This is a genomic window from Mesorhizobium sp. M9A.F.Ca.ET.002.03.1.2 (genome assembly GCF_003952365.1).
GTDB lineage: Bacteria > Pseudomonadota > Alphaproteobacteria > Rhizobiales > Rhizobiaceae > Mesorhizobium.
Genome location: NZ_CP034443.1, coordinates 4,355,821 through 4,809,598, shown reverse-complemented (window position 1 = coordinate 4,809,598; position 453,778 = coordinate 4,355,821). Strand labels below are relative to the sequence as shown.

Below are 453,778 nucleotides of genomic sequence, written 5' to 3'. Positions count from 1 at the left end.
TTCCAGCCACGGCGCCGGATCTTCCTTCTCGAATATCTCGCTCTCGATCCAGTCGAGCTTGACCTTGACGTGGTTGGCGAGGCCGCCATGTGACAGCGCCTCGATCAGCGATTTGTAGGCGTCCTTGAGGCCGGTGTATTTGCCGACGACGGCGATGGTCACCTCGCCTTCCGGGTTGTGGATGCGGTTGGACACCGCTTGCCAGGGCTCCATGCGCGGCTTCGGCGCCGGATCGATGCCGAAGGCGGCCAGCACTTCCGAATCCAGCCCTTCATTGTGATAGGCCATCGGCACGTCGTAGATGTGCGGCACGTCGAGTGCCTGGATGACCGCGCTCTCGCGCACATTGCAGAACAGCGACAGTTTACGGCGCTCTTCCCTGGGGATGGGGCGGTCGGCGCGGACCAGCAGAATGTCGGGCGCAATGCCGATGCCCCGCAATTCCTTGACCGAATGCTGGGTCGGCTTGGTCTTCAATTCCCCCGCCGTTGGAATGTAGGGCATAAGCGTCAGGTGCACGTAGACGGCGTTGTTGCGCGGCAGATCGTTGCCGAGCTGGCGTATCGCCTCCAGGAACGGCATCGCCTCGATGTCACCGACGGTACCGCCGATCTCGCACAGGACGAAATCATAGTCGTCATTGCCGTTGAGAATGAAATTCTTGATCTCGTCGGTGACGTGCGGAATGACCTGCACGGTGGCGCCAAGATAGTCACCGCGCCGCTCGCGCTCGATGATGTTCTTGTAGATGCGGCCGGTGGTGATGTTGTCCTGCTGGTTGGCCGAGCGGCCGGTGAAGCGCTCGTAATGGCCAAGATCGAGATCGGTCTCGGCGCCGTCGTCGGTGACGAAGACTTCGCCATGCTGGTATGGCGACATCGTGCCGGGATCGACATTGAGATAGGGATCGAGCTTTTTTATGCGCGCGCGATAGCCTCGCGCCTGCAAGAGAGCCCCAAGGGCGGCCGCAGCAATGCCTTTTCCAAGTGAGGAAACCACGCCGCCTGTGATGAATACATATCGCGCCATGGGAGTCATCGCTTAACGCGGCCGAATTGATTCCGCCAGAGAAAAAACCGCCGCGAAGGATTTTTCCCAAGAATGCGCTGATGGTGGACGAGCCAAAAATGAAAGGGCCGGCTGAGCCGGCCCTTTCGGCAGTATCCGTTAAAACGTCAGATAATGACGACCTTGGTGCCTACTTTCACCCGGCGATAAAGGTCCATGACGTGCTCGTTGATCATGCGGAAGCAGCCGTTGGAGGCGCTCGTTCCGATCGACTGCGGCGCGATGGTGCCGTGAATGCGCAGATGGGTGTCCTTCTTGCCGTCATAAAGGTAAATGGCGCGCGCGCCGAGCGGATTTTCGCCGCCGCCGGGCATGCCGTCCTTGTATTGGCCGTAGTGCTTCGGCTCGCGCTTCTGCATATCGAGCGTCGGAATCCAGCGGGGCCATTCCTGCTTGTCGCCGACCGCGACCGTGCCCTTGAACTGCAGGCCCTCACGACCGACGGCGATCGCATAACGGCGGGCGGTCCACGAGGATTCGACGAGATAGAGACGGCGCGCGCTGGTATCGATGACGATGGTGCCGGGACTGTAGCCGGTGAATTCGACCTCTTGCGGCACGAACTCCGGCTTCACCTTGAACTGCCGCTTGGCTTCCTTCCTGGCGAGTGCGGCATCGAGGGCGCGGGTCTCGGGGAGCAGCGACATCGAAGAGGACGTGCCGCCGAACAGGCCGGCGAAGAGCCCGACGCTCTGCGGCTTCTGTCCAACCGGCTCGCTGCGCAATTCGCCGTTGTTGCCGGTCAGCGCGACGTTCATCGCCTCGGCGGAAACCGGCTCGGCCGACTGGATCGGTGCGATGGGTTGAACCGGTTCGATGATCTTGACGGCCTTCCTAGCCGGCTTGGCGTCGGCCAGCGCAGCGGGCTTATTCTTCTTGGCAAGAAACGCCTGCCGTTCCGCGTCGGCCTTGGCTTTGGCCGCCGCGCGCATCGCCAGCTTCCTGGACTCGACCGCCTTGGCTCGAGCGGCCTCCTTGTCGGCCGCGATCTTTGCTTCGATCTTCCTGATCTGGGCAAGATCGTCCGGGGTCGGGTCTTTCTTCTTCTTGAGGAGCTTCAGTTGCGCCGCATCGCTTTTGGCGGCGACGTAGACGACGTCAGTTGTTACTGCGGCTTTAGAAGCCGAATTACCGGCCGGCATGGCCGCGTAAGCGGGCGCACCCAGGCTGAGCGCGGCACATAGGCCGGCTAAAATGAAGCTGCGAAGCTGCATGGCGAAGATCCGATCGTTCTATGCTTGTTGCCCACGGCGTCGCCCGGCGTCCCCCAAGGACCCCGATAGTGCCGCGCGCAACCTATAATCGATTAGCCGGAGACGCCTCAAGCGCCCTGTCATGCCGCGCCCGGTCGAATCTTCGTGATCGTGCGGCATTTGCCGCGACTGTGTTCAAACAACAACAGATCGCGGCGCCGAACGCTGCCGATTACTGGTTTGGAACTTGCGGCGTTACTGGCAGAGTGACGCCGTTTGTGGCCGGCGGCGTGGTCGAGCCCGCCGCTGGCGGCGCAGCGGGAGCCGGGGCCGCGGCATCATCGCCGGAAGGCGGTGTTGGTGCCGTATTGCCGGAAGGTGGCGTCGGCGCGGTATTGCCAGAAGGTGGCGTCGGCGTCGTGGTGCCGGGCAACTGGTCGAGCACGCCGCCGCTCGCGCCGTTCGCCGCGGGCACACGATCGAGAATATCGATCGGCTTCTCGCCGTAACGGGCGACGATCGACAATGTCAGCGAAGTGGCGAAGAACGCCGCAGCCAGGATCGCCGTCGCCCGCGTTAGCGCGTTGGCGGCGCCGCGCGCGGTCATGAAGCCCGACCCGCCGCCGATGCCAAGGCCGCCGCCTTCGGAGCGCTGCAGCAGCACCACGCCGACAAGAGCGAGCACGACCATGAGGTGGACGACGATCAGTATGGTTTCCATAATTTATCCTGGCAAAGCCCTGCACGGCCGCGGATACGGCCGGTTATTTGGAGGCGGCTCAATACAATGCTTTGACGGCATTTCCAAGCCCGTGGCCGGAATATGGGAAGCGATGCGCCCTTTGCAACGATTTCCGCCTCGGCACAGCTCGTCCGAAGCCGCTGACGGGCTTCGGATTCTACGAGATATTTCGATAGGCTTCGGCAATACCGAGAAAGTCCGCCGCCTTCAGGCTGGCACCACCGACCAGCGCGCCGTCGACATTTTTCACGCCAAGCAGTTCGACCGCGTTCGACGGCTTGACCGAGCCGCCATAGAGGATGCGCATCTTCGCCGCCGCGCTGCCAAGCTTCTCCGACAGTTTTTCGCGAATATGCGCATGCGCTTCGGCCACGTCGGCGGCGGTCGGCGTCAGCCCGGTGCCGATCGCCCACACCGGTTCGTAGGCTATGACGGTGTTCGACGCCGTGGCATTGGGCGGCACCGAGCCGGCCACCTGGCGCGACAGCACGTCGAGCGTAGCGCCCGCCTCGCGTTCGGCTCTCGTCTCACCGATGCAGATGATGGCCACCAGCCCGGCACGCCATGCGGCGGATGCCTTGGCCTGCACAATGGCGTCGTCCTCGTGGTGGTCGGCGCGGCGTTCGGAATGACCGACGATGACGTGACTGGCACCTGCATCTTTCAGCATCTCGGCCGAAATACAGCCGGTATGGGCGCCGTTCTCCTTGGCGTGGCAGTCCTCGCCCCCTGCCCGGACCGGCGTGCGCGATAATATCTCCGCGGCATGCGCAAGCAGCGTCGCCGGAACGCAGACCAGTGCTTCGGTCTCCGCATCGAGCCCGCTCATGAAGCCATTGCCGATCATCCTGAGTTCGTTGAGCGAGGCGCTGGTACCGTTCATTTTCCAGTTGCCTGCGACCAGCGGGCGGATTCCTGGTGTCATGGGATTTGCTTCTCCGGGCAATATTCGGCTGCGTCCTCACTACCAAACTCAGCCCACAAAGCAATCGACAGTGGCCCGGAAGGACGCTATTGCGCTTGTTTCAGACTCGGCGCATGCGAAAATGCGCAAAAATCGGAATTGGGCATGCTTAGTATCTTGAGAAGCGCAGCAGGGACCTGGGTCGCGAAGGCGCTGCTGATATTGCTGGTGTTGAGCTTCCTCGTCTGGGGCATTTCCGGGCAGCTGGTGGGCGGTTTCGCGGGCCACGACGCCGCGATCACGGCCGGAGGCACCAAAGTGTCGATCAACGAGTACCGCCTCGCCTATGACCGCCAGATCAGCGTAATGTCACAGCAATTCGGCCAGCGCATCAGCCGCGAGCAGGCGACGGCGCTCGGCCTAGACAACCAGGTGCTGGCGCAACTCGTGTCGGGTGCAGTCCTCGATGAGCAGGCCCGCAAGCTCGGGCTTGGGCTGTCCAAGGACCGGCTCGCCCAACTCACCCATGAAGATCCGGCCTTCAAAGGCCCCGGCGGCAAATTCGACAGAAGAACTTTCGAATACATACTGCAACAGGTCGGTATGCGGCCGGAAGACTATCTGAGGAATCGCGCCCAGGTGGCTGTGCGCCAGCAGATCGTCGAGGCGGTTTCGGATGGCCTCAAGACTCCGGACACCTTCTTCAAGGCGGTCGCGCTCTATCGTGGCGAAGACCGCACCATCGACTATCTGATCCTGCCGAAATCGCTGGTGGAGCCGATTGAAGCACCATCAGACAGTGCGCTTTCGGCCTATTTCGAGGAAAACAAGAAGACCTATGCGGCGCCTGAGTACCGCAAATTCTCCTATGTCAGGCTCGAGCCCGAAGATATCATGGATTTGAGTGCCGTATCCGACCAACAGGTCAGCGACGACTACAACAAGAACAAGGGACGTTACACCACGCCGGAATTGCGCACCATCGAACAGCTCGTGTTCAAGACGCCAGATGCCGCGAAGGCCGCGCTCGATTCACTCAAGACCGGCGCGACCTTCGACAAGATCGTGGCCGCCGAGGGCAAGACGCCAGCCGACACGCTGCTCGGCACGCTGGCCAAGGACAAGATTGCCGACAAGGCGGTGGCGGACGCGGCGTTTGCGCTCAACGTCAACGAGGTCAGCCCGGTCGTGCAGGGCGCCTTCGGTTCGGTGCTGCTGCGCGTCACCGACATCAAGCCCGAAGTGGTGAAGCCACTGGCCGAGGTGTCCGCCGAGATCCGCAAGAATCTGGCGCTGGGCGAGGCAAACCGCATTCTGCTGGACGTGCATGACAACTACGAAGATATCCGCGCTTCGGGCAGCACGCTTGCGCAAGCAGCCGAAAAATTGAAGCTGAAGGTCGTCACCATCGACGCGATCGATCGCACCGGCCAGAGGCCGGACGGCACCATCGTCGAGGATCTGCCGGAATCGCCGGAGCTCATCAAGGCGGCGTTCGACGCCGAGCCCGGCACCGAAAATCCCGACCTCACCACAGCCAACAACGGCTTCGTGTTCTACGAAGTGGATTCGATCACGCCGGCCCGCGACCGCACGCTGGATGAAGTCCGCCAGAAGGTGGTGACCGACTGGACGGCGGCGGAAACGACCAAGCGGCTCACCGCAAAAGCGGACGAACTCGAAAAACGCCTCGAGGCCGGCACCACGCTCGATGTGATCGCGGGCGAGCTCAAGCTCGAGAAGCAGACCAAGCGCGGCGTCAAGCGCGAGGCGGACGACGTCGATTTCGGCAAGGAAGGAGCCGCGGCGATGTTCGGCGAAGGCGAAGGCGGGACCGGGCTGATCCCCTCGCCCACCGGCGACGGACAGATTCTGTTCAAGATCGCCGAAGTCTTCGAACCTGCCGGAGCTGACGCCAGTTTGGTGCCGGACGACGCGCAGAAGTCCTTTACGTCAGGTATGTCCGACGACCTGCTCGGCCAGCTGGTGGCGCAGCTGCAGACGCAATACGACGTTCGCGTCGACCAGACCGCCATTGCCCAAGCCCTGACCAGATGAGCACGCTCAAGCCCCATATCGCCAAGGTCGCCGCCGGCACCGCCCTTTCCTTCGAGGAGGCGCGCGAAGCCTTCGACATCATCATGTCGGGCGACGCTACCCCCGGCCAGATCGGCGGCTTCCTGATGGCGCTGCGCGTGCGCGGCGAGACGGTGAGCGAGATTTCCGGCGCCGTCGCCACCATGCGCGCCAAGATGCTGCGGGTCGACGCCCCCGCTGGCGCGGTCGACATCGTCGGCACCGGCGGCGACAATTCGCACTCGGTCAACATCTCGACCGCATCCGCCGTCGTCATCGCCGCCTGCGGCGTGCCGGTCGCCAAGCACGGCAACCGCGGACTGTCCTCGCAGACCGGCTCCGCCGACGTGCTGACGGCGCTCGGCGTCAAGATCGATATCCCGCCCGAAACGATCGGCCGCTGCATCCACGACGCAGGCGTCGGTTTCATGTTCGCACCGGCGCATCATCCGGCGATGAAGCATGTCGGCCCGACCCGCGTTGAACTCGGCACCCGCACCATCTTCAACCTGCTCGGCCCGCTCTCCAATCCGGCTGGTGTAAGCCGGCAGATGGTCGGCGTGTTCTTGCCGGAATGGATCATGCCGGTGGCCGAGACGCTGAAGGCGCTGGGCGCCGACCATGCCTGGGTCGCCCATGGCGACGGCTATGATGAAATCACCACCACCGGCGAGACTGAGGTGGCCGAGCTGGTCGGCGACGAGATCCGAAGCTTTACGCTGACCCCGGAAGCGGTCGGGCTGAAGCGTCATACCAAGGAGGAGTTGCGCGGCGGCGACGCTGCCTACAACGCCCAGGCGCTGCGTGACATGCTGGGCGGCGCTGCCGGCGCCTATCGCGACACAGTGCTGATGAATGCCGGCGCCGGACTGGTGGTGGCGGGCAAGGCGACGACGCTTGCCGACGGCGTGGCGACGGCGGCGCAAGCCATCGACAGCGGCCGCGCGCTGAAGGTGCTCGACCGACTGGTCGAGATTTCGAACGGATAGAGCCGTGTCTGATATCCTGCGCAAGATCGAAGCTTACAAGCGCGAGGAGATCGCGGCGGCGAAGACGCGCGTGCCGCTTGCTGAGATCAAAGCGCGGGCGAAGGATGCAGAGGCGCCACGCGGCTTTCTCTCGGCCCTTGAAGCCAAACGCAAATCCGGCAGTTTCGCGCTGATCGCCGAGATCAAGAAGGCGAGCCCGTCCAAGGGCCTGATCCGCGCCGATTTCGATCCGCCGGCGCTGGCCAGAGCCTATGCGAAAGGTGGTGCCGCCTGCCTTTCGGTGCTAACCGACGCGCCGTCCTTCCAGGGTGCGCCTGAATTCCTTACCGATGCGCGCGGCGCCGTGACATTGCCCGCTTTGCGCAAGGATTTTCTGTTCGAGCCTTATCAGGTGTTCGAAGCCCGTGCGTGGGGCGCGGACGCCATCCTGATCATCATGGCGAGCGTCGATGACGCCGTGGCCAGGGACCTCGAAGCGACGGCTTTCGAGCTCGGCATGGACGCGCTGGTCGAGGTGCATGACGAGGCCGAGACGGAACGCGCGCTGAAACTGTCGTCGCGGCTGATCGGCATCAACAACCGCAACCTCCGGACGTTCGAAACCAGTCTCGATACCTCGGAGCGGTTGGCGACGATGGTGCCGGCCGACCGCCTGCTGGTCAGCGAGAGTGGTATTTTCTCGCATGACGACTGCCGCAAGCTGGAAAAAAGCGGCATCGGCACCTTCCTCGTCGGCGAGAGCCTGATGCGGCAACAGGATGTGGCCGCCGCAACGCGCCTGCTTTTGACGGGCAAGGCGCCGGCAGAGGCGATCTGATATGACGCCTGCCCTCACCCATCTTGGCGCACAGGGTGAAGCCAATATGGTCGATGTAGGTGACAAGGCTGAGACGACGCGCACGGCGGTCGCCGAGGGCTTTGTCTCGATGCTGCCAGAGACGCTCAAGATGATCGTCGACGGCGATGCCAAGAAAGGCGACGTGCTGGGCACGGCGCGCATCGCCGGCATCATGGCGGCCAAGAGGACGCATGAGCTGATCCCGCTCTGTCATCCGCTGCTGTTGACCAAGATATCCGTCGAGATCGAACCGGACGCGACGCTGCCCGGCCTGAGGGTCACGGCACTGGCCCGTGTCACCGGCAAGACCGGCGTCGAGATGGAGGCGCTGACCGCCGTCTCGGTCGCTTGCCTGACCATCTACGATATGGCCAAGGCGGTCGACCGGGCCATGGTGATCTCCGGCATCAGGCTGGTGGAAAAGACCGGCGGCAAATCCGGCGACTACAAGGTGGGCGCCCAAGGGGCTGGGCAATAATGGCGCTGCTTCCGGTCACCGAGGCGCTCGAGCGCCTGCTTGAAGGTGCTGCGCCCTCGCAAGCCGAAAGCGTCGCCCTGATAGCCGCCGCCGACCGCGTGCTGGCGGAGCCGCTCGTGGCGCTCCGCACCCAGCCGCCCTTCAACGCGTCCGCCATGGACGGCTATGCCGCGCGGGCCGCCGATGTCGCGTCCGTACCCGCAAGGCTTTCGGTGATCGGCATGGCGCCGGCCGGCCGCGGCTTCGCCGGGACGGTCGGTGAGAAGCAGGCCGTGCGCATCTTCACCGGCGCGCCGCTTCCCGCAGGCGCTGACACCATCGTCATCCAGGAGAATGTCCGCGACCTTGGCGGCGGCAGCATCGAAGTGACCGCATCGACGGTTGAAGGCCGCAACATCCGCCGCCTCGGGCTCGATTTCTCAAAGGGCGACGTTCTGCTGGGGAAAGGCCGCCTGCTCGATCCGGCGGCCTTGTCACTGGCGGCGTCAGCCAACCATCCGCAGGTCAGCGTGGTGAAACGGCCGCTGGTCGCCATCATCGCCACCGGCGACGAATTGCTGCCGCCGGGCAGCGACCTCGGCCCAGACCAGATCATCTCGTCCAATGCCTATGGCGTCGCCGCCGCGGCCCGCTCGGTCGGCGCGCGTGTGCTCGATCTCGGCATCGCCGCAGACCGCAAGGAGGCGATCGCCGCGCTGGTGAAAAAAGCGGTCGACGCAGGAGCCGACGTCATCGTCACGTTGGGCGGCGCCTCGGTCGGCGACCACGACCTCGTTCATGACGTGCTGACCGGCGAAGGCATGACGCTCGATTTCTGGAAGATCGCCATGCGGCCCGGCAAACCGCTGATGTTCGGCCGGCTGGGCGGCATCCGCTGCATCGGCCTGCCCGGCAATCCGGTGGCGAGCCTGGTCTGCACGCAGCTCTTCCTGAAGCCGCTGCTTGCACGGCTCGGCGGCCGTGCCTACCGGCAGGACATCCGTGAGGCGCGGCTGGGTGCTGCGATGCCGGCCAACGATCTCAGGCAGGACTATGTACGCGCCATGGTGAAGGAAGAAGCCGGCTTGCTTGAGGCGACGCCGTTCGGCATCCAGGATTCCTCGATGCTCAGAATGCTGGCCGACGCCAACGGGCTGATCGTGCGCGAGCCATTCGCTCCCGCAGCCACGACGGGCGCTGCCTGCAGCGTGCTGATGCTACGCTGAACAAAACGTCAACAGATTCATTAAACTTTAAACGGTTGCGGAACACAACTGGAACAGATAGTGTTTGTTCTGGGTTTGTTTTTTGATTCTGTTGGGGGTCGCGATGCTGACACGCAAACAACATGAACTGCTTATGTTCATCCACGAACGGCTGAAGGAAAGCGGCATTCCGCCTTCCTTCGACGAGATGAAGGAAGCGCTCGACCTCGCCTCCAAGTCGGGAATCCATCGGCTGATCACGGCGCTGGAGGAGCGCGGCTTCATTCGCCGCTTGCCCAACCGCGCCCGCGCGCTGGAGGTGCTGCGCCTGCCCGATTCGATCGCGCCCGGTCTCAATGCGGCGCGCAAATTCTCGCCGAGCGTCATTCAAGGCAGTCTTGGTCAGGGCAACCTCGGACGACAGGTCAAGCCAGCGCCTTCACGCATGCCTGCGGCCGGCAATGACGACGACGTCATTGCCACCGTATCCATCCCGGTGATGGGCCGCATCGCTGCCGGTGTGCCGATCGATGCCATCCAGCACCAGACGCATTCGATCTCGGTGCCGCCGGACATGATCATGGGCGGCGAGCATTATGCCTTGGAGGTCAAGGGTGATTCGATGATCGAGGCCGGCATTTTCGACGGCGACACGGTCATTATTCGCAACGCCAACACCGCCCAGCCCGGCGAGATCATCGTGGCCCTGGTCGACGAGGAGGAAGCGACGCTGAAGCGGTTCCGCCGCAAAGGCGCCTCGATCGCCCTGGAAGCCGCCAATCCGGCCTATGAGACGCGCATTTTCGGGCCTGACCGGGTCAAGGTGCAGGGCAAGCTCGTCGGATTGATTCGGCGTTACTGAGCGGCGGCTTTTTTGGGTTTTTCGGCCTCGCGGTATGGCGGCAGCCCCCTCGCCTCTCGAGAAAACTGTCGCTGTACATGCCAGGGCCGGTACGGTTCTTCGACGGCGAAACGAATTTTTGCGCGCGTCGTCGCCGATTGCGGATCGAAGAAGACGGCGGCACTGCCCATGCGAGCGAGTTGCCGTTTGGTCACGACGAGGACCAGCGGATTGCGGCAGGGATCATAATAGGCTGTCGCATCGTCGATGACGATCAAGTCCGCAAAGGCACAGGCTGGCCGCGCGGTTTTGCGGTCGTCGGCGAGCGCGACGATCGCACCGGACGGATGCCGGGCAAGGCACAGGCCGGCGGTGCAGTAGAAAGGCGCGCCCGGCGGCAGGTCTGCCGGATCGGTGATGTCGAATTGTATATCCGTCTTGGCGAATGTCTCCGGCATGATGATCGTCTCGGCCTTCAGGGCGTGTTTCCAGTTGTCGATGGTAAATTCGTTCGGGCGCGCCCGGTTGACGGCAAGCTCACCGCCGCCGACCGGCAGAGCGACCAGTCGCGCATTCTCCGAGATCAGCACGTCGGGCGTGCGTGTGTCGGAAATCGTCAGCAGGCCGGCAAGCGCAAAAGGAAGCGCCGCGAGCCGCAGCCAGGTCGTCGCCATGGTCGCGATGACAAGAGCGATCGTCGCCAGCAGGACCGACTGCATCGAAATCAGCCCGACCGCGTCGATGGGCGAGCGCTCCGAGATCCATCCGGATAGGACGATCATCGCTGACAGCCCCTTGCCCATCACATAGAGGAAAGGCCCGTCGGCACCGAACGGCATCGCCAGAGCGCTAAGAACGCCGAAAGGCATGACCACCAGCGAAACAACAGGCATGATCGCCAGATTGGCGAACAGGCTGAGTGGCGAGACCCGCTGGAAATGCCATATGGCAAAAAGCGCCGTCGCGCTTCCCGCGATGATGGAGGTCATGGCAAGGCCGCCCATCGCCACCAGGAATTTTCGCGTGACGAAGCCGAGCGGCGATCGTCGCGGCGGTGGCGCGGTGGCCCTGCCTGCTCGGTAGTCGGACCAGCCGGCATAGGCGCCGACGAGCGCCGCGGTCGCGGCGAAGGACATTTGAAAACTCGGCCCGACAACCTCATGCGGCGATACGACGATGACGGCAATCGCCGAGATCGCCAGATTGCGCATGGTGAGCGCCGCCCGGTCGAACAGCACGGCGATCAGCATCACCGCCAGCATGATAAAGCTGCGTTCGGCCGCGACCACGACGCCCGAAATGATGAGATAGGCTGCAATCGAAAAAAGCGCGGCCGCGGCCGCGTATTTCTTGACCGGCCGTCGCGAGGAGAAATCGGGAAACAGCGAAAAGGCGCCGCGCAGCAGCGCCATGACCGTGCCGGCAACCAGCGCCATGTGCAGGCCGGAGATGGAGATGATGTGATAGATGCCGGTGCGCCGCATCGCCTCGTTGATCTCTTCGGGAATGCCAGCGCGCACGCCGACAATCAGCGCGGCGGCAATCTCGCCTTCGGCACCGCCAACTTGACTGCGAACATGGACTGCGATGCTCTCCCGCGCGTTCTCGACTGCGGAAGAAAGACGCGCAGCAAGCGGTGTCCCATCTGGTGAACCATTCGGGGGAATGACCTTTGGCGTGCCAAGGAAAAAGCCGCTGGCGCCGATGCCGGCAAAATAGCTGTCGAACGAGTAATCATAGCCGTCCGGCCGCACCGGGCCGGTTGGTGGCAGCAGCCTGACATAGCCGGTCACTTTTGATCCGGCGGTCATCTCAGGCGGTATCTTCATCGCCGAAGCGCGAATCCGAGCCGGCATGTAGCGCAGCGTTGGCCGGGCGGTCGAGATCACATCGATGGTCAGCCGGATGCGACCGTTCGCCATCCGGTCGAGGCTAACGACACGGCCGGTCAGCCGGGTCGGGATTTCCGAGCCGAGCATCTGCGTTCCCGCGCGCCATGTCTCGACCTTGGCGGCGAGCACGCCGAGCGCGCACAGCAGCGTCACCACGAAGCACAGATGCGTTTTGCGCCATGAGCGCGAGGCGGCCGCACACAATGCCGTGAGGACGACGACGGCGATGGGTTGCGAAAAGTCCGGTTCGCTCGCCAATGAAAAATAGAAGATCACCCCGCATGCCAGGAAAACCGGCACCAGCAAGAAGGCGACGCCACGGTCGATTTCCAGGCTGGCCGCGGAGACCACGCTGTTGCGGATGCCGGACGGCGAAAGACGGCGAAGGTGTCCGCGCAGGCGAAGGGCAGGGCCGATCTTCGGGCTCGGGACCGTTGCAAGCCCCTGAGGGGGCCAGGGGCTGACATCAAGGCGTGGCAGCGAATCCGGCGCCGGTATGACAGGCACCGATGTGGCAAACAGCGACCGTTCGCTGACGCTGCTGACCGCGCCGTCGCTCTCGTCCGCATCGCGGCCTGGTCCAGCCATCGGGTCTGCCCCTTGCGCCCTTGACCTCCTATGCTACATGAACGCGCGACGCGCGAAAGTCCGCACCGCCACATCCGTTTCCTGCGCTTGCCCCGAGAGTTCCATGTCCGACAAGGTCGTCACCCGTTTTGCCCCCTCGCCCACCGGCTTCCTGCATATTGGCGGGGCGCGCACGGCGCTGTTCAACTGGCTGTATGCGAAACACACCGGCGGCACGATGCTGCTGCGCATCGAGGACACCGATCGCGAGCGTTCGACCGACGCGGCAACCGCCGCCATTCTCGATGGGCTCTCCTGGCTCGGCCTCACTTGGGACGGCGAGCCGGTATCGCAGTTCGAGCGCGCGCCGCGCCATCGCGCGGTCGCCGAGGAGCTGGTGCGCCTCGGCAAGGCCTATTACTGCTATGCGACGCCGGCCGAGCTGGAGGCGATGCGCGAGAGCGCACGGGCCAAGGGGCTGCCGCCCCGCTATGACGGCCGCTGGCGCGACCGCGACCCGTCGGAGGCGCCGGCCGGCGCCAAGGGTGCCATCCGCATCAAGGCGCCGACCGACGGCGAGACGGTGGTGCATGACCGAGTGCAGGGCGAGGTGCGCTTCCCCAACAAGGATCTCGACGATTTCATCATCCTGCGCTCGGACGGCAATCCGACCTATATGCATGCCGTCGTCGTCGACGACCATGACATGGGCATCACCCACATCATCCGCGGCGACGACCATCTGACCAACGCCGCCCGCCAGACGGTGATCTATCGGGCCATGGGCTGGGAGGTGCCGTCGATGTCGCATATCCCGCTGATACATGGCGCCGACGGCGCCAAGCTGTCGAAGCGGCATGGCGCCCTCGGAGTCGAAGCCTATCGCGCCATGGGCTACCTGCCCGAGGCACTGCTCAACTACCTGGCGCGGCTCGGCTGGAGCCACGGCGACGACGAGATCATGTCGATCGCCGACATGGTTGCGTGGTTCGACATAGGCGACGTCAACAAGGGAGCCGCCCGCTTCGACTTCGCCAAGCTCGAGGCGCTGAACGGCGTGCACATGCGTCGGATGAACGACGCCGAATTGCTCGATATCTTCATCGCCACCTTGCCCTATCTCGAAGGCGGACCAGCGATCGCCGCGCGGCTCGACGACAAGAGCAAGGCGCAGTTGCTTGCCGCCCTGCCCGGCTTGAAGGAGCGCGCCAAGACGCTGGTCGAGCTGGCCGACGGTGCCGCCTTCCTGTTCGCCCAGCGGCCGCTACCGATCGAGGAGAAGGCGGCGGCGCTGCTCGGTGGTGAAGCGCGTGAGATCCTGCGGGGCGCCCACGCGGCACTGAAGGCGGTTTCAGGCGACTGGACGGCCGCTGCGGCGGAGGCTGCGATCCGCGAATATGCGCTGGCCGGCGACCGGAAACTCGGCGCCGTGGCCCAACCTATGCGGGCCGCGCTCACCGGCAAAAGCACCTCGCCGGGCGTGTTCGATGTGCTTGCCGTGCTTGGCCGCGAGGAAAGCCTGGCGCGCATCGCCGATCAAATCGATTAGGAGAACTGGCCCAAAAAGATTGGCATTGAAAGGCGGCTTTCGCAGTGCAACATTAGGTTCTGGCCCAATTTGGCACGCAAATCCAATTGCGGGCGCAAACACGAGCATTCGAATGCTTTCGACGTGTTGCGTTGCGGATATTTCGCCTTTGCCGGCATGAAGAAACAAAAAAGGAGTTTGCAATGTCCGAAGCTGCGACAAGACTGGAATTTGGCGGCAAAACCCACGCGTCGACTGCAAAACTGGAACTCGGTGGTAAAACTCACGAGTTGAAGGTGCGAAGCGGCTCGGTCGGACCTGATGTCATCGACATTGGCTCGCTTTATAGCACCACCGGGGCCTTCACCTACGATCCCGGCTTCACGTCGACGGCAAGCTGCGAGTCGGAAATCACCTTCATCGATGGCGATGCCGGCATCCTTTTGCATCGCGGCTATCCGATCGACCAGCTGGCCGAGCATGGCGACTTCCTCGAAGTCTGCTATCTCTTGCTTTACGGCGAATTGCCGACCAAGGCGCAAAAGGACGACTTCGACTACCGCGTGACGCGCCACACCATGGTGCATGAGCAGATGTCGCGCTTCTTCACCGGCTTTCGCCGCGACGCGCACCCGATGGCCGTGATGTGCGGCGTGGTCGGCGCGCTGTCGGCCTTCTATCACGATTCCACCGACATTTCGGACCCGTATCAGCGTATGGTCGCATCGATGCGGCTGATCGCCAAGATGCCGACGATCGCGGCGATGGCCTACAAATACCATATCGGCCAGCCCTTCATTTACCCGAAGAACGAGCTGAATTTCGCGGCCAACTTCCTGCATATGTGCTTTGCCGTGCCGTGCGAGGAATACAAGATCAACCCGGTGCTGGCGCGTGCGATGGAGCGCATCTTCATCCTGCACGCCGATCACGAGCAGAACGCCTCGACCTCGACCGTCCGCCTCGCCGGCTCGTCGGGCGCCAATCCCTTTGCCTGCATCGCCGCCGGCATCGCCTGTCTGTGGGGGCCGGCCCATGGCGGCGCCAACGAGGCGGCCTTGAACATGCTGGGCGAGATCGGCCATGTCGACCATATCCCGGAATTCATAGCCCGCGCCAAGGACAAGAACGATCCGTTCCGATTGATGGGCTTTGGCCACCGCGTCTACAAGAATTACGATCCGCGCGCCAAGATCATGCAGAAGACCGCGCATGAGGTTCTGGGCGAACTCGGCATCAAGGACGATCCGCTGCTCGACATCGCCATGGAGCTGGAAAAGATCGCGCTGACCGACCCTTATTTCATCGAGAAGAAGCTTTATCCGAATGTCGATTTCTATTCCGGCATCACGCTGAAGGCGCTGGGCTTCCCCACCACCATGTTTACCGTGCTGTTCGCGGTCGCCCGCACCGTCGGCTGGATCGCGCAGTGGAAAGAGATGATCGAGGATCCGCATCAGAAGATCGGCCGCCCGCGCCAGCTCTATACAGGCGCGCCGGAACGCGACTACGTGCCGATCGCCAAGCGGTGAATGGTGAATGGTGAATGGTGAATGGAAGTAACGGCGCGCCACTCAGGCGTCCATAGCCAGGCTATTCACCATTCACTATTTACCATTCACCATGCCCATCACCACCTCCGCCGCGATATCGCCAGAAGCTCTGTCGACGGCCATGCGTCTGGCCACCTCGGCAAAACCGTCCTTCTGCCATGCCCGATAGGGGGTATCGGCAAATAGCGCCTCCAACTGCCGCGCCAGATAGTGCGGCCGCACATATTCGTTGTAGCTTTCCGGCACGACCGGGCGGTCGGCGATAAGATTGGGCAAGGCGGCGCTCCATACGGTGATCAGGCTCTGGGCCATCCGCATGACCGGATCGAAGCGGTAGCAGGAGACCATCGGCACACCCGACAGCGCCAGTTCCAGCGACACCGTTCCCGACGCGATCAACGCCGCATCGGCCTTGCCGAAAGCCTGCCATTTGCGTTCGGGATCAAGGATGATCTCCGGCTTCTCGTCCCAGCTTGCCACCGAAGCCCTGACCAGGTCGGCAACATGCGGCACCGTCGGCAACAGCAGGCGCAAGCGATGCCCGCGCGCGCGCAGGATCGAGACCGTCTTGCCGAACGGGTCGACCAGGCGTCGCACCTCGCCGCGACGCGAGCCGGGCAGCACAAGCAGTGTCTTTACGCGATCTTCGGACAGGTCGCGCGGCGAGCTTTGCGCCTTGGCTGCGCCGAGCACGCCAGGATCATGCGCAAGGCGATGACCGACATAAGTTCCGGGCGGTCCGCCGAGGCGGGCGAGTTCCTTCACCTCGAAAGGCAGGATACAAAGGATATGGTCGACATATGGCTTCATCGCCACCGCCCTGCCCGGCCGCCACGCCCAGACGCTCGGGCAGACATAGTGGACGATCGGGATTGCGGGATCGGCGGCGCGAACCTTCTTCGCCACGCGCAGCGAAAAATCCGGACTGTCGATGGTGATGAGGCAGTCGGGCTTTTCGCCGGCGACCGCACTGGCTGTCTGGCTGATCCGCCGCATCAGGCGCGGCAGGTCACGCAGGATGGCGCTCAATCCCGTAAGCGCGATCTCGGCGCCGTCGAAGAGCGGAGCGAGGCCGAGCGCCTGCAAATGGCGGCCACCAATGCCGACGAGCCGAACCTCGCGTCCGGTCGCGCGCTTGAGCGCCTCCACGATGTCGGCGCCAAGCAGGTCGCCGGACTCCTCGCCGGCGACGATGGCGATCTTCAGCGGTTTCTCATTTGCCATGCGCCGGCTCCGCAGCAGGCAGGCCGACCACGAACAGGCCGAGCGCATTGGCGCGGGCGACGACGGCGGGGCCTTCCAGAATTAGCGAGCGGCCGGCTTCGACGGCAATACCGGCAAGTCCGGCGGCATGCGCCGCATCTACCGTCTGCGGCCCGATGGAAGGCAGATCGGCGCGCAGCTCCTGGCCGGGCTTGGCGCATTTGACCAGGACGCCGCGCGTTCTGCCAGCCAACCTGCCATGACCGCGCAACTGCCTTGTTCGCTCGAGCAATCCGTCGGTTCCCTCGACGCCTTCCAGCGCGATGGCGCGGCCACCGACCGCAACAGCCGCCTGGCCGATATCCAGCGCGCCGATGGCCTTTGCCGCAGCATGCGCCGCTTCGATGTCGCGCCAGTCGGATTTTCGCGGCGCCGCCTTGGTCAGCGCCCCTTCGGCTGCGACCAGTTCCGGCACGATCTCATGGGCGCCGACGACCTTGATGCCGCTGCGCTCGATCCTTCGCACGAACAGTTTCAGCACGGTGTCGTCGCCTTGGGTTACACCGACAAGAAGGCTGGGCACCCAAGCGAGCAGGCCGAAATTAAGGCGCATGGCGCTCAGCCTAGGGCGGCGTGTGATATGGCCCGCGGTCACCAGATGGGTAACATGATGACTTTTGAGCGTCGGCAGCAATGAGCCGACATCCTCCAGCCTCAAGGTCGCCTGCTCATAGTCGTCGAAGTCTGATATGCGGTCGACCTCGCCCGCCGCCATCACCACGAAGGGAGACTTGCCTTGCCGGGCAAGGGCCCTGGCAACTTCGACCGGCAGACTGCCGCCGCCGGCGATGATGCCGACCTTGGCGTCCGGCGCGAGATCAAGGCCCATCCGGGTGGCCTCAGTCTTCGTCATCTGCCCCTAATCTTCGTCATCGGCATTCTCGCCGTCGCCAGCCTTGAGCGACGGGACGGCGTAGTGCCGCTTGCCGCGACTGGCGATGAAATCGATGATTTTCATGGCGGTCGGCGACGAGGCGAATTCCGCCTTGGCGAACTCGATGTTCTCGCCGACGGTTCGGGAGCGATCGAAGATCGTCCTGTAGGCCTTGCGCAGCATATGGATCTCGGAGCGCGGCAGCCCGGCGCGCTTCAGGCCGATGATGTTGAGGCCGCGAAGGCTCGCCCGATTGCCGACCGCGATGGCATAGGGGATGACATCGCCAACGATTGCCGAGCAACCACCGAGAAACGCATTGTCGCCGACGCGGACAAATTGATGAACAGCGGTGAGGCCGCCGATATAGACGTTGTCGCCGATCTCGCAATGGCCGCCCAGCGTCGCCTGATTGGCGAAGGTGGCGTTCTTGCCGACGACGCAGTCATGGGCGATGTGAGCGTAGGCAAGGAAGTTGCCGTTATCGCCGATCGTCGTCTCGCCGCGGCTGGAATCGGTGCCGAGATGCATGGTCACGCCTTCGCGGATCGTGCAGTTCTCCCCGATAACCAGCGTGGTGCGGCCGCCCTTGTGCTTGGTGTTCTGCGGCGGCCCGCCCAGTATCGCCATCGGATAGACCTTGGTCGACGCACCGATGGTGGTCGCGCCCAACACCGAGACGTGGCTGACCAGTTCGACGCGGTCGCCGATCACCGCGTCGGCACTGATGTGGCAGAACGGCCCGATGCGGACGCCTACGCCGATTTTAGCGCCTGCCTCGATGACCGACGATGGATGGATGACTGTCTGAATTTTCATGAGCATTCGATCGTCAGGCGCTCGCCACCATCATCGCCGAGATCTCCGCTTCCGCGGCCTTGACGCCGTCGACCAGAGCCTCGCAGCCGAATTTGAGAAGATTGCCGCGTTTCTTGATTTTCTTGACATGGATTTTCAACTGATCGCCCGGAACGACCGGTTTACGGAATTTGGCGTTGTCGATGGTCAGGAAATAGACCAGCGATGGTTTTTCGGTGCCAAGACTGCGGATGCAGATGGCGCCGGCCGTCTGCGCCATCGCCTCGACGATCAGCACGCCGGGCATGACCGGCTGATCCGGGAAATGACCCTGAAAATGCGGCTCGTTTATGGTCACGTTCTTGACGCCGATAGCGGACTCGTCGCCGTCGATGTCGATGATGCGGTCGATCATCAGGAACGGATAGCGATGCGGCAGGAGCTTCATCAGCCCCAATATGTCGACCGCTTCGAGCGTTGTCGCCGCCATCTCAGCTATTTCCCCCGTTGCTCGATTTCCGCGCCCTGGCCAGTCTTCGCAAAGCGGCAATCTCCCGCATGGCTTCCGCCATCGGCTGTGCCGGATACCCTCCCCAAATCTCGCCTGCGGGGACGTTGCTCATGAACCCACTTCTTGCGGCAAGCTTGGCCCCCGTCCCGATGGTCAGGTGATCGGCAAGGCCGACACCGCCACCCATGGTGACGTTGTCGCCCACCGTTACGGAACCGGAAATACCCGAAAGGCCGGCGATTATGCAATTGCGGCCGATGCGGACGTTATGAGCGATCTGCACCAGATTGTCGATCTTGGTGCCTTGACCGATGATCGTGTCGGACATGGCGCCACGATCGACCGTGGTGTTCGAGCCGATCTCGACATCGTCCTGGATAATGACCCGGCCGATTTGCGGAACGCGTTCCGGGCCCTTGGCGCCGGCCACGAAGCCAAAACCGTCCTGACCGATGCGGGCGCCGCCATGCACGATGACGCGGTTGCCGATCAGCGCGTACTGGATGCTGGCGCCCGGGCCGACATAGCCGTCGCGGCCGAACTGGCAGGAAGGACCGATAACGGCATGAGGAGCAATGACGGTTCCGCTGCCGACAGAAGCGCGGGGGCCGATGACCGCGCCGGCCTCGACGATCGCGCCGGCTTCGATATGCGCCGATGGATCGATATGCGCATGCGGCGAGATGCCGGTTTCACCGGTCAGCGGCGCCGGTGTCGCGGCCGCCGGGAAAAGAAGGCGTCCAACCATCGCGAAAGCCTGTTGCGGGCGCGGATGGACCAGGACGGCAATGCCTGCCGGGGCCTTGCCGGCAAACTCGGCGGGGCAGAGAACCGCCGCTGCCCGCAGCGATTGCATCAGCGCGAAGTTGCGTCTGCCATCGACGAAGACAAGCGCATGCTCGCCGCCTTCGCTTGCCGGCGCCAAGGCTTCGATCGATATATCGGACTGGCCGGCATCGACGAGCACCGAGCCGGTCAGATTCGCGACTTCGCCTGCCGTATACCGGCGTGATGGCGCGAAGAACACCGGATCGGTCATTCCAGAAGCTATATCCAGCTAGGTCGGATCACTCTCTTCCGGACCACAATGGCCCGGAAGCATCGATGTCCGCCAATCAGAAGCGGGTCGATATGCCGAAGTTGAATTCCTGCACGTCGTCGTCGTCTTCCTTCTTGACCGGGACCGCATAGTCGATGCGAATCGGACCGAAGGGCGACGCCCACATGAGACCGACACCGACCGAGGCACGCCATTCCATGCCGGTGCCCGCAATGGTTATATCGTTGGCCGGATTGCCATCGTTAAGGTGCCGGTTGATCTTGCTGCCATAAAGCGTTGCCGCATCAGCGAAGACCGCGCCGCGCAAACCGAAGCTCTCCGGAATGACCGGCATCGGGAATTGAGCCTCCGCCGAGGCATGGAAATAAGTAGTACCGCCGAGGTGATCGCCAGTCGTCGGATCCACAGGACCGATACCGCCATAGGCAAAGCCGCGAATCATGCGATCGTTGCTCTGGAAATGATCGAAGATGCGCAGGTCTTCGCTGCCATAGCCTTGGACATGGCCGGCACCGCCCGAAATCAGGCCCACCAGATCGAGCTGCTCCGACAATGTCTGGTAGACGCTGGTGCGCCCCGTCACCTTGACGAATTGGGCATCACCGCCGAGGCCGGCCACTTCCGTGGTCACATTGGCGTAGATGCCTTCATGCGGGTTCTTCATATCGTCGATGGTGTTATAGACCAAGCCGAGGCTGACCGATGACTTGAGCCACGGGCTTTCGTCAATACCTTCAAGGATTGCCTGAGAAACGTCGCATTTGAGGGGATCGTAATCGCCGGCGGTCTCGCAGCCTTCATCGAGCTTATACTTCTCCTGCGAGATATTATACGCGAGCTGCGTCGAGATGTTGTCGGTGATCGGCAGGCCGAAGCGCACCGTCGCGCCTGTCGTCTCGCTCTCGTAGTCGTCGTATTGCCTGGTCCGGTGGAAGACGTCGAAGCCGGCGGCAATACGACGCCCGAGGAAATAGGGCTCGGTGAAGGAGAACGCATAGTCGCGCGAATTCTTGCCGCCGCCCGCGGATAGCCTGATGAACTGGCCGCGCCCGAGGAAGTTGCGCTCGGTGATCGATCCTTCGACGGACGGGCCCGCCGTGTCGCCGCCGGTCGAATAGCCGGCGCCGACCGAGAACTCGCCGGTCGATTTCTCGACCACATCGACCACGAGCACGACCTGATCCGGCTCGGAGCCGGGCACAGTGGAAACCTCGACTTTTTCAAAATAATCGAGCGCTTCCAGCCGCTTCTTCGCGCGCTGGATGAGCACCTGGTTGAAGGCATCGCCCTCACTCACGTCGAATTCGCGGCGAATGACATAGTCACGTGTCCGGTCGTTGCCGCGAATCTCGATGCGCTCGACATAGGCCTTGGTGCCCTGGTCGATCGTATAGACAACCGAAATCGTGTGGTTCTCGAAATTGCGGTCGCCGCGCGGCGTCACCTGGGCGAAGGCGTACCCAGAACCGGCGACCTTCTCGGTCAGCGCGATGATGGTGTCCTCGACGTTCTTGGCGTTGTAGACATCGCCCTTGTGGGTCTCGACCACCGACTGCAGCGACGCGCCGTCGACCTCGGGAATCGTGCTCTCGACGCTGACGTCGCCAAATGTGTAGCGGTCGCCCTCCTGCACGGTGATGGTCACCGTGTATTTGTTGGTGGTTTCGTCGAGTTCGCCGACCGCCGAAATCACCTGGAAGTCGGCATAGCCGTGATTGTAGTAAAAACGGCGCAGCAGTTCCTGGTCGGCGCGCAGCTTGTCTTCGTCATAGACGTCGTCACGCAGCACGAACGAAAGGACGGACGAGCGCTTGGTAGAGATGACGTCGGACAGACGACGGCTCGAATAGGCGCTGTTGCCGACGAAATTGATCGCGGCGATCTGGGTACGGCCACCTTCGTTGATGTTGAAGACCACGTTCACGCGGTTGTCGCCAAGATCCATGATCTGGGTGGTCACGGCGGCGTCGTCGCGACCGATACGCCTGTAGGCGGCCTTGACCGCCTCGACATCAGCATCGAGCGCCTGCTGCGAGAACGTTCCGCGCGGCTTCAGCTGGACCGCAGCCGTCAGGGCGTTGTCCTTGAGCTTCTTGTTGCCCTGGAACAGCACCTGGTTCACGACCTGATATTCGGAAACCTTGATGACCAGCGTCGAACCGACCTGGTTGATCTGGACGTCCGAGAACAGCCCGGTGCCGAACAGCGCCTTGACCGCATCGTCGACATCGGAGCTGGAAAAGGCCTTGCCGGGCTTGATCGTGACATAGTTTCGGATCGTGTCGGCGTCGACACGCTGATTGCCGCTGACCTCAACCCTTGAAACAACAGCGGCCTCGGCCGCCGATGTGGCAACGAATTGTACTGCGAGCGCGCCTGGCACGACCAGGGCGGCGGACAGGGCCACCGCGGACGCGGCGCTCAGAAACTTGGATGTTGCCTTCATCGGGCTTTTGTACCTTTTCTCGAAGTCCCCACGGCGAGAAAACCGGACGTGCGGTAATTTCCCCTACCGTATTAACCGGATTTTCCCTACACGCAAGGCTCCTGGTTAATTTGTATTTACTTAACTCTGTTGCGTGGCTTTCGCGTCACGCATATCCCCACGCATGGTAAACGGCGTCTCAACGCTGGGTGTATCGAAGCCAAATTTCTTCATGATTTCAGCACCCAAACAGATCGTTCCAGAAAACAAACCCCATGAAGCCCAAGACGAGAAGCAGGCCGGCTCTATAGCCCATCTCCATCATCCGTTCCGACACCGGTCGCCGAATGACGGCCTCCACGCCGTAGAACAGGAGATGGCCGCCGTCGAGGGGGGGAATCGGCAAAAGGTTGAGAATACCGATCCCGACCGACAGCAAGGCAACGAGCTGCACAAGCCACTCGAAGCCCAGCTTTGCCGCCTGTCCCGACATCTTTGCGATCTTGATTGGGCCGCCCAGCTGGCATTTGTCCTCGCGACCGACGACGAAACGCTGCAGGAACTGACCGGTGCGCTGAATGATATATCCCGTCTCCTCGACCGCCGCCCCTACCGCTCCGACCGGGCTGTAGGTGATCAGCTTGGGTTGACCGAATTCCTGGTTGTTGACGACGCCGATTACGGCCACCTTGACCTTGTTGCCCAGCCCATCTTGCTGCTCCATCAGTTCCGGCGCCGCCGTAACGGTGACCTCCTTGCCGTCGCGCAGCATGACGAAGGTGATGGTATCCCCGCCGCGGCCTGAAACCAGACGCTGGACGTCGGAGAAGGTCTGGACCTTGCTGCCGTCGACGCTAACGAATCGGTCGCCAGGCAGAATGCCGGCCCTGGCCGCAGGACTGCCGGCGGTGACTTCAGCCACCATTGGCTCCATGACGGGTCGGCCGTAGGCGGAAAACAGCACCGCAAAGACGGCGATCGTCAGCAGGAAGTTGAATAGCGGCCCGGCCACCACGGTTGCCGCGCGCTTCCAGACCGGCTGCGTGTGAAAAGCGACCTTGCGTTCGGCATCGGTCAGCGTCTCGATCTCCTCCGAGCTGGGCTGGCTCGAGGTGGCGTTCATGTCGCCAACGAATTTGACGTAACCGCCGAGCGGTATGGCGCAGAGTTTCCAGCGCGTTCCGTGGCTGTCATTGAAGCCGAAGAGTTCCGGCCCGAAGCCGATCGAAAAGACTTTCACGCCGATGCCGCACCAGCGCCCGACGAGGTAATGGCCCATCTCGTGGACGAACACCACCACGGTCAGCACGAACAGGAAAGGCACCAGCGTGCCGAGCAAAAAGCCCTCCGTGCTGAAAACCGATTGAAGAATCCCGTTCAATTCATGCCCTCAAATTCATCCGCAGCATGTTCTTCCGCAACCAGTCTTCCGCAGCAATGATTGTGCCGCGACTGTGACATCAATCCAGGCGAATCCATGGCGCATCCTGCGCCAGCCAAGAACAATGCCGATCAAGCTGGAAACAGCCCCTGTGCCGGATGGTCGGCGGTCGCCGAAATCCAGCCGATGACGTACAGGGCGAAAGCCGCCGCGACAAGCCCGTCGACCCGGTCCATGACGCCGCCATGGCCAGGTATCAGCGTGCCCGAATCCTTGCGGTCATGGCGGCGCTTCACCCATGATTCGAAAAGGTCGCCGGCTTGGGCGACGATCGAAAGCACGAGCGCGACGGCACCGAGCACTGCGAGATTGCCGGCTCCGGCCGCAGCAGCCAAAAGCAACCCGGCGACCACGCCGCCGACGGCGCCGCCGAGTGCTCCGCTCTGCGTCTTGCCGGGCGAGATCGACGGCGCCAGTTTCGGGCCACCGACGGCGCGACCGACGAAATAGGCCGATATGTCGGTCGCCCAGACCACGGCGAACAGGAAGAGAATGGCAACGAGGCCGGGATGGTCGCCGTCGCGCAAAAGAGCAAGTGACAGGCCGGAAACGGCGGCATAGGCAAGGCCGGAGGCGTCCCATTGCCCCGTCTGGCGTATCGAGCTCTGGCGTATCGAGCTCTGGCGCATCGAGCTCTGGCGCATCGAAGCCGCGACCAGCGTGACAACGACCAGCACAGCCACAAGCAACAGCAGCCAGGGCGCCGGCAAGCCGGCGATCAAGGCGCCGATGAAGACCAGAAGCAGCGCTTCCGGCAGAAAACCAAGACTGGTGGCGGGGACCGGGCGGCACATCCGCGTCCATTCGTAAAAGATCAGGATCGTCATGGCGGCGCAAAGCAACCGGAAGGGCAGTCCGCCGAGCCAGGTCAGGCCAAGCGTGAAGACGGCAAGCACCACGGCAGAAATGACGCGAAGCTGGAGGTTGCTCATCCCTTGGCCGTCACAGCGACGTCTTGAGCGCCAAGCCCGCCGAAACGGCGCTCGCGGCCGGCGAAATCGCGCAATGCGTCGGCCAAATGCTCGCGGCTGAAATCGGGCCAGTAGCAAGGCAGGAAGACAAGCTCGCTATAGGCCGCCTGCCACAGAAGGAAATTCGACAGCCTGAGCTCGCCGCTGGTGCGGATGACCAGTTCCGGATCCGGAATGCCCTGGGTATCGAGAGAACCGGCGAAGGACTCGGCCGTGATCGCCTCGCTGTCGAGCTCGCCACGCGCCACGGCCGAGGCGAGCTTGCGCGCCGTGCGCACGATCTCGTCGCGCCCGCCATAGTTGAAAGCGATGACCAGAGTGAGCGCCTCGTTGCGAACGGTCAGCGCTTCGGCCTCTTCGAGCAGGGTCCTGATGTCAGGCTGCAGCCCTGCCCTGTCGCCGATGATCCTGACCCGTACGCCGTTCTGGTGCAGGTCGGCGAGATCGCGGCGGATAAAGAGTTTCAACAGGCCCATCAGGTCGCTGACTTCGGACTTCGGCCGCGACCAGTTTTCCGACGAGAAGGCGTAGACGGTCAGGAAGGAGATGCCGAGGCCAGGCGCGGCGCGCACCGTGTTGCGCAACGCCTCGACGCCGGCACGATGGCCGGCAAGCCGCGGCATGCCGCGCGCCTTGGCCCAGCGTCCGTTTCCGTCCATGATGATCGCGACATGCGCAGGGCTTGTCATAGTTTCGCTTTCGGATCGGACACCGACCCTAAACCTGCATGATTTCAGCTTCCTTATCGGAAAGCAGATGGTCGATGGTGCTGATCATCTCATCGGTGAGTTTCTGTACCTGGTCGGACCGCTTGCGATGGTCGTCCTCGCTGATGTCGCCGTCCTTTTCCGCCTTTTTGAGAAAGTCCATGCCATCCCGGCGCACGTGGCGCACCGCGACGCGCGCATTCTCGGCATAACCATGCGAGATCTTCACCAGTTCCTTGCGGCGCTGTTCGTTGAGCTCGGGCAGCGGAATTCTGAGATTGGTGCCGTCGACGATCGGATTGAAGCCGAGATTGGATTCACGGATGGCGCGATCGACCGCGCCGACCATCGACTTGTCCCAGACCGAAACCGAAATCATGCGCGGCTCCGGCACCGACACGTTTGCCACCTGGTTGATCGGCATGGTGGTGCCATAGGCTTGCACCTGGATCGCGTCGAGCAGGTTGCTCGACGCACGGCCAGTCCGCAGCGAAGCCAGATCGTGCTTGAACGCGGCTATCGCCCCGTCCATGCGCCGCTTGAGATCATCGTATTCGCCACTCATCGTCATCTCCTCGACCCGTTGGCCCGGGTTCACTGTTTCAGGGGTAAATCCCGTGTTCGAGCCCTCAATCCAGAAAACCGGCGCCCGCTTTTCGCTTACGCGGACCTTCGGTTCGGGATCTGTCTCTCCGATCAATCGTCCGCGACGACCGTGCAACGGCCGCCGCCCCTCAGAATATCGCCGAACCCACCCCTCTCGTGGATCGAATAGACGATTATCGGAATGTTGTTTTCCCGCGCAAGTGCAATCGCAGCCGTGTCCATGATCGAAAGGCCTCGTTCTATGACTTCGGCATGGCTGATGCGTTCGAAGCGCGTCGCGTTCGGCTCCTTCTTGGGATCGGCCGAATAGACGCCGTCGACCTGGGTGCCCTTGAACAGCGCATCGGCGCCGATTTCCGCAGCGCGAAGCGCTGCCGCCGAATCGGTGGTGAAGAACGGATTGCCGGTGCCGCCGGCGAAGATGACGACCTTTCCCTGGTTCATGTAGGCGGTGGCCTGGCGCTGCGAAAAGCTCTCGCAAAGCTCAGGCATGGCGATTGCCGACAGTACCACCGCGTCGACGCCGATCTTGTTCAGCGAGGTGCGCAGCGCCAGCGAGTTGATGACCGTGGCGAGCATGCCCATGTGGTCGCCGGTGACACGGTCTCCGCCCTTCGATGCAACGGCGACGCCGCGAAAGATGTTACCGCCGCCGATGACGACGCCGACCTCAATGCCCATGGCGCGGGCCTCGGCGATGTCGGCGGCGATGCGATCGACGACCGACACGTCGATGCCGAAATGCTGTTCACCCATCAGCGCTTCGCCCGACGCTTTCAGCAAGACACGTCGGTAGAGGGGCTTCACCGTCATCTGGTCCTCATCGTTAAGCCTACGAGCGTTCGGGGTGGCTGCCCTCGCGCAGGCGCTGCCCCAAGACATTGGCGTTCCGATACACGAAGGGCGCCTCGATGTCACGCGGCGCCCGAGCCGTAAAACGCTCTTCCAATCCTTAGCCTACGCCGGCAAAAGCACGTTGCATGAGCAGGTCCGGCAGCGAGCCGGACGGCTTGTCGTCGCCTGCCTGGCCTCATCGATACCACACAGAAAATCGGCCGGGCATCCCCTCGCGGACGCCCGGCCGTTAAAATCTTATGGTGATGGCGAGACGTAAGCTGCCGTGCTGGCAGCTTACTTCTTGACCGCCGCCGCGACTTCCGCCGCGAAATCGGTCTCTTCCTTCTCGATGCCCTCGCCGAGCGCGAACCGCAGATAGGCAGTGATCTTGGCCGGTGCGCCGATTTCTGTCTCGGCATCCTTCAGTGCTTTCTCGACGGTGATGTCGGGATTGAGCACGAAAGCCTGCTTGAGCAGCACGACCTCTTCGTAGAACTTGCGCAGGCGGCCCTCGACCATCTTCTCGATGATCGCTTCCGGCTTGCCGGACTGGCGCGCCTGGTCGGCGAAGATCGCCTTCTCGCGCTCGACCGCGGCTGCATCGAGCTGCTCCGTCGTCAGCGCCATCGGGTTGGTGGCGGCGACGTGCATGGCGACCTGACGGGCAAAGGCGTTGGCTGCCTGCGCGTTGCCTGTCGTTTCGATGGCGACCAGCACGCCGAGCTTGCCAAGGCCGTCGGCAACCGCGTTGTGGACGTAGGTTGCGACGGCGCCATGCTCGACAGCGAGCTTGGCCGAACGGCGAAAGCCAAGGTTCTCGCCGATCGTGCCGACGGCGTCCTTGATGGTGTCGGTGACCGACTTGTCCGAACCCGGATACGGGGCGGCCGCGACGGCCTCGGTCTTGCCGCCATAGGCAAGCGCGACCTTGGCAACGTTGGCGACGATCTCCTGGAACGCGGCGTTGCGGGCAACGAAGTCCGTCTCGGAATTGACCTCGACGACCGCTGCTTCACGGATACCGGAATCGACGCCGATGAGACCCTCGGCCGCGGTGCGGCCGGCCTTTTTGTCGGCCTTGGAAATGCCCTTCTTGCGCAGCCAGTCGACGGCTTCTTCCATGTTGCCGTTGGTTTCGTTCAACGCCGCCTTGCAGTCCATCATGCCCGCGCCGGTCAAGTCGCGGAGTTCTTTGACCTGTGCAGCCGAAATGCTCATTGTCGCCTCTTCGTTTAAAATGCACCGACGCACCACCGACTCGGTGATGCGCCTGGCGCCAGCGCTTAGCGCGCCAAAATATGAGAAAGATGAAGGCCGAAACCGGCCTTCGCTGTTACGCTTCCGGTGTCTCGGCAGCCGGTGTCTCAGCGGCCGGGGTCGTATCGAGTGCCGGCTCGACCGGAGCCTCGGCCAAGGCGCCGACGTCGACGCCGAGCGCGCCCTGCTGGCGGGCGATGCCGTCGATTGCAGCCTTGGCGATCAGATCGCAATAGAGCTGGATAGCGCGGGCCGCATCGTCATTGCCCGGGATCGGGAAGTCGATCTTGTCCGGGTCGCAGTTGGAATCGATGATGGCGACGACCGGGATGCCGAGACGCTTGGCCTCGAGGATGGCGATCGCTTCCTTGTTGGTGTCGATCACGAACATCAGGTCGGGCGTCGAGCCCATGTCCTTGATGCCGCCGAGCGCCTTGTCGAGCTTCTCGCGCTCGCGATCGAGGTTGAGGCGCTCCTTCTTGGTGAGCCCCTGGGCCTCGCCGGCCAGCATCTCGTCGAGCTTGCGCAGGCGCTGGATGGAATTCGAGATCGTCTTCCAGTTGGTCAGCATGCCGCCGAGCCAGCGGGAGTTGACATAATACTGGGCCGAGCGCTGCGCGGCATCGGCGACGATGTCGGACGCCTGGCGCTTGGTGCCGACGAACAGCACGCGGCCACCCTTGGCGACGGTGTCGGAAACCTGCTTCAGCGCCTGGTGCAGCAGCGGCACCGTCTGCGAAAGGTCGATGATGTGGATGTTGTTGCGGGCGCCATAGATGTAGGGCGCCATCTTCGGGTTCCAGCGGTGGGTCTGGTGGCCGAAGTGAATGCCAGCTTCCAAAAGCTGGCGCATGCTGAAATCAGGCAGAGCCATTCTTGAGTATCCTTTCCGGTTAGCCTCCACGGACACAGGCATTTTTGGACTTTGTCCTCGAACGCCACCGGAGGTTTCAGCCGGATTTCTCCCGGGCAGACACCAAAGTCCGTGTGTGGAATGAGCGCGCATATAGAGGGGATGCGCGACAAACGCAAGCGCTGCGGCGTCTTGCGGTTCAGCGTGCGGCGATCAGCGCACCGGTGCCGATCATGGCACCGCCCGCAAACCTGTTCATCAGATGCACGCGCCTCGGCGTCCTGAACCAGCCCGACGCCCGCCCGGCGAGCGCCGCATAGACACCCATGGTGAGAATGTTGACGCTGATCACCACTGCAACCACGAGCAGTCCGTCAGCGACGGTCATCGTGTCGAGGTCGAGGATCAGTGGCATGATGGAAGCGTGGAACAGGATCGCCTTGGGGTTGCCCAGCGCGATGGAAGCGCCGAGGAAAAACGATCGGGACAGCCTTGGCTGCACCGCCTGCAGGCCGTCCGGTTGCGCGGTGGCCGATCGCCACATCCTGATGCCGAGGAAGACCAGGTAGGCGGCACCTGCATATTTCAGGGCGAGAAACACCCATTCGAAGGTCTGTGCCAACGCCACGAGGCCGAGCAGCGCCAAAGTGACCAGCACCGCGTCGCCGGCGGCGATGCCAATGCCGGCCATGAAGGCGCGAACGAACCCGCGTGAGATGCCGTTGGTGATGACCGCAAACATCGCCGGGCCAGGCGTGGCGGCGGCAAGCGTGATAGCTGCGCAGTAAGCCAGAAATGCCGTCAAAGTCATGGCCGTATCTTCCCTTTCGGTATCTTCACCCGCCGGAAGACCGCAACGATCTCCTCGCGGCTGCATTCGATGGCGCCAAGCCGCACCGCGCGGTCGCGCTCGAAGCCGGTTATGTCATAGTGCGGCGCCGATGTCTTCGGCGGCCCCTGATAGGACGAGCGCTTGACGCCGAGCTGTGCTGCAAAACGGTGCAGCTCTTCGGTATCGTCGGCCAGCAGATGACACCAGCGGTGGCCGACCCATTTCCAGATCGCCGCGTCGACATAGACCGCCATGGGGCTTGCCGTACTCCTTCATCTTGCGCCGACATCTTGTGCCGAACCGGGCTGCGTTGATCAGGAATCGCGATGATAGAAGGGATTCGGATAGAAAATGAAGCCGCCGCCGGCCTCGACGTCGGCGACGATTGCGGTGATGGTGTCCTGCATGCGGTGACGCAATTGCGCAAGCGCGTCTTCGATCGAGCCGCGACAGGTGTGCAGCCCCAACGGCTCCGGCACCCGGATGTGGGCGCGGCGCGGCCCAGCCGGTTGCGGCACGAAGCGGTTGATCGTGTCGCGCAGCTTACCCTTGCAGTAGTCGTTGCGAATACGCTTCAGATGCTCGGCGATCTCCTCCTGGGTGATGCGCGGGTTGGCCGAGGCCCATGGTCCGACGCGTTGGAGACGCTGGATCGTGTCCGCCAGCGCACGGACCTGCTTTTGCCCTTCGGCGTTTCCCGTATTGTCCCGCAGCCAGCGGCGCGACCGGCGCAAAAGCTCGGCGATCTCATTGGCGCCGGGATCGACCGAAATACGCTCCCCGAGGCGCCGGCTCAGATCGAGCAGCAGTTGCTTCTGACGCGTGGCATACGAAGCCTGCTCGTCGGGCACCTTGCCGCAGGCAATCTCATCGCGCGACAGCAGCGTTGCATAGATGTGGTGAACGCGCTCCGGCAGCGTATCGGCGGGATTGCGTTCGATCGTCAGGCTTTTCTCGACATAGGCGCATTCCTGCGCCAGCGCCGGCTCGACATTTTTGGTGAAAGCGAGCTTCCAGACAACCGGCGCGATCCAGACCTTGAAGTCCTGGTCCGCAGCCCGGCCGCGCTTGAGCGCTTCGGACGCCATCTCGACCGCGCCCGGAAGCAGCGGACCGACGACATTGGCATGCCAGCCGACGCCGCCTTCGGGATGGAGGAGCACGCCATGCCCTTTCAGCGCCCAGGCGACCGAGTGTTTCTTGGCAGCAGTGCTGTTGCCGGGAATCTGGGCGATCAGATTGTTGGCCAGCCAGAATTTCTGCATGATCCGGCCGAGGCCGTTGACGACGCCATGCGTGGCCCAGGATGCAGCAAGCGGGCTTGACCGCGAGACGATCTCCTTGTCGATCATCCAGTCGGTAAAGAATTCCGGATGGTTGGGCGTGATGAACGTCGCCTTGCCTGCGCCGCAACAGGCCTTCAGCCGCTGCCGGTCGTCGACCGGAAAGTCGATGTGGCGGACATTGGCGACGCCGCGCAATCCGGCCAGGCGGTTGAACGGCAACAGGTCGCGAAACCCGGGAATGCCGTGCAGCATGACAACCCGGTTGATGATCGTCATGATTCTGATCAGCGCCGGATTGGGCTTCGGCGCCACGAACACATCGATTCTGCTCACCCTGCTTCCCCGCTGGATTGACGCCGGCGGAAAAGGTGAGACGCAATTGCGGCGTGTTCAAGTCGTTTGCCGCCCTGCGGCGCGCATGGATAACTCGAGCGGTAGTTTGCGGCAGCTGAGCCCTATTTCGGCGGACAGGTTTTCGGCTGATCGAACAACGACAGATTGACCAGCTTGCCGGTCATCGAGAAGTCGTTGTAGTCCATGACGAGGTCGCGCGTGAGGCCGTTCTCATGCAGCTTGAAGCTGATCCGGTATTCCGGCACCTCCTCGCCTGACTTGTCGGTGTCGTCGAAGTAGGCGATGTCGACCGGCCAATATTGGTCGGTGGCGAGTTTAGCCAGTGCCGACGCTTCCGGGTCGGTCTTGTCGGCATCGGTCTTCTTGCCGACGACGACGGTGGTGGTCATTACCTTGTTGGCATCTTCCGAGCCGTCGAACAGGTTGGTTTCATAGAAATTTTCGCCCTTTTCGGCCTTGTCGATCAGTTCGACCAGATGCTGGGTCGGAAACTGGGTGGCCGCCAATTCGAGGCTGCTCTTCTCCGGCTTGTCGATATCGACCTTGAGGCCCTTCGCCTCCTTCGTCGCGGTGCCCTTGACCTCCTTTTCGAGGTTCTGGTCGACGAAGGATTTTGTCACGAACGAGAAGGTCTTGCCTTCGGCGTCCTCGAAAGTGGTCGTTTGCTGATCGGTCAGCCTTGTATTGTCGTTGGTGACAATCTGGGTGACGAAGCGGAACTTCACCGTGTAGCCTTCGCAAGGCGAGCCGTTGAACTCGTAGACCATGCGGCCGGTGATGCCGGAGATGCCGGAGCGATCGGAGGCCTTGTCCAGGCTGAGGTCATAGACAGCGCGATGCGCCTGCAGCGTCGGCACGGCGAAAGCAGGAGCCACCGCGAATAGCGTGGGCAGCAGGACAGCGTGGAATGCGAGGCGCGTCGCGCTCATACGGGGCTCCGATCATAGCGGCTGATGGCAGGCCGCAGGGAAAGATGGTCCAGCTTAAAAAAAGTCGTGGCGGAAGCGAGGCAAAAATAGCAATTTCGGCCCGGCCTGCGCGGCGTCTTCAAGCAATAAGGAAATACCATGGGTGAAACAATCGAAAAGCGGCTAAGCGATCTCGGCGTGACGCTTCCTGTCGCCGCCGCGCCCGCCGCCAACTACGTGCCCTATTGCAGGTCAGGCAATCTGCTGTTCACCGCCGGGCAATTACCGCTCAAGGAGGGCAAGCTGCAGGCCAGCGGACTGCTCGGCCGCGATGTCGACACCGCAGGCGGCAAGGAGGCGGCAAAATACTGCGCGATCAACATATTGGCGCAGGCCAAGGCGGCGCTTGGCAGCCTCGAGAAAATCCGTCGGCTGGTGAAGATCACCGTCTTTGTCGCATCAGTGCCGGATTTCGTCGAGCAGCACCTGGTTGCCAACGGCGCCTCCGATTTTCTGGTCGCGGTGCTTGGCGATCGCGGCAAACACGCCCGCGCCGCCGTCGGGAGCGCCTCGCTGCCGCTTAATGCCGCAGTGGAAATCGAAGCCGTCTTCGAAGTCGAATGAACCTGACATGACCGATCTTTCCTGGCTGACCGCCCGGCCCATTGCCCATCGCGGCCTTCACGACATGAACAAGGCGCGTTGGGAGAACACGCTTTCGGCCTTCGCCGCGGCGGCCGAACGCGGCTATGCGATCGAATGCGACGTGCATATATCGTCTGACCGGATCCCGGTCGTTATCCACGACGGCGATCTGAAGCGGCTGACCGGCCAGGACGGTTTCGTCTGGCAGCGCACGGCGGCGGAGATGACGGCGCTCAAGATCGGCGGCACATCAGACCATCTGCCGACGCTGCAGCAGGTGCTCGATCTGGTCGACGGCCGCGTGCCGATGATCGTCGAGTTGAAAGGGGTTCCCGGCCACGACGAGGGCCTGGTGGAAAGCGTCGGCAAAATGCTCAAGCGCTACAAGGGCAAGGCGGCGATCATGTCGTTCGACCACTGGCTGATCCGTGATTTCGCGAAACACGCACCCGGCATTCCGGGGGGGCTGACCGCCTACGGCAAAGACGTCAAGCTGATCGAGGCGCATTTCGCCATGCTGGCGCACGACATCGCCTTCACCTCCTATGCCGCCGGTGACCTGCCGAACCGGTTCGTCAGTTTCGTGCGCGAAAAGCTCAAAATGCCTGTCATCACCTGGACCGTGCTCGACCAGCCGGCGATTGACCTGACCTTCAAATATGCCGACCAGATGACGTTCGAAGGGTTCGAACCCGATCTGGTACAGGTCGCTTGAAAACCGAGCTTGCACAAGCCCTGATGGAGTCTACATAAGCCTCATGGATCAAGGCGATGACGGTGACGGGCAAACGGTGAATGCGGAGTACTCGATCCGCGTCGCAGCCGGCATCGGCGCCTTCACCTGCGCGGAATGGGATGGGCTCGGCGGCACCGCGCGCGACGATACAGAAAACGGCTACAACCCTCTCGTTTCATTCGCTTTTCTGAGCGCACTCGAGGATTCCGGCTGCGCCGTGCGGCGCACCGGCTGGCAGGGCCATCACCTCAGACTGGAGACGACGCAAGGCAAGTTCCTCGGGGCCGTTCCCTGCTACCTGAAATCGCACAGCCAGGGCGAATATGTGTTCGATCACGGCTGGTCGGACGCATTCGAGCGCGCCGGCGGGCGCTACTATCCAAAGCTGCAATGCGCGGTGCCGTTCACACCCGCCACCGGCCCTCGCCTGCTGGTCAACAAGGGCGAGGACAGTTGGGCCGTGAAGGCCGGCTTGGCAGCAGGTCTGAAGGCCGTGACGGAAAAGCTCGGCGTGTCTTCCGCGCACGTGACCTTCGCGCAGCAGAAAGATGTCGCGGCGCTGGAAGCGGCGGGCTTCCTGCACCGCACTGACCAGCAGTTCCACTTCTTCAATGAAGGGTTTTCGACCTACGACGACTTTCTCGCCACGCTGGCCTCGCGCAAGCGCAAGGCGATGAAGAAGGAGCGGCGCGAGGCGCTCGCTCACGGCATCTCGATCGATTGGCTGACCGGCAAGGACCTGACCGAAAGAGCCTGGGACGACTTCTTTGCCTTCTACATGGATACCGGCAGCAGGAAATGGGGGCGGCCTTACCTCAACCGCGAGTTCTTCTCGATGATCGGCGAGCGCATGGCCGACGACATCCTGCTTGTGATGGCCAGGCGCAATGGACGCTACATTGCCGGCGCCATTAATTTCATCGGTTCCGATGCGCTCTACGGGCGCAACTGGGGCTGCATCGAGGACCATCCCTTCCTGCATTTCGAAGTCTGCTATCACCAGGCGATCGACTTCGCGATCGACCGCAAGCTGAAAGTGGTCGAAGCGGGCGCGCAAGGCGAGCATAAGCTGGCGCGCGGCTACAGGCCGGTGACCATGCATTCGGCGCATTACATCGCGCATCCCGGCTTGCGCAATGCGGTCGCCGACTACCTCAACCGCGAGCGGCGCGAAGTCGAGCGGATGGGTGACTATCTCGAAGGGCACACTCCGTTCCGCAAGGATCTGGCGGACGATTAGAGCGACGTGCGTCCAATTGGACGCACAAAGTAGGCTCTAACACTTTGAATCTCCGCATCGTACTTTCCGAACATCGATTCCGATTTTCGGGTCGATGCGGCAGAACAAGGCATAATCGGGAGCGCACGCCATGGCCGAAGCCATCTACGACAGCGACAATATCTTCGCGAAAATCCTACGCGGTGAAATCCCATCGCATCGCGTCTATGAAGATGACGCGGTTGTCGCCTTCATGGATGTGATGCCGCAAGGCCCGGGTCATACGCTGGTTGTGCCGAAGGCGCCGTCGCGCAACCTGCTAGACGCGGATCCGGCAACGTTCGGCCCACTTTTCGCAATTGTTCAGAAGGTTGCGTTGGCGGTGAAGAAGGCCTTCGGCGCCGATGGTGTCACCGTCCTGCAGTTCAACGAGCCCGCTTCGGGCCAGACCGTCTATCATCTCCATGTCCATGTCATTCCGCGCTTTGAGGGCATTCCGTTGAAGCCGCATAGTGGGCAGATGGAGAAGCCCGAGGTACTGGCTGAGAACGCCGGCAAGATACGGACTGCGCTGGAAAACTGAAGCCGGGCATCCGGCTTCGGCCATCATCCAACGAAAAAAGCCCCGTCTCCGGGGCTTTTTTTGGCTTTCAGGCCTTTACCCCTTGCGAGGCAGTTGCGGGACCAGACTGCGTTTGCTGCCGCCATCCTTGCCCTTGGGCTCAGCCTTCTGCGCGATCGCCTTCTTCGCGGCGGGCTTCTTGACGGCCGCTTTCCTGGGCTTCGGCGCGTCGTCCGGTTCTTCCTTCTTCGGCTTGACCGGCGCCTCGTCGGCGAGCGATTCGAGCTTCAGGCCGGTTTCGCCGGTCTCCTTCTTCTCGACGGTAACACGCACCGTGCCGCCCCTCTTGAGCTTGCCGAACAGCACCTCGTCGGCCAGCGGCTTCTTGATGTGCTCCTGGATGACGCGGCCGAGCGGCCGAGCGCCCATGCGCTCGTCATAACCCTTGTCGGCCAGCCACGCGATTGCCTCCTGCGACAGGTCGAAGGTGACGCCACGCTCGGAAAGCTGGGCCTCGAGCTGCATGACGAACTTCTGCACCACCTGATGGATGACCGGAACCGGCAGCGAGCCGAACGGGATGATCGCATCGAGACGGTTGCGGAACTCCGGCGTGAACAGCCGGTTGATCGCCTCGACATCGTCGCCTTCACGCTTGGTCGAGCCGAAACCGATCGCCGCGCGCTGCGCATCCGAGGCGCCCGCATTGGTGGTCATGATCAGGATGACATTGCGGAAGTCGATCTGCTTGCCGTTGTGGTCGGTCAGCTTGCCGTGGTCCATGACCTGCAACAGGATGTTGAACAGGTCCGGATGCGCCTTCTCGACCTCGTCGAGCAACAGCACGCAATGCGGATGCTGGTCGACGCCGTCGGTCAACAGGCCGCCCTGGTCGAAGCCGACATAGCCGGGAGGCGCGCCGATCAGCCGCGAGACGGTGTGGCGCTCCATATATTCGGACATGTCGAAGCGGATCAGTTCGACACCGAGCGAGGCGGCGAGCTGCTTTGCCACTTCGGTCTTGCCGACGCCGGTCGGGCCCGAGAACAGATAGGAGCCGATCGGCTTCTCCGGTTCGCGCAGGCCGGCCCTCGCCAGCTTGATCGCCGAGGTCAACGCCGTGATCGCGGTGTCCTGACCGTAGACGACGCGCTTCAGCTCGACGTCCAGACCGGCCAGCACCTTCTCGTCGTCAGCGGAAACCGTCTTCGGCGGAATGCGGGCGATGGTGGCGATCGTCGCTTCGATCTCCTTGATGCCAATGGTCTTCTTGCGCTTGGCCTCCGGCACCAGCATCTGCGAGGCGCCGGTCTCGTCGATCACGTCGATCGCCTTGTCCGGCAGCTTGCGGTCATTGATGTAGCGCGCCGACAGTTCGACCGAAGCCTTGATCGCCTCAGCCGTGTAGCGAACCTTGTGGAACTCCTCGAAATAGGGCTTCAGGCCCTTCATGATCTCGATGGCGTCCTCGATGGTCGGCTCGTTGACGTCGATCTTCTGGAAGCGCCGCACCAAAGCACGGTCCTTCTCGAAGAACTGGCGGAACTCCTTGTAGGTGGTCGAGCCGATGCAGCGGATCGTTCCGGACGACAGCGCCGGCTTCAACAGGTTCGACGCATCCATGGCGCCGCCCGACGTCGCCCCTGCCCCGATCACGGTGTGGATCTCGTCGATGAACAGCACCGCGCCCGGATAATCCTCGAGTTCCTTGACGACCTGCTTCAGCCGCTCCTCGAAATCGCCGCGATAGCGGGTTCCGGCCAGCAATGTTCCCATGTCGAGCGCGAAGACGGTGGCATTGTGCAACACTTCCGGCACGTCGCCTTCGACGATGCGCTTGGCCAAGCCTTCGGCGATCGCCGTCTTGCCGACGCCGGGGTCGCCGACATAGAGCGGATTGTTCTTGGAGCGGCGGCACAGCACCTGGATGGTGCGGTTGATCTCGGACTCGCGGCCGATCAGCGGATCGATCTTGCCGGCCTTGGCCTTGTTGTTCAGATTGACGCAATAGGCGGTCAGCGCGTCCTGCTGCTGCTTTTTCTTGCCGCCCTCCTCCTGCGGCTCTGCGCCGTTCTGGCCGCCCTGCTCGTCGTCGGCGCCGCGCGGCGACCGCGTCTCGGATGCGCCGGGGCGCTTGGCGATGCCATGCGAGATGTAGTTGACCGCGTCGTAGCGGGTCATCTGCTGTTCCTGCAGGAAATAGGCGGCATGGCTCTCGCGCTCGGCGAAGATGGCAACGAGCACGTTGGCGCCGGAGACTTCCTCGCGGCCGGACGACTGCACATGGATCACCGCGCGCTGGATGACGCGCTGGAAACCAGCCGTCGGCTTGGAATCCTCGTCGTAGCCGGTGACGAGATTGTCGAGCTCGGTGTCGATATAGGTGAGAACCGTATGCTTCAGCTCGTCGAGATCGACGTTGCAGGCGCGCATGACCGCGGCCGCCTCGGTGTCGTCGATGAGAGCGAGCAGCAAATGTTCAAGGGTTGCATATTCGTGGTGCCGCTCGTTGGCGAACGTCAGCGCCTGGTGAAGCGCCTTTTCCAGGCCTTGGGAGAAAGCCGGCATGTTACCTCACTTCTTCTCCATCACGCATTGCAGCGGATGCTGATTTTGTCGGGCGAAATCCATGACCTGGGACACTTTGGTCTCGGCCACCTCGAATGTATAGACCCCGCACTCGCCCACTCCATGATTGTGAACATGAAGCATGATGCGTGTGGCGGCTTCACGGTCCTTCTGGAAAAAACGCTCCAGCACGTGAACCACGAATTCCATGGGCGTGTAGTCGTCGTTGAGAATGAGGACCCGATAAAGGCTAGGCTTCTTGGTCTTGGTTTTGGTGCGCGTAATGACAGCCGTGCCGCGACCGGCCTCGTTGCCGTCGCTGCCGTTTTGCATACGCACCACATCTCTTGTGGCAGTCAAACCTGTAGTCACGTAGTCCTGCCTTTTTCGAATCCCCAAGCGAGTTCGACATGTAGGTGTTCGATGAACGATTTTAAGCCCTTCTGTTTAGCTGACAATATGGCTAGATGGCCAAACTTGGCCGATTTTTGAAATCGTGAAGGCAGTAAGAGCCCCTGATTTCAAATTGCCATGAAAAAACCCGGCCGCGCGTGCGCGACCGGGTCTGCCTTGCAGGCCCGAGAGCCATCCTTCACATGCTAAAGCGAGATTATTTCGCTTTTGCGACGATTGATTCGAACGGCTTGTAGGCTTCCTTGGCGAGTTCGGCATAGAGATCGCCGATCTTGGTGGCTTCGGTGACGAAGGATTCGTAGGACTGCTTGGCAAAGTCGGACTGGATCTCGAACGCCTTCTCCAGCGACTTGGCCGACAAAAGTTTCTCTGCTGCTGCGCTGCCGGCTTCGAAGCTCTTCTTGGTGTACTCGCTCGCCTCGGTGGCGATTGCCTGCGCACCCTTGGAAAGGGATGCGAAGCTCTTCAATCCGGAGTCGGCAAACTCCTTGCCGTATTTGCTGAAATCTTCATAGGTCTGGGTCATTTCACGCATTCCCTTGACGGTTGCCCTGAGGGTGGACGCGCCCTGTCCTGGCCGCGTTGTGCAATGCAAGTAAGATATTGTGCAATGCACAAAAAGTCAATGTCTCGCCGAATGCGGCGACAGCCGTCAGCACACCGGCCAAGCACTGGCAGCGGCTAAAATTCGAATAAAGAAAAGCTCAAGCTCGAAGAAAATGGTGAACGCGGCGGTTACCATAAACGGATTGGTAACGCTGGCCGCGTTAGCTTGGCCGGAAGTGAGGCAGGATCCCTTTGCCCGCCTCCAGCGCAACAAAAAATTTCAAAGGAACCATCGGTGCGTCAGGCGTTGTCGGGCATTCTCTCCAAATCCGCGTCCTCTCTAAAAACGATCATGATCTTCGCTTTGGCGATGACATTCGTCGTTGCCGACGCTGCTCCGTCCATGGCGGCCAAGTCGGCGGCCATCGTCATGGACGCAAAGACCGGCAAGGTGCTCTATTCTTCGAATGCCGACGGTCGGCGCTATCCCGCCTCGCTCACCAAGATGATGACGCTTTACCTGGCTTTCGAGGCCATGGCGAAAGGCAAGATCAGCAAGAGTTCCCGGGTCGTCTTCTCGGCCAACGCTGCTGCCGAACCGCCGACGAAACTCGGTGTCAGGCCGGGCGGCGCGATCACGGTCGAGACCGCGATCCTGTCGATGGTGACCAAGTCGGCAAACGACTCGGCAACGGCACTCGGCGAACTTCTCGGCGGTAATGAAGCCAATTTCGCCCACATGATGACGGCCAAAGCGCGGGCACTGGGTATGAAGGGGACCGTTTTCCGCAACGCCCACGGCTTGCCAAACCCCGGTCAGTTCACCACTGCGCGCGACATGGCCGTGCTCGGCATCGCGCTGCGGGAGCATTTTCCCCAATATTACGGCTACTTCTCGCAGCGATCCTTCCTCTATGGCCGTAAGCGCATCAACGGCCATAACCGCCTGCTCGGGCGCATCAAGGGCGTCGACGGCATCAAGACGGGCTATACCCGCGCCTCCGGCTACAATCTCGTCTCCTCGGTCTCCGACGGCGACCGCCGCATCGTCGCAGTGGTCATAGGTGGGAAATCCGGCGGCAGCCGCGACAACCAGATGGCCGGGTTGATCAACACCTACATGCCGAAGGCGTCGTCGCGCGGCAGCGGCATGCTGGTCGCCAAAGCCAGCGGCGGCAACCCGATCACCGCGCTGGCAAAAGTGTTCCTGCCCAAGGACGACGCGCCGACACCGGACAGCAAGCCGGACGACGACGCCATAGCCTCTCTTGTTGAGGAGGCCGAGCCTGTCGTTGAAGAAACCGCCCCGGCCGTTCAGACCAGGAAGGTCAAGGCAGTGGCTGCGGCCGCCGCGGACGACGTGGCGACCGCGCGGGTCATGGCAGCCTACGCCGAGCCAGCTGACGTCGATCCCGTCAAAACGGCATCGGTGCCGTCCGGTTGGGCGGTGCAGGTCGCCTCTTCGCCAAAACAGTCCGAAGCCCAGGCCCTCCTCGACAAGACGATCAAGCAGGCGCCTTCGGTCCTGGCCGACGCCTCGGGCTTCACCGTCGCCTTCGAAAAGGACGGCGTCACCTACTACCGCGCCCGGTTCGGCTTTGGTTCGAAGACCGCCGCCTGGAAAGCCTGCAACGCCCTGAAGAAAAAGAAAATCGAATGCTACGCCGTCCAGCAGTAGGCAGCGTGGAAAGACACCCTCCCGGAAAATTCTGCGTCGAAGGAGACTAATGGTGATTGGAGAGCAAGACGTCCTTGGCTTCGTTGATCCGCGCCGCCAGGAAAGACGTGCCACCGATATCGGGGTGCAGGCGCTGCATCAGGCGGCGGTGCGCCTTGCGGACATCCGCCGCGGCGGCCCCCGCTTCAAGACCAAGGATCTTGTAGGCCTCCTCCTTAGTCATGGAGCCAGAACCTGGCGAAACACCCAGCCCTTCGCCACCATCCGCCTCAGCGTCTTTGCGCCAGACGGGAAATCTGCCGTCAAGATACGTCTCTAGCAGCTGGCGGCTCTCCGGGTCGCCGAAGAGCTCGCGATAAAGCTGCTGCAATTCCGCAAGGCCCATCGTGCCAAGCATCTTGCCTTCATGGCGGCCGGCGAGCACGAGCCCCTCCAGGCTGCCGGTATCGTGATCAAGCTCCATTTCGAGTGCCGCGGTGCGCACCGTCGAATGCTTGCCCGGCTCCAGTTTCGCTGTCGGCCGCTTCATCCGCATCGAGCCATACCAGGCGAGCGCAACCGACAGGATCAGGCCGCCAATGCCTCCGCGTCCGACCAAGAGCACGGCGACGCCGATCAGCGCCAGCAGGACGGGCCCAAGCGTTCTCATCGCGCTTGCTAGTCTCGCGGGGTCGGCGCGGAGGAAAACCATGGCCGTGCCGAGCAGCACCAGAAGCAACGCCACAAATAGAAGAAGCGCGCCCATTATTTCCTGCCGCCCCGCAGATGCTCGATCATCAGCTGGTCTTCCGGCCTGCCCCTGGCCTCCAGTGCCTTCAGCCCGCCCGTCGCAAACACGGCGACCGCCGAAAGCAAGCTGGCCAAGGTTGCGGCAGCCTGCCGATCAAATCGGAACCAGGCCCCCTTGGACAGCCGCGCAATTTCCTTGAACGCCTTTTCCGCGCCGGAATCATGGCCTTCCTGAAAGACGAAGACAGGAACGCCGTGCAGGCCGAGGCTGCCGGCCTTTTCGGCTAGGTCGTCGATATTTTCTTCCATCGCATCGCCGATATAGACCAGCGCGTTGACCTTGGCCGCCGCCGTCTGTTTCAGCGCATGGGCGAGCACCTTGCCGATCTGGGTGTGGCCGCTGCGGCATTCGATCCGCGTCATCAACTGCTTCAAGGCATTCGTGTCGGTAACGAAGCCAGACGAACGGCATTCACCAAGACCGCGAAAATAGACCAGTTGGACGCTGAGCGCTCCAGCCTTGCCGACGGCGTCAAACATCTCGCCCTGCAGTGCACAGGCGAGATCCCAGGTCGGCTGGCGGCTCATCGTCGCGTCGAGTGAGAGAATCAGCCTGCCGGAGCCGGTCGCGGACGCGGCGAGCGTCCTTGCCTGACGGATAAAGGCGTCGATCTCACCGGCACTCGATTGGGACTCGACCGGCGCGGGACTGGTCTTCGCAGGCACGGGCTGCTTCTTGTCGCTCATGAGATTGAAGATGTGGCGTTGTCGCCCAGCTTGCAAGCCCGCCATGAGGCGGCCTGGAGCAGCGATCGCGGCAGCTTTGAATTCAGGCCTTCTTAGAGAAGGCCGAGATCGGCAAGCTCGCGCCTGAGTTTCGGCGGCATCTCGAACAGCCCGGCCCTGCCCTTGCCGAGATCGGCCGGCGCATCGGAAGGTTTCAGGTAGCGCCAGCCCTGAAAGGCGCGGCGCGGCTGCCAGTCGGTGCGCACGACCTCGGGGGCGAGGATCAGGTGACAACGTCCAATGCCTTCACTGTCGGTGAAAGGACGGATTTCGGTGATCAACTGGCGGCACTGCACATTGCCCTTGATTACCCAGTAGAGGGAACCGCCGTCGGTGACTTCGGCGCCGCGCGTCGGCACCATGCGTGTGGTGTGGTAGTGCTCGGCCGGCTCACCGGCGCGCCGCCGTTCATCGAGGCGGAAGGCGATCCACTCTTCGAGGTCCTCGACGCTGTCGCAGCCGACACAGAGCTTTATGAGATTGAGAGACATGGATTAAGGTTTAGTCCGGCACACGAAGGCGTCAACGGCCTGGCCGACTTTCTCCACAGTGCCAATCTCCGTGGTGCAAGGTTGGCTCAGCACTCGACGATGTTGACGGCCAGTCCGCCGAGGCTGGTTTCCTTGTATTTCTCATTCATGTCGAGGCCGGTCTGGCGCATAGTCTCGATCGCGGCATCGAGCGGCACGAAATGAACGCCGTCGCCCTTGATGGCGAGCGAAGCGGCAGTCACCGCCTTGACGGCGCCGAGCGCATTGCGTTCGATGCAAGGCACCTGCACCAGCCCGCCGACCGGATCGCAGGTCATGCCGAGATGATGTTCGAGCGCGATCTCGGCGGCGTTCTCGACCTGCTCGGGCGTGCCGCCCATGACGGCGCACAATCCCGCCGCCGCCATCGCCGAAGCCGAGCCGACCTCGCCCTGGCAGCCGACTTCGGCACCCGAGATCGAGGCGTTGGTCTTGATGATGCCGCCGATCGCCGCCGCGGTCAGCAGAAAATCGCGGATGCTTGGCTGGTCAGCCTCGGGATGGAAATGCAGCCAGTAGCGCAGCACCGCGGGCAGCGTGCCCGCGGCACCATTGGTCGGCGCGGTGACAACGCGCCCGCCGGCGGCGTTCTCCTCGTTCACCGCCATGGCATAGATCGACAGCCAGTCATTGGCGAGCAGCGGGTTGGGCCGGTTCTGTTGCCATTGTTCCTGCAGCTTGTCATGCAATTGCCGCGCCCTGCGGCGCACCTTCAACCCGCCCGGCATGATACCGTCCTGCGACAGCCCGCGCTCGATGCAGCTCTTCATGGCGCTCCATATGCCGTCGAGGCCGGCGTCGAGCTCTTCGCGCGGCATCTGCGTTTCCTCGTTGACGCGCTTCATGTCGGCGATGGAAAGACCGCTTTTTGCCGCCATCGACAGCATCTCGACAGCGTTCTTGAAGGGGTATGGAACTTTCTTGGCTTCGGTCGTCACCGAGCCCTTGGCCTTCATCCGCTGCAGCTCCTCCTCGGAAACCACGAAGCCGCCGCCGATCGAATAGTAGATGCGCCTTAGCAGCAGGTGGCCGTCGGCATCATAGGCGCAGAAAGCCATGCCGTTGGCGTGGCCGGAGAGCGGCGTCTTGCGATCCAGCACCAGATCCGTGGCCGGATCGAATCGATAGGACGGATGGCCGGGTGGTGAAATTCGCTTGTCGGCGGCGATGCGGTCAATGATACCATCGGCCTGATCGGGGTCGACCGTTTGCGGCATCTGGCCGGCAAGGCCGAGCACCACGGCGCGGTCGCTGCCATGGCCGATGCCTGTGTAGGCCAGCGAGCCATGCAGGCTGGCGGCGATGCGGTCGACCTTGGCGCCGGCCGGGCGCGGCCAGTCATCTCCCGCGATCTCGTCGAGAAAACGCCGCGCAGCCGTCATCGGTCCCATCGTGTGCGAACTCGAGGGCCCGATGCCGATCTTGAACAGGTCGAAAACCGAAAGGAACACGCGCCGCTCTCTCCTATTGGAACTTACATATAGGAATTCTTGTGATGTTTCCGCTCTTTCGAGGATCGCGGCGCTGCACCTGCCGACCTTGTTTGCTCCGGCAGCGACATCCGCCATCGAAGCGGCGCCACGGCTTGTGGTAAAAGGGTCGCATGGGCGATTCCTTCCATCTGTCGACGGCAGACCTCGCGGCGCTGGCCTTCTTCCTCTTCGTATGGGTGCTGCATACGCTCGCCTCCGACGGAAAGCTGGTCAGCCGCATGTCGCTGACGACGGCCATGAACGCCCAGCGTGAAGCCTGGATGCGGACCATGGCCGAACGCGAGATCCGCATCGTCGACACCGCCATCATGGCAGGTCTTCAACAGGGAACCGCCTTCTTCGCCTCCAGTTCGCTGATCGCGATCGGCGGCTGTTTTGCCCTGCTCGGCGCCTCCGATCAGGTTCTTTCGGTGCTGAGCGACCTGCCGCTCGGCGCGACATCATCCCGCTCCGCCTTTCAGATGAAGGTGTTCGGATTGGTGCTGATCCTTGCTTATTCCTTCTTCAAGTTCGGCTGGGCCTATCGGCTGTTCAACTATTGCTCGATCCTGATCGGCGCGGTCCCGATCCCGCATGGCGAAGCCTCACGCAACCCGGTTAGCGAGACGGCGGTATGGCGTGCGGCGCGCATGAACATGCTGGCCGGAAAGCATTTCAATTCGGGCCTGCGCGGCGTGTTCTTCTCGATCGGCTATCTCGGCTGGTTCGTCGACCCAAAGGTGTTCGTGCTGTCGACGCTGCTGTTGCTAGCGGTTCTGGTGCGTCGCCAGTTCTTCTCGGCAGCGCGGCAAGCCGTGATCGGTCAGCCGCCCGAGCCAACACCCGGTTCGGGGAACGGCCGGTCTATGCGGCCCGACAGCCAGTAGGCGACGAGCCCGATCCATTCACGGACCGCCATGGTGGTGGTCTGCAGCGAAGCGACAGGATCGTCGCGGAACAGGCCGATGCGCTCCTTGCCTGGGGTTCGGTAGTCTACCGGCCACGGGACCGTTGGAAAGCCGGCCTTGTCGAACAGCCCCTTGGCGCGCGGCATGTGAAAAGCCGAGGTCACCAGCAGCCAGGTCTCGCCCGGTTTCGGGGTGACCAGTTCCCGGGTGAAGACGGCGTTCTCATAGGTGTTGCGGGATTTGCTCTCTAGTGTCAGCCGGTCGGCTGTCACGCCGAGGGCCATGAGCAGGCGCGGCGCCGTCGTCCCGTCACCCTCGTCATCCAGCATCAGCCCGCTAGGGCCGCCGGAGACGACCAGCTTCGCCATCGGAAAGCGCCGCGCAAGGATCGCGGCTTCCACGAAACGATCGCCGCTTCCATTCAGCTCATAGCCGCCGCGCACCAGATTGACTGCGCCCTCCAGGCCACCGCCGAGCACGACGATTCCGTCAACTTTTTCCGGCAGCAACGGCCGCGGAAAGCGCTCTTCCAACGGATTGAGAATCATTGCGCCAAGCGGGGTCCAGGCCGACAGCCCGAGAATCAGGAAGGCGAGCATGCTGCCGGTGGCCGCCAGCCGCCGCCGGCCAACCATTGCCGCAAGCAGCCCGGCCAACAGCAGGATAATTGATAGATTCAGAGGCTGGACGAGGAGCCAAAATACCTTGGAAAGATAATAGAACATCCCTCACCCCTTCAGATGGGAGACGACACTACCACCACCACTTTTCCGGCTGGAACGTACCCGCCGCCTGTTCGATGACATGGGCGGTCTGGAACAGGGTTTCCTCGTCGAAGGGCCGGCCGATGAGCTGCAGGCCGAGCGGCAGGCCCTTGGCGTCAAGCCCTGCGGGCACGGCGATGCCTGGCAGCCCGGCCATGTTCACGGTCACCGTGAAGATGTCGTTGAGGTACATCTTGACCGGGTCGGCGGCCATGTCCTCGTCGGCGATGCCGAAGGCCGCCGACGGTGTCGCCGGTGTCAGGATGACGTCGACGCCCGCCGCGAATGCATTTTCGAAATCCCGCTTGATGAGATTGCGAACCTTCTGCGCCTGCAGATAGTAGGCGTCGTAGTAGCCGGCGGAGAGCACGTAGGTGCCGATCATGATGCGGCGCTTTACCTCGCGGCCGAAGCCAGCGGCGCGGGTCTTCTCGTACATGTCGACGATGTCCTTGCCCGGCGCGCGCAATCCGTAGCGGACGCCGTCATAGCGAGCGAGGTTCGACGAGGCTTCGGCAGGCGCCACGATGTAATAGGCTGGCAGCGCGTATTTGGTATGCGGAAGCGAAATGTCGACGATCTCGGCACCGGCATCTCTGAGCCAGGCAATGCCCTTCTGCCACAGCGCCTCGATCTCCTCGGGCATGCCGTCGACGCGATACTCCCTGGGGATGCCGACCTTCATGCCCTTGACCGGCTTGCCGATCGCCGCCTCGTAGTCCGGCACCGGCCGGTCGACCGAGGTGGTGTCCTTCGGATCGACCGACGCCATGGATTTCAAGAGGATCGCGGCATCACGCACATCGCGGGCTATCGGTCCGGCCTGGTCGAGCGACGAGGCGAAGGCGACGATGCCCCAGCGCGAGCAGCGGCCGTAGGTCGGCTTGATGCCGACCGTGCCGGTGAAGGCGGCGGGCTGGCGGATCGAGCCGCCGGTGTCGGTGGCGGTAGCGCCGGCACACAGGAGCGCCGAAACGGCGGAGGCCGAGCCGCCCGACGAACCGCCCGGCACGAGCTGGGCGTTGTCCAGCGTGCGCGCGATCCTGGCGCCGCCGGCCGAGACGAAACCGCCATCGCCCTGGTGCGTGGTCGGCATCACCACCGTGTCCACGCGCGAACGCCGCCACGGATTGACGACAGGGCCGTAGTAGGAGGTCTCGTTGGACGAGCCCATGGCGAACTCGTCCATGTTGAGCTTGCCGAGCATGATGGCGCCGTCGGCCCACAGATTGGCGGTGACGGTCGATTCGTAATGCGGCTTGAACCCGTCCAGCACATGGCTGCAGGCCTGGGTGTGGACGCCTTCGGTGCCGAACAGGTCCTTGATCCCGAGCGGAATGCCTTCGAGCGATCCGCCCTCGCCCTTCGACAGCTTCGCCTCCGAGGCCTTGGCCATGTCGCGCGCCTTGTCGTCGGTGACGACGACATAGGCGTTGAGCGCCGGATTGGCCCGCTCGATCGCCGACAGGTAAGCTTCGGTGATCTCGGTTGCCGTGATTTCCTTGGCGCGCAGCTTGGCGCGGGCCTGCGAAATCGTCAGGTGGGTCAGGTCGCTCATCAGACAAGGCTCTTTTCGTAAAACACCGACCACTCGGAATCGGGATAGTCCAGCACCGGGCCACAGCGCAAAAATCCGACGCGTTCATAAACGGTCCACGCAGCCGGATGGCGGTCGCCCGTCTCCAGCACCAGGCGCTTCAACCCTTCGCTGCGCGCCAGCGCCTCGACCCGCTCGACGATCGTCGCGCCGATCTTGCGGCCGCGATGCGAGGGCCGCGTGTACATGCGCTTGACCTCGCCAATGGCGCCATCGTGACGCTTCAGCGCGCCGCAGCCTATGGCAAGGCCATTGTCGCGAGCGATGAAGACAGTCGTTTCCTTGTCGGCCATCTGCTCGACGGTCATGTGGTAACAGTGCTCCGGCGGCGTCAATTCCAGCAGCGTGTCGTTGAGTTCCTCGACCAGCCCGCGGACATCGTCCTGCAGCGGTGTCTCGATGGCGATCTCGATTGCCATCGGCCCGCTACTCCACGACCTTCGGAACGAGGAAGAAATTCTCTTCGGTCGCCGGTGCGTTGGCGACAATGTCGGCGGCCTTGCTGCCGTCGGTGACGACATCCTGGCGCTTCTTCATCTCCATCGGTATCACCGAGGTCATCGGCTCTACGTCGGAAACGTCGACCTCGTTCAACTGCTCGACAAAGCCAAGAATGGCGTTCAACTCGCCGGTCATGCGCTCGGCATCCTGCTCGCTCACCGCGATACGGGCGAGATGCGCGACGCGCTTCACAGTCTTGACATCAACGGACATATTTATCTGTGCCTCGGGAAAACCAGTCCGCGCTATAGCGGCGCGGCGTGTGCCGCGCAACATGCATCATGCCAAGAACCGGGCCAGAAGGTCTATGGCAGGGCCACGCCGTCGCAGAGGAAATAGCTGCCGCCGTTGCCGCTCGCCTCGTTTTCGTCGTTCGCGGGCCGAACCGATACCAGATCGATCTCCTTCGGGCTCAATTGCGTGACGGACAGGACGTCCGGAAAGACGTGGCCCGGCTCCTGACATATGGCCGTCACTGCCCAGCTCGGCGAGAGCGTTGCCTTGGTGATTTGAAGGAACTCGCAATCGTATTCGACGCTTTGCAGGCCACGCGCCGTCAGCACGGTGTTGCCGGCCTCGATCACCGTATCCAGCGTGTCCTTCTTGGCCTGCGCACAGAGGTCCTCTGACTCGAGATAGACGCCCTCGATGAAGTCGTCCGCGGCGGGCGCCGGGGAGGCCACAGCCAGAATGGAAATGCAAAGAAGGCCCCTCAAAATCATGTTCTCATTCCATTCTGGCTTCTACCTGGCGTCTTCTACAAACTAATCGTCTCGCCGATCTTCGGCAATGCCACGTTCACGCCGGAACCCTCCAAGCCCGCCACGAACTTGTCGGCCGTCTGATCAATGATCGGGAACGTGCCGAAGTGACTGGGGATGACGGTCTCGAACTGAAAGAAGCGCCGGCAGGCAAGGGCTGCCACCGCGCCACCCATGGTGAAGCGGTCGCCGACCGGCACGATGCCGATCTTCGGCTCGTGCAATTCGTTGATCAGCGCCATGTCGGAAAAGATGTCGGTGTCGCCCATATGATAGAGCGTCTTGTCTTCCGAAAAATGCAGGACGAGCCCGCCCGGATTGCCGAGATAGGTGTTCTGGCCATTGTCACCCGGGAACGACGACGAATGCAGTGCCTGGACGAAGGTGGTGGTGAAACCGCCGCAATCGACCGTGCCGCCGATATTGCCGGGATTGATCTTCTTGTCGCTGGCGCCCTTGCCGACCAGGTACATGCAGACCTCGAAATTGGCGACCAGCATGGCGCCGCTTTTCCCAAGGACTTCGAGCGCACCGCTGATGTGATCGCTATGGCCGTGGGTCAAAAGGACATGAGTGACCCCTTCCGCCGGTCCTTCCCAGCCGCCCGTCCACGACGGGTTGCCAACCAGATAGGGATCGATGAGGATTTTCGCATCAGCGGTTTCGATGCGGAATGCGGAATGTCCGTACCAGGTCAGTTTCATGAATGCCTTCCTCGATTTATGCTGCGGCAAAGGATAGAACGCCGGCAGCAAAATTAAAGTGCCGCAGCGTCCTTTGCGGGGTGCAGTCGAAGGAAAGCCGTTTGAGCATCATCACAATCGAAGAGCTGCCGGCGCGGCTCGGCGGCGGCAAGACGCTGGCCGGGCTCGACCTCGGCGACAAGACGATTGGCGTCGCGGTTTCCGACCGGGGCTTTGCCTTCGCCCATCCGCGCCCCGTCATCATGCGCAGGAAATTCTCGCTGGATGCCGCAGCGCTGCTTGCCTTGCTGCAGAAAGAGAATGCCGGCGCCGTGGTGCTCGGCCTGCCGGTCAACATGGACGGATCGGAAGGCCCGCGCGCCCAGAAATCCCGCGCTTTCGCTCGCAACATGGCTGGTGTGACTGACCTGCCCTTCGTTTTGTGGGACGAGCGGCTATCGACGGTAGCGGCCGAGCGGACGTTGATCGAGATGGATTTTTCGCGCCGCAAACGCGCCGGCAAGATCGATTCGGCCGCGGCGGCCTTTATTTTGCAGGGCGTTCTCGACCGGCTTCAGGCGCTCGGCGTCGATGCCTGGTCGAAATAGCGGTCGCGCATTATCCTGATCCAGCGGCCGATCACCCGGCGGCGGCGAAACGCCCAAAATGCCAGGAGCAGCAGACTATCGAGGATGCAGGCCTTTGCCACCATGCCGGGAATGAGCGCGGGATCAACGCCAAGCATATCCCCATAGAGCTGGAAGACGAGGTCATGCAATTGACGGCTCAGCATGACATAGCCGAAATTGATGTTGTTGAGCGACAGAAAGAACCAGCCCCAGAATAGAGCGAGCGGAGCCGCCCACAGCGCGAGCAAGATGCGCATCAGCGGCCATCCCTCAAGTTTGTGTCCGGCCGGCCGGAAATGCGCGAGAGCGACGAGTTGTGCGCCGCCGCCTTCGCCATCACATGCGCGGCGGCACGGGTTTCGCCCATGTCCGGAACCGCTGCGGCAAAGGCCGGCCGCCGCTCCGCGAGCATCGCGACATAGGAAGCCAGCAGTGCCGCCAGTTGCACCGCGACAGCCATGAACAGCCCGTTGACGCCTTGCGCGGCGCCGCCGACAACGATTAGCGACAGCACGCCGGAGGCGCAGATGAAGGCGATCCGTGTGACGCTGTCATCCGGATTTGCCGGGTCGCTGGTCAGCGTTTCGATTAAGGCCCAGCAGAACAGCACCGCGACGACAAGCAGCGCTACGGCAAGCGGCGCCACGACGATCGCGTTTTCGAGGTCGACGAAGCGGGTGTTCTGCACGGCGACGCCGAGCACGCCAAGCGCTGCCGCAACGCCACGATTTCCATCGATGCAGATGAACGCCAGCAGGGCGAAAACGACCGCCCAGTGCAAGGCCAGAAAGGAGCTCAGTATGTACCGCATGGCGTTCCTGCTTCGGTAGACAGGACAGTGGGCTTTGCGGCCCGCCGCCGCAACGGAAACCATTTGTTAAGGTTAACGGCCATCCACAGGCACACGGTAGCGCCGGTCGTGGCGCTTTACACGCCGGCAATGCCTGCTATGGCACGGTCTCCCTCCGAGACGCCTCCATGCAAGCCACGTTCGAAAGCATTCTACCGATCTTCCTGCTTATCCTGTGCGGGAACATTCTTCGGCGCGTCAACGTGGTCGATCTGGCCGGCTGGGACGGCATCAACCAGCTGGGCTATTGGTTCTTTTATCCGACACTGATCTTCGTGACGATCGTAAACGCCGATTTCGCCGGCCTGCGGCTGGATAGCATGATGCTGGCACTGGCAATCACCTTGCCGCTGATGTTCATATTCGTGCTGTCGCTGTGGCCGTTTCTGCGCAAGGCCGGTCTTGCCGGTGCAGCGGAATTCTCGTCGATTTTCCAAACGTCGATCCGCTGGAACGGTTTCATGGCGCTGGCCATTGCCCAAAAACTGTTTCCGCCCGCCGGCATGGCTGTCGTCGCTCTGGCGATGGCGATCATCATCCTGCCAATCAATCTTGTGACGGTTTTCGTGGTCACACGCTTTGCCGACAGGACGGCCAACTGGCTGACGCTGATCCGCCGCATGGCGACCAATCCAATGGTGATCGCGGCTGCCGGCGGTCTTCTGCTTCGCGCGCTGCCCTTCGAACTTTTTGCGCCGGTCAACAAGACGCTTCAGTTGATCGGCCAGGCCGCGCTCGGGCTTGGTCTCGTCGGCATAGGTGCGGGCCTGAGGCTCGACAGCCTGGTCAAGCCCAAGACGGCCATCCTCGTCCCGGTCGCGGTCAAACTGGTGATTTTTCCGGCGCTGCTGTTGGCCGTTTCCCTCTCGCTTGGCATCACTGGCGAGGAATTGTTGTTTCTCGTCCTGTGCGGCGCCGTGCCGACCGCCATGAACGGCTATGTGCTGGCCAAGCAGATGGGCGGCGACGCCGAGCTTTATGCCACGGTAACGACGCTGCAGACGCTTTTGTCCTTCGCGACCGTCCCGGCTGCACTGCTGTCGGCAGCTCAGTTAGTCGGCGGATAGAGCGTGTCGATGATCATGCGCGCGTCATGGCGCGAATCGAGCATGCCGTAGGTGTTGCGCCACTGGCCGGCGAGGCGCGTCTCGACGAAGGCGTCGGCGATCCGCCCTGCCCCCAGCCTGCGCAGTTCCGCCGCCGCCGCCGACAGTGCCAGTTGCTCGGTGAGCAGACGGGCCGAGCCCTCGTCGGTTGCCGCGACCTGCATTGCCGCCTTGAGCACGCCGACGGTGCCGCGCCCGCCGTCGCCGAGGTCGCGATCGATGCCGGCCAGCACCTCCTCGAACAGGCTGGGTGCACGCCCCAGCACGCGCAGCACGTCAAGCGCCATGACGTTGCCGGACCCCTCCCAGATCGCATTGACCGGAGCTTCGCGATAGTAGCGCGCGAGCGGCGCCTCCTCGACATAGCCGTTACCGCCGAGACACTCCATCGCCTCGTAGAGCAGCGGCGGCGCGATCTTGCAGACCCAGTATTTGACGACCGGCGTCATGGCGCGAGCGAAAGCCGCCTCGCCACGGTCACTGGCCGCCTCGTCGAAGGAACGCGCCAGCCGGAACGACAGCGCGGTGGCAGCGGCGACGTCGAGCGCCATGTCGGCCAGCACGCGCTGCATCAGCGGCTGTTCGACCAGATTGGTTCCGAACACCTGGCGATGGCGGGTGTGGTGGACGGCCTCGGCCAGCCCGGCACGCATGATCGCCGACGAGGCGATCGCGCAGTCGAGCCGGGTCAGCGTCACCATGTCCATGATCGTCTTCACGCCCGCCCCCGGCTCGCCGACCATCTCGCCGATGGCGTTGACGAACTCCACTTCGGACGAGGCGTTGGAACGGTTGCCGAGCTTGTCCTTCAGCCGCTGAAAGCGGAAGCCGTTGCCCGAGCCATCGCCGAGAATGCGGGGAACGAGAAAGCACGAAAGCCCCTCCGGCACTTGTCCAAGCACCAAGAACGCATCCGACATCGGCGCCGACATGAACCATTTGTGGCCGGTCAGCCGATAGAAGCCGCTGCCGACGCGCTCGGCCTTGGTGACGTTGGCGCGGACATCGGTGCCGCCCTGCTTCTCGGTCATGCCCATGCCGAGCGTCAGCCCGGTTTTTTCGACCGGCGGCTTCTGGCTCTGGTCGTATTTGCGTGTTGTCACACGCGGCGCCCATTCGCGAAACAGTTTTGGGTTGGCCATCAGCGCCGCCAGCGATGCGCTGGTCATGGTGATGGGACAGAGATGCCCGGTTTCGAGCTCGGCCGTCAGATAGAAACGGGCGGCGCGCACTTGATGACGGCGGCCGATCTCGGCGTCGCCGTTTTCCCAGACCGACGAATGCAGCCCATTCGCCACCGAGCGGCGCATCAGCGCATGATAGGCGGGATGGAACTCGACCAGATCGATGCGCCTGCCCTGCCGGTCATGCGTCCTGAGCTTCGACGTCTCGACATTGGCGAGGCGGGCCAGCTCCTGCGCCTCCTGCGTCAGCACGAAACGGCCCAGCCCATCGAGATCCTTGCGCACCGGATCGGAAAAACGCTCGGCAAGCTGGATCAGCAACGGATCGCCCCGCCAGGCGTTGCCGCCTGCCAGCGGCGGCGGCTGGTTCGTCACGTCGTCGGTCACGCATCGTCCTTATCATCACAAGGCCACGAATCCGAAGCCATCAGCGGTTTATAACCCAAGCGTTGCTGCGCGCGCGACGAAAATACCGGGGAGAAAGGCGGCAATCCAAAGCTGGTGCTTGCAGCCAAAGGTCCTCCACCCTATAGCAGCCCCTTGTGATGACCGACGCTTCGTCCCTGCCACTGTATCCCCACAGCCATCTTCTGGGCATCCGCGATCTTTCCCCCGCCGATATCGAGCTTTTGCTGGACAAGGCCGATCAGGCGGTCGCCATCTCGCGGCAGTCGGAGAAGAAGACGTCGACGCTGCGCGGCCGCACCCAGATCAATCTCTTCTACGAGGCCTCGACCCGCACGCAGTCGTCGTTCGAGCTTGCCGGAAAGCGGCTCGGCGCCGACGTCATGAACATGTCGGTGGCAAGCTCTTCGGTGAAGAAGGGCGAGACGCTGATCGATACCGCGATGACGCTGAACGCCATGCGCCCCGACATCCTGATCATCCGCCACCAATCGGCGGGTGCCGCGGCACTGCTGGCGCAAAAGGTCGGCTGCTCGGTGATCAATGCCGGCGACGGCGCCCATGAGCACCCGACGCAGGCGCTGCTCGACGCGCTGACCATCCGCCGAGCCAAGGGTCCGCTGTCGAAGCTGATCGTGGCGATCTGCGGCGACATTCTGCATTCGCGCGTGGCGCGCTCCAACATCATGCTGCTCAACGCGCTTGGCGCCCAGGTTCGCGTCGTGGCGCCGTCGACGCTCCTGCCCGCCGGCATCGAGAAAATGGGCGTGATCGTCTCCCGCTCGATGGCCGAGGGTCTCAAGGACGCGGACGTGGTGATGATGCTGCGGCTGCAGCGCGAGCGGATGGAAGGCGCCTTCGTGCCTTCGGTGCGTGAATATTTCCGCTATTTCGGCCTCGATGCCGAGAAGCTGAAGGCGGCCAAGGATGACGCGCTTGTCATGCATCCCGGCCCGATGAACCGTGGTGTCGAAATCGCCTCGGAAATCGCCGACGGTCCGCAGAGCGTCATCCAGGAACAGGTGGAAATGGGTGTCGCCGTGCGCATGGCGGTGATGGAAGCGCTGCTCGACCCCCGTCGCAACCATGAGGGCCGCGGCGCATGAGCACGACGGTCTTCGAGCGCGCCCGCATCATCGATCCGTCGCGCGGGATCGACGAGGTCGGCGCGGTCATCGTCGAGGGCAGGAAGATCGTCGCTGCCGGCAAGGCGGCCTTGAACCAGGGCGCTCCGGAAGGCGCCATGATCATCGATGGCGCCGGCAAGGCTGTTATCCCCGGCCTGATCGATGCGCGCGTCTTCATCGGCGAACCCGGCGGCGAGCACCGCGAAACCATCGCCTCAGCCAGCGTGGCGGCGGCTGCCGGCGGCGTCACCTCCATCGTCATGATGCCCGACACCGACCCGGTGATCGACAATGTCGCGCTGGTCGAGTTCGTGCTGCGCACCGCCAAGGACACGGCCATCGTCAACATATTTCCGGCGGCGGCGATCACCAAGGGTCTCGATGGTCGCGAGATGACCGAATTCGGCCTGCTGCGCGAGGCCGGCGCGGTCGCCTTCACAGACGGGCGGCACACCATATCAAGCGCACTGGTGATGCGCCGCGCGCTGACCTATGCGCGCGATTTCGGCGGCGTGATCGCGCATGAAACCCAGGACGCCGACCTCGCATCTTCAGGCGTGATGAACGAAGGCCTCTATGCAAGCTGGCTCGGCCTTGCCGGCATTCCGCGCGAGGCCGAATCCATCCCGCTGGAGCGCGACCTGGCGCTGGCGCGGCTGACCGGCGGCGCCTACCACGCGGCCAAGATCTCGACGGCGATGGCAGCCAATGCCGTGACGCGGGCAAAAGCCGACGGCGCGAATGTCACATCAGGCGTGTCGATCCACAATCTGTCGCTCAACGAGAACGATGTCGGCGAATATCGCACCTTCTTCAGGCTGACGCCGCCGCTGCGCGCCGAGGAGGACCGGCTGGCGGTGATCGAGGCGGTCAAGGACGGCACGATCGATATCATCGTCTCCTCGCACGATCCGCAGGACGTCGACACCAAGCGCCTGCCCTTCGCCGACGCCGCGGCCGGCGCCATCGGGCTGGAAACGCTGCTGGGCGCGGCACTGCGGCTCTATCACAATGGCGATGTGACACTGCTCAGGCTGGTCGAGACCTTGTCCACCGCACCGGCAAGGCTGTTCGGTCTGCCCGGCGGCACGCTGAAGCCGGGTGCCGCAGCCGATCTTGCGCTGGTCGATCTCGACGAGCCATGGATCGTCAGCGAAAGCGGCATCCGTTCGCGTTCGAAAAACACATGTTTCGAAGGCGCGCGGCTGCAAGGCAAGGTCTTGCAAACGATGGTGGCGGGCCGCACAGTGTTTTCGGCCTAGGGGCATATCCGGGGGAACAATGGCTTACGGCATCATCTTGGCGCTGGTGTTCGGCTATCTGCTCGGCTCGATCCCGTTCGGGCTTTTGATCACCCGCGCCGCCGGCCTTGGCGACGTCCGCAATATCGGCTCCGGCAACATCGGCGCCACCAACGTGCTGCGTACCGGCAACAAGGGCCTGGCCGCCGCCACGCTGCTGCTCGACGCGCTGAAAGGCACGGCAGCCGTACTGATCGCCGGTCGCTTTGCACCGGAGCTCGGACCTTGGGCCGGCCTCGGCGCCTTCCTCGGCCATCTCTTTCCGGTCTGGCTCGGCTTCAAGGGCGGCAAAGGGGTTGCTACCTATATCGGCGTGCTGATTGCCTTGGCCTGGCAGGTGGCGCTGGTCTTCGCCGTCGTCTGGCTGGCCGTTGCCTTCCTGTTCCGCTACTCCTCGCTGGCGGCGCTGACGGCGGCAGTCGTCGTGCCGATCGCGCTCTATGTCCTCAGCACGCCCCAGATTGCCGGGCTGTTCGCGCTGATGAGCCTGATCGTCATAATAAAACACCGGGCCAATATCGCGCGGCTGCTGGCCGGCACCGAGGGCAAGATCGGGGCCAAGGGGTGAGCCAGCGCGCCGCCGGGCCGCGCCTCAGTGACCGGCAGCGGTTGAGCTGGCTTCGTTTGATCCGCACGCCGAATGTCGGCCCCGCCACCTTTCGCGACCTGATCAACCGTTTCGGCTCGGCCGAGACGGCGCTCGAGATGCTGCCCGAGCTGATGATTTCGGGCGGCGCCAGAAAGATCGCCCGCATCCCGTCGATCGCCGAGGCCGAGGCGGAACTGGAGACAGCCCGGCGAGCCGGCGCCCGCTTCGTCGGCATCGGCGAAGCCGACTATCCGTCGCTGATGAAGAGCATGGACCATCCGCCGCCGTTGCTTGCGGTCAAGGGCGAAGGCGCAGTGTTCCGGCTGCCGGCAGTCGCCATCGTCGGCGCCCGCAACGCCTCGCTGGCCGGCATCAAGATGGCGCGAACGCTCGCCGCCGAACTCGGCCGCGACGGCTACGGCATCGTCTCCGGCCTGGCGCGTGGCATCGACACGGCAGCGCATCAGGGCAGCCTTGCCACCGGCACGATCGGTGTGCTGGCCGGCGGCCTCGACCTGCCCTACCCGCCCGAGAATGCCGGCCTGTGCGACGAGATTGCCGAGCACGGCGGCGCCGTCATTTCGGAAATGCCGTTCGGCTGGCAGCCGCGCGCCCAGGATTTTCCGCGCCGCAACCGCCTTGTCGCCGGTGCGGCACTGGGGCTGGTCGTGGTCGAAGCCGCGCAACGCTCCGGCTCGCTGATCAGCGCCAGGCTTGCCGGCGAGATGGGCCGGCTGGTCTTTGCCGTCCCCGGTTCGCCGCTCGATCCGCGCGCCGCCGGCACCAACGCCTTGCTCAAGGACGGCGCCACCCTGGTCACCGAGGCATCGGACATTTCCAGCGCCATCGCGCCACTGGTCGGCGCCCCGGCACCAAGGACGCCGCCGCTCGGGGAACCGCCCGACTTTTCGGCGACGCCGCCGCCCGGCGAGGACGACCGCGCCCGCGTCGTCGAGGCCCTCGGCCCGACGCCGGTGGCGATCGACGAGATCATCCGCCACACCGGCCTGCATCCGGCTCAGGTTTTCATGGTGCTTTTGGAACTCGACCTCGCCGGCCGGCTGGAACGGCATGCGGGCGGGAATGTCTCGCTGGTTTTTGGAAACTTGACCGACCCGAGACATAGGTGACGTTTTGTACCGGACACATGGGTAACACTTTTGGCTTTTGGCCGGAGGTGTTGATGCCGTGGAGAGAGTGTTCGGTGATGGAGGAACGTCTTCGTTTCGTGGCTCGCCTTCTCGATGGGGAAGGCATGAGCGATGTGTGCCGGGAGTTCGGGATTTCGCGTAAGACCGGCTACAAGATCTTCAACCGCTACAGGCGAGAAGGGGTAGAGGCGCTGTGCGATCGTTCGCGCCGGCCTGTGCGCTACGCCAACCAGCTGCCCGAGCCGATCGAGCGTCTGATCGTCGATTGCAAGCGCGACAAGCCGCACTGGGGCGCGCGCAAGATCAGGGAACTGCTGGTCAGGCGGCTGGCCGGCGACGTGCGTATTCCAGCCAAAAGCACCGTCCATGCGGTGCTCGACCGCCACGGCCTTGTGAGCCAGCCCCACAAGAGGAACCGGGCGAACAAGGCCATGGGCACGACGCTCTCGCAGGCGGTGCGGCCCAACGATCTGTGGTGCGCCGACTTCAAGGGCGAGTTCAGACTCGGCAACCGCCAATACTGTTACCCGCTGACGGTCACCGACCAGGCCTCGCGCTACCTGCTTGCCTGCGAAGCTCTTGAATCAACGAAGGAAGCCCCGGTCATCGAGGCTTTCGTCCGGCTCTTCAAGGAACGCGGCCTGCCCGTCGCCATCAGAAGCGACAATGGCGTGCCCTTCGCCAGTCCCAACGGCCTCTACAACCTGTCCAGGCTCTCCGTCTGGTGGCTCAGGCTGGGAATCGCCATCGAGCGCATCAAGCCCGGCCGCCCGCAACAGAACGGCCGCCACGAGCGCATGCACCTGACGCTGAAGAAGGAGGCCACACGCCCGCCGGGCATGAACGCCCTGCAGCAGCAGGCCGCCTTCGATGACTTCATGAGCGAATTCAATGCCGAAAGGCCGCACGAGGCGCTCGCCATGAAGACCCCGGCCGAACTCTATACGCCGTCCTCAAGACCCTACGGCGGGCTGCCGGACCTGACCTACCCCTTCCATGACAAGGACATCATCGTCACCACATGCGGACGTATCTGCATGATGAGGAAGAAGATCAACATCTCCCATGTGCTCGCCGGCAAGAGGCTCGGCATCAAGGAAGTCGACGACGGCATTTGGCTCGTCTCCTTCATGCACTATGATTTGGGATATATCGACTTGGAACAGAGGACCTTGCAAACAATCGACAACCCGTTCGGCACGAGGTTGTCACCCATGTCTTAGGTACAAGCTGTTACCTATGTCTCCGGGCCGGACAACTCATGAAATGGTGAGCGCGCAGGGATTCGAACCCTGGACCTACTGATTAAAAGTCAGTTGCTCTACCGGCTGAGCTACGCGCTCCCGCGGGCTCAGAATGCTGCCCTCGAAATTGCGCGGAACATAGGGAGAGTGCCTCGACCGGTCAACCGGAAAAAGACGGCGCGCAAGCCGGGCTTTTCCACGCTCTCGCAGCGCCTCGCACGCCGCTTAGGCAAAAGGCGGAACGGCCTTTGACAGACAAGCCCAACGCCGGCTTTTCGTCGAGGCCGGGCGGGAGATCATTTAAGAGAAACATTATAAATCAGCGGGTTGCCATTTTTCGCGGAACAATTGCACCGCCTGCCCGTTTTTGTCGCTACAAGGGACAACCCTTTTCAAGGAGAAGACCATGAACAGGATCATGTCGGGCTTGCTGGCGACCGCGCTGTCAGCGTCATTCGCTGTTGCGGAGATCGTGCCCGTCAACGCCCAGCCCACCTACGTGCCGCTAGGCCAGAACGTCTCGTCGGATGTCCAGACCGTCGACCACAGGCGGTGGAGGCGTAGTTTCAACCGCGATCGCGATTTTTCCCGTCGCGATTTCTACCGTCGCGATTTCTCGCGTAACGACGGCATGTATTGGCGCGGCCATCGTGGCTATCGCCACTACCGTCGCGGCTATCGCCGTCATGGCGATTACTGGTTCCCGCTGGCTGCCTTCGCCACTGGCGCGCTGATCACCGGCGCGATCATCAACAACCAGAACCGCCGCGTCTATCGAGGCGGTTCCCACGAGGAGTGGTGCTACAACCGCTATAGATCCTACCGGGCCTATGACAATACGTATCAGCCTTACAACGGCCCGCGTCGGCAGTGCTATTCGCCGTATGGATAAGGCCCGGGCAGAGTTGAGTAAGGGTTGTTGAAAAGCCCGCGCCGGCAACGGCGCGGGCTTTTTCTTCTGGGCGACGAAAGTCAGTATCGCCGCCATGGTGCGCGTGGGAAGGCGGGCATCGGGTTCAGTTTGTCCAACTGATGTTTTTGAAGATCAGATACAGGCCTCCGCCTTCGCTACGCGGAGAGCGATAGGCGCCAAGCGCGTTGCAAATTCGAACCATTGCCCCGGCCAGTTCCCAACCGAGCGCTTCCAGGTCATTGCCCGTGTCCGTCACATAAGGTTGAGCCAGTTCGTCAATGCCGTTCTCCTCTCCGAAGGATCGAACCAGCTTTGCGTCGCTGAGGAGCTCTCCAGGCAAGTTCGAATTTGCCCAGGCCCACAGCCAATTGCCGGCCTTGGCGCTCGTACTGCCCGCAATCTGGATCTCGGTGACGACCTTGACGACCCCTCCTCTGAGAACAGAAGCTTTCCAGCCTTCAGGTCGTAGTCATAGCGGGGCCAACTGCCGAGGCGGAAATCATTCTGCAAGCGTGCATTCTTGGCGTTCAGCTGTTCGAAAGCCTCTTCGCGCCAAGCAGCATACCAGTCTGGATTCATTCCCCTTCCCCCAGCATGGTCTTCTCGCTGCCCGCTTATTGCACGCTCAGTGTCCTGCGCACAGCATCGCGCCAACCCGCCAGCTTGGCGGAACGTACCGAGGCGTTCATATCCGGCTTGAACCGCCGCTCCAGCGCCCAGCTCTTGGCGAAGTCCCTTGCCTTCGGCCAGACGCCCGCCTTCGAGCCCGCCAGCCATGCAGCGCCGAGCGCGGTCGTCTCGAGGATCGTCGGGCGGTCGACCGGCGCATCGAGGATGTCGGCCAGCCGCTGCATGGTCCAGTCCGACGCCACCATGCCGCCATCGACCCGAAGCACGGTCTTTGCTGACGCGCCCTTCCAATCCTTGCGCATGGCGTCGAGCAGGTCGCGCGTCTGGAAAGCCACGGATTCAAGTGCTGCGCGCGCAAATTCCGCCGAGCCCGAATTGCGGGTCAGCCCGAAGATGGCGCCTCGCGCCTCGGCGTCCCAGTGCGGCGCGCCAAGCCCGACGAAAGCCGGCACCAGATAGACGTCTTGAGTCGGGTCGGCGCTCGCCGCCAGCACGCCGCTCTGCTCCGCCTTGCCGATCACCTTGATGCCGTCGCGCAGCCACTGCACGGCAGCGCCCGCGATGAAGATCGACCCTTCCAGCGCATAGGTGGTCTTGCCGTTCAGCCTGTAGGCGATGGTTGTCAACAGCCGGTTCTTCGAACGCACCAGATCACTGCCGGTGTTGAGCAGCGCAAAGCAGCCGGTGCCATAGGTGGACTTCATCATGCCCGGCTCGAAACAGGCCTGGCCGATGGTCGCCGCGTGCTGGTCGCCGGCCACGCCAAGGATTCTTATCTCCGAGCCAAACAGGTTTTTCTCCGTGATTCCATAGTCGTCGGCACAATCCTTCACCTGCGGCAGCATTCTTGCCGGTATGTTCAGGATCGCCAGCAGCTCGTCGTCCCAGGCATTCTTTTCGATGTTGTAGACCAGCGTGCGCGAGGCGTTGGTGGCGTCGGTGGCATGAACCTTGCCGCCGGTCAGCCGCCAGATCAAAAAGCTGTCGATGGTGCCGGCCAGCAATTCGCCCTTCTCCGCGCGCTTTCTGGCGCCCTTCACCTTGTCCAGCATCCAGGCAATCTTGGTGCCGGAGAAATACGGATCGAGCAGCAGCCCGGTCTTTCTGGTGAACTTCTTCTCCAGCCCCTGCTTCTTCAATTTCTGGCACAGCGGCACGGTGCGCCGGTCCTGCCAGACAATCGCGTTGTGGATCGGCTTGCCGGTCGCTTTGTCCCAGATGACGACGGTCTCGCGCTGGTTGGTGATGCCGATCGCCGCGACATCCGATGCGTGACGGCCCGCCGCCTTCAGCGCGGCCTTCACCGTCGCCACGACGCTCGACCAGATTTCTTCCGGATCATGCTCGACCCAGCCGGAGGCCGGATAATGCTGGGTGAATTCCTTCTGCCCGCTGCCCACGACCTTCATCTCACGGTCGAACAGGAGCGCCCGGCTCGATGTCGTCCCCTGGTCGATTGCTAGGATAAAGCTGCTCATTCCCACTCCCTTGGCCTACTCCCTCGGCGCAAACAGGGGAGACGGCAAGATGCCGCCTCCCCCGATTGATGTGATGCGGGCGCGGACGCCCGGACCGATGCTTAATTGCTCCAGCTCTTGACCAGCTCGTCGTAGTTGATGGTCTGTGCCTTGTCCTTCTCCGGCTCGATCTTCAACTGCGGCGCGAGGTTGCCCTTGGCGACGGCGTCGGCGTTCCACTCTTCGAGGGTCTTTTCCTCGGCCATCTTGGGGCCGATGTCGCCCTGCACGCCGGCCCTCTCGAGGCGCTCAAGCACCTTTTCCTGCTCGGCGCAGAGCGAGTCCATCGCTTCCTGAGGGGTTTTGGCACCCGACGAGGCATCGCCGATCGCCTGCCACCAGAGTTGTGCCAGCTTCGGATAATCAGGAACGTTGGTGCCCGTCGGCGACCACTGCACGCGGGCCGGCGAGCGATAGAACTCGATCAGGCCGCCGAGCTTCGGCGCGCGGTCCGTGAAGCTCTTGTGCTGGATCGTGCTCTCGCGGATCAACGTCAGGCCGACGTGGCTTTTCTTCACGTCGACTGTCTTCGAGGTGACGAACTGCGCGTAGAGCCAGGCTGCCTTGGCGCGGTCGTCAGGCGTCGACTTGAGGAGCGTCCACGAACCCACGTCCTGGTAGCCGAGTTTCATGCCGTCCTTCCAGTAGACGCCATGCGGCGACGGAGCGAAGCGCCATTTCGGCGTACCGTCCTCGTTCACGACGGGAAGGCCGTCCTTCACCATGTCGGCGGTGAAGGCCGTGTACATGAACATCTGCTGGGCAATTTCGCCCTGCGCCGGAACCGGCCCGGACTCCGAGAAGGTCATGCCCTGGGCCGCTGCCGGAGCATAAGCCTTCATCCAGTCGAGATATTTCTGGATGGAGTAGACCGCCGCCGGACCATTGGTGTCGCCGCCCCGAGCCACGCACGAGCCGACGGGCCGCGACTTCTCGTCGACCTTGATGCCCCATTCGTCGACCGGAAGACCGTTTGGCAGCCCCTTGTCGCCATTGCCGGCCATCGAAAGCCAGGCATCGGTGAAGCGCCAGCCGAGCGACGGGTCCTTCTTGCCGTAGTCCATATGGCCGTAGACCTTCTTGCCGTCGATCTCGCGGCCGGTGAAGAATTCGGCGATATCCTCATAGGCTGACCAGTTGACCGGCACGCCGAGGTCGTAGCCGTACTTCGCCTTGAAGTCCGCCTTGTTCTTCTCGTCGTTGAACCAGTCGTAGCGGAACCAGTAGAGGTTCGCGAACTGCTGGTCGGGCAGTTGGTAGAGATCGCCGTCCGGAGCCGTCGTGAACTTGGTGCCGATGAAGTCGGCGAGGTCGAGGTTCGGGTTGGTGACGTCCTTGCCCTCGTTCGCCATCCAGTCGGTCAGGCTGCGCGCCTGCTGGTAGCGCCAATGGGTGCCGATCAGATCGGAGTCGTTGACATAGGCGTCGTAGATGTTTTCGCCCGACTGCATCTGCGTCTGCAGCTTTTCGACGACATCGCCTTCGCCGATCAGGTCATGGGTGATCTTGATGCCCGTTATGTCGGCGAACGCCTTGGCCAGCGTCTTCGACTCATACTCGTGCGTCGTTATGGTTTCCGAGACGACCTTGATGTCCATGCCCGCAAACGGCTTTGCGGCATCGATAAACCATTGCATCTCGGCTTCCTGGGCAGCCCGATCGAGCGTCGACATGTCGCCGATCTCGCTGTCCAGAAAAGCTTTAGCTTCGTCCATTCCGGCATAGGCGTTGCCTGCCCCGAGCAACAGGACAAGCGCTGTCGTTGATGTCAAAAATTGCTGTCTCATGTGTTTCCTCCACGGTTCAGTTTTAAGTTCGATCGGAGCAATCGCCGGCACGCGGCCGCTCCAACGGTTCCCCCCTCTATACGTAGCGGAACACGCCGATGGCGTAGACCACGGAGAGAGCGAGTGCCCACCACAGGTTGGGTCCGACAAGACCCAGCCAAGCGAGATGGATAAAGGCGCTGCCAAGCAGCGATAGGAAGAGACGGTCGCCGCGCGTCGTCTCGAAGCGCAGCACGCCAACCCGGGGATTGCCGCCTGGCGAGACGTACTCCCAGACCGCCATGCCGCAGAGCAGCATCAGGATCGTGATGAAAAAGAGTGCCGTCGGCAGCGTCCATGCCATCCAGGTGAGGTTCATGGTCACACCCTCCCCAGGGCAAAGCCCTTGGCGATAGTGTTGTGCATGAACTCTTGCGTTCGTTCCATCACACCCTCCCCAGGGCGAAGCCCTTGGCGATATAGTTGCGTACGAACCAGATCACGAGCGCGCCCGGAAGGATGGTGAGCACGCCGGCCGCGGCCAGCACGCCCCAGTCGAGGCCCGAGGCCGAGACCGTGCGCGTCATGATCGCGGCGATCGGCTTGGCGGCGGTCGTGGTCAACGTCCGCGCGATCAGCAGCTCCACCCACGAGAACATGAAGCAGAAGAAGCAGGCCACGCCAACGCCGCTTGCGATCAGCGGCATGAATATCCTCAGGAAGAAGCGCGGGAAGGAATAGCCGTCGATATAGGCGGTCTCGTCGATTTCCTTCGGCACGCCCGACATGAAGCCTTCGAGTATCCAGACCGCCAGCGGGACGTTGAACAGGCAATGCGCCAGCGCCACGGCGATGTGCGTGTCGATCAGCCCGAATGCCGAATAGAGCTGGAAGAACGGCAGCGCGAACACCGCCGGCGGCGCCATGCGGTTGGTCAAGAGCCAGAAGAACAGGTGCTTGTCGCCGAGAAAGCGGTAGCGCGAGAAGGCATAGGCTGCCGGAAGCGCAACGGTGACGGAAATCACCGTGTTCATAACCACATAGATGATCGAGTTGATGTAACCTTTGTACCAGGACGGGTCGGTGAAGATCACCATGTAGTTGGCGATCGTCGGGTTTCTCGGCCACAGCGAGAAGGCGCCCAGGATCTCCTGATTGGTCTTGAAGCTCATATTGACCAGCCAGTAGATCGGCAGCATCAGGAAGATGATGTAGATCGTCGGCACCAGCCACCAGAACCGCGACTCCTCGCCCCGCCGCCGCATTTTGCGGGCCAGCGTGGCGTTCGCGGTCTGCGCTTCCGCGCTAGCGGGAGTTTGCCGCATCAGCGTTCGTCCGTCGGCCGTGGTTTCCTCGAGACGGGCCATCTCACTTCTCCGCGTCGTAGGCTGTCATGACGGTGTAGAACACCCAGGACAGGAGCATGATGATCAGGAAATAGACGATCGACATGGCCGCCGCCTCACCAAGGTTGAACTCCCCTATGGCCAGCTTCACCAGATCGATCGACAGGAAAGTGGTGGTGTTGCCGGGCCCGCCGCCAGTGACGACGAACGGCTCGGTGTAGATCATGAAACTGTCCATGAAGCGCAGCAGAACCGCGATCAGCAGCACGCGGTTCATCTTCGGCAACTGGATGTAGCGGAAGATCGCCCAGCGCGACGCCCCATCGATCTTGGCCGCCTGGTAATAGGCGTCGGGGATCGAGACCAATCCTGCGTAGCAGAGCAGGACGACGAGGCTCGTCCAGTGCCAGACGTCCATGATGATGACGGTGACCCAGGCGTCGAACGGGTCGTTGACATAGTTGTAGTTGAAGCCGAGTGACCGCAGCGAATATCCGAGCAGGCCGATGTCGACGCGGCCGAACACCTGCCAGATCGTACCAACGACGTTCCACGGGATGAGCAGCGGCAGCGCCATCAGCACCAGGCAGACCGGAACGCCCCAGCCCCTCTTCGGCATGTTGAGCGCAATGAAGATGCCGAGCGGAACCTCGATGATGAGGATGATGGCCGAGAACACCAGGTTGCGTCCCATTGCTTCCCAAAAACGGTCGGAATGCAGGATCTCCTCGAACCATTCCGAGCCCGCCCAGAAGAAGACGTTGTTGCCGAACGTGTCCTGCACCGAGTAGTTCACGACCGTCATCAGCGGGATCACCGCCGAGAACGCTACCAGCAGGAGCACCGGCAGCACCATGAACCAGGCCTTGTTGTTCCAGGTTCTGTCCATGCTCAGCCTCCCATCTCGACGCGCCAGGAATCGGCGTAGAGGTTGATGCCGGCCGGGTCGAAAGCGATCTTCGGATCGGCGGGAATGTCTTCGTCCTCGCCAACGATCACCGCGATGTCGCGGCCTTCGAAACTGGCGCGCACCACCTTGTGACGGCCGATATCCTCGACCTTTCGGATGGAAACCGGCATGCCGCTAGCGCCAAGCCTGACATATTCGGGGCGGATGCCGAGTTCGATCGCGCCTGCGGTTCCAGCCTTGGGCACGCCCGGCAATTCGATCGTCTGGCTGCCGAGCCGCGCGCTCCTGCCTTCGACCGCGACCGGCATGACGTTCATGCCTGGCGAGCCGATGAAATAGCCGACGAACGTATGCTTGGGTCGCTCGAACAGTTCGGCGGGGGAGCCGATCTGCACGATCTCGCCCTCATACATGACGACGACGTTTTCGGCGAAGGTGAGCGCCTCGGTCTGGTCGTGCGTGACATAGACCATGGTGAAACCGAAACGCCTGTGCAACTGCTTCAGCTGCGAGCGCAGCACCCACTTCATATGCGGGTCGATGACGGTCAGCGGCTCGTCGAACAGGATCGCGTTGACATCGGAGCGCACCAGCCCGCGTCCGAGCGAGATCTTCTGCTTCTGGTCGGCGGTCAGTCCCCTCGCCTTTTTCTTGGCCATATCGGCCAACCCGGTCATTTCCAGCGTTTCGCGCACCTTGCGGTCGACGTCGGGTTCCGCAACGCCGCGGTTGCGCAGCGGGAAGGCCAGATTGTCGTAGACGGTCATGGTGTCGTAGATGACCGGGAACTGGAATACCTGCGCGATGTTGCGTTCCTGCGTCGACAAATTGGTCACGTCCTTGCCGTCGAACAGAAGCTCGCCATGCGACGGGTACAACAGGCCGGAAATGATGTTGAGCAGCGTGGTCTTGCCGCAGCCCGACGGCCCCAACAGCGCATAGGCGCCGCCGTCCTCGAAGGCGTGATGCACCTCCTTCAGCGCATAGTCCTTATCCGACTTCGGATGTGGACCGTAGGCGTGGCGGATGTGGTTGCAATCGATGCGCGCCATGTGCCCTCCTCCCTTAAGCCGCCAGCGTCTGTGGCGGCGCGGCCGAACGGCCGTTCGCGTCGAACACCATGATGTGCCGCGGATCGATGAACACCTCGATGGTCTGGTCCGGCTCGAACGCCAGGATGCCGTGCTCCAGCATCACCCAGCGGACATCGGCGAAGTCGAGATGCACAAAGCTCTCAGAACCAGTGATTTCGGTGACCGACACCTTGGCTCTCACCGGAACCGCCGACGGGCTCGGCCGGGCAAAAGAGAGATGGTGGGGCTGGAAGCCGATCGTGTAACTCGTATCGGCAATACCGGCGAGCTCAGCCGGCACCGGGAGGCTCACCCCACCATCAAGAAGGAAGCTTGAACCGCTCTTCTTCAGCACAATCGTGTTGAGCGGCGGATCTGCGAATGTCTTGGCCGTGACGAGGTCGTTCGGCCTGCGAAAGACGTCGATCGTCGGCCCGAACTGAGTGATGCAGCCTTCGGAAAGCGTCGCCGTATTGCCGCCAAGCAGCAAGGCTTCGTGCGGCTCCGTCGTGGCGTAGACGAAGATGGTACCGGTCGCCGCGAATATCCTGGGCAGTTCCGCCCGCAGTTCCTCGCGCAGCTTGTAGTCGAGGTTGGCGAGCGGCTCGTCGAGCAGCACGAGGCCGGCGTTCTTGACGATGGCGCGCGCCAGCGCCGTCCGCTGCTGCTGGCCGCCGGAAAGGCTGAGCGGCGTGCGGTCGAGATAGGGCGTCAGCTTGAGAAGTGCGGCGGCATTGCGCACCTCCTTATCGATCTTTGCCCGCTCGGTGCCGGCCACCCTGAGCGGCGAGGCGATGTTCTCGTAAACGGTCATCGCCGGGTAGTTGATGAACTGCTGATAGACCATGGCGACGTTGCGCTTCTGCACCGGCACGCCGGTGACATCCTTGCCATCGAACCAGACCGAGCCGGATGTCGGCACGTCGAGGCCGGCCATCAGCCGCATCAGGCTGGTCTTCCCGGCAAGCGTCGGCCCGAGAAGGACGTTGAGCGAGCCGTGCTGAAGCGTCAGCGACACGTCGCGTATATGCTCCGCCGCGCCGACCGTCTTCGTCACGTTTCTCAATTCCAGCATGATGCCTCCTCCCAGGCTCTCTGCATCAGTCGGACCCCACTATTCGGCAGCCGCGACATGGCGCCGGCTTATCCCGCGCATGAATTCGTCGAGTGCTGCCGCCTGCTCACGGCCGAGATGCAGGCCTCGCTTGGTCCGGCGCCACAATACATCTTCGGCCGTCGTGGCCCATTCATTCTGAACGAGGTAGCGCACCTCAACCTCATAGAGATCGGCGCCAAAGTTGCGGCCAAGGTCGGCATTCGATCTGGCAAGGCCCAGCAGCATCCTTGCGCGCGTCCCGTAAAGCCGGGTCAGTCGGCGCGCCAGACGCGCATCGAGGAACGGATAGGCCGTTTTCAGTTTTGCCACTTCCGCGTCGAAGCCGTTCGCCGGGAAATCGCCGCCCGGAAGCGGCGCGTTCGCTGTCCATGGCTTGCCGCGCTTGCCGAGAAAACCTTCGATCTTTTCAAGCATCGATTCAGCCAGCCGGCGGTAGGTGGTGATCTTGCCGCCAAAGGCGTTGACGATTGGTGCCGTGCCCTCCCCGCCGTCGGTCTTCAGCACATAATCGCGGGTCGCTTCCTGCGCCTTCGAAGCGCCGTCATCGTAGAGCGGGCGCACGGCCGAATAAGTCCAGACGATGTCCGAACGCTTGACCGGCTGCGCGAAATATTCGCTCGCTGCCGCGCATAGGTAGTCGATCTCGGCGTCACTGATCTTCACGTCCTGGGGATCGCCCGGATAGTCCTGGTCGGTGGTGCCGATCAGCGTGAACTCTTCCTCGTAGGGGATGGCAAAGATGATGCGGCCATCCTTGTTCTGGAAGAAATAAGCGCGCGGGTCGTCGAACTTCTTGCCGATGACGATATGGCTGCCCTGTACTAGCCGGACATTGTGCACGTCGTTCAAGCCGACCGTGCTGGACAGAACCTGATCGACCCACGGACCGGCGGCGTTGACCAAAAGCCTGGCCTTGACCTCCTCGGTGTCGCCGGTCTGCACGTCCTCCAGCCTGACCTTCCAAAGCTCGCCCTCACGGCGTGCGCCGATGACCTTCGTGCGGGTTCGGATCGTTGCGCCGCGATCGGCGGCGTCGCGAGCGTTCAACGCCACCAGCCGAGCATCGTTGACCCAGCCATCGGAATATTCGAAGGCCTTTCGAAACAACGGCTTCAACGGTTTGCCGGCCGGGTCCCTTGCCATGTCCAGCGTCTTGGTCGCCGGCAGCAATTTGCGCCCGCCAATGTGGTCATACAGGAAAAGGCCGAGCCTGATCAGCCAGGCCGGGCGCAAGCCCTTGGCGTAAGGCAGCACAAAGCGCATCGGCCAGATGATGTGCGGCGCGTTCTTCCAGAGGACCTCGCGCTCCATCAGCGCCTCGCGCACCAGGCGAAACTCGTAGAACTCGAGATAGCGCAAGCCGCCATGGATCAATTTGGTCGAGCCGGAGGAGGTTCCGCTGGCCAGATCGTTCATTTCCGCAAGGAAAACCGAGAAGCCGCGCCCAACCGCATCGCGGGCGATGCCGCAACCGTTGATTCCGCCACCGATGACGAAGATGTCATGGATCGGGGATGATGCACCCACAAACTTCTCCCGCGATTTCGCATTGCAGCATTTTCTGGTTTTTTCGAAACCGTAGCGGGATTATTTCGAAATCAGAACGAATGTCAAACGAAATATAAACGGCGAATGTTGCCGCAACGGCACCCTCTAGGAGAGCGACGTCTCAATCAGTTGAACCTCTGCCTCCTGGCAGATCTTGCGCACCGACGGGATGCCGCAGCGGTCTGTGATGAAGGTGTTGACTTGCGACAGATGGCCGATGCGAACCGGCGCCGTCCTCTCGAACTTGGTCTGGTCGGAAACGAGAATGACATGCCGGGCATTGGCAATGATCGCCTGCGCTACCTTCACTTCGCGAAAATCGAAATCGAGCAACGCGCCATCATGATCGATCGCCGAGGCGCCGATCACGGCGTAATCGACCTTGAACTGCCTGATGAAGTCGACCGCCGCCTCGCCGACCACGCCCCCGTCGGAGCCGCGCACGACACCGCCTGCGATAACGACTTCAATGGAAGGATATATGCGCATCCTATTGGCAACATTGATATTATTGGTGATGACCATCAATCCTGCATGATCAAGAAGCGCCTTGCTGACCGACTCCGTCGTGGTGCCGATATTGATGAACAGCGAGGCATTGTCGGGGATCAGCCTGGCTGCTGCGCGGCCGATCGCCTCCTTCTCCTCGGCGGCGATCTTGCGCCGGGCCTCATACTCCATGTTCTCGATACCGGACGGAAACAGCGCCCCGCCATGGATGCGGGAGAGCAGCCGCTGGTCGCACAGATCGTTGAGATCCTTGCGGATGGTCTGCGGCGTCACGTTGAAATGCGTTGCCAGATCGTCGACCAGCACGCGGCCATGATCCTTGGCGATCTGGATGATTTCGGAATGACGCGGCGACAGGTACATCATGGAAACTCCCGTTTTCGTTTTTCTTGTCTATATCGGAAAACGAAAGTGATGAAAAGGCGTAAGCCGGCTAATGAAAATCACCTGATCGCAAAGGCAAACCTCAACGCACCCTTGCCGGCCCAATTCAAGCCAGGCCGCGGGCGATCTCGGTGACGACCCCGAAAGCGGTGTCGACATCCGCCTCCGTCGTCTCGAACTGGCCGACCTGAAAGCGGATCGCGACTTGCCCGTCCACCCGTGTCTGTGTCAGATAGATGCGGCCATCGTCGTTGATCGCATTGACCAGCCGCTGATTGTGCTCGCCCGAATCGATGCCGGCCGCAGCCAGATGCCGGAACGAAAACAGCGACAGCATCGGTTCCGTGACGATCTCGAAATCCGGCTCCCTGGCCAACCGCGCGGCAAGGCCCTCGCTCCAGGCGACATGGTTGCGGATCATGGCTCGCAGATTTTCCAGCCCGTAGGCGCGCAGCAGAAACCACAATTTCAGCGCGCGAAAGCGCCGCCCGAGCGGCACCGACCATTCGGAATAGTTGATGATGCCGTCGCGCCCATGCGTCTTCAGGTAATCCGGCTTGATAGCGAGTGTCCGCACCAGGTCTTCCGGCCGGCGGATGAACTGCATCGAGCAGTCGAACTGCGCGCCCAGCCATTTGTGCGGGTTGAAGACGATGGAATCCGCTTGCTCTACGCCTCCCCAGAAATGCCGGTACTCCGGGCATATCATCGCCGACCCGGCCCAGGCGGCATCGACATGCAGATAGAGCCCGTACCGTTTCGCCACAGCGGCGACGCCCGCGATATCATCCGTGCCGCCGATGCTGGTACCGCCAACACAAGCGATGATGCCGGCCGGCAGCATGCCGGCTTCCCGGTCGGCGGCGATCGCGGCTTCGAGGGCTGTGACATCCATGGCGTGGAAGCGGCCGACAGCGGGAATGCGCACGAGATTGTCCTCGCCGATACCCGACACCCAGATCGCCCGGTCGATGGAGGTATGGACCTGGTCGGAAGAATAGACGCGCAATACCGGCTGGCCTTGCAGGCCTTTCCTGTTGCCCTGCCAGTTGAGCGCGCGCTCGCGCATGGTCAGCACGGCCGCAAGCGTCGCCGACGAGGCCGAATCCTGCATGACGCCGGAAAACCCCTCCGGCAGGCCAAGCGCCTGCCGCATCCAGTCGACGACGCGCGTCTCGAGTTCGGTCGCTGCCGGCGAGGTCTGCCAAAGCATGCATTGCGCGGCCATCGCCGAGACGAGGTATTCGGCCACCACCGAGACCGGTGCGGCGTTGGCCGGGAAATAGGCGAAGAAGCGCGGGTGCTGCCAATGCGTCATGCCCGGCAGGATCTTTTGCTCGAAATCGGCGAAGATCGCCTGCATCGTTTCGCCATCTTCCGGCGGCGAGGCCTCGATGCTTTTGAAGATTTCGCCGGGCTCGACGAGCGGCCGCACCGGCCTTTCGCGAATTGTGCCCCTGTAGTCGGCACCCCATTCGGCCGCGTACAACGACCATTCCCGGAATTCGTTACTATTCATCTTCTTCTCCGTAGCATCGAGCCCAGCGATCAAAGAGCACGAAAAACGGAGGCTTTCATTCGGGAAAATCCGGCAGGCTCGCAAAAGCAGCCTTCAACGCGCTCGACCAGCCGTCCGAGATTGTGCGGTAGTATTGATCGTCCTGGGCTATCCGCTTCTTCAGGCTGACCTTGAAGGCGTCCTTTTCGTAGAACAGCAGGTCGAGCGGCAGGCCGACCGACAGGTTCGACTTCAGCGTCGAATCGAACGACACCAGCAACAGCTTCACCGTCTCGGCGAAACTCATCGTCTTTTCATAGGCACGGATGATGATCGGCTTGCCGTATTTGGTCTCGCCGATCTGGAAGAATGGCGTGTCGTCGGTCGACTCAATGAAATTGCCTTCCGGATAGATCATGAACAGCCGCGGCGCGCTGCCCTTGATCTGGCCGCCGAGGATGAAGGAGGCATTGAAATAGGAATCCGCCTTGTCGCCGGTCGGCGACGAACTGGCGATGACTTCCTTGACGGTGTCGCCGACCATCCGCACCGTCTGGTACATGGAGGGCGTCTCGAGCAGTGTCGCGTGGCGATCGCCAATTGCCTTGGTGCGCTCGTCGAGCAGGCTGACGACGGCCTGCGTCGTCGCCAGATTACCGGCCGACATCAGCACGATAACGCGCTCGCCCGGTTCCTCCCAGACATGCATCTTCTTGAAGGTCGAGATCGAATCCATGCCGGCATTGGTGCGCGTGTCCGACATGAACACGAGCCCGCGATCGATCTTCAGGCCGACGCAATAGGTCATCGAATCTCTTTGCCAGCAATCCTGCTGGGGATTACTGCTCCACCGTGACGGTGACCGCAAGCTGTTCTTCCGCTTGTCCCAGTCGAATCCCTGATACGGGCGTGGCGTCGCGGTAGTCGCGACCGGTCGCCACCCTTACATAGCGCTCGTCGGGCGAAATGCCGTTGGCGACGTCGAATGCGACCCAGCCGAGGCCCGCGACATGCGCTTCGGCCCAGGCATGGCTTGCCGCCTGCTCGACCGACGCGTCCATCATCAGGTAACCGCTGACGTAGCGGGCCGGAAACCCCATGGCACGCGCGGCGGCGACAAAGATGTGGCTGTGGTCCTGGCAAACGCCGGTCTTGAGCGCCAGCGCATCCTCGGCCGGCGTCGCCGCGTTGGTGGTGCCCGGCGTATAGGCGACGCGCTCGCCGATCACGGCCATCAGCCGGTGCAGTCTTTCGATATCGGTCCCCTTGCTAACCGAGGCCGCGAGTTCGCGAATGCCGCTGCCGATCGTGGTCAACGGCGTTTCATGGCCAAACAGCCAGAGCGGCGCGAATCCCTGATGTGGCCCGGAGATGCCAGCGGTATCGCGTGTCACCACCTCGCCTGATGCCTGGACGGTGATGAAATCGCGCTCGCCTTCGACGCTCAACAGCCGCGTGTCATTGCCGAAATGATCGGTGAAGCGCACCTCCTCGCGCGCACCTTCGATCGTCAGCGCCCAGGACAAAACGGTCTGCGTCGATCCGCTGACCGGAAGCAGCCGCAGCCGCTGCAACAGATAGTGCACCGGCGCATCGTAGCGGTATTCGGTCCGGTGGGTGATCTTCAGCCGCATCGCTCTCGTCCTCTGGGCATGATCTTTTCCGGAAACCGGCTTCCACTTTCCGGGATCATGCTCAATAAAACCTGTAGTCCTGCGCGATCTCGTCGCCGAGCCTGGTGTTGTCGCGAATGAAATTGGCCAGGAATTCATGCAGGCCGGCGTCGAATATGTCCTTGATCGACCCGGCCGTCAGCATGGCCTGGGTCCTGCCGGCCGTTACATGACAGGCATGGCGCTCACCGTAATCGTCGCCCAGGAATCTGAGATGCTCCGTCAGGAAACGATAGCAGAAGGTCAGCGAGCGCGGCATTCGGACATTGAGGATCAGATAATCGGCGATGTTGCTCGGCTTGTAGTCGGCCTCGTAGACCCAGCGATAGGAGCGGTGCGCCGACACCGAACGCAGGATCGATTCCCACTGATAATTGTCGAGCGTCGAACCGACCCACGAGATCGACGGCAACAGCACGTAGTATTTCACATCCAGGATGCGTGCGGTGTTGTCTGCGCGTTCGACATAGGTGCCGAGCTGCGAGAAATCGAAGATCTCGTTGCGCAGCATCGTGCCGTAGAACGAGCCGCGGATCAGCGCCGTTTCGCGCTTGATCGCGTCGAGCACGCTGGGCAGGTCGCGTTCGTCGATCGGCCTGGCCAGCATCCGCTTCAGCGCCATCCAGGCTTCGTTGATGCTTTCCCAGGTTTCGCGCGTCAGCGCGGTGCGCACCATGCGGGCGTTGTTGCGAGCCGTCTCGATCGACGCCATCGTGCTTGACGGGTTCGATGTATCGCGCAGCAGGAAATCGGCGACGTTGGCGGCGGTATAGTCCTGATATTTCTGCGTGAAGGCGGCGTCCGAACCGGCGCTGAGCAGCACCGAATTCCATTCCTCCGAGGCGTTCTGGGTGCGGGTCAGCGCCATGCGCAGCCCGGCATCGACCAGCCGCGCCATGTTTTCCGCCCGCTCGATGTAGCGGTTCATCCAGTAGAGCCCGTTGGCGGTGCGGCCGAGAAGCATGTGGGGCCCCTTCGGGCTAGTGAATAGTGAATGGTAAATAGTGAATGGCGAAAATGAGCCAGCCTGGCGTTGGCCGGCACGTCATACTTACGTCTTCAACCAAAATCATCGAGCCATCCCTCACTATTCACTATTCTAATCATCCAGCACCCACGTATCCTTCGTTCCGCCGCCCTGCGAGGAATTGACCACCAGCGAGCCTTCCTTCAGCGCCACGCGCGTCAGCCCGCCGGGCACGATCTGGATGCGGTCGGAAACCAGCACATAGGGCCTGAGATCGACATGGCGCGGCGCCAGCCCCTTGTCCGTGAGGATCGGACAGGTCGACAGCGCCAGTGTCGGCTGGGCGATGTAGTTCGACGGCTTTGCCGCGAGTCTCTTGGAGAAATCCTGGCATTCCTTCTTGGTCGCCGCCGGCCCGACCAGCATGCCGTAGCCGCCGGAGCCGTGCACCTCCTTCACCACCAGCTCGTGGATATGTTCGAGCACGTATTTCAGGCTGTCAGGCTCCGAGCAGCGCCAGGTCGGGATGTTGCCGAGGATCGCCTTGCGGCCGGTGTAGAATTCGACGATCTCGGGCATGTAGGAATAGATCGCCTTGTCGTCGGCGATGCCGGTTCCCGGCGCATTGGCGATGGTGATGTTGCCGGCGCGGTAGACGTCCATGATGCCCGGCACGCCCAGTGCCGAGTCCGGACGGAAAGTCAGCGGATCGAGGAAAGAATCGTCCACCCTTCGATAAAGCACGTCGATCTGCTTGTAGCCTTCGGTCGTGCGCATCGCGACATGACCATCGACGACGCGCAGATCCTGCCCCTCGACAAGCTGCACGCCCATCTGGTCGGCAAGGAAGGCGTGTTCGAAATAGGCGGAGTTGAAGCTTCCCGGCGTCAGCACGGCAATGGTCGGCGCACCCTTGGTGCTTTGCGGCCGCACCGCGGCCAGCGACTGGCGCAGGAGCTGCGGATAGTTTTCCACCGGCCGCACCTTGATCTGCTGGAACAGCTCGGGAAAGAGCTGCATCATTGTCTCGCGGTTCTCCAGCATGTAGGAGACGCCGGACGGCGTGCGCGCATTGTCCTCCAGCACATAGAATTCGTTCTCGCTGATGCGCACGATGTCGACGCCGATGATATGGGTATAGACGCCGGCCGGCGGCCGCATCCCGATCATCTCCGGCAGGAACGCCTCATTCCGGGCGATCAGCTCCTTGGGGACGCGCCCGGCGCGCAAGATCTCCTGGCGGTGATAGATGTCGTCGAGAAAGGCGTTCAATGCCTGGACGCGCTGTTCTATGCCTTGCGTCAGCCTGCGCCATTCATTGCCGGAAATGATGCGCGGAACGATATCGAAGGGAATAAGCCGTTCGGAGGCTTCCTGCTCGCCATAGACGGCAAAGGTGATGCCGGTCTTGCGAAAGACGCGTTCGGCATCCTGCATCTTTTCGCTAAGCCTGGCCGGATCCTGCTCCTTCAGCCAGCGATCGTAAGCCGAATACGGACTTCTCAATCCGGAGACTTCCGGAAGCATTTCGTCGAACGCTGCCAATCGTATACTCCCCTGTGAGGCCATTTCACTGGCGTCACCGGAGAAAATCAAGCGCAATCGGTGATTTGGAGGAAGCTGGCGACCAGTATGTCGCGATTGCCTAAAATTAGGGCAGCGTCAATATGGCTGTAATCAGGCTTTGCCTCATGTCCAGGCAAGTGCCGGAGGTTCTGCAGCGCCGCACGTTCTATCGGACGCCCAAAGACGCTGCAGCACTTTGATTTGGCGCATGATCCCCAGCGAAATCGATTCCGATTTTGCTACGCCGACTCTCGGTTGGGGGTCATGCGCTAGAAGGCGCGGAAGGTGACGACTGTGAACGTGTCCTTGATGCCCGGAAGGATCTGCACCTTCTCGTTGACGAAGTGGCCGATGTCTTCCTCGTCGTCGACGTAGAATTTGGCGAGCAGATCGTAGTTGCCGGCTGTCGAATAGATTTCCGAAGCGATCTCGGCATCGGCCAAGGCGCTGGCAACGTCATAGGCCTTGCCCAGATCGCACTTTATCTGCACGAAAAATGCCTTCATTGCCCGGTCCTGCTCAAGCTGCACGCATAAGCGGCCCTTGTGGCAGACTGCCGCCCGGCTTTCAAGCATCACGGCGGCGCTCAAACAGAACGCGCCTTGGAGGAAGCACAGTGCAGCCAGCAGCCAAACGGCGAAATGTTCGCGGGCGCTGAAACCGTGAAGCGCCGCCGAGCGTATGTTATGTTGAGCGTCTTTGACGGCGACTTCTCTAGGCGCAACGGAGACAGGCCATGCGCGCGGTTTTCGCGATTGCAATCGTTCCATTCATTCTGGCGTCCTCGGCATTTGCTGGCGATGCGCAAGTCAAGGCAGCCCAGGCAACCATCGACGGTCAGCTGAGGGCCTTCATCGCCGATGACGGTGCTGCCGCCTACAGCTTCGCGGCCCCGAACGTGAAGCGGATCTTTCCGACCGTCGACACCTTCATGAACATGGTGACGAATGGCTATCCGCCGGTGCGCAAGCCGCAAACCTACTCGTTCGGCAAGGTGCAGGAGATGAGCCCGACCTCGATCATCCAGCAAGTGCTGATCGTCGGGCCGGACGGCAAGGATTACGAGGCCGTCTACACGCTCGAGCAACAGCCGGACGGCAGCTTCCGCATCACCGGCTGCAGCCTGCGCGCGTCCACCTCGCTGAGCACCTGAGCGCTTGGTCACATTGCCGGGATATCGCCCCGCGTCCAGCCCTCGGAAATTTCCGCAGCCCGCGTCTCGAAGGCGCTGGCTTCGATGGCAGCGCGAATGTCCTGCATCAGCTTCTGGTAGTAGGAAAGATTGTTCCAGGTGAGCAGCATCGCCCCCAGCGCCTCTTGCGAGCGGACCAGATGGTGCAGATAAGCGCGTGAATAGTCTCTGGCCGCCGGGCAGTCGCTCTCCTCGTCCAGCGGGCGCGGATCGTCGGCATGGCGGGCATTGCGCAGATTGACCTTGCCGCGCCTTGTGTAGGCAAGGCCATGGCGGCCGGCGCGCGTCGGCATCACGCAGTCGAACATGTCGATGCCCCGCGCCACCGATTTCAGTATGTCGTCAGGCGTGCCGACGCCCATCAGGTAGCGCGGCCTGTCCGCCGGCAGTTCCGGGCAGGTGATGTCGAGCATTTCGAGCATCACCGCTTGCGGCTCGCCGACCGCCAGCCCGCCGATCGCATAGCCCTTGAGGTCCATCGCTTTCAGCGCCCGCGCCGAGCGCAGCCGCAAGGCCGGTATGTCGCCGCCCTGGACGATGCCGAACATCGCCTTCCCCTGCTGGTCGCCGAACGCGGTCTTGCAACGCTCGGCCCAGCGCAGCGACAGCTCCATGGCGCGCTCGATCTCATTGTCCATGGCCGGCAGCGCGGTGCATTCGTCGAGCTGCATCTGGATGTCGGAATCGAGCAGCCCCTGGATCTCGATCGAGCGCTCGGGCGACATCTCATAGGCGGCGCCGTCGATATGCGAGCGGAAGGTGACACCCTTCTCAGTGAGTTTCCTCAGCTTCGACAGCGACATCACCTGGAAACCGCCGCTGTCGGTCAGGATCGGATGCGGCCAGCGGGCGAATTCATGCAGGCCGCCGAGACGTGCCACGCGTTCGGCGCCGGGCCGCAGCATCAGATGATAGGTGTTGCCAAGGATGATGTCCGAGCCGACGCCACGCACCTGGTCCATATACAGGGTCTTGACCGTGCCGCCGGTGCCAACCGGCATGAAGGCCGGCGTGCGGATTTCTCCGCGCGGCATGGTGATGGCACCGCGCCGCGCCCTGCCGTTGGTCGCCAGTACCTTGAAGGTAAACGCCTTACTCATTGAATTCCTTGTCATACACCGGCGCGCCCGGAGCTTGCCGGTCCAGCGATTGGCGGTAGCGGATGCAGCCGCGCATGAATTTCGGCCAGGGCGGCACGGCGATCGCTGGCTCGGCCTTTTCCGGCAGCAGATCCCACAGATCTGGATGATGCCAGCAGAGTTTATGGCCGGTGGAGTCGCGATGCTCGCGAATGCCGGCGCGCAGCTTCTTGACCTCGGCGATCAAGGCATCGCGGTCGAAGGTTTCCAGATCATCGTCCATCGTTGTCCTCCTTGAACAGAAGACTTGCATCTCCGTAGGAATAGAATCTGTAACTGACCTCAATGGCATGCGCATAGGCCGCACGCATCGTTTGCAGGCCGCAAAACGCCGAAACCAGCATGAACAGCGTCGAGCGCGGCAGATGGAAATTGGTCATCAGCATGTCGGCGGTCCGAAAACGGTAGCCGGGCGTGATGAAGATGTCGGTCGGGCCTGACCATCCGGCCAATGTGCCGTCCTCCCGCGCTGCGCTTTCCAGCAGGCGCAGCGAGGTCGTGCCGACGGCGATGATGCGCCCGCCACGCGCCTTTGCCGTGTTGAGCGCGGCGGCGGTTTCCGGGCTGACCGAACCGATCTCGGCATGCATCTTGTGATCGGTGGTGTCGTCGACCTTCACCGGCAGGAACGTGCCGGCGCCGACATGCAAGGTGACGAAGCACCGCTCGACGCCCTTAGCATCGAGCGCTGAGAAAAGCTCCGGGGTGAAATGCAGGCCGGCCGTGGGTGCCGCCACTGCCCCCTCCTCTCTGGCATAGATGGTCTGGTAATCAATGCGGTCGCGTTCGTCGTCGTCGCGCTTCGAGGCGATGTAAGGCGGCAGCGGAATATGGCCGACGGCGTGCAGCGCCTCGTCGAGAAACGGACCTGACAGGTCGAAGCCGAGCAGCGCTTCACCACCGTCGCCTTTCTCGATCACCGTGGCATCGAGCCGGCCGAGAAAGCAGGAATTGGCGTCATGGCCGAAATGGATGCGGTCGCCGGCAGCGATGCGCTTGCCCGGCCGCATGAATGCCAGCCAGCGGTCCGGCGCCACCCGCATATGCAGCGTGGCTTCGACCTGCGCCGCCGCGTCGCCGCGCCGCCTGATGCCTTTCAATTGTGCCGGAATGACCTTGGTGTCGTTGAAGACCAGCACGTCACCGGCCTCGAGCAGGAACGGCAGATCGCGCACTGTCCGATCGTCGAGCCCCTCACCCGGCCTGACCACGAGCATTTTGGCGCTGTCGCGCGGCTCGGCCGGGCGAAGCGCGATGCGCTCCTCCGGCAGTTCAAAGTCGAAAAGGTCGACGCGCATCGAGGTCAGTAGAGCCGGACGAGCAATGCTCCGACAAGTAGCAGCACGGCGCCGGCGACGCGGCCAAGCGAAATCTCGCGCACTGCCACGCCGAGGAAGCCGATGCGGTCGATAAGCATGCCGGCCAGCAACTGACCGGCGACCAGGAATGCCATCAGCGCCGCCGCTCCGATGCGCGGCGTAAGGATCGTCGAAAGCGTGACGTAGAACCCACCAAGCATGCCGCCTGCGATGAACAGCCAGGGCGCCGGCGCCTTCCAGTCGAGCGAAACACTTTGCAGCTTCACCACCGCGACAGCGATGATGCCGAGCACGATCGCGCCCGATAGGAACGAAAACGCCGCGGCAGCGACCGGAAGCCCCAGGCCGCGCGCCAGCTGCGAATTGATCGGCGCCTGTATGGCGATGAAGGCGCCGGACAGGATGCCGAGCAGGGACCAGACAGCGCCCATCATTGTCGTTCGCCTTACTTGACGTCCGCCGCCACCTTCAGAGACACGATCTTGTCGGGATCCTGCACCGGCTCGCCGCGCTTGATCTTGTCGACATTGTCCATGCCTTCGATGACCTGGCCCCAGACCGTGTACTGACGGTTGAGGAAAGCGGCATCGTCGAAGCAGATGAAGAACTGCGAGTTGGCCGAGTTCGGGTTCTGCGAGCGCGCCATCGAACAGGTGCCGCGGCCGTGATTGGCGTTGGAGAACTCGGCCTTCAGGTCGGGCTTATCGGAGCCGCCCATGCCGGCCCGCGACGGAGCGAAAGAGGGCTTGCTGGAATTGCCGAATTTCACGTCCCCGGTCTGCGCCATGAAACCGTCGATGACGCGGTGGAACACCACGCCGTCATAGGCGCCTTCGCGCGCCAGTTCCTTGATGCGGCCGACATGGCCGGGTGCCAGATCGGGAAATAGTTCGATGACGACGTTGCCCTTGGTCGTCTCCATGATAAGTGCGTTCTCGCGATCCTTGATCTCGGCCATGTCAGAATATCCTTTGAAACAAATGGGTTTACTTGCCGTCGGCGGCGATGCGCACCTTCACCATGCGATCGGGACCGGTGACAACCCCGTTCTGCGCCGCGTCGCCTTTCTTTATCTGGTCCACCAACTCCATGCCGTTCTCGACATTGCCGACGATGGTGTACTGGCCATCGAGCGGCGGCGCCGGCGCGAACATGATGAAGAATTGCGAATTGGCGGAGTCCGGATCCTGCGAGCGGGCCATGCCGACCACGCCGCGCTCGTAGCGCTCGGACGTCGAGAATTCGGCCGGCAGGTCGGGAAGATCGGAACCGCCGGTGCCGACGGCATCGGCGTTGAAGCCGTCCTTCATGTTGCCGAACTTCACGTCGCCGGTCTGCGCCATGAAGCCGTCGATGACGCGATGGAAAGCGACGTTGTCGTAAGCGCCCTGCCGGACCAGCTTCTTGATCTGCTCGACATGCTTCGGCGCGAGATCGGGCCTCAGCGCGACGGTCACGTCGCCGTCCTTCAGCGTGATGATCATGGTGTTTTCCGGATCGGCGGCGAAGGCCGAAGCGGATGCAGCCACAAGACCGAAAAGAACGACAAGGCAGGTAGCGAGCCTTTTGAGCTGCATGGATCTTTCTCCGAAAACCTTTGTTTCATGCATGTCGTTGCCCCAAAACCGGGGTCCACTTCTAGGCGACAAGCATTTTCGTTCTGTGCATGCCGTTGTCTCAAAACCGATTCCCACTTCTGAGCGACATGCATTATTTCGCGAATTTGGCGATGAGTGCGCCAGCGACAGCCGCTGGCACAAAGGGGCGGATGTCGCCTCCCATCGAGGCTATCTGACGGACAAGTGTGGCGGTAATGGTTCGCACCGAAGGGCTGGCGGGCAGAAAAACCGTCTGCAGTTCCGGCGCCATGGTCTCGTTCATGCCGGCCATCTGCATTTCGTAGTCGAGATCGGTGCCGTCGCGCAGGCCGCGGATCATGATCGACGCGCCCTGCTTCCTGGCCGCGTCGATGACGAGCCCGTCGAAGGCGACAACCTTGATGCGGGCGCCGTCGCGGCCGAATTCGGCCTTCGTCGCCGCTTCGATCAGGCCGACCCGTTCCTCGAAGGAAAACAGCGGCTTCTTGCCGGGATGAATGCCGATCGCCGCATAGACGGTGTCCGCCACGGCCAGCGACGCCTTCAGCACGTCGAGATGGCCGTTGGTCGGCGGGTCGAAGGAGCCGGCGTAAAGGGCGATGCGTTCGGTCATGGCAGGTGCTTCTAGCGAGCCTCGCTCGCAAAGGCAAATCCGATCAGCAGGTTGCCCGTGAACCTTTTGGTCGAGATGAACGACAGATGAACGGGCCGATCACGAAGGCTTCACGCAGCGTTCACTAGATTGCAGCTTCAGAAGATGAAACCAAAACCCCATTTAGACGTTGTTAGGCGCAGGAGAACACGCACATGCTGATCTACATGCTCGCCACCGCAATGACCGTCGCCATGCTGATCGCCACCGTATTCGGGCTGCATCAGGAAGCAGTGCGCGTCCGCGCCAAGGCCAATATCAAGCGGTTCGAAGGCTTCGGTATCCGCAAGCCCTATCGCCACTTCTGAATTCACAGGCATCGCGCCGACCCATCGGGTCGGCGTTGCCGTATTTGGTGCTTATTCGGCTTTGGTGTTCATTCGGCGTTATCCGGACCAGCCTCTTCGGTGCCAGTATCCGGGCCGGCGTCGCTCTCGACACCCTCTTCTGCTTCCTCGTCCGATTGCGGTTCCGATATACGCTCCACCGAAACGACTTTTTCGCCGTCGGCCGTGTTGAAGATGGTCACGCCCTTGGTGGCGCGGCTGGCGAAACGAATGCCGTTGACCGGCACGCGGATGACGGTGCCGCCATCCGAAACAAGCATGATCTGGTCGTCATTGCCGACCGGGAAGGTCGCAACCAATTGGCCGATTTCAGCCGCCTTCGACACGTCGGTGGCGCGGATGCCCTTGCCGCCGCGGCCCGTGAGGCGGAAGTCGTAAGACGACGAACGCTTGCCGTAGCCATACTCCGTCACCGTCAGCACGAACTGCTCATGCACTTTGAGGAATTCATAGCGTTCATCGGAAAGCTCCGCCTCCTCGCCGACCTCTTCGTTGGTCAGCGCGATTTCCTCTTCCTCGCCGGCAGCAATGCCGGCGGCGAGCCGGCGCTCGGCGACCGCCCGCCTGAGATAGGCGGCGCGCTCGGCGGGCGATGCATCGACATGCTCGATCACCGCCATCGAGATCACCCTGTCGGTGTCGGCCATGGCGATGCCGCGCACGCCGACCGAATTGCGGCTTTGGAAGACGCGCACGTCGCTGACCGAAAAGCGGATGCACTGGCCGGAGCTTGCGGTCAAAAGCACGTCGTCATTGTCGGTGCAGGTCTCGACGCCGAGAATCTCGTCGCCTTCCTCATCCAGCTTCATGGCGATCTTGCCGTTGCGGTTGACCTGGACGAAGTCCGACAGCTTGTTGCGGCGCACCGTGCCGCGCGTCGTGGCGAACATCACGTCGAGTTCGCCCCAGCTCGTCTCGTCCTCGGGCAGCGGCATGATGGTGGTGATGCGCTCGCCCTGCTCCAACGGCAGCATGTTGATCAGCGCCTTGCCGCGTGACTGCGGGTTGCCGATCGGCAGGCGCCAGACCTTTTCCTTGTAGACGATGCCGCGCGAGGAGAAGAACAGCACCGGCGTGTGCGTATTGGCGACGAACAGCCGGGTGACGAAATCCTCTTCCTTGGTCGACATGCCGGAGCGGCCCTTGCCGCCGCGGCGCTGCGCCCGGTAGAGCGACAGCGGCACGCGCTTGATGTAGCCGGAATGGCTGACCGTCACGACCATGTCCTCGCGCTGGATCAAGTCCTCGTCTTCCATGTCAGCCCCGCCCTCGGAGAGTTCGGTGCGGCGTGGCGTGCCGAACTCGTCGCGCACGGCGATGAGCTCGTCCTTGACGATCTGCTGGATGCGGGCGCGTGACGACAGGATGTCGAGGTAATCGACGATCTCCGCACCGATCGTGTTCAACTCGTCGGCGATCTCGTCGCGGCCGAGCGCGGTCAGGCGCTGCAGGCGCAGTTCGAGGATGGCGCGCGCCTGTTCCTCGGACAGATTGTAGGTGCCGTCCTCGTTGATGCGGTGGCGCGGATCGTCGATCAGCAGGATCAGCGATTCGACGTCGCCCGAAGGCCAGCGCCGCTCCATCAACTGCTCGCGCGCCGTCTGCGGATCCGGCGCGCTGCGGATCAGCTTTATGACCTCGTCGATATTGGCGACGGCAATGGCAAGGCCGACCAGCACATGGGCACGGTCGCGCGCCTTGCGCAGCAGGAATTTCGTGCGCCGGCTGATCACCTCCTCGCGGAAGGCGACGAACGCCTTCAGCATGTCGAGCAGCGTCAACAGTTCCGGCTTGCCGCCGTTCAGCGCCACCATATTGGCGCCGAACGACGTCTGCAGCGGCGTAAAACGGTAGAGCTGATTGAGGATGACGTCGGCGACAGCGTCGCGCTTCAGTTCGATGACGACGCGGTAGCCTTGGCGGTCGCTCTCGTCGCGGATGTCGGAAATGCCCTCGATGCGCTTCTCGCGCACAAGCTCGGCCATCTTCTCGATCATCGACGACTTGTTCACCTGGTAGGGAACTTCGGTGATGACGATCGATTCACGGTCGTTGCCGCGCGCCTCGATGTTGACGCGGCCGCGCATGACGATGGAACCGCGGCCGGTCGAATAGGCGCTGTAGATGCCCGAGCGGCCGAGCACGATGCCGCCGGTCGGGAAATCCGGCCCCGGAATGATCTCCATCAGCGCCGGCAGATCGATCGCCGGATTGTCGATGAGGGCAATCGCGCCGTTGCAGACCTCGCCCAGATTGTGCGGAGGGATGTTGGTGGCCATGCCGACGGCGATGCCGCCGGAGCCGTTGACCAACAGGTTGGGAAACCGCGCCGGCAGGACTTTCGGCTCGCTGCCGGACGCATCATAAGTGTCCTGGAAATCGACGGTCTCCTTGTCGATGTCCTCCAGCAATTCATGCGCGACCTTGGTCAGCCGCGATTCGGTATAACGCATCGCCGCCGGCGGATCGCCGTCGATCGAGCCGAAATTGCCCTGCCCGTCAATCAGCGGCACACGCAGCGACCAGTCCTGCGCCATGCGCACCAAGGCGTCGTAAATCGAGGCGTCGCCATGCGGATGGTATTTACCCATCACGTCGGCGACCGGGCGCGCCGATTTCACATATTTGCGGTTCCAGTGGTAGCCGCTCTCATGAGCGGCGTAGAGAATGCGTCGATGCACCGGCTTCAACCCGTCGCGCACGTCGGGCAGGGCACGACTGACGATCACGCTCATGGCGTAATCGAGATAGGAGCGCTGCATCTCCTCGATGATCGATATCGGCTCGATGCCGGTCGGGCCGCCGTCGGCGCCGCGCGGTGTCTTCTGGTCGGTCAAATCAGGTCACAATCTAATCAGGAATCACTTGGTGCTTATATAGGAAGCGCGGCTGAAACTCCAATGTCGGCGGCACTTTTCCAATGTCCATTTTTGTGGTGATTTCAAAAGGATACCGATGATTGCGACGATATGGCCGAGGCGCATTTCGTGGCCGCCTGCGCCAAGCTCATTGTTGGGGCAATTTGGCCTCACAAAGCCGGAACGGCAGATATGTTCGGCACTTTATCGCCTCGCCGGCGGGCCCGATAAGCGCCGGGCGCCTCCCCCATCACGCGCCGGAAACGGCGGTTGAAGGTCGACAGATCGTTGAAGCCTGCCTCGAAGGCGATCGTCGAGATCGACTCGTCCGACATGCGCAGCCGCACCGCCACTCTGTGCAGTCGGGTTTTCAGCAGGAACTGGTAGGGCGTCGTGCCCGCTACATGCCGGAAGGTGCGCAGGAAATGGTAGGGACTGGTCGCCGTCTCGCTGGCAAGCTCGGCAAGCGAGACCGGCCTTTCGGCATCAAGCTCGATACGCCGCACGGCTTCGGCGACGCGTTTCTGGTCGCGCCGGCTCGGCGACCGACCGGCGTGCGCGGCACCGGAGGCGGCAGTGACGGCCGCGCCGGCAATGCGCAAACCGAGTTCCTCGAACGCGTCGATGTCGGCTGTCTCCCGCGCGGCTTCCGCCTCGGCCAGCAGCGGCGCCAGCGCTGGCAAGGACGGCAGCCGCGGCGCCCCGAAGGCCAGCGTCTTCACGCCCGGCACGTCGGCGACGATCCGTTCCATATAGGCCGGCCCGAAATGGAAGGAGAGGCAGCGGTCGCCGGCGCCATGCTCGTGCCCGCACTCGTAGCATGTACCGGGATTGCCGAGCAGGAGCGCGCCCGGCGCCAGCATCGCCGTACCCTGGGATGCGCGGTAACGGAAGGTGCCGCTGGTCACCGCGGCGACGCAGAAGCTGCGATGCTCTTCCTCGAACGGCGGGTCGGCGGCGCCGGCGGTGCAGACCACATCCGACACTTCCCAATCGGGTCCAGACGTCAAAATCCGCGCGGTTGCCATGGCTGAAACATAGCAATTTTTCCCAAGCGCAAGAAGCTGCCAGGGCCTAATCCCGCTGGTCTCCTGACAGAACGAGGCCGAAACCATGTTCAATTCATCTTCCTTTGCCGATGCCCTTCTCAGCGACGGGCCGGCCGCGAACCTTGCCGAAAAGCTGAACCTTTACGGCCGCTTCGTCGGCGCCTGGACATTCGATGCCACGCGCCATCTCGAAGACGGCCAGATGCTGACAGGGCGCGGCGAGGTGCATTTCGGCTGGGTTCTTGAAGGCAAGGCGATCCAGGACGTATGGATCCTGCCGGCGCGCGATGCAGGCCCCTCGCCTTCGCTCGGCAAATGGACCTTCTATGGCACGACATTGCGTGTCTATGACCCCGTCGTCGATGCCTGGCACATCTTCTGGAGCGATCCGCGCAACCAATATTACAGCCGCCAACTCGGCCGCGCCGAAGGTGACACCATCGTCCAGCAAGGCGCAGACGGCACTGGCGCTTCGGTACGCTGGAGCTTTTCCCGCATCACCGAAAACTCGTTCCGCTGGCTGGGCGAACGCTCACAGGACGGCGGCGCCACCTGGCGGCTCGAAGTCGAGTTCCTGGCGCGCCGCGCGACCAACAGTTGATCGCACGGTTTCCCCTGACGCTGCTTTGCTCTACCAATGCAGGGTCTCGGGCACGGCCCGGCGGGGAGGGTCAGAGATGCCGAGCTTCGACAGCCTGTTCAACGCCTTCGTCACCATTCTCGTGACCATCGACCCGCCCGGCCTGGCGCCTCTCTTCCTCGCCGTGACACGCGGCATGAACCGCGAAGAGCGCAACCAGGTTTCGGTGCGCGCCTCTATCATCGGCTTTCTGGTGATGGCGCTGTTCGCAATCGCCGGCGCGTCGATCCTGTCGGTGTTCGGCATCACGCTGCCGGCCTTCCGTGTCGCCGGCGGGTTCCTGCTGTTCTTCATTGCCTTCGAAATGGTGTTCGAGCGTCGGCAGGACCGCAAGGAGAAGATCGGCGACGTCGCCATCACCAGGGACATGATCCACAACATCGCCGCCTTTCCGCTGGCGATCCCGCTGATCGCCGGTCCAGGCGCGATTTCAGCGACCGTCCTGCTGTCCGGCTCGTTTCAGGGTTTTGGCGCCCAGGCGGCCCTTGTCGGCATCATCGCGATCTGCCTGGTCATCACCTACATGGTGTTCATTCTGTCGGAGCGCATCGACCGCATCCTCGGCCATACCGGCCGCTCGATCCTGACGCGGCTGCTCGGCGTCATCCTGGCGGCACTCGCCGTGCAGTTCGTCGCCGACGGCATCAAGGCGCTGATGGCGGGGTAGGAACGTGCCCTACTTCGCCGTGGTGTCGATGACTTCAAAGTCGTGGGTGATCTCGGCGGTCTTGGCCATCATCGCCGAAGCCGAGCAGTATTTTTCGATCGAGAGATCGATTGCCCGCCTCACCTTGTCGGGTGAGAGCGCCCGACCCTTGACGATGAAGTGCATATGGATGCGCGTGAACACCCTGGGATCGGTCTCCGCCCGGTCGGCGTCGAGCTCGACCACGCAGTCCTCGACCGCCTCGCGCCCCTTTTCGAGGATGTGGACCACATCGTAAGCCGAGCAGCCGCCAGTGCCGAGCAGCACCAGTTCCATCGGGCTCGGCCCCGGCGTCTTGCCGTCCGGCCCGAACGCGGTCCCCAGCACCACCTTGTGACCGCTGCCGGACTCGCCGACAAAGGTGCGCTCCTCGACCCATTTGACCCGTGCTTTCACCTGATACGTCCTTTCACCGCGCGCCGCTTAAATGCACTGCGTCCCGAAAACCCAGGACAGATTTTCGGGACGCTAATGAATGGTCTCAACAACTAGCGTTGCTAGCTCACGCAGAGCCATCCGCCCCGAGAAATCAGAACGGGATTTCGTCGTCGAGTTCGCGCGAGGCGCCACCACCGCCCTTATTGCCGCCGCCGCGATTGAAACTCTCGCCCGGACCTGATTGGCCGAAATCGGAACCGCGGCTGCTGCCGCCACCGGCATAGTTGCCGACCTGACCGCCCTCGCCCTGCCCGCGCGCGTCGAGCATATGCAGCTCGCCACGGAATTTCTGCAGCACGATTTCGGTCGTGTAGCGGTCATTGCCGGTCTGGTCCTGCCATTTGCGCGTCTGCAACTGGCCCTCCACATAAACCTTCATGCCCTTCTTCAGGTACTGCTCGGCTACCTTGGCGATCTGGTCGTTGAAGATGACGACATTGTGCCACTCGGTCTTTTCCTTGCGCTCGCCGGAATTCTTGTCGCGCCAGCTTTCCGACGTGGCGACGCGGATGTTGACGACCGGGTCACCCGAATTCAAACGGCGGATTTCCGGGTCCGCCCCGAGATTGCCCACCAGAATGACCTTGTTGACGCTACCCGCCATGATACTTCTCCGCGCTCATCCGAAACCAAATTTCTGTCGCACGCACCTTACAGGCTGCGGATAATCCCCGCCTGCTGTGGCTGCTTTTTCCCACAAGGTTTTTGTTCTCTTTTCGTTCTATTTCCTTCGGCTGCCATTGTCAAGGAATGTCAGCAATCGTCTCCATCTCCATGCCATTCATATGGGCGCGAAAAGACCGCTTGCCAAACCAATAAGTGTAGACTTATGCTTCTAACATGATTGAAGCAGAGATTTTTCGAGCGCTTTCCGACCCAACGCGCCGCGCCGTCTACGAGCGGCTCGCCGCCGGCGAGATGACGGTCTCGGAACTGCGCAGCGGCATGACAGTGTCGCAACCGGCGGTGTCGCAGCATCTCGCGGTGCTGCGCGGCGCCGGCCTGGTGGTCGAGCGGCGAGCCGGCCGCAACGCCTATTATCGTGCCGATCCGCAAGGGCTTGACCCACTGCTCGGCTGGATCGAGCGCTACCGTGCATTCTGGCCCGAGCGTATCGAAAGGCTCAAGGCGGTTTTGAAGGATATGGACCAATGACGTCAGATTCGATCGAGTTCGAGTGCGAGCTTCCAGACCCGCCGGAAAAAGTGTGGCGGGCGCTGACGGTGCCGGACCTGCTTGCGGCCTGGATGATGCCGAACGACATCAACCCCGAGATCGGCAGCCGCTTTGCCTTCACCAGGCCGGACGCGCCGATCGAGTGCGAGATCCTCGACGCCGAGCCCGAACGCCTGCTGCGCTACTCCTGGCGGGAGCGGCCGGCCCCAGGCGATGCGCCGGATCCGCTCGGCGGCCCACCGGACAGCCCACTGGACAGCATCGTCACCTTCACGCTCGACCGCACCGTGTCGGGCGGCACGCATCTGCGCATCGTCCACGATGGATTTGCGCGAGTAGCTGCGGTTGCGATAGTGGGCGCCGGTTGCCGGCTTTCGCTCAATGCACACGGCCCCAAACAGACCATTGCCGCGAACACGCCTCGCCTCTTCCTGCGTGCGGCCTGAGCGACACAACGGAGAAAAGCGATGAGCGGTTTTGCCAACCTAGTGCCGATGGTGATCGAGCAGTCGAGCCGCGGAGAACGCGCCTTCGACATTTTCTCGCGGCTGCTGCGCGAGCGCATCGTCTTCATCAACGGAGAGATCAACGACGGCGTGTCGGCGCTGGTCTGTGCCCAGCTTCTGTCGCTGGAATCCGACAATCCCGACAAGGAGATATCGCTCTACATCAACTCGCCGGGCGGCGTGGTGACCAGCGGCTTCGCCATCTATGACACAATGCAGTACATTTCCTGCCCGGTATCGACGGTCTGCATGGGCTTTGCCGCCTCGATGGCCTCCTTCCTGCTGATGGCGGGCACGCCAGGCCGGCGTATCGCGCTGCCCAACACCAGCATCGTGCTGCACCAGCCGCTGGGCGGCTTTCAGGGCCAGGCTTCCGATATCCAGCGTCACGCCGAAGGCATCCTGCGCACCAAGAAGCGCATGACCGAACTCTATGCGCATCACTGCGGCCGCACGTTCGAAGAGGTCGAGCGCACGCTCGACCGCGACTATTTCATGACCGCCGAGGAAGCCAAGGCATGGGGTCTCGTCGACCATGTTTTCGATACGCGCAAGAAGGCGGCGTGAAGCAAGCCGGCTGATATGCGGCAATTTGATCGCAGCCGGTCTGGCCTCGCGCGCGGCGTGACACTATAGTCCGCGCAATGACCGACAGCCGTTCATCCAGTTCATTGCACCGTGTCGCCGCCACCCTTGCTGGTGCCTGCTTGCTGGCCGGCAACGCATTTGCCGATGACAATTCGACGCAAAAGAGCGCCCTGCCCGGCGTGACCAGCGACTACCGGATCGCCAGGCCGACACCGCAGCCCGAACCCGATGACACGCTGCCCGCCGGCGGCAACAGCCAGTTCAAGATCGGCGATACCGATGTCAGGATTTCCGGCAGCATAACTCTGGATGTCAGCGCCGGCGCGATCAAGGCGCCCCAGCGGTAGGCATCGCTGCCACAATCTCCAAGCACTCGTGCGCTTGCGCCATCTGAAACGAACAGCCCCGCCGCTGCTTACACAAGCGGTCGGGGCTTTCTTGGATCTAAAATCCAATCTGCCGGGAGTGCACTGCCGGCCTTAGATTTCGGATGCTTCGCGGCGTTCAGCCGACGATCCGACTAGTAGTCTCTGATTTTGGGGTAAGGCAGGTCACGGTTTGTCGGGCGGCGTATACGCCTACCCTGGCACTTATGCCTGCCGCGGCTCCAGCGACATCTGGAGCCTCAAGGGACTGTCCGGTGGAGTCATTCCTCTGCTCTCCTCTTCTGTCCATTGCGACTGGTGCCGTCCGAAGCGCATATCGCAAAAGCCTGCGGCGTCTCGCAGGGCGCCTTAGGGCAGCGAGGCCATCGAAAGACAGCCGGCTTCGGTGACGTGTGGAGTCTGCCTCCCTGAGGCTGAGACGTCAACAGTTGGATAGCCGATTACAAAAAATGTGATCGTCAGACGCTTGGTGAGACCTCGGCTGGTACACAGCTTATGTCAGGAGCGTGTTCAGTCTTTGTTCTTTCCGCTTGCTTGCCCGCGCGAAAGACGGTTAAAGGCTTTGATCGAGAGTTGTGGCGTCTCTCGAAACGGTGGCGAAATTACCCTACATAGGGGATGGCCGGGACAACCCGCCATCCCACGAGATTCCAGATCTGAGGCGGCGACCGGCGATGGCCGACCATAAATATCTTTCCATTCGCGGCGCGCGCGAACACAATCTGAAGAATGTCGATCTCGACCTGCCGCGTGACAGCCTGATCGTCATGACCGGCCTGTCGGGGTCCGGCAAGTCGTCGCTTGCATTCGACACCATCTATGCCGAGGGCCAGCGCCGATATGTCGAGAGTCTGTCAGCCTATGCGCGGCAGTTCCTCGAAATGATGCAGAAGCCTGATGTCGACCAGATCGACGGCCTGTCGCCTGCCATTTCGATCGAACAGAAGACGACATCGAAGAACCCGCGCTCGACGGTCGGCACCGTCACCGAGATCTATGACTACATGAGGCTGTTGTTCGCGCGCGTCGGCATCCCCTATTCGCCGGCCACCGGCCTGCCGATCGAGAGCCAGACGGTGTCGCAGATGGTCGACCGCGTGCTGGCGGTCGAGGAAGGCACGCGCCTGTTCATCCTGGCGCCGATGGTGCGCGGCCGCAAAGGCGAATACCGCAAGGAACTGCTGGAACTGCAGAAAAAGGGCTTTCAGCGCGTCAAGGTCGACGGCGTTTTCTACGAGATCGCCGACGTGCCGGCGCTGGACAAGAAGTACAAGCATGACCTCGACGTCGTCGTCGACCGCATCGTGGTGCGCGGCGACCTGGCGACGCGGCTTGCGGATTCCATCGAAACCGCGCTGAAGCTGGCCGACGGGCTGGCGGTTGCCGAATTCGCCGACCGGCCGCTCGACGCCAGCCAGACCGGCGAGGATTCGGTCAACAAATCGAAGAACGAGACGCACGAACGTATTCTCTTTTCGGAAAAGTTCGCCTGCCCGGTGTCCGGCTTCACCATTCCCGAGATCGAGCCACGGCTGTTCTCCTTCAACAATCCGTTCGGCGCTTGCCCGACCTGCGACGGCTTGGGCAGCCAGCGCGCCATCGACGCCAGCCTGATCGTGCCCGACGACAATCTTTCGCTGCGCGCCGGCGCTGTCAGCCCGTGGGCGAAATCGACTTCGCCCTATTACGCGCAGACCCTGGAAGCGCTGGGCAAGACCTATGGCTTCAAGCTCGGCGACAAGTTCCGGGATCTGACCGAAGAAGCAAAGCAAGCCATCCTGCATGGCACCGGCGAGCGCGAGATCACCTTCCAGTATGATGATGGGCTGCGCTCCTACAAGACGACCAAGACCTTCGAGGGCGTCATCCCCAATCTGGAGCGGCGGTGGAAAGAGACCGAATCCGCCTGGATGCGCGAGGAGATCGAGCGCTTCATGTCAGCGACGCCTTGCCCGGCCTGCCACGGCTACCGGCTGAAGCCGGAGGCGCTTGCGGTGAAGATCGCCGGAATGCACATCGGCGAGGTCACCGAGCAATCGATCCGCAAGGCCGACCAGTGGTTCACCGAGCTGCCGGCCCAGCTCAACGAGAAGCAGAACGAGATCGCGGTGCGCGTGCTCAAGGAGATCCGCGAGCGGCTGCGCTTCCTCAACGATGTCGGGCTCGACTACCTGACGCTGTCGCGCAATTCCGGCACGCTGTCGGGCGGCGAGAGCCAGCGCATAAGGCTGGCCTCGCAGATCGGCTCCGGCCTCACCGGCGTGCTCTATGTGCTGGACGAACCGTCGATTGGCCTGCACCAGCGCGACAATTCCCGCCTGCTCGACACGCTGAAGCATCTGCGCGACATCGGCAACACGGTGATCGTCGTCGAACATGACGAGGACGCCATCCTGCATGCCGACTATGTCGTCGATATCGGTCCTGCCGCCGGCATCCATGGCGGCCACATCATAGCACAGGGAACGCCGCGGCAGATCATGGCCAACCCCGCCTCGATCACCGGCAAGTACCTGTCCGGAGAGCTCGAAGTGGCGACGCCGGCGATGCGGCGCGAGGCGAAGAAGAACCGGCGCCTGAAGATCGTCGGCGCTCGCGGCAACAATCTGAAGAACGTCACCGCCGAAATCCCGCTCGGCACCTTCACCGCCGTCACCGGCGTCTCGGGCGGCGGCAAGTCGACCTTCCTGATCGAAACACTGTTCAAGGCCGCGTCGCGCCGCATCATGGGCTCGCGCGAGCATCCGGCCGACCATGATCGCATCGAAGGGCTGGAGTTCCTCGACAAGGTCATCGACATCGACCAGTCGCCCATCGGACGGACGCCGCGCTCCAACCCCGCCACCTATACCGGCGCCTTCACGCCGATCCGCGACTGGTTCGCCGGCCTTCCGGAAGCCAAGGCGCGCGGCTACCAGCCCGGCCGCTTCTCGTTCAACGTCAAGGGCGGCCGCTGCGAGGCCTGCCAGGGCGACGGCGTCATCAAGATCGAGATGCATTTCTTGCCGGACGTCTACGTCACCTGCGACGTCTGTCATGGCAAGCGCTACAACCGCGAGACGCTCGACGTCGTGTTCAAGGGCAAGTCGATCGCCGACGTGCTCGACATGACGGTCGAGGAAGGCGTCGATTTCTTTGCCGCCGTGCCCGGCGTGCGCGACAAGCTGGAGACGCTGAAGCAGGTTGGGCTGGGCTACATCCATATCGGCCAGCAGGCAACGACGCTGTCGGGCGGCGAAGCGCAGCGCATCAAGCTGGCCAAGGAACTGTCGCGCAAGGCGACCGGCAAGACGCTCTACATCCTCGACGAGCCGACCACCGGCCTGCATTTCCACGATGTCGCCAAGCTCTTGGAAGTGCTGCACGAGCTGGTCGACCAGGGCAACACGGTTGTCGTCATCGAACACAATCTCGAGGTCATCAAGACCGCCGACTGGGTGCTCGACCTCGGCCCCGAGGGCGGCGACGGCGGCGGCGAACTGGTGGCGTCCGGCACGCCGGAGGACATCGTCCGCGAGAAGCGCAGCTACACCGGCCAGTTCCTGAGGGAACTTTTGGAGCGGCGTCCCGGAGGCAAGCGCGAAGCGGCGGAGTGAACAGGCAGACCGGGTGGTGGCGTTTGGAAGGACCTTCAATGAAGATCAGAAGGGCGCTTGCCGGTGACCTTGATGCTGTCGTCGCACTCACCACTGCGGCCTACGCGTCCTACACCGCCCTGCTCGGCGCGCCGCCGATCCCGGTCACCGAGAACTACGCGCCCCGACTCGAGCGCGGCGAGGTCTGGCTGCTGGAGAGTAACGGCGAGCCGGGCGGCCTGCTGGTTCTCGAACGGCATCCGGATCACACAATGATTTTCAGCGTCGCAGTCGCGCCAGCCTTTCAGGGTAAGGGCTTCGGCACCGCCCTGCTCAATCACGCGGACGAACAGACACGGCTGGGAGGCCTGCCCGAGGTGCGACTCTACACAAACGCGAAGATGGAGCGGAACATCGCGCTCTACACAGCCTATGGTTTTCGCGAAACAGGCCGCCGGCCCAATCCATACCGGCCAGGATGGACGGTGGTCGACATGGCGAAACTCATCGGGACCGCCGCTATCGCCTGATCCACTTCAGAATTCGGGAGGACGACAATGACCCAATCAGGAAAAATCCGCGCCGGCATGGGCGGCTGGACCTTCGAGCCGTGGGACACGGCCCTCTATCCGGACAAACTGTCGAAGGCGAAGCAACTGCACTATGCAACCCGCCAGGTGCCGAGCATCGAGGTCAACGGCACCTATTATTCGAGCTTCAAGGAACCGACCTTCGTCAAATGGGCAAACGAGGCGCCGGACGATTTCGTCTATTCGCTGAAAGGCAACCGCTTCGTCACCAACCGCCGCGTGCTCGGCGAGGCCGGTGAATCGATGATGCGCTTCCTGGGGTCGGGCGTCGCCGCACTGGGCGCCAAGCTCGGGCCGATCCTGTGGCAGTTCGCGCCGACGAAAAAGTTCGATCCGGACGATTTCGAGGCCTTCCTGAAGCTTTTACCGGAAAAGCAGGACGGCGTTGCGCTGCGCCATGCGGTCGAGGTGCGCAATGACAGCTTCATCGTGCCGGAATTCGCCGCGCTGGCGCGCAAATACAAGGTCGCAATCGTCTATGCCGATCATGCCAAATATCCTGCTATCGCCGACGTCACCGGCGATTTCATCTATGCGCGGCTGCAGACCGGCAGCGACGACAATCCCGACTGCTACACGCCGAAGGCGCTCGACGAATGGGCGGCGCGCGCCAAAACCTGGGCGGAAGGCAAGGTGCCGGTCGACCTGCCGCGCGCCGACCCTGCGACCGACGCGCCGGTAAAACCGCGTGATGTGTTCGTCTACTTCATCACCGAGGGCAAGGTCCGCGCTCCGTTCGGCGCCATGGCGCTGATGAAGCGGGTCGCGGGCTGACGGCCTCGAATCGTGGCCCCTTTGTCGCCATCGTAACCTTATCGATACCTCCTTGCTGCATGAATCCCGCCAGGCAAAGTCGCAGGACCGGTGCGGGCAAGGACGAGGGGCATGTCGCTCGACTACAACTCACTTCTGCTGGCTGTCGGTTTTTCCGCCGCCTGCCTGAGCCTGACGTTGTTCGGCATCTGGCTGACCGCACGAACTGAAAAGTTCCTGCTGACATGGGCGATCAGCGCTTTGCTGATCGTCGGCGACGTCGTTACCTACGAAGACTACATCAAGACGCCTGGACGCATCCTCGGCATCGCGACATTCACCCTGCTCCTGGTTGGGTTCTCGACCATGCTGGGCGCCGCTTACCAGTTCAGAAGCGGCCGGTCGCCAATCCCGCTGACGGTTTTCGGCAGCTGCATCTCGCTCGCCATAGCACTGCCGCCGATGGCGCTCGGATATGACGGGCTCGGCTTCATGTTCGAAAACCTGCTTGCCGCCCTGCTTCTGTTTGCGGCCGCCTATCAGTACTGGATAGGACGCACCGAGGCCCCTGTCCCGATCATCGGGCTCGCCGTGCTCTACTCGGCCACCGCGATGTCCTTCGTGCTGTGTGCCTTGGCTCTTGCATGGGATGGAAAGCTCGTCCTTGGACATGCGCCCAGCAACTGGGCCGAGGATCTGAGTCTCGTCGTAGTCATCGCCAGCATGACCGGTATCGGCGCCCTTTCGCTGGCGCTCAACCAGGGCCGTCTGGCCCGACATCACCGTCTTAATGCGCTGACCGATCCGCTGACCGGCCTTCTCAATCGGCGCGCGCTGTTCGATCTCAATGGCGGCGCTCCGATCGGAGCTTTCACGGCGGTGGTCGTGTTCGATCTCGACGGTTTCAAGGCGATCAACGACGAATTCGGCCACGCTACGGGCGATCAAGTGCTGAAAGTGTTCGCCGAGGAACTCGCCGAGAACCTTCGCCCGACCGATGTCGCCGCGCGCATGGGCGGAGAGGAATTCGCGCTGGTTCTGAGGCGTACCCTGCCCGAAACGGTGGATCTCACCGCCGAGCGCATACGCACCGCCTTCGCCGCGCGCGTCATCGAGACCGAAACCCGTCACCTGACATGTACGGTCAGTGCCGGATACGCTTTCGGCAGCAACGACGGCATGAGCTTCGATAAGGTGCTCAGCGCCGCCGACAAGGCGCTCTACGCCGCCAAGCGCGGCGGTCGCAATCGCGTCGCGGCCTCGACATTCCGACGCGCAAGCTAGCCGCTTGGCGGCACGCGTACCTGCCCCTTCCGTCAGCCCTTATGCCGCCGCCATCACGACTTCGTTGTAGGTATCGAGGTCGACATAGAAGACCTTGGTGATCTCCGCGATCAGCTCGTCGTGGTCGTATCCCTGGGATTTTAGAATGTTGATGGCCGTGATGATGTCGACGCGCTCGGTGAGTCGTCGTTTCTGGTAGTCTTCGAAGTAGCGTTCCATCGGCTGTCCCTGGCCAAGTGCCCCAAATGCGTCGAACGACGATCAGATCGCGGGACGGAGGCTGCCTGCATGGACATGCCAGCTGAGCCCGTGCCTCACCTTGATCGTCACCGAGACTGATACGGAAAGCGGCCGACTCAACAAGGCCAAGTAAAGATTAGCATGCAATCTTCAGCGCGCCAGAGTTTGCAAAGGGTGGGATTGAAGAAAGACTGAGCCGTGACTTCGTCATCCTTGGGCGTAGCGAACGCGAAGCGGAGCGAAGACCCAAGGATCCATGCCCGTGACGTTAGAGCATCGCGGCGGTGTAGAGCTGCGGATCGAAGGACGCGCTGGAGAGCGGCATTCCTCTTCGCCGACGCACCCTTCGACCAATGTCACGGCATGGATCCTGGGGTCTGCGCCGCGTCGCTGCGCTTCTTGCTCCGCCCCAGGATGACGACGAGACGGACCCTACACCGTGAGGAATTTCCTGACATCCGCCCGGTCGAGATCCTCGGCCGGACCAGTATGAACGATCTGGCCGCGGTCCATGATGTTGACCTCGTCTGCCAGCTCGCGGCAGAAATCGAGATACTGTTCGACCAGGAGCACGGCGATGCCTGCCTGGTCGCGCAGATAGCGGATGGCGCGGCCGATATCCTTAATGATCGACGGCTGGATGCCTTCGGTCGGCTCGTCGAGCACCAAGAGCTTAGGCCGCATCACCAGCGCCCTGCCGATGGCAAGCTGCTGCTGCTGGCCGCCGGAAAGGTCGCCGCCGCGGCGCGCGAGCATCTGCTTCAGCACCGGGAACAGTTCGAAGACGTGGCCGGGAATGTTGCGATCGGCGCGCTTCAATGGCGCAAAGCCCGATTCGAGGTTTTCCCGCACGGTGAGCAGCGGAAAGATCTCCCTGCCTTGCGGCACGAATGCGATGCCCGACCGGGCGCGGTCATACGCCGCGCTCCGGTCGAGCGCCTTCCCCTCGAAGGCAACGCTTCCGCTCGTCAGCCGGTGGTGGCCGACGATCGATCTCATCAAACTGGTTTTGCCGACGCCGTTGCGGCCAAGCACGCAGGTGATCTTGCCCGCGCCGGCCTTGAGCGAGACGCCGCGCAGCGCCTGGGCGGCGCCATAGTGGAGCGTGGCGTTGGAGACTTCGAGCATGGTCAGCGCCTTCTCCAACGCCTGAAGAACGAAAGGTCGAAACGATGGAACGGAACGCGCCAGACCATGGTCATCTCCCCAGATAGACTTCGACGACGCGCTCGTCGGCCGAAACGAAATCGAGTGTGCCTTCGGACAGGACCGAGCCTTCGTGCAGGCAGGTGACCTTGACGCCGAGTTCGCGCACGAAATGCATGTCGTGCTCGACGACGATGACCGAATGGTCGCGCGCAATATCCTTGAGCAGCCGCGCGGTTTCCTCGGTCTCGGCGTCGGTCATGCCGGCAACCGGCTCGTCGACCAGCAACAGCTTCGGGTCCTGCGCAAGCAGCATGCCGATCTCGAGCCATTGCTTCTGTCCGTGGCTGAGATTGGCGGCGAGTTCGTCGCGCTTGTCGCCGAGCCGGATGATGCCGAGGATGTGGTCGATCCGCCGCGCCTCGGCGGTCGAGCGGCGATGGAACAGCGCCGGGAAGATCGAGCGTGGGCCTTTCAGCGCCAGCATCAGATTCTCCTCGATCGTATGGCTTTCGAAGACCGTCGGCTTCTGAAATTTCCTGCCGATGCCCATCATGGCGATGTCGGCCTCGTCATGTTTCGTCAGGTCGACCTGGCCGTCGAAGAAAACCTCGCCCTCGTCGGGCCGGGTCTTGCCGGTGACGATGTCCATCATCGTGGTCTTGCCGGCGCCGTTGGGACCGATGATCGCGCGCATCTCGCCCTTGTCGAGCACCAGCGACAGATTGTTGATGGCGCGAAAGCCGTCGAAGGAAACCGAGACGCCGTCGAGATAGAGGATGGTGTTCGACTTCGACATCGCTCACTCCGCCGGCTGCGGTTCGGGGCCGGACGCGGACCGGTCGACGGGCGTCCTCGCCGCGCTGCGAACGATCTTCGGCGGCGGCGCGTCAGCGTCGGTGCCGGCTTCCTCGGCGATCGAGGCTGCCCGCAGCGCCTTGGCATTGCCACGCCAGGAGTCCCACATGCCGACAATGCCCTTGGGCAGAAAGAGCGTGACGGCGACAAACAGTCCGCCCAGCGCAAACAGCCAGAACGCCGGCACCACGCCGGTGAACCAGGATTTGCCGGCATTGACCAGAAGCGCGCCGATGATCGGCCCGACGATGGTGCCGCGCCCGCCGACGGCCGCCCACACCACGACCTCGATCGAATTGGATGGCTCGAACTCACCCGGATTGATGATGCCGACCTGCGGCACGTAGAGCGCGCCGGCGATGCCGGCCATGACCGCCGATAGGGTGAAGGCGAACAGCTTGACGTTCTCCGCTCGCCAGCCGAGAAAGCGCGTACGGCTCTCGGCGTCGCGCACCGCCATCAGCAGCTTGCCGTATTTGGAGCCAACAATTGCCCACGTGACGAAGACGGCGAGCGCGAGCGTGACGGCGCTGGCCGCAAACAATGCCGAGCGCGTCGCATCGGCCTGCACGTTGAAGCCGAGGATATCCTTGAAATCGGTCAGGCCGTTGTTGCCGCCGAAACCCATGTCGTTGCGGAAAAAGGCAAGCAGCAGCGCGTAGGTCATCGCCTGGGTGATGATCGACAGATAGACGCCGGTGACGCGGCTGCGGAAGGCGAACCAGCCGAAGACGAAGGCGAGCAGGCCAGGCACCGCAAGCACCATGACCGCGGCAAACCAGAAATGGTCGAAACCGTACCAGAACCATGGCAATTCCTTATAGTTCAGGAACACCATGAAGTCCGGCAGCAGCGGATTGCCGTAGACGCCGCGCGAACCGATCTGGCGCATCAGATACATGCCCATCGCATAGCCGCCGAGCGCGAAGAAGGCGCCGTGGCCGAGCGAAAGGATGCCGCAATAGCCCCAGACGAGATCGAGCGCCAAGGCCAGCAGCGCGTAGCAGAGATACTTGCCGGTGAGTGCGACGACATAGGACGGCACGTAGAACGCACTTGTCGGCGAGACCGCGAGATTGAGCAGCGGCACGATGATGGCGACCGCCAGAAGGATGAAGATCGTGACGGCGATGCGGCGGTCGGCACCGGCGGCGAAGAAGCGTCCCGTAATCATGCTTCCACCGCCCTGCCCTTCAGCGCGAACAGGCCGCGCGGACGTTTCTGGATGAACAGGATGATGAGGACCAGGACGACGATCTTGCCGAGGACCGCCCCGGCATAGGGTTCGAGGAACTTGTTGACGATGCCGAGCGAGAAGGCGCCGACCAGCGTGCCCCAGAGATTGCCGACGCCGCCGAAGACGACGACCATGAAGCTGTCGATGATATAGCCCCGGCCGAGATTGGGCGAGACGTTGTCGATCTGGCTGAGCGCGACACCGGCAATGCCGGCGATGCCGGAACCCAGCGCGAAGGTCAGCGCGTCGACCCACGGCGTCCTGATGCCCATGGAGGCGGCCATGCGGCGGTTGGCAGTGACGGCGCGCATCTGCAGGCCCCAGGGTGTGCGCTTCATCACATAAAGCAGCACCGCGAACACGCAGAGCGAGAAGACAAGGATCCAGAGTCGGTTCCAGGTCACGGCAAGCTGGCCGATATCGAACGAACCGGACATCCACGACGGATTGCCGACCTCCTGGTTTGTCGGCCCGAAGATGGTGCGCACCGCCTGTTGCAGGATCAGCGAGACACCCCATGTCGCCAGCAGCGTCTCCAGCGGCCGGCCGTAGAGGAAACGGATGACGCCGCGCTCGATGACAAGACCGACGAGCGCCGCAACGAGGAAGGCGAGCGGCAGCGCGATGACCAGCGACCAGTCGAACAGGCCGGGAAACGAACTGCGGATCACTTCCTGCACGACAAAGGTGGTGTAGGCGCCGAGCATGACCATTTCGCCATGCGCCATGTTGATGACGCCCATGACGCCGAAGGTGATGGCGAGGCCGATCGCCGCCAGCAGCAGCACCGACCCGAGCGAGATGCCGTACCAGACGTTCTGGCCCGCATCCCATAGCGCCAAAGTCGAATTGATCCTGGCCATCGCCGCCGTCGCCGCGTCCTTGACCGTGCTGTCGGAATTGGCCTCGACGGAGGTCAGCAGGGACAGCGCGTCGCGGTCGCCGCGCGCGCCGATCAGGGCGATCGCCGCCAGTTTGTCGGCCTCCGGCCCGTCGGAAACGAGAACCGATGCGGCGCGGGCCTGTTCGAGCAGCGCCTTGACGCTTGCCACGGTCTCATTGGCGATCGCGGCATCGAGCGGCTCGATGTTTGCGGCATCGGGCGTCTTGAACATGGTGTCGGCGGCGGCAATGCGCGCGGCCGGATCTTTCGCGCCGAGCGTCAGCGTGCCCAGCGCATCGCGGATGGCGCGGCGCAGCGTGTTGTTGACCTTGACCTTGGTGATGTCGCCCTTGGCCGCGTCGCCGGACTTTGCACCGCTCAGCGGGTCGAGCAGTTCAATGCCGGCGCCGCCCTCCTTGCCGACGAAAACCAGGGAATCGGCCTTGCGGACGTAAAGACGACCTTCGGCAAGCGCGGCAAGCGGGCGTTCGACGACACGGTCGCCGGTGGCCGCGAGCTCGTGCACGACAGCTTCGATCGCCGAGAAATTCGAGGCAGAGGCAAATTTGGCGATGATGGCGCGCAGATCGGCTTCGGCGGCGTTCGACTGCAACAGCATCCCCAGGAGAAGGAGCAGCGTCAGGCCAATCGCGCGGATGAAGATCATCGGTTTCTGGCGTCTCTTGAAGAGTTGAAATTCGCGTCCGGGCGGACTGGAGGAGAGGATGAGTTCGCCCGGACGCTACGCGGTCTGGGTCGTGGAGAATTCACGACCGGTCAGACCCGGGAGGATCAGTTGGTTCCCTTGCCGCCGCACTTGCCGGTGGCGACATTGAAGTTGCCGCAGGACAGAGGCGCGCGCCAATCGGAGATCAGGTCCTTCGAATCAGGCAGAAAGTCGGACCACTCGTCGCCCATCACCAGGCCAGGCGTCTGCGAGACGGTCTCGAACTGGCCGTCGGCCTGGATTTCGCCGATCAGCACCGGCTTGGTGATGTGGTGGTTCGGCATCATGGTCGAATAACCACCGGTCAGGTTCGGCACCGAGACGCCGATCACGGCATCGATGACCTTTTCGGGATCGGTGGTGCCGGCCTTCTCGACCGCCTTCACCCACATGTTGAAGCCGACATAGTGGGCTTCCATCGGGTCGTTGGTGGTGCGCTTGTCGTTCTTAATGAACTTGTGCCAGTCGGCGATGAACTTCTCGTTCTCGGGCGTATCGACGCTCTGGAAATAGTTCCAGGCGGCAAGGTGACCGACCAGAGGACCGGTATCGAGGCCGGCAAGCTCTTCCTCGCCGACCGAGAAGGCCATGACCGGAATGTCCTCCGCCTTGATGCCCTGGTTGCCGAGCTCCTTGTAGAACGGCACGTTGGCGTCGCCATTGACCGTCGAGACGACGGCGGTCTTCTTGCCGGCCGAGCCGAATTTCTTGATCGCCGAGACTTCGGTCTGCCAGTCGGAGAAGCCGAACGGTGTGTAGTTGACCATGATGTCTTCGGCGGCGACGCCCTTGGCCTTCAGATAGGCCTCGAGAATCTTGTTGGTGGTGCGCGGGTAGACGTAGTCGGTGCCTTCAAGCACCCAGCGTTTCACCGAACCGCCGTCTTCGCTCATCAGATAGTCGACGGCGGGAATAGCCTGCTGGTTCGGCGCCGCACCGGTGTAGAACACATTGCGCTCGCTCTCCTCGCCCTCATACTGGACGGGATAGAACAGGATGTTGTCGAGTTCGCTGAACACCGGCAGCACCGACTTGCGGGACACGGAGGTCCAACAACCGAACACCGCCGCGACCTTGTCCTTGGAGATCAGCTCACGAGCCTTTTCGGCGAACAGCGGCCAGTTGGACGCCGGGTCGACGACGACCGCTTCGAGTTTCTTGCCGAGCAGGCCGCCCTTGGCGTTCTGCTCCTCGATGAGCATCAGCATGGCGTCCTTCAGCGTCGTCTCCGAAATCGCCATGGTCCCCGACAGCGAATGGAGAATACCCACCTTGATCGTGTCCTCAGCCGCCTTGGCTGGGACGCTCATCAGCAGGCCGGCGGCCACCACGCTTGCCGAAAACGCCTTTGTTATTGTCGAGAAACTGCCCCTCATATTCAAACTCCCAAGCTGGTTGATCGCATCGCAAACAGACCATGCAACGGCTGTGCCAACCGCGGGAGCAAGGGTAAGCGCACTGAGTTTTCCTAGCCCTATCAGCCGGTTAATATATTAGCCGCCGAATATGGACGGCGCCCCTCAAAGTCTGATTGAGAAAAAATTACGCACCCTTGCCTAGATTTTGCCCAGATCTCGTTCGGTGCTTAAATTTTGAGCCTTGGCACATGCCGAAGACGGCAAACGACAAATGTTGCAGTGCCGCGGGGAAATGGGGCAAGCTCGCATCTCACGCGAGCGACGCCATGGCTTTCAGGATTCCTTTTATTTTCAGCATCTTGCTTTCGGTCGCGACCGCCGGAGGCGCACGCGCAGACTTCACCGACGGCAAACTGCCGGACGGGACCTATCATTGCGAGGTCTATCTGCTTGGCATGTTCCTTAGCCTCGGCGACATCACCATCAAGGGAAATATCTATAGCGGCCCAGTGACCTTCGGAACCGTTCAACAGGGCTACAACTATCAGATGGATGCTAATGGCGAGATCACCTGGTTGGGCCCGCTAGGCGGCTATACGGCAGGCGGCAACTCAATCTCGCTGACGCAGGCCACCCTGGACGGTCAAACCAGGCCCTCCTTCGACATCATCATGAAGCAGCCTGACGGCGCCTTCACCGCCTCGACCTGCACAAAACGTTGAGATGGCGAAAAAAACCGGCGCGGAACCTTGCTGGGTTCCGCACCGCAGGCAGTCGGGAGGATATGGCTAAATGCTCTTCGCCGACATCTGTTCGGCGATATAGTCGGCCTGGCGGATCGCCAGCGACACGATCGTCAATGTCGGATTTTCGGCGCCCCCAGTGGTGAACTGGCTGCCGTCCGACACGAACAGGTTCTTGATGTCGTGCGTCTGGCCATGCTTGTTGACGACGCCGTCGGCCGCCTTTTCGCTCATCCGGTTGGTACCGAGATTGTGGGTCGATGGATAGGGCGGCGTCGGGAAGGTCCGCGTTGCGCCCACCGCTGCGTAAAGCGCCGAACCTCGGCTGTAGGCGTGGTCGCGCATCGCCGTGTCGTTGGCATGGTCGTCGAAATGCACGTCCGCCACCGGCATGCCGTGCTCGTCCTTCATATCGGCATGCAGCGTGATGCGATTTTCCTCGCGCGGCATGTCTTCTCCGACGATCCACATGCCGGCCATATGGTCGTAGTGATCCAGCGCCGTGGTAAAGGAACGTCCCCAACCGCCGGGATTGAGGAAGGCGGCCATGAACGGCAGGCCGAGCGAGAGCGTCTCGAGTTCGTAGCCGCCGACGAAGCCGCGCGAAGGATCGTTGCGTGCTTCGTCGCGGATGATCCCCGCCATGGTGGTGCCGCGATACATATGCACCGGCTTGTCGAAGACGCCGTAGACCGAGCCCGTGGTGTGGCGCATATAGTTCTTGCCCACCTGCCCCGACGAATTGGCGAGACCGTCGGGAAACTGGCTCGATGCCGAGTTGAGCAGCAGCCGCGGGCTCTCGATCGAGTTTCCGGCGACGGCAACGATGCGGGCCTTCTGTTCCTGCAGCTTGCCGTCCTTGTCGGCATAGACGACGCCGGTCACCTTGCCTGACGCATCGTGGTTGATCTTGATCGCCATGGCATTTGGCCTGACCTCGAGGTGGCCGGTCGCCTCGCCCTTGGGGATTTCGGTATACAGCGTCGACCATTTGGCGCCCCATTTGCAGCCTTGGAAGCAGAAGCCGGTCTGCTGGCAGGCATTGCGGTCGTCACGCGGCTCGGAATTGATCGCCATCCGGCCGGTGTGGCACTCCTTGTAGCCGAGCTTGTCGGCGCCGGCCTTCATCACCTTGAAGTTGTTGTTGCCGGGAAGTCCTGGGATGTTGTTGGTGAGCGTCACGCCCAGCTTGTCTTCGGCCTTTGCGTAGTAGGGCTCCAGGTCGGCAAGCGTGATCGGCCAATCGAGCAGGTTTGCGCCTTCCAGTTTTCCGTAGGTCGAAAGCGTTTTGAATTCGTGCTCCTGGAACCGCAGCGATGCGCCCGCCCAGTGCGTGGTCGAGCCGCCGACAGCCTTGACGATCCACGCCGGCAGGTTGGGGAAATCCTTCGCCACCCGCCAGTCGCCCGAGGTCGTGCGCTTGTCCGTCCAGGCGAGCTGGGCGAATGAATCCCACTCGTCGTTGATGAAATCCTCGTATTCGTGACGCCCGCCCGCCTCCAGGATGACGACATCGATGCCCTTCTGGGCAAGTTCGTTGCCGAGCGTGCCGCCGCCGGCGCCCGAGCCGATGATGACGACCACGCCATCGTTCTTGAGATCAAATGGTGCTGCCATGGTTTCCTCCCATGATGTTTATTGTACGCGGTTGGTATGACGGGGCTCAGAGCCACTCGATGTCGTCGAACCCACGCGCCATGTAGCCGCCCTTGGAGTAGGACTCGCCCTCGTAGCCGAAGATCGGCCAGACCTCTTTCTGGTTGTAGAGGCCGACGACAAGCCCGCCGCGGATTGCCTGGAAGAACGGCGTGTCCTCGATCTGTCTCAGCGCAGCAACGCGCTGCTCCTCCCAGCCGAGACCGGTGTAGCCGTCCTTGCCCGACTTCAAGTCGAGATCGGCGATGCCGTTTTCGATGAGGTCCTTATGGGCAGGGTCCTTGCCGGCCTGCTCGTCATGCGCCTTGACAGCGATTGCGTAATATTTGTCAGGCACTTGGTCGTGCGGGTAGATGTCACGCGCCATCTGGATCAAGGTTGCCATGGTTTCGGGCTTGAGCGCGGATGTTTCGAGACCCCAGGCATGTTCCGGGCTGATGACGGCACTGCCCGAAATGACCAGCAACGCGCCGACACCGCCGCGCTTCAGAAGCTCGCGCCGCGATAGCCCGGGCTTTCTCTCCCCGAGCTTTCTCTCATAGATGGTGACCATTTGTTCCTCCCTTGCTTGCTATATGCACCCGAAGGTGCCGTGGCTGGCGCCGCGCTGGCCGGCGCGGCCGTAATGTCCCCCTATTTGAACCGGCCCTGGCGCTGCAGAACCTCGATTTTGTAGCCGTCGGGATCCTCGATGAAGAAGAAGCGCGCGAGCAGCGCTCCGTCGCGGTTGAACTCGACGATCTTCTTCGGGTTCAGGCCAAGCGCACCAAGCCGGTCGTGTTCGCTGTCCAGATCGGCGACCGAAACCGCGAGGTGGCCGTAGCCGTCGCCGAGCGCATAAGGCTCCTGCCGGCCCTTGTTGACGGTGAGCTCGACTTCGAACTCCGCGTCGGCATTGCTCAAATAGACGAGTGTAAAGGTCTCGAAATCGAGCCGTTCAGCGACGTCCAGCCCAAAGGCTCTCCGGTAGAAGTCGACGGACCGGGCCTCGTCCAGAACCCGGATCATGGTGTGGATCGCCTTTGCCAAATGACACTCCGTTGCAGCAGCGCTTATGCGCGTCTGCGTGATTATGCGCGGGTCGCGGCAAAGGTGGTGGCAGCCGATTACCACGCGCAAATCCGACAATGGGACAGGAGACCGCCTAAGGACGAAAGTCCGATTGCTGTTTTCCGCTTTCCGGCCGAAGATAATTGGACACGATAGGCATTGCTCAAAGGCGCGAATCGCTGCTGTTTTGCGCCCAAAATCAACAAGAACGGCCAAGACCAATAAGAACGGGAGGTAACGATGTGCAGGGTTTTTGCCGGGCAGGATCCGGAGGGCTATCGACAGATCAACCGATCGATCCGCATCGACGGGCACTCGACCAGCATCCAGCTCGAGGCGACGTTCTGGGCCTTGCTCGACGAGATCGCCGACAGCCAGGGTTTGACGACGCCGAAATTCATCTCGAAGCTCTATGACGAGGCTATCGAGATCAATGGCCAGATTCCGAACTTCGCGTCGATGTTGCGCACGACCTGTGCGCTCTATCTGCGCGGCCATCGGCCGGGCATCGAAGAACACACGGCCCAGAAGCGGCAAGCAGCTTAACTTTCGCTCGCGACATCGAGCGCGAGCCGGGTCATGTCGGTGAAAAGCGCCTGGCGTTCGGAATAGTCGGTCTGCTCGCCGGTCACCACATTATCGACGACGGTCAGGATCGACAGCGCCCGGGCGCCGAAATGCGCCGCGATGCGATAGAGCGCGCTGGTCTCCATATCGACGGCGAGCGCGCCATGGGCCTGCGCATCGGCAAAGCGGGCACGTCCCTCAGGATGATAGAATATATCGCTGCAGGCCGTCAGCCCGGCCTGATGTTCGACGCCTAACTCGGCAGCCTTGGCCAACGCCCAGGCAAACAGCGCCGGATCCGGGCCGGCGTCGGCGCCATAGAGCCCGAAGACCTGGCCGCTCTGCGCACTTTCACCCCGCACCGACTGCGAAATCACCAGGCTGCGCAGTTTGGCCGCGGCAGTCAGGCCACCACAGGTACCCGTGCGGATCAATGTCCTGACGCCATGAAAGTCCAACAATTCATGCGCGTAGATCAGGAATGACGAGACGCCGATGCCGGTGGACTGGATGCTGACGGGCTTGCCACGAAACAGGCCGGTAAAACCGAGGGCCTCCCTGCGACGGTTGACGCAGCGCGGCGCCTCCAGAAAGGTTTCCGCCATCCATTCGGCGCGCTGCGGATCGCCCGGCAGCAGCACTGTTGCGGCGTAATCGCCCTTACCTGCCTCGTTGTGCGGCGTCACGGCATGCTCCCCAAACCTGCCGTCTGTTTCGCGCATGATCATGCCAGTCTCACGTCATTACGCAAGCGCGAGAATTAGCAAACCCTAAGATTCCAGCACATCCTTGACGATTGTGGCCAGTTGCTTGAGCGAAAACGGCTTCGGCAGGAACCCGAAATGCGCGTCTGCCGGCAGGTTTTTGGCGAACGCATCCTCCGCGTAGCCGGAAACGAAGACGAATTTGATGTCCGGCTGCCGCTTGCGCAATTCGCCAAGCAGCGTCGGCCCGTCCATTTCAGGCATCACCACGTCGGAAACGACGATGTCGACCTTGCCGCCGAGCGCTTCGAAGACTTCCAGCGCCTCGACGCCCGAGGACGCTTCGTGGACGGTGTAACCACGCGATGTCAGCGCCCGCATGCCACCCATGCGCACGGCATCCTCGTCCTCGACGAGCAGCACCGTCGCCGAGCCCGACAAATCCTTGGCCGTGTCGGCGATCTTTGCCGGAGCAGCCGGCGCCTCGCCGGGTTCACCTGCCAGTCTCGCCTCTGCAATGTATCGCGGCAGGAAGATGCGAAACACGGATCCCTTGCCGACTTCGGAATCGCAGAAGATGAAGCCGCCCGTCTGCTTGATGATGCCATAGACCATGGACAGGCCGAGGCCGGTGCCCTTGCCGACCTCCTTGGTGGTGAAGAAGGGTTCGAAAATCTTCTTGAGCACTTCGGGGGCGATGCCGCTGCCGGTGTCTTCGATTTCGACCACCACATAGTCGGCCGGCGCAAGTTCGCGGTAGGAAAGGCCCTTGCTCTCCTCCGCAGTCACATTCCGGGTGCGCACGGTGAGCTCGCCGCCAGTCGGCATCGCATCGCGCGCATTGACCGCCAGATTGACCACCACCTGCTCGAACTGCCCGATGTCGACCTTCACCGGCCACAGGTCGCGACCATGATCGACCTTCAGCTTGATGTCGTTGCCGACCAGGCGGGCCAGCAGCATCCGGAGATCGGCAAGCACGTCGGTCAGGTTGAGCACTTCCGGCCGCAGCGTCTGCTTGCGCGAGAAGGCCAGAAGCTGCCGCACCAGCGAGGCCGCTCGGTTGGCGTTCTGCTTGATGTTCATGATGTCCGGGAAGGACGGGTCGGACGGGCGATGGTTGGTCAACAAAAGGTCCGACGCCATGATGATGGCGGTCAGCACATTGTTGAAGTCGTGTGCGATGCCGCCGGCGAGCTGGCCGACCGCCTGCATCTTCTGGCTTTGCGCCATTTGGCCCTCGAGCGCCTTCTGCTCGGTGGTCTCGACGGCGTAGACAATAGCCGATTCTTCGGCGCCCTCGCCGGTGCCGTCGGCGACCGCGTTGACGTAGAAGCGCATGTGCCGTTCCTCGTTGCCGGGAAGCAGCGTATCGATTGGTTCGATGTCGGCCTGCCGCTGTCGCGCTTTCTCGAACGCCACGGCAAAGGCGGGCCGGTCGCGCTCATGGATCACCGTGTCCAACCTCACGCGCCGATCGACCGCGTCCCCGTCGACGACGGAGGAAAACAGCGACAGGAAAGGTGCGTTGGTGCGCAAGATGCGCCCGCTGCTGTCCACGGCTGCTATTGCCATCGGGGTGGAATTGAAGAAACGGGTGAAGCGGATCTCCGAGGCGCGAAGATCGGCGGAAGCGTCTTCGCCTTGCGTCCGGTTGAGCACGATGGTGCGCGTCGGACCGTTGATGCCCTCGCGGCTGGCCGAAACCCGATGCATGAAACGCACGGGCAGCGCCTCGCCCTTCACTGTCGTCAGATCGAGATCGATGACCGCATTGCGCGTGGTGCCGGGATCGGCCTTGACCGAGCGGACCAGCGCCATGCCGTCGCCGGCGACGATCTCCGGAAGGGTGACGGCGCCAGGCGTGAAGCTCGTCAGGTCGATGCCCAGCCACTCCGCAAGCGTGGCGTTGATGTAGGTGACGCGGCCTTCCTGGTCGGCTGAAAAGAAGCCGGCCGGTGCATGGTCGAGGTGATCGATGGCCTTTTGCAGATCGAGGAAGAACCGCTCCTGCTCGGCCCGTTCTTCCGAGACGTCGGCAAGTTGCCAGGCGAGCAAGGGCAGCCGCTGGCCTGGAACGCTGAAGGCGCGGGCGCGGGCGCGATACCAGCGCGCGCCCGGCTCGGCGCCGGGTCGAATGGATTGCGCAAGCCGAAACTCCCCGTCGCCGGGCTGGCCGTCGCGCAGGCCGGAGGCAAGCCGGTATATGGTCACCGAGGCCTCGGGAATATCGGACAGCAATCCTTCGACCGTCTTGAGGTCCGCGGCGGACGCCGCGCCCGTCATGTTGGCATAGGCCCGATTGGCGTAGACGACACGACCCTTCGTGTCGGTGACGAGAAGACCTTGCGACATTGAATCGACGAAGGCTTTCGACAGTTCGTCACTCGTCGAGCGCGGTGTGATCTGCACGAAGCCGATGGCGGTGGCGAACAGGAAGCCGACGCCGATCATCGCCAGCACGCCGAGCATTCCAAGCAGGAATGGATCGCCAAGACGTTCGCGGAAAAGGCCGAAGACGATCGCGGCGCCCGTCAGGACGACGATGAAGATGATGAGCCGGGTGACCGCACCCGGTCGCGTGCTCTGGTCGACGATCGGTACCGGATAGAAATCGCCGCGCGCTTCCTTGGCCATGTGCCCCCTGCTCGTGAATTCCGGTACTTGCCCCTGCCCGGTTGAATCATATTCTCAGGGTCCGGAAAAGGCCTTGGCGGCAAATGTCCGCTAAAAATGACGCCGTTCGGCGCCCGGTGTGGTGAATACGAAATTCGCATCACCCTTGGGTGCAGCGCGTAGCGAATTTCGGATTCATCACCACCAGCAACTTGGCCGAAAAATCCAGTGTGGTGGATTTGAGCTCCGGAACGCTGACGCCCTCAATTCGCTGGAACTTCAAATCCACCACACTGGTGTTCAAGCTTGTTCACGAAGCGCGAAAGGCAACTTGCGGTGGCCTGCCGCAACAGTCTAGTGTCGCGTCTTCTTCGAAAGCCGATTTTGGGGGCACCAATGCTGCAGTGGCTGGATAGCGTGGCGGGTCCTGGTTATGCCGCGGCAATCCTGTGGGCGTTAGTCGCGCTTGTCCTTCTGGTCGTTGTTCTCCTCATCATCAAGCTGATCCGCAGTCTGACCTTCGGGACATTCGTTGCCGGCGGCAGAAACCGCAAGACGCGACTGGCCGTCATGGACGCCACCGCTGTCGACAGTCACCGTCGGTTGGTGCTGGTGCGCCGTGACGATATCGAGCACCTGCTGCTGATCGGCGGCCCGACCGACGTCGTCGTCGAACGCGACATCAGGCTGTCGGCGCTGCGCCGTCCTGCGCTGACCGGAGATAGCGGCGGCCATCAGCCGGCGCCCCGGCCGCGAACACCTCAACCCGCCCCTGCGCCGGTGAGGCAAGCACCACCTCCGCAGCCGGCAAGCGCTGCCCCAACGCCTGTCCGGCCCCATCAGACGGCACCGGCGCCAGCGCCGAAGCCGGCAGCGCAAAGTCGCCAGTCGGCGACCATCACGCCGATGCCTACCTACGGATCGGCGAATGCCAATGCCGTTCGACACGTCCCATCGCCGACAAGCCAGGATTCCCCGGCAACGCAGGATTCCCTTGACGATACGCTGATGAAGGAGCTCGAGGTTTCGTTCGACGACCCGCAGGCCAGCAGGCCGGTGAGCCAGCCAGCGGCAAAAGCGCCACCGTCTCTCGATGACGAGATGACGAAGCTTCTCGGCGAGTTGTCCAGCCAGAAAAGATAATCGGCCGGCGAACCGTCAACAAAATCGAACAAAAAAATGGCCGCAACCGGCCATGACAAAATTCCTAGGCTGTATTTTGGACGCTTCGCGTGTGCTTCAGTCGTCGCGGTAGACCTTCTCGCGGCGCTCGTGGCGCTCCTGCGCCTCGATCGACAAGGTCGCGATCGGACGCGCATCGAGCCGCTTCAGCGCGATGGGCTCGCCGGTTTCCTCACAATAGCCGTAAGTGCCTTCGTCGAGGCGCTGGAGCGCGGAATCGATCTTTGAAATGAGTTTTCGCTGGCGATCGCGGGCGCGAAGTTCGATGGCGCGGTCGGTTTCCGAAGAGGCGCGATCGGCGAGATCGGGATGGTTAGCGTTTTCTTGCTGAAGGATTTCGAGAGTTTCGCGCGCTTCGCGCAGTATGTCGTTCTTCCAGGTGACGAGCTTTAAGCGAAAGTAGGATTTCTGCCGCTCGTTCATGAACGGCTCGTCTTCGGAGGGTACGTAATCGGCGGTAACGATGTCGTTCATTCGACTCACCCAAACAGCCCCAAATTTGGCGCCTATATATTCGCGGAGCGAATGCTGCACAAGCGTAATCGGTGACAGTTTCACGCAATTGTTAATGTCGGGCCGAAGGATACTGTCAACGTCTTTTGCATGAAGGGCACAACCGGATTCGTGTATGATTCGTTGAGCTTGAAGAGTGCCGGCCATTGTGCACAAGGCCTTTCTCATGGCTAATCCTGCGGCGCCTTTTGACGAGTTTCGGTGTTTGGCACAAGCGAGGGGCCGGTGAGCAAGCTTTATCTGCTGAGGCATGCGAAGGCCGGATGGGCCCTGCCGGGCGTACGCGATTTCGATCGTCCGCTCGACGCATCCGGTCTAGCCGACGCCGAAACGATCGGCGCGGCCATGCGGACCCGCAGCTACATTCCGGACCTCACCCTTTGCTCCAACGCAAAACGGGCGCGCCAAACGCTGGAAGGTCTGGCCGGCCACACCGATACAGGCCGGGTCCTGTTCCTGGATACGCTCTACAGCGAGGATGCTGCCAGCTATCTCAACCTCATCCGCGGCAATGGCGGGTCAGGCTCGCTGCTCGTCATCGGCCACAACCCGATGACAGAAGATCTCGCCATTGCGCTTTCGGGCCACGGCGACGAGACTGCCAGGGGGATGCTGAACTACGGCTTCCCGGCCTCCGGCCTTGCGGTCGTCCGGTTTCCCGGCAGTCTTGCCGATGCTGCGCAAGGCACCGGCTATCTCGAAGCCTTCCTGACGCCTGCCGATCTATGAAGTCGCCATCTAAAATCAAAAACCACACTAGAATCAATGGTTTGGTAGTGTGACGAATCCGAAATTCGCTCACTGTGCTGCTCCAAGGTACCGCGAATTTCGGATTCGCCACACTAGGCGGCAGCGTCTATATCGGAGCGTACCGAAGCCCCGAGAGAATTGATTTGGCATCGTCGCTGACCACTTTAACCGACGAGGCGAAGATTGCCCTGGATACGCTGTCGGGGCGCGCTACAGGGCTTTTCTCGCCATCGCTGCGGCTGGGTGTCACCGGCCTTTCCCGCGCAGGCAAGACGGTGTTCATATCGGCCTTCGTCCACAATCTGATCCATGGCGGGCGTTTGCCGCTGTTCGAGGCGCAGAAATCGGGACGCATCGCCCGCGCCTTCCTCGAAGAGCAGCCGGATGACGCCGTACCGCGATTCCAGTACGAGGATCACGTCGCGGCCTTGGTCGACGACCGCCTCTGGCCGGATTCGACACGTGCCATTTCCGAGCTGAGGCTCACCATCGAATATGAATCGGCCTCCGGCTGGAGCCGCATGTTTTCATCAGGCAGATTGTCGGTCGACATCGTCGACTATCCCGGCGAATGGCTGCTCGACCTGCCGCTGCTCGGCAAATCCTATGCCGATTTCTCTCGCGAAGCCTTCGAGATGGCCGTGCTGCCGGTGCGCGTCGACCTTTCGCAGGAATGGCGCGCGCTCTCCGCCGCGGTCGACCCGAATGCGGACGCCGACGAGATGGCGGCGCGCCGCCTCGCCGAGAGCTTCGCCGCCTATCTCAAGGCATGCAAGCTCGACGAGCGGGCACTTTCGACCTTGCCGCCCGGCCGTTTCCTCATGCCCGGCGATCTTGAGGGCTCACCAGCACTGACTTTCGCGCCCTTTCCAGGCCTGAGTGAACGGCGGGCGCGTTCCGGGTCGCTGCAAGCAATGATGGAGCGGCGCTACGAGGCCTACAAGACGCATGTCGTCAAGCCGTTCTTCCGCGAACACGTCACGCGCCTCGACCGTCAGATCGTGCTGATCGACGCTCTGCAGGCCCTGAACGCAGGCCCCGGCGCGATGGCCGATCTCGAACGTGCGGTGACCGAAATCCTCGCCTGTTTCCGCCCCGGCCGCGGCAACTTCCTGACTGACTTTTTTTCAAGGCGCATCGACCGCATACTGGTGGCGGCGACAAAGGCGGACCATCTGCACCACGAAAGCCACGACCGGCTGCAGGCGATCGTGCGGCGGCTTGCCGACCGTGCCATGGCGCGGGCGAATTTCACCGGCGCCGATGTTGATGTGGTCGCCCTGGCGGCCGTGCGCGCGACCCGGGAAGGCACGGTCAAGCAGGGCCGTGAGACACTGCCGGTCATCATCGGCACACCGTTGAAAGGCGAAAGGATCAACGGCGAAACATTCGATGGAAATACCGAAACGGCGATATTTCCCGGTGATTTACCGGAGAAAATTGATGCAGTGTTCGACGTTTCTGGCCCGGACCATCGCCAGAGCAATGAAGATCCGGCGATCCGCTTCGTGCGTTTTCGCCCGCCAAAACTCGAACGCACCGCTGAAGGCGTCACGCTGTCGCTACCGCATATCAGGCTCGACCGCGCCCTGCAGTTCCTGATCGGAGATCATCTGGCATGACCGCGCCCCGCAAGCCGGCAGCATTTCGCATCGAGCCGGAAGTCCCGCCAAAGGACCAGGCCGCCTTTCGCCAGCCCGACGCCCCGTCGGCGCGAAAGCCACGTGCGGTGAAGACGGATGTCTCGGTCGTCGTGCCCGCCGAGATCGACGTCTTCGACGAGCCCGACATCGTCGCCGCCGAACCGCCGCCGGCGACCGCGCCGCGGAAGCGTTCGATATCAGGCAGTCTGTTTTTCGGCGCATTGGGCGTTCTGGTTTCGCTGGCCGTCGGCCTTTGGACCGACCAGCTGATTCGCGATCTGTTCGCGCGCTCCGAATGGCTTGGCTGGCTGGCCGCCGCGATGGCCGTGATCGCGGTGCTGGCGCTTCTGGTCATCCTTGTCCGCGAGGTCCTGGCGATCGCCCGCCTCGCCGAGGTCGAGAAGCTGCAGAAACAGGCACTCGACGCCATCGCCCGCGACGACCCGAAGGCCGCACGGGCCGTGATCGACGAACTCTCCGCCTTTGTCGCGGCCAAGCCCGAGACCGCGGCCGGCAGACGCTCGCTGGCTGAATTGCGCGACGAGATCATCGACGGCGGCAATCTGGTGCGCCTGGCCGAGACCGAAATCCTCGGCCCCCTCGATGCGCGCGCCAAGGTGATGATCCTCGAAGCGGCAAAGCGTGTGTCGCTCGTGACAGCGGTCAGCCCTCGCGCTCTGGTCGACGTCGCCTATGTCGTGTTCGAAGCCGGCCGGCTGATTCGCCGCCTGTCGGAGCTTTATGGCGGCCGGCCGGGCACGCTGGGATTCTTCCGGCTGGCGCGCAGCGTTCTCGCCCATCTGGCGGTGACCGGCTCGATCGCCGTCGGCGACAGCTTCGTTCAGCAGATCGTCGGCCATGGCCTTGCCGCTCGGCTCTCGGCAAAGCTTGGCGAAGGCGTCGTCAACGGCATGATGACGGCGCGCATCGGCATCGCTGCGATGGAGACCGCAAGGCCCCTGCCCTTCAGCGCCGCGAGACGGCCCGGAATGGGCGATTTCCTGTCAGCGCTGACATCGTTCGCAACAAAGAAGCAGAAGGAAACATCCGCTTCCGATACATGACAATCGCCCTGGGGCGCGAGTGCTGGGGCACGCAAAGGACGCTGCAGCACGCCGATTTTACGCACGATCCTCAGCGCAAATCGATTCCGATTTCCGGGTCACGCGCCAGGCGGTGACGAAGCATTAACCAATCTTGTTCATGGTTCGGACGTGCTCAAAACCAGTCTCTTTGTTGCCGGGTGTCGTCGATGAAAAGCGTGATCTTGTCTAGCGTCCTGCCCATGGCGGTCGTGGTTTCAACAACTGTCGGCCTGGTCGAAAAGACCTTTGCAGCGGAACGGGACAAGAGGTTCTTTCAATCGGTGGAAGGCAAATGGGTCGGCCCGGGGGAAATCGTCGCCGGCAAATACAAGGGCACGAAATTCACCTGCAATTTCACCGGTTCGACGCCTGAAGGCAAGATCGGCATGTCGCTCGACGGCGGTTGCCGGGTCGGGATGTTCACCCAGCAGATGTCGGCGACGATCCAGCACAAGGGCCGCGAGGGCTACAGGGGCAGCTTCATGGGCGGCGCCGCCGGTTCCGGTCTCGACATCGTCGGCGGCAACGTGGTCGATGCCAACAAGGTCGTCTTCACCATCAACCGCAACCAGTTGCGCGGCGTCATGCAGGCTCTTGTCCCCAACGACAATTCGATGACGGTGACTGTTGCGGTGCGCGTCGACCAGCAATTGGTGCCGGTCATCGGCATGAAGCTGAAGCGGGTCGATACGCTCCAAGTCGGCTCCATCGCGCCGAACTGAGCGACCATTGTGCGCGTCCAAATGGACGTGCGGAGCTCAAAAAAGCGGCAACCACGGCCGCCGCTTTTTGCAAACCTCAAGTCGGTGGTCAGCTCTTGATGGCGGCAGTCAGCTCGTCATAGGCCTTGCAGGCCTCGTCGGCCGTCGTGGTGCCCTGATATTTGGTTGTGACCGCCTGGACCTTGGTGGTGAGATCGGCTGCCTTGGCCGGATCCTTTGCAATCACCTCCTGAAGGGCTGCAGTCATGTCCTGAGCCTTCTTGGCCAGCATTTCGGCCGTGCATTCCGGCGCCTTCGAACAGGCCGAACCGGCAAGTGCCGCGATGCCAACGGCAACAAGCAAAAACGCCTTCATGTCAGTTGTCTCCCTCAAAAAAAGACGGCCGACTTGATCGTCGCCCGCCCTTCGATGGCCAAAGCCGCGCGTCCTTAGCGCCTGATTGCAGCAACACGCAACGCGGCGGGTCCACAAAGTTGTGGAGCGCGCCCGCAACACTGCTGCACCGGTTTCCGGATTCGGACTGTTCGATCTCCGCCGAAGCCCCTATCTTGGCCGCTTGATGCCGCAGCACGTGCAGCGGTCGCTAAAAAGAACGGAACGGCAGGCATGGCGGCAGAGGCAGCGGGCAGCGATCTTATCCACGTGGTGGCGCTGCTCGCCGCAGGTGTTGTCGCCGTGCCGATCTTCAAGCGCATGGGGCTCGGCTCCATCCTCGGCTATCTGGCGGCCGGCGTTGTGATCGGCCCGTTCGGCATCGGCATCTTCTCCGAATCGGAAGCCATTCTTCATGTCGCCGAGCTCGGCGTCGTCATGTTCCTGTTCATCATCGGGCTGGAGATGCAGCCGTCACGGCTATGGGGCCTCAGGCGAGAGATCTTTGGCCTTGGGGCATTGCAGGTCGGCGTGTGTGCGCTGTTGCTGACCGGCGTCGGACTGGCGGGCGGTTTTCCGATCTCGCAATCCTTCGTCGCCGGCGCCGGCTTCGTGCTGACCTCGACGGCGATCGTCATGCAGCTTCTGGAGGAACGCGGCGAGATCGCGGCGCCCAAAGGCCAGCGCATCGTCTCCATCCTGCTGCTCGAGGATCTGGCAATCGTGCCGCTGCTGGCCCTCATCGCCTTCCTGGCGCCGGGCGGTGGCGACATGAGCCTGTCGGACCGGCTGACGGAAGTGGGCATCGGCCTTGCCGCCATCGTCGGGCTGGTGCTGGCCGGGCGTTATCTGCTCAATCCGTTCTTCCGCATCCTGGCGGATGCCCGCGCCCGCGAGGTAATGACCGCGGCCGCCCTTCTGGTCGTTCTGGGATCGGCGCTTGCCATGCAGCTCAGCGGCCTGTCGATGGCGATGGGCGCTTTCCTGGCCGGCGTGCTGTTGTCGGAATCCACCTTCCGCCATCAGCTGGAGGCCGACGTCGAACCGTTCCGCGGTGTCCTGCTCGGGCTGTTCTTCCTCGCGGTCGGCATGTCGCTCGACCTGCGCGTGGTCGTCGAGAACTGGCGGCTCGTCGCCGTCTACGTCGTCGCCTACATGGCGATAAAGGCGTTCGGCATCTATCTCGTCGCCCGCATCCTCAAGACCGGCCATCGCGAAGCGCTTGAGCGCGCCGTCTTCATGGCGCAAGGCGGCGAATTCGCCTTCGTTCTCTATTCCGCGGCAGCGGCGGTCGGCATCATCGACAGCCAGGCCAATGCGACACTGACGGCGATCGTCATAATCTCCATGGTGCTGACGCCGCTGGCCATCGTAGCGCTGCGATATCTCACCCCGCGCGACGAGCAGTCGCTCGAAGGCGTCGACGTCGCCGATGGCCTTTCCGGCAGCGTGCTGATCATCGGTTTCGGCCGGTTCGGCCAGATCGCCAGCCAGCCTCTGCTGTTGCGCGGGATCGATGTCTCGATCATCGACAATGACGTCGAAATGATCCAGGCGGCCGCCGATTTCGGCTTCAAGGTCTACTATGGCGACGGCACGCGGCTGGACATTCTCCATGCCGCAGGTGCCGGCCGCGCGCGCGCCGTGCTCATATGCGTCGACAAGGCCGATGTCGCCATCCGCATTGCCGAACTCATCAAGGGGGAGTTTCCCTTGCTCACGGTGCTGGCAAGAGCCTTCGATCGCGGCACCGCGCTGCAATTGATTCGTGCGGGCGTCGATTTCCAGCTCCGGGAAACCTTCGAATCAGCCCTCGTTTTCGGCGGTTCCACCCTCGAAGCCCTGGGCATCGACCCGGAAGAGGTCGCCGAAGTGATCGAGGACGTCCGGCGCCGCGACTCCGCCCGCTTCGAAATGCAGCTCGCTGAAGGCATTCGCGCCGGACAACGCTTCCTGAAGGGCAACATCGGCACGCCCATCCCGACACCGCTCACCCCGCCACGCCGCACCGGCCAGGCGCTCAACGAAGAGACCGCCGGCGTGCTGCATAAATCCGAGTCTGCGGACTGATCGAGGAACCATTGATGGACATGGATAGCCGAGCCGTTCCAGTCGCCAAATTCTGGCGTGACGCCGGGAAGGATGCATGGTTCGAGAAGAATGACGCCTTCGACGCGGAGTTCCGCAATCGGTTTTTGGACCTGCATTACGCCGCCGCGCGGCGGGAATGTGACGACTGGTCGGAACATGCCGAAGGCTCACTGGCGCTGATGATCCTGCTCGACCAATTCCCGCGAAACTGCTTTCGCGGCACCGGCCATATGTACGCTACCGACCCGCTGGCACGGCATTTCGCCGAAAAGGCGATCGCCGCCGGCCAGGACATGGCGCTCGACGAAGACCTGCGCGCTTTTCTCTATTTGCCGTATGAGCATTCCGAGCATCTCGCTGATCAGCTCACATCGATGGACCTCTTCACCGCCAGGGCCCAATCCTATCTGAAATATGCGGCCGAGCATCTGGAGATCATCCAGCGCTTCGGCCGCTTTCCGCATCGAAACAGGATGCTTGGCCGCGAGACGACACCGGAGGAACAGGCGTTCCTCGACGGCGGCGGATTTTCCGGCTGAGCTTTTTGCAGCCAAGTGGAATCACCTGGCGTCGCAGAAATGCGGCTAAAACAAACAGATAGAGCGGGATGCTCAGTTCAATTTGAACGCATCCGGCTCTAAAGCGCGTCGCTGAAACGGATTCATGCGACGCGCTTTAGGTTTTTGTTTCTATGCATGTCGTTGTCCCAAAACCGAAGTCACTGGGCGACATGCATTAGACCAGCCACCAATCCCGGCCGGACGACAATTGCTCGATGCCGGCGCTGTCGAGAGCGGCAAGCCGCTCCGGCACGCTTCTGCCGCCTACGGTGAGGCGGGGCGCGATCTCGGCCAGCGGCGCCAGAACAAAGGCGCGCTCCAGCATGCGCGGATGCGGCACTTCCAGCCCGGTTTCGTGGATGATCCGATCGCCGAACACCAGAATATCGATGTCTATCAGGCGTGGGCCCCAGCGTTCCTCGCGCACCCGCTTCAGTCTGCGTTCGACGTCAAGACAAAGATCGAGCAATGCATGTGGTGCGAGCGAAGTCGAAATTTCGGCAGCCGCATTGAGAAAATGCGGCTGGTCGAGCTTGCCCCAGGGTGGCGTGCGGTAAAGCGAAGAGACGACGACGACGCGCGCGTTCTCGTCGGCGTCCAGCATGCGCAGCGCAGCAGCCATCGACTTTGCCGGGTCGCCGAGATTGCCGCCAAGGCTGAGGTAGACAGTGTTATCGTTATTATTATTCTGGCCAGACAACGGTCACCTCGACATGATCGAGTACGCCGGGCACCGGCGCGTTCGGCTTGCGCACAGTGATCTCGGCTCTTTTGATCTGGGGAAACCGGGCCGTCAACGCCCGAGCCACTTCCAGCGCCAGCGCTTCTATCAGAAACCGCCTCTCCCCGGTTATGATCTTTTCGATCACCCCGAAGGCGACACCATAGTGGACGGTATCCTCGATGGAATCATCGACCAGCGCGCGGCCGGGTTCGACGGTGAGCGTAGCGTCGACATAGAAGCGCTGGCCGAGCGTCTCCTCCTCATCCAGAACGCCGTGCCGGGCGAAGAAAGCGCAGTTCTTCATGCGGATGACATACATCGCTCAGCGTCCTGCTCGATTAGAGCGAGGTGCGTCCACCTGGACGTACAACTATGCTCTAACGTTTTAGATCCACGCATCGCGCTTTCCGAACCGGAGGTCAGCGCAGCAAGAAATCGATTCCGACTTCGAGCCTATGCGGCGGTTTCACGCGCCAGCATAGCATCCGCAAGCGCCAGCGCATCCGCATTGATTGCGACATCGTGGACGCGAAAAAGCTGCGCGCCTTTGAGCCTCAGGATGACGCTCGTCGCCGCTGTTCCAGCACCCCTGGCCGAGGCGTCGCGGCCGGTGACGGCGCCGATGAAGCGCTTTCGCGATGTGCCCGCCATCAGCGGACAGCCCAAGGCACCAAGTTCGGAAAACCGTGCCATCAGGTCGAGGTTCTCCTCGGCTGTCTCCTTGGCGAAGCCAAAGCCCGGATCGAGCACGATCTGGTCATCGGCAACGCCGCTCCGGCGGGCGATTTCCAGTGACTTCCTCAAGAAGAAAAACTGATCCTCGATCACGTCGGGCAGTTTTTGCCTGTCACGCCCGGTGTGCATGATGACGAGCCCGGCGCCGGTTTCGGCCGCGACGCGTGCAATGCCTGGTTCGCGCTGCAGGCCCCAGACATCGTTGACGATATGCGCGCCGGCGGCGACGGCAAGCCGGGCGGTGTCCTCGCGATAGGTGTCGACCGAAATCAGCGTCTCGCCAAGCCTGGCGAGCGCCTCGACGACGGGCAGCACGCGGGCCTGCTCTTCCTCAATGGTTACCGCAGACGCACCGGGGCGTGTCGATTCTCCGCCGACATCGATGACGGAGGCCCCTTCTTCCACCATCCGGCGCGCCTGGGCCACCGCCTGTTCGGGTGCTGCAAACTGCCCACCGTCGGAGAAACTGTCCGGCGTGACATTGAGGATACCCACGATCACGGCCTTGCCGCCAAGGTCGAGATGACGCCCATGCGCCAGCTGCCATTGCCCTGTCGTCATTGTCGATCAACCATGTATGATCCGCCACGGATCAATTCCGTTGCGTCGGCAACGGCCGTAAAGCAAGGTGGGCGAAGAGGCAACATGACGAAACGACCCTTGCGCTACGCTCTGATGCTCGCATTTGCCGCCTTGCCGGCGGACGCGGCGTCACTGGTTAAGACATATAGCTACTTCAGCATCGGCGGCAGGACGCTCGATGATATCGGAACCCAGCTTACGAAACGTGGACCCCAGGTGAAAAGCACCGGGATGCGGCATCCAGGCGCCACCCAGATGGCGTTCACCACCCGCGTCAGCTATGCGCAAAAATCGAATTCCTGCGGGATTGCCGACGCCAACGTCATCGTCAAGGTCAAGGTCATCCTTCCCGAGTGGCGCCGCCCGCGCAAGGCCGACGTCGGCGTAAGGCTGTTTTGGGACACATTGTCCGCCGACATCAAGCGACATGAGGACCGCCATGTCGAGATCGCCAAGAACCATGCCCGCGAACTCGAGGATGCGCTGAAGGCGACTTACCCGCAGAAGACCTGCGACATGGCCAAGGCCAGGGCCGCGGAGATCACCGCCGCTATTCTTGCCAAGCACGACCGGGCCCAGGTGCAATTCGATCGCGTCGAAACCATCAATTTCGAAAGCCGCATCCTGCGGCTGCTGCGCTATCGCATGGAGCGCATCGAGAACGGCCGGCTGCCAGGTTGACCTGGACCGGATAGTAACGATTTAGGCACTGGCTAGGCCTGCGCCTCGACACGTCCGGGATCGCCTGCTATTGCCACGCCGCTGTTATACGAAACGCATGCCGGTCGGTAGTCCGGCGATCCCGCCTGGCGGGATTCGAAGCCCCGCTGCCCCAACGAGGTCCACAGCCCAATTCAGAGGGTCCGATTTCCGGCCTGTCGCCGTCACCGGCGCTTAGACGGACGGCCTCGGCTCTTCCTCTGGAGACAGTGTCGCCAGCGGGCGGACGGAGTGGATCGATGGATAAAGTAGTCAGCGAAGCGGCCACGGCGCCGGTAGAAGCGTCGCCGCTGACGGAACGCGAAAAGAACGCCATCATCGGCGGCGTGCTGTTGTCGATGCTGCTGGCGGCGCTCGACCAGACCATCGTCGCGCCGGCAATGCCGACCATCGCGCGTTTGCTTGGGCATCCCGAATATCTGCCGTGGATCGTGACCGGCTACCTCTTGACCGCGACCGCCACGGCGCCGCTCTACGGCAAGATCTCCGACGTCTACGGCCGCCGGCCGACCGTCTATGCGGCAATCCTCATCTTTCTCGCCGGATCGCTTGTCAGCGCCATGGCTCCCAACATGCTCGTCCTGGTCGTTGGACGGGCTATCCAGGGTGCCGGCGGCGGCGGCTTGTTCGCCCTGACGCAAACCGTGATCGGCGACCTCGTTCCACCGCGCGAACGGGCACGTTACGCCGCCTGGATCGCGGGCACTTGGGCGGTTGCCAGCGTCGCCGGACCGCTGCTCGGCGGCTCTTTCGCCGAACATCTGCACTGGTCGCTGATCTTCTGGATCAACATCCCGCTCGGCCTTCTGGCGATGGCGATCATCAACAAGCCGCTCAAGAAACTGCCGGTCGCCGCAAGGCATCACAGTATCGACGGCCTCGGCGCGCTGCTTCTCGTGGTGGCCACCGCGCTATTGCTTCTTGCACTGAATTGGGGCGGCAGCGCCTATCCATGGACGTCGCGCGAAATCCTCGGGCTACTCGCCTGCTCGGCTGTCTTCAGCGGCGCCTTTGCGCTCCGGCTCATGCGCGCGGCCGAACCGCTGATCTCGCTCGAAGTGCTCGGCAATCCGATCGTGCTTGCCGGCACCCTGTCGATGTTCCTGCTGCAGGCCGCCAATGTCGGCCTGGCGGTCTACCTGCCCGTCTACCTGCAGTCGGTCCTTGGTCTCTCGGCCAGCAATTCGGGCATCGCGATGCTCGGGCTGTTGCTCGGCACCGTCGCCGGCGCGACATTCAGCGGCCGCATGATACCGCGCTTCATTCATTACAAGCGGATCGCGCTGGTAGGAACGATCTTCGCCATAGCCTGCCTCGGGCTGCTCGGCCTTGTCGCCGGACATGCCTCGCTGGCGGTTGTCGAGGTTCTGACGACCTGCATAGGGCTGGGCGCCGGGACGACGTTCCCGGTCGTCACCATCGCGGTCCAGAACGCCGTCGACCGCCCGCATCTTGGTGTCGCGACCGGCGTGCTGGCTTTCCTTCGCTCGCTGGGCAGCGCGCTTGGCGTCGCCATGCTCGGCGCGGTCGCCCTCGGCTATGGCCTCCCTTTGGCCAGCGAAGGCGCGCAGGCGGCCGGCCCTGTCGCGTCGGCCACACCGTTCGTGATGATCTTTCTTGCCGCCGCGGCGACGCTGCTCGTATCGCTTGTCACGCTCGGGCTGATGCCGGAGAAGCCGCTGCGCGGCCATGCCGAGACCGAGGCGCCTATTCGCGTGGAGTAAGGACAAACCTCAGCCGGCGACGCCGAGCTTCTTCTGCAGGCTGGTCGACGAGGTCGTGTACTGGAACACGATGCGCTCGCCGGGGCTGATGATGCGCTTGGCCGCCTGCGCCATCAGCGCGACCTCATGGAATCCCGACAGGATCAGCTTCAGCTTGCCGGGGTACCAGTTGATGTCGCCGACGGCGAAGATGCCCGGCACCGACGTCTGGAATTTCTCGGTGTCGACCGGGATCATGTTCTCATGAAGATTGAGCCCCCATTCGGCGATCGGCCCGAGCTTCATGGTCAGGCCGAAGAACGGCAGCATGCGCGTGCACGGCAGCTCGATATCGCCGCCGGGGCCCTTGATGGTCGCCGAGGATAGCTGACCGTCGACGCCGGTCAGTCCCGTCACCTGGCCGACCTGGAAATCCAGCTCCTTCATCTCCTGCATGGCGTACATCTTGTTGACGCTGTCGGGCGCCGCGCGGAATTCCGGACGCCTGTGGACCAGCGTCACGGCCTTGGCCACCGGCTGCAGGTTCAGCGTCCAGTCGAGCGCCGAATCGCCGCCGCCGACGATGATGAGGTCGTGGCCGCGGAATTCCTCCATGCGGCGAACCGAGTAGAAGACGCTCTTGCCCTCATAAAGCTCGATGCCCGGGATCGGCGGCCGCTTCGGCTGGAACGAGCCGCCGCCGGCGGCGATCACCACAACCTTGGCTTCGAACACCTCGTTCTCGTCGGTGATGACGCGAAAGCTGCCGTCCTCGAGCTTTTCGAGGCTTGAGACCATGCGGTTGAAGGTGAAGTCGGGCTTGAACGGCGCAATCTGCTCGAGCAGCTTGTCGACCAGGCCCTGCGCCGAGATCGATGGCCAGCCCGGAATGTCGTAGATCGGCTTTTCCGGATAGAGTTCGGCGCATTGCCCGCCGGGCCGGTCGAGTATGTCGATCAGATGGCACTTCATGTCGAAGAGGCCGAGCTCGAATACGGCGAACAAGCCGACAGGCCCTGCCCCGACAATGAGTACGTCCGTCCTGGTGATATCGGTCATGAATGCGCCTTCGGTGCGCATGACCGCGAAGATCGGAATCGATTTTCGCTGGGGACCATGCGCCGGATCACTGTGCTACAGCTCCCTTTCGCGCCCAAGAGGACACAAGGACGCTGTAACGGCGCGACACTGCATGACCATTGGCCGGCTGCCAAGCCGGGGTCGCAAAAATCGGCTATAACCGGGGCTTCAGCCTTCACGCTTCAGCCTTGGCGGGCTGGCACGCGTACAACCAGGCCGTCGAGAGCATCACGCACTTTGATCTGACAGGAGAGCCGCGAGTTCGGCTGGACGTCGTAGGCGAAGTCCAGCATGTCCTCCTCCATTGCTTCCGGCTCGCCGACCTCCGCCGTCCATGCCTCGTCGACATAGACATGGCAGGTCGCGCAGGCGCAGGCGCCACCGCATTCGGCCTCGATCCCCGGCACGGCGTTGCGGATCGCGTTCTCCATGACGGTCGAGCCGTTTTCGGCGTCGACGCCAAAATGTGTGCCGTCATGGGCGATGAATGTCAGCTTGGTCATTTGTCACCTGAAGGGAGTCCCAGCCGAGATAATCACTCCGGCAGACAAGTCAACTGCGGCGCGAAAGCGGCGCTCTATGCCGTTTTTTTCGGAAATGGGTTTAACGGCTGATGGCGGCGACGAAATCGCGGACTTCTTCGATCAGGGAGCCAAGCCGCTTGAGCGTATTGGTATCTTCAGGCTGAAGTTCGATCGCGCTGGCGCAATCGGCAATGGCGAAGGCGCCGACGCCGCGCGCCGAGCCTTTCAGCCCGTGCGCCAGAAGCAGTCGTTGCCTCACATCGGCGTCGAGGATCTTGTCGCGAACGGACAGCGCCTGCTGCACGAACAGCGCCAGCACCTCCTGCTCGAGGCTACGGTCGCCCATCGTCTGGCGCGCGAGATGCGCCAGATCCACAGGCCGCGACCCGGCCGTTCCCGACACGTCGCCGCCAGGCATCGAGAAGGCAATGCCGTTTTCGCCACGCATGAATCTGCAACTCCGTTCTTCCAGCCGAAAAAATAGGCGCATCCTGTGGACAACGGGTTAATGATTGGCCCGGAAAAATGTTGCGATAACGGCGCCGGAATCACAGTTTCGTTAACCCTATATTTAAAGTTTTACGTATCGCGCCGAATGCATGTTTTCTTTACCCCGGTGTGTCATTACGATACGACAGGTCCATTTTCAGCCTCTTGCGCGGGACACGATAAGCAGAATCCATAAGTCCCGCGGCAGCTTGTACAGGGTAGCGAAGGCATGGCGAAGAAAACAACGACTTCAAGAACGCTCGACAGCGACGTAGCCAAGGAACTCGAAAAGGCACTTGATATCGATCTGAGCGGCGATGCAGTCGACCTCGACATCGCCGCGTCGATGGAAGATCTGGAAGCGCAGATATCGCAGGCTGCCGACGAATTGGCACGCGAAGGCCGCAACCAGAATGCCGAGCCCGTCGCCGAGAAGGCGGAGCCTGTCGCCAACCTAGGCCAGAAGGCGGAGCCTGTCGCCAACCAGGACCAGAAAGCACAGCCCGCGGCAAAGGCAAAGCCGACTGAACTGCGCCCTGTGGAAACGCGCAATGGCTCACAGCCGACCGGGTTCACGCCGGCCAATGACCCTCGCCCAAAAGATTACAAGACGCTGCTGCATACCCTCAATCGGCGTGCCTCGAACACGATCTACTGGGTCGTGGCGCTCGTTTCGCTCATCTGGATCGCGGGCGCCGGCGCATTGGCCAATCTGCTGTTTGGACCAGGCATCTGGCAAATCCGCACGCCCGACCAGTTTTTCGCCCGTCCCGAGCTGATCGGCCTGGCGGCCGCTACGCTCCTGCCCGTCCTGCTGTTCTGGGCGTTTGCAGCCATGATTCGCCGCGCGCAGGAAATGCGCATCGCGGCTCAGTCGATGACGGAAGTGGCTTTCCGCCTGACCGAGCCGGAAAACATCGCCCAGGATCGCGTCATGATGATCGGGCAAGCCGTTCGCCGCGAGGTGGCGGCCATGGGTGAAGGCATCGAACGCACGCTTGCGCGTGCCGTCGAGCTCGAAACACTGGTCCACAGCGAGGTGAACCAGATCGAACGCTCCTATTCGGAGAATGAATCCCGTATCCGATCGCTGGTCGACGGGCTGGGCAGCGAGCGCGAAGCGGTTGTCACGCACGCCGAGCGCGTGCGCGCCTCGATCACCAGCGCGCATGCGACGCTGAAGGACGAAATCGGGGCTGCCAGCGACATCATTCGCGACAGCATCCTCAATGCCTCGACCAACCTGTCGATGACCATCAACAATTCCGGCGATACGCTGATCGACAGGATCAACGAAAGCTCGACATCGATCTTCGATCAGGTGGAAGGCCGGCTCGATACGATCACGGACCGCCTGTCGACCTCCGGCGAAGCCTTCGCCAGCCTGCTCGATACGCGCATCGCCAAGCTGACGGACACGACCGACGGCCTCACCCGGTCATTGACCGATCTGCTCGACGATCGGACCTCCGGCATGGTGTCGCTGCTCGGCGGCGCCGCGCGCACGCTCAACTCCGAATTTGAAGCCAGCCTCGACGGCATCGAGCGGACGCTGGCCGAACGCGGTCAGGCGCTGATTGGTGAATTCCAGACCCGCGCCGAAGCGCTGGACACCGGCACGCAGAAGCTCAACGCGGCGCTCGAGGCCCGCGCGCGCCAGATCAACGAGACCCTGGTCGAGCGCGCGCGCGAAATCGCCCATACCTTCCAGGAAAGCAGGGAGACGCTGTCGGCGATGATCGATCAGGGCAAGACCCAGATCGGCGCCGACATGGCCGACATCGTTTCGTCGACCTCTTCCATGCTTGAGGCGCGCGCCGGCGATTTCGCCGGGCGCATGGAAGCGGCCCGTCACGTGGTGTCGCGCTCCTTCGACGCCGATATTCAGCGGCTTGCCGATGCCCGCGTCGGCATCGAGGAAGCTGTCGAGAACCACAGCCGCAAGCTTTCCGAAAGCCGCGAACGCATGGCGGCCGCAATGCAGGCCGATCTTGAGAAATTCGCCGAAAGCCGTGAAGGTATCGACGCAGCTGTCACCGACCAGGTGCAGAAGCTTGCCGAAGGCCGCGGCCTGATCGCGCGCGCTCTCGAAGAGGATCTGCGCAAGGTCAACGAATCGCGCGCCGCCATCGATGCTTCGCTCGGCAGCCATCTCGAAAGGCTCGAAGAGGGCCGCAGCAGGCTTTCACAGGCCTTGAACGAAGACTCCGGAAAACTTGTACAAGCCCGTACGATCATTGACGAAATGGTTGCCGGCCATGTTGGCAAGCTGGCCGAAGGCCGCAGCATTCTGTCGCGCGCCCTCGAAGCCGACCTCGGCAAGCTGGCCGACAGCCGCGCCAGCATCGACGGCCTGGTCGCCGGTCAGGTCGAGAAGATCGCCGAAGGTCGCGCCATACTCGCCAAGGCGCTGGAAACCGACATTGTCGGCATCAAGGGTCTCATCGAAAACCATTCCGCCAAACTGGCGGAAGACCGCGCCGAGCTGTCGCGCTCGCTCGAAAGCGACCTGTCCGGCATCAGGGGCCTGGTCGGGGACCATTCCGACAGGCTCGCCAGCGATCGCAGCCTGCTTTCGCAGACGCTCGAGGACGACCTCGCCAAACTGGCCGAAAGCCGGTCGAGCATCGACGGGCTGGTCGCCGGCCAGGTCGAGAAGCTGGCTGAAGGCCGCGACATTCTCAAGCGCGCGCTGGAATCCGATCTCAACACGATCAAGGGCGTTATATCGAGCCAGTCGGAAAAGCTGACGGAAGACCGTAGTCAGCTCTCACAGGCGTTGGAAACCGACCTGCAGAGCGTGAATGCCCTTATTTCCGATCACATGAACAGGCTCGCCGAGGACCGTTCAACCCTGTCGAAAGCGCTCGAGGACGACCTCGCCAAACTGGCCGAAAGCCGGTCGAGCATCGATGGTCTGGTTACCGGCCAGGTCGAGAAATTGGCCGAAGGCCGCGACATCCTTAAGCGCGCGCTGGAATCCGATCTCAACACGATCAAGGACGTCATATCAGGCCAGTCCGAAAAGCTGGCGGACGACCGTGGCCAGCTGTCACAGGCGTTGGAAACCGACCTGCAGAGCGTGAATGCCCTTATTTCCGATCACATGAACAGGCTCGCCGAGGACCGCTCAACCCTGTCGAAAGCGCTTGAGGACGACCTCGCCAAGCTGGCCGAAAGCCGGTCGAGCATCGATGGTCTGGTTACCGGCCAGGTCGAGAAATTGGCCGAGGGCCGCGACATTCTCAAGCGCGCGCTGGAATCCGATCTCAACACGATCAAGGACGTCATATCAGGCCAGTCCGAAAAGCTGGCGGAAGACCGGTCGACCCTGTCCAAGGCGCTCGAAGACGATCTCGCCAAATTGGCGGAAAGCCGGTCGAGCATCGACGGGCTGGTTGCCGGCCAGGTCGAAAAACTGGCCGAAGGCCGCGACATCCTCAGACGCGCGCTGGAAGCGGACCTCAACACCATCAAGGGTGTCGTCGCCGACCAGTCCCAGCAGCTGGCCGACAATCGCGCACAGTTTGCGCAGGCGCTGGAGGCCGATCTCGGCAGCGTCAGCGGTCTTGTAAACAGCCATGCCGAGAAGCTAATCCAGGACCGCTCGATCCTCTCCAAGGCGCTTGAGGACGACCTCGCCAAGCTGGCGGAAAGCCGGTCGAGCATCGACGGGCTGGTCGCCGGCCAGGTCGAGAAATTGGCCGAAGGCCGCGACATCCTTAGACGCGCGCTGGAAGCAGACCTGCAGAAAATTGCGACGAGCCGCTCCGACGTCGACGGCATCATCGCCGGGCATGTCGGCAAGCTGGCCGAAGGCCGTGACATGCTGACCCGTGCGCTGGAGGACGATCTCTCCAGGCTCGCCGATACGCGCCAGGAAGTAGACCGTTCCCTGTCCGGCCATATCGACCAGATCGCCGCCAGAAGCACCGACATCTCCGCGGCAATCGCCGCGGATGTCGAAAAGATCGAGCAGGCGTTCAGCCGCCAGACCGGCATCATCGAGGAGCGCGCCGGGACCATGGAGCGCGCGCTGTCGACTGGTGTCGACAACGTTCGCAGCGTGCTCGAAAAGAGCGCCGTCTTCGTTGCGGGAGCGCTGCGCGAAAAGGTCATGGAGGTCACCAGCGCGCTGCATGAGCAGGCAGGCGCGGCGTTCAGCGACGCCGATCGCAAGATCGCCGAACGCGCCGAGCAGACCTCGGCCGCCTTGCTCGCCAGGGCAGAGGATATCGCCCGCACCTTCGAGGAGGCGGATCGCCGCCTCGCCGCACGAGCCGAGGACACTTCGAGCACGCTCATTGCTCGCGCCGAGGATACATCGAGCGCACTCATGGCCCGTGTCGGCGATACGTCGAACTCCCTGATGGTGCGCGCCCAGGAAACGGCCGATCAGCTGGCTGCACGTGCCAGCGAGATCGCCGGAACATTCGATGCGGCGGACCAGAAGCTGGTTGCCCGCGCGGTCGAAACGGCGCAGTCGCTGGCCGCGCGCGCCGGCGACATCCTGCGCAATTTCGAAGGCGCCGACGAACGGCTCGGCGTGCGCATCGGCGAATCGGCCGAAGCGCTCGCGGCGCGGGCATCGGACCTCGGCCGCATTTTCGATGCCGCCGACCAGCAGCTGATGTCGCGCATCGCCGAAGGTTCGGAGGCGCTGTCGGCCCGCGCATCCGAGATCGGCCGTATCTTCGACGAGGCGGATCACCGTCTGGTGTCCCGCATCGCCGACAGCTCGTCTGCGATCGGAGAGCATACCGACAGCATCGTCGGGGCATTTGCCAGCACCGAGGAGCGGGTTGCCGAACGTGCAAGGCAGACCGGTCAGGAACTTGCCGTTCACGCCCGCGAAATCGAGCAGGCGCTCGCCGGGGCCGACGAGCGCCTGGCGTCCAGCGCGGCGGCTGCGGCGGCTCGCGTCGAGGAACAGGTTGCCCGCGTCGAGAACCGCCTCGCCCACACCACCGAGGCAATGGGCCAGAAGCTCAACGAGCAGGTTTCGAGCGCCGAGGCGCAACTCGTTTCGCGCGCCAACGCGATCGCGGAAACCTTCACCGCAGTCGGCCAGCATATCGGCCAGAGCACCAACGATGCGGCGAAGACCATCGGCACCAACACCCGCGAGCTCAACACCATGCTTGCGGCACGTTCGGCCGAGATCTCGAAAATCCTCGACGAAACGGCGCGACCTCTGGTCGAGCGCTTCGCCCAGGGAGGCTCGGAACTGCAAAAGAGCATGGAAGAGGTTACCGAGCGCGCCACCGAGAAGCTGCGCAGCGAAAACGCCACCCTCGTCAATGCGCTCGCCAACCGCACGGCCGAAACATTGTCGGCCGTCGAAGGCGCGCGCTCGACGCTTGCCGACAGTGTCGCCGATCTTATCGGCCGCATGAGCACCTCCAGCGCACAGCTCGGTCAGCTGATCGAGCAGGCGGCGGCCAATCTGGGCCAGGTCGACGAACGCCTGACCGGCAGTACGCAAAGCTTCGCGGCAACGACCGAAAAAGCCGCCCAGACTTTCGCCAGCTCGGCGCGCCTGGTCGATTCGAACACGACACGGCTTACCGAATTGTCGTCTTCCACCTTGCGCGAGGTCGCCTCGATCGCCACCAAGTTCGACGAGCACAGCCGGTTGCTTTCCAGTGCTTCGGACCTGTTGAGTTCGGCCCAGAGCAACCTCGAACATACGCTGGAAAGGCAGTCGTCGCTGGAGGACCTCGCCGTCGGCCTGGTCAAGAAGTCGGAGGATCTCGAAAGGGTCATGCGCTCGTTCGAGACTCTGGTCGGCCAGACACTGCAGAACGCCGAAGGCAAGACGCTGGAGTCGGCGGACAAGATCCGTACCGCCATTTCCGACGTTGTCGATTCGGCAACGAAGCGCTTCGCCGACGCGACCGAGGAGATGCGGCGCACCGCTGGCTCGATCAAGAGCGAGCTCGACCTCACCCGCGCCGAGCTCAAGAAGGGCGTCATCGAGATGCCGGAAGAGGCGAAGGAATCGACCACGGCCATCCGCCGCGCCGTTTCCGAGCAGATCAACGCGTTGAAGGAACTTTCGGATATTGTTGCGAAATCGGGCCGCAGCGCCGACCCTTCGGAGCCGCGCAGCCTGCGTCCGGCACAGCAAGCGCCTGCCGCGCGCGCCGCTGAGCCGCAGCGCCGTCCTGCGGCCCCGCAGCCGGAGCTTCGTGCCCCTCAGGCGCCGTTGGGTGAGTCCGCACTGCGCGGCGCGCTCGACCTGGAACGCCCGGTCGAGACGCCGCCGCGCCAGCGCGAACCCAATGGCCGTACGGCACAGGGCGGGTGGGTGCGCGATCTCTTGACCGGGGCATCACGCGAAGACGTCGCCAAGCCCGCGGCGCCGTTGGAAGCGCCACGCTCGGCCCCGGCCCAGCGTTCGCCGCTTCATGTCGTGGAGTCGCTCAACTCGCTTTCCGTCGATATCGCCCGCGCCATCGATCACGATGCCTCGATCGAATTGTGGAACCGCTACCGGCGCGGCGAGCGTGACGTGTTCACCCGGCGTCTCTACACGCTGAAAGGCCAGCAGACCTTCGACGAGATCCGCCGCAAATATCAGATGGAGGCGGAATTCCGTGCCGCCGTCGACCGTTACTGCGACGATTTCGAAAAGCTGCTCAAGGACGTGTCGCGCAACGACCGAGACAACATGATGGCGCAGACCTACCTGACGTCGGACACCGGCAAGGTCTACACGATGCTCGCCCACGCCAGCGGCCGCCTGCATTGATCAGGCAATAAGGGAACAATAAAAAGGCGAGAAATTCCCGCCTTTTTCATGCCGTCCCGACGTCCCCGGGATGCTCTATTGATTGATCTCCGGTTCGACGAGCCTTGCCAGGTTTCGCAGCGACTCCTGCCAACCGAGATAACAAGCCTCAGCTGGAATGGCGTCCGGAATGCCTGCCTGCGTGATATCCAGCTCCGTGCCGACTGATACTTTCTTCAATATCACGGTCACCTGCATCTCGCCGGGCAAGTTAGGATCGTCGAACTTGTCCGTATAGCGCAGGCGTTCGCCCGGAACGAGCTCGACATATTCGCCGCCAAACGCGTGGCTTTCGTCCGTTGTGAAGTTGCGGAACGACATTTTGAATGTGCCGCCGACTTTGGGTTCCAGATGATAAACCGTGCAGGTAAAGCCGTTGGGCGGCAGCCATTTCGCGAGCGCGTCCGCCTCAAGGAATGCGCGATAGACTTTTTCTGGGCTGGTTGCCAGAACGCGGTGCAGGCGTACAGTACTGGGCATATCATTTATCCTTGTGATGTCGGTCCATGCCCAAGGACGAACGGGTCTTGACCAATCCGACACAAGTTCTGAGTTTTTTGGAACCGGGGCCGCAGACCTTCATGTTAGGCTTTCTGCGACTGCTTTCAACCCTTCCCGGTCCTCGGCAGCGGGCACGACGAACGGGGTCGATTGAGCCCTCATCTGTCGGCGTGGCATTTGCGATGAATCCCATCTCGACCATTGGCGGTAGCCAGATGATTGAGTTTTGATCCCAGCTGCGCCGGCGGCCCTGGCAGCGTCAAATCGCCGAATCGGTCCAGCGGACGATGTCCTTGGCCGCATCGCCGAACGCACTGTCGAGCGCGCCGACATAGGCCTGGTTGCCGCTGCCCGAGACGGGCGCGGTCGCAGTGAAGCTCTTGGAGGCGCGCACCTCGCCGTTGCGGTCGTTCAATATCCGCACGAATAGGTCGACTTCGGCATGTTCGCCGCCGTCGACCCGGACTTCGAAGGAACGCACCTCGACGATCACCTGGTAGTCGATCGCCAGCCCCTCGCCCGGCTTGCCGACACCGGCGAAGCTGCCTGAACGCTGGAATGTCTCGGCCAGCCGCGCCTGCACGATCAGCGGCAGCCGATCGGCCCATTGCGCGCCCTTGAGGTATTGGATCGAGCGCACGGACGGCTTGATGACGATGTTCTGGCTGTCGAGCGCCTTGAGCGCGGAAGGCTGGGCGATGAGAATCTGGCGGCGGCTGCGGCCGCGCGCATCGAGGGCCGGCGCCGACAGCTCGAATGTGTCCAGCGGCGCCGGCCCGCCACCCGGCAAAAACGCGCAACTGGCTAGCGAAAGCGTAAGCAATGCCACACCCGCTTTGAGCCCACCCGATTTGACCCCGCTCAATTTAGACATGAATGACTTCACACGCGATCCCCGTTGTCCCCGGATCGTAAGATCAACCTGCACTTGCAACTCATGTTCTTGGGGCGGGCGAAAGCCGAAGTCAACGCCGCACCCTGCCGTCGAATTGCCGAACCTCGCCTTCGCCGCCTGACAGGATCCGCTGCGGATTGCGGCTGAGATCCGTCACCGCCTCTTCGATGCGGGTGATCGAACGGCGGCTGTCCTGGACCAGCGCTTCGACGTTCTGCAGGCCCTGACCGGAGAATCGCGCCAGATTGTTGGTGATGGTGCCGAGGCGGGCGTTCAGCGTGTCGGCCACCTGCTTGAACGATTTCAGCGTATTCCTGGCGTCGGCTATCATGCCGTCGGCCTGGCCCGAACCGAGCAATTTATCGACCTTGGCGAGGATGCCGTCGACGCGCACCGAGGCGTCGTTAAGGCGCTCCGCGAGCTGCTGCGCGTCCTTGATCGTCTGGTCGATATCATCGGCCCGGTTGGCGACCTTATTGGTCACCTTGGCGATGTCGGCGGCAGCCTCGTTGGCGTTTTCGCTGGCCTTCTGGATGTTGGCCAGCGCGGTGCGAACCTGTGCCGGATCGATGCCATCGAGAACGCCGTCGACCTTGGCCAGCGTGCCTTGCGTCCTTTGGGCGAAATCGTTGATCGATCCCACCGCCGTGTCGACGTTCCTGACGACCCTGTCGAACTGCTTCGAGGTTTCCTTCAGGTTCGCGGTCACCGTATCGACATTGTCGACGATGCTCTTGATCTGGTCCTTGTCGACGGCGTTGAGCAGCCCTTCCGCCGCCTTCAGCGTGCCGTCGAGCTTGCCCGAGACGCCCTTCAACTCTTCCGACAGCGGACTAACGCTGGCGAGGAATTTGTCGATGCCGTCGGAATTCTTGGCCAGCGCATCGGAGAAGGTCTGCACGTTGTTGACGGTCTGCGTCAGTGGTCCGCGAACGTCCTTGGTGAAGCCTTCGAGCTGGGTAAGAACCGTATCGGCGCGGGTGAAGATGTTCTGCGCCGTCTGCAACAGGTTGGTGACCGCCGACGGGTTGGCGACGATCTCGGCGACTCGGCCCTCCTCTTCCGCCTGGTCGAGAAGGTTCACTTCCTTGGGGTCGGCGCCCTTGAGTTCGATATTGGCCTGACCGGTGAGGCCGGCAAGGCCGATATCGGCCTGCGTCGATTTGGTGATCGGCGTCGTGCGGCCTATTTCGGCCTCGGCGATTGCCGCGGTCGGATTGTCGAGGTCGATATAGACGCGCTTGACATCCCCGACCCTGACGCCGTTGAACAGCACGAAACTGCCGCGGCCGAGGCCGGAGGCCGACCCCGGAATACGCACCCGCAGCATCGCCGTCTCACCCCTCTCGCCGATCGCGGCCGTCCAATAGACGAACGCAAAGGCCGCCAGGATCGCTGCTAGCGTGAAAATGCCGACAATGACGTAGTTGGCTCTGGTTTCCATGTACCCACTTATGGCTATGCGCGTGCCGCAAGATCAAGTTGCCGCGCACGTTTTCCGCGGAAATAGGATTTCACCCAGGGTTCCTCGCTTTTGAGCATGTCGTCGATCGTGCCTTCGACCAGCACTTTCTTGTTGCCGAGCACCGCCACCCGATCGCAAGCGGTGAACAGCGTGTCGAGATCATGCGTGACCATGTACACGGTCAGATCCATGGTATCGCGCAGCTTGACCACCAGTTCGTCGAACTCGGCCGCGCTGATCGGGTCGAGGCCGGATGTCGGCTCGTCCAGGAAGACGATGTCGGGATCGAGCGCCAGCGCGCGTGCCAGCGCCGCACGCTTGATCATGCCGCCGGAAAGCTCGGACGGGAATTTCTGCGCCGCATCCGGCGGCAACCCGACCAGTTCGACCTTGAGCATTGCCAGTTCGTCCATCAGCTTTCTCGGGAGATCGAGATATTCGCGCATCGGCACCTGCACGTTTTCCAGGACCGTAAGCGCCGAAAACAGCGCGCCGTGCTGAAAGAGGACGCCAAGGCGCATGTCGATGCGAAGGCGTTCCCTCTCGCTCGCCTTGTCGACATCGACGCCGAACAGCTTGATCGTTCCCGACTGTTTGCGCACCAGGCCGAGGATCGCGCGCAAGAGAACCGATTTGCCGGCACCGGAAGCGCCGACAAAGCCGAGAATCTCGCCGCGCCTGATATCGAGCGACAGATGATCGAGAATGACCTTGTCGCCGAAGGACACGGTGATATCGTGCGCGGAAAGCACGATCTCGTCTTCGTCGGCCCCATCCGCAACTCCGGTCGCCTTCGTGTCGCCCTGCATCGCCATCTCAGAACTCGATCGCCGCGTAGAACATGGCGAAAAGCCCATCGAGGATGATGACCACGAAGATCGATTTCACCACCGAGGCCGTGACGTGCTGTCCCAGCGATTCCGCACTGCCGCCGACCTTCATGCCTTCGACCGAGGCGATCGTGCCGATGATCATAGCCATGAACGGCGCCTTGATCAGCCCGGCAAAGATGGTGCTGAGATCGATGGCGACGCGCAGCCGGTCGATGAAGGCGGCCGGTGCGATGTCGGAATAGAGCCATGCCGCCGCGATGCCGCCGCCAAGTGCTGCGAAATTGGCGATGATCGTCAGGCAAGGCAGTGCGATCACCAGTGCGACCAGCCGCGGGAACACCAGCACGCCGATCGGGTTGAGCCCGATGACCTTCAGCGCGTCGACCTCCTCGCGCATTTTCATCGAACCGATTTCGGCCGTGATGGCGCTGCCCGAACGGCCGGCGATCATGATCGCGGTCATCAGCACGCCGAGTTCGCGCAGGATCAGCACGCCGACCAGATCGACGACGAAGATATCGGCGCCGAAATAGCTGAGCTGGTAGGCGCCTTGCTGGGCAACGATCGCGCCGACGATGGCCGACATCAGCACGACCACCGGTATGGCGCCGACGCCCATGCGATCGATCTGGTTGAAGATCGCCGCCGGATTGACCGCATGGCCACGGCCGAGCTTCATCTGCGAGCCGCGTATCGTGGCGCCCAATATGTTCATCGAGGCCAGGAAATCGTCGCGCATTTCATAGACGCGCCGGCCAACCAGCTCGAGCGCGCGAATGATGATGTTGGGCGGCTTTGTGCCGCCGGAATCGGATTCGCGCCGAACGGCGTCGCCAACGGCGCCGAGCAGGATCGAGGCAATCTCGCTTTGTCCTTGCAGCCTGATCTCGACGCCTTTCTTTTCGAAGGCGCTGACCAGGCGGTCGATCAGCCAGGCCCCGGCGGTGTCCATCTTCTCGATGCGCGAAAGGTCGAGCGCCAGCGTCTTGAAACCGCTGCGCTTCTCGATCTTGCGCATCTCAGCGTCGACCAGCGTCACGGTGCGCGTCGTCCAGTTTCCGGAGAAGGCGCAGCCGAGGACGTCGCCCTCCTCACCGACCGCGACGCGCGGCTGGTGATCGGCCCCATTGGCGGTCGTGCCGCTTGCGAAGCGTTTGCGGATGGTCAACATGGCGTCCTGTTTAGCCTGACGGAACCCACCTGTCGATTTGCCGACGGGCTCGTTGTCGCATAGCTGGAGCAGAAAAATATGGCGCGTGTCATTTCGGTCGAGGCCGAGCGCTTTCCTATCGCCGGGACCTTCACCATTTCGCGCGGCTCGAAGACCGAGGCCGAGGTGATCGCTTGCACGATCAGCCAAGGCAGCCATACCGGGCGCGGCGAATGTGTCCCCTATAAGCGCTATGGCGAGACCATGGACTGTGTCCGTTATGCGATCGAGGCGATGCGGGAGCAGATTGCCGGCGGCATCAGCCGGGCCGCGCTGCTCGACGCCATGCCGGCGGGTGCGGCGCGCAACGCCGTCGATTGCGCTCTGTGGGACCTGGAGGCGAAGATCGCAGGCAAGCCGGTCGCCTCCAGCATCGGCACGGCTCCGCCGAGGGCGCTCGATACGGCCTACACGCTGTCACTCGGCGAGCCCGAGGCGATGGCTGCACAGGCCCGCGCCAATGCCCAGCGGCCGCTGCTCAAGGTCAAGATCGGCGGCGACAACGACATGACCTGTATCCGCGCGGTTAGAGAGGCGGCACCGGCGAGCCGCATCATCCTGGACGCCAATGAGGGCTGGACGGATGACGACATCGTTGCAAACCTGGCCTTTGCCGCCGAACACGCCATCACACTGATCGAACAGCCGCTGCCGGCAGGCCGCGACGGCATCCTCCGCCACATCGCGCATCCGGTGCCGATCTGCGCCGATGAAAGCGTGCATGAGGCAAAGGATCTCGAAGCCCTTGTCGGCCTCTATGACGCCGTCAACATCAAGCTCGACAAATCGGGCGGCCTGACCGCAGCGCTTGCCCTTCGCTATCGCGCCCGCGAACTGGGTTTCGGCGTCATGGTTGGCTGCATGGTCGGCACGTCGCTTGCCATGGCGCCGGCCGTGCTCTTGGCTCAGGATGCCGATTTCGTCGATCTCGACGGTCCGCTGCTGCTGGCCCGCGACCGACGTCCCGGTCTGGTCTACCAAGGTTCGCTGGTGTCACCGCCCGATACGGCGCTGTGGGGCTGAACGCGCGGCAAGTCCGATCAGCGCCAGGCCGGCCAGGGCGATCGGGATCATGGCAAAAAAGCCGTCCACGCCGAAGCGGTCGTACAGCGGGCCGGAAAGCAGCGTCACCACCGCCGTGAAAAAGCCGTTGGAGAAATAGGCGATGCCTTGCGCCGCCCCGGTTCGTTCCTCCGCGACCGTCTCGCCGATCATCTTCTGCAGGCCGATCAGAACCAGCGCCACCGAAACCGCGTGCAGTGTCTGGACCGCGAAAAATCCGGCAACGCCAAGGCCAAGCGGCCAGATCAAGGGAAAGGCGATCCAGCGGACGATCGAACCGAGCCCGGCCATCACCATGATCGACACCACCGAGAAGGAGCCGAAGGCGCGGGTGAAGATCATGAACATGCCGATCTCAGCCACCACGCCCCAACCCCATAAGAGCCCGACAACCGAATCGCTGATGCCGATCGATTTCCAGTAGATCGACACGAAGCCGTAGAGAAACGCATGGCTGGCGGTGATGACGCCGACGCCGATGGAGAAATACAGGAAATAGGCGTTGAGAAGCTTTGGCGCCGATTGCTGGATGTCGGCCGCCGAAAGCGGCGAGGCGCGCCGGGGACGGCCAAGGCGTGGCGCGATCAGTCCAACGGCAAAGGCCGCGCCGAACGCCACGAAGATGATCGTCGGAACGGCCTCGGCGCTGGTCGCCGACAGGATGAAGCCACCGGCGAGATTGGCGCAGAGATAGGAGATCGATCCCCATTTGCGCATGCTTGCGTAATTCGAGCCGAAGCGGCGCACACCAGACAGCGCCAGCGAATCGGCAATCGGCGAGTGCGGCGTCCAGAACACGGCGAGCGCCAGCGAAACGGCCAGCACGATGGCGTAGGTCGGCGTCAGGAAATAGCCCGCCGACAGCGCCAGCGATGCGGCCATCAGCGCGATATAGACGTGCGCGCGGTCGCTCGCCCTGTCGGCCAGTGCCGTAAGCAATGGCGTCGTCACCACGCGCAGGAACATTGGGGCGGCGAGAATGACCGCTATCTGCTCCGCATCAAAACCCTTTGCCTGCAGCCACAGCGGGAAGTATGGCAAATGCGTCCCGAGCGGCACGAAAAGCGTGAAGAAAATCAGGCTCATGCGCAGTTCGAAATGACGCGGCTTGATGAGCTGTTCGGGCGAAAGCGGCGGCAGGGAGGACATCAACAGGCAATCCGTCGGCGCGGCATTCGGCCGAGTCGGCCTGCAGCGCACGCCAACTCCATAACATGCTGAAAAAGCCGGTTGAACCGCTTGGACTAATCGATTAGAGCGAGATCAGGCTGGTTTGTTCACGCCGCCTGAACTGCCCTGCCCTTGATGTCGACCGGCACGAGCACTTCGCTGCCGACTGGAGCTTCCGGCAGGACATGCGCCCAGTGCAGTATCTCCATGCGGCCGTCGAAATGCTCGACCACCGCCGTGCAGCTCTCCACCCAGTCGCCGGTGTTGACGTATTGCACGTCCTCGTAGTTTTCGATCGCGGCATGATGGATGTGCCCGCAGATGACGCCGTCGACATGCGAGCGGCGCGCTTCCTCGGTCAGCATGGTCTGGAACGAGCTGATGAAATTCACCGCCTTTTTGACGTTGACCTTGGCCCAGGACGAAAACGACCAATAAGGCAGGCCAAGCAGTTGGCGAAGCCGCGTCACCACGCGGTTGACGAGCATGGCCGCGTCATAGGCGTAGTCGCCAAGATAGGCGAGCCAGCGCGCATTATGGACGACGGTATCGAACTGATCGCCATGGATGACCAGAAAACGTTTGCCGTCGGCGGTCTCGTGGATGACGCGGTCGGCGACGACGATGCCGCCGAAATGCACGCCCTGGAACTGGCGCGCGAACTCGTCGTGATTGCCGGCGATGTAGGTGATGCTGGCGCCCTTGCGCGCCTTGCGCAGCAATTTCTGGACGACGTCATTGTGGCTCTGCGGCCAGTGCCAGCTCCGTCTCAGCCGCCAGCCGTCGACGATGTCGCCGACGAGATAGATGATATCGGCGTCGTGATGGCGCAGGAAATCGATCAGGAACTCGGCCTTCGCCGCCTTCGATCCGAGATGGACGTCGGAGATGAACATGCTGCGGAAAGTGCGGGGCTCTGCACCAGGCATTGGAGTCTCACCGTTGCTCTCGCGTGAGCCTATGCGCCGATTCATGCAACAACCGTATGACGGTTGCGATTGGTCCAGCCCCAAGAGTAGGTTGCCGCACCAATCAGAGGAGAAAATGATCATGGATCTCGGCATTCGCGGCAAGAAGGCCATCGTCTGTGCTTCCAGCAAGGGCCTTGGACGTGGCTGCGCCATGGCGCTGGCCGAGGCCGGCTGCGATCTGGTCGTCAATGGGCGCAACGCCGACCAGCTGGCGAAGACCGCCGCCGAACTGCGCGAAAGATTTGGCGTCAAGGTGACCGAGATCGTCGGCGACGTGTCGAAGCCCGAGGTGCAGAAGGCGCTGCTCGCCGCCTGCCCCCACCCCGATATCCTCGTCAACAACAATGGCGGACCGCCGTTCCGCGATTTCCGCGGGCTCGACCGCGAAAAGATCCTCGAAGGCGTCACCCAGAACATGGTGACCCCGATCGAACTGGTTCAGGCCGTGATCGACGGCATGGCCGAGCGCGGTTTCGGCCGTATCGTCAACATCACCTCGCTGTCGGTCTATGTCCCCATTCCCGGCCTCGATCTGTCGTCGGGCGCGCGCGCTGGCCTGACTTCGTTTCTCGCCGGCGTCGCGCGGACGGTGATCGACCGCAACGTGACGATCAACAACATGCTGCCGGGCAAGCTCGACACCGACCGGCTGCGCCCCCCGCATGAAGCCGGCACCCCCGAGGATCCGGCAGCCGCCGCCGCACGCAAGACCCAGGCGGCAGCCAACGTTCCGGCCAAGCGGCTCGGCACGCCGGAGGAATTCGGCCAGATCTGCGCCTTCCTGTGTTCGGTTCATGCCGGCTATCTGACCGGGCAGAACATACCGGTGGATGGTGGCGCCTATGTCAGCGCGTTCTAGGGGTAAAATCCAACGCTTGGTACGGCTGGGAACGGAGGGAAAACGACCCTTTGCGGTCGTTTAGTTGCGAGCGTCGCACGACGCAAGTTGACCCGAAGCCGCCCTTCATCAGTCCATTTCGCTGCCCGATAGCCGACGTTCACCGCAACCAGCGTTCCTGGCCCATTCCAGTCATCCGTATATCGTCCGATGCTCGCTACCGGTCGGCTGCTGGTGCGGGTATTATCGGCGCTCTGTACGTCACTATGGTGGAAAATGGATCTGCAAGCCTTCAGAGATTCGATTGCGAAAGCACAGCCGCCGGCCGGCTTGAGCCCTGCCCTGCAGGCGCTGTGGTGGGATGCAAAGGGCGATTGGGATAAGGCGCACGAGCGCGCACAGGAGCGCGACGATACGGCGGGTATGCGCGTGCATGCCTACCTCCATCGCAAGGAAGGCGACCAATCGAATGCGGAATATTGGTATCGCCGCTGCGACGCCGCGCCGTCGATCTTAACGCTTGATGAGGAATGGGAAGAGTTAGCGCGTGCACTTTTGGGGCAAAGCTGAGGCCTGCTGAACGCAAGGTCTGCGTATGGCGCAACCCAGGCGGCTCGCGAAATAGTTGCCTTGCAAGCCGAGGCAAGCGCCAAACGACCGACCCGGTGGAAAGTTGCCGCTCGGCTCATCTGCCAGAACGAGCAGTGTCGCCGCGTGACGTTCGCGACATTCGCATCGCGGCCGCTTCAAACGGCTTGATGTCGCCTTGTTTGGTGTTGGAGCAAGCTATCGTGTTAAGATTTCTGGTCGGCACCGTGCTACCTTTAGGGCAACGCGGCTGCAAGTGCCGGTTCGTACGCATGAGTATACTGCCAGGCTGACCTCAGAAGACAATGCAAAGATTTTCTTGCCGCAGATTTTCGCAAAAGCAAGGAGACGTTCATGAGCGCAAGTGGCCGATATCTCCGGAGCCTGGTGGCATGCATGCTTGCCTGTGTCTTCTGGGTGGATACCGCTTCAGCGCAGTCGAATAACGCCGGCTGTACGTTCGAACTGGTAGCAGGTACGTCCCGACAAGTTCTGAGATGCCGGGAAGGCCTTACCATCATTGCGGAAGATCGCGCTCGTTTTGCACTGGTGGACCGTGATCGAAATGGTAGTGCCGATGCGGTCAGATTACGGCGCAAGGCGCTGTTGCTCGATGCTCCAGCCGGCAGGGTCCGGGGTGGCTTCGCTGTCGTCACCCCGCAGGCGATCGCCGCGGTGCGAGGTACAAAATGGGCAGTCGACGTTGCCCGAGGCAAGACGTCTGTTTTCGTCGTCAAAGGTCGCGTCGCCGTGCAAAGGCCGGCGTCCAATGCTGGCGTAGTCCTCGGGCCGGGCGAAGGCGTCGATGTGGAAGCCGGAACAGGCACACTGACGGTCAAGCGCTGGCCCGCCGCACGTGTTTCGGCTTTGATGGCCCGTTTCGGTCAGTAAGCTAAATGAGCGGGCGAGCGCTTCAGACGCTGATCGCGCTCGTTCTGGCGGGTGTTTGGGGGGCCGGCCTTGGCTTTGCGCACTGGCGCGGCAACATGTGGTCCCTCGATCGCGTCGAAGCAACGATGACGGATCTTCGAACGCTTGTTCGGGGAACGGCAAAGCCGCCGGAGCTGATTACCATTGTCGCAATAGACGACGAAGCGGTCCGAAACGAGGGCCGCTATCCCCTTAGCCGCGCCACGCTTGCCCGGATTGTCGATACGACAGCTCGCTTTGGACCGAAAGCCATTGCGGTCGACCTGCTGCTGGTCGATCCCGGGACAAAAGATGATGATGAGGCGCTCGCGCGTTCGCTGCGTGGGACTTCAAGCGTAATCGCTGCTGCGGCGGTCTACTCGGGAGGTAAACAATCGATTGCAGTCGAGGGCGATGGCCCTCTCGCTCGAGTGCCGAATGCCAAGCGGTTTTTGTGGCCCCTGAAAGCGTTCTCGGATATCGCCGCTGTCGGCGTCGTGAACGTGGTTACCGACTGGACGGGAACGCCTAGGTTCGTCCCGTTGCTGTTTCGGGCCGGAGATCGGACGGAAGCGTCTTTCTCCCTGCGCGTTGCCGCCATGGCGGTGGGAGAGGATCCGGGAATTGCGCCCGACTATCTATCTCTGGGCGGACAGCGGATTCGGACGGACATTGGTCACATACTCCCTCTGACATTCTATGGCCCCCGCGGCACGATCCGCACGATCAGCGCCACGACGGTGCTGGGGGGCCAAGTCGATGGCGGCATTATTCGGGATCGAATTGTTGTGATCGGAGCAACTGCAACCGGCGCCGGCGATGTTTTCCCGACACCGTTTGATCCCGTGCTCCCAGGCGTCGAGGTCATGTCGACGGCCATTGCCCATCTGATGACCGGCGACGGCATAGTACGAGATCAGTACGTTCGCCTTGCAGATGCCGGCTTTGCAGTGATGCTGCCAGTGGTTCTTGTGGGGCTGTTGGCATGGCGTCGCAACGCCATCGGCCTTGCAGCGATCGTCGGCGTGGTTGTGATCTGGTTCGTGGTCAATATGACCGCATTCTCATACCATATCTGGCTGAGCGCGGCGTTGCCGATGGCCGCCGCCGTTCCGCCGGCTATTTTGTTCGGGGCCGCGCAGCTTTGGTTGGGCAGGAACCAGGCCCAGTATTTTGCCATGCAGAGCGAATTGCTTCAACGAGTTCAGGCCCCGGGCTTTGAGGGGTGGCTCGCGAAGCATGGCGACTTTCTCCTGGAACCTGTCCGGAGGGACGCCGCCATCATATTCATTGACCTGTCCGGTTTCACCGGACTGAGTCAAACATTAGGGCCGAACGCCACACGCGAACTTTTGAACACGTTCCATGCGTTGGTGGACGAAGAGGTGACAAGCTGCGGTGGTGTTGTCACGAATTTCATGGGTGACGGAGCCATGATCCTGTTCGGTCTACCGGAAGCAGCGACAGATGATGCCTTCAATGCTGCCCGCTGCTGCGCAGCGCTCTCCAGCCGTACCAACAATTGGCTCGTCTCGTTGCCCGCATCAACCGCATCTAGGCTCGGCTTCAAGATCGGAGCGCATCACGGAACAATCGTTGCGTCGCGACTCGGTGGCAAAGACCGCCAGCACATCGCGACTACGGGTGATACGGTCAACGTCGCCAGTCGCTTGATGGAGATCGCGGCCGACCAAAATGCCGAAGTCGCGGTGAGCGACAAAATGCTGCAAGTCGCCGGCCGCAACTGTGAGTTGTTCAAATCTGGTGCTCTGAGAGGACCTGTGGAAGCACAGGTCCGCGGGCGTTCAGGCTCGCTCGCAATCTGGCTGTGGCAGAGTTCGCAGACGCTATAGGATACCGGGGCCCGTGAATAATGATGGTGCCGGAATGTCTGAATGGCGCCCGCTTGGCCGCGACACTTCAAATCCTGCCTGAGGCCTCGGCCAACCCGAACGGGAGATTCTGAAAAAACCCGCATTGATGGAAGGCAGCTTCGGGTCATGGGCGTGAATTCGGCCGGGGGCGAACGAGCTTCCGCTTAGGGTCGACTTCAGCCGCCCAGCGAACGACCATTGAGAAACGGCGGGAATGACCGCTTCTGGCGAACCAAGTCGTGCCGACGGCGGCCACGCCATACGGCAACATTCCGCGCTTAGCAGACATTCTAACCGGGCGGCGTAGCTCCGCCGCAGCGCCGCCCGTCGTCCCACCATTTTAATGGCAGACGCACAGGCAAGACAGCGTGCAAACTAATGCATGTCGCGCAAAAGTGTGCAGCGGTTTTGCGATAACGACATGCATAAAAACAAGAACTTAAAGCGCGTCGCATGAATCCGTTCAAACGCGACGCGCTTTATAAGCATCGTGCTTGCGACATATCACCTCTCGAAAAGCCACAGCTGCATGCTAAGAGACATAAAACACCAAACAGACTGATCGCAGGGAGGCCGGCATGGAAGGCGAAAGCAAAAAAACGGCCCGGTCGGACCTCGACGAAGCCGCACTCTACTTCCACAAGCACCCAAGACCCGGGAAGCTCGAAATCCAGGCAACGAAGCCGCTTGGCAACCAGCGCGACCTGGCGCTTGCCTATTCGCCCGGCGTCGCGGCGCCCTGCCTGGAAATCCGCGACAATCCGGCGACCGCGGCCGACTACACGGCGCGGGCCAATCTGGTCGGCGTCGTCTCCAATGGTTCGGCGGTGCTGGGCCTGGGCAATATCGGCCCGCTGGCCTCCAAGCCTGTCATGGAAGGCAAGGCGGTTCTGTTCAAGAAGTTCGCCGGCATCGACGTGTTCGACATCGAGATCGACGCCCCCGGCATCGAGCGCATGGTCGAAACGATCTCGGCGCTGGAGCCGACCTTCGGTGGCATCAACCTCGAGGACATCAAGGCGCCCGAATGCTTCGAGGTCGAGGAGCGGCTGAAGGCCCGCATGGCCATACCGGTCTTCCATGACGACCAGCACGGCACGGCGATCATCGTCGCCGCCGCCGTTCTCAACGGGCTGGAATTCGCCGGCAAGACGATCTCCGACATCAAGATCGTCACCTCCGGCGCAGGAGCCGCCGCCCTCGCCTGCCTCAACTTGCTGGTTTCGCTCGGCGCGCGCGTCGAAAACATCTGGGTCACCGACCGGTTCGGCGTCGCCTACAAGGGCCGCGTCGACGAGATGGACCGCTGGAAGGACCCTTATGTGAAGGACACAGACGCGCGCACGCTGGCCGACGTGCTGCCGGGCGCCGACGTGTTTCTCGGTCTTTCGGCCGCCGGCGTGCTGAAACCGGAACTGCTCCAGCACATGGCGCCAAAGCCGCTGATCCTGGCGCTGGCCAATCCCAATCCCGAGATCATGCCGGAAGCGGCACGTGGGGCGCGGCCAGACGCGATGATCTGCACCGGCCGTTCCGATTTCCCTAATCAGGTCAACAACGTACTCTGCTTTCCCTACATTTTCCGTGGCGCGCTGGACTGCGGCGCCAGCGCCATCAACGAAGAGATGAAGATGGCCGCGGTGCGGGCGATCGCGGCCCTTGCCCGCGAAGAGCCGTCGGATGTCGCCGCCCGCGCCTATTCCGGCGAAACGCCGGTCTTCGGTCCCGATTTCCTGATCCCCTCGCCGTTTGATCCCAGGCTGATCCTGCGCATCGCGCCGGCTGTCGCCAAGGCCGCCTGCGACACCGGCGTCGCCACACGGCCGATCTCCGACTTTGCCGCCTATATCGACACGCTGAACCGCTTCGTCTTCCGCTCCGGCCTGGTCATGAAGCCGGTGTTCTCGATGGCCAAGACATCGAGCGCCAAGCGCGTCATCTATGCCGACGGCGAGGACGAGCGCGTGCTGCGCGCCGCGCAAGTGGTGCTGGAGGAAGGCATCGCCGAGCCGATCCTGATCGGCCGCCCGCATGTCATCGAGGTCAGGCTGAAACGCTATGGGCTGCGCATCAAGCCGGGCGTCGATTTCGGCCTGATCAATCCCGAGGACGATCCTCGCTATCGCCACTATGTCGACCTTTTGATCGAGCTCGCCGGCCGGCGTGGCGTGACGACGGAAGCCGCGCGCACCATGGTGCGCACCAACAACACGGTGATCGCGGCACTTGCCCTCAAGCGTGGCGACGCCGATGCCATGGTCTGCGGCCTCGAAGGACGTTTCGAACGGCATCTGCGCAATGTCACCCTGATCATCGGCCCGCGCCCCGGCATCAAGGACCATGATTTGTCGACGCTTTCCATGCTGATCTCGCAGCGCGGCATCATTTTCCTGACCGACACCCATGTCACCGTCGATCCGACCGCCGAGGAGATCGCCGAAATGACGGTGCTGGCGGCCGAAGAAATACAGCGCTTCGGCATCGAGCCCAAGGCCGCCCTGCTCTCGTTCTCGGATTTTGGCTCGCGCGATGAGCCGAGCGCGCTCAAGATGCGGCAGGCAGCGGCGATCCTGGCGCGCATCGCGCCCGACCTGCAATGCGATGGCGAGATGCATGCCGACTCGGCGCTGTCGGAGCAGCTGCGCCAGCGCGTCTATCCGCATTCGCGGCTGAAGGGCGAAGCCAATCTGCTGGTGTTTCCCAACCTCGATTCGGCGAACATCACGCTCACCGCGCTGCGCGCGATGATGGACGCGCTGCATGTCGGGCCGATCCTGCTCGGCACCGACAGGCCGGCGCATATATTGACGCCGTCGGTGACGTCGCGCGGCGTGGTCAACATGACAGCGCTCGCCGTGGTCGAAGCAGCCCATAAGGCTCAGGCGATCTTAAATCTGGGCTGAGCGTGCTGTTTCGACATTCAAGCGCGAATGACAAATGCGCAGGTGCGAGGGTTGAATGAGCTTCGAACTAGCCATGCTCGCCGCGAGTTGCGTGCTCTGTTTCGTTCATATCGTGCTCGCCTCCCACGCAGCCAGCCTTCAGCGGGGTTATCGCTGGACGGCCAGCGCCAGAGACGTCGAAACCCCGCCACTCACCGTCATCCCAGGGCGCCTGGAAAGAGCGCTGCGAAATTTCGTCGAAACGTTTCCTGTGTTTGCTGCCGCGGTTTTTCTTGTCCATGTGCTCGGCCGCGAAACCGCGCTCAGTGAATGGGGGTCCGGCCTCTATTTTTCAGCCAGGGTGATCTACCTCCCGCTTTACGCGTTTGGTGTTCCCTTGCTGCGTTCGCTCGTGTGGAACGTTGCGTTTACTGGGATCGCCCTTGTTTTGCTCGCGTCCGTTTGGCCCGACCTGTGATATCCTGGATGTCGATCCACAGATTCTCATCACCAGGAAACACTTAACCACGAACACCATAGCCTTCCGGCCAAGGGCAAACGGGGTTTCAAGCAAATGAAGGGCGCGGGGTTGAAGCTGACGCATGCCGCGGCGCTGCTCGGCGCCATGGCGTTGTCAGGCTTTGCCGTCACCCAGCCGCAGGCGGCCTCCCGTGTTTGCCGCCAGCTGGAAGCCGATCTCGCGGCCGCTTCACGCGGTGGCGGCGGCAAGCCGGCCCTGCTCAGGAAATACGACGACGCGATCGTGCGGCAGCGCGAGCAGATTTCAAAGGCAGGCCGCCAGTCCGACCGTGCCGGCTGCGGCTTTTCGCTGTTCGAGCGCAATCGCAACGCATGCGCCGCACTCGATGCCACGCTCGACCGCATGAACGCCAATCTCGATGCCCTGCAGGTCAAGCGCGCGCAACTTGCCGGCGGTGGCTCGCGCCGTGATCGTGCACGCATATTGGCCTCGCTCGACGCCAATGGCTGCCGCGACAGCGCCGAGCCTTCGGAGCGCACGCCCGCCCTCGAATCAAACCGCGACAACGGCGAGGGAAATCTGCTCGATCGGCTTTTGGGCGACGCCGGAAGTCAGGCCGACGCGCTGGACGAGCCGGGCGATCCCGACGAAGAACGCGGTATCCGCGCCATGATCAACCAGCCCGACGGCATGGACCTGCCGCGCCTTGGCGGCGAATTCCGCACAATGTGCGTGCGCACCTGCGACGGCTATTTCTTCCCGATGTCGAATGCCGCCTCGCCGGGCGATTTCGAGCGCGACCAGAAGAACTGCGATTCGAGCTGCCCCGGCACCGAGATGCAGGTGTTTTATACGCGCGGCATTGGCGACGATTCGGCTGACATGACGTCTTCGGTGACCGGCAGGCGCTACAGCGAGCTGCCGACCGCCTATCTCTACAAGCAGCCCGAAACGGCGCGCCCGCCGGCCTGCGGCTGCAACGCCGCACAGAATTTCGAAATCATTGCCGGCAATCCGCCAAGCCCGGAACAGGCTGAGGCCGAAGTGGAGACCACGCCGTTCATTCCGGTGCCGGTCGCCAAACCCGATCCAGGCGCCGACCCCGAGACTTTGGCCAATGTCGAAGGCGGGCTCGATCGCGAAGCCATCAAGCGCCTCGCCGTCAGGCCTTCGCCGACGACCTTGCCGCCGCCGGAACAGCGCAAGATCAGGGTCGTCGGGCCAGCGTTCCTTCCCGACCCATAAGCGGCAATAGATCTGCAAGCTCCGGCCCCGAAGGCTGTCCCGTAAGCGCCAGCCTGAGCGGCATGAACAGCGCCTTGCCCTTGCGGCCGGTCACTTCCCTGATCTTGCCCGTCCAATCCTTCCACACCGACCCGTTCCACGGATCTTCCGGCAGAAGATCGAACGCCTGGCGAAGGAAATCGCGATCGATGTCGGAAAAATCCGGCTGCTCCTGTGGGCCGTCGCGAAGCGTGCGCCACCAGATCGCTGCATCGGCCAGCCTGTCGAGATTGCCGCGCACAGCCAGCCAGAAGGGCTCGGCCTGTTCGCCTGATATGCCGAGCACGATCAGCCGGTCGCGCGCCTCGGAAAACGGCATATGGTGCAGCAGCGCGCGGTTGAGCACGAAGAGCTCGTCCGGGTCGAACTTGGCGGCGGATTTCGACGCAGCGGCCGGCTCGAAACGCCGGGCAAGCTCGGCCATGTCAGGCACCGCCGCAACATTTTCCGAGGTGCCGACAAGCGCCGCCAGCGAGGCGACGGCCATCGGTTCGATGCCGGTCTCGCGCAGGCTCTCGATGGACAGCGCGCCGGTCCGCTTCGACAGGCCCTCGCCCGATGCTGTGGTCAAGAGATTGTGGTGGCCGAACACCGGCGGTTCGGCACCGAGCGCCTGGAACAGGGCTATCTGCACGCCCGTATTGGTGACGTGGTCGTCGCCGCGGATGACATGGCTGACTGACATCTCGATGTCATCGACCACCGAGGGCAAGGTGTAGAGATAGGTGCCGTCCTCGCGTTGCAGAACCGGGTCGGAAAGCGAGGCGAGGTCGACGGTTTCCTCGCCGCGCACCAGATCGTTCCAGCGGATTTCGGTGCGCTCCGGCGCCAAGGGATCACTGGTGAAATTGGGCAGGAGAAAGCGCCAGTGCGGCCGGCGGCCATCGGCCTGGTATTCGGCGATCTGCTCGGGCGTCAGCGTCAGCGCTTCGCGGCCGTAGACCGGCGGCAGGCCGCGCGTGCGACGGACCTTGCGCCTGAGATCGAGCTCTTCCGGGGTTTCGTAGCAGGCATAGAGAAGTCGCGCCGCCTTCAATTTCTCCATCGCCGCATCGTAGATTTCGAAGCGCCGTGACTGGTATTCCGTGGCGTCAGGAAAGATGCCCAGCCAATGCAGGTCGTAGAGGATGGCGTCGGAGAATTCCTGCGTCGAGCGCGCGACGTCGGTGTCGTCGAAGCGCTGGATGAAGCGGCCCTTGTTGTTCATGGCGAACAGCCAGTTGAACAGCGCGGTGCGCGCATTGCCGATATGAATACGGCCGGTCGGTGATGGGGCGAAACGGACGGTAACTGTCATGAACGGGGCGTACCGGATGGTTTTCTAGTTGACAAGACACGCCCCCGCGCTTGGCGGCAGACATAGAACATGACGGAAGCGATGAAAAGCCTGCAGCGCGGGGCGGAGTCCGATCCAGCAGCGCCTGAATCAAGAACCCGCCTCGGTGGGCGGGTCGTTGGCGCAGATCAGCACCATGAATAAATTCCTAGCATAACTGATATCACCTGTCAAGTTGAAACCGTCCAGCTTGGGTTCCTCGCCCCACGAAGTGGGGAGAGGTGGCCCGGCGAAGCCGGGACGGAGAGGGGCTTTCGCGGCGGTGGAAACTGTTCAAGGTTCCTGAAGGACTTGACTTCCTTATCATGCTCGCGCCCGTCCCTCGCCGCTTCTGGCTTCGCGAATGTCGTCCCCCTCTCCGTCCCGGCTTCGCCGGGCCACCTCTCCCCCGCTCCGCGCGGGGGCGAGGAACCCAAGTCCTGCAAACCGGCGTTCGCAGGGCAAGGGCGGCGCCGACGTCGACAATTGATCGATACAACCCCCGTCAGATCGCCAGCCCCTTGGTCAATTCGAGCGCCTGGCGCTCGAACAGCCGGCGGTAGATGCCGCCTTGCAGCCGGATCAGTTGGTCGTGCGAGCCCTCTTCGACGATGCGGCCGCGATCGAACACCAGAAGCCTGTCCAGCGCCCGCACCGTCGAAAGCCGGTGCGCGATGACCAGCGTCGTGCGACCGACCATCAGCCGCTCCATCGCTTGCTGGATCAGCACCTCCGATTCCGAATCGAGGCTGGATGTCGCCTCGTCCAGAATGAGGATCCGCGCATCGGCAAGGAAAGCCCGCGCGATCGCCACCCGCTGGCGCTCGCCGCCGGACAGTTTCACGCCGCGTTCGCCGACCAGCGTACCGTAGCCCTTCGGTAGGTTGACGATGAAATCGTGCGCGCTGGCCAGCCGCGCGGCATGCTCGATCTCGGCTTGCGTAGCGCTCGGCCGGGCATAGGCGATGTTTTCGGCCAGCGACCGGTGAAACAGAATCGGCTCCTGTTGGACGATGGCGATCTGCCCGCGCAGCGACGCCTGCTCCACCCCGGCAATGTCCTGGCCGTCGATCAGGATCGTTCCCGCACTCACGTCGTAGAGGCGCTGGATCAGCTTGACGAAGGTCGTCTTGCCCGAGCCCGAATGGCCGACCAGCCCGACGCGTTCGCCCGGCGCGATGTCCACCGAAAAGTCGCGATAGAGCGGCAGCCGGTGGCTGCCATAGTGGAAGGTGACGTCGTCGAAGGCGATGCGGCCGTCGGTGATGCGGATCGGCATGGCGCCCGCCGCATCCTCGATGCCGAGCGGTTCGGACTGGAAGTCGACCAGTTCCTCCATGTCGTTGATCGAGCGCTGCAGATTGCGGATATGCGTGCCGATGTCTCTGAGATAGCCTTGCAGCACGAAGAACGAGGTCAGGACGAAGGCGATATCGCCGGCGCTCGCCTGCCCCCATGCCCACAAAACACGGAGAACCCGATCACCGCTGTTCTCAGCAGCAGCAGCATCGACCCTTGCGTGGTGCCGTTGATGGTGCCGCGCACCCAGGTGCGGCGCGTGCGCGCGCGCCATCTGGCGACGACCTTGGCAAGGCGCGTCTCCTCGCGTTCCTCCGCGCCAAAACCCTTGACCACGGCGTTGCAGCTCACCGCATCGGCCAGCGAGCCGCCCAGGCGCGTGTCCCATGCGTTGGCAAGCCTCGCCGCGGGCGCGACATAGCCGAGCGACAGCATCGCCGTCACCGCGATGAACAGCACCGAACCTGCGGCGACGACGGCACCCATCAGAGGCCAGAACCAGCCAAGCAGCAGCGTCGAGCCGACGAGCATGACGACGGACGGCAGCAGCGCGATCAGGATCGTGTCGTTGAGCAGGTCGAGCGCCCACATGCCGCGGGTTATCTTGCGCACGGTCGATCCGGCGAAGCTGTTGGCGTGCCAGTCGGTGGAGAAGCGCTGGACGCGATGAAAGGCATCGGCGGCGATATCCGCCATCATCTTCAGGGTCAGTTCGACGATGGCCATGAAGGCAAGGTTGCGCAGCACGACACCGGCGAGCGCCAACGCCACCAGCATCGAAAAGGCCGTCATTGCCGCATTCCACGCGATATCGTCGGCCGCGGCACCGCTGGCAACGGCGTCGACCAGCCGGCCGGAATAGAGCGGCGTCAGCACGTCGGCCAAGGTCGACAGCAGAAACGTGGCCATGATGAGCGAAAGCCGCCACGGCTGGCGCCGCCAATGACCGAGCGTGAAGCCAAGGACGCTGCGAAAAGCGCCCGCGCGCAAATCTATCTGAAAACGAGCCATGATGTCATCCGGGCGCAAGCGAGCCCGATCCTGGTAAGGTCGAAAATTGAAAAACCCGCGTTGGGCTCAAATAGCGCCCAGGAATGCGGAGGTTCGGCATAGTGGCGGCTCGCCCGAATACGGGCGGCGACCGGCATCGACGAATGCCTGTTGTCAGATCGGCTTGCCCATGAAGGTGAAGACCTTCCGGCGCGCCATCTGAGACCTAGGCTTCGCGGCCTCGCATAACGATGTCAAATCGTGGCATTCGGTCCTCCCACAAGGGAATCGCGGAGCCGTTCTTATAGAGGTGCCTCAACATGTCGCCAAGGCAGACAGCCGCCAAAAACACATCTGGTCCAAAGAGTGAGGCGATTTTGCAACAATCGCGGGTTGTGCCGCTCAGCCTGCCGGGATGCGGTCGAGCCGCATATAGCGGCCATCGGTGGATGGCCTGAAACCGAGCTTTTCGTACAGCCCGTGGGCGTCGTTGGTCGACAGGCTCCAGTGCGTGACTGTCTTGCAATCCGGATGATCGATGAGCGCCTGGACAAGCCGGATGCCGATGCCTTGCCCGCGATGTTCCGGCCAGATGATGACGTCGGCGAGATAGGCGAAGACCGTGCGGTCGGTGATTGCCCGGCCGAAGCCGACCTGGTTGCCGTCGAGATAGGCGCCCACGCAAAGCGAGTTGGCAAAGGCGCGGCGATGGGTCTCGTCGCTGCGCCCTGAGCCCCAGTAGCTTGCCATCAACAGGTCGGAGGTCGCCCGGAAGTCGATCCGCGAGACGTCGAAGCTGATTTCACAATCAGACATTGCCGGTCTATCCGCCATCCCTGAACCGGTTGGTGATGGGATAACGGCGGTCGCGGCCGAAATTCTTCTTGGTGATCTTCACGCCGGGCGCTGCCTGCCGGCGCTTGTATTCGGCGATGTAGAGCAGGTGCTCGACGCGTGTCACCGTCGCACGGTCGTGGCCGCGCGCTACGATGTCGTCGACGCCCATCTCGTTCTCGACCAGACACTCCAATATGTCGTCCAGCACTGGATAGGGCGGCAGCGAATCCTGATCCGTCTGGTTCTCGCGCAGTTCCGCCGACGGTGCCTTGTCGATGATGTTGGTCGGGATCACCTCGCCCGAGGGGCCCAACGCACCCGGCGGCATGTGGCCGTTGCGCCAGCGCGCCAACGCATAGACCTGCATCTTGTAGAGGTCCTTGATCGGGTTGAAGCCGCCGTTCATGTCGCCGTAGAGCGTGGCGTAACCGACCGACATCTCGCTCTTGTTGCCGGTGGTGACGACCATCGAGCCGAATTTGTTGGAGATTGCCATCAAAATGGTGCCGCGCGCGCGGCTCTGCAGGTTTTCCTCGGTGATGCCTTCCTTGGTGCCCTCGAAAAGCTGCGTCAGCGTGTGCAAAAAACCTTCGACCGGCTCGAAGATCGGCACGATGTCGTAACGGCAGCCAAGCGCGCGGGCGCAGTCCTCGGCGTCCTTGAGCGAGTCCTTGGAGGTGTAGCGGTAAGGCATCATCACGGCACGCAGCCGTTCCTCGCCGAGCGCATCGACGGCAAGTGCTGCACAGATCGCCGAATCGATACCGCCGGAAAGGCCGAGCACGACATTCTTGAAACCGTTCTTGTTGACGTAATCGCGCAGGCCCAGCATGCAGGCGCGATAATCGGCCTCCTCCTTTTCCGGGATTCTCGACATCGGACCTTCGGAGCAGACCCAGCCATTATCTTTTCGCTTCCAGGTGGTGACGTTGACCGTCTCCTCGAACTGGCTCATCTGGAAGGCCAGCGTCTTGTCTGAACCTATGGCAAACGACGCGCCGTCGAAGATCAGTTCGTCCTGGCCGCCAAGCTGGTTGGCGTAGATGATCGGCAATCCGCATTCGATGACCTGGCGAATGACAATCTGGTGGCGGACATCGACCTTGCCGCGATAGTAGGGCGAGCCGTTCGGCACCAGCAGGATTTCCGCGCCGCTTTCGGCCAGCGTCTCGCACACGGCGACATCGCCCCAGATGTCTTCGCAGATCGGAATCCCCAGGCGCACGCCCCGGAAATTGACCGGCCCCTGGATTTCAGGACCGGCCTGGAACACCCGCTTCTCGTCGAACTCACCGTAATTCGGCAGATCGAGCTTGTAGCGCTCGGCAAGGATCTTGCCGCCATCGGCAAAGATGATCGAGTTGTGCGTGCCGCTCTTGCGCTTCAGCGGCGTGCCGATGATGACGCCCGGCCCGCCATCGGCGGTATCCCTGGCAAAATCCTCCGCCGCCCGCTCGCAGGCCTTCAGGAACGCCGGCTTCAGCACCAGATCCTCGGGCGGATAGCCGGCGAGGAAAAGCTCGGTGAACAGCATGAGGTCGGCGCCCTGGCGGGCGGCATCCGCCCTCGCCTCGCGCGCCTTGGCGAGATTGCCTGCTATATCGCCGACCGTCGGGTTGAGCTGGGCGACGGCGATGCGCAGAATGTCAGGGGCGGTCTTGTTGGTCATGCCCGAGGGTTTAGCGCGGCAAAATTCGCCGGGCAATGGCGTTCGTTTGGACCACTGACCGATCGACAGATCGTGTCTGACCGATCGACGACGTCGATCGCGTTGGACCGATCGAATGCAGATCGCGTCCTACTCGCCCATATATTCGCGCAGCGCTTCCGGCGAATGGTTCTCGCCGATCGACATCGCAAGAATGCGCGAAATATGCCGGCGCGGCAGGCCGGTTTCGGCGGCCCAGGCATTGATCTGGTTCTGGATCTTGCCGAGATCCTTCTTCGACGTCGGGCTTTCGGCAATATCGAGCCCGGCGTCGCGCAGCGCCGCCGCCATGTCGGCCGAGATGATGAAGGCGTCCCAATCCAGCCACCTCAAGAAATATTGGCCGGTATTGCCGCCGAGCCGGCTGCCATGCTTGCCGAGATAGGCCATCAGGCCGACCTGGTCGTCTTCAGGCCAATCGGCGAGGAACCTGCCGAAGCCGCCATGCTCCTTCGACACACGCTCGACGAAGGCTGCGTTTTCGCGAACCGACTTGATCTTCTGCGGATTGCGCACGATGCGCTCGTCGAACGCCAGATCGTGCCAGAAATCGTCCGGCTGGAACAACAGCCGCTTCGGCTCGAAACGGAGGAACGCTTCTTCGAAACCAGGCCATTTCTGCTCGATGACGCGCCAGACGAAACCAGCGGCGAAAACACGCTCGGCCATGGTCGAGAGGATGCGGTCGTCGGTAATGTCAGCCACCGCGGCATTGTCGGGCATGGGACCCAGCAGCGAGGCAAGCGTCTCTTCCCCGCCCTTGCGTTTTGCCGCGCGGGCGCGGATTTTCGCGAAATCGGGCATCTTATTTCCATCCTCACGCCGCGCTTTTGACGGAACGGCATCTTCCTATATGGAAACGAGACTGCCAAGCCGATGCTTTTCGTATGGAGACATCCATGAACAAGACCGTGCCCGAATTGGCCAACCGTTGGCTGGGGCTGGAACCGGAGAACTTGAGCGAACCTGAGAGGCGGGTGCTGCAGAGTGCCGTCGATCGCCAGCCGGTATCGCAGAACATCAATGACAGCCTTGCCGGCACACAGAATGCAGGCGACCGGATCGCTGACGCCATCGCGCGAGTCGGCGGTTCATGGACGTTCATCCTGTCCTTCATCGCCTTTCTGACTCTCTGGATCGGCGCCAATTGGTGGCTGCTGGGGCGCGCTTCATTCGACCCTTACCCTTTCATTTTTCTCAACCTCGTCCTGTCGATGATCGCCGCCCTGCAGGCGCCGGTGATCATGATGTCGCAAAACCGCCAGGCCGCGCGCGACCGCGTCGACGCCGCCCACGACTACGAGGTCAATCTCAAGGCCGAGATCGAGATCATGGCATTGCATGAAAAGCTGGACGAACTGCGCCACAGCCAGATCATCGGCATGCGCGACGAGATCGCGCAAATGGCCCAACAGGTGAAGCGGATCGATGAGATTCTGTCGAAGCCGCGGACGCGTTCATGACGGATGCCATCCATAATCTCATCGAGCAGTATGGGTTGATCGCCGTCTTCCTGGGCTGTGTCGCCGAGGGCGAAAGCGCCGCCCTCCTCGGCGGTTTTTTCGCGCATCAGCATGTCTTCGTCCCGTGGCAGGCCTTCCTCGCGGCGGCCGGCGGCGCCTTTGCCGGCGACACGCTCTTCTTCATCCTTGGCCGAAGTTTCGCCGATCATCCATCCGTTCTCAAATTGAAGGCCAGGCCGGGCTTCAGCCAGGCCTACCGTCTCGTCTCCTCCCACCCCAACATCTTCGTGCTGTCGAACCGCTATATCTATGGCTTGCGCTTGGTGGGCGGCATTGCCGCCGGCTTCTCGAGCATAAGTGTGACGCGCTTTGTCATTCTCAACGCCCTCTCATCAGCAGTCTGGGCCGCATTGTTCGGTACCATCGGCTATGTTTTCGGACTGGGCGCGGAGCGCATCATCGGCCAGGCGCTGGCCCGTCACGAACGTTTGCTGGTGGCTCTCACCATCGGCTTGGGCGTGGCCGCCCTCGCCTGGCTCGTCGCTCACGCCATTGCCAAAAAGGAGCGTGGCAAGGAAATATGAGGATCGACCAGGACCTGACTTCATCTTGCTCCAGGGTGTGTCAACACATCCGGAATGAAGTCAATCAGCGGAGTGAACGCATGACCGACAAGACGTCCATCAAGCCAACGAAGGCCGCAAGGAAGGTCGACACCAAGCAGGTCGCTGCGAAGCCGATCCTGCTCTCAGGCGGCAACCCTCAGATCCCGAAGGGATATGGCGACGCTCCCGTGCGGGCCTACATCGCGGCCATGCCGGGCTGGAAAAGCGACGTCGGGCGCCGCCTCGACGCGCTCATCGCGCGCACCGTCCCCGGCGTGCACAAGGCAGTCAAATGGAACTCGCCATTTTACGGCATCGAGGGCCAGGGCTGGTTCCTGTCGTTCCATGTCTTCACCCGCTACGTCAAAGTGACCTTCTTCCGGGGCACGTCGCTGCAGCCCCTCCCTCCAGGCGCGTCCAAGCACAAGGACGTGCGCTACCTCGACATTTACGAGGACCAGCTCGACGAAGCCCAGCTCGCCGCTTGGGTGAAGCAAGCCAGCCAATTGCCCGGCGAACGATTGTGAGACGCATCTCGAATTACCCAAGGGCGTCTGCAAGCACCTCATTCAAGCGCGCGAACGCGGCGGGCTCGTCTGGCGCATGGGCCGGATTGACTTCTGTGATGGTCAAGCCGCGCCATTGCGGCAGGGCGGTCAACCGCTTCAGCACGAAGGCGGCTTGCTCCAGTTTGAGACCGTCGCAACGGCGCACATTCTCGGCAATCGGAAAATCGACAAAGGAGAGTACATCGACATCGAAGTGAATAAGCACACAGTCAAAGCGCGCCGCCCATTCGGCCGCGCGCGCCGCCGCCGCCTCGATGTCACTCAAAGCCTCCTCCCGCGATAAAACCTTGATCGCGTGATCTCTAATCGCGGCGGCTTCGGGCAGAGTGATGTTCTCGACGCCGAAATAGAGGAGCTGCTGAGGCACGAGCATCGGACGGGTAGGGCCGAGCCTGGCGAGCGAAGGCTCGCATCCGGGAATGTCGAGCAGATGAGCGACACCAGTCCAGTCCAAGGCGCCATCGCTCGTGTCGGGTGTGTTGAGATCGGCGTCGAAGTCCATGTAGACGAGTCCGATCCGAGCGCCGGCCGCGTTCACTCCTGCGACCGTTCCCAGCTCGACAGTACAATCGCCGCCTAAAACAAGCACGTCTTCCTGCGCTGCGATCGCCGCCGCCACGTGGCTTGCGACCAAGTCACAGGCGTGGCGCACGGCCTCCAGGTTCATCGCCCGCGGCCGCAAGGAATCCGGTCGCCACCGGAACGATGCAACGTCGCCATGATCCCTGATGGTCCTGCCGCGGCTCGCGAGCGCCTGTGCGAGCCCATATTGCCGAAAGGCCGCGGCGGCTTGTTCCTGCCCGGGAGAATACGCGCCGGCGCTGGTGGCGGCGCCGACAATGTTCAACGGCCGCGCCGCCAAATCGAGTCTCCATTTTTGCACGATCTTCGTTGCAAAACGTGCCCACACGGAGGAAGGTTTCCTCCTCGACGTTGAGAGTTTGTCGACCGGCATTGGCACGAGGTCCCCAATAGGCTAGGCGCTTCCGGCCGGAATGGCAAACGGCTCACGCTCGCCGCGTCGATGCCGTCGTGAGACGTCGGACGGCGAACGCACGCAAGGCCACCAAGACCGAGTACAATCATGACCAAAGCCACAACAATCATGAAGAAAAGCAGCCCGGGGGAAGACAAAGCAGAAGCCTCTCCCTCTCAGCTGATAGATGCGAGAATCGAGGAGCTAAGTGATTGGCGGGGCGAGATGCTCGCTCGAGTCCGGACCCTCATCAAGCAGGCCGACCCGGAAGTGGTCGAGGCGTGGAAGTGGAGAGGCGTCCCGGTGTGGGAGCACGCGGGAATCATCTGCACCGGCGAGACGTACAAGAATGTCGTGAAGATGACCTTCGCCAAAGGCGCCTCGTTGGAGGACCCTTCAGGCCTCTTCAACTCCAGCCTCGAAGGCAACACCAGGCGCGCCATCGATATCCATGAGAGCGACGACATCGACGAAGAGGCGTTGAAGGCGCTCATTCACGCCGCCGTGGCCCTGAACATTTCGGTGCGAGCCGCCGCTGGACGCGTCCGCTCGCAGAAGAAACCAAAGGGCGCCTGAGGTTGCTAGATCGGCAGTCCCGTAATGCGCTCGATGATGGCGATGCCCCAGACGCCGGCGACGATCACCACCGAAATCAGCACCGCCAGCGAGCCGCAATCCTTGGCGAGTTGGATGTCGACGTTGAATTCCCGGCTGAACGCATCGCATGCGGCCTCGATACCGGTGTTCAGCACTTCGACCATGATCAGGAGCAGCACCGCGCCGATCAGCAGCGCATAGCCGCGCCACGATATCGAAACAAACCAGCCGAGCGGCAAGGCAAGCACGAGCAGCATCAGCTCCTGCTGGAAGGCCTTTTCGCTGGCGGCCAATTTCTGAAACGCCCGCACCGAATTGAAGAAAGCATCGATCAGCCGCTGCATGCGCAAATCCCTTTCCGAATCACCGGCAGGGGATAACGCAATGGCCGGATCAATGGAATAAGGCGGTTTGTCCAAAAATCATTCGTCCGCCACCTTGATCGATGGGGCCGACGTCTCGAACTGCGGCAGCATATCGTCGATCGAGTAATAGTCGCCCTTGTCGCCGACGAAGATATGGCTTTGGCCGGAAAGGCCGGACGGCCTGTCGAAGGAGCCGGCCATGATCGAAATCGAGTCCAGTCCACCATGCTTCCAGAACAGCAGCGAGCCGCAGGTGCCGCAGAACCCGCGCTTGGCCACATCGGAAGCGCCATACCAGGTGAGCGCATCCTTCCCTTCTATATCGATGTCGGCGTCCTTGGCGGCGGTTGCGGCGACAAAATGTCCGGTCTGCTTTCGGCACTGCGAACAATGGCAATAGACGACGCCGCGCAGCGGGCCTCGCGTCCTGAAGCGCACGGCTCCGCACAGGCATGATCCACTGTGATTGTCATCCATCCCGGCCTCCAAACGAAATCGCCATCCCCAAATCGCCGTCCCCAAATCGCCGTCCATGGCAGCGGCATCCTTGCCAGGATTCCAGTTTTGCAGCGGCCATGCCCAAGCAAATGCGACATGCGGCGGGCATGTTCCGCACGGCACGGCCTGTACAAGGGGCAGCCGCGAGCAGCCTATCGCGCGATCCGTCAAATTGTTCAAAGTTGCGGCGTGCGGCGCTGCGCAACAGCGGCGGCAGCTTAACTTCTTGACGGAACTTGCCGTTGCGACCGGAGCAAGATGAGATCCTCCGCCGCGGGCCATGGCCGCGGGCTGGAAGAGCCGAGCGATGTCAGGCGAGCTTCCTGAGAAGGAAAACATCGTTGCTCGCCATATCGTTCAGTGAGCACCTCAATACCAACTGAAGTTCCAGCTCTTGAACATTGCGGACACTGACAGAAAGTCCATCCACGGACAGCCGCTCCAGAATATCGGTTCCGTAACGGCGAAGGTGGTCTTCCTGATAATAGACCCGCACGCGTTCGGAAGTTGGTAGGTCGCCTTCGATGGTTTTAGTTCCCCAAAGAGGTACCTGAATCACGGCGATGCCGTTTGGAGCGAGGATACGGCGGATTTCGCTCAGAGCCCTTCGGTCATCAGGGACGTGTTCAAGAACGTGCGAGCACCAGATGAGATCGTAGGTGTTGTCCGCAAACGGCATGTCCTGAATGTCAACCTTATGCATGGCTCGTGGGTCCATAAGATCGGCAGTGTGGTATTCAGTGCAACGTCCCTGGAGCCATTTCTGGATCTCTGGCTCGGGGGCGAAGTGCAGAATTTTATCTATCTTGGCCGGAAGGGAATCCTTCAGAAGGATGTAAGCCAGCCTGTGACGCTCCGCGGACCAGCATGATGGGCATCGAGCGTCAAATCGGAAGAACGGGCCAGGTTTACCGGCAGAAAACTGGAATCCCGTCCACCCACACAAGGGGCAATGCCTGTGTTCACGAACCTTGCCCAATCCTCTCAGCGTCGCAGCATGTGCCCGATTAAGGGCCACGATTTGTATCCGTTTCAATGTCGATTGAAGACTTCTCATGAGGACCTCCCGCAAGCTACGCACTTTGACACTGGAGTCGGCGACAATAAAGGAATTGCTTGCAGCGTTTTGCTGAGATTTCACGCCAATCCCGCTAACCACCAAGCTGTCGCACATCAAGAAAAGCCAGACTTGCACGCCGTATCTTGCCCCGAACGGCGCCGGCAGATCCGCACACACCTTTGTGTGGCGGATAACGGCTTCGGGTCATGGGCGTGAGTTCGACCGAGGGCGAGCGAACTTCCGCTCGGGATCGGAACCGGCATTCCATCTCGGGGTACCAACTGTCGGATTGCCACCACTCGCCAAAACGGCGACGGCCCATGACTCAACCGGCGGGTGCGTAGCGCAGCAGCGTCACGCCCTGGGTAAGGCTTTCCGTGCCCAGCGGCCTCAACCTCAGTGACAGGCCGGACTGGAAGTACGGTTTGCCGCCGCCCAGCACGACCGGGTGCATGTAGAGCCGGTACTCGTCGATGAGACCGGATCGCGCGAGATGTGCTGCAAGATCGGCGCCGGCGACGGTGATCTGGCCATCCGCTTCCGACTTGAGAGACCTCACCACATTCTCGACATCGCCTTGCACCAGCCGGGCATTGGGTCCGACTTCCCGAAGCGTCGTCGAAAACACGATTTTCGGCGTGTCTCGCCAGGCGTGGGCAAAATCCCGCTCGACCTCCGAGGCGCTGGTCTCCCGGTCCGGGCTGTCCCAGAAGCGCATCGCCTCGTAGATCCGGCGCCCGCAGAGCGCGATCGAGGTCTGTCTCATCATGTCGTTGAAATGCCGGTGGAGCTCCTCTTCGGGTACCGGCAAGGCAATGTCTCCGTCCGGCCCGGCGATATAGCCGTCCAAAGACGTCAGCATGGCATAGACGATCCTGGCCATCGGTGCCTCCGTTCTATCCTCGCACAAAGATGCATAACCAATTGCATTTTGCAATCAGTTATCGCGAGCTGCGTGGAATTCAATGCGGAACTTCGCGGGGTACGGCGTTTGAGGACCTCCCCACTTGCTTACGAATCCGAAGGCGCCTCAGTTTGAGGCATCATCGCCCCCGATTCAGAGCTCACTGCAATTGACAAAATTTGCCAAACACTCATTTATCGGGCGAAGCTCAGAGGCAGAGGAAGCGACATGGCAACGATGAACGTAAGCCTTCCAAGCGATATGGTCGAATTCGTGGAGCATGAAGTCTCTCAAGGCGGATACGGTTCCTCGAGCGAAGTGGTCAGAGAAGCGCTGCGCTTGCTGCGACACGAAAAGGCCCAGCAGGCGGAGAAACTCGCCATCCTTCGGCGCGAAATCAGCATCGGGGTGGAAGCCGCCAATGCAGGACGCTTCTCGAAGAAAAGCGTCACTGACATTCTCGATGAGGTGATGCTCGAACAGCCCGGGAGATGAGACACGAGCTTACCGAACCCGCGGAACGCGATATCAGGGACATCTTACGAAATACGATGCAGATGTTCGGCCCGCAGCAAGTCCGGGTCTACGCCCGCATCATCGAACTTGGTATCCAGTTGGTCTCGGAAGATCCGGATCGACCAGGTTCCGTCGAGCGCGCCGAACTCGCCGCGGGTGTTCGACTGCTGCACCTGGAGATCGCTGCGAGAAGGCGCGGAGGTGCTGCGCATTGCCTTTATTATATGAAGGGCCGCCTTTCGGATGATACGATCGGCGTCATTGTCGTTCGAGTGCTTCATGAGCGCATGGAACCACGGCATAGAGTGATCCGAGCTCTCAAGAATATGGCAAGCGCCAAGGTAGGTAACCCGGAGACAACCGACGGTGATCAGCAGTCCAGTGGTCCGGGTTCCTCACTTGGAGGCAGTTGACGTTTCCATCTAGGCGCTGGGAATTTCTCCGGCGCTTCTTTGATCGATGGCGACTGAAATCAGCCGTTGACGGCCTGCTTGTGGAGGACCGGGTGGCTCTTCTTGAGCAGGTCCGAGACCAGGAACGCCAGTTCGATCGCCTGGTCGGCATTGAGGCGCGGGTCGCAATGGGTGTGGTAGCGGTCCTGCAGCTCCTCGGCGGTGATGGCGCGGGCGCCACCGGTGCATTCGGTGACGTTCTTGCCGGTCATCTCGACATGGATGCCGCCCGGATGCGTGCCTTCGGCGCGATGCACCTCGAAGAAGGTCTGCACTTCCTTCAAGATGCGGTCGAACGGCCGCGTCTTGTAGCCGGCGGCCTCGATGGTGTTGCCATGCATCGGATCCGACGACCACACCACGCTGCGGCCTTCCTTCTTCACCGCGCGCACCAGCTTCGGCAGATGGTCGGCGACCTTGTCGGAGCCGAAGCGCGCGATCAGCGTCAGCCGGCCGGGCTCGTTCTCCGGGTTGAGCAGGTCGATGAGCTGCAACAGGCCGTCCGGCGTCAGCGACGGGCCGCATTTCAGGCCGAGCGGGTTCTTGATGCCGCGGCAGTATTCGACATGGGCATGGTCGGGCTGGCGGGTGCGGTCGCCGATCCAGATCATGTGGCCTGATGTGGCGTACCAGTCGCCCGAGGTCGAATCGACGCGGGTCAGCGCCTCCTCGTAGCCGAGCAGCAGAGCTTCGTGGCTGGTGTAGAAGTCGGTCTCGCGCAGCGCGTAATTGGTCTCCGAGGTGATGCCGACGGCCTTCATGAAGTCCATCGTCTCGGTGATGCGGTTGGCGAGCTCACCGTATTTCTCGCCCTGCGGACTGTCGGACACGAAGCCGAGCATCCATTGATGCACGTTCTCCAGGCTGGCGTAGCCGCCCTGCGCGAAGGCGCGCAACAGGTTGAGCGTCGCCGCCGACTGGCGGTACGCCATCTCCTGGCGTGCAGGGTCGGGAATGCGCGACTTGGCGTCGAACTCGATGCCGTTGATGATGTCGCCGCGATAGCTGGGCAGCGTCACCCCGCCCTTGGTCTCGCTGTCGGACGAGCGCGGCTTGGCGAACTGGCCGGCGACGCGGCCGACCTTGACCACCGGCTGTGCGCCGGCGAAGGTCAGCACCACCGACATCTGCAGGAAGACGCGGAAGAAGTCGCGGATGTTGTCCGCGCCATGCTCGGCAAAGCTCTCGGCGCAATCGCCGCCCTGAAGAAGAAATGCGTCACCGGCAGCGACAGCCGCAAGCTGCTTCTTCAGCTTGCGTGCCTCACCTGCAAAAACCAGCGGCGGAAAGGTGGCGAGTTGGGCTTCCGTGTTCTTCAGCGCGGCAAGATCCGGATAGGCAGGAACCTGCTGGATCGGCTTTGCCCTCCACGAATTCGGCGACCATTTCGTCATCGTTGCACCCAACGCTCTTTCCGAGCAATTCCAGGAAAAGTGTGAAACGGTTTTCCGTCCGGAATTGCGTCAAACAAATGCAGCCGGCGCCATCGCCCGCCATTTCGCCCCATATCCCATATGGGGATCGCGGCTCCATACACGAAGCCGATTTCCTATTCTAGACCGGAATTGGACGTGTGGCGAATGGCGCGGCGCGGTGAAGAGCGTCGCAAATGTTTGTAGCGAAAGGCTCAGGCCGAGGCCGCGCTAAGCCGCCTTCTCCGCCAGCCTTGCCAGCTGCGTCATGACGACCGCGGAACCCGCCAGCCGCTTTTCGGCGTTCGGCCAGTCGCGGATGAAGACGACGCTGTGATCGGGCCGGATCTTGGCCAGCGAGCCCTGTTCGCCGATGAACGTGACCAGCCCGACAGGATTGGAAAACTCGCGTTTGCGGAAATGGATGACGACGCCCTTTGGCCCGGCATCGAGTTTTTCGACATTGGCCTTGCGGCAGAGCGCCTTGATGAAGACGATCTTCAACAGATGCTTCACTTCCTCCGGCAGCGGTCCGAACCGGTCGATCAGTTCGGCGCCGAAGGCATCGATCTCCTCGGTGTTTTCGAGGTCGCCAAGGCGCCGGTAGAGCGCCAGCCGCAGCTGCAAATCCGGAACATAGCTTTCCGGGATCATCACCGCTGTGCCGACGGCGATCTGCGGCGACCAGCCGCCGTCCTGCACCTCGCCGGAATCCTTCACCTCGGCCACCGCTTCCTCCAGCATCTGCTGGTAGAGTTCGAAGCCGACCTCCTTGATGTGGCCGGACTGCTCTTCGCCGAGAAGATTGCCGGCGCCGCGGATGTCGAGATCGTGGCTGGCAAGCTGGAAGCCCGCGCCCAGCGTGTCGAGCGACTGCAGCACCTTCAGCCGGCGCTCGGCGGTGTCGGTCAGCTTGCGGTTGGCCGGCAGCGTGAACAGCGCATAGGCGCGCACCTTCGAGCGGCCGACGCGGCCGCGCAGCTGGTAGAGCTGCGACAGGCCGAACATGTCGGCGCGATGCACGATCAGCGTGTTGGCGGTCGGGATATCGAGGCCGGATTCGACGATGGTGGTCGACAGCAGCACATCGTACTGGCCGTCGTAGAAGGCATTCATAATGTTGTCGAGCTCGCTGGGCGGCATCTGGCCGTGGGCAACCGCCACTTTCAGCTCAGGCACCGATTCATGAAGGAAATCACGGATTTCCGAGAGATCGCTGATGCGTGGCACGACGTAGAAGGAATGTCCGCCACGGTAACGCTCGCGCAGCAGGGTCTCGCGGATGACCAGCGGGTCGAACGGCGAGATGAAGGTGCGCACCGCCATGCGGTCGACCGGCGGCGTGGCGATCAGCGACAGTTCGCGCACGCCGGTCAAAGCCAGCTGCAGCGTGCGCGGGATCGGCGTCGCCGACAGCGTCAGCACATGGACATCGGTCTTCAGATCCTTCAGCCGCTCCTTGTGCTTGACGCCAAAGTGCTGCTCCTCGTCGATGATCAGGAGGCCGAGATTCTTGAACGAGATCGAGGCGCCGAGCAGCGCATGGGTGCCGACGACGATATCGACCGTGCCTTCGGCGATGCCTTTCTTGGTCTCGGCCAATTCCTTGGCGCCGACCAGCCGCGAGGCCTGGGCGACGCGGATCGGCAGACCGGAAAAGCGCTGCGAAAAGGTCTTGAAATGCTGCCGCGACAACAGCGTCGTCGGCACCACGACCGCGACCTGGAATCCTTCCATCGCCGCGATGAAGGCGGCGCGAAGCGCCACTTCCGTCTTGCCGAAGCCGACATCGCCGCAGATCAGGCGGTCCATCGGCTTGCCGGCGCCGAGATCGTCCGTGACCGAATCGATCGCTGTCTGCTGGTCGTCGGTTTCCTCATAGGGAAAGCGCGCGGCGAACTCGCCATAGAGGCCGTCCGCCGGCACCAGCGCGGGGGCGGCGCGCATCTGACGCTCGGCGGCGATGCGGATCAACTGCCCGGCCATGTCGAGCAGCCGCCGCTTCAACCGCGCCTTGCGCGATTGCCAGGCGCCGCCGCCAAGCTTGTCCAGTGTCGCTTCCGCCGAATCCGAACCATAGCGCGACAGCAGCTCGATGTTCTCCACCGGCAGGAACAGCCGGTCGTCGCCGGCATAATGGATTTCGAGGCAGTCATGCGGCGCACCGACCGCCTCGATGGTGCGCAGCCCGATGAAGCGGCCAATGCCATGGTCTGTGTGGACGACGATGTCGCCGGAGGACAATGCCGAGGCCTCGGCGATGAAGTCGGAAGCGCGCTTCTTGCGCTTTGAGCGACGGATCAGCCGGTCGCCCAGAATGTCCTGCTCGGCGACGACCACCAGTTTTTCGGTCTCGAAGCCGGATTCGAGCGGCAGCACGGCGAGCGCCGCCTCCCCCGGCTCCAGCCTTTCCGCCTCGGCCAGCGTTGCAACGGGTTTGAGATTGCCAAGATGATGCTCGGCCAGGATCTGGCCGAGCCGGTCGAGCGAGCCTTCGGTCCAGCCGGCGATGACGACGCGGCGGCGGGCGGCGCGCTCATCGGCGATGTGTTTTACGACGACGTCGAAGACGTTGGTGTTGGGGGCGGCGCGCTCCTCGACGAAGCTGCGGCCATGCCGCGAGCCGGCATGGTAGACCTTTTTGGCTCCGACGTCCGGCGCGTCGAAGGCGGTGAAGTCGATCGCTTCGCGTGGACCCAGCGAAGCGACAAGATTTTCGGGCGACAGATAGAGCAGGTCCGGCGCCACCGGCTTGTACGGCACGGCGTCCTTCAGCGCGCCGTCGGCCTGTTTCCTGCGCGCCTCGTAATGATCGAGGATCAGCGTATGGCGCTCCGCCAGCGCCTCATGGGCCAGATGGTCGAACACGACAGGTGTATCAGGCAGATAATCGAACACCGTCTCCAGCCGCTCGTAGAAGAACGGCAGCCAGTGCTCCATGCCGGCAAAGCGCCGCCCCTCACTGACCGCCGCATAGAGCCCGTCGTCGCGCGAGGGCGCGCCAAACGCCTCGATATAGGCGCGGCGGAAGCGGCTGATGGTCTCCGGCGTCAGCGCCACCTCGCTCATCGCCTGCAGCGCCATCGATTTGCGCTGGCCGGTGGTGCGCTGCGTGGCGGCGTCGAAAACGCGGATCGATTCCAGCGTGTCGCCGAAGAAATCGAGCCGGAGCGCTTCCGTCCAGCCCGGTGCGAACAGATCCAGAATGCCGCCGCGCACCGCGAACTCGCCAACGCCGCGCACGGTCGGCACGCGTTCGAAACCTGATATCTCCAGCCGCGACACCAGCGCATTCATGTCGATCTGGTTGCCGGGTTTGGCGTGAAATGTCTGCGCCTCGACGAGGCTTGCCGGCGGAATGCGCTGCAGCAGCGCATTGGCAGTGGTGAGGATAACGGCGCGGTGCGGATTCTTCGCCAGCGCGATCATCGCGGTGAGCGCGTCGAGCCGCCTTGCGGCGGCATCCGAGCCGGGCGAAACGCGGTCGTAAGGCAGACAATCCCAGGCCGGCAGTTCGAGCACCGGCAGGCCAGGTGCGGCGAATGAAAGCGCCTCGACGATCGAAGGCAGGCGCTGGCCGTCGCGCGCCACGAACAGCACCGGCTTGTCGGGCGCGATCTCGTGCGCGGCCTGCACCAGCGCGAAGGCTTCGTAACCGTCGGCGACGCCGTCGACGATGAACTGGCCGGCGCGGCCTTTCGGCAGGCCGATGGTGGGAATGAGGCTCATGGATTAACGTTCTTCAGAATGTCATCGCCTGGCGCGACGCCAGGATCTTTTGCAGGACGGCACAGTCGATATCAGCCGGAACCGGGCGTTCGCCGGTGAGCACGGCCAGGAATTCGGTATCGGGAATGTCGAGGAGCCTCTCATATTGGTCGAGTTCGTCGCCGGTCAAGGCGCCGATCTCCGCATCGGCGAAACTGCCGAGAATGAGGTCCATTTCGCGCATGCCGCGATGCCAGGACCGGAACAGAAGCTTGCGGCGGCGGGCGTCGAGCCCCTCGCTTGATCGTCTCGTTCCCGTCATCATGCCGCTTCCTTGCCTGAAGCGGCGCATATAGCGTGGATAGAGAGCGGTGTCAGCCTTGCAACGGCTCCGTTGGGGTCTAACATCCCGGTGTGACGAACGCTCCTGACGACATCAGCCCAGGCACCCCCCTCTGTCCTGCCGGACATCTCCCCCTCAAGGGGGGAGATTTGCTGTCGCAATTGGTTTCGCCAATCTCCACCGCTGCAAGATGGGCGTCGAGGCCAAAGCTGCCAATCTCCCCCCTTGAGGGGGAGATGGCCGGCAGGCCAGAGGGGGGCGAGCGCCAGCGTCGCATGGTCTTTTGCGAATGAGACCTTCCCTGCTCGATCCTCTCTTCGTCCCGATCACCTCGCTTGCCGGCGTCGGGCCGAAGGTCGGAACGCTGATCGAAAAGGTCGTGCCGGCCGATCTCGGCGATCGCGCGGCGCGCGCCGGCGATCTCCTGTTCGTGCTGCCCAACTCGGCGATCGACCGCCGCAACCGGCCGGGTATCGCCGGTTCGGCCGAAGGCGCGATCGTCACCCTCGATGTGCGCATCGACCGCCACCAGCCGCCGCCGCGCGGCAATAGATCGGTGCCCTACCGGGTCTACGCCCATGACGACACCGGCGAGATCGCGCTGACCTTCTTCCATGCCCATGCCGCCTATCTCGAAAAGGCGATGCCCGAGGGCGAGCATGTCGTGGTCTCGGGCCGCATGGAATGGTTCAACGGCCGGCCATCCATGGTCCATCCCGACCATATCGCGCTGGCCAGCGAAGCGGAAAACCTGCCGCTGGTAGAGCCGGTCTATCCGCTGACCGCCGGGCTCTCGGGAAAGGTGCTGCGCCGGGCGGTCGGCCAGGCGCTCGCTCGCTTGCCGGTGCTGCCGGAATGGCAGGACGACGCGTTTATGCGCCGCCGGACCTTTCCGGTTTTCGGCGACGCGCTGGCCCGCATCCACAATCCCGCCGACCCGATCGACGTGTCCGTCGACAGCGCGGCGTGGCGGCGGCTTGCCTATGACGAGTTTCTGGCGGGCCAGGTCTCGCTGGCGCTGGTGCGGGCAAAGGTTCGCCGCCTGTCCGGCCGGCCGCTGGTCGGCGACGGCCGCATCGTCGAAAAGCTGCGCTCAGCTCTTCCCTATTCGCTGACCACCTCGCAGGAAATGGCGCTTGCCGAAATCAACGCCGATCTCGGCGATCCCGAACGCATGCTGCGCCTGCTGCAGGGTGATGTCGGTTCCGGCAAGACGGTGGTGGCGTTGCTCGCCATGGCCCGCGCCGTCGAAGCCGGCGGCCAGGCGGCGTTGATGGCGCCGACCGAAATCCTGGCGCGCCAGCATCTTGCGACGATTGCGCCACTGGCGGAACAGGCCGGCCTGCGCGTCGCCATCCTCACCGGCCGCGAAAAAGGGCGCGAGCGCACCGACACGCTGGCCGGTCTGGCCACTGGCGGGATCGACATCGTCGTCGGCACCCACGCCCTGTTCCAGGAAACGGTGACGTTCCATGATCTCGTCTTCGCCGTCATCGACGAACAGCATCGCTTCGGCGTCCATCAGCGGCTGGCCATCACCGCCAAGGGCGACGCGCCCGACATGCTGGTGATGACGGCGACACCGATCCCGCGCACGCTGGTGCTGACCGCTTTCGGCGACATGGACGTGTCGAAGCTGACCGAAAAACCGGCCGGTCGGCAGCCGATCCGCACCGTCACCTTGCCGCTCGAACGGCTCGACGAATTGGTCGGCCGCATGCTCGATGCCGTCGCCGACGGCCAGAAGATCTACTGGATCTGCCCGCTGGTCGAGGAATCCGAAGAGATCAAGCTGATGTCGGCAGAGGACCGGTTTGCTTCGCTGAAGCCGCTGTTCGGCGACCAGGTCGGCCTGGTGCACGGCCGCATGAAGGGCGCCGACAAGGACGAAGCGATGCGCGCCTTCAAGGCGGGCGAGACACGCATCCTGATCGCCACCACGGTCATCGAGGTCGGCGTCGATGTTCCGGACGCCACCATCATGGTCATCGAGCACGCCGAGCGCTTCGGCCTCGCCCAGTTGCACCAGTTGCGCGGCCGGGTCGGGCGCGGTGAAAAACCGTCCTCCTGCGTGCTGCTCTACAAGGATCCGCTCGGCGAGACGGCAACGCGCCGGCTGTCGGTGATGCGCGAGACCGAGGACGGGTTCCGCATCGCCGAGGAGGATCTGAAGCTGCGTGGCGAAGGCGAGCTGCTGGGCACCCGCCAGTCCGGCACGCCGGGCTTCCAGGTGGCGCGCATCGAGGCGCATGCCGACCTGCTCGAAGCCGCCCGCGACGACGCGCGGCTGATCCTGTCGCGCGATCCGGAACTGCAATCCGAACGCGGCGCCGCCCTTCGCATGCTGCTCTACTTGTTCGGCCGCGACGAGGCGGTGCGGCTCTTGCGCGCCGGCTGAGGGCCGGCACCCACCGATGGATTGCCGATCTGACCGCCGATCGGCTTGCCGTTCAACGTCACCATCTGCGTCTTGACCTCCGGCGCCACCAGCCCGGCCGAGACGATCAGCTTGGCGCCGTCCTCGATCGTCATGTCGAGCGGCACGACATCGGATTTCGGCACATACATCAGGAAGCCGGTGGTCGGGTTGGGCGTGCACGGCATGAACACCGCGATCAGCGGATTGCCTTCCTGATCGAGCTTCTGGTTGATCTCGGTTTCCTTCTCGCTGGCGACGAAAACCAGCGACCAGACGCCCTTGCGCGGATATTCGACCAGCCCGACCTGGCGGAACATGTCGCCCTTGTTCGACAGTACGGTTTCGAAGATCTGCTTCAGCGAGCCGTATATGCCGCGCACCAGCGGCATGCGGCCGAGCAGGCGCTCGCCGAACAGGACGATGGCGCGGCCGACGATATTGGCGGTCAGGAAACCGATCAGGGTAATCAGGATCAAGGCAACGATCAGGCCAAAACCCGGGACCGGCGCCGGCAGATAGCTATCGGGGTTGTAGCGCGCCGGAATATAGGGTTTCACCCAGGAATCGACCCAGCCGATGAATGACCAGGCGATGTAAGCGGTGATCGCCAGCGGCGCGCAGACGACGAAGCCTGTCAGGAAATAATTCCGCAGCCGGGTCATGCCTGAGGTCTTGGCAGCATCGGACATGGTTCACCGCAGCACTGGTTGCGGCGCAACATTAGTGAACCGCCATCCGCTTTGGAACTGCGAAATTTTTAAATGATCAACTATGCCGCGACTTCGAGCGGCTCGATCTTCTCGAGTTCAGAAGCGAGTTTCCTTGCCTCGGTCTCAAGCTCATAGGTCTGCTGAAAATTCATCCAGAACTCGGGCGTGGTGTTGAAGAACCTGGCGAGGCGAAGCGCGGAATCGGGAGTCAGGCCGATCTCTTCCTTGGCAATACGTTCGATACGAGTGCGCGGAAGATTGAGTTTCTTCGCCAGCGCACCAGCACTCATGCCAAGCGGGAGGAGATATTCCTCGCGCAGGAATTCTCCGGGGTGAATTGGACGTGCGAACTTGAGCATAGTTCAAGGTCCTCAAAGGGTTAGGGCAAGCGCCGCCAGTAGCGCTGCACAAGGAATATGACGCGTTGAAGGCTTGTTGGCAGCCAAGATCTCATCGTTCGTTTCGACGGACAATCATAAACATCCGGGATTGGCCGAAGCCTCCCCAACTTCGTCATCCCTGGGCGAAGCAGGAGCGAAGCTCCGTCGCGGAGACCCTGGGATCCATGCCATAACCTTAGCCGAAGAGTGCAGCAGAGCAGAATTTGCACCGCAGCAGAGCTCTGAAGTCGCGGCATGGATCCTGGGGTCTGCGCTGCGTCGCTGCGCTCCTTGCTCCGCCCCAGGATGACGAAGCGATGGGCGTTTCCGCTAATAGCCAAGGCTGCACGCAAGGAGGACGTATCCGGGAATGATACAATGCGTCCAGCCGCGGCGACCGCTACTCCACCGTCACCGATTTCGCCAGGTTGCGCGGCTGGTCGACGTCGGTGCCCATGAACACGGCGGTGAAATAGGCCAGCATCTGGATCGGCAGCGCGTAGATGATCGGCGAGATGATTTCCGGCACGTCCGGCAGCACGATGGTCTCCATCGTCTCCACGCTTGAATGCGCGGCACCCTTGCTGTCGGTAATCAGGATGATCTTGCCGCCGCGCGCCGCCACTTCCTGCATGTTGGAGACGGTCTTCTCGAAGATGCGGTCATGCGGGGCAATGACGATCACCGGCATGTTCTCGTCGATCAGCGCGATCGGCCCGTGCTTCAGCTCGCCGGCGGCATAGCCCTCGGCATGAATATAGGAGATTTCCTTGAGCTTCAGCGCCCCTTCCATGGCCAGCGGGAAATTGGTGTCGCGGCCGAGATAGAGCACGTTCTTGTAGTGCGAGAGGTCGCGGGCGACCTTTTCGATCTGCTCGTCGAGCTTCAGCACCTGATTGGCATAGCGCGGCGCTTCCGACAGTTGGCGCACCAGCGTCGTTTCTTGCTCGCGCGAGATCGTTCCGCGTGCCACGCCCGCCCGCACGGCAAGCGAGGCCAGCACCGACAATTGACAGGTGAAAGCCTTGGTCGAGGCGACGCCGATCTCCGGCCCGGCCAGCGTCGGCAGGACGACGTCGGATTCGCGCGCCATCGTCGATTCACGCACGTTGACCACCGCGCCGATCTTCATTCCGGCCTTGCGGCAATAGCGCAGCGAGGCCAGCGTATCGGCGGTCTCGCCCGATTGCGAGATGAAGAAGGCGGCGTCGGTCTTCGACAGCGGCATTTCACGGTAGCGGAATTCCGAGGCGACATCGATGTCGACCGGCAGCCGCGCATAGCGCTCGAACCAGTATTTGCTGATCAAGCCTGCCAGATAGGCGGTGCCGCAGGCCGAAATCGCCAGCCGGTCGATCTTGGCGAAATCGAACGGCAGGTCGAGCGGCTTCGAGACGCCGCCGACAAAATCCACATAATGCGCCAGCGTGTGTGAGATCACTTCGGGCTGTTCATGGATTTCCTTCTCCATGAAATGGCGCCGGTTGCCCTTGTCGACCATGAAGCTGGTGCTGAGCGACTGCTGGCGCTTGCGGTCGACCTTGTTGCCGTCCATGTCGAAGATGGCGACCTCGTTGCGGCGCACCACCGCCCAGTCGCCGTCCTCCAGATAGGTGATCGAATTGGTGAAGGGGGCAAGCGCGATGGCGTCGGAGCCCAGGAACATCTCGCCGTCGCCATGGCCGACGGCCAGCGGCGGGCCGTTGCGCGCGCCGACGATGAGATCCTCGTCTCCCCTAAACATGATGGCCAGCGCAAAGGCGCCTTCCAGCCGCTTCAGCGCCTGGTGCGCGGCCTCGACCGGCTTCAAACCCTTGGCCAGTTCGCGCGCCACCAGATGCGCGACGACCTCGGTGTCGGTCTGCGACGAAAATGCGTAGCCGTCGCGCATCAGTTCGTCGCGCAACTCGGCGAAATTCTCGATGATGCCGTTATGGACGACGGCGACGCCGTCGGAAAAATGCGGATGCGCATTGGTCTCGTTGGGCACGCCATGCGTCGCCCAGCGCGTGTGGCCGATGCCGACCATGCCGTCGAGCGGTTCGTCCTTCAGCCGGCGCTCGAGATTGACCAGCTTGCCCTCGGCGCGGCGGCGCGCAAGCTTGCCATGCTCGATCGTGGCGACGCCGGCCGAATCATAACCGCGATATTCGAGCCTTTTCAGCGCATCGACGATGAGTGGCGCGACCGGCGAGTGACCGACAATTCCAACAATGCCGCACATAGACGTTTGCCCCCGATTCCGGCATGAAACCCAGCGCCATTTAGGGACGGCCGGGCTGCCGCGAAAATCACATTGCGTTTCGTTCCGTATCAGCCGGAACGGTCTTGCACAGATGCACCATGACAGGGCGCTCTTGCAATCCGGTTATCGCGATCGCTCGGTTTCTCCGTGAACGCATGCTACCCCGTTTCAACGGTTCTGAAATCCGTCAAAGGCATGATGCGATCATGACTGAACAAATCGACACGGTGACGCTTTGGCGTCCTGTTGGCCCACAGGAGCTTAAACTGATCGAGAAATCGGGCATGCGCGCGTTTCCGCCGCGCCTTCCCGAGCAACCTATTTTTTACCCCGTTCTATCCGAAGCCTATGCCGTGCAGATCGCGCGTGACTGGAACGTACCGGCTAGCGGCTCGGGATTCGTCACCCGGTTTGAGGTTCTGAAGGGTTTTCTCGACCGTTACCGGGTCGAACATGCTGGCAGCAAGGCTCATCTCGAATACTGGATTCCAGCTGAAGATCTTCCTGAATTCAACAAGGCAATTGTCGGCAGGATCGAAGTAACCGCTGCTTTCAGCAAGGATGCAACTGCAACCGACTAACGACCATTGATCATTTAGTGGCCTTCTTCGCCGCCGCGGCCGAGGCAAAACGCTCGCGCAATTCCTTGCCCTTGCCGGGCAGCGTCCTCTGGCGGGCGCGGCCGAAGGCCAGCGCGTCGTCGGGCACGCTTTCGGTGATCACACTGCCCGAAGCGATATAGCCGCCCTTGCCGATCGTAACAGGCGCCACCAGCGAGGAATTCGATCCGACGAAGGCGCCCTCGCCGATATCGGTGAAGAACTTCGAGTAGCCGTCATAGTTGCAGGTGATGGTGCCAGCGCCGATATTGGCGCCGGCGCCGACGCGGGCATCGCCGATATAGGTCAGGTGGTTGACCTTGGCGCCCTCCTCGATGACAGACTGCTTGACCTCGCAGAAATTGCCGACCTTGGCCTTTTGCTTGAGGTTGGCGCCCGGCCGCAGCCGCGCGAACGGACCGACATCGCAATCGGAAGCGATCGTCGCGCCTTCGATATGGCTGAAGGCATGGATCTTGGCGCCCGTCGCGATCTTCACGCCGGGCCCGAACCAGACATTGGGTTCGACGATCGTATCCGCGCCGATCTCCGTATCGTGCGAAAAGAACACGGTTTCCGGTGCGATCAATGTGACGCCGGAGAGCATGGCCTCGCGCCGCCGGCGCGTCTGCCAGATGCCTTCGGCCGCGGCGAGTTCGGCGCGGTTGTTGATGCCGAGCACATTCTCGAAGCCGGCTTCCGTGGCGACGACATCGAGGCCCTGCCCGCCGGCGATCTCGACGATGTCGGTGAGGTAATATTCACCCTTGGCGTTGCTGTTGCCGACTTGATCGAGCAGCTTCAGCGCATGCTTGCCGGCAACCGCCATCAGCCCGCCATTGCAGAAGGTGATTTTCTTCTCCTCGTCGGTGCAGTCCTTTTCCTCGCGGATGGCGACGAGCTTGCCGCCCTTTTCGATCAGGCGGCCATAGCCGGAGGGATTTGACGTGCGGAAGCCGACCACGACCACCGCAGCGCCTTCGGCCCGCTTCAGGCGCGCGGCAACCAGCACCTCCGGATCGATCAGCGGCGTGTCGCCGAACATCACGAGGATGTCGTCGTAACCCTTTGATATCGCATCACGAGCCGCCAGCACGGCATGCGCCGTGCCGAGCCGCTTGTCCTGGACGAAGATCTCCGCCTTCGGGGCGAACTTCTGCGTGGCCTTGCGCATCTCGTCCGCCCCATGGCCGATCACCAGCGCCTGATCGCCCGCCCCGGCCGCTTCTGCCGCCCTCACGACATGGGCGACCATCGGCAGGCCGGCGATTTTATGCAGCACTTTGGGCAACGCGCTCTTCATGCGCGTCCCTTCACCGGCGGCGAGGATGACGGACAGGCAGGTTCTCTGGCTCATGGAATGGCAACCATATGAAAAGGGTTGGGAATCAAGGCATGTCTAGCATTGGCGCCATGCTGCACCAATGCGGTTAAATTCCGGTGAGACGGTGGAGCAACTGACTTTTGATCAGTAGGTCGTGGGATGGCCTTGCATGAGATCGCGGCGGGAAAGCGCGAAAGGCTGACGGCGGCCGATCTGCCGCGCATGTGCCTCGACGATCTCGCGGCCCTGTGGGGGACATCGCGACGCGGCGGCGGTAATGGCCGCGTAAGGGCGCGGATACACGTTTGCGTTGCTAGACGGCACGCCTTCCTTTGGCGAAGCTCCGAATCGCGAGGCCACTGGCAACGCGGGGTCGGCGGGTTCAGGCAATGTCCATCGAAAGATGGACCGCCGACTTCCCCTCTCGGGTGCGCCGGCACATTGGCGACGCGCAGCATGGTCCTTCGCTCGATCGGGCGAACGCTGGACGGCCAAACCATCTGTCGGCATGGGCTCGTATCAGGTCAGCCTAACCCAACTGCCCCAGCACCGGAAAGTTCTCCAGCAGCCAATAGGATGCGGCCTGCACGCCGCCCGTCAGGAAAAAGACGCCGGCGACGACCAGCAGCGCGCCCATCGCCTTTTCGACGCGGCCGAGATGGACGCGGAATTTCGAGAGAAAGCGCATGAAGGCGCCGGAAAACAGCGCCGCGATCAGGAACGGGATGCCGAGGCCGAGCGAATAGGCGGCGAGCAGAGCCGCGCCCTCGCCCACCGTCTCACGGCCGCCGGCCAGCGTCAGGATCGGTCCCAGCACCGGTCCGATGCAGGGCGTCCAGCCGAAGGCGAAGGCCAGTCCCATGACATAGGCGGCGACGATGCTGGCCGGCTTGCCCTGCGACTGGAAGCGCGCCTCGCGCGACAGCAAGGGGATACGCAGTATGCCGAGGAAATTCAGGCCCATCAGGATGATGAGCACGCCGGCGGCCATCGCCAGCGGCTCCTGCCAGACGCGCAGCAGCCGTCCGATAGTCGAGGCGCCGGCGCCCAGAGCCACGAAGACGGTCGAGAAGCCGAGAACGAAGGCGATCGAGGCATAAAGCAGCGCGCTGCGCGCCTCGGCCCGGGCCATGACGCCGGCATTGCCGCGAAAATCCTCGACCGACACGCCGGCCATGTAGCAGAGATAGGGCGGCACCAGCGGCAGCACGCAAGGCGACAGGAACGAGATCGCCCCCGCCCCGACCGCGCTGACATAGCCTATATCCACTGCCATTCCCGAACTCCAACCGTATCGGCGCCGATATAGCGGCGCACGGGCTTGTCCGCCAATCACCATTGCGTGGCAAGTTGCCGCCCCGCATCGAGGAAGAAACGGCACGCCAGGCGCGTTGATGCAATGAGGCCGCGACTTTCCGCGCGCTTCTCGGATCGTATCAGGGAGAATGTCATGAAATCGATCACGATTGGGCTGGCGATGCTTTTGCTCGGCACTGCCGCCTCCCATGCCGCCGAGGCGTGGAAGGAAGCGGATGTCGGCGGCACCAAGATCTACACCGATGCCAACGGCATGACGCTTTACACCTACGACAAGGACGAGGCGGGCAAGACGAACTGCTACGACAAATGCGCCACCAACTGGCCGCCGCTAAAGGCCGAGGCCGACGCCAAGGCGGAGGGCGAATGGACGATCGTCGACCGCACCGACGGCACCAAGATGTGGGCCTATGAGGGCAAGCCGGTCTATACCTTCATCAAGGACAAGAAGGCCGGCGACATGACCGGCGACGGTGTCGGTGAGGTCTGGCACGTCGCCAAGGCCGACTGAGCCTCGAACCAAGGGTCGTTTTGGTCGACGGGAAATCGGCTGGTCGCGGGCATTCCTCCAGGCACCCGCGGCCAGCTTCTTGCGCGTCACATCCTTGAACCGCGCTGGCGGGTATCAGCCCACTTGCCGCGCCCGTGCCGCAACATGCGGACGTCTCTTCGGCTTGGGTCTGTCGGCTTGGGTCTGGCGCACGACCGATGTTTCTCTTATATCCCTAAGGGAATTTGTCCCGCTTCTCCCGGATTCATCGCCGGTTGTCCAACGACAGGCAGCCATTTCTCCTATCCAGGATTGCGGATTTCACATGACGCGCTCTTGGGTTGCGCACTCGATGCGGGACCGCATTTTGGGCGCTTCCCCTTGACCGGATGAAAAAGCGCGGCCATGTGAGCGACAATTGTACGAGATTTCGTCGCGCGCAGCGGAATTCTTCTGCCGCATCACAACAGATATGAGACCTCATGGACGTCGTCGTCGTCGAATCGCCGGCCAAGGCAAAGACAATCAACAAGTATCTTGGGAGGAACTATAAGGTTCTGGCCTCGTTCGGCCATGTCCGCGATCTGCCGCCCAAGGACGGCTCCGTGCGCCCGGACGAGGATTTCGCCATGTCCTGGGCTGTCGACACCGCCTCGGGCAAGCGCCTCGCCGACATCGCCAAGGCGGTCAAGGATGCCGACGGCCTGATCCTCGCCACCGACCCGGATCGCGAGGGCGAAGCCATTTCCTGGCATGTTCTGGAAGTGCTGAAGCAGAAGCGCGCGCTGAAGGACAAGCCGGTCAGCCGCGTCGTCTTCAACGCCATCACCAAGGCGTCGGTGCTGGAGGCGATGGCCAATCCGCGCCAGATCGACGCGCCGCTGGTCGATGCCTATCTCGCCCGCCGCGCGCTCGACTATCTGGTCGGCTTCACGCTGTCGCCCGTTCTGTGGCGCAAGCTGCCGGGCGCCCGCTCCGCTGGCCGCGTCCAGTCGGTGGCATTGCGCCTCGTCTGCGACCGCGAATTGGAGATCGAGCGCTTCATCCGCGAGGAATACTGGCAGATCGCAGCAATCCTCGGCACGCCGCGCAACGAAAATTTCGAGGCCCGGCTGACCGCCTTCGACCGCAAGAAACTGCAAAAGCTCGACATTTCCAACAAGGCGCAGGCCGACGACATCAAGGCGATGCTCGAAGGCGCGACCTTCAAGGCGCTGTCGGTCGAAGCCAAGCCGACCAAGCGCAACCCAGGTCCGCCCTTCACCACCTCGACACTGCAGCAGGCCGCCTCCTCGCGCCTCGGCTTTTCGGCAAACCGCACCATGCAGGTGGCGCAGCGGCTCTATGAAGGCATGGACATCGGCGGCGAGACCACCGGCCTGATCACCTATATGCGAACCGACGGCGTGCAGATGGCGCCGGAGGCGATCACTGCCGCGCGCGATGCGATCGCCAAGGAATTCGGCCCAAAATACCTGCCTGAAAAACCGCGCTACTACACGACCAAGGCCAAGAACGCCCAGGAAGCGCACGAAGCGATCCGCCCGACCGATTTCATGCGCACGCCCGCTTCGGTCAGGCAATATCTCGATGCCGACCAGGCACGGCTTTACGAGTTGGTGTGGAAACGCGCCATCGCCAGCCAGATGCAGCCGGCCGAGATCGAGCGCACCACGGCCGAGATCGAGGCGGTCAACGGCGCCCGCACGGCGGAGCTTCGCGCCGTCGGTTCGGTCGTTCGCTTCGACGGCTTCATCGCCGCCTACACCGATCAGAAGGACGAGGATTCGGAAGACGAGGAAAACCGCCGTCTGCCCGAGATCCGTGCCGGCGAACAGCTCGACCGCGAGGCGATCAACGCCACCCAGCACACCACCGAGCCGCCGCCGCGCTATTCGGAAGCCTCGCTGATCAAGAAGCTGGAAGAGCTCGGCATCGGCCGGCCGTCGACCTACACGGCGATCCTGAAGACGCTCGAGGACCGCGACTACGTCACCATCGACAAGCGCAAGCTGTTGCCGCAGGCCAAGGGCCGGCTGTTGTCGGCCTTCCTCGAAAGCTTCTTCGAGCGCTATGTCGAATATGATTTCACCGCCTCGCTCGAGGAAAAGCTCGACGAGATTTCCGACGGCAAGCTCGCCTGGAAGGATGTGCTGCGCGATTTCTGGAAGGATTTTTCCGGCGCCGTCGCCGACATCAAGGAATTGCGTGTCACCGACGTGCTCGATGCCTTGAACGAGGAGCTGGCGCCGCTGGTGTTTCCCGCGCGCGAAGACGGTTCGAACCCCCGCATCTGCCCGAAATGCGGCACCGGCAACCTCTCGCTGAAGCTCGGCAAGTTCGGCGCCTTCGTTGGCTGCTCGAACTATCCCGAATGCTCCTTTACCCGCCAGCTCGGCGACGCCGCCAATCCCAATGGCGAAAACGGCAATGGCGAGGACGGCACCAAGGTGCTTGGCAAGGACCCCTATACGGCGGAGGAGATCACGCTGCGCAGCGGTCGCTTCGGCCCCTATATCCAGCGCGGCGACGGCAAGGAAGCCAAGCGCTCCAGCCTGCCCAAGGGCTGGACGGCCGATTCGATCGACCACGAAAAGGCCCTCGCTCTGCTTTCGCTGCCGCGCGACGTCGGCAAGCATCCGGAATCCGGCAAGATGATCTCGGCCGGTCTGGGGCGCTACGGCCCGTTCGTGCTGCATGACGGCACCTACGCCAATCTCGACAGCATCGAGGACGTGTTCTCGATCGGTCTCAACCGCGCCGTGTCGGTGATCGCCGAGAAGCAGGCGAAGGGCCCGGGCGGCCGCAATGGCGGTACCGCCGCGGCACTGAAGGAGCTCGGCGACCATCCGGCGGGCGGCGGCAAGATCGTCGTGCGCGATGGCAAATACGGGCCTTATGTCAATTTCGGCAAGGTCAATGCGACACTGCCCAAGGGCAAGGACCCGCAGTCGGTGACGATCGAGGACGCGGTGGCGCTGATTGCCGAGAAGGAAGCCAAGGGCGGCAATGGCGGCAGAAAGCCCTTCCGCAAAGCCGCCGCACCTGCCAAAAAGCCTGCGGCGGCAGCCAAGAAACCAGCGGCCAAGAAAGCGGCCAAGAAAAAGGGATAGGGCGGCGTGGCGCGCAGAATCTCCGGAAGAAGCCATGGCGATCCGCGCACCGCCGACACGAGGGCCAAGGTCAAGGACGACTACCGGCCCTCCCGCGACGAAATCCTGCGCTACATCGCCGAAAACCCGGATCGCTCCGGCAAACGCGACATCGCCAAGGCATTTGCGCTGCGCGGCGAGGACCGTATCTGGCTGAAGGACATTTTGCGCGACCTGCAGGACGAGGGCCTGCTGACTAAGGAGCGCAAGCGGCTCGCCCGTGTCGGTGCCCTGCCCCACGTCGCCGTGCTCGACATCTTTGGCCGCGACGCCGACGGCGTGCTGCTGGCGCACCCGACCGAAGCCCTGGGCAACGGCGAGCCGCCCGTCATCGCGATCCGCGTGTCGCGCGGCGGCGGCGGCCCGACACCGGGCATCGGCGACCGCGTGCTGGCCAAGACCTTTCCGACCGACGATGTGACAGGCCCCGCCTATACCGGGCGGGTGATGAAGATCTTCGAGAAGCGCACCGATGCCGTTCTCGGCGTCTTTCGGGTGCTGCAGGACGGCAGCTTCCGGATCGAGCCCGTCGAAAGACGTCAGCCGGAGCTGGTCGTCGACAAGGAATTCCAGAACGGCGCCAAGAACGGCGATCTGGTCGAGGTCGAGCCGGCACGGGCCTCCCGCTATGGACTGCCCAGAGCCAAGGTGCTGGCGGTGCTGGGTTCGCTGACCAGCGAAAAGGCGGTCTCGATGATCGCCATCCATGCACACGACATTCCGCACATCTTCCCGGCGGACGTCATTGCCGAGGCGGAGGCGGTCAAGCCGGCGACGCTGGCCGGCCGCGAGGACTGGCGCGACCTGCCGCTGGTCACCATCGATCCGGCCGACGCCAAGGATCATGACGACGCGGTGTTCGCCCTATCCGATCCGGACGACAAGAACCCCGGCGGTGTGGTCGTCACCGTGGCGATTGCCGATGTCGCCGCCTATGTGCGCTATGGCACCGCACTCGACCGCGAGGCGCTGAAACGCGGCAATTCGGTCTATTTCCCGGATCGCGTCGTGCCGATGCTGCCGGAGCGCATCTCCAACGACCTTTGTTCGCTGCGCGAAGGCCAGGATCGCCCGGCGCTGGCGGTGCGCATGACGTTCGCGGCCGATGGCCGCAAGCTCAGGCATTCGTTCCACCGCGTCATGATGAAATCGGTGGCGAAGCTCGCCTACCGCCAAGCGCAAGCCGCGATCGATGGCGCGCCGGACGACACGACCGGGCCGATCCTCGACATGGTGCTGAAGCCGCTGTGGGATGCCTACGCCGTGGTGAAGCGCGGCCGTGACACGCGCCAGCCGCTCGAGCTTGAATTGCCGGAGCGCAAGATCCTGCTCAAGGAGGACGGCACCGTCGACCGGGTCGTCGTGCCGGAGCGGCTCGACGCGCACAAGCTGATCGAAGAGTTCATGATCCAGGCCAATGTCGCGGCGGCCGAGACGCTGGAGGCGAAGCGACAGGCGCTGGTCTACCGCATCCATGACGCGCCTTCGCTCGCCAAGCAGGAATCGCTGCGCGAGTTCCTGCAGACGCTCGGCCTGTCGCTGGCGCGCGGCGCGCAGATGCGGCCGAACCAGTTCAACGGCATTCTCGATCGCGTCCGCGGCGCCGATCATGAGGGGCTGGTCAACGAGGTGGTGCTGCGCACGCAGATGCAGGCCGAATATTCGCCCAGCAACATCGGCCATTTCGGCCTCAATCTGAAGCGCTACGCGCATTTCACCTCGCCAATCCGCAGGTATGCCGACCTGATCGTGCATCGCGGGCTGATAGTCGCGCTCGGCTTCGGTGCGGGCGGGTTGACGCAGGACGAGGCCGAGCGGCTGGAAGAGGTTTCCGCGCTGATCTCGGCCACCGAGCGCCGTGCCATGGCCGCCGAGCGCGACACGGTCGACCGGCTGATCGCCGCCTATCTGGCCGAGCGTGTCGACGATCGTTTCGACGCGCGCATTTCGGGCGTCACCAAATCGGGACTATTTGTCCAATTGCCGCAGTATGGCGCAGATGGTTTCATCCCGGTGTCAAGTCTGGACGGCGATTACTATATATACGACGAAACTGCCCGATCGCTTTTCGGAGAACGCACCGGCAAGGGCTACCAGCTTGCCGACCGCGTCGAGGTTCGCCTGATCGAGGTGGCGCCTATGGCCGGCGCGATGCGTTTCGAGATGCTGACCGACCCAAAGCCGCTGCCCGGCTCCAAACGGTCGTTTCACAAGGCCAAAGGCCGCGCCCGCGCGTCGCAATCGCGTCCAGGCTCGCGCGGCAGGAGACGGTAATGCCAGGCGATTTGAAAACGAACCAACAGGTTTTCGGCGGTGAACATCACTCGGGCCGGGTCGCCCGACCGCTGTGGACGGCGATGAAGCGGGGCGCGCTCGGCCGCTGCCCGCATTGCGGCCAAGGAAAGCTGTTTCGCGCCTTCGTCAAGACCGCAGACAAATGCGATCGTTGCGGCGAGGAGCTTCATCACCATCGCGCCGACGACCTGCCCGCCTATCTGGTGGTGGTCATCGTCGGCCATATCGTGCTCGGCGCCTTCATGGGCATCGAAGCGACCTCCACCCTGTCCACCTGGCAGCACATAGCCATCTGGGTGCCGCTGACCATCCTCTTGGCGGTTGTCTTGCTGCAGCCGATCAAGGGCGCCGTCATCGGCCTGCAATGGGCGCTCTATATGCATGGCTTCGGCGGGGAAGAAGATCTGATCGAGTCGCATCCCGAGGCTTGAAAACCGAGGCTGGCGCAATCGGCATGGCTGGACGCCACTTTCGCATCGGAGAAGATTCCGCTAGGTCGTGCGCATGGACGGTATGACCAAGGCGGACGTCGACAGGGTTGAGCGGAGCGCAATTGCGCTTCACGCCCAGCCTATTCGCCCGCGTGACGCCGCGACACTGATCCTGCTCGACCGCAAGGGCGACGAGTTTCGGGTGCTGATGGGCCGGCGCCACGCCCGTCACGCCTTCATGCCGGGAAAATTCGTCTTTCCCGGCGGCCGCACCGACCCGGCCGACAGCCGCATTCCCACAGCCACGGCGTTGCACCCAGAGGAAGTGGCGAAGCTGACCGCGGGTGTCGGCCGCACCAGCCCGGCCCGAGCCCGCGGCATCGCCCTGTCGGCGGTACGCGAGACCTATGAGGAGGCTGGCCTGCTGATCGGCCGCAAAGGCGCCTTCGCGACGACCAAACGCGATTGGCAGGGTTTTTCCGAGCACGGCGTAAGGCCTTCGCTGGAAGCGCTGCGCTTCATCGCGCGTGCCATCACGCCGCCCAACCGGGTGCGGCGCTTCGACACGCGCTTCTTCAGCGCCTGGCGCGAGGATGTCGCCGTGGAGCTGCCGGACGGCGGCCCGACCAACGAGCTGGAGGAACTGGTCTGGCTGCCGCTCGCCAAAGCCAGGCAGGCCGATATCCCCGACATCACCAGGGCTATCCTGGAGGAGCTGGAAAAGCGGCTCGTCGATGATCCGCTGCTGCGCCCCGGCGGTTTCGTGCCGTTCTACCGGCTTGTCGGCAATCGCTTCGTCCGCGAAATTCTGTAGAGCATTCACATCCCATGACGGTCGATACCCAGCAAGAGGTCGAGGAACGCGTACATTGGTTGCCGATGATCGCGGCGATCTCGTCGATCAGCGTCGTCGGCATCGCCATCGGCCTCGGCATGCCGCTGCTCAGCGTCATCCTCGAAACACGCGGCCATTCGGCGTCGATGATCGGCCTCAATACCGCTGTTGCCGGTCTCGCCTCGATCGCCGGCGCACCGCTCGCCACCCCGCTCGCCATGCGATTCGGCGTCGCCTGGACGATGCTGGCCATGATCGCCACGGGAGTGCTGGCCTTTGTCGGCTTCCATTTCGCGCCGGACTTCTGGATGTGGTTTCCGCTGCGCGTCCTGCTGCACATCGCGTTGACGGTGCTGTTCATCCTGTCGGAATTCTGGATCAGCACATCGGCGCCGCCGCACCGGCGCGGTCTGGTCCTGGGCATCTACGCCACCGTGCTGTCGCTCGGTTTTGCCGCCGGGCCTTGGTTGTTCGCCCAACTCGGCAGCAGCGGCTTCCTGCCCTTCGGCGTCACCATAGCGCTGGTGACGCTGGCCGCCATTCCGGTTCTGGCGGCACGCAACGAGAGCCCGACCATCGTCTCCAATGGCGAAACCAGCAACTTCCTGCGCTACATCTGGCTGGTGCCGACGGCGACCGCCGCGGTGCTGGTGTTCGGCGCGGTCGAGACCGGCGGCTTTGCGCTGTTTCCCGTCTATGGCAACCGCATCGGCTACTCCGAGGCCAATGCCGCCCTTCTGCTCACCATGATCGGCCTCGGCAACGTGCTGTTGCAAATCCCGCTCGGCATGATCAGCGACCGCGTCAGCGACCGCCGCCATCTGCTTCTGGCTTGTGCCACGATCGGGCTTGCCGGCACCATCTTCATGCCGCACTTCGCTGAGAATTGGCATCTGATGGCGGCGCTTCTGTTCGTCTGGGGCGGCGTGGTCGCGGCCATGTACACGATCGGCCTGGCCCATCTCGGCTCGCAGCTTTCCGGCCACGAACTGGCCTCGGCCAACGCCGCCTTCGTGCTCTGCTACGGCGTCGGCATGGTGCTCGGCCCGCAGGCGATCGGCATCGGCATGGACGTCTTCGGTCCCTCGGGCTTCGGCTGGGCGCTCGGCATGTTCTTCGCCCTCTATATCGCGCTGGTCGGCGCCAGGCTCGTCCGGAAGATCCTGTAGAAAGACCCGATCGATGCCGCGCGTGGCGTGAGGCTGCTGACATAACCGTGTCAGCAGCACCTGGATAGATTGTCAGCAACACGCCACGAATTTGAGGATGCCATCATGATCGACTCCGGCTTTGAAACGAAATCGGTGCGGATGGAATTGCTGCTGCTTGTCACCTTTCAGGCGCCGGCCGCCGATGTCGACCGCATCATGGAAGCGGTGGTTGCGATCGCCCCGCTGGCCATGGGCAAATACGACAGCAATGCCTACCAGTCGGCGCACGGCATCGAGCGCTACCGGCCGCTCGAAGGGGCTGCCGCCGGCGCCGAGACCGAATTGCGCAGACGGCCGGGCACGGTGGAAGTGTCGTTCGAGCTGCCCGACGACCAGGCGCTGGCCGCCCGCATTGTCGAAGCGATATTCCAGGTCCACAGCTATCAGGAGCCGGTGATCCGCATTCAGCCGCTCCTTGCCAGCCGCTCCAAAGGGTTGGACGACCGCTCCAACCCGAACCGCTGGTGGAACACGACAGGAGACTGGAAGAAGGCCGCTACAGTCAGGGAAGATGCATAGAAACGGACCGTTCCGTTTCCTCCCGACCTTTCCTTCTCCCATGTGGGAGAAGGAAGAGGCAGCGCCGCGGGGTTGACTTTCCGGGCGCGTTCTTTATGTGTCGCGCCAAGTTTCCCGCGTCCGGGTGTTTTCCCGTGCTCCAGCGGCCAAAACTCCACGAACATAACGGACGAACACCATGGCCAAAGCCGCAAACATCAAGATCAAGCTTCTGTCGACCGCCGACACCGGTTTCTTCTACGTGACCAGCAAGAACAGCCGCACCAAGACGGACAAGCTGTCGTTCCGCAAATACGATCCGGTCGCCAAGAAGCACGTCGAATTCAAGGAAACCAAGATCAAGTAACCCGGTTTCCATCCGCAATGCCAAACGCCGCCTGTTGGGCGGCGTTTTTGTATTCAAAGGCGTGAAAGGACCGGCATTTCCGGTATTTGACACAGAATCCGACGTCTTTTCGAAAAAGGGGGCCGGTCGGCGTTTGGCAGCGGTACGAGGAGGCCACTATGTGCCAGCGCCGGCCGGCCGACCCCACGGACCCAGGAGATGCGGCGGACCTGAATCATGGGGTAGCTTTCGGATCGACCCCGGCGATCTACCCTCGCGCCGGTTCCGTCACTGTCTGCACATTTGCGCAACGGTTTATGAAAATCAACAATTTCTTAACCAAGTCGGCGAATCACTTGCATTAAGGTAAATTCGTAACCCTGTCGCATTGACTGGAAAAATCGCCGCTACGCCGCCTTGGCGACCACGCGGTTGCGGCCGGCGCTCTTGGCTTCGTAGAGCGCGAGGTCGGCGCGTTTCATCAGCCCGGCAACCGAGTCCAAGCCCTTCAGCACCGAAGAAACGCCGACGCTGACGGTAACCTCGATCGTTTCGCCCGCATGGCCGACGGCAAACGGCATCTGGGCGATTTCCGCACGAATGCGCTCCGCGACCTTTTCGGCCACCGCGCCGTCCGTGTCCGGCATGACCACGACGAACTCCTCGCCACCGAAGCGGCAAGCGAGATCGATGCCGCGCACATTCTTGCGCAGCCGCCGCGCGAATTCGCGCAGCACGTCGTCGCCGCCATCATGGCCATGCGTGTCGTTGACGGTCTTGAAGCGGTCGAGGTCGGTGATCATCAGCGACAGCGGCCGCCGCCGCGCCACGGCACGATCGAACAAGGTCTGCAGATGGCTGTCGAGGTAACGGCGGTTGTGCAGTCCCGTCAAGGCATCGGTCACCGCCATCTCGATGGTCTGGGTGACGCTGGCGCGGAGTTGGTCGTTGTAGCGCTTGCGGCGCACTTGCGTGCGCAGCCGGGCTGTCAGCTCCTGCTGGTCGATCGGCCGCATCAGGTAGTCGTTGATGCCGAGCTCGAGGCCGCGGATGATGCGCCCCTCCTCGCCCTCCTGCGCCAGAAGGATGATCGGCAGGAAACGGGTGCGATCGAGCGAACGCAGTTGCGAGCAGAGCCTGAGCGGATCGAAATCGGCAAAGGCCGTCGAGATCATCACGCACTCATAGGGTGTCTCGGCGGCCTGGAAGAAGCCGGCATGCGGATCGGTGGCGATGTCGAGGTCGGCGCTGCCGCGCAGCATCTTCTGGACGCGCTCGAAGGAGGGTTTGCGCTCATCGATCAGCAGGACTTTGGGCATGATATCTTCGGAAGCGAAGTTGCGGCTCAAAAGCTCCTCGATGCCGATGTTGCGCGTGGTCGAGGCGCGCAGGCGCAACTCGTCGGTCAACGTCTTCAGCCTGACCAGGCTTTTGACGCGCGTCATCAATTGCAGATCGTTGACAGGCTTGGTCAGGAAATCGTCGGCTCCGGCCTCGAGGCCGCGCACCCGGTCCGAAACCTGGTCGAGCGCAGTGATCATGACGACGGGGATGTGCGACGTCGCCGGATCGCTCTTCAGCCGCCGGCAGACCTCGAACCCGTCCATATCGGGCATCATCACGTCGAGCAGCACGACGTCGACCTTGCCGTTTTCGCAGGTCTCGATCGCGTCCAGCCCGTTGGTAGCGGTCAGCACCTCGAAATATTCGGCAAGCAGCCGGACCTCGAGCAGCCTCACATTGGCAAGGATGTCGTCGACGACGAGGACCCGTGCAGTCATCATAAAGCTCCGGCTCGGCTGGAGGGACGCATCAGGCGTCGCCCAGGTAGGATTTGATGGTTTCGATGAAACGCGGCACCGAGATCGGCTTGGAGATATAGGCCTCGCAGCCACCCTGGCGGATGCGCTCCTCATCGCCCTTCATAGCGAAGGCGGTGACGGCAATGACCGGGATGACGTGGAGGTCATCGTCCTCCTTCAGCCATTTGGTCACTTCCAGCCCCGACACTTCGGGCAGCTGGATGTCCATCAAAATGAGGTCCGGCCGGTGCAGTCGCGCCAGATCCAGCGCTTCAAGGCCGTTGCGCGTGCGGACCGTCTCGTAACCGCTCGCTTCGATGAGGTCCCGAAAGAGCTTCATGTTGAGCTCGTTGTCCTCGACGATCATGACCTTCTTAGGCATCGATTTCCCGTCTCGGCCCGCCTTCCGCTCGAAGGTTGCCGTCATGCGCCCGTGCCGGCACGCACCAAACCCTGCTCGACTCTACGACAATATAATTGACGAAACGGAAACCGGCTGCCGGAAAAGCTTCGGATTTCGCCTCGATCACCGTATTGCAGAGGCAGATGGCTTGCCGCAGGCGACGCTTGCGATTACTGCCCAAAAGAGACTCATTCCACTGCACTGGAAGGTAGCGATGGCACACGCAGCGTCAATGCGCGAGGAAGCGGAAACCATTGCCGTGAAGGCACTGGGCTTCGTCGCCGCCGATCCGGAACTTTTGCCCCGCTTCCTAGCGATCACCGGCATCGAGGCGCATTCCATCCGCCAGGCGGCCGGCGAGCCGGGATTTTTGGCAGGCGTGCTGCAGTTCATCCTCGCTCACGAGCCGACGCTCATGCGGTTCGCGCAGGAAACCGGCACGCCGCCGGCTTCCGTCGGCAAGGCGTTGCGGGCGCTGCCGCTTGGCAACGACGATCATGAGCGTTCCATATGAGCGACGACCCTGAAACAGCGCGCCAGATCGAGGAACTGGCCGCCGACGACCGGCCGCTGCTGGTGCTCGATGTCGACGATGTCGTGCTCGAATTCATCCGGCCCTTTCCGCATTTTCTCCAGGCGCGCGGTTTCGGCCTGACGTTTGCCTCCTTCCGGCTGACCGGCAACATTGCCGAGCAGGCGAGCGGCCGATTGGTCGAACAAGCGGAGGTGACCGCACTTCTGGACGAGTTCTTCGATGCGCAAGCCGACTGGCAAAGCATCACCGACGGCGCCGCCGACGCCCTGGCGACGCTGGGCGAGCGCGCCGAGATCGTCATGCTGACGGCCATGCCGCACAAGCATCGCGCGGTTCGCCGCGCCCATCTCGACGCCCTCGGGCTGACCTATCCGCTTTTGACCACCGAGATGGCCAAGGGCCCGGCGGTGGCTAAGCTGCGCGGCATCAAGAGCCGACCCATCGCCTTCGTCGACGACCAGCCGAACAATCTGGTATCGGCGCGCAATTCGGTTGCCGATGCCCATCTCTTCCATCTGATGGCCGACAATTCGCTGCGCGCCTTCCTGCCGCCAATGCCTGACGACATCGCCGTCGTCGAGGATTGGCGCGAGGCCGCGCCGAAGATCGCGAGTGCCCTCGGTCTCTAACTCAAACGTTCAGGGTTTTGCCCCTGCCCCACCATTGTCATTCTCGCCCGAGCCATCATCCTGGTCGGTAGCATCATTCGGGTCGATAATATCGCCGTCGTCCTGAACGGCGTCGGCCGGCTTCAGCATGGCGCCGTTGACAACGACCGAGCCGTCAGCCTTGGCGTCGATCACCCACTCCAGCCGACCGTCCGACAGCGTTTTGGCAAATCCTTTGACGGCGAGTGCAGCCGGCAAAACCTGTGCAGCCTGCGGGTCAGTCTTGGCGGCTGCTTGAACAGCCTGCACGATCTTGTCGTAGCCTGCGACGTCCACCGTCATCGTCGCATCCGGCTTCTTGTCCGGGAACGTCATCTCTCCTTTCATGGTGACTTCGACGTTACCGTTCTTCACTATGCTATGCCGGAGCACGATCTTCGGGTTGTTAGCCATGAAATCGGCGACCAGGGCCTCGCCAAATTCATCCGACAGCGGCGGATCCTCATTGAGATCAAAGGCTTCGATCGCCTTTTTCGCCATGCTATCGAGATCGAGATTGGCGCCGCCGAAGCTCAATTCGACGTCGGTGGGCAGCAATGCGACGCCCCAGCTCGGCAGAAAATGCTGGGGAACAGTTAAGCCGGTTGCCTTGATCCGATAGTCGATCTTCCCACTACCGGAGATTCCGTCGATGCCGGTCGTAGCGCTCAAATCCGCGAGTTCGAAACTACCCATTGAACTTGCAAAGCTTAGGCCCTCAAAGCGATAGGTCTCTTCCAAGCGCTCCCATAGGGGCAATGCGCTTGTCAGCAATGATTTGAGATGAGCCTGGTTGGCCTTCAGCGAAGCTTCGTCCTGATTGGCGACGGCAAAACCGAGCAGATCGAGGAACGCCTTCGTACGCACGCCATTGCCGGTCACCTCGACCGACACCTTCGGCGACTTCATCGTGACCGGCACTTTCGGCCCCGACCCACCTTCGTCGACAATGACCGTTTCGACGAAGTCGGCGATCGTCTGCGTCATGGCAAAATCGACACCGCCGCCCGCGGCTTTGCTGGCGTTCAAGGTCGACGTGCCGGCACCGATGCTCAGGTCCATCGGTTTCTTGGGATCTCTTGATATCACTTTCATGCCAGCCATCGAACCGACGCCGCTGGTGAACGCCGCCAATCCCGGATCGTAGATGCCGCCGAATGCGGAGCCGGAGACGGAGAAACGCACGCCGCGCGGTCCCTCGACATCGAGGAAGGCGTTGGGTGCTAAATCCGAGGACACGCTCCAGCTTCCGTCACTGCGCGGTTTGACCAGCAACGCAAAGGGCGCAAGATTGAATGTTAGAGCGTCCTTGCTGGGATTCATCTTAAGGAGCGCATCGAAGTCGAATGCGATCCGATAGGCGTCGCCATCGACCGAGATCTTCAAAATGCCGTTATCGAGCGCCTTTCTGCCGACATAGCGGGACAAATCATCGGACAGTCGCTTCGCGCCGTTGCTGTCGACGGTCTGCCCCCAAGCCGGCATGCCGAACGCAAGAGCCAAAACAAACGGTAAAACGCGCTTCACTTGAACCCCCATTCGATCGCGGAATGCAAAATCATCTATCGGTAGAAAGATACCATCGCGGCCGCAAGGCGACGACCTAAAGCACCAGCCGCATCAGCGGCCGGCCCGCCTTGCGCTCGACCAGCCGCTCGAAGCCGGCTTTCTCGAAGACCCGCGACGAACCGACGAACAGCCCGATCGAGCGCGAATCTTTCGACAGGTCGATCGGGCATGCCTCGACCAGCCGCGCGCCATTCTGGCGGGCAAACTCGATGCCGCCCTCGACCAACCGGTGGGTGACGCCCCTGCCGCGTGCCTTGGTGCGGATGAAGAAGCAGGAGATCGCCCAGACGTTCGGATCGAAAGCGTCGGCGGGATCGACCGGCGCCGACCCCCTGCCCTTGTTGTTCCATTCGGGCACGTCGGCGCGCGGGCCGATCTGCATCCAGCCGACCGCCTTCCCATCCTCGAACGCCAGCAGGCCCGGAGGCGGCCCGGCCTCGATCCGCGCCTTGATGTGGTCCTTGTTGCGCTCCCGGTTGCTGGCGCGGCGCGCTGCCGGCGACAACCGGAAATGTGTGCACCAGCAGCCGTAGCAGGCGCCTTGCTTGCCGAAAAGATCTTCGAAATCCGCCCAAAGCTCGGGCACCAGTGGCGCTATGGTCGTATTCATGAACTCTCTCCCGGCCCGCCGCTTGTCGCGGCGTCCGTCCTGACGTACCATTGCATTTGTTCTCTTTATGTTCGCAGCGATGGCGGCCCCTGTCAACAATCCCGATCACGGTTTTTGCCGCGACTGCCTGACCTTCCAGCGCAGCGAGACACGGCGCTGCGAACGCTGCGGCAGTCCACGGCTTGCCCGCCATCCGGAGCTCTACCGGCTGCATCTTGCCCATATCGATTGCGACGCGTTTTACGCAGCGGTCGAAAAGCGCGACAATCCGGCGCTGAAGGACCGGCCGCTGATCATCGGCGGCGGCAAGCGCGGCGTCGTCTCCACCGCTTGCTACATCGCCCGCATCCACGGCGTGCGCTCGGCGATGCCGATGTTCAAGGCGCTCGAAGCCTGTCCCGAAGCGGTGGTCCTGCCGCCGGACATGGAAAAATATGCGCGCGTCGGCCGCGAGGTGCGCGCCATGATGCAGGCGCTGACGCCGCTGGTCGAGCCGATCTCGATCGACGAAGCGTTTCTGGACCTTGCCGGCACCGAACGCCTGCATGGCTTGCCGCCCGCGGTGGTGCTGGCGCGCTTCGCGCTCGGCGTGGAGAAGGAGATCGGCATCACCGTTTCGGCGGGCCTTTCCTACTGCAAGTTCCTGGCCAAGGTGGCGTCGGACTTTCGCAAGCCGCGCGGCTTTTCAGTGATCGGCGAGGCCGAGGCATCAGGCTTTCTGGCCGAGCAGCCAGTGACGCTGATCTGGGGCGTGGGAAAAGCCTTCGCCGCCACGCTTGAACGGGACGGCATCCGCATGATCGGCCAGTTGCAGCGCATGGAGCGCAGCGACCTGATGCGCCGCTACGGCGTGATGGGCGACCGGCTCTACCATCTTTCGCGCGGCGAAGACGACCGCCGCGTCCATCCCGACCAGGATGCGAAAAGCGTATCGGCGGAGACCACCTTCGATACCGATATCGCGTCCCTGGATGAACTGGTTTCGGTGCTGAGAGCGCTGTCTGAAAAGGTCTCGGGGCGGCTGAAGAAAGCCGGCATTGCCGGGCGCACCGTCGTGCTGAAGCTGAAGACCCAGGATTTCAAGACCCGCACACGCAACCGGCAGCTCGGCGACCCGACACGGCTGGCGGACCGGATTTTTTCGACCGGGCTCGAGCTGCTGCGCAAGGAAGCGGACGGCACAAGGTACCGGCTGCTCGGCATCGGCATCAGCGACCTCTCAGATGACGAAAAGGCCGATCCGCCCGACCTCGTCGACATCCAGTCGCGCAAGCGCGCCATGGCCGAAGGCGCGATCGACACGTTGCGCGACAAGTTCGGCCGCAAGGCGGTGGAAACCGGCTATACTTTCGGCAAGGGCCGCAACGCCTATCCGCCCGAGCCGATCGAGGACTGAGCGCGATCCCGACCGAGATCCGCGTAGAGCGGCCTTCAGATGCGTCTCAGGTCGATCCGGCTGGTCGTCACGCTCTTGCCGGTCTTCGGATCGACGTCGATAACGGTCAGCCGCATGCCGTCCTCGCCGTTCTTCTCGACCGTCATTTGCGCCTTGCGATCGCCGTTGACCTCCTTCGCCCAGCGGATGCCGAGATTGATGGCATTGCCCGAGCGGCTGCCGCTGAGCTGCGCCGGCCCGGTGCGGGATCCGACATAGGTGCCACTGTACTTCGTCCCGCTGGACTTCAGATCCGCGCTGATGGCACGCGTCACCACAACAAGGCCGCGGCAGCTGCCGTCCAGCGACAATGAACGCGACGTCGCGTCGGAATTGAAACGGCAGGAGACATTCACCGTCGGCGCCTCGGTGGTTACCTTGACGGTCCCCTTGCCGGCGAAATTCCCCTGGAACGAGCGGAGAAAATCGGCCTCGTCGGCATGAGCCGCGCCAGCCGCCGCCGTCAGGCAGCCGGCAAGTACAAATCGCGCGAATGATTTCATCAAATCTCTCCTCGTCGAGATCGGAAACACGGTTCGGCCAAACCCTGGGAATCAACGCCTCCCGCCGCGGCAGGTTCCGCCTTCAACATGACCCTTTTGCAACGCGCCGCGTCTGGCCTAGCCGAATGCGCCGACTAGCGGTTGCGATCAAAGTCCCGGCTTGCGACATAGCGCGCATGACACCCTCGATCTCCAAGGCCGCGTTCTGGATGGCGCTGTCGGTCGCATCGTTTCTGACGATGTCGGTCGCCGGCCGCGCCACGACAGCCGAGCTCAACGTCTTCCAGGTGCTTGAGCTGCGCTCGGTGATCGGCCTTCTCATCCTCCTGCCGCTGGTGATGATATCAGGTGGTTTTGCAGCGATGCGCACCAAACGCCCCGTGGCCCATATCGCCCGCAACGTCGTCCATTTTGTCGGCCAGGGGGCGTGGCTCTATGCCTTGACGCTGATCCCGCTGGCCGTGCTGATCTCCATCGAATTCACGACGCCGATCTGGACCGCCATTCTGGCGGCCAGCTTTCTTGGCGAGAGACTGAGCCGGCCAAGGCTTGCGGCCATCGTGCTCGGGCTGATCGGCGTGGTGATCATCGTGCGTCCGGGCGTCGGCTCCGTCGATCCGGGACATGTTGTCGTGCTGGGCGCCGCGGTCTGCTTCGGCATATCCGTGGTTCTGGTCAAATCGCTGACGCGCACGGACAGCGTCGTGCGCATCATCTTCTGGATGCTGGTCATCCAGTCGGTGCTCGGCCTTGTCCCCGCGCTCTACGTATGGCGCAACCCGCCGCTCGAATTGTGGCCGTGGATCCTGCTGATCGCCTTCACCGGCATGTCGTCGCACTTCTGCATGGCCCGGGCGCTTGCCTATGCCGACGCGACCGTCATCTCGCCGATGGACTTTTTGCGCGTGCCGCTGTCGGCGCTGATCGGCTGGCTGCTCTATCAGGAACAAATCGACGCCTTCACCGCCGGTGGCGCCCTGCTGATCCTGATGGGCAATCTGCTCAATCTGCAGAAAAAAGCGACCAAACCAGCGGAAGTGGCGGCGTCGTAGCCCTGCATTTCAATTGCCCTCGCCGGGTCAGACCCGCAAAGCAATCAGACCGGTTCCGCCTCGATGATGCTGATGCGAGGTCCGGCTTCAATAACATTCACGACCTGGAAATCCGACCCCGCAAGCAGCCCCCTAAATTCTTCCGCCGTGCGCTCCTGCCCGCCCGGCATGACCAGCATGTTCAGATCGCCGAATTTTGCACTGGCGCCTTCGTTGGGCGGCGCCAGAATGCTCTCAAGCACCAGCAGTTTGCCTTCTGGGCGCATTGCCCGGCGGCAGGTTTTCAGGATCCGGATGTTGGTGTCGTCGTCCCAGTCATGCAGGATCCACTTAAGCACAATCGCATCGGCGCCCTCGGGCACCGAGACGAAGAAATCGCCGGCGACGACATCGCATCGATCGGCCACGCCCGCAGCGTCAAAGACCGGGCCGGCCTTCGCCACGACCTGCGGCTGATCGAAAAGAATGCCGCGCTGGCCGGGATTGCGGCGGAGGATTTCGGCAAGTAGCGCGCCCTGCCCGCCCGCGACATCCATGACGACAGAAAACGGCCGGAAGTCATAAGCCGCGATCACCGCGGCGGCGACACCACGCGACATGGCCGTCATCGCCCGGTCGAAGGTGACGGACTCTTCCGGATGCTCCGCCCGGTACTCCCAAACGCTCTTGCCGTAAGCGTGGCGAAAGGCGTTTTCACCGGTGCTGACACTGTGCAGCAGGTCGCTCCATGCCTGACGGAAATAGGGCCGTCCGGCCAGAATCGCCCAAGGCGCGACCGAATGCTGAACATCGGATCGCAACGCGCCGCCAACCGGAGTCAATGAGAAGAACCGGTCTTCGGCCTCATGGAACACGCCGACCGACGCAAGGGCGCGCAGCAGCCGGTAGAGCGCCTGCGGATGGGTATTGGTCAACGCGGCAAGTTCGTCGCTGGTGCGTTTTCCGTCCTTGAGATGGTCTGCGATGCCCAGCGTGGCGGCGACGCATATCGCCTGAGATACCTGGAACCCATTGACCAACTTCTGGAGTTCGGCAGCGGCTGTCCGCTCATCCATGACGCACTCCCCCGGCCGCCGAAAGACCCGGCCGCCGAACTCACAATACCAGCGGCATTGTCACCGGACAATGCCGGCGCTGGGTGGCGGAGCACCGCCGAAACAAACGGAACCGCGCGTCACACAAGCTCCACTTCCACCACGCCCGGTACCGCGCGCATGGCCGACGCGATCTGTGGCGAGACGCGGTAACGGTTGGGCAGTTCGATCTCGACCTCGCCCTGCGCCTCTTCCTTGATGACGATAATGCTCACCTGGCTGTCGCCGCGCTGGGTAAGCTGCGATTGAATCGCCGATGCCGGCCTATCGTCCCGGACAAAGATGCGCAGAGCCTTCTGGATGCGGCTTGCCTCGTCCTCCAGCGACTGCACGGTCTGGATGCGCAGGTTGACGCCTTCGGGCCTGTCCTCGGCCGAAACGGTGATCACCACCGAACGGCCAGGCTCGAGCAGGTCGCGATACTGCGCCAGCCCCTCGGAAAACAGCACCGCCTCATACTGGCCCGACGTGTCGGAGAACTGCACGACGCCCATCTTGTTGCCGGTGCGCGTCTTGCGCTCCTGCTTGGTGGTGACGGTGCCGGCAAGCCGCCCGGCGGCGGCACCGCGCTTGACGGCGGCCGAAAACTCGCCCCAGTTCTGCACCCGCATCTTCTGCAACGCCGCCTTGTATTCGTCCAGCGGATGGGCCGAGAGATAGAAGCCGACCACCTGGAATTCTCGGTGCAGGCGGTCGGCGGCAAGCCATGGATCGGTGGCCGGCAGGTTGAGCGCCTGCGACTGCGCGCCGAGCGAGGCGCCGAAAATGTCGTGCTGGCCCGACATTGCGTTCTGCTGCGCCAGCGACGCCAGCCCCATCATCCGCTCGACGCCCGCCATCATCGCGGCGCGGTCGTGACCGAAACAGTCAAGCGCGCCGGCCATGATCAGGCTTTCGAAGACGCGCTTGCCGACGATCTTCGGATCGACCCTTTCGCAGAAATCGGCGAGGCTCTTGAACGGCTTTTCGCCGCGCTTGGCGACGATATGCTCGACCGCCGCGTCGCCGACGCCCTTGAGCGCGGCCAGCGAATAGAAGATCCGGTTCTCGCCGACCTCGAAGGCGCGAAAACTCGTCATCACCGACGGTGCCACGACATCGATGCCGAGGCGCAGCGCATCCTGGCGGAAATCGGCGAGCTTGTCGGTGTTGCCCATGTCGAGCGTCATCGACGCGGCCAGGAATTCGACCGGATAATGCGCCTTCAGATAGGCCGTCTGGTAGGAGACGACCGCATAGGCTGCGGCATGCGACTTGTTGAAACCGTAGTCGGCGAACTTCGCCAGCAGGTCGAAGATGAAGTCGGCTTGCGGCTTGCCGACGCCGCGTTCGACCGCGCCGGAGACGAAGCGCTCGCGCTGCTTGTCCATCTCGGCGCGGATCTTCTTGCCCATGGCGCGGCGCAAAAGGTCGGCTTCGCCGAGCGAATAGCCGGAGAGCTCCTGCGCGATCTGCATCACCTGTTCTTGGTAGACGATGACGCCTTGCGTCTCCTTCACCAGATGGTCGATCTTCGGGTGGATCGACGCCATCTCCTCCTCGCCATGCTTTCTGGCGTTGTAGGTCGGGATATTCTCCATCGGCCCCGGCCGGTAAAGCGCGACCAGCGCGATGATGTCCTCGATGCAGTCGGGGCGCATGCCGATCAGCGCCTTGCGCATGCCGGCACTTTCCACCTGGAACACGCCGACCACTTCGCCGCGCGACAGCATGGCGTAGGTATCGGGGTCGTCTAGCGGAATGTGGGCGAGATCGATCTCGATGCCGCGGCGGCGGATCAGCTTGACCGCGGTCTCCAGCACCGTCAGCGTCTTCAGGCCGAGGAAGTCGAACTTCACCAGCCCAGCCTGCTCGACATACTTCATGTTGAACTGGGTGACCGGCATGTCCGAGCGCGGATCGCGGTACATCGGCACCAGCTCCCACAGCGGCCGGTCGCCGATGACGATGCCGGCGGCGTGTGTCGAGGCGTGGCGGTAGAGCCCTTCCAGCTTCTGCGCCATGTCGAGCAGCGTCTGGACGATCGGCTCGCGCTCGGCCTCCTCGGCAAAGCGCGGCTCGTTGGCGATGGCGTCGGCGAGCTTGACCGGATTGGCCGGGTTCGACGGCACCATCTTCGAGAGCTTGTCGACCTGGCCATAGGGCATCTGCAGCACGCGGCCGACATCGCGCAGCACCGCGCGAGCCTGCAGCGTGCCGAAGGTGATGATCTGGCCGACCTGGTCGCGGCCGTATTTCTGTTGGACGTAGCGGATGACCTCCTCGCGCCGGTCCTGGCAGAAGTCGATGTCGAAGTCGGGCATCGACACACGGTCGGGATTGAGGAAGCGCTCGAACAGCAGCGAGAAGCGCAGCGGATCGATGTCGGTGATGGTCGTCGAATACGCGACCAGCGAGCCGGCGCCCGAGCCGCGGCCCGGCCCGACCGGAATGCCTTGCGCCTTCGCCCATTTGATGAAGTCGGCGACGATCAGGAAATAGCCGGGGAATTTCATCTTCTCGATGATGCCGAGCTCGAAATCCAGCCTTTCGCGATACTTTTCGACCGTGTAGCCGGGGGTCGGGCCGTGCGCGGCGAGCCGCGCCTCCAGCCCCTCATGCGCCTGTCTGGCCAGTTCCTGCGCCTCCGCCTTCACCGCTGCACCGGCGTCGTCGACATCGCCGCCGGCAAAGCGCGGCAGGATCGGGTTGCGCGTCTTGGGATAGTAGGAGCAGCGCAGCGCGATCTCGACGGTGTTGTCGATCGCTTCCGGCAGGTCGGCGAACAGCTGAGCCATATCGGCCTGGCTTCTGAGGAAATTGTCGGGCGACAGCCGGCGCCGATTGTCGGCGGCGACGACCGAACCCTCGGCGATGGCAATCAGCGCGTCATGCGCCTCATAGTCGTCGCGCGAGGAGAAAAACGCCTCGTTGGTGGCGACCAGCGGCAGGTCATGGCTATAGGCGAGGTCGACGGACGATTGCTCGATGGCCCGGTCATAACCGGCGACCCGTTCCAGTTCGACATAGAGCCGGTCGCCGAACAGCGCCTTGAGCGTCAAAAGCCGTGTCTCGGCGAGATCGCGGCGGTCCTCCTTCAAGGCGTTGCCGATCGGGCCGCGCGGCCCACCGCTGAGGCAGATCAGGCCGTCGCAATGGCCTTGCAGCATCTCGGTCGTCAGATGCACGGCCTCACCGGGCGGCGTTTCGAGATAGACCCGGCTGACCAGCCTGACCAGATTGCTGTAGCCGGCCTCAGTCGCCGCGATCAAAACCACCGGCCGCATTTCCGGGCCTTGCCGCCGGCGGTCGCGCTGGCTGTCGCTGGCTTCACCGGAAAAGGCGAGAGAGGTCTGGCAGCCGATGATCGGCTGGATGCCCTCCTTCACCGCCTTCTGCGCGAATTCGAGCGCGCCGAACAGATTGTTGGTGTCGGTGACGGCGATGGCCGGAGACTCATCCTTGACCGCATGGCCGACGATCGTGCCCAGCTGCAAGGCGCCTTCGAGCAGCGAATAGGCCGAATGCACGCGCAGATGGATGAACGGTCGCGCCGGCGCTTCCGGCCGCGATGCCTTCACAAAGGCCTCGCGCCGCAAGGGGTCGCGTGGAAGTGCCTCATTCGCCATGGTTTTTTAGCACCGCTTGAAAGGACTCGGTCGATGACGATGTATTGTCCCGCACCGGACGATGCGAGTCCAGCAAAGGCACCCCGGGTTCAGGGGAGAAACTCAGGCTTTCGCTTTCGACAAAAGCTAAATTAGGCTCTGGTACCTGCCACCCTACTCCCCCGATCTCAACCCGATCGAGCAGGCCTTCGTTAACCACCAACGCTGGAAGGGGCAGCGCAAACCCGAAGCGATTGCCCTGCAACTGTCGGTAGTTTCAACTTGACAGGTGACGGCAGCTATGCTAGGAATTTATTCATGGTGCTGACTTGCGCCAACGACCCGCCGCCAAGGTGGGTTTTTTGTTTTCAGCCTCACGCAAACTCCATGATCACCGCATCGACCGCGAGGCTATCGCCCGGCTTCGCGTTGAGTTTCGACACGGTGAGATCGCGCTCGGCGCGCAGCACGTTTTCCATCTTCATCGCCTCGACGACCGCCAGCGTCTCGCCGGCCTTGACCTCCTGTCCCTCGGCAACGCCGATCGACACGACGAGGCCGGGCATCGGGCAAAGCAGCATCTTCGACGTGTCCGGCGCCACTTTTTCCGGCATCAGCCGTTCGAGCTCGGCGATGCGCGGCAGCATGGCACGCGCCGTCACCGACATGCCTTTCCAGGCGATGCGAAGCCCGTTCGGCACCGGCCTGATCTGCGCCGCGACCCTGCGGCCGCCGACCATGCCGCGCCAGATGAGATCGCCCGGCCGCCAGTCCGACGCCACCGTCAGCGCCTTGCCACCGTCGATCGACAGATCGAGCTCCATCGGAATGGAGATCATGCCTTCGAAAATCGAGGCCGAAAGGTAATCCTTGCCGATCTTCACCACCCAGTCCCGCTTCAGCACGCCCGAATGCGGCGCCAGCCGCCCGCCCAGCCGGTCGAGCCGGTCGCGGCGCAGCAATTCGACAGCGGTGGCGATCGATGCCAGCACCGCCTTTTCCTCGCCGTTGGGCACGATCGGCGCGAACCCGTCCGGATATTGCTCAGCGATGAAAGCGGTCGATATCAGCCCCTCTCGCCAGCGCGGATGCTGCATCAGCGCAGCCAGGAAGGGTATGTTGTGCTCGATGCCGTCGACGACGAAGCTGTCGAGCGCCTCGGACATGGCGTCTATTGCCGCGAGCCGCGCCGGCGCCCAGGTGCACAGCTTGGCGACCATCGGATCATAGAACATCGAAATCTCCGACCCCTCGGTGACGCCGGTATCGTTGCGGATGACGACGTCGCCGAACTGCCCCTCCTCCGGCGGCCGGTATCTCGTCAGCCGGCCGATCGACGGCAGGAAATTGCGATACGGATCCTCGGCGTAGAGGCGGCTTTCCACCGCCCAGCCGTTCAGCTTGACGTCGCTTTGCTTGATGGCGAGCTTTTCGCCGGCAGCTATGCGGATCATCTGCTCGACCAGATCGATGCCGGTGACGAGCTCGGTCACCGGGTGCTCGACCTGCAATCGCGTATTCATTTCAAGGAAATAGAAGTTCTTTTCGCTATCGACGATGAACTCCACGGTGCCGGCGCTCTGGTAGTCGACCGCCCTGGCCAGCGCCACCGACTGCTCGCCCATGGCTTTCCGGGTCCTCGCGTCGAGGAAGGGTGAAGGCGCCTCCTCGACGACCTTCTGGTTGCGGCGCTGGATCGAGCATTCGCGCTCGCCGAGATAAAGCGCGTTGCCATGCGCGTCGGCCAGCACCTGGATCTCGATATGGCGCGGGTCGACCACGAATTTCTCGATGAAGACGCGGTCGTCGCCGAACGAGCTCTTGGCCTCCGACCGCGCCCGGTCGAACCCGTCGCGCACCTCGGCCTTGCTCCAGGCGATGCGCATGCCCTTGCCGCCGCCTCCGGCCGAGGCCTTGATCATCACGGGATAGCCGATCTCGCCGGCGATTTTCTCGGCATGATCGGCATTCTCGATGACGCCGAGCCAGCCGGGTACCGTGCTGACCTTGGCTGAATTGGCGAATTTCTTCGATTCGATCTTGTCGCCCATCGCCTCGATCGCTCTGGGTTTTGGGCCGATGAAGACGATGCCTTCCTTCTCCAGCGCCTCACAGAAGGATGCGCGCTCCGACAGAAAGCCGTAACCGGGATGCACGGCTTCAGCACCCGTCGCCTTGCAGGCAGCGATGATCTTCTCCGGCACCAGATAGCTCTGCGCGACCGGCGAAGGCCCGACATGCACGGCCTCGTCGGCCATCTCGACATGCACGGCGTCGCGATCGGCGTCGGAATAGACGGCCACGGTGGCGATGCCCATCTTGCGTGCCGTCTTGATAACGCGGCAGGCGATCTCGCCACGATTGGCGATCAGGATTTTTGTGAACATGCGGGTTTTGTTCCCTCGGCTGCCTTTCTTTTATGGGCTTCGCCCGGCCGGTCAAGGCAAGTTGGCGCATATCCCGGGCGCAAATCGGCGATACCGATGAAAACCCGGCCAAGAACTGTCAATTCGTCCCATAGTCCAGAACCTGCAGATAAGCTAAGGCTCGGCCCCGATTGCAGATTTGACTTGAGAGGAGATGCCCGATGAAAACCCGCGCCGCTGTTGCTGTTGCCGCCGGAAAGCCGCTGGAGATCCTGGAGGTCGACCTCGATGGTCCGCGCGAGGGCGAGGTGCTGGTCGAGATCAAGGCGACCGGCATCTGCCACACCGACGAATTCACGCTGTCGGGCGCCGATCCCGAAGGCATCTTTCCGGCGATCCTCGGCCATGAGGGTGCGGGCGTCGTCGTCGACGTCGGCAAGGGCGTCACCTCGGTCAAGAAGGGCGACCACGTCATCCCGCTCTACACGCCGGAATGCCGGCAGTGCCCGTCCTGCCTGTCGAGAAAGACCAATCTGTGCACCGCGATCCGCGCCACGCAGGGGCAAGGGCTGATGCCGGACGGCTCGTCGCGCTTCTCGATCGGCAAGGACAAGATCTTCCACTATATGGGCTGCTCGACCTTCTCCAACTTCACCGTGCTGCCCGAGATCGCGGTGGCCAAGGTCAATCCCGACGCCCCCTTCGACAAGATCTGCTACATCGGCTGCGGTGTCACCACCGGCATCGGCGCGGTGATCAACACGGCCAAGGTCGAGATCGGCGCCACGGCCGCCGTCTTCGGCCTCGGCGGCATCGGCCTCAACGTCATCCAGGGGCTGCGTCTTGCCGGCGCCGACATGATCATCGGCGTCGACCTGAACAACGACAAGAAGGAATGGGGCGAGAAATTCGGCATGACGCATTTCGTCAATCCGAAGGAGATCGACGGCGATATCGTGCCCCATCTCGTCAACATGACCAAGCGCGGCGCCGACCAGATCGGCGGCGCCGACTATACGTTCGACTGCACGGGCAACACCAAGGTGATGCGGCAGGCCCTTGAAGCATCGCACCGCGGCTGGGGCAAGTCGGTCGTCATCGGCGTCGCCGGCGCCGGCCAGGAGATCTCGACGCGGCCGTTCCAGCTGGTCACCGGCCGCAGCTGGATGGGCACCGCCTTCGGCGGCGCGCGCGGCCGCACCGACGTGCCGAAGATCGTCGACTGGTACATGGACGGCAAGATCGAGATCGACCCGATGATCACCCACACGCTGAAGCTGGAGGACATCAACAAGGGTTTTGACCTGATGCATGAGGGCAAGAGCATCAGGAGCGTGGTGGTTTACTAAGGTGAAAGAGGTCCAAACTCGTGTTCGCATACGGTTCATCGACTGGGAAAAATCGACAATCCATCGAATACAGAATTTTGGCGAGGACCTGTGGCGTAGCTATAGAGCGAACAATCGTGTTGAGATCGATTTGGGAGAGATCGATCGTGCGAGAGATGAAATCATCTTCCTCGTTCGCGATACGTTTTTGAAGAAGAGCCTGACCGAGGTGCATCGCTTGCTAAAAGTGCACCTCATGGAAAGTGAAGTGGTCATCGATATCGAGGCGGCATGACGACTGGGATCAGCCAAGAACGAAGCCGCCTACAGATTTACGTCGATGCCGACGCCTGTCCGGTGAAGGCCGAGGTCGAAAAGGTCGCCGAGCGTCACGGCGTCGTCGTCACCTTCGTCTCCAATGGCGGCCTGCGCCCGTCGCGCGATCCGATGATCCGCAACGTCGTCGTGTCCAAGGGCGCCGACGCGGCTGACGACTGGATCGTCGACAATGCCAAGCCCAACGACGTCGTGGTGACATCAGACATCCCGCTTGCCGCCCGCGCGGTGGCGCTCGGTGCCCATGTGCTTGGGCCGACCGGACGCCCGTTCACGCCGGAAACCATCGGCATGGCGGTGGCGATGCGCGATCTCAAGCAGCATCTGCGCGAGACCGGCGAAAGCAAGGGCTACAATGCCAGTTTCGCGCGGCAGGACCGCTCGCGGTTTCTCGGCGAGCTCGACCGCATCTTGCGGCGTGCATTGAAATCCATCACACCTTAGAACGCGACCTTGAGGCCCAGCTTGCCGCTGACGGTTGAACTGTCCTCGGACCATTTGCCGCGAATTTCAGTGCTGACGGTTGTCGATGAAGACATCTTCAGATTGAGGCCGGAGGACAGCGCCACCGAAAAGTCCGCATCCTCGAAATCGCTCTTCAGGCCAGAAACGCTTGCCGTGTTCGAATAGCCGAAACGCTGCTGCAGATCCGCGCGCGCATAGGGGCTGATGACCATGCCGTTTCCGAGCTGGTAATCCGCGTAAACCCCAGGGTCGAACTTGATCGCACCAAACGATAAACGGCTCTTTCCAAATTCAGTGCCGGCGTCGTCCGTGTATGCGTCGCCGGTAAAGGTAACGCCCAAGAGCCCGCCACGAAGGTCGAAACGCATGCGATCGGTCAAGTTGAAGATGCGGCCGATCGACCCTGTTATCGCGTAGCCTTGCGTGTCGTAGCTGCCGTCATTTCCCTTGACGTCCGTGTTGCCCAGGAACGCCGAGGCGGCCACAAGAGCATAGCTGGTGCCTTTACGATAAAGCCCATAGCCGCCGAACATGCCGCTTTTGTTGGTCGCGTCACCGACACCAAAAACGTCGACATCGACGTCAGCCGAGGCATAACCGCCGAACAGCCCCAGATTCAATCCGTGCTCGCTGTCGAACCCGAAATGCTTCGCCGCATTGAAGTCGACACTAACGGCAGCGGAGAATTCGTCGACGTCGAAACTCGGTCCGTCAAAGACGTCGAAATCGTCCGAAACGGTAAAGCCGTCATGCTCCGTGTGGGCCAACTGGCCGGAAGCGAAAACGCCGAACGGCGAAGACTGGGCCGCCGGCGGAGCTGCGACATCCGCCTGGATGATGTCGTCGGACAATTTGAGAAGCGCATCCAGGGACGTGTCGACAATCGCGCTATTGACGGTCACGCCGACATAGCAGTCCGTCAGCAGAAAGCTGCCCTCACTGTCTTCGATACAGGCGTTTGCCTTCGAAGGCAGGAAAACCAATGCAGCACCAATCGAAATTGAGCTCGCGCACAGGCGCAAACGCCAACCCTTGCCTTTCATTGTCCCCTTCCCCTGCTACTTTTGTCGTCTGGCTTAAATATCAGGACATGCAATGCGCAGTTGAACTATGAAAAAACATCACTGACTGCAGTAGATGCGGGTGCAACACTAAGCCAGCGTTGGTAGGAGCATAACAAATTATCTCTGGCGTGGATATGATTTCGTGTGGACCGCTGGCTTCCGACGGACTGAAATGGTTGCGGCGGCTACCATCCGGCTGGACCCCACGGCATCTCCAGGGAAACCGAGCTCGCCCGGACCGAAGGCGGGTCGCGCCCTTACGCTTCCTTTGACATGGGTTCTGGTGTAGAAATTGCGATGGTCTTCGGAGAAACGAGTTCCGGCGCATCAGCGGAACGGCGTCAGTCGGGCGGACACTTCGGCGACTTGAAGATATCACGCGCCGAAACGAGCCCTTGCCATGAGCTACCGTCTCCTCCTGCGCATTGCTGCGGTCCTGCTGGTTTCACTTTTCGGATCCCTCGGCGTTCAGGCCGCGGTCGAGGAAGGCCAGTCGCTACAGCCAGGCAAGCGGCTCGCGATCGTCATCGGCAACTCCGACTACCGGAGCGCCCGCCTCCCGCAGCTGGCCAATGCTGCAAACGACGCCACCAGATTTTCTGAAAGCCTGAAGAGGCTGAAATTCGATGTGCTGACGGCAACCAACCTGTCGTCCGACGGGTTCACCGAGCTTTTCAAACAAGCCGAGGGCAAGTTGGCGGACGCCAGCGCCGTCCTCATCTTCTACGCTGGCCACGGCGTGCAACTCGGGGGCGAGAACTATCTTCTGCCGGTCGATACGCCCAACGCCGAGAACCTGCAGGAGTTGATCGCGGGCGCGGTCAAGCTCAACGATGTGATTTCGAGATTTGCCAACCGTGAAAGGCAGACCTTCGTGTTTCTTGACGCCTGTCGTAACAACCCGATGGGCAAAGGCCCCAGCGCCATGGACGGCCTCGCACAGATCGAAGTGGGTGAAAACACATTCATTGCCTTTGCAACGCAGCCCGGCAACGTCGCTGTCGACGGCTCGGGAGACAACAGCCCCTTCACCACGGCATTGTTGAAGAACGCCGAGATTCCCGGGCTCAGCATTTCGGACATGATGATCCGCGTGCGCAACGAGACCGAGGCAATCACCATCGGGCGTCAGGTTCCGTGGGATCAGTCGAACCTTCGCGAGCAGTTTTACTTCACCGAGCAGCAAGTGCTCGATCCGGCCCAGCTCAGCGCCAGCCTGTCGCGCATCCTGGCCGATCCTGCCGCCAAGGAGAAGCTGAAGGTCGAGCTCGCTTCCAACGACCTGCAGACAGCCGTTCTGATCGTTGGCCAGACATTGCGTTCGGTCGAGGTTTCGCCCTTACCCGACGCTGCGGCCAAGCCCGCCGGCACGCAGGTCGCCAGCCTCGAGGGGGCCAGGCAGAGCGTCGTCTCCGGACTTGAAACGCTGATCGTCGGTACTTCGGCGACCGAAACGGATTCCCAAAAAGCGACCGATCTCGCGCGCAGCATCCAGACCGAATTGCGACGTTTGGGCTGCTATCGGATGACGGTGGACGGAAGTTGGGGCAAGGGCTCCGTGCGCGCGCTCACCAATTACTACAAAAACACCGCGAAAACCGCATCCGCGACCGAGCCTACGGTTGAACTTCTGAGTGACCTTTTCCTGCGCTCCGGGCGGGTTTGCAAGGATCCGGTCGTCGTGCGGAAGATCAAGCCGGCGAAGGTGGCATCGGAGGCGGCTCCGACGCGCAAGAAGGCGGCCAACCGAAAAGCCGCACGGTCGCAGCAGCAATCCTCGCGTCCGGCCGCACCTCCGCCCGACATCAGCGGCGGCATTGGGATCGGCGGCGTTTTCTAATGCATGTCGTCCAAAAGTGCGCAGCGGTTTTGGGATAACGACATGCATAAAAACAAAAACCTAAAGCGCGTCGCATGAATCCCTTCAGACGCGACGCGCTTCAACGCACGCCGCAAATCGGAATCGATTTTTACTTCGCCACCTTCGGCTCGGAAAGGATCATGCGCAGACTTCAAAAGTGCTACAGTGTCCTTTCGCGTCCGAAAGGACGCTCGGCACCGTAGAAGACGGACCGCCGTCAGAGGCCGGGCCATGACGACCGATACACCCCTGAAAACACCATTGCACCGCCATATGCAATTCGCGGTCTCGGCCTGCGTCGGTGTGGTGGCACTGGCGATCGCGCTGGTCTTGCGCGCTCCGCTCGTCTATTCGATCGGCGCCAATGCGTTCTTCGCCACCTACACAGCCCTCGTCATCGCCCAGATGCCGCTGCTCACCGGCCGCTATCTGAGCAAGAATGCCCGCGCCACCGACCAGCCGGTGCTGGTCATCTTTGCCGTGACCCTGATTGTCGTCGCCGTTGCTATCATCTCGCTGTTCCAGTTGATCAATCGAGGGGGCAGCCCGCATCCCGTCGAACTCACCTTCGCGCTGCTGTCGATCCCACTCGGCTGGTTCACCATCCACGCCATGACGGCGCTGCACTACGCGCATGTCTACTGGATGGACGATGAAGAGACCGACTCCGGCAGCAAGTCGAAGCAGAAAAAGCCCGTCGGCGGCCTCGTGTTTACCGGTAAGGAGCAGCCGGACGGCTGGGACTTCCTCTACTTCTCGACCACCGTCGGCATGACCTCGCAGACGTCAGATACCGACGTCTCGACCACGCAAATGCGCCGCATCGTGCTTTTGCATTCGATCGTGTCGTTCTTTTTCAATACAGTGATCGTCGCCGCCGCGGTCAACCTCGCCGTCAGTCTTGGAAGCCAGTAGTACCGGCCAGCCTGTAATAATTCCGTGCCAGTAATAAATACGTGATTGCATGAAACATCGCTTTGGCTGGCAACGTATTGGGAGGAGAACGATCGCAAAGGCCGACTGAGCGGCCGGAAGGACGCAAAGAAATGGAATCGGTTGCCAGAAGCCAATCCGCCGCCGAGGTGGACGCTGCCCCTCTGAAGGATGCGACGCTGATCTACCGGCAGTCGCGCTGGACGCGGCTGACGCATTGGCTCTGGGCCATCTCGCTGTTCTTCATGCTGCTTTCCGGCCTGCAGATATTCAACGCCCGCCCCCAGCTCTATATCGGCAAGGAGTCGGGATTCGCATATAACAATACCGTCTTCGCCATCGGCGCCGAGAACACCGCACACGGTCCGCGCGGCTACACCGAGATCTTCGGCAAGCGCTTCGACACGACCGGTGTGCTGGGTTGGTCCGGGCCGGCGGGCCAGGAGAGGTCTCGCGCCTTCCCGTCCTGGGCGACGATCCCTTCCTATTACGACCTCGGCACCGCCCGCGTCGTCCATTTCTTCTTCGCCTGGATACTGACCACGACACTGGTCGTCTGGCTGGTCGCCAGCCTGATCAACGGTCATCTGCGACGCGATCTTGCCCCGCGCATCGACGATTTCAGGCGCTTGCCGCGAGACATCGTCGATCATGCCAAGCTGAAGTTCCACCACGCGCGCGAGTACAACACGCTGCAGAAGATGGCCTATGGCGGCGTGATGTTCGTGCTTTTGCCGCTGATGATCATCACCGGCCTTGCCATGTCGCCGAGCATGAACGCGGCGCTGCCATTCCTCAACGACCTGCTCGGTGGCCGGCAGACGGCGCGGACGATCCATTTCATCGTGATGCTGCTGCTCATCGTCTTCTTCATCATCCATATGCTGATGATCTTCGCCGCCGGCCCGATCAACGAGCTGCGTTCCATCATCACCGGCTGGTACCGGACCGATCCGCCGGCGCATGACGGCAAAACGCCCGAGAGGAGTGCGTGAGATGGCGAAGTTTATGATCAGCCCCAAACTACAGATAAGCCGAAGGAAATTCCTGACCTCGGCCAGCCTCGGCGTCTCCGGCATCATGCTGTCGGGTTGCGATGCCTTCGACAGCCAGCTTGGCGTCGGCGACGGCCTGCGCAGTTTCCTCGAAGGCGCCAACGGCCTGACATGGCGCGCGCAACGCCTGCTCGCCGGCGATTCGCTGGCGCCGGAATTCACCGAGGCCGACATCCGCCAGCCGCAGCGGCCGAACGGCGTCACCGCGCCGGACGACGATGTCTACAAGGGCCTGCTCGCCAACAATTTCGCCGACTGGCGGCTCGAGGTTTCCGGCCTTGTCGAAAAGCCGCTGTCGCTGACCCGCGAGCAGCTGATGAACATGCCAAGCCGTACCCAGATCACCCGCCACGACTGCGTCGAAGGCTGGAGCTGCATCGCCAAATGGACCGGGACGCCGCTGTCGCTGGTGCTTGATCAGGCGGTGGTCAAGCCGCAGGCGCGCTACGTGATGTTCCATTGCCTCGACACGATCGACCGCAGCCTGTCCGGCGACATCAAATATTACGGCTCGATCGACCTGATCGATGCCCGTCATCCGCAAACGATCCTTGCCTATGGCGTGAACGGCAAGCCGCTGCCCGTCGAGAACGGCGCGCCGTTGCGTGTCCGCGTCGAACGCCAGATCGGCTACAAGATGCCGAAATATCTCCACAGGATCGAACTGGTCGACGGTTTCGCCACTGTCGGCGGCGGCAAGGGCGGCTACTGGGAGGACAATGGCTACGACTGGTACGGCGGCATCTGACCGAGACGCTCAACTGTCGCTGTCGTCGCTGTAATCTTCGCCATCGCTGCGCAGGGCCGGGTTCATCCGGAATATCGGTCCCCTATATCAGCAGTGCCTTGAGAACCAGCAAACAGCGAGGTCGCCAGCGAAGACTTGTCGGTAAGGCCGCCGCAGGTAGGTGACAAGGTGTCGCCTACAGGCTATGGATGGCGAGTCGAGGGCTTTTGCGAGCCCTACCTGTTTGCGGGAGAGAGCAGCGAGAGCTGCCGCCGAAGGGGAAATCGCCCGAAATCTCTCAGGCAAAAGAACCGTAGACGGGAAAGACACTCTGGAAAGTCGGGGTTTTTTCGCCCCGCGCCGAAGGTGTAAGCGCTGCCGACAGAGTTACGGGGCGCGAGTCTCTCAGGCTTCAGACAGAGGGGCACGGACTGGCCGCCATTCGCGGCCGATTGCGTGCGACTCTGGAGATGACATGACGGGCGACGACACCAAACACCTGCCCCTCGAAGATCTGCACGTGGCAGCCGGTGCGCGCTTTGGCGCGTTCGCCGGCTGGTCGATGCCGCTGACCTATCCGGCCGGCGTGATGAAGGAGCACCTTCATACCCGCGAACACGCCGGCCTGTTCGACATCTCGCACATGAAGCTGTTCGAGATCAGCGGCCCGGGCGCGGTGGCGCTGCTCGATCGCGCCTGTCCGTTGGACGCAGGCGCGCTCGAGATTTCCCAGTCCAAATACACGTTCTTTCTCAACGAAGCCGCCGGCATCACCGACGATCTGATCGTCACCAGGCTTGGCCGCGAGCGCTTTATGGTCGTCGCCAATGCCGGCAATGCCGAAGCCGACGAAAAGCACCTGCGCGCGCTGGCTGGGGATTTCGACGCAAAGGTTGACGCACTCGACCGCGTCTTCCTGGCGATCCAGGGACCCGAAGCCTGGGCCGCCCTGTCCCGCGCCGGCATCGAAACCGGGTCGCTTTTGTTCATGCATGGCTTTGAGCCCCGCGCGAACTGGTTCATGAGCCGGTCGGGCTATACCGGTGAAGACGGTTTCGAGATCGGCCTGCCGGAAACGGACGCGCGCGATCTCGTCGCCAGACTGCTCGAGGACGAGCGCGTGATGTGGGTGGGGCTGGCCGCCCGCGACAGCCTGCGGCTCGAAGCAGGGCTATGCCTGCACGGACTGGACATCACGCCTGAGATCGACCCGGCTAGCGCCGGGCTGATGTGGGCCGTCCCCAAGGACATCCGCGCCACCGGGCCGTTCATCGGTGCCGATGCGTTGCGCGCAATCATTGAGCGCGGCCCGGCGCAAAAACGCGTCGGCCTGAAGCCGGAAGGCCGCCAGCCGGTGCGCGCCGGTGCTGCCCTTTTCGACGCCGACGGCAATCCCGCCGGCCACGTCACCTCCGGCGGCTTCGGCCCTTCGGCCGCCCATCCAGTAGCCATGGGCTATGTCCAGACTGCGCTGGCCAAGCCCGGCGCCAGGCTTTTCGCCGATGTGCGCGGGACGAAAATCCCGATTGATATCGATCCCCTGCCCTTCACACCTCATCGCTACCGCAAAGGATAAGTCCCGATGGCAAAAACCTATTTCACCGAAGACCACGAATGGCTCCGCGTCGAAGGCGGCATCGCCACCGTCGGCATCACAAATTACGCGCAGGAGCAGCTCGGCGATCTCGTTTTCGTCGAATTGCCGGAGCTTGGGAGAAAGCTGGCCAAGGGCGATACGGCCGTCGTGGTCGAATCCGTCAAGGCGGCATCGGACGTCTATGCACCGGTCGACGGCGAGATCACAGAGGCCAACACCTCGCTCTCATCGGACCCGTCTTTGGTCAATTCGGCGGCAACCGGCGACGGCTGGCTGTGGAAGATGAAGCTGGCCGATGAAAGTCAGCTCGAAGGCCTTCTGGATGAGGCCGCCTACAAAGCCCATATCGGTTGATAGCAGGACCAGGAAGATGACCGCAGCACCCTACCCCTTCTCGGCCCGCCACATCGGCCCGGGCACCAACGATGTCAGAGCCATGCTGGCGACGATCGGCGTTCCCTCGGTCGAGACGCTGATCAGCCAGGCGGTGCCGAAATCGATCCGGCTCGACCGGCCGCTGGCCTTGCCGGCCCCGGCAAGCGAAGCGGAGGCGCTGGCCGAGCTTTCAGCGACAATGGCGAAAAACACGGTGCTGAAGAGCTTCATCGGCGCCGGCTACCACGGCGTCCACGTGCCGCCGGTCATCCAGCGCAACCTGTTCGAGAACCCCGCCTGGTACACGGCCTACACGCCCTACCAGGCCGAGATCAGCCAGGGCCGGCTCGAAATGCTGTTCAATTTCCAGACCCTGGTCACTGAGCTGACCGGCCTGCCGGTGGCGTCGGCCTCGCTGCTCGACGAAGCGACGGCGGTGGCTGAGGCGGTCGGCATTGCGTTACGCCATCATCGCGACAAGCGGACCAAGGTGGCGCTGGCCGGCACGCCGCATCCGCAGACGCTCGACGTCGTGCGCACCCGTGCCGAGCCGCTCGGCACCGAGGTCGACGGCGAGACGATCGACGACAACACCGCCGCCTTGCTCGTCTCCTGGCCCGATACGTTCGGTGTCTACGGCGACCACAGGGCGGCAATCGAGAAAGCCCGCGCCACCGGTGCACTCGTCGTCTTCATTGCCGATCCGCTTGGCCTGACGCTGACCGACACGCCGGCAAAGCTTGGCGCCGACATCGCCGTCGGTTCGATGCAGCGCTTCGGCGTGCCGATGGGCTTTGGCGGGCCGCACGCCGCCTATTGCGCGGTTTCGGACAGGCTGACGCGGCTGATGCCCGGCCGCCTTGTCGGCCAGTCCACCGACAGCAAGGGCCGCCCTGGCTACCGCCTCGCCCTGCAGACGCGCGAACAGCATATCCGCCGCGACAAGGCGACCTCCAACATCTGCACCGCGCAGGCGCTGCTGGCCAACATGGCGACGGCCTACGCGATCTGGCATGGCCCTGCCGGCCTGCAGGCGATTGCGGAACGCATCCACACGCTGGCCAACCGCCTGGGAGCCGGCCTCAAGGCTTCGGGCGTTTCGGTGCTTGGCGCAAGCCGCTTCGACACGGTAACGGTGGAAGTGAGGGGCAAAGCCAGCGCGATCGCCGCCGCCGCCGAAAAGACCGGCCGGCTGCTGCGCCTGATCGACGCCGACCATATCGGCGTCAGCTTCGACGAGACCTCCACCAATGCCGATCTGGAAGCCATTGCGGCGCTGTTCGGCGCCAAGGCGGGGGCCGCTGCCGGCGGCACCATGCCCGGACAGTCGCGCGGCAAGGCGTTTCTCACGCAGCCCGTCTTCCACGAAAACCGCTCGGAAACCGACATGATGCGCTTCCTGCGCCGGCTGGCCGACAAGGACCTGGCGCTCGACCGTGCCATGATCCCGCTCGGCTCCTGCACCATGAAGCTCAACGCCGTCGCCGAGATGATGCCGGTAAGCTGGCCTGATGTCGCCAACCTGCATCCCTTCGCGCCGGCCAGCCATTCGATCGGCTACCGCGCCATGATCGACGAGCTGGAAGGCTGGCTGGCGGAGATCACCGGCTTCGACGCAGTGACCCTGCAGCCCAATGCCGGCAGCCAGGGCGAATATGCCGGGCTGCTCGCCATTCGCGGCTATCATCGCTCGCGCGGCGAAGGCCACCGCACCGTCTGCCTGATCCCGTCTTCCGCGCATGGCACCAATCCGGCGAGTGCGGCGATGGCCGGCATGAGCGTCGTCGTCGTGCGCTGCACCGAGGACGGCAACATCGACATCAACGATCTGAAGGCCAAGGCGGCCGAGCACGCGCAAGACCTCGCGGCCTTGATGTTCACCTATCCCTCTACGCACGGCGTCTTCGAGGAAGGCGCGCGCGACCTCTGCACCCTCATCCATGAGCATGGCGGCCAGGTCTATTTCGACGGCGCCAACCTCAATGCGCTGGTCGGTCTCGCCCGCCCCGGCGACATCGGCGCCGATGTCTGCCACATGAACCTGCACAAGACGTTCTGCATCCCGCATGGCGGCGGCGGTCCCGGCGTCGGCCCGATCGGCGTCAAGGCGCATCTGAAACCCTATCTGCCCGGCCACGTCAACGAAGGCTCGGGCCATGCCGTGTCGGCGGCACCGTTCGGCAGCGCTTCGATCCTGCCGATTACCTGGATGTATATCCGCATGATGGGCGCTTCGGGCCTGAAGCAGGCGACCGAGACGGCGATCATTTCCGCCAACTACGTGGCGACGCGGCTCGAAGCGCATTTCCCGGTGCTCTACCAGGGCAGGCACGGACGTGTCGCGCATGAATGCATCCTCGACACCCGCGTGCTCAAGGACAGTGCCGGCATCAGCGTCGACGACGTCGCCAAGCGGCTGATCGACTATGGTTTCCATGCGCCGACCATGTCGTTTCCGGTGGCCGGCACGCTGATGGTCGAACCGACCGAGTCCGAGCCCAAGCGGGAGCTCGATCGCTTCTGCGAGGCGATGATCGCGATATCGGGCGAGGCAGCCAAGGTGGCGAAAGGCGAATGGCCGCTGGCAGACAATCCGCTGGTCAATGCGCCGCATACCGCCGCCGAGGCACTGGCCGGCCAGTGGACCCACCCCTACTCGCGCCTGGAAGCGGCCTACCCCGCCGGCGATGCCGACACGGCAGCCAAATACTGGCCGCCTGTATCGCGCATCGACAATGTCGCCGGCGACCGCAACCTCGTCTGCTCCTGCCCGCCACTGTCGGAATATCTGGGTGCCGCCGAGTAATCCTCTCGGTCGCAATCAGGCAGAACGCAAGGCCGGCTCGACCTGGTCGGTCTTGCGTTCCTTGTTCTGGACGATAACGCGATTTCGCCCGGCGCGCTTTGCCGCATAGAGCGCGGCGTCGGCTTCGGCCAGCACATCGTCGAGGCTGCTGCCGCCGGTCCCGCCAAAGCCGACGCCGCCACTGACCGTGCTGCGCAACGGACCAAGCTGGGTGGCCACGACCTCGGTGCCGAAGGCAACGCTGATCTTGCTCGCAATCTCGTAGGCCTTCTCTTCCGTCATCCGGGACATGACCAGCACGAATTCCTCGCCGCCCAGCCGAAAAGCGTCGACGCCGGTCCTGGCATATTTTCTGATGACCGTGGCGAAGCGGCGCAGAACCTGATCGCCGACCGGATGACCGAATGCATCGTTCGTCTTCTTGAAATGATCGAGGTCGAACATAGCGACCGACATGAACGGACCGAAGGCCCGCTCGCCATAGAATGCCGTTAACGCCCGCCGGTTCATCAGCCCGGTCAAGGGGTCGGTCATGGTCTCGGCCTTCAATTCGGTCTGCGCCTGTAAATGATGGAGGGAAAGCGTCAAGGCGCCGAGCCCGGTCATGCAGGCAACAGCCACGACGGAGTTCAACCGCTCGGCCCAATTGTCGGGCGCAACGCCGAGCGTCCATTGGCCCTTGACCAGCAGGACCGCGGCGCAAAGTACGAAGGACAGCGCACAGACGCTGCTCAGGAACGAAACGACCAGCAGAATCCGGCGATCGTGACCACCGCCCTTGATCCAGAACATCACGCCCATAAGCGTGAGCAGTGCCGTTACCGTCGCGTAGGTGACGATGAAGCCGACCCCGTCAAGGCCGAGATACGTTACGCCCGCGCAGACAGCCATCGCAGCCAGGGTCGGCAGGATAGCGCGCCCGTAATCACGCACGCCGAGATACTGCATGGCCGACAGGCAGAGCACCAGGAAGCCCAGGCTGAGGAGCGCGAGCACAATCTGGCAAAGCCAGGGGCTGGGATCCCTGGCGTAGCGCCAGAACAAGACCACATGCGCGACGAGCACCAGAATGCCGCAGCCCACCGTCAGCACAAAGCGTGCCTGTGGCGCGGCGAACCAGATCGCAAACATGGTGATGCTGAGGCACGTGCCCGACAGCGCCGCCGCGAGCAGGAGCGAACTGTAATCCAACATGCGTGGGCAGCAGCCTCTTGAGGGGTTCCGCTGCATTCTAGGTCATCGGCAGTTCGCAAATACCGTTTTTCGGCCAACCTTCCGGCGCAACCTTCGGACAAGGTTTACAAAGCGTCGATGTCCAAGCGTCGACCCATTTCCGCCGCTTGGTTGTCGAATGGTTTTGCGGTAAGAGGCTCTATCCTCGAACGTAACAGGAACCTCCGTCGCCTGCCCGCAAAAAGCGTGGCAGTATCGGGTGGTGATTCGCAGCATCGGAATCCAGGACCGGCATGGACGACAACAACGATCTTTTCGGCACTATGGACAAGCAGCCGCAACCGGTTCGCGCCACCGCGCGCCCGGTCGACCCGCTGGTGCAGGCGGCGAGGCGCCCGGCATCCCGCGACGGCAGCGAGAGCTACAGTGCCGCCGACATCGAGGTTCTGGAAGGGCTGGAGCCGGTGCGGCGCCGCCCCGGCATGTATATCGGCGGCACTGACGACAAGGCGATGCACCATCTGTTCGCCGAGGTCATCGACAATTCGATGGACGAGGCGGTCGCCGGCCACGCGACTTTCATCGATGTCGAGCTTTCCGCCGACGGATATCTCACAGTTACCGACAATGGCCGCGGCATTCCGGTCGATCCACACCCGAAATTCAAGAAACCGGCGCTCGAAGTCATCATGACGACGCTGCATTCGGGCGGCAAGTTCGACTCGAAGGTCTATGAAACCTCGGGCGGTTTGCACGGCGTCGGTGTTTCCGTGGTCAACGCGCTGTCGGATCATCTCGAGGTCGAAGTCGCACGGGGACGGCAACTTTATCGGCAAAGATTCTCGCGCGGCATTCCGGTCACCGGCCTGGAGCATCTCGGCGAGGTACACAACCGCCGTGGCACCAAAACGCGCTTCCATCCCGACGAGCAGATTTTCGGCAAGGGCGCGGCTTTCGAGCCGGCGCGGCTCTATCGCATGACGCGCTCGAAGGCCTATCTGTTCGGCGGCGTCGAGATCCGCTGGACCTGCGATCCGTCACTGATCAAGGAGAAGGACACGACGCCGGCCAAGGCCGAGTTCCATTTCCCGGGCGGCCTCAAGGACTATCTGAAAGCCTCGCTCGGCGACGAATTCCAGGTCACCCGCGAAATCTTCGCCGGCAAAAGCGACAGGCAAGGCGGCCATGGTTCGCTCGAATGGGCCGTGACCTGGTTCGGTGGCGACGGGTTTCTCAATTCCTACTGCAACACCATCCCGACCGGTGAAGGCGGCACGCACGAGGCCGGCTTCCGCAACGTCTTAACGCGGGGCTTGCGCGCCTACGCCGACCTGGTCGGCAACAAGCGCGCTTCGATCGTCACGTCCGAGGACGTGATGATCTCGGCGGCGGGCATGCTGTCGGTGTTCATCCGCGAGCCGGAATTCGTCGGCCAGACCAAGGACAGGCTGGCGACGATCGAGGCGGTCAGGATTGTTGAGACCGCCATCCGCGACCCCTTCGACCACTGGCTGGCCGACAACCCGCAGGAAGCCTCGAAGCTGCTCGAATGGGTGATCGCACGCGCCGACGAGCGGGTGCGACGTCGCCAGGAAAAGGAAGTGTCGCGCAAGAGCGCGGTGCGAAAGCTGCGGCTGCCCGGCAAGCTCGCCGACTGCACGCAGAATGCCGCGGCCGGCGCCGAGCTCTTCATCGTCGAGGGCGATTCGGCCGGCGGCTCGGCGAAACAGGCGCGCGACCGCGCCAGCCAGGCGGTGCTGCCGCTGCGTGGAAAAATCCTCAACGTCGCCAGCGCCGGCAACGACAAACTTGCCGCCAATCAGCAGATCTCGGACCTGATCCAAGCGCTCGGCTGCGGCACCCGGTCAAAGTACCGCGATGAGGACCTGCGCTACGACCGGGTCATCATCATGACCGACGCCGATGTCGACGGCGCCCACATCGCTTCGCTGCTGATCACCTTCTTCTATCAGGAGATGCCGAACCTGATCCGCGGCGGCCATCTCTATCTGGCGGTGCCGCCGCTCTACTCGATCAGGCAAGGCGGCAAGGTCGCCTACGCCCGCGACGATGCGCACAAGGACGAACTTCTGCGCACCGAATTCACCGGACGCGGCAAGGTCGAGATCGGCCGCTTCAAGGGGCTGGGCGAAATGATGGCCGCCCAGCTCAAGGAAACGACCATGGACCAGAGGAAGCGCACCCTGCTCAGGGTCGACGTGATCGACGCCGAGGCCGCGACCAAGGACGCGGTCGACGCGCTGATGGGCACCAAGCCGGAAGCCCGCTTCCGCTTCATCCAGGAACGCGCGGAATTTGCCGAGACGGAAGTGCTGGATATCTGAACGCCTCTGCTCGGCGAGGTGGCAAGCGGCAGGCGGCGACCATCGCTGTTCCAAGACGGTACGCGGCATCCGAGCGAAGCGAGCGGCATATTGCAGGTCGCGGCCGCGTTGCACATCATCGCCGCGGCAATCGAGGATTTCCGGATTTTTTCGCGAAGATGCGTAACCCATCAATTTGACAAGCACCGGAGACGCGATTGAGGCAAGCCGATGCCGCTGCCATGTTAAGCAGCGCTGAAAGCGCCGAATGGTTGAGTATGGGAATTACCCCCTTGATGTGTTTCAAGGATAATTCCCTTGAAACCGGCGACATTCTGCATTCGTGTCATTTTGGCAACAAAACAGAGGAACCGTTGTCCAACTGCCGCCAAGAGTAACCGCGCATATAGACCAAGCCAGCAATCTGGGGCAATTTGGTATCAACATTAGGGGTAAATTATGCGCAAGATTCTTCTCGCATCCATTCTCGTTATTGGCTCATCCGAAGTTGCGGTTTCGGCCGACGCTGTGATTGAAACACAACCCATTGAGTCGGCCTATAACTGGAGCGGCGCTTATTTGGGCGGATTTATTGGCTACGGTTTTGGTGACACCGAACACATCAATCCGCCCGGTACGACGGGAGATCTGGACATCGATGGGTTCATTGGCGGCGTCGCCGTGGGCTACAACTACCAGGTGGACCATTACGTTCTTGGCGTCGAGGCAGACATTGCCTGGTCTGACATAGACGGTTCCCACGGGCCAGATTTGTTCAACTCGTTCAATTGCGGGACGGGCCCGTGCGAGACGGAAGTCAATTGGCTTGCCACAATTCGCGGCAGAGCGGGTTATGCGTTCGACAACATCCTGCCATACGTAACGGGTGGTTTGGCGATCGGAGGCGTGGATGCACGCATCCCGAACGATCCCACGTTGCAGAACGGCGAGGAGACTCAGGTCGGCTGGACGGTGGGTGCAGGTATTGAATACGGCATCACGCAGCAATGGACCGCCAAGGTCGAGTATCTCTACACTGATCTCGGAGATTGGCGTTACGACAGCAACGACTCCGACTTCAGCGCCACGGCAAAATTCTCAACCGTGAAGTTCGGCGTCAATTACCGCTTCTGATTATCGGCCGGTCCTGATTTCTTGCTCGGGTGTTGTAGAATGCCCGAGCTTTTGGTTTGTCGGCAACCCGCAGACAGTCCGTTAGAGTGTCAGGCGGCCGCGATCGCCAGCGCGTGACCGCGCGCGTTTTCGCGCAGCGCATCGAGATGGATCGACTTGACCAGTCCGGCAAGATCGCCTTCCGCCGACTGCCCGCCGAGCTCCTTCAGCATCAGCCAGCTGACCTCCTGGACGCCGGCGAGGCGCTTGCCATTGGCGACTTCGCGCCAGATTTTCAGCGCGCGCAGGATGATCGCGTGCGTGGCCGTGGCAAGGCCGGCACTGCGGAACAGCGCCTGGAGCGCCACGTCATGCCCGCCGGCCAGCAGTGCCCTCACCCGTTGCTCGGACTGCTGGCTGAGCGCGACCAGAGCCGAGCCGAAGAAGTCGACCTTACCATGCGCGACGGTGCGGATGATGAAGCTTGCGGTCAGGTCGCCGCGCAGGCGCAGATGCTCGATCAGTGCGGCATGCTCTTCCTGGCGCGTGCCTTCAATCAACGTCACGGATGCCTTGACGCAGGCGTCGCGCATGACACGCTCGGCTCTGGCGCGCCCCATCAGCGCCAGCACCAGCGGCGAACCTTTAAGCGTTTCGCCAAGTTTTATCAGCAGCATATGCCGGCAGTCGGCGGGCAGGCGCGCGTCTGATATCAGCGCTTCGCGCACCAGAGGCAGATGGCCATGGCGTTCGGCGATGCGTCGGAAGCTGAGCGAAGCGATGTCGGCGCCGCTGTTGGCGAGCAGCGTGGCGCAGGCTTCCGGCTCACCGATTTCGGCGATCGCCGCGGCGACCGCCATGGAGACGCGCGGACGGTCGGCGATCAGTTTCTGCGTCGCCTTCTGGCCGCCGGCAACGCGGTCGATCAAATCGGCATCGGTGAGCAGCGGCGAACGCGCCAGCACCAGGCTTGCGACTTCCGGCTGGTCGGACGCCAGCGCGCTGATGATCTGCAGCGGCGCGTGATGGCTCATCGACAGCGCCTCCGCCATCGCCAGCCGCACTTTCGACGAGGCATCGTCGAGCAGCAGGGTCAGCGCCGCCTCCGCCGCGCAGCGGTCCTCGAAAGGCAGATCGGCATTGATGTAGGCGCGGGCAAGCGCGCTTGCCGCCGCGGCGCGCTCCGAGACTCTCGCCGTGTATATCCATTTCAGGAAATGCGAAACAACCATGCCGTCCGCTACGCCCTAACCCGAGTCCGTTCCCGCCCCTGAGAAGACCGTAGGCAGAAATGGTTTACGAACGGTTCACCATGTTTGTTAACTGGCTTGCGAGCGCGATAAGCAACGCCTATCAACCCTTAGAGCGACGTGCGTCCCTTCGGAACGCACAAAGTACGCTCTAACACTTTGAATCTTCGCATCGGCCCGAGAATCGGGTTCGATTTTCGGGCCGATGCGGCAGCGGAGGAGATCGACCATGGCCGGGCTTTATCTGGAAGAGTTCGTCGTCGGCCATGTCTTCCGGCACACGCTGCGGAAAACCGTCACCGAAAGCGACAACATGCTGTTTTCGGTGATGACGCTGAACCCGCAGCCGCTGCACATCGATTTCGACTTCGCCGCCAAGAGCGAATGGGGCAAGCCGCTGGTCAATTCGCTTTTCACGCTGGGTCTGATGATCGGCATTTCGGTGAACGACATCACCGTCGGCACCACCATCGCCAATCTCGGCATGAAGGAGACGGTGTTTCCGCATCCGGTCTTCCACGGCGACACGATCCGCGTCGAGACCACGGTGGTGTCGGTGCGCGAGTCCAAATCGAAGCCGGATCGCGGCATCGTCGAGCTCGAGCACCGCGCCTACAATCAGAGTGACGTGCTCGTCGCCAAATGCACAAGGCAGGCGATGATGAAGAAGGCAACGTAGTTCATGCGTTCATTGCTGTTCGTTCCCGGCGATTCCCAAAAAAAGCTGGAAAAGGCGTTTGGCGCCGGCGCCGACGTGGTCATCGTCGACCTCGAGGATTCGATCGCGCCACAAAACAAGGCCTTGGCGCGCGACACCGCGGCGCGCTTCATCGTCGAACAACGGCATCAAACCAAGTCCGCTATCTATGTGCGGGTCAACGATCTCTCGACCGGCCTGACGGATGACGATCTGGCCGCTCTCGTGCCGGCCGGACCCGACGGCATCATGCTGCCGAAGTCGAACAGCGGCCAGGACGTCCAGCATCTGTCGGCAAAGCTCAGGGTGCGCGAGGCCGAAAACGGCCTGCCGGATGGTGCGATAAAAATCCTGCCGATCATCACCGAAACAGCTGCCGGCGTGCTGGCGGCTGCGACTTATGCCAACGCAAGCGCACGGCTTATAGGCGTCACCTGGGGGGCGGAAGACTTATCGGCGGCGATCGGCGCGCGTGCTGCGCACGACGAGAACGGCCGCTACACCGATGTGTTCCGCCTCGCCCGCACCATGACCATCCTTGCCGCGGGCGCTGCGGAAGTCGCTGCGATCGACACGGTTTTCCCCGCCTTTCGCGACATGGCCGCGTTCGAGGCCGAATGCGCCGAGGCCGAGCGCGACGGCTTCACCGGCAAGATGGCGATCCATCCGGCGCAGGTGCCGGTCATCAACACCGCCTTCACGCCGTCGGCTGAGGCGGTGAAACACTCTGCCGCCTTGGTTGCGGCATTCGAGGCGGCTGGAAATCCCGGCGTGGTCGGCATCGACGGCAAGATGTACGACCGGCCGCATCTGCGGCTGGCCGAGCGGCTTCTGGCACGCGCCAGGGCGGCGGGGATTTCGGCCTGATCTTTCCCCGGCCCTAGTCTTTTTCCCAACGAGGCCGGCGCATCGAAAAGATCTCGCTGACACTGGCATAATCCATATAGCCAAGACGGCTGACATTGCCCGCCTTGGCGATATCGAACATGCCGTCCTTCAGGAACGCATCATCGATATGCACGCCGACGACTTCGCCGGCAACGACGACGGCGCTGGTCAGTGTCCCGTCCAGCGCCTTTGGCCGCAGGATTTCCGTCACCCGGCATTCAAGCGCCGCGGGCGCCGCCGCGACGCGGGGTGGCGCAACAAGACGCGACGGCGCCATGATGAGATCGGCATAGTCGAATTCGTTGACGCCGCGCGGCGCATCGACCGCGGTGCGGTTCATCTTTTCCGCAAGATCGCGGCTGACGAGATTGGCGACGAACTCGCCTGTCTCTTCGGCGAAGGTCGCGCTGTCCTTCTCGCCTTCGGATGAAAACCAGACGATGAAGGGTCGTGTCGAAAAGGCATTGAAGAAGGAATAGGGGGCGAGGTTGATCTTGCCAGCCTTGTTCACTGTCGAGATCCAGCCGATCGGCCGTGGCGCCACGATCGCCTTGGACGGGTCGTGCGGGAGCCCGTGACCTTTTGACGGCTCGTAGAACATTCAGCCCACCCACGGCCCGGCATAATCGGCATAGAGCTTTGCCGGATCAGGCCGCGGCCGTTCCGGCGCCGGCCCTTGATAGGAGCCGATATGAACGAAGCCGACGACCCGCTCATGCGGAGCCAGCCCCAGGATCGCCCTACCCTCCGGCACGTCGGAATACCAGTTGCTGATCATATTGGTGCCATAGCCCAACGCATTGGCTGATATTATCAGGTTCATCGCCGCCATGCCGCCGGACAGGAACATCTCCCATTGCGGGATCTTTGGGTTTTCCTTCGGGCTCGACACGACGCCGATAACCAGCGGCGCGCGTGAAAAGCGCGCCAGTTCCTGGTTGCGGCGGCCCTCTGGCAGCGGCCCTTCGCGCTGTTCGGCAAGGGCTGCCAGCTTCTTGCCGATCTCGACCCGTGCCTCGCCCCGGTAGAGGATGAAGCGCCAGGGCTCAAGCCGGCCGTGGTCCGGCACGCGCGAGGCAGCGGCAATCATCGTCGCGATGTCGGCGTCGCTGGGCGCCGGTTCCTTCAACTCCGGGATCGGCGCGGAGTTTCGGGTCAGCAGAAAGTCGATGATCGGCGACGCCATGGGCGCGAGTCTCCTTGGAATTTGAGCTGAAGCGCACCATCGGGGCATCGGGCGGCTTGGGCACTGGCGCGGCGCGCCGGACGGAAGAGCTCATAACAGAGCTGGTCCGGACTCTTAAGCCTTGAAATTGCCACCGCCTTGGGTTTCAACGCAAGACATGTTTGAGGGGCTCCCGCGTCTTTTCCCGATCTGGCTTGGTACCGCGCTGTTCGTGGTGCCGGTCTCGTCCGCCGTCGCGCAGGATGTCGACGGCCTCGGTGATCTGAAACTTCCCGGGATATCGCGCTATGCGCCTCCGAACAGCGAGACTTCGCTGGCACTGGGGGGCAGCGGGGCGATCACGCTGTCGGCGCAATTGACGGACAAGGGCGCCGACATCACGCGCGGCATCGTCTGGCGCATCTTCAAGCCCGAACCGACCAGCGACGGCAAGCTGCCGATGGTCGCCTCCGCCCATGGCGGCAGCGCGGTGTTTCAGCTCGAGCCCGGCAGCTATCTGGTCCATGCCTCCTACGGCCGGGCCGGCGCCACCAAACGCATCACCGTCGGCAAGGACGCGAAGCGCGAAAGCCTCGTCCTCGATGCCGGCGGTTTGAAGCTCGATGCCGTGCTGTCGGGCGGGGTGCGCATACCGCCGAAGAAACTGCGCTTTTCGATCTATGAGGGCCGCGCCGAGGCCAACCACGATCGCGCCCTGATCATTCCCGACGTCGAGCCGAACAGCGTGGTGCGGCTGAACGCGGGCGTCTACCACGTCGTCTCGACCTACGGCTCGGTGAATGCGGTCATCCGCTCCGACATCCGCGTCGAGGCCGGCAAGCTGACCGAGGCGGCCGTCGAGCATCATGCGGCGGAGATGACCATGAAGCTGGTACGCGAATCGGGCGGAGAGGCGATCGCCGACACCTCTTGGTCGCTGCTCAACGAATCCGGCGATCCCATCAAGGAAACCGTTGGCGCCTTTGCTTCGATGGTGCTTGCCGAGGGCGACTACACCATTATCGCCAAGAACCGCGACCGCATCTACCAGAAGGATTTTACGGTCGTGGCCGGCCAGAACAAGGAAATCGAGGTTCTCGCAACGGAGGCCTCGGCGATAAATCCCGAGGACGGCGCGGACTAAACCGTCCGGACAGTGCCGGCGCATGACTTGCCGATCAGGCCGCCTTGCGCATGCGTCGCGGCAGGAACTGGCCGCGGCCGCGCGCCTCGGCCGGCGCCAGATCGAAAACACCGCGATAGAGGCGGTCGAGCAAAGCCTTGCGGTCGCGCAGCGGCTCCAGTTCGTCCCATCCCAGTACGTCGCCGACGCGCACGTCGATCGATTTGCCGGACAGCCGCGCGAATTCGGGGATGAGCAGGGAAATGCGCAGCGTCAACGAAGCCCTGCCGACGAACTTCGCCACACGCCCGTCACGCTCAGCCATGTTCATCGGCCCGCTGACCAGGTGGAACAGCCGGCCGTTCTGACCGGAAAAATGCATTGGGACGACCGATGCCTTGGCGTCCTGGACGAGCCGGGCCGGAAACATCTTCCACGGCAGATCGCGCGCCCGGCCAAAACCTTTCGGCGCGGTGGCGACGCCGCCCGCGGGAAAGACGACGATGGTGACGCCCTCTTTCAGCAGCCGCACCGCCTCGTGGCGGACCGCCATGTTGTTCTTCAGCGCGTCCTTGGTCTCTGAAAAGTCGATCGGCAGCGAATAGGGCTCCATCTCGCGGATCTTGAGCAGATCCTTGTGGATCATGACGCGGAACGGGCGCTGAAGCTGCTCGGCCAGCGAGAGCACAGCAATGCCGTCGCCGATGCCGAACGGATGATTGGCGACGATCACCAGCGGCGCGTCAGGCAGCTTTGCCGGCGGCCATTGGCCGGCGACCTGCACCTGGACATCGATCAGCTCCAGCATGCGGCTGAACACGCGCTCGCCGCTCGGCACCACATGGCGACGCCAGAAATCATAGAGCGCCGCGAAGCGATCGCGGCCGGACAGCCCTTCGATGGAATGGATGAACCAGCGCGTCAATGCCGGCTGATGCGGGCTGGCATAGGAAAGCTCGGGAAACGGTCTTTCGCGCATCTTCAGCTTGAGCATGAGGGCTCGTTACAGGGCCGGCGTGACAAGCATGTGAAATGGCGGGCATGTGAAAATGGCGAGCATGTGAAAATGGCGGTGGATCGCCCCACCGCCATTCGTTGACAATCTGGCTGAACTCAGGCCGCTCGCTTGCGCTTGCGGTCGGGCGTCACCGCCTCTTCGGCAAGCATTGCCACCGCCTGGCCAAGGCCAAGCGATTCCTGGTCGCGCGAACCGAGCCGGCGGATGTTGACCGTCTCCTCCTCCGCCTCCCGCTTGCCGCAGACGAGGATGACCGGAACCTTGGCGAGGCTGTGCTCGCGGACCTTGTAGTTGATCTTCTCGTTGCGAAGATCGGCTTCCGCCAACAGTCCCGCGGCCCTCAACTGCGCGACGACCTTATGTGCATAATCGTCGGCATCGGAGGTGATCGTCGCCACCACCACCTGCAGCGGTGCGAACCACAGCGGGAAATGGCCGGAATAGTTCTCGATCAGGATGCCGAGGAAGCGCTCCATCGAACCGCAGATGGCGCGATGCACCATCACCGGCTGCTTCTTCTCCGAATCCGAGCCGATGTAGAAGGCGCCGAACCGTTCCGGCAGGTTGAAATCGACCTGCGTGGTGCCGCATTGCCAGTCACGGCCGATGGCGTCGCGCAGCACATATTCGAACTTCGGCCCGTAGAACGTGCCCTCACCCGGATTGACGCCCGTCTTGATCCGGTTGCCCGACCGCGCAGCGATCGTGTCGAGCACATCTTGCAGCACGCCCTCGGCATGATCCCACATCGCGTCGGTGCCGACGCGTTTTTCGGGGCGGGTCGCCAGTTTGACGGTGATTTCGTCGAAGCCGAAGTCGGCGTAGGTCGACAGGATCAGGTCGTTGATCTTGATGCACTCGTCGGCGAGCTGTTCCTCGGTGCAGAAGATGTGGGCATCGTCCTGGGTAAAGCCGCGCACGCGCATCAGGCCGTGCAGCGCGCCGGACGGCTCATAGCGATGAACGGCGCCGAATTCGGCCAATCTTACAGGCAGATCTCGGTATGACTTCAATCCATGCTTGAAGATTTGGACATGGCCGGGACAGTTCATCGGCTTCAGCGCGAAGACGCGGTCGTCATCAGTGTCGTCGCCGGCAACCGTCACCTTGAACATATTGTCCCGGTACCAGCCCCAGTGGCCTGAAGTCTCCCACAGGCTCTTGTCGAGCACTTGCGGAGCGTTGACCTCCTGATAGCCGAGGTCATCCAGCCGGCGGCGCATGTAGCTGACCAGGTTCTGGAACATCTTCCAGCCCTTGGCATGCCAGAAGACGACGCCCGGCCCCTCTTCCTGAAAATGGAACAGGTCCATCTCGCGGCCGAGCTTCCTGTGATCGCGCTTTTCGGCTTCCTCCAGCATCATCTGGTAGGCATCGAGCTGCGTCTGGTCGGCCCAGGCCGTGCCGTAAATGCGCGTCAGCATCGGGTTGTTGCTGTCGCCGCGCCAATAGGCGCCGGCCACCTTCATCAGCTTGAAGGCGCTGCCGATCTGCCCGGTCGAAGCCATATGAGGGCCGCGGCAGAGGTCGAACCAATCGCCCTGCGCGTAGATCTTGAGGTCCTGATCGTCGGGAATCGCGTCGATCAGTTCCAGCTTGTAGCGCTCGCCCTTGTCGGCGAAGATTTTTTTCGCCTTCTCGCGCGACCAGACCTCTTTGGTGAACGGCTTATTGCGTGCGATGATCTCGCGCATCTTCTTCTCGATCACTGGGAAATCGTCGGGGGTGAACGGCTCGTTGCGGGCGAAATCATAGTAGAACCCGTTTTCGATCACCGGCCCGATGGTCACCTGCGTTCCCGGCCACAATTCCTGCACGGCTTCGGCCAGCACGTGCGCTGCGTCGTGGCGGATGAGCTCCAGCGCGCGCGGGTCTTCGCGGGTGATGATCTCGACCTTGCCGGACTTGCCGAGCGGGTCGGAAAGATCGCGCACCACGCCGTCGATCGAGTAGGCGACAGCCTTCTTGGCCAGCGACTTCGAGATCGATTCCGCCAGACCGGCGCCTGTCATCGCCGCTTCGTAGTCGCGGACGGAGCCATCGGGAAATGTCAGGGAAACGGAATTCAGCATAGAGTTCTCCTATCCAGTCCCGCAAACGAGCGCGGGTGGTGAAATGCGTGTCGCCCAAAGAGCCTGCCCTCGGGCTTGACCCAAGGATGCGAAGCGGTTTTGGGTTACGACACGCAAAAAGTAAAAGCCGGATACGTCCGGCGGCAGTCTTTTATGGGCAGATTCCCGCGCCGTAAAGCGGGATCGTTGGTCGCTCAGTCTATTTGATCAGACCAGGAAGGTCTTTCAGGAACGTCGACCGCGTCTTGAGGCCCTTGGGCATCTCCGACCGCTTCGTATCGACCACCAGGCGGGCAAAGACGATCCGGCGGCCATCCTTTTCTCCCCAGCCGACAAACCAGCCAAGCGAGCGCTTGTCCCGGGTCTTGTCATTGCCAAGCCCGGTGCTCCCGGTCTTGCCCTGGACCGTCCAGTCTCCCGCGCGGAACGTCGGAACGATGGCATCGGTCATGGCATAGGCCCTGTCCGAAACCGGCAGTTTGCGGTCGAGCAGCCGGCGCAGGAAATCGATCTGTTCCGTGGGCGATATCTTGAGGGAGGAATTCACCCACGACCGGGTGAGCCCATCATCCTTGCCGGCAGTGCCGGAGACGTCGGAGTTGCCGTAGTCGAACTTCGAGACGTAGCCGGCGAAGCGCTCGCTGCCGAGCCGCCGGGTGATTTCCCGCGAAAACCACAGGACCGAATCCTTTTCCCAGATCGTCGGGTCGACGGTCTTCTGGTCGCGCTTCACCGCGTTGAACTCAGGCTTGTAGTCCCATGCCGGCGTGTGCTCGTCGCGCAGGATTCCGGCGTCGTAGCCGATCAGCGACAAGGGGACCTTGAACGTCGAAGCGGGGCTGAAGCGCTGGTCGCAAACCCCGTCCCGGTACAGCGTTTCGCCGCTTGCAGCATCCAGGATCAATGTGCATTCGACATCCTTCAGCGGCGCGGATTGAGCGTGGATCGGAAAACCCAGCATCCACGCCAGAAGGTAGAGAACCAAAGCGAAAACGAATGGACGGCGATCTATCTGGCGCATTTGGCAATCTCTCCTGAGGCATGTCAGGAGCGGCTTAGCGAGGCCTCTTGTCTCGATTTTGTCTTAAATGCGCAAGATGCGGTTAACCCTAGCAAATCGTAAAGATCTGCCCGATTGCAGAGCTTTGCGCCCCTGCCGGCATCAGCTTTCGCCGTCCCTGCGCGTTTTTCCGATCCGCCAGTACCGCCAGGGCATGAACCAGACATAGCGACCGGCCAGCACCTCCGGCACGCGGTCGATGCCATGCGTCCCGAACGGTCCGCAGCGTAGCACCCGGAAAAGCCCCATCCAGCCGCCGGCCCACAGCCCGTGGCGGGCGATCGCCTCATGCGCGTATTCGGAACAGGTCGGCAGATGCCGGCAGGAATTGCCGACAAAGCCGGACAGGGTCAGCTGGTAGAAGCGTACGAGCGACGTGCCGAGGATTCGGCCGGGCGTCTTGCGCCACGGGCCGGGCCAGTTGCGACCGCGCTGGAGCGGCCCGGCGACATGCGCATGCCCATGTTGATCGCGCACCGCATTCTCCGCATCGCGTTTCCCCGAATAGATGTGAACTTCGAGCAGAGAACGCAATCCCCTTCTTCCCGCCTGTGATCCGCTTCAGGATCTTGGACGGCGAACAGGATACCGATCGGCCGGAGGCAACCAACGAGCGGTACCGGCCCGCCGTTCCTCGCAGCGGCCGGCAGAGGGCCTATCACGCCATTGAAACGTTGCTATCCGCATGACGTCGCCAAAAATGCTCAGGAACTGGATCATGGCCGCATCTCCTCTAGGCGCCGATTAGACCGCTGCTGGCCTTCGTCCTCAAACGAGTATAATTTGCGCCTCGGATAACTAGAGATTATGCGAATGAAGCGTGGCCGCCTCCCCCTGACGGCGTTGAGGAGTTTCGAAGCGGCCGGCAGGCACCTGAGTTTCAGCCGGGCGGCCGAAGAGCTTTTTGTCTCCCAAGCTGCGATCAGCCGCCAGGTCCGCGAGCTCGAGCTGTTCCTGCGCCAGCCTCTGTTCTACCGTCACCATCGCCGCGTCGAGCTTACCGATGCCGGCCAGCGCCTGCTCGATCAGCTCGTCAGAAGTTTCGACGACATTGACGGACTGCTTTCGGAATTGGTGGCGACGCCGGCCCAGTCGGTGGTCTGCGTGAGCGTCGAGCCCTCGCTTGCCGCATCCTGGCTGGTGCCGCGGCTCAATCGATTCCGCGAACTGCGGCCGGATATCGACATTTCCCTCGATGTCGACCCGCGCCTGATCGAGTTCCGCAGCGATCAGGCCGAACTCGCGCTGCGCTTCAGCGCCCACAGCACGTCATGGCCGCGCAGCGAGGCGGAACGCCTGGCGCCGGTCATCGATTCGCCTGTGTTGTCGCCAGCACTTTCAGCATCGGGCGTTGCCCTGGAAAGTCCGGCCGACCTGCGTCGGTATACCTTGCTGCATGAAGAAAATCGCCAGGGCTGGGCGCGCTGGTTCGAGGCAGCCGGCGTGTCCGCTGATGCGATACCGGAGCGTGGCCCACTGCTGGCCGACGCCTCGCTCTCGAAACAGGCGGCCATGCTGGGGCACGGCGTGGCGCTGGGCGACCTTCTGCTGGTCAAGGAGGAACTGGCGACCGGTACGTTGATCAAGCCATTCGATATCAACGTGGTATGCGGCGCCTATTGGCTGGTGGCGCGGAGCCTGCGCAACCTGTCCGAACCGGCCGCGGCCTTCGCTGACTGGATCCGGGTCGAATTTGCCGAAAGCAAGCGTTCTCTGGGAGGTGTTTAGGCCGCCTGTTCGGCGCGTTTCTTCTCGATCTGGCCGATCGCGTCGACCACCGCATCGAAGGTCAGCATGGTCGAGGCATGGCGCGCCTTGTAGTCGCGCACCGGTTCGAGATATCTGAGGTCGGCGAAGCGACCTTCGGGCGGCGCGCCATTTTCCTTCAGCATCTTCAGCATCGTCTCGCGAACGCTGCGCAATTCATCCGCGCTGGCGCCGATGACATGTTGCGCCATGATCGACGACGACGCCTGGCCAAGCGCGCAGGCCTTCACGTCATGCGCGAAATCGGTGACGACGCCGTCATCCATCTTCAGATCGACGGTCACTGTCGAGCCGCAGAGCTTGGAATGCGCGCGCGCGGTTGCGTCGGGGTGGTCGAGCCGGCCGATCCGCGCGATATTCCCGGCAAATCCCAGAATTTTCGCATTGTAGACATCGTCGATCATATTTTTCCAATCCGTCGCCGCCGAGCGAACGGCGATTGCCGCTAACGGTCTTCCTTTCGCTCGGCACGATCATATATAATGCTGGTAGTCGGGTATGGACAAGGTAACCAACGGCCTCGTCCCTGCTCAAATCAGTTCACGCCGCTTACGGGCTGGAAACAGGGCACGTTTCTAACACCCGAAAGGTCGTGGTCCGTTCAACTCGTTCCTCCTGAGAGGGGAACTACGGGAGACGCCTTTATGGATGCCGTCATCAAGAAATTCATGCCCCCGTCCGCCTATCTGGAAAAGCCGGTCACGGATCGGCCGAGCGAAGCCGAAGCCGAAGCCGCGGTTCGCACCCTGTTGCGCTGGGCCGGCGACAATCCGGACCGGGAGGGCCTGGTCGATACGCCAAAGCGTGTGGTCAAGGCCTATCGCGAAATGTTCGGCGGCTATGACAAGTGCCCGGCCGAGGAGCTCGGCCGCACCTTCGAGGAAGTCGCTGGCTATGACGACCTTGTCCTGGTCAAGGATATAACGTTCCATTCGCATTGCGAGCACCACATGGTGCCGATCATCGGCAAGGCGCATGTCGGCTATTTGCCGGACGGCAAGGTTGTCGGCCTGTCCAAGATCGCGCGCGTCGTCGACATCTTCGCCCAGCGCCTGCAGACCCAGGAAGCCATGACCGCACAGATCGCCGGCGTCATCCAGGATGTGCTCAATCCGCGCGGCGTCGCCGTCATGCTCGAAGCCGAACATATGTGCATGGCCATGCGCGGCATCCGCAAGGAAGGCTCCACGACGCTGACCTCGACCTTCACCGGCGTCTTCAAGGACACGCCCGAGGAACAGGTCCGTTTCGTCACCATGGTGCGCGGCGGCAGGGGCTGACCCCCTCGCCGGTCGCTAGCCATGATCCCGAAAAGTGGGAACCGGTTCGGATAAGATCATGGCCAACAAGAAGACAGAGCCCCCACCCATTCCGATTCTATCGGAATGGGTGGGGCTCTGAACAAGGACCGGCGATGTCGGCACTGGAATTTCCGAAAGCTCCATCAGACAAGAAGGCACTGGAAGAAGGCGCGGTCTTTTCGCCGCGTTTCGATGCCAGCGGTCTCGTCACCGTGGTCGTCACCGATGCCGAAGACGGCATGTTGCTGATGGTCGCGCACATGAACGCCGAAGCGCTGGCGCTGACGCTCGAAACCGGCATCGCTCACTACTGGTCGCGCTCGCGCAGCGCGCTGTGGAAGAAGGGCGAGACGTCCGGGAATGTCCAGAAAATCGTCGAGATGCTCACGGATTGTGACCAGGACGCCATATGGTTGCGCGTCAAAGTGATGGGCCACGACGCAACCTGTCACACCGGCCGGCGTTCCTGCTTCTATCGGACGGTGGGGCTGATCGACGGCAAGGCGACGCTTGCCAGCGACGGTAGCAAGCCACTGTTCGATGCGGAAGAAACGTATCGAAAGTCCCATGAGCCATCCATATGAATGAACCACATGAACCATCCATATGGATGAACCATTCGCCGAACTGCAGCCACATATATTCATGATTTCGATACGGCCAGCCTGTATATTGGCCGTGGGACAAGGGAGATTGTGATGCTCGAATGGGCGTCATCGCGCAACAGACCGGACGTTCGAGAGGCCAGTGGCCTCTCATCGTCCGCCGGCGCATCCGAAACGAAGCCCCCCAAGAAAACAGGCATTTCGCTGGCACTGGGCGGCGGCTGCGCGCGTGGCTGGGCCCATATCGGCGTGCTGCGCGCGCTCGACGAAGCCGGCATCGAAGTATCGATGATCGCCGGTACCTCGATCGGCGCGCTGGTCGGCGGCTGCTACCTTGCCGGCAAGCTGGATGAGCTGGAAGAATTCGCCAGAAGCCTGACCAGGCGGCGCATCTTTGGTCTTCTCGACCTCAATCTGCGCGGCAGCGGCCTATTCGGCGGCATGAAGCTCGACGCACGGCTGCGCGAGCACATGGCCGGCATCCGTTTCGAGGATCTGCCCAAGCCCTTCGTCTGCGTCACGTCGGAGATCCGCACCGGCCATGAAATCTGGCTGTCGGGCGGTTCGTTGATCACCGCCATGCGCGCCTCCTACGCACTGCCCGGCGTGTTCGAACCGGTTACCTGCAACGGGCGCGTGCTGGTCGACGGCGCACTGGTCAACCCGGTGCCGGTCTCGGTCTGCCGCGCCTACGAGCAGCCGCTCGTGGTCGCGATAAACCTTCACTATGATCTGTTCGGTCGCGCCGCCGTCATCAAGCACACTGCCGGCGAACTGGTCGCCGAGAAGGACGCGCCAAGGACCGGCCTGGTCGACCCCGAACGCCAGTCCCGCGAAGCGCGACTCGGCATCACCGGCGTCATGGTCGAAGCCTTCAACATCATCCAGGACCGCATTTCGCGTGCGCGGCTTGCCGGCGACCCGCCTGATATGTCGCTGCAGCCGAAGCTCGGCCATATCGGCCTGACCGAATTCCACCGCGCCGACGAGGCGATCCGCATCGGTTATCAGGCAACGATGGCTCAGATCGGCGAGCTGGCGCGGCTGCAGACGGTTCTGGCCTGAACGATGATCCGGGAGCCTGTTCTCAGGCGGGTGCGGCATCGATGATTCGGAACTGCACCGTACGGTTGCCGTTCCAATGATTGCCCGACAGGGAGCCGGCGACATGCACCGGTTTGCCCCTGTTCTTGAACAGGAATTCGCCGAGCGCCGTATCGACGGCGCGAAAGGCGATCGCCTGGATGCGGCCGCCGCTTTCCGACTGCAGATCGGCGCGGATGTGGTTGGTGCCGACCGGCCTTGCGTCGGTAAGCCGATGGCGCGGCAGCGCGAAGACCGGCGCGACGTGTCCGGCACCGAACGGGCCGGCTTTCTCCAGTGCATCGAGCAGGCCGAGCGTCGCGCCCTCGGCGGCCAGCGCACCGTCGATCGCCAGGCTTTCCTCGCCTTGCAGCCGGAACACGTCGGCCGCCGCTCGTTCTTCGAAGAAGGCCCTAAGCACGCCGAGTTTTGCCCGCTCCACCGTGATGCCGGCCGCCATGCCATGGCCGCCGCCCTTGACGATCAGCCCGGCATCGGCCGCCTCGCGCACCAGCCTGCCAAGATCGAAGCCCGACACCGAACGGCCTGAACCCGTGCCGATGCCATTGGCATTGAAGGCGATGGCGAAGGCGGGCCGGCGCGCATGGTCCTTGAGCCGCGAGGCCAGCAGGCCGACAATGCCCGGATGCCAATTGGAGCTGGCGGTGACGACGATAGCCGGCCCATTGCCGCCGGCAAGCTCGGCATCGGCCTCCGCGCGTGCCGCGGCCAGCATCTCCAGTTCCATCTGCTGCCGCTCCTGATTGAGACGGTCCAGCGTCTCGGCGATGGTGCGGGCCTCGACGGGATCGTCGGTGGCGAGCAGCCGGCTGCCGAGTGCCGCATCGCCGATGCGCCCGCCAGCATTGATGCGCGGGCCGATCAGATAGGCCAGATGGAAGGTGCTGACCGGCTCGCCGATGCGCGAGACCCGCGCCAGCGCCGCCAGCCCTTCGTTCCTCTGCTGGCGCGCCATCTGCAGCCCCTTGACCACGAAGGCGCGGTTGACGCCGTTCAGCGGCACCACGTCGCAGACGGTCGCCAGAGCCACGAGGTCGAGCAGGCCAAGCAGGTCCGGCGGTGCGGCATCCGGCAACCAGCCGCGCAGGATTCTCGCCGTCTGGACCAGAGCCAGGAAGACGACGCCGGCGGCGCAAAGATGACCCTGGCCCGAAAGGTCGTCCTCGCGATTGGGATTGACGACCGCTTCGGCCAACGGCAACGGGCCGCCGACCTGGTGATGGTCGAGCACCACGACATCGGCGCCCGCCGCCTTCGCAGCGTCGATCGAAACGGCGCTGTTGGTGCCGCAGTCGACGGTGACGATCAGCGTCGCGCCGCGTGACACGAGTTCGCGCATGGCTTCCGGATTGGGGCCGTACCCCTCGAAGATGCGGTCCGGTATGTAAATCTCCGATGGCACCGAGAAATGCGTGAGAAACCGCTTGAGCAGCGCCGACGAGGCCGCGCCATCGACATCGTAGTCGCCGAAGATCGCCACCTTTTCCCTGGCAATGATTGCCCCGGCGATACGGGCGGCGGCCCTCTCCATGTCGGTCAGCGACGCCGGGTCCGGCAGCAGGTCGCGGATGGTCGGATCGAGGAACCGCTCGGTCTGCTCGGCGGTCACGCCGCGCCCGGCAAGGACGCGCGCGACGATGTCCGGCACGCCATGGCCCTGCGCGATGGCGAGTGCGGTCATGTCCTGCCGCTCGGTCAGCCGATGTTCCCATGAAACACCGGTGGCCGACTGCCTGACATCGAGGAAAAAGCGTCTTTCGCCCGTCATATGACGCGCCGTCTGCAAAATTGTCATGTCTCACAATATGCGACGGCTAAGCAGGACGGTATCAAAACTTTTCCAGATCCTGGTGGCGCGCCTTGATCTCGCGCACCGTGCGTGACGACGAGCGCAGCACGATCGTGTGCGTGGTGATGGAGTTGCGGCCGAACTTGACCCCGGCCAGCATGTTGCCGTCGGTCACGCCGGTTGCCGCAAACAGCACGTCGCCACGCGCCATGTCCTGCGTGCGGTAGATCCGCTTCGGGTCGGAAATACCCATCTTGGCCGCGCGCTCGACTTTTTGCGGCGTGTCGAGGATCAGCCTTCCCTGCATCTGGCCGCCGGTGCAGCGCAACGCGGCCGCCGCCAGCACGCCCTCCGGCGCACCGCCGGTGCCGAGATAGATGTCGATGCCGGTCTCGTCCGGGTCGGTGGTGTCGATGACGCCGGCGACATCGCCGTCGCCGATCAGCCGGATCGCAGCGCCCGTGGCGCGCACGGCTTCGATCAATTTGCCATGGCGCGGCCGGTCGAGGATGCAGGTGGTGATTTCCGACACTGGAACACCCTTGGCCTTGGCCAGGCTGGCGATGTTTTCGGCCGGCGAGGCATCGATGTCGATGACGTCATCGGCATAGCCGGGACCGACGGCGATCTTTTCCATATAGACGTCGGGCGCGAACAGGAGGCTGCCCTTTTCCGCAATGGCGATGACCGCCAGCGCATTGGGCAGATTCTTGGCGCAGATCGTCGTGCCTTCGAGCGGGTCGAGCGCGATATCGACCGCCGGGCCTTTGCCGGAGCCGACCTCTTCGCCGATATAGAGCATCGGAGCCTCGTCGCGCTCGCCCTCGCCGATCACCACCGTGCCCTTGATGGCGAGGCGGTTGAGCTCCTCGCGCATGGCGTCGACCGCGGCCTGGTCGGCGGCTTTTTCGTCACCGCGTCCGCGCAGCCTGGCGGCCGCGACCGCGGCGCGTTCGGTGACGCGCACCAGCTCCATGGTGAGTATCCGGTCGAGGCCGGCGACGATGTTCTGGACCACATTCATCGATGGACAATCCCCGTTGGCGCATCGCCTCCCATTAGAGCGCCGCGCGTCCATTGGAGGCGCAAAGGACGCTCTAAATCTTCGAATCTACGCACCGTCTTTCCGAAAATCGAGTCCGATTTTCGGGCCGATGCGGTAGAGGCGCGCTCCTTGTGTCAAAGCTCCATGACAACAGCAAGACCTGGGCAAGCGTTTTTTGAAAATGCAACAATATCAATCGATTGAATGGTAAAGATTACCCTCTACCCTGCCCGCTCTATGCGGATGACCTGCGGCTTGTCGGTCAGATGGCCGTCCTTGGTGATGCCCTCGACGGCCTTGCGCACCGCCGCTTCCGTCGTCTCGTGGGTGACGAGGATGACCGTCTTCTGCAAAGCGGTTTCCGGCCCAGCGGCATGCTGCACGATCGATTCCAACGAGATGTCGCTGTCGGCCATGCGCTTTGCAATGGCGGCAAAAACGCCGATACGGTCATGCACGGTCAACCGGATGAAATAGCCGCCGGCGTGGCTGCGCATCTGCGCCTTCTTGTAGGGTCGCAATTCCTTGGCCGGCAGGCCGAAGACCGGACCGTGCTGGAAACCCGGCCGGCTCTTGGCGATGTCGGCAATGTCGCCGACCACCGCCGATGCGGTGGCGCTGCCGCCGGCGCCGGGACCGGAGAGCAAAAGCTCGCCAAGGATGTCGGTTTCGATGGCCACCGCATTGGTCACGCCGTGCACCTGCGCGATGACCGAGGCCGTCGGCACCATGGTCGGATGCACGCGCTGTTCGATGCCGCTTTCCGTGCGCTGGGCGACGCCGAGCAGTTTTATCCGGTAGCCGAGATCGCCTGCCGCGCGGATGTCGGCCTGGCTGATGTTGGAAATCCCTTCCATGTAGATGTCGTTGGCGGCGATCCTCGTGCCAAAGGCAAGGCTGGTCAGGATCGACAGCTTGTGCGCGGTGTCGTGGCCCTCGATATCGAAGGTTGGGTCGGCCTCCGCATAGCCCAGCCGCTGCGCGTCCTTCAGGCAGGCGTCGAACGACAGGCCCTCGGCTTCCATCCGGGTCAGGATATAGTTGCAGGTGCCGTTGAGGATGCCGAAGACGCGGGTCACCGAATTGCCGGCCATCGCCTCGCGCATCGTCTTGATGACCGGAATGCCGCCCGCCACCGCCGCCTCGTAATTGAGCAACACCCCCTTCTTCTCGGCGATCTCGGCTAGTGCCACACCATGCTTGGCGAGCAGCGCCTTGTTGGCGGTGACGACATGGCGGCCGGCCTCTAGCGCGGCTTTCACCGACGATCGCGCTGACCCCTCGTCGCCACCGATCAGCTCGACGAAAACATCGATGTCGGCGGTCTGCGCCATCTTTACGGCGTCATCGAACCACTTGGCCGCGGCGAGATCGACGCCGCGGTCGCGTTTGCGATCGCGGGCCGAAACGGCTGACACGACGACCTCGCGGCCGCATTGCCGCGTCAGTTCAGCCGCCTTGTCGGTGAGCACGCGCGCCACCGACGCGCCGACGGTGCCGAGACCGGCAATTCCAACACGCAACGCTTCGGCCATGTCCGGCGACGCCCCTCAAGGATTTGATCGATGTGATAGCAGGCAACTCAACGATGCGCGGCGAGCGGCACCACATTGTCGGGCTGCTTGGCGCTGGACGCCAGGAAGCGCTTGATGTTGCGCGCCGCCTGCCGGATCCGGTGCTCGTTCTCGACCAGTGCGATGCGCACGTGATCGTCGCCATGCTCGCCGAAGCCGACGCCCGGCGCCACCGCCACGTCGGCGTGCTCGATCAGAAGCTTGGAGAATTCGAGCGAACCGAGATGCTTGAACGGCTCCGGTATCGGCGCCCACGCGAACATCGATGCGGCCGGCGCCGGCACGATCCAGCCGGCGCGGCTGAAGGCGTCGACCATGACGTCGCGGCGCTTGCGGTAGACGTCGCGCACTTCGGCGATGTCGGCGCCGTCGCCGTTGAGCGCGTGCGCGGCCGCCACCTGGATCGGCGTGAAGGCACCATAGTCAAGATAGGACTTGACCCTGGTCAACGCCGAGATCAGCCGCTCATTGCCGACGGCAAAACCCATGCGCCAGCCGGGCATGGAAAAGGTCTTCGACATCGAGGTGAACTCGACCGCCACGTCGATGGCGCCCGGTACCTGCAGCACCGAGGGCGGCGGATTGCCATCGAAATAGATTTCCGAATAGGCAAGATCCGACAGGATGATGATGTCGTTCTTCCTGGCGAAGGCCACCACATCCCTGTAGAAATCGAGCGAGGCGACCTGCGCCGTCGGGTTCGACGGGTAATTGAGGATCAACGCCAGCGGCTTCGGGATCGAATGGCGGATGCCGCGCTCCAGCGCCGGAATGAATCCGTCGTCCGGCTCCACCTGCAATGAGCGGATGACGCCGCCCGACATGATGAAACCGAAAGCGTGGATCGGATAGGTCGGATTGGGGCACAGGATCACGTCGCCGGGCGCGGTGATCGCCTGCGCCATGTTGGCGAAGCCTTCCTTCGAGCCCAGCGTCGCCACCACCTGCGTGTCCGGGTCGAGTTTCACGCCGAAACGGCGGGCATAGTAATTGGCCTGGGCGCGGCGCAGGCCCGGAATGCCGCGCGACGACGAATAGCGGTGCGTGCGTGGATCGCGCACCACCTCGCACAATTTGTCGACGATGGCCTTGGGCGTCGGCAGGTCCGGGTTGCCCATGCCAAGGTCGATGATGTCGGCGCCGCGCGAACGGGCACTGGCCTTCAGCCGGTTGACCTGCTCGAAGACGTAGGGCGGAAGCCGGCGGACCTTGTGAAATTCTTCCATGTCAATTCCAGAGTGGTTTTCGGGCGCGATATAACCTTATTTGCAGGTAGGGTCGAGGGCGGGATCGCAATTGGCCTCGATCTGCTTCAGCGCATCGGCGCCGTGCTTCCTTGCCAGCGTGTTCAGCGCCGCCGTGTTCGCGGCCCTGACCGCGCCGCCCTTGGAGCCCTGCGCCTGCCCGTCGGCCTTCAACTGGGCGAGCTTGGCGTTCTTCTCCTCCTCGGTGAATTGCTCCGCCGCCACTTGCGGCGGGATGTTCAGGTTCGGATAGGCGCCGGTGTCCTTTGGCCCCTCGACGAGGCTGGCGGCAGGTGCTGCACCCTCGATGTTGGTGCTCGAACAGCCGGCGATCGCCAGCAGGACGACCGCCGCGCCCATGCGGCAAAAACGACCAGTGCCGGAAAAAACAGTTTCGCCAATATTAATCGTCATATTGTTTCCTTAGGCAGCCGGGGTAGAGCGCGTTGGACCCTGTCGGATGTCCCATGATAATATGTCAAGAAAACGCTTCGGGAGGAACCCCGCGAACCATGTCCAAAAGACCCGATTCGGACAAAGCGGAAGATGACCGGGCTTCGACCGTCGAGCAATATCTGGTGAAGGACCCGGAACGCTTCGCCTTGAACATGGCGCGCATGATCGAGCAGGCCGGCAAGGCGGCTTCCGCATGGGCCGAGCCGCGCGAAAAAGGCGAAGTGCGCGATCATGTCGCCGAGCCGGTCGTCGACATGGTGAAAACCTTCTCCAAGCTCAGCGAATATTGGCTTTCCGATCCGCAGCGCGCTCTGGAGGCGCAGACGCGGCTGTTTTCCGGCTACATGACCGTCTGGGCCAACGCCATCCAGCGCATCGGCGCCGGCGGCGACGACGCAGTCAAGCCCGAGGGCGGCGACAAGCGTTTCCAGGACCCTGAATGGGGCCGCAACGCATTCTTCGATTTCCTCAAGCAGGCCTATCTCGTTACCTCGCGCTGGGCGGCCGAACTGGTCGAGCACGCCGATGGCCTGGACGAGCACACCCGCCATAAGGCCAGCTTCTACGTCAAGCAGATGTCCAACGCCATCTCGCCGTCGAATTTCATCCTGACCAACCCGGAGCTGTTCCGCGAGACCATCGCTTCGAATGGCGAAAACCTGGTGCGCGGCATGAAGATGCTGGCCGAGGACATTGTCGCCGGCAAGGGCGACCTGAAACTGAGGCAGGCCGATTATTCGCCCTTCGAGATCGGCAAGAACCTGGCCACGACACCCGGCAAGGTGGTGGGCCGCAGCGATGTCGCCGAGATCTTGCAGTACGAACCGTCGACCGAGACCGTGCTCAAGCGGCCGCTGCTGATCTGCCCGCCATGGATCAACAAATTCTACATTCTCGATCTCAACCCGCAAAAATCCTTCATCCGCTGGGCCGTCGAGCAGGGCCACACCGTCTTCGTCATCTCCTGGATCAACCCGGACGAGCGGCACGGCACCAAGGGTTGGGAGGCCTACATAAGAGAGGGCCTGCAATATGGCCTGGACACGATCGAAAAGGCCACCGGCGAAAGGCAAGTCAACGCCATCGGCTATTGTGTCGGCGGCACGCTTCTGGCCGCGGCCCTGGCGCTGATGGCGCAGGAAGGCGACCACCGCGTCAAATCGGCCACCTTCTTCACCACGCAGGTCGACTTCACCCATGCCGGCGACCTGAAAGTGTTTGTCGACGACGAGCAGGTCGCGGCCGTCGAGAAATCGATGACCGAGAAAGGCTATCTCGATGGCACCAAGATGGCGACCGCCTTCAACATGCTGCGCTCAGGCGACCTGATCTGGCCCTATGTCGTCAACAACTACATGCGCGGCAAGGATCCCCTGCCCTTCGACCTGCTCTACTGGAACGCCGATTCGACCCGCATGGCTGCGGCCAACCATTCTTTCTACCTGCGCAATTGCTATCTCGAGAACAGACTTTCGAAAGGCATGATGGAACTGGCCGGCCGCATGGTTTCGCTCGCTGACGTCACCATCCCGGTTTACAACCTCGCCTCGAAGGAAGACCATATCGCGCCGGCGCTTTCGGTGTTCCTCGGTTCGAAATATTTCGGCGGCGAGGTCGAGTACGTGATGGCAGGCTCCGGCCACATCGCCGGCGTCGTCAACCCGCCGGCGGCGCAGAAATATCATTACTGGACCGGCGACAAGCCGGCCGGCGACTTCGATCGATGGGTCGCCAACGCCACGACCCATCCCGTCTCCTGGTTGGCCCGCATGGCTGCGGCCCAACCATTTCTTTCTACTGCGCAATTGTATCTCGAGAACAGACTTTCGAAAGGCATGATGGAACTGGCCGGCCGCATGGTTTTCGCCGCTGACGTCATCTCCCGGATCTCGCCGCGTGTCGCTTGGCAACGCAAATAGCACAACCCCAGCGCAGCCCAGGGGACAGAACCTACAGACTGAGTTCCGGCGCAGCGTGGAGCCGCTTTCGGGTGTTCTCCGGGCTGGTACGAGAAAATGAAGGATCGCTCCTTGTCCAGGCCGGCGAGTCGAGTCGTGATGGAGCGCTCCGCTCCCGAACATCGTCCGTGACGGCTCGGCCAGTCAACCCAACCCATCCGTCGGTGGCCGCATGGCCGCTGGATCGGGCTAGGGACAACACCCGCGTGCCGGCCCGCAACCGGGCAAGCACATGAAAACCCTGGGTGATGCGCCAGGCACCTATGTCAAGGTGCGCGTGTAACATTCTGTAATGTCTGGTGAGTTGACGTGCCTGCCAAAGAGGGCGAAATGGTGTCGTCAACCCTTAGGTAGCCTCTATTCACCTCTAGCCATCGAATTACTTTGAGGCTTGCCTTTTTGATACAGGTCTCGTTTCCGGTTCGGGGACAAGGATTAGTTCGGCGGGACGTTTCACGCCACGCCAATGACGTACCGGCCGGACATCGAGGGGGAATTTTGTTTTGAGATCAGCGGGATCGCGCTTCGCGAAGGGAGAACGCCGCGCCATTGCGGCAGCGCTTTTCTCCGTGCTCCTGGCGTCCTGCACTTCGGCCGGCGACCCGACAATGTCCGTCGGCATGCCTGGCTACAATGCCTCGTCCATGGACAATAGCACGGCCGCGGGCACGCAACAGGTCGCCGCTGATTCGTCCTCGCAGATGACGACTTCACAGATGACGATGACCGCCGAGGGTGACGCGGCGCTTCCCGAGCAGGTCGCTTATGTGCCGGTGGCGAAGCCGGGGACCCAGGCCGGAGCCCGGTCCGATGCCGGCTTCCCCGTCACCGCTCCTGCGGGCGCGGAGGCGACTGCGGGCCAGACGCCGCAGCCACAGGAACAGCCCGCGCAGACGGCGGAACAGGCCGACGCTGCCACGCAGAAGACAGAAACGGCTGATGCCGGCACGGCCGCACCGAAGAAGGCTGAAGCCGCCGCGCCGGCGATGAACAATCCGGTCTATGTGACCGCCGGAGAGCCGCAGCCGCAAGCCTATGCGCCAAAGAAGAAGGGGTTCCTTGCCTCTTTGTTCAGCGCCACGCCCGCCTCGGCGGCACCTGCTCCGCATGCCAACAACAGGTCGGCCGAGCAACCGACGGCCGCCCAGCCCAAGGCGGCGGCGGCAAAGCCGACCGTTACTCTGGCCTCGGCCAAATCGGCTGAAAAAGCCGGTGCAACTGGCTTCGATCGGCGATACCAGCAATTTCACCGACGACGCGCTGCCTGGCGTGCGCAAGACCGCACTCTTCGAGATCAAGCGCAAGTCCGGCCTCGACGACGAGAGCGACGTCGATCTCAACGAGGATGAGGGGGGTGCCTATCAGGTGGCATCCGCCGCCGGCCTTGCCCGGCTGGCGCCCAACGGTCTTTTGAAGCAGACCGAGAATGTCGACGTTGCCTGCCTGAAGCCTTCGCTGGTCCGTGTATTGAAGACGATCGAGGGCCACTACGGCAAGAAGATGATCGTCACCTCCGGCTATCGTGATCCGGCCCGCAACCGCCGCGCCAACGGCGCCAAGAATTCGCTGCACATGTATTGCGCCGCCGCCGACATCCAGGTTCCAGGCGTCTCGAAATCGCAACTGGCAAGCTATGTCCGCAGCATGCCCGGGCGTGGCGGCGTCGGCACCTACTGCCACACCGAATCCGTTCACATCGACGTCGGTCCCGAGCGCGACTGGAACTGGCGCTGCCGCCGCCGGCGGTAACGGCTGGTCTTCCTCTGGTTTACGATAACGTCCGCAGTGTGCCGCCCGAGGACGCCGTGCAATGCAGCGCCGAACCAATTGAATCGCCCAAAACGCGCGGTTTTGCGGCCATTGAAAAAGTTGTCGCAGGCAGCAGCAGACGGGTTGCCGGTTTGGCGCGACGCAACTATAAGCGCTCAATCTGAGCGCGCCCATCGTCTAGCGGTCAGGACACCGCCCTTTCACGGCGGTAACAGGGGTTCGATTCCCCTTGGGCGTACCAGGCTTTTCAGGCACTTGGCCGAAAACTTCCTTCCCTATCCAATATTTGGCCAATTTCCGCACAGAAACCGGCGATTGCTTGGTGGGACTTTGGTGCACTCGGCAGGGATCGAACCTGCATCTGCCCGAGGCTTTGGTGGTGGCTCTATCCTGGTTGAGCTACGAGCGCGAACATTTTGGCAAACTAAAAGGGCAAGTGTCGTTTTATCAACTCGGAGATTGGGGGTAACCGGCACCTGCAATGGAAGTAAGGTCGCGCATGTCGCATCACCATTACTAAATTAGCAATCATGCATGATAAGCCTATGGTGTTGCCAGCCGGCGCCGCCCCTCCTCAAAGCCCCGCCGGTTAGGCTCGGCGGCCTCTCGATCCGGCTGTCGAGCCGCCCCCTGCCACCGGCATCAGAGGCTCCGACCACCATCGGCCGATTAAGCCGGAAGCGGAGATCCAAAAGCCCCACCGCTCCGTTTGCGAAGCGGCAAGGCCCGCCCGCCCCATTGCCGACCACGCAATTGCGATGCCAGACGTGTCGACCTATTACGGGGGCACCTTTAGGACGGCCTGTTTACATTTGGGCCGGAACGCTTGCTCGTCTCAAGGGTTGGGATGCAGGAGATGCAGGCGTGGCCAAGAAGACGTCTATCGCCGAAACATTGCGACGAACCTCTGACCAACTGAAGAGGATCCGGAAACGCGTCGCCAATGGCGGTCACATGGACCAGATGCAAGAGGTCGATGCCCTGGTAGGCCTCGCCAAAGAAGTGGCCGATCGGCAACTGGCCGGGTTGGAAACCCCGGCGGATGAAAACGATGGCTCTGTGCAAGACAGTGACGATGCAAAGGACTGAGCCTCGTCGACCGCCTCCCGACATTCCGCGATCACGGAATTACTTTGATCGCCAAGCCCCGTATTATCCAACGCAAGCGGACCCCAAACCGCCTGGCCGGCGCCCCATCAGGCCCCCCGCCAACTGTTGGTGCCGGCCATCTTCGATTTGCAAATCTGGATAGGCGCGCCCGAACGCTCGACGGCAAATGTTGGCGCGTCATCAAGATCCATTCATGGCCGGCTCAATCGTGCCGCTGTATGTCTCCAGTTCGAGCAGTCCGATCAGCGATCGGCCGATAGCACTGGCGTCGGCGGCGAGAAGTTTCTTGAATCCGGTCTTGCTGGGCTTGCGTTTCATGGAAACGCCAATGCCTCCATCTGCCGGCCGGCCGCCGGTACTCACTCGTTTAGGCATGAATTCGGCTCTAGGCTCATCCGATTTGACGGCCAGTCGAACGGAACATGACCATTTTACTAAATTAGCGACGATACATGAAGGACCTATAGTCCACCCCAGCCGGCAACCGCCCCGTACCGCCAGCCGGTCAGGCCCAGCGGCCCGCTGTTGGTCGCCCCAATGGGAGCCGCTGGGCCGCCTGAATATCACGGAGCCCGCTGCGGCCAGCGCTGTAGCGCGGCATGGCCAACGTCGGTAAGCGCATAGACGCCGCGCTCGGCCCTGGCGAACCATCCATAGACATTGTGAAGCAGGATCTTGGCGGCGCGCGGTGAAATGGTTTTCAGGTCGCGCGGGCGCTTCGGGCCATCCGCCATCGCAGCGGCGCAGGCCAGCGCGTCTGCCGGTAAGCGGTCATTATCGGGGTTCGGGAACCACCGCCGACGACAGGATCGCCGCGGGTCTCGTCTTGGCGGCAAGGCGGCCGGGCTGAGCAGCAATTCGACGTTGCCGGCGGAGCCAACCGCCAACAGGCCGAAACCAAGCCGCCGGCAGAGGGCGCGGAATCGGCGATCGTGCTCGCGGCCCTTACCGCGGGCCGACATCCTCGCCGCGAGCCAGACCTCGTCACATGCCGCGGCGCGATCGACACCCTGAAGTATAAGCTCGAGGTTAAACTGCAGTTTCAATTCACAAATGACGACCACGGGCGGCTCGCCGTCACGCAGTCCCACGACATCGCAGCCGCCAACTTCACCTTTGACGGTGAATTCCAGGCTCTCAAGAAACCGCTTCACCGGCATGTAAAGAGATGTTTCCTGCATGCCCGGGCCATAGCCGATTCGAGCCGGGTTCGCCCACAGTCGCCGAAGAACACGTCATCTGGACGGACAAAGCAAAATGGCGCCCAGGGGTCTCACCATTTGTAGAAATCCTTCCAAAAATTGACATCATCACCAGAATTTGTAATTTCTCTATCAGCGGCTGAATACGGAAAGGGAGAGGTCCGGTGTCGATCCGCGAAGAGTTGGCGCATACCACCCTGGCCCTCACATCCGCGGAAGCCAAGATCGTGCAGGTTCTTCTGGCCGATTATCCGATGTCCGGCCTCGGCACCGCCACGCGCCTGGCAAAGGCAGCTGGCGTCAGCGATCCGACCGTCATGCGCCTCATGGTCAAGCTCGGCTATGGCGGTTTTGCCGCCTTCCAGGGCAAGCTTCTGGCGGAGATCGAATCCCGGCTGCATTCCCCGCTGCTGATGATGGAGGCGAAGCGGCCTGCCAATTCGAGCGAAGGCACGGTCAACGACTACTTCCATTCGGTGTCCGACAGCCTGGATCGGACGCGCACGGCGGTTCCTTCGCAAAGCTATGGCCGCGCCGCCAGGATGCTGCTCGACTGCAAGGGTCAGGTCGTGCTGCTCGGCGGACGCTTCAGCCGCCACATCGCCTCGATGCTCGCCGGTTATCTCGTGCAGTTCCGTCCCGGCGTGCACGACATCGGCGCGCTGGCGCCGACTGATTTCGACCTGCTGATCGATCTCGGCAAGCGTGACCTGCTCGTCGTGTTCGACTATCGCCGCTACCAGTCGGACGTGGTCAACTTCGCCCGTCAGGCGCGCGAGCGGGGCATCGGCATCCTGCTGTTCACCGACCCATGGCTCTCGCCCATCTCCGAACATGCCGATCTGACGCTGGTTGCGGCAATCGAGGCCAATTCGCCGTTCGACACGTTGGCGACGGCCGTCGTCCAGATGGAGACCGTGTTCGCCCATGCGCTGGAGAGCGAAGGCCAGACGGTGCGCAAGCGCATCGAGGATATCGAAGGGATCCGCCGCGCCAACGGCGTGACGCTCGACGCATCGGATTTCACCGGCCGCCGCAGCGCGGCCGCCGACGATCCGGCGAAGTGGGCGGCGCCGTTCGTCAGGGGCAAACCCAAATCGGCTGATTAGCCGGACCACCCCTGCAACACCAAGAGACAATCACGAACGCCGCCGAGGCACGAAAGGACATCGAGATGCAGGACAGGGATGCGGCCGTCGCCGCCGCGCAGGCCGAGATCGACAGGGATCGCGACTGGGTGATCGGCCTCACCAGCGACATGGTCCAAATCCCCTCGGTGAATCCCAAATTCGAGACCCGGCAAGGGCTGAACCGCGAAGCCGACGTGCAGGCGATGCTGGAGCCGATCCTCAAGGCCGACGGCTTTTCGACGGAACAATGGGACGCCTTGCCGGGACGGCCCAATCTGGTCGGCGAATGGGCCGGCGACGAGGAGCGCAGCCTGATCCTATGCGGCCATGTCGACGTCGTGCCGGTCGGCGAAATGAAGAACTGGTCGGTCGATCCGTTTGGCGCCGCCATCACCAACGGGCGTCTTTACGGCCGCGGCGCGGTCGACATGAAGGGCGGCGTCGCCGCCTGCCTCGCGGCGGCGCACGCCATCCGCAAGGCCGGCATCACGCTCCAGGGCCGGCTGGCGATCCACACGGTGGTCGACGAGGAAGCCGGCGGCTTCGGCGCCATGGACGCGGTCGCCAGGGGCAAGCTCGCCAAGGCGGTGCTGGTCGCCGAACCCACCTGGGGCGATGTCCTGCCGGTCGAAGGCGGGCTCGAATGGGCGCGGGTGACGATCCGCGGCCGCAACGCGCATTCCGCGCTCCGCTACAATGAAATCTACCCGCAGCGCCACGACAAGGACCGGCTGGAGCCCGGCGTCAACGCCATCGAGATCGCGGCCCGTTTCATCGCCGCCGTACGCCAATACGAGCTCGACCGCACGCGGGCGAAATCGCATCCGCTGCTGCCGCTCGGCATGAACACGATCAACATCGGGGTGATGCAGGGCGGCACCGGACTTGGCGAGAACGGCCTGCCGACGGTTATGACCAATCCGGCGATAATCCCGGACGTAGCGGTTCTCGATCTCGACATGAAGTTCCTGCCTGACGAGAACTCAGCCGATTATCGCCGCGATTTCGAGACTTTCGTGCATCATTTCGCCGCCGCCGACGCCTGGCTGCGCGAAAATCCGCCGACCATCCAGTGGGAGCTGGGCGGCCTTCACTTTCCGCCGATGAACACCCCGCCGGACCATCCGCTGGTCAAGTCGCTTGTCGCCAACAAGGCGCGTATCGGCAAGACGCCTGAGGTGAAGGGCTTCGTCGCCGTCTGCGATGCCGCGCACTATGCCGGCGCCGGCGTCGACGGCGTCATCTTCGGTCCGTCCGGCGACGGTTTTCATGGCGCCGACGAATATGTCGAGGTCGACTCTGTCGTGGAAACCGCCAAGGTCATCGCCGCTTCCGTCATCGACTGGTGCGGGGTGCGCTGATCGCAGGCGTTATCGGCAGGCAATCGCCTCAGACGAATAACACTTTCCAACCTGTGGTGGGAGACTACCAATTGTCGAAGTCGGTGCCGCCCCTCATCGCCCTGCCGGGCACTTCTCCCCGTATAGTGACGGGGAGAAGGGGGCTGGCCGCAGCCCCGGTGCCCTTCTTACAGCGCCGGGGATTGGCGAAGCCGTCGATGACAGCGCCCCTCTCCCCGTCATTATACGGGGAGAGGATGCCGGCAGGCAGGTGAGGGGCAGCGCCGACGCCCGGAGAGGGCAGACGGGCCGATTTCAAACCTGAAGCGATTGCGCTAACCTTGTCAGGCCGGACGCTTGATGCGGTCGGCCACCACCGTCCCGGCGGCGCGGATCATGCCGACAAGGCCGCTTGGGTAGACCAGCATGATCACGATGATGAGCAGCGCCGAGATCATCAGCCGCCATGCGCCGAAATCGGCCATCGCCTCGGAAAAGACGGTGAGCACGAAGGAGGCGATGATCGCGCCGTAGATCGTGCTTGTCCCGCCCAGCAGCACCATCGACAGGATGATGGTCGCCAGGCTCATGCCGAACACGTCGATCGACGCGTTGCGCTGGTAGGCGGCGTAGAAGGCGCCGGCGATCCCGGTGAAGAAGGCGCTTGCCGCCAGCGTCACCACGCGCTGCCGCACCAGCGAGACGCCGCGGCTGATGGCATATTCCTCGTTGTCGCGCAGGGCCACGATGCTGGCGCCGGCGCGCGAGCGCACGAACAGGCGCAAAAACAGCGTGCTCGCCACCAGAAGCGACAGCGCGATGTAGAAATAGGCGAGCTTGCCGTCGCGGATCATGTTGTGATCGAAGACATAGAGGCCGGGCACCCGCACCAGGCCCTGCGTGCCGCCCGTCAGATCCGACTGGCTGACAATGACCTGCATGACGAGCTGCGCGAAGCCGAAGGTGACCAGGATGATGAAGATGCCCTTCAGCCGCAGGATCGGGATGGTCACCAGCACGGCCGCCAGGGTGGCGATCACGCCGCCAGCCACAAGCGCGATCCACGGATCGACGCCGGCCAGCTTGGCAAGCAGGCTGTAGGTGTAGACGCCGATGCCAAATAGTGCCAGGTGGCCGAAATTGAAGACGCCGCCATAGCCGAGGCTGAGGTCCCAGTTCGAAGCGACGATCGCGTAGATGAAGATCATGATCAGCACATGCCGGCTGTAGCTGTCGCCGAAGACGAGCGGCAAAAGGGCAAGCAGCAGGAAGCCCGCCACGAAGCCGATCGCCTCGCGGTTCCAGGTGACGCGGCCGGGAGCAGACGGAATGGCAACGTTGAGGAGCGTCATGCGAGTCCCCTGGAGCGGCTGGCGAAAATGCCTTCCGGGCGCACCATGAGCGTCGTGATGAGCACGAGGAAAAGCAGCGCCGGCGTCCAGTAGAGGCCGAAATAATAGTTGCTCGCCGCCTCGAAGAACCCGATCAGGTAGGCAGCGAAGATCGGCCCGGAAATGCTTGAGATGCCACCGAAAACCACCACGATCAGCGCCTTGAGCAGCGGGTCTGCGCCCATCGACGGGTTCATGAAGCGGTAGCCGCCCATGAAGATCCCGGCCAGCCCAGCCAGCGACGCGGCGATGGCGAAGGCAAGGCCGTAAAGCGCCGTGACGTTGAGGCCGACGAGATGGCTCGCATCCTCGTTCTGTGCGACCGCCCTGAGTGCAAGGCCGAGCCGCGTGCGGTTGAGGAACGACCACAAGGCCGCGAGGATCAGCGGCGTGATGACGATGATGGCGATCTGGTGCAGCGACACGCCGACGCCGGCGATGGTGGTATTGCCTTCGATCAGGCTCGGCAGTTGCTTGGAGCGCGGCCCCCAGAGGGTCAGCGCGCCGTTTTCTATCAGCGAACCGGCCGCCAGCGTGGTGATGACGACGACCAAGACGATGTTGGGACGGCCGATCAGCGGCCGCACCACCGAGGCCTGCAGGATCCATCCCGCGCCCGCCATGACGATGATTGCGAGCGGAAAGGCGATCATCACCGGCAGGCCGAAGGCGACGAGCTGCCAGGCGAAATAGGCGCCCAGCATCATGAACACGCCATGGCTGAAGTTGAATACGCCGATCGTCGTCCAGACAAGCGCCAGCCCGACCGCCATCATGGCGTAGAGCGAGCCCTGGAACAGGCCGCCGAAGAAGATATCCGAAAAGACGCTCATGCCCGACCCCTGTCCAATCCTTCAATGCCCGAAATACATCGCCATGATTTCGCTGTGCTCGATGCTTTCGCCCGGCCGGATCTCGGTCTTGACCGCTCCGTGATCAACGAGGAACAACTGCCGGCTGAGTTCGAGCAGGAACTCGATGTCCTGCTCGACGACGACGAGCGGCACTCCGCCCTTCGAGATGTCCATGACGGCGGTGCAGAGTTCGTCCTTGATCTTCGGCGCAAGCCCGAGTGTCGGCTCGTCCAGGATCAGCAGGCGCGGATGGCTCATCAGCGCCGTGCCGATCGACACCATCTGGCGCTCGCCGCCGGACAGCGTGCGCACCTTTTGGCGCCAGCGTTCGGCGAGCTTCGGGAACAGCTTCACCACCTTTTCGCGGTTCTCGGCCTCGTGCGGCCGCGCACGCGGCGAATAGGCGCCAAGCGCCATGCAGTCGCCGATCGTCAGGTCGGGGAACAGCTTGTTGCCCTGCGGCACATGAATGAGGCCGGTTGCGACGATGGCGCGCGCGCTCAGGCCAGTGATGTCCTTGCCGTCGAAGACGACGCGGCCGCGTTTGGGCGCGATGAGGCCGGAAATGGTTCTCAGCAGCGTCGTCTTGCCGTGACCGTTCGGCCCGAACAGCCCGACATTGCCGAACCGGCCGGCCTCGAGCGTGATGTCGTGCAGCACGGTCACGCGGCCATAGCCTGATGTCACCGCCTCGACGCTCAGGATCGGGCTTTCGCTCACGCCGCCGATCTCCTTGTGCCGAGATAGGCTTCCACCACGCGCTGGTCGGCGATCACGCTCCTGGGCTCGCCCGCGGCAAGCACACGGCCCTGGTTCAGCACCAGGAGATGTTGCGAAAGGCTCATCAGGAAGGTCAGCACATGTTCGATCAGCACCACGGTGATGCCGCGCGCCGCCGTCCGCCTGATCAATCCGATCGACATCTCGATCTCCGGCTTGGTCAGGCTCGATGCCGGCTCGTCGAGCAAAAGCATGCGCGGTTCCGTGGCGATTGCCGTTGCCAGCATCAGGCACTTGCGGTCGAACACCGACAATTCGCCGGCGAGCCTTCCAAGCATGGCCGTTGAAAGCCCGACGAACTCCAGCGCCTCGACGGCGCGGGCCCGTGCTTCAGCCGCCCCTCGCCCGGGCTTGCCATAGCTCGCGCCGATCAGCGCGTTCTCGAACACGGTCAGCCCGTCGAAACTGGTCTCGCGCTGGAAGGTCCTGAGGAGGCCGAGCTGTGCAATGGCATTGCCCGGCTTGCCCTGGATCTCCATCCCGTCGAACCGTATCCGGCCCTTGTCGGGGCCGAACGGTATGCCAGTGATGACGTTGAACAGCGTGCTCTTGCCACTGCCGTTCGGCCCGGCGACGCCGAAGATTTCCCCGGCCTCGACGGCGAACGAAACGTCGTCGACCGCCTTGAGGGAACCGAACGCCTTCGATACGCCCTCGACTTCAAGCAGCGGCATGCCGCTATTTCATCCAGGGCTGCGGCTGGAACCCGCCGGTCGCGTATTTGGCGGGCGAAACCAATGCCCGCTTGCCGTCCCAGATCTGGAAGAAGGTGATCGGGATGTAGTCGTCGCCTTGCATGGCAAGATGCGTGGCCGGATCGAATTTCAGGCGGCCTTCGGCGACCTGCTTGTCGGTCTCGGACAGCGCCTTCATGATTGCGGCATGGTCGGTCGGATCGCCGGCCTTTTTCAGCGCGTCGAAATAGACGTGGACCATCTCGTAGAGGCCGACGCCGTATGTGCCGCTCTCGACACCATATTTGGCCTTGAACTTGCCGGCCACTTCGTCGGCGCGCGGGTTCTTTGGCGTGGTCAGCGCGCCGCCGAGAAGGTTGTAGATCACGCCGTTCGATTTTTCCTTCGTCAGTTCGACGAACTCCGGAACGCTCGGCGCATATTGCAGGAACACCAGGCTCTTGGTCGGCTGCTCGAGGAACTGGTTGAGGAACGAGGCCGAATTGCCGGGCAGATAGTCGGTGTTGATGACCACGTCCGGCACGTCCTCGCGCACCTTGGCCAGGATCGAACGCCAGTCGGTCACCTCGCCGAAGGGCACGAGCTCATCGACGGTTATGGTCCAGCCCTTCTCCTTGAAGGTCTTCTTCATGCCTTCGGAGATGGTCTTCGAATAGGCGTTGTCGGACGAGATGATCGCTACCTTCTTGGTCGGCAGCGTGATCTTGCCTTCAGCCGCCAGCTTCTCGACGAAAATGGTGACATCGGTGTTGTATGCATCGAAGGACGGGGTCAGCGACCAGCAGCAAGCGTAATTCTCCGGATCGGGTGCGATGATATCCTTGGTCTGCTGCGACGTGGCGGCGAGCATATAGGGCATCTCCGCCTCGGCCATGTGGTCGATCTCGAAATTGGTCAGGCTGGCATAGCCGGTCAGCATGAAATGCACGTCCTGATCGCCGAGCAGGCGCTCGACCGCGCTGGTGACATTCGCCGCCGACTGGTCCTTGACGTCGCCCACGACCAGTTCGAACGTGTGGCCGTCGACGCCGCCCGCGCTGTTTGCCTCATCGATCGCCATCTGTGCGCCGCGCTGGAATTCCTGGCCGTCAGCTGCGGCCGGGCCGGTCAGCGGCGCCAGCAGGCCGATCTTGACGACGTCGGCGAATGCCGGCGCAGTGGCCAGCATCACGCCGAGCGACGCCCCGAGCAGCATATGCCGGATACGGCGTTTCATCGACTTGGTCCTCATTGGTCCTGTTCCCCTTTTATATTCCCGACGATGGTTGGATGATTGACAAATTATGCACAGGCGGGTCAATTTGAAAAGATATTTTCATTGGTAGGCGGACAAATTTGGCCGCCAAGCAATTTGCCGGAACTGCGGCGGCCAAACGAATCGAGATAGAGCGATTGGAGACAGGGCGAATGGAGCCAAGGCGAATGGAGACAGGGATGGCGACCACAATCAAAACGATCGAAACCAGTCACGGCACGATCGCCGTACGCGAAAGCGCCGGCGCCGGCATGCCGGTGCTGATGGTCCACGGCAATTCGTCGTCGGGCGCCGTCTTCCGCAATCAGTTCGACGGCAGGATCGGCGCAACCTACCGTCTGATCGCCGCCGATCTTCCCGGCCATGGCGAGTCCTGCAACGCGGTCGATCCGGATCGCAGCTACTCGATGCCGGGTTACGCCGACGCGATGACCGAGGTGATGAACAAGCTTGGCATCGAAAAGGCAGCGGTCTTCGGCTGGTCGCTGGGCGGTCACATCGGGCTGGAGATGATCGACCGCTATCCCGGCATGCTCGGCCTGATGATCACAGGCACGCCGCCGATCGCCGCCGCCGACCTCTCAAAGGGCTTCAAGACAAGCCCGCATATGAACCTCGCCGGCCAGGAGACCTTCACCGAAGACGATATCGACGCCTATGCGCACTCGACCTGCGGCGAGCCCTATGACCAGTTGCTCCGCAATGCCGTCGCGCGCACCGATGGCCGCGCGCGCAGACTGATGCTCGGCAAATTCGCGGCTGGCGAAGGCAAGGACCAGAGCACGATCGTCGCCGGCAAGACGCCGCCGATCGCGGTTCTCAACGGCGCCGACGAGCCATTCGTCAACACCGATTTCGTCGATACGATCCCGTTCTCCAACCTCTGGGAAGGCAAGAAACACCTGATCAGCAATTCCGGCCACGCGCCGTTCTGGGATTCGCCGGACCGGTTCGATCCGATCTTCGATCGGTTTCTGAAAAGCCTGGAACCTGGCTGGCGCTAAACCCTCACCCCCCTCGCGCCGCCTCCTCGCTTGCCCGGAACCATCATGTCCCTGGCAAGCAGGCTGCTCACCCGGCAGAACGCCATGAACGCCCTGCAAGCGTCCTCGGTCTTGACCAGGTCGACCGTGGCGCCGAAGCAGGCATTGAACGCAGCCTGATAGACCGGGCCCTGCCGGCAAACCGGCCAGCCTTGCAGGAAATCCAGCGCCTGTTCGACGCTGTATATCTCCTCGATCGGCAAACCGGGCGCGGGCGTGATGCGCACCGGTACCTCGAATTGCAACCTGTCCATTCGCATCTCTCCCGAGCGGCGTTCCCGCAGCAACGCCATCCCCGGCAAAAAGTTGCCTTGACCGGCTTCGCGCCTTGGGGCTCAACCTCTTGGGAACTGGCTGACGGCAAGGTCAAATCGCGCCGTCACCTCGATTCGAAGCCCCGCGACGGGCTGGCGTCGCAGCCTGAAACAAAAAACCCGCCTCAGTGGACGGGTCGTCGGCGCAACTCTGCACCATGAATAAATTCCTAGCATAACTGCCGTCACCTGTCAAGTTGGAACTACCTTCGTAAGCACACGAGTTTTCCGGTTTAGGTAGCACACGATTTGTCCGACCTTCTGTCTACGCGAGTAGGCGCCGTCGGCGAAGTTGCCGATCTCCCCTTGCGAGGGGAGATCGGATGTAGTTTCGGCTTTCGCCAATCACCAATTGCGGATGTCGGTCGACCAATCCGCCGTCGCCAAGAAGCATCAACCTGGGTTGGCTGCCCTGATTTGGGCTGCACGCCGTCGCGCAAGGCGGGCTGGGAGGCGCAAAGGTGAGCCCGCAAAGGCATGAATTTCGCCGGCTTATGCCCGTCGCCGGCAGTTCGTCCTTGAACCTTGCGCCGTCCGGTGCCAAATCTGGGAGGATTTTCGCGTGGGCTCATCAGGAGCCCCTCTTCCGGCAAGACGGACAAGAATGGTCACCTATCTCGACGCCGCCACGGCACCGCCCAGAAACACCGGCCAGATTCGCCTCTACGGCGAGGAAGGCTTCGCCGGCATGCGCAAGGCCTGCGACCTCACCGCGCGCTGTCTCGACGAACTGGCGTCGATGGTCGCGCCGGGCGTCACCACCGAAGCCATCGACCGTTTCGTCTTCGAGTTCGGCATGGATCACGGCGCATTGCCGGCGACGCTCAATTATCGCGGCTACACGAAGTCGTCCTGCACATCGATCAATCACGTCGTCTGCCATGGCATTCCCGAGAACAAGCCGTTGAAGGACGGCGACATCGTCAACATCGACGTCACCTACATCCTCGACGGCTGGCACGGCGATTCCTCGCGAATGTATCCGGTAGGCACGATCAAGCGCGCCGCCGAGCGCCTGCTCGAGGTCACGCACGAATGCCTGATGCGCGGCATCGCCGCGATCAGGCCCGGCGCCCGCACCGGCGCCATTGGCGCCGCCATCCAGACCTATGCCGAAAGCGAGCGCTGCTCGGTGGTCCGCGATTTCTGCGGCCACGGCGTCGGCCAGCTGTTTCACGATGCGCCGAACATCCTGCACTATGGCAGCGCCAGCGAGGGCGTCGAGATGCGGCCGGGCATGATCTTCACCGTCGAGCCGATGATCAATCTCGGCCGGCCGCACGTGAAAGTGCTGTCGGACGGCTGGACGGCGGTGACACGCGACCGCTCGCTGTCGGCGCAGTACGAGCACACGATCGGCGTTACCGAGACCGGATGCGAGATTTTCACGCTGTCGCCAAAAAACCTCGACCGCCCCGGCCTGCCGGCATAGTGTTTCTCCCGGCGCCGGACCCTTTCCGGTCAGGGGGAAGTGGGCGGCCTATGGCGACAAAGAGCGATGACGAGCGGAGTTTCTTCTCCGAAAACCAGTTCCAGCCTCCAGGGAAAACCAAGGCGAGCCAGGAAAAGCCGCATTATCTCGGCCACCGCGACCGCTTGCGCCAACGGTTCGCCACTGCGGGGTCCGACGCCCTCCTCGACTACGAATTGCTGGAGCTTTTGCTCTTTCGCCTGATCCCTCGCGCCGACACCAAACCCGTCGCCAAGGCATTGCTGACACGCTTCGGCACGCTGGCCGAGGTGCTTGGCGCGCCCGTCGCGCGGCTTGAGGAGGTCAGCGGTATCGGCCCGGCGGTGGCGCTCGATCTGAAGGTCATTGCCGCGACCGCCCAACGAGCGGCACGCAGCGAGATCACGGGCCGCGAGGTCCTGTCGACGTGGACGCAGGTCCTCGAATACTGCCGGTCAGTCATGGCCTTCGAGGAACGTGAGCAGTTCCGTATCCTGTTTCTCGACAAGAAGAACGCGCTGATCGCCGACGAGGTGCAGCAGGTCGGCACCGTCGACCACACGCCGGTCTACCCGCGTGAAGTGGTCAAGCGCGCGCTCGAGCTCTCGGCCACCGCGATCATTCTGGCGCATAATCATCCTTCTGGAGACCCCACACCCTCGCGCGCCGATATCGAGATGACCAAGCTGGTCATCGCGACGGCCAAACCGCTCGGCATTGCCGTCCACGATCACATCATCATCGGCAAGAAGGGCCACTCGAGCATGAAGGGCCTGCTGCTGATCTGAGCAGCGGCCATCGACCGCGCCACGCCTCTCGACGCAACAGCATCAAACCGCGACCGAGATGGTCGGCCAGAGCCCCACGCATTCGGTGCCGGGTGCAGGTCAGTCGTCATGGCTCATCATCAGGTTGGATGCGGTCTGGAAATCAGACACTGCGCCAATGGCACTCCGCAGATTGGCGGCCTTGCCAGCATGAGGAAAATGCTCCCGCCATGCGTCGATATAGGCGAACACCTTTCCGGTCCGGTTGTCCAGAACCACTACATTTCGCCCAAGCTCAGTCGACAATATGAAGGCATGCAGCCGGTCGGTGATGACCGTCCGCGCCGGCCGCAGCAGCGACACCGCGCTTGCCACCTTGGCAGAGGTCACCCAGTCCTGCGTGCCGAGTTTTTTGGAGCGCGGAGCAACCGCGAGAGCGAACTTGCCAAAGCGGTTCCAGGCGACCTGGGCCTTCAGATCGCGCCAGTCGAACACCTCGATTGCCGGTGGGGCCACGGGTTGGGACGCCTCCTGATCGTTGCGCAGGACGGCGCGGAGGTCGGCGGTGGGCGCGGATGGCTCGAAATGCAACGCATGGGCGAGATCCGGGCAAAGCGTGCTTTCGAGTCCAAGCAACCGTTCGAGATCGGCCCGCGACTTTTCCTCACGCGCAAAGAAGATCACCGGCTCCCGATTGCTCAGCACGCGGCGTGTCTCCTCGAGCACCGCGGCATCGGTCTCGGCCGTCCATGCGCAGCTTGCAGGAAGTTGCACGACGGGATTCCTCGGAACGAGCGAAAGAGCGTGTAGGCGCGCGCGGTGGTGCCGGGAATAAAAGTCCCCGAAATTCCCCCCACCCAGAAAATAGATCACGCCGTCGCCGATCGCGGAACGACACCTTTGCGGCGAAAAATTCTTCAGCGCCGAGGTGTAGGCCGGCGGTGTACCGTTGAGCTTATCGAGGACGGCCCGGGTGCCGAGCCAGATTGCCGCATCGCCGGGATTCAAATAATCCGGATAGTCGATCAAGGCATAGGGCGCGTTGGTGCGAACGGGCATAAGCCTGTCGAAAAGAACCGATTTCAGGGATATCGGAGGCCGTCTCTCAGATGGCGTCGAGTTCATCGCCTACCATTCTCGCGTGACCGGTTGTTTCCAGCCATCTCCGGCCCGGCGGCCTGTGTGCCGCATTGACATGGGTTCTATGCCTGAACTGCAACTGGTACAGGCTGTTTCGGACGAAGCGAGCCAAAAAACTCTGGTGGCACGATTGACCTCGACCAGCTTCGATCTCACTGCTCGACAGGTGATCGGCGCGCCGCGACACCGGCGACGGCTGCACAAGCTTGACGCATGAACCGTGTTCCCACCAATGCTTGATAAAAAGATCGACGGGGCGCCCGAACGGTAGGCTTACCCTGGCAAGTTCCCTGGCGGCGGGTCTCGTAATCGCATAGGCGGCGGTCGACATCGGGATAATTCTGGGTGTGCCGTAGCTATAGCCGCTCGGCAGGGTCACCGCATCGCCAAGGGTTTTTACCTTGTTGCTGTAGAGCTTCAGTATGTCCCAGTCCGGTTCCCTGCTGCTGATTTCCGAGAGCAGCTTGTTTATCGAGCCGTCGAATTCGACGTCATCCTCGAAAACGAAAGCGGCTGGAGATTTCCCTGCGCCGATTTGCGCCCAGACGTCGATATGGCTGAGAAAACAGGCGATCTCCGACAGCGCAAGCGCGCGCTTGCTGAACCGCGGCGGCGGATTTGCAACGAAGCGCCGCGCGTCAGCGTCGGTCAACGTTTGCCAATCGTGAGCGGCAACGCGGATGAACGGCAGCCCACAGCGATCCATCAGCGCTTGAGTTGCCGACATACGATCTTGTGCGCGGTCCAGATTGATGATGAAAATGGGCCACATGCGTCAGCGCCCCCCCAACCGCAAACCCGACGTTGCCCGACGGCGAGTTCACACGAAACAATGGCACAAACATTAGGCGCGAGGAAGCGGCACCGCGCGATCTTTGTCCCAGAAAGCTGCTGGGTTGCGGCGCGCGTTATCGATGCGTGGCTGGAAACGGGCCATGAGATCGCCGAAATCTGGTGTTTTGACCCAGGCAGCATGCTTTTGGCCCGCACCGGCGCCTTCCCGGACCGCTTCTTTCCGGGCTGGGATACGGCAAGTCTCATCAGGCATCACGGCATTCCGGTACGGCTTTGCCCACGATTGAAACGGTGGCCCGAGGCTGTCGCTCGCGTTGACGAAACAGGCGCGGACACGCTGCTTACCGTGATGACGCATGAGATCGTTCCGCCGTCGCTTCTCGCGCCCTTCGGCAACAGGGCAATCAACGTCCATCCTGCATTGCTTCCGCACTACAAGGGTCCGTCGCCGCGTGCCGCGATGCTGTTCGACGGCGTCGCTGACAAATTTGGCGGCGTTACCGCGCACATACTGACCCCAGGCATTGACGAAGGTGCGATAATCGGCCAGCGGCATGTGCCGTTCGGCCCAGCCGGCGGCTACGCGCATTGGGACGCGCTTCAGGCTCAGGCTGCGGCTTCCATAGTTCGACATGATCTGATGGATTTCCTCGACGGCGCGAGAGAAGCAGTACCTCAGGAACCGGGATCCGGCAGTTATCGCAAGTGTAGGAATGACGAGTTTCGCATCTCTTCTGCGCTTGAAGTCGATCAAGTGAAGCGACTTTGCAGGTTGTTCGGTCCGGCTGGCCGGCTTGTCTGGAAGCCGGATGGGATCGGGGCAGCGACCCGGACCTATTTCATCAGCGGATTTGAAAAGATCCTGGGGCGACCGACAAGCATGCCGCCAAATGTGAATGCTTGGCATATCGACCTCGACGTCGTCGACGCACGGCTCCGGCTGAGACGGCGCCGGCAATTGGGGCGCTGGCGAAATTCGCTCGACACTGTTGCCGCGATTTTGCATGCAGGCCGGGCCACAGACGTTTGAAAATGAACGTTCCGAAAACGCGCCAGAGGCTCGATGCTGCCACCCCTTGAGCTTTCATTCGACGAACAAAGCGGCATTCCGGATCCGTCCCTGCTGGTCGTCGCCATCAAGGGCGGCGGACTGAGCCGTAGCGTGACCTTCAAATCGTCCGGGCCGGGCTTGCGGAAGTCCGGCGATGTTCTGCTTTGCCTCGGCCTCATCCCCGCGATGGAGCTCGGCTGCGACCTCGTCCTAGATATGCCGGTCGATACGTCGCTGCTCGAAAACGCCCAAAGGATCCAGGCCATGCTCTGCGACTGGTATCCTGGCTACCGGCCAGTGAACATCCACGCGGAACGGACGACCACGCAGTATCCGCCGTCGCGCGGATCCGGCGCGTTCTTCTCGGCCGGCGTCGATTCGTCCTATTCCCTTGTGGATGCGCGATCCCGTCTCGACGGGCTGGTCACCCTGATCGGCGCCGATGTCGCGCTCTCGGATCGTCGCGAAGCCGACCATCTCAAATCCGTGGCTCGAAATGTCGGCGCCGCCTATGGCCTGGAAGCAATCATCATCGAAACCGATATCAGGACGGTGTTCGACCGGATGATAGGTTGGGTCGAATATCATGGAGCGGTGCTTGGCGCGGTCCGCCACATGCTTGCGGATCGGTTCGAAAATCAGCTCATAGCGTCGTCGGCGGATGAATCGTCCTGGACCCGCCGATGGGGCTCGCACCCGGCACTCGACCCCCTGTTCGGCACGGACGGCGCGCGGATCGAGCACCATGGCCTCGTTCACAGGTTGGCGAAAATTCAACGGATTTTGAGCGAGCCCACGTTGATGAACAACCTCAGGGTTTGCGACTACCAGCACGACAATTGTGGCGTCTGCGAAGATTGCACCTTCATGGTGCAGGCGCTGGACACATTGGGCGGGCTGGACCGGGCTCCGACGTTTCCCACCGGCGCTTCGGCTGGCGGACGGATCAAAGTGACCGGCGAAGGAAGCAAGTCGGACCTCTTGCATCTGGAGGCCGCGGCGACCGCCACCGGTCGGTCGCGTCGCCTTGTCGATGAAATCGATCGGGCGATGCGGTGGTACGAGACAAAAAAGAAGATCAACGCCGTGCTGCAACTGCCTGAGCTGAAGCGACGGTTCAAGCGGCTGAAACGCCGCTGCCGATACTGGCGGGCGGCGCTTCGGGATTGAAGCCGGTCCGTCTCGTGCGGCCGTGCTCGTACAGTTGCTTGCAATGGTCGCAGGCGAAGCTCTTCCGGCAGCTCTCGGCCCAACATCGGATCGGCGCTCGCCACTGATAGAGGATGCGCTCCAGATGGTCGATGCCTGATGATTTGATGTAGATCAGTTCGCCGGCCAACGCGGTGGCCATCAGGAAATCGCTCGCTTCCTTGGTGCTCGCGAACACAAACAGCCGGTCCTTGTTGTCCGGCAGCATCCGCGCCACGCGTTCGCTGTTCTGGCCGACAAAAAACACGCGATCGCACACGCCAAGCGCCGCTTGCGCAACTCGTCGATATTTTTGGCTCGATGAGCCCGCATAGTCGGAAATTGTCCCGAAAACCATCGTCCGCCGCAGCGACGTGGAATCGCACACAATGTCGATGCTCGACTGCATCGTCCACAGCGGCGCCTTGACGGTGTCGAGGATAATGGTCGGACCGTCTTCTATTTCATGGACGGAGTCCTTTCCGTGGGACGGCTCCTGCGCTTCTACCGCCTGAATGCACGTCTGCAGATCGATCCCCAGCGCTTGCCCACAGGCAATGGCGGCAAGTACGGACGTTATCCATCTCTCGCCGACCAGCCTTGTCCTGACGGGCAATGTCTGGCTCCCGTCGGTAACGGTAAGATGCAGGCGTTCCGGAAATCTCGAACAATGATCCACAGCGCGGATATCGGCGGCCGCGCTTTTGCCGAACGTTACCACGCGTTCGCTGGTCTTCTGTGCCATCCCCAGAACCAGCGGGTCGTCGGCGTTCAAGACCGCCGTCCCTCCGGGCGGCAGCATTGCCACCAGAGCCGATTTCTCGTCGGCGATCGCTTCCTGGCTCCTGAACTCCTTGTAGTGGTCCGTTCCGATCGTCGTGACCACCGCGACCGTATGCCGAAGAAGGCGCGCCGTCAGCGTCACGGCACCAACCTCGTGGCCGCTGACTTCTTGCACCCAGTAGCGGTCAGACCGGCGGGCCCGGACGATGCTTCTTGCGACACCGTACCGGGTGTTGAAGCCGATCCCGATCCGGGTCGGCCCGACCGCGGAAAGGATATTTCCAAGAAGCGCCACCGTGGTCGATTTGCCGCCGCTGCCCGTCACTGCCACGAGATGCTGCGGTCGAAGGCCCCTTCGCCAAATCATTGCCACGGGAATCCGCCAGCCGCGTCTCATCCCGCGCACCAGCCGGCGCAGGGGCCCTTCCCTCCCGTTGATTTTTTTCCAGAGTCTCAAGTGGAACGGCCGCCTCCGCAAGCGACGATTTAACCGACACTCTCAGCGTTGCGCAATGCCTCCGCGCTGGTAAGACTGGGCACCAGGGCGCGACGTGTTTGCCGGGACGAGTGAGGCGGGAAGGATGCATGGCCAGTCGGCGGAAACACTCGACGCATATTATGCGAACGATACATTTCTGGCCCCGCGCATCTGGGAAGAGGCAAGCCGCTGGTTTCCCAACGAACCTCACATGGTCGAGTTCATCACGGGGCATTCACTTTCGTGCGCCGGCCGCCTGCCGCTGATCTGTCATCGCGGAACGGTTGCGCCGGATGGGCTTGCCGCCATGCGCGATGCCGGGCTCGCGGTCGCGGACACGCGCCTGGTCTATGAGACGCGTGCGCAGTATCGCGACCACCTTCTGTCGCTTGGCGGAAAGGCGCTCAAGGCCGTGACGACCTACTGGACGCCTCCTGAGGTGGCGCCACCGCGCATGACGTGGATCGAGCCTGCGGTCCAGCAATATCTGAACAACAAGGGCAACCTCGCGGAGCTGGTGCCGGAACAGGCCGTTCCCCGGCGAAAATTGGCAGCAGGTGGAGCCGAGGTTACGGCGGCGCTGCACGCCATGCCGCTGCCAACGGTGCTGAAAGTGGCGACAGACCTGCCGAACGGCGGCGGGCAGGACGTCATGATCTGCCGCCGACCACGTCACCGGGCACGCGCGGACCGGCGTTTCGGCAATGGCGACGCGCTGATTTTCGAGGAAGTGCTTAATATCGCCGAAAATCACTGTGTTCAGTATGCCGTACTCGCCGATGCGACGGTCGCCTATGTCGGCGCGTCTTCGCAATTATGCCTGCCCAATGGCGTGCATGCCGGCAATCTCATCGACCCCGATCTCGCTCCTTCCGACGCGGCGATCGCACTTGGTCGCGAAATCGCGCAGCGTGGAGCAGCGTTCGGCTTTCGCGGTATCGCCGGCTTCGACATCGTCGTCACCGGTGACGGCCGTCCGATGGCGATCGACCTCAACTTCCGTCTTGTTTCGAGCACCGCGCAGGTGCTGTTGCATCCCAGGCTTTCGCGCGAGCGGGGACTCATTGTGTCAAGGCTCGCGTTTTGCGCGTTCGACGGCTCCCTGGGCGAGTTGCTGCGGACGTGCCGGCTTCATATCGATGCTGGCTGGCTGGTGCCGTTGGCGATGTTCGACCCCGTTTATGGACATGCGGGTCCCGGGCCGGCACGCGGCCGCTTTCTGATCTTCGGCGAGTCGCAGGGAGCCGTCGCTGCCCGTGAAGCTGTTCTTGAAGCATCCGGTATTCAAATCGCCGGACGCGGACAGAGCTTCGCTGGGCGCACCGGCGCTCTCGTCAAGCGGCTTGTCGTGCGTTTGTCGCGCGGGTGGACGCCATGACGCCTGGACCTTCCCGGAATGATTGTTTTCAGGTGGAAATCATCGATCGTCCGGCTGCGTTCGCCCGTCTCGCCGACGAATGGGATGAACTCGCCAAGGGAGCGGCGGACCTCGCGGTCTTCCGCAGCCATGCATGGGTTTCGCGCTGCTGGCAGCGCCATCAGGCGATGCATGGGCGCTCCATGTACATCGTCGTCATCCGCGACGGCGCGGAATTGGTTCTCGCCGCACCATTCGTGCGCATCGCGGACTGGTACGGAACGGCCACGCTTGCGTGGCTCGATTCGATGACGCCGCTCTACAACGATATCCTCGTTGTGAGCGACCGGCGTTCGGACGCGCTGAAGCAGACGCTATGGCGGCATATCCGGCGGCAATGGTCGATCCGGGCGCTCAAGCTGAACTGCGTTCGCGACGACGCCGAGATCGCACCGCTTCTCGACAACGCCGGCGCCACTCGCACATGGGAAACGGTAGCGCCTGCGCTGGATATATCGGCGTTCACAAGCCGGGACGATTTCCTGGCAAGCCAGTCCTCCAATACGCGCTACAATCTTCGCCGCTACACCAAGCTGATGGAGCGCGAAGGTCCGGTGCGGTTCCGCGAGATAGGCTCGGCCGGGGACCTCGAGGCCTCGATACGTTGGATATTCGCTCAGAAACGGAAATGGGTCGAGGCGCGGTTCGGCGCGGCCAACTGGATTGCAGCCGCGGGTGTCGAGGAGATGTTTCTGGACGTAACCGCGTTCGAATCCAGGCGCGGCCGCGCCAGCGTCATGGCGCTGGAGGCGAAGCAGGAGATCATGGCGGCGGTGCTGCTTTTCAAGTGCGGCGGAACGATCTTTCCGTCAAAACTCGCCTATGACCCCGCGTGGCGAAAGGTTTCGCCCGGCTGGGTGCTGATGATGCACATCATTGGCGAAGCATGTGCGGCAGGCGTGAGATCAGTGGATTTCATGATCGGGCGGGACACGTGGAAAGACCGTTTCGGCGGTCAGTCCGTTGCCGTCAGCAACTATCGCCTGCGCAATGGGCTGTGGCCGTGAAAATCATCTTCGGGCCGGTCTCATCCGTCCGTTTCGTGCAGCGATGAGCCGACCATGCTGTGCGCCTGACGCCCCCAGAGCATGTATTGTTCAGGGCACCTGCGCAGGTCGGCCTCGAACTGATCACGGAAATCGAGCACGGCGCCGGCCAGCGTGGCGAAAGCCTTCGCCGACGGCCGTTCACCTCCGAGGCCTGGCTTTTCGCTTCGAAAGATCTGGATTTCGGTGCCGATCACGGCGTCATAAGTCTCGAAGGGCTGTATTTCGAGCGTTGACATCGAAAACAAGGCGGCACCGCATCGCGCGGCAAAGCTGAGAGGCGTCGTGGCAAACTGCGCATGGCCGGACCCGCCGAGCCGTGTTTCGACGAAGGTCGATCCCGAATAGACATTGTTCGTCATCAGGACCACGCCATTGTTCTTCAGGATGGCGCTGATGCGCTTGGTGACCTGATAGGCGTCGTCGCGGTCGAAAACGATCCTGCCAGCCAAATAGCGATTCTCAACCCGCACCAGAAACGGGTTCAGAAACCGTCTCGCGAAAGCTGAATTCGAAAATCCGTGCTCGGCAACGCTGACCTGATGGCAGGTGATGCCGGCTTCATGCAGCGCCCTCTTGCCGATCAGGTTCTGCGCGGTGAACTGGTTGCACCAGATGATGACGCCGTTGCCGCGTTGCAACGCCGCCTTCACTCCATCGACGCCGCCAAGGCGGATACGCGGCTGCCAGCGCAACCGCGTGAGTTCGCCCGCCAGCAGCATGATGCGGCGATGGCGCGCGTCGCGACCAGCGCGAAAGAGCGCCCGGGCCTGCGATTTGGCGGCGCCGCCAATGACGCACGATACGCTCTCGACGAACCCGGCAAGGTCCTTGCGGGCATGCTTGCCGAGCCGGGCCCCGGCCTGGACGTGGCAAAGGTAAGCCCAATACCGGCGCGGGACGATGACCGCGACCAGAACATCCAGGAGGAGCAGCAGCGCATCGCGAAGATCTTTCTCCCGCACGACCCGCGGCTTTTCTTTCGTCACGGCGCGCCGGGAATAAAACACGACATCTTCGTTGGCCTCGTCGACGAAGACGCGCTGCGTTACCTCTATCTTGAAGTATTTGTCGGCGGGTTTCTGATCGGCCAACTCCCCCTCCGGATCAGCAAGAATTTGCAGGACTTCGCACCTGCCACGAAACGCCGAGGACGGCTTAACGCGGGCGCCGCCCGGAGCAATGCGAGGGCGAACAGTCCCGATGGCACGAAGCGAAGCTGCTGTGAAGCTCTTCGTGTCACGCAGCGACAGATTTTGAATCCGGACCTGGACCCTGGTGGCGCAATTTTGCAGCAGGAACACGGCCTCAAGCCGAATATCGCGTTATGACACATCGGCAGTCACCCCTGCTTTAGAATTGAAAGAATTTCAAAAAGAAACAACTTGAAGAACGGAATTCCGTAAAATCGGGATTTCAGCAAGCCGCTCAGGAAAGATTCCGCAACAATTGGAAATGAGTTCTATTGAGAGCATGGCGGCCGCTTGCTAGCGTTGAAGCGCTTCAATTGGGTCGAACACGTGCAGCGCAAGCGCCCCACCATTGCCGATGTCGCACATGCCGCCGGCGTTTCCATCGGCACGGTGTCGAACTTCATCAACGACACGGCGGTCGTCAAGGACACCACGCGCGAACGCATCCAAAAGGCCATTTCCGATCTGATGTACCGGCCAAGTGCCTTTGCGCGCTCGTTGCCGGGTCACGCTCCGCGCCGGCCGAAGGAAATCGAGGGATTGCCTCGGCTGCTGGCTGTGGGCCGTGTGAGCGTCGATTTTCTCTGCCGTGTCGATGTCCTGCCGCACCGCGACGATCGCATCACGGCCAGGCACATCGAAAAGGCCCTGGGCGGCCCCGCCGCCAATCTCGCTGTTGCCGCCGCTGGCATTGGTGCGCCCTTTGCCCTTGACGTCGAACTGGCGACGGCCGTTGGAGACGATCCCGAAAGCGACTGGGCGCTGGCCGAGCTTTCAAAGCTCGGCGTCCACGCCTTGCCGATCCGGCGCACATTCAACAACCGCCTCTCGCAGGCGATTGTCATCATCGAGCTCAACGGCAGCCGCACGATCATCAGCGAACCGTTCGAACTCAGCGAAGTCGATCTGACCGCGAATATGGATGTTCAGGCCGAGGTCCGCCCGGCCTGCCTCCACATCGAGGGTTTCCACTATGAAAGCATGATCGGTTCCATCGATCGCTTTCATCAGGCAGGTTGGAAAGTAAGCCTGCATTCGGCCGGCTTGCCCCGGAGTTCGAGAACGCCCGAGGCCTTCGTGGACATGGTCAAACGGGTCGATCTGACCTTCATCAACGATGTCATGCTGCGCGAGATTTTCGAGATCCGCACGCCGTTGGCGACAATGATCCAGCAGGTCCGCGACACGCTCGTCCGGGTCAAGCAACGCAGCACGGTCGTGTTGACGCTTGGCGAATTCGGCGCCGTTGTTTTTCCCAAAACCAGCGGACCGCAGATCGAGGTCCCGGCGCTTCCCGTCGACAGGGTCGACGCCACAGGCGCCGGCGACAGTTTTGCCGGCATCTTTCTCGGCCTGTGGCTGCATGGGGCCTCCCTGGAAGAAGCCGCGCGTTACGCTGCCATCGGCGGCAGCCTGACAACCACCGCCGAAGGCGCGCAGGGGCACATTGCAAATTTCGAGGAACTGAAAGCGGCGCTCACGCCGACCAAGACCATGCCGGCCGGCGAGGCCATCGACCACACCGGCAAGAACAGCGAACGGATCGGCGCAAAACACAGGCGGCGCGGACAGGAGATCGTACAATGAGCAAGACAAAAGTCCTTCTGGTTGGAGAAAGCTGGGTCAGCGCGGCAACACACTACAAGGGCTTCGATCAATTCGGCAGCGTGACGTTCCATCTGGGCGCCGAGCCCCTGGTCAAGGCGCTGCGGGACAGCGAATTCGAGCTTGACTACATGCCGGCCCATGAAGCGGTGGAAAAGCTGCCCTTCACCATCGAAGGCCTCTCCCAATACGACGCGATCATTCTCTCCGACATCGGCGCCAACTCGTTGTTGCTGCATCCCGACGTCTGGCTGCACGGCAAGACGGTGCCGAACCGGTTGAAACTGTTGCGGGACTGGACCAACGCCGGCGGTGGCCTGGTGATGGTTGGAGGCTATTTCAGTTTCCAGGGCATCGACGGCAAGGCCCGCTGGCACCGCACGGCGGTGGAAGACGCGCTGCCCGTAACCTGCCTTCCAAACGACGACCGCCTCGAGATACCGGAAGGATTTCGCCCTTCGATCACTGGCTCGAAGGATCACCCGATCCTTGCCGGCATCAAGGGGGATTGGCCTCTCCTTCTCGGCGCCAACGAGGTCGTCGCAAAGGATCGCGACGACGTCGAAGTGCTGGCGTCATTGCCGCAGGATCAGGGTGGACATCCTCTGCTCGTGGTCGGGCGCCATGGCAAGGGGCGCACGGTGGCCTGGACCTCCGACATCGGCCCGCATTGGCTGCCGAACAGTTTTGTCGAATGGCCCGGCTATGCGCGCCTTTGGAGGAACGTGTTGAGCTGGGTGAGCAAGGCAGCCTAATGCATGTCGCGCAAAAGTGCGCAGCGGTTTTGCGATAACGACATGCATAAAAACAAGAACTTAAAGCGCGTCTGCGACGCGCTTTAACAATCCTCGGAATTATGTCGCCATGACCGCTCCTTTTCTCGTTGCCAGGGGGATAGCCAAGCGCTTCGGCGCTTTGACCGCACTGTCCGACGTCGACCTGGAAATCCGCCCCGGGGAAGTGCTGGCCCTCCTGGGTGACAATGGCGCGGGCAAGTCGACCTTCATCAAGATCCTGGCGGGCGCGCATCCGCCAAGCGACGGCGAGCTGATCGTCGAGGGCATGCCGGTCGCATTCGCCTCGCCGAAAGATGCGGCATCGTCGGGGATCGCGACAATCTTCCAGGAGCTGGCGCTTTCCGAAAACCTGTCGATTTCGGAAAACGTCTTCCTTGGCCGCGAACTGAAGCGCTCGGTTCTCGGCGTTCCGTTTCTTCGCCGTGCGGAAATGCGGCGGCGCGTGGACAGCCTGCTCAAGGAGCTCGACGCGCACATTTCCGACCCGGAAGCGCCGGTCGGCAGCCTGTCGGGCGGCCAGCGTCAGGCTGTCGCCATCTGCCGCGCGCTTAATCTGAATGCCAGGCTGGTCATCATGGACGAGCCGACCGCGGCACTGGCCGTGGCCGAAACGCGGAAGGTTCTGGCTTTGACGCGGCGTCTTGCGGAGCGTGGCTGCGCCGTGGTGCTCATCAGCCACAACATCTCCGAAGTCTTCGAGGTTGCCGACCGGATCGTCGTCTTCCGGCGCGGCCGAAAAGTGACCGAACGGCTGCGTGCCGAAACCAATCCCGAAGAAATCGTCTCGTTCATAACGGGCGCTCATCCCGGCGTGCGGGCGCTCGAAAAAACAAAATAGAACTGCGCGTCAAATTCCAGAGAGGTTCAAATCATGCTTAAGCACATCAGCAAAGCTCTTGCCGTCTCGGCGCTGTCTTTCGCCGTTTCGACCGCCGCCTTCGCACAGGACAAGCCAAAGGTCGCCTTCGTGCCGCAGTTGATCGGCATTCCCTATTTCAACGCCATGGAAGCCGGCGGCAATCGCGCCGCGAAGGAACTCGGCGTCGACTTCATCTACAGCGGCCCCGTCGACACCAATCCGGTCGACCAGTTGCAGATCGTCCAGAACCTCATCGATCAGGGCGTCAACGCGATCTCGGTCAGCGTTCTCGATGCCTCCAGCATCGCCCCCGTCGTTGCGGCCGCCGAAGCCAAGAATATCAAGCTGTTCACCAGCGACAGCGATGCGCCCGACAGTGGCCGCGCGGTCTACGTCGCCCAGGCAACGGACGAGGGCCTCGGCGCCACCATCATCGACGAACTGGTCAAGCGTGTCGGGGAGGAAGCCAAGATCGGCATCGTTTCCGGTGAAGCGACGGCGTCCAACCTGAACGCCTGGATCGGCTTCATGCAGAAGCAGGCATCGGCGAAATACCCGAAGCTGCAGCTTCTGGAGCCGCAGTATGCCGGCGGCACGGCAGAGCGCGCCGCCCAGATTTCCGGCGACCTGATGGCCGCCAATCCAGACATCAAGGCCATCATCGCGGTTGCGTCCACAACATGCCCGGGCGTCGCGCAAGCCATCGAAACCGCCGGCAAGATCGGGTCGGTGATCGGTGCAGGCTATTGCAGCCCGAACACCGCGCGCTCCTACCTCAAGAGCGGCGCCTTCGGTTTCACCGTTTTGTGGGACCCGGCACAGCTCGGTTACCTTACGGTCTGGGCTGGAAAGCAGTTGATCGACGGAAAGGCATTCGAAGCGGAAAACAAGGTTCCGGGATTCGACAACCCCGTCACCTATGACGCCACCAAAGGCATTCTGCTGCTCGGCCCGCCGGCTGTGTTTACGGCCGAGAACGTCGACAAGTTTGATTTCTGAGCCTGCGGCAGACGATGCGACAGTTCAGAGACGGTGTTTTCTCGATGACCGGGCGGGAGTGGTCCCTGCTCGCCGCCTGCGTGCTGGCAATCATCGTCTTTTCTGTCGCATCGCCCTACTACGCCACGTCAGGCAATGCCGGAACGGTCTTGCGCAACAGCATCGAGTTGCTCCTGGTCGGCCTGGGCATGATGTTGCTCCTGGCCATGGGCGGCATCGATGTATCCGTCGGCGTCGTCATGGGCTTGGCGGCGATCGGGGTTGGCCGCGCGCTCGGAGCCGGTGTCGACCCGGTGCTCACAGCGTTTGTCGGCCCGCTCACGGGCGCGCTGCTAGGCCTTGTGGCAGCCGCCGTCATTGTGCTTGGCCGGGTGCCGGCCATTGTCGGGACGCTTGGTCTTCTCGGTGTCCACCGGACGGCAATCTTCGTCCTGCTTGGCGGCCAATGGCTTTCGGGCCTGCCGACCGGGCTGACGATCCTGCTTGGAACGACCATTCTTGGCCTGCCAATCGCCGCCTATGTGATCGCGCTCGCCTATCTTGCCGTCTGGGTCGCCCTGCGGCGAACGCCCTTTGGCCTGCATCTGCTTGCCATCGGCAACTCGGAAGAAAAGGCCCGCTTGTCCGGCATCCCCGTGATCAAGGTCAGATTTGCGACCTTCATCATCAGCGGCGCCCTCACCGGTCTCGCCGCCACCTTTTATGTCGCCAACTATCGCAACGTCGAAATGACCGTCGGCAGCACATTGGCGCTTGATGCGATCGCGGCCGTGGTTCTCGGCGGAACCAGCATACTGGGAGGGAAATGCAGCCTTGTCGGCACCGTCCTTGGCGTCCTGCTCCTGAGGCTCCTCCAGAACGGCCTGCTGCTGGTCGGAATTCCTTCCCTGTGGCAACCGGTGGTGACCGGAGGACTGCTGATCGGCGTGCTCAGTTTCGAGGTCCTTTCCAATCGTCTGTCCCTCTCGCGGTTTCGGTGGGCCGGCAAATGAACCGTATCCGCAATCTACAGGGTCCGGCGCTTGTCCTCACCCTGCTGGCGCTGTTGTGGGTCATTGTCGTCTTCGTCCTGCTGGTCTTGAAGCCGTCGGTGTTCAGCCTGGCAACGGTTACGACGATCCTCCAGTTTTCAACCATACTGGCGCTCGTCTCCCTGGGGCAGGCAATCGTCGTCATGGCAGGCGGAGCCGGCATCGATCTCTCCGTCGGCGGGATTGTTTCGCTTTCGGCCATATTCGGCATGCTCGTTCTCAAGGCGGGCCTGCCGTCGTTTCTCCTGCCGGCGGCATGTGTTTTCGCCGGGGCCATTCTTGGCGCTTTCAACGGCATCCTCGTCACAAGGCTTTCCATCCTTCCGCTGATCGCAACGCTCGGCACGTTCTTCATCTACTCGGGCCTTGCGCTGGCCCTGACCGGAGGGGCGGCACAATCCGGCGTGCCGGGCTGGCTCCTGATCTGGGGGCGTGGCGTTTTCTCGAGCATTCCGGTTCCCTTCCTCACGATCGCAATTCCTGTCTTCGCAATCGCGGGGATCGTGCTGATGTGGACGGCCTGGGGCCGCTGGATCTATGCGATCGGGTTCAATGAGCGGGCGGCGCATCTGGTCGGCATTCCGGTCGATCGTGCACGGCTCATCCTGTACGGGTTGAGCGGCGCACTTTCGGGTGCCGCGGCGCTGATCTCGCTGGCATGGCTCGGAAGCGGCCGGCCCAATATCGGGCAGAATCTCGAACTGGAATCGCTGACCGCCGCAATGCTGGGCGGCATTGCGATCTCGGGCGGCCGCGGCGGCGTAGGCGGCGTTCTTGCGGCCGTCATCCTGCTGGTGACGCTCAAGACCGGACTTTTGCAGCTTAACGTCAACACGGTCTGGCAGCTGGGTATCGTCGGCGCTCTTTTGGTGTTCGTGCTTCTCGCCGATCGACTTTCCCAACGTTGGAGATAATTCATGCCGTCTTTCGAGGACATCATCGCCGAGCGCGTGGAGACGCAGGCCGAACGCATCGTCGAGACACTCAGCGACCTCGTAGCGTTCCCGTCCATCGTCAAGTCGAATCCGAAAGAGGCAGGCCCCGGCGAAAGAGACTGCCAGCTCTATCTGCAAAAACGACTGGAAAGGCTGGGTTTCACAACGGATCTCTGGGATCCAGACGGGCCGGCACTTTACGAAAAGTACAAAGGCCGGCCCGGCGCCAACAAGGGCCGGACGTTCGACGGCAGGCCAAATCTCGGTGGCGTCCTGCAAGGCAAGGGCGGCGGCCGATCGATCATGCTCACCGGTCACATCGATGTCGTGCCGCCGGGAGCGCCGGAACACTGGACAACCGATCCGTTCCAACCGGTTTTGAAAGACGGCTTTCTGCATGGCCGTGGAACCGTCGACATGAAAGGCGGCGTCGCCTGCATGCTGATGGCCGTGGAAATCCTGAAAGAGCTTCAAACGCCCCTTTCGGGCGACATCGTCTTTACGACGGTGGTCGACGAAGAGATCGGCGGCATGGGCTCGCTTGCGATGGTCGACCGCGGCTTTCGCGCCGACGCCGGCATCATGACGGAGCCGACAGCCAACCGGATCGCGCCCCTGTGCCACGGCATCCTATGGGGACGCATCATCATCGACGGCATCGGCGGCCACGCCGAGCTGACACCGAATGCCTGGTATTCGAGCGGTCCGGTCGATGCGGTGCAGCTGTGCAGGCAGATGCTCGACGGCATCGACATATTGAACCGCCGCTGGATGTTCGACCCGAGGAAGAACCATCCTCTCATGGACCTGCCGAACCAGATCATCGTGACCCAGATGAACGCCGGCGAGCACCCCTCCTCCATGGCCGGCAGGGCCGAGATCATCATCGATGCACAATACCTTCCGAGCGAAAAAGACGAGTTCGGCCTCGGCGGCAACGTCAAACGCGAGATCGAGGAACATGTCCTCAACATTTGCCAGGCCGACCCCTATCTGCGCGAACATCCCGCCCGCGTGGAATGGATCCTCGATGCCGACTGCGCGGAAATTCCGGCCGACAACCCGTTCGTCGCCGTATTCCAGGGCGCGGTCGAGAAGGCAAATCTGTCGCCGGCACTGTCAGGTTTCGGTGCGCACAGCGATATCGGCTTGCCGACGGGCCTGGGAAATACCCCGACCGTCAATTTCGGCCCGGGAGATCCGGCTCAAGCCCATCAACCCAACGAGCGTGTGTCGGTCCGCGATCTTGTCGATTGCACAAAGGCGATTGCACTGGCGATTGAGAACTGGTGCCGGTGAGAGCGATGGACGCCGACGCCGCAGTCGCGTTTTAAGCCGTTGCTGATCTGCTCACGGCAATTCGGTGTTGCAGGCGCCGGCGATCTGGCCGAGCGCCTCGCTGAACCCGGCAAGGTCGAAATCGGCCTCGCCTCGCCCCGACAGCAGCCCGAAGCGCCAGGACAGCTGAAGCCGTTTTGCTGAAACCAGTCGCCTGATGCCGTCGGCACCGTCTCGAACCAGCGTCCTGCCTCGCGTGCCGACCGACCAGCTCTCGTTGACTTTGCCGGCCTTGTCGACAGTCACCGACACGGTGATGGTCCGGCTGGCGGAGACGGCATCGTTCAACTGCAGCCGTTCGCTCCAGCGCGGTTCACCATTCGCGCGGCAGGCAATTGTCAGGACCGGGCTGTAGCGCAAGGCGCCGCCGCCGGTGATGAGCTTGTTGGTGGCATGGAGCGAGGCGGTGACCAGACCATCGTTGCCCGTGTCGAACCGCCAATTGTCAAGAGCGCTATTGGCCTGGGCGATGCCGCAGACCGAAGCGAGGAGGAACGCCGTGGCGACCACGCCTCCGGTGCCGACGAATAGCTTCAATGATCCCTCCAACAGCCCCTGCACTTTGCGACACGGTGCAGATAATGATCAAAACCTCGCACCGCCAGCCGCCAAACGCTGTTTAGGCACGAATCAATTGCCTACCCGTATCGGTCCGAAATCGGAATCGATTCTCGGACAGCACGTTGCGTAAATAGTAAGAGTTCAAAAGTGTACTTTGTGCGTCCAAGTGGACGCCGTATCGAGGGCGGCCTTTCACAATTCGGCAGAATTGCTGGGTTATTCGGCGTCCTTGGCAGGTTTTTCTTCGCCGCAGCCTTCTTCTTCGCCGGCCTTCTTCTTGGTTTTTCCACATCGTCGCCATTGCGTTTTCGGGCGACCGGAAGACCCACACTAGAATTTCGATTGGAAATCGAGCTATGATGCACACGGCATTTCCTGGGACGACTTCGCGCCCTTTGGAATGCCGGGAGGAAACGGGATATGGCCATCGCGCTTGTACTCGTTTTGGTAGTTGTGGGCTCAGTGTTGTTCCACTTCCTGAGCCCATGGTGGTGGACGCCGATTGCCTCGAACTGGGACTATATCGACAACACCATCATCATCACCTTCTGGATCACCGGCGTCGTCTTCGCCGCCGTCGTGCTATTCATGGCCTATTGCGTCTTCCGCTTCCGTCATCGGGAAGGCAATCAGGCGGCATACGAACCCGAGAACAAGCGGCTCGAATGGTGGCTGACCATCGTCACCGCGATCGGGGTCACCGCCTTGCTGGTTCCCGGCCTGTTCGTCTGGAGCCAGTTCGTCAACGTTCCAAGCGACGCGACCGTTGTCGAAGTCGTTGGCCAGCAATGGCAGTGGAGTTTCCGCCTGCCTGGCAAGGACGGCAAGCTCGGCACATCCGACACCAGCAACGTCAGCGCTGAAAATCCCCTGGGCGTCATCGCTGGCGATCCCAACGGTCAGGACGATGTCGTGGTCGAAGCGGCCGATCTGCATCTGCCGGTCGGCAAGCCGGTCAAGATGCTGCTCCGCTCGATCGATGTGCTGCATGATTTCTACGTGCCGGAATTCCGCGCCAAGATGGACATGATCCCGGGCTCGGTCACCTATTTCTGGTTCACCCCGACCAAGACCGGAACCTTCCAGGTCCTGTGCGCCGAACTTTGCGGCCAGGGGCATCCTTTGATGCATGGCGTGGTCATGGTCGATACGCAGGAAGATTACCTCGCCTGGCTCGGCGAGCAGCAGACTTTCGCGCAATTGTCGGCCCCCCAGCAGGTGGGCTCGGCAGAGTAGACGCCGGGGAAAGACGGCGACGTGGGTTGAAATTGCGGCAGGGCTCGAAACCGTCGAGTCTCGCCGAAAAGCATACAGAGGTGTTTCGTATGGTCGATACCACACCTGCAGATGCCATTCCGCCCGCCGAAGTCGCGGAGATGGAACTCTACCATCCTCACAGCTGGTGGACGAAATACGTCTTTTCGCAGGACGCCAAGGTCATCGCCATCCAGTATTCGGCGACGGCGACGGCAATCGGCATGGTGGCGCTGGTGCTGTCCTGGATGATGCGGCTGCAGCTCGGCTTCCCCGGCACGTTCGACTTCATCACCCCGGAAGCCTACTACCAGTTCATCACCATGCACGGCATGATCATGGTGATCTACCTGCTCACGGCACTCTTCCTGGGTGGTTTCGGCAACTACCTGATCCCGTTGATGGTCGGCGCTCGCGACATGGTTTTTCCCTATGTCAACATGCTGAGCTACTGGATTTACCTGCTCGCCGTGCTGGTTCTGGTGTCGAGCTTCTTTGCGCCCGGCGGACCGACGGGCGCCGGCTGGACGCTCTACCCGCCGCAGGCGATCATGACCGGCACACCAGGCGGCCAGGACTGGGGCATCATGCTGATGCTCGTCTCGCTGATCCTGTTCATCATCGGCTTCACGATGGGCGGCTTGAACTACGTCGTGACGGTGCTGCAGGCGCGTACGCGCGGCATGACGTTGATGCGCCTGCCGCTGACTGTCTGGGGTATCTTCACCGCGACCGTCATGGCGCTGCTCGCGTTCCCCGCGCTGTTTGTCGCCTGCGTGATGATGCTGTTCGACCGTGCGCTCGGCACCTCCTTCTTCATGCCGGCCATCGTCGAGATGGGCGAACAATTGCAGCACGGCGGCGGCAGCCCGATCCTGTTCCAGCATCTGTTCTGGTTCTTCGGCCACCCGGAGGTCTATATCGTGGCGCTTCCGGCCTTCGGCATCGTATCCGACCTGATCAGCACCCATGCGCGCAAGAACATCTTCGGCTACCGGATGATGGTCTGGGCCATCGTCGGCATCGGCGCGCTGAGCTTCGTGGTCTGGGCGCACCACATGTATGTCAGCGGCATGCACCCCTATTTCGGCTTCTTCTTCGCCACCACGACACTGGTCATTGCCGTCCCGACCGCGATCAAGGTCTACAATTGGGTGCTGACGCTGTGGCGCGGCGACATCCACCTCACCATCCCGATGCTTTTTGCCCTGGCCTTCATCGTCACCTTCGTCAATGGCGGGCTGACCGGGCTGTTTCTCGGAAATGTCGTCGTCGACGTTCCGCTGTCGGACACGATGTTCGTCGTTGCCCATTTCCATATGGTCATGGGCGTTGCCCCGATTCTCGTGATCTTCGGCGCGATCTATCACTGGTACCCGAAGGTCACCGGCCGGATGCTGGACGAGAGGCTGGGCCAGTTCCATTTCTGGGTCACCTTCCTCGGTGCCTACCTGATTTTCTTTCCCATGCACTACATCGGCCTGATGGGCGTGCCGCGGCGCTACAACGAACTGACCGACATGACTGTCATGACCGAGTCGGCCCACAATCTGAACTCTTTCATCAGCATCATGGCATTCCTCGTCGGCTTTGCTCAGATCGTGTTCCTGTTCAATCTGATCTGGAGCATCCGCCATGGCCGGGAGGCCGGCGGCAATCCGTGGCGCGCCACGACACTCGAATGGCAGACGCCCGAAACACCGCCCGCCCATGGCAATTTCGGCAAGGAACTGCCGATCGTCTATCGCTGGGCCTATGACTACAGCGTGCCGGGCGCCAAGGAGGACTTTATCCCGCAAAACATGCCGGGCTCCTTCGGCTCCTCAAGGGAGCCGGCATGAGCGTCATTCTGGTCTTCCTTCTCGTGATCGCCGGCTTTGCCGGATGGTGGCTTTCCCACCAGCGGCTGACGGCGAAGCCATGGCTCGAGCAAGGTGTGATCGGCGATACTATCGGCTTGGAAGGATCGACGCTGCCGACCGCCAAGATCGGCCTCGGCGTCTTCCTTGCCGTCGTCGGCTGCCTGTTTGCGCTGTTCACCAGCGCTTATTTCATGCGCATGGCGCTGTCGGACTGGCAGGCGCTGCCGTTACCGCGCGTGCTCTGGTTCAATACCGGCGTGCTGGTCCTGAGCAGCATCGCGCTGCAATGCGCCTCGGTCGCCGCACGCCGGGGCCAAATCGACACGGTCAGGCTCGGCCTCGCCACGGCCGGGCTCACCGCGCTTGCCTTCCTGATCGGACAGCTTGTGGCATGGCGGGAACTGACCGCCGACGGCTACTTGCTGACCGCCAATCCAGCCAACAGTTTTTTCTACCTGATAACCGGGATGCATGGCCTGCACATTCTGGGAGGGCTGGTGGGCCTGAGCAGAACCGCTGCCGGCGCCTGGAACGGAGCACGGCCGGAGCGGCTTCGCCTCAGCGTCGAATTGTGCGCCATGTACTGGCATTTCCTGCTTTTCGTCTGGCTCGCGATCTTCGCGCTTCTGGCCGGCTGGGCCGCGACGTTCATCGAGATTTGCCGACAGTTGCTGACCTAGGAGGGCCGGGCGGATGGCAGAGACGACAGTGACGCATATCGGCCAGGCACAGCCGCGGCCGGCGGGCTTGCGAGGCGTCGCCGCCGACTGGTCCTCGGATCAGCGCGCGTTCAAGAACGTGTCCTGGGGCAAGGCCATGATGTGGATCTTCCTGCTCAGCGACACCTTCATCTTCGGCTGCTTCCTGCTCTCCTACATGACCGCGCGCATGTCCACTCGGGTACCGTGGCCCAATCCGAGCAAGGTCTTTGCCCTTCATATTGGCGGCTCGGATATCCCGCTGATCCTGATCGCCATCATGACCTTCGTGCTGATCTCGAGCAGCGGAACGATGGCCATGGCGGTCAATTACGGTTATCGCCGCGACCGCCGCAAGACGGCGGTCCTCATGCTTCTGACCGCGGCACTCGGCGCGACCTTCGTCGGCATGCAGGCCTTCGAATGGACCAAGCTGATCACCGAGGGGGTGCGGCCGTGGGGCAATCCCTGGGGCGCCGCGCAGTTCGGGTCATCCTTCTTCATGATCACCGGCTTCCACGGCACGCATGTGACGTTCGGCGTGATCTTCCTGATCATCGTGGCGCGAAAGGTCTGGCGCGGCGATTACGACACGGGACGGCCCGGTTTCTTCACCAGCCGCAAGGGCCGCTACGAGAACGTCGAGATCATGGGACTCTACTGGCATTTCGTCGACCTGGTCTGGGTGTTCATTTTCGCATTCTTCTATCTTTGGTGAGAGGCAGACATGGCTGAAGCAACCGCAAACGGCCTGGGGCAACACGCACTTCACGCTGGTCACCCGCATGACGCGACGACGACCGGCGTCGCCGATGCGGACGTTCATCAGGAGCACCCGATCAAGCTCTACCTGGTGGTCTGGGCATGGCTGTTCATCCTCAGCGCCTGTTCCTATCTGGTCGATTATCTGGGCCTCCACGGCTATCTCAGATGGTCGCTGATCCTGATCTTCATGATGCTCAAGGCTGGGCTTATCGTCGCGGTCTTCATGCACATGGCCTGGGAAAGGCTGGCGCTGGCGTATGCGATCATATTGCCGCCGATACTGGTGCTGGTGTTCGTGACGATGATGGTCTTCGAAGCGGATTACACGCTTCTCACCCGGATGGTGTTTTTCGGGGCCCAGCCCTGACGCGCAATCCGAACTCAGGCTTTTCGCCAGCATTTCCCGTCAAGCTCGGGAGGTTTGCGTCCGCTCTGTATGCCTTGCCTTGAAACGATCGGCAGCTGGCCCATTTTTGTCATCAGCGGAACGACAGAAGGAGAACGATATCGGTCGTTTTCCCGTCGCGAACTCCAGCAAGGGAGGCTCAATATGACGATCGCAAACAGACTGAAGGACTTTATCGACGGGAAAGGCGTGTCCTACGACACCGTCGCGCATCATCGCACATCGACAAGCAGGCAGGCCGCCATAGCGGCACATGTGCCCGGCAGCATAATGGCCAAGTCGGTGGTCGTTCACCACGAGGGTGGCTATGCGCTGGCCGTGGTTCCCAGCACGCACAGGATCGAGCTCGGCACGTTGCAGGACGTCATGGACAAACGTATCGGGCTCGCCTCCGAAGATGAGGTGGTTTCGCTCTTCGAGGATTGCGACACCGGCGCCGTTCCGCCGATCGGCGCGGCCTACGATGTGCCGGTGATCCTCGATGAAAGCCTCGGTGATGCGGCCGACATCTATTTCGAGGGCGGCGACCACAAGACGCTGGTGCATGTCAGCGGCAAGGATTTCCGCAACCTGACCAGCGACGCGCACCAGGCCCGCTTCAGCTATCCGGCATACTGAACGCTCCGTCCCACCCGCACCGGCATTCCCGCCGGTGCGGCAAGGCAGGATTTTTCAGCCCGCCGGTTTGGTGGACATCGGCGATTCCACAACTTTCCGATAGACGTGCCAGGTGGCATGACCGAGGATCGGCAGCACCACCGCCAGCCCGGCGAACACCGGCAGCGAGCCTATGATCAGCGCCACGGCGACGATCAATCCCCAGACAGCCATCACGAACGGGTTCGCCAGAACCACGCGCACCGAGGTGTGGATGGCCTCGTAGGCGCCGACGTCGCGGTCGAGCAATAGCGGGAACGCGACGACCGTGGTGCACAGCACGACCACCGCGAAGACGAAGCCGATAGCGTGGCCCAGGATAATCAGCGTCCAGCCGCGTCCCGTGGCGAATATTTCATTGATGAAGCCGGAGAGCGATTCCGGCGGCGCTGGGCCGAACACCTGCTGGTAGAATGCCTGCGCGGTCAACAGCCAGGCGATGAAGATCGCAAGCAGCATGATCCCGACCGCCGCGATGGCCGGCAGCGCCGGAGAATTCCTGACCTCGAAGGCATGGCTCCAGGAGGTGTCGAGGCCGGCCTCCCGCCTCCGGCTGATTTCGTAGAGGCCGAGCGCCGCGAATGGGCCGATCAGCGCAAAACCTGACACCAGCGGAAACAACAACGGCAACGCATTGTTGCCCGATGTCCAGACAGCGAGCACGACGCCGACAAGCGGATAGATCAGGCAGAGAAAAACGATGTGCGACGGTTTGACCATGAAATCGTCGACGCCACGCCTGAGCGCGTCGAAAAGGTCGGAAACGCCGATCTTTCGAATTCTGGTATGCTCCAGCGTCTCGCTGGCGCCTGCAATCACGTGAAAACTTGCCATGACCATTCCTCCAGACCAGGTCCGGTGGATCGCGGTTTCACGGTGCTGTCGTTCAGCATGACTGGTCACGCAAAACCGCAACCTGCACCATGATCAACATACGCTCTCGCATGGCGTTTGTCGCCCTTTGTCAGAACAGCGCGGCTCCGGTGATCAGGCTAGCTCTAATGGCCTTTCTTCGATATTCTCAAAAGTGGGTTGAAGGGTGAAGGTCATGGATGGAAAGACCGTTCTCATACTCGGCCTTGGCGTGGTTATTCTGCTGTTGCTGGGATTCTGTGCACTGCCAACGTGAGCTTTTGAGCCGGCCTTGGATGCAACTTCCTCGAGGGGCCGGGCCGTCTCAACCCGGCAGGCAGTCCGAGAACATCAGGCCCCGCCGACTTTCGATGCAACCACGAGACGGCAACGCCGCCACGAGGCAGGTCATGCCCTTCAATTTCCAACTGACATGACGGCACGCACGGCAATGGTGTCGGCAAGCAGCACGGCAAAGATCGCGAAAAGATAGAGAATCGAATAGGCAAACAGCGCCTTTGCGCGTTTCATCTCATTGTCGACCAGAAGCCTCCAGGCATGCCAGATGAACCCCGCGCCCAATGCGGCCGAGACAATCCCATACAGTCCGCTCGCGAACCCGACAGCCCAGGGCAGCACGCCGATTGGCGCCAGGATCAGTGAATAGGCGAAAATTTGTTTTCTCGTCGAAGCCTGGCCGGCCACGTTCGGCATCATAGGGATGCCGGCCGCGGCATAGTCGCCGATCTTGAACAGCGCGAGCGCCCAGAAATGCGGCGGCGTCCAGAGGAAAATGATCAGGAACAGGACGAGGCTTTCAACCCCGATGGCGTCGGTGGCGGCCGCCCACCCGATCACCGGAGGAAGGGCCCCCGCGGCGCCGCCTATCACAATATTCTGCGGCGTCGAGCGTTTCAGCCACATCGTATAGATGACGACGTAGAAGAAGATGGTGAAGGCCAGCAGCGATGCGGCAGGCCACCCCACCAGCACGCCAAGCGTCATGACCGAAAGTGCGGAAAGCACCAAGCCGAAGCCGAGAGCTTCGCCTGGCGTGACGCGGCCCGATGGGATCGGCCGCTTTGACGTGCGCGACATCAACGCATCGATATCGGCATCGTACCACATGTTGAGTGCCCCGGCCGCTCCTGCCCCAACCGCGATTGCACCGATTGCGATCACGGCGATGACCGGATTCATCGCGCCTGGCGCCACCATCAGGCCGACGAAAGCGGTAAAAACAGCAAGCGCCATGACACGTGGTTTCAGAAGCGCGAAGAAATCGCTGGCCGTCGCTTCCGAAATCTGGATACCGGTATCCTTAAGGCCGCTTTCCTGAGCCGACATTTCAGGCGACCACTGGTGGCGGCAGGCAATCTGGCCGGCCCATCGGCCGGCGGAAGAGCCAGGTTACTTCCTGGCGGAAGAACCGGGTTACTTCCTGGCGGAAGAACCGGGTTACTTCCTGGTGGAAGAACCGGGTCATTTGGAGAATTGCTTCAGATAGGCGATGACGTTGGCGAGATCCTCGTCCTTCTTGAGGCCGGCAAACGCCATCTTCGTGCCTTTGACCATCGCCTTGGGATCGCGAAGGTAGTCCGTCAGCGTGGCTTCGTCCCATTTGACGCCGGATGCACCCGCCTCGGTCATGGGTTTGGAATATTTGAACCCCGGATGCGTGCCGGCCGTCCGGCCGATGACGCCCTTCAACGACGGGCCGATCTTGTTCTTGTCCTCGTCGGCGACGTGGCAGGCCTTGCATTTGGCAAAGACCTTCTCACCGGCGGCGGCGTCCTGCGCCTGGGATTGGTTCGTGATGAACGTCGCAACGGACACGACGGCGAAAAACGCGATTGCGCGCATGGCATTTCCCTCCCGGATCGCCAGATCTGCCTTGGACGACCTGCACATGCCGACATTTTCGCCGGCATGCGTCCCTTACACGAGAGAACGGAAATTCCGCGTCTCCCCCATGGAATTGCGGCATCTACATACCACGGAATCTGGCCAGCAGATAGAAGAAGCCGAGGTAACAAGATTGGCCCCGGGGCGGTGCGGCAGCTCGATTGGCGCGCGGTCGGAACGCATGCCGGTTGAAGGCGTTAGACCAGCTACGGTTCAGTGTCCGCAAGATCAAAGACCAGGGAAGCATCCATGAACGACAGGAGCATCTTGGAGGTGCGCCACGGCACCCTCACGATCGACGGCGAGACAATCTTTTACAGAAAAGCAGGTCCTGAAGCCGCGCCGGTGTTGCTGCTTCCGCATGGCTATCCCTGCTCATCCTTCCAATATCGCCGGCTGATGCCGGCGCTCGCCGATCGGTGGCGGGCGGTCGCGCCGGATTTCCCCGGCTTTGGCTACAGTGGAACCCCCGATCCGGCACGGTTCGGTTATGATTTTGACGCCTATGCAACTTTCCTGGAGCGGTTCACCGACGCGCTGGAGCTCGACAGCTACGCGCTATGGCTGCACGACTACGGGTCGCAGATCGGCCTGCGCCACGCTATAGCGCACCCATCGCGGATCAAGGCCCTCGTCATCCAGAACGGCGATATCTACGCGGATGCCCTTGGCCCCAAGTACGAAACGATCCGGCGCTTCTGGCGGGATCCCTCACCAGCGAACCGCGCGCCACTCGAAAAGGCGGTGAGCGAAGACGGCTTTCGCGCCGAGTTCGTAGGCGAAGTCGATGACGACGTCGCCCAACGCGTCCCGCCCGATCTGTGGAAATTGCATTGGCCGCTGATGGATACGCCTGTGCGCCGTGCGCTTTCAGTCGGACTGATGGAGAAGCTCGAGGCCAATCTCGACTGGTTCCCTCGTTACCAGGCATACCTGCGCGAGCATCGGCCTCCGGCAATGATCCTTTGGGGACCGAAGGACGAATACATGCCCGAGCCGGCAGCGCGTGCCTATCAGCGCGATCTCCCCGACGCCGAGCTGCATTTGCTGAACGACGCAGGACACTGGCTGCTGGAGACCCATTTCGAGGTCGCTCTGCCGTTGGTGCGCCGGTTTCTCGGTGAGGTCCTGCATTGATCGCTCGCACGACACCGCAGCGGATTCCGCTATCGCCGCCAATCCACCATAACCAATCGAGAGGAGCGCTTCATGACCGACTACGCCACAATTGCCCGGATCTGGCGCGGAAGGACACGCCGTGATCTGGCGGACGCCTACGAGCCGTACTTACGCCGCGAAGGCATTCCGCCGCTTCAGGAGAAGGCACTCGGCGTGCAGTTGTTTCGCGAAGATCGCGAGGAAGAAACAGAGTTCGTGACGATCTCGTATTGGCCTGACGTCGAAGCCATGGCGAGCTTCACTGGCGGCGACCCGAACAAGGTCCACCACCTGACGCGCGACCAGGAATTTCTCGTTGAACTGCCCAAGCGAGTGACCGTGATGCGAATCCTCGTCAATCAATTGCCTCGCGATTAAGCATTTGCCTCGCGGTTAAGGCGGCGGCGGTGACGACAGCGGCCTGTTTTATTCTTATGGCCACGGCCTGGTAGGCAAGCTGGGCAGCGATCAACGAAAAAGGCCGCCTCGAGGGCGGCCTTTCAAATTCAGCACAACGGCGTCTTATTCGGCGTCCTTGGCAGCCTTTTTCTTCGGCGCGGCCTTCTTCTTCGGCTCTTCCGCATCGTCGGCCGTCTTGGCGTCAGCCTGCTTGGCGTCGGCCTTCTTGGCAGCGGCTTTCTTCGCCGGCTTCGCCTTGGCCGTCTCGGTGTCTTCGTCGTCGGCCATCAGCTCTTCCTTGCTGACCTTGACGTCGGTGACGGAGATCTGACCGAGGAGATGATCGACAACCTTCTCCTCGAATATCGGCGCGCGCAGCGTGTTCAATGCTTCGGGATTGCCGCGGTAGAATTCGAAGGCTTCCTGCTGCTGGTTGGCCGGATAGCGGCGCACCTGCTCGAACAGGCCGCGCTGCAATTCCTCGTCCGACACGGTAACGCCGGCCTTCTCGCCGATTTCGGCAAGGACCAGGCCGAGACGCACGCGGCGCTCGGCAAGCCGCATATATTCGGCGCGCGCCTCTTCTTCCGTCGTCTCCTCGTCGGCGAAGGTGCGGCCGGCGGCTTCCAGATCGCGGTTGACCTGGTTCCAGATGTTGTTGAACTCGGCCTCGACGAGCTTCGACGGCGCCTCGAACGAGTAAGCAGCGTCGAGCTGGTCGAGCAGCTGGCGCTTGACCTTCTGGCGCGTCATCGACCCGAACTGGTTCTCGATCTGGGTGCGCACCACTTCACGCAGGCGCTCCAGCGACTCCAGGCCAAGGTTCTTGGCCGTTTCATCGTTGATTTCCAATGCACCGGGCTTGGACACTTCCTTGACGGTTACGTCGAAGGTGGCTTCCTTGCCGGCAAGATGCGCCGCCTGGTAGTTTTCCGGGAACGTGACCGTGACCTGCTTCTCGTCGCCGGCCTTGCTGCCGATGAGCTGGTCCTCGAAGCCGGGAATGAATTCCTTGGAGCCGAGCACCAGCGGCTGGTCCGTGCCGGCGCCGCCGTTGAAGGCTTCGCCGTCGATCTTGCCGACATAGTCGATCGTCACACGGTCGCCTTCGGCGGCCTTGCCGGCCTTCGGCTCGTAGCTGCGCGCCGATTCGGCGACACGCTGGACCTGCTCGTCGATCTCGGTGTCAGGCACGTCGAAAACCTGACGCGTCACCTTGATGTCGGAGAAATCCTTGATCTCGATCGGCGGGATGATCTCGTAGTTCAGGCGGAACTCGAAGTCGGCGCCGCCGGCAAGGATCTTCTCGGCCTCCTTCTCGTCCTCGGTCATGATCACTTCGGGCTGCATGGCGGCCTTTTCGCCGCGCCCGGTGATGATCGAACGGGTCGAATCATTGAGGATCTCGTTGACCACTTCGGCCATGAACGACTTGCCGTAGACCTTGCGCAGGTGCTGCACCGGCACCTTGCCGGGGCGGAAGCCGTTGATGCGGACCTTGCTCCTGGCGTCGGAAAGCCGCGCCATCAGCTTGGCTTCCATGTCACCGGCCGGCACGGTGATCTTGATCTCGCGCTTGAGACCGGAGTTGAGCGTTTCGGTGACCTGCATCATAAAACCTTTGTTTTCATCAATGGGGCCGCCAAACGGCTCCTGCCGTTTACAGCCTGCCGGTATGATCTCGCCGGGAATGGCTTTGGTGCGGGACTTGGCGATCTGTCCGCCCAACGCGGCTCAAATCCTCCAGAAATACGCTCCAAATGTGAATAAGTCTTTGTTTTTCCTACTTCTTATCACATTCTGCAGAAGCGGATCGTCGCGTCCCGTCACATTCGACACGCCTTTTGTCACAGGCGCGGCTAATTTTCAACCATCTTCGCATCCACAGCGCCGCGCGTCCTCCTGGACGCGCAAAGGACGCTGTAGCCCCCTGATTTTGGCGCAAGATCCTTCCCAAAAATCGATCTTCGATTTTCGGGATCATGCGCCGGCGAACGACCCCTATTTTGACCGCGACATTGACAGAATGATGGCTACATGGGATTGCCGGGCAGCGCGGATGTGGCGGAATTGGTAGACGCCCTGGATTTAGGTTCCAGTGCCGAAAGGCGTGGGGGTTCGAGTCCCTTCATCCGCACCACCTACGGTGGTCTACGCCTCGAAAACCTGCCGGGTGAACCATTCGGTCAAATTCGCGAGTTCAGGCCCCAGCACGCGATCGTCGCCGACAGGCGGCACGATGCTTCTGACATCGGCGACGAACGACTGAAGCGCCGGCGGCGCCGCGCGCTCGGTGACATGCAATGCCTGCGAGGCGATCACGGCCAGCATCGCCATCGCGGCATCGAGGCAGCGGCCGGCGCGCGCTTCCTTCGTCCATGCGAGGAAGACCGTCGTCGCGACGTCGTCCTGGCCGGCGCCGGCCGATTCGGTTCCCGGGATGAAGGTGCGTTGCGCCGCAAGTTTCGCCTGCTCCAGATAACCCGTGATCGCCATCGGCACATAGCCGACATTGCCGTGACCGTCGCTGTCGCTCCAGTCACGCCCGGCCAGCAGCAGGTCGGGCAGCAGCGATACCTTGCCGTTCAGAAGCTTCGAGGCATGGCGGTCGCACAACAGGCAGATATCGGCCCATATCGCCGCCAGGTCATCCAGAGCGGGTGTTGCCATGGCATTGTGATAGCCGCCCGTGCTGATGCAGCGCCCGAGCGGATGCACGTCGTCGGGCGGGATGTACACCGGGTTGTCCGATACCGAAGCGAGCGACACGGTGGCCGCCCGCTCCGCCGATGTCAGCGCGCGATGCGCGTGTCCGAGGATGCGAGGGACGATGCGGTAGCTGACCGGCGCCTGATAATTGCGGCGCCCGGTGCCGGCGCCGGCAAGAAACGCCCTCAATCCCCGCAGGGCCGCTGCTTCGTGTTCATCGCCCCAAAGCGCGTCGAGCGCCGGGTCGTAATGTTCGAGCGGCGCGCGAAACGCTTCGATCGAAAGCGCAAAGACTTTTTCGGCAAGGCGAATGCGGCGGCGAGCCGCCAAGGCCGCGTCGGCCACCAGCGCGGCAGCGCAGGGCGACCCGTTGATGAGGGATCCCCGCTCCTTGACTTCCAGCTCGAAGCGCGTCGAAAGTTCCGCAAACAGTGGATAGAGGGCGAGTATTTCACCGGCGCCGCCCTGGCCGGAGGATGGCACCCTGGGCATGGGTCCGCCGTCCAGCATCGCGGCGACGGCGAGCGCGATGCGTGGCGTGGTCGCGGCATTTCCTTCGAGGAAATTCGCCAGGCGGGCGAGCACGATCGCCCTCACCACGCGATCAGGCAAAGGTTCGCCGAATGACGTGGCGGCCGCGAACGCCCTGATGCGCGCATGGCGAGCCCGCTCGCCAGGTTCGAGCCGCCTGCTCGCCAGTTCTCCCATGGCGGTGGTTACGCCATAGATGACCGGCACAGGGTCGGTTTCAATGAGACGCAGGAACGACGCGCGGCACTCGGCGATGCGCTGCAGGGCCTTGTCGCTGATCCGCACCGTGTCTCTTTTCCAGGCGACGCGGAAAACGGTGTCGAGATTTATGTCTTCTCGTGTCGTCAGGATAATTGTCATGTCTGATGCTGTCCGGGCCGGTCACGCTTTCCCAATTCTAATCCGGGCCAATTCTAATTTCTAATAAAGCGGCTCCTCGAACAGCGTCTTGTCGCCGTCCATCAGCGCCTTGATCTGCGCGGCGCCGTTGGCTGCGATTGCGACGCGCACGCCGAATGGCCGCACCCGCATGTCGTTCTGGATCGCTATCCCCTCGCCTTCCGGCAGATAGAAGCGTTCGATGCCGTAATCCGGCGCGATCGTCGTGGCCGCGCTGAGATCCCAGCCCTCGGCCACATGCCCGACGATATCGGCTTCGTCGGATGCTGCCGGCGCCGGCGCTTGCCCGAACCAGGCCGCGGTCACCGCCCAATAGCCGTCGGTTCCCTGCTTCAGCCTGACCACGATTGGCGTGTTGTCGCTCGATAATTTGCCGGCCGGGACGTTGGCAATCAGCTTCACCGGTATCCGCGAAATCTCGTAGCCGAGACGGACATAATCGCCGCGCAGCAGGTCGCGCGGATCGATCGGCTCGACCTTGAGCAGAACTTGCTTGCCGTCGCGCAGGATCGACGCCCGGCCGGCGATGATCCAACTCAGGAAGCCGATCTGGATCAGCGCCAGCACCAGCGCCGAAATGATCAGTCTTTTGCCGGTCATCATGCCGCCGCTCCTTCCACGCTCGGGGCCCTCATGCGTTTTTCCACGCGGATGATGATAAGGGCAAGGATGCCGAGAAGCACAGCGGCCGCAAGGAAGAAGCCTGCCGTGCCGAGCATCGATTGCAGCATCACCACATAAATGATGGCGAGTTCGAAGGCGAAGCCGGCATAGGCAATCCAGCGCAGGCCCCTGCTTTCGCGGCCGCCCAGCACGATTGCCGCGACAATGCCGGCAAGGGCTGCGGCCGAGGCAATGGTAAAGCCGCTGTTGCTGCTTTCATCGGCCAGTTCGAACTGGATCATGGCCAGGCCGACAAGAAACCCGATCAGTGCGTGCAGGGGCAGACGGCCGCCAAGCTGCACGATCCTGTCGACGGGCTCGGCCGCGAAGATCGCAGCCGCGAAAAGCAGCGCCGACACCACGACGAGCGGGACAGCGACTTGCAGCGTTTCGTATTCCATGGCCATCAGCACGAGATGGAAGATGACCGACAGGACGATCAGGTGCCGCGCCGCCCGGCTGCGCGTCCAGAAGGAAATGGCAAACAGCACGATCGCCATGACGACGAAGAGATGCGGAAATTCCGCGCGGCCGAAATAGTCGAACCCTCTCAGGAACAGCCAGGCGTCGGCAATGCCGACGGAAGCGACGGTCAACGGGTTCGAGCGCAGCGCAACCGCCGCCAGGGCCGTGCCCGCGCCCCAGGTGATCAAGGCCGATGCCTCGTCGCCGGACAGATGATACATCTGGCCGATCAGCGCGATCGATCCGCCGAACGTCGCCGCGGCGACGATCCAGAGCGCCTCGCCGATTGCCGCATGGTCGCGTGTCTTCAGCACCGCGCCGCCGACATAGCCGGCGAGGATGATCGCGAAGAGCGCTGCCACCCGCGCCAGCCGCGGGATGGCTTCCCAATTGGCGGCGACGAAGATCAGGATGGCAGCGCCGAACAGCAGCGCCGCCATCATCGCCAGTATCGAACCGAAGCTCAGCGATCTGCGTTGACTGGCCTCGACGTCGCGCGCCAGCGCGTCGGCCGTCGAGGCATCGATCAGGCCGGCCTGCAGCCATCGTGCGATATCGGCCCTGACCCGTGACGAATAGCTCGCCATGCCTTTCTCCCCCAGCTTGGTCTTTTTTTCAGCCGACCCGGCCAAACCGTTGACGCCACGGCATTTTCCGATTCAGGCTTATCTATGTCGAAGACGTGAACGCTCGGTGATGCTGCATTGCACAATTTGCATTGCTGCCATGCACCAATAGCGCTTTTAAATCGATATGACCCCACCTATCTTCAGTGCGTACACAAAGACGGAATGATCCGAAAGAAAGACGAAACGAGAATACCATGAACCTGATCCGCAACTACCGCAACTGGCGCCGCTACCGGGACACCGTTTCCGAGCTGAGCCGCCTGAGCAACCGCGAACTGACCGACCTCGGCATTAGCCGCAGCGACATCCACTACGTCGCCCGCAAGGCGGTCTAATCCTCTTCGGACCGCAAATGGTCCGAACCAGTTTAAAAGAGAACGACAATGAACCTGATCCGCAACTATCGTAACTGGCGCGTTTATCGCTCGACGGTTACCGAGCTGGGTCGCCTCTCGAACCGCCAACTCAATGATCTCGGCATCGTCCGCGACGAGATCAAGACCATCGCCCGCAAGGCGATCTAGTCAAGGAATTTCGCCAGGATCGACCTCCTCCCCGATCCTGACGAATACGGTCAGCCTTCACCTCCTCCCGAGGGTTGACCACAAAAACGGCGCCCGCCGCACCTCCTCCCGCGGCGGGCGCTGTTTCCCAAGGGCGAAACAGATTTCGTCCCGGGGCGAATTTCGTCCCCAGGGGTTTCGCCCCTCTTCATCAGGCGAAAGGAATTTCGTCAAAGCCGACCTCCTCCCCGGCGATGACGAATATGGTCGATCTTCACCTCCTCCCGAGGATCGACCGGCAAAACGACACCCGCCGGACCTCCTCCCCCGGCGGGTGTTGTTGTTTTGGGGCAGGGCTTTCCCCGACAGCGGCTTGTCGCTCTGCGCACCAATTGCAATCGCAGCTACAAGCGACTATTCCGGCGCTCATGAGCAAAAATCCCGTTCACGTCATCGGCGGCGGCCTCGCCGGTTCCGAAGCGGCATGGCAGGCGGCCGAAGCCGGCGTTCCAGTCGTGCTGCATGAAATGCGCCCTGTTCGCGGCACCGATGCGCACAAGACGGATGGGTTGGCCGAGCTCGTCTGCTCCAATTCCTTCCGCTCCGACGACGCCGAAACCAACGCCGTTGGCCTGCTGCACGCCGAAATGCGGTTGGCCGGTTCGCTGATCATGAGCGCCGGCGACGCACACCAGGTGCCGGCCGGCGGCGCGCTGGCCGTCGACCGCGACGGATTTTCCGAAGCGGTGACCAAAAAGCTCGAAGCGCACCCGCTCATCACCATCCAGCGCGAGGAAGTGCCAGGCCTGCCGCCGGCGGACTGGGACCAGGCGATCATCGCCACCGGCCCGCTGACCGCACCCTCGCTTGCCCAATCGATTGCCGAAGCGACCGGCGCCGACGCGCTCGCCTTCTTCGATGCCATAGCGCCGATCGTCCATTTCGACACGATCGACATGGACATTTGCTGGTTCCAGTCGCGCTACGACAAGGTCGGCCCCGGCGGCACCGGCAAGGACTACATCAACTGCCCCCTGGACAAGGAGCAATATCTCGCCTTCGTAGGGGCGCTTCTGGAGGGCCAAAAGACAGAATTCAAGCAATGGGAAGGCACACCCTATTTCGACGGCTGCCTGCCGATCGAGATCATGGCCGAACGCGGCGTCGAGACGCTGCGCCATGGGCCGATGAAGCCGATGGGGCTGACCAATGCGCACAATCCGTCGGTGAAGGCCTATGCCGTCGTGCAACTTCGCCAGGACAATGCGCTGGGCACGCTCTACAATATGGTCGGCTTCCAGACCAAGCTGAAGCACGCCGAGCAGGTGCGCGTGTTCCGCGCCATCCCGGGCCTCGAAAACGCCGAATTCGCCCGCCTCGGCGGCCTGCACCGCAACACCTACATCAATTCGCCGACGCTGCTCGACGCCTCGCTGCAGTTGAAATCCCGGCCCGGCCTGCGCTTCGCCGGCCAGATCACCGGCTGCGAGGGCTATGTCGAAAGCGCGGCAATAGGCCTGCTTGCCGGGCGTTTTGCCGCCGCAGAACGGCTGGGCCACGCGCCGTCGCTGCCGCCATTGACCACCGCCTTTGGCGCGCTGCTCAACCACATCACCGGCGGCCACATCGTCTCCGACGACGAACCTGGGAAGCGCTCCTTCCAGCCGATGAACGTCAATTTCGGCCTGTTCCCACCTGTCGAGGCGCCGAAAATCGAAGGCAAGCGCCTGCGCGGCAAGGACAAGACCGTCGCCAAGCGGCGTGCGGTAACGTCGCGCGCGCTGGCGGACTGTCGCGAATGGTTGGGACTGCCTTCGCGAGCGGAAGCGGCGGAGTAGTCCGCCTTTCTGTTCTTGTCGATCAGGCGGCAGGAGAGTAGGATACTATCCTACTCCACCCTCCATCATAGGGAGCAATTCCATGGAGCCCGCCGAGAAGCTGTCAGTCACCGTCACGCCCGCCATGGCGCGCATGATCCGCGAAAAAGTCGATGACGGCTCCTTCGGATCGGCGAGCGAGGTCATCCGGGCCGCACTTCGCGCCTTCCAGCGCGAAGAGGAGGAACATGCCGAGCGCATGGCGTCGATCAGGGCGCGCGTGAAGGCGTCGATCGAGGACACGAGGCCTAACGTTCCGCTGGACCAGGCAATCGCGAGAGTGAAGGATCGAATTTCAGAATTGGCGCGAGAGAACGATGATCCAGCGTCTCGCCGTCGTTCTTAGCGAAGGCGCCATCGCAGACTTGGATTCGATCGTCACCCACATTCTCGACCGAGGCGGGAGCGAGAGCGTCGCCAACAGTTTCGTCGACCGGATCAAAGTGCGTTGTGGAAATATCGGCAATGCACCGCGCGGCGGCCGAATGCGCAACGACATTGTTCCAGGATTGCGAACGGTACCGTTCGAGCACTCCGCCGTCATCGCCTACATCGTCGATGACAATTTCGTCCATATCGTCAACATCTTCTATGGCGGCCGTGACTACGAAACGCTGATGCGCGATGGCGGATCGAGCGAAGCGTCATGATGGAATGACTATGCGGATGGCCAGCCCTGCGTCGCGCGGCGGAACAACAGCCAATGCCGGCGCAATGCCGAAAGTCGCGCCGCGCCAGTGAGCGGTGAATGGCGAGAGCCTTCCATCTTGCCGAGATAGGCACGCGACAGGGCCAGCGGCAGGAATGCCGGGCGCAGCGAAACCGGTAACGACCGTGCGCCGCTTTCGAATGCCGCAAGATGCTCCCGCGCCAGCGCGATCATCGCGGCCACGGCGCGTTCCGCTCCAGGCCCACCATCGCCTGCAACGAATTCCTCCGGCGTTGACCCTGCCGCCGCCAGTATGTCGGCCGGGACAAAGCATTGCCCGCGCTTGCGGTGCAGCGGCAGCAGAAGCAGCAGGCCGGTCATCGCCTGCGCGCAGCCTGCCCTGCCGGCAAGTTCGGCGAAACGCGGTGCCTCGACGGGATCAAGCACCATCGCCGCAAGCTGGATGAGCGCCGCTGCGGTCTCGCCGCAATAGCCTTCCAGATCGGTGCGCGACGGCATCGGGTCATCATAGAGATCGAAGACGCGGGCTTCGAGCATGTTCTCGAAGGCGGGTCTTGGCAGACGGTGGGTGGAAATCGTGGCCTTCAAAGCGTCCGCGACAGGATGGCCGATGCTTGCCCCATCGCCCTCGGCTGCCCCGTCGTCGGCCACGATGACATCGCGCCACCATTGCAGCCGCACCTCGCCAGGCAGCGCCTCGCGGATACGGTCGCGAACACCTGATATCTCGGCGTTGAAGGCATAGAGCGAAAGCAGCGCGCCGCGCGCGCCTTCGGGTGCATAAAGCACAGACAGATAACGGTCGCGGTCGGCGGCGCGCACCGTTTCCATGACGATCTTGGCGGCATCGTCCATGTCAATCGACGGCGATGAGCGCGGCGGCCACCGCGCGGTCTTCCGCCAGAAGCACATTGTAGGTCCGCACGGCCGCGCCGGTTGACATCGGATCGGCCGCAATGCCCGCCGCCTTCAGCGCGGCACGTAGCGCGGCCGGCAACGGCCTGAGATCCTTGCCGGCGCCGACCAGCAGGATCTCGACCTTGTCGGCCTCGTTGAGCAGCTTGGCGAAATCCGCCGCCGTCAATGCCAAGGGATCAGCCGGCTCCCAGCCGTAGATGCCCGACGGCAGGCACAGCAGCGAGCCGCGATGCGACATCTCGGCGAAACGGAATCCGCCATTGCCATAGGCCTCGATCGGCGCGCGGCCGGGGAAATGCGCTTCACGGATGATGATGCCTTTTGCCACGACAGTCGTCAGGTCGCCACGGCCTTGCCGCCGCCAACCGGCTTCTCCTCGTCGGCCGTCACCACCTGTGGCCGCAGCTTGAACAGGATGAGCAGCGGGGCGGCAATGAAGATCGACGAATAGGTTCCGAAGATAACGCCGAACAGCATCGCCAGCGTGAACGAACGGATCACCTCGCCGCCGAACAGCACCAGCGCCAGCAGCGCAAGCATCGTCGTCACCGAGGTCAGCGTCGTTCTCGACAGCGTCTCGTTGATGGCGTTGTTCAACAGTTGCGGCAGCGGCATCCTCTTATATTTTCGCAAATCCTCGCGAACCCGGTCATAGACGACGATCGTATCATTGAGCGAATAGCCGATGATGGTGAGTATCGCCGCAAGCGACGACTGGTTGAATTCGAGACCGGTGATGACGAAGAAGCCGATGGTCATGACCACATCGTGGATCGTGGCGATGATGGCGCCGACCGCGAACTGCCACTCGAAGCGGAACCACACATAGATCAGGATTCCAGCCAGCGCGATCAGCATGGCAATGGTACCCCATTTGGCGAGTTCGCCGGAAACCGTCGGTCCCACCACTTCGACGCGGCGGAAGTCGTAATGGTCCTGCAACTCGCCGCGCACCTTGTCGATGACGGTCTGTTCGGCGTTCTCGCCGCCGTCCTGCGTGCCGACGCGAATTAAGACGTCGTTCGGGTCGCCGAACTGCTGCACTTGCACTTCGCCGATGTTGAGTTCCGAAAGCCTGCCGCGGATGTCGGCAATATCGGCGGTGCCATTCTTGGCCTGCACCTCGATCAGCGACCCGCCCTTGAAGTCGATGCCGTAATTGATGTCGACGGTCATGAACAGCACGACCGAGAGGATCGACAGCACGCTCGACAGCGCAAACGTCCAGCGGCGGATGCCCATGAACGGAATTCGCGTGCCCGCCGGCACGAAGGTCACCGGCGCGCGCGGCAATTCCTTCGGGCGGGCGCGGCGCAGCCAGATCGACACCAGCAGCCGGGTGAAAGTGAAGGCGGTGAACACGGTGGTCAGAATGCCGATGGCGAAGGTTACGGCAAAGCCCTTCACCGGCCCGGTCCCGAGCCAGAACAGCACCACCGTCGCGATCAGCGAGGTGACATTCGAATCGACGATGGTCGCCAGCGCTTTCGAAAAGCCCGTGTCGATCGCCTGGATTACCGAGCGACCGTTTCGCCGCTCCTCGCGGATGCGCTCGTAGATGAGAACGTTTGAATCGACCGCCATGCCGATGGTCAGCACGATACCGGCGATGCCGGGCAATGTCAGGGTCGCGCCAAGCAACGACAGCAACGCGACGATCATGGCCACATGCACCGCCAGCGCGATGTTGGCTATGAAGCCGAGAAAGCCATAGGCAACGAACATGAACACGACGACGAGGATGGAGCCGATCACGCCTGCAATCTTGCCGGCGCGGATGGAATCCTCACCGAGCCCAGGGCCTACCGTGCGCTCCTCGATCACCGTCAGCGTCGCCGGCAGCGCGCCGGCGCGCAACAGCACGGCAAGGTCGTTGGCGCTCTCGGCGGTGAAATTGCCCGAGATCTGGCCGCTGCCGCCAAGGATCGGTTCGCGGATCTGCGGCGCCGAAATCACCTGATTGTCGAGGATAATGGCAAACAGCTTGCCGACGTTCTGCGAGGTGGCTTGGCCGAAGCGCGCCGCTCCCTTGGAATCGAAGGTGAACGAAACCACCGGCTCGTTGGTCTGTGAATTGTACGTCGCCTGCGCATCGACGAGATTTTCGCCCGAAACGATGACGCGGTTCTCGATCAGATACGGAACCGGCGGATCGTCCTGCGAATACAGAACCGAGGATCCCGCCGGCGGACGGCCGTTGAGCGCGTCCTGCACCGGCATCGTCTGGTCGACCATCTGGAAGGTCAGCTTGGCGGTCTGGCCAAGAATGTCCTTCAGCCTTTGCGGATCCTGCAGGCCCGGCACCTGGACCAGGATGCGGTCGTCGCCCTGGCGCTGCACGATCGGCTCAGTGGTGCCGAGTTCGTTGACGCGGCGACCGACAACCTCGATCGACTGCGTCAGCGCCGCCGACGTGCGGTATTTGATGCCGGCATCGGTAACGGTGAATTTGAGCAGCCCGGGCTCGGAATCGTCCAGCGACATTTCCTGGACGGAGCCGCCGCTGAACAGGCCGGCGGCCACCGGGTCGGTCAATGTCTTCAGCGCCGTCTTGGCGGCATCGACCTGACCGGGATCGGTGATGCGGACCTGCACGGTCCGGCCCGATCCGGCAAGGCCGGTGTAGCCGATCTTGGCGTCGCGCAGCAGTGTCCTGATTTGGTCGCGCGTCGTCTCCAGCCGATCCTTGATCAGATCGTTGGGATCCAGCCTGAGCAGGATATGCGAACCGCCCTGCAGATCGAGGCCGAGCGTCATCTGGCGCTTCGGCACCCAGTCGGGAAGCCTGGCGAGCGTGCTTGCCGAAAAAAGGTTGGGCGCAGCGAGGATCACTGTGGCGGCCACTGCCAGCCAGATCAGAATCATCTTGAAGCGCGAGAAATAAAGCATAGGGCGTCGTCCGTCAGGGCGTTCTGGCGGATCGTTCCGCCTGGAATCGGGTTATTTCTTGGCGTTGTGGTTCGCCACCGGCTTACCTTTGGTCCGCACATTGGCGACTGTCGAGCGCAAGGCAGTCACTTCGGTGCTGCCATCGGGCTTTCTTCGACTATTGTCAATCTTGCCGGCAAGGGGCCAGCGCGCTCAATGGCGAAGTATAAAGCTTGTATGGAGTCGTCCGTCAGGCGGTATCCGCGAATCGCTCGGCCTGAAAAATCTCGGCTATTTCTTGGCGTTCTGGTTCGCCACCGGCTCGCCCTTGACGCGCACATCGGCGATCGTCGAGCGCAGCGCCGTTACCTTGGTGCCACCGCCGAGATCGATCTCGAGCTCATTGTCGTCGATCACCTTGGTCACCTTGCCGACGAAACCGCCGCCCGTGATGACAGTGTCGCCGCGGCGGACCGCCGCCAGCATCTCGCCGCGCTTCTTCAACTGCGTGCGCTGCGGACGGATGATCAGAAAATACATGATCACGAAAATCAGGACAAACGGCAAAATGCTGATGAACATATCCGGAGAGGTGCCGACGCCTTGGGCATATGCCGGGGTCACGAACATCGAGGTACTCCTGAATTTTGAAAAACAGCCGCCAAACCGTCCTTGGGAAATTTGGCGGCCCCGTGAAATTTGGCCGGAATATAGTCGGTAACGTTGCCAATGCAACTGCGGCCAGGCATTTCAGCTGCTTTTCCGGCTGGTTGAGCCGTGTTAGAGCATGATCCCGAAAAACGAGGCCCGGTTTCGGAAAAGATCACGCTCTAACAAAAGGTTGGAACCGGTTGCGAAATCGCCGGAACCAAACAGGTTCCCCCTCATGCCCTCCCGAATGCAAAACAAAAAGATAAAATGAGCGACAGCACCATCGAAGCCCTGAACAAGAAGCTCGACCGCCTGATCGAGGCGGTCGCCCGCCTCGCCCCGCCGCCGGCGCCGGAAACCGACCTCGGCGAGGCCGACTGCTTCGTCTGGCAGGCCGATCCCGGCTATCTGGAGCCGGTACGCAAGGTCAACCGCGTCGACATCGGCCTGATCCGCGGCGTCGACCGCGTCCGCGACATATTGGTCGACAACACCGAGCGCTTCGCCTGCGGTTACGCAGCCAACAACGTGCTGTTATGGGGCGCACGCGGCATGGGAAAATCCTCGCTGGTCAAGGCGGCGCATGCCGCCATCAATGCCTCGGCGAAACTGGACGTGCCGCTCAAGCTCATCGAGATCCACCGCGAGGACATCGACACGCTGCCGAAGCTGATGGCGCTGCTGAAGGCGGCGCCTTGCCGCTTCATCCTGTTTTGCGACGACCTTTCCTTCGACCACGACGACACGTCCTACAAGTCGCTGAAGGCGGCACTCGAAGGCGGCGTCGAAGGCCGCCCGGCCAATGTGATCTTCTACGCCACGTCGAACCGGCGCCACCTGCTGCCGCGCGACATGATCGACAATGAGCGCTCGACCGCAATCAACCCGTCAGAGGCGGTCGAGGAAAAGGTTTCGCTGTCCGACCGTTTCGGCCTCTGGCTCGGCTTTCACAAATGCTCGCAGGACGAGTATCTCGACATGATCGACGGCTATGTCCGCCATCACGGCCTTGCCGTCGATGCCGAGACGCTGCGGGCCGAGGCGCTGGAATGGGCGACGACACGCGGCAGCCGTTCGGGCCGCGTCGCCTGGCAGTTCACCCAGGATCTGGCAGGCCGTCTCGGCAAATCGCTCAAGGATTAATTTAGTTCCTCGGCGCAGAATTTTGACAGGTCGGTCGGATGCGCTTGCATTGACGGACCGCATGCCTTGGCGATTGGCGGAACCGTGGTCGTCGCTCAGGGCACCGGCTGCGGCATAACCGCAATCGAGGCCCTTCATAGCGTAAGGAGCAGGAGGCAGCACGGCAAAATGGTCTGGACCTGGGTCGGGACACTCCGTTTCGTCATTGCGCTACAAAGCGCGCTGGGATGATTGGAACCCGATCCGCGTAACCCCTGCGGACCAGCGGTCACCATCTCGACCGCATCAAAGGCCGGATACATGACCGCTCCGGACTGTCTGCCGAAAATGCCGATTGCACCTTGCTAACAGGGCGCCGTCCCCGCGAATCCGGCTCAGGCCAGGTCGATGTCGAGGATCGCCATCGAGAAATTATAGTCGCCGTCGTCCTCGTCCTTGAAGACGATGCCGAGGAATTCGTCGCCGACATAGACCTCGGCCGAATCGTCCTTGCGCGGCCGTGCCTTCACTTCAAGCTTGGGGTTCTGGAAGACGCGCTTGAAATAGGCGTCCAGCTTTCTGATTTCGTCAGGCTTCAAAGTCTTCTCCGATCGTCGGTCTTGCTCGTTTGAGCGCGCTTCTGGCACGTCGACAATGGCGATGTAAAGGCAAGCCGGCGAGAGAACCGGGGCAATCGTATATGGGTAAGTGCCCCCTCACCCGGATTGCCAACCGAATTGCAAAGGGCAATTCGGGGCAATCCAACCTCTCCCCGAGGGGAGAGGAGCCAGCGCTGACGCTTCTCTCTTCTCCCCGGCGGGGAGAAGGTGGCCCGAAGGGCCGGATGAGAGGGCAGTTCTCATATGCCGGCGGTTACGCCCGAGCGCCTTGAAAATCAAATATCGAAGCTGACGACGTGGTCCATCGTCTGCGACGGCAAAAGCTGGTCCATCTGCCGCGAAGGTTGGTCGCAGCCGGTCTCGCCGACGACGCGGGCCGGCACGCCGGCAACCGTCTTGTTGTGCGGCACCGGCGACAGCACCACCGAGCCTGCCGCAATCTTCGAGCAATGGCCGACTTCGATGTTGCCGAGGATCTTGGCGCCGGCGCCGATCAGCACGCCGTAGCGGATCTTGGGATGGCGATCGCCGCCGGCCTTGCCGGTGCCGCCCAGCGTCACGCCGTGCAGGATCGACACGTCGTCCTCGATCACCGCCGTCTGGCCGACGACGAGGCCGGTGGCATGGTCGAGGAAGATGCCCTTGCCGATGCGGGCGGCCGGGTTGATGTCGGTCTGGAACACCGAGGACGACCGGCTCTGCAGGTAGAGCGCGAAATCCTGGCGGCCCTGGTTCCACAGCCAATGCGCCAGCCGGTGTGTCTGGATGGCATGAAAGCCCTTGAAATAGAGCACCGGCATGATGAAGCGGTCGCACGCCGGATCGCGGTCGTAATAGGCCTGGATGTCGACGCGAACCGTTGCCGCCCAGTCCTTGTCGTCGGCTGCCATCGCCTTGAAGGTCTGGCGGATGAGATCGGAACCGATGTCCTGATGGTCGAGCCGCTCGGCCAGGCGATGGATGACCGCTTCCTCCAGGCTTTCCTGGTTGAGGATGGTCGCATAGAGGAACGCCGCCAGCAGCGGATCGCGGTTGACCGCCTCCATCGCCTCGTCGCGGATCGAGCGCCAGATCGGGTCGATCGGCTTCACCATCGCGGGGCGGGCAATCGTAACGCTGTTCATCAGTGGTCTCCGGCCATCTGGTGCCTCCGGCTATTCTCCGGCCGCATAGTGCGCATGAGCATGTCGTTGTTCCAAAACCGCTGCGCACTTTTGGGCGACATGCTCTATAAGCCAGATCATAGCACGGTTGAACTCAATTTTCCTTAGTGCTGCTTCAAATGGATTTGGTTCACGGAAAATCAAGCGGCCATGGAAAACGAACCCTTGATCAATGAGCCGCTGAAACGCGAGCTCTCCGCGCTCTATCGGGCCGAAGGTCGCCACTATCACGACCTCGCCCATATCGAGGCGATGCTGGCGCTGGCCGACGGCTATCGGGCATCCCTGCACGATCCCGAGGCGGTCGAGGCGGCGATCTGGTTCCACGACGCCATCTATGACAGCCGGGCCAAGGACAACGAGGCCAAGAGCGCCGCCCTTGCCGAGAACAAGCTCACTGGGCGCACCGATGCGCAGCGCCTCGGCCGCATCACGGCGATGATTATTGCCACCGCGACGCATGAGTTACCGCAATTTGGCGACGGGAATGCCATCCGCGACGCAGCCCTGTTCCTCGATATGGACCTGGCGATCCTGGGTGCGGCGCCGGATGCCTTCGACGCCTATGAACAGGCGGTTCGCCGCGAATATGACTGGGTGGAGGAGCCGATGTGGCGTGCCGGCCGCGGTGCTGTTCTGAAGAGTTTCCTCGCCCGCCCGCATATCTTCCACACCGAGGAATTCCAGCAGCGGTTCGAACCGCAGGCCAGGCAAAACGTGGCGCGGTCGCTCAAGGCGCTCGGGCTGGACTCCTAATCCGGAAAAGTCTCCATGCATTGCGCATAGGCCTTGAAGCCGGCACGCCTGTAGACGGATTGCGCGCTGGGATGATCGTGGGTGTCGGTGTGCAGCCAGAGTTTTTCGGGCCTATGCGACCAGACGGCGCGTAGCGATTGGTCAAGCAGGTAGGGCCCAAGCTTGCGACCCTGGAAAGCGGGAATGAGCCCAAAATGGGTCAATTCGACGATCGGCTGGCCAACGCTTGTGAATTCGCACAGGCCGGCGGCCTCGCCGTCGACGCGCAGGACGTGAATATGCGTCGACGGGCTGGCGAGAAGGTCTTCAAGGTCGCTTGAAGACATTCGCAGACGCTGGTCCCATTGCACAGAGTCGCCAACGGCGCGGTACAGGCTGATGTAATCGGCGATACCAAGTGTTTCGCGCGCCACCGTCGCGTGCGATACCGGGGCGGAAAAAGCGTCGCTGGACGGCGGCTCAGTCATCTCCAGATAGGTGACGAGAAGGTCGACCATGGCAACTCGCGCAAGGTTTGAGGCTGAGGCTTGCCGCCTGGCTAGGCCAGCGCCGGATCATGCGCGGGCGGCTACCCGTCAGAGCGGGTTTTCGGCGTAAAACTCCAACACCCGCTGCTTGAAGGTCTTATCGCCGACGGCCAGCATATGGTCGCGGCCCTCGATGTGAAAAGCCTTGGCGTTCGGCATCAAGGCGGCCAGTTCTTCGGGCGAACCGCCGATGTCGTCCTTAGTGCCGACGGCAATCAATGTCGGCTGGCCAATGCGCGCGACTTCGCCCTCGCTCATTGACGCCCGGGAACCGACGATGCAGACGGCGAGCGCTCGCCGGTCGCTTCGGGTCTGGTCAGCGAAGGCGCGAAACGACCGGCCACGGGCGTGACTGATTGCGCTCGGATCCTCGGCCAGCAGCGCACCAGCGATCGGATCCCAGTCGCCGACGCCATCGACCAGGCCGATGCCAAGGCCTCCGAACACCAGTGTAGCCACCTTGTCCGGGTCGGAAAGCGCCAGGAACGCCGACACCCGTGCGCCCATCGAATAGCCCATGACATGGGCGCGTTCGATGCCGAGATGGTCGAGCAGGGCGGCAGCGTCGGACGCCATCCGGTCCGGCGTATAATCGGCCTCTTCATAGCTCTTCGACGAGGCGCCATGGCCGCGATTGTCGAAGGCGATGGCGCGATAGCCGGCATCGTTCAGCGTCTTGAACCAGCCGGGCGACACCCAGTTGACGTAATGGGTCGAAGCAAAGCCATGGATCATGAGCACCGGATCGCCTTGCCCCGATGCCGGCTGGCGATCGAGGAAGGCAAGGTCAAAACCGTCATGGGAGAAAAACTGCATCTGCGACGGATCCTGCGCGTTCAGTTGTGCGCCGTGCCGATTGCCGGGTGACGCAGCAGGTCGCCGTCCTCTATGCCGCCCTTGGCGGCGGTGCCCGCCTTGAGCTCGAGCACGAAGCGAACCGGCTCGCCGGGCGAGATCACCGCCTCGGATTGCGGCTCGCCTTGCTTGATTGCCCGTATCTTGCCGTCCTGACCGACAAAGATCAGGTCGAGCGGCATCGGCGTGTTCTTCATCCAGAAGCCCACATCCCGAACCTCCTCGAACACGAACAACATGCCATGATCGTCGGCCATCTGCTCGCGAAACATCAGGCCGGCCGCGCGCTCGGCGGAGGTGTCGGCGATTTCGATGGAAAACGAGCGCTCACCGGATTTCGTCACCGCGACCAGCGGCTGCGGATCGACGGCAAGCATCATCGCCCGGCTGTCCGCCGAAGCCGGTTGCTGCGAGTGGAAGAAAGCGCCTGCGGCAACGACAAAAGCGATCGCGGCGCAGACCACGCCCGTTGTCAGCCAGTTCCTGTGAGTCATTCAAAATCCTCGACCGGAAATCGTCCTAGACCATGATCCCGAAAAGTGGAACCCGGTTTGCGGAAAGATCATGGTCAAGCAAAAGCACGATGTCCCGTCCCGACTCGATCGGGATGGGGCCTTAGTGCGAGACCGGCAAGGTACCCACATCCGGGTGAATTTCGGCAGCCATAAGGCCTTTATCGCCGCGCCCGAAGCGGACCAGCACGACCTGACCCGGCCTGAGCTCGGTGATGCCGTAGCGGCGCAGCGTCTCCATATGGACGAAAATGTCCTCGGTGCCCTCGCCCCGGGTCAGGAAACCGAACCCCTTGGTGCGGTTGAACCATTTCACCAGCGCACGCTCAAGGCCGCTTTCCGCCGTCACCGAGACGTGGGTGCGCTGATCCTGCATTTCCGCGGGATGGACCGCCGTGGTGACATCCATGGAGAGCACACGGAACGCCTGCAATCCACGCTCACCATGCTTGACGAGGCAGACGACGCGAGCACCTTCCAAGGCAGTCTGGAAACCGTCCTTTCGAAGGCACGTCACATGGAGGAGGATATCGCCGGAAGAGCCGTCATCGGGAAGAATGAAACCGTAGCCCTTGGCCACGTCGAACCATTTGATCGCGCCCGCAATCTCGACAAGATCGGCGGCGTCGCCGTTCTCGTTCCTTTGCAAGACGTCGTTACCGGTTCCGTCCCGCCCCATGAAAGAGGCCTTTTCCCCCATAAGAACGCCCCCCTTTTTTTCAAGAATACCGCAACTGATTCTTGACGTCAGATTAACACTGCGGCTTCCCAGGTGTGCAAGACCTGACGTGCCTTTTTTCACGGTTCATTGCAGGAATACCGGATTTGTCGTTTTGCCGACGCGACCGGTTAACGGTAATTGCCCTTTGGCCGAGTGGCCCCTATGTTCCGCCGCAATGCAACATTTCGAGGAAAATCCTATGCGCTACCTGCACACCATGGTCCGCGTCGCCGACATCGATGCATCGCTCGATTTCTACTGCAACAAGCTTGGCCTCAAGGAAGTGCGCCGCCACGAAAACGAACAGGGGCGCTACACGCTGATCTTCCTCGCCGCTTCCGAAGACGAGCAAAGCGGCATCGCCGACAAGGCGCCGCTGATCGAGCTCACCTACAATTGGGACCCGGAAGACTACAAGGGCGGCCGCAATTTCGGCCATCTCGCCTATGAGGTCGACGACATCTACGCCACCTGCCAGCAATTGATGGACAAGGGCGTCACCATCAATCGGCCGCCGCGCGACGGCAACATGGCCTTCGTCAGGTCGCCGGACGGCATCTCGATCGAGTTGTTGCAAAAAGGCCCGGCCAAGGCCAAGGCCGAGCCCTGGGCCTCGATGGCGAATACCGGAAGTTGGTAACCAGTCACGTCTGAGTGGATATTGCCGGACGGATGCGTCCGGCAGGTTTGGCTTTCGCGGGAGGCGCTATCTATCCGGCTACCACGGCAATCGCGTCCGCTTGCCGCAACCTATTCAAAGCAGCAGCGCTCGAAGGTAACGGCATGGATCCTCGGGTCTCCGCGACGTCGCTTCGCTCCTGCTCCGCCCTAGGATGACGAAGGGAAAGAGGTTTCAGCCAATCTCGAAGGTCTGCAAATTGCCGTCGACCGCCTCCGCTACGCGACGACGCAACTGCCAACATCCGCGATTGGCCTCAAGCCACCATGCCTTCGTCATCCTAGGGCGGAGCGAACGCGAAGCGGAGCGCAGACCCTAGGATCCATGCCGTTACAGAGGCCGAGGAGTGCAGCGGTCCAGAGTCAGCCACCACCGCCGCGGCCGGCCATCTCCAGCAGCGCCAGCACCGTGCGCCAGTTGCGGGCGGTGCCGGGCACTTTCAGGGTGCGAGGGATGAGATTGGCGAACACCGATTTGCCGAGACCTTCCGGCGCGTGCAGGTAAAGCACATCGTCCCTGATCTCGAAGCGTTCGGGACCGGTGCATTTTTCGGCCAGCCGCGCGATCTCGTCGGCGGCCGGCGCGCGCTCCAGCGCGAAGGCGTGAAGCTTCGTCGGCTCCCCGGCGACTTCCGGATAGGGATTTTCCCTCGCCAGCCGCTCGAACCAGCCGAGATCGCGCACCATGATGCGCGAGTGAAATCCCCATTTCTTCTCGAAGGCCGCTTCCAGCCGTTCGGTCAGCGTGGCCGCATCGCCCTTTGCCGACCGGAACACGACGTTGCCGCTCTGCACGTAGGTGGCGACATCGGAAAAACCGAGCTCTTCGAAAAATGCCCGCAGCTGCGCCATCTTGACGATGCGGTTGCCGCCGACATTGATGCCGGAAAACAGTGCGACGAAGGTTTTCGCCTGGGCACTCATATTCGGGCCTTCATATGATGAACCCGGCCAGCGTCTCGTTGTCGGTGATGTCCTGATACTGGACGCCCTCGGCCTCGAAATTGGCGTTGAGCAGCTCGAAATTGCGGCGGTCCTTGGTTTCGATGCCGATCAGCACCGAACCGAAATTGCGCGCCGATTTCTTCAGATATTCGAAGCGGGCAATGTCGTCGTCGGGCCCCAGCATTTCGAGGAAGTCGCGCAGCGCGCCCGGCCGCTGCGGAAAGCGGATGATGAAGTACTTCTTCAGCCCCTCGAAACGCAGCGCCCTCTCCTTCACGTCCGGCAGCCGCTCGAAATCGAAATTGCCGCCCGAAACCACCGCCACGATGGTCTTGCCCCTGATCTCCTTCTTCGAAAAATCCTTCAGCGCGTCGATCGCCAGCGCGCCGGCCGGCTCCAGCACCACGCCTTCGACATTCAGCATCTCGATCATGGTCGCGCAGAGCCGGTTTTCCGGAACGAGCCGTACCGTATCGGCAGGAAAGTCCTTGAGATGCCGCAGCGGCTCGCGGCCGATCTCGGCCACCGCCGCGCCGTCGACGAAATTGTCGACCTTGGCGAGCTTGATCCGTTTGCCGGTGGCGAGGCTCTCGCTCAGGCTCGGCGCGCCGGCCGGCTCGCAGAAGACGAAGCGCGTGTCGCGGCGCTGGTCGGCGAAATAATGCGTCACGCCGGCGGCCAGACCGCCGCCGCCGACCGGCAGCATGATGATGTCGGGCTTGCGCGCGCCCGGCATCTGGCCTGATATCTCGTAGGCGACGGTCGCCTGCCCCTCGATGATGTCCTTGTGGTCGAACGGCGGTACCATATGCGCGCCGGCGCTTTCGGCGAATTCGACAGCGGCGCGGTAGCAGTCGTCGAAGAAATCGCCGACCAGCCTGATCTCGACGAAGTCGCCGCCGAACAGCCGCGTCTTGTCGATCTTCTGCTGTGGTGTCGTCACCGGCATGAACACCACGCCCTTTTTTCCGAAATGACGGCAGACGAAGGCAAAGCCCTGCGCATGGTTGCCGGCTGATGCACAGACAAACAGCTCGGCATCGTTGCCGGCGGCGAGCGTCTTGCGGAAGAAATTGAAAGCACCCCTGATCTTGTAGGAGCGCACCGGAGACAGGTCTTCGCGCTTCAACAATATGCGCGCGCCGGTCTTCTTCGACAGATAGTCGTTTTCCTGCAGCGGCGTCTCCGGGAAAATCTGCCGGATCGCAGCGGCGGCGGCAGCGACGCGGGAGGAAAAACTGGTCATGGCAAGATCACCCCGGATCGCATGTCGTGTGTGGGCACGCAGTGTGCATTTGGTCTGCCACGACGCGATGGTCACAAACCTAGCACACGCCGCGTGCGTTTGATCCCGCCTATTGCATATCCAGCCTCGCGAAGCCATTGTCCGGCCGTTCCATGCGTGCGTTCGCCACGGGGCATTCCCAGAATCGTTGCAAGCACTTGGAGGCGTTTGTTCATGCCTGTCGCATCGGTTGCCCTGAAAACCATGTCGCTGCCGCCGTTCTGGCTTTCGCGCAACAGTGCGATGGCTGTCGCAAGGCGCTGAACGTTTTTCAGCTGGACACGACTTACTTCTGCCGCACTTCGGCTGTCCGGGAGGGGCGCGGAGGTTGGATAGGCCTTGCGGCCGGAGTGGAATGTCAGAGTTGAAGAAGATTTGTATCCTTGTCCTTGCCTTGCTCGTTGCCGGCTGCGGCGGCCGGCAAACCGAGGAACTGCTCGGCAGCGCCATGGTGTCCGCGCCGGTGACGGAAATCGCCGGCAACCACTCGATCTTCATCGCCACGACGCGCAAGCGCTCCGACGACCCTGCCAAGGTTTTCGACCGCGAGCGCTCGGCCACGCTGAACTATGCCCGCGCCAACGTCACCGTGCCGGGAATCCACGAAACTGGTCGGATCGAGCGGCGCTCGCGCGGCAAGTCGAACGACCCGGCCAAATACTTCATGGCCTCCGACGTCGTCGGCTACGACACCGCGCCGCAATTCTCCAGCGCACTCAGCGCCGACATCGCCGCGCGCGGCGGCCGCGTCATGGTCTTCGTCCATGGCTACAACACCGGCTTCGACGCCGCCGTCTACCGCGTCACCCAGATCGCTCATGATTCCGGTTACCCCGGCACGCCGGTGCTGTTTTCCTGGGCGTCGGGCGCCAAGACCAGGGACTATGTCTACGACAGGGAAAGCGCCAGTGCTGCCCGCGACCAGCTGGAAGTGACGCTGAGGATGCTGGCGCAGACCGGCGCGCGGCGCATCGACATCGTTGCTCATTCGCTGGGAACCTGGGTCACCATGGAAGCGCTGCGCCAGCTCGCCATCAACGGCGACCGCGATCTCAGCGGCAAACTCGGCGACGTGGTGCTGGCCTCGCCCGATATCGATGTCGACGTGTTCAAGAGCCAGATGCGCCGCTACGGCAAGCCAAACAAGCCCTTCATCCTGCTCCTGTCCGACGACGACCGGGCGCTGCGGCTCTCCGGCCTGATCGCCGGCTCGCGGCCGCGCGTCGGCGACTACCAGGACGCGGCCGACCTCGCCGATTACGGCGTGAGCGTCGTCGATCTCTCCAGCGTCAAGGGATCGGATCGCTTCAACCACACCAAATTCGCCGACAACCCCGAGCTGGTGAAGATGATCGGCCAGCGGCTGCGCGAGGATGACGGATTTGCCAGCGACCGCGAGGTGACCGACCGCATCAACCTGCTCGGGCAGTAAGGTATTCGTCGTGCATATTCACGATTGCAGCAGCATCGGATCATTTTGAACTGGACCAGGCCGGCCTCTGCCTCTATCGAAATAGCCAAAGACGTCATGCGGTTGACGTCCCTTCGGGAGCCTGCGTGACCGTGCGTTCGAAGATCTTCCTCGTCGTTGCGCTCGCGCTCGCTGTCACCGGTTGCGCCGGCCGGAAGACACACGATCTTCTCAACACGACGGCAGTCACGGCGCCTGCCTCCGACATCGCGGCCACGCATGAGATCTTCGTCGCCACCACCCGGGAAAAAGCCACGACCGATCCGCGGCAGGTGTTCGACGGCAATCGCTCGCTGACCACCAGCTTCGCCCGCGTCGACGTGACGGTTCCGAAAATCCATCAGGTTGGCGCCATCGAGCGGGTCAAAGGGTCCGCCAACAGCAACCCGGCGAAGGATTTCACCGCGACGAACGTCGCCTTCTATGAGGGCGCCCCGCAATTCGCCAAGGCGGTCGGCGCCGACATCGCCATGCGCGGCGACCGCGCGCTGGTTTTCGTGCACGGCTTCAACAACGGTTTCGACGACGGCATCTACCGGCTGACGCAGATCGCGCACGACACGAAATATCCCGGCACGCCGGTGCTGTTCTCATGGGCGTCGAGCGGCAAGACCACCGGCTACATCTACGACAAGGAAAGCGCCAACGCCGCGCGCGACGATCTCGAACAGACGCTGCGCATGCTGGCCAAGACGAAGGCCAAGAGCATCGACATCATCGCCCATTCGATGGGCACCTGGGTGACGATGGAGGCGCTGCGCCAGCTTGCCATCACCGGCGACCGCGATCTCGACGACAAGCTTGGCTATGTCATCCTGGCCTCGCCCGACATCGACGTCGATGTGTTCAAGAAGCAGATGATCCGCTATGGCAAGCCGGACAAGCCTTTCGCCATTCTGCTTTCGGGCGACGATCGCGCCCTCAGGCTCTCCGCCCTGATCTCCGGCGACAAGCCGCGCGTCGGCGACTATGGCGATGCGGCCGACCTCGCCAGCTATGGCGTGTCGGTGGTCGACCTGACCAAGACCAAAGGCGGCGACCGTCTGAACCACGCCAAATTCGCCGACAACCCGTTCCTTGTGCAGTTGCTCGGCAACCGGCTGCGCGCCCCGGCCGGCCTGGCATCGGAAGAAGCCGATCCGGCGCAGCCGATCGACAATCTCGGTCAGGGCATCGGCAAGGCCGTCGGCTCCGTCGCCGAGATCGTCATCACCACGCCGTTCAAGGTGCTGACCATCGCCACCGGTGGATGAGCGGCGTGGGTTCGCGCCTTGGCCAATGTCAGACGAACAGATCGACCTTCCGGAACGTCGTCACGTCGATCAGGCCGACATCGGAAATCCTCAGTTCGGGAATGACGACCAGCGCCAGCAGCGAGTGCTGCATGTAGGCGTTGTTGAGGGAACAGCCCATCTTGCGCATCGCCTCGGTCAGCTTGTCCGCCTTGACCGCGACGATTTCGGCGCGCTCGTCCGACATCAGCCCGGCGATCGGCATTTCGACCAACGCCAGTTCCTTACCCTTGGAGAACAGCACCACGCCGCCACCGACCTCGCCCAGCCGGTTGACCGCCAATGCCATGTCCTGCTTGTTGGTGCCGACGACGATGATGTGGTGCGCATCATGCGCCACGCTGGAGGCCATGGCGCAGTCGTCCATATAGCCGAAACCGGAGACGAAGGCGTTGGTGACGCCGCCGGTGCCCCGGTGACGCTCGACCAGCGCGATCTGGCAGACGTCGTTGCGGCGGTCCATCGCGACCAGCCCGTCCTCGACGGCGAGATCCGCTTCGAGCGCGCGCGTCGGCGCCTGGTTCTCGATCACGCCGATGACGCGCACCCGCACCTCGTTGGCGCCCTTGGGCGCCACGATGTCGAAATCCCCTGACTTGAGCTTCCTGCCGAGCTTGACGGTGTTCTTCGCCGTCTTCGGATAATCATAGGCCGGAATGTCGATTTCGAGCTTGCCGCCCTTGGCCAGCCTGACGCCGCGGCCATAGACCTCGTCGATGGTCATCGCGGCCAGATCGGAGACGATCAGCAGATCGGCGAGCCGCCCCGGCGCGATCGAACCCAGCTCGCGCTCCAGCCTGAAATGCTGGGCGGTGTTGAGCGTCGCCATCTGGATCGCCGTCACCGGCTTCAACCCCTGGCTGATGGCGTGGCGGACCACCCGGTCCATATGGCCCTCATGGACAAGCGTGCCGGAATGGCTGTCGTCGGTGCACAGGATGAAATTGCGCGGATCGAGCCCGCCTTCGGTCACCGCCTTGATCTGCGCGGCGACGTCGTACCAGGCCGAGCCCAGCCGCAACATCGCCTTCATGCCCTGGCGGACGCGGGCGATGGTGTCCTCGGCGCGCGTGCCTTCGTGGTCGTCCTCGGGTCCGCCGGCGACATAGCCGTGGAACGGCAGGCCGAGATCGCGCGATGCGTAATGGCCGCCAACGGTCTTGCCCGCCCTCACCGTCGCGGCGATCTCGCCAGCCATGACAGGATCGTTGGCCGCGACGCCTGGAAAATTCATCACCTCGCCGAGCCCGATGATGTTTTCCCAGGTCATGGCTTCAGTGACATCGGCGACCGTCAGCTCGGCGCCGGCATGCTCCAGCCCCGGCGCGGAGGGCACGCAGGACGGCATCTGCACATGCACGTTGACGGGCATGGCGACGGCCTCGTCGTGCATCAGCCGCACGCCCGGCAGGCCGAGCACGTTGGCGATCTCATGCGGGTCGATGAACATCGAGGTGGTGCCATGCGGGATGACGGCGCGGCAGAACTCGGTCACCGTCACCATGCCGCTCTCGACATGCATGTGCGCGTCGCAAAGGCCCGGCACCAGATAGCGCCCGCCGGCGTCGACCACCTTGGTGCCCTGCCCGATGGCGTGACCGGCATTCGGCCCGCAATAGGCGAAGCGGCCACCGGCAATGGCAAGGTCGGTGCCGGCGATGATCTCGCCGGAATGAACGTTGACCCAGCGCCCGTTGCGGATGACGAGATCGGCGGGCTTCCGGCCCATCGCGACATCGACCAGATGCGTCGCCATCTCGGCCCAGGGTTTGGGTTTCGTCGTGTGCGCGGTCGGCTTCCTGGCCATGAAGAGACTCCTGTTTGCCCGACTGTGCCAAGCCGCGGGGATTTTGACCAGCGAGGAACTCGGGTTAACGCTTTTTGCGACAATCGCCTCGGCTTTGCGCTGCCCCTTGCCCTGCGGACGCCGGTTTGCAGGACTTGGGTTCCTCGCCCTCGCGGAGCGGGGGAGAGGTGGCCGGCGAAGCCGGGACGGAGAGGGGGACGACATTCGCGAAGCCAGAACCGATGAGGGACGGGGCCGCGAGCATGATAGGAAGTCCTTCAGGAACCTTGAACAGTTCCCAGCCGCCGCGAAGACCCCTCTCCGTCCCGGCTTCGCCGGGCCACCTCTCCCCACTTCGTGGGGCGAGGAACCCAAGTCCTGCGGAGGCAGCCGCACTAAGGCGATTGCTCTGTTGCGAGCGGCAGTTTCAACTTGACAGGTGACGGCAGTTATGCTAGGAATTTATTCATGGTGCTGATTTGCGCCAGCGACCCGCTGCCAAGGCGGGTTTTTTGTTTCAGGCTGTCGTCACAAGGCCCCGCCGCCATCGTTGACTTCCCACCTCAAAAAGATGTTGGATCGACAATCCGAAATCCCAAATCCGCAATCCCTGGGGGGAACACATGACCCGTTTCTGGAAAGCGCTCGGTTTCGTCACCCTGTTTCTGGTCATGGCCGGCTTCGCCTCGGCTGAAGAGCGCTGGCAGACCCTGCCTGAGCCGACCGCCATGCCAAAGCCCGACCAGAGCGGCTACGCACCGGTCAACGGCATCCAGATGTACTATGCGGTCTTCGGCGCGGGCGAACCGGTGCTGCTCATCCATGGCGGCCTTGGCCATGCCGACATCTGGGCAAGCCAGGTGGCGACGCTGTCCAAAACCCACAAGGTGATCGTCGCCGACAGCCGCGGCCACGGCCGCTCCACCCGCACCGATCAGCCCTTTGGCTACGATTTGATGGCATCGGACTATCTGGCGCTGCTCGACCACCTGAAGATCGACAGAATCGCGCTTGTCGGCTGGAGCGACGGCGGCATCATCGGCATCGACATCGCGCTCCACCATCCGGAGCGGCTGACAAGGCTCTATGCGCAGGCCGCCAACGTGACCACCGACGGCGTCGATCCGGGCGTCATGACCGACAAGACCTTCGGCGCCTATATCGTGCGCAGCGGCAAGGACTACGCCCGGCTTTCCAAGACGCCCGGCGAGTACGACGCCTTCGTGACGCAGATCAGCCACATGTGGGCGACGCAGCCGGCGTGGACCAAGGAACAGCTCGGCACGATCACCACCCCGACGGCGATCGTTGCCGGCGACCATGACGAAGCGATCAAGCGCGAGCACACCGACTACATGGCCTCGGTCATCCCCGGCGCCAAGGAGATCATCCTGCCCAATGCCAGCCATTTCGCCTCGCTGCAGGCGCCAGACGAATACAACCAGTCGGTGCTCGACTTCATCGACGCGAAGTAAAGGCACCAAGCCACGGATGGCAGAAGACGGCTTGACGGCCGAGGGAACGCTTCCTTCGAACGGAGATGCGCTTTGGCGGCGGACCTCGGTCCGGGACGCGGCGTTAAGTGTCCTCCCGATGTTCCCTGTCGCGGCAGTTGAGAAGGTCGACCAGATCGTCGGCCTCTTCGATGGGCATATCGATCAAGGGGACCCCCACCTCAACAACCGGCATCCCCGTGAAAACATCGATGATGTCCCACGTGCCTTCAGGCGTCTTCTCAATGTCGTAGCGTTGAGCCATGGGGATGGAGGAGAAGATTGGCGTGTTTTACCCGGTCATCGCACGTTCAGGCTCCGGGATTGCGGAGATGGTTCCCGCCCGGCCCGATCAAGCGCCTCGAGCAATGCGGCAAGGGCGCTGGGCACTCGTGAGTCAGCAGCCAGGTCCAGCACGTCGTGTAAATACCGGCGATTATCCTCGGAACGGATCAATTGCCGTACGGCTTTGGCAACAGACTTCCCTCGTCCTGTGTCAAACTCTGCCATGTTCGGGATTCCAGTAGCTTCAGTCCGAAACTCAGCCACCCCGAAATAGTTCCAGATGGAAACAATCTTGTTTTTGAATCTCAGGGGTGTTTGGCCCCTGCCGGCGAGAGGGAAAATGCCGCTGGCGGGTGACGGCAGCTATGCTGTTGACCCGCCGCCACAGCGGATTTGTAGCCGGTTTTAGCAAGCGCGAGCACACCCAATACATAACCGGGGCGATACAAGGCGCCAAGCTCATCACCCTGCCCAACCTCAGCCATTTCGCCTCGCTGCAGGCGCCGGATGAGTATAGCCGGTCGGTGCTCGACTACATCGACGCGAAGTAAAGGCACCGTCCAAGCCACGGATGGCAGAAGACAGCTTGACGGCCTTGGTCTGGCGGCTGAAAAGGGCTGGCCTGCGGACGTGGCGGAATTGGTAGACGCAAGGGACTTAAAATCCCTCGGAGCAATCCGTGCGGGTTCGATCCCCGCCGTCCGCACCAGCAACACCGGCGCGACCCTGCCGGCGCAGCCAGGTTCCGGCGAATCAAGCCCGGATCGGGTTCAGCTTCAGGTGCTGGATCAGGATGATCGTCTTGGCGTCGATGATGCGGCCGTCGGCGATGCCGGCCAAAGCCTCGTCGAGCGGCATTTCCAGAACCTCGATATCTTCGCCCTCGTCAGGCGCGCCGCCGCCGGCCGAGATGCGGTCGGCGGGCGAATAGCGCGCGACGAAGAACCAGAGCCGCTCGGTCACGCTGCCGGGGCTCATATAGGGCGCGAACAGCCGTTCCACGTCCTTCAGGCGGTAGCCGAGTTCCTCCTCCGCCTCCTTGCGGATGCAGGTTTCGGGATCGTTTTCGTCGAGCAGACCGGCGCAGGCCTCGATCAGCGGCTCGCGGTGGCCGGTGACGTAGGCGGGGTAGCGGAACTGCCGCACGAGCAGAACCGTCGAGCGCTCCGGGTCGTAAGGCAGGATCACCGCACCGTCGCCGCGATCGTAGGTCTGGCGGATCTGTGTCTCCCATTGCCCGTCGCGCCGGCGATAATCGAGGACGGTCTTCTTCAGGACGGCCCAGTCGTCGGAAAGGACTTCCTCCGAGCGGATGCGAATGCGGTCTTCCATGGTGAACTCCGTGCTGCCGGCAAGAGGCGTAGCCGCGAACCGGCCTCCGCGCAATCCCGACAGCAATGGCAGCCGGGGAGCGACGGGCAATCGCTTCAGGTTGCAGGGGCTTGAGATTGGCGAAGGCCGGCGTGCCGTCCGATCTCCCCCCTCGAGGGGGGAGATCGGCAGCCCTCGCCGACGGCGCCTGCTTCGGAATGTTTAAGCTGTCCAGAGCAACACTTCACCGCCTCGTGTCTGGCGCGGGCGCGATCCATTGCCTAAATAGCGACAGTCCCCTCCCCGGAGTTTTCCATGACCACATCGCTTTTCCAGCCGATCACGCTTGACGGCCTCGCCTTTCCCAACCGCATCGCGGTCGCGCCGATGTGCCAGTATTCCGCCGATGACGGCTCCGCCAGCGACTGGCACCTGCACCACTGGATGAACCTGGCGATGTCCGGCGCCGGCATGGTCACCGTCGAGATGACCGACGTCGAGCGGCGCGGCCGCATCTCGCATGGCTGCCTCGGCCTTTATTCCGACGACAACGAGGCCGCCGCCCGGCGCGCGCTGGATGCTGCCAGGCGCGTCGCCGCCCCCGGCACCAGGTTCGGCACGCAGCTTGCCCATGCCGGCCGCAAGGCCTCCAACCAGAAACCATGGGAAGGCGGCGGCCCGCTCCAGGCCGATCAAGACCCGTGGCCGATCGTGTCTGCCTCGGCAATCGCCTACGACACGGGTTGGCAAGTGCCGCGGGCGCTGGAGGATGAGGAGATCCTGCACATCATCGAACGCTTCGCGCAAGCCGCAAGGCGGGCCGAGCGGGCCGGCTTCGACTTCATCGAACTGCACGCAGCCCACGGCTATCTGATCTTCCAGTTCCTGTCGCCGCTTTCCAACCAGCGCACCGACCGCTGGGGCGGCTCGCTGGAAAACCGCATGCGTTTCGCCGTCGAGATCGCCAAGGCGGTGAGAAAGGCAGTCCCCAAGCTGATGCTCGGGGCGCGCCTGTCGGTCAAGGAATGGGTCGATGGCGGCTTCGATGTCGAGGACGCGATCGAGGTGGCCAAGGCGCTGAAGGCGGAGGGCGTCGCCTATCTCTGCTGCTCGAGCGGCGGCAATTCGCCCCTGCAGAAGCTGCCGACGGGTCGGGGCTACCAGGTGCATCTGGCGGAAGCCGTGCGCATGGGCGCCGGCATCCCGACGCGGGCCGTCGGCCTGATCGACGACCCGAGGCAGGCCGAGGCGATCGTTGCCGAGGGCCGTGCCGACATGGTGGCTCTGGCTCGCGCCTTCCTCGCCGATCCGCGCTGGGCGTGGCGCGCCGCAGCCACTTTCGGCGAGAAGATCCACCCGGCGCCGCAGCTTGCCCGCTCGGTGACGACGATGCAGCACTGGATGAAGGCGGCCGGCTGACCGGTTCGTTTCCAATGGCTGCGGCCTCAATGATCGCTGCCCCTGGGACCGCTGCCCCTGGGACCGCGGCCCTTGAGGCCTTTACGCCGAGAGCGTTGCAACCAAATCGGCCCCTCCGCGTTGGCGGCGATGATGGACAACAAGCCTTTTGAAAAGCCGGTCGTGGTCGAACTTGGCCACGTCGGCAAATACCGTGAAATCCGCAGCACCCAGGAAGCGGCGGAGTGCCTGATGACGGTTTGGCCGCTCAATCGCGGCCCTCGGCATCGCGATGCCCTCGACACTTGCTTAAAAGTGCTGGAAGGGTATCGTTCGACAGCGGATGCGCGCCGGGCATTGGTCGAAGCCGCGAAGGAATCGGACGTGCTGGTTCCCGACGACAGACTGCCCGAAAACAAGCTGCCCAAGGACAAACTGCATTGAGCAGACGGAGCTTTTTCCACCGGAGGATTTCATGGCGAAGCTGACTTACAAGATCGTCGAGCATGACGGGGGCTGGGCCTACAAGGTCGGCTCGACATTCTCGGAGACGTTCCCCACTCACGAAGACGCGCTGCGCGCCGCGGAGATCGCTTCGGCCGAGCAGCAGGTCGCCGGCACCACGGACGGCATCCAGTACGAGGACGCCGACGGCAAATGGCACGACGAGCTCGCCGACGGCCGGGACCGGCCGCAAACCGAAGTTTCCGATTAAGGTATGTCGAGGTTCAGGTCAGGCCGAGCCGGAGTCGAAGACGGGCGCGCATGCGACCAAACAGGTGGTCTCCGAGAACCGGAGCGGAGCGTGCTTTTGGGTACGAGAGCACCGGAAGCGCAGGAAGTCGCCGTTTGCAGGCCGGCATCACCTGATTTTGGCGCTTCCAATTTTAAGAGTCGGGCCTGGCAAGCCATCCTCTTGCGCCGATCCCGAACATGGCGAATTTTAGTCGCTGCCGGGGCCGCCAGAGGTAGCGAGCGACCAAGAAGAGCGATTGCCACGCAGCGGCTTTACAGGCAGGCTTGGTAGCGCTACCGTTTCACAATCGCGCGTGACCAGGGAGGAACTTGGGAGCTGCCGCGGCCAGTTTGGAAAGCGGTTTCCTTCGAAGACGTCGCAGGAAGCATTCGGGGAGGAAATCGATGGCGTCTGTCGCGATTGGCGATGTCTATAAATCATTCGGCACCGTCGAGATTCTCCACGGCGTCAGCGTGGACATAGATGACGGCGAGTTCGTCACGCTGGTCGGGCCGTCGGGCTGCGGAAAATCGACCCTTCTCAGGATGATCGCCGGCCTGGAAAAGATTTCGCGCGGCCAGATCGCGATTGGCGAGCGTGTCGTCAACAATGTTGCGCCAAAAGAGCGCGACGTCGCCATGGTCTTCCAGAATTACGCGCTCTACCCGCATATGACCGTCGCCGAGAACATGGCGTTCTCGCTCATGCTCAAGGGTGTTTCGAAAGCCGAAAGCGGCGCCAGCGTTCAACGCGCCGCCGAAATCCTTGGGCTGGTGCCGTTGCTGGCGCGCTATCCCCGGCAGCTTTCCGGCGGCCAGCGCCAGCGCGTCGCCATGGGCCGGGCGATCGTGCGCGATCCGGCGGTCTTCCTGTTCGACGAGCCGCTGTCCAATCTCGACGCCAAGCTCAGGGTGCAGATGCGCGCCGAGATCAAGGAACTGCACCAGCGCCTGAAGACCACGACAGTCTATGTCACCCACGACCAGATCGAGGCCATGACCATGGCCGACAAGATCGTGGTCATGCATGACGGCCTGGTCGAGCAGATCGGCCCGCCGCTGGAACTCTACGACCGGCCGAACAATCTTTTTGTCGCCAGCTTCATCGGCTCGCCGGCCATGAACATGCTCAGGGGTGAAATCGCAACTGACAGCGGCTCATTGTCGTTTCGGGGCTCCGGCGGGATTTCGCTGCCGCTGGCCGCGGCACCTTCCGACCACAATGGCGAGCCGGTGGTTCTGGGAATACGGCCCGAGCATTTGCAGCTGTCCGACAACCAGGGCATTCCGGTCACCGTCGTGGTGGTCGAGCCGACAGGGTCGGAAGTGCAGCTCATCGGCCGGACAGAAGGCGGCGAAGAGATCGTCGCGAATTTCCGGGAACGCCATTCCTTCACGCCGGGCGAAACCATTCACCTTACGGCCGAGCCCGGCCTCATTCATCTCTTCCACGGCGAAACCGGACAGCGATTCGCAACGCGTACCGAGCCGTAGGACCACACGGCAACGACAACAAACAGGAGGAACAAGCATGAAATTCACCAGACGCGACGTGATCCGCACAACCGCCGGCGCGGCGGCGGGAGTCTTGGGAAGCCGGTTCGCCAGCTCACCCGCCTTTGCCCAGGAGGGATTGCAGTACAAGCCCGAGGATGGCGCAAAGCTGCGGCTGCTGCGTTGGTCGCCGTTCGTACAGGGCGATGAGGATCAATGGCTGGCCAACACCAAGCGGTTCACCGAGGCGACAGGTGTCGAGGTCCGCGTCGACAAGGAAAGCTGGGAGGACATCCGCCCCAAGGCGGCGGTCGCCGCCAATGTCGGCTCCGGCCCGGATCTGATGCTGGTCTGGTTCGACGACCCGCACCAGTATCCCGACAAACTGCACGACGTGACGGAGCTGGGCGAGTATCTGGGCACGAAATATGGCGGCTGGCACGACGGACCAAAGCAATATGCGACGCGGGAGGGGAAATTCCTCGGCCTGCCGCTGGCCACCATCGGCAACGCCATCGTCTATCGGGAAAGCTGGGTAAAGGAGGCTGGTTTCTCGGAGTTTCCGAAGGACACGGCAGGTTTGCTCGAGCTTTGCAAGGCCTTGCAGGCAAAGGGGCATCCGGCCGGCTTCACGCACGGCCACGGCGTCGGCGACGGCAACAACTACGCTCACTGGCTGCTGTGGAGCCACGGCGGCCAGATGGTCGACGAGAGCGGAAAGGTAACGATCAACAGCCCCGAGACCCTCAAGTCGATCGAATACGCGCAGGAACTCTACAAGACCTTCATTCCCGGCACCGAAAGCTGGCTCGACGTCAACAACAACCGCGCCTTCCTGGCCGGCGAACTCAGTGTCATCGCCAACGGCATTTCCGCCTACAACACGGCCAAGATCAACAAGGACAATGATCCGAAACTGACTGAAATCGCCAAGGACATCCGCACGACCAACCTGCCGATCGGTCCCGTCGGCAAATCCGTCGAGCTGTTCCAGGTGACCACGGCCGTGATCTTCGACTACACGCCCTACCCCAATGCGGCCAAGGCCTATCTGCAGTTCATGTTCGAGGAACAGCAAATGGCGGAGTGGATCACCTCCTCGGCCGGCTACTGCTGCCAGACGCTCAAAGCCTTCGACAACAATCCCGTGTGGACGGCCGACCCGAACAATGCCGCCTACGCCAAGGCTTCGGCGACGCTGCGTCCGAACGGCTTTGCCGGGCCGCTCGGCTATGCCTCGGCGGCGACCATGGCCGACTATGTGCTGGTCGACATGTTCGCCAAGGCCGTGACCGGCCAGGCCACGCCCCAGGAGGCGATGGAAGAGGCGGAGAAGCGCGCAAACCGGTACTATCGCGTTTGATCGCAGCGCAGCCGGGCAGCCGTAGCCGCGCTGCCCGGTCCGGTTTCGCAATCGCGTGGCGGCCGCTCGGGCGCCACCAGACCTCATGAGGAGCCGTCCCATGGCCGTGCAGACCGCCGCCGTTCAGCCGCGTCCGTCGATTCTGTCGCGGGGCCTGTCGGCCTTGTCCGAAAGCCGGAACGCACTTGGCTTCGGCTTCATGCTGCCGGCGGCGGCGCTGCTGCTGGTCTTCCTGACCTATCCGCTCGGGCTCGGCGTCTGGCTCGGCTTCACGGATACCCGCATCGGCCGCCCCGGTATCTTCATAGGCATCGAGAACTATCAATATCTGTGGGAAGACGCCGTCTTCTGGCTCTCCGTCTTCAACACACTGCTCTACACGATAAGCGCCTCGATCCTGAAGTTCGCGCTCGGCCTATGGCTGGCGCTTATTCTCAATCAGAACCTTCCGTTCAAATCGTTCTTCCGCGCGATCATCCTGCTGCCGTTTGTGGTGCCGACGGTGCTGTCGGCCATCGCCTTCTGGTGGATCTACGATTCGCAGTTCTCCATTCTGTCCTGGGCGCTTATGGAAATGGGCCTGATCGACCATCGCATCAACTTCCTCGGTGACCCAACAAACGCGCGCGCTTCGGTCATCGCGGCCAATGTCTGGCGCGGCATTCCGTTCGTGGCCATCACGCTGCTTGCCGGCCTGCAGACGATTCCCCAGTCGCTTTACGAGGCCGCCACGCTCGACGGCGCCAGCCGCTGGCAATTGTTCCGCCATGTGACGCTGCCGCTGCTGACGCCGATCATCGCCATCACAATGACGTTTTCCGTGCTGTTCACCTTCACCGATTTCCAGCTGATCTATGTGCTGACCCGCGGCGGGCCGGTGAATGCCACCCATCTGATGGCGACATTGTCGTTTCAGCGCGGCATTTCCGGAGGCCAGCTCGGCGAGGGCGCAGCGATCGCGGTCGCCATGATCCCGTTCCTGCTTGCGGCGATCCTGTTCAGCTATTTCGGGTTGCAACGCCGCAAATGGCAGCGAGGCGGCGGAGACTGACATGGCCACGATCAAAAAAACGAAACGTCCGGACCTCGACGAAGGCGGCATGGGCTACCTTCAGAGCCTGCCGCGGCGCGTGGTGACGGTCTATCTGCCGTTACTGGTGTTCCTGATCGTGCTGTTGTTCCCGTTCTACTGGATGACGATCACGGCGGTTAAGCCCAATCTCGAGATGACCGACTACGCCCATTTCAATCCGTTCTGGGTCGTGCATCCGACCCTGGAGCACATCCGCTATCTCCTCTTCGACACGTCCTATCCGGGCTGGCTGCTCAACACGATCATCATCTCGACTGCCGCGACATTCCTGTCGCTGCTGGCCGCGGTGTTCGCGGCCTATGCGATCGAACGGCTCCGGTTTTCCGGGGCGCGGCACGTCGGCCTGGCGATCTTCCTCGCCTATCTCGTGCCGCCCTCGATCCTTTTCATCCCGCTGTCGGTGATGGTCTTCAACCTTGGGCTCTACGACACGTCCTTCGCGCTGATCCTTACCTACCCGACCTTCCTGGTGCCCTTCTGCACGTGGCTGTTGATGGGTTACTTCCGCTCCATCCCGTTCGAACTGGAAGAATGCGCGCTTATCGACGGGGCGAGCCGGTGGCAGATCCTCACCAAGATCGTGCTGCCGCTGTCGGTGCCCGGCCTTATTTCCGCGGGCATATTCGCGTTCACCCTGTCGTGGAACGAATTCATCTATGCCCTGACATTCATCCAGTCGTCCGAAAACAAGACCGTACCGGTCGGGGTGCTCACGGAGCTTGTCCGCTCCGACGTCTATGAGTGGGGGGCGCTGATGGCTGGGGCACTGATCGGCTCGCTTCCGGTGGTCGTACTTTATTCGTTCTTCGTCGAGCACTACGTGTCCTCGATGACCGGCGCGGTGAAGGAATAGCGCCTGGCCGCAAACGCGCGGCCGGCGATGCGCCCCAAACCTGAAGCGATTGCCCTGGTGCTGCGGCACTATCAATACCGCATTGCCGCCGGCCGGCCGCCGCGCTATCTCAGGTGACCTTTTGCCGGAGCCTCCCATGCCCGAAATCGTCACCGCCGCCATGCTCGTCATCGGCGACGAGATTCTGTCCGGCCGCACCAAGGACAAGAACATCGGCCACCTCGCCGACATCATGACGGCGATCGGCATCGACCTGAAGGAGGTGCGCATCGTGCCCGACGAGGAAGACGAGATCGTCGCCGCAGTGAATGCCGTGCGTGCCCGATACACCTATGTCTTCACGACCGGCGGCATCGGCCCCACGCATGACGACATCACCGCGGATGCGATCGCCAAGGCCTTCGGCGTGCTGTGCGAATACGACGCCAAGGCCTATGCCATGCTGGAAGCGAGCTACGCCGCGCGCGGCATCGAATACACCGAGGCGCGCAAGCGCATGGCGCGGATGCCGCGCGGTGCCGATCATATCGACAATCCGGTGTCCATCGCGCCGGGCTTCCGTATCGGCAACGTCCATGTCATGGCCGGCGTGCCGTCGATTTTCCAGGCCATGCTCGACAATGTGGTGCCGACGCTGAAAGCCGGCACCAGAATGCTGTCGGCCACGGTGCACTGTCCGTTCGGCGAAGGTCTGGTCGGCGGACCGCTGGGCGACATCCAGAAGGCGCATCCGGATACGATCATCGGGTCCTACCCGAAATATGGCGACGGCAAGTTCTGGACGGAGCTGGTCGTCCGCGCCCGCAGCCAGGAAGCGCTGGATGCCGCCCACGCCGATGTCGAGGCGATGGTCGCTGGGCTCGCCAGCGCGGCCAGTTGATCCATGGCGCGGCGCGTCTGAAAGGGATCGATGCGACGCGCTTTAGGTTCTTGTTCTTATGCATGTCGCTGTCCCAAAACCGCTGCGCACTTTTTGGCGACATGCATTAGGCCGGAACCAAGCATGGCGCTGTAGCGTTTCTCGCGGGCGAGTTTCGGTCGCCGTAAAATGAGGGATTACCATGCGATTCAAGACCATTGTCGCCATACTGCAGAACGAAGAGGACGCGGAGCGCGTGCTTGAATGCGCGATTCCGCTTGCCGACAGGTTCCAGAGCCATCTCATCGGCATTCATGCCGAAGCGCTTCCCGTCCCCTACACTTCGGCCACCGGCTTTCCGGACACCGAGTTCCTGCAGGTTTCGGCCGACATGAACAAGGAGCGTGCCGAAAAATTGCAGGCGGTTTTCTTCAGGCATGTCGAGGATTCCGGCCTGTCCTTCGAATGGCGCAGCCTCGAGAGCTTTTCCGGCGACAGCGCGCTGACCGGCATCTCGACCGTTCGCACCGCGGACCTGATCATCGCCGCGCAGCGCGAACAGGGCGGCGATCCGAGCGCCGACGTCGACACGCTGGTCTACGATGCCGGCCGCCCGGTGCTGGTCGTGCCGCATTCGGGCCCGCTCGTCACCAGCTTCAAGCATGTGCTGCTCGCCTGGAACGGCAGCAAGGAGGCCGCGCGCGCCGCCTTCGACGCCCTGCCCTTCATCATCGAGGCCGAGAAGACGGATGTCGTCGTCATCGACCCGCCGGATACGCTGGACGAGGCGCCTGAGGCGGCCGGCGCCGAAATCGCAGCCGCCCTGTCCAGGCATGGCGCCACGGTCAGCGTCTCGGTGCTGCAATCGGGCGGCCTCTCGGTCGACGACGTGATCCAGACCAGGGTCGCCGAAACCGGCGCCGACCTGCTCGTGCTCGGCGCCTACAGCCATTCCTGGCTGCGCCAGCTTCTGTTCGGCGGGGTGACACGCACGGTGCTGCGCACCGTGCCGGTAGCGGCTTTCCTGTCGCGGTAAGTCGACAAGGGCCCAGGTCATAAGGGCCAAGTCCACAGGGATCGCCTGCCGCCGCCCTTGCCAAGGCCAAGGCTTTCCAGTTAATTCCGCGCGTTCCTTCAAGTGTCTGCGCGCGATCCCGCGCGCTGTGGAGTGCGCGAAAAATGTCCCTTCCCGAAAAGGCCTTTCCTGTCTCCTGGGATCAGTTCCACCGCGATGCGCGTGCGCTCGCCTGGCGGCTTGCCGGCGCCAGCCAGGGTCAATGGAAAGCGATCGTCTGCATCACGCGCGGCGGCCTGGTTCCGGCCGCCATCATCTCGCGTGAACTCGGCATCCGGGTCATCGAGACGGTCTGCGTCGCCTCCTATCACGACTACACCAGCCAAGGGCAGTTGCAGGTGCTGAAGGAGATCACGCCGGCACTGCTTGCCGACGACGGCGCCGGCGTGCTGATCATCGACGACCTCACCGACACCGGCAAGACGGCGGGCATCGTGCGCGCCATGATGCCCAAGGCGCATTTCGCTACCGTTTACGCCAAGCCGAAAGGCAGGCCGCTGGTCGACACCTTCGTCACCGAGGTCAGCCAGGACACCTGGATCTATTTTCCGTGGGATATGGGCTTCACCTACCAGAAGCCGATCGCCGACGACCACATCGGCTGATTCGCGGCAACCGTTTTTCCGGGACATGCCGGCGAGCACTTCTTGAAACAGTGCCGCGGCGCACGATATTTCCCGAATAAACGCATCTTGGCGTGGTTAACCAGCCCATATGAGGTTTTTTACTTTTATTGCTTATGATTAGCCGTAAGATTCGCGAGAGGGCGAATGATTCTGGAAGCTGGGGCAAGCTTCTCCGATGTTGACGAGGCCAGCAACGCACAACCATCTGGCCGAAAGGGTCCAGCGGCTCTTCGGCACGGCGCCGTGCCGCCTGCAGGTTGCCGCCCTGCCCTGGCGCGATACCGGGCAGGGCGTCGAGATCATGCTGATCACCAGCCGCGATACCGGCCGCTGGGTGCTGCCCAAGGGCTGGCCTGAGGCCAAGGAGCCGCTTTGCGAAGCGGCGGCACGCGAGGCGGCCGAGGAAGCCGGACTGCGCGGCACGATCTCCCACGTTGAAGCCGGCCGCTACTTCTATGCCAAGGCATTGTCCTCTGGCGAGGAAGTGCCTTGCGAAGTGCTGGTGTTTCCGCTGCAGGTCGACAAGATCGCCGACCGGTGGAAGGAAAAACGGGCGCGTACCCGCAAATGGGTCAGTTCCACCGAAGCCGTGCGCATGGTCAACGAGCCGGACCTTTGCCAGATCATCGCCTATTTCTGTGCCGACCCGCACCAGTTCTCCTGAGCGCAACATAGGGGCGGCGGACTTTCGAATCGAATCGAACCGCCGCTCAGATCTTTTCGAGCGTTTGCGCTGCCCCTCACCTGCCTGCCGGCCACGCATCCGCCGCGCGCGGCGGTGTTGCGTGCCACTTTCTATCCCCGTTATCCACATGTGTGACACACAAGATGTTGGGGGTCACAAAAGCTACGCAAACGAATCCTTGACGGCGTAAAACGAGTCGCCTTTTATAGGCCATGCGCTCCTGTTGAGAGCGCGACCGGAAAGTTCTGAGCCCGGTCTTTTTCCCGGATTATGTGCGTTTTGGCCGCATTTCCGCCTGGTTACGAGGCCGGCGGGAGCGTTGGGATTGTGGGGTCTTTTGGGGGCGAAAGGGAAAAATGTCGGACTGGAATAAATTGTCTGTTAACACTATATTTAGTGTTTGCAGGTAGGTTCGACGCTAGATAATGTGAAGTTCCCTCGATTGAGGGAGTCGCAAAAAGTTTCAGTTTTTGAGGGACCCGCAGGGTTCGTCGGCGCGTTGGACAGTTACTCCGCAAGGGGTTCGACCAGCAAAGCGGGCGGAGGCTGCGAAAAGGAGTCGGCCGTTTTCGAACGCCGGCAGATGGCGGATATGCGCGTTTCGCATTGGGGGCAGAAATCCCCCGGGAAAAGCGCTATATATAGACACGAAGGAATAGGGCCAATGCGCATCGAGCGTCGTTTCACCAAGCAAGGGCAATCAGCTTATGCGGAGATCGAATTCCGCAAGGCGCTTTCCGAGATCAAGAATCCGGATGGCTCGGTGGTGTTCCGCCTGGACAATATCGATGTGCCGGCGCAGTTCAGCCAGGTTGCCGCTGACATTCTGGCGCAGAAATATTTCCGCAAGGCCGGCGTTCCGGCACGACTGAAGAAGGTCGAAGAGAATGACGTCCCCTCCTTCCTGTGGCGCTCCGTTGCCGATGAGGCGGAACTGGCAAAACTGCCAGAGGCCGAGCGCTACGGCTCCGAGACCGACGCCCGCCAGGTCTTCGACCGTCTCGCCGGCACCTGGACCTATTGGGGCTGGAAGGGCGGCTACTTCAAGTCGGAGGAAGACGCGCGCGCCTTCCGCGACGAGCTCGCCTATATGCTGGCCACCCAGCGCGTCGCGCCGAACTCGCCGCAATGGTTCAACACCGGCCTGCACTGGGCCTATGGCATTGACGGTCCGAGCCAGGGCCATTTCTATGTCGACCCGTTCACCGGCAAGCTGACCAAGTCGAAATCTTCCTACGAGCATCCGCAGCCGCATGCCTGCTTCATCCAGGGCGTGCAGGACGATCTCGTCAACGAAGGCGGCATCATGGACCTGTGGGTGCGTGAAGCGCGGCTGTTCAAATACGGCTCCGGCACCGGCTCCAACTTCTCGTTCCTGCGGGGCGAAGGTGAAAAACTGTCCGGCGGCGGCCGCTCGTCCGGCCTGATGAGCTTCCTCAAGATCGGCGACCGCGCGGCGGGCGCCATCAAGTCGGGCGGCACGACGCGCCGCGCCGCGAAGATGGTCATCGTCGACGCCGACCATCCCGATATCGAGGAGTTCATCGACTGGAAGGTCAATGAGGAGCAGAAGGTCGCCTCGCTGGTCACCGGCTCCAAGATCGTGAAGAAGCATCTCGAAGCGATCATGAAGGCCTGCATCAACTGCGAAGGCCAGGACGACGATTGCTTCGACCCGGCGATCAACACGGCGCTGAAGCGCGAGATCAAGGCGGCCAAGAAGGACGGGGTGCCGGAGAACTACATCTACCGCGTCATCCAGTTCGCCAAGCAGGGCTACACCTCGATGTCGTTCAAGACCTACGACACCGACTGGGATTCGGATGCCTACCTCACCGTTTCGGGCCAGAACTCCAACAATTCGGTGTCGCTGAAGGACGATTTCCTGCGCGCCGTCGAGCAGGACGCCGACTGGCACCTCACCGCCCGCAAGGACGGCAAGGTGCTGAAGACGCTGAAGGCCAGGGATCTGTGGGAAAAGATCGGCTATGCCGCCTGGGCCTCGGCCGATCCGGGCCTGCATTTCAACACGACGATGAACGACTGGCACACCTGCGCCTCGGCCGGTGCGATCCGGGCGTCCAACCCGTGCTCGGAATACATGTTCCTCGACGACACGGCCTGCAACCTGGCCTCGATCAATCTGCTCCCCTACCGCAACGCGGACGGCACCATCGATATATCAGCCTACGAGCACACGGTTCGGCTGTGGACCATGGTGCTGGAAATCTCCGTCATGATGGCGCAGTTCCCGTCGAAGGAGATCGCCAAGCTCTCCTACGAATACCGCACGCTCGGCCTCGGCTACGCCAATATCGGCGGCCTGCTGATGACCTCGGGCATTCCCTATGATTCCGACGAGGGCCGCGCCATCTGCGCAGCACTCACCGCGATCATGACCGGCACCGCCTATGCCACCTCGGCCGAAATGGCCGCCGAGCTCGGCGCCTTCCCCGACTACGACCGCAACGCGCAGAACATGCTGCGCGTCATGCGCAACCATCGCCGTGCTGCCTATGGCGACAGGGACGGCTACGAGAAGCTCGCCGTCAACCCGGTGCCGCTGGTCGCCTCCGACCTGAAGCAGCCGGAGCTTGCCGCCCATGCCAGGGCTGCCTGGGACCGCGCCATCGAGCTCGGCGAGGAGCATGGCTACCGCAATGCGCAGGCGACGGTGATCGCGCCGACCGGCACGATCGGCCTGGTCATGGATTGCGACACCACCGGCATCGAGCCCGACTTCGCGCTGGTGAAGTTCAAGAAGCTGGCCGGCGGCGGCTATTTCAAGATCATCAACCGCGCCGTGCCGGAAGCGCTGCGCACGCTGGGCTATTCGGAGGCGCAGATCGCCGAGATCGAGGCCTATGCGGTCGGCCATGGCAACCTCAACCAGGCGCCGGGCATCAATCCCGGCTCGCTCAAGGCGAAGGGTTTTACGGACGACAAGATCACGGCGCTGAACGCAGCCTTGAAATCGGCCTTCGACATCAAGTTCGTCTTCAACCAGTGGACGCTGGGCGCGGACTGGGTGAAGGAGACGTTCGGCTTCACCGACGAGCAGCTCAACGATTTCTCCTTCGAGATGCTGCCGGCGCTGGGCTTCGCGAAAAAGGACATCGAGGCCGCCAACATCCATGTCTGCGGGGCGATGACGCTGGAAGGCGCGCCGTTCCTGAAGGCCGAACACCTGCCCGTGTTCGACTGCGCCAGCCCGTGCGGCAAGATCGGCAAGCGCTCGCTGTCGATCAACAGCCACATCATGATGATGGCGGCGGCGCAGCCCTTCATCTCCGGCGCCATTTCCAAGACCATCAACATGCCGAACGACGCGACGGTGGAAGACGCCAAGGGCGCCTACATGCTGTCGTGGAAGCTGGCGCTGAAGGCCAACGCGCTCTATCGCGACGGCTCGAAGCTGTCCCAGCCGCTCAACGCCTCGCTGCTTGCCGACGTCGAGGACGACGAGGACGAGGCGATCGAGCAGCTGATCGCGGCACCGGCGGCGGCACGCGCGGCACAGATCACCGAGCGGATCGTCGAGCGCATCATCGAGCGGGTGTCGCGCGAGCAGGAGAAGCTGCCGTCTCGCCGCAAGGGCTACACGCAGAAGGCCAAGATCGGCGGCAACACCATCTTCCTGCGCACAGGCGAATATGACGATGGCCGTCTCGGCGAGATCTTCATCGACATGAACAAGGAGGGCGCGACGTTGCGCGGCCTTCTCAACAATTTCGCCATCGCCATCTCGCTCGGCCTGCAATATGGCGTGCCGCTCGACGAATATGTGCACGCTTTCACCTTCACCAAATTCGAGCCGGCCGGCATGGTGCAGGGCAACGACGCCATCAAGAGCGCGACGTCGATCCTCGACTACGTGTTCCGCGAGCTCGCCATCTCCTATCTCGGTCGCAACGACCTCGCCCATGTCGACCAGTCGGACTTTTCCAACACCGCGCTTGGCCGCGGCATCAGCGAAGGCAAGACCGACGCCGTTTCCAAGGGCCTGACCCGCGGCGCCTCGCCGGTGAAGCTGGTGTCGAGGGTGAGCGGCAACGATCCGAAGGGTTTTGCCGGTTCGGGCTCGCCCGGTGCCCGCTCCGCGCCGACGGCGTTCTCCGGCTCCAACGTGCTGGCGCTGAAGCCGGCCAGCGACGAAGCCACCGCCTACAAGCGCGACTACGAGGAGCGGGCAAAGGAACTGATCGAGGACATCGCCTTCGAGGAGGCGGCGGGTGCAGCTTCCGAGGCCGCGGACGCCACGGCGGCACTGTTCACCGACACTGCTGCGAACGAAGCGGCCGAGGCGAAGAAGCTGGCCGCCGACCGCCGCGCCAAATCGCTGCTCCAGGGCTACACCGGCAATGCCTGCTCCGAGTGCCAGAATTTCACCATGGTGCGTAACGGGACTTGTGAGAAGTGCGATACGTGTGGGGCTACGAGCGGGTGTAGTTGAGGAACTGAGCTCAAAAAAACGTAACATGTTCGGCCCGGTCGTAAGATCGGGCTGAACCACGTTAAGCGTCGCGATCAGGCACGGATTTCCCTTCTCCCCTTGTGGGAGAAGGGAAGAGATGCCCTCAGTTCACGGCGCTGATGTTGCCCAGGCGGAGGAACAGCGTTTCGCCGGATGAATCGTCGACGCCGTCATTGTCGGTAGCGACGAAGATGTCGCCGTTCTTGTCGATGGTGAAACCTTCGACCTTGTCGACGACATAGCCGTTGGTGGCTGATTTCAGGTCGCCGATGATGTCGCGCACCAGCGTCTTTTCGACCAACGGCAGGTCGCCACCGAGCTTGGCCGGCTTGAAGGCGTCAAGCGCCACCGAATAGACGCGCTTCACCTTGGCCAGGTCGCCGATCTGGTTGTCGCGTTCGAGGATGTAGAGCTTGCCGTCATGCGCGGTGATCTCCGACAGGCCCATCCAGCCGGCTTCGGTCGCTTCGAGCGGGTAGCGCACCGCCGACCATTCCTTGGCCTTCGGCTTGTAGGCCAAAAGCTTGACCTGGCCCTTCGGATCGTCGGCCCATTCGCGCTGCACGGCCATCACCAGCGTCAGCTCGTCGCCCTCGCCGATCGTGGTGATGCCTTCAAGACCGAAGCGGGTCTGGTGGGCGAGCAATTCCATCGGGAAGCCGATCTCCTGCTTGATCTCGCCCTTGCCGTCGACGCGCAGGATGGCGTGCGGGACGAGCTTTGCCGGATCGCCTTCATTGGCCAGCCAGAAGCCGCCTTCACCGTCGGCGACAAGACCTTCGATGTCGAGCTTCTGTGCAGGGTGGCCGCCACGCGTGACGATGGTCTTGCCGGTGATCAGCGCCGGGGTCTGGGTGGCATCGATCTCGAAGATCGACGGCGCATTGGCGTAGAACGAGTCCGAAGCCGCGAAGAGCTTGCCGGCCGCGTCGCCGGCCGCGAGCGCCGAAAGCGCACCCCAGCCGAGCGGCGTGCCGTCCGCCGTGAGCTTTGCCGTGATCATCGGGTACGTGGCAGGACCCTCGGAGCGCTCGTAGACCATGACGTGCGAGCGGGCGAGCCCGTCCTCGACCAGGTCAGCCTCGTTGGCGGTGACCAGGAGATTGCGCGACGGGATCGCGACCAGGCCTTCCGGGCCGATGCCGGACGGCAGGATCTGGACGAACCGAGGCTCCGCACCCGTATCCTTGTAGACGCCGACGACGGAGCCACGTTCCGAAGCGACGAAAATCAGCCTGTCGTCGCCGAACGTACCGGCCTCGAGACCTTCCGGCTCGACACCCTTCTTGTTGCTGCGGGCGTCGGGATAATGGCCGGCATTGGCGACCTCGTACTCGAAGGACGGGCCGGATTCGTAGAGCACCTCGCCCTTCTTGCTGAAGATCGTGAAGCCGCGCGATCCGCCCTTGTAGTCGCCTTCGTTGGCGACGACGAGACGGTCATTGTCGAGCCATTTCACGGCGTCGGGTTCGCGCGCGACGTTCTCCATTTTGCCGTCGAAGGACAAGGCGCCGTTCTTCTTGGTGTCGATCTTGTCCAGCGTGACGGAGCCCGCGGAGAAATGCGTGACGACCGCGCCGGTCTCGGCGTTGACGATAGCGATGTGGTTGTTTTCCTGCAGCGTGACCGCGATCTCGCCGGCCTCGTTGAAGGCGACGAATTCCGGCTCCGGATCTTCCGCCGCGACTTCGGCAATGCCCGCCAGGTTGACGGTCTTCATCGTCGCGCAATCAGGCTGGCCTTCGGCAAGCGTGAATATCTTGAGGTCGCCCGCCGGCAGCTGCGGAATGTCTCCGTCGTTCAGATCCTCGTCGCGCTCGTTCTCGACGGCGATGGCCAGGAACTTGCCGTCCTTGCTGAACGCCAGCGAGTCCGGCTGGCCGCCGAGGTCGCAGGTGCTTTCGATCGCCTTGGAGGCAAGGTCGATGACGGTGAGGTTGCCCGAAGGGTTGGCTTTGCTCTCCGACGTGTTGACGCCGGCCAGCACCTTGCCGCCGATGGCCACAACCGAGGTCGGCTCGCCGTCGATCTTGACGATGCCGCCGGCCTTGGGCGCCTTGGGATCGGCGAGGTCGATGAAGCCGACCGCACCGAGCGGGCTGTCGGAATAGACCAGCGTCATGCCGTCCTCGGTGGCTGTGATGATCTCGGACGAAGTCGGCGTGGTCTTCTCGATGTCCGCCGGGAGGTTTCCGGCAACCGCGAAGCTCGCGACCCGGTTGAACATCATGTCGGCATGGGCCGGCAGCGAAACGGAGGCAGCAAGCGCTGCCGTCAGGACGAAAAGCGCGGAATGGCGGGGCACGGGTGGCGTCTCCTGTTCGAATGGAAGCCACCTGATTTGAGGGAACGACATTTCAAAGCGATGACGGATCCATGACAGTTCCGCGACAGGCCGTCGGCGTCCGTCGATATTCACATCATGCCGGCCTGCAAATAGCGGTTTGTGCGGCCGCGATCAGCGCTGCCTGCGGGGGCGAGCAGCTGGATGCGACCGCCCCGGAAGACGGGCCGAGCGAGCAGGCAAAGGCCGAGAAGTCCCTTCGTTATACACCGGAAGATGGAGGAATGCCCCTACTCCGCCTCGGCCACCATCTGCCGCCCGCCGGCCCAGTTCCGCCAGGCTCTCTCGTCGCCGTTGAAGACGTTGAGATCGATGCGGCCCTTCACGCCGTGCGACAGGCCGGAGCCGGAATACTGCCAGAACAGCCATTTGCGGCCGGGGTAGACCTTTGACGGGTGCTTTGCCACCGCGCGCAGCCAGAACGGATAATCGGGGAAAGCGCCGCGCAGATTGGCGCGGTAGAAGTCGGGCGCGGTGTAGATGATGGGCCGCTGGCCGTAGTGGCGTTCCAGCTTGTCCATGAGCACCTGCATCTTCTCCAGCACCTTTTGTCGCGACGGCCGCCGCTTGCAGCTGGATTCGCCGTTCCATTCGACATCGATCACCGGCGGCAAGGCGCCCTCGACCCTCGGCACGTTGCGGATGAACCAGTCGGCCTGCTCGCCGGCGGTGCGGCACCAATAGAAGAAATGATAGGCGCCGCGCTTCAGGCCGGCGGCGTCGGCATTGCGCCAGTTCTTCCTGAACATCGGGTCGAGGTGGTCGCCGCCGTCGGTCGCCTTGATGTAGGCGAAGTTCGCGCCCTGCGCGCGCAACTTACCCCAGTTGACGTTGCCCTGCCAGCGCGAGACGTCGACGCCGTGAACGGCGAGGTGCCTGGGCGAGGCCTTGCCGAAATTGATCGGCTTGGCGTCGCGAAAACGATAGCGCCGGACCGGCTCGGCGAGGATCGGTGCTGCCCGTGCGATCCGCTTTGGCGCCACCAGGGCAATCGGCTCGGCGGTTGGTTCGATGCTTTCCTCGGGCTCTGGAGTGGCCAGCGCCACGGCCTGCTCCATAGTCTCTTCCTGCGCGAAGGCGGGCTGCGCGAAGGTGGGCTGCGCGAAGGCGGGTGCGGCATCGGCCGCGCCGACCGAGGCCACCGGCGCCGGCGGCCGCACGATCGAGTTGGTCGTCTCGCTGGACGGAATTTGCAGCGCGTCGACGCCGGACGTGGACGTGCAGCCGGCGAGGCACAGGGATGCGATCGAGAAGATGACGACGCCTGGTAACCGCATCTGGACCTGTACGCAAAACACAACAGACCGATGGCAAGACAACGCCGCCGGACAAACCAGTCCAGATTACTAACGGGAAATTACCAACAAAGGTTGAATCAAATTGTTAGGGAGTCTTCGTCGAAACGATGGCGCCCCGGTGACACCAATCTCCCCACCGGTGGGGGAGATGTCCGGCAGGGCAGCGAAGGGGATCGCTGACCCAGCCGCTTAGCTGCACAACCATAGCTTGTCGCAGGTCTTGGCTATCATGTGGGCCGGAGGCACAAAGCGATCGCTGACGGGGCTGACCGGCGCATCATCTTTCGCCCGGCGAACCTTTTCTTCGAGCATCGTGCGAAGCTCGGCCGGCTGCACGCGATCGCGCTCCATCACGAGCTTGACCATGGGATCGCTCAAAAGCTCGTCCAGAGTGTTGATTCTGTCGCTCATCCGTCGCCTCCTCGACTGCCGGCCCGCACGCAATAGATAGGTGGCAATGATGGCTCGCCAATGACGCTTTGTCGGCTATCTCGTGTCCCGGATGAAAAAAATCGGGCGCGCCTTGCGGCGCTTCAGTACGGCGGCGGGGCGCCTTCATATTGCGGCAGTCCGTCGTCGAGCTGTATCCAGGGCTGCCTCGAGGCGGTCCACATATGCATCTGCGGCTTGAACATCGAAGGGTCGTCGAGCGAGCCTGAGGTGATGCCGATGATGCCGGCGGAATCACGCCGGGAGAACATCGTCGTGCCGCAGCCCGGGCAGAAGCCGCGCTTGAGATCGGGCGAGGAATTCACCGTCGCCACCGGCCCATCGATGGTCACGTCGTCGATGCGGAACAGCACGCGTGCGTTGAACGCCGCGCCCAGTGCCTTCTGGCAAAGCCGGCAATGGCAGACGCGCTCGTTGATCGGTGCGGCATCAGTGCGGTAGCGCACCGCTCCGCATAGGCAGCCGCCTTGATATTTCGCCATACCTGCGCCCCTTTTTGAAGATTGACGGCAAGGTAGCTGCCGGCATGGCAGCGTCAATTGAAAAGCTTTGATGGCGCCATCTGTTGGCGTGATGCTGCAGGCGGGACTTGCGATGCGATTTCAGCAGCCGCGCCTTGTCGTCCTCGTCAGGCGCGACGCGCAACGAGCGTCGCCGGCCATCTCGCGGGATACGGCCGGCAGGTGATTGTCAGGCGGTCAGTTCGTTTCGCTGACGATCTCGTCCCAGGTCTTGACCTTGGTCTCGCCATTGAGGAAGGGCAGTGCGGCGGCTGTCAGTTCCGGCGCGAAGAACACGTCGTAATGAGTGCGGTTCGGCAGGATGGCCAGGCGGTTCTGCGACAGGTTCTCGCGCATCCAGCCGGCGTCCTTCAGACCGCCGCCGAGCATCTGGTAGAACTTGATCTCGTGCTCCGGCCGGTACATGTCGCTATCGCCGAAAGCCAGCATGACAGGCATCTTCAGCTTCGGGACGTCGGCGGAATAATCGTAGTCCTTGCGCATATAGGCGCCCAGTTGATCGAGCAGCTTCGGAAAATCCTGCGGATGCGGCGCCACCGCCACGTAGGACTTGTACATCGGCGTGCCCTTCATCATGTCGGCCATCGCCGCGCCGACCTGCGCCTGCTGGGCGCGCATGTCGGCATAGAAGCCGTCCGCGGCATAGCCTGTCGAGACCAACACCAAGCGCCGTACGGCTTGCGGATGCTGGACGGCCATGCGGAAGGCAATGCCGCCGCCCAGCGAATAACCCAGGACATCGACCTGCTCGTAGCCGAGCGCCTTGACGATCGCCGCCATATCGTCGCCCATCGCCTCCAGGCTGAATGGCCGGTCGCCGAGCGCGGTGCGGCCATGCCCCTGCAGATCGACGCCGATGACGGTGCGGTTTTCGGCAAACTTCGGCAGGATCGGCGCAAACATATCGGTGGTGCCGAGCCCGCCATGCAGGAGAAGCAGCGGCTCGCCCTGGCCATAGACGGCGTAATAGTAATTCAGGCCGTTGATCGGCAGCAGGCCGGATTTCGCCGGTTTCGGCAGAACCGTCGTCTCAGTGGTCATGGCGGGCTTTGCCTCCTCGGCTTTGGTGGTGCCCGGCGCGGCGAAGAGCGCTGCGGCCGAGGCGAAAATGGCGAAAAACATCGATCTGGACATATCGGTCTCCCCTTTTATCCCGCTGGCATCAAAGCCCCTTGGCGATTTCCTCGAGCTGGTCGGCGCACTGGCCCCAACCCTCGTGAAAGCCCATCTTCTCGTGCTCTTCGCGATCGGCGACGGACCAATGCGCAACCCGGGCGACGTAGCGGGTCTTGCCCTCGCCCTCATCCTCGAAGGTCAGCACGACCGTCATGAACGGCTTTTCGGACGGCTCCCACGCCTTTGTGTAGGCGTCTGTGAGAACGATCTTCCTGCCTGGCACGACTTCGAGAAAGATACCGGGGTTCGGGAATTCCTTGCCGTCGGGTCCCGCCATGACGACCAGGCTGGAGCCGCCGGTGCGCACGTCCATTTCGGCGCGCGGCGTCGTCCACGGCTTTGGCGCGAACCACTGCGTCACGAGCTTCGGCTCGGTCCAGCAGCGATAGACATTCTCGCGCGGCGCATCGATGATGCGGGCAAGAACCAGTTCGCGGTCGGAGCTGGGGACGATGTCGAGCTTGGTGGTCATGGTGGTCTCCTCACTGTTGATTGGTTTCGTGCCTAGGACGAAGCACGAGAGCGCGGGCCGACACCGCCAACGAAAAAATGTCGACAACATCCGTATTTCACGTCGATCTGCTAGAGCGCTGCTGGGGGGATCTGACGGGTCGGAGGCCTGTTGTTGGGCAGCCAGGATTCCGTCGTTCACTTCGGTGAAGCCTCCGCAACTTCGTCATCCCTGGGCGAAGCAGGAGCGAAGCTCCGTCGCGGAGACCCTGGGATCCATTCCGTGACCTTGGCCGAAGGAGGCAGCGGTGCACAATTCTGCGCCGTAGCAGTGCTTTGAAGTCGCGGCATGGATCCCGGGTCTGCGCTGCGTCGCTTCGCTCCTTGCTCCGCCCCAGGATGACGAAATGATGGACGCTTCCACTAATCGCCAACGCATGCATCACCTCAAAGCAAGTGACCCAAGCCTTTCGCGCCTAGGAACCAGGTGGCGCCCGGGAGCGTCAATGGCGCCTGGCTTGCACCAGATAGGCGTCGATATCGGTCTCGCCGAGCCACTTCGCCGCTTCCAGCCGATGCAAGCCTTCGACCAGGACATGACGCTTGCCGTCATGGCGCACCTGGATCGGCGTCTTCATGCCGTTTTCCAGAATGTCCTCGGCCAGGTGCCGGACGGTCTCGGGATGCAGCGTCTTCCGGCGCGCGGTCGGCACGTAGATGTCGTCCACCTTGACTTTTTGCACTCTCAGCATGTCGGCTCCCGCAGCGGAAAACACCGCCCTCCCCTTGAGATAGTCCGTTTGGCGAAGAGGGCCAAGAGCGTCCTCAACCATCGTAAATGCGATCTTCAAGCGGCGTCGCGGCTATCAGGGCCTGCAGCCCCGAGAGCAGCGCTTTTTCGGCGCGATTCATCGTCTTGTCGGGATTGACCAGCAGGAAGATGTCGATGGCGGGCGGCGCTTGATAGGGCGGCAGCCGCCACAGCAATCCGTCGGCGACATCGCGCCGCGCGACATGCAGCGGCAGCGGACCGATGCCGAGCCCGGCAACGATCATGCGCCGCACCTCCTCCAGGCTCGAGGATACACCGACGACGTCGGCGTCGAGCTTGGCCTCGCTGCGCAGCAGCGCAACCGGCCGCAAGGCATCTGAAATATGGTCGGTCTGGAACGATACGGAAGGCTCGCCCCTGAGATCGGCCAGCGTCAGGCCGGCTCGCCCGTAGAGCCTGTGCCGCGGCCCGCAAAAGAAGCCGAAGAATTCGCGATAGACCATAGTGTATTCGAGCGTTGGATCGCGCTGGCTGACCAGACAGACACCGAATGAGGCGCGACGCTCCCGCACCTGCTTGGCCACTTCGGTGCTGGCCGCGACCGAGATTGTAAGGCTGGCGCGCGGATAGTCGCTGTGGAACTGCGACAGCGCGCGGTCGAACAGCGGCGAGACGACATGGCTGGCCATCGCGATGTTGACATGGCCGGTGACATCATCGCTTACGCCCCGCATCAGCAGCGGCAATTGCGATATAGTGCCAAACACCTCGATGCTCTGCTCGTAGAGCAGGCGCCCTACTTCGGTGAGTTCGAAGCGCGTGGCATCGTGCTCGATCAGCCGGCGTCCAACTCGATCCTCCAGCCGGCGCAGGGCATTGCTGACGCTTGGTTGTTTCAGATTGAGCCGTTCGGCCGCGCGGGTGATGCTCTTCACTTCCGCGATCACCACGAAAGTTCGCAGAAGATTCCAGTCCAGATCCCAGACCAGCCTTTCGGGGCGCGGCGAAGCCATTCCTGATATCTATGCTCTCTATTTCCATTATCTATTTGCGCAATGCTACCGCAAAGACAATCATGAAATCCGGACAGCACCTCGATGCGTCCCAAAAACAAGACTTCGCGCTTCCATCCAGAGGACAAGAACCAGATGAACAGACTATTTTCCGGCATTGCGGTCGCAGCCTTGCTGCTTGCCTCGGCCTTCACAACAGCTTCGGCCAAGGCCGAGGACCTCGAGAAGATCAAGGCGGCGGGCGAGCTGAAGATTTCCATGAGCGGGCAGTATCCGCCCTTCAATTTCGTCAACGACCAGAACGAGGTGGTCGGCTTCGACGCCTCCATCGGCAAGGCCATCGCCGAGCGCATGGCCGTCAAGGGCACCATCATCACGACAGCCTGGGACGGCATCATCGCGGGCCTGCTCGCCAACAAATACGACACCGTCGTCGGCTCCATGACCATCACGCCCGAGCGTGAGAAGGTGGTCGATTTCGTCGGCCCGTACTACCACGCCGGCCGCGCGGTTTTCGTGAACGAGGCCTCCAAGGTGCAGAGCCTCGACGAGCTGAAGGGAAAGACCCTTGGCGTCACGCTCGGCGAGACGCATGAGAAGTGGGCGCGCGAACAGGGCGGCTGGGATCTCCGCACCTACAAGGGACTGCCGGAACTGATGCTGGAGCTGAAAGCCGGCCGCGTCGACGCCATTGTCGTCGACAATATTCCGGTCATGGTCGCCATCAAGGAAACGGGTGAGAAGATCCGCAGGCTCGATACGCCTGATATCGAAGGCGGCAGCGTCGCCATCGGGATCGCCATACGCAAGGACAATCCGGAGTTGAAGGCTGCCATGCAGAAGGCGCTGGACGACATGATGGCGGACGGCACCTACGAGAAGATCTCGATGGAATGGGTCGGCAGCGACATCCGCTGATCCCCAAGGGCTTCCTGGCGGCCAGGGCCGCCTGAAGCCGAGCGCTACTCCTGCTGGGCTATTCCATGGATTTCTCCCTGATGCAGCGCGTCTTCCCGTTCTTCGTGGAAGCTGCGTTGGTGACGATCGAGATTACGGTGCTGGCCCTGATCCTGGGCCTTGCGGCTGCGGCATCGGCCGCGGCCGCCAAAATGTCGAGATCCGCAACCCTGCGGGCAATCGGCACGCTCTATGTCAGCCTGTTTCGCGGCACGCCCTGCCTGATCCAGCTTTTCGTGCTCTATTTCGGCGGCCCGCAAATCGGCATCAATCTGGAGCCGTTCGCGGCGGGCGTGATCGGCCTCGGCCTCAACATCGGTGCCTATATGGCGGAATCGATCCGTGGCGCGGTGGCGGCTGTCGATCGAGGCCAGACAGAGGCTGCGCGCACAATAGGTTTCAGCCGTTTCCAGACGCTGCGCAAGGTCGTGCTGCCGCAAGCCGCGAGGCTGATGATACGGCCGCTCGGCGTCAACACGGTGGCGCTGTTGAAGGGGTCGGCTCTGGTGTCCACCATCTCGGTGGTGGAATTGACCTACACGGCCCAGCGCTTCATCGGCTCCACCTACAAGCCGTTCGAGATCTTCGGCGTCGCGGCGCTGCTCTACATGATCATGGTTTACGCCGTCGCCCGCATCGTCGACATGCTCGACAAGCGCTTCGCAATCGTCTGAGCGGAGAGCGCGATGCAAGGTCTCGATTTCACCGTCGTCCCGCCCTACTGGGACCTTTTGTTGATTGGCGCCTGGTGGACCGCGCTGCTCACGGTCGCGGCGGGAGCACTCAGCTTCGTCTTCGGTATCCTGTTCGCGGTCACAGTGCTCTACGCGCCGGCGATCGTCGCCTACCCCGTGCGCGTCTTCATGTGGGTGTTCATGGGTACGCCGCTGCTGCTGCAGCTCTTCCTGATCTATTTCGGCCTGGTGCAGATCGGCATCGACATCCCTGCCCTCGGCGCCGGCATCGTCGGACTTGGCCTGCATTTTGCCGTCTACAATGCGGACGTCATCCGCGCGGGCATCGCGGCCGTCGATGTCGGCCAGACCGAAGGCGCGCGCAGCATCGGCTTCGGCAAATGGCAAACGCTGCGCTACGTCGTGATACCACAGGCTATCCGCAACACGGCTCCGCCGATCGGAAGCAACCTGATCGCGCTATTGAAGGAATCGTCGATCGTCTCTGTCATCGGCATCGCGGAACTGGTTCATTCGGCCCAACTGGCGATAAGCGAAACGTTCCGGCCGTTCGAGTTCTACATCACGGCGGCGGCACTCTACTATATTCTCAACCTGGTGCTCGAGGCGGCTTTGCATCGGTTTGAAAGACATGTGGAGGTTTCCCGATGAGCACGCAGCGGCCAATGGTCGAGGTTCGCGGCGCGCGCAAATCGTTCGGCGCGGTCGAAGTTCTCAAGGGCATAGACCTGTCGGTCGAGCGTGGGCAGATCGTGGCGATCATCGGGCCGAGCGGCTCCGGCAAGAGCACGCTGCTGCGTTCCATCAACCATCTTGAGGCGTTGAATGGCGGTGAAGTCTGGTTGGACGGCGTGCTGGTCAACCAGCCGCTGCATGGCCAGGCCTTCGAGCGGCACATCAACAAGGTGCGCCAGCAAATGGGCATGGTCTTTCAGCACTTCAACCTGTTCCCGCATCTGACCGTGCTCGACAATGTCACCATGGGACCGGTAATCCTGAAAGGCATGACGAAGAGCGAGGCGCACGCGCTTGCGCATGGCCTCTTGTCCAAGGTCGGGCTGGCCGACAAGATCGATGCTTATCCCTCGCGGCTTTCAGGTGGCCAGAAGCAGCGCGTGGCCATTGCCCGCGCGCTCGCCATGCAGCCCAAGGTGATGCTGTTCGACGAAGCCACCTCGGCGCTCGACCCCGAACTCGTCGACGAGGTCAATGCGGTGATGAAACAGCTCGCCGCCGAACACATGACCATGCTGATCGTCACGCACGAGATGCGCTTCGCCGGCGAAGTGGCCGACCGGGTGCTGTTCGTGGACGGCGGCGTGGTGGTGGAGGAAGGTCCGCCGGCCGAGATGTTTCGCGCTCCGCAAAAGGAGCGGACCCGCACATTTCTGAAGAAATATCTTTCCGCGTGAGCCAAACCATGAACAGCACGATCGACAAGTTCCCCGATTTCGGCCTGACGCCGCACCAGCGCCGGCAAGCGGTGCGCGGCCATTATTACGAATGGCCGGGCATGGATGGCGAACGCGGCGAGATCTGGTGCTACAGCGACCGTTTTTCATACCGCCGGGGCGAGACGGTGGCTCTGCATGTCAGCTCGACGGCCTCCAGCTTCGGCATGGCGATCGTCCGCGACGGCGGCGAAGAGACGCAGGTGTTCGAGAAGGCTGGCATCGCGGCGCGCTGGCAGGATACGCCCGACCAATGTTCGGTCGTAGGCTGCGGCTGGGACGCGTCGTTTGAATTCCGCGTCGGCGACGACTGGCCGTCCGGAGCCTACCGCGTCACGCTGACGGCGGATGGCCGCGACGGCAAGCCGATCCGCTGCCACCATCTTTTCATCGTCAGCCCGCCGTCCGGCAAGAAACGCGGTCGTGTGCTGCAGGTTGCCGCCACGGGCACGTGGCTTTCCTACAACACCTGGGGCGGCTCGAACCATTATCAGGGCATCACCGGCCCGAACCGCGACCAGTATGCGCCTGAAGTGTCGACGCAGCGGCCATGGTGCCGCGGCTTTGTCGTGCTGCCGAAGGAGGCGCCGCGCGTGCCGCTCGAGGTCGCGGTGCCGCCCAAAACCGTGCCGCGCTATCCGCATATGGAATGGGCCTTCGCCACCGGCCATTCGAAGAAATACGCCTCGTCCGGCTGGGCAAGCTATGACAGCCACTTCTTTCGCTTCGCCGAGCGTGCCGGCTATGCCGTCGACCTTGCCAGCCAGCACGAATTGCATTTTTCTCCCGATATCCTCGACGGCTATGACTGCGTCGTCTTCGTCGGCCACGACGAATACTGGACCTGGGAAATGCGCGACGCGGTCGACGCCTATGTGACACGCGGAGGCCATGCGGCGCGCTTCGCCGGCAATTTCATGTGGCAAACCAGGCTGGAGGACGAGGGCCGCCGGCAGGTCTGCTACAAATACCGTGCGCGGGCCGAGGATCCGGTCTACCGAGGCGGCGACGTGACCCGCGCCACCAATTCATGGGAAGCGCCGGAAATCGGCCGGCCGGGCGCCACGACCTTCGGGCTCAATGCGACCAAGGGCCTCTACGCCGGCTGGGGCGGCTGCGCGCCACGCGGCGTGCGCGGCTTCCCGGTCTACCGGCCGGAGCATTGGGCGTTTACCGGCACAGGCATCTATTATGGCGACCTGCTCGGCGCCGACAGCCACGTCTATGGCTATGAGGTCGACGGGCTCGACCATGAAATCCGCGGCGGCCTGCCCTACCCCGCGCCTAACAGCGGCGCACCGGATGGGCTGCAAATTCTCGCCGTCGGCATGGCTGCCCAAGTCGAGGAAAGCGCCGACATTGCGTTCGAGGACCAGTTTCTCGGTGATGCGGATGGCCGCTTTTCCGCCGAGACGCTGTTTGGCGAGGCAAGCGATGCCAATCTCGACAAGGTCAAGCGCGGCAACGGCATGATCGTCAATTTCCCGCGCGGCAAGGGCGAGGTGTTCCACGCCGGAAGCTGCGAATGGGTCGCCGGCCTGCTAAGGCAAGACGCGATGGTCGAGCGCGTCACAAAAAATGTTCTCGACCGCTACCTTGGAAAGCCCTGACATGCTGAAATCCCAGACCCCTGCCCCGGACACCGAGGCGCGCCCGCCCTCGCATTTGTTCTATTTGTCCAGCTTGCGCCGGCCGCTGGTCGATCGCGCCGAAGGCATCTATATCTGGACGCAAGACGGCCGCCGCTTCATCGACGGATCGAGTGGACCGATGGTGGCCAACATCGGTCATTCCAACCGCAACGTACTCGATGCGATGAAGCGGCAGATGGACCGCGCCACCTTTGCCTACCGGCTGCATTTCGAGAACGAGCCGGCCGAGGATCTCGCGCGGCAATTGGCCGCCAAACTCCCCGAAGGCATGGACCGGATCTTCTTCGTCTCGGGCGGCTCGGAAGCGACGGAATCCTGCATCAAGCTCGCCCGGCAGTGGGCAGTGGCGACAGGCCAGCCCAAGCGCTGGAAAGTGATCACCCGCTTTCCCTCCTATCATGGCGGCACGCTTGGTTCGCTGTCCGTCACCGGCGACGACGCCTTGGCCGAAGCTTTCACGCCGATGATGCAAGTCATGCCGACCGTGCCGGCGCCTGCCGCATGGCGCGACCGCGACAACCTCTCGATGGAAGAGCGCGGCATCCGCTACGCCGACATGCTGGAAGAAAAAATCCTCGCCGAGGGACCAGAAAGCGTGCTCGCCTTCATCATGGAGCCGGTCGGCGGCGCTGCCACGGCGGCGCTGGTAGCGCCGGACAGCTATTACCCGCGCATCCGCGAAATCTGCGATCGCCACGGCGTCCTGCTCATCCATGACGAAGTGATGAGCGGTGCCGGCCGTACCGGAAAGTTCCTCGGCGGCGACCACTGGAACTGCAGGCCCGACATCGTCGCACTGTCGAAGGGACTGGGGTCTGGCTATGCGCCACTCGGTGCGCTGGCGGCGCCGATGCGGCTGGTGCAGCCGCTGCTCGCATCCGGCGGGTTCCAGCACGGCCATACCTATGCCGGTAATCCGTTCGCCTGCGCCGCCGGGCTCGCCGTGCTCGGCGAAATGGACCGTCTCGACCTGATCGCCAATGCGGCTGCCATGGGCGACCTTTTGATGGGCGAGTTGAAGGGACTGGCGAAGCGGTTTCCGTTCATCGCCGACGTGCGCGGCAAGGGTCTGCTCCTAGGTGCCGAAATGGTCGCCGACCCAGATACGCTGAGGCCGATCGCACCGGCGAAGAAGGCCACCCAGCGCCTACTCGACCTCGCCTATGAGCGCGGCCTGATCATCTATGGGCGGAAGGTCAAGGGCGGCGTCGATGGCGACAATTTCATGGTGGCGCCGCCGATGATCGTCACCGCCGAGCAGATCGGCGAGATCGTCGCCATCATCGGCGACTCGCTGCAGGTGCTGGCCGGCGAGCTCGACCTGCCGGTCGAAGGCTGAAAAAATGGCGCCGAGAAAAGTCATCATCACCTGCGCCGTCACCGGCTCGGTGCACACGCCGTCGATGTCGCCGCATCTGCCGGTGACGCCGGACCAGATCGCCGCCGAGGCGATCGCGGCCGCCGAAGCCGGCGCTTCGATCCTGCATCTTCACGCCCGCGACCCGAAGGACGGGCGGCCGACCGCCGATCCTGATGTGTTCATGCAGTTCCTGCCGCGCATCAAGCAGGCGACAGACGCGGTGATCAACATCACCACCGGCGGCTCCTCGCTGATGACGCTCGACCAGCGGCTGGCGGCACCGCTCAGGGCCGAGCCTGAAATGTGCTCGCTCAACATGGGCTCGATGAATTTCGCGCTGTTCCCGATGCTCGACCGGCCAAGGCAATGGCGGCACGAGTGGGAACCCAGGCTGCTGGAAGCCACACGCGACACGATCTTCAGGAACACCTTCGCCGACATGGAGACCGTGCTCGAAAGACTAGGAAAGGGCTGTGGCACACGCTTCGAATTCGAATGTTACGATGTCGGCCATCTCTATTCGCTGGCGCACTTCCGCGACCGGGGGCTGGTGTCGGGACCCATGTTCATCCAGTTCGTGTTCGGCATTCTCGGCGGTATCGGCGCCGATCCGGACAATCTGGTCCATATGAAGCGCATCGCTGACAAACTGTTCGGCGACAGCTACCAGTTTTCGGTGCTCGCTGCCGGACGCCACCAGATGCCGATGATCTCGATTGCAGCGGCGATGGGCGGCAATGTCCGCGTCGGGCTGGAGGACAGCCTCCACGACGGCCGCCAGCTGGCCAAGTCCAATGCCGACCAGGTGCGCCGTATCCGCAGCGTGCTCGACGGGCTGTCGCTGGACGTCGCCACGCCCGCCGAGGCGCGGGAGATGCTGGCGCTCAAGGGCGGCGATAGGGTAGCGTTCTGAGATGGTTGCTTTCCGTCCCACCCTCCTCTGGCCTGCCGGCCATCTCCCCCGCAAGGGGGGAGATCGGATGTCACGAATGCTTTCGCCAATTACCGACGTTGCAGAGATGGGCACAGCGGCGAAGCTGCCAAGGCCAGAAGGGGGTGCCTCGGCATCGAACCTCCGTTGACTGCCGATTTGCCCAAAATCATCGTCCGCTCCGGCACCATCGAGGACGTCGACACCATCCACACTGCGCTCTTGCGGCTCGGCGACCATATCGGCGCGCCCGAGGAAATCATCTCGACGGCCGATGACCTGCGCACCTACGGCTTTGGCGAAAAACCTGCCTTCTCGACGCTGATTGCCGAAGTCGATGGCGAATTCGCCGGCCTGTGCCTCCACTTCCCGATCTTTTCGACCTGGATGGGGCGGCCCGGCGTGTATGTGCAGGACCTCTATGTCGAGGACCGGTTTCGCGGCCGCAGTATCGGCGAACGCTTGCTGCGGCGTGTCGCGCGAGAATGCCGGAAAGACGGCGGCGTCTACCTCAGACTGTCCGTCGACACCGACAATGAAACCGCCAAGGCTTTTTACGAAAGGCTGGGCATTGCCTGGTCGAACTACGAGCAGGTGCAGAAAATCGTCGGCGAGGCCTTCTTCGCTTTCGCCGATGCGCCAATGGATGAGGGGAAATAATGAAAGCCTTCTATGCCCAAGAACAGAAGCGCCACGATCCCACGGCGTTCCTCTCCAGCGGTGCCCAAAAGCCCAATCCGGAAAAACCGGAACGCGTCGAACGGCTGCTCGCCGGCGCCAGGGCCGCCGGCTGCACGATCGAACGGCCGAGGGATCACGGGCTCGGACCAGTTGCGGCGGTGCATACGCCCGAATATCTCGATTTTCTCGAGCACATCTTCGCGCGCTGGCAGCGCATCGAGGGCGCTTCGGCGGAAGTGATCCCCAATATCCACCCGATTGCCCGGGACGGCTCCTATCCGGCCTCGGCGGTCGGCCAGGCAGGCTACCACATGGCCGACACCGCTTGCCCGATCTCCGGTGAAACCTGGCAGAGCGCGCTGTGGAGCGCCTGGAGTGCGGTTGAAGCCGCGGAAGCGGTCATGGCGGGCGCGCCGGCTGCCTATGCGCTATGCCGTCCGCCCGGGCACCACGCCTTTGCCGATGTCGCCGGCGGCTTCTGCTTCATCAACAATTCGGCGGTCGCGGCACAGACCTTGCGCAGGCAATCAGCGCGGGTGGCGATCCTCGATGTCGACCTGCATCACGGCAACGGCACGCAAGGCATTTTCTATGCCCGGCCGGACGTGCTCACCGTCTCGCTGCATGCCGATCCGGTGCGCTTCTATCCGTTCTTCTGGGGCCATGCCGACGAGCGCGGCGAAGGGCCAGGCCTCGGCTACAACCTCAATCTACCGCTACCACGCAAATCCGGCGACGCCGCATTCCTCGAAGCGCTGGCTGCGGCGTTCCAGCGTATCCGCGCCTTTGCGCCGGAAGCACTTGTGGTAGCGCTCGGCCTCGACGCCTTCGAAGGCGATCCGTTCGGTGGACTGTCGGTGACGACACCAGGCTTCTCGCGCATCGGCGAGGCGATTGCCGGCCTCGGCCTGCCGACGGTCATCGTCCAGGAAGGCGGCTATCTTTGCGACGAACTCGGTGACAATCTCACCGCGTTCCTCACCGGCTTCGGCGGCGGCATGAAGCGGTAGCTTTCGTGGCCCGTCGCGTCAGAATCGCTGCTGTCGCAGCATGGCGACGATCCGATGCACGCTCTCAATCGTCTCGTCGATCTCGCCCGCCGTATTGTAGTGGGCGATGCCGATGCGCACGACGCCGTGCTCGGCCGGGATGCCGAGCTGGTGGACGACCTCCCACGCGTAGTTGTGGCCCGACCACAGGAAGATGTTTTCCGCATTCATCTGCCGTGCGATCGTGTCCGGCGCAACGCCGTCGACCGTGAACGAGACTGTCGGCACGCGCTCACGGATCCGCGCCGGATCGGTGATGCCGTGGATCGTCAGGCCTGAAATGTCCAACAGCCGGTCGATCAGCCTTTGCGCCAGCGGACTTTCGTAAGCGATTGATCTTTCGAACGCCTTGGCGATCCTGGCGCGGCGCGAACCGCCATCACCTGCCGCAGTTCCCAGTTCCGCAAAATAATCGATCGCGGCCGTCAGTCCGGCCATCAGCTCGATCTGCGGCGTGCCGAGTTCGAACCGCTCCGGCAGAGCGTCGGACGAGCAGCGGCATTTATACGGCTTCAGCCTGTCGATGACATCAAGCCTGCCCCACAATATGCCCATATGCGGCCCGAAGAATTTATAGGCCGAGCAGACCAGGAAATCGCAACCGAGGTCCTGCACGTCGATCAGGCCGTGCGGCGCGAACTGCACGGCGTCGACATAGACCAGCGCGCCGGCCTGCTTGGCGATGCGGGTCAGCGCTTTCACCCGGTTGATCGAGCCGGTCAGATTGCTGGCATAGTTCAAGGCGACCAGCCGCGTCCTGTCGGTGAGCAGCGCGGCAAGCGCCTTCTCCTCGATCTGCCAGCTCTGCTGGTCGAAGGGCAGCCAGCGCACGACGAGGCCAAGGTCTTCGGCCAGTTGCAGCCAGGGCGAGACGTTGCCTTCGTGGTCCATGCGGGTGAGGATGATCTCGTCGCCGGGTTTCATCGTGCGGCCGAGCGTGCGCGACATGTGGTAGGTCAGCGTCGTCATGTTGGCGCCGATGATGATTTCCCGCGGGCTCGCGGCACCGAGGAAATCGGCCATCGCCGCATGGGCGTCATCGACGATCTGTTGGGCCGCGATCGTGGTCTCGAAGAAGCCGCCGAGATTGGCATTGGTGGTCAGCAGGCAGCGTGACACCGCGTCGGCAACCGCCTGTGGCACCTGCGTGCCGGCCGGGTTGTCGAGGTAGATGCGGCGGTGACCCCTGTCGGTCAGCGACAGTGCCGGAAATTTCTCGCGCACGGCCTCGATCGGAAAATTCACTTCTGGCCCCTTCCCTTTGTAATCATTTATAATTTTTTCACGGACACGGGTTGCCAACACGCTGGTGGATTGCGTCGACTGCCTTCTGCATGTCCTCGGCCCAGGTCACTTCGGCCGAAGAGAGCGCCATTTCGAGCTGCGCGATGGTCGTCGCGCCGATGATGCTTGAGGTGACGAAAGGCCGGCTCGCGACATAGGCGTTGGCGAACAGCGCCGGCTCCATGCCGAAAGAGCGCGCCAGCTCATTGTATTCGAGCAGCACTTCCGCGGCATTGGGCGTCTCGTAGCGCTGGCCACGGTTGAAGAGCTGCGAGCGCGAGCCTTGCGGCCGCGCGCCGTGATCGTACTTGCCGCTCAGATAGCCTTGCGCCAGTGGGGAATAGGCGAGAAACGAAACCTGTTCGCGCTCGCAGACCTCGGCGAGGTTCACCTCGAAGCTGCGGTTGACGAGATTATAGGCGTTCTGCAACGACACCGGGCGCGGACCAACGCCCTTGTCGGCTTCGGCGATGAACCGCATGACGCCCCAGGAGCTCTCGTTCGAAAGACCGAAATAGCGAATCTTGCCTGCCTTCACCAGTTCATCGAAGACGGCAAGCGTCTCGGCGATCGGCACCTCGCCGGCCGGCGCGCCGACGGAATCGGCTCGTAGCGCCACGGCACCGACGCGATTCGGATTGGCGCCCCACGGCACGGCGCGCTCCGGCCAGTGGATCTGATAGAGATCGATGTAATCGGAGTTGAGCCTGGTCAGCGATTTTTCGACGGCATCGAAGATATCGGCGCGCACCAGCTTCGACGGGCGCCCGCCGCGGAACCATGTATTGGCGGTGCGGCCAACCACTTTCGAGGCGAGGATCACTTGATCGCGGTTGCGCTTCGCCTTCATCCAACTGCCGATGATCGCCTCGGTCCGGCCTTGCGTTTCCGGCTTGGGCGGGATCGGGTAAAGCTCGGCAGTGTCGATGAAATTGACGCCGCGTGAAAAGGCCATGTCCATCTGGGCATGGCCGTCCGCTTCGGTATTCTGCTGGCCCCATGTCATCGATCCCAGGCAAATCTGGGAAACAAGAAGATCGGTCCGACCGAGGCGGCGTTTGTGCATGGAATTTTCTCCGGTGGGAATTTTATGCGGCTGCGCGGGAGGAAGCTTCAGCATACAGGAAGACGCGGGCTGTCTCCAAGCCCGTGCCAGTGGGCCAGCGACTTTTCCAGACGCCGAAGCAGGGGCGCTCAATGTAGTCAAAAATCAAAAGTGGCATGGCTGCCATGCAAATGCTGCACTGCACAATTGTCATCATTTGCTTATATTGAGGCTTGGGAGGACCAACCAGGGGCTTGAATCATGGGTTTCCTCACTGAAATGTTCGCCCGTCCGCGTCCGCAGGAACATCTGCGTTACCGCGCGGCTCTGGCATTGCTTCATTCGATGAGCAATGCCGACCGTGCGGATATCGGCATCAAACCAGCCGACTTCCCGCGCGTCGCCCGCGAAATGTCCTCCCGCTAGCTAAAGTAAACCAACGGCTCAAGTAGCAGCGTAGGTGCTGAGCCTGCAACAGATTCGTCCAAGTGTGCATGTTGGCGGCATTGTGGGACGGCCATTGGCATAGTATTCTACAGAAACTAGGAACAATTCTACAGAAATTTAGGAACAACTCTACAGCACCACAATATGCCTGCAACGACGCGGATATGTGCGCGCTCTACGGACCGTGCCGGTCGCTGTCCTGAGGGAGATATGTGATGGCTTTGGTTCGGTCGCTATGTTGGTGCGTTTTTGCCGCGCTTATATTTCTTACCTCGCTTTCAATGTCGGCCACCGCCGACAATGCGCCGCCGCCGCCTGCAAGCAGCTACTGGAAGTCGCCGCTGGGATACGAGCATATGGCGCTGTGCGGCGGCGGCAGCCAGTTCATGACCAGCGTCACCGACCGCGTCTGCAATGGCTGGCAGTTGAGCAATGCCACCGACGCCGAGTTGCCCACTTACCAGGCGGCTTATCCGAATGACTGCACGTCGATCAGTTGCTGGTTCAAAACAGGGAAGAAGGCCTGCATCGCCTTTGCCGATGTTCAAGGTCAGTTCAATGTGGGTAATTTTCCGACGCCGTATTGCCCCACCGGCAAAAACGGCGTGAATCCCGGAACCTACGCCTGCAATTGGTGTGAAGCAGGCGCAATGGGCTGCAGTGGCGGCAATTTCATCGAGGGCAAGGTTTGCGCCGGCGGCAGCGACACAGTTTTCTCGCTTCAGCAAATCCCGCCAAACCACTACCACCCTTATTGCAACCACGATATTCAGGGGCCGTACCGGAACCGTGAGGGTCCGTACAAGGCGTGTCTCGCCACGCAAACCACCACCCACAACGGCATGGTGTTTGCCATTGATCAAAAGGCTCAGGTTAAGGCGATCAACAAGGCCAAGCATGGCAAGATTACTTCCGACCTGGCTGGCTTCTGCTATCCGAAGCCGAAGGCGAGCGAATGCATCAAGAAATACAACCGGTCTGGAACGATCTGCATCGAACCCGCCGATCTGAACAACCAATCCCAGAAGCGGGATTCGGCGGAAGTGCACCATGTCGTGCCGCGTAACGACCGGCGCGGGTGCCCATGCGGCAAGAACGACATGAAGAATGCCGCAGTGATTTCCAGGCAGCTCAACAACTTTTTTTCCAACTTTGACCGCGTGTCAAAGGTGTCGATGTGCCCGAACGCCAAGGGCATGGCAAATTTGACCGAGCTGCAATGGGTTGAGGCGCTTGATCCCTATTGATATCGGACCGCGGCTTCAGGCGCAGAGTTGTTGCGACACCTTGGCGACGGCCTCAATTCTTCAGCGCGATCCCATGAAAATCGCCTTGCTCAGCGGCACGCCATTGTGGCGCAGTATGTCGTAGGCGGTGGTCACGTGGAAATAGAAATTGGGCATGGCGAGATGCAGCAGATACTGCATGCCGGCCATCGAGAATTCGCGCTGACCGAGCTTCAGCTCGATCGTTCTGTCATCGGAGCCGTCCATATCGGCAGCCGAGAATGTCGCCAGATGGTCGACGGTCTTGGCGATGCGGGCCTGGAGATCGGCGAAGGTTGCCTCGTTGTCTTCGTATTTGGGCACCTCGCGGCCAGCCAGCCGCGATGGCGCGCCCTTAGCGTGGTCGGTGGCGATCTGTACCTGCCTGGTCAGAGCGTACATGTCCGGCGCCAGCCTCGACGTCAAAAACACCTGCGGATCGATCTTGCGGTCAAGCGCATTCTGCTCGGCGATGTTCAGCACATTGGAAAGCGCTTTCAGCCTGGCCGAAAACACCGGCACGGACGCGTCGTACATCGATATGGTCACGTGAATCTCCTATCCGGCGGGAGCGCCGACGGCGGGACGTAGCGCCTTCCCAAGCGATTCTTCAAGCGTCACCACGTCGCCGCAATCGGTATGATAGAATCTTTCCATCAGGTGGAGATTCCGATGAGACGCGCCTTCTTTGCAGCGACCGTTTTTTTCTCCCTTGCCGCGACAGGCCAACCGGTGCTCGCCGCCGAAGCGCCCTACATCGATGACAGATCGGACGCCGAAGCGGTCATCCGTTCGCTCTACAGCGCCATCAACCGGCAAGAATTCGCGCGCGCCTGGGACTATTTCGGCGACACCAAGCCGGCCAAGGATTTCGATGCGTTCGTCAAGGGTTATGACGGGACCGACAAGGTCGAAGTCAAAACCGGCGGCGTGTCGGAAGACGGCGCAGCCGGCAGCATCTACTACAATGTCCCTGTCGCCATCCGGGCGACGGCGAAGGACGGTGCCGAACATGTCTTTGCCGGTTGCTACACGCTGCGCCAGATCAATGCCTCGATCCAGGAACCGCCGTTCCGCTCGATCTTCATCGACAAGGGCGCGCTGAAGCCGGCTAAGGCCGATTTCGAGGACGCCGTGCCGGAAAGCTGCGGTGACGGACCGTCGCCGCCGAAGAAGGATGCGGCGCTGGAGCAGGCCAAGAAGGCGTTTGCGGCCACCTATGGCGACCAGTGCGACAAGGAAATGCCTGACGGCGATCCGTTGGGAGAGCCGGACGCCTATTCCCTCCGCTACAAGGATGCCGGTGCGGCGAGCGACGAGCCCGAACGCGAGACGCGGCTGTTCCGATTCTTCTGTTCGATGGCCGCCTACAATGAGAGTGCCGTCTATTACATCGCCGACGATGTATCGGGCGTGCGGCCACTTCAGTTCGCCTCGCCGGAACTCGATATCCATTATGAGAACGACAACAGCGAAGGCAAGGTCGAGGCGATCAACGTCATCGGCTTTGAGACCGACGACCAGCTGGTCAATTCCGAATATGACGACGCCACCAAGACGATCTCGTCCCTCAACAAGTGGCGCGGCGTCGGCGATGCGTCGTCGGCCGGCACCTATCTGTTCCGCCACGGCAATTTCTCGCTGGTGCAGTACGACGTCGACGCCTCCTATGACGGCGAGATCAACCCGGAGACGGTGGTGGACTACAACACCGCGCCTTAACGGCTTAGGGCACTTTCGACAGCATCCAGTTGAGCGCGCCGCGCCAGTCCGCCATGCGGATCGGCGTGCCGTGCGTGCCCGTCTCAAAGCGGACGAAGCGGGCCGGGTAGGCTTTCGATCTGGCGAGGATGGAGCGGAAGAAGGCTTCCTGTTTCTCGACTGGAAACACCGGATCCTTGCTGCCCTGGCCGAAGAAGACCGGAATGCGGCGCTTGAAGGCCGGGCTCGAGAAGAAACCCTCATCCCACAGCGAGCCGAGCAGCAGCAACCCGTCGATGCGGCCGCCCATATCCTTGCGGGCTGCAAGCTTCCAGCACAGCGCGCCGCCCATCGAGCCGCAGGCAACGAATATCTTCGCACTCGGCGACTGTTCGGCATAGTGGCCGATCAGCGCGGCGATCTGGGCAGCACCTGTGTCGCCGAAGTCGGAAAAGTCCGGCGACAGATAGAGCCCGCCATTGCCGGCCATCAGGTTCTTGATGCGGTTGAAATTGCCGCCGAAAGTGAAATCGTCGACGCCTTGTTTTCGGCTGCCGCCCTGCCCGTGCAGGTAGAGGACGATGATGGCAGCGCCTTGCGTGCGGCCGACCGCGACATGCCTGACGTCGCCGGCATCGGTCTTCAGCAGCAAGTCCTGCTGCACCTTGCGCACACCGGTGTCGACATACTGCGAATGCGCGCGGCGCTCCGGCACTTTGTCGCGGGCGTTGATATCGCGCAGCTCACGATAGTCGATGACCGTATAGGCGCCGTTATTCCCGGAGGAGAGCGTGGCCGGATAGGCGAACAGATCGTCTTTGAAGGGCTTTAGCGACAGTGTTTGGCCATACGCCAAACACGAAAACAAAAGAAATAGCGAGGTCAGAAGGGGTAAACGGAAAGCCATGCCAAAGGCATCGTTTTTCGGCTTCGGTTTGTCAATCCTGCAGCACGCCGCCGGCGCCTTCCAGCGCCTCGCGGGTGTCTAAATCGATGGATGCACCCTTGCCGATCTCGACATCGACGACATCGAGCCCCTCGGCCTCGACCAGATGGCGCGCGCCGGTATCGCCTTCGAGATGAGCGATCGCTGCAAACAGCGAACGCGGCAGCAGCACCGGGTTGCCGCGCTTTCCCTCATGCGAGGCGCGCACGACCGATCGGCCCCCGGATTTGCGGAATGCGTCGATGAGCCTGTCGAGGTCGGCAGACGCAACGCCCGGCATGTCGCCAAGCACGATCATGGCACCGGCAGCGTCGCCGGCGACCCGCGCGATGCCGGCTTTCAGCGATGAAGACAGGCCCTCAGCGAAATCCGGATTTTCGGCAAAGGTGACGTCGAGACCAGACAGCGCCGCTCGTACGCGCTCGCGCTGATGGCCGGTGACGACGATTGTATCGGAGGCTTTCGAGCCGAGCGCGCGTTCGGCGGTGCGGCGGACCAGCGGCTTGCCGTCGAACAGCGCCAGCAGCTTGTTCGGCCCGCCCATGCGGCTGGAGCGGCCGGCGGCCAGCAGCACGACATCGACCTTGAACTCGGCCCTGGCTGGCAGCGGCTCGCGCGGCTGCGGCCGCGTCGGGATTTCCATCAACAGCCCGCCGACACCCATGCCGGCGATGTCCTTGGCCGTCACGTCGAGGCCGGCGATCAGCCGGTCAAGCACCCAGTCGAAGCCGTTCTCCTTGGGACTGCGGGCGCAGCCCGGCGCGCCGATGACACGCTTGCCGGCAAGCGTGCCGAGCACCAGCAGGTTGCCGGGGTCGACCGGCATGCCGGCGCGGATGACGGTGCCGCCAGCTTTCTCGATCGCCGCCGGAACAACGTCGCCAAAATCGCTCATCGCCGAGGCGCCGAAGATCACCACCATATCGTTGTTGCGCGCCAGCGCGGCCGCAGCGTCAGCCACGGGCGCAATTTCGTGCGGCGTGCGGCGTTCCGCCGTCAGCCGGCCGCCGGAGCGCGCCAGGCGCGTTTCGGTGACGCGCAACGTCTTGTCGAGCACGCTCGGCTTGATGCCGGGCAGAACCGTCTGGATGACGCCGACACGCACCGGCTGATAGGCATTGACGGCAAAGATCTCGCCGCCGGCGCAGATTCCTGCCACCGCATCGACCAGCACGGAGCCGACCGCGAAGGGAATAATCTTCACCGTCGCCACCATCTGGCCTTTTTCAACCGGCGCGTGCTGCGCCAGCGTAGCGATGGTAATCGTCGGATCGACGGCGTTGATGGCGTCGATCATCGCCGCATCGACGGTGAATATGCCGGCGGCCTGAGCGTGGAGGTTGACCCGGCCGGTCGCGGCGGGCTTGGCCTCGATATTGCGATGGATCATGCTTTCGGCGATCTTTTCAGCGGCAGCGTCCTCGCCGAGATCATCGGCAGCCAGCACCGCCGCGACGACCTCCGAAATCCCCGCTGCCTTGAGCAAGGAAACATCGTCGGCGCTCAGCCGGTGCGCCTTGCGGAAACGCCGCTCTCCAGCCGTGGTGGCGTGCGCCAGCACCGCGCCTTCGGCCGTGTCGATCGGGATCGAGCCGAATTTCACGCTGCCGCATCCCTGGCTTCCAGGCCACGCGAGCGAAAGGCCTGAATCGCCTGTGCCAGCACCGCCACGGCGATCTCGGCCGGGCTGGCCGCGCCAATGTCGAGGCCGATCGGCGCATGGATGCGGGCGATCTGGTCGGCGGTCGCGCCCAATGCCAGCAGGCGCTCGACACGCTTCGCATGGGTCTTGCGGCTGCCGAGCGCCCCAACGTAGAAGCAGTTGGCGTCGAGCGCCGCCTTCAGCGCGAAATCGTCGATCTTCGGATCGTGGGTGACAGCGGCCAGCGCCGTATAGCTGTCGAGTGGCTGGCGTTTCAGGACATCCTCTGGCCATTCGGCGTGCAGCGCGACGTCGGGAAAGCGGTCTGCGGTGGCAAAGGCGGTGCGCGGATCGACGATCTCGACGGGATAACCGGCAATCTTGGCCATCGGCGCCAATGCTTGGCTGATATGGACGGCGCCGATCACCAACAGGCGCGGCTGCGGCAGGTAGGCGTTGAGAAAGAAGGTTCGCCCCTCCGCCTCGACCGACCCGGAATTGCCGGTGCGAAACGCCTTCGCGATCGCAGCGCCCAATTCGCCGGCGACCTGATCGCCTTCACGCACGATGCGGTCGCGGCCATCGCCAAGATCGGTGACCAGGATCGCCGCGCGGCGGGCGCGGCGTTCGGCATTCAGCGTTTTCAGCGCGTACGGATCCATCGTGCCCGGCCTAACCCAGCCGCTCTACATAGACTTTGATACGGCCGCCGCAGGACAGGCCGACCTGCCAGGCGGTTTCATCGGCGACACCGAATTCCAGCATCTTCGCCTTGCCGCTTTCGATCACGTCGACCGCCTCGGCCACCACCGCGCCTTCGACGCAGCCGCCAGAAACGGAACCTTGGAAATTGCCGTCCGCATCAATGACAAGATGGCTGCCGACCGGACGCGGCGCCGAGCCCCAGGTTTCTACCACGGTGGCAATGGCGACATCCTTGCCGTCCTTCATCCAGCCTTCCGCGACGATCAGCGGATCGCGGGCCTCATCCAGATAAATGCTGTTCTTCATGATCGTTTCTCCCGGAGAAGACATGTGGTTATGCGGCGTCTCTGGCGCCACCCTCAATCCACCGGCGTGGATCGACCGACCGCGCCGACTTCTTGTCCAGCGAGGCGCACAGATCGGCGAGCGCATCGAGATTGTGCACGGAACGGAATTCGTCGACATGCGGCAGCATCGCCTTGACGCCGCGGGCGCGCGCCTCGAAGCCATCGAAGCGCAGCAGCGGGTTCAGCCAGATCAGCCGCCGACAGGATTTGTGCAGACGCTCCATTTCCTCCGACAGTCCGGCAACGTCGTCGCGCTCCAGCCCATCGGTGATCAGGAGAACGACCGCGCCCTGCCCCAGCACGCGCCGCGACCATATCAGGTTGAATTCGGCCAGCGTATCGCCGATGCGGGTGCCGCCCGACCAGTCCTTCACCGCTGCCGAACAGTCGGCGAGTGCCGCGTCGGGATCGCGATGGCGCATCTGCCGCGTCAGATTGGTGAGCCTGGTGCCGAAGACGAAGGCATGCACGCGCCGGCGCTTTTCGGTCAGCGCATGCAGGAAATGCAGGAAGATGCGCGTGTACTGGCTCATCGAACCGGAAATGTCGGCAAGCACGACCAGCGGCGGGTGAACCTCGCGCGGCGACCGGAATTTCGGCAGGATCAATTCGCCACCGGTGCGCGCGACGGATCGCATCATGGCGCGCGGATCGATGCGGCGGCCATGCGCGTCGGATTTGAAGCGTCGCGTCCTGACCATGTCGAAGGGCAGCCGCAGCTCGGCGATCGCTTTCTTGGCGTCGGCCATCTCGGCGGCGTTCATCTGGGCAAAGTCCTTACCCTCAGCACCTCGTTACCGGAAAATGTAAAGCGCGCGTCGACCTCGATCTCCGGGATTTCCTGCACCGGCTGGTTTCTCTGATGGCCCTCGAACATCGCCTGGCTGACGCGGTTCTCAGCCGCGCGGGGTTTTTGCTTCTCTTTGTTATCGGGCGCCACCGGCAAAAACATCGCCAGCATCTTTTCGATCAGCTCGCGCGATTTCCAGAACAGCCGGAAAGTCTCGTCGAAAGTGGCGTGGTCCTCGTGCCGCGACACCAGAACGGCATGCAGCGTCCAGTAGAAATCGTCGCGGGAACCTATGCCGGCGGCCAGCACCGCCTCGATCGCATCCTTGACCGTGGCTGGCCCGACCCGCATGCCGGCCTTGCGCAAGGTGCGGGCGAAATAGACGATGTTGTCGGCTATCCGCCCGTCCGGCGTCGCCTCTTTCGGTTCGGGACGCGGCGTTGCCATCGCCCTACTCCGCCGCCGAAAGCTCGGCCTTCACCTCGTTGAGGATGCGCCGGCCCTCGCCCTGTTCGATGCGGGCAATGTCGTCCTGGTACTTCAACAGCACGCCGATCGTGTCTGAAACGGTTTCTGGATCGAGCGCCACCTTGTCGAGTTCGGTCAGCGCGCCCGCCCAGTCGATGGTCTCGGCGACGCCCGGGACCTTGAACAGCTCGATCTGGCGCAGCTTCTGGATGAACGAAACAACCTCGGCCGACAGCCGGCTGTTGGCCTGCGGTACCTTTCTGCGCACGATCTCCAGTTCGCGCTCGGCGCTTGGATAGTCGACCCAGTGATAGAGACAGCGCCGCTTCAGCGCGTCGTGAATCTCGCGTGTGCGGTTGGTGGTGATGATGACGATCGGCGGCTCCTCCGCCTTGATCGTGCCGAGCTCGGGCACCGTCACCTGGAAGTCCGAGAGGATTTCGAGCAGGAATGCCTCGAAGGCCTCGTCGGTGCGGTCGAGCTCGTCGATCAGGAAGACCGGGGCGGCGCCCGCCTTGCCCGTCAGCGCATCGAGCACCGGGCGACGGATCAGGTATTTTTCGGAGAAGACGTTGCGCTCCATGTCGGAGCGGTCGACCTTGCCGGCCGCCTCCTCCATGCGGATCTCGATCATCTGCGCGGCATAGTTCCACTCGTAGACGGCGGACGAGACATCGAGGCCTTCGTAGCATTGCAGGCGGATCAGCCGACGGCCTAGCGCTTGCGCCAGCACCTTAGCGATCTCGGTCTTGCCAACGCCGGCCTCGCCCTCGAGGAACAGCGGCCGCTTCATGCGCAGCGATAAAAACAGCACGGTCGCCAGCGACCGGTCCGCCACATAGTCCGCGCCGGTCAGGAGATCGAGCGTCTCATCGATCGTCCGCGGCGCGGGGCGCGGTTTCAACTCGGTCATTCTCTCTCCGCGAGTGCAGCCATACCCATCATAGAACGTGGTAGCCGCGGCCGTGATAGATCAGCGGCTGCAAATTATCGCCGATGCGCAGGCCTGTCACCTTGCCAAAAAGCACACGGTGGGTAGCCAGATCCTTGGTGTCGATCAGTTCGCAGTCGAACACGGCGAGCGCGCCTTTCAGCGTTGGCGCACCGGTCGAGATCACATCCCACTCGCCCAACGCGAAACGTTCCTCGACCGGCAGGCCGGTGAGGCCGGAAAAGCCGACCGACAGCGCCTCCTGATGTGAAGCCAGCGTGTTCAAGGCGAACTTGCCGTTTTTCACGAACGGCTCGTTCTTGGGATTTTCGCGATTGAGACAAACCAGGACGGTCGGCGGCGTGTCCGAGACCGAACAGGCTGCAATGACAGTCGCACCTCGCCTGCCGGCGGGACCATCGGTGGTGACCACATGGACGTGGCCGGCAAAATGGCTCATCGCGTCGCGATAGGCCTGCGGCCCTATGTCGTTCTTCTTCAGCACCGGCGATTTCCATGGTTTGAAGCGAGATGAACTCAGGCGTTATATATGGCGGCATATTGCATGCACAAGCGAAGTGGTTGACATGCATCCTGAATTTCGCGTGTTGCGTGGAAGCTAACCAGCCTTTAGGTCTTGGCGGGAAATAGTGCCGGCAAACACGCGACCGGCGCGGAGGATTTCTTCGCTCGCATGCTACCCAGGACAACGACAATAGCGGTGCTGGCATGGCTGTCCCTCGCCGGCAATGCGGGCGCTGAGACGCTCCTGATCGGCGTCGCAGCGCCACTATCCGGGCCGTCGGCTCTCCTCGGCAAGCAGATCGAGGCGGGCGCCGGCCTGGCGGCGGAGGCGAATGGTGTCGAGCTCAGGATGGTCGACGACGCCTGCACGGCTGAAGGCGGGGCTGCAGCAGCGAGGGAATTCGCCGCGGTGAAAGTCAGCGTGGTCGTCGGCTTCCTCTGCACCGAGGCGATCGAGGCGGCGCTGCCGATCCTGAAGGGCGCCAACATACCGGTCATCACCGTCGGCGTGCGCACCGAAAGCCTGACCGACCGGCGCACCAAGACCGGCTGGCCGGTCTTTCGTCTCGGGCCGCGCGGCGATGATGAGCGCAACGCCGTTGCCTCCATCCTCGCCCGCCAATGGCAGAACGAACTGTTCGCCATCGTCGACGACGGCACGATCTATGGCCGCGAGATCGCAGAGACGCTTCGGGCAGCGGCCGAACAGGCGGCGCTGAAACCGGTGTTCGTCGACACGTTCCGGCCGCAGCTCGACAACCAGATCGGGCTGATCGGGCGGCTGAAGAGGGCCGGCGCCACGCATGTCTTCGCCGGCGGCGACGGTGACGACATCGCCGTCATGGGTCGCGACGCCAGCCAGCTCGATGCCGGCATCACCTTTGCCGGCGGCGAAGCGCTGCGCGCTCCGCCCGGCGACGTGCCCTATGCGACGGGCACGCTGATGATCGCGCCGCCCGAATGGGCCGATGTTGCCGGGCCCAAAGTGCTCGAGAGCTTTGCCGCACAGAAGATCGAGCCGGACGGCTACACGCTGCCAGCCTATGCGGCGGTCGAGATCGCCAAGGCGGCCGCGGACGTGGTGGAAACTTCCGGCAAGCCAATGGCCGATGGGCTCGCCGCGCACGACTTTAGCACCGCTATCGGGTCGATCCGCTTTGACGGCAAGGGAGACTTGACCGAAAACCTCTATCGGGTCTTTCGTTTCAACGGCGCGCAATTCGTACCGGCGGAGATCAGATGATGTTTCGTACAGGGCCGCGCAATCTCATCACCGATGTCGCCGGCCTGCGTGTCGGCAACGCTTCCGATGTGAGGCTGAAGTCCGGCGTGACCACTGTGCTGTGTGACGAACCGGCGGTGGCCAGTGTCCAGATCCTGGGCGGTGCGCCGGGCACGCGCGAAACCGACCTGCTCGAGCCGCACAATTTGATCGAAGCGATCCATGCCGTGGTGCTTTCGGGCGGCTCGGCCTACGGCCTCGACGCCGCCTCCGGCGTGCAGGCGGCACTGCGCGAAAGGGGCATCGGCGTGGAGGTCGGCGGCTTTCGCGTGCCGATCGTGCCGGCGGCGATCCTTTTCGACCTGCGCAATGGCGGTGACAAGGACTGGGGCCGTTATCCGCCTTACCGTGAGCTTGGCTATGAGGCGGCACAGGCAGTCGGCATCGACTTTCCGCTGGGCACGGTCGGCGCGGGCACGGGTGCTCTGAGTTCCGGCCTGAAGGGCGGCCTCGGCTCGGCCTCGACGGTGCTCGACAGCGGCGTCACCGTCGGCGCGCTCGCGGCCGCCAACCCGATCGGCTCGGTGACGATCGCCCGCAGCAGGCACTTCTGGGCGGCGCCCTTCGAGATCGGCGACGAGTTCGGCGGGCTTGGCTATCCCTCGCCTATTCCAGAGGACGCGAAAAGGATCCTGCTGAAGTTCCGCGACAGCCAAGTGAGCGGCAACACGACCATCGCCGTCATCGCCACGGATGCCGTTCTCACCAAGGCCGCCGCCAAACGCCTCGCCATATCGGCGCATGACGGTTTCGTCCATGCCATTTGGCCGACGCACACGCCGGCCGACGGCGATCTGGTCTTCGCGCTGGCGACGGGCAAGAGCGGCATCGAGCTCGCGCCCAACGACGCGATCGACCTCTACGCCGCAGCCGGGGCCACCATGGCACGCGCCATCAGTCGCGGCGTCTTTGCCGCCACGCCCGCCGACGGCGATCTGTTTCCGGTCTGGTCGTCGCGCTGAATGCGCGCTGCCATAATCAAATGGGCCGTAATCAAATGGCCCGTGATCAAATGACCCGTGATCAGGTGGGGTCGGATTTTTCTTCCTCGAAGCTGACCGCGACATCCGAATTTGCGGACAACCGCACTTTCTGCCCCTCGACCTCGGCAACGAGACTGAGGGGAATGAAGTGGTGATGCCCTCTGTGAGCGCCCTCGCCGCTGTCGCGCTTGGTCAACTTGATTCGTTGTCCTTCAACTTTATCGACGGTGCCGACATGGACGCCGTCGGCGCCGATCACTTCCATATGTTCGCGAATCCTGGCTGCATCGGTCATTACGGGGTCTCCATTTGAAGCTGCCGATAATAACAAATAACGGCACGATTGGATGCATCGGCTTTGCGTTTCATACCGCACGACGTTTTGACTTCATCGTGATAGGGGATTGAAACGAGCTCTGCTGCCGGATTGGAAAAAAGCATGCGAATCCTTGTCCTGTTTGCCGTTTCCCTCCTTGCCCAGTTTGCAACTTCTCAGACCGCCCAAGCCGGTGATGTCGCCGAGCTTGAAATCCTCGGCTTCACTGGGGATGGCGGCGTCTTTGCCTTCGAGGAATATGGCGTCCAGGATGGATCGGGATTTCCCTACGCCAATCGCTATTATATCAACACGGCCGACGACAGTTTTCTCAAGGGCACGCCGATCAAGGTGCGGCTTGACGACGAGAGCGCAACGCTCGACGCGGCGCGCCTTGCGGCCCGGCAAAAAGGCGAAGCGATCGTCAGCCAAGCCGAACTGGCCGCGAATCGCGGCATCACCGCCGGCTTCAACCCGGTGACCGAACTGTCGGCCGATCCGTTCCGCATGGCGGTCAATCCGCGTCCGATCTTTTCGCCGGTCGACGACGCGCTCGAGTTCCGGCTCGACGAGATCGGCATGAACAATACCGAAATCTGCCAGAGCCAGGGCGATATCAACGGCTTTCGCCTGCTGCGCATCGAGGCGAAAGACGGCGGCAAGACTGAGCTTCTGCACGAGGACAAGTCGATCCCCAAAAGCAGGGGCTGTCCGAACGGCTATCGGCTCGGCGCGGTGCAGACATTCTCCTTGCAAGGCCTCAGCGCCTATGCCGTGCTGATTGCGGTGCGCCAATACGGCTTCGAAGGGCCGGACTATCGCTGGATCGCGGTGACCGGCCGGCTGTGACGCCGCTCCCCGTCATACACAGCCGGATCCTGAGTCGTATCCGCAAAGCGTTGCCGTCGCCGGGCGTCGCGGTCTGCGGCGCCCTGTTATGGGCTGCGGCGATGGGCGCCAGCGCGCTTGTCAATCTGCTGTTGGACGATTGGGAGACCCCGGCAAGGATCCGCTTCGTCTCGTTGCTCTATGCGGCCGGCGGTGCGCTCGCCTTTCCGGTTGGCCTGTTCCTGGCGCGGTTCGTCTCGCTCGGACGGCATTGGGAGGTCGCCTTGGCCGCCGCGTTCGTCTGCCTTCTCGCCGCGACGATCGGCTTCACCGGCGGGCTCTTTGCGCTGCACTACCGTTCCTACTATGTCCAATGGCATGCACCTGCACTGACCATCGCCTGGTCCATCCAGTTCGTGCACACCGTGGTGACGGCATTCTATCAATTCGTCGTGCTGGGCATCCGGCTTTATTTTCCGCTTGGTTTCATCGCGCTCGCTCTCGCCAGCATCTGGTTTGCGCGGCGGCAGCGTTGAGCATTTTGTCTGCCTCTGTTAGGACGCGGGCGAACGCCCTCGCACGTCAGGACTGACCGATGATCCCTCGCTACTCCCGGCCGGAAATGGTGGCCATCTGGTCGCCCGAAACCCGGTTCCGCATCTGGTTCGAGATCGAGGCCTACGCTTGCGACGCACTGGCCGAGCTCGGCGTGATCCCGAAGGAGGCCGCCAAGACCATCTGGGAAAAGGGCGGGGCCGCGAAGTTCGACGTCGAGGCCATTGACGAGATCGAGCGCGTGACCAAGCACGACGTCATCGCCTTCCTCACCCATCTTGGCGAATTCGTCGGGCCGGATGCCCGCTTCATCCATCAGGGCATGACGTCCTCGGACGTTCTCGACACCTGCTTTGCCGTGCAGCTCACCCGCGCCAGCGACATCCTTCTGGCCGACATCGACGGCCTGCTTGCGGCGCTCAAGCGTCGCGCATTCGAACACAAGGACACTGTCACGATCGGGCGCAGCCATGGCATCCATGCCGAGCCGACAACCTTCGGCGTCAAGCTGGCGCAGGCCTATGCCGAATTCTCGCGCTGCCGCGAGCGGCTGGTGCACGCGCGTGAGGATATTGCGACGTGCGCCATTTCCGGTGCCGTCGGCACCTTCGCCAACATCGATCCCTATGTCGAAGAGCATGTGGCTGACAAACTCGGATTGAAGCCGGAGCCGGTGTCGACGCAGGTGATCCCGCGCGACCGCCACGCCATGTTCTTCGCGACGCTCGGTGTCATCGCCTCGTCGATCGAACGGCTGGCGATCGAGATCCGCCATCTGCAGCGCACCGAGGTGCTGGAGGCGGAGGAATATTTTTCGCCCGGACAAAAGGGCTCGTCGGCGATGCCGCACAAGCGCAACCCGGTGCTGACCGAAAACCTCACCGGGCTTGCGCGCATGGTGCGGTCCTTTGCGCTGCCGGCGATGGAGAATGTGGCGCTCTGGCACGAGCGCGATATTTCGCATTCGTCGGTCGAGCGGATGATTGGGCCGGATGCGACGGTGACGCTCGATTTCGCGCTGTCGCGGCTGACCAGCGTCGTCGACAGATTGCTCGTCTACCCCAACAACATGCTGAAGAACATGAACAAGTTCCGCGGCCTCGTGCATTCGCAGCGCGTGCTCTTAGCGTTGACCCAGGCGGGCGTCAGCCGTGAGGACGCCTATCGGCTGGTGCAGCGAAACGCCATGAAGGTGTGGGAGCAAGGCGCTGATTTCCTTGAGGAACTTCTCACCGACAAGGAGGTCACGGCAGCCTTGCCCGAAGCCGAGATCCGTGAGAAATTCGACCTTGGCTACCATACCAAGCATGTCGACACGATCTTCAAGCGCGTGTTCGGAGAAGCGTGATGATTTCGGCGGCCGGAGATTTCGATTTTCTCGCCCTGCCAGGGCGCGGCAATTCCGGACCGGATCACTGGATGTCGCATTGGTGCCGGGCGTTTCCCAATTCGAGCCGCGTGCTGCAGGCCGAATGGGACAGGCCGAACCCCGAGGACTGGATCGGCCGGGTGGACGCCGCGGTCGCCGCGGCCCCCCGGCGCGTGGTGCTGCTTGCGCATTCGCTGGCGGTGGCGACGGCGGTGAAGTGGGCCGCCGGGGCCAGTGAAAGCCAGCTCAACAAGGTTGCGGGCGCATTGCTGGTTGCGGCGACCAATGTCGAGGACCCTGATCCGTCCTTCGATCTGGTTCGTCCCTTCGCGCCGATGCCGCTGAAACGTTTGCCCTTTCCGACGCTGGTGGTGGCCAGCCGAACGGATCCGCGCGTCACCTTCGACCAGGCGACCGCCTTCGCCGCTGCCTGGGGCGCAGATCTCGCCGACGCCGGCGATCTCGGCCATATGGGGAACGAGACCCGCCTCGGCCTTTGGCCAGCGGGCCTGCTCATGCTCGGCCGCCTGCTGGAAAAGGCCCGCCTCTGACAGACTTCCGAAACGCTCAAGCCTTGCCGGGAACGGTCCTGATCACCGTTCCCCATGGGTCTTCGCGGGTCGTTGCCGCGGTTACATTGTCCGACCGCATTTCGACCCACGCGAGGCCGGACCGAGAAGGATCGCGGCGACCAGCGCCGGAGCTCTGCCACGCATTGGCGCCGATGTGGTGGTGGTAGCCGCCTGACGACAGGAACACCGCCGCGCTGCCATATTTCGCTACCGTGTCGAAGCCGAATTCCTCATGCCACCAGGTTTCGGCGTCTTCCGGCCTGCCGACGCGCAGATGGACGTGGCCGATGATGCTGTTGTCCGGCATGCCCTGCCAACCGGCATCGCCGGCCGGCACTTCGGCAACGACTGACGAAATATCCAGCCGTTCGGTCGCCATCGCTACCTTCTCGCCATTCCACTTCCAGTCCTCATGGCGGCGGTCGGCATAGATCTCGATGCCGTTGCCTTCAGGGTCGGTTAGATAAAGCGCCTCGCTGACCAGATGGTCGGAAGCGCCCTCGATGCCGATCTTGGCGGCGATGGCATGGTTGATCCAGCGACCAAGATCGGCACGGCTGGGCAGCAGGAAAGCGGTGTGGAAGAGGCCGGCGCTGCGCGGATCGTCGGGTTTTGCCGAGGTATCCGCCTGGATGTCGAGCAAGGGACGGTTACCGGCGCCTAACGTGATCGTGCCGCCGGCGCGGCTCAATTCCCGCAGACCGACGACACTGCGATAATAGGCGGCAAGGTTTTCGGCATCGCGCGCGCACAAGCCGACTCGGGCAACGCTGACCGGGGTCGTGGCGGCAAAAGGCAGTTCGCTCATCAGAGTCTCCGTTCGGGCGGCCCTCGACGAGATCCCCAAAGCCAGGAGCCCGGCGCCACCTACCATTGTACGTCGGGTCAGTTCCAAACCTTGGTTCTCATTACACGGCTGTTTCTTTCGATGACAGATCGCCGATCGCGATCGTTCACACAAGATGGCAAGAAGCGAACATGGTGTTCACTATTTTGAGCAAATCGCATGGATCAGACCCAATCGCGCCTGATCCTGTCCAAACTGCTTCACATTTTTTGGGATCATGCGCGGTTGCGAGACGTAACATCGCCCGCTACATGCGCGCCATGAAAGTCAGGGATGCAGACATTCTCATCGTGCCGGGCTACACCAATTCCGGCCCCGACCATTGGCAGAGCCGCTGGCAATCGAAATTGTCGACGGCACGCCGCGTCGAGCAGGCGGAATGGTCGAAGCCGGTGCGCGAGGACTGGACGGCGAGCGTGGCGAAGGCGGTCAACGAAGCCGAGCGGCCGGTCGTCATCGTGGCGCATTCGCTCGGCGTCGCGACTGCAATCCAGGCAATGCCGCAGTTCCAGCGCCCGGTCGCTGGAGCCTTCTTCGTGGCGCCTCCCGACGTCGCCAATCCCAAGATTAAACCCAGGCACCTGATGACCTTCGGCCCCTACCCGCGCAAACCGCTGGCATTTCCTTCGGTGGTGATCGCCAGCCGCAACGACCCGTTCTGCACGTTCGACGTCGCCGAGGACATTGCCGGCGCCTGGGGCTCGCTGTTCATCGACGCTGGCGAGGCCGGCCATCTCAATGCGGATTCCGGCTTCGGCCCGTGGCCCGAAGGCTCGATGACGTTCGCCAAGTTCCTGACGGACCTTTAGGACCCGAGCGAATCCTTTACGCTCTTCAGCAGGGTTTTTGCCCCCAGACCGATCAGCGCATGCTCGGAGCCCATGGCCAGCAGTCTATAGCCCATCGACACCACACGGCCGGCGATGGCCGGCTCGACGACGTAGATCGCGGCATGCTTGCCGGCCTTGCGCGTCCGTTCGGCAATCGAGGCGACGGTTTCCATCATGCTTTCCAGCGTCGAGTTGACGGTGGTGCCGTTCGACCAGGCAATCGAGAAATCCGATGGGCCGACGAAGATCCCGTCGATGCCCGGCGTGTCGAGGATGCCGTCGAGCGCATCGAGGGCGGCGCGCGTCTCGACCATGGCGAAGGCCATGGTGCGCTCGTTGCTGTCGCGCAGCCAATCGGCAAAGTCGCCCTTGCCATGGCGCGGAAAGGCATAGGTCGGGCCCCAGGAGCGCTCGCCGAGCGGCGGGTACTTCATGGCGGCGGCAAACAGCCGCGCGTCCGCCACCGAATTCACCATCGGCGCGATCACCGCCTCGGCGCCGAAGTCGAGCGCGCGGCTGGCCATGTCGAAGCGGCCGACCGGAATGCGCACCAGCGCCGGTTTGTTGGCGGCCAGCACCGGTCCAAGGCCGCGCAGTACGCTGTCCTCGTGATGTCCGCCATGCTGCATGTCGAGCGTGACGGCATCAAAACCCTGTCTGGAGAGGATTTCCACAGTCAAGGCATCCGGCACGCCCGACCATGCGGTGCATAGCGTTTCATCCGCCGCCAAGCGTGACTTCAGGGACATAGGCGCCTTCCTTGTTGGCTCTCGCATCGGCTCGGAAATCGGAATCGATTCTCGGAAAGGCACGATGAGAAACTCAGGGTGTTGGAGCGTATGTGCGTTCGAATGGACGCACGACGCACAAATGCAGTTTCAACCGGAAACGGCCGCAAAGGCAAAGAAAAACCGCCCGGATAAACCGGGCGGTCGATTGGTCCAGAAAGTCGATTTGGTCAGAGAAAGATCAGGTGTTCTTGATCTGTTCAATCGCCTGCGCCATCAAATCGTCCATGGTGCGACGAATCTGATGGTCCGACTGGTCGACCCCGGCTTCGTCGAAGTCCTTGCGGATCTTGCGGAAAACGTCGTGATCGCCGGCTTCCTCGATGTCGGCGACAACCACCTCTTTGGCATAGGCTTCGGCGGCGGCGCCGAACTTGCCCAGCTTTTCGGCGGCCCACATGCCGAGCGCCTTGTTGCGGCGCGCCGAAGCCTTGAACCGAAGTTCCTCGTCGAATGCGAATTTGCGCTCGAAGCCCTCTTCGCGATCTTTCATGCTGCTCATGGCATCCCTCCGGTCAATTCCGATTCGCTGGTAGTTGAATATGTGTGTTGCCGCAGCACAAACCAAAAGGCCGCAGGCCGGTCAATATGCTACGTCACGTGCTGCGCTGCGGCATTTCATTCCGGAAAGCGGTTGATTGAAAGGATTTGCCGATTGAGCAAACAGTGCGATTGGGATAGACAGCGCCATTGAACCTTACCGTTGCCGTACTAATTTAGGCAGGCGGACAGGAACTGGTCGTTTGCCGCCTGCCCGGAAATCCAGAGAAAAATCAGATGAAAAATCGCCGCCGCATTTATGAAGGCAAGGCCAAGATCCTCTATGAGGGACCTGAGCCGGGAACGCTGATCCAGTTCTTCAAGGACGACGCGACCGCTTTCAACAAGAAAAAGCACGAAGTCGTCGATGGCAAAGGTGTGCTCAACAACCGCATTTCCGAGCACATCTTCAACCATCTCAACCGGATGGGCATTCCGACCCACTTCATCCGCCGGCTCAACATGCGCGAGCAGTTGATCAAGGAAGTCGAGATCATCCCGCTCGAGGTGGTCGTACGCAATGTCGCCGCCGGTTCGCTGGCCAAGCGCCTCGGCATCGAGGAAGGCACCGTGCTGCCGCGCTCGATCATCGAGTTCTATTACAAGGCCGACGCGCTCGACGATCCGATGGTATCGGAGGAGCACATCACGGCTTTCGGCTGGGCGAGCCCGCAGGAGATCGACGACATCATGGCGCTCGCCATCCGCGTCAACGACTTCCTCTCCGGCCTGTTCATGGGCGTCGGCATCCAGCTCGTCGACTTCAAGATCGAGTGCGGCCGCCTGTTCGAGGGCGACATGATGCGCATCGTCGTCGCCGACGAGATCTCGCCCGACTCGTGCCGGCTGTGGGACGTGGCGACACAGGACAAGCTCGACAAGGACCGGTTCCGACGCGACATGGGCGGGCTGGTCGAAGCCTATCAGGAAGTCGCCCGCCGCCTCGGCATCATGAATGAGAACGAGCCGCCACGCCCCGCCGGGCCAGTGCTTGTCGCCTCGACCGATGGCGTCAGAGGCAAGCCGCACTGACGTTTGTGCCGCTCAACACGTCCAACAGGAGCTTATTCAGCGTGATCAAGGCCCGCATAACCGTAACCCTCAAGAACGGCGTGCTCGACCCGCAAGGCAAGGCGATCGAACACGCGCTGTCCGGGCTGGGTTTCGGTGGCGTCGGCCAGGTGCGGCAGGGCAAGGTCTTCGACGTCGAGCTTGCGGAAACCGACAAGGCCAAGGCCGAGGCCGATCTCAAAGCCATGTGCGACAAGCTTCTGGCGAATACGGTGATTGAGAACTATAGTGTGGCGATTACCTGAGGTTGTGCCGGAGGGCAGATGACGGAAGCCACGAATGAGTTGATGGATGAGCTTCTAGAGCGTGTGCATCACGAGGTCGCTGAACTTCGCCAAGATGTTTCCGAAGTGAAGCGGGAGTTGAACGTAGTTCGGGGTCACATGGTCGCAACGCAAAGCGACATTCATAACATCTACGGCATTCTTGGCCGTCAAGACGGTCGCCTCGAACGCATGGAACGCCGTCTTGAATTGCACGAACTCGCCGAAGCCCAGAGGCCTTACGAACCAAAATGAAATCAGCCGTCGTTCTTCTCCCCGGCCTCAACCGCGACCGCGACATGATCGCGGCACTGACCAAGATTTCCGGAACGCCGCCGGTCACCGTTTGGCAGACCGACACCGAAATTCCCGATGTCGACCTGATCGCCATTCCGGGTGGCTTTTCCTTCGGCGACTATCTGCGCTGCGGCGCCATCGCAGCCCGCATGCCGGTGATGCGGGCGGTGGCCGAAAAGGCAGCCAGGGGCGTCATGGTCATAGGCGTCTGCAATGGCTTCCAGATCCTGGTCGAGGCCGGCCTTTTGCCGGGCGCCCTGATGCGCAACACATCGCTGAAATTCGTCTGCCGGCAAGTCAAGCTGCAGATCGCCAACGCCAACACGATGTTCACCCGCCGTTATCAGCCGGGCCAGATCATCCGCTCGCCGGTGGCGCATCACGACGGCAATTATTTTGCCGACGCCGAGACGCTTCGAAGGCTCGAAGGCGAAGGTCAGGTCGTGTTCCGCTATGCCGAAGGCACCAACCCCAACGGCTCGATCAACGACATTGCCGGCATCATCAACAGCCAGGGCAATGTGCTGGGCCTGATGCCGCATCCCGAGAACCTGATCGAAGCAGCACATGGCGGCAGCGACGGCCGGGCACTGTTCGAAAGTGCCCTCGGCATCGCCGCTTGATATCTTCAGCATTCATCTTTCTTCGAACTTGAAATAGGCGCCGCATGAGCCTGAGACAGACGATCGCCCGCCTCGCTCTCGTCGCCACCGCCGGTTTTGTGCTCGCCTCCTGCCAGTCGGGCTCGAAGAACGCGCCGGCGCCTTCGGGCAAGAGTGCGTCGCTGCTTGCCATGGAGCAGGTGGCGATCGCCGCCCACAAGTGCTGGATCGCCAGCAAGGATGCTGCCTTCAAGCCCTATCAGATGGCCAACGAGCTGAATTCGTTCACCGGTACGCCACGCTTCCTGCTGGTCCCAGTCAAGCATTATGGAGCAAAGCCGTTGCTGGTCGTGCAGGCGCAAGGCAATTCGAGCCGCGTCGAATTGTTCGGTCCGCTGATGGCCGAACCGCTTGGCGCACGCATACGCTCGGACATTGCCCGCTGGCAGGTTGGCAATCCGGCCTGCGGCGCGGCCGCATAGGGCTGTGAGCCGCTTCCTGCAGATCGCCGGTCTGGTCATAGGTCTGGCCGGGCTTGTCCTGCAAATCTGCATCACCGTTCCGGCGTCGATGGAAGCCGGCCGCAGTTTTGTTGGCTCGCTGGTCTTCTACTTCAGCTTCTTCACCATCCTGACCAATATCGGCGCGGTGCTCGTGCATGTTTCGCTGCTGTCACCCAGTGGCTACGCCTGGTTCCCGGCTTTTGCCGGGCCGCGGATGCGGGCGGGCGTGGCGGTTGCCATAACCCTGGTCTTCATCGTCTATGCGACGGTTCTGGCACGCCTTTGGCAGCCGCAGGGCCTGTTCCTGCTCTGCGACGTCCTGCTGCACTATGTGACGCCGGTTCTGTTCGTGCTGTGGTGGCTTGTGGCAGGCGCCGATGGCTCGACGCGATGGCGCGATATTTCCTGGTGGATGATCTATCCCATCGCCTATCTGGTTTACGTGCTGGCGCGGGCGCCGATATCAGGCGAAGTGCCCTACCCGTTCCTCAACGTCGCCGAGAACGGCGCGGCCAGCGTCGCCATCTCAGCCCTGGTTATCACCGGGCTTTTTCTCGCGCTGTGCATAGTCGCCGTGCTTGCCGACCACGGCATCTCACGGATCAGGAGCCCCAGCGTCCATCAAGGTACGAAAAAGGCGTCCTGAGATCGTGTCTTCTTGAAGATGCGACAAGCCTCGGTGCACCATTCAGTCCCAGAACGGCCGGAGACCCTCATGATGGGCGTCGCAGCGAGAGATACCGATATCCTTGAGCTGATCGTCGGTCATTTCCAGCAATGCCAGCCGGCTGCGCCGGCGATCCAGCAAGCTGCCGATCCGGCTCGCGAGTGACCTGACCATACGTACCAGGCGATGGACATAGCCCCGCCGGCCCGATGGGCGGGCTCCGAAAAATTCAGCTCTCGCATAGTGGATTGACTCGATTGTATCCATTGTCCTGCTGCCAAATTCGAAATTGTAACCTTTTTGTCGCACAATCCATATGTATTGACTCTCAATTCGGTGCAATATAGAAAATTGTCACCATGACAAATTGGCTCCCAGACCTTACCGCCGGCTCCGGTCCTCTCTATCAGAGGCTTGCGGATTCCATTGAAACCGACATCGACCGCGGCGTGATCGGTGCGGGAGCAAAACTGCCGCCGCAGCGTGACCTGGCATACGACATCGGCACGACCGTCGGCACGATCGGTCGTGCCTACCAATTGTTGCGCGAGCGGGGGCTGGTGAGCGGCGAGGTCGGACGCGGCACCTATGTCCTGGGCCGGGATGACACCAAGGCCGATCCACTGGCATCCATCCCGCACGAGCAAGGCACGCGCCATATCGATGCGCCAAGCGGCAAGCTGCGCTTCGACAGCACGGCTGCGCCTGACATCGGCCAAGGCGACATTGTCGCCGGTGTGCTCTCGCTTACGGCACAGGACCATCCGCATGAGATTTCGAGCTACACGCGGGATTTTCCCGATCGCTGGTTCGAGGCCGGCAGAAGCTGGCTGTCACGAAATTCGTTTCGCCCGATACCTGACGGCATCGTTCCGACGCTCGGCACCCATGCAGCGGTGATGGCGGCGATTGCCGCGCTGACCACGCCCGGCGACTATGTTGTTTTCGAGCACCTCACCTATTCGCAGATTTCCCGCAGCGCAGGCCTGATCGGCCGCCGCACCGCGCTGGTGACGTCGGACGAGGACGGCATCGATCCAGAGGATTTCGAGCGCGTCTGTGCGCAAAAGCACCCGAAAATGATGTTCCTGATGCCGACGGCCAAGAACCCCACATTGGTGACGCTGCCGGCAACGCGACGCGAGGCAATCGCGCGTGTCGCGCGCCAATACAATGTCGTCCTGATCGAGGACGATCTCTATGGCAACCTGACCGACGACCCGACGCCGCTATTGGCCGAATATGCCCCGGAACGGACCATCGTTGCCGGCGGCCTGTCGAAGTCGGTCGCAGCGGGTGTTCGCGGTGGCTGGCTCGCCTGTCCGCCGGCCTATCGCCACCGGATCCGGATCGCTCACAAGATGCTGACCGGTGGCCTGCCCTTCCTCCTGGCGGAAGTGTGTACCCGGCTGGTTCTGTCCGGCCAGGCCAGTGAGATGCGCAAGCGCAGCATCGTCGAAATCAACGCGCGCATCGCAATCGTGCGCGCGACACTGGCCGGGTTCGACTTCAAGGCGGTGAACAATGTGCCCTTCGTCTGGCTCACCCTGCCTGATCCATGGCTTTCCGGCACCTTCAAGAATGCCTGTCTCGAACATGGCGTGCTCATCGACGACGAGGACGAATTCAAGGCGGGCCGTTCCGAACAGGTTTTCCATGGCGTCCGTTTTGGCGTTTCACAGCCGCAGCGGCGAGAGGACATCGCGGACGGCGTCGGTGTAATCCGGCGGCTTCTGGATGAAGGCCGCGCCGGCTACGACAGTTTCTCCTGAGCCGACTTGAAACCGGCGGGTCGCGTAGCGATCTTTCGCCAGTTGCTGCACCCGGCGGCTTTCCATCGTTTTCGTCGCTTGATGGGGTGTATCGGCTGCAAAGCTTGCGATAAGAGGGGACTCGATCCCAAGGATATAAATTGCCGCCCATGACCATTTCCAATTCCGTGCCGATCACTCCGGAACTCATCGCCGCGCACGGGCTGAAGCCCGACGAATATCAGCGCATCCTCGACCTGGTCGGACGCGAGCCAAGCTTCACCGAGCTCGGCATCTTCTCGGCGATGTGGAACGAGCATTGCTCTTACAAATCCTCGAAAAAGTGGTTGCGCACGCTGCCGACCACCGGGCCGCGGGTCATCCAGGGTCCGGGCGAGAATGCCGGCGTGGTCGACATCGGCGACGGCGACTGCGTCGTCTTCAAGATGGAGAGCCACAACCACCCCTCCTACATCGAGCCCTATCAGGGGGCGGCGACCGGCGTCGGTGGCATCCTGCGCGACGTCTTCACCATGGGCGCGCGGCCGATCGCGGCGATGAACGCGCTGCGCTTCGGTGCACCGGACCATCCCAAGACCAAACACCTGGTTGCCGGCGTCGTTTCCGGCGTTGGCGGCTACGGCAATTCCTTCGGCGTGCCGACGGTCGGCGGCGAGGTCAATTTCGACGCGCGCTACAACGGCAACATCCTGGTCAACGCCTTTGCGGCGGGGCTCGCCAAGACGGACGCGATCTTCCTGTCGGAAGCCAAGGGCGTCGGACTGCCGGTCGTCTATCTCGGCGCCAAGACCGGCCGCGACGGCGTCGGCGGCGCCACCATGGCCTCGGCCGAATTCGACGACAAGATCGACGAGAAGCGGCCTACCGTTCAGGTCGGCGACCCGTTCACCGAAAAATGTCTGCTTGAAGCCTGCCTCGAATTGATGGCGTCCGGCGCCGTCATCGCCATCCAGGACATGGGGGCTGCCGGCCTCACCTGCTCGGCGGTCGAAATGGGCGCCAAGGGCGATCTCGGCATCCAGCTCGACCTCGACAAGGTGCCGGTGCGCGAGGAGCGCATGAGCGCCTATGAGATGATGCTGTCGGAGAGCCAGGAGCGCATGCTGATGGTGCTGCGCCCCGAAAAGGAAAAAGAGGCCGAGGCGATCTTCCACAAATGGGGCCTCGACTTCGCCATCGTCGGCAAAACCACCGACGATCTGCGCTTTCGCGTGTTGCACCAGGGCGACGAAGTCGCCAATCTGCCGATCAAGGACCTTGGCGACCAGGCGCCGGAATATGACCGCCCCTGGACCGAGCCGAAGAAGCCGGCGTCCCTGGCGGCCAGCGATGCACCGCAAGCGGATGTCGCCGAGGCGTTGTTGGGACTGCTTGGCGGACCGGACCTGTCCTCGCGCCGCTGGGTGTGGGAGCAATACGACACGCTGATCCAGGGCAATTCGCTGCAGCTTCCGGGCGGCGATGCTGGCGTCGTGCGCGTCGATGGTCATCCGGCCAAGGCGCTCGCCTTCTCCTCCGACGTGACGCCGCGCTATTGCGAGGCCGACCCTTACGAGGGCGGCAAGCAGGCGGTCGCCGAATGCTGGCGCAATCTTACCGCCACGGGCGCCCTGCCGCTCGCAGCCACCGACAATCTCAATTTCGGCAATCCGGAGCGGCCCGAGATCATGGGCCAGTTGGTCGGAGCCGTGAAAGGCATCGGCGATGCCTGTCGTGCGCTCGGCTTTCCGATCGTCTCCGGCAATGTTTCGCTCTACAACGAAACCAACGGGCAAGGCATCTTGCCGACGCCGACCATCGGCGGCGTCGGACTGATCGCCGACTGGTCGAAGATGGCGCGGATCGGCTTTGCCGCCGAGGGCCAGATGATCGTGCTGGTCGGCGCGCCGTCCATGTGGGGGACGCATCTGGCCCAGTCGGCCTATATGCGCGACATTCACGGCCGCACCGACGGCCCGCCGCCGCCGGTCGATCTCGATCATGAAAAACGCGTCGGCGACCATGTGCGCGCCCTGATCGTCTCCGGCGTCGTTACCGCAGCACACGACGTTTCCGATGGCGGCATTGCTGTCGCGCTGGCCGAAATGGCGATGGCGTCCGGCATCGGCGCAACCGTCCCCGGCCTGGTCGGAACTGATCCAATCCCGGTCTGGTTTGGCGAGGATCAGGGTCGTTACCTCTTGACGCTGTCGATCGATCCGCAGAGCGACGAATGGGACGCCATTCGCGAACAGCAGAGCAAGCTCGGTATCTTCGCGCCGTGGATCGGCTCGACCGGCGGGCGCGAATTGAAACTCGGCGAGGCGCGTGCGATACCGGTCAGCGAATTGACCGCAGCCCACGAATCCTGGTTTCCTCGCTTCATGGGCAACGAGGTCGTGGACCCGTGATATGACCGAATGGGGCGTTCGATGTGGTTCATCCGCCTTTTCGACCATATCTATGAGATCACGAGCTGAACAAGGGATCCTCGCATGGCAATGGATGCGCACGACATCGAACGGCTGATCAAGGAAGGCATTCCGGACGCCAAGGTGACGATTCGCGACCTGGCCGGCGACGGCGACCATTATGCGGCCGAGGTGGTGGCCGAAAGCTTTCGCGGAAAGAGCCGCGTGCAGCAGCATCAGATGGTCTACGACGCACTGAAGGGCAATATGGGCGGCGTGCTGCACGCGCTCGCTTTGCAGACCAGCGTGCCGGACTGAGCTTTCGCGTCCAACTCCTCGTCACCTTTTCGCCGACACCGCGATAATCGGCCCTGCCGGGTATTTTCCGCCGACGATCATCCTGTTGCCGTTCGACAGTGCCGAAACCACCCCGTCGAAGAAAAGCGCATTGGGACAATGAAGCGCGTCGCGAAACAGCCGTGCGAAGCTGCCGAGACTAACCTCCGAGCGCGAGATCGCCAGCACGACCGTGTCGCCGTCGCGCACGCCGGCACCATTGTGGACATAGCGCGATGCGCCGTTCGCCTCGAAGCGAGGATGGACCCGGCCGTCGAGCACCAGCATCGGGCCGGATTGCGTGGCGAACTCAACATCCGGCTTTGCGGCGGCATAGGCGTTCGTTTCCATGACCGCCGCCTTGCCGTCCTTCCGGACCAGGAACACACCATTCGGCTTCAGGAAGAAATTGCCTTCGCCATCAGCCAGGTTGAGCGGCGCCGCCTCGTGACCATTTTCGACGAGAAGGCCGACCGGCGTCAGATCCTCATGGTACATGCCGGCGTTCATGGCGAGCAGCGCCGGTCTTCCCTCGCCCGACATCGCCTTGTCGGACTTCTCCAGCGAGCCGAAGGCCTTGCCATCTGCGCCGGCGTGCAAGACGCCGATGTCATAGGCGCGAAGATCGATCTCGCAGACGATGTAGGGAACCGCCTCGAAGCTAAAATCCCGGCATGGTCCGGGCAGTTCGCCGCCGACAGTGACAGGAATGCGCGCGGATGGTCTGAACCACCAGATCAAGGCCAGCGTAACGAGCAGGACACCAATCAGGATTGCCGCGCTGTGCCGTCTTTTCATCGCTTTCCGGGGAAAATATCTGGTCGATGCTGTTGGCCCAATATCAGGCCGTCCTTTGCGCCATTTGCGTGACGATGCGGCAAACGTCTTGTTTCGAGCAACCTATGGGTTTATTTGAAGGGTAATGTTTCGAGCCTGACTCTCGCAGGCATGAAAGGATTATCCATGAGCGGTATCAACGACTACATCGACAGCGAAGTGAAGAGCAACGAAGTCGTTCTCTTCATGAAGGGTACGCCCGGTTTCCCGCAATGCGGATTTTCCGGTCAGGTCGTGCAGATTCTCGACTACATCGGGGCCGACTACAAGGGCGTGAACGTGCTGACCTCGGCCGAGCTGCGGCAAGGTATCAAGGAATATTCCAACTGGCCGACGATCCCTCAGCTCTACGTCAAGGGTGAGTTTGTTGGCGGCTGCGACATCATCCGCGAGATGTTCCAAGCAGGCGAGCTTCAGACGTTCCTCGTCGAAAAAGGCGTGAGCGTCAAAGGCGCCGTCTGACGAACGCGCCGGGGAGCCCCCACTTCGGCAAAAAGTTTTTCCTCCCAGTATCGGGAGACAAGACGAATGAATGCGCCGGCGCGCCGGCGCTTTCGTTTGAAGATCGGACTTTGCCGTGGACCAGCATGCACAAGCGCCGCAACAGGCAACCACCTTGCCTATTCCGCGCTGGGAATTCATCGCGCTATGCGCTGCGTTGATGGCGCTCAACTCGCTGGCCATCGACATCATGCTGCCGGCGCTGCAGCAGATCGGCGCCTCGCTGGGCGTGGAAAATGAAAACCACCGCCAATATGTGGTTGCCGCCTATATTCTGGGCTTTGGCGGCGGGCAGCTCTTCTTTGGACCGATCTCGGACCGTTTCGGACGCCGCGCTCCGCTCGTCGCCGGACTGGTGATCTATGTCGCGGCGGCGGGTGCGGCGGCAATCGCCCCGACATTCGCTACCCTTATCCTGTGCAGGGTGGTGCAAGGCATCGGCGCCGCGGCCACACGCGTCATCGCCGTCTCGATCGTGCGCGACACGTTCGACGGCCGGCGCATGGCCGAGGTCATGTCGCTGATCTTCATGGTGTTCATGGCCATCCCGGTGGTGGCGCCCGGCATCGGCCAGCTCATCATGCTGTTCGCGACCTGGCACGTGATCTTCATCACCATGGCGGCAGGAGCCCTGATCGTGGCGGCATGGGCGCTACTGCGCTTGCCGGAAACGCTGCATCCCGAATATCGTCGGCCGCTGACGGTCTCATCCATCGTCGGTGGTTTCCGCATCGTACTGACCAACCGCATGGCGCTTTGCTATGCCTTCGCCAGCACTTTTGCCTTCGGCGCGATGTTCGGCTTCATCAACTCGGCACAGCAGATCTATGTCGGCGTCTTCGGCGTCGGCGAGATGTTCCCGGTGATTTTCGCGGGGATAGCCGGCGTGCTCGCCTTTTCGAACTATCTGAATTCGCGCCTTGTCGGCCGCATCGGCATGCGCCGCCTGTCGCAGAGCGCGCTGCTCTTGTTTCTGGCCATCAGCCTCGCCTGGCTGATCGTTTCCATCCAAATGAAGATGCCGCTTTGGCTTTTCATCACCTTCTTCGCCGGCGCGATGGTCCCGTTCGGCGCACTCGGCGCGAATTTCAACGCGCTCGCCATGGAGCCGCTCGGCCAGTTGGCCGGCACGGCATCGTCCATTCTGGGTTTCATGCAGACCTTCCTCGGCGGCCTGCTCGGCACGCTGATCGGCCAAGCTTTCAACGGCACAGTGACGCCCTTGGCCGCCGGATTCTGCAGCGTCTCGCTTGGCGCATTGGTGATGGTGCTGATCGCCGAGCGCGGCAAGTTCTTCCAGCCGCAGAACCCGCCGGTCTAGTTCTGGCAGACGGCGACGACAGAGGACTATTCGTGCTTCGAAAGAACGGTGGATCGAACGGTGAAGACCTGCCTTCTCCGCGATGCAGCCTGCCTCTTGCGAGGCCGTTCCCGAGAACCGACACTGAAATCCTAACCGTAAGCCATCCGTAAGCTGCGGTCGAAGAACCTCATCTTGACAATCCAATCAGCTGACAACGCCGACTGGGGTCGCCAACTTCGATCAGCCTTGTTGTGAACATGGAGGCCATTATGGGGAAAGAAAACTTGGATCTCGAAGGGCTGGCCGAAGTGCCAGTGCGCCAGCTCTCCAAATTCCTGAGAGTGATCGCGGAGTACGATCTGTGGGATGAAGTCGAACAACAGCTGAGAGATCACGGCTGCGATAAAGTGCTCATGAGCTTCGAACCTGTCAGGTCGATCGGGGCTATCGCCGAGGCTAGGGCACGAGAGCTGGCAGGCAAAAAGCCGGATACTCCTTCCAAACTGGCCCGTTGCGGATGCAACGGGCCGCTGGGTCCTCGACCAGGCCCGGTAACTCCGGGAGGTTCGAACGCCGGCGCGGGTAGCGATGGTGGTTCCACGCGTCCGCGATGGTTGGCAGTCCGGGTCGACTCATTTGTCGAGCGTATCGAGCGCAGCTCGAGCTAGCTCGGGTTTAGTGGCGCACCATGCCGGCGTCGACATTCAGCGTCTGGCCGGTGATCCAGCGCGCATCGTCGGAGGCAAGGAACGACACCACATCGGCAATGTGTTCCGGCTGCCCTTTGCCTTTCATCGCCTGAAGCATCTCGACGAAGCCGAACGCCTCGTTATGCGGGCTCGCCTTGACGCCATCGCTCTCGATCAAGCCGGGCGTCACCGCGTTGGCGGTGATGTTGTATTTGCCCAGTTCGGTGGCCATTGCCCGGGTGAAGCCAATGACGCCGCCCTTAGCCGCGACATAGGCCGCCATGTTCGGCGTGCCGGCAAAGAAGGTGTTGGAGGCAATGCTGATCACCCGTCCGGCCTTGCCGGCGGCACGCATCTGGTCCGTTCCCGCCCGGCTGACGATGAAGGTGCCGGTCAGATTGACGTCGATGATCTTGCGCCAATGGTCGAGATCGACATCGTCCCAGGCGACGAACGGCACGATGCTGGCATTGTTGACCAGAATGTCGATGCCCCCGGTCAGGGCCTGGATTTCTGTGAAGAGGGCCTTGACCGACGCAGGATCGGAAATGTCGGCGGCAATCGCCTTTGCTTTTCCGCCGATCGACGCGGCCGCCATCTTGGCGCCTTGCGCGTTGATGTCGCTGACGATGACGGTCGCGCCATCGGCGGCCAACCGCGCCGCGATCGCCTTGCCGATGCCTTGTGCGGCCCCGGTAACCAGGGCCGTCTTTCCCCCAAGCCGTTCAGTCATTTCCGTACTCCATGGATCTGTGATGCTGTGAAATCATCTCAATCGTCGGCGTCGATAACGGCCAGCGCCGCGTCGATGCCTTTGCCGACTGCGAGCTTCTGGCCCAAGGCATTCATCGCGCCGCCAAGTGCCGTCAGCGCCGCGATCGCATAGATCGGCTGGGCGGTCGGGCCCATATGGCCGATACGTGTCAGCCTGCCCAATGTTTCGCCGCGGCCAGACGAAAACACCACGCCGTAGCGGACGCGTGCGGCCTGGCGAAGCGCCTTCTCGTCGACGCCTTCGGGCGTCCGCACGGCGGTCGTGGTCGGCGACGCGATGGCGTCGCTGGCGGCCCAGATCGACAGGCCCATGGCGGCGACGCCCGCGCGCATGGCCCTGGCGGTGAGTGCGTGGCGCGCCCACACCGCCTCCGCTCCCTCGTTGAGGTAGAGGTCGAGCGCGACGTCGAGCCCGTTCATCTCCGCGACGGACGGCGTGAACGGAAACGGCTGGTCCTTCGACCAAGCATGTTCCCAGTCGACGATGCTGAGCATCGACGCGCGTGGCGCCAGTGGATTTGCCTTCATCTTGGCCCAGGCCCGCTCGCTGACGCCCATCATGGTGAGGCCGGGAGGCGCGCCCAGGCATTTGTTCGGGCCGGTGACGTAGATATCGGCCTTGCAGTCCTGCGGATGCGTTTTCATGCCGCCGAAGGACGAAACGGCATCGATGATCAGATAGGCGCCATGCGCCGAAACCAGCGCACCGATGGCATCGATCGGGTTGATGGTGCCCGACGGCGTGTCGTGGTGGCAGACGGAGACGATGGTGATTTCCGGATGCGCTTTCAGCGTCTCCGCAACCGCCTGCGGGTCGATCGCCTCGTTGTAGGGCACCTCGATTTCGAGCAGATGCGGCGAATAGCGCTTCGCCCAATAGCCAAACCCCTTGCCGTAGACTCCGGAAGCAAGGTTGAGCACGACGTCGTCGGGCGTGATCAGGGAGGCTGCCGCGGCCTCCAGGCCAAGGACCGGCTCGCCATGGAGAATGACCGGCTTGTTCGACAGCCGCATCGCCTTCTGCGCCTTATCGACCACCCCCTCGTAGAAGAGCTGGAACGCTGGGTCGTAGTCGTAGAGCACGGTGCGAGCGAGGCCGCGTAGCACGGCGGGATAGGCGTTCACCGGCCCCGCGGTCAGCGTGATGACCGGTTCGGCGTGTTCGAAATAGCGCATGATCTTGTCTCCGGTCGGTGGCGATCAGCCGTAGAATTGCGTGCCGGTCTTGTAGGTTTTGAAGTTTTCCATGTCGTGCGAATACATCAGCTCGGCACCATGGTCCTCGGCGAGCTTCTTCACCCTGCGCATCGAATTGACGCCCGCTACCGGGTCTATGTGAAAGGACGCCTGGCACAGCGTTTCAAGGCTCTTCTGCGTGTAGGCCGCATCGATCGTGAACATGATCGGCTTGCGCTTGGGGAACTCCACCAGCAGGCTGTAGTGGCCGATCGAGTGGCCGGGCGTCGAGATCAACCTGACGCCCCTGGCAAGGTCGACGTCGCCGTCGATGCCCTCGAAGGTCGAGTTGGCGCGCGTCGTGCCTTCCAGCAATTGCGCGGTCGCGCCACGCGCTTCGGCAGCCTCGGCCGAAAAGCTCAGGTCCGAATAGCCGAGTTGCTCGAAAGGCTGGGGATTGCAGGCCTGGGGTACCTCGGTCCGGTGACAGATCTTCTTGGCATGCGGAAAATACTTGTTGCCGCCGCAATGGTCGAAATGGAAATGCGAGTTGACGACGACGTCGATGTCCTTCGGCTCGAGGCCGAGCAGCGCCAGGGCGCCGGGGATGGTCTGGTGCTTTTCCTGGATCGGCTTTTCGAAAGGCAGCACCTTCATGACGTGATCGTAGTCGTAGCCGGTGTCGATGAGAAACCGTCCCTCGGCATGCTCGATCAGGATCGAATAAACAGGAAAGCGCACTTCGCCGCCGGGGCCGCGATTCCAGAACACGTGATAGCCGTCGAGAACGAGCGAGCCGCCGTCGAGCAGGTAGACCTTGGTATCCGACATTTTTGTCTCCTTTTCTTTTGGCGCGGGTCCCGTCCGCGCTTGAACCGTGATCAGCGCGCGCCGCGCTCGTATGGAATGCCGAGCGCCGCCGGCAGACTGGCCCGCCGGCCGAACAGCACCAGCATGACCATCACCGCCAGGAACGGCAGCATCTGGATGACGTCGGTTGGTATGTTGATGCCGGCCACCTGCATAGCAGTCGTCAGCGACAGGCAGACACCGAACAGCAACGCGCCAAGCAGCACCCAGACCGGGCGACCACGCGCGAGCATGGCCAGCACGATGCCGAGGAAGCCCGCCCCATTGGTGATGAAGGGAATGAACAGGCCGGCGCCGACATTGGCAAGATAGGCGCCGCCGAGGCCGGCCAGCGCTCCGGTCGTCAGCACGGCGATGGTGCGGGTTCGCACGACGTCGATGCCGGCGACGTCGAGTGCTGCCGGCTTGTCGCCCGCAGCCTGCAGGTTGAGGCCGAGCTGCGTGCGCCGGTAGATGGTGCCCATGGCGAAAACCAGCGCGACTGCCAGATAGACGATGAGATGCTGCTTGAACAGCGCCGGGCCGATGACCGGAATGTCCGACAGCATCGGAATGACGGTCACGTCCACCGCCGGCAGGCGGGGATAGCTGCGCGAAAACTGGAAATGGTGGAGCAGCGCCGTCAGGCCTTCAAGTCCTAAGGTCAGCGCGATGCCGATGACGATCTGGTTCAGCCCGATGCGCACGCAAAGCAGCGCCATGACAAGCGCCACCGCGATGCCGCCGGCAGCGCCGGTGAGAAAGCCCAGCCACAGCGATCCGGAATAGAAGGCGCCGACGAAGCCGAGATAGGCGCCGGCCAGCATCATGCCTTCGATGCCGATGTTGAGGACGCCGGCCTTTTCGGACATCTGTTCGCCGAGGCCGGCCAGCAGCAGCGGGATCGCCGCGGTGACCGCGCCGAACAAAAGCGCGCTGAGAAAGACTTCGCTGAACAGCCCGGTCATGGCGTCAGGGCCTCCGCGACTGGTTGTAGCGGTGATCGACATATTCGGCGAGCGCGAGCACGATCAGCACGATGGAGACCAGCACCAGCGTGAAATGATTGGGCACGCCGAGCCGGCGCGCCGCACTCTCGCCACCGATCGACAGCACCGAAAGCAGGAACACGAAACCGATGGCAGCAAAGCCGTTCATGCGGGCGAGGAACACCACGGGGATGACGGCCAGACCATAGGCGGGGTTCCAGTCGGCGCGAACGTTACCCTGGACGCCAAGGATATCGACAGCGCCGGCAAGCCCGGCCAGCCCGGCCGAAATGGCGAAAACCGCAAGGGTCAGCCCCGGCACGCCAAGCCCCGAATGGATTGCTGCACGGGGGTTTGCGCCGACGATCCTCAGCTTCAGCCCGAACGCCGTGCGCGTCATCACCAGATGCACAATGATGATCGCCATCAGTCCCAGAAGCAGGCCGCTGGTGATGGTCGTTTCGAACAGGCGCGGCAGCCTGTCCTCGACCGGCAAGGTGCGGGTCTGTGGCACGGTTGTGCCCGGATCGCGAAACACCAGCTTGACCAGAACGTTGGCGAGTGAGGTGCCCAGAAACGTCATCATCAGCGTGGTGATGATCTCGTTGACGCCCTGATAGGCGCGCAGCAAGGCCGGCACCAACGACCAGATCATCGCGACCACCATGGCGATCAGGAACGAGCAGACGAGCGCCAGCCAGGCCGGCATGATCTGCACGAAAACCGGAGCGCTGGCAGCAGCCGTTACCGCGCCGAGCAGGAACTGGCCGTCGCCGCCAAGGTTCCACATGCCGGCGCGAAAGGCCACGATGAGGCCGGCGGCAAGAAACAGCAGCGCCGCCATGCGCGTCAGCGTCTGCTGGATGCCGAGCGGCGACAAAAGCCCTCTCTCGAGGACGAAGCCGTAGTAGGCAAGCGGATCGACGCCGACGGCAAGCAGGATGCAGCCGGCGATGATCAGTGCGGCCAGTATAGGGCCGAGCGTCATCAGCAGCCGATGCTGGATATCGCGGCGCGTTGCCATCGAGGCCGTGGCGTCGAGTGCGGTTGCGCCTGCGGAGGGGGCGGTCTCGATGCTCATGCGGCAAGTCCGATCATCAAGCGACCGACCTTGGTGCGGGCATCGTCGGCATTCTCGACGGTGCCGACGAGCGATCCGTTCGAGATGACGGCGATGCGGTCGCACATGCTGAGCAACTCCTCGAGGTCGGTGGAGATCAGCAGCACGGCAAGGCCGCGTGCCGCCGTGTCGCGGATTCGCTGGCGCGAGGCCAATGTGTTGGCGAGATCGAGCCCATAGGTCGGCTTGTTGAAAATCACCACCTTTGCGCCTTCGGCGAGCTCGCGCGCCAGCAGCACCTTCTGGATATTGCCGCCGGAGAGCCGGGCGACCGGCGTTTTCAGGCTGGGTGTGCGCACGTCGTATTCGCGGACAAGTTGGGCGGCGCGCTTGTCGATTTCGGCACGTTGCTCGACGCCTCTGCGCCAGAAGGGGGCCGCGCCCACCTGCTTGAGGAAGAAGTTGATCGAAACCGGGAAGGTTCCGACCGTACCCTCGCCGAGCCGGTCGTCGGTCAGGTAGCGAAGGCCTCTGTGGCGACGTTCGCCGACGCTCAACGCCTCGATGGGGGCTCCCTCCAGCCGCACCGAACCGCCCACCGTCGCACGCTGACCGGCCAGCGCCTCCGCCAGTTGCTTCTGGCCATTGCCGTCGATGCCGGCGATGCCCAGCAACTCGCCTGGCCGGATGTCGAACGAAATCGACGACAAGCCCGGCGCGTCGTCCGTCGGCGCAACCGCAAGATCGCGGACCTGAAGCAGCGGAGCCGCTCCGGCGTGGATGTTACGGACCGGACGCTCGGCCGCTTTCGGGTCGTCCTTCTGCTTGCCGAACATCAATTCCACGATCTCCGAAATGATCGCCTGCTCGCCCAGCGCACGAAATCGCTCGGGAGGGATTTCGCCGACCTTGCGGCCGAGTTTGAGCACTGAGATGCGGTCGCCGAATGCCGCCGCTTCCTTGAGCTTGTGGGTGATGAAGACGATCGCCAACCCCTGCTCGACCAGGCGGCGCATCAGCGCGCCCAGTTCGTCGATGCCCTTCGGCGTCAGCATCGAGGTCGACTCGTCGAGGATCAAGAGCCGGCTGTTGCGTACCATCGCGCGCAGGATCTCGACCTGCTGCTGCTCGCCGAGCGAAAGCTCGGACACTTTGGCATGGAGCCTGACCGCGATGCCGAGCGTCCTGGTAATTTCGGCGACGCGGGCTTCCAACTCTTCGGTCTTGGGGCGCTGCCACCACGGCCCGCCGAGCAACAGGTTTTCCGCCACCGTCAGCGTCGGCACCAGCATCATGTGCTGGAATACGGTTCCGATGCCGAGCGCCAGTGCATGGCGCGGCGACGTGATCGCGGTAGGCTCGCCATCGACCAGTATGCGCCCCTCGTCCGGCTGCTGCAGCCCCGACAGCATGCCGATCAAGGTGGATTTTCCAGCACCATTTTCACCGAGCAGCACATGTACCTCGCCAGGTCGGATTGCCAGATCGACGCTATCGTTGGCGACCACGCCGGGGAACCGTTTCGTCACGCCTTCGAGCGCGACGATGGCGCGCTTGTCGACCGACAATGAGGAAGCACTGCTCATGAAAGCCAAGGCCTTGAAAATATGAAATCGGTCCGGAGGGGTGAACGGATCACCCCTCCGGTAGCCTGCCTTGAAGCGCCTTACTGGGCGACGCTGGTCATCAGCGCCCTGACGGCTGCTGCATCATAGACCGGCTCGACCTTGGTCTTGCCGGAAATGACGTCTTCGCGCAGCGCCTGGATCTCCGCCCAGACGTCGTCCGCGATAGCGGCGGTCTTCAGAAGCTTGACCGAATCGTCCTTGAGGCCGATCGAGTAGCTCTTGGTGCCGAACGTGTCGGCCTTCAGGTCGGCGATCATCGCCGCATAGACCGGCTCGATATTCCAGACCACCGACGAGAGCAGAAAGCCTTTGTCGATCGGCGTCTTGTCGCCGATGACGTCGATGAAATAGACCTTGCCGCCATCGCCGGCCTTGGTCGTCTCGACCGCCTGCAGCATTCCGAAGCTCGAGCCGTTGCCCTGGCCGAAGATGATGTCCGCGCCCGATGCGATCACGCTTTCGGTGACGCGCTTGCCGCCGGCCGCATCGCTGTAGGCGGCGGGCCCGATCACTGCATAGGTGACCTTGACGTCCGGGTTCTCGGCCTTCACGCCCTGCGCGAACGCCGCCGACTGCGAGTTCCACGATGGCGGCTCGCCCGAAACGACGATGCCGACCGATTTGGAGCGCGACATCTTGGCGGCGAGACGGCCGGCAAGGTACGCACCCTCGTGGCCGCTCAGCGTGTAGTCGGCGACGAGCCCCTTCTCCAGGCCGGTCGGTGTGTCGACGATCGCCACCGGCACCTTGGTTTCCTTGGCGATTTCGGGAGCCGCGGTGTTGTAGCCGCTGGCATGGGCGATCAGCAGGCTGGCGCCGTCGGAGGCCAATTCGCGCAATGTCGGCCGCACGTCGCCATAGCCGAGCCCCTGCGCTACCATGATCTCGACACCGGCCGCCGCCGCCGCTGCTTTGGCGGCGTCGATGCCCTGCTGGTTCCAGCCATAGTCGGTGCCTTCTTCCGGCGCCAGGATGGCAATCGACTTGACTTCGGCGGCAAGTGCGTTGCCCAGCAAGAGGCCGCTTAATATAACAGCGCTTACGCTGCCCTTAAGAAACTTAGACATGTTACCCTCTCTGTTCGGTTGACCCAATATATTCTTATTGTTATTGCGCAAAAGCGAGGTAGACTACCTGAACAATTATGTCAGGAGTTCAGGCAAGGTGGTTGTGCGATACATCCTTCCGATAATGCTGGCGTTCACGCCGTTCGCCAACGCGGTTGAGTTGCGGCACGTCACTGTGCGGACCGGCACCGACGGCCTCGATCTGGTGCCGCTGACGATTTCGAATGCAGGGCGTGAGGCGCTTTCCTGCAATGCCGACTTCGCCCATTGGTATTCGGCCACGATCGCCTCCGCGGCGCCCGGCAAGAGCGCTCGTGTCGAGCTGTGGTTCGATCCAAAAAACGGGACCTACACGATCCTCAACGACAAGCGCGAAAACCTGCCTGTCGAGCGGCTGTGGTGCGGCCTGGCCAGCCACGCATACGCCACGCGCGTGCAGATCGCGCTCGACCGCACCAGTGCCGCAAGGGGGCAAATGACCGTGACGTGCAGCAGCGCGGACAACAGGCTGGCCTGCCGGTAGGCGTTCGCTTCTTGACAAGTCAGACACCGCCCCGGCCTCACTCTGCCGCCAGGAACTTGTCGGTGAAGACGTCGTCTGCCGACAGGGCCGTTTTGAGCACGCCCTGATCCGTCAGCGTCTTCAAGGTCTCTTCCCATTGCGTCTTGGTCATCCAGCCGAGGCCGTGTTCCTTCGTCGCCGGGCTGTTGAACGTCGAGGCGATGTCTGCGTTGAGCTGGGCCAGCAGCACATCCTGCTTTTCCGCATAGCCCGGAACGGCCTTGGCGGTGATCTCGGCGGCTTCTTCCGGATGGGTCGCGACATAGTCGAATGCTTCCCTGTAGGCCTTCACGAAACGACGCACGACATCGGGCTTGTCCTTGATCATCGCTTCAGAGGTGAACAGCCCTGAGCCATAGGCCTTCCAGCCGTGATCCGCGCCGAGCATGATGCTCAGCGACCCTGGGCCGCCGGCCTTGGCTTCAAGTTCAGGCACTTCGGCGTCGAGATAGCCGACCACGGTCTGCACACGACCGAGCAGCAAGTAGCTTTCGTAAGGCGGCGAGACGCTGTTGAGCGTCATGTCCTTCTCGCTCATGCCGTTGGCGGCCAGGAAGCCCCTGAAGAAAATGTAAGTGGAGCCGGCGGGGTGGATGCCAATGGTCAGGCCCTTGAGATCGGAAGGCTTGGTCAACTTGAGCGTCTTGGCGAGCGAAATAATGCCCAGCGGAGACTGCTGGTTGACCGCCGCCAGCGCCACGACGGGAACATTCTGGGACCTAGCAACAGCAAGCGTGGGGAGATCGCCGAACCCGAACTCAGCGTTAGCGTTGCCCACCAGCCGCATGGCGTCCGGCGAGCCGGATCCCTTGCGGACCTCGCTCACATCGATGTCGTTCTTGGCGAAAAAGCCCTTTTCCTTGCCAACAAAGAACATGGCGTGATTGCCGCGCACCACCCAGTCGAGCTGGACGTTGACTTTGTCCGCCGCCAGCGCAGCGTTCGAGAAGCCAAGCGCGCCGACAAACGCCGCAAAGGTGGCTGCCTTGATAAGAGAGCGTCTCAGCATTGTTTGTTCCCTTCTTTGTTTTTGGTTGTTCGAAAGATCCTAGGCCTGGCTGAATTTCGGCGCCCACGGCACCACGATGCGTTCGAGAAATTCGGCCGCGTAGTAAAACGCGATGCCGAGCACGGAAACGAGCAGCAGCGCCGCGAAGACCAGGGCCGTGTCGAGCTGGGTCGAAGCGAACTGGATAACATAGCCGAGCCCGTCCGAGGCTCCGGCAAATTCGCCGACGATGGCACCGATGACGCTTAGGGTCGCTGCTATCTTGGTCCCGGCCATCAGGCTCGGCAGCGAGTGTGGAACGCGGATCCTGAACAGGATCTGGGTCTGGCTGGCGCCGACCGAATTCATCAGCGACAGAAGCGAGCGGTCGACCGATTGCATGCCCGCCAGCATCGACAGCGTCACCGGGAAGAAGGCGATGACCAGGATCAGACCGATCTTGGGTGCCAGGCCATAGCCGAACCAGAGGATGAAGATCGGGGCGAGCGCGACCTTCGGAACGTTCTGGAACAACACCACGAGCGGATACAGTGCGCGCCCCAGCCAGTCGAAACGCACGATGACGAGAGCAAGCGCAATGCCGACCACGACCGAGACAAGGAAGCCGAACAGGATTTCGCCCGCCGTAACCACCGTCGCCTGCGCGAGCGTGTCCCATTGCGCGACCAGGGATCGGGCAATCTCGGAAGGGGCGGGAACGATAAAGGAGGATATGGAGAAGATCCGTACCGCAGCTTCCCACAACACGATCGTCACCAGCAAAAGGATGGCCGCTGGAAGCCAGCTGCCTGTCGCCGCGTTCCAGCCGGAAACAGGCCGCGGCGGGGAGATATCGACGACGGGTTGCTTGCTCAAGACGCGCCTCCCGGCTCATGACTGGAGCGCAGCATCGTTCGAAGCCGAAGCACAAGCCTGACAAATTCGGGGACCTCGGTCACGGAAGCGTCGCGTGGATGGGGCAGCGGCACATCCAGGCTCTGCGTGATGCGCCCCGGGTTGATTCCCAGTACATGAACCTGGCGGGACAACTGAATGGCTTCGTCGATCGAATGCGTCACGAAGACAATCGTCTTGCCGGTCCTCTGCCAGATCTCAAGCAGCGACTGGCCCATCGAATCGCGGGTGATCGCATCAAGCGCACCAAACGGCTCGTCCATCAGCAAGACCGCCGGATCGAGCGCCAGAGCCCGGGCGATGGCGACCCGCTGCCGCATGCCGCCAGACAATTCGTTTGGGCGCTTGTGGGCGGCATCGCCGAGTCCCACCAGTTCCAGCATCTCCCGTCCACGCGCTCGCAACGCCGAGCGCGACATCGACTTGTCGGCGATACCCAGCAACATCGAGGCATTGTCGACGGCGTTTTTCCAGGGAAGCAGATTGGCGTCCTGAAAGACGAGACCGATCATCCGCTTGCGCGCCGCCTCGCCTGGCGAAACGCCAGCGATCGAGACGCTGCCACTGCTTGGATTGACCAGCCCAGCCAGCACTTTGAGCAAGGTGCTCTTGCCACAACCCGAAGGGCCGATCAGGGAAACGAACGAACCTTGCGGAACCGAAAGATCTACATCCCTGAGGATCAGCTGCCGCTTCTGATCCGTGCCCATGACCACTGAAACGCCCTTGGCGGAAATGAGATCGGCGTGGCGGATGTGGGCCGGTCTGCCGCCGGCTGGTCGAATGGTTTCAACCTGCATGGTCGGTCACCCCACGCATTGTCATTGGCCGCAGCCGCACGGTCTTGATGGTGCAGTCCGCATGAGCGGCCAACCGGGTGAAATCCCCAACACGGCCAGCCTCGTGCGTTACTTGCGCCATCACCTACTCCCGGCCTTCGAGGATACGTCGCACCGCGACAAGCTTGCGCGCCCGTTCGCCCTGCAGCGCCTTTATCTGCTCGGGTGTGTAGGAGAACATGCCCTCGCCCGACTTGATGCCGAATTTCGACGCGTTGGTCTTTTCCAACACGACCGGGGCGACGTCATCGCGATTGGAAAGGTCGGCGTTCAGGAACGACGAGACGGATTTGTAGATATCGAGGCCCGCCATATCGAGCAGCGCCATGGGCCCTACGACGGCGATCTTGTAGCCGATGCCCCATGAGACGCAGGTGTCGAGATCCTCCGGTTCGATGACACCGCGCTCGACCAGGTCGACCGCTTCGCGCAGCAGCGCGTAGAGTACGCGATTTTCGACGAAGCCGGGGACATCCTTCTTCACCACCACCGGCAACAGGCCGATCGAGCGGATCAGGTCGCGGATCGTCGCCACGGTCTCAGGCGCGGTCTTCTGCCCGCCGATCACCTCGATCATCGGAATGATATGCGGCGGGTTCGACCAGTGCATGCCGACCATCCGTTCGGGATGGGAGATATGGGCCTGCAGCCTGGTGATCGGGATGCCCGACGTGTCCGAGGCGACGATGACCGAGGAGCCGATCAGCGGGTCGATGGCGCGATAGGTTTCGGCCTTGATGTCGATATTCTCGGGCACGTTCTCGATGACCAATTCCGCCGCATCGACAGCCTCGGCGATGGTTTGCACGAAACGCACCGCACCTGTCCCCGACGCGGGCGCCCTGATGTCGAGACGGTCCAGAACTCCGCCGGCCATGTCGAGCATGCCGCGGGCGCGTTCGACCGCGGCATCGGAAACATCATACGCCGCCACATCAAGCCCACCGCGCGACAGCCGCGCGGCAATGCCCGGACCCATCGTTCCCAGTCCGATGAGGGCGGCGCGCTTGATCATCATGCGGCCTTTGCGGAGGCAGAGGCAGTCGCCGTTTTGAAGGCCGGGCGCGCGGCGATCGCGGCCACCCAGCGCTCCAGATCGGGCAGCGACGGCCGGTCGATCTTGAAGTCGATGCAGCGTTTCAGGATCGGCGCGCAGGCGATGTCGGCGATGGTGAGCTTGCCGAGCGCCAGGAAATCCTTGCCGGCCAGATGTCCGTCGACGATCTTGAGCTGCGCCACAAGGTCCTTCACCTGGTCCTTGTATTCGGCTGTCTGCTCCTCGGGAGTCAGCTTCGCGCCCTTGAAGGCTGCCATGTAGCCGGGATTGACCGCCGCCAGCAGAAAATCCATCCAGCGCTCGACCTCGGTCTTTTCCGCCGGCGTGGCGCCGTTCAACTGCTCGCCGCCGGATGCCGCGAGATAGCGCAGGATTGTGTTGGATTCCCAGATCACGGTGTCGCCGTCGACCAGCGTCGGGACTTTCGACGTCGGATTGAGCGCCTTGTACTCGGCCGTCTGGGTGTTTTCGAACTGGCGGCCGTAATCCTCGCGCTTGTATGGCGCGCCAAGCTCTTCGAGCATGAAGAGCACCTTTTGAACATTGCCCGATGTCTGGCGGCCTAAGAGCTTGTACATGTCGTCTCCTCGATTGTGTCTTGGCCTACTTGCCGACCGGCAGCGGCTTGTAGACGATGGCGTCCATTTCGATCTTGGTGTTGATGACGGCCTTTGCCTCGACCGTGGTGCGCGCCAGCACAGCGTCGCCGATCCCTTCGAGGAACGCCTTGTTGTAGCGGCCGAAGTCGCGCGTATCCTCGAGATAGGTGGTGATCCGGACGACATCGCAGAGCGTTGCGCCCTCATGCGCTATGACGCGCGCGATGGTCTTCAGCGTGGCCAGCGTCTCTTCCTCGATTGTGCCGCTGATCATGTTGTTGTTCTCGTCCTTCGGCACCTGACCGGAGACGAAAATGAAATCGCCGGCACGCACCGCCGGATGAAACGGCAGGTTCGGATTCTTCTTGCCGATGGCGTAATGGCTGGCGGATTTTCGCGTGCTGTCGCTCAACCTATCCCCCTAGAGAACGCTGGTTTCGATGATGTCGACGCCACGGATGCGGTCGATCAGGTAGACGATGCCGCGGTCGTCGATGGTGACGTCGTTGGAAGAGGAACGCTCGGCGCCTTCCGGCGCGTCAGGCGTGAAGTGGCCGACCTCCTTGGGTGCGAACGGGTCGGCGATGTCGACCAGCCGCAGCCCCTGCGCGAACCAAGCAAAGGGAATGACGGTGCCCTTGAACCGCTCGGAGGGCTGATGGCAGCCGGTCATCGGCGGTTGCGGTGCGCCGTCGGCGTCGAGGCCAGGCACCTGGAAGGTCGAGATCGGCAGCGGGTTCGTCTCGTCGGTGATGTCGTAGATCCAGGTGAAGGCCGGCGGCGAAGGTCGGAGTTTGGCGACATCCTCGTCCGCCACCACCATGATGTTGCGGCCCTTGAGCGGCTGCGGGATCGGCAGGCAGGTATGCGTGGGGTGCGGAAAGCTCGGGCTCGAATTGACGTGAGAGACAAGCGTCGGCTTTGAAACGTCGGAAATGTCGAGGATGAACAGGCCGTGATGCCAGTAGCTGACATAGAGCCGGTCGCCCATACGCAACGGATGGTGGCAGCGCGGCGTGACATAGTCATGCCACGGGTATTCTTCGCCGCCGCCCGTCCACTGACCCGGTATCCACCAGCGCCCGATCTCGACCGGGTTCACCGGATCGATCAGGTCGAGGATCATGACGATGTTGCCGACATAGCCGTCGGCGGTTGGCGAGATATAGGCGTAGCGGCCGTCATAGTCGTAGCGATGCACGCCGCGACCGCCGGTCATCCACTTCGAGATGAGCTTCGGCTCCGCCGGTCGCGTCGTGTCGTAAAGCGCCAGGCCACCGCCGAAATCGGCCGGGCCCGCATCGCCGAAGCGCTCGTGGTTGATGATCATCAAGCCATCCTGGGCGCGCACCTTGTGCGAGTGCCAGCCCGGCGGAACGTCGATCGTCGCGATCTTCTTCGGATTGCGCGGGTCTGAAATGTCGACCAGCGTCGTGCCGCTCGGCGGTCGCATATGGCCGATATAGAGGATGTTGCCGTCGACCCAGACCTGACCGCCACCCGGACAGTCGACATGGCCGATCTGCTTTGTATTGAACGCCGAAACCAAATGCATACGCCCTTGCTGCTGGAAGGTCTTTCGGTATCCGCGCCGCGATAGGGCGGCATGGACATCTTTCGCTGCAAGATCAGGCGATGCGGAGCAGATCGCCGGCCTGGTTGCGGCCCCAGCGTTTGTAGAGGAGCAGCGCCTTCTGGGTCGGCGCATCGGTCGCGCCGAAGAAGATGACCGGCTCGGTCGAGGAGCCGTTGACATGCTCCACCCACGAGCCGCCAGGTATGGCGATCGTGTCGAACTGGGTCCAGTCGTAGCGCTTGCCGTCGATGATCGAATGGCCACGGCCGCGGAACGGCGCCAACAACAGGCTGGCGGTCTCGCGCTGCGGCAGCGTCTTTTCGCCCGGCCGCAGCATCTGGACGTAGAAGTTGATCGTGCGGAAGACCGGGCCGCCGGTGGTGGGGTCGACATAGTCGATGACGATACCTTCGTGCGGATCGCCGTCCCAATCCTTGTGGGCGTCGAGGATCGCTTCCATCTTTTCCCAGCGATAGACGTACATCGGCGACGACAGGCCGCCGCCGCGCTTGTGGTCGACGAAGCGCGGCATCAAGCCGCCCTCGCCATAGATTCGTTGCGAATAATCGTTCGGGAAACGGGCGGTCTGTACCTTCTTCTCGACTTCCTTGCCATCGACCATCTCGGTGTATTTGTGGTCGAAATGCACGGCGTGCAGCGTCTCGACCAGCGGCAGGTCGAGAACCGAAAGGTTGACCGCCTGTTCGCCGCCGACCGTGCCGTGATTGTGCCAGGCGTCGTTGGGCGTCAGCACCATGTCGCCAGGGCCGAAAACCACATCCTCGCCCTCGACGCCGGTAAAGTTGCCCTTGCCGGTCAGGCCAAAACGTATGGCGCTCGGCGAATGCTTGTGCGGCGGCATGATCTCGTCTGGATCATTCAGGCGGTAGGCGGTGTACATCGTGCTGACCGATGCGCGTTTGGGCGCGAGACCCGGATTGACCAGGATCAGCGACCGGCGCTCGCTATCGTCCATGGTCACTAGTTCAGCGGCGCGCTGCAGCAGCGGCTCGATGTCGGCATAGGACCAGACGAAGGGTATTGCCTTCGACGTCGCCATGAGCTGCTTGATCTCGTCGTGATCGACGCCTTCCGATGTCGCCCAGAACGGAAACATGTTCTTTTCGTAGAGGGCGTCATAGAGGCCCTTCAGCGCCGCCTTCTTGTTGGTGACGGTAAGGTCTGCTGGTTGCGCCATGGACATGTCTGTCACCTCTCTTCAGGAAGAAAATGCGTTTAACCAACTCAACCGTATTCGCATTGGTTTTGCTCGACAATCCCAAAAACCAAGAATTTTCGAAGTTTTTGGTTGAAAGCTCTTTTGAAAGGCAAATGCTTCGAAAAAGGGCATAAAAGATCGAAAAGACGCGAAAAACTAGCCGATCTGGCGGATGCAGTTCGAACTATGACGACCGCGGCAATCACGCGGCAGCCCAACCAATTCGAGTTTTTGTGTTCAACCAAAGGATTTTTGGTTGAATCCCAGGCGACGCCGGTCAGGCCGCCATGCTTTGTTCGGCACGGCTGCGGATCAGGTCCGAGGCCTTTTCGGCGATCATGATGACCGCCGCATTGATGTTGCCGCAGACGAGATCCGGCATCACGGAAGCGTCCACCACGCGAAGGCCAGCAACGCCGCGCACCCGCAGTTGCGGATCGACAACCGACTCCGCGTCGACCCCCATGCGGCAGGTGCCGGCCGGATGATGCACGGTGATCGATGTCTTGCGGATATGCTCGTCGATCTCGTCGTCGCTCTCGCATTTGGGGCCAGGGAAGAATTCCGCCCCGACGAAAGGCGCCATCGACGGCTGTGCGGCCAGGTTGCGCGCGACGCGGAAGCCGGCGCGGAGCGACTGCCAGTCACGCGGCGAAGACAGGAAATTCTGGTGAATCAGCGGCGCGGCCAACGGGTCGCTCGACGCCAGCTTCACGCTCCCCCTGCTCTCCGGCTGGACGGCGACGATGCGTGTCGCAAAGCCATCGGCGAAGGGCGCCTTGAATGGCGACATATAGGGCCATGCGGCAAGGGGTGCAGCGGTGAAAAGCAGCTGGACGTCCGGCAATGGCCGGCTTGCATCACTTTTCAGGAACGCCACGACCCCGCCAGGCACATCTCCCGAAAAACCCTTTCCGGTGAAATAGGTCTTGACGAAATCCAGCCCGATACGATCCGCCCGCATCATCTTGAGGAATGGTCCCGGCTGCTTGCGCCGATACATCAAAATGACCGAAACGTGGTCTTGCAGGTTCTTGCCGACCTGCGAACGCTCGACTTTCGTCTCGATACCATGCGCCGCGAGCTCACTACCGTCGCCGACCCCCGACAGCATCAGCAGTTGCGGCGTGTTGATGACGCCGCCGGCAAGCAGAACCTCCCGCCGCGCCAAGACCTGGTGGGCCGCGCCGCCTCTGGTGTAGGCGATGCCCGTCGCGCGCCCATCCTTCAGGAGAATCCTCGTCGCCATCGCGCCGGTCAGCACTTTGACATTGCTGCGGCGCATGGCGGGACGCAGATAGGCCGACGCGGCCGAGCAGCGGCGACCGTTGGCGATCGTCATCTGCAGGCGGCCAAAGCCTTCCTGCACGGCGCCATTATAGTCGTCGGTCTGGAGGTATCCGGCATCCCGGCTGGCCGTAGCGAAGGCATCGATCAGTTCGTCCCTGTAGCGGCAGAACTGGGTGTTCAGCGGCCCGCTGCCGCCGCGATAGTGGCTTGCGCCCTTTTCCCAGCGCTCCTGCTTTTTGAAATAGGGCAACACCTTGTCGAACGACCAATCGGTCAGACCGCTCCCCGCCCAGCGGTCGTAGTCGCCGCGATTGCCGCGCACATAGGCCATGGCGTTGGTGGAGGAGGAGCCGCCGATGACCTTGCCGCGCGCGCATTCGACCTTGCGCCCGCCGACATTGGCCTCGGGCTCGCAGAAATACATCCAGTCGTGACGGCGCTCGGTCAGGATCTTGCCCCAGCCGAGCGGGATGTGGATCATGGGATCGCGATCCCAATCCCCTGCTTCCAGAAGCAGCACGGAAACCGCAGGATCTTCGCTCAGGCGGTTTGCAAGCACGCAGCCGGCCGACCCGGCTCCGACGATGACATAGTCAAAGGTTTCCCCAAACGGCATGCACGGTCCTCGGGACAAGGACGGCCCGCCGCATGAGAGCCGTCAAAACAACTGCGGCACTCAACCACCGCGCAACTGGTGTTGTCAACCACCGCATGCAGATGTAGATTGGTTGAGTTGGTTGAGTGCCGTTCCAGCAGGTATCGTGTCACAATGTGATAACCGGACGTTGAGTCGGCGCGCTGCCGATCGGACAGGAGATTTGGTTTTGAGCGCATTCGAGCCGCAGATCGTACCATCGGATCTCGACGACATCATTGCAGCGATCCGCCAGTTGCAGCAGGGCGGCGGCAAGCTCCCTTCCGAGCGCGATCTTGCCGAACATCTGAACGTGAAGCGCCATCAGCTTCGCAAGGCGCTCGAGCTGCTGCGCCGGTCGGGCGACTTGAAGCCGGCGCGCGCCAGGCGTGCGCCAACCGCCCTGCCCCGATATGGCGAAGAGCTTGTCAGGGTAACAAATCCCATCGAGGTCCTGGAGTTGCGCCTGCTCATGGAGCCAGGTCTCGCCCGGCTGGCATCGCTGCGCGCCTCCTCGTTCGAGACGGCACGCATCATCGATGCGGCAACCACGCCGGAGAATGCCTCGTCGGGCGCCGTCGATTTCGCTTTCCATCTCGCCATCGTCGCTGCCGCCCGCAACCATCTTGCCGCCGAATTCTACAAGATGCTGCGTCAGGTCGGGGTCGATGCGCGGGTGAAGATCGCACGTACCGCGGCGCCCACCTGCCCCAAGCGGATCGCCGAGCGCGACGGCGAACATCGCCTGATTGCCGAAGCGATCTCGAACCGCGACCCGGAAGCAGCCGAGGCGGCCATGCGCGCGCATTTGCTGTCCGTGCAAAGACAGATCACGGAACGGTCGAATGCAGGCGCCTTTGCCGCATGATCGTTTCGCGTTCTAAGACCATGATCCCGAAAAGTGGAAACCGGTTTTCGGAAGAGATCATGGTCAAACAAAGAAGATAGAGCCCCATTCCGATTGTATCGGGATGGAATCAGGCTCTAGCCAGCCTGATCGAGGGGGACTTGCAAATTGATGCGTCATTTCGACGTGCTGGTCATCGGCGCGGGATCCGCCGGCTCGGTCGTGGCCAGCCGGCTCAGCGAGGACGGATCGTGCCAGGTCGGCCTGATCGAAGCCGGGATGATGCCGTCCGATCCCGATATCGCCGACCCGCTGAAATGGACGATGCTGCAAGGCCGCGCCTATGACTGGGCTTATCGGACGGTGCCGCAACCCTTTACCGCAAACCGCGTGCATGAATGGCCACGCGGCAAAATCGTCGGCGGTTCGAGCTGCCTGCACGCCATGGCCTATGTGCGCGGTCATCCCAATGATTTCCAACCCTGGGCAGAGGCCGGCGGCGAGCGCTGGTCCTATCGGGGGCTGTTGCCAGGCTTTGTCCGCAGCGAAGCCTTCACGGCCTTCGACGCGCCGTCGCGCGGCCGCAGCGGGCCGCTGGACGTCTATCTGCCGGATGCGGAGGTCAGCTCTGTCGTCCGCGCCTATATGGCTGCCGGGCGGGCCAAGGGCATCCCCGTCTTGACCGACCACAACAGCGGCGAGCTCGCCGGCACCAGCCCCAATTCGCTGAACATCCGCGACGGCAAGCGCCTGAGCGTTGCCGACGCCTATCTGCCGCCGGAGGTGATAGCGCGACGGAACCTCGCCTTGCTCACAACCCACGAGGTCGAGCATCTCTTGCTGGATGGCCACCGCGCCACCGGCTTGGCTGTTATGTGCAAAGGAGAGGCCATGACGGTCTCCGCCGACAGGATCGTTCTTTGCGCCGGCGCCGTGTCCTCGCCGCTCATCCTCATGCGGTCGGGCATTGGCGATCCGGATACGCTGAAGCGCGCGAGAATACGCTGCCTGGCCGACCGAAGCGATGTCGGCCGCAATCTGCAGGACCATCTGCTGGTTCTTGGAAACGTCTACAGCACGAAAAAGCCGGTGCCGCCGTCCCGCCTGCAGCACTCCGAATCGCTGATGTACCTGCACAGCAGCGATCCGACGCGTTCGACGGGAAGCCCCGATATCGTACTCGCCTGCGTCGTCGCTCCGTCAGCCGCCGACGGCTTGAGGGCACCGCCCTACGGCTCGGCTTTCACGATTCTATGCGGCGTCACCCACCCGACCAGCCGTGGGCGCATCGCGCCGAGCGGGCCGGACAGTGGCGATGCGCCCATTATCGACCCGCATTACCTCGAAACCGAACACGACCGAGCGATGTTCAGGATAGCCCTGAAGACGGCGCGCGTGATTGGTCATCATGCGGCGCTCGACGAGTGGCGCGACGCGGAAATTCTGCCAGGATCCTTGGTGCAGTCGGACGACGACCTTGACGGTTTCATCGCAAGCGCTGCGTCCACGCATCATCATCCTGCCGGCACTTGCAGGATGGGCGGGGATGCAGACGCCGTCGTCGACCCGGATTTGCGGCTGAACGGCTTCGACAACATCTTCATCGTCGACGCGTCGGTGATGCCGACGATCCCGAGCGGACCGATCAACGCGGCGATAGTCGCCATCGCGGAAAGCTGGGCGTCAGCTCAGCCCGGCGCATGACCCGAAAATCCCCGACGGTCTATTCCGCCCAGAGTTCGCGGCGCAGCTCGCGCCAGCTTTCCTTGTCCGGTGCGACCAGCAGGCCACCTCCGACGTGCGAAGGCAGATAGGCGCTGCCGTCGAAATGCGCGGCGTAACCGCCGGCCTCGGCGTGGATCAGCACGCCCGCCAGATGATCCCACGGCATCAGCTTGTTGTAGACGACGAAATGGGCGTGGCCGCTCGCCAGCAGACGGTATTCGTGAGCCGCGCAGCGATAGCCGAATTGCGACAAGGACTTCGTCTGGTTGCGCGCCAGCCGTGACCGTTCCGGCTCGGGCATGTACTGCCAGGAAACCGCGCCGGTCATTTGCGAGATCGGTGCAGGCTCGGCGACATGCACCTTCTCCAGAGCGCCATGCGCATGCCGTATGTGGCTGCCAGCACCCTTGGCACCGATCAGCCAGTCCTTGCCGACGGGATCGTGAATGATGCCGGCGACGGTCTCGCCCTTCACCACGACGCCCAGCATGACGCCGAACAGCGGCACGCCGGAGGCGAAGTTGAAAGTGCCGTCGACCGGATCGATGACGAAGGCGAGATCGGCGTCGCCGAGACCTTGGAGCAGCGCCGGATCATCGGAACAGGCCTCCTCGCCGACGATCATCGCCCGGGGGTAGCGCTCACGCAGCCTGACGGTGATCAACCGCTCGGCATTCACATCAGCCTCTGTCACCAGGTCGGCCGCCGAGGTCTTCTGGCGAACCTCGCCCTCATCCAGCCGGCGAAAGCGCGGCATGATCTCGGCAATGGCGGCGTCGGACAGAAGGTTGGCAAGCCAGTCGATCTCGGTTTCGTCAAATGTCATCGGCTTGCCTTGTGGTGAGGGTCTCGTTGAGGGCGGCGAAATCGAACAGCTTTCTGTCGAGCAGGTGCGAGGGCCGCACATTGGTCATGGCGTGGATCATCGTGTCCTTGCGGCCGGGCATGCGCTTTTCCAAGTCGTCGAGCATCGCCTTCATCGCATTGCGCTGCAGCCCATCCTGGCTGCCGCACAGATCGCACGGAATGATCGGGAACTTCATGGCGCCGGCGAATTTTTCGAGATCGGCCTCGGCGCAATAGGCGAGCGGCCTCAGCACCATGACGTCGCCGTCGTCGTTGAGCAGTTTTGGCGGCATGGCGGCAAGGCGCCCGCCGTGGAACAGGTTCATGAAGAAGGTTTCCAGTATGTCCTCGCGGTGGTGGCCGAGCACCAGGGCCGAACAGCCCTCCTCGCGGGCGATCCGGTAGAGATGGCCGCGCCTGAGCCGCGAGCACAGCGAACAATAGGTGCTGCCCTCGGGAAGCTTGTCGGTCACCACCGAATAGGTGTCCTGATATTCGATGCGGTATGGAATGGCGTGGCTATCGAGATAGTCAGGCAGAATGTGTTTCGGAAAATTCGGCTGGCCCTGGTCGAGGTTGCAGGCCAACAGCTCGACCGGCAGCAGCCCGCGCCATTTGAGGTCGAGCAGCACAGCGAGCAGGCCATAGGAATCCTTGCCGCCCGACAGAGCGACGAGCCAGCGATCGCCAGGCCTCACCATCGAAAAATCGTCGAGCGCCTGACGGGTGAGACGCAGCAGCCGCTTGCGCAGCTTGTTGAACTCGACGGAGGACGGCACATCGGCAAACAGCCGATGAAAGCCGCCTTCGGCATCGGCGATCGGTTCAAGTGTTTCGGCGTTCGGCAGCATGTTCATGGCGCGTCAGCCCCAAAGTCCTTGTTGCCGCCCCGGATTAGCGCATCGGCCCGAAGATCGAAATCGATTTTCGAAAGCACGATGCGTAAGTAGAAAGAACTGGAGCGTACTTTATGCGTCCAAGCGGACGCACGTCGCTCCAGCGTAGCAGACAAAGAAAAGGCCGCCTCGACGGGCGGCCTTCGAGCTGTCGCAGACGACGCCTTCGATCAGCGCGAATAGAATTCGACGACCAGGTTCGGTTCCATCTGCACGGCGAACGGAACATCCGACAGGCCGGGGATGCGCCCGAAGGTCGCGGTCATCTTGTTGTGGTCGGCCTCGATGTAATCAGGCACGTCGCGCTCGGCCAGGCCTACCGATTCCAGGACGATCACCAGCTGTTTCGACTTTTCGCGCACTTCGATGACGTCACCCGGCTTGCAGCGGTACGAGCCGATGTTGACGCGCTTGCCGTTGACATTGATGTGGCCGTGATTGACGAACTGGCGGGCGGCAAAAATGGTCGGCACGAACTTGGCGCGGTAGACGACCGCGTCGAGGCGCGATTCGAGCAGGCCGATCAGGTTCTCCGAGGTGTCGCCCTTGCGGCGGTCCGCTTCTTCATAGACCTTGCGGAACTGCTTTTCCGAAACGTCGCCGTAGTGACCCTTCAGCTTCTGCTTGGCACGCAGTTGCAGGCCGAAATCGGAAAGCTTGCCCTTGCGGCGCTGGCCGTGCTGGCCAGGACCGTATTCGCGCTTGTTGACCGGGGATTTCGGGCGGCCCCAGATATTTTCGCCGAGACGGCGGTCGATCTTGTATTTCGCGGATTCGCGCTTGCTCATCGCATTCCCTTTCAAAACAACGCACCCGGAACCTCATGGTCCGGGTGAAGGAAACGCGCCCTCCTCTGGCCCCCGTTTTCGAGACCTGACAGGGTTTTCCCACGCAACGCGGCGGAAAACCCACGGGACACGTCATTCTAGACAAGACCTGAGGAAGGATAGATCGGCTTCCCAAACGTCTTGCGCACATAAAGAAACCACCGGGCGTTGCGGCCCGGTGTTGGTGGGCTGATTAAACGGAGATCGAACCGGTGTCAAGCTTGCGGCCGGCGCTGTTCATGGCAGGCGGATACGGGCGCGGCGTTCAGGAAGAAGATGGTGTGGCGGCGTGGCCATCGCAAGGCCATCCACCACAAGGCACGACGCTACAGCGAGGCTTGGTGCGGTGGTTGCGGCTCGCTGAGGGACCGCTTCGACGCTTCCATTCAAAGTCCGCGGTTTCGGCCGCGGGCTTATGTTTGACCGCTGGCCGGTCGCGTGGAACCGAAACCGGCCCCCCCGGCGGGACGTGCCCGGTCGGAAGGGCGGACTAGTGTTTCGATTTCTTCTCGGGCAAGCCCTTGCGCTTGGTCTCGGCGAATTCCTCGAGCTGCTTTTCGCTCATGGATTTGTACATTCCCTTCGACGCGCCTTTGAGCTCGCTCTTCTTTGTCTCGCCACGCTTGGCGGACAATGCCGCGCCGGCGGCTTTCTGCTGGGCCTTTGATGTGGCTGGCATGATCGTTTCTCCCGTTTGCAATAGGAGGAAACGTATCGGTCGGGATGATGTTCCTAAATATCAGGAAATCGCCAGGCCAAATCCCTGCATCAGGCGGCGAGTCGGGAAATCAACCCGCTTTGAGGTGAAGACAGCAAGATCGGCGCCTTCCGACAACGCCTCGCCGCGGTTCTTTGGCTCGATGTCCGCAAGCAGCGAGAGCGCCCGTCGCGCAATCGCTTCGGCGGGGTCGAGCCAATCGACCGGCCAGGGTGCTGTCTTGCGCATGCGGTTGGCCAGAAAAGGATAGTGAGTGCAGGCAAGCACGACGATGTCGGTCCGCATTCCATCATGTTCGACGAAGCATGGTGCGATCTCGGCGCGCACGGCCTCTTCGTCGACAAAGCCCTCACGCATATAGACCTCGGCCAGCCCGGCCAGATTGTCGCTGCCAACCAGCCGGACATGGCATTTCTGAGCCCATTTGCCGATCAGGTCGCGTGTATACTGGCGCTTGACGGTGCCGGGCGTCGCCAACACCGAAACCAGCCCGGAGCGCGTGCGTTCCGCCGCCGGCTTGATCGCCGGCACGGTGCCGACGAAAGGATGGCCGGGAAATCTTTCGCGCAACGCATCGATGACCAGCGTCGAGGCTGTGTTGCAGGCGATGACCGAAATGGCCGGTGAAAACCGGTCGAGCAATTTTCCGAACAGCTCCAGTATATGTGCCCTCAGCGCCGGCTCCTCCCAAGCGCCATAGGGGAAAGCCGCGTCGTCGGCGACATAGACGAAGCGGCGATCGGGCATCAGCACGCGCGCTTCGCGCAGCACCGTTAACCCGCCGATGCCGGAATCGAACATCAGGATCGGGCGGGCATTTGAGGGGTCGGTCATCGTCATTGATTATGAGAGAAGGCTGGGGACCACGAGAGGAGGCTGGCTGAAGCTTTGACCAATGATGCTGGAGCCATCATGGTCTTGAAGCGACAAGATGGTCACTCATGCGAAATAACATTCGGTTACTGGTGATTGCGTGACGATTGGTCCTAGTCTTTGTCTGTCGCCTTGCCGGCGCGCGCGGCCGCTGCCGGGAGCCGCCTTGGATCATCGCCCGGCGATCCGTCGCCGCGCGGCATGGCCGGCGAAAACCTGTCCAGCGACGATATTATGCCGCGCAGCACCTTGAGCTCCGGCTCGGCGAAGCCGGCGCGCGTCAGCACCGCGCGCAGATTGTCGACCATCTTCGGCTTCTTCGGCGCCGGGCGGAAATAGCCGCGTGCTTCGAGCGCGCCTTCCAGATACGCGAACAGGCCGTGCAATTGCTCCTTGGTCGCCGGCATCATGTCAGGGCTGGAAAAATTGGTTTTCGTCTCATCTTCCAGACCCGACTTCATCCATTCATAGGACATCAGCAGGGCCGCCTGGGCGATGTTGAGCGAAGAGAAGGCGGGATCGACCGGGAAGGTGACGATCTCGTCAGCCAGGCCGACCTCGTCATTGTAGAGCCCGAACCGCTCGCGGCCGAACAGGATGCCGGTGCGCTGTCCGGATCCTTGGCGCGCCCTCAACGCCCTGCCTGCCTCGACCGGTCCACGCACCGGCTTGAAATTGTCACGTGCGCGCGCGGTGGTGGCGAAGACGAAGTTCAGGTCGGCGATCGCCGCGGCCAGATCGTCGAACACCCTGGCGGCATCGATAACGTGGTCGGCGCGGCTCGCGGCGGCGCGCGCCTTCTCGCTCGGCCAGCCGTCGCGCGGATTGACGAGGCGCAGTTCGGCAAGGCCAAAATTCGCCATGGCGCGCGCAACCATGCCGATATTCTCGCCGAGCTGGGGCTCGACCAGGATGATCGCCGGGCCTGGGGCGGGAAGGATGTCGTTGCTGGCTTGCATGGCTGTCAATGAACTGCAGTTTGCGGCATTTCAGCGTCCCCTGCCATATCCGGCCGCGAAAATGAAGCTTTCGCGGAGAACGCCCAACGCCCGCCGGTGCGGATCGCCGTTTGCGCGGCCAAAAATGCTTTGATATACGGGCCGCATCCCCGGCCCAAAGCCATGCGGGCAAGGCCGTTCCGATCCCCAACAATGAGGCATTCTTTCCATGGCGAAGATCAAGGTGGCGAACCCGGTCGTCGAACTCGACGGCGACGAGATGACCCGCATCATCTGGCAGTTCATCAAGGACAAGCTGATCCACCCCTATCTCGACCTCAAGCTTGAATATTACGACCTCGGCGTCGAGCACCGCGACGCCACCAACGATCAGGTGACCATCGATTCGGCCAATGCCATCAAGAAATACGGCGTCGGTGTGAAATGTGCGACGATCACGCCCGACGAGCAGCGCGTCGAGGAATTCAAGCTGAAGAAAATGTGGAAGTCGCCGAACGGCACGATCCGCAACATCCTCGGCGGCACCATCTTCCGCGAGCCGATCATCATGAAGAACGTGCCGCGGCTGGTGCCCGGCTGGACCAAGCCGATCATCGTCGGCCGCCACGCCTTCGGCGACCAGTACCGCGCCACCGACTTCCGCTTTCCCGGCAAGGGCAAACTGTCCATCAAGTTTGTCGGCGAGGACGGCACGGTTATCGAGCACGATGTCTACGATGCGCCGGGCGCCGGCGTCGCCATGGCCATGTATAATCTCGACGAGTCGATCCGCGAATTCGCCCGCGCCTCGCTGAACTACGGCCTGCTGCGCAATTACCCGGTCTACCTCTCGACCAAGAACACCATCCTCAAGGCCTATGACGGCCGCTTCAAGGACATTTTTCAGGAAGTCTACGAGGCCGAATTCGAAGCCGAGTTCAAATCCAACAAGCTTTGGTACGAGCACCGGCTGATTGACGACATGGTTGCCTCCAGCCTGAAATGGTCGGGCGGCTATGTCTGGGCCTGCAAGAACTATGATGGCGACGTGCAGTCCGACACCGTGGCGCAAGGCTTCGGTTCGCTCGGCCTGATGACCTCGGTGCTGATGACGCCGGACGGCAAGACGGTGGAGGCGGAAGCCGCGCATGGCACCGTCACCCGCCACTATCGCCAGCACCAGAAGGGCGAGGAAACCTCGACCAATTCGATCGCGTCGATCTTCGCCTGGACGCGCGGCCTGGCGCACCGCGCCAAGCTCGACGACAATGCCGAGCTGAAGCGCTTTGCCGATACGCTGGAAAAAGTCTGCATCCAGACCGTCGAGGCCGGCTTCATGACCAAGGACCTGTCGCTGCTGATCGGTCCCGACCAGCCATGGCTTTCGACCACCGGCTTCCTCGACAAGATCGACGAGAATCTGCAGAAGGCGATGGCCTGACGCATGACCCCGAAAATCGGAATCATTTTCGGACAGGATCATGCGCAAAATCAAAATGCTACAGCGTCCTTTGCGCGTCTGAAAAGACGCGCGGCGCTGTAGTGAGCGTCATGGGCAAGCCCGTCGTCTACGGGGCGGACTACAGCGTCTACGTGCGCATCGTCCGCCTCGCGCTCGCGGAAAAGGGCGTCGACTACGAGCTCGTACCGGTCGACATCTTTGCGGCGGACGGCATTCCGGCCTGGTATTTCGAACATCATCCCTTCGGCCGGATCCCGGCCTTCGAGCATGACGAGTTTCGCCTCTTCGAGACCAGCGCGATCACCCGCTATGTCGACGAGGCGTTCGACGGGCCGGCCCTGCAGCCGGTCGAAGTCCGGGTGCGCGCAACCATGAACCAGATCATCGGCATGCTCGACGCCTATGCCTATCGGGCGATGGTCTGGGATGTCGCTGTCGAGCGGCTGGAGAAAGAAGCGCCCGACGAGACGCTGATCGCCGACGGACTTCGGCGGGCGAGCACGGTGCTTCGCGTGCTCACCTCGCTGAAAGCCGCCGGACCGTGTCTGCTGGGCGAGCAACTGACGCTCGCCGACTTGCACGCCGCGCCGATCATCGGCTATTTTCTCAAGGTCGCCGAGGGGCAGAAGCTGCTGGCCGAATTTCCAGATATTCAGGAATGGTGGGAACGCATCGCTGCGCGCCCGAGCTTTGCCAACACCGAAAAGTCCGGGTGACAAGCGTCTGAGAGGCCGAGAGCCTTCGCCAAATTCTCCCAGATCCTTACTATCCGATCACGCGGCCTCCAGTGCCGCCTTCACCGCGGCGATCGCGTCCTCGGCCTTGGAGGCATCCGGGCCGCCGGCCTGGGCCATATCGGGGCGACCGCCGCCGCCCTGCCCGCCCAATGCCGCGGACGCCACGCGCACCAGATCGACGGCACTGAAGCGGCCGGTCAGGTCGTCGGTGACGCCGACCACGACGCTCGCCTTGTTGTCCTCCCCGGCGCCAACGAAGACGACGACGCCGGAGCCAAGCGACTTCTTGCCGGCATCGGCCAACGGCTTCAAATCCCTTGGCGAGACGCCCGATACCGCCTTGCCGAGGAAGCCGACACCGGCAATGGTTTCGTTTTCGGCCGGCACGCCGGCTGGCGAACGGTCGCCCAGCGCCAGTTTCTTGCGCGCTTCGGTCAGCTCCTTCTCGAGCTTCTTGCGCTCGTCGAGCAGCGCCTCTACGCGGGCCGGCACGTCGGCCGGCGAAATTTTCAACGTGGCGGCGACCGCCTTCAGCCGCTTGTCCTGCTCGTCGAGATGCTTTCTGGCCGCCTCTCCGGTCAGCGCCTCGATGCGGCGTACGCCGGCGGCGACTGCACCCTCCGACACCAGCCGGACCAGGCCGATATCGCCGGTGGCGCCGACATGGGTGCCGCCGCACAGCTCGACCGAGTAGGGCTTGCCGGCCTTGTCGCCGGTGACCCCGGTGCCCATCGACACGACGCGGACCTCGTCGCCATATTTTTCGCCGAACAACGCCATGGCGCCCTCGGCGATCGCATCGTCGACGCTCATCAGCCGCGTCGTCACCGGGCTGTTCTGCACGACGATTTCGTTGGCCATCGCCTCGACACGTTCCAGCTCTTCGGCTGAGATCGGCTTAGGATGCGAAAAGTCGAAGCGCAGCCGTTCCGGCGCGACCAGCGAGCCCTTCTGCCCGACATGGGTGCCAAGCACCTCACGCAGCGCCTCGTGGACAAGGTGGGTCGCCGAATGATTGGAGCGCAGCCGCGTACGCCTGACATGGTCGACCTTCAATTCGACCGCTTCACCCGTCTTGACGGTGCCGTTGGTGACCTTGCCGAAATGCACGAACAGGCCGTCGCCCTTCTTTTGCGTGTCGGTGACCTCAATCGCAAAGCCCTCGCCCGAAATCACGCCGGCGTCGCCCATCTGGCCGCCGGACTCGCCATAGAATGGCGTCTGGTTGATGACGACGCCTATCGTATCGCCGGCAGCGGCGCACTCCACCGCAACCCCATCCCTGACCAGCGCCTGGACGATGCCTTCCGCTTGCTCGGTGTCGTAGCCCAGGAATTCGGTCGCGCCCGCCTTTTCGCGCACCGCGAACCAGACGGTCTCCGTGGCTGCATCACCGGAGCCGGCCCAGCTCTTTCGCGCCTCGGCCTTCTGCCGCTCCATCGCCGCATTGAAGCCGTCGAGATCGACCGAAACGCCGCGCTGGCGAAGTGCGTCCTGGGTGAGGTCGAGCGGGAAGCCATAGGTGTCGTAGAGCTTGAACGCCGTCTCGCCGTCAAGCCGATCGCCGCTGCCGAGCGTCTCGGTTGCGTCGGCAAGCAGGCCGAGGCCGCGCGCCAACGTCTTGCGGAAGCGCGTTTCCTCGAGCTTCAGCGTCTCGGATATCAGCGGCTGGCCGCGCACCAGTTCGGGATAGGCCTGGCCCATCTCGCGCACCAGCGCCGGCACCAGCCGCCACATCAGCGGATCGCGGGCGCCCAAAAGCTGCGCATGGCGCATGGCGCGGCGCATGATGCGGCGCAGCACGTAGCCGCGGCCCTCGTTCGACGGCAGCACGCCATCGGCGATGAGGAAGCTCGAGGCGCGCAAATGATCGGCAATGACGCGGTGGCTTGCCCGGTTCTTGCCTTCCGCCTTGACGCCGGTCGCCTCTTCCGAGGCACGGATCAGCGCCTTGAACAGGTCGATGTCATAATTGTCGTGCTCGCCCTGCAGCACGGCGGCGATGCGCTCCAGCCCCATGCCGGTATCGATCGACGGGCGCGGCAGTTCGATCCGCTCCGCCTTCGTCACCTGCTCGAACTGCATGAAGACGAGGTTCCAGATCTCGATGAAGCGGTCGCCGTCCTCGTCCGGGCTGCCGGGCGGGCCGCCCGGAATGTCGTCACCATGGTCGTAGAAGATTTCCGAGCACGGGCCGCAGGGACCGGTATCGCCCATCGCCCAGAAATTGTCGCTGGTGGCGATACGGATGATCCTGTCCTCCGGCAGCCCGGCGATCTTCTTCCAGAAGCCGGCGGCCGCGTCGTCGGTATGGTAGACGGTCACCAGGAGCCTATCCTTGGCGATGCCGAACTCGCGGGTGATCAGGTTCCAGGCGAGCTCGATAGCGCGCTCCTTGAAATAATCGCCGAACGAGAAATTGCCGAGCATCTCGAAGAAGGTGTGGTGACGGGCCGTGTAGCCGACATTGTCGAGATCGTTGTGCTTGCCACCGGCGCGCACGCATTTCTGCGAGGTCGCGGCGCGCGCATAGGGGCGGCTTTCCAAGCCGGTGAAGACGTTCTTGAACTGCACCATGCCGGCGTTGGTGAACATCAGCGTCGGGTCGTTGCGCGGCACCAGCGGGCTCGAGGCGACGACCTCGTGACCCTCTTTGCGAAAATAGTCGAGAAATGCCGACCGGATCTCGTTCACGCCACTCATGGATGCTTGCCTTTTCGAGAGAACCGCCAGGGCGGAAAATGGACATGGCCTTTTAGCGATCACGCCGCAGCCTGTCCAGAAACACGGAATGGCCCAATTCGCGGGGCTTGCCGGTCGTCTCCGCGCCATCGCAGAAACGCAAACCGCCGGCGCTAGCGCCGGCGGTTTGAAACGCAAAGATACAGAACTCGATTACATAAGCTATAGATAATGAACCGGGATTATGGCCAGATTCCGACCTACCGCCGAAGCCTCACATGGCGCCGGCTTCGTCCTCGAAACCATCGTCTCCGCCTTCGGAGCCACCATTTTCGAGGAATTTCTCGGCGATCAGTCCGGCATTCTGCCGCAGCGCCAGTTCGATCTCGCGCGCCGTGTCGGGATTGTCACGCAGAAACAGCTTGGCATTCTCGCGACCCTGGCCGAGGCGCTGCGAATTGTAGGAAAACCAGGCGCCCGACTTTTCGACCACGCCGGCCTTGACGCCGAGGTCGACCAGCTCGCCGGTCTTGGACACGCCCTCGCCATACATGATGTCGAACTCGACCACCTTGAAGGGCGGCGCCAACTTGTTCTTGACCACCTTGACCCGGGTCTGGTTGCCGACGACCTCGTCGCGGTCCTTGACCGAACCGATGCGGCGAATGTCGAGGCGCACCGAAGCATAGAATTTCAGCGCGTTGCCGCCGGTCGTGGTCTCGGGCGAGCCGAACATGACGCCGATCTTCATGCGGATCTGGTTGATGAAGATGACCATGGTGTTGGAACGCGAGATCGAGGCGGTCAGCTTGCGCAGCGCCTGGCTCATCAGGCGGGCCTGCAGGCCGGGCAGCGAATCGCCCATTTCGCCCTCGATTTCGGCACGCGGCGTCAACGCCGCGACCGAATCCACCACCAGCACGTCGATGGCGCCGGAGCGCACCAGCGTGTCGCAGATCTCCAGCGCCTGCTCGCCGGTATCGGGCTGCGAGATCAAGAGGTTTTCGAGATCGACGCCGAGCTTGCGGGCATAGACCGGATCGAGCGCGTGCTCGGCATCGACGAAGGCGCAGATGCCACCCTTCTTCTGGGCTTCCGCCACGGTGTGCAGCGCCAACGTCGTCTTGCCTGAGCTTTCAGGCCCGTAGATCTCGATGATGCGGCCGCGCGGCAGGCCGCCGACGCCAAGCGCGATGTCGAGGCCAAGCGAACCCGTCGGCACCGTTTCGATCTCGACGACCTGCTCGTTTGCGCCGAGCCGCATGATCGAGCCCTTGCCGAAGGCACGCTCGATTTGCGACAGCGCCGCATCCAGAGCCTTTGATTTGTCCACTGCTTTGTCCTCTACAAGCCGCAACGTGTTCTGAGCCATGATACATCACCCCTTGGTCGTCAATGAAGGCCGGACCATCCGTTTATCCTTCCTAATTTGTACCTTATTTGTTCTCGTTTGACAAGGGGCGTCAAATATCTGAAATACAATCGATATCCTTATTTGTTCTTTTTTTGTTTCGGGTTTTCGATCCCGGATGCAATCCCGTTTCCACTGAGGGGATGGTGCTATCAACTTCCGAATCGCGCCTTCGGTTGCCGGGTCCCGTCGGACAACCTAGTCTCTATCCGGGGCAATCAGCAAAAGGTCATCTCGCCGGCATGATGAAATCGCCGACAATCCTGGCCGTAGGCGGCGCCTATATAGACCGGCGCGGCCGGCTTTCGGATGCCTTCGTGCCGGCGGCGTCAAACCCCGGCACGATGCGCGAGAATGTAGGCGGCAGCGTCTTCAATGCGCTGCGCAGCGCGGTGCGCCGCGGCGTCTCCGGCTCGCTGCTTTCGGTGCGCGGCGGCGATGTTCTGGCCGACACGGTCGCCCGCGCCATCCTTGCTGCCGGCATTGCCGATCTCTCGGCAGTGTTCCTCGATCGTACGACGCCGACCAACACGGTGCTGGTCGACCGCAACGGCGAATTGATCATCGGCCTTGCCGACATGGCGCTCTACGATCTGGCGCTTCCCAAGCAGATCCGCCGTGCCAAGGTGCGCGAGGCGGTTCGAGCCGCCGACGCGGTCCTGTGCGACGCCAACCTGCCGCCGGCAGCTCTCGAGCGGCTGGTGGCGCTCGCCGCCGGCAAGCCGGTCTTCGCCCTCGCCACATCGCCGGCCAAGGTGGCGCGGCTCACGCCGGTGCTCGGCAGCCTGGCGCTGGTCTTCATGAGCCGGACCGAGGCCATCGCGCTCGCCGGTGTCGATATCGGCGCCGGGGAGCAAGATATTGCCGACGGCTTGAGGCGCGCGGGCCTGAAGAGCGGCGTGGTGACAACGGATAACGGTCCGGTGCTGGGGTTCGGCGAAGCCGGCGCCTTCTCGATCCTGCCGCCAACAAAGGTCGCGGACGGCGCCGGCGATGCGCTGGCGGGCGCAACGGTTGCCGCTCTGCTTCGCAGCCTGACGCTGAGGGCGGCGCTACGCGAAGGCATTGCCGCGGCAATGCTTGCCATCGAAAGTGCCGAATTTGTGCCGGCCCTTGCGGCGGCGAGTTTTGCCGAGGCGCTGGCCCTTATACCCGAGCCGCAGGACGTGGCATGAGGTGATGATGACCAGCGGAGGCAGCCTATTTGCCGGCCCGCAGCCCCGCCTCATAGGCTCGGCGTGCCCAGATCGCCATCTCATCCGGATCGTCGAAAGCGCTGTCGGGAGTGCTCCAATACGGCATGGCGACCTGCTTGCCATGCCTCGAGCCGGTATAGGTCCACTGCGTACATCCGGCCGCTTCGAACTCCGGCGCGCTTTCCGCGTCGGCCTTCAGCAAAAGCTCGCCGCGAAGCACGATCGCCACGATGACGCCGTCGAAATAGATGCCCTTGCCGCCGAACAGCTTTCGTATGCTGACCGGGCCGAGGCCTTCGAAAAGTTCGGCGATGCGTTCATTGTCCATGATGCGATCATGTCACCCGGATTTCCCCTTGTCATCGCCGCAACCAAAACCATGCTGACAAGTTGAAAAGCCAATTCGTCGGAGTTCTTTCATGCCGCTTCTGCTCAAAGGGTCCTGCCGGTGCAATGCCGTCCGCTTCGAGGTGGAAAGCCACACGCCGGTGCCGTTCATGCTCTGCTACTGCTCGATCTGCCGCAAGCAGCAGGGCGGCGGCGGCTTCGCCATCAATCTCGGCGCCAATTTCGATACGCTGAAAATCACCGGCAAGCGCAATCTCGGCGTCTACCGCGCCGAGATCGAGGACGACGAGCATCCGCAATGCGAGATCTCGTCAGGTGAGCGGAATTTCTGCAGGAAATGCGGATCGGCACTCTGGCTCTACGACCCGACCTGGCCGGAGCTGGTCCATCCCTTCGCCTCGGCGATCGACACAGACCTGCCGAAGCCGCCAAGCAAGGTGCACCTCATGCTGAAATACAAGGCGAACTGGGTCGAGCCCGAGATCGGCGAGGATGACAAGACGTTCGACCTCTATCCCGAGGATTCGATCGCCAGCTGGCACAAACGAACGGGAATGTGGGTGGATTAGGCCTACAGGAGAAGGGAAAATCAGGCCGACGCGCGGGCCTCGGCCAGAGCCTTCAGGTCGGCCGGCTTGAGCTCAACCGATTCGCCGCAGCCGCAGGCCGAGCTCTGGTTGGGGTTGTGGAAGGTGAAGCCGGTGCGTAGCGTCGTCTGCTCGAAATCCATCTCGGTGCCGAACAGGAAAAGCGCCGCCTCGGGCGCGACGTAGACATGGGCGCCGTCGCGCTCGACATGGTCGTCCTTGGTGTTGGGTTCGGTCACCAGATCGACCGTATATTCCATGCCGGCGCAGCCGCCCTTCTTGATGCCTAGGCGAATGCCATGCGCGCCTTCACGCGTCGCGACGATCTCGCGCACCCGGTCGGCGGCCTTTTCGGTCATCGTGATGACGGCAAAGCGTCCCATGTCATTCTCCACTTTCGCGCGGGTTCAAGGCCCGCGGATCATTCTCACCTAAGATGGTGAACTTTTCTGCTCACTGCAACCAATTTGGATGTAATTTCAGTTGGCGACAATCGAAGTATGACGGGAGGCTGAATGCCGCTTGACACCAATCGAACAGTTGAATTTCGGTCATCTCCTGCTCGGCTCGGCCTGCTAGCTGTTTTATCGGTGGCGATGGCCACTTTGGGCATTGAACTTGGATGGGCCCCTCCAGGTAGCTTCGAGCAATTTCTTGGTTGGATAGTGGCCATATCGTTCACCGGCACTTTTGTGATCGCTGTGGTGCGTCTTTTCGATTTGAAACGGCCAACGCTAATTTTGTCGCCTAAGGGTTTTTGGGACGTCCGCCTGTCAGCAGAGTTCATTCCATGGAGCGTGGTGAAGCACATTTCTGAGCGGAGTTATCGGCGACAAAAGTTCCTTTTGGTGGAAGTCCTAGAGAGCGTCTGGCAGAGCCCCTCTTTGACCAAAATGGCGCGCTGGAGTCGAGGGCCAAATAGAGCGATGGGGTTAGACGCGATGTGTATTGGCACGAGAGACCTCGACGTCAAATTTGACGAGCTGTTCTCAGCGATCACAGCCTATGCCAAAGCCCATGGCGCCAAGGTCGACTAAGTTCAATACCAGCCCACCGCCACCTGCGCCTCTTCCGACATGCGGTCGGGCGACCACGGCGGATCGAAGGTCATGTTGACCTCGACGCCGGAGACGCCTTCGACGGCGCCGACGGCATTCTCGACCCAGCCGGGCATTTCGCCGGCCACCGGGCAGCCGGGCGCGGTCAGCGTCATGTCGATCTTGACCGAGCGGTCGTCCTCGATGTCGATCTTGTAGACGAGGCCAAGCTCGTAGATGTCGGCCGGGATTTCCGGATCGTAGACCGTCTTCAGCGCCGAGACGATGTCGTCGGTCAGCCGCGCCAGTTCGTCGGCGGGAATGGTCGAGGCGGAAACCACCTCATCAGCGGCCGTTTCCGGGGTGGTCTCAGCGGTATGGCTGGCATCATCCATGATCGTCACCCGAAGAACTTTCGCGCTTTTTCCAGCGCATCGGCCAAAGCGTCGACTTCGGCCCTGGTATTATACATACCGAACGATGCCCTGCATGTGGACGTTACGCCGAAGCGTTTCAACAGCGGCTGGGCGCAATGCGTGCCGGCGCGTACGGCAACGCCTTGCCTATCTATCACCATCGAGACGTCATGGGCATGAATGCCCTGCAATTCGAAGGAGATGATGGCGCCCTTGCCGGGCGCGTCGCCGAAGATGCGCAGCGAATTGATGGCGCGCAGCCGCTCATGGGCATAATCCTTCAGATCGGCCTCGTGGGCGGCGATGCGCTCGCGGCCGATCTTTTCCATGTATTCGAGCGCTGCACCCAGCCCGATCGCCTGCACGATCGGCGGCGTGCCGGCCTCGAAGCGGTGCGGCGGATCGTTGTAGGTGACGATGTCTTGCGTCACCTCCTCGATCATCTCGCCGCCGCCCATGAACGGGCGCATGCGCTCCAGCATCTCCTTCTTGCCGTAGAGCACGCCGATGCCTGAGGGACCGTAGACCTTGTGGCCGGTGAAGACGAAGAAATCGCAGTCGAGATCCTGCACGTCGATCGGCATATGCACGGCGCTCTGGCTGCCGTCGACCAGCACGGGAATGTTTCTCGCATGCGCGATGCGCACGATCTCCTTGATCGGCGTCACCGTGCCCAGCGCGTTCGACATGTGCGTGATGGCGACCAGTTTTGTGCGGTCGGTCAGCCGCTTCTCGAACTCTTCGATATGAAAGACGCCGAGATCGTCGACCGGCACCCAGACCAGCCTGGCGCCTTGCCGCTCACGGATGAAATGCCAGGGCACGATGTTGGAATGGTGTTCCATGATCGAAAGGACTATCTCGTCGCCCTCGCCGATATTCGGCATGCCGAAGCCATAGGCGACGGTGTTGATCGCCGCGGTTGTGTTCGAGGTGAAGACGATGTTGTCGGTGCTTGGCGCGTTGAGGAACCTCTGCACTATCTTCCGCGCGTTCTCATAGGCGTCGGTCGCGGCATTGGACAGGAAATGCAGGCCGCGGTGAACGTTGGCATACTCCTGGGAATAAGCGTGCTGGATGGCGTCGAGCACGACCTGCGGCTTCTGCGCCGAGGCGCCATTGTCGAGATAGACCAGGGGTTTGCCGTAGACTTCCCGCGACAGGATCGGGAAGTCGCGGCGGATCGCCTCGACGTCGTAAGGAATGTTTTCGACTTTCTGGTCCATTTCGAAGTCCTTGCCGCTCTACGCCGCGTTCCTTCCAACATCCCTCATCCGTCTTGGCGCTTCGCGCCAATCCACCCTCTCCCACAAGGGAGAAGGTTAAGCGCATCACCCGTGCGCGACGAACCAGCCGTCGAGCCTCGTTTCCAGCGCCTCGACGATCGCCTCGCCGTCCAGCTCCTCGATCACCTCGGCGACGAAAGCCTTGACCAGAAGACCACGCGCGGTCTTCTCGTCGATGCCGCGCGCCATCAGGTAGAACAGGTGGCTATGGTCGATCTCGGTGACGGTCGCGCCGTGGCCGCAGACGACGTCGTCGGCGAAGATTTCGAGCTCAGGCTTGGTCGAGAACTCGCCATCGTCAGACAGAAGCAGCGTGTTGCAGGCCATCTTGGCGTTGGTCTTCTGCGCATATTGGTGGACGTTAATGCGCCCCTGGAAGACGCCGCGCGCCCTTCCGGTCACCACGTTGCGGATCACTTCCGTCGACGCCGTATGCGGCACCGTGTGGTCGAGCACCATGGTGACATCCGTATGAGTGTCGCCGGCGAGCAGGTTGATGCCGCGCAGCGTGAAGTCGGCGCCTTCGCCGGTGGTCTTCACCACGACCTCCTGGCGCACCAGCTTGCCGCCTGCATTCATCACGAACAGCGTCAGTTTGGAATCCTTGCCGAGATACGCCTTGAACTGGGCGAGATGCGTCGCCGTATCCGGCTGCTCCTGCACGATCAGCCACGTCACGTCTGCGCCCTCGTCAAGCAGAAGCTGGCTGACGGAGCTGACGAGTGCAGCGCCCTCGCCCGTCTGGCGCTCGACAATGACAGCCTTGGCGCCGGCACCGACGCGGACGCCCAGGCGCACATGCGTCTGGCCGCCGGATTGGAGGTTCTGCAGTTCGATCGGCTTGTCCAGTTCGGTGCCGTCGGCAATGTCGACAAAATAGCCGTCAGCGACGAAGGCTGTGTTCAGCGCGCCGATAGCGTCGTCGGCGCCATAGGGATCAAGGCCCGGCGCGATGCTGCCGTCAGTCAGTTTGTCCGACAGGCGCTGCACGGCGATGCCTTCGATATCGGGCATTTTCGCGCTCGACACGCCGTTCAGCACCGGCAGAACAGCGGACCCTTCGACAACAGGAGCAATCGCGTTCGGAGCGGCCGCGGGATCGAAGTCCGGTACCGAAGTCAGCAGACGGCGCAGGTCGGTATAATGCCAGGACTCGATGCGCCGCGTCGGCAGGCCGCCCTTGATCGCCTCGATGGCGTCGTCGCGCTTCAGCATCACCGCGCCATCGCCGGGCAGCAGCGACAGCCGGTCGCCGAAGGCGTCGATCAATGCCGTTTCGGCCGGAGTTCGCTGGGGTATCGTGTGCATATTCATCAGTTCCGCCTCTGGCATCTCACGCGGCTTGGCCGATCACGCCGGCATAGCCATTGGCCTCGAGGTCGAGCGCCAGCGACTTGTCGCCGGACTTGATGACCTGGCCCCTGTAAAGCACGTGCACGCTGTCCGGCACGATGTGTTCGAGCAGGCGCTGATAGTGGGTGATGACGACGATGGCGCGGTCTGGCGAGCGCAGCGCATTGACGCCGTCCGAGACGATCTTCAGCGCATCGATGTCGAGGCCTGAATCGGTCTCGTCGAGCACGCAGAGCTTCGGTTCGAGCAGCTTCATCTGCAGGATCTCGGCGCGCTTCTTCTCGCCGCCGGAAAAGCCGACATTGAGCGGCCGCTTCAGCATCGCCATGTCCATGTTGAGCGATCCGGCAGCGTCCTTTACGCGCTTCAGGAATTCCGGGATCTTCAGCGGTTCCTCGCCGCGCGCCTTACGCTGCTCGTTCATCGCCACTTTCAGGAATTCCATGGTGGCGACGCCCGGTATCTCCATCGGGTACTGGAAGGCGAGGAAAATGCCCGCGGTCGCGCGCTCGGCCGGATCCATTTCGAGGATCGACTGGCCGTTGTAGAGGATGTCGCCTTCGGTCACCTCATAGTCCTCGCGACCGGCGAGGATGTAGGACAGCGTCGATTTGCCGGAGCCGTTCGGACCCATGATGGCGGCGACCTCGCCGGCTTGCACCGTCAGGTTGAGGCCGCGGATGATCTCGGTGCCGTCGTCGACGATGCGGGCATGCAGGTTCTTGATTTCAAGCATTTTTTCTTTCCTGAATATTTTGTCCGGCCTGAAAATTTTTGTCCGGTCAGCCGACCGAGCCCTCGAGGCTGATCCCGATCAGCTTCTGCGCCTCGACGGCGAATTCCATCGGCAGTTGCTGGATGACGTCCTTGACGAAGCCGTTGACGATCAGCGCGATCGCCTCTTCTTCCGGGATGCCGCGCTGCATGACGTAGAACTTCTGGTCCTCGGAAATCTTCGACGTCGTCGCCTCATGCTCGAACTGCGCCGTCGCGTTCTTGGCTTCCATGTAGGGCACGGTGTGCGCGCCGCACTGGTCGCCGATCAGCAGCGAGTCGCAGTTGGTGAAGTTGCGGGCGTTGGTCGCCTTGCGGTGCGCCGAGACCTGGCCGCGATAGGTGTTCTGCGAGAAGCCGGCGGCAATGCCCTTGGAGATGATGCGGCTCGACGTGTTCTTGCCGAGATGGATCATCTTGGTGCCGCTGTCGACCTGCTGGTAGCCGTTCGACACGGCGATCGAATAGAACTCGCCGCTGGAATCGTCGCCGCGCAGGATGCAGCTCGGATATTTCCAGGTGATCGCCGAGCCAGTCTCGACCTGCGTCCACGAAATCTTCGAACGATCGCCACGGCAGTCGCCGCGCTTGGTGACGAAATTGTAGATGCCGCCCTTGCCCTCGGCGTCGCCGGGGTACCAGTTCTGGACGGTCGAATATTTGATCTCGGCATCGTCGAGCGCGACCAGTTCGACCACCGCGGCGTGAAGCTGGTTCTCGTCGCGCTGCGGCGCCGTGCAGCCTTCGAGATAGGACACGTAGGCCCCTTCCTCGGCGATGATCAGCGTGCGCTCGAACTGGCCGGTGTTCTTCTCGTTCATGCGGAAATAGGTCGACAGTTCCATCGGGCAGCGCACGCCCTTGGGCACGAAGACGAAGGAGCCGTCGGTGAACACCGCCGAATTCAGCGTGGCGTAGAAATTGTCGGAGGTCGGCACGACAGAACCAAGATATTTCTGCACCAATTCCGGATGCTCGCGGATCGCTTCCGAGATCGAGCAGAAGATGACGCCGGCCTGCGCCAGCTCCTTCTTGAAAGTGGTGACGACGGATACCGAATCGAACACCGCATCGACAGCGACGCGGCCCGACTTATAGACATTGTCGCTGGCTTCTTCGAATTCCGATACATCGGTCTTCTGCACGCCGGCGAGGATTTCCTGTTCCTTCAGCGGAATGCCGAGCTTTTCGTAGACTTTCAGCAACTCGGGATCGACGTCGCTGAGCGAGGTCGGTCCGGGCGTGCTCTTGGGCGCCGCGTAATAATGGATGTCCTGGAAATCGATCTTCGGATAGTGGACGCGCGCCCAGGTCGGCGCCTCCAGCGTCAGCCAGCGCCGGTAGGCCCCCAGCCGCCATTCCAGCATCCAGGACGGCTCGTTCTTCTTCGCCGAAATGAAGCGGATGATGTCTTCGCTCAGGCCCTTAGGGGCCTTGTCCATCGCGATTTCGGTCTGGAATCCAAATTTATACTGATCGACGTCGATCTTTCGAACCCGATCGATCGTCTCCTGCACAGCAGGCATAGGCGTTCTCCATCCACGCCGGGGTCAAGGCCCGGCAGTTTTCAAACTATGGCACCGCGAAACGACTGCCCGTGAGGCAATCGAGGCGGCGTAAGTTTCATATAGTGCGTTCCCACCGGAAATTCACCCGGCCACCATGAAACGCACAGCTCTACCAGGCCGGACGGCCTGGTTCATTTTTCTTCGAGCATCGAATTTTCCGAAAACCGCTTCACACTTTTCGGTTCGATGCTCCTGCCGCGCTCAGGCGGCTTCTTCCCTGCCCGCCCTTTCCTTACCGGCTTGCCGCGAGGCAATACCCGCCAGCGCGGCGCGGAACAGTTCGATGTCCTCAGCGCTCGTTGCGTGGCCGATGGACACGCGCAAAGCGCCAAGGCTGTCACTATGCCCCATGGCTTTCAGCACATGGCTCGGACCGACCTTGCCCGACGAACAGGCGGATCCGGCCGACAGCGCCACGCCGGCCAGATCGAAGGCGATCTGCGCCGTCTCGGCCTTGATGCCCGCAATAGCGAAGAATGTCGTATTGGCAAGCCTCGGCACGCTGGTTCCAAAGATTTCCGCATCCGGCACCAGCGTTTTCACGATGGCCTCGATCTCGTCGCGGTGGCGAGCGACCGCATCGATGCTCTTCAACCCGATCAGGGCTTCCCGCGCCGCTGCGCTAAAACCGGCGATCGCGGCCGGGTTTTCGGTGCCGCCACGATGACCCTTTTCCTGGCCACCGCCGGCGATCAAGGGCCTTGGCATCATCAGGTCGGAGGCAGCGACGACGGCGCCAACGCCCTTGGGACCGCCGATCTTGTGCGAAGACAGAATCAGGTAATCGGCGTAACCTGCTGACATATCGAGCGGAATGCGGCCGGCTGCCTGGACGGCGTCGATAATCAGGATGCCGCCCGCCGCCTTGACGATTTCGGCGATGCGTTCGACGGGCTGGACGACGCCGGTCTCGTTGTTGGCGGCATGGATCGCCACCAGCGGCAGGCCGTCCACCTTGTCATGCGCGGCGAGTGCCGCCGCCAAGGCGTCCAGCCTGACGACGCCGTCGGCGTCGACGCCGATGCGCATCACCTGGGCTGCCAGAAATCGCCCGCCATTCAGCACACAAGGATGATCGGCTTCGCACACATAGACCCGACTCATACGGACAGCGCCGCGCCCCATCTGCCAATCCGGCGTCAGCAGCGTCGAGGCGGCTTCCGTCGCACCGGAAGTGAACACGACATGCTCGGGTTTAGCGTTGGCCAGCGCCGCGACATCGCGCCTCGCATTCTCGATCAGCCGCCGCGCGGCGCGCCCCTCGGCATGGACCGACGACGGATTGGCGGTGGCATCGAGCGCAGCGATCATTGCCGCGCGCGCCGTGGCAAGCAGCGGCGCGCTGGCATTGTAGTCGAGATAGGCGCGTCTTCCGGCCATTTTCGTTTCGATCGGTCCCTTCAACAGCCATTCCGCGAGGATAGCGCGTTATTTCCTTGAAATTCCTAGGCCAGCCGTCCTATTTACGCGACTTGCGGCGCGGGTGGCCGAGCCATGACATTTTTGGCCACCCAGTTTTGAACAATTCTAAACTAGCTTCTAAGAAGACGCTCGCCCTGCGTCAAGGCCTTGGGGAAGACTGGGGGCCAGAGGAAGAGTTGTTCCGGGCGCCGCGCATTCATATGCCAATTGGAGTATTTTATGCCTGAGGTCATTTTCACCGGTCCGGCCGGCCGCCTGGAGGGTCGCTACCAGCCTTCCAAGGAAAAGAGCGCGCCGATTGCCATCATCCTGCACCCGCACCCCCAGTTCGGCGGCACGATGAACAACAAGATCGTCTACGACCTCTTCTATATGTTCCAGAAGCGGGATTTCACCACGCTTCGTTTCAATTTCCGCGGCATCGGCCGCAGCCAGGGCGAATTCGACCACGGCACCGGCGAATTGTCGGATGCGGCCGCTGCACTTGACTGGGTGCAGTCGCTGCATCCGGATTCCAAGAGCTGCTGGGTCGCCGGCTATTCGTTCGGCTCGTGGATCGGCATGCAGCTTCTGATGCGCCGGCCGGAGATCGAAGGCTTCATCTCGATCGCGCCGCAGCCCAACACCTATGATTTCTCTTTCCTGGCGCCCTGCCCGTCGTCGGGCCTCATCATCCATGGCGACGCCGACAAGGTCGCGCCGCCAAAGGACGTGCAGGGGCTGGTCGACAAGCTGCACACGCAAAAGGGCATCACCATCACCCAGAAGACCTTGCCCGGCGCCAACCATTTCTTCTCCAATGATGCGGATCTCTTGCTCCAGGAATGCGCGGACTATCTCGACCGCCGTCTGGCCGGCGAGTTGTCCGACCCGCGGCCAAAACGGTTGAGATAGTCGGCGCACGGCAATGTACCAGCCCCCTCATTTCCAGGAAACGCGGCAGGACGTCCTGCACGGGCTGATCCGGACGCATCCGCTAGGCCTGCTGATTTCAAATGGAGCCGAGGGGCCGGTCGCGAACGCGATCCCGTTCCTGCTCGACGCCCCCTCCCCGCTCAACGCAGAGGCACCGCCGAACGGCAGGCTGCGCGCTCATCTGGCGAGGGCCAACCCGCAGTGGCGCCTGCTGGCCGACAGCCCGGCGTCGCCCGTGCTGGTCGTCTTCCAGGGCACCGATGCCTATGTGACGCCGTCCTGGTACGAGACCAAGCGCCAGACCGGGAAGGTCGTGCCGACCTGGAATTACGCTATCGTCCAGGTGCGCGGCACTGCCAGGGTGATCGAGGACCAGGACTGGCTGGCCCAGCAAATTTCCGACCTGACGGTGTCTCAGGAAGGCGCTCGCGAAGCCCCCTGGGCGGTGACCGACGCGCCAGCCACCTTCATCCAGTCGCAGATCAAGGGCATTGTCGGGCTGGAAATCGAGATCACGGACATGCAAGGCAAGTGGAAGGTCAGCCAGAACCGGCCCATCGCCGACCGCAGCGGTGTCGCCGAGGGACTCGAGAGCGAGGGCTCGAACTCGCCTGACATGATCCGGCTGGTCCGATCCTACGGCGGACTGGATAGCAAGTAGCGCCCCTCATGGACTGGTTGCCTCCGGGAAAAGCATCCGCGGCGGGCTTGCCGGCTTGCGCCACGTGGCGCGAAGCCTGAATGTCTTCTTGCGGATCGGCAATCCTGCCGCCGTGTGGCGGAAGATGAAGCCGAGCCGGGCGAAGATCAGCGCCGTAACGACGGTGCAGCCCACGCCGAGGCCGAAGCCCGCGATCGTATCGCTGGGAAAGTGCGCGCCGACCACAATCCGCGTCACCGCTATCCAGACGGTGATGGGCAAAACAACATATTTCCCCCACGATGGGAAAAGAAGCATCACCATTGCCGCGGCCGCGCCCATGTTCGCGGCATGGCCTGAGGGAAAACTGGCGAAATACGGGTCGAACTTCAATGGATGGAACGAGAACAACCCTATGTCCAAGGCTGGCCGCCCCCGGCCGAAGGCGTACTTCAGGACCGTTACCGTCAGCCCTGACAATCCGATCGCGCTCACCACGAAGAAGGCGAAGCAGGTCCAGTTGTACGCAACCATACGCCAACGCCTTGAAAGGGCTTGCCAGTCCAGCAGGTTGACCGGCACGAACAGCAACAAGGACGGGATGAGAAACCAGCCGCCCAACCCGAAATTGGTGAAAGCCTTGGCAAACGCCACGAGCCCGCTCGGCAAATGAGCCCGCCAGCTGACGAAAACGCCGTCCACGAAAACCATGACGGCAACCGTCAGCAGCAGATAGGCGGCTACCAGGGCCGGCCACGGAATCCTGGAATAATTGGCCGGTCGCCTCGCAAACCGGGAACGAGCGATCGCCACAGTTTGCTGGAGATTGCCCACCGACCGAGCCGGCAGCTTTCGAAGCAACTCAAGAACCGAAGCCCTGCGATCAATGCTCATGGCAAACCACTGAAGTCAGTCGGCGATCCGGTATAGACCAAGCGACATATTCTCCCCCGACGAATAATTGACGCCATCGATCCGAGCGACGCGGTTCGCCGACCTGCCCTGCCCCACCAGCAGGCCGTCCAGCCTCTTTTCTTCGCCGACCGGTGCCAGCGCCAGCGCGCAGGCGGGATCGGCAAGCAGATGTTGCGCAGTACCTTCGACATTGGTCAATATCGTTTTTGTGCCCACCAGAAATACCAGGCTCGGTTCGTGATACCCGGCGGAGGCGAGCACCGTCGTTTCGCAAGGTCGATTGGCGCGAAGCGCAGCCTCTATCTCGCGGCTCATCCAAATCGGCTTCCATGACGGGGCGATGACACCGAACAGCAAAGCATAGGCAATGCCCGCACAGATCGCGATTGCCCCGATGCGGCCGAGCGGCACTTGCAGCTGGCGGGAAAAGCCGAGATAGCCGGCCCCGAGCGCTGCAAGGGCTGCCGGAATGCTCCACCATGAGAACGCTCCGGTAAAATAGAGCGGCGCGGCGATGCAGAGCACCGCAAGGCCCGTTGTGACCAAAGCGAGACCAAAGGCGGTCGCCCACCACAACCATTTCTGCCAGCGCTGGAGCGGCGCATTCGCCTTCTCCGGCTTCAAGGTCAAAAGCCAGCCGACCATCAGAGCCATGCCGGGATAGGCCGGCAAGACGTAGTGCGGCAGTTTTGTCGGGATCAACTCGAACAAAAGCCAGAACGGGATGTACCAGGCAAGGCAGAAACGGAGCCGGGGATCGTCGCGCAGCCGGTTAAGGGCCTGGAGCCCGGCACCGACCGCGATCAGGCCAAAAGGCCACATGAACAGCGAATAGGTCAGCACATAGAAGCCGGGCGGTAGCCCATGGGATTCCTGGCCTTGCGCGACCTTGCCGAGCATATCCTTGCCGACGGCTTGCTGCAGGAAAGTGCCGCCGCTTTTCCAGGTGATGAGGACGAGCCAGGGCAGCACGATCAGCAACGCGAGAGCCAGGCCACGCCCCGCCTTCAGCTTCGACAGCCAGCGCCAGTCCCGCTCGAACGCGAACAGCACGGCGACCGTGAGCGCCGACAAGAGCGGCGCGATCGGGCCCTTGATGAGAATTGCCGCGCCCTGGGCTGCCCAGAAGATCCATGGCAAATGGCCGGCGACGGCTTCGTCCCGGCGCGAGGCCGCATAGATCTGCGCCAGCGCGCCTTGCGCCGCGATGCAACAGGCTAGCAAGACCGCGTCGGTCTTGGCGTCACGCCCTTCGAAAGCTGTCGCGAAGATCGCGGCCATGACCAGGCCGGCGGCCAGACCGGCGCTGGCGCCGAAAAGATTGGCACCTGTCCAGGCCGTCGCCACAACGGCGATGGCGATGCCAAGGGCCGAGACGAGCCGATACACCCAGACCGGTGCCGCAGGCCCCTCGCCGCTCAGCGCCACGGCCACGGATTGCAGCCAGTAGATTCCGATCGGCTTCTGGTAGCGGGAGCCCGCCTGGAAGCGAATGTCGACATAGTCGCCGGTCTCGACCATCTGCTTGGTGGCCTGCATGAAGCGCGGCTCATCGCGGTCGAGCGGCGGCATGGCCGACAGCCCCGAAACCGTCAGCAGCAGGCTGAACAGGAAGAGAAAAAAATAGGTCCTGCCCGCCACGTCAGCCTCGTCCCGTTCACTTGCCTTATGCAGGCAGGTCGCTCAATCGACCTTCGTCATCGCCGCCTTGCGCTCGTTGGCGATCAGCCAGAGATTGCGGATGTAAATGAACAGGCCCAGGGACTGGCCGGCGATGAAAACCGGATCCTGCCGCTGGATGGCGTAGATCAGCAGCAGGCCGCCGCCGCCGAGCGAAAAGAACCAGAAGGCAATCGGCACGACGCTGCGCTTGGCTCTTTCCGAGGCGACCCACTGCACGACGAAACGCATCGAAAAAAAGAACTGGGCGACGAAGCCGAGCAGAACCCATGCATCGAATTGCTTGACGAAGACCTCGTGAAGCCAGGTCGCCAATTCCTGAAGCACGTTAGCCATGCCTGATTTCCTCTGTTCTTGGCATTCTCCGGCGCCTGCGGCGCAGCCACCAGACGCCGGCGAGATCGAGCACGCCTTGCAGGCCGCGATCGAAAATCCCGTAATTCGACTTGCCGTGGCGGCGGGAGCGGTCGACGACGTCGCAATGCACGACCTGGTACCCTTCCTGGATAACGAGGGCCGGAACAAAGCGGTGCGTGCCATCGAAGAACGGCAATTTCCTGAGGATGTCGGTATGGATCGCCTTCAGGCCGCAGCCCGTGTCGCGGGTCTCGTCATGCAGGATGGCGCCTCTCAGCCAATTGGCGAAACGGGACGCCAGTTGCTTGATCCTGCTGTCGCGGCGCTTCAGGCGCTGTCCCTGCGCCGCACCGAACTCGGGGCCAGCCTGCCGCAGCGCGTCGACCAAGACCGGAATATATTTGGGATCGTTCTGGCCGTCGCCATCGATCGTGGCGACGATTGCGCCGCGCGCCGCCCATGCCCCCGAACGCACCGAGAGGGACTGGCCGGCGGATTTCCGATGCCTGAGGTGGCGAAGCGGAAACGGGCGAAGTGCTGCCTCAGCGGCCAACACCGAAGCGGTGTCGTCGGTCGAACCGTCGTCGACGACGATCACCTCGAAATCGCGCCCGGCCATCGCCGCCCCGATCTCGTCAAGCAGAAGCGGCAGGTTCGCCGCCTCGTTCCGGCAAGGAATGACGATGGATATCTCCGGCATGTCTTGTCGGGCTCTGTCACAGGATATGGCATTCGATTCGATGCCGTGCGGTGCCGTTCCAGCGGGCGAAGGCCGCAAGAACCCGCTGGCGCGGCGCCTCATTACGCCAGCCGAAACGATGAAGCAAGCATACCGGACGTCGTCCACGCGGGCCGCAAAACCGGATTCCCCTTTTTCTCATCGCGCTTGGATGCTAAACGCCCGCGTTCACGCATACCACGCCCCAACAGAAGCAGCCGGGCGCTTTCGGGAAAGATAAAATGTCCGCCTTCAAATCCGATTTCCTGCGCGTCATGAGCGAGCGCGGTTTCATCCACCAGATTTCGGATGATGCCGGCCTCGACCAGCTTTTCGCCAAGGAAACGGTGACCGCCTATGTCGGCTACGACGCCACAGCGACCAGCCTGCATATCGGCAATCTGATTTCGGCGACCATGCTCTATTGGCTGCAGGAGACCGGCCACCGGCCGATCGCGCTGATGGGCGGCGGCACGTCGATGATCGGCGATCCTTCCTTCCGCGACGACCAGCGCAAGCTTTTGACGCCCGAGGCCATCGCCACCAACATCGAAGGCATCAAGCGCATCTTCGGCCGCATCCTGCGTTTCGGCGACGGTCCGGGCGACGCGATCATGGTCAACAATGCGGACTGGCTGATGAAGCTCAACTATGTCGAATTCCTGCGCGATGTCGGCCGGCATTTTTCGGTCAACCGCATGCTGACCTTCGACAGCGTCAAGCTGAGGCTCGATCGCGAACAATCGCTGTCGTTCCTCGAGTTCAACTACATGATCCTGCAGGGCTATGATTTCGTCGAGCTCAGCCGGCGCTATGGCTGCCGCCTGCAGATGGGCGGGTCGGACCAGTGGGGCAACATCATCAACGGCGTCGATCTCGGACACCGGATGGGCACGCCGCAACTCTACGCCCTGACCACGCCGCTGCTGACGACGTCGTCAGGCGCCAAGATGGGCAAATCGGCCACGGGCGCGGTCTGGCTGAACGGCGATGTGTTCTCGCCCTATGATTTCTGGCAGTACTGGCGCAACACCGAGGATGCCGATGTCGAGCGCTTCCTGAAGATCTTCACTCGGTTGCCACTGGACGAGATCGCACGGCTCGCCGCCCTTGGCGGCTCTGAGATCAACGAGGCCAAGAAGATCCTCGCCACGGAAACGACGGCCATCGTGCACGGCCGCGAGGCGGCCGAGCAAGCCGAGGAGACCGCACGCAAGACGTTCGAGGAAGGCGCGCTCGCCGAAACGCTGCCGACCGTCGAGGTTGGCAAGACCGATCTGGAAGGTGGCGTCGGCATATTGTCGCTGCTCGTTACCGCCGGCCTTGCCGCGTCCAACGGCGAGGCGCGGCGGCATATCCAGGGCGGCGCCGTGCGCCTCAACGACCAGTCGGTATCCGACGACCGCCGGGTGGTGACGCTTCAGGATATGAGTCCGGAAAACGTCATAAAGCTTTCACTGGGCAAGAAAAAACACGTTCTGGTGCGGCCGGTTTGAGCGGAGGCTGACCTATCCCGATAGAATCGGGATGGGGGTCCATCTTTTGTTTGGCCACGATTGCCCGCCAGTTAGGGTCAGGACTCATTGATCCAAAAGATGAATGCTGCGGCGAAGGCAATGGCTGACAGGAAGGTGTGAGCGCATCGGTCGTAGCGGGTGTGGATGCGACGCCAGTCCTTGAGCCGGGCGAACATGTTCTCGATCTTGTGGCGCTGTCGGTAGAGGATTGGATCGTATACGTGCTTTGTGCGGTGTTTGGCATGAGGAGGAATGCACGGCGTGATGCCTCGATCTGCCAGCGCCTGCCGGAAGGCAGCGGAACTGTAGGCCCTGTCGGCGAGCAGGAAGCTGGCGTGCGGTAGCTGCTCGAGAACTGCGGCAGCAGTCTTGTGATCGTTGGCCTGTCCCTCGCTCAGATAGAGTAGCAGCGGCCGCCCCTTGCCGTCGCAAACCACCTGCAGTTTGGTGGTCAGCCCGCCCCGGCTGCGTCCGATACATCGGGGTAGAGCCCCTTTTTGAGCAGGCTCGCCGCCGTTCGATGCGCCTTGAGATGAGTGGCATCGATCATCAGCCTCTCGGTACCGCCACCTTGCGCGGCTAGCTCGGCCAAGATGCGGTTGAACACGCCCAGCCGGCTCCAGCGGATGAAGCGGTTGTAGATGGTCTTGTGCGGACCGTAGCCGGCAGGGGCATCTCGCCAGCGCAATCCATTGCGGATCACAAACAGGATGCCGCTCAGCACCCGCCGGTCGTCCACGCGTGGAACCCCATGCGAAAGCGGGAAATAGGGCTCAATCCGGCGCATCTGCTCCGGGGTCAACATCAGCAAATCAGTCAAGGTGGCATCCTCCTGCCACCTTGAATCATCACCCAGCCGACAACTCAACCAATTAATGGGTCCTGAGCCTAGCTGACGTTCACCCAGCAAGCGTGATGGCTGCCTTGGGTCGCATCGAGTCGTAGCGCGAACGACCGCTACGGAAAACCGCCCATGAATGTCAGCAAATGGCGCTCGGTGCTCGTTGCCGACGACCCGATTCAAACGACAAGGTTCGGCGCTCCTTGTCCTGCTGGTGCAAGCGCTTCCCCGCCTCCGCACCGTACCACGGTTGGATTCAGCATCTTGCCGGAACTCACGATAATCGTCATCCTTACCTGTCCGGCGGCCAGCGTTCCGATCGGTCGTCACGGAGTGCCCCCTTGCAAGAAGACGACGCCGCAAACGCATTCCAAGAGGGGATCCTCGCTTCGGTGGTTCGCTCATCGCTAGACTGCGTGATCGTCACGGACGAAGCCGGATTGGTTGTGGAATTCAACCCGGCGGCCGAGGCGACCTTCGGCTATTCGCGCGCTGAAGCGGTCGGCAGACAGATCTCGGAGCTCATCGTCCCGCCGCATCTGCGCAAGGCGCACGCAAACGGGCTTGCGGCCTATCTTGCGGGTGGCGCCCCGCTGTTGCTGGGGCGTCGCACAGAGCAGACTGCCATGCGGGCGAACGGCACCGAGTTTCCGGTGGAACTCACGATCACCGAAGCCCGGAGCGGCAAACGTCGCTTCTTTACGGCGAGCTTGCGCGACCTGTCGCAGCGCCACGCTGCCGACGCAGCTCTGCGTGCCAGCGAAGCTCGGTTGGCGGCGTTCATGAAGCATGCTCCAGTAGGCATGTACCTGAAGGATACCGACGGGCGCTATCTGGTCGCCAATCCGGAAATGGGAAAGGTCTTCGGCCGGCCGGCTGAGCGCGCGGTCGGATTAAGCGCGGCCGACATTTTCGGGCCCCAGGAGGCCGCGATGATCGCGGAAAACGATCGCCGCGTGCTGGACTCGGGACAGGCGATTGCAGTGGAGGAATTTCTAAACAACGCGGTCGACTATGCCTGGAGCCTTGTCGTCCGCTTTCCCGTTCTGTGGGCCGATCAGCAGCAGGCGCGCATCGGCGGCTTCGATATCGACATTACCGAGCAGAAGCGCGCGGCCGAGCGCCTGCAGCAAAGCGAGCGGCGCTTTCGCGAGCTCACTCACCATCATCCGGTTCCGGTCGTGTTCATAGACTCGCGAACAAGGCAGCTGATTAACGCCAATCCCGCGTTCTGCGAGATCATGGGCATAGGCCCGCTTGACGAGGACCGCTTCCGGCGGCACCGCTGGTTCGCCACGCGGGAAGACTATCGGCGCCTCAAAGCCCTGTCACGTCAGCAGCCGCGCGCCGACGGCGTGGAGGCGCAACTTCGCCGTCTGGACGGCTCCGTCTTTCCCGTGTCGCTGAGTTGGCGCCACATCGAGATGGACGACCGACCGGTGATCGTCGGCAGCATTCTTGATCTCACCGCAACCAAGGCGGCTGAAGCCGAACTGGCGCGGTCGCGCGAGGCGTTGGCGCAGAGCGAGCGGCTCAACGCACTTGGTTCGCTGCTTGCCGGCGTTTCGCACGAACTCAACAACCCCTTGGCGGTCGTCGTCGCGCAGGCCAACTTGCTGGAAGAATTTCTTGCCGGAACCGCCCACGCACAGCGGGCCGGCAAGATCAGACTCGCCGCCGAGCGCTGCGCGCGCATCGTGAAGACCTTCCTGGCAATGGCGCGACAACGCCAGCCGGAGCGCCGCAGTACCGACGTCAACGATCTGATCCGCGCAGTTCTCGACATCGCCGGCTACGGTTTGCGCACGGCGGGCATCGAGGTGCAATGCCGGCTCGCCGAAGGCCTGCCATCTTTGGAAGTCGACCCTGACCAGATGCATCAGGTGTTCTACAACCTGATCGTCAACGCGCAACACGCCCTGCAGGAGATTCCGGCACCGCGGCGGATCGAGATCGAAACGTCGCTTGAAGGCAATGACCTCCAGATCGTGATCGCCGACAATGGCCCCGGTGTGCCTGCCGAGATCCGGAATCGCATTTTCGATCCATTTTTTACCACTAAGGCGCAGGGTGCGGGCACCGGGATCGGACTCGCTTTCTCGCTCGGCGTGGTGCAGTCGCACAATGGACGGCTGGCGCTGCTTGACCGTGCGGATGGCGCGCATTTCCGGTTGCTGTTGCCGGTGGAGGCCTGCACTTCGTCAGATTCAGTCGAAGGTGTTGCGGCGCACTCGGCCGCGGGCATCGGTTGTACCGCCCTTGTGGTCGATGACGAGCGGGAGGTTGGAGAAACGATGGCAGAACTACTGCAGGCTGAAGGTTTTGCCGTCAGGATCGTCGAGGACGGCGCCGGCGCCAAGGCAGCGCTGACGAGTGCTGTTTTCGATGTGATCTTTTGCGATCTGCGGATGCCGAACACCGACGGCCCCGCCTTGTTCGACTGGGCCTGTCAGGCAATCCCGGGCATAGCGGAGCGATTCGTTTTCGTTACCGGCGACACGCTCGGCAGCGCTGCGGCGCGCTTCCTTGAACGGGCCGGTCGACCAGTTGTCGAGAAGCCGTTTTCGCGCGATTCCATCCGTCGGGCACTAAGCTCGTTGGCAGACGTTCCGTGCTAGCCAACGACCCTCTTTGCGCGCTGGCGTCTTCGGACAACATGGCAGCTTCAGCGAACACGCCGCAGTTCAGCTGCTCGCGCATAAAACCTTCATCATCGACACTGCGTTAGAATACGTGTGTTTCACGAAACTCGGCCCGCAATTCGATCAACCGGTCAGCGACCGGGAAGACCTTCCCGTGGGAATTTACCGATACTCAAAAATCGACCTGAAAATTCCAGGCGCGATTACCGACAGCGGATTGACGTCCAGTTTCGGCTTGTTGGCGTCGCCCCTGAGCCGGTAGGTCACGCCGATCAGGCCGCGGTCGCGGCCGTTGCCGAGCAGCGCGCCGAACAGCGGCAGCTCGCCGAAGATGCGGTTGAGGCCATAGACCGGCATGAACGTGCCGGTCAGGTCCATGTTGTTGTCCTGGTCGTAGAGCGTGCCCTGGAAAGTGGTGCCGATGCGTGGGCCGCTCAGCACGCCATTGGCCAGCTTGAGATAGCCGGTGCCCTTTTCGATCTCGGAAAAGCCGCGCTCGAACTGCACTCTCGACGTGTCGATGTTTGCTTTGACGGCTTCGTTGAGGCTGCGGCTGTCGCCCGCCGGCGTCGTTGATACGAGCGAGGCGAGTTTCGGCTCGTTGACGACGAAGAAATTGCGCGAGTCGACCTGGCCCTTCATCGGTCCATCGCTTGCCCCGGCGAGCGCCAGGGTGATCGAACCGCCCTCCATATGCTCGTAGATGTTGAGGAAGCGCAGGATGGCGCCGGCATCGGCCGACGTCATGTTGAGAGCACGCCTGCCGTCGCCGGTCGTATTGCTGATCTTTATGGCGGCGCCCGAACTTGCCGTGGCGCTCACCTTGAGCCCGTTCACCCTGGAGCCGGCGGCGCTGTAGTCGAGCTTCAGGTTCGACAGCGTCTCGTTGTGGAAGCCGGTCAGCGAATTGACATCGGCGCTGACGGAAATGGCGCCGGAACCGGTGGCCTTGGTGGCAGTGTCGACGTCGGAGGTGAATTGCCTGATCAGCGAGCGCGCGTCCAGCGCGTTGCCGTTGATGTCGATCGCATAGCCCTTACCCGATCGTTTCACCGACACGGCGACGTCGTCCCCCCGATTCAACCTGACCTTGGCGAACCGCGCCGAGGACAGCGCGCCGCCGACCAGCGCTACGTCGCCGTCGATCGAAAAAGTCTTTCCATTCAGCTCGAAGTCGGACAGCGTCGTGGTGTCGCCGGACCTGGTCATGGCAAAGCTGACGTTGGCGGGGATGCCGGGTCCCTTGCTCCAGCCTGCCCAGGGAATGTTCAGCCTGGCATTGGTCAGGTCCGCCGAAACAGCCTCACTGCTGCCGCCGCTCTTGTCGACCGCAACCTTGATGGTTCCGGAAAGCAGCGCCGACAAGCCAGGCATGGCGGTCGCACGCGTCTTGTCGTCGAGCACCAGCGCCACTTTCCGGCTGCGTGGCGGCCCGCCGTCTCTCAGTGGCTCGACCAGGTCGAGCTCGGCTGGAAGACCGTTCAGCAGCGCCTTGGCGGAAATCACGGCCCTATCGGGCTGAACAGTGATCGAACCGTCGGCATCCGTCACCGTCTGGCCCTCGAACGGCTTGCCCAGCGACAGCCCCTTGTAGTCCAGCGCCACCAGCCAATCGAGTTTCGACGAATCCACGCCGGATTGCAGCGGGATGTCCGCCTTAACGTGGCCGGTCACCGTGCCGGACAGGTCGTCCGGCAGCAGGCCGACATGGCGCATGGCGTTGATCGGCTCGTAGGAGGCGAGCTCGGCGATTGCAGACGCCTCGCCGGCAACGTCGATGTCGAGCGCGCCGATCACCGGCGGGCGGTTGGCCGCCTTGACCGTCATCGTGCCATTGCTTGCCGCCACCGTGCGGCCGCTGGCCATATAGACGCTGCCCGACGACAAGGCGATGTCGACATCGTTGCCGTGGAATTCGACAACGCCCACGGCATCGCGTATCGGCGGAATTTGACCGGCCGTATCGAAGCGCGATCCTTCGATCTGAAAACGGCCGAACACTTCATCCGATGAAAGCGGGATGCCATTGCCCAGGCGCCCCGGCACGACCTGGAACTGCAGGCTGGCGTCGACGACGCGGCCGCCGAACAGGTTCTTCAGCACCCAAAGGCGGGCCTTGCCCGCAGAAAACCAGGGCCACAACTGCTTGACATGCGAGACCGGCATGTCGTGAACGTTGAAGGCAACAGATATGCCCGGCACCTTTCCCCTAGCGAATGCGACCGAAGCCGTACCCAGCGCCTCGCTGGCGGACCCGGACCTGATCCCGATCTGCTCGGCCACGAGCTTATGGCTCCTAGTCTGGTAGACGCCGGCGACGCGGGCGATGAAATCGAGCGCGGGTTCGGACGATTCCGAAGGCGCCAGCGTCGAACGGTCGCTGGTCAGGTCGTAGCGATAGGACGGCTCCTCGCCCGCTGTTCCAGTCGCCGGCTTCGGCCCGATCGAACCGGCGAAATCGAATGTCGAGCGACCCGTCCTCACCTGCAGCCGGTCAACCTGGATCTTGTTGGCGCCGGCGACAAGCGTCGCATCGAGATCGACGTCGGCCGAAAGCTCCCCGGCACGCGGGCCGAAATCGAGCACGGAACCGGCGAGCGACACCGACGCCGTCAGCCGCGACGCGTTCTCGCCGGATCCTTCCGATCCCGCCAGCTTCAAGGCAATCGCACCCGTCTTCCCGCCTGCCGCTGCCGCGGCCGCGTCGGCCTCCGCGATCTCGACGTTGGCATCCAACGCCGTTACGCGCCGCGTCGTCGTATCGCGGGAGGCTGAGGCAGCGATGGTGAGCGCCTTGCCGTCGATATCCGCATCCGATGAAAACTTCATGCCGCCCGGCCCCGACTGCGCAACGGTGGCATCGGTGATCCTGACCAATTTGACCGACCCGGCCTCGGGCAGGACGAGGTCGACATTGCTGAGGTCGATCCGGCGCATCTGATCCTCCTGCACCGTGTCGAGCGCGTGATTGATGTTGGAGAAGACCGCATCGGCCAGTCTTTCCGGATCGATGAGACCGTCCTCATTGCGCAGCGCCACCGTCCAGTCGCCACCCGACGGCATCGCCGCCATCACGATGCGCGCGTCGGAAATCCTGGCGCTGGTGAGCCGCACCTCGCCCGAAAGCAGCGGCATCAGCCGCATGCCGAAGCGGACCCGCCCGGCATCGGCCATCGGCTTGCCGTCGGCGGTCTTGAGGCTGACGTCGCTGACCTGCAGCGCGATGAAGCTCGATCCGTCGAGCGTGAGGCGGGCCGGCCCGACCGCAACATCGACGTCGACGCCGGCCAATTTCTCGATAGCCGTCTCCGCTTCGGCCCGCAGCCGCTCGGCGCCGAAACCGGACATGCCGATCACATACACGGCGACAGCGGCCAGCAGCACAAGGGCGATCAGGCCGGCAAACAGCCGCGCAAGAACACGAACGCCGCGGCCGATCGACGCCTGGCCGAGCGGCGGTACGCGGCACGCGGACGGGAAGGCCCCCAGGTCGGTGATCTCGTCACGCCTGAATCTGATCTTCTCGTGCTGCGGCTGCTCCTGATCCACACAATTTTCCGTTGAACGAACTCGACCGTGGACGAATCCCGATTTGACATTATATCGATGCGGCTTGGCGCGTAACCACAAACAAGGGCATCGATATGGCTGATCTCGACATGGGCGATCCCGCGCCGCAATTCGACCTTCCCCGCGACGGCGGCGGATCGCTCAGCCTCGCGGAATTACTGGGAAGGCCGGTCGTGCTTTACTTCTATCCGCAGGACGACACCACAGGCTGCACCAATGAGGCGATCGGCTTTTCGCAGCTGAAGCCGGAATTCGAGAAGGCCGGCGCCATTGTGATCGGCCTGTCGCCGGACAGCGTCCGCAAGCACGACAAATTCAAATCGAAACATGGCCTCACCGTCGACCTTGTCGCCGACGAAGAGCGCAAGGTGATCGAAGCCTACGGCCTGTGGGTCGAGAAGAAGCTTTACGGCCGCCGCTATATGGGTGTCGAGCGCGCCACCTTCCTGATAGGCAGCGACGGACGGATTGCCAGGATTTGGCGCAACGTTCGCGTCAAGGGCCATGCCGAGGCGGTGCTGGAAGCCGTCCGCGCGCTTTGACGGTGACGCCGGCAGCAGCCTGAAAGCCTCGTGTGAATGGTGAGGCGCCGAAATCTGCACCTCGTGTCCTCACGCCAATTCGGCTGCAACCCATGGGCTGCAAGGCGTTGCGCGCAAGCAACCGACCGTTAACCTTAATGATGTGTAATGAGGCTTGTCGTTGGTGTCGTAACGAAAGCTTGGTCCCGTGAACGCAGCCGGTCAGTCAACAGTCTTTGGCAGGCGCAAGGAGCCCCACACGGTCATTATCGCCCGGGGCAACGAGATAAGGCATTTCACGATACGGCCATGGGTGGCCGCGTTTTGCGGCTCCGCGCTGGCGGCGATGACGATAGGCTATCTGCTGGCGACCTCCTACCTCGTGCTGCGCGACGACCTGATCGGCGCGACCACGGCGCGGCAGGCGCGCATGCAGCAGGCCTATGAGGACCGCATCTCCGCGCTGCGAGCCCAGGTCGACCGGATCACCAGCCGCCAGTTGCTCGACCAGCAGCTCATGGAAACCAAGGTTGGCGAACTGTTGGAACGACAGAGCCAGCTCAGCCTGCGCCATGGCCGCCTCGGCCCGATACTCGAACGCGCCGGGAGCGACGTCGGAACGCCACCCGCCGCGGGCCCTGCTGCTGCGTCCGCAAAGCCCGACCAACGCGCCGACGCGACCGACGCCCAGCCGCAGGCCTATTCGGTCGCCAGCGTCGGCGCCAATTTTGGCGGCGATACCCCGCCGTTCTCCTTGTGGTCGACCCGCTCCGATCCGGCGCCGAGCAACACGGCGGCCGATCGTGCCGACAAGCTCTTCGTGTCGATCAACGAGTCGCTCAAAGCCATTGAAAGCCAGCAGCTCACCCGCATCACCGCGCTTGCCGACAACGCCTACAGAAACGCCGATGCGATTTCACAGGCGCTCGAATCGGCAGGCCTGCCGGTCGACAGTGACTTCGGCAAGAGCGATGCCGGCGGCCCGCTCATACCGCTCGACAGCTCGATGGTGTTCGACAGCAAGGTAAGAGAACTCGACGAGGCGCTGGACGCGCTCGACCGCCTGAAGACGGAGGCGCGACGGCTGCCGCTCGCCAATCCCGCCCCCGGCCGCTCCGTCACCAGCCCGTTTGGCGTACGCACCGACCCGCTCCTCGGCACTGCGGCGTTGCATTCGGGGATGGATTTCAGGGCGCCGACCGGCATGCCTGCCAAGGTCACGGCGCCTGGCGTCGTCGTCAAGGCCGGCTGGAACGGCGGCTATGGCCGCATGGTCGAGGTCGACCATGGCAACGGCTTTGCAACGCGCTACGGGCATCTCAGCAAGATCAGCGTGACCGTCGGTGAAAGGCTCGACGCCGGCGATGTCATCGGCAAGACCGGCAGCAGCGGCCGTTCGACCGGCCCGCATCTGCATTACGAGGTCCGCCACAATGGCGAAGCCATCGACCCGCTGCGCTTCCTGAGGGTCGGCAAGAAGGTCGCGCAGTATCTTTAGCGGCTCTAGTAGCCCGCCGGCGAAGTCGAGTAGGCTTAGGCCAACCTCGAGGTTGCGACTTGCAAACAGTATTTATTTTTGAATTCCATTTGACTGAATAAATCTTTGGTGCGAACCTCATGCCTCCTAGGGGCGCAAGAGATGGCACTGCGGGGGACCAATCAGGAATTCGGGCGGCCTTACAACAGGCGCATCGTGCTTGAATCCATCCGCCTTCACGGTCCGATCGCCCGTGGCGACATTGCCAGGCGGGTCGGGCTCACCGTGCAGACGGTATCGACCATCGTTCGCGAGTTGGAGGAGCACGGCTATGTCCTATCCACGCGCGAAGAGCCGCGAGGGCGCGGGCTGCCTCCGGCGACCCTGCGGATCAACCCGGAAGGCGGCTATGCCGTCGGCATCCACGTCACCCCCTCGGGATCAATGCAGCGCTGATCAATCTAAGCGGAGACGTGATCGAGAGCACCTACCGCGAAGCCCCCAACGCAACGCCCGATCATGCCTTCGACCTCATCGGCGCGATGGTGCTCGAGTTGACCGGACTGCGGCCTGGCGGTCGCGTTCTCGGCATCGGCATGGCGCTGCCCGGCCCTTTCGGCGTGGAGTCGATGAGCTTTATCGGCCCGACGACGATGGCCGGCTGGAAAGACGTGGCGCTTCGGGAACGGTTGGAAGCCTCGACCGGGCTGCCCGCATTTTTCGAAACCGACATGGCGGCTGCCGCCATGGGCGAGCGCCTGTACGGCCTCGGAGCAGGATATTCCGAATTCTACTATCTTTATTTCGGGGTCGGCCTCGGCGGCGTCATGGTTCATGACGGAAGCGCCTTGCGCGGCGCCTGGGGAAATGCCGGCGAGATCGGACACATCCCTGTGGTGCCGGGTGGCGAACCTTGCCCTTGCGGCAATCGCGGCTGCCTCGAACGATACCTCTCGCTCGAAGCGCTGCGGCGCCGCAACGTCGGCGACGCCGAATGGGTTGATGAAGTCGGTCCGATCTTCCGCAACGCCATCACCATCATCGAGAACCTGTTCGATCCCGAAACCATTATCCTCGGCGGACTGGCGTCCACCGATCTGCTTGAACGGCTGGCTGGTTCGGCTGCGAACCTTCCCAACTCGGTCTCGGCGCGAGGAGACCGCACGACGCCCCGTGTCACCGTCGCACGCGGTGGACAGCATGCGGTGTTGCGCGGGGCCGCGGCCCTTGCTGTCTCCGGCGTGCTTTCGCCACGCTTCGGCCAGATATTCACGACCGAACGCGAACGCGGGCGCGATCTCCTGCAAAGCAAGGGGATCGCGGCATGAGCGGAGCTCAGCCTGGCATGATCGGAGCTCAGCCTGGCATGAGCGAACCTCTGCTGGTGCTTGACAACGTCACCAAGAACTATGGCGCGATCGAAGCGCTCAAGGGGATCAGCTTCTCGATCGGCAAGGGCGAGGTGGTGGCGCTTCTGGGCGACAACGGCGCCGGCAAATCCACATTGGTCAAGATCATCGCCGGCGGGCTGGAGCCGACCTCTGGCCGCATGCTGTTCGAGGGACGAGAATTCCTGGCCAAATCTCCCGCCGAGGCCAAGGCCGCGGGGATCGAGACGGTCTACCAGGACCTTTCACTTTGCACCAATGTCGACGTGGTGGCCAATTTCTTCATGGGCCGTGAGATCACCAGGAAATTTCTTGGCGTTCCCGTGCTCGACGAACCCGCCATGGAGCAGGTGGTCAAAAAAGCCCTCGCCAGTGCCGGCACACGCATCCCTTCGCTCAGAACCAATGTCGAGCATCTCTCGGGCGGCCAGCGCCAGGCGATCGAGCTCAATCGGTTCGTGCATTTTGGCGGCAAGCTCGTGCTTCTCGACGAGCCGTTCGCGGCACTCGGTGTCGAGCAGACGCGGCGCGGTCTCGACATGATCCGCCAGGTGGCGAGCCAGGGCATCGGCGTCGTCATCATCACCCATATCATGCAGCAGGCCTTCCAGGTCGCCGACCGGATCGTGGTGATCCGGCAGGGCGTCGTGGCGGGCGATGTCGCACGCAATAAAACAAGTCCCGATGCGGTGATCAACATGATCACCGGTGAGACGCTTGCCGGTGCCGGACCGGCAAGCTGAGGGACAAATGAGGGGTCCGGCGCAAGAGGAGCGAACGACATGAAGAAAATACTTCTTTCCGTCTTCGGTATCCTGGCACTGGCCTTTGCCACGCTCACGCCGGCATTCGCCCAGTCCAAGGGCACCGTCTACTATATGGTTCCGACATTGCTCGACGAATTCCAGACCGGCTCGGTAAGCGCTCTGGAATTGTTCCTGAAGCAGGTCGGCTACGAGATGAAGACGCTGAACGCCGATAACAAGACCGACGCTCAGCAATCGCAGATGAACGACGTCATCGCGCTGAAGCCGTCGGCGATCATTCTCGCCGCCGTCGATTTCAATGCCCTGAAACCGTCCATCGAGGCAGCGCGCGCCGCCGGCATCCCGGTTGTCGAATTCGACCGCCAGATCACCTCGACCCCGTCAGACTTCACGTCGGTGGCGGGAACCGTCGAGATCGGCCATGTCGCAGCTGGTCAGACCGAGAAGCTCTTGAAGGCGAAGAACGGGTCGGTGAAAGGCAAGATCCTCCAGGTGCTCGGCGATCCTGGCGATCCCTACACGCTCGACATCCAGAAGGGTTTCGAGGAGAAGATGAAGGCGTTCCCGGACGTCACCATCATCTCGGTTCCGGCCATGCAATGGGAAGCCAGCAATGCCGGCACCATCGTTGCGGACCAGATGCTCGCCAACCCGGACATCGATCTGATCTTCAGCCACGCCGCCCATCTCTCGGTCGCAGCCGTCGCCTCGCTCGAGGCCGCCGGCAAGAAGCCGGGCGACGTCATGCTGATGAGTTCGAACGGCGCGCCGGTCGGCCTCGACCTGATCCGCAAGGGTTGGCTCAACGTCGAAGTCGAGCAGCCGCTTTACGCCCAGGCCGCCGCCGTCGCCATGTTCATGGACAAGGTCGTCAACAAGCAGGAGATCAAGCCGGGTGAATACGAAGTGCTCGGCCTGAAGTCGACCGTGACCACGGAAGCCTGGGGGCCGAACATCAAGATCCCCGGCGCTGCGATCACCAAGGAAAACGTCGACAATCCGGCCTTCTGGGGCAATATGAAGCCACCCTCCGACACCGTGAAGCCGGTCGAATAGCCATGTCGCCTAGTGCTCCGGGCCACGCCGGCCCGGAGCCCATACTCTGCAGGTCCGGGCGTCCGAACGGACGCGCAGGGGACGTTGCAGCGATTTCAATCCGCGCATGATCCCGAGAATCGATTGATTTTCGGGGGCCACGCGCCAGCCGGATCAGCATATGAATCCCCGCACGCGCCACGCCCTGGAGTTCGTCCTCGACAACCTCGTCTGGTTCATGCTGGTCTTCGTGCTGGTGGTCTTCTCCATCTTCGTTCCGAATTACTTCCAGCTCGGCATATTCGCCAACATCGTCGAGGCGTCGAGCGTGCTCGGCGTCATGTCGATCGGTCTGGCGCTCGTCATCATCACCGGACACATGGACCTGTCGGTCGAATCCGTGGCGGCGCTCAGCGCCATGGCGGTCGGCATCCTGTTCTGCTCGGCAGGTATCGGCCTTGGCGTCCAACTGCACCCCGAATGGCTGATGGTCCCGGTTTCGCTGCTGCTTGCCTTGACCGTCGGCGGCATCATCGGCGTCATCAACGGCTACCTGGTCGTGAAGGTGAAGATGAGCGCTTTCATCATTACGCTCGCGTCCTACATCTGGGTGCGCGGCCTCGTGCTGGTTATTTCGGGCGGCCGCTCCGCACAGGATCTTGCGCCGGCGATCCGCTGGTTCGGCATTCAGCGCCTGCTTGGCTTGCCGCTCACCGCGTGGATCGCCATTGCGTGTTTCGTCGTCTTCTCGCTGATCATGGCCAAGACACCCTTCGGCAGGCATCTCGTCATGATCGGCGGCAACGAGACGGCAACCTTCCGCGCCGGCATCCGCGTGAACCGCAACCTCGTCATCGCCTTCGTTCTTGCCGGAGCGATCGCCGGCCTCGCCGGCTGGCTGCTAGCAATCCGCACGTCGGGCGCCACGGCCAATCTCGGCGTCGGCCTGCTGTTCAACGCCTTCGCCGCCGTCGTCATCGGCGGTGTCAGCCTGAAGGGCGGCGTCGGCACCTTGCCCGGCGTCTATGCCGGCGTGCTGTTGCTGTCGTCCATCAACACGGCAATCAACCTCATGGGTCTTCCGGCCAACTTCACCCAGGTGATCCACGGCCTGCTCGTGCTTGCCGCCGTGCTGCTCGATGCTTTCAAGCAAACCATACGCCAGAGGCTGGCATGACCGGGCGTCTCGAAGAGAAGGTCGCGCTGATCGTCGGCAGTGCGCGCGGCATCGGCAAGGGCATAGCACAACGCTTCGCCGAGGAGGGTGCGAAGCTGGTCCTGGCCGATACCGAAATCGAGGCAGGGCAAGCGACCGCGGACGAGCTCGGCGCTGCCTTCATTGGCACCGACATCTCGCGGATGGCGGATGCGGAGGCCGCCGTCGCCCTGGCGCTCGACCGTCACGGCCGTCTCGACATCCTGGTCCAGAATGCCGGCATCTATCCCTGGCAGCTCATCGAGAACACCAGTCCGGACGATTGGGACCGGGTCATGGCCGTCAATCTGCGCGGCACCTTCAATGCAACGCTTGCAGCACTTGCGCCGATGAAGGCGCAACGCTTCGGGCGCATGCTCTACACCTCGTCCATCACCGGCCCGCACGTCACCAGCCCCGGCCACGGCCACTATGCCGCCAGCAAAGCGGGCATCAACGGCTTCATCCGCTCGGCGGCGCTCGAATTCTCCGGCTACGGCATCACCGTCAATGGCGTCGAGCCCGGCAACATCCTCACCGAAGCAATCCAGCTGCATCGCGGCGCGGCCTACATCAAGAACATGGAAGACTCCATCCCGCTCGGCCGGCTCGGCAGCCCGCGAGACGTGGCCAATGCCTTCCTGTTCCTCGCTTCGGACGACGCCAGCTACATCACCGGCACGACCATCGTCGTCGACGGCGGGCAGCTGCTGCCCGAAGGCAAGGATTTCCGGCTGCTGCCGCCATGACCTTCGATTTCGGCGACGGCTTTTTCCTGCGCCAGGCAACAGCGGCCGATCATGCAGCACCCGCCATGATCTGCCTCAAGAGGACGTGGCTTTGCGATCATTGGCATCATGAGATGGTTCGTCCGTAGCGACGAGTTGGGCGTTGACGAAGGTGAAAGGTGTGGTGCGTGACCGAGACGGTTCTCTATTTCGCCTACGGATCAAACATGGACATTCGCCAGATGACCGAGCGCTGTCCCGGTGCCGAAGTCGTGGGCACGGGTTATTTGCCAGGCCATGCCCTGTGTTTTCCCAGGATGTCTGTGAAACGCAATTGCGGAGTGTCGTCGGCGGAACCACTGGAAGGGGCCGAAGTCTGGGGCGCCGTCTACCGCTTGACGGCCTTCGACCTGGCTCTGCTCGATCAGAAGGAAGGCTACCAGCCGGGCCGGAACAGGAACCTGAACAGCTACACTCGGCTTCCCGTAACGGTGACGATGAATGGCGTGGCAACCGAAATGCAGACCTACTTTGCCGAACGGCAAGCAGGGACGTTTTTGCCGGACACGGCCTACCTCAGGCATATTCGGGATGGCGCCAGACATCACAAGCTGCCAGATGACTATTTGGCCCGGCTTGAGGCGCTGGCCTCAAGCCAAGAGGCTTGACTGCTTGTGCAGGCGAACGGCCAGAGCAACGTCGGTCGCATAGTGGCGGTAATTGGTGGGCGATGACGGGCTCGAACCGCCGACATCTTCGGTGTAAACGAAGCGCTCTACCAACTGAGCTAATCGCCCGCTCCGGGCCGGAGCTTTAAGCAGTTAGGACAGGCTTCGCAAGGCCAAATGAGCGCGCGATGCCCTCGCCGCCGACTGGTTTCGGCAACAAAGTTCGGCTTGTCAAAAAACCTTCTCCTGTTTGCTGTTATGCTGTCACGGTGCGCTTGACACCCAGTGGCGAACCCCTTATCCACCGCCCAACGACGAACACGGCAAACACGTGCTCGTCTGTGCGCGGGTGTAGCTCAGTCGGTTAGAGTGCCGGCCTGTCACGCCGGAGGTCGCGGGTTCGAGCCCCGTCACTCGCGCCATTTCTCAATCACTTGGCCGGTTGGGTGGATGAAGACTCTGAATGCCGGACCGGCAGTTCAGAGTGCTGCTGTTGCCGATCGGCCTATGTTGCCGGCCAGCCTTGCCGATCTCGCACAACCTCCTTATGTCTAGTTGCAAGGGGATGGAGTCCCCCAAAACCGTCCGCAAGGGCTGATGACTCCTGCCGCGTGGAGACGCGCGGTGGGAGCCGGACGATTGGACCGACCCGCCGCGCCGCGGGTTTTTTGGTGCCCGAACTCCACGCACCCGCAATTGCCGGTCCGGCCGGAAGGAGTGTGCGATGGAAAAGGTCTGGCTGGTTTCGAAGCGCGGCGATGAGCTGCCGGCAAAGCCATCGTAGCCATCGGTATTCCGAAGCATGAAGGACATTCTCGAAGGCTTGGTGTGGATCATTCTGGGCAGCGCTGTCGGCGGCCCAGCCCGGTACTTCGTGTCCGGTTTGGTCGGCCGGCACATCGGCGAGACGTTTCCCTGGGGCACAATGGTGACCAATGTCAGTGGCGCCTTCGTCATCGGGCTGCTCGCCGCAGCGGCGATCGACGGGACGTTGCCGACGCCTGCCGCCTGGCAATTCGCCGTCACCGGATTTCTTGGCAGCTACACCACCGTTTCCTCGTTCAGCGTGCAAACGCTGGCACTCGTTCGCGATGGCCAGTTCCTCCGGGCCGGCGGCAACGTGATCTTGTCTCTCATTCTCTGTCTGTCTGCGGTGGCGCTCGGATATGCGGTCGGCTCCATCATGTTGGGTGCGGGCGTATGAAGCGAACCGAGGAAATCCAGGCTGAGTCCTTGCCATCATCGCACCCAGGCAACGCCCGACGGTGGGCAGTCCCTGAGGCCGTGAAGCTCTATCTGATCGTTTCGGCCGGCTCCGTCATCGGCAGTGTTCTGCGCGCCCTTGCGTCGATCGGCACCCTCGCCTGGCTTGGTCCTGGTTTCCCCTGGGGCACCTTGCTCGTGAATGTCATCGGTTCGTTCGTCATCGGCTTCTATGCGACGCTGACCGGTCCGGGCGGACGTGTCTTCGCCGGGACGCGCCAGCGCCAGTTCGTCATGACCGGAATTTGCGGCGGGTTCACCACTTTTTCGATGTTCAGTTACGAAACGTTCCGTTTCGTACAGACAGGCAGCTGGCCGATGGCAGGACTGAACGTCGGCGTCTCGATCACGACCTGGCTCGTTGCAGTGTGGCTCGGCCACATGGTCGCATCGCGTCTCAACCGGTTGGGAGGAGTTTGAACCATGCAGATACCAAGACAGGCGGTGCTTTTGCGCATTTTCATTGGCGAGGATGACAGGGACGACGGTCACCCGCTCTACGAATCAATTGTGCTCAAGGCCCGCGAAATGGACCTGGCGGGCGCGACGGTGTTGCGGGGCGCCATGGGCTTCGGCCATTCGAGCCTGCTGCACACGGCAAAAATCCTCAGGCTTTCGGAAGACCTGCCGCTGATTGTCGAGATCGTCGACAGCGAGGACAAGATCAATGGCTTCCTGCCCGTGCTCGAAACGATCATGAGCAGCGGCCTGGTGACGTTGGAGAAGGTCCAGGTGCTGCAATATGGCGTAGATCGAAATTGACATACCCCATCTCCGGCACCGCGGACGTGCTGCCAGGGCCTGATAGAGCGGGATGCGTTCAGACCGGACGGCGTTCCGTGCAGCTTCAGGTCCGGGACCGATCTCACCCCCTGGCGAGCAAGGCCTCGACCTCCTCCAGCGTCGGCATCGACGGCGCCGTGCCGGGCCGCGTCACCGAGATGCCGGCGACGGCGCAGGCGAAGCGGACCGCCTGCAGCGGTTCCACCCCTCTCGCAAGTGCTGCAGCAAGGCCGCCATTGAAGGCATCGCCTGCCCCGGTCGTCTCGACCACAGGGCCGGCGTTGACCGCGTCGATATGGTCGGAGCGCCTTGCGTCATGCAGCAGCGCGCCCTTGTCGCCGAGCGTCACAATGACCGCGCCGACGCCCTTTTCGAGCAGATTGTCGGCGGCGCGGCGGGCGTCGTCGATGGAGGAAACCTTGATGCCGGTCAGTTCCTCGGCCTCGGTCTCGTTGGGCGTGACATAGTCGCAGAGCGCATAGATGCGGTCAGGCAGGCTTGCCGCCGGCGCCGGGTTGAGGATGGTCGTCACCCCTGCCCCGCGCGCGATCTCCAGCGCCCGCAGCGCCGCCCCGATCGGCTGTTCGAGCTGGGTGACGAAGACGCCGGCCGAGCGGATCAGGCTGGCATGCGCCTCGATGTCATCGGGCGAAATCAGCATGGCGGCACCGGGACTGACGATGATGGCGTTGTTGCCGGTCGTCTCCTCGACGAAAATATAGGCCGCCCCCGTGTAACTCTCCGGCGTATCGATGACAGCGCTCTTCACGCCAGCCTGCGCCCAGGTCTGCCTGGCCATGTCGGCAAAGGGATCGAGGCCAAGGCGCGTCAGGAAGGTGATGTCGGCGCCGAGCCGGCCGGCCGCGACCGCCTGATTGGAGCCCTTGCCGCCCGGGCCAAGCGTAAAGGAGGTGCCCAGGATGGTTTCGCCCATGCGCGGCTGGCGGGCGGCGCGGTAGGCGGTGTCGGCGACAAAGACGCCCAATATGACGACAGGCTTGCCTGGCATGCCGCTACTCCGCATCCGGCGGCACGACACCCTTGCGGAAGGCGAAACAGCCATAGAAGCGGCGCTCGCCGGTCTGGATGACGCAATAGGACTTCTTGGCGCGCTCGTAGAAGGCGTAGCGCTCGACCGAGATCATCGGCCAGGCCTTGCCCTCCGCGGCGTCGATCTCTCTTTGCACTTCCGTCTGTACGGGTGGAATCTCATCCGGCTTGCCGACGATCTCCATGCGGGCGGCCGCGTCGTCGACGAAATTATCCAGCGGATAGAGCGACAGCACCGCCTTGACCACATCCGCGGCCGGCGCGTCGATGCGCAACAGCTTGCCGAGCACGGTCTGGCGCGCCACCGAATCGGACGGGAAGTTGGTGTCGGCGATGATCAAATCGTCGCCGTGGCCCATCGCCCGCAGCGCCTGGAGCACGTCGGCGTTGAGCAGCGGATCGATTCCTTTGAGCATGGCATTCCTCCCGAACGGGTTCTTTTTGATGAAAAATCAGAGCCGGCGGCCGGTCTCTGCGTCGAAGAGATGGACCTGGTCAAGCCGGGGTTTCAGGTGCAGCGTGTCGCCGGGCTTGAAGTCGTGGCGCTCACGGAACAGCGCCACCATCTCGCCGTCGCCGAAGCGCAGGAACACCAGCGTCTCAGAACCGGTCGGCTCGACCACCGAAATCTTCGCAGGCACGCCGTCAGGGTGGATTTCGAGATGCTCGGGCCGCACGCCGTAGACGACATTGCGCCCGTCCTCCACGGCGCTGCTCGCGGCAATCGGGAACGGCGCTCCCGATATTTCGACGACTGGCTTGTCGCCCTTGCGCACGACACCCCTAAGCAGATTCATCGACGGCGAACCGATGAAGCCGGCGACGAACAGATTGGCCGGCCGGTCGAACAGTTCCAGTGGGGCGCCGACCTGCTCGATGCGGCCGTCGCGCATCACCACGATCTTGTCGGCCATGGTCATGGCTTCGATCTGGTCGTGCGTGACATAAATGGTGGTGGTCTTCAGCCGCTGGTGCAGTTCCTTGATCTCGGTGCGCATCTGGACACGCAGCTTTGCGTCGAGATTCGACAGCGGCTCATCGAACAGGAACACCTGCGGGTTGCGCACGATGGCGCGGCCCATGGCGACGCGCTGGCGCTGCCCGCCCGAAAGCTGGCGCGGATAGCGCTTGAGATAGGGGTTGAGGTCGAGGATGTCGGCGGCGCGCTTGACCCGCTCTTTGACCACCGCCGGGTCGGTCTTGCGCAGCTTCAGCGCAAAGGCCATGTTCTGCTCGACCGTCTTGTGCGGATAGAGCGCGTAATTCTGGAACACCATGGCGATATCGCGCTTGGCCGGCGGCAGATGGTTGACGACACGGTCGCCGATGGCAATCGTGCCGCCCGAAACGGTTTCCAGCCCCGCCACCATCCTGAGCAACGTGGACTTGCCGCATCCCGAAGGACCGACCAGCACCACGAATTGCCCGTCGGCGATGTCGACGCTGACATCGTGCAGGACCTTGACGGTTCCGAACGCCTTGGCCACATTGCTGATCGCGACTTGAGCCATTGGCCCCCCTTTCGTTGCGGTGAAGCTAAACAACGCAAACGGCTAGAGCAAGTCGGTCTCTTATAGATAAAAACCCATTCTCGTTGACACCGCACTTGGTTGTGAGAATAGTGAAACGGCTCGGGTTATGACCCTGTTCCGAGCGCGCCGGCACGCTAGTCGGACCACGGAAATCGAAGCGTCGCGGGAGGGAAAATTGGGCCGCTAATTCTAGGAGCCGCTGTCGTTGGGGAACACGTCCAGCGCTCCAAACATCCGAACGATCACCGTTGAAATTCTGGGAGGAATAAATGAAAGTCAGCCTTTACAACCAATTCATGCGCGCGGGTGCAACCCGGCGCGATATCCTCAAAGGAGCGGCCAGCATGGCCGCGATCGCGGCGGCATCCGGCGCCGGGCTTGGCGCGCTGACGCGCCCGGCTTCCGCCGCAAGCGAGCTGCGCGCGCAGATTCTGCAGATCCCCGGCGTCGGCAAGGGCCAGCCGACCGATGCCGACTTCCAGCAGGTCGGCGAGCTTTGCCTGGAGGCGACCAAGGCCAATGTCAAGGAAGGCGAATTCGCCGGCGTCCAACTCACCTTCATGGGGCTCAACAACCAGAACCTGCACAATGTGCTGTTTCGCGGTTTCCTGAAGCCGTGGGAGACCTATACCGGCGCCAAGATCAACTGGATCGACCTGGCGCAGGCGGACTACAATGCCCGCCTGCAGCAGTCGATCGCCACCGGCACCGTCGATTTCGACATCATCGAGATGGGCGCGCCGTTCGAGGGCGATGTCTGCGGCAAGGGCCTGACCTCCGAAATGCCGGACTGGGTCAAGGACCAGATCGACATGAAGGACGTCGTGGCCTATCTGCAGCCGCCTGTCGGCACCTGGGACGGCAAGCAGTACCGCGTGACCGTCGACGGCGACGCCCACAACTTCAACTACCGCACCGACGTGTTCGCCGATGCCGACCTCGCCGCGGCGTGGAAGGACAGCGGCGGTGGAGGAGAATGGGGCGTGCCGAAGACCTGGCAGCAGGTGCAGGCCGTGACCAAGTTCCTCAAGGGCAAGCAGTTCCAGGGCCAGGACGTGTTCGGCTATCTCGACGCGCCCAAGGCCTGGGGCGGCTTCGGCTTCTACTTCCTCGGCAGCCGCGCCAGCGCCTATGCCAAGCATCCCGACGACAAGGCCTGGCTGTTCGACGCCGACACGATGAAGCCGCGCATCAACAATCCGGCCTGGGTGCGGGCGATCCAGGACGTGATCGACGCGCTGCCTTCCGAGCCTGCCGACCAGATCAATGCCGACCCGAACACCACCGCCTTCCAGCAGTTCCTGGCCGGCACCGGTTCGATGGTCACCTGGTGGGGCGACGTCGGTTCCAACGTCAAGACCAACGATTCGTCGGTCGTCGGCGACCTCACCGGCTTCTCGATCCTGCCGGGCTCGGATGACGTCTACAATTCCAAGACCGGCCAGTGGGACAAGCTCGCCAGCGGCCCGAACTATGCGCCGAACTGCGCCTATCTCGGCTGGGGCGTGTACGTCATGGCGCGCGTCGATAGCGACGAAAAGAAAAAGAAGGCGGCATGGTCGGCCGCGGCCCATCTCGGCGGCAAGGACCTGTCGCTCTGGTGCGCGGCGTATCCGTCCGGCTTCCAGCCCTACCGCAACTCGCATTTCGACATTCCGGAATGGGTGGCGGCCGGTTACGACGAGGCGTTCATCACCTCGTATCTGAAGTCGGAGGCCGACAGCTACAACCATCCGAACGCCGCGATCGAGCCGCGCATCCCCGGCATCTTCCAATATTACAGCGCCGCCGAGGACATCCTTGCCAACACATTCGCCGGCAAGATGACGGCGCAGGAAGGCGCCGACGCCATCGCAGCCGCCTGGGAGAAGCTGACCGACCAGATCGGCCGCGAAAACCAGGTCAAGCTCTACAAGGCCTCTCTGGGCATGTAGGCTGAAACCACAGTGAACCGTGGTCCGGCGACGCGAAGCCGCCGGACCGCAGCTTGACCGGCCAGCCGGTCATAGAAGCCTTCAGTGAACGGACGAGACGCGTGGCTGACCAGACTTTGCCCACGAAGGCGTGGCCGGCAAACGCCGCTCCATCCGATCTGATACCGCCGGGCCGCAAGCGGCTCGGCAGGGCTTTGATGGCCGTCGCGACGCTCGGCCTGCTGGCGGTGATCGCAGTTCAGATCCTGTACAAGACAGAGGTCAACACCATCGGCTTCGAGACCTGGCGGCCGGTGGTCTATGCCTATGTGCTGTGGGGCGTTGCGCTCGGCGTCGGCCAAGTGCTGACGCGCGGCGAAGACGGCCAACGCGCGCTGTTCCTGCTGCCGGCGCTGCTGTTCACCATCGCCATGGTGATCTTCCCGACTCTGTTCGGCTTCTACATCGCGCTCACCGACTGGAACCTCAGTTCCTTCTCCGGCAGGAAGTTCAACGGGCTCGACAATTTCTGGCAGATGGTGGCCGATCCCTACTACCGCAACGCGCTGTTCAACATGGTGCTCTATGTGCTCGCCGTGCTGGTGGAGTACGTCATAGCCTTCGGCCTCGCCCTGCTGCTCAACGCACAGATCCGGGCGCGCAAATTCTTCCGCGTGGTCTTCCTCATGCCGTTGATGCTGTCGCCGGTCGCCGTGTCGTGGATGATCGGCAAGTCGCTGATGGAATACCGGTTCGGACCGGCCGCGGCGCTGGCGCGCCAGCTCGGCTGGGAGAACCCGGCCTTCTTCTCGAATCCGATCACCGCACGCATCTCGATCATGGTGCTCGATGCCTGGACCTTCATCCCGTTCATGATGATCATGCTGCTCGCCGGCCTTCAGGCGATGTCGCGCGAAGTGCTCGAGGCCGCCAGGGTGGACGGCGCCAACGCCTGGCAGACCTTCTGGCAGGTCACCTTCCCGCTGATGCTGCCGGTGTCGGTAACGGCGATCATCCTGCGCATCATCTTCAAGCTGAAGCTTGCCGACATCATCATCACCGTCACCTCGGGCGGCCCGGGCGGCGCGACCGATTCCGTGTCGAGCTTCATCTATCGCGAGTATCGCGACCGTTCGAATGTCGGCTACGGCACCATGCTGGCGATGGCCTACCTCATCATCATCATCGTGTTCGTGACGTGGCTGTTGAAATTTGCCAACCGCTTCGTGCGCAACGTCAACTGATTGGGGCGGCGACATGAGCGTTCAGACCACCGACTATGCCGCTTCCGAAATCCGCTCGCCGGCGAGCTTTGTCGCCAACCGCGTCTTCATCTACGGCGCGCTGGTGTTCTGGGCCTTCATCTGCCTGTTCCCCATCTACTGGACGATAACCACCTCGTTCAAGACCGCGGTCGACGTCACCCAAGGCCATCTCATTCCGTTCGTCGACTTCCAGCCCGACTGGAAGGGCTGGCGCTCGCTCGGCCTGTCGCCGGATTCTATCTTCCGGGTGTCGACGGTGCGCGACGAGTTCATCAAACGCTTCATGAACTCGGTCGTCACCTCGGTCGGCGCATCGAGCCTCGCCATCGTCATCGGCAGCCTCGCCGCCTACGGCCTCACCCGCTACCGCTACAGATTCGCCTGGTTCAAGAATGAGGACATCTCCTTCTTCTTCCTGTCGCAGCTGATCCTGCCGCCGGTGGTGCTCGCTTTGCCCTTTCTCGTGCTTTACCGCGAAGTCGGCATGCTCGACACGCGCATCGGGCTGATCCTGCTCTACACGCTGATGGTGCTGCCGATTGTCATCTGGATCATGCGCGACCAGTTCAATTCGATCCCGGTCGAGCTGGAGGAAGCCGCCCTCGTCGACGGCCTGTCGATCTGGGGCGCCTTCTTCCGCATTGTCATGCCGATCGCGCTGCCGGGCATGGTCGCCGCCTTCATCCTGGCGATGGTGCTGTGCTGGAACGAGTATTTCTTCGCCGCCCTGCTGACCTCGACCGACGCCAAGACCATTCCGGTCATGGTGGCGAGCCAGACCGGCTCGCAAGGCATCAACTGGTGGTCGATGGCAGCACTCGCCACCGCCGCCATCACGCCGCTTGCGGTCATCGGCATCGCGCTGGAGCGCTATCTGATCATGGGCATGACGGCGGGTGCGGTGAAATAAACGATTGATCCTCGCAGCTTCGTCTTCCCTTCGAATGCCGCGACTGTGAATAGCCTTGTGATGCTGGCGGGACAGAGTGGGGCGCAGGATCGCTACGGCTTTCTTTCTGAGCCCCTTGCAGCTCGAAATGGAGCATTAGCGCGACAATATCGCCCGCAAATGCTCGAGGATCATGGCGACGCCCCTTTGCCCCAGCTCCGCCGACGCGTCTTTGGCGGTCGCCGTATACCAGCTCTTGTTGTCGGCGAAGTGGCCGGCGTCCACCGCTTCCGGGCATAGCGCCAGCATCAGCGACGTCTCGCCGATGCCGGCATGATCGAACGGATATTGGCCGTTCATCGTGGCCGGCATCAGCGAATGCACCTGCACCCAGTTGAAGAAATTGGCGCCCTGCTCGGCATAGTAGCTGGCCATTGTCTCCGAGCCCCACCAGCCCTCGCCGCGCTCCTTCTCGAGAAAGCGGAAGATCGCCTGGCGGCCAGCGGTCTTGAAGGCGAGATCGGTCGGCATGCCGGCGGCAAAGTTCTCGGTCTGGTGGTGAATGATGGCGTGGATGTTGCGGAAGCCGATGCGCAGCAGGCTGTAGAACAGCTCTTCGCCGAACGGTGCCAGCGCATTGCCGCCGACTTGCACCGAGCCATTGCCCTCCGGCGGCGCCACCGCGTAGCTCGCCGCGCCGTAGTAGAAGGGTGGCAGGATGACGATGTCGGCTTCCCTTTCGAACAGTTCCAGGATCTTGACCACCGCCAGTGTGTCCATGCCGACGGCCATGTGCTCGCCATGGTATTCGAGCACGCCGAGCGGGAGCACGACCGGCCAGTTCTCGGCGATCGCCTTGCGGATCTGGTGCGGCAGCATCAGTTCGTAGCGCATGGCGCAATCCTGAACAGATCTGTGTTGGTATTCGTCATCATGGCGGGCCACCAGCTTGCCGGCATCAAAGCCCGTCCGGATTTTTTGGTCACATCTTCCCCGAACAGCTTGTTTTTGCTCATGCTATCACCGCGAAAATCCGTGTCCAACGGTCGCGAATGCTTTTGATGTGCCACTGGCATGATAGTGTCGGGGCAAATGCGAAAATGAGGAACGGCAGGACATGAAGACACGGCATTTCGATCGCATCGGCAATGGCGGCATCGCGTTCACGGAACTCGGCTTCGGCACGGCGCCGCTCGGCAACCTCTACCGCGCCGTCTCCGACGAGAACGCCAACGCCACGCTGGAGGCGGCATGGCAGGTCGGCTGCCGTTACTACGACACCGCGCCGCTCTACGGGCTCGGCCTGTCGGAAACACGGCTCAATCCGTTCCTGCGCTCGAAAAAGCGCGACGACTATGTGCTGTCGAGCAAGGTCGGCCGCATCATGCGCGCCTGCCCGCCGGACCAACGCACCGGCATCGGCAAATTCTTCGACACGCCGTCGCGCCGAGAGGTCTACGACTACAGCTATGATGGCGTCATGCGCTCGTTCGAAGCCTCGCTGGAACGCCTCGGCGTCGATCGCATCGACATCCTTTTCGTGCATGATGTCGACATCTTCACGCACGGCAGCAAGGAGGCCTCGGATCAACGCATCGAAGAGTTCATGCGCTCGGGCTATTATGGGCTGCTTGCCCTGCGCGACCAGGGCGTCATCAAGGCGTTCGGCGGCGGCATCAACGAATGGCCAGTTGCCCAGACACTCGCCGAGCGTGGCGACTTCGACCTTTTCCTGCTTGCCGGGCGCTATACGCTGCTGGAGCAGGAAGCGCTGCAATCCTTCCTGCCGCTATGCCAGAAGCGCGGCATCGGCATCGTTCTCGGCGGGCCTTATAATTCCGGCATCCTGGCAACCGGGCCGAAGCCCGGCGCCTTCTACAATTATTCCGAGGCGCCGCAGGACATCATCGACCGCGTCACACGCATCGAGGCCGTCTGCAAACGCCACGGCGTGCGCCTGATCGAGGCGGCGCTGCAATTTCCGCTGCTGCACCCTTCGGTCGTGTCGGTGATCCCCGGCGGCCAGCGGCCGAGCGAGGTCGAAAGCAACCGGTCGCTGCTCGACGCGAAGCTGCCATCGGAACTCTGGGCCGATCTCAAGAAGGAAGGGCTGCTACGCGCGGATGCGCCGACGGCATAGGGCGTGTCGAGCTTCAGGTGATGCGGCCTGACCTGAATCTCAACACACCCGGCAGGACGCATAAAAAGAAAAGCCGGGCATGCCCGGCTTTTCTGATCTCTGAAAAGGGTAAGAAGGCGCTTAGTTTACTGCGTCCTTGAGGCCCTTGCCGGCCGAAAACTTCGGCACGGTGCGCGCCGGAATCTTCACTTCCGCACCGGTCTGCGGGTTGCGGCCGGTCGACGCGGCGCGTTTTGACACGGTGAAATTTCCGAAGCCGACAAGCCGGACATCGCCGCCCTTCTTCAGTTCGCCGGTGATCACGGAAAACACCGCATCGACCGCCGACTGCGCGTCACCCTTCGAAATACTCGCGGCATCGGCGACAGCGGACACCAGTTCGTTCTTGTTCATAAAAATTCCCTTCCATGAGAAAACCGGAACATAACGACTCGTCCGGCAGGAAACGGACTTTAGAAAGAAGCGCTTCTGCAACCAAGTCGAAAAGCGCCAAAAAAATCGAAAAAAGCCCGGAATTCCGGGGTTTTTCACATGAAAAAGCCGGGCTCGGGACCCGGCTCTCTCTTTGTGCATTGCAACTTTAGCAATAGCTAACGCATGACCCCGAAAACCGGTTTCGGTTTTCGCTGCGGACATGCGCAGACTCAAAGGCGTTAGAGCGTCCTTTGCGCGTCCAATTGGACGCGCGGCGCTCTAATGAGCAAGCGACTTGCCGGCGTCGTCTCCGGCGTCCACGGTAGCCGGCGCATTGACCGGTTCGGCCCACTCGATCGGCTCCGGCATGCGCACCAGCGCATGACGCAGCACCTCGCCGACTCGCGAGACCGGAATGATCTCCATACCGCTCTTCACGTTGTCCGGAATCTCCGCCAGATCCTTGGCGTTCTCTTCCGGGATCAGCACCTTCTTGATGCCGCCGCGAAGTGCTGCAAGCAGCTTCTCCTTGAGCCCGCCGATCGGCAGCACCCTGCCGCGCAGCGTGATCTCGCCGGTCATCGCGACATCGGCCTTGACCGGGATGCCGGTCAGCA

435 protein-coding genes, 7 tRNA genes, 5 pseudogenes and 2 riboswitches (2 of these 449 running past the window's edge) are annotated in these 453,778 nt (G+C 62.6%); of the genes and pseudogenes, 207 read left to right on the top strand and 240 right to left on the bottom strand.

Annotated features, from left to right (window positions below; all coding sequences use genetic code 11):
* The 4 genes from EJ066_RS23190 to tpiA form a co-directional block, all read right to left on the bottom strand.
* A protein-coding gene (locus tag EJ066_RS23190; RefSeq protein ID WP_126042056.1) for a CTP synthase crosses the window boundary here: on the bottom strand, nt 1-1,038 show its 5' portion. 600 nt of this gene lie to the left of the window's left edge; the window shows 1,038 of its 1,638 coding nt (coding positions 1-1,038); the start codon lies at nt 1,036-1,038; the stop codon falls past the left edge of the window.
* Nucleotides 1,039-1,175: 137 nt separating this feature from the next.
* Entirely contained in the window at nt 1,176-2,282 is a 1,107-nt protein-coding gene (locus EJ066_RS23185; protein ID WP_126042054.1) for a L,D-transpeptidase, read from the bottom strand.
* A 211-nt stretch (nt 2,283-2,493) separates the two neighbouring features.
* Entirely contained in the window at nt 2,494-2,982 is a 489-nt protein-coding gene (secG, locus tag EJ066_RS23180; protein WP_126042051.1) for a preprotein translocase subunit SecG, read from the bottom strand.
* 178 nt (nt 2,983-3,160) lie between these two features.
* Entirely contained in the window at nt 3,161-3,928 is a 768-nt protein-coding gene (gene tpiA, locus EJ066_RS23175; protein WP_126042049.1) for a triose-phosphate isomerase, read from the bottom strand.
* A 144-nt stretch (nt 3,929-4,072) separates the two neighbouring features.
* Here tpiA and EJ066_RS23170 point away from each other — a divergent pair, with 144 nt between their 5' ends.
* From EJ066_RS23170 to lexA, 6 genes are all read left to right on the top strand, one after another.
* Nucleotides 4,073-5,965 carry a SurA N-terminal domain-containing protein gene (locus tag EJ066_RS23170; RefSeq protein WP_126042047.1) on the top strand — a complete coding sequence of 631 codons (1,893 nt, stop codon included), beginning with the start codon at nt 4,073-4,075 and terminating at the stop codon, nt 5,963-5,965.
* A complete protein-coding gene (gene trpD / locus EJ066_RS23165) occupies nt 5,962-6,972 on the top strand; it encodes an anthranilate phosphoribosyltransferase (protein ID WP_126042045.1) in 1,011 nt (336 codons plus the stop codon). Before EJ066_RS23170 ends, trpD begins: the two co-directional genes overlap by 4 nt.
* Nucleotides 6,973-6,976: 4 nt before the next feature.
* A complete protein-coding gene (gene trpC / locus EJ066_RS23160; protein ID WP_126042043.1) occupies nt 6,977-7,789 on the top strand; it encodes an indole-3-glycerol phosphate synthase TrpC in 813 nt (270 codons plus the stop codon).
* Between the two features lies 1 nt (nt 7,790).
* Nucleotides 7,791-8,288 (top strand): cyclic pyranopterin monophosphate synthase MoaC, encoded by a 498-nt coding sequence (gene moaC, locus EJ066_RS23155; RefSeq protein ID WP_126042041.1) that lies wholly within the window; start codon nt 7,791-7,793, stop codon nt 8,286-8,288.
* Nucleotides 8,288-9,493: a gephyrin-like molybdotransferase Glp gene (gene glp / locus EJ066_RS23150; RefSeq protein ID WP_126042039.1), complete on the top strand. Its 1,206-nt coding sequence runs from the start codon at nt 8,288-8,290 to the stop codon at nt 9,491-9,493. The genes moaC and glp overlap by 1 nt, the downstream gene beginning before the upstream one ends.
* A 103-nt stretch (nt 9,494-9,596) precedes the next feature.
* A complete protein-coding gene (gene lexA, locus EJ066_RS23145) occupies nt 9,597-10,334 on the top strand; it encodes a transcriptional repressor LexA (protein WP_126042037.1) in 738 nt (245 codons plus the stop codon).
* On the opposite strand, the gene EJ066_RS23140 is transcribed toward lexA, so the two are convergent.
* On the bottom strand, nt 10,328-12,793 hold the full coding sequence (locus EJ066_RS23140; RefSeq protein ID WP_126042035.1) for a ComEC/Rec2 family competence protein: 2,466 nt from the start codon (nt 12,791-12,793) through the stop codon (nt 10,328-10,330). The two genes, lexA and EJ066_RS23140, sit on opposite strands and share 7 nt — an antisense overlap.
* Before the next feature lie 103 nt (nt 12,794-12,896).
* On the opposite strand from EJ066_RS23140, the gene gltX (EJ066_RS23135) reads away from it, so the two are divergent.
* Both gltX (EJ066_RS23135) and gltA read left to right on the top strand, forming a co-directional pair.
* Nucleotides 12,897-14,321, top strand: a complete 1,425-nt coding sequence (gltX, locus tag EJ066_RS23135) for a glutamate--tRNA ligase (protein WP_126042033.1) — start codon at nt 12,897-12,899, stop codon at nt 14,319-14,321.
* A 182-nt stretch (nt 14,322-14,503) separates the two neighbouring features.
* Nucleotides 14,504-15,832, top strand: a complete 1,329-nt coding sequence (gltA, locus tag EJ066_RS23130) for a citrate synthase (protein ID WP_126042031.1) — start codon at nt 14,504-14,506, stop codon at nt 15,830-15,832.
* 75 nt (nt 15,833-15,907) lie between these two features.
* Here gltA and lpxB read toward each other — a convergent pair whose 3' ends face one another.
* From lpxB to EJ066_RS23045, 17 genes are all read right to left on the bottom strand, one after another.
* Nucleotides 15,908-17,077: a lipid-A-disaccharide synthase gene (gene lpxB / locus EJ066_RS23125; RefSeq protein ID WP_126042029.1), complete on the bottom strand. Its 1,170-nt coding sequence runs from the start codon at nt 17,075-17,077 to the stop codon at nt 15,908-15,910.
* Nucleotides 17,067-17,969 carry a UDP-2,3-diacylglucosamine diphosphatase LpxI gene (gene lpxI / locus EJ066_RS23120; RefSeq protein WP_126042027.1) on the bottom strand — a complete coding sequence of 301 codons (903 nt, stop codon included), beginning with the start codon at nt 17,967-17,969 and terminating at the stop codon, nt 17,067-17,069. Before lpxI ends, lpxB begins: the two co-directional genes overlap by 11 nt.
* A 6-nt stretch (nt 17,970-17,975) precedes the next feature.
* Complete coding sequence (lpxA, locus tag EJ066_RS23115) at nt 17,976-18,809, bottom strand: acyl-ACP--UDP-N-acetylglucosamine O-acyltransferase (RefSeq protein WP_126042025.1); 834 nt, start codon at nt 18,807-18,809, stop codon at nt 17,976-17,978.
* 13 nt (nt 18,810-18,822) lie between these two features.
* Nucleotides 18,823-19,287: a 3-hydroxyacyl-ACP dehydratase FabZ gene (gene fabZ, locus EJ066_RS23110; protein WP_126044015.1), complete on the bottom strand. Its 465-nt coding sequence runs from the start codon at nt 19,285-19,287 to the stop codon at nt 18,823-18,825.
* A complete protein-coding gene (gene lpxD / locus EJ066_RS23105; RefSeq protein ID WP_126042023.1) occupies nt 19,280-20,338 on the bottom strand; it encodes a UDP-3-O-(3-hydroxymyristoyl)glucosamine N-acyltransferase in 1,059 nt (352 codons plus the stop codon). The genes fabZ and lpxD overlap by 8 nt, the downstream gene beginning before the upstream one ends.
* Before the next feature lie 76 nt (nt 20,339-20,414).
* Nucleotides 20,415-22,805, bottom strand: coding sequence for an outer membrane protein assembly factor BamA (gene bamA / locus EJ066_RS23100; RefSeq protein ID WP_126042021.1), 2,391 nt, complete (start codon nt 22,803-22,805; stop codon nt 20,415-20,417).
* Nucleotides 22,806-23,022: 217 nt separating this feature from the next.
* Complete coding sequence (gene rseP, locus EJ066_RS23095; protein WP_126042019.1) at nt 23,023-24,165, bottom strand: RIP metalloprotease RseP; 1,143 nt, start codon at nt 24,163-24,165, stop codon at nt 23,023-23,025.
* A gap of 131 nt (nt 24,166-24,296) precedes the next feature.
* The gene (locus tag EJ066_RS23090) at nt 24,297-25,157 is read right to left on the bottom strand and encodes a phosphatidate cytidylyltransferase (protein WP_126042017.1); all 861 of its coding nucleotides are present in this window, start codon (nt 25,155-25,157) and stop codon (nt 24,297-24,299) included.
* Nucleotides 25,154-25,885: an isoprenyl transferase gene (locus tag EJ066_RS23085; protein WP_126042015.1), complete on the bottom strand. Its 732-nt coding sequence runs from the start codon at nt 25,883-25,885 to the stop codon at nt 25,154-25,156. The genes EJ066_RS23090 and EJ066_RS23085 overlap by 4 nt, the downstream gene beginning before the upstream one ends.
* 28 nt (nt 25,886-25,913) lie before the next feature.
* Complete coding sequence (gene frr, locus EJ066_RS23080; protein ID WP_126042013.1) at nt 25,914-26,468, bottom strand: ribosome recycling factor; 555 nt, start codon at nt 26,466-26,468, stop codon at nt 25,914-25,916.
* A 131-nt stretch (nt 26,469-26,599) separates the two neighbouring features.
* A complete protein-coding gene (pyrH, locus tag EJ066_RS23075) occupies nt 26,600-27,322 on the bottom strand; it encodes a UMP kinase (protein WP_126042011.1) in 723 nt (240 codons plus the stop codon).
* Between the two features lie 318 nt (nt 27,323-27,640).
* On the bottom strand, nt 27,641-28,564 hold the full coding sequence (gene tsf / locus EJ066_RS23070) for a translation elongation factor Ts (protein ID WP_126042009.1): 924 nt from the start codon (nt 28,562-28,564) through the stop codon (nt 27,641-27,643).
* A 115-nt stretch (nt 28,565-28,679) separates the two neighbouring features.
* A complete protein-coding gene (gene rpsB, locus EJ066_RS23065) occupies nt 28,680-29,477 on the bottom strand; it encodes a 30S ribosomal protein S2 (RefSeq protein ID WP_126042007.1) in 798 nt (265 codons plus the stop codon).
* Nucleotides 29,478-29,655: 178 nt separating this feature from the next.
* A complete protein-coding gene (locus EJ066_RS23060) occupies nt 29,656-30,267 on the bottom strand; it encodes a LysE family translocator (protein WP_126042005.1) in 612 nt (203 codons plus the stop codon).
* Nucleotides 30,264-30,542 carry a DUF4031 domain-containing protein gene (locus EJ066_RS23055; protein WP_126042003.1) on the bottom strand — a complete coding sequence of 93 codons (279 nt, stop codon included), beginning with the start codon at nt 30,540-30,542 and terminating at the stop codon, nt 30,264-30,266. Before EJ066_RS23055 ends, EJ066_RS23060 begins: the two co-directional genes overlap by 4 nt.
* Before the next feature lie 60 nt (nt 30,543-30,602).
* On the bottom strand, nt 30,603-31,907 hold the full coding sequence (locus EJ066_RS23050; protein WP_126042001.1) for a hypothetical protein: 1,305 nt from the start codon (nt 31,905-31,907) through the stop codon (nt 30,603-30,605).
* A gap of 122 nt (nt 31,908-32,029) precedes the next feature.
* Entirely contained in the window at nt 32,030-32,857 is an 828-nt protein-coding gene (locus tag EJ066_RS23045; protein ID WP_126041999.1) for a cell envelope integrity EipB family protein, read from the bottom strand.
* Between the two features lie 138 nt (nt 32,858-32,995).
* Between EJ066_RS23045 and EJ066_RS23040 the strand changes: the two genes are divergently transcribed.
* The 4 genes from EJ066_RS23040 (at nt 32,996) to EJ066_RS23025 (ending at nt 36,019) form a co-directional block, all read left to right on the top strand.
* On the top strand, nt 32,996-33,460 hold the full coding sequence (locus tag EJ066_RS23040; RefSeq protein WP_126041997.1) for a RidA family protein: 465 nt from the start codon (nt 32,996-32,998) through the stop codon (nt 33,458-33,460).
* Nucleotides 33,461-33,467: 7 nt separating this feature from the next.
* Nucleotides 33,468-34,196, top strand: a complete 729-nt coding sequence (locus EJ066_RS23035) for a glycerophosphodiester phosphodiesterase (RefSeq protein ID WP_126041995.1) — start codon at nt 33,468-33,470, stop codon at nt 34,194-34,196.
* 43 nt (nt 34,197-34,239) lie between these two features.
* Nucleotides 34,240-35,457: a GNAT family N-acetyltransferase gene (locus EJ066_RS23030; RefSeq protein ID WP_126041993.1), complete on the top strand. Its 1,218-nt coding sequence runs from the start codon at nt 34,240-34,242 to the stop codon at nt 35,455-35,457.
* A 130-nt stretch (nt 35,458-35,587) separates the two neighbouring features.
* On the top strand, nt 35,588-36,019 hold the full coding sequence (locus tag EJ066_RS23025; protein WP_126041991.1) for an HIT family protein: 432 nt from the start codon (nt 35,588-35,590) through the stop codon (nt 36,017-36,019).
* A 75-nt stretch (nt 36,020-36,094) separates the two neighbouring features.
* On the opposite strand, the gene clpA is transcribed toward EJ066_RS23025, so the two are convergent.
* From clpA to EJ066_RS23010, 3 genes are all read right to left on the bottom strand, one after another.
* Nucleotides 36,095-38,566, bottom strand: a complete 2,472-nt coding sequence (clpA, locus tag EJ066_RS23020; RefSeq protein ID WP_126041989.1) for an ATP-dependent Clp protease ATP-binding subunit ClpA — start codon at nt 38,564-38,566, stop codon at nt 36,095-36,097.
* A 6-nt stretch (nt 38,567-38,572) separates the two neighbouring features.
* Nucleotides 38,573-38,899, bottom strand: a complete 327-nt coding sequence (gene clpS, locus EJ066_RS23015) for an ATP-dependent Clp protease adapter ClpS (RefSeq protein ID WP_036241697.1) — start codon at nt 38,897-38,899, stop codon at nt 38,573-38,575.
* Nucleotides 38,900-39,176: 277 nt separating this feature from the next.
* Nucleotides 39,177-39,506 carry a phasin family protein gene (locus EJ066_RS23010; protein ID WP_126041985.1) on the bottom strand — a complete coding sequence of 110 codons (330 nt, stop codon included), beginning with the start codon at nt 39,504-39,506 and terminating at the stop codon, nt 39,177-39,179.
* Nucleotides 39,507-39,821: 315 nt separating this feature from the next.
* Here EJ066_RS23010 and EJ066_RS23005 point away from each other — a divergent pair, with 315 nt between their 5' ends.
* Nucleotides 39,822-41,204 carry a D-alanyl-D-alanine carboxypeptidase gene (locus EJ066_RS23005; protein ID WP_126041983.1) on the top strand — a complete coding sequence of 461 codons (1,383 nt, stop codon included), beginning with the start codon at nt 39,822-39,824 and terminating at the stop codon, nt 41,202-41,204.
* A 46-nt stretch (nt 41,205-41,250) separates the two neighbouring features.
* Here EJ066_RS23005 and EJ066_RS23000 read toward each other — a convergent pair whose 3' ends face one another.
* From EJ066_RS23000 to EJ066_RS22985, 4 genes are all read right to left on the bottom strand, one after another.
* Nucleotides 41,251-41,949: a DnaJ domain-containing protein gene (locus EJ066_RS23000; RefSeq protein WP_126041981.1), complete on the bottom strand. Its 699-nt coding sequence runs from the start codon at nt 41,947-41,949 to the stop codon at nt 41,251-41,253.
* Complete coding sequence (locus EJ066_RS22995) at nt 41,949-42,680, bottom strand: VWA domain-containing protein (protein WP_189644347.1); 732 nt, start codon at nt 42,678-42,680, stop codon at nt 41,949-41,951. Before EJ066_RS22995 ends, EJ066_RS23000 begins: the two co-directional genes overlap by 1 nt.
* 92 nt (nt 42,681-42,772) lie before the next feature.
* Nucleotides 42,773-43,210 (bottom strand): DUF1489 family protein, encoded by a 438-nt coding sequence (locus EJ066_RS22990; RefSeq protein WP_126041977.1) that lies wholly within the window; start codon nt 43,208-43,210, stop codon nt 42,773-42,775.
* A gap of 86 nt (nt 43,211-43,296) precedes the next feature.
* Nucleotides 43,297-44,700 (bottom strand): L-serine ammonia-lyase, encoded by a 1,404-nt coding sequence (locus EJ066_RS22985; protein ID WP_126041975.1) that lies wholly within the window; start codon nt 44,698-44,700, stop codon nt 43,297-43,299.
* Nucleotides 44,701-44,852: 152 nt separating this feature from the next.
* On the opposite strand from EJ066_RS22985, the gene EJ066_RS22980 reads away from it, so the two are divergent.
* Nucleotides 44,853-45,608 (top strand): DUF599 domain-containing protein, encoded by a 756-nt coding sequence (locus EJ066_RS22980; RefSeq protein ID WP_126041973.1) that lies wholly within the window; start codon nt 44,853-44,855, stop codon nt 45,606-45,608.
* Here EJ066_RS22980 and EJ066_RS22975 read toward each other — a convergent pair.
* The 6 genes from EJ066_RS22975 to EJ066_RS22950 form a co-directional block, all read right to left on the bottom strand.
* Nucleotides 45,545-46,354 carry a YdcF family protein gene (locus EJ066_RS22975; RefSeq protein ID WP_126041971.1) on the bottom strand — a complete coding sequence of 270 codons (810 nt, stop codon included), beginning with the start codon at nt 46,352-46,354 and terminating at the stop codon, nt 45,545-45,547. The two genes, EJ066_RS22980 and EJ066_RS22975, sit on opposite strands and share 64 nt — an antisense overlap.
* Before the next feature lie 28 nt (nt 46,355-46,382).
* Nucleotides 46,383-47,951: an amidase family protein gene (locus EJ066_RS22970; RefSeq protein WP_126041969.1), complete on the bottom strand. Its 1,569-nt coding sequence runs from the start codon at nt 47,949-47,951 to the stop codon at nt 46,383-46,385.
* Nucleotides 47,951-48,409 (bottom strand): GNAT family N-acetyltransferase, encoded by a 459-nt coding sequence (locus tag EJ066_RS22965; protein ID WP_126041967.1) that lies wholly within the window; start codon nt 48,407-48,409, stop codon nt 47,951-47,953. Before EJ066_RS22965 ends, EJ066_RS22970 begins: the two co-directional genes overlap by 1 nt.
* Nucleotides 48,410-48,416: 7 nt before the next feature.
* Entirely contained in the window at nt 48,417-48,704 is a 288-nt protein-coding gene (gene gatC, locus EJ066_RS22960) for an Asp-tRNA(Asn)/Glu-tRNA(Gln) amidotransferase subunit GatC (protein WP_126041965.1), read from the bottom strand.
* 92 nt (nt 48,705-48,796) lie between these two features.
* Nucleotides 48,797-49,213, bottom strand: a complete 417-nt coding sequence (locus tag EJ066_RS22955) for a hypothetical protein (RefSeq protein ID WP_126041963.1) — start codon at nt 49,211-49,213, stop codon at nt 48,797-48,799.
* Nucleotides 49,214-49,248: 35 nt separating this feature from the next.
* Nucleotides 49,249-49,956: a metal-dependent hydrolase gene (locus EJ066_RS22950; protein WP_126041961.1), complete on the bottom strand. Its 708-nt coding sequence runs from the start codon at nt 49,954-49,956 to the stop codon at nt 49,249-49,251.
* 101 nt (nt 49,957-50,057) lie between these two features.
* Here EJ066_RS22950 and ruvX point away from each other — a divergent pair, with 101 nt between their 5' ends.
* Nucleotides 50,058-50,543, top strand: a complete 486-nt coding sequence (gene ruvX / locus EJ066_RS22945) for a Holliday junction resolvase RuvX (RefSeq protein WP_126041958.1) — start codon at nt 50,058-50,060, stop codon at nt 50,541-50,543.
* Here ruvX and EJ066_RS22940 read toward each other — a convergent pair.
* Together EJ066_RS22940 and EJ066_RS22935 are read right to left on the bottom strand one after the other, a co-directional pair.
* Complete coding sequence (locus tag EJ066_RS22940; protein WP_126041956.1) at nt 50,510-50,821, bottom strand: DUF6105 family protein; 312 nt, start codon at nt 50,819-50,821, stop codon at nt 50,510-50,512. The two genes, ruvX and EJ066_RS22940, sit on opposite strands and share 34 nt — an antisense overlap.
* The gene (locus tag EJ066_RS22935) at nt 50,821-51,375 is read right to left on the bottom strand and encodes a hypothetical protein (protein WP_126041954.1); all 555 of its coding nucleotides are present in this window, start codon (nt 51,373-51,375) and stop codon (nt 50,821-50,823) included. The genes EJ066_RS22940 and EJ066_RS22935 overlap by 1 nt, the downstream gene beginning before the upstream one ends.
* A gap of 167 nt (nt 51,376-51,542) precedes the next feature.
* Between EJ066_RS22935 and EJ066_RS22930 the strand changes: the two genes are divergently transcribed.
* Nucleotides 51,543-52,481, top strand: a complete 939-nt coding sequence (locus EJ066_RS22930) for an AEC family transporter (protein ID WP_126041952.1) — start codon at nt 51,543-51,545, stop codon at nt 52,479-52,481.
* Here the strand turns inward: EJ066_RS22930 and EJ066_RS22925 are convergent.
* Nucleotides 52,463-54,091, bottom strand: a complete 1,629-nt coding sequence (locus tag EJ066_RS22925; protein WP_126041950.1) for a DNA alkylation response protein — start codon at nt 54,089-54,091, stop codon at nt 52,463-52,465. The two genes, EJ066_RS22930 and EJ066_RS22925, sit on opposite strands and share 19 nt — an antisense overlap.
* A 158-nt stretch (nt 54,092-54,249) precedes the next feature.
* Here EJ066_RS22925 and EJ066_RS22920 point away from each other — a divergent pair, with 158 nt between their 5' ends.
* From EJ066_RS22920 to EJ066_RS22900, 5 genes are read left to right on the top strand one after another with little or no spacing between them, the layout of a single operon-like run.
* Nucleotides 54,250-55,215 carry an aspartate carbamoyltransferase catalytic subunit gene (locus EJ066_RS22920; protein ID WP_126041948.1) on the top strand — a complete coding sequence of 322 codons (966 nt, stop codon included), beginning with the start codon at nt 54,250-54,252 and terminating at the stop codon, nt 55,213-55,215.
* A complete protein-coding gene (locus EJ066_RS22915; RefSeq protein WP_126041946.1) occupies nt 55,212-56,498 on the top strand; it encodes a dihydroorotase in 1,287 nt (428 codons plus the stop codon). The genes EJ066_RS22920 and EJ066_RS22915 overlap by 4 nt, the downstream gene beginning before the upstream one ends.
* A 19-nt stretch (nt 56,499-56,517) precedes the next feature.
* Complete coding sequence (plsY, locus tag EJ066_RS22910) at nt 56,518-57,105, top strand: glycerol-3-phosphate 1-O-acyltransferase PlsY (protein WP_126041944.1); 588 nt, start codon at nt 56,518-56,520, stop codon at nt 57,103-57,105.
* Nucleotides 57,102-58,256, top strand: coding sequence for a DNA-processing protein DprA (gene dprA / locus EJ066_RS22905; RefSeq protein WP_126041942.1), 1,155 nt, complete (start codon nt 57,102-57,104; stop codon nt 58,254-58,256). Before plsY ends, dprA begins: the two co-directional genes overlap by 4 nt.
* A gap of 53 nt (nt 58,257-58,309) precedes the next feature.
* On the top strand, nt 58,310-59,500 hold the full coding sequence (locus tag EJ066_RS22900; protein WP_126041940.1) for an IS481 family transposase: 1,191 nt from the start codon (nt 58,310-58,312) through the stop codon (nt 59,498-59,500).
* A 44-nt stretch (nt 59,501-59,544) separates the two neighbouring features.
* Here the strand turns inward: EJ066_RS22900 and EJ066_RS22895 are convergent.
* Nucleotides 59,545-59,620, bottom strand: a tRNA-Lys gene (locus EJ066_RS22895).
* A 307-nt stretch (nt 59,621-59,927) separates the two neighbouring features.
* Between EJ066_RS22895 and EJ066_RS22890 the strand changes: the two genes are divergently transcribed.
* Complete coding sequence (locus tag EJ066_RS22890; RefSeq protein ID WP_126041938.1) at nt 59,928-60,413, top strand: BA14K family protein; 486 nt, start codon at nt 59,928-59,930, stop codon at nt 60,411-60,413.
* A 124-nt stretch (nt 60,414-60,537) separates the two neighbouring features.
* Here EJ066_RS22890 and EJ066_RS32175 read toward each other — a convergent pair whose 3' ends face one another.
* The 16 genes from EJ066_RS32175 to EJ066_RS22810 all read right to left on the bottom strand — a co-directional run bounded on the left by EJ066_RS32175 (nt 60,538) and on the right by EJ066_RS22810 (nt 77,445).
* Nucleotides 60,538-60,834 (bottom strand): DUF6882 domain-containing protein, encoded by a 297-nt coding sequence (locus EJ066_RS32175; protein ID WP_348629329.1) that lies wholly within the window; start codon nt 60,832-60,834, stop codon nt 60,538-60,540.
* Nucleotides 60,835-61,048: 214 nt separating this feature from the next.
* Nucleotides 61,049-62,542, bottom strand: coding sequence for a glycerol kinase GlpK (gene glpK, locus EJ066_RS22880; RefSeq protein ID WP_126041936.1), 1,494 nt, complete (start codon nt 62,540-62,542; stop codon nt 61,049-61,051).
* Nucleotides 62,543-62,643: 101 nt separating this feature from the next.
* A complete protein-coding gene (locus EJ066_RS22875; protein WP_126041934.1) occupies nt 62,644-64,368 on the bottom strand; it encodes an ABC transporter substrate-binding protein in 1,725 nt (574 codons plus the stop codon).
* 76 nt (nt 64,369-64,444) lie between these two features.
* The gene (locus EJ066_RS22870; RefSeq protein WP_126041932.1) at nt 64,445-64,726 is read right to left on the bottom strand and encodes a DUF2160 domain-containing protein; all 282 of its coding nucleotides are present in this window, start codon (nt 64,724-64,726) and stop codon (nt 64,445-64,447) included.
* A gap of 67 nt (nt 64,727-64,793) precedes the next feature.
* Nucleotides 64,794-65,672: a carbohydrate ABC transporter permease gene (locus EJ066_RS22865; protein WP_245455227.1), complete on the bottom strand. Its 879-nt coding sequence runs from the start codon at nt 65,670-65,672 to the stop codon at nt 64,794-64,796.
* A gap of 43 nt (nt 65,673-65,715) precedes the next feature.
* Nucleotides 65,716-66,582: a sugar ABC transporter permease gene (locus EJ066_RS22860; protein WP_126041930.1), complete on the bottom strand. Its 867-nt coding sequence runs from the start codon at nt 66,580-66,582 to the stop codon at nt 65,716-65,718.
* A 2-nt stretch (nt 66,583-66,584) separates the two neighbouring features.
* Entirely contained in the window at nt 66,585-67,655 is a 1,071-nt protein-coding gene (locus EJ066_RS22855; RefSeq protein ID WP_126041928.1) for an ABC transporter ATP-binding protein, read from the bottom strand.
* Nucleotides 67,656-67,668: 13 nt separating this feature from the next.
* On the bottom strand, nt 67,669-68,751 hold the full coding sequence (locus tag EJ066_RS22850; RefSeq protein ID WP_126041925.1) for an ABC transporter ATP-binding protein: 1,083 nt from the start codon (nt 68,749-68,751) through the stop codon (nt 67,669-67,671).
* Between the two features lie 39 nt (nt 68,752-68,790).
* Nucleotides 68,791-70,320, bottom strand: coding sequence for a glycerol-3-phosphate dehydrogenase (gene glpD / locus EJ066_RS22845; protein WP_126041923.1), 1,530 nt, complete (start codon nt 70,318-70,320; stop codon nt 68,791-68,793).
* A 126-nt stretch (nt 70,321-70,446) separates the two neighbouring features.
* Nucleotides 70,447-71,214, bottom strand: coding sequence for a DeoR/GlpR family DNA-binding transcription regulator (locus tag EJ066_RS22840; RefSeq protein WP_126044013.1), 768 nt, complete (start codon nt 71,212-71,214; stop codon nt 70,447-70,449).
* A gap of 127 nt (nt 71,215-71,341) precedes the next feature.
* Nucleotides 71,342-72,754, bottom strand: a complete 1,413-nt coding sequence (locus tag EJ066_RS22835) for a pyridoxal-dependent decarboxylase (RefSeq protein WP_126041921.1) — start codon at nt 72,752-72,754, stop codon at nt 71,342-71,344.
* A gap of 55 nt (nt 72,755-72,809) precedes the next feature.
* A complete protein-coding gene (locus EJ066_RS22830) occupies nt 72,810-73,541 on the bottom strand; it encodes a peptidase (RefSeq protein WP_126041919.1) in 732 nt (243 codons plus the stop codon).
* Between the two features lie 31 nt (nt 73,542-73,572).
* Nucleotides 73,573-74,367 (bottom strand): transglutaminase family protein, encoded by a 795-nt coding sequence (locus tag EJ066_RS22825; RefSeq protein ID WP_126041917.1) that lies wholly within the window; start codon nt 74,365-74,367, stop codon nt 73,573-73,575.
* Nucleotides 74,368-74,428: 61 nt separating this feature from the next.
* Nucleotides 74,429-75,370, bottom strand: coding sequence for an alpha-E domain-containing protein (locus tag EJ066_RS22820; RefSeq protein ID WP_126041915.1), 942 nt, complete (start codon nt 75,368-75,370; stop codon nt 74,429-74,431).
* A 135-nt stretch (nt 75,371-75,505) separates the two neighbouring features.
* A complete protein-coding gene (locus EJ066_RS22815; protein ID WP_245455226.1) occupies nt 75,506-76,900 on the bottom strand; it encodes a circularly permuted type 2 ATP-grasp protein in 1,395 nt (464 codons plus the stop codon).
* A gap of 308 nt (nt 76,901-77,208) precedes the next feature.
* Complete coding sequence (locus EJ066_RS22810) at nt 77,209-77,445, bottom strand: Lrp/AsnC ligand binding domain-containing protein (RefSeq protein ID WP_023674883.1); 237 nt, start codon at nt 77,443-77,445, stop codon at nt 77,209-77,211.
* A gap of 230 nt (nt 77,446-77,675) precedes the next feature.
* Between EJ066_RS22810 and EJ066_RS22805 the strand changes: the two genes are divergently transcribed.
* Nucleotides 77,676-78,092 carry a DUF4864 domain-containing protein gene (locus tag EJ066_RS22805; protein ID WP_126041913.1) on the top strand — a complete coding sequence of 139 codons (417 nt, stop codon included), beginning with the start codon at nt 77,676-77,678 and terminating at the stop codon, nt 78,090-78,092.
* A gap of 8 nt (nt 78,093-78,100) precedes the next feature.
* Here the strand turns inward: EJ066_RS22805 and tgt are convergent, their stop codons facing one another.
* From tgt to coaD, 7 genes are all read right to left on the bottom strand, one after another.
* Entirely contained in the window at nt 78,101-79,231 is a 1,131-nt protein-coding gene (gene tgt / locus EJ066_RS22800; RefSeq protein WP_126041911.1) for a tRNA guanosine(34) transglycosylase Tgt, read from the bottom strand.
* Nucleotides 79,224-79,493 carry a hypothetical protein gene (locus EJ066_RS22795; protein WP_126041909.1) on the bottom strand — a complete coding sequence of 90 codons (270 nt, stop codon included), beginning with the start codon at nt 79,491-79,493 and terminating at the stop codon, nt 79,224-79,226. The genes tgt and EJ066_RS22795 overlap by 8 nt, the downstream gene beginning before the upstream one ends.
* Nucleotides 79,483-80,568 carry a tRNA preQ1(34) S-adenosylmethionine ribosyltransferase-isomerase QueA gene (gene queA, locus EJ066_RS22790; RefSeq protein ID WP_126041907.1) on the bottom strand — a complete coding sequence of 362 codons (1,086 nt, stop codon included), beginning with the start codon at nt 80,566-80,568 and terminating at the stop codon, nt 79,483-79,485. The genes EJ066_RS22795 and queA overlap by 11 nt, the downstream gene beginning before the upstream one ends.
* A 5-nt stretch (nt 80,569-80,573) precedes the next feature.
* Nucleotides 80,574-81,023: a DMT family transporter gene (locus EJ066_RS22785; protein ID WP_126041905.1), complete on the bottom strand. Its 450-nt coding sequence runs from the start codon at nt 81,021-81,023 to the stop codon at nt 80,574-80,576.
* Nucleotides 81,024-81,034: 11 nt separating this feature from the next.
* Nucleotides 81,035-81,547: a peptidylprolyl isomerase gene (locus EJ066_RS22780; protein WP_126041903.1), complete on the bottom strand. Its 513-nt coding sequence runs from the start codon at nt 81,545-81,547 to the stop codon at nt 81,035-81,037.
* Nucleotides 81,548-81,575: 28 nt separating this feature from the next.
* Nucleotides 81,576-82,166, bottom strand: a complete 591-nt coding sequence (locus EJ066_RS22775) for a peptidylprolyl isomerase (protein ID WP_126041901.1) — start codon at nt 82,164-82,166, stop codon at nt 81,576-81,578.
* A gap of 133 nt (nt 82,167-82,299) precedes the next feature.
* Entirely contained in the window at nt 82,300-82,800 is a 501-nt protein-coding gene (gene coaD / locus EJ066_RS22770) for a pantetheine-phosphate adenylyltransferase (protein ID WP_126041899.1), read from the bottom strand.
* Between the two features lie 194 nt (nt 82,801-82,994).
* On the opposite strand from coaD, the gene EJ066_RS22765 reads away from it, so the two are divergent.
* On the top strand, nt 82,995-83,147 hold the full coding sequence (locus tag EJ066_RS22765) for a hypothetical protein (RefSeq protein WP_126041897.1): 153 nt from the start codon (nt 82,995-82,997) through the stop codon (nt 83,145-83,147).
* 68 nt (nt 83,148-83,215) lie between these two features.
* Here the strand turns inward: EJ066_RS22765 and gyrA are convergent, their stop codons facing one another.
* Together gyrA and EJ066_RS22755 are read right to left on the bottom strand one after the other, a co-directional pair.
* Nucleotides 83,216-86,023, bottom strand: a complete 2,808-nt coding sequence (gene gyrA / locus EJ066_RS22760) for a DNA gyrase subunit A (RefSeq protein ID WP_126041895.1) — start codon at nt 86,021-86,023, stop codon at nt 83,216-83,218.
* A 191-nt stretch (nt 86,024-86,214) separates the two neighbouring features.
* Nucleotides 86,215-87,072: an AraC family transcriptional regulator gene (locus tag EJ066_RS22755; RefSeq protein ID WP_126041893.1), complete on the bottom strand. Its 858-nt coding sequence runs from the start codon at nt 87,070-87,072 to the stop codon at nt 86,215-86,217.
* Between the two features lie 85 nt (nt 87,073-87,157).
* Between EJ066_RS22755 and EJ066_RS22750 the strand changes: the two genes are divergently transcribed.
* Nucleotides 87,158-87,694, top strand: a complete 537-nt coding sequence (locus EJ066_RS22750; RefSeq protein ID WP_126041891.1) for a hypothetical protein — start codon at nt 87,158-87,160, stop codon at nt 87,692-87,694.
* Between the two features lie 76 nt (nt 87,695-87,770).
* Entirely contained in the window at nt 87,771-88,400 is a 630-nt protein-coding gene (locus EJ066_RS22745) for a MarC family protein (protein WP_126041889.1), read from the top strand.
* Between the two features lie 9 nt (nt 88,401-88,409).
* Here the strand turns inward: EJ066_RS22745 and EJ066_RS22740 are convergent, their stop codons facing one another.
* Together EJ066_RS22740 and EJ066_RS22735 are read right to left on the bottom strand one after the other, a co-directional pair.
* Nucleotides 88,410-88,835: an OsmC family protein gene (locus EJ066_RS22740; protein ID WP_126041887.1), complete on the bottom strand. Its 426-nt coding sequence runs from the start codon at nt 88,833-88,835 to the stop codon at nt 88,410-88,412.
* Nucleotides 88,836-88,968: 133 nt separating this feature from the next.
* Nucleotides 88,969-89,481: a single-stranded DNA-binding protein gene (locus tag EJ066_RS22735; RefSeq protein WP_126041885.1), complete on the bottom strand. Its 513-nt coding sequence runs from the start codon at nt 89,479-89,481 to the stop codon at nt 88,969-88,971.
* A 236-nt stretch (nt 89,482-89,717) separates the two neighbouring features.
* On the opposite strand from EJ066_RS22735, the gene EJ066_RS22730 reads away from it, so the two are divergent.
* From EJ066_RS22730 to EJ066_RS22695, 8 genes are all read left to right on the top strand, one after another.
* Nucleotides 89,718-90,032, top strand: a complete 315-nt coding sequence (locus EJ066_RS22730; RefSeq protein WP_029352885.1) for a metalloregulator ArsR/SmtB family transcription factor — start codon at nt 89,718-89,720, stop codon at nt 90,030-90,032.
* Nucleotides 90,029-90,499, top strand: a complete 471-nt coding sequence (locus tag EJ066_RS22725) for an SRPBCC domain-containing protein (RefSeq protein WP_126041883.1) — start codon at nt 90,029-90,031, stop codon at nt 90,497-90,499. Before EJ066_RS22730 ends, EJ066_RS22725 begins: the two co-directional genes overlap by 4 nt.
* Nucleotides 90,500-90,520: 21 nt before the next feature.
* Complete coding sequence (locus EJ066_RS22720; protein WP_126041881.1) at nt 90,521-91,126, top strand: ATP-dependent Clp protease proteolytic subunit; 606 nt, start codon at nt 90,521-90,523, stop codon at nt 91,124-91,126.
* A gap of 77 nt (nt 91,127-91,203) precedes the next feature.
* Nucleotides 91,204-91,494, top strand: coding sequence for a hypothetical protein (locus EJ066_RS22715; RefSeq protein WP_126041879.1), 291 nt, complete (start codon nt 91,204-91,206; stop codon nt 91,492-91,494).
* Nucleotides 91,495-92,207: 713 nt separating this feature from the next.
* Nucleotides 92,208-95,129 carry an excinuclease ABC subunit UvrA gene (uvrA, locus tag EJ066_RS22710; RefSeq protein WP_126041877.1) on the top strand — a complete coding sequence of 974 codons (2,922 nt, stop codon included), beginning with the start codon at nt 92,208-92,210 and terminating at the stop codon, nt 95,127-95,129.
* Nucleotides 95,130-95,167: 38 nt separating this feature from the next.
* Nucleotides 95,168-95,638, top strand: coding sequence for an N-acetyltransferase (locus EJ066_RS22705; RefSeq protein WP_126041875.1), 471 nt, complete (start codon nt 95,168-95,170; stop codon nt 95,636-95,638).
* Between the two features lie 27 nt (nt 95,639-95,665).
* Nucleotides 95,666-96,472 (top strand): DUF72 domain-containing protein, encoded by an 807-nt coding sequence (locus tag EJ066_RS22700; protein ID WP_126041873.1) that lies wholly within the window; start codon nt 95,666-95,668, stop codon nt 96,470-96,472.
* Nucleotides 96,473-96,583: 111 nt separating this feature from the next.
* Complete coding sequence (locus tag EJ066_RS22695; protein WP_126041871.1) at nt 96,584-97,735, top strand: GGDEF domain-containing protein; 1,152 nt, start codon at nt 96,584-96,586, stop codon at nt 97,733-97,735.
* 39 nt (nt 97,736-97,774) lie between these two features.
* Here the strand turns inward: EJ066_RS22695 and EJ066_RS22690 are convergent, their stop codons facing one another.
* From EJ066_RS22690 to urtA, 6 genes are all read right to left on the bottom strand, one after another.
* Nucleotides 97,775-97,954, bottom strand: coding sequence for a hypothetical protein (locus EJ066_RS22690; RefSeq protein WP_126041869.1), 180 nt, complete (start codon nt 97,952-97,954; stop codon nt 97,775-97,777).
* 453 nt (nt 97,955-98,407) lie between these two features.
* A complete protein-coding gene (urtE, locus tag EJ066_RS22685; RefSeq protein WP_126041867.1) occupies nt 98,408-99,103 on the bottom strand; it encodes an urea ABC transporter ATP-binding subunit UrtE in 696 nt (231 codons plus the stop codon).
* A gap of 70 nt (nt 99,104-99,173) precedes the next feature.
* Nucleotides 99,174-99,920, bottom strand: a complete 747-nt coding sequence (gene urtD / locus EJ066_RS22680; RefSeq protein ID WP_126041865.1) for an urea ABC transporter ATP-binding protein UrtD — start codon at nt 99,918-99,920, stop codon at nt 99,174-99,176.
* A 3-nt stretch (nt 99,921-99,923) separates the two neighbouring features.
* Nucleotides 99,924-101,153 carry an urea ABC transporter permease subunit UrtC gene (gene urtC / locus EJ066_RS22675; protein WP_126041863.1) on the bottom strand — a complete coding sequence of 410 codons (1,230 nt, stop codon included), beginning with the start codon at nt 101,151-101,153 and terminating at the stop codon, nt 99,924-99,926.
* A complete protein-coding gene (gene urtB / locus EJ066_RS22670) occupies nt 101,150-102,766 on the bottom strand; it encodes an urea ABC transporter permease subunit UrtB (protein WP_126041861.1) in 1,617 nt (538 codons plus the stop codon). The genes urtC and urtB overlap by 4 nt, the downstream gene beginning before the upstream one ends.
* Before the next feature lie 125 nt (nt 102,767-102,891).
* Complete coding sequence (gene urtA / locus EJ066_RS22665) at nt 102,892-104,202, bottom strand: urea ABC transporter substrate-binding protein (protein ID WP_126041859.1); 1,311 nt, start codon at nt 104,200-104,202, stop codon at nt 102,892-102,894.
* Nucleotides 104,203-104,510: 308 nt separating this feature from the next.
* On the opposite strand from urtA, the gene EJ066_RS22660 reads away from it, so the two are divergent.
* A complete protein-coding gene (locus EJ066_RS22660; protein ID WP_126044011.1) occupies nt 104,511-104,906 on the top strand; it encodes a hypothetical protein in 396 nt (131 codons plus the stop codon).
* A gap of 66 nt (nt 104,907-104,972) precedes the next feature.
* Here the strand turns inward: EJ066_RS22660 and EJ066_RS22655 are convergent, their stop codons facing one another.
* From EJ066_RS22655 to EJ066_RS22645, 3 genes are all read right to left on the bottom strand, one after another.
* Nucleotides 104,973-106,544 carry a GMC family oxidoreductase gene (locus tag EJ066_RS22655; RefSeq protein WP_126041857.1) on the bottom strand — a complete coding sequence of 524 codons (1,572 nt, stop codon included), beginning with the start codon at nt 106,542-106,544 and terminating at the stop codon, nt 104,973-104,975.
* 46 nt (nt 106,545-106,590) lie between these two features.
* Nucleotides 106,591-107,136: a gluconate 2-dehydrogenase subunit 3 family protein gene (locus tag EJ066_RS22650; protein ID WP_126041855.1), complete on the bottom strand. Its 546-nt coding sequence runs from the start codon at nt 107,134-107,136 to the stop codon at nt 106,591-106,593.
* An 80-nt stretch (nt 107,137-107,216) separates the two neighbouring features.
* Nucleotides 107,217-107,612: a VOC family protein gene (locus EJ066_RS22645; protein WP_126041852.1), complete on the bottom strand. Its 396-nt coding sequence runs from the start codon at nt 107,610-107,612 to the stop codon at nt 107,217-107,219.
* 261 nt (nt 107,613-107,873) lie between these two features.
* Between EJ066_RS22645 and EJ066_RS22640 the strand changes: the two genes are divergently transcribed.
* Nucleotides 107,874-108,179 carry a ribbon-helix-helix domain-containing protein gene (locus tag EJ066_RS22640; RefSeq protein WP_126041850.1) on the top strand — a complete coding sequence of 102 codons (306 nt, stop codon included), beginning with the start codon at nt 107,874-107,876 and terminating at the stop codon, nt 108,177-108,179.
* Here EJ066_RS22640 and EJ066_RS22635 read toward each other — a convergent pair.
* The 3 genes from EJ066_RS22635 to EJ066_RS31500 form a co-directional block, all read right to left on the bottom strand.
* A complete protein-coding gene (locus EJ066_RS22635) occupies nt 108,176-108,886 on the bottom strand; it encodes a DeoD-type purine-nucleoside phosphorylase (RefSeq protein WP_126044010.1) in 711 nt (236 codons plus the stop codon). The two genes, EJ066_RS22640 and EJ066_RS22635, sit on opposite strands and share 4 nt — an antisense overlap.
* 84 nt (nt 108,887-108,970) lie before the next feature.
* On the bottom strand, nt 108,971-111,541 hold the full coding sequence (locus tag EJ066_RS22630) for a PAS domain-containing sensor histidine kinase (RefSeq protein ID WP_126041848.1): 2,571 nt from the start codon (nt 111,539-111,541) through the stop codon (nt 108,971-108,973).
* Between the two features lie 139 nt (nt 111,542-111,680).
* On the bottom strand, nt 111,681-111,824 hold the full coding sequence (locus EJ066_RS31500; RefSeq protein WP_189644345.1) for a hypothetical protein: 144 nt from the start codon (nt 111,822-111,824) through the stop codon (nt 111,681-111,683).
* Nucleotides 111,825-111,916: 92 nt separating this feature from the next.
* Here EJ066_RS31500 and EJ066_RS22625 point away from each other — a divergent pair, with 92 nt between their 5' ends.
* Entirely contained in the window at nt 111,917-112,663 is a 747-nt protein-coding gene (locus EJ066_RS22625) for a flagellar biosynthetic protein FliO (protein WP_189644344.1), read from the top strand.
* A 96-nt stretch (nt 112,664-112,759) separates the two neighbouring features.
* Here the strand turns inward: EJ066_RS22625 and dksA are convergent, their stop codons facing one another.
* Nucleotides 112,760-113,176: an RNA polymerase-binding protein DksA gene (gene dksA, locus EJ066_RS22620; RefSeq protein WP_023717816.1), complete on the bottom strand. Its 417-nt coding sequence runs from the start codon at nt 113,174-113,176 to the stop codon at nt 112,760-112,762.
* 264 nt (nt 113,177-113,440) lie between these two features.
* On the opposite strand from dksA, the gene EJ066_RS22615 reads away from it, so the two are divergent.
* From EJ066_RS22615 to EJ066_RS22600, 4 genes are all read left to right on the top strand, one after another.
* A complete protein-coding gene (locus tag EJ066_RS22615) occupies nt 113,441-113,944 on the top strand; it encodes a histidine phosphatase family protein (RefSeq protein ID WP_126041846.1) in 504 nt (167 codons plus the stop codon).
* A 164-nt stretch (nt 113,945-114,108) separates the two neighbouring features.
* Nucleotides 114,109-115,587, top strand: a complete 1,479-nt coding sequence (locus EJ066_RS22610; RefSeq protein ID WP_126041844.1) for a YcjX family protein — start codon at nt 114,109-114,111, stop codon at nt 115,585-115,587.
* Nucleotides 115,584-116,672: a YcjF family protein gene (locus EJ066_RS22605; RefSeq protein WP_126041842.1), complete on the top strand. Its 1,089-nt coding sequence runs from the start codon at nt 115,584-115,586 to the stop codon at nt 116,670-116,672. Before EJ066_RS22610 ends, EJ066_RS22605 begins: the two co-directional genes overlap by 4 nt.
* A gap of 188 nt (nt 116,673-116,860) precedes the next feature.
* On the top strand, nt 116,861-117,415 hold the full coding sequence (locus EJ066_RS22600; RefSeq protein WP_126041840.1) for a hypothetical protein: 555 nt from the start codon (nt 116,861-116,863) through the stop codon (nt 117,413-117,415).
* 88 nt (nt 117,416-117,503) lie between these two features.
* Here the strand turns inward: EJ066_RS22600 and EJ066_RS22595 are convergent, their stop codons facing one another.
* On the bottom strand, nt 117,504-117,770 hold the full coding sequence (locus EJ066_RS22595) for a hypothetical protein (RefSeq protein WP_126041838.1): 267 nt from the start codon (nt 117,768-117,770) through the stop codon (nt 117,504-117,506).
* Between the two features lie 252 nt (nt 117,771-118,022).
* Here EJ066_RS22595 and EJ066_RS22590 point away from each other — a divergent pair, with 252 nt between their 5' ends.
* Nucleotides 118,023-119,858, top strand: a complete 1,836-nt coding sequence (locus tag EJ066_RS22590) for a monovalent cation:proton antiporter-2 (CPA2) family protein (protein ID WP_126041835.1) — start codon at nt 118,023-118,025, stop codon at nt 119,856-119,858.
* A gap of 14 nt (nt 119,859-119,872) precedes the next feature.
* Entirely contained in the window at nt 119,873-120,418 is a 546-nt protein-coding gene (locus EJ066_RS22585; protein WP_126041833.1) for a DUF924 family protein, read from the top strand.
* Between the two features lie 196 nt (nt 120,419-120,614).
* Here the strand turns inward: EJ066_RS22585 and folK are convergent, their stop codons facing one another.
* From folK to folP, 3 genes are all read right to left on the bottom strand, one after another.
* The gene (gene folK, locus EJ066_RS22580) at nt 120,615-121,139 is read right to left on the bottom strand and encodes a 2-amino-4-hydroxy-6-hydroxymethyldihydropteridine diphosphokinase (RefSeq protein ID WP_126041831.1); all 525 of its coding nucleotides are present in this window, start codon (nt 121,137-121,139) and stop codon (nt 120,615-120,617) included.
* Nucleotides 121,123-121,482 (bottom strand): dihydroneopterin aldolase, encoded by a 360-nt coding sequence (gene folB / locus EJ066_RS22575; protein ID WP_126041829.1) that lies wholly within the window; start codon nt 121,480-121,482, stop codon nt 121,123-121,125. The genes folK and folB overlap by 17 nt, the downstream gene beginning before the upstream one ends.
* A gap of 134 nt (nt 121,483-121,616) precedes the next feature.
* Nucleotides 121,617-122,459: a dihydropteroate synthase gene (gene folP / locus EJ066_RS22570; RefSeq protein ID WP_126041827.1), complete on the bottom strand. Its 843-nt coding sequence runs from the start codon at nt 122,457-122,459 to the stop codon at nt 121,617-121,619.
* 84 nt (nt 122,460-122,543) lie between these two features.
* On the opposite strand from folP, the gene EJ066_RS22565 reads away from it, so the two are divergent.
* Both EJ066_RS22565 and EJ066_RS22560 read left to right on the top strand, forming a co-directional pair.
* Entirely contained in the window at nt 122,544-123,161 is a 618-nt protein-coding gene (locus EJ066_RS22565; RefSeq protein WP_189644343.1) for a DUF922 domain-containing protein, read from the top strand.
* 278 nt (nt 123,162-123,439) lie between these two features.
* On the top strand, nt 123,440-124,924 hold the full coding sequence (locus EJ066_RS22560) for an MDR family MFS transporter (protein WP_126041823.1): 1,485 nt from the start codon (nt 123,440-123,442) through the stop codon (nt 124,922-124,924).
* Nucleotides 124,925-124,933: 9 nt separating this feature from the next.
* Here EJ066_RS22560 and EJ066_RS22555 read toward each other — a convergent pair whose 3' ends face one another.
* The 3 genes from EJ066_RS22555 to EJ066_RS22545 all read right to left on the bottom strand — a co-directional run bounded on the left by EJ066_RS22555 (nt 124,934) and on the right by EJ066_RS22545 (nt 126,955).
* On the bottom strand, nt 124,934-125,962 hold the full coding sequence (locus tag EJ066_RS22555) for an NAD(P)/FAD-dependent oxidoreductase (RefSeq protein WP_126041821.1): 1,029 nt from the start codon (nt 125,960-125,962) through the stop codon (nt 124,934-124,936).
* Nucleotides 125,963-126,165: 203 nt separating this feature from the next.
* Complete coding sequence (locus tag EJ066_RS22550) at nt 126,166-126,486, bottom strand: 2Fe-2S iron-sulfur cluster-binding protein (protein WP_126041819.1); 321 nt, start codon at nt 126,484-126,486, stop codon at nt 126,166-126,168.
* A gap of 100 nt (nt 126,487-126,586) precedes the next feature.
* Nucleotides 126,587-126,955, bottom strand: coding sequence for an Hpt domain-containing protein (locus EJ066_RS22545; RefSeq protein ID WP_126041817.1), 369 nt, complete (start codon nt 126,953-126,955; stop codon nt 126,587-126,589).
* Nucleotides 126,956-127,225: 270 nt separating this feature from the next.
* On the opposite strand from EJ066_RS22545, the gene EJ066_RS22540 reads away from it, so the two are divergent.
* A complete protein-coding gene (locus EJ066_RS22540; RefSeq protein ID WP_126041815.1) occupies nt 127,226-133,750 on the top strand; it encodes a kinesin in 6,525 nt (2,174 codons plus the stop codon).
* A 75-nt stretch (nt 133,751-133,825) separates the two neighbouring features.
* Here the strand turns inward: EJ066_RS22540 and EJ066_RS22535 are convergent, their stop codons facing one another.
* The 5 genes from EJ066_RS22535 to EJ066_RS22515 all read right to left on the bottom strand — a co-directional run bounded on the left by EJ066_RS22535 (nt 133,826) and on the right by EJ066_RS22515 (nt 138,654).
* Complete coding sequence (locus EJ066_RS22535; protein ID WP_126041813.1) at nt 133,826-134,269, bottom strand: SRPBCC family protein; 444 nt, start codon at nt 134,267-134,269, stop codon at nt 133,826-133,828.
* A 280-nt stretch (nt 134,270-134,549) separates the two neighbouring features.
* Complete coding sequence (locus EJ066_RS22530; protein ID WP_189644342.1) at nt 134,550-135,164, bottom strand: ABC-type transport auxiliary lipoprotein family protein; 615 nt, start codon at nt 135,162-135,164, stop codon at nt 134,550-134,552.
* Between the two features lie 91 nt (nt 135,165-135,255).
* Nucleotides 135,256-136,629 (bottom strand): MlaD family protein, encoded by a 1,374-nt coding sequence (locus EJ066_RS22525; RefSeq protein ID WP_126041809.1) that lies wholly within the window; start codon nt 136,627-136,629, stop codon nt 135,256-135,258.
* A gap of 14 nt (nt 136,630-136,643) precedes the next feature.
* A complete protein-coding gene (locus EJ066_RS22520) occupies nt 136,644-137,465 on the bottom strand; it encodes an ABC transporter ATP-binding protein (RefSeq protein ID WP_126041807.1) in 822 nt (273 codons plus the stop codon).
* Between the two features lies 1 nt (nt 137,466).
* Nucleotides 137,467-138,654 carry an ABC transporter permease gene (locus tag EJ066_RS22515; RefSeq protein WP_126041805.1) on the bottom strand — a complete coding sequence of 396 codons (1,188 nt, stop codon included), beginning with the start codon at nt 138,652-138,654 and terminating at the stop codon, nt 137,467-137,469.
* Nucleotides 138,655-138,732: 78 nt separating this feature from the next.
* On the opposite strand from EJ066_RS22515, the gene dgcA reads away from it, so the two are divergent.
* Nucleotides 138,733-139,716 carry an N-acetyl-D-Glu racemase DgcA gene (dgcA, locus tag EJ066_RS22510; protein WP_126041803.1) on the top strand — a complete coding sequence of 328 codons (984 nt, stop codon included), beginning with the start codon at nt 138,733-138,735 and terminating at the stop codon, nt 139,714-139,716.
* Here the strand turns inward: dgcA and EJ066_RS22505 are convergent.
* Together EJ066_RS22505 and EJ066_RS22500 are read right to left on the bottom strand one after the other, a co-directional pair.
* Nucleotides 139,687-140,904, bottom strand: coding sequence for an MFS transporter (locus EJ066_RS22505; RefSeq protein ID WP_126041801.1), 1,218 nt, complete (start codon nt 140,902-140,904; stop codon nt 139,687-139,689). The genes dgcA and EJ066_RS22505 overlap by 30 nt on opposite strands.
* Nucleotides 140,905-141,032: 128 nt before the next feature.
* On the bottom strand, nt 141,033-141,854 hold the full coding sequence (locus EJ066_RS22500) for a UDP-2,3-diacylglucosamine diphosphatase (protein WP_126041799.1): 822 nt from the start codon (nt 141,852-141,854) through the stop codon (nt 141,033-141,035).
* Nucleotides 141,855-141,975: 121 nt separating this feature from the next.
* Between EJ066_RS22500 and EJ066_RS22495 the strand changes: the two genes are divergently transcribed.
* The 7 genes from EJ066_RS22495 to EJ066_RS22465 all read left to right on the top strand — a co-directional run bounded on the left by EJ066_RS22495 (nt 141,976) and on the right by EJ066_RS22465 (nt 150,713).
* The gene (locus tag EJ066_RS22495) at nt 141,976-142,755 is read left to right on the top strand and encodes an SDR family oxidoreductase (protein WP_126041797.1); all 780 of its coding nucleotides are present in this window, start codon (nt 141,976-141,978) and stop codon (nt 142,753-142,755) included.
* A 255-nt stretch (nt 142,756-143,010) separates the two neighbouring features.
* On the top strand, nt 143,011-143,304 hold the full coding sequence (locus EJ066_RS22490) for a hypothetical protein (protein ID WP_126041794.1): 294 nt from the start codon (nt 143,011-143,013) through the stop codon (nt 143,302-143,304).
* 414 nt (nt 143,305-143,718) lie between these two features.
* Nucleotides 143,719-144,213, top strand: a complete 495-nt coding sequence (locus EJ066_RS22485) for a FecR domain-containing protein (RefSeq protein WP_245455224.1) — start codon at nt 143,719-143,721, stop codon at nt 144,211-144,213.
* Nucleotides 144,214-144,218: 5 nt separating this feature from the next.
* A complete protein-coding gene (locus EJ066_RS22480; RefSeq protein WP_126041790.1) occupies nt 144,219-146,084 on the top strand; it encodes an adenylate/guanylate cyclase domain-containing protein in 1,866 nt (621 codons plus the stop codon).
* A gap of 599 nt (nt 146,085-146,683) precedes the next feature.
* Nucleotides 146,684-149,008: an NADP-dependent malic enzyme gene (locus EJ066_RS22475; protein ID WP_126041788.1), complete on the top strand. Its 2,325-nt coding sequence runs from the start codon at nt 146,684-146,686 to the stop codon at nt 149,006-149,008.
* 55 nt (nt 149,009-149,063) lie between these two features.
* The gene (locus tag EJ066_RS22470; protein WP_126041786.1) at nt 149,064-149,465 is read left to right on the top strand and encodes an MAPEG family protein; all 402 of its coding nucleotides are present in this window, start codon (nt 149,064-149,066) and stop codon (nt 149,463-149,465) included.
* A gap of 96 nt (nt 149,466-149,561) precedes the next feature.
* On the top strand, nt 149,562-150,713 hold the full coding sequence (locus tag EJ066_RS22465; protein ID WP_126041784.1) for a DUF2865 domain-containing protein: 1,152 nt from the start codon (nt 149,562-149,564) through the stop codon (nt 150,711-150,713).
* On the opposite strand, the gene gltX (EJ066_RS22460) is transcribed toward EJ066_RS22465, so the two are convergent.
* The 5 genes and pseudogenes from gltX (EJ066_RS22460) to EJ066_RS22440 form a co-directional block, all read right to left on the bottom strand.
* Nucleotides 150,676-152,049, bottom strand: a complete 1,374-nt coding sequence (gene gltX, locus EJ066_RS22460; protein WP_126041781.1) for a glutamate--tRNA ligase — start codon at nt 152,047-152,049, stop codon at nt 150,676-150,678. The genes EJ066_RS22465 and gltX (EJ066_RS22460) overlap by 38 nt on opposite strands.
* Nucleotides 152,050-152,572: 523 nt before the next feature.
* Nucleotides 152,573-154,377: pseudogene (locus EJ066_RS22455) on the bottom strand (ABC transporter ATP-binding protein).
* A gap of 381 nt (nt 154,378-154,758) precedes the next feature.
* Entirely contained in the window at nt 154,759-155,172 is a 414-nt protein-coding gene (locus EJ066_RS22450) for a GNAT family N-acetyltransferase (RefSeq protein WP_126041779.1), read from the bottom strand.
* 7 nt (nt 155,173-155,179) lie between these two features.
* Nucleotides 155,180-156,862, bottom strand: coding sequence for an NAD+ synthase (locus EJ066_RS22445; RefSeq protein ID WP_126041777.1), 1,683 nt, complete (start codon nt 156,860-156,862; stop codon nt 155,180-155,182).
* A 129-nt stretch (nt 156,863-156,991) separates the two neighbouring features.
* Nucleotides 156,992-157,705, bottom strand: coding sequence for a DNA-3-methyladenine glycosylase I (locus EJ066_RS22440; RefSeq protein ID WP_126041775.1), 714 nt, complete (start codon nt 157,703-157,705; stop codon nt 156,992-156,994).
* A 95-nt stretch (nt 157,706-157,800) separates the two neighbouring features.
* Here EJ066_RS22440 and EJ066_RS22435 point away from each other — a divergent pair, with 95 nt between their 5' ends.
* The 3 genes from EJ066_RS22435 (at nt 157,801) to EJ066_RS22425 (ending at nt 159,496) form a co-directional block, all read left to right on the top strand.
* Complete coding sequence (locus EJ066_RS22435) at nt 157,801-158,364, top strand: DUF1003 domain-containing protein (RefSeq protein WP_126041773.1); 564 nt, start codon at nt 157,801-157,803, stop codon at nt 158,362-158,364.
* On the top strand, nt 158,361-158,948 hold the full coding sequence (locus tag EJ066_RS22430; protein ID WP_126041771.1) for a DedA family protein: 588 nt from the start codon (nt 158,361-158,363) through the stop codon (nt 158,946-158,948). Before EJ066_RS22435 ends, EJ066_RS22430 begins: the two co-directional genes overlap by 4 nt.
* Before the next feature lie 80 nt (nt 158,949-159,028).
* Entirely contained in the window at nt 159,029-159,496 is a 468-nt protein-coding gene (locus EJ066_RS22425) for a DUF1801 domain-containing protein (RefSeq protein ID WP_126041769.1), read from the top strand.
* Between the two features lie 13 nt (nt 159,497-159,509).
* Here EJ066_RS22425 and EJ066_RS22420 read toward each other — a convergent pair whose 3' ends face one another.
* A complete protein-coding gene (locus EJ066_RS22420; protein ID WP_126041767.1) occupies nt 159,510-160,493 on the bottom strand; it encodes an arginase family protein in 984 nt (327 codons plus the stop codon).
* 129 nt (nt 160,494-160,622) lie between these two features.
* Here EJ066_RS22420 and EJ066_RS22415 point away from each other — a divergent pair, with 129 nt between their 5' ends.
* Entirely contained in the window at nt 160,623-161,090 is a 468-nt protein-coding gene (locus tag EJ066_RS22415; protein ID WP_126041765.1) for a DUF1801 domain-containing protein, read from the top strand.
* A 5-nt stretch (nt 161,091-161,095) separates the two neighbouring features.
* Here EJ066_RS22415 and EJ066_RS22410 read toward each other — a convergent pair whose 3' ends face one another.
* From EJ066_RS22410 to EJ066_RS22395, 4 genes are all read right to left on the bottom strand, one after another.
* Nucleotides 161,096-161,455, bottom strand: a complete 360-nt coding sequence (locus EJ066_RS22410) for a diacylglycerol kinase (protein ID WP_126041763.1) — start codon at nt 161,453-161,455, stop codon at nt 161,096-161,098.
* Between the two features lie 78 nt (nt 161,456-161,533).
* Nucleotides 161,534-161,953: a GFA family protein gene (locus EJ066_RS22405; RefSeq protein ID WP_126041761.1), complete on the bottom strand. Its 420-nt coding sequence runs from the start codon at nt 161,951-161,953 to the stop codon at nt 161,534-161,536.
* 331 nt (nt 161,954-162,284) lie between these two features.
* The gene (locus EJ066_RS31495) at nt 162,285-162,677 is read right to left on the bottom strand and encodes a class I SAM-dependent methyltransferase (RefSeq protein ID WP_189644341.1); all 393 of its coding nucleotides are present in this window, start codon (nt 162,675-162,677) and stop codon (nt 162,285-162,287) included.
* A 682-nt stretch (nt 162,678-163,359) separates the two neighbouring features.
* Nucleotides 163,360-163,917 (bottom strand): dihydrofolate reductase family protein, encoded by a 558-nt coding sequence (locus EJ066_RS22395; protein WP_126041757.1) that lies wholly within the window; start codon nt 163,915-163,917, stop codon nt 163,360-163,362.
* Nucleotides 163,918-164,166: 249 nt separating this feature from the next.
* On the opposite strand from EJ066_RS22395, the gene EJ066_RS22390 reads away from it, so the two are divergent.
* The gene (locus tag EJ066_RS22390) at nt 164,167-164,433 is read left to right on the top strand and encodes a type II toxin-antitoxin system ParD family antitoxin (RefSeq protein ID WP_126041755.1); all 267 of its coding nucleotides are present in this window, start codon (nt 164,167-164,169) and stop codon (nt 164,431-164,433) included.
* A gap of 44 nt (nt 164,434-164,477) precedes the next feature.
* Here the strand turns inward: EJ066_RS22390 and EJ066_RS32170 are convergent, their stop codons facing one another.
* The 4 genes from EJ066_RS32170 to EJ066_RS22370 form a co-directional block, all read right to left on the bottom strand.
* The gene (locus EJ066_RS32170) at nt 164,478-164,756 is read right to left on the bottom strand and encodes a hypothetical protein (RefSeq protein WP_245454960.1); all 279 of its coding nucleotides are present in this window, start codon (nt 164,754-164,756) and stop codon (nt 164,478-164,480) included.
* 170 nt (nt 164,757-164,926) lie between these two features.
* The gene (locus EJ066_RS22380; RefSeq protein ID WP_126041751.1) at nt 164,927-166,300 is read right to left on the bottom strand and encodes a 3-deoxy-7-phosphoheptulonate synthase class II; all 1,374 of its coding nucleotides are present in this window, start codon (nt 166,298-166,300) and stop codon (nt 164,927-164,929) included.
* Nucleotides 166,301-166,549: 249 nt separating this feature from the next.
* On the bottom strand, nt 166,550-170,047 hold the full coding sequence (gene mfd / locus EJ066_RS22375; protein ID WP_126041749.1) for a transcription-repair coupling factor: 3,498 nt from the start codon (nt 170,045-170,047) through the stop codon (nt 166,550-166,552).
* Between the two features lie 13 nt (nt 170,048-170,060).
* Nucleotides 170,061-170,348, bottom strand: coding sequence for a succinate dehydrogenase assembly factor 2 (locus EJ066_RS22370; RefSeq protein WP_126044008.1), 288 nt, complete (start codon nt 170,346-170,348; stop codon nt 170,061-170,063).
* Between the two features lie 310 nt (nt 170,349-170,658).
* On the opposite strand from EJ066_RS22370, the gene recG reads away from it, so the two are divergent.
* The gene (gene recG / locus EJ066_RS22360; protein ID WP_126041746.1) at nt 170,659-172,767 is read left to right on the top strand and encodes an ATP-dependent DNA helicase RecG; all 2,109 of its coding nucleotides are present in this window, start codon (nt 170,659-170,661) and stop codon (nt 172,765-172,767) included.
* Here the strand turns inward: recG and EJ066_RS22355 are convergent.
* The 3 genes from EJ066_RS22355 to glmS form a co-directional block, all read right to left on the bottom strand.
* Nucleotides 172,719-173,477 (bottom strand): DUF502 domain-containing protein, encoded by a 759-nt coding sequence (locus tag EJ066_RS22355; protein WP_126041744.1) that lies wholly within the window; start codon nt 173,475-173,477, stop codon nt 172,719-172,721. The genes recG and EJ066_RS22355 overlap by 49 nt on opposite strands.
* Before the next feature lie 80 nt (nt 173,478-173,557).
* A complete protein-coding gene (locus EJ066_RS22350; RefSeq protein WP_126041741.1) occupies nt 173,558-173,857 on the bottom strand; it encodes a HigA family addiction module antitoxin in 300 nt (99 codons plus the stop codon).
* Nucleotides 173,858-174,278: 421 nt separating this feature from the next.
* Nucleotides 174,279-176,102 carry a glutamine--fructose-6-phosphate transaminase (isomerizing) gene (gene glmS / locus EJ066_RS22340; protein ID WP_126041737.1) on the bottom strand — a complete coding sequence of 608 codons (1,824 nt, stop codon included), beginning with the start codon at nt 176,100-176,102 and terminating at the stop codon, nt 174,279-174,281.
* Nucleotides 176,103-176,329: 227 nt separating this feature from the next.
* Here glmS and EJ066_RS22335 point away from each other — a divergent pair, with 227 nt between their 5' ends.
* Entirely contained in the window at nt 176,330-176,704 is a 375-nt protein-coding gene (locus tag EJ066_RS22335) for an ADP-ribosylation/crystallin J1 (RefSeq protein WP_126041734.1), read from the top strand.
* A gap of 10 nt (nt 176,705-176,714) precedes the next feature.
* Here EJ066_RS22335 and glmU read toward each other — a convergent pair whose 3' ends face one another.
* Entirely contained in the window at nt 176,715-178,079 is a 1,365-nt protein-coding gene (gene glmU, locus EJ066_RS22330) for a bifunctional UDP-N-acetylglucosamine diphosphorylase/glucosamine-1-phosphate N-acetyltransferase GlmU (RefSeq protein WP_126041732.1), read from the bottom strand.
* A 496-nt stretch (nt 178,080-178,575) separates the two neighbouring features.
* Complete coding sequence (locus EJ066_RS22325; RefSeq protein WP_126041731.1) at nt 178,576-179,322, bottom strand: cytochrome c biogenesis CcdA family protein; 747 nt, start codon at nt 179,320-179,322, stop codon at nt 178,576-178,578.
* A 174-nt stretch (nt 179,323-179,496) separates the two neighbouring features.
* Here EJ066_RS22325 and EJ066_RS22320 point away from each other — a divergent pair, with 174 nt between their 5' ends.
* From EJ066_RS22320 to rpmG, 8 genes are all read left to right on the top strand, one after another.
* Entirely contained in the window at nt 179,497-179,874 is a 378-nt protein-coding gene (locus tag EJ066_RS22320; RefSeq protein ID WP_126041728.1) for a hypothetical protein, read from the top strand.
* Nucleotides 179,875-180,335: 461 nt separating this feature from the next.
* Nucleotides 180,336-182,966 (top strand): type I DNA topoisomerase, encoded by a 2,631-nt coding sequence (gene topA / locus EJ066_RS22315; protein ID WP_126041726.1) that lies wholly within the window; start codon nt 180,336-180,338, stop codon nt 182,964-182,966.
* Between the two features lie 6 nt (nt 182,967-182,972).
* The gene (gene rnr / locus EJ066_RS22310; RefSeq protein WP_126041724.1) at nt 182,973-185,279 is read left to right on the top strand and encodes a ribonuclease R; all 2,307 of its coding nucleotides are present in this window, start codon (nt 182,973-182,975) and stop codon (nt 185,277-185,279) included.
* Nucleotides 185,279-185,731: a DUF983 domain-containing protein gene (locus tag EJ066_RS22305; protein WP_126041722.1), complete on the top strand. Its 453-nt coding sequence runs from the start codon at nt 185,279-185,281 to the stop codon at nt 185,729-185,731. Before rnr ends, EJ066_RS22305 begins: the two co-directional genes overlap by 1 nt.
* 73 nt (nt 185,732-185,804) lie before the next feature.
* Nucleotides 185,805-186,545, top strand: a complete 741-nt coding sequence (locus EJ066_RS22300) for an NUDIX hydrolase (RefSeq protein ID WP_126041719.1) — start codon at nt 185,805-185,807, stop codon at nt 186,543-186,545.
* A gap of 14 nt (nt 186,546-186,559) precedes the next feature.
* Complete coding sequence (locus EJ066_RS22295; RefSeq protein WP_126041717.1) at nt 186,560-187,735, top strand: MFS transporter; 1,176 nt, start codon at nt 186,560-186,562, stop codon at nt 187,733-187,735.
* Between the two features lie 105 nt (nt 187,736-187,840).
* A complete protein-coding gene (locus EJ066_RS22290) occupies nt 187,841-188,296 on the top strand; it encodes a hypothetical protein (RefSeq protein WP_126041715.1) in 456 nt (151 codons plus the stop codon).
* Nucleotides 188,297-188,474: 178 nt separating this feature from the next.
* Nucleotides 188,475-188,642: a 50S ribosomal protein L33 gene (gene rpmG / locus EJ066_RS22285; RefSeq protein ID WP_006201775.1), complete on the top strand. Its 168-nt coding sequence runs from the start codon at nt 188,475-188,477 to the stop codon at nt 188,640-188,642.
* Between the two features lie 386 nt (nt 188,643-189,028).
* Here the strand turns inward: rpmG and EJ066_RS22275 are convergent, their stop codons facing one another.
* Nucleotides 189,029-190,402 carry a PleD family two-component system response regulator gene (locus EJ066_RS22275; protein WP_126041711.1) on the bottom strand — a complete coding sequence of 458 codons (1,374 nt, stop codon included), beginning with the start codon at nt 190,400-190,402 and terminating at the stop codon, nt 189,029-189,031.
* Nucleotides 190,403-190,433: 31 nt separating this feature from the next.
* The gene (locus EJ066_RS22270; protein ID WP_281035461.1) at nt 190,434-190,790 is read right to left on the bottom strand and encodes a response regulator; all 357 of its coding nucleotides are present in this window, start codon (nt 190,788-190,790) and stop codon (nt 190,434-190,436) included.
* A gap of 250 nt (nt 190,791-191,040) precedes the next feature.
* On the opposite strand from EJ066_RS22270, the gene EJ066_RS22265 reads away from it, so the two are divergent.
* Both EJ066_RS22265 and EJ066_RS22260 read left to right on the top strand, forming a co-directional pair.
* Nucleotides 191,041-191,340 (top strand): DUF3572 domain-containing protein, encoded by a 300-nt coding sequence (locus EJ066_RS22265; RefSeq protein WP_126041706.1) that lies wholly within the window; start codon nt 191,041-191,043, stop codon nt 191,338-191,340.
* Nucleotides 191,337-191,990, top strand: a complete 654-nt coding sequence (locus tag EJ066_RS22260; RefSeq protein ID WP_126041704.1) for a hypothetical protein — start codon at nt 191,337-191,339, stop codon at nt 191,988-191,990. The genes EJ066_RS22265 and EJ066_RS22260 overlap by 4 nt, the downstream gene beginning before the upstream one ends.
* A gap of 9 nt (nt 191,991-191,999) precedes the next feature.
* Here EJ066_RS22260 and EJ066_RS22255 read toward each other — a convergent pair whose 3' ends face one another.
* Entirely contained in the window at nt 192,000-193,535 is a 1,536-nt protein-coding gene (locus EJ066_RS22255) for a hypothetical protein (protein ID WP_126041702.1), read from the bottom strand.
* 76 nt (nt 193,536-193,611) lie between these two features.
* Complete coding sequence (locus tag EJ066_RS22250) at nt 193,612-194,187, bottom strand: GNAT family N-acetyltransferase (protein WP_126041700.1); 576 nt, start codon at nt 194,185-194,187, stop codon at nt 193,612-193,614.
* A gap of 67 nt (nt 194,188-194,254) precedes the next feature.
* On the opposite strand from EJ066_RS22250, the gene EJ066_RS22245 reads away from it, so the two are divergent.
* Nucleotides 194,255-195,583 carry a DNA polymerase IV gene (locus EJ066_RS22245; RefSeq protein WP_126041697.1) on the top strand — a complete coding sequence of 443 codons (1,329 nt, stop codon included), beginning with the start codon at nt 194,255-194,257 and terminating at the stop codon, nt 195,581-195,583.
* A 35-nt stretch (nt 195,584-195,618) separates the two neighbouring features.
* Here EJ066_RS22245 and EJ066_RS22240 read toward each other — a convergent pair whose 3' ends face one another.
* Entirely contained in the window at nt 195,619-196,125 is a 507-nt protein-coding gene (locus tag EJ066_RS22240) for a hypothetical protein (RefSeq protein WP_126041695.1), read from the bottom strand.
* Nucleotides 196,126-196,301: 176 nt separating this feature from the next.
* Between EJ066_RS22240 and EJ066_RS22235 the strand changes: the two genes are divergently transcribed.
* A complete protein-coding gene (locus tag EJ066_RS22235) occupies nt 196,302-197,177 on the top strand; it encodes a DMT family transporter (protein ID WP_126041693.1) in 876 nt (291 codons plus the stop codon).
* Nucleotides 197,178-197,221: 44 nt separating this feature from the next.
* Here the strand turns inward: EJ066_RS22235 and EJ066_RS22230 are convergent, their stop codons facing one another.
* The 3 genes from EJ066_RS22230 to EJ066_RS22215 form a co-directional block, all read right to left on the bottom strand.
* Nucleotides 197,222-198,232 (bottom strand): methyltransferase, encoded by a 1,011-nt coding sequence (locus EJ066_RS22230; protein WP_126041691.1) that lies wholly within the window; start codon nt 198,230-198,232, stop codon nt 197,222-197,224.
* Between the two features lie 119 nt (nt 198,233-198,351).
* A complete protein-coding gene (gene dnaE / locus EJ066_RS22225; protein WP_126041689.1) occupies nt 198,352-201,879 on the bottom strand; it encodes a DNA polymerase III subunit alpha in 3,528 nt (1,175 codons plus the stop codon).
* 353 nt (nt 201,880-202,232) lie between these two features.
* Nucleotides 202,233-204,245: an acetyl/propionyl/methylcrotonyl-CoA carboxylase subunit alpha gene (locus tag EJ066_RS22215; protein WP_126041687.1), complete on the bottom strand. Its 2,013-nt coding sequence runs from the start codon at nt 204,243-204,245 to the stop codon at nt 202,233-202,235.
* Nucleotides 204,246-204,445: 200 nt separating this feature from the next.
* Between EJ066_RS22215 and EJ066_RS22210 the strand changes: the two genes are divergently transcribed.
* From EJ066_RS22210 to EJ066_RS22200, 3 genes are read left to right on the top strand one after another with little or no spacing between them, the layout of a single operon-like run.
* Nucleotides 204,446-205,573 carry an S-(hydroxymethyl)glutathione dehydrogenase/class III alcohol dehydrogenase gene (locus EJ066_RS22210; RefSeq protein WP_126041685.1) on the top strand — a complete coding sequence of 376 codons (1,128 nt, stop codon included), beginning with the start codon at nt 204,446-204,448 and terminating at the stop codon, nt 205,571-205,573.
* A gap of 1 nt (nt 205,574) precedes the next feature.
* Entirely contained in the window at nt 205,575-205,847 is a 273-nt protein-coding gene (locus tag EJ066_RS22205; protein WP_126041683.1) for a hypothetical protein, read from the top strand.
* Nucleotides 205,844-206,332, top strand: a complete 489-nt coding sequence (locus EJ066_RS22200; protein WP_126041681.1) for a YaiI/YqxD family protein — start codon at nt 205,844-205,846, stop codon at nt 206,330-206,332. Before EJ066_RS22205 ends, EJ066_RS22200 begins: the two co-directional genes overlap by 4 nt.
* On the opposite strand, the gene EJ066_RS32615 is transcribed toward EJ066_RS22200, so the two are convergent.
* Nucleotides 206,329-206,973 carry an autotransporter domain-containing protein gene (locus tag EJ066_RS32615; protein ID WP_348629263.1) on the bottom strand — a complete coding sequence of 215 codons (645 nt, stop codon included), beginning with the start codon at nt 206,971-206,973 and terminating at the stop codon, nt 206,329-206,331. The two genes, EJ066_RS22200 and EJ066_RS32615, sit on opposite strands and share 4 nt — an antisense overlap.
* Before the next feature lie 24 nt (nt 206,974-206,997).
* Here EJ066_RS32615 and EJ066_RS32610 point away from each other — a divergent pair, with 24 nt between their 5' ends.
* The 8 genes from EJ066_RS32610 to gcvP all read left to right on the top strand — a co-directional run bounded on the left by EJ066_RS32610 (nt 206,998) and on the right by gcvP (nt 216,771).
* Complete coding sequence (locus EJ066_RS32610) at nt 206,998-207,357, top strand: hypothetical protein (protein ID WP_348629262.1); 360 nt, start codon at nt 206,998-207,000, stop codon at nt 207,355-207,357.
* Nucleotides 207,358-207,817: 460 nt separating this feature from the next.
* Complete coding sequence (locus EJ066_RS22190) at nt 207,818-209,257, top strand: caspase family protein (protein ID WP_126041677.1); 1,440 nt, start codon at nt 207,818-207,820, stop codon at nt 209,255-209,257.
* Between the two features lie 252 nt (nt 209,258-209,509).
* Nucleotides 209,510-210,193: a DUF1345 domain-containing protein gene (locus EJ066_RS22185; RefSeq protein WP_126041675.1), complete on the top strand. Its 684-nt coding sequence runs from the start codon at nt 209,510-209,512 to the stop codon at nt 210,191-210,193.
* A gap of 131 nt (nt 210,194-210,324) precedes the next feature.
* Nucleotides 210,325-211,206 (top strand): cytochrome b/b6 domain-containing protein, encoded by an 882-nt coding sequence (locus tag EJ066_RS22180; protein ID WP_126041673.1) that lies wholly within the window; start codon nt 210,325-210,327, stop codon nt 211,204-211,206.
* Between the two features lies 1 nt (nt 211,207).
* Complete coding sequence (locus EJ066_RS22175) at nt 211,208-212,014, top strand: molybdopterin-binding protein (RefSeq protein WP_126041671.1); 807 nt, start codon at nt 211,208-211,210, stop codon at nt 212,012-212,014.
* Nucleotides 212,015-212,230: 216 nt separating this feature from the next.
* Nucleotides 212,231-212,317, top strand: a riboswitch (glycine riboswitch).
* Between the two features lie 151 nt (nt 212,318-212,468).
* Nucleotides 212,469-213,569 (top strand): glycine cleavage system aminomethyltransferase GcvT, encoded by a 1,101-nt coding sequence (gene gcvT / locus EJ066_RS22170; protein ID WP_126041669.1) that lies wholly within the window; start codon nt 212,469-212,471, stop codon nt 213,567-213,569.
* A gap of 6 nt (nt 213,570-213,575) precedes the next feature.
* A complete protein-coding gene (gene gcvH, locus EJ066_RS22165) occupies nt 213,576-213,944 on the top strand; it encodes a glycine cleavage system protein GcvH (RefSeq protein ID WP_126041667.1) in 369 nt (122 codons plus the stop codon).
* Nucleotides 213,945-213,960: 16 nt separating this feature from the next.
* A complete protein-coding gene (gcvP, locus tag EJ066_RS22160) occupies nt 213,961-216,771 on the top strand; it encodes an aminomethyl-transferring glycine dehydrogenase (protein WP_126041665.1) in 2,811 nt (936 codons plus the stop codon).
* Between the two features lie 15 nt (nt 216,772-216,786).
* Here the strand turns inward: gcvP and EJ066_RS22155 are convergent, their stop codons facing one another.
* Nucleotides 216,787-217,965, bottom strand: coding sequence for a diguanylate cyclase (locus EJ066_RS22155; protein ID WP_126041662.1), 1,179 nt, complete (start codon nt 217,963-217,965; stop codon nt 216,787-216,789).
* Between the two features lie 272 nt (nt 217,966-218,237).
* Here EJ066_RS22155 and parE point away from each other — a divergent pair, with 272 nt between their 5' ends.
* Nucleotides 218,238-220,289, top strand: coding sequence for a DNA topoisomerase IV subunit B (parE, locus tag EJ066_RS22150; RefSeq protein ID WP_126041660.1), 2,052 nt, complete (start codon nt 218,238-218,240; stop codon nt 220,287-220,289).
* A 438-nt stretch (nt 220,290-220,727) separates the two neighbouring features.
* A complete protein-coding gene (locus EJ066_RS22145; protein WP_126041658.1) occupies nt 220,728-221,402 on the top strand; it encodes an outer membrane protein in 675 nt (224 codons plus the stop codon).
* Between the two features lie 89 nt (nt 221,403-221,491).
* Here EJ066_RS22145 and EJ066_RS22140 read toward each other — a convergent pair whose 3' ends face one another.
* The gene (locus tag EJ066_RS22140) at nt 221,492-222,613 is read right to left on the bottom strand and encodes a DUF2336 domain-containing protein (RefSeq protein WP_126041656.1); all 1,122 of its coding nucleotides are present in this window, start codon (nt 222,611-222,613) and stop codon (nt 221,492-221,494) included.
* Between the two features lie 247 nt (nt 222,614-222,860).
* Between EJ066_RS22140 and EJ066_RS22135 the strand changes: the two genes are divergently transcribed.
* Nucleotides 222,861-223,310, top strand: a complete 450-nt coding sequence (locus EJ066_RS22135) for a MaoC family dehydratase (RefSeq protein WP_126041654.1) — start codon at nt 222,861-222,863, stop codon at nt 223,308-223,310.
* Between the two features lie 3 nt (nt 223,311-223,313).
* Nucleotides 223,314-224,195: a CoA ester lyase gene (locus EJ066_RS22130; RefSeq protein WP_126041652.1), complete on the top strand. Its 882-nt coding sequence runs from the start codon at nt 223,314-223,316 to the stop codon at nt 224,193-224,195.
* A 13-nt stretch (nt 224,196-224,208) separates the two neighbouring features.
* Here EJ066_RS22130 and EJ066_RS22125 read toward each other — a convergent pair whose 3' ends face one another.
* Both EJ066_RS22125 and EJ066_RS22120 read right to left on the bottom strand, forming a co-directional pair.
* Entirely contained in the window at nt 224,209-224,817 is a 609-nt protein-coding gene (locus EJ066_RS22125) for a flavin reductase family protein (RefSeq protein ID WP_126041650.1), read from the bottom strand.
* Nucleotides 224,818-225,402, bottom strand: a complete 585-nt coding sequence (locus EJ066_RS22120) for a nitroreductase (protein WP_126041648.1) — start codon at nt 225,400-225,402, stop codon at nt 224,818-224,820.
* 157 nt (nt 225,403-225,559) lie between these two features.
* On the opposite strand from EJ066_RS22120, the gene EJ066_RS22115 reads away from it, so the two are divergent.
* Complete coding sequence (locus EJ066_RS22115; RefSeq protein WP_126041646.1) at nt 225,560-226,525, top strand: hypothetical protein; 966 nt, start codon at nt 225,560-225,562, stop codon at nt 226,523-226,525.
* A 34-nt stretch (nt 226,526-226,559) separates the two neighbouring features.
* Here the strand turns inward: EJ066_RS22115 and EJ066_RS22110 are convergent, their stop codons facing one another.
* From EJ066_RS22110 to yidD, 4 genes are all read right to left on the bottom strand, one after another.
* Nucleotides 226,560-227,498: a GNAT family N-acetyltransferase gene (locus EJ066_RS22110; RefSeq protein WP_126041644.1), complete on the bottom strand. Its 939-nt coding sequence runs from the start codon at nt 227,496-227,498 to the stop codon at nt 226,560-226,562.
* A 119-nt stretch (nt 227,499-227,617) separates the two neighbouring features.
* Nucleotides 227,618-229,594, bottom strand: coding sequence for a threonine--tRNA ligase (gene thrS, locus EJ066_RS22105; RefSeq protein WP_126041642.1), 1,977 nt, complete (start codon nt 229,592-229,594; stop codon nt 227,618-227,620).
* A 199-nt stretch (nt 229,595-229,793) separates the two neighbouring features.
* A complete protein-coding gene (blaOXA, locus tag EJ066_RS22100; RefSeq protein WP_126041639.1) occupies nt 229,794-230,615 on the bottom strand; it encodes a class D beta-lactamase in 822 nt (273 codons plus the stop codon).
* 141 nt (nt 230,616-230,756) lie between these two features.
* Entirely contained in the window at nt 230,757-231,131 is a 375-nt protein-coding gene (yidD, locus tag EJ066_RS22095) for a membrane protein insertion efficiency factor YidD (protein WP_126044005.1), read from the bottom strand.
* Between the two features lie 336 nt (nt 231,132-231,467).
* Here yidD and EJ066_RS22090 point away from each other — a divergent pair, with 336 nt between their 5' ends.
* Entirely contained in the window at nt 231,468-232,382 is a 915-nt protein-coding gene (locus tag EJ066_RS22090; RefSeq protein WP_126041637.1) for a LysR substrate-binding domain-containing protein, read from the top strand.
* On the opposite strand, the gene EJ066_RS22085 is transcribed toward EJ066_RS22090, so the two are convergent.
* Nucleotides 232,379-232,825 (bottom strand): iron-sulfur cluster assembly scaffold protein, encoded by a 447-nt coding sequence (locus EJ066_RS22085; protein ID WP_065009453.1) that lies wholly within the window; start codon nt 232,823-232,825, stop codon nt 232,379-232,381. The genes EJ066_RS22090 and EJ066_RS22085 overlap by 4 nt on opposite strands.
* A 240-nt stretch (nt 232,826-233,065) precedes the next feature.
* Here EJ066_RS22085 and folE point away from each other — a divergent pair, with 240 nt between their 5' ends.
* The 3 genes from folE to EJ066_RS22070 all read left to right on the top strand — a co-directional run bounded on the left by folE (nt 233,066) and on the right by EJ066_RS22070 (nt 235,392).
* Nucleotides 233,066-233,701: a GTP cyclohydrolase I FolE gene (gene folE, locus EJ066_RS22080; protein ID WP_126041635.1), complete on the top strand. Its 636-nt coding sequence runs from the start codon at nt 233,066-233,068 to the stop codon at nt 233,699-233,701.
* A 134-nt stretch (nt 233,702-233,835) separates the two neighbouring features.
* A complete protein-coding gene (gene hisI, locus EJ066_RS22075; RefSeq protein ID WP_126041632.1) occupies nt 233,836-234,306 on the top strand; it encodes a phosphoribosyl-AMP cyclohydrolase in 471 nt (156 codons plus the stop codon).
* A gap of 114 nt (nt 234,307-234,420) precedes the next feature.
* Nucleotides 234,421-235,392 (top strand): patatin family protein, encoded by a 972-nt coding sequence (locus EJ066_RS22070; protein ID WP_126041630.1) that lies wholly within the window; start codon nt 234,421-234,423, stop codon nt 235,390-235,392.
* Between the two features lie 22 nt (nt 235,393-235,414).
* Here the strand turns inward: EJ066_RS22070 and recJ are convergent, their stop codons facing one another.
* From recJ to EJ066_RS22045, 5 genes are all read right to left on the bottom strand, one after another.
* A complete protein-coding gene (gene recJ / locus EJ066_RS22065) occupies nt 235,415-237,199 on the bottom strand; it encodes a single-stranded-DNA-specific exonuclease RecJ (protein WP_126041628.1) in 1,785 nt (594 codons plus the stop codon).
* A 61-nt stretch (nt 237,200-237,260) separates the two neighbouring features.
* A complete protein-coding gene (glpX, locus tag EJ066_RS22060) occupies nt 237,261-238,244 on the bottom strand; it encodes a class II fructose-bisphosphatase (RefSeq protein ID WP_126041626.1) in 984 nt (327 codons plus the stop codon).
* A 242-nt stretch (nt 238,245-238,486) separates the two neighbouring features.
* On the bottom strand, nt 238,487-239,800 hold the full coding sequence (locus EJ066_RS22055) for a homoserine dehydrogenase (RefSeq protein ID WP_126041623.1): 1,314 nt from the start codon (nt 239,798-239,800) through the stop codon (nt 238,487-238,489).
* 47 nt (nt 239,801-239,847) lie between these two features.
* On the bottom strand, nt 239,848-241,065 hold the full coding sequence (locus tag EJ066_RS22050) for an LL-diaminopimelate aminotransferase (RefSeq protein WP_126041621.1): 1,218 nt from the start codon (nt 241,063-241,065) through the stop codon (nt 239,848-239,850).
* 36 nt (nt 241,066-241,101) lie between these two features.
* Complete coding sequence (locus EJ066_RS22045) at nt 241,102-241,497, bottom strand: hypothetical protein (protein WP_126041619.1); 396 nt, start codon at nt 241,495-241,497, stop codon at nt 241,102-241,104.
* Between the two features lie 98 nt (nt 241,498-241,595).
* Between EJ066_RS22045 and phaC the strand changes: the two genes are divergently transcribed.
* From phaC to EJ066_RS22030, 3 genes and pseudogenes are all read left to right on the top strand, one after another.
* Nucleotides 241,596-243,458 carry a class I poly(R)-hydroxyalkanoic acid synthase gene (gene phaC, locus EJ066_RS22040; RefSeq protein WP_281035435.1) on the top strand — a complete coding sequence of 621 codons (1,863 nt, stop codon included), beginning with the start codon at nt 241,596-241,598 and terminating at the stop codon, nt 243,456-243,458.
* A 647-nt stretch (nt 243,459-244,105) separates the two neighbouring features.
* Nucleotides 244,106-245,246, top strand: a pseudogene (locus EJ066_RS22035) (YcbK family protein).
* A 187-nt stretch (nt 245,247-245,433) separates the two neighbouring features.
* A tRNA-Glu gene (locus tag EJ066_RS22030) sits at nt 245,434-245,508 on the top strand.
* Nucleotides 245,509-245,598: 90 nt separating this feature from the next.
* Here EJ066_RS22030 and EJ066_RS22025 read toward each other — a convergent pair.
* Nucleotides 245,599-245,676: transfer RNA gene (locus EJ066_RS22025), tRNA-OTHER, on the bottom strand.
* 455 nt (nt 245,677-246,131) lie between these two features.
* Between EJ066_RS22025 and EJ066_RS22020 the strand changes: the two genes are divergently transcribed.
* Nucleotides 246,132-246,356, top strand: coding sequence for a hypothetical protein (locus EJ066_RS22020; RefSeq protein ID WP_126041616.1), 225 nt, complete (start codon nt 246,132-246,134; stop codon nt 246,354-246,356).
* 201 nt (nt 246,357-246,557) lie between these two features.
* On the opposite strand, the gene EJ066_RS31490 is transcribed toward EJ066_RS22020, so the two are convergent.
* Together EJ066_RS31490 and EJ066_RS22015 are read right to left on the bottom strand one after the other, a co-directional pair.
* Nucleotides 246,558-246,695, bottom strand: coding sequence for a hypothetical protein (locus tag EJ066_RS31490; RefSeq protein ID WP_189644339.1), 138 nt, complete (start codon nt 246,693-246,695; stop codon nt 246,558-246,560).
* 245 nt (nt 246,696-246,940) lie between these two features.
* Nucleotides 246,941-247,558 (bottom strand): annotated as a pseudogene (locus EJ066_RS22015) (DUF2161 family putative PD-(D/E)XK-type phosphodiesterase).
* A gap of 185 nt (nt 247,559-247,743) precedes the next feature.
* On the opposite strand from EJ066_RS22015, the gene EJ066_RS22010 reads away from it, so the two are divergent.
* Complete coding sequence (locus EJ066_RS22010) at nt 247,744-248,688, top strand: MurR/RpiR family transcriptional regulator (RefSeq protein ID WP_126041614.1); 945 nt, start codon at nt 247,744-247,746, stop codon at nt 248,686-248,688.
* Nucleotides 248,689-248,753: 65 nt separating this feature from the next.
* Entirely contained in the window at nt 248,754-250,070 is a 1,317-nt protein-coding gene (locus EJ066_RS22005) for an ArgE/DapE family deacylase (RefSeq protein WP_126041612.1), read from the top strand.
* 323 nt (nt 250,071-250,393) lie between these two features.
* Here the strand turns inward: EJ066_RS22005 and EJ066_RS21995 are convergent, their stop codons facing one another.
* From EJ066_RS21995 to EJ066_RS21975, 5 genes are read right to left on the bottom strand one after another with little or no spacing between them, the layout of a single operon-like run.
* Nucleotides 250,394-251,401 carry a branched-chain amino acid ABC transporter permease gene (locus EJ066_RS21995; protein ID WP_126041610.1) on the bottom strand — a complete coding sequence of 336 codons (1,008 nt, stop codon included), beginning with the start codon at nt 251,399-251,401 and terminating at the stop codon, nt 250,394-250,396.
* A complete protein-coding gene (locus EJ066_RS21990) occupies nt 251,398-252,273 on the bottom strand; it encodes a branched-chain amino acid ABC transporter permease (protein WP_126041608.1) in 876 nt (291 codons plus the stop codon). The genes EJ066_RS21995 and EJ066_RS21990 overlap by 4 nt, the downstream gene beginning before the upstream one ends.
* A gap of 21 nt (nt 252,274-252,294) precedes the next feature.
* Nucleotides 252,295-253,014 carry an ABC transporter ATP-binding protein gene (locus EJ066_RS21985; protein WP_126041606.1) on the bottom strand — a complete coding sequence of 240 codons (720 nt, stop codon included), beginning with the start codon at nt 253,012-253,014 and terminating at the stop codon, nt 252,295-252,297.
* Nucleotides 253,011-253,748 carry an ATP-binding cassette domain-containing protein gene (locus tag EJ066_RS21980; RefSeq protein ID WP_126041604.1) on the bottom strand — a complete coding sequence of 246 codons (738 nt, stop codon included), beginning with the start codon at nt 253,746-253,748 and terminating at the stop codon, nt 253,011-253,013. The genes EJ066_RS21985 and EJ066_RS21980 overlap by 4 nt, the downstream gene beginning before the upstream one ends.
* A 4-nt stretch (nt 253,749-253,752) precedes the next feature.
* Complete coding sequence (locus EJ066_RS21975) at nt 253,753-254,985, bottom strand: ABC transporter substrate-binding protein (RefSeq protein WP_245454959.1); 1,233 nt, start codon at nt 254,983-254,985, stop codon at nt 253,753-253,755.
* A 218-nt stretch (nt 254,986-255,203) separates the two neighbouring features.
* On the opposite strand from EJ066_RS21975, the gene EJ066_RS21970 reads away from it, so the two are divergent.
* Nucleotides 255,204-256,028: an alpha/beta hydrolase gene (locus tag EJ066_RS21970; RefSeq protein WP_126041600.1), complete on the top strand. Its 825-nt coding sequence runs from the start codon at nt 255,204-255,206 to the stop codon at nt 256,026-256,028.
* On the opposite strand, the gene EJ066_RS21965 is transcribed toward EJ066_RS21970, so the two are convergent.
* Nucleotides 256,025-256,321, bottom strand: a complete 297-nt coding sequence (locus EJ066_RS21965) for a DUF982 domain-containing protein (protein ID WP_126041597.1) — start codon at nt 256,319-256,321, stop codon at nt 256,025-256,027. The genes EJ066_RS21970 and EJ066_RS21965 overlap by 4 nt on opposite strands.
* A 664-nt stretch (nt 256,322-256,985) precedes the next feature.
* Between EJ066_RS21965 and map the strand changes: the two genes are divergently transcribed.
* Nucleotides 256,986-257,813, top strand: coding sequence for a type I methionyl aminopeptidase (map, locus tag EJ066_RS21960; protein ID WP_126041595.1), 828 nt, complete (start codon nt 256,986-256,988; stop codon nt 257,811-257,813).
* A gap of 50 nt (nt 257,814-257,863) precedes the next feature.
* Nucleotides 257,864-258,619 (top strand): DNA repair protein RadC, encoded by a 756-nt coding sequence (gene radC, locus EJ066_RS21955; protein WP_126041593.1) that lies wholly within the window; start codon nt 257,864-257,866, stop codon nt 258,617-258,619.
* 99 nt (nt 258,620-258,718) lie between these two features.
* Here the strand turns inward: radC and EJ066_RS21950 are convergent, their stop codons facing one another.
* Both EJ066_RS21950 and EJ066_RS21945 read right to left on the bottom strand, forming a co-directional pair.
* Entirely contained in the window at nt 258,719-259,657 is a 939-nt protein-coding gene (locus tag EJ066_RS21950; RefSeq protein WP_189644338.1) for a polysaccharide pyruvyl transferase family protein, read from the bottom strand.
* Between the two features lie 46 nt (nt 259,658-259,703).
* Nucleotides 259,704-260,510, bottom strand: a complete 807-nt coding sequence (locus tag EJ066_RS21945) for a glycosyltransferase family 25 protein (protein WP_126041589.1) — start codon at nt 260,508-260,510, stop codon at nt 259,704-259,706.
* A 60-nt stretch (nt 260,511-260,570) separates the two neighbouring features.
* Between EJ066_RS21945 and EJ066_RS21940 the strand changes: the two genes are divergently transcribed.
* Nucleotides 260,571-261,563, top strand: coding sequence for a formyltransferase family protein (locus tag EJ066_RS21940; protein ID WP_126041587.1), 993 nt, complete (start codon nt 260,571-260,573; stop codon nt 261,561-261,563).
* Between the two features lie 33 nt (nt 261,564-261,596).
* Nucleotides 261,597-262,754 carry a hypothetical protein gene (locus EJ066_RS21935; RefSeq protein ID WP_126041585.1) on the top strand — a complete coding sequence of 386 codons (1,158 nt, stop codon included), beginning with the start codon at nt 261,597-261,599 and terminating at the stop codon, nt 262,752-262,754.
* Here the strand turns inward: EJ066_RS21935 and EJ066_RS21930 are convergent.
* Nucleotides 262,702-263,886, bottom strand: coding sequence for a Mur ligase family protein (locus tag EJ066_RS21930; protein ID WP_189644337.1), 1,185 nt, complete (start codon nt 263,884-263,886; stop codon nt 262,702-262,704). The two genes, EJ066_RS21935 and EJ066_RS21930, sit on opposite strands and share 53 nt — an antisense overlap.
* A gap of 250 nt (nt 263,887-264,136) precedes the next feature.
* Between EJ066_RS21930 and EJ066_RS21925 the strand changes: the two genes are divergently transcribed.
* Nucleotides 264,137-265,411: a hypothetical protein gene (locus EJ066_RS21925; protein ID WP_126041582.1), complete on the top strand. Its 1,275-nt coding sequence runs from the start codon at nt 264,137-264,139 to the stop codon at nt 265,409-265,411.
* A gap of 32 nt (nt 265,412-265,443) precedes the next feature.
* Nucleotides 265,444-266,457 carry a GNAT family N-acetyltransferase gene (locus EJ066_RS21920; protein WP_189644336.1) on the top strand — a complete coding sequence of 338 codons (1,014 nt, stop codon included), beginning with the start codon at nt 265,444-265,446 and terminating at the stop codon, nt 266,455-266,457.
* Between the two features lie 20 nt (nt 266,458-266,477).
* On the opposite strand, the gene EJ066_RS21915 is transcribed toward EJ066_RS21920, so the two are convergent.
* On the bottom strand, nt 266,478-266,948 hold the full coding sequence (locus tag EJ066_RS21915; protein WP_126041579.1) for a hypothetical protein: 471 nt from the start codon (nt 266,946-266,948) through the stop codon (nt 266,478-266,480).
* 69 nt (nt 266,949-267,017) lie between these two features.
* Between EJ066_RS21915 and EJ066_RS21910 the strand changes: the two genes are divergently transcribed.
* From EJ066_RS21910 to EJ066_RS21875, 8 genes are all read left to right on the top strand, one after another.
* Complete coding sequence (locus tag EJ066_RS21910) at nt 267,018-267,827, top strand: hypothetical protein (protein ID WP_126041577.1); 810 nt, start codon at nt 267,018-267,020, stop codon at nt 267,825-267,827.
* A 153-nt stretch (nt 267,828-267,980) separates the two neighbouring features.
* A complete protein-coding gene (locus tag EJ066_RS21905) occupies nt 267,981-269,276 on the top strand; it encodes a PfkB family carbohydrate kinase (protein ID WP_245454958.1) in 1,296 nt (431 codons plus the stop codon).
* Complete coding sequence (locus EJ066_RS21900; protein ID WP_126041575.1) at nt 269,273-270,049, top strand: glutamine amidotransferase; 777 nt, start codon at nt 269,273-269,275, stop codon at nt 270,047-270,049. The genes EJ066_RS21905 and EJ066_RS21900 overlap by 4 nt, the downstream gene beginning before the upstream one ends.
* A 109-nt stretch (nt 270,050-270,158) precedes the next feature.
* Nucleotides 270,159-270,929, top strand: coding sequence for an ATP-binding cassette domain-containing protein (locus EJ066_RS21895; protein ID WP_126041572.1), 771 nt, complete (start codon nt 270,159-270,161; stop codon nt 270,927-270,929).
* Nucleotides 270,930-270,962: 33 nt separating this feature from the next.
* A complete protein-coding gene (locus EJ066_RS21890) occupies nt 270,963-271,949 on the top strand; it encodes an autoinducer 2 ABC transporter substrate-binding protein (protein ID WP_126041570.1) in 987 nt (328 codons plus the stop codon).
* Nucleotides 271,950-271,963: 14 nt separating this feature from the next.
* Complete coding sequence (locus tag EJ066_RS21885; RefSeq protein ID WP_126041568.1) at nt 271,964-272,941, top strand: ABC transporter permease; 978 nt, start codon at nt 271,964-271,966, stop codon at nt 272,939-272,941.
* Nucleotides 272,938-273,894: an ABC transporter permease gene (locus tag EJ066_RS21880; protein WP_126041566.1), complete on the top strand. Its 957-nt coding sequence runs from the start codon at nt 272,938-272,940 to the stop codon at nt 273,892-273,894. The genes EJ066_RS21885 and EJ066_RS21880 overlap by 4 nt, the downstream gene beginning before the upstream one ends.
* 3 nt (nt 273,895-273,897) lie before the next feature.
* Nucleotides 273,898-275,214, top strand: a complete 1,317-nt coding sequence (locus EJ066_RS21875) for an ArgE/DapE family deacylase (protein WP_126041564.1) — start codon at nt 273,898-273,900, stop codon at nt 275,212-275,214.
* A gap of 51 nt (nt 275,215-275,265) precedes the next feature.
* Here EJ066_RS21875 and EJ066_RS21870 read toward each other — a convergent pair whose 3' ends face one another.
* Nucleotides 275,266-275,790 (bottom strand): hypothetical protein, encoded by a 525-nt coding sequence (locus tag EJ066_RS21870; RefSeq protein ID WP_126041562.1) that lies wholly within the window; start codon nt 275,788-275,790, stop codon nt 275,266-275,268.
* 444 nt (nt 275,791-276,234) lie between these two features.
* Here EJ066_RS21870 and coxB point away from each other — a divergent pair, with 444 nt between their 5' ends.
* The 6 genes from coxB to EJ066_RS21840 all read left to right on the top strand — a co-directional run bounded on the left by coxB (nt 276,235) and on the right by EJ066_RS21840 (nt 281,417).
* On the top strand, nt 276,235-277,050 hold the full coding sequence (gene coxB / locus EJ066_RS21865) for a cytochrome c oxidase subunit II (protein WP_126041560.1): 816 nt from the start codon (nt 276,235-276,237) through the stop codon (nt 277,048-277,050).
* 89 nt (nt 277,051-277,139) lie between these two features.
* The gene (gene ctaD / locus EJ066_RS21860; RefSeq protein ID WP_126041558.1) at nt 277,140-278,909 is read left to right on the top strand and encodes a cytochrome c oxidase subunit I; all 1,770 of its coding nucleotides are present in this window, start codon (nt 277,140-277,142) and stop codon (nt 278,907-278,909) included.
* Nucleotides 278,906-279,610 carry a cytochrome c oxidase subunit 3 gene (locus EJ066_RS21855; protein ID WP_126041556.1) on the top strand — a complete coding sequence of 235 codons (705 nt, stop codon included), beginning with the start codon at nt 278,906-278,908 and terminating at the stop codon, nt 279,608-279,610. Before ctaD ends, EJ066_RS21855 begins: the two co-directional genes overlap by 4 nt.
* A gap of 13 nt (nt 279,611-279,623) precedes the next feature.
* The gene (locus EJ066_RS21850; RefSeq protein ID WP_126041554.1) at nt 279,624-280,346 is read left to right on the top strand and encodes a heme-copper oxidase subunit III family protein; all 723 of its coding nucleotides are present in this window, start codon (nt 279,624-279,626) and stop codon (nt 280,344-280,346) included.
* A gap of 9 nt (nt 280,347-280,355) precedes the next feature.
* A complete protein-coding gene (locus EJ066_RS21845) occupies nt 280,356-280,760 on the top strand; it encodes a cytochrome C oxidase subunit IV family protein (RefSeq protein ID WP_126041551.1) in 405 nt (134 codons plus the stop codon).
* Nucleotides 280,761-280,943: 183 nt separating this feature from the next.
* Nucleotides 280,944-281,417 (top strand): aminoacyl-tRNA deacylase, encoded by a 474-nt coding sequence (locus EJ066_RS21840; protein ID WP_126041549.1) that lies wholly within the window; start codon nt 280,944-280,946, stop codon nt 281,415-281,417.
* 54 nt (nt 281,418-281,471) lie between these two features.
* On the opposite strand, the gene EJ066_RS21835 is transcribed toward EJ066_RS21840, so the two are convergent.
* The 3 genes from EJ066_RS21835 to EJ066_RS21825 form a co-directional block, all read right to left on the bottom strand.
* Nucleotides 281,472-282,290, bottom strand: coding sequence for a DUF2189 domain-containing protein (locus EJ066_RS21835; protein ID WP_126041547.1), 819 nt, complete (start codon nt 282,288-282,290; stop codon nt 281,472-281,474).
* A 435-nt stretch (nt 282,291-282,725) separates the two neighbouring features.
* Nucleotides 282,726-283,655 (bottom strand): heme o synthase, encoded by a 930-nt coding sequence (locus EJ066_RS21830; protein ID WP_126041546.1) that lies wholly within the window; start codon nt 283,653-283,655, stop codon nt 282,726-282,728.
* A 135-nt stretch (nt 283,656-283,790) separates the two neighbouring features.
* Nucleotides 283,791-284,171, bottom strand: a complete 381-nt coding sequence (locus EJ066_RS21825; RefSeq protein ID WP_126041544.1) for a cytochrome c family protein — start codon at nt 284,169-284,171, stop codon at nt 283,791-283,793.
* A gap of 291 nt (nt 284,172-284,462) precedes the next feature.
* Between EJ066_RS21825 and EJ066_RS21820 the strand changes: the two genes are divergently transcribed.
* Both EJ066_RS21820 and EJ066_RS21815 read left to right on the top strand, forming a co-directional pair.
* On the top strand, nt 284,463-285,350 hold the full coding sequence (locus tag EJ066_RS21820; RefSeq protein ID WP_126041542.1) for an alpha/beta hydrolase: 888 nt from the start codon (nt 284,463-284,465) through the stop codon (nt 285,348-285,350).
* A 72-nt stretch (nt 285,351-285,422) separates the two neighbouring features.
* Nucleotides 285,423-285,749: a hypothetical protein gene (locus EJ066_RS21815; RefSeq protein WP_126041540.1), complete on the top strand. Its 327-nt coding sequence runs from the start codon at nt 285,423-285,425 to the stop codon at nt 285,747-285,749.
* 144 nt (nt 285,750-285,893) lie between these two features.
* On the opposite strand, the gene tig is transcribed toward EJ066_RS21815, so the two are convergent.
* Nucleotides 285,894-287,381: a trigger factor gene (gene tig, locus EJ066_RS21810; RefSeq protein WP_126044002.1), complete on the bottom strand. Its 1,488-nt coding sequence runs from the start codon at nt 287,379-287,381 to the stop codon at nt 285,894-285,896.
* Between the two features lie 444 nt (nt 287,382-287,825).
* Here tig and EJ066_RS21805 point away from each other — a divergent pair.
* Nucleotides 287,826-287,910: transfer RNA gene (locus EJ066_RS21805), tRNA-Leu, on the top strand.
* 11 nt (nt 287,911-287,921) lie between these two features.
* Here the strand turns inward: EJ066_RS21805 and EJ066_RS21800 are convergent.
* From EJ066_RS21800 to EJ066_RS21790, 3 genes are read right to left on the bottom strand one after another with little or no spacing between them, the layout of a single operon-like run.
* Nucleotides 287,922-289,370: an aromatic amino acid lyase gene (locus EJ066_RS21800; protein WP_126041538.1), complete on the bottom strand. Its 1,449-nt coding sequence runs from the start codon at nt 289,368-289,370 to the stop codon at nt 287,922-287,924.
* Between the two features lie 60 nt (nt 289,371-289,430).
* Nucleotides 289,431-290,012, bottom strand: a complete 582-nt coding sequence (locus tag EJ066_RS21795; RefSeq protein ID WP_126041536.1) for a GDYXXLXY domain-containing protein — start codon at nt 290,010-290,012, stop codon at nt 289,431-289,433.
* Nucleotides 290,009-291,124 carry a DUF2157 domain-containing protein gene (locus EJ066_RS21790; RefSeq protein ID WP_126041534.1) on the bottom strand — a complete coding sequence of 372 codons (1,116 nt, stop codon included), beginning with the start codon at nt 291,122-291,124 and terminating at the stop codon, nt 290,009-290,011. Before EJ066_RS21790 ends, EJ066_RS21795 begins: the two co-directional genes overlap by 4 nt.
* Before the next feature lie 236 nt (nt 291,125-291,360).
* On the opposite strand from EJ066_RS21790, the gene EJ066_RS21785 reads away from it, so the two are divergent.
* The 5 genes from EJ066_RS21785 (at nt 291,361) to EJ066_RS21760 (ending at nt 294,196) form a co-directional block, all read left to right on the top strand.
* Complete coding sequence (locus EJ066_RS21785) at nt 291,361-291,501, top strand: DUF1127 domain-containing protein (protein ID WP_006335194.1); 141 nt, start codon at nt 291,361-291,363, stop codon at nt 291,499-291,501.
* A gap of 48 nt (nt 291,502-291,549) precedes the next feature.
* Complete coding sequence (locus EJ066_RS21780) at nt 291,550-291,690, top strand: DUF1127 domain-containing protein (RefSeq protein WP_126041532.1); 141 nt, start codon at nt 291,550-291,552, stop codon at nt 291,688-291,690.
* A gap of 407 nt (nt 291,691-292,097) precedes the next feature.
* Complete coding sequence (gene trmFO / locus EJ066_RS21770; protein ID WP_126041528.1) at nt 292,098-293,507, top strand: methylenetetrahydrofolate--tRNA-(uracil(54)-C(5))-methyltransferase (FADH(2)-oxidizing) TrmFO; 1,410 nt, start codon at nt 292,098-292,100, stop codon at nt 293,505-293,507.
* An 82-nt stretch (nt 293,508-293,589) separates the two neighbouring features.
* On the top strand, nt 293,590-293,892 hold the full coding sequence (locus tag EJ066_RS21765; protein ID WP_126041526.1) for a type II toxin-antitoxin system ParD family antitoxin: 303 nt from the start codon (nt 293,590-293,592) through the stop codon (nt 293,890-293,892).
* Nucleotides 293,864-294,196 (top strand): type II toxin-antitoxin system RelE/ParE family toxin, encoded by a 333-nt coding sequence (locus EJ066_RS21760; protein WP_126041524.1) that lies wholly within the window; start codon nt 293,864-293,866, stop codon nt 294,194-294,196. Before EJ066_RS21765 ends, EJ066_RS21760 begins: the two co-directional genes overlap by 29 nt.
* A gap of 8 nt (nt 294,197-294,204) precedes the next feature.
* On the opposite strand, the gene EJ066_RS21755 is transcribed toward EJ066_RS21760, so the two are convergent.
* From EJ066_RS21755 to yajC, 4 genes are all read right to left on the bottom strand, one after another.
* Nucleotides 294,205-295,071, bottom strand: coding sequence for a phytoene/squalene synthase family protein (locus tag EJ066_RS21755; protein WP_189644335.1), 867 nt, complete (start codon nt 295,069-295,071; stop codon nt 294,205-294,207).
* A 1-nt stretch (nt 295,072) separates the two neighbouring features.
* Entirely contained in the window at nt 295,073-295,462 is a 390-nt protein-coding gene (locus EJ066_RS21750; protein WP_126041522.1) for an Mth938-like domain-containing protein, read from the bottom strand.
* A gap of 8 nt (nt 295,463-295,470) precedes the next feature.
* The gene (gene secDF, locus EJ066_RS21745) at nt 295,471-298,023 is read right to left on the bottom strand and encodes a protein translocase subunit SecDF (RefSeq protein ID WP_126041520.1); all 2,553 of its coding nucleotides are present in this window, start codon (nt 298,021-298,023) and stop codon (nt 295,471-295,473) included.
* A 270-nt stretch (nt 298,024-298,293) separates the two neighbouring features.
* The gene (gene yajC / locus EJ066_RS21735) at nt 298,294-298,632 is read right to left on the bottom strand and encodes a preprotein translocase subunit YajC (protein ID WP_065007771.1); all 339 of its coding nucleotides are present in this window, start codon (nt 298,630-298,632) and stop codon (nt 298,294-298,296) included.
* Between the two features lie 288 nt (nt 298,633-298,920).
* On the opposite strand from yajC, the gene EJ066_RS21730 reads away from it, so the two are divergent.
* Nucleotides 298,921-299,796 (top strand): ATP-binding protein, encoded by an 876-nt coding sequence (locus EJ066_RS21730; protein ID WP_126041518.1) that lies wholly within the window; start codon nt 298,921-298,923, stop codon nt 299,794-299,796.
* A 374-nt stretch (nt 299,797-300,170) separates the two neighbouring features.
* Here the strand turns inward: EJ066_RS21730 and EJ066_RS21725 are convergent, their stop codons facing one another.
* Nucleotides 300,171-300,374, bottom strand: a complete 204-nt coding sequence (locus EJ066_RS21725) for a DUF3126 family protein (RefSeq protein ID WP_013531334.1) — start codon at nt 300,372-300,374, stop codon at nt 300,171-300,173.
* Nucleotides 300,375-300,670: 296 nt separating this feature from the next.
* Nucleotides 300,671-301,519: a serine O-acetyltransferase gene (gene cysE / locus EJ066_RS21720; RefSeq protein ID WP_126041516.1), complete on the bottom strand. Its 849-nt coding sequence runs from the start codon at nt 301,517-301,519 to the stop codon at nt 300,671-300,673.
* Nucleotides 301,520-301,708: 189 nt separating this feature from the next.
* Here cysE and EJ066_RS21715 point away from each other — a divergent pair, with 189 nt between their 5' ends.
* The gene (locus EJ066_RS21715; RefSeq protein ID WP_126041514.1) at nt 301,709-302,314 is read left to right on the top strand and encodes a hypothetical protein; all 606 of its coding nucleotides are present in this window, start codon (nt 301,709-301,711) and stop codon (nt 302,312-302,314) included.
* Here EJ066_RS21715 and EJ066_RS21710 read toward each other — a convergent pair.
* The 4 genes from EJ066_RS21710 to EJ066_RS21695 form a co-directional block, all read right to left on the bottom strand.
* Complete coding sequence (locus tag EJ066_RS21710) at nt 302,311-302,811, bottom strand: GNAT family N-acetyltransferase (protein ID WP_126041512.1); 501 nt, start codon at nt 302,809-302,811, stop codon at nt 302,311-302,313. The two genes, EJ066_RS21715 and EJ066_RS21710, sit on opposite strands and share 4 nt — an antisense overlap.
* Nucleotides 302,812-302,889: 78 nt before the next feature.
* Nucleotides 302,890-303,657, bottom strand: a complete 768-nt coding sequence (locus EJ066_RS21705; protein ID WP_189644334.1) for an alpha/beta hydrolase — start codon at nt 303,655-303,657, stop codon at nt 302,890-302,892.
* Nucleotides 303,658-303,677: 20 nt separating this feature from the next.
* The gene (locus EJ066_RS21700; RefSeq protein WP_126041507.1) at nt 303,678-304,190 is read right to left on the bottom strand and encodes a DUF192 domain-containing protein; all 513 of its coding nucleotides are present in this window, start codon (nt 304,188-304,190) and stop codon (nt 303,678-303,680) included.
* Between the two features lie 121 nt (nt 304,191-304,311).
* Nucleotides 304,312-304,887, bottom strand: a complete 576-nt coding sequence (locus EJ066_RS21695; RefSeq protein ID WP_189644551.1) for a cold-shock protein — start codon at nt 304,885-304,887, stop codon at nt 304,312-304,314.
* A 241-nt stretch (nt 304,888-305,128) separates the two neighbouring features.
* On the opposite strand from EJ066_RS21695, the gene gloA reads away from it, so the two are divergent.
* Complete coding sequence (gene gloA / locus EJ066_RS21690; RefSeq protein WP_126041505.1) at nt 305,129-305,569, top strand: lactoylglutathione lyase; 441 nt, start codon at nt 305,129-305,131, stop codon at nt 305,567-305,569.
* Between the two features lie 401 nt (nt 305,570-305,970).
* Here gloA and EJ066_RS21685 read toward each other — a convergent pair whose 3' ends face one another.
* Both EJ066_RS21685 and ilvA read right to left on the bottom strand, forming a co-directional pair.
* Nucleotides 305,971-306,531: a DUF1697 domain-containing protein gene (locus EJ066_RS21685; protein WP_126041503.1), complete on the bottom strand. Its 561-nt coding sequence runs from the start codon at nt 306,529-306,531 to the stop codon at nt 305,971-305,973.
* Between the two features lie 10 nt (nt 306,532-306,541).
* Nucleotides 306,542-307,798 (bottom strand): threonine ammonia-lyase IlvA, encoded by a 1,257-nt coding sequence (ilvA, locus tag EJ066_RS21680; protein ID WP_126041501.1) that lies wholly within the window; start codon nt 307,796-307,798, stop codon nt 306,542-306,544.
* A gap of 403 nt (nt 307,799-308,201) precedes the next feature.
* Between ilvA and EJ066_RS21675 the strand changes: the two genes are divergently transcribed.
* Both EJ066_RS21675 and EJ066_RS21670 read left to right on the top strand, forming a co-directional pair.
* Nucleotides 308,202-309,269, top strand: a complete 1,068-nt coding sequence (locus EJ066_RS21675; protein WP_245454957.1) for an alpha/beta hydrolase — start codon at nt 308,202-308,204, stop codon at nt 309,267-309,269.
* 125 nt (nt 309,270-309,394) lie between these two features.
* The gene (locus tag EJ066_RS21670) at nt 309,395-310,561 is read left to right on the top strand and encodes an alpha/beta hydrolase (RefSeq protein WP_126041497.1); all 1,167 of its coding nucleotides are present in this window, start codon (nt 309,395-309,397) and stop codon (nt 310,559-310,561) included.
* A 28-nt stretch (nt 310,562-310,589) separates the two neighbouring features.
* On the opposite strand, the gene ade is transcribed toward EJ066_RS21670, so the two are convergent.
* Entirely contained in the window at nt 310,590-312,407 is a 1,818-nt protein-coding gene (gene ade, locus EJ066_RS21665) for an adenine deaminase (protein WP_126041495.1), read from the bottom strand.
* Nucleotides 312,408-313,009: 602 nt separating this feature from the next.
* On the opposite strand from ade, the gene EJ066_RS21660 reads away from it, so the two are divergent.
* Nucleotides 313,010-313,861, top strand: coding sequence for an alpha/beta fold hydrolase (locus EJ066_RS21660; RefSeq protein ID WP_126041493.1), 852 nt, complete (start codon nt 313,010-313,012; stop codon nt 313,859-313,861).
* Between the two features lie 103 nt (nt 313,862-313,964).
* Here the strand turns inward: EJ066_RS21660 and EJ066_RS21655 are convergent, their stop codons facing one another.
* Nucleotides 313,965-314,144, bottom strand: a complete 180-nt coding sequence (locus EJ066_RS21655) for a hypothetical protein (RefSeq protein ID WP_126041491.1) — start codon at nt 314,142-314,144, stop codon at nt 313,965-313,967.
* A gap of 385 nt (nt 314,145-314,529) precedes the next feature.
* Between EJ066_RS21655 and EJ066_RS21650 the strand changes: the two genes are divergently transcribed.
* Both EJ066_RS21650 and EJ066_RS21645 read left to right on the top strand, forming a co-directional pair.
* A complete protein-coding gene (locus tag EJ066_RS21650; RefSeq protein WP_245454956.1) occupies nt 314,530-314,715 on the top strand; it encodes a hypothetical protein in 186 nt (61 codons plus the stop codon).
* Nucleotides 314,716-314,788: 73 nt separating this feature from the next.
* A tRNA-Leu gene (locus tag EJ066_RS21645) sits at nt 314,789-314,873 on the top strand.
* Nucleotides 314,874-314,917: 44 nt separating this feature from the next.
* Here EJ066_RS21645 and EJ066_RS21640 read toward each other — a convergent pair.
* The gene (locus EJ066_RS21640) at nt 314,918-315,496 is read right to left on the bottom strand and encodes an NUDIX domain-containing protein (protein ID WP_126041489.1); all 579 of its coding nucleotides are present in this window, start codon (nt 315,494-315,496) and stop codon (nt 314,918-314,920) included.
* Nucleotides 315,497-315,790: 294 nt separating this feature from the next.
* Here EJ066_RS21640 and EJ066_RS21635 point away from each other — a divergent pair, with 294 nt between their 5' ends.
* The 12 genes from EJ066_RS21635 to EJ066_RS21580 all read left to right on the top strand — a co-directional run bounded on the left by EJ066_RS21635 (nt 315,791) and on the right by EJ066_RS21580 (nt 330,109).
* On the top strand, nt 315,791-316,894 hold the full coding sequence (locus tag EJ066_RS21635; RefSeq protein ID WP_126041488.1) for an NADH:flavin oxidoreductase/NADH oxidase: 1,104 nt from the start codon (nt 315,791-315,793) through the stop codon (nt 316,892-316,894).
* Nucleotides 316,895-317,023: 129 nt separating this feature from the next.
* Nucleotides 317,024-317,317, top strand: coding sequence for a DUF982 domain-containing protein (locus EJ066_RS21630; protein ID WP_126041486.1), 294 nt, complete (start codon nt 317,024-317,026; stop codon nt 317,315-317,317).
* A gap of 31 nt (nt 317,318-317,348) precedes the next feature.
* Entirely contained in the window at nt 317,349-317,588 is a 240-nt protein-coding gene (locus tag EJ066_RS21625; RefSeq protein WP_065008174.1) for a DUF2188 domain-containing protein, read from the top strand.
* Nucleotides 317,589-318,013: 425 nt separating this feature from the next.
* A complete protein-coding gene (gene ugpC, locus EJ066_RS21620) occupies nt 318,014-319,102 on the top strand; it encodes a sn-glycerol-3-phosphate ABC transporter ATP-binding protein UgpC (protein ID WP_126041484.1) in 1,089 nt (362 codons plus the stop codon).
* Nucleotides 319,103-319,139: 37 nt separating this feature from the next.
* Nucleotides 319,140-320,465, top strand: a complete 1,326-nt coding sequence (locus EJ066_RS21615) for an ABC transporter substrate-binding protein (protein WP_126041482.1) — start codon at nt 319,140-319,142, stop codon at nt 320,463-320,465.
* 100 nt (nt 320,466-320,565) lie between these two features.
* On the top strand, nt 320,566-321,516 hold the full coding sequence (locus tag EJ066_RS21610) for a sugar ABC transporter permease (RefSeq protein ID WP_126041480.1): 951 nt from the start codon (nt 320,566-320,568) through the stop codon (nt 321,514-321,516).
* 1 nt (nt 321,517) lies between these two features.
* Nucleotides 321,518-322,411: a carbohydrate ABC transporter permease gene (locus tag EJ066_RS21605; protein WP_126041478.1), complete on the top strand. Its 894-nt coding sequence runs from the start codon at nt 321,518-321,520 to the stop codon at nt 322,409-322,411.
* Between the two features lie 136 nt (nt 322,412-322,547).
* Entirely contained in the window at nt 322,548-323,291 is a 744-nt protein-coding gene (locus EJ066_RS21600) for a competence/damage-inducible protein A (RefSeq protein ID WP_126041475.1), read from the top strand.
* Nucleotides 323,292-323,472: 181 nt separating this feature from the next.
* Nucleotides 323,473-324,306, top strand: coding sequence for a universal stress protein (locus EJ066_RS21595; RefSeq protein ID WP_126041473.1), 834 nt, complete (start codon nt 323,473-323,475; stop codon nt 324,304-324,306).
* 143 nt (nt 324,307-324,449) lie between these two features.
* On the top strand, nt 324,450-324,950 hold the full coding sequence (gpt, locus tag EJ066_RS21590) for a xanthine phosphoribosyltransferase (RefSeq protein ID WP_126041471.1): 501 nt from the start codon (nt 324,450-324,452) through the stop codon (nt 324,948-324,950).
* A gap of 196 nt (nt 324,951-325,146) precedes the next feature.
* A complete protein-coding gene (locus EJ066_RS21585) occupies nt 325,147-325,635 on the top strand; it encodes an NUDIX hydrolase (protein ID WP_126041469.1) in 489 nt (162 codons plus the stop codon).
* Nucleotides 325,636-326,320: 685 nt separating this feature from the next.
* On the top strand, nt 326,321-330,109 hold the full coding sequence (locus tag EJ066_RS21580; protein WP_126041467.1) for a vitamin B12-dependent ribonucleotide reductase: 3,789 nt from the start codon (nt 326,321-326,323) through the stop codon (nt 330,107-330,109).
* Between the two features lie 124 nt (nt 330,110-330,233).
* Here the strand turns inward: EJ066_RS21580 and EJ066_RS21575 are convergent, their stop codons facing one another.
* The 8 genes from EJ066_RS21575 to EJ066_RS21540 all read right to left on the bottom strand — a co-directional run bounded on the left by EJ066_RS21575 (nt 330,234) and on the right by EJ066_RS21540 (nt 338,154).
* Nucleotides 330,234-332,435, bottom strand: a complete 2,202-nt coding sequence (locus EJ066_RS21575; RefSeq protein WP_126041466.1) for an esterase-like activity of phytase family protein — start codon at nt 332,433-332,435, stop codon at nt 330,234-330,236.
* A gap of 269 nt (nt 332,436-332,704) precedes the next feature.
* The gene (locus EJ066_RS21570) at nt 332,705-333,751 is read right to left on the bottom strand and encodes a GH25 family lysozyme (RefSeq protein WP_126041465.1); all 1,047 of its coding nucleotides are present in this window, start codon (nt 333,749-333,751) and stop codon (nt 332,705-332,707) included.
* Nucleotides 333,752-333,961: 210 nt separating this feature from the next.
* Nucleotides 333,962-334,183 carry a hypothetical protein gene (locus EJ066_RS21565; RefSeq protein ID WP_126041464.1) on the bottom strand — a complete coding sequence of 74 codons (222 nt, stop codon included), beginning with the start codon at nt 334,181-334,183 and terminating at the stop codon, nt 333,962-333,964.
* 122 nt (nt 334,184-334,305) lie between these two features.
* Complete coding sequence (locus EJ066_RS21560) at nt 334,306-334,704, bottom strand: GFA family protein (protein WP_126041463.1); 399 nt, start codon at nt 334,702-334,704, stop codon at nt 334,306-334,308.
* A gap of 216 nt (nt 334,705-334,920) precedes the next feature.
* Nucleotides 334,921-335,877 carry an alpha/beta hydrolase gene (locus EJ066_RS21555; RefSeq protein WP_126041462.1) on the bottom strand — a complete coding sequence of 319 codons (957 nt, stop codon included), beginning with the start codon at nt 335,875-335,877 and terminating at the stop codon, nt 334,921-334,923.
* A gap of 28 nt (nt 335,878-335,905) precedes the next feature.
* On the bottom strand, nt 335,906-336,391 hold the full coding sequence (locus EJ066_RS21550; RefSeq protein ID WP_126041461.1) for an SRPBCC family protein: 486 nt from the start codon (nt 336,389-336,391) through the stop codon (nt 335,906-335,908).
* Between the two features lie 481 nt (nt 336,392-336,872).
* Nucleotides 336,873-337,121, bottom strand: a complete 249-nt coding sequence (locus tag EJ066_RS21545; protein ID WP_126041460.1) for a ParB N-terminal domain-containing protein — start codon at nt 337,119-337,121, stop codon at nt 336,873-336,875.
* Between the two features lie 73 nt (nt 337,122-337,194).
* Nucleotides 337,195-338,154 (bottom strand): LysR family transcriptional regulator, encoded by a 960-nt coding sequence (locus EJ066_RS21540; RefSeq protein WP_126041459.1) that lies wholly within the window; start codon nt 338,152-338,154, stop codon nt 337,195-337,197.
* 135 nt (nt 338,155-338,289) lie between these two features.
* Between EJ066_RS21540 and EJ066_RS21535 the strand changes: the two genes are divergently transcribed.
* From EJ066_RS21535 to EJ066_RS21495, 9 genes are all read left to right on the top strand, one after another.
* A complete protein-coding gene (locus EJ066_RS21535; RefSeq protein ID WP_126041457.1) occupies nt 338,290-339,072 on the top strand; it encodes an ABC transporter substrate-binding protein in 783 nt (260 codons plus the stop codon).
* Between the two features lie 65 nt (nt 339,073-339,137).
* Nucleotides 339,138-339,785, top strand: coding sequence for an amino acid ABC transporter permease (locus EJ066_RS21530; RefSeq protein ID WP_126041455.1), 648 nt, complete (start codon nt 339,138-339,140; stop codon nt 339,783-339,785).
* A gap of 12 nt (nt 339,786-339,797) precedes the next feature.
* Nucleotides 339,798-340,457, top strand: a complete 660-nt coding sequence (locus EJ066_RS21525) for an amino acid ABC transporter permease (RefSeq protein ID WP_126041453.1) — start codon at nt 339,798-339,800, stop codon at nt 340,455-340,457.
* On the top strand, nt 340,454-341,218 hold the full coding sequence (locus EJ066_RS21520) for an amino acid ABC transporter ATP-binding protein (RefSeq protein ID WP_126041451.1): 765 nt from the start codon (nt 340,454-340,456) through the stop codon (nt 341,216-341,218). The genes EJ066_RS21525 and EJ066_RS21520 overlap by 4 nt, the downstream gene beginning before the upstream one ends.
* An 8-nt stretch (nt 341,219-341,226) precedes the next feature.
* Nucleotides 341,227-342,867, top strand: a complete 1,641-nt coding sequence (locus tag EJ066_RS21515; RefSeq protein WP_126041449.1) for a N,N-dimethylformamidase beta subunit family domain-containing protein — start codon at nt 341,227-341,229, stop codon at nt 342,865-342,867.
* A gap of 1 nt (nt 342,868) precedes the next feature.
* Complete coding sequence (locus EJ066_RS21510) at nt 342,869-344,248, top strand: aspartate aminotransferase family protein (protein WP_126041447.1); 1,380 nt, start codon at nt 342,869-342,871, stop codon at nt 344,246-344,248.
* 4 nt (nt 344,249-344,252) lie between these two features.
* On the top strand, nt 344,253-345,182 hold the full coding sequence (locus EJ066_RS21505; protein ID WP_126041445.1) for a 3-keto-5-aminohexanoate cleavage protein: 930 nt from the start codon (nt 344,253-344,255) through the stop codon (nt 345,180-345,182).
* A gap of 165 nt (nt 345,183-345,347) precedes the next feature.
* Nucleotides 345,348-345,860 (top strand): GNAT family N-acetyltransferase, encoded by a 513-nt coding sequence (locus EJ066_RS21500; RefSeq protein WP_189644333.1) that lies wholly within the window; start codon nt 345,348-345,350, stop codon nt 345,858-345,860.
* On the top strand, nt 345,860-346,891 hold the full coding sequence (locus EJ066_RS21495) for a histone deacetylase family protein (protein ID WP_126041443.1): 1,032 nt from the start codon (nt 345,860-345,862) through the stop codon (nt 346,889-346,891). Before EJ066_RS21500 ends, EJ066_RS21495 begins: the two co-directional genes overlap by 1 nt.
* Before the next feature lie 18 nt (nt 346,892-346,909).
* Here the strand turns inward: EJ066_RS21495 and EJ066_RS21490 are convergent, their stop codons facing one another.
* Nucleotides 346,910-348,175, bottom strand: a complete 1,266-nt coding sequence (locus EJ066_RS21490; RefSeq protein WP_126041441.1) for a cysteine desulfurase-like protein — start codon at nt 348,173-348,175, stop codon at nt 346,910-346,912.
* Between the two features lie 37 nt (nt 348,176-348,212).
* Nucleotides 348,213-349,280, bottom strand: coding sequence for an aldo/keto reductase (locus tag EJ066_RS21485; RefSeq protein WP_126041439.1), 1,068 nt, complete (start codon nt 349,278-349,280; stop codon nt 348,213-348,215).
* A gap of 240 nt (nt 349,281-349,520) precedes the next feature.
* On the opposite strand from EJ066_RS21485, the gene EJ066_RS21480 reads away from it, so the two are divergent.
* Both EJ066_RS21480 and EJ066_RS21475 read left to right on the top strand, forming a co-directional pair.
* Entirely contained in the window at nt 349,521-349,685 is a 165-nt protein-coding gene (locus EJ066_RS21480; RefSeq protein WP_023798224.1) for a hypothetical protein, read from the top strand.
* Between the two features lie 236 nt (nt 349,686-349,921).
* The gene (locus tag EJ066_RS21475; RefSeq protein WP_126041437.1) at nt 349,922-350,953 is read left to right on the top strand and encodes a hypothetical protein; all 1,032 of its coding nucleotides are present in this window, start codon (nt 349,922-349,924) and stop codon (nt 350,951-350,953) included.
* 60 nt (nt 350,954-351,013) lie between these two features.
* On the opposite strand, the gene EJ066_RS21470 is transcribed toward EJ066_RS21475, so the two are convergent.
* Nucleotides 351,014-351,520 (bottom strand): DUF1993 family protein, encoded by a 507-nt coding sequence (locus EJ066_RS21470; RefSeq protein WP_126041435.1) that lies wholly within the window; start codon nt 351,518-351,520, stop codon nt 351,014-351,016.
* Between the two features lie 123 nt (nt 351,521-351,643).
* Between EJ066_RS21470 and EJ066_RS21465 the strand changes: the two genes are divergently transcribed.
* Nucleotides 351,644-352,693 carry a DUF1176 domain-containing protein gene (locus EJ066_RS21465; protein WP_126041433.1) on the top strand — a complete coding sequence of 350 codons (1,050 nt, stop codon included), beginning with the start codon at nt 351,644-351,646 and terminating at the stop codon, nt 352,691-352,693.
* Nucleotides 352,694-352,697: 4 nt separating this feature from the next.
* On the opposite strand, the gene EJ066_RS21460 is transcribed toward EJ066_RS21465, so the two are convergent.
* From EJ066_RS21460 to EJ066_RS21430, 7 genes and pseudogenes are all read right to left on the bottom strand, one after another.
* Nucleotides 352,698-353,579: an alpha/beta hydrolase gene (locus tag EJ066_RS21460; RefSeq protein WP_189644332.1), complete on the bottom strand. Its 882-nt coding sequence runs from the start codon at nt 353,577-353,579 to the stop codon at nt 352,698-352,700.
* Nucleotides 353,580-353,610: 31 nt separating this feature from the next.
* Nucleotides 353,611-355,221 carry a molybdopterin-binding/glycosyltransferase family 2 protein gene (locus EJ066_RS21455; RefSeq protein WP_126041431.1) on the bottom strand — a complete coding sequence of 537 codons (1,611 nt, stop codon included), beginning with the start codon at nt 355,219-355,221 and terminating at the stop codon, nt 353,611-353,613.
* Nucleotides 355,218-355,922, bottom strand: coding sequence for an XdhC family protein (locus EJ066_RS21450; RefSeq protein ID WP_126041429.1), 705 nt, complete (start codon nt 355,920-355,922; stop codon nt 355,218-355,220). Before EJ066_RS21450 ends, EJ066_RS21455 begins: the two co-directional genes overlap by 4 nt.
* A 10-nt stretch (nt 355,923-355,932) precedes the next feature.
* On the bottom strand, nt 355,933-356,271 hold the full coding sequence (locus EJ066_RS21445; RefSeq protein WP_126041427.1) for an XdhC family protein: 339 nt from the start codon (nt 356,269-356,271) through the stop codon (nt 355,933-355,935).
* Between the two features lie 28 nt (nt 356,272-356,299).
* Nucleotides 356,300-357,549, bottom strand: a pseudogene (locus EJ066_RS21440) (VWA domain-containing protein).
* Between the two features lie 4 nt (nt 357,550-357,553).
* Complete coding sequence (locus tag EJ066_RS21435; protein WP_126041425.1) at nt 357,554-358,483, bottom strand: MoxR family ATPase; 930 nt, start codon at nt 358,481-358,483, stop codon at nt 357,554-357,556.
* Between the two features lie 28 nt (nt 358,484-358,511).
* Nucleotides 358,512-359,006 carry a flavin reductase gene (locus tag EJ066_RS21430; RefSeq protein WP_126041423.1) on the bottom strand — a complete coding sequence of 165 codons (495 nt, stop codon included), beginning with the start codon at nt 359,004-359,006 and terminating at the stop codon, nt 358,512-358,514.
* Between the two features lie 189 nt (nt 359,007-359,195).
* Between EJ066_RS21430 and EJ066_RS21425 the strand changes: the two genes are divergently transcribed.
* On the top strand, nt 359,196-360,269 hold the full coding sequence (locus EJ066_RS21425; RefSeq protein WP_126041421.1) for an ABC transporter substrate-binding protein: 1,074 nt from the start codon (nt 359,196-359,198) through the stop codon (nt 360,267-360,269).
* Nucleotides 360,269-361,270 carry a P1 family peptidase gene (locus tag EJ066_RS21420; RefSeq protein ID WP_126043997.1) on the top strand — a complete coding sequence of 334 codons (1,002 nt, stop codon included), beginning with the start codon at nt 360,269-360,271 and terminating at the stop codon, nt 361,268-361,270. The genes EJ066_RS21425 and EJ066_RS21420 overlap by 1 nt, the downstream gene beginning before the upstream one ends.
* A 61-nt stretch (nt 361,271-361,331) precedes the next feature.
* Here the strand turns inward: EJ066_RS21420 and EJ066_RS21415 are convergent, their stop codons facing one another.
* Nucleotides 361,332-361,586 carry a DUF2171 domain-containing protein gene (locus EJ066_RS21415; RefSeq protein ID WP_126041419.1) on the bottom strand — a complete coding sequence of 85 codons (255 nt, stop codon included), beginning with the start codon at nt 361,584-361,586 and terminating at the stop codon, nt 361,332-361,334.
* A gap of 144 nt (nt 361,587-361,730) precedes the next feature.
* On the opposite strand from EJ066_RS21415, the gene EJ066_RS21410 reads away from it, so the two are divergent.
* The 4 genes from EJ066_RS21410 to EJ066_RS21395 are packed head-to-tail and all read left to right on the top strand — an operon-like array spanning nt 361,731 to nt 364,910.
* Nucleotides 361,731-362,456 carry a DUF2259 domain-containing protein gene (locus EJ066_RS21410; protein WP_126041417.1) on the top strand — a complete coding sequence of 242 codons (726 nt, stop codon included), beginning with the start codon at nt 361,731-361,733 and terminating at the stop codon, nt 362,454-362,456.
* The gene (locus EJ066_RS21405; RefSeq protein WP_126041415.1) at nt 362,453-362,971 is read left to right on the top strand and encodes a hypothetical protein; all 519 of its coding nucleotides are present in this window, start codon (nt 362,453-362,455) and stop codon (nt 362,969-362,971) included. The genes EJ066_RS21410 and EJ066_RS21405 overlap by 4 nt, the downstream gene beginning before the upstream one ends.
* A gap of 59 nt (nt 362,972-363,030) precedes the next feature.
* Entirely contained in the window at nt 363,031-364,338 is a 1,308-nt protein-coding gene (purB, locus tag EJ066_RS21400; RefSeq protein ID WP_126041413.1) for an adenylosuccinate lyase, read from the top strand.
* Entirely contained in the window at nt 364,338-364,910 is a 573-nt protein-coding gene (locus tag EJ066_RS21395) for an alpha/beta hydrolase (protein ID WP_126041411.1), read from the top strand. Before purB ends, EJ066_RS21395 begins: the two co-directional genes overlap by 1 nt.
* A 16-nt stretch (nt 364,911-364,926) precedes the next feature.
* Here EJ066_RS21395 and EJ066_RS21390 read toward each other — a convergent pair whose 3' ends face one another.
* Nucleotides 364,927-365,739, bottom strand: a complete 813-nt coding sequence (locus tag EJ066_RS21390) for a VOC family protein (RefSeq protein ID WP_126041408.1) — start codon at nt 365,737-365,739, stop codon at nt 364,927-364,929.
* 299 nt (nt 365,740-366,038) lie between these two features.
* Here EJ066_RS21390 and EJ066_RS21385 point away from each other — a divergent pair, with 299 nt between their 5' ends.
* Complete coding sequence (locus tag EJ066_RS21385; RefSeq protein WP_126043996.1) at nt 366,039-366,587, top strand: alpha/beta hydrolase; 549 nt, start codon at nt 366,039-366,041, stop codon at nt 366,585-366,587.
* Here EJ066_RS21385 and EJ066_RS21380 read toward each other — a convergent pair.
* Both EJ066_RS21380 and EJ066_RS21375 read right to left on the bottom strand, forming a co-directional pair.
* A complete protein-coding gene (locus EJ066_RS21380) occupies nt 366,584-367,357 on the bottom strand; it encodes an HpcH/HpaI aldolase/citrate lyase family protein (protein ID WP_126041406.1) in 774 nt (257 codons plus the stop codon). The two genes, EJ066_RS21385 and EJ066_RS21380, sit on opposite strands and share 4 nt — an antisense overlap.
* Nucleotides 367,358-367,577: 220 nt before the next feature.
* Nucleotides 367,578-367,898 carry a DUF1476 domain-containing protein gene (locus tag EJ066_RS21375; protein WP_126041405.1) on the bottom strand — a complete coding sequence of 107 codons (321 nt, stop codon included), beginning with the start codon at nt 367,896-367,898 and terminating at the stop codon, nt 367,578-367,580.
* Nucleotides 367,899-368,173: 275 nt separating this feature from the next.
* Here EJ066_RS21375 and purC point away from each other — a divergent pair, with 275 nt between their 5' ends.
* Genes purC through EJ066_RS21345 form a run of 6 tightly spaced genes read left to right on the top strand, consistent with a single transcriptional unit; the run spans nt 368,174 to nt 371,318 of the window.
* Nucleotides 368,174-368,968 carry a phosphoribosylaminoimidazolesuccinocarboxamide synthase gene (purC, locus tag EJ066_RS21370; RefSeq protein ID WP_126041403.1) on the top strand — a complete coding sequence of 265 codons (795 nt, stop codon included), beginning with the start codon at nt 368,174-368,176 and terminating at the stop codon, nt 368,966-368,968.
* Nucleotides 368,969-369,009: 41 nt separating this feature from the next.
* Nucleotides 369,010-369,252 (top strand): phosphoribosylformylglycinamidine synthase subunit PurS, encoded by a 243-nt coding sequence (gene purS / locus EJ066_RS21365; protein WP_126041401.1) that lies wholly within the window; start codon nt 369,010-369,012, stop codon nt 369,250-369,252.
* A gap of 18 nt (nt 369,253-369,270) precedes the next feature.
* Nucleotides 369,271-369,525, top strand: coding sequence for a hypothetical protein (locus EJ066_RS21360; protein ID WP_126041399.1), 255 nt, complete (start codon nt 369,271-369,273; stop codon nt 369,523-369,525).
* The gene (gene purQ / locus EJ066_RS21355) at nt 369,522-370,190 is read left to right on the top strand and encodes a phosphoribosylformylglycinamidine synthase subunit PurQ (protein ID WP_126041397.1); all 669 of its coding nucleotides are present in this window, start codon (nt 369,522-369,524) and stop codon (nt 370,188-370,190) included. Before EJ066_RS21360 ends, purQ begins: the two co-directional genes overlap by 4 nt.
* A gap of 44 nt (nt 370,191-370,234) precedes the next feature.
* Entirely contained in the window at nt 370,235-370,651 is a 417-nt protein-coding gene (locus EJ066_RS21350; protein ID WP_126041395.1) for a hypothetical protein, read from the top strand.
* A 4-nt stretch (nt 370,652-370,655) separates the two neighbouring features.
* The gene (locus tag EJ066_RS21345) at nt 370,656-371,318 is read left to right on the top strand and encodes a Pr6Pr family membrane protein (protein ID WP_126041393.1); all 663 of its coding nucleotides are present in this window, start codon (nt 370,656-370,658) and stop codon (nt 371,316-371,318) included.
* A gap of 42 nt (nt 371,319-371,360) precedes the next feature.
* On the opposite strand, the gene EJ066_RS21340 is transcribed toward EJ066_RS21345, so the two are convergent.
* Complete coding sequence (locus EJ066_RS21340; protein WP_126041391.1) at nt 371,361-371,606, bottom strand: DUF1127 domain-containing protein; 246 nt, start codon at nt 371,604-371,606, stop codon at nt 371,361-371,363.
* A 92-nt stretch (nt 371,607-371,698) separates the two neighbouring features.
* On the opposite strand from EJ066_RS21340, the gene EJ066_RS21335 reads away from it, so the two are divergent.
* From EJ066_RS21335 to EJ066_RS21325, 3 genes are all read left to right on the top strand, one after another.
* Entirely contained in the window at nt 371,699-373,111 is a 1,413-nt protein-coding gene (locus EJ066_RS21335; protein WP_126041389.1) for a PLP-dependent aminotransferase family protein, read from the top strand.
* 149 nt (nt 373,112-373,260) lie between these two features.
* Nucleotides 373,261-375,501, top strand: coding sequence for a phosphoribosylformylglycinamidine synthase subunit PurL (purL, locus tag EJ066_RS21330; protein WP_126041387.1), 2,241 nt, complete (start codon nt 373,261-373,263; stop codon nt 375,499-375,501).
* 84 nt (nt 375,502-375,585) lie between these two features.
* Nucleotides 375,586-375,819 carry a BolA family transcriptional regulator gene (locus EJ066_RS21325; protein WP_023674714.1) on the top strand — a complete coding sequence of 78 codons (234 nt, stop codon included), beginning with the start codon at nt 375,586-375,588 and terminating at the stop codon, nt 375,817-375,819.
* 21 nt (nt 375,820-375,840) lie between these two features.
* Here EJ066_RS21325 and EJ066_RS21320 read toward each other — a convergent pair whose 3' ends face one another.
* Nucleotides 375,841-376,635, bottom strand: a complete 795-nt coding sequence (locus EJ066_RS21320; RefSeq protein ID WP_126041385.1) for a phosphodiester glycosidase family protein — start codon at nt 376,633-376,635, stop codon at nt 375,841-375,843.
* 165 nt (nt 376,636-376,800) lie between these two features.
* Between EJ066_RS21320 and grxD the strand changes: the two genes are divergently transcribed.
* From grxD to EJ066_RS21305, 3 genes are all read left to right on the top strand, one after another.
* Nucleotides 376,801-377,136, top strand: a complete 336-nt coding sequence (gene grxD / locus EJ066_RS21315; protein WP_126041382.1) for a Grx4 family monothiol glutaredoxin — start codon at nt 376,801-376,803, stop codon at nt 377,134-377,136.
* Nucleotides 377,137-377,251: 115 nt separating this feature from the next.
* Nucleotides 377,252-378,496 carry a multidrug effflux MFS transporter gene (locus EJ066_RS21310; RefSeq protein WP_126041380.1) on the top strand — a complete coding sequence of 415 codons (1,245 nt, stop codon included), beginning with the start codon at nt 377,252-377,254 and terminating at the stop codon, nt 378,494-378,496.
* A 251-nt stretch (nt 378,497-378,747) separates the two neighbouring features.
* On the top strand, nt 378,748-379,146 hold the full coding sequence (locus EJ066_RS21305) for a hypothetical protein (RefSeq protein WP_126041378.1): 399 nt from the start codon (nt 378,748-378,750) through the stop codon (nt 379,144-379,146).
* Nucleotides 379,147-379,153: 7 nt separating this feature from the next.
* On the opposite strand, the gene EJ066_RS21300 is transcribed toward EJ066_RS21305, so the two are convergent.
* The 7 genes from EJ066_RS21300 to EJ066_RS21270 form a co-directional block, all read right to left on the bottom strand.
* Entirely contained in the window at nt 379,154-379,900 is a 747-nt protein-coding gene (locus EJ066_RS21300; RefSeq protein WP_126041376.1) for an SDR family NAD(P)-dependent oxidoreductase, read from the bottom strand.
* Nucleotides 379,901-379,938: 38 nt separating this feature from the next.
* Nucleotides 379,939-381,117, bottom strand: a complete 1,179-nt coding sequence (locus EJ066_RS21295) for an alanine--glyoxylate aminotransferase family protein (protein WP_126041374.1) — start codon at nt 381,115-381,117, stop codon at nt 379,939-379,941.
* A gap of 24 nt (nt 381,118-381,141) precedes the next feature.
* The gene (locus EJ066_RS21290) at nt 381,142-381,948 is read right to left on the bottom strand and encodes a 4-pyridoxolactonase (RefSeq protein ID WP_126041372.1); all 807 of its coding nucleotides are present in this window, start codon (nt 381,946-381,948) and stop codon (nt 381,142-381,144) included.
* Nucleotides 381,949-381,998: 50 nt separating this feature from the next.
* The gene (locus EJ066_RS21285; RefSeq protein WP_126041370.1) at nt 381,999-382,934 is read right to left on the bottom strand and encodes an ABC transporter permease; all 936 of its coding nucleotides are present in this window, start codon (nt 382,932-382,934) and stop codon (nt 381,999-382,001) included.
* A 4-nt stretch (nt 382,935-382,938) separates the two neighbouring features.
* Nucleotides 382,939-384,036 (bottom strand): ABC transporter permease, encoded by a 1,098-nt coding sequence (locus tag EJ066_RS21280; protein ID WP_126041368.1) that lies wholly within the window; start codon nt 384,034-384,036, stop codon nt 382,939-382,941.
* A complete protein-coding gene (locus EJ066_RS21275; RefSeq protein ID WP_126041366.1) occupies nt 384,033-385,601 on the bottom strand; it encodes an ABC transporter ATP-binding protein in 1,569 nt (522 codons plus the stop codon). The genes EJ066_RS21280 and EJ066_RS21275 overlap by 4 nt, the downstream gene beginning before the upstream one ends.
* 80 nt (nt 385,602-385,681) lie before the next feature.
* The gene (locus tag EJ066_RS21270; RefSeq protein ID WP_126041364.1) at nt 385,682-386,710 is read right to left on the bottom strand and encodes a BMP family protein; all 1,029 of its coding nucleotides are present in this window, start codon (nt 386,708-386,710) and stop codon (nt 385,682-385,684) included.
* Nucleotides 386,711-386,813: 103 nt separating this feature from the next.
* Between EJ066_RS21270 and EJ066_RS21265 the strand changes: the two genes are divergently transcribed.
* A complete protein-coding gene (locus tag EJ066_RS21265) occupies nt 386,814-387,233 on the top strand; it encodes a hypothetical protein (protein WP_348629261.1) in 420 nt (139 codons plus the stop codon).
* 37 nt (nt 387,234-387,270) lie between these two features.
* Here the strand turns inward: EJ066_RS21265 and EJ066_RS21260 are convergent, their stop codons facing one another.
* The 9 genes from EJ066_RS21260 to EJ066_RS21220 form a co-directional block, all read right to left on the bottom strand.
* Complete coding sequence (locus EJ066_RS21260) at nt 387,271-388,281, bottom strand: ABC transporter substrate-binding protein (protein WP_126041360.1); 1,011 nt, start codon at nt 388,279-388,281, stop codon at nt 387,271-387,273.
* A 39-nt stretch (nt 388,282-388,320) separates the two neighbouring features.
* On the bottom strand, nt 388,321-389,136 hold the full coding sequence (locus EJ066_RS21255) for an ABC transporter permease (RefSeq protein ID WP_126041358.1): 816 nt from the start codon (nt 389,134-389,136) through the stop codon (nt 388,321-388,323).
* On the bottom strand, nt 389,133-389,975 hold the full coding sequence (locus EJ066_RS21250; RefSeq protein WP_126041356.1) for an ABC transporter ATP-binding protein: 843 nt from the start codon (nt 389,973-389,975) through the stop codon (nt 389,133-389,135). Before EJ066_RS21250 ends, EJ066_RS21255 begins: the two co-directional genes overlap by 4 nt.
* Nucleotides 389,976-390,099: 124 nt before the next feature.
* Nucleotides 390,100-391,029 carry a 5-formyl-3-hydroxy-2-methylpyridine 4-carboxylate 5-dehydrogenase gene (gene fhmpcd1 / locus EJ066_RS21245; protein WP_126043995.1) on the bottom strand — a complete coding sequence of 310 codons (930 nt, stop codon included), beginning with the start codon at nt 391,027-391,029 and terminating at the stop codon, nt 390,100-390,102.
* Complete coding sequence (locus tag EJ066_RS21240) at nt 391,029-391,649, bottom strand: glutathione S-transferase family protein (RefSeq protein ID WP_126041354.1); 621 nt, start codon at nt 391,647-391,649, stop codon at nt 391,029-391,031. The genes fhmpcd1 and EJ066_RS21240 overlap by 1 nt, the downstream gene beginning before the upstream one ends.
* Before the next feature lie 25 nt (nt 391,650-391,674).
* Nucleotides 391,675-392,082 (bottom strand): RidA family protein, encoded by a 408-nt coding sequence (locus EJ066_RS21235; RefSeq protein WP_126041352.1) that lies wholly within the window; start codon nt 392,080-392,082, stop codon nt 391,675-391,677.
* Nucleotides 392,083-392,091: 9 nt separating this feature from the next.
* Nucleotides 392,092-393,225: a hypothetical protein gene (locus tag EJ066_RS21230; RefSeq protein WP_126041350.1), complete on the bottom strand. Its 1,134-nt coding sequence runs from the start codon at nt 393,223-393,225 to the stop codon at nt 392,092-392,094.
* Nucleotides 393,226-393,298: 73 nt separating this feature from the next.
* Nucleotides 393,299-394,444, bottom strand: a complete 1,146-nt coding sequence (locus tag EJ066_RS21225) for a cupin domain-containing protein (RefSeq protein WP_245454954.1) — start codon at nt 394,442-394,444, stop codon at nt 393,299-393,301.
* A 298-nt stretch (nt 394,445-394,742) separates the two neighbouring features.
* Nucleotides 394,743-396,371 (bottom strand): choline dehydrogenase, encoded by a 1,629-nt coding sequence (locus EJ066_RS21220; protein WP_126041346.1) that lies wholly within the window; start codon nt 396,369-396,371, stop codon nt 394,743-394,745.
* Nucleotides 396,372-396,579: 208 nt separating this feature from the next.
* Here EJ066_RS21220 and EJ066_RS21215 point away from each other — a divergent pair, with 208 nt between their 5' ends.
* Together EJ066_RS21215 and EJ066_RS21210 are read left to right on the top strand one after the other, a co-directional pair.
* The gene (locus tag EJ066_RS21215; protein ID WP_126041344.1) at nt 396,580-397,257 is read left to right on the top strand and encodes an FCD domain-containing protein; all 678 of its coding nucleotides are present in this window, start codon (nt 396,580-396,582) and stop codon (nt 397,255-397,257) included.
* Between the two features lie 150 nt (nt 397,258-397,407).
* Nucleotides 397,408-398,940 (top strand): GMC family oxidoreductase N-terminal domain-containing protein, encoded by a 1,533-nt coding sequence (locus EJ066_RS21210; RefSeq protein WP_189644548.1) that lies wholly within the window; start codon nt 397,408-397,410, stop codon nt 398,938-398,940.
* A 19-nt stretch (nt 398,941-398,959) separates the two neighbouring features.
* Here EJ066_RS21210 and EJ066_RS21205 read toward each other — a convergent pair whose 3' ends face one another.
* The 6 genes from EJ066_RS21205 to EJ066_RS21180 form a co-directional block, all read right to left on the bottom strand.
* Complete coding sequence (locus EJ066_RS21205) at nt 398,960-399,787, bottom strand: inositol monophosphatase family protein (RefSeq protein ID WP_126041342.1); 828 nt, start codon at nt 399,785-399,787, stop codon at nt 398,960-398,962.
* Complete coding sequence (gene ttcA, locus EJ066_RS21200; RefSeq protein ID WP_126041340.1) at nt 399,777-400,664, bottom strand: tRNA 2-thiocytidine(32) synthetase TtcA; 888 nt, start codon at nt 400,662-400,664, stop codon at nt 399,777-399,779. Before ttcA ends, EJ066_RS21205 begins: the two co-directional genes overlap by 11 nt.
* Nucleotides 400,665-400,873: 209 nt before the next feature.
* Nucleotides 400,874-401,491, bottom strand: coding sequence for a 30S ribosomal protein S4 (gene rpsD / locus EJ066_RS21195; protein ID WP_126041338.1), 618 nt, complete (start codon nt 401,489-401,491; stop codon nt 400,874-400,876).
* Nucleotides 401,492-402,020: 529 nt separating this feature from the next.
* Nucleotides 402,021-402,209: a DUF3008 family protein gene (locus EJ066_RS21190; protein ID WP_023717374.1), complete on the bottom strand. Its 189-nt coding sequence runs from the start codon at nt 402,207-402,209 to the stop codon at nt 402,021-402,023.
* A 60-nt stretch (nt 402,210-402,269) separates the two neighbouring features.
* Complete coding sequence (murI, locus tag EJ066_RS21185) at nt 402,270-403,082, bottom strand: glutamate racemase (RefSeq protein WP_126041336.1); 813 nt, start codon at nt 403,080-403,082, stop codon at nt 402,270-402,272.
* A gap of 152 nt (nt 403,083-403,234) precedes the next feature.
* Nucleotides 403,235-404,080 carry an RNA methyltransferase gene (locus EJ066_RS21180; protein ID WP_126043993.1) on the bottom strand — a complete coding sequence of 282 codons (846 nt, stop codon included), beginning with the start codon at nt 404,078-404,080 and terminating at the stop codon, nt 403,235-403,237.
* 208 nt (nt 404,081-404,288) lie between these two features.
* On the opposite strand from EJ066_RS21180, the gene EJ066_RS21175 reads away from it, so the two are divergent.
* Together EJ066_RS21175 and EJ066_RS21170 are read left to right on the top strand one after the other, a co-directional pair.
* Nucleotides 404,289-405,500, top strand: coding sequence for an NADP-dependent isocitrate dehydrogenase (locus EJ066_RS21175; RefSeq protein ID WP_126041334.1), 1,212 nt, complete (start codon nt 404,289-404,291; stop codon nt 405,498-405,500).
* A 110-nt stretch (nt 405,501-405,610) separates the two neighbouring features.
* On the top strand, nt 405,611-406,237 hold the full coding sequence (locus EJ066_RS21170; protein WP_126041332.1) for a glutathione S-transferase family protein: 627 nt from the start codon (nt 405,611-405,613) through the stop codon (nt 406,235-406,237).
* 57 nt (nt 406,238-406,294) lie between these two features.
* On the opposite strand, the gene alaS is transcribed toward EJ066_RS21170, so the two are convergent.
* A complete protein-coding gene (gene alaS, locus EJ066_RS21165) occupies nt 406,295-408,961 on the bottom strand; it encodes an alanine--tRNA ligase (RefSeq protein ID WP_126041329.1) in 2,667 nt (888 codons plus the stop codon).
* A 253-nt stretch (nt 408,962-409,214) separates the two neighbouring features.
* Entirely contained in the window at nt 409,215-410,312 is a 1,098-nt protein-coding gene (gene recA, locus EJ066_RS21160) for a recombinase RecA (protein WP_027028105.1), read from the bottom strand.
* A gap of 281 nt (nt 410,313-410,593) precedes the next feature.
* On the opposite strand from recA, the gene EJ066_RS21155 reads away from it, so the two are divergent.
* The gene (locus EJ066_RS21155; protein WP_126041326.1) at nt 410,594-411,526 is read left to right on the top strand and encodes a carbohydrate kinase family protein; all 933 of its coding nucleotides are present in this window, start codon (nt 410,594-410,596) and stop codon (nt 411,524-411,526) included.
* 25 nt (nt 411,527-411,551) lie between these two features.
* Here the strand turns inward: EJ066_RS21155 and EJ066_RS21150 are convergent, their stop codons facing one another.
* Nucleotides 411,552-411,875 carry a TfoX/Sxy family protein gene (locus tag EJ066_RS21150; RefSeq protein ID WP_126041324.1) on the bottom strand — a complete coding sequence of 108 codons (324 nt, stop codon included), beginning with the start codon at nt 411,873-411,875 and terminating at the stop codon, nt 411,552-411,554.
* Nucleotides 411,876-411,966: 91 nt separating this feature from the next.
* Between EJ066_RS21150 and EJ066_RS21145 the strand changes: the two genes are divergently transcribed.
* Complete coding sequence (locus EJ066_RS21145; RefSeq protein WP_126041322.1) at nt 411,967-412,464, top strand: GFA family protein; 498 nt, start codon at nt 411,967-411,969, stop codon at nt 412,462-412,464.
* A 20-nt stretch (nt 412,465-412,484) separates the two neighbouring features.
* Here the strand turns inward: EJ066_RS21145 and sufA are convergent, their stop codons facing one another.
* Entirely contained in the window at nt 412,485-412,865 is a 381-nt protein-coding gene (sufA, locus tag EJ066_RS21140; RefSeq protein WP_126041320.1) for a Fe-S cluster assembly scaffold SufA, read from the bottom strand.
* A 132-nt stretch (nt 412,866-412,997) separates the two neighbouring features.
* Between sufA and EJ066_RS21135 the strand changes: the two genes are divergently transcribed.
* Nucleotides 412,998-413,519, top strand: coding sequence for an STM3941 family protein (locus tag EJ066_RS21135; protein ID WP_126041318.1), 522 nt, complete (start codon nt 412,998-413,000; stop codon nt 413,517-413,519).
* Between the two features lie 2 nt (nt 413,520-413,521).
* Here EJ066_RS21135 and EJ066_RS21130 read toward each other — a convergent pair whose 3' ends face one another.
* The 6 genes from EJ066_RS21130 to EJ066_RS21105 form a co-directional block, all read right to left on the bottom strand.
* Nucleotides 413,522-413,914 (bottom strand): SUF system Fe-S cluster assembly protein, encoded by a 393-nt coding sequence (locus tag EJ066_RS21130; RefSeq protein ID WP_126041316.1) that lies wholly within the window; start codon nt 413,912-413,914, stop codon nt 413,522-413,524.
* 5 nt (nt 413,915-413,919) lie between these two features.
* Entirely contained in the window at nt 413,920-415,161 is a 1,242-nt protein-coding gene (locus EJ066_RS21125; RefSeq protein WP_126041314.1) for a cysteine desulfurase, read from the bottom strand.
* Between the two features lie 105 nt (nt 415,162-415,266).
* Nucleotides 415,267-416,535: a Fe-S cluster assembly protein SufD gene (sufD, locus tag EJ066_RS21120; protein WP_126041312.1), complete on the bottom strand. Its 1,269-nt coding sequence runs from the start codon at nt 416,533-416,535 to the stop codon at nt 415,267-415,269.
* Between the two features lie 19 nt (nt 416,536-416,554).
* Nucleotides 416,555-417,310 (bottom strand): Fe-S cluster assembly ATPase SufC, encoded by a 756-nt coding sequence (gene sufC, locus EJ066_RS21115; RefSeq protein ID WP_126041310.1) that lies wholly within the window; start codon nt 417,308-417,310, stop codon nt 416,555-416,557.
* 46 nt (nt 417,311-417,356) lie between these two features.
* Complete coding sequence (sufB, locus tag EJ066_RS21110) at nt 417,357-418,874, bottom strand: Fe-S cluster assembly protein SufB (RefSeq protein ID WP_126041308.1); 1,518 nt, start codon at nt 418,872-418,874, stop codon at nt 417,357-417,359.
* Nucleotides 418,875-419,117: 243 nt separating this feature from the next.
* The gene (locus EJ066_RS21105; protein WP_126041306.1) at nt 419,118-420,296 is read right to left on the bottom strand and encodes a cysteine desulfurase family protein; all 1,179 of its coding nucleotides are present in this window, start codon (nt 420,294-420,296) and stop codon (nt 419,118-419,120) included.
* Between the two features lie 261 nt (nt 420,297-420,557).
* On the opposite strand from EJ066_RS21105, the gene EJ066_RS21100 reads away from it, so the two are divergent.
* Entirely contained in the window at nt 420,558-421,232 is a 675-nt protein-coding gene (locus EJ066_RS21100) for an alpha/beta hydrolase (protein WP_027154148.1), read from the top strand.
* Between the two features lie 13 nt (nt 421,233-421,245).
* The gene (locus EJ066_RS21095; protein ID WP_126041304.1) at nt 421,246-421,914 is read left to right on the top strand and encodes an FMN-binding negative transcriptional regulator; all 669 of its coding nucleotides are present in this window, start codon (nt 421,246-421,248) and stop codon (nt 421,912-421,914) included.
* 6 nt (nt 421,915-421,920) lie between these two features.
* On the opposite strand, the gene EJ066_RS21090 is transcribed toward EJ066_RS21095, so the two are convergent.
* The 4 genes from EJ066_RS21090 to EJ066_RS21075 are packed head-to-tail and all read right to left on the bottom strand — an operon-like array spanning nt 421,921 to nt 425,545.
* Nucleotides 421,921-422,787, bottom strand: coding sequence for a phosphatase PAP2 family protein (locus EJ066_RS21090; RefSeq protein ID WP_126041302.1), 867 nt, complete (start codon nt 422,785-422,787; stop codon nt 421,921-421,923).
* 15 nt (nt 422,788-422,802) lie between these two features.
* On the bottom strand, nt 422,803-424,449 hold the full coding sequence (locus EJ066_RS21085; RefSeq protein WP_245454953.1) for a glycosyltransferase family 39 protein: 1,647 nt from the start codon (nt 424,447-424,449) through the stop codon (nt 422,803-422,805).
* Nucleotides 424,450-424,491: 42 nt separating this feature from the next.
* Nucleotides 424,492-424,824 carry a lipid-A-disaccharide synthase N-terminal domain-containing protein gene (locus EJ066_RS21080; protein WP_126041300.1) on the bottom strand — a complete coding sequence of 111 codons (333 nt, stop codon included), beginning with the start codon at nt 424,822-424,824 and terminating at the stop codon, nt 424,492-424,494.
* Nucleotides 424,817-425,545, bottom strand: a complete 729-nt coding sequence (locus EJ066_RS21075) for a glycosyltransferase family 2 protein (RefSeq protein WP_126041298.1) — start codon at nt 425,543-425,545, stop codon at nt 424,817-424,819. The genes EJ066_RS21080 and EJ066_RS21075 overlap by 8 nt, the downstream gene beginning before the upstream one ends.
* A gap of 260 nt (nt 425,546-425,805) precedes the next feature.
* Between EJ066_RS21075 and tyrS the strand changes: the two genes are divergently transcribed.
* Nucleotides 425,806-427,059 (top strand): tyrosine--tRNA ligase, encoded by a 1,254-nt coding sequence (gene tyrS / locus EJ066_RS21070; RefSeq protein ID WP_126041296.1) that lies wholly within the window; start codon nt 425,806-425,808, stop codon nt 427,057-427,059.
* A gap of 77 nt (nt 427,060-427,136) precedes the next feature.
* Here tyrS and EJ066_RS21065 read toward each other — a convergent pair.
* Nucleotides 427,137-427,900, bottom strand: a protein-coding gene (locus tag EJ066_RS21065; RefSeq protein ID WP_126034609.1) for an IS5 family transposase whose coding sequence is annotated in 2 segments (ribosomal slippage) — nt 427,137-427,567 and nt 427,567-427,900 — 765 coding nt in all. Because the reading frame shifts where the segments join, the coding sequence is not laid out codon by codon here.
* A 362-nt stretch (nt 427,901-428,262) separates the two neighbouring features.
* Between EJ066_RS21065 and EJ066_RS21060 the strand changes: the two genes are divergently transcribed.
* Nucleotides 428,263-430,539 (top strand): PAS domain S-box protein, encoded by a 2,277-nt coding sequence (locus EJ066_RS21060; RefSeq protein WP_189644331.1) that lies wholly within the window; start codon nt 428,263-428,265, stop codon nt 430,537-430,539.
* Between the two features lie 186 nt (nt 430,540-430,725).
* Here the strand turns inward: EJ066_RS21060 and EJ066_RS21055 are convergent, their stop codons facing one another.
* Nucleotides 430,726-434,112 (bottom strand): DUF3971 domain-containing protein, encoded by a 3,387-nt coding sequence (locus tag EJ066_RS21055; RefSeq protein ID WP_126041292.1) that lies wholly within the window; start codon nt 434,110-434,112, stop codon nt 430,726-430,728.
* Nucleotides 434,113-434,207: 95 nt separating this feature from the next.
* Between EJ066_RS21055 and EJ066_RS21050 the strand changes: the two genes are divergently transcribed.
* From EJ066_RS21050 to EJ066_RS21010, 8 genes and pseudogenes are all read left to right on the top strand, one after another.
* Nucleotides 434,208-434,675: a peroxiredoxin gene (locus tag EJ066_RS21050; RefSeq protein ID WP_126041290.1), complete on the top strand. Its 468-nt coding sequence runs from the start codon at nt 434,208-434,210 to the stop codon at nt 434,673-434,675.
* Between the two features lie 187 nt (nt 434,676-434,862).
* Nucleotides 434,863-436,152, top strand: a complete 1,290-nt coding sequence (locus EJ066_RS21045) for a M23 family metallopeptidase (RefSeq protein ID WP_126041288.1) — start codon at nt 434,863-434,865, stop codon at nt 436,150-436,152.
* 141 nt (nt 436,153-436,293) lie between these two features.
* A pseudogene (locus tag EJ066_RS21040) lies at nt 436,294-437,459 on the top strand (ROK family transcriptional regulator).
* Between the two features lie 38 nt (nt 437,460-437,497).
* Nucleotides 437,498-438,262: an ATP-binding cassette domain-containing protein gene (locus tag EJ066_RS21035; RefSeq protein WP_126041286.1), complete on the top strand. Its 765-nt coding sequence runs from the start codon at nt 437,498-437,500 to the stop codon at nt 438,260-438,262.
* A 39-nt stretch (nt 438,263-438,301) separates the two neighbouring features.
* A complete protein-coding gene (locus EJ066_RS21030) occupies nt 438,302-439,342 on the top strand; it encodes a sugar ABC transporter substrate-binding protein (protein WP_126041284.1) in 1,041 nt (346 codons plus the stop codon).
* 160 nt (nt 439,343-439,502) lie between these two features.
* Entirely contained in the window at nt 439,503-440,498 is a 996-nt protein-coding gene (locus EJ066_RS21025) for an ABC transporter permease (protein WP_126041282.1), read from the top strand.
* Nucleotides 440,495-441,265 carry an SDR family oxidoreductase gene (locus EJ066_RS21020; RefSeq protein ID WP_126041281.1) on the top strand — a complete coding sequence of 257 codons (771 nt, stop codon included), beginning with the start codon at nt 440,495-440,497 and terminating at the stop codon, nt 441,263-441,265. Before EJ066_RS21025 ends, EJ066_RS21020 begins: the two co-directional genes overlap by 4 nt.
* A 167-nt stretch (nt 441,266-441,432) precedes the next feature.
* Nucleotides 441,433-441,912 (top strand): gamma-glutamylcyclotransferase family protein, encoded by a 480-nt coding sequence (locus tag EJ066_RS21010; protein ID WP_126041279.1) that lies wholly within the window; start codon nt 441,433-441,435, stop codon nt 441,910-441,912.
* Between the two features lie 53 nt (nt 441,913-441,965).
* Here the strand turns inward: EJ066_RS21010 and EJ066_RS21005 are convergent.
* A tRNA-Val gene (locus EJ066_RS21005) sits at nt 441,966-442,041 on the bottom strand.
* 216 nt (nt 442,042-442,257) lie between these two features.
* On the opposite strand from EJ066_RS21005, the gene EJ066_RS21000 reads away from it, so the two are divergent.
* The 4 genes from EJ066_RS21000 (at nt 442,258) to EJ066_RS32160 (ending at nt 443,937) form a co-directional block, all read left to right on the top strand.
* Nucleotides 442,258-442,334 (top strand) — tRNA-Asp (locus EJ066_RS21000).
* Nucleotides 442,335-442,464: 130 nt separating this feature from the next.
* Nucleotides 442,465-442,526, top strand: a riboswitch (Fluoride riboswitch).
* Between the two features lie 188 nt (nt 442,527-442,714).
* Nucleotides 442,715-443,116, top strand: coding sequence for a fluoride efflux transporter CrcB (gene crcB / locus EJ066_RS20995; RefSeq protein WP_126041277.1), 402 nt, complete (start codon nt 442,715-442,717; stop codon nt 443,114-443,116).
* 80 nt (nt 443,117-443,196) lie between these two features.
* Nucleotides 443,197-443,595, top strand: coding sequence for a fluoride efflux transporter CrcB (gene crcB / locus EJ066_RS32165; RefSeq protein WP_245454952.1), 399 nt, complete (start codon nt 443,197-443,199; stop codon nt 443,593-443,595).
* Nucleotides 443,596-443,598: 3 nt separating this feature from the next.
* Complete coding sequence (locus tag EJ066_RS32160; RefSeq protein WP_245454951.1) at nt 443,599-443,937, top strand: DUF190 domain-containing protein; 339 nt, start codon at nt 443,599-443,601, stop codon at nt 443,935-443,937.
* 103 nt (nt 443,938-444,040) lie between these two features.
* Here the strand turns inward: EJ066_RS32160 and rbsK are convergent, their stop codons facing one another.
* Genes rbsK through ugpC (EJ066_RS20975) form a run of 3 tightly spaced genes read right to left on the bottom strand, consistent with a single transcriptional unit; the run spans nt 444,041 to nt 446,519 of the window.
* Entirely contained in the window at nt 444,041-444,967 is a 927-nt protein-coding gene (gene rbsK / locus EJ066_RS20985) for a ribokinase (RefSeq protein ID WP_126041275.1), read from the bottom strand.
* Between the two features lie 4 nt (nt 444,968-444,971).
* Nucleotides 444,972-445,424, bottom strand: coding sequence for an RbsD/FucU family protein (locus EJ066_RS20980; RefSeq protein WP_126041273.1), 453 nt, complete (start codon nt 445,422-445,424; stop codon nt 444,972-444,974).
* A gap of 36 nt (nt 445,425-445,460) precedes the next feature.
* Nucleotides 445,461-446,519, bottom strand: a complete 1,059-nt coding sequence (gene ugpC, locus EJ066_RS20975; RefSeq protein WP_126041271.1) for a sn-glycerol-3-phosphate ABC transporter ATP-binding protein UgpC — start codon at nt 446,517-446,519, stop codon at nt 445,461-445,463.
* 290 nt (nt 446,520-446,809) lie between these two features.
* Here ugpC (EJ066_RS20975) and EJ066_RS20970 point away from each other — a divergent pair, with 290 nt between their 5' ends.
* From EJ066_RS20970 to EJ066_RS20960, 3 genes are all read left to right on the top strand, one after another.
* Nucleotides 446,810-448,474 (top strand): sugar ABC transporter substrate-binding protein, encoded by a 1,665-nt coding sequence (locus tag EJ066_RS20970; RefSeq protein ID WP_126041269.1) that lies wholly within the window; start codon nt 446,810-446,812, stop codon nt 448,472-448,474.
* A gap of 101 nt (nt 448,475-448,575) precedes the next feature.
* Complete coding sequence (locus tag EJ066_RS20965; RefSeq protein ID WP_126041267.1) at nt 448,576-449,697, top strand: sugar ABC transporter permease; 1,122 nt, start codon at nt 448,576-448,578, stop codon at nt 449,695-449,697.
* A 13-nt stretch (nt 449,698-449,710) separates the two neighbouring features.
* Nucleotides 449,711-450,628 carry a carbohydrate ABC transporter permease gene (locus EJ066_RS20960; protein ID WP_126041265.1) on the top strand — a complete coding sequence of 306 codons (918 nt, stop codon included), beginning with the start codon at nt 449,711-449,713 and terminating at the stop codon, nt 450,626-450,628.
* Between the two features lie 135 nt (nt 450,629-450,763).
* Here EJ066_RS20960 and EJ066_RS20955 read toward each other — a convergent pair whose 3' ends face one another.
* The gene (locus EJ066_RS20955; RefSeq protein WP_126041263.1) at nt 450,764-451,501 is read right to left on the bottom strand and encodes a creatininase family protein; all 738 of its coding nucleotides are present in this window, start codon (nt 451,499-451,501) and stop codon (nt 450,764-450,766) included.
* A 223-nt stretch (nt 451,502-451,724) separates the two neighbouring features.
* On the opposite strand from EJ066_RS20955, the gene EJ066_RS20950 reads away from it, so the two are divergent.
* Nucleotides 451,725-452,747 (top strand): aldo/keto reductase, encoded by a 1,023-nt coding sequence (locus EJ066_RS20950; protein ID WP_126041261.1) that lies wholly within the window; start codon nt 451,725-451,727, stop codon nt 452,745-452,747.
* A gap of 120 nt (nt 452,748-452,867) precedes the next feature.
* On the opposite strand, the gene EJ066_RS20945 is transcribed toward EJ066_RS20950, so the two are convergent.
* Nucleotides 452,868-453,140 (bottom strand): HU family DNA-binding protein, encoded by a 273-nt coding sequence (locus EJ066_RS20945; protein ID WP_006201846.1) that lies wholly within the window; start codon nt 453,138-453,140, stop codon nt 452,868-452,870.
* Nucleotides 453,141-453,440: 300 nt separating this feature from the next.
* A protein-coding gene (gene lon, locus EJ066_RS20940; RefSeq protein WP_126041259.1) for an endopeptidase La crosses the window boundary here: on the bottom strand, nt 453,441-453,778 show its 3' end. 2,074 nt of this gene lie beyond the right edge of the window; the window shows 338 of its 2,412 coding nt (coding positions 2,075-2,412); its start codon lies off the right edge, out of view; the stop codon is at nt 453,441-453,443.

Bases quoted from the DNA above. Each gene is read 5' to 3' on its own strand.
- EJ066_RS21340 (WP_126041391.1), bottom strand. From the start codon at position 371,606: ATGGATACAATCGAGTCAATCCACTATGCGAGAGCTGAATTTTTCGGA.
- EJ066_RS21580 (WP_126041467.1), top strand. From the start codon at position 326,321: ATGCGCATCGAGCGTCGTTTCACCAAGCAAGGGCAATCAGCTTATGCG.
- EJ066_RS22045 (WP_126041619.1), bottom strand. From the start codon at position 241,497: ATGACGATTAATATTGGCGAAACTGTTTTTTCCGGCACTGGTCGTTTT.
- EJ066_RS22855 (WP_126041928.1), bottom strand. From the start codon at position 67,655: ATGGCGCGCATCGATTGCAACCACATCCGCCACGCCTACGGTCCACAT.
- EJ066_RS22445 (WP_126041777.1), bottom strand. From the start codon at position 156,862: ATGACCAACAAGACCGCCCCTGACATTCTGCGCATCGCCGTCGCCCAG.
- secG (WP_126042051.1), bottom strand. From the start codon at position 2,982: ATGGAAACCATACTGATCGTCGTCCACCTCATGGTCGTGCTCGCTCTT.
- EJ066_RS21210 (WP_189644548.1), top strand. From the start codon at position 397,408: ATGCGTCATTTCGACGTGCTGGTCATCGGCGCGGGATCCGCCGGCTCG.
- EJ066_RS21630 (WP_126041486.1), top strand. From the start codon at position 317,024: ATGATGGACAACAAGCCTTTTGAAAAGCCGGTCGTGGTCGAACTTGGC.
- EJ066_RS22935 (WP_126041954.1), bottom strand. From the start codon at position 51,375: ATGCGGTACATACTGAGCTCCTTTCTGGCCTTGCACTGGGCGGTCGTT.
- phaC (WP_281035435.1), top strand. From the start codon at position 241,596: ATGTCCAAAAGACCCGATTCGGACAAAGCGGAAGATGACCGGGCTTCG.
- EJ066_RS21465 (WP_126041433.1), top strand. From the start codon at position 351,644: ATGAGACGCGCCTTCTTTGCAGCGACCGTTTTTTTCTCCCTTGCCGCG.
- EJ066_RS22335 (WP_126041734.1), top strand. From the start codon at position 176,330: ATGACTGAACAAATCGACACGGTGACGCTTTGGCGTCCTGTTGGCCCA.
- EJ066_RS21280 (WP_126041368.1), bottom strand. From the start codon at position 384,036: ATGAGCATCGAGACCGCCCCCTCCGCAGGCGCAACCGCACTCGACGCC.
- EJ066_RS21940 (WP_126041587.1), top strand. From the start codon at position 260,571: ATGGCACAAACATTAGGCGCGAGGAAGCGGCACCGCGCGATCTTTGTC.
- rpsD (WP_126041338.1), bottom strand. From the start codon at position 401,491: ATGAGCAAGCGCGAATCCGCGAAATACAAGATCGACCGCCGTCTCGGC.
- EJ066_RS20970 (WP_126041269.1), top strand. From the start codon at position 446,810: ATGAAAGTCAGCCTTTACAACCAATTCATGCGCGCGGGTGCAACCCGG.
- EJ066_RS21845 (WP_126041551.1), top strand. From the start codon at position 280,356: ATGGCTGAAGCAACCGCAAACGGCCTGGGGCAACACGCACTTCACGCT.
- frr (WP_126042013.1), bottom strand. From the start codon at position 26,468: ATGAGTGGCGAATACGATGATCTCAAGCGGCGCATGGACGGGGCGATA.
- rbsK (WP_126041275.1), bottom strand. From the start codon at position 444,967: ATGCCAGGCAAGCCTGTCGTCATATTGGGCGTCTTTGTCGCCGACACC.
- gltX (WP_126041781.1), bottom strand. From the start codon at position 152,049: ATGACAGTTACCGTCCGTTTCGCCCCATCACCGACCGGCCGTATTCAT.
- EJ066_RS22930 (WP_126041952.1), top strand. From the start codon at position 51,543: ATGCAAGCCACGTTCGAAAGCATTCTACCGATCTTCCTGCTTATCCTG.
- purL (WP_126041387.1), top strand. From the start codon at position 373,261: ATGACCATTTCCAATTCCGTGCCGATCACTCCGGAACTCATCGCCGCG.
- EJ066_RS21515 (WP_126041449.1), top strand. From the start codon at position 341,227: ATGAACAGCACGATCGACAAGTTCCCCGATTTCGGCCTGACGCCGCAC.
- folE (WP_126041635.1), top strand. From the start codon at position 233,066: ATGGATGCCGTCATCAAGAAATTCATGCCCCCGTCCGCCTATCTGGAA.
- EJ066_RS23055 (WP_126042003.1), bottom strand. From the start codon at position 30,542: ATGGCGGTCTATGTCGACGCGGCGATCTGGAAATGGGTCGGCCACCGC.
- EJ066_RS21080 (WP_126041300.1), bottom strand. From the start codon at position 424,824: ATGGCTAACGTGCTTCAGGAATTGGCGACCTGGCTTCACGAGGTCTTC.
- EJ066_RS22130 (WP_126041652.1), top strand. From the start codon at position 223,314: ATGCGTTCATTGCTGTTCGTTCCCGGCGATTCCCAAAAAAAGCTGGAA.
- EJ066_RS21875 (WP_126041564.1), top strand. From the start codon at position 273,898: ATGCCGTCTTTCGAGGACATCATCGCCGAGCGCGTGGAGACGCAGGCC.
- clpA (WP_126041989.1), bottom strand. From the start codon at position 38,566: ATGCCGGCTTTCTCCCAAGGCCTGGAAAAGGCGCTTCACCAGGCGCTG.
- EJ066_RS21885 (WP_126041568.1), top strand. From the start codon at position 271,964: ATGCGACAGTTCAGAGACGGTGTTTTCTCGATGACCGGGCGGGAGTGG.
- EJ066_RS22755 (WP_126041893.1), bottom strand. From the start codon at position 87,072: ATGGCAACCGCGCGGATTTTGACGTCTGGACCCGATTGGGAAGTGTCG.
- gpt (WP_126041471.1), top strand. From the start codon at position 324,450: ATGTCCCTTCCCGAAAAGGCCTTTCCTGTCTCCTGGGATCAGTTCCAC.
- EJ066_RS21510 (WP_126041447.1), top strand. From the start codon at position 342,869: ATGCTGAAATCCCAGACCCCTGCCCCGGACACCGAGGCGCGCCCGCCC.
- EJ066_RS22830 (WP_126041919.1), bottom strand. From the start codon at position 73,541: ATGACCTATTGCGTCGGCCTGAAGATCGATCGCGGGCTCGTGTTCATG.
- glp (WP_126042039.1), top strand. From the start codon at position 8,288: ATGGCGCTGCTTCCGGTCACCGAGGCGCTCGAGCGCCTGCTTGAAGGT.
- EJ066_RS21450 (WP_126041429.1), bottom strand. From the start codon at position 355,922: ATGGATCCGTACGCGCTGAAAACGCTGAATGCCGAACGCCGCGCCCGC.
- EJ066_RS22820 (WP_126041915.1), bottom strand. From the start codon at position 75,370: ATGCTTCTCGGCCGCACCGCCAACGGGCTCTACTGGATGAACCGCTAC.
- rpmG (WP_006201775.1), top strand. From the start codon at position 188,475: ATGGCCAAAGCCGCAAACATCAAGATCAAGCTTCTGTCGACCGCCGAC.
- EJ066_RS21895 (WP_126041572.1), top strand. From the start codon at position 270,159: ATGACCGCTCCTTTTCTCGTTGCCAGGGGGATAGCCAAGCGCTTCGGC.
- EJ066_RS22690 (WP_126041869.1), bottom strand. From the start codon at position 97,954: ATGGAACGCTACTTCGAAGACTACCAGAAACGACGACTCACCGAGCGC.
- EJ066_RS21220 (WP_126041346.1), bottom strand. From the start codon at position 396,371: ATGCCGTTTGGGGAAACCTTTGACTATGTCATCGTCGGAGCCGGGTCG.
- EJ066_RS21285 (WP_126041370.1), bottom strand. From the start codon at position 382,934: ATGACCGGGCTGTTCAGCGAAGTCTTTCTCAGCGCGCTTTTGTTCGGC.
- EJ066_RS21970 (WP_126041600.1), top strand. From the start codon at position 255,204: ATGGCGACCACAATCAAAACGATCGAAACCAGTCACGGCACGATCGCC.
- alaS (WP_126041329.1), bottom strand. From the start codon at position 408,961: ATGAGTGGCGTGAACGAGATCCGGTCGGCATTTCTCGACTATTTTCGC.
- EJ066_RS20955 (WP_126041263.1), bottom strand. From the start codon at position 451,501: ATGCGCTACGAACTGATGCTGCCGCACCAGATCCGCAAGGCGATCGCC.
- EJ066_RS22235 (WP_126041693.1), top strand. From the start codon at position 196,302: ATGACACCCTCGATCTCCAAGGCCGCGTTCTGGATGGCGCTGTCGGTC.
- EJ066_RS23040 (WP_126041997.1), top strand. From the start codon at position 32,996: ATGGGTGAAACAATCGAAAAGCGGCTAAGCGATCTCGGCGTGACGCTT.
- EJ066_RS21950 (WP_189644338.1), bottom strand. From the start codon at position 259,657: ATGCCCGTTCGCACCAACGCGCCCTATGCCTTGATCGACTATCCGGAT.
- EJ066_RS21560 (WP_126041463.1), bottom strand. From the start codon at position 334,704: ATGGCGAAATATCAAGGCGGCTGCCTATGCGGAGCGGTGCGCTACCGC.
- EJ066_RS21605 (WP_126041478.1), top strand. From the start codon at position 321,518: ATGGCCACGATCAAAAAAACGAAACGTCCGGACCTCGACGAAGGCGGC.
- EJ066_RS22290 (WP_126041715.1), top strand. From the start codon at position 187,841: ATGATCGACTCCGGCTTTGAAACGAAATCGGTGCGGATGGAATTGCTG.
- EJ066_RS22425 (WP_126041769.1), top strand. From the start codon at position 159,029: ATGACCGACAAGACGTCCATCAAGCCAACGAAGGCCGCAAGGAAGGTC.
- EJ066_RS21135 (WP_126041318.1), top strand. From the start codon at position 412,998: ATGCCGCTTGACACCAATCGAACAGTTGAATTTCGGTCATCTCCTGCT.
- EJ066_RS22940 (WP_126041956.1), bottom strand. From the start codon at position 50,821: ATGCGCATCTTGCTCGCGCTGTGGGCGGCTCCGCTCGCTCTATTCTGG.
- EJ066_RS21965 (WP_126041597.1), bottom strand. From the start codon at position 256,321: ATGGACAGGTTGCAATTCGAGGTACCGGTGCGCATCACGCCCGCGCCC.
- EJ066_RS21335 (WP_126041389.1), top strand. From the start codon at position 371,699: ATGACAAATTGGCTCCCAGACCTTACCGCCGGCTCCGGTCCTCTCTAT.
- EJ066_RS22915 (WP_126041946.1), top strand. From the start codon at position 55,212: ATGAGCACGACGGTCTTCGAGCGCGCCCGCATCATCGATCCGTCGCGC.
- EJ066_RS22745 (WP_126041889.1), top strand. From the start codon at position 87,771: ATGCCGAGCTTCGACAGCCTGTTCAACGCCTTCGTCACCATTCTCGTG.
- EJ066_RS22465 (WP_126041784.1), top strand. From the start codon at position 149,562: ATGAAGGGCGCGGGGTTGAAGCTGACGCATGCCGCGGCGCTGCTCGGC.
- EJ066_RS22410 (WP_126041763.1), bottom strand. From the start codon at position 161,455: ATGCAGCGGCTGATCGATGCTTTCTTCAATTCGGTGCGGGCGTTTCAG.
- EJ066_RS22720 (WP_126041881.1), top strand. From the start codon at position 90,521: ATGAGCGGTTTTGCCAACCTAGTGCCGATGGTGATCGAGCAGTCGAGC.
- EJ066_RS21230 (WP_126041350.1), bottom strand. From the start codon at position 393,225: ATGCATTTGGTTTCGGCGTTCAATACAAAGCAGATCGGCCATGTCGAC.
- EJ066_RS22430 (WP_126041771.1), top strand. From the start codon at position 158,361: ATGACGGATGCCATCCATAATCTCATCGAGCAGTATGGGTTGATCGCC.
- EJ066_RS21790 (WP_126041534.1), bottom strand. From the start codon at position 291,124: ATGGCGAGCTATTCGTCACGGGTCAGGGCCGATATCGCACGATGGCTG.
- dgcA (WP_126041803.1), top strand. From the start codon at position 138,733: ATGGCGCGTGTCATTTCGGTCGAGGCCGAGCGCTTTCCTATCGCCGGG.
- EJ066_RS22700 (WP_126041873.1), top strand. From the start codon at position 95,666: ATGACCCAATCAGGAAAAATCCGCGCCGGCATGGGCGGCTGGACCTTC.
- EJ066_RS22625 (WP_189644344.1), top strand. From the start codon at position 111,917: ATGCTGCAGTGGCTGGATAGCGTGGCGGGTCCTGGTTATGCCGCGGCA.
- EJ066_RS21125 (WP_126041314.1), bottom strand. From the start codon at position 415,161: ATGGACCAGAAAGTCGAAAACATTCCTTACGACGTCGAGGCGATCCGC.
- coaD (WP_126041899.1), bottom strand. From the start codon at position 82,800: ATGACCGAACGCATCGCCCTTTACGCCGGCTCCTTCGACCCGCCGACC.
- EJ066_RS22870 (WP_126041932.1), bottom strand. From the start codon at position 64,726: ATGAACCTCACCTGGATGGCATGGACGCTGCCGACGGCACTCTTTTTC.
- EJ066_RS22480 (WP_126041790.1), top strand. From the start codon at position 144,219: ATGAGCGGGCGAGCGCTTCAGACGCTGATCGCGCTCGTTCTGGCGGGT.
- urtA (WP_126041859.1), bottom strand. From the start codon at position 104,202: ATGAGGGGCAGTTTCTCGACAATAACAAAGGCGTTTTCGGCAAGCGTG.
- EJ066_RS22390 (WP_126041755.1), top strand. From the start codon at position 164,167: ATGGCAACGATGAACGTAAGCCTTCCAAGCGATATGGTCGAATTCGTG.
- EJ066_RS21765 (WP_126041526.1), top strand. From the start codon at position 293,590: ATGGAGCCCGCCGAGAAGCTGTCAGTCACCGTCACGCCCGCCATGGCG.
- ade (WP_126041495.1), bottom strand. From the start codon at position 312,407: ATGGCCAGGAAGCCGACCGCGCACACGACGAAACCCAAACCCTGGGCC.
- EJ066_RS22520 (WP_126041807.1), bottom strand. From the start codon at position 137,465: ATGGCGATGCAGGGCGACACGAAGGCGACCGGAGTTGCGGATGGGGCC.
- urtB (WP_126041861.1), bottom strand. From the start codon at position 102,766: ATGATCTTCATCCGCGCGATTGGCCTGACGCTGCTCCTTCTCCTGGGG.
- EJ066_RS21475 (WP_126041437.1), top strand. From the start codon at position 349,922: ATGGCTTTGGTTCGGTCGCTATGTTGGTGCGTTTTTGCCGCGCTTATA.
- EJ066_RS22475 (WP_126041788.1), top strand. From the start codon at position 146,684: ATGGAAGGCGAAAGCAAAAAAACGGCCCGGTCGGACCTCGACGAAGCC.
- EJ066_RS22370 (WP_126044008.1), bottom strand. From the start codon at position 170,348: ATGACGGGAACGAGACGATCAAGCGAGGGGCTCGACGCCCGCCGCCGC.
- EJ066_RS21855 (WP_126041556.1), top strand. From the start codon at position 278,906: ATGAGCGTCATTCTGGTCTTCCTTCTCGTGATCGCCGGCTTTGCCGGA.
- EJ066_RS21535 (WP_126041457.1), top strand. From the start codon at position 338,290: ATGAACAGACTATTTTCCGGCATTGCGGTCGCAGCCTTGCTGCTTGCC.
- EJ066_RS21840 (WP_126041549.1), top strand. From the start codon at position 280,944: ATGACGATCGCAAACAGACTGAAGGACTTTATCGACGGGAAAGGCGTG.
- EJ066_RS22560 (WP_126041823.1), top strand. From the start codon at position 123,440: ATGGATAAAGTAGTCAGCGAAGCGGCCACGGCGCCGGTAGAAGCGTCG.
- EJ066_RS22795 (WP_126041909.1), bottom strand. From the start codon at position 79,493: ATGGACGATGATCTGGAAACCTTCGACCGCGATGCCTTGATCGCCGAG.
- EJ066_RS21545 (WP_126041460.1), bottom strand. From the start codon at position 337,121: ATGCTGAGAGTGCAAAAAGTCAAGGTGGACGACATCTACGTGCCGACC.
- EJ066_RS22275 (WP_126041711.1), bottom strand. From the start codon at position 190,402: ATGACTGCACGGGTCCTCGTCGTCGACGACATCCTTGCCAATGTGAGG.
- recA (WP_027028105.1), bottom strand. From the start codon at position 410,312: ATGGCTCAGAACACGTTGCGGCTTGTAGAGGACAAAGCAGTGGACAAA.
- EJ066_RS21975 (WP_245454959.1), bottom strand. From the start codon at position 254,985: ATGAAACGCCGTATCCGGCATATGCTGCTCGGGGCGTCGCTCGGCGTG.
- EJ066_RS22180 (WP_126041673.1), top strand. From the start codon at position 210,325: ATGGAATCGGTTGCCAGAAGCCAATCCGCCGCCGAGGTGGACGCTGCC.
- murI (WP_126041336.1), bottom strand. From the start codon at position 403,082: ATGACCGACCCCTCAAATGCCCGCCCGATCCTGATGTTCGATTCCGGC.
- coxB (WP_126041560.1), top strand. From the start codon at position 276,235: ATGGCCATCGCGCTTGTACTCGTTTTGGTAGTTGTGGGCTCAGTGTTG.
- purB (WP_126041413.1), top strand. From the start codon at position 363,031: ATGATCCCTCGCTACTCCCGGCCGGAAATGGTGGCCATCTGGTCGCCC.
- EJ066_RS22245 (WP_126041697.1), top strand. From the start codon at position 194,255: ATGTTCGCAGCGATGGCGGCCCCTGTCAACAATCCCGATCACGGTTTT.
- EJ066_RS22585 (WP_126041833.1), top strand. From the start codon at position 119,873: ATGGACATGGATAGCCGAGCCGTTCCAGTCGCCAAATTCTGGCGTGAC.
- EJ066_RS21435 (WP_126041425.1), bottom strand. From the start codon at position 358,483: ATGACCGAGTTGAAACCGCGCCCCGCGCCGCGGACGATCGATGAGACG.
- EJ066_RS22135 (WP_126041654.1), top strand. From the start codon at position 222,861: ATGGCCGGGCTTTATCTGGAAGAGTTCGTCGTCGGCCATGTCTTCCGG.
- EJ066_RS21890 (WP_126041570.1), top strand. From the start codon at position 270,963: ATGCTTAAGCACATCAGCAAAGCTCTTGCCGTCTCGGCGCTGTCTTTC.
- EJ066_RS22555 (WP_126041821.1), bottom strand. From the start codon at position 125,962: ATGACCGATATCACCAGGACGGACGTACTCATTGTCGGGGCAGGGCCT.
- clpS (WP_036241697.1), bottom strand. From the start codon at position 38,899: ATGCAAAACGGCAGCGACGGCAACGAGGCCGGTCGCGGCACGGCTGTC.
- EJ066_RS22965 (WP_126041967.1), bottom strand. From the start codon at position 48,409: ATGGCAATCGAGATCGCCATCGAGACACCGCTGCAGGACGATGTCCGC.
- dksA (WP_023717816.1), bottom strand. From the start codon at position 113,176: ATGAACGACATCGTTACCGCCGATTACGTACCCTCCGAAGACGAGCCG.
- EJ066_RS22295 (WP_126041717.1), top strand. From the start codon at position 186,560: ATGACGGTCGATACCCAGCAAGAGGTCGAGGAACGCGTACATTGGTTG.
- EJ066_RS22650 (WP_126041855.1), bottom strand. From the start codon at position 107,136: ATGGTCACCATCTATGAGAGAAAGCTCGGGGAGAGAAAGCCCGGGCTA.
- EJ066_RS21825 (WP_126041544.1), bottom strand. From the start codon at position 284,171: ATGCGCGCAATCGCGTTTTTCGCCGTCGTGTCCGTTGCGACGTTCATC.
- EJ066_RS21190 (WP_023717374.1), bottom strand. From the start codon at position 402,209: ATGCCAGCCACATCAAAGGCCCAGCAGAAAGCCGCCGGCGCGGCATTG.
- EJ066_RS22705 (WP_126041875.1), top strand. From the start codon at position 95,168: ATGAAGATCAGAAGGGCGCTTGCCGGTGACCTTGATGCTGTCGTCGCA.
- fhmpcd1 (WP_126043995.1), bottom strand. From the start codon at position 391,029: ATGATCAAGCGCGCCGCCCTCATCGGACTGGGAACGATGGGTCCGGGC.
- EJ066_RS21095 (WP_126041304.1), top strand. From the start codon at position 421,246: ATGTACCAGCCCCCTCATTTCCAGGAAACGCGGCAGGACGTCCTGCAC.
- EJ066_RS21020 (WP_126041281.1), top strand. From the start codon at position 440,495: ATGACCGGGCGTCTCGAAGAGAAGGTCGCGCTGATCGTCGGCAGTGCG.
- EJ066_RS22125 (WP_126041650.1), bottom strand. From the start codon at position 224,817: ATGTTCTACGAGCCGTCAAAAGGTCACGGGCTCCCGCACGACCCGTCC.
- glmS (WP_126041737.1), bottom strand. From the start codon at position 176,102: ATGTGCGGCATTGTTGGAATTGTCGGTCACTCGCCGGTCGCGCCACTC.
- EJ066_RS21025 (WP_126041282.1), top strand. From the start codon at position 439,503: ATGAATCCCCGCACGCGCCACGCCCTGGAGTTCGTCCTCGACAACCTC.
- EJ066_RS22240 (WP_126041695.1), bottom strand. From the start codon at position 196,125: ATGAAATCATTCGCGCGATTTGTACTTGCCGGCTGCCTGACGGCGGCG.
- gcvT (WP_126041669.1), top strand. From the start codon at position 212,469: ATGACGGGCGACGACACCAAACACCTGCCCCTCGAAGATCTGCACGTG.
- EJ066_RS21305 (WP_126041378.1), top strand. From the start codon at position 378,748: ATGGGGAAAGAAAACTTGGATCTCGAAGGGCTGGCCGAAGTGCCAGTG.
- EJ066_RS21715 (WP_126041514.1), top strand. From the start codon at position 301,709: ATGGAAAACGAACCCTTGATCAATGAGCCGCTGAAACGCGAGCTCTCC.
- EJ066_RS31490 (WP_189644339.1), bottom strand. From the start codon at position 246,695: ATGAAACGCAAGCCCAGCAAGACCGGATTCAAGAAACTTCTCGCCGCC.
- EJ066_RS22750 (WP_126041891.1), top strand. From the start codon at position 87,158: ATGTTCAATTCATCTTCCTTTGCCGATGCCCTTCTCAGCGACGGGCCG.
- EJ066_RS22950 (WP_126041961.1), bottom strand. From the start codon at position 49,956: ATGAAACTGACCTGGTACGGACATTCCGCATTCCGCATCGAAACCGCT.
- EJ066_RS22550 (WP_126041819.1), bottom strand. From the start codon at position 126,486: ATGACCAAGCTGACATTCATCGCCCATGACGGCACACATTTTGGCGTC.
- EJ066_RS22355 (WP_126041744.1), bottom strand. From the start codon at position 173,477: ATGTCCGATGCTGCCAAGACCTCAGGCATGACCCGGCTGCGGAATTAT.
- EJ066_RS22865 (WP_245455227.1), bottom strand. From the start codon at position 65,672: ATGCGGCAAACTCCCGCTAGCGCGGAAGCGCAGACCGCGAACGCCACG.
- EJ066_RS21205 (WP_126041342.1), bottom strand. From the start codon at position 399,787: ATGACATTTGACGAAACCGAGATCGACTGGCTTGCCAACCTTCTGTCC.
- EJ066_RS22630 (WP_126041848.1), bottom strand. From the start codon at position 111,541: ATGGCCAAGGAAGCGCGCGGCGATTTCTATCCGGTACCGATCGTCGAC.
- EJ066_RS22115 (WP_126041646.1), top strand. From the start codon at position 225,560: ATGTTTGAGGGGCTCCCGCGTCTTTTCCCGATCTGGCTTGGTACCGCG.
- EJ066_RS21505 (WP_126041445.1), top strand. From the start codon at position 344,253: ATGGCGCCGAGAAAAGTCATCATCACCTGCGCCGTCACCGGCTCGGTG.
- EJ066_RS21685 (WP_126041503.1), bottom strand. From the start codon at position 306,531: ATGAGTGCCCAGGCGAAAACCTTCGTCGCACTGTTTTCCGGCATCAAT.
- EJ066_RS22155 (WP_126041662.1), bottom strand. From the start codon at position 217,965: ATGTTGGATTACAGTTCGCTCCTGCTCGCGGCGGCGCTGTCGGGCACG.
- EJ066_RS22420 (WP_126041767.1), bottom strand. From the start codon at position 160,493: ATGCCGGTCGACAAACTCTCAACGTCGAGGAGGAAACCTTCCTCCGTG.
- EJ066_RS20950 (WP_126041261.1), top strand. From the start codon at position 451,725: ATGAAGACACGGCATTTCGATCGCATCGGCAATGGCGGCATCGCGTTC.
- EJ066_RS22440 (WP_126041775.1), bottom strand. From the start codon at position 157,705: ATGCCCGATTTCGCGAAAATCCGCGCCCGCGCGGCAAAACGCAAGGGC.
- EJ066_RS21530 (WP_126041455.1), top strand. From the start codon at position 339,138: ATGGATTTCTCCCTGATGCAGCGCGTCTTCCCGTTCTTCGTGGAAGCT.
- EJ066_RS22050 (WP_126041621.1), bottom strand. From the start codon at position 241,065: ATGGAAGAATTTCACAAGGTCCGCCGGCTTCCGCCCTACGTCTTCGAG.
- EJ066_RS22450 (WP_126041779.1), bottom strand. From the start codon at position 155,172: ATGTCTGATTGTGAAATCAGCTTCGACGTCTCGCGGATCGACTTCCGG.
- tsf (WP_126042009.1), bottom strand. From the start codon at position 28,564: ATGAGCATTTCGGCTGCACAGGTCAAAGAACTCCGCGACTTGACCGGC.
- EJ066_RS21625 (WP_065008174.1), top strand. From the start codon at position 317,349: ATGGCGAAGCTGACTTACAAGATCGTCGAGCATGACGGGGGCTGGGCC.
- EJ066_RS21145 (WP_126041322.1), top strand. From the start codon at position 411,967: ATGCCGCTTCTGCTCAAAGGGTCCTGCCGGTGCAATGCCGTCCGCTTC.
- secDF (WP_126041520.1), bottom strand. From the start codon at position 298,023: ATGCTTTATTTCTCGCGCTTCAAGATGATTCTGATCTGGCTGGCAGTG.
- EJ066_RS22175 (WP_126041671.1), top strand. From the start codon at position 211,208: ATGGCGAAGTTTATGATCAGCCCCAAACTACAGATAAGCCGAAGGAAA.
- EJ066_RS21225 (WP_245454954.1), bottom strand. From the start codon at position 394,444: ATGGCGCAACCAGCAGACCTTACCGTCACCAACAAGAAGGCGGCGCTG.
- EJ066_RS21390 (WP_126041408.1), bottom strand. From the start codon at position 365,739: ATGAGCGAACTGCCTTTTGCCGCCACGACCCCGGTCAGCGTTGCCCGA.
- gltA (WP_126042031.1), top strand. From the start codon at position 14,504: ATGTCCGAAGCTGCGACAAGACTGGAATTTGGCGGCAAAACCCACGCG.
- EJ066_RS21250 (WP_126041356.1), bottom strand. From the start codon at position 389,975: ATGCAGGTTGAAACCATTCGACCAGCCGGCGGCAGACCGGCCCACATC.
- EJ066_RS21175 (WP_126041334.1), top strand. From the start codon at position 404,289: ATGGCGAAGATCAAGGTGGCGAACCCGGTCGTCGAACTCGACGGCGAC.
- EJ066_RS22730 (WP_029352885.1), top strand. From the start codon at position 89,718: ATGATTGAAGCAGAGATTTTTCGAGCGCTTTCCGACCCAACGCGCCGC.
- EJ066_RS23170 (WP_126042047.1), top strand. From the start codon at position 4,073: ATGCTTAGTATCTTGAGAAGCGCAGCAGGGACCTGGGTCGCGAAGGCG.
- EJ066_RS21480 (WP_023798224.1), top strand. From the start codon at position 349,521: ATGGGTTTCCTCACTGAAATGTTCGCCCGTCCGCGTCCGCAGGAACAT.
- EJ066_RS22595 (WP_126041838.1), bottom strand. From the start codon at position 117,770: ATGAAGGCGTTTTTGCTTGTTGCCGTTGGCATCGCGGCACTTGCCGGT.
- EJ066_RS21655 (WP_126041491.1), bottom strand. From the start codon at position 314,144: ATGGCTCAACGCTACGACATTGAGAAGACGCCTGAAGGCACGTGGGAC.
- EJ066_RS21710 (WP_126041512.1), bottom strand. From the start codon at position 302,811: ATGGTCGACCTTCTCGTCACCTATCTGGAGATGACTGAGCCGCCGTCC.
- EJ066_RS21800 (WP_126041538.1), bottom strand. From the start codon at position 289,370: ATGACAATTATCCTGACGACACGAGAAGACATAAATCTCGACACCGTT.
- EJ066_RS21350 (WP_126041395.1), top strand. From the start codon at position 370,235: ATGAGCCTGAGACAGACGATCGCCCGCCTCGCTCTCGTCGCCACCGCC.
- EJ066_RS20945 (WP_006201846.1), bottom strand. From the start codon at position 453,140: ATGAACAAGAACGAACTGGTGTCCGCTGTCGCCGATGCCGCGAGTATT.
- EJ066_RS22835 (WP_126041921.1), bottom strand. From the start codon at position 72,754: ATGAATAGTAACGAATTCCGGGAATGGTCGTTGTACGCGGCCGAATGG.
- trmFO (WP_126041528.1), top strand. From the start codon at position 292,098: ATGAGCAAAAATCCCGTTCACGTCATCGGCGGCGGCCTCGCCGGTTCC.
- EJ066_RS21035 (WP_126041286.1), top strand. From the start codon at position 437,498: ATGAGCGAACCTCTGCTGGTGCTTGACAACGTCACCAAGAACTATGGC.
- EJ066_RS21295 (WP_126041374.1), bottom strand. From the start codon at position 381,117: ATGCGCTATTTCGAACACGCCGAACCGGTCATCACGCTGACCGCGGGG.
- EJ066_RS21150 (WP_126041324.1), bottom strand. From the start codon at position 411,875: ATGGACAATGAACGCATCGCCGAACTTTTCGAAGGCCTCGGCCCGGTC.
- EJ066_RS22515 (WP_126041805.1), bottom strand. From the start codon at position 138,654: ATGTTGACCATCCGCAAACGCTTCGCAAGCGGCACGACCGCCAATGGG.
- EJ066_RS22810 (WP_023674883.1), bottom strand. From the start codon at position 77,445: ATGAAGGCATTTTTCGTGCAGATAAAGTGCGATCTGGGCAAGGCCTAT.
- EJ066_RS21550 (WP_126041461.1), bottom strand. From the start codon at position 336,391: ATGACCACCAAGCTCGACATCGTCCCCAGCTCCGACCGCGAACTGGTT.
- EJ066_RS23140 (WP_126042035.1), bottom strand. From the start codon at position 12,793: ATGGCTGGACCAGGCCGCGATGCGGACGAGAGCGACGGCGCGGTCAGC.
- EJ066_RS22270 (WP_281035461.1), bottom strand. From the start codon at position 190,790: ATGATCGTCGAGGACAACGAGCTCAACATGAAGCTCTTTCGGGACCTC.
- dnaE (WP_126041689.1), bottom strand. From the start codon at position 201,879: ATGGCGAATGAGGCACTTCCACGCGACCCCTTGCGGCGCGAGGCCTTT.
- EJ066_RS21850 (WP_126041554.1), top strand. From the start codon at position 279,624: ATGGCAGAGACGACAGTGACGCATATCGGCCAGGCACAGCCGCGGCCG.
- EJ066_RS23010 (WP_126041985.1), bottom strand. From the start codon at position 39,506: ATGACCCAGACCTATGAAGATTTCAGCAAATACGGCAAGGAGTTTGCC.
- mfd (WP_126041749.1), bottom strand. From the start codon at position 170,047: ATGAGCCTCATTCCCACCATCGGCCTGCCGAAAGGCCGCGCCGGCCAG.
- EJ066_RS22495 (WP_126041797.1), top strand. From the start codon at position 141,976: ATGGATCTCGGCATTCGCGGCAAGAAGGCCATCGTCTGTGCTTCCAGC.
- EJ066_RS22540 (WP_126041815.1), top strand. From the start codon at position 127,226: ATGGCGAAGAAAACAACGACTTCAAGAACGCTCGACAGCGACGTAGCC.
- EJ066_RS21540 (WP_126041459.1), bottom strand. From the start codon at position 338,154: ATGGCTTCGCCGCGCCCCGAAAGGCTGGTCTGGGATCTGGACTGGAAT.
- lexA (WP_126042037.1), top strand. From the start codon at position 9,597: ATGCTGACACGCAAACAACATGAACTGCTTATGTTCATCCACGAACGG.
- EJ066_RS22505 (WP_126041801.1), bottom strand. From the start codon at position 140,904: ATGTCCTCCCTGCCGCCGCTTTCGCCCGAACAGCTCATCAAGCCGCGT.
- EJ066_RS21835 (WP_126041547.1), bottom strand. From the start codon at position 282,290: ATGGCAAGTTTTCACGTGATTGCAGGCGCCAGCGAGACGCTGGAGCAT.
- EJ066_RS22860 (WP_126041930.1), bottom strand. From the start codon at position 66,582: ATGGACAGAACCTGGAACAACAAGGCCTGGTTCATGGTGCTGCCGGTG.
- EJ066_RS22805 (WP_126041913.1), top strand. From the start codon at position 77,676: ATGCGCGCGGTTTTCGCGATTGCAATCGTTCCATTCATTCTGGCGTCC.
- EJ066_RS22210 (WP_126041685.1), top strand. From the start codon at position 204,446: ATGAAAACCCGCGCCGCTGTTGCTGTTGCCGCCGGAAAGCCGCTGGAG.
- gcvH (WP_126041667.1), top strand. From the start codon at position 213,576: ATGGCAAAAACCTATTTCACCGAAGACCACGAATGGCTCCGCGTCGAA.
- EJ066_RS21275 (WP_126041366.1), bottom strand. From the start codon at position 385,601: ATGAGCAGTGCTTCCTCATTGTCGGTCGACAAGCGCGCCATCGTCGCG.
- EJ066_RS21600 (WP_126041475.1), top strand. From the start codon at position 322,548: ATGCCCGAAATCGTCACCGCCGCCATGCTCGTCATCGGCGACGAGATT.
- EJ066_RS22185 (WP_126041675.1), top strand. From the start codon at position 209,510: ATGACGACCGATACACCCCTGAAAACACCATTGCACCGCCATATGCAA.
- EJ066_RS21300 (WP_126041376.1), bottom strand. From the start codon at position 379,900: ATGACTGAACGGCTTGGGGGAAAGACGGCCCTGGTTACCGGGGCCGCA.
- trpD (WP_126042045.1), top strand. From the start codon at position 5,962: ATGAGCACGCTCAAGCCCCATATCGCCAAGGTCGCCGCCGGCACCGCC.
- EJ066_RS22545 (WP_126041817.1), bottom strand. From the start codon at position 126,955: ATGCGTGGCGAAAACGGCATTGCCTTCTCGATGCCTGGCGGCGACGTG.
- EJ066_RS21105 (WP_126041306.1), bottom strand. From the start codon at position 420,296: ATGGCCGGAAGACGCGCCTATCTCGACTACAATGCCAGCGCGCCGCTG.
- sufD (WP_126041312.1), bottom strand. From the start codon at position 416,535: ATGAATATGCACACGATACCCCAGCGAACTCCGGCCGAAACGGCATTG.
- EJ066_RS21705 (WP_189644334.1), bottom strand. From the start codon at position 303,657: ATGCAGTTTTTCTCCCATGACGGTTTTGACCTTGCCTTCCTCGATCGC.
- EJ066_RS23060 (WP_126042005.1), bottom strand. From the start codon at position 30,267: ATGACTTTGACGGCATTTCTGGCTTACTGCGCAGCTATCACGCTTGCC.
- folP (WP_126041827.1), bottom strand. From the start codon at position 122,459: ATGACGACAGGGCAATGGCAGCTGGCGCATGGGCGTCATCTCGACCTT.
- EJ066_RS22980 (WP_126041973.1), top strand. From the start codon at position 44,853: ATGGGCGATTCCTTCCATCTGTCGACGGCAGACCTCGCGGCGCTGGCC.
- EJ066_RS21240 (WP_126041354.1), bottom strand. From the start codon at position 391,649: ATGTACAAGCTCTTAGGCCGCCAGACATCGGGCAATGTTCAAAAGGTG.
- EJ066_RS31495 (WP_189644341.1), bottom strand. From the start codon at position 162,677: ATGCATAAGGTTGACATTCAGGACATGCCGTTTGCGGACAACACCTAC.
- tpiA (WP_126042049.1), bottom strand. From the start codon at position 3,928: ATGACACCAGGAATCCGCCCGCTGGTCGCAGGCAACTGGAAAATGAAC.
- pyrH (WP_126042011.1), bottom strand. From the start codon at position 27,322: ATGACGGTGAAGCCCCTCTACCGACGTGTCTTGCTGAAAGCGTCGGGC.
- recG (WP_126041746.1), top strand. From the start codon at position 170,659: ATGAGACCTTCCCTGCTCGATCCTCTCTTCGTCCCGATCACCTCGCTT.
- EJ066_RS21380 (WP_126041406.1), bottom strand. From the start codon at position 367,357: ATGTCCCTGAAGTCACGCTTGGCGGCGGATGAAACGCTATGCACCGCA.
- EJ066_RS21695 (WP_189644551.1), bottom strand. From the start codon at position 304,887: ATGGGGCGGGACGGAACCGGTAACGACGTCTTGCAAAGGAACGAGAAC.
- EJ066_RS22200 (WP_126041681.1), top strand. From the start codon at position 205,844: ATGACGACTGGGATCAGCCAAGAACGAAGCCGCCTACAGATTTACGTC.
- ttcA (WP_126041340.1), bottom strand. From the start codon at position 400,664: ATGAACATGCTGCCGAACGCCGAAACACTTGAACCGATCGCCGATGCC.
- EJ066_RS21640 (WP_126041489.1), bottom strand. From the start codon at position 315,496: ATGGAAGACCGCATTCGCATCCGCTCGGAGGAAGTCCTTTCCGACGAC.
- lpxA (WP_126042025.1), bottom strand. From the start codon at position 18,809: ATGAAAATTCAGACAGTCATCCATCCATCGTCGGTCATCGAGGCAGGC.
- EJ066_RS21130 (WP_126041316.1), bottom strand. From the start codon at position 413,914: ATGGATGATGCCAGCCATACCGCTGAGACCACCCCGGAAACGGCCGCT.
- EJ066_RS21760 (WP_126041524.1), top strand. From the start codon at position 293,864: ATGATCCAGCGTCTCGCCGTCGTTCTTAGCGAAGGCGCCATCGCAGAC.
- lpxD (WP_126042023.1), bottom strand. From the start codon at position 20,338: ATGACCGATCCGGTGTTCTTCGCGCCATCACGCCGGTATACGGCAGGC.
- EJ066_RS21520 (WP_126041451.1), top strand. From the start codon at position 340,454: ATGAGCACGCAGCGGCCAATGGTCGAGGTTCGCGGCGCGCGCAAATCG.
- ugpC (WP_126041484.1), top strand. From the start codon at position 318,014: ATGGCGTCTGTCGCGATTGGCGATGTCTATAAATCATTCGGCACCGTC.
- EJ066_RS22590 (WP_126041835.1), top strand. From the start codon at position 118,023: ATGGCGGCAGAGGCAGCGGGCAGCGATCTTATCCACGTGGTGGCGCTG.
- ugpC (WP_126041271.1), bottom strand. From the start codon at position 446,519: ATGGCTCAAGTCGCGATCAGCAATGTGGCCAAGGCGTTCGGAACCGTC.
- EJ066_RS21260 (WP_126041360.1), bottom strand. From the start codon at position 388,281: ATGCTGAGACGCTCTCTTATCAAGGCAGCCACCTTTGCGGCGTTTGTC.
- uvrA (WP_126041877.1), top strand. From the start codon at position 92,208: ATGGCCGACCATAAATATCTTTCCATTCGCGGCGCGCGCGAACACAAT.
- EJ066_RS22535 (WP_126041813.1), bottom strand. From the start codon at position 134,269: ATGCCCAGTACTGTACGCCTGCACCGCGTTCTGGCAACCAGCCCAGAA.
- EJ066_RS21525 (WP_126041453.1), top strand. From the start codon at position 339,798: ATGCAAGGTCTCGATTTCACCGTCGTCCCGCCCTACTGGGACCTTTTG.
- EJ066_RS22825 (WP_126041917.1), bottom strand. From the start codon at position 74,367: ATGCGGCTGAAGATCACCCACCGGACCGAATACCGCTACGATGCGCCG.
- EJ066_RS22660 (WP_126044011.1), top strand. From the start codon at position 104,511: ATGGCTTTCAGGATTCCTTTTATTTTCAGCATCTTGCTTTCGGTCGCG.
- parE (WP_126041660.1), top strand. From the start codon at position 218,238: ATGGACGACAACAACGATCTTTTCGGCACTATGGACAAGCAGCCGCAA.
- EJ066_RS22380 (WP_126041751.1), bottom strand. From the start codon at position 166,300: ATGACGAAATGGTCGCCGAATTCGTGGAGGGCAAAGCCGATCCAGCAG.
- EJ066_RS22785 (WP_126041905.1), bottom strand. From the start codon at position 81,023: ATGATGGGCGCTGTCTGGTCCCTGCTCGGCATCCTGTCCGGCGCCTTC.
- sufB (WP_126041308.1), bottom strand. From the start codon at position 418,874: ATGCCTGCTGTGCAGGAGACGATCGATCGGGTTCGAAAGATCGACGTC.
- EJ066_RS22775 (WP_126041901.1), bottom strand. From the start codon at position 82,166: ATGCAGCTCAAAAGGCTCGCTACCTGCCTTGTCGTTCTTTTCGGTCTT.
- EJ066_RS21415 (WP_126041419.1), bottom strand. From the start codon at position 361,586: ATGACCGATGCAGCCAGGATTCGCGAACATATGGAAGTGATCGGCGCC.
- EJ066_RS21585 (WP_126041469.1), top strand. From the start codon at position 325,147: ATGTTGACGAGGCCAGCAACGCACAACCATCTGGCCGAAAGGGTCCAG.
- recJ (WP_126041628.1), bottom strand. From the start codon at position 237,199: ATGACGGGCGAAAGACGCTTTTTCCTCGATGTCAGGCAGTCGGCCACC.
- EJ066_RS23035 (WP_126041995.1), top strand. From the start codon at position 33,468: ATGACCGATCTTTCCTGGCTGACCGCCCGGCCCATTGCCCATCGCGGC.
- EJ066_RS32160 (WP_245454951.1), top strand. From the start codon at position 443,599: ATGCAGATACCAAGACAGGCGGTGCTTTTGCGCATTTTCATTGGCGAG.
- EJ066_RS21780 (WP_126041532.1), top strand. From the start codon at position 291,550: ATGAACCTGATCCGCAACTATCGTAACTGGCGCGTTTATCGCTCGACG.
- gltX (WP_126042033.1), top strand. From the start codon at position 12,897: ATGTCCGACAAGGTCGTCACCCGTTTTGCCCCCTCGCCCACCGGCTTC.
- EJ066_RS22110 (WP_126041644.1), bottom strand. From the start codon at position 227,498: ATGCTCAAGCTGAAGATGCGCGAAAGACCGTTTCCCGAGCTTTCCTAT.
- cysE (WP_126041516.1), bottom strand. From the start codon at position 301,519: ATGAACAGCGTTACGATTGCCCGCCCCGCGATGGTGAAGCCGATCGAC.
- EJ066_RS22850 (WP_126041925.1), bottom strand. From the start codon at position 68,751: ATGCTGGAATTGAGAAACGTGACGAAGACGGTCGGCGCGGCGGAGCAT.
- EJ066_RS22725 (WP_126041883.1), top strand. From the start codon at position 90,029: ATGACGTCAGATTCGATCGAGTTCGAGTGCGAGCTTCCAGACCCGCCG.
- tyrS (WP_126041296.1), top strand. From the start codon at position 425,806: ATGTCCGCCTTCAAATCCGATTTCCTGCGCGTCATGAGCGAGCGCGGT.
- EJ066_RS22190 (WP_126041677.1), top strand. From the start codon at position 207,818: ATGAGCTACCGTCTCCTCCTGCGCATTGCTGCGGTCCTGCTGGTTTCA.
- EJ066_RS21420 (WP_126043997.1), top strand. From the start codon at position 360,269: ATGTTTCGTACAGGGCCGCGCAATCTCATCACCGATGTCGCCGGCCTG.
- gatC (WP_126041965.1), bottom strand. From the start codon at position 48,704: ATGTCCGTTGATGTCAAGACTGTGAAGCGCGTCGCGCATCTCGCCCGT.
- lpxB (WP_126042029.1), bottom strand. From the start codon at position 17,077: ATGGCAAATGAGAAACCGCTGAAGATCGCCATCGTCGCCGGCGAGGAG.
- EJ066_RS22070 (WP_126041630.1), top strand. From the start codon at position 234,421: ATGCTCGAATGGGCGTCATCGCGCAACAGACCGGACGTTCGAGAGGCC.
- thrS (WP_126041642.1), bottom strand. From the start codon at position 229,594: ATGCTGAATTCCGTTTCCCTGACATTTCCCGATGGCTCCGTCCGCGAC.
- EJ066_RS21945 (WP_126041589.1), bottom strand. From the start codon at position 260,510: ATGTGGCCCATTTTCATCATCAATCTGGACCGCGCACAAGATCGTATG.
- sufC (WP_126041310.1), bottom strand. From the start codon at position 417,310: ATGCTTGAAATCAAGAACCTGCATGCCCGCATCGTCGACGACGGCACC.
- glpK (WP_126041936.1), bottom strand. From the start codon at position 62,542: ATGAGCAGCTTTATCCTAGCAATCGACCAGGGGACGACATCGAGCCGG.
- urtC (WP_126041863.1), bottom strand. From the start codon at position 101,153: ATGATTACGGGACGCTTCTTCGCCGCCGGTGCCGACCGCCGCATCGCC.
- rpsB (WP_126042007.1), bottom strand. From the start codon at position 29,477: ATGGCTCTGCCTGATTTCAGCATGCGCCAGCTTTTGGAAGCTGGCATT.
- EJ066_RS21460 (WP_189644332.1), bottom strand. From the start codon at position 353,579: ATGGCTTTCCGTTTACCCCTTCTGACCTCGCTATTTCTTTTGTTTTCG.
- EJ066_RS21270 (WP_126041364.1), bottom strand. From the start codon at position 386,710: ATGTCTAAGTTTCTTAAGGGCAGCGTAAGCGCTGTTATATTAAGCGGC.
- EJ066_RS23030 (WP_126041993.1), top strand. From the start codon at position 34,240: ATGGATCAAGGCGATGACGGTGACGGGCAAACGGTGAATGCGGAGTAC.
- EJ066_RS22975 (WP_126041971.1), bottom strand. From the start codon at position 46,354: ATGTTCTATTATCTTTCCAAGGTATTTTGGCTCCTCGTCCAGCCTCTG.
- EJ066_RS21495 (WP_126041443.1), top strand. From the start codon at position 345,860: ATGAAAGCCTTCTATGCCCAAGAACAGAAGCGCCACGATCCCACGGCG.
- urtE (WP_126041867.1), bottom strand. From the start codon at position 99,103: ATGCTCGAAGTCTCCAACGCCACGCTCCACTATGGCGCCGCCCAGGCG.
- EJ066_RS21290 (WP_126041372.1), bottom strand. From the start codon at position 381,948: ATGTCGGATACCAAGGTCTACCTGCTCGACGGCGGCTCGCTCGTTCTC.
- EJ066_RS23185 (WP_126042054.1), bottom strand. From the start codon at position 2,282: ATGCAGCTTCGCAGCTTCATTTTAGCCGGCCTATGTGCCGCGCTCAGC.
- EJ066_RS22090 (WP_126041637.1), top strand. From the start codon at position 231,468: ATGAAGCGTGGCCGCCTCCCCCTGACGGCGTTGAGGAGTTTCGAAGCG.
- EJ066_RS22875 (WP_126041934.1), bottom strand. From the start codon at position 64,368: ATGAGACAGCAATTTTTGACATCAACGACAGCGCTTGTCCTGTTGCTC.
- EJ066_RS22485 (WP_245455224.1), top strand. From the start codon at position 143,719: ATGCTTGCCTGTGTCTTCTGGGTGGATACCGCTTCAGCGCAGTCGAAT.
- EJ066_RS22695 (WP_126041871.1), top strand. From the start codon at position 96,584: ATGTCGCTCGACTACAACTCACTTCTGCTGGCTGTCGGTTTTTCCGCC.
- EJ066_RS21815 (WP_126041540.1), top strand. From the start codon at position 285,423: ATGACCGACTACGCCACAATTGCCCGGATCTGGCGCGGAAGGACACGC.
- bamA (WP_126042021.1), bottom strand. From the start codon at position 22,805: ATGAAGGCAACATCCAAGTTTCTGAGCGCCGCGTCCGCGGTGGCCCTG.
- tgt (WP_126041911.1), bottom strand. From the start codon at position 79,231: ATGAGTAAGGCGTTTACCTTCAAGGTACTGGCGACCAACGGCAGGGCG.
- EJ066_RS21410 (WP_126041417.1), top strand. From the start codon at position 361,731: ATGCGAATCCTTGTCCTGTTTGCCGTTTCCCTCCTTGCCCAGTTTGCA.
- EJ066_RS22765 (WP_126041897.1), top strand. From the start codon at position 82,995: ATGCTGATCTACATGCTCGCCACCGCAATGACCGTCGCCATGCTGATC.
- EJ066_RS22500 (WP_126041799.1), bottom strand. From the start codon at position 141,854: ATGCCTGGTGCAGAGCCCCGCACTTTCCGCAGCATGTTCATCTCCGAC.
- purQ (WP_126041397.1), top strand. From the start codon at position 369,522: ATGAAATCAGCCGTCGTTCTTCTCCCCGGCCTCAACCGCGACCGCGAC.
- EJ066_RS22005 (WP_126041612.1), top strand. From the start codon at position 248,754: ATGCAGGACAGGGATGCGGCCGTCGCCGCCGCGCAGGCCGAGATCGAC.
- EJ066_RS22250 (WP_126041700.1), bottom strand. From the start codon at position 194,187: ATGAATACGACCATAGCGCCACTGGTGCCCGAGCTTTGGGCGGATTTC.
- queA (WP_126041907.1), bottom strand. From the start codon at position 80,568: ATGCGCGTCGACCTTTTCGACTTTGAACTGCCGGAGGAGCGCATCGCG.
- EJ066_RS22055 (WP_126041623.1), bottom strand. From the start codon at position 239,800: ATGGCCGAAGCGTTGCGTGTTGGAATTGCCGGTCTCGGCACCGTCGGC.
- EJ066_RS21565 (WP_126041464.1), bottom strand. From the start codon at position 334,183: ATGAGCGACAGAATCAACACTCTGGACGAGCTTTTGAGCGATCCCATG.
- EJ066_RS22325 (WP_126041731.1), bottom strand. From the start codon at position 179,322: ATGGCAGTGGATATAGGCTATGTCAGCGCGGTCGGGGCGGGGGCGATC.
- EJ066_RS21935 (WP_126041585.1), top strand. From the start codon at position 261,597: ATGCTGCCACCCCTTGAGCTTTCATTCGACGAACAAAGCGGCATTCCG.
- EJ066_RS23025 (WP_126041991.1), top strand. From the start codon at position 35,588: ATGGCCGAAGCCATCTACGACAGCGACAATATCTTCGCGAAAATCCTA.
- EJ066_RS21700 (WP_126041507.1), bottom strand. From the start codon at position 304,190: ATGACTCACAGGAACTGGCTGACAACGGGCGTGGTCTGCGCCGCGATC.
- EJ066_RS22640 (WP_126041850.1), top strand. From the start codon at position 107,874: ATGTGCAGGGTTTTTGCCGGGCAGGATCCGGAGGGCTATCGACAGATC.
- EJ066_RS22815 (WP_245455226.1), bottom strand. From the start codon at position 76,900: ATGCTTCCGGAAGTCTCCGGATTGAGAAGTCCGTATTCGGCTTACGAT.
- EJ066_RS21155 (WP_126041326.1), top strand. From the start codon at position 410,594: ATGATGAAATCGCCGACAATCCTGGCCGTAGGCGGCGCCTATATAGAC.
- EJ066_RS23045 (WP_126041999.1), bottom strand. From the start codon at position 32,857: ATGAGCGCGACGCGCCTCGCATTCCACGCTGTCCTGCTGCCCACGCTA.
- EJ066_RS21925 (WP_126041582.1), top strand. From the start codon at position 264,137: ATGCATGGCCAGTCGGCGGAAACACTCGACGCATATTATGCGAACGAT.
- moaC (WP_126042041.1), top strand. From the start codon at position 7,791: ATGACGCCTGCCCTCACCCATCTTGGCGCACAGGGTGAAGCCAATATG.
- EJ066_RS21395 (WP_126041411.1), top strand. From the start codon at position 364,338: ATGATTTCGGCGGCCGGAGATTTCGATTTTCTCGCCCTGCCAGGGCGC.
- EJ066_RS21880 (WP_126041566.1), top strand. From the start codon at position 272,938: ATGAACCGTATCCGCAATCTACAGGGTCCGGCGCTTGTCCTCACCCTG.
- EJ066_RS21425 (WP_126041421.1), top strand. From the start codon at position 359,196: ATGCTACCCAGGACAACGACAATAGCGGTGCTGGCATGGCTGTCCCTC.
- EJ066_RS21795 (WP_126041536.1), bottom strand. From the start codon at position 290,012: ATGATGACCGGCAAAAGACTGATCATTTCGGCGCTGGTGCTGGCGCTG.
- EJ066_RS22145 (WP_126041658.1), top strand. From the start codon at position 220,728: ATGCGCAAGATTCTTCTCGCATCCATTCTCGTTATTGGCTCATCCGAA.
- EJ066_RS21610 (WP_126041480.1), top strand. From the start codon at position 320,566: ATGGCCGTGCAGACCGCCGCCGTTCAGCCGCGTCCGTCGATTCTGTCG.
- lpxI (WP_126042027.1), bottom strand. From the start codon at position 17,969: ATGACGAAGACTGAGGCCACCCGGATGGGCCTTGATCTCGCGCCGGAC.
- EJ066_RS21660 (WP_126041493.1), top strand. From the start codon at position 313,010: ATGACCCGTTTCTGGAAAGCGCTCGGTTTCGTCACCCTGTTTCTGGTC.
- EJ066_RS21375 (WP_126041405.1), bottom strand. From the start codon at position 367,898: ATGAGCAGCATGAAAGATCGCGAAGAGGGCTTCGAGCGCAAATTCGCA.
- map (WP_126041595.1), top strand. From the start codon at position 256,986: ATGGTCACCTATCTCGACGCCGCCACGGCACCGCCCAGAAACACCGGC.
- hisI (WP_126041632.1), top strand. From the start codon at position 233,836: ATGTCGGCACTGGAATTTCCGAAAGCTCCATCAGACAAGAAGGCACTG.
- EJ066_RS22395 (WP_126041757.1), bottom strand. From the start codon at position 163,917: ATGGCCAGGATCGTCTATGCCATGCTGACGTCTTTGGACGGCTATATC.
- EJ066_RS32610 (WP_348629262.1), top strand. From the start codon at position 206,998: ATGCTTCGCCGCATTGAAGTCGACACTAACGGCAGCGGAGAATTCGTC.
- EJ066_RS22320 (WP_126041728.1), top strand. From the start codon at position 179,497: ATGAAATCGATCACGATTGGGCTGGCGATGCTTTTGCTCGGCACTGCC.
- EJ066_RS21100 (WP_027154148.1), top strand. From the start codon at position 420,558: ATGCCTGAGGTCATTTTCACCGGTCCGGCCGGCCGCCTGGAGGGTCGC.
- tig (WP_126044002.1), bottom strand. From the start codon at position 287,381: ATGCAGGTCACCGAAACGCTCAACTCCGGTCTCAAGCGCGAGATCAAG.
- EJ066_RS20960 (WP_126041265.1), top strand. From the start codon at position 449,711: ATGAGCGTTCAGACCACCGACTATGCCGCTTCCGAAATCCGCTCGCCG.
- EJ066_RS22415 (WP_126041765.1), top strand. From the start codon at position 160,623: ATGACCAAAGCCACAACAATCATGAAGAAAAGCAGCCCGGGGGAAGAC.
- EJ066_RS21980 (WP_126041604.1), bottom strand. From the start codon at position 253,748: ATGCCGCTGCTTGAAGTCGAGGGCGTATCGAAGGCGTTCGGTTCCCTC.
- EJ066_RS22565 (WP_189644343.1), top strand. From the start codon at position 122,544: ATGACGAAACGACCCTTGCGCTACGCTCTGATGCTCGCATTTGCCGCC.
- EJ066_RS21995 (WP_126041610.1), bottom strand. From the start codon at position 251,401: ATGACGCTCCTCAACGTTGCCATTCCGTCTGCTCCCGGCCGCGTCACC.
- EJ066_RS21785 (WP_006335194.1), top strand. From the start codon at position 291,361: ATGAACCTGATCCGCAACTACCGCAACTGGCGCCGCTACCGGGACACC.
- EJ066_RS22840 (WP_126044013.1), bottom strand. From the start codon at position 71,214: ATGTACCTGTCGCCGCGTCATTCCGAAATCATCCAGATCGCCAAGGAT.
- EJ066_RS22300 (WP_126041719.1), top strand. From the start codon at position 185,805: ATGGACGGTATGACCAAGGCGGACGTCGACAGGGTTGAGCGGAGCGCA.
- glmU (WP_126041732.1), bottom strand. From the start codon at position 178,079: ATGAGCCAGAGAACCTGCCTGTCCGTCATCCTCGCCGCCGGTGAAGGG.
- plsY (WP_126041944.1), top strand. From the start codon at position 56,518: ATGGCTTACGGCATCATCTTGGCGCTGGTGTTCGGCTATCTGCTCGGC.
- EJ066_RS22260 (WP_126041704.1), top strand. From the start codon at position 191,337: ATGAGCGACGACCCTGAAACAGCGCGCCAGATCGAGGAACTGGCCGCC.
- EJ066_RS21615 (WP_126041482.1), top strand. From the start codon at position 319,140: ATGAAATTCACCAGACGCGACGTGATCCGCACAACCGCCGGCGCGGCG.
- ilvA (WP_126041501.1), bottom strand. From the start codon at position 307,798: ATGACCAGTTTTTCCTCCCGCGTCGCTGCCGCCGCCGCTGCGATCCGG.
- EJ066_RS22900 (WP_126041940.1), top strand. From the start codon at position 58,310: ATGCCGTGGAGAGAGTGTTCGGTGATGGAGGAACGTCTTCGTTTCGTG.
- EJ066_RS22890 (WP_126041938.1), top strand. From the start codon at position 59,928: ATGAACAGGATCATGTCGGGCTTGCTGGCGACCGCGCTGTCAGCGTCA.
- EJ066_RS22600 (WP_126041840.1), top strand. From the start codon at position 116,861: ATGAAAAGCGTGATCTTGTCTAGCGTCCTGCCCATGGCGGTCGTGGTT.
- EJ066_RS23085 (WP_126042015.1), bottom strand. From the start codon at position 25,885: ATGACAAGCCCTGCGCATGTCGCGATCATCATGGACGGAAACGGACGC.
- EJ066_RS21755 (WP_189644335.1), bottom strand. From the start codon at position 295,071: ATGGACGATGCCGCCAAGATCGTCATGGAAACGGTGCGCGCCGCCGAC.
- radC (WP_126041593.1), top strand. From the start codon at position 257,864: ATGGCGACAAAGAGCGATGACGAGCGGAGTTTCTTCTCCGAAAACCAG.
- folB (WP_126041829.1), bottom strand. From the start codon at position 121,482: ATGTATGTCATCCGCATGAAGAACTGCGCTTTCTTCGCCCGGCACGGC.
- EJ066_RS21445 (WP_126041427.1), bottom strand. From the start codon at position 356,271: ATGAAGAACAGCATTTATCTGGATGAGGCCCGCGATCCGCTGATCGTC.
- EJ066_RS21485 (WP_126041439.1), bottom strand. From the start codon at position 349,280: ATGCACAAACGCCGCCTCGGTCGGACCGATCTTCTTGTTTCCCAGATT.
- EJ066_RS22435 (WP_126041773.1), top strand. From the start codon at position 157,801: ATGAACAAGACCGTGCCCGAATTGGCCAACCGTTGGCTGGGGCTGGAA.
- EJ066_RS22140 (WP_126041656.1), bottom strand. From the start codon at position 222,613: ATGGTTGTTTCGCATTTCCTGAAATGGATATACACGGCGAGAGTCTCG.
- EJ066_RS21990 (WP_126041608.1), bottom strand. From the start codon at position 252,273: ATGAGCGTCTTTTCGGATATCTTCTTCGGCGGCCTGTTCCAGGGCTCG.
- EJ066_RS21555 (WP_126041462.1), bottom strand. From the start codon at position 335,877: ATGTCCAGATCGATGTTTTTCGCCATTTTCGCCTCGGCCGCAGCGCTC.
- EJ066_RS21360 (WP_126041399.1), top strand. From the start codon at position 369,271: ATGACGGAAGCCACGAATGAGTTGATGGATGAGCTTCTAGAGCGTGTG.
- EJ066_RS20980 (WP_126041273.1), bottom strand. From the start codon at position 445,424: ATGCTCAAAGGAATCGATCCGCTGCTCAACGCCGACGTGCTCCAGGCG.
- EJ066_RS21075 (WP_126041298.1), bottom strand. From the start codon at position 425,545: ATGCCGGAGATATCCATCGTCATTCCTTGCCGGAACGAGGCGGCGAAC.
- EJ066_RS21325 (WP_023674714.1), top strand. From the start codon at position 375,586: ATGGCAATGGATGCGCACGACATCGAACGGCTGATCAAGGAAGGCATT.
- EJ066_RS21570 (WP_126041465.1), bottom strand. From the start codon at position 333,751: ATGCGGTTACCAGGCGTCGTCATCTTCTCGATCGCATCCCTGTGCCTC.
- ctaD (WP_126041558.1), top strand. From the start codon at position 277,140: ATGGTCGATACCACACCTGCAGATGCCATTCCGCCCGCCGAAGTCGCG.
- EJ066_RS22265 (WP_126041706.1), top strand. From the start codon at position 191,041: ATGGCACACGCAGCGTCAATGCGCGAGGAAGCGGAAACCATTGCCGTG.
- EJ066_RS21320 (WP_126041385.1), bottom strand. From the start codon at position 376,635: ATGAAAAGACGGCACAGCGCGGCAATCCTGATTGGTGTCCTGCTCGTT.
- EJ066_RS22955 (WP_126041963.1), bottom strand. From the start codon at position 49,213: ATGATTTTGAGGGGCCTTCTTTGCATTTCCATTCTGGCTGTGGCCTCC.
- EJ066_RS21385 (WP_126043996.1), top strand. From the start codon at position 366,039: ATGAAAGTCAGGGATGCAGACATTCTCATCGTGCCGGGCTACACCAAT.
- EJ066_RS23000 (WP_126041981.1), bottom strand. From the start codon at position 41,949: ATGGGCGCGCTTCTTCTATTTGTGGCGTTGCTTCTGGTGCTGCTCGGC.
- EJ066_RS21030 (WP_126041284.1), top strand. From the start codon at position 438,302: ATGAAGAAAATACTTCTTTCCGTCTTCGGTATCCTGGCACTGGCCTTT.
- EJ066_RS22530 (WP_189644342.1), bottom strand. From the start codon at position 135,164: ATGTCTAAATTGAGCGGGGTCAAATCGGGTGGGCTCAAAGCGGGTGTG.
- EJ066_RS21650 (WP_245454956.1), top strand. From the start codon at position 314,530: ATGCTGTTGACCCGCCGCCACAGCGGATTTGTAGCCGGTTTTAGCAAG.
- EJ066_RS22305 (WP_126041722.1), top strand. From the start codon at position 185,279: ATGCCAGGCGATTTGAAAACGAACCAACAGGTTTTCGGCGGTGAACAT.
- EJ066_RS22230 (WP_126041691.1), bottom strand. From the start codon at position 198,232: ATGGATGAGCGGACAGCCGCTGCCGAACTCCAGAAGTTGGTCAATGGG.
- gcvP (WP_126041665.1), top strand. From the start codon at position 213,961: ATGACCGCAGCACCCTACCCCTTCTCGGCCCGCCACATCGGCCCGGGC.
- yajC (WP_065007771.1), bottom strand. From the start codon at position 298,632: ATGTTCGTGACCCCGGCATATGCCCAAGGCGTCGGCACCTCTCCGGAT.
- grxD (WP_126041382.1), top strand. From the start codon at position 376,801: ATGAGCGGTATCAACGACTACATCGACAGCGAAGTGAAGAGCAACGAA.
- EJ066_RS22735 (WP_126041885.1), bottom strand. From the start codon at position 89,481: ATGGCGGGTAGCGTCAACAAGGTCATTCTGGTGGGCAATCTCGGGGCG.
- EJ066_RS22215 (WP_126041687.1), bottom strand. From the start codon at position 204,245: ATGTTCACAAAAATCCTGATCGCCAATCGTGGCGAGATCGCCTGCCGC.
- purC (WP_126041403.1), top strand. From the start codon at position 368,174: ATGAAAAATCGCCGCCGCATTTATGAAGGCAAGGCCAAGATCCTCTAT.
- blaOXA (WP_126041639.1), bottom strand. From the start codon at position 230,615: ATGCGCCAGATAGATCGCCGTCCATTCGTTTTCGCTTTGGTTCTCTAC.
- urtD (WP_126041865.1), bottom strand. From the start codon at position 99,920: ATGTCGAAGTCGAACACCATCCTCTATCTCGACGGCGTCTCGGTTTCC.
- crcB (WP_126041277.1), top strand. From the start codon at position 442,715: ATGAAGGACATTCTCGAAGGCTTGGTGTGGATCATTCTGGGCAGCGCT.
- EJ066_RS21170 (WP_126041332.1), top strand. From the start codon at position 405,611: ATGGGCAAGCCCGTCGTCTACGGGGCGGACTACAGCGTCTACGTGCGC.
- EJ066_RS22490 (WP_126041794.1), top strand. From the start codon at position 143,011: ATGGATCTGCAAGCCTTCAGAGATTCGATTGCGAAAGCACAGCCGCCG.
- sufA (WP_126041320.1), bottom strand. From the start codon at position 412,865: ATGGGACGCTTTGCCGTCATCACGATGACCGAAAAGGCCGCCGACCGG.
- EJ066_RS22120 (WP_126041648.1), bottom strand. From the start codon at position 225,402: ATGGCGTCGCCGATCATCGACTTTCTGCTGACCCGAAACTCCGCGCCG.
- EJ066_RS23090 (WP_126042017.1), bottom strand. From the start codon at position 25,157: ATGAGCAACCTCCAGCTTCGCGTCATTTCTGCCGTGGTGCTTGCCGTC.
- EJ066_RS21595 (WP_126041473.1), top strand. From the start codon at position 323,473: ATGCGATTCAAGACCATTGTCGCCATACTGCAGAACGAAGAGGACGCG.
- EJ066_RS22715 (WP_126041879.1), top strand. From the start codon at position 91,204: ATGACCGACAGCCGTTCATCCAGTTCATTGCACCGTGTCGCCGCCACC.
- EJ066_RS21830 (WP_126041546.1), bottom strand. From the start codon at position 283,655: ATGTCGGCTCAGGAAAGCGGCCTTAAGGATACCGGTATCCAGATTTCG.
- EJ066_RS21820 (WP_126041542.1), top strand. From the start codon at position 284,463: ATGAACGACAGGAGCATCTTGGAGGTGCGCCACGGCACCCTCACGATC.
- EJ066_RS21635 (WP_126041488.1), top strand. From the start codon at position 315,791: ATGACCACATCGCTTTTCCAGCCGATCACGCTTGACGGCCTCGCCTTT.
- EJ066_RS22405 (WP_126041761.1), bottom strand. From the start codon at position 161,953: ATGGATGACAATCACAGTGGATCATGCCTGTGCGGAGCCGTGCGCTTC.
- EJ066_RS21090 (WP_126041302.1), bottom strand. From the start codon at position 422,787: ATGAGCATTGATCGCAGGGCTTCGGTTCTTGAGTTGCTTCGAAAGCTG.
- EJ066_RS22970 (WP_126041969.1), bottom strand. From the start codon at position 47,951: ATGAGCGACCTGACCCACCTGACGATTTCGCAGGCCCGCGCCAAGCTG.
- EJ066_RS21050 (WP_126041290.1), top strand. From the start codon at position 434,208: ATGGCTGATCTCGACATGGGCGATCCCGCGCCGCAATTCGACCTTCCC.
- topA (WP_126041726.1), top strand. From the start codon at position 180,336: ATGGACGTCGTCGTCGTCGAATCGCCGGCCAAGGCAAAGACAATCAAC.
- EJ066_RS22085 (WP_065009453.1), bottom strand. From the start codon at position 232,825: ATGATCGACGATGTCTACAATGCGAAAATTCTGGGATTTGCCGGGAAT.
- EJ066_RS22525 (WP_126041809.1), bottom strand. From the start codon at position 136,629: ATGGAAACCAGAGCCAACTACGTCATTGTCGGCATTTTCACGCTAGCA.
- gloA (WP_126041505.1), top strand. From the start codon at position 305,129: ATGCGCTACCTGCACACCATGGTCCGCGTCGCCGACATCGATGCATCG.
- EJ066_RS22350 (WP_126041741.1), bottom strand. From the start codon at position 173,857: ATGCTCAAGTTCGCACGTCCAATTCACCCCGGAGAATTCCTGCGCGAG.
- EJ066_RS32170 (WP_245454960.1), bottom strand. From the start codon at position 164,756: ATGCCGTGGTTCCATGCGCTCATGAAGCACTCGAACGACAATGACGCC.
- EJ066_RS21730 (WP_126041518.1), top strand. From the start codon at position 298,921: ATGAGCGACAGCACCATCGAAGCCCTGAACAAGAAGCTCGACCGCCTG.
- EJ066_RS22990 (WP_126041977.1), bottom strand. From the start codon at position 43,210: ATGTCTCTCAATCTCATAAAGCTCTGTGTCGGCTGCGACAGCGTCGAG.
- EJ066_RS21180 (WP_126043993.1), bottom strand. From the start codon at position 404,080: ATGCAAGCCAGCAACGACATCCTTCCCGCCCCAGGCCCGGCGATCATC.
- EJ066_RS21900 (WP_126041575.1), top strand. From the start codon at position 269,273: ATGAGCAAGACAAAAGTCCTTCTGGTTGGAGAAAGCTGGGTCAGCGCG.
- EJ066_RS22470 (WP_126041786.1), top strand. From the start codon at position 149,064: ATGAGCTTCGAACTAGCCATGCTCGCCGCGAGTTGCGTGCTCTGTTTC.
- EJ066_RS22995 (WP_189644347.1), bottom strand. From the start codon at position 42,680: ATGAGCGACAAGAAGCAGCCCGTGCCTGCGAAGACCAGTCCCGCGCCG.
- EJ066_RS22605 (WP_126041842.1), top strand. From the start codon at position 115,584: ATGACCGCGCCCCGCAAGCCGGCAGCATTTCGCATCGAGCCGGAAGTC.
- EJ066_RS22655 (WP_126041857.1), bottom strand. From the start codon at position 106,544: ATGGCAGCACCATTTGATCTCAAGAACGATGGCGTGGTCGTCATCATC.
- EJ066_RS22920 (WP_126041948.1), top strand. From the start codon at position 54,250: ATGACCGACGCTTCGTCCCTGCCACTGTATCCCCACAGCCATCTTCTG.
- glpX (WP_126041626.1), bottom strand. From the start codon at position 238,244: ATGAATGTGGTCCAGAACATCGTCGCCGGCCTCGACCGGATACTCACC.
- EJ066_RS22780 (WP_126041903.1), bottom strand. From the start codon at position 81,547: ATGGCCGAGATCAAGGATCGCGAGAACGCACTTATCATGGAGACGACC.